This window comes from Rhodococcus sp. YH3-3 (genome assembly GCF_001653035.1).
Taxonomy (GTDB): Bacteria; Actinomycetota; Actinomycetes; order Mycobacteriales; family Mycobacteriaceae; genus Rhodococcus_F; species Rhodococcus_F qingshengii.
Map to the genome: position 1 here is coordinate 834786 of NZ_BCWH01000002.1, position 392954 is coordinate 1227739.

The following is a 392954-nucleotide window of genomic DNA, read 5'->3' on the forward strand; positions in this document are numbered from 1 at the left end:
ATCCCATCGCGCCGCAGTCGGACCTGGGTTTCGCCGAAAACTTCTTGAACATGTGCTTCGGTGCTGTTCCGGAGCCGGCGATCGTGAAGGCCTTCGAGGTCTCGCTGATCCTGTACGCGGAGCACTCCTTCAATGCCTCGACGTTCGCCGCTCGTGTTGTGACGTCCACACTTTCGGACATCTACAGCGCAGTGACCGCTGCTATCGGCACGCTCAAGGGCCCGTTGCACGGCGGTGCAAACGAAGCTGTCATGCACGACATGCTCGAGATCGACGACCCCGACCGCGCCGAAGCCTGGATGTCGGAGAAGTTGGCTGCCAAGGAGAAGGTCATGGGCTTCGGGCACCGCGTCTACAAGAACGGTGATTCGCGTGTTCCGACCATGAAGCAGGCCCTCCTCGACGTCGCGGCAGCGACCGACGGCGAGAAGTGGGTGCAGATGTACGAGATCCTCGAGAAGACCATGGTCAGTGCCACCGGAATCAAGCCGAATCTCGATTTCCCCACGGGCCCTGCATATTTCCTCATGGGCTTCGACGTCGAGATGTTCACGCCGATCTTCGTGATGAGCCGCATCACCGGATGGACGGCGCACATCATCGAGCAAGGGCAGTCGAATGCACTGATCCGGCCGCTGAGCCAGTATTCGGGCGTGCCACAGCGCACAGTCGTGGCATGACACTTTTTGCTGTCGTGGCATGACGCCCCTTTGATACTGCGTCGGCGAGGTTCGGTTCTGGCATCACCGTCTCCTGGCCTCGTCGACGCTTCTCCGTTCGCACTATCTGCAACTTTGCATCGAGAATTCGCAAAGATATTCAAGTGCAATGTGTTTCGACTTTTCTCTACCGGAAATAACGTGAGTGTCATGACTGAAACGCACGAAGAAATCTTGATCATCCGTCGTGGCGAGACCCTCGACGTCGTGTTCAACCGGCCGGAAAAGCGCAACGCATTGACCCCGCAGATGTACGACGCCATTGCCGGAGCCTGCCGGCGCGCCGACTCCGACCGCGAGATTCGGTTACTCACTCTCCGAGGTGCTGGGGGAGAGGCGTTCTCGGCGGGTTCCGACATACGCCATTTTCAGACCTTCTCGAGTTTTCACGACGGGCTCGACTACGAAAGCCGGTTCGTCGGCGTGCTGACCGAACTCGAGAGAGTGCGGGTTCCCACGCTGGCGGTCATCGACGGTGTGTGCGCGGGAGCCGGGCTGTTGTTAGCGGCAGCGTGCGATGTGCGGATCGCGACGCACGGGTCCCGCTTCTGCCTCCCGATCGCGCGCACGCTCGGAAACTCGTTGTCGGTCCATTCCGTGGCGTTGCTGGCGGACAGGATCGGCAGTTCGCGTCTGATGTCGTTGGTGGCTCGGGCGGGGGTCATGTCGAGCGACGAGGCTCTGCGGAACGGCTTCCTCAGCGACTGTGCAACAGAGACCGAGTTCGCGAGCCTGACTGCCCAGGTATCTCGCGATCTACTTGCCGCCGCCCCGATGACCGTCTGGACTATTCGGGAGTCCCTGCGACGCATCAGAACCCGAGTGATTGCCGACAACGATGATCTGATGAGCATGATCTACAGCAGTGACGACTTCAAAGCCGGCGTCGACGGTTTCCTTCGCGGGGAACGACCGCTCTGGGCCGGCGTGTAGTGCGTCAGTAGAAGCAACGCTTGCGTTGGAGCGCGCTCTAACCCCTAGCGTTGCCGACCATGACAACAAAGACCTGGATCATCACCGGAGTTTCTCAGGGTTTCGGCCGTGAACTCGCACTGTCTGCACTTCGATCGGGGGACGCGGTAGTCGCTGCAGTTCGTCGTCCCGAGTCCGTTGCAGATATTGCGTCGGCGAATCCGGATCAGTTCTCGGCGGTGACGTTCGACGTCAGAGACACCGCAGCGGCTCCGGGCGTCGTCGAATATGCGCTCGAGCGTTTCGGTCGCATCGACGTGCTGGTCAACAATGCCGGTCGTGGGATGGTCGGCGCGGCGGAGATGGTGGACGATTCGACCTTGCGGGATCTCATGGAACTGCACCTGATCGGACCCGCCGCGATGGTGCGCGCCGTCCTCCCGTCGATGCGAGTGCAGGGCAGCGGGACGATCGTGCAGATGAGCAGTCAAGGCGGCCGTATGTCGTTTCCCGGTGTCGGGGCGTACTCGGCGTCGAAGTTCGCTCTCGAGGGTTGGTCGGAGGCTCTCGCCGGTGAGGTCGCGCAGTTCGGCGTTCGGGTGATGATCGTCGAGCCCAGCCGATTCCGTACGGCATTCAACACGCCTGGCGTTCTGAGCTTCGCCGAATCATCATCGGACTACCGTGATTTGCTGGATCCCGTTCTGCGGGACATGGCGGCCGTAGACGGTGTTCAGGAGGGTGATCCGGAGAAGGCAGCAGAGATCATCACCTCGCTTGTGCACAGCGAGAAAGTGCCACTTCGTCTGCCACTCGGAAAGGAAGCCGTGGAGCGTGTCTCCGCGTCGTATCGGAAGAATCTCGCCGAGGTATGCGTCTGGGCCGACCTGGCTCGCAGTGCCGACTTCGCGGATGCTGCCGGACCCGTCCGTCCGTTCTAGGCTGAGAAACATGGCTACCGAAGACTTGATGCGTAAGGCACTCGAGGCACTTGGGGAAGTGGACGGGCCCATGTCGATCGAGGTGATTCACCGACTCGTCGATGCAGGAGACGTTCAGGAGCCGATGTCGATCGCCGAAGTCGCGGACCTGCTGGATGCCTCGGCACATACGCTGCGCTACTACGAGAAGATCGGTCTGGTCGAGGTCGATCGTGACTCGAGCGGACATCGTGTGTACGGTCCGGAATCTGTTCGCAGGCTGGTGTTTCTGACCCGCATGCGCATCTCGGGTATGGCGATTCGCGACCTGCAGCACTACGTCGAACTGGTCGACGCCGGTGAAGGGACAGTTCCGGAGAGGCTCGACATGCTGCTCGAACACCGGGACACCGTTCGTCGGCAGATCAAGGAGCTCACGTTGTCTTTGGCTGCGACGGAGTACAAGATTGCGACGTACGGCGGGCGGACCGGAGAGCAGGAGTGATCCGTTCAGTGGATGTGAGTGGCTGTTTTCGTGACTCGCCCTCTTCTGATTCCGATCGAGACGAACGCGCCAATCAGGGAGACGATGGCGCCCACCCACATCGTCGTCTGCAGCCCATACATGAATGCAGTCTCTGTCGCTGATCGCAGTGTGAGGGAAAGAGCCGGGTCAATTTCTGTCACGACTGGTGTGGTGCCCTGGGCGACGGCGCGAACCGCATCTTCCGAGACTCGATCGACTATGAAGTCGGGAATGACGTTGCCCAGTAGTGTTTCGTGGAACTTTGCTGCGGATGCCGCCGCCATCACGGCTCCGAGCACTGAAGTTCCGAGGATACCGCCAACTTGAAGTGAGGTCTGATGGACGCCCGCGGCAGGTCCGGCGTCTGCGACGTTCGCATTCCCTAGGATCGCTTGGACTGACGCAGTCATCACAAACCCGATTCCCAGGCCCAGTACCACAAACGGAATGGCCAGAGAAAGGTAGCTTCCGTGTGGTTCGATGGTGGTGAACAGTAGGAATCCCACTGCGCTGAGCAACATTCCCATAAACAAGGGCGGACGTGCGCCGTACCGTTTGATGATCCAACCGCAACTGCTCGAAGCGATTACATTCGCGATACTCATCGGGAGGATGTGGAGTCCAGCGGCCATGGGGGAGTCACCGTTGATCTGTTGCAAGAACAAGAGAATGAAGAACAGTGAGCCGACAAGCGCAAAGAAGGAGATGATTGTCAGGATGACTCCGAGTGTGATTGACCGGTCAGCGAATAGCCGAAGCGGCACCAAAGGATCCGATGCGCGTCGCTCCGCTTCTACGAAGGCCAAACCAGTGACGGTTCCACCGACCAGCCACCCGATGACATGCCAATCAGTCCAACCACTTTCGGGGGCTTTTATAAGTCCATAGGTTATGGCGAGGAGTGAACTCGTCAGCAAGATCGAACCCGGGACGTCGAACTTTACAGTCCGTACGACCCGGCCCTTGGGGAGCAGAAACAATCCTGTAGCGAGGGAAATCGCCGCAACGGGGACGTTGATCAAGAAGGCCCATCGCCAGCTGGTGTGCTCGATCAGCAATCCGCCGATCAGGGGGCCGGCGGCGGATGAAGCGCCGATCAGCGATGCGAAGACCGCAAGCGCCTTCGGAAGTGCTGCCTCGGAGAAGAGGGACCGAAGCAATGCCAGAGCGTTGGTGACTATCAGTGCGCCGAAAATTCCCTGGCCGAGTCTCGAGAAGATCACCATTTCTACACTGTGCGCCAAGGCAATTCCCGCTGATGCCAGCCCGAAACCGACGATCCCTGAAAGGAACACAGATCGTCGTCCGAAGCGATCGCCCAACCTTCCCGCGAGAACGAGCGTTGCCGCCATCGCGAGCAGATAAATGTTGGTAATCCATTGCAAACCAGAGAGCCTCGCGCCTAGATCGACGACAAGAACCGGATTGGCCACTGCCGTTATCGTGCCGTCGAGCGAAACGATGAGAACGCCGAGTGCGATCGCGGTCATGGCGACCCAGGGATTGGAGTCTCGGGGTGGATCGGTGGCTGGGAGTGCGTGGATTTCAGTACTGCCAGTAGATGTCACTGAGGTCTGCTACTTTCTGATCGATCGGAGTTCTTCAGAGGTTGATCATGTGGCCGGCGAGGCCGTGGATCGCTTCCTGCAGTGCCTCACTGAGTGTGGGGTGGGTGTGGACGTTGCGTGCCAACTCGTTGACCGTGAGGTCCCACTTCTGGGCCAAGGTCAGCTCGGGCAGCAGTTCCGAAACGTCCGGTCCGATGAGGTGCCCGCCGAGCAGTTCGCCGTACTTCTTGTCGGCGATCAGCTTGACGAAACCGGTCGGGTCACCGAGACCGTGTGCCTTGCCGTTGGCAGCGAACGGGAAGTTCGCGACCTTGACGTCGTAGCCCTCGGCCTTGGCCTGCTCCTCGGTCAAACCGAACGAGGCGACCTGCGGCTGGCAGAACGTCGCACGCGGCATCATCCGGTAGTCACCGAGTGTCTGCGTCTCCGCGCCGCCGATGGTCTCGGCAGCGACGACAGCCTGAGCTTCTGCGACGTGCGCGAGCTGCAGTTTGGCGGTGACGTCACCGATGGCGAAGATGTGCGGGACGTTGGTGCGCATGTAGTCGTCGATCGCGATGGCGCCGCGATCGGTCAACGCGACCCCGGTGTTCTCGAGACCGAAGCCCTCCACGCGCGGTGCGAAGCCGACGGACTGCAGAACCTTGTCGACGACCACGGTCTCGATCTCGCCGGACTTGTTGTCCTTGATCGAGACGGTGACCTTGCTGCCGTCGTCGCTGATGGACTGCACAGCGGCACCGGTCTTGATGGTGACGCCGAGCTTCTTGTACTGCTTGGCGATTTCCTTCGAGACGTCGGCGTCCTCGTTGGGCAGTGCCCGATCGAGGAACTCGACGATCGTGACGTCGACGCCGTAGTTCTGGAGGACGTAACCGAACTCCATGCCGATCGCGCCGGCACCGACGATGAGGATCGAACCCGGAAGGTCACGGGTGAGGATCTGCTCTTCGTAGGTCACGACGTTCTCGCTCAGCGAGGTGCCGGGCAGCAGCTTGGTGTACGAACCGGTCGCGATGATGGCGTTGTCGAACGTGATCGTCTCGGTGCCACCCTTGCTCAGCTCCACGCTGATGGTGTTGGCGTCGACGAACGTGCCCTTGCCGTCGTACTCCGGGATCTTGTTCTTCTTCATCAAGAAGTGAATGCCCTTGACTCGCCCGTCCGCGACCTTGCGGCTGCGATCGAAAGCGGAGCCGAAATCGAAGGACACGTCTCCGGACATGCCGAACGTCTTCGCTTCTTTCGTGAAGATGTGCGCGAGTTCGGCGTTACGGAGAAGCGCCTTGGACGGAATGCAGCCGACATTCAGGCATACACCGCCCCAGTACTTCTGCTCGATGATGGCGGTGCTCAGGCCCAGTTGTGCCGCGCGGATAGCAGCGACGTACCCACCGGGGCCGGCTCCGAGGACAACGACGTCATAGTGTGAGGTCACGATAATTCTCAGGTAGTCGATTCAGATCAGGTCAGTGCTTCCACAGACTGGGGCTTTCGGCCGTGCGGCATGAGGAGAGTCGCGGCGAGTCCGACTATCGCCAGACCTGCTGCAACGAAATAGACTGTTGTGTAGCCAATTCCAGCGTAAATAGGCGTTCCGTCGGCAACCGTTGCAATGTTCAGGGCGAGGATGGCAAAACCAATCTGTACAGCAACAGCACTGCCGACGGATCCCACCACATTGACCGTCGAGGCTGTGACGGCCTGCAGTCGAACCGGCGCGGCGGCGATCACCAGGTTGGGTATTGCCGCACTGATCAGACCGGCCCCGAATGCATATACCAAGTATCCCAACAGTATCGGCCAGAATTCCTTGTGGGAGAGGGCGAGTGATGCGGAGCCGATCGCCATCAAAGCGAAGCCGATCCAGTTCGGCAGGCGTGCGCCCCGACGTTCTGCGATTATGCCGACAAGCAACCCCATTGCGACGGTGGCCACGCCGGCCGGTGTGGTCAACCGCGCCATGTAGCTTGCGCTTTCCCCCAACCCGTAGGTAACGCCGAGGGCGATGGGTGTCTGAACGATGAAGGACAACAAGACGAATTGGAGAACGATGACGGCCTGGCCGGTAAATTGCGCGACCAGTGTCGTCACGACAGCGCGACCACGCAGCACCGCAATGTCGATCAGTGGGTTCTCGATTCGCTTTTCGTATCGAGCCCATCCGATGAAAATTGCCACCGCGGCGATGGCGCAGAGAAGTGTCTTCCACGACGTCCAGCCCCACGTTCCGCCTTCGCCGATGCAGTACAGGAGGAGTGCGATCGAGAGCCCGAGCATGATCCCACCAACCCAGTCGATGGACGTTTTCACTCGGATCGGGGACTCGGGAACAACGAGCATGACCAAGGCACCCAAGAGCACAGGGAAGAGCGCCAATGCGAAGAACACTCCGCGGAAGCCGAAATTATCGATCAAAACTCCGGCAATGACAGGACCGGTGATCGTGGTGACACCAATTCCAGCGGTTGTCATGCTGACCGCCATCGCCAGCATGCGCTTCGGGAAGATGTCGCGCATCAGCGAGTAGGTTATCGGCACGATTGCAAGACCGAGTCCTTCAACGGTACGACCGACTAGTACTACGGAAAAGGTCGGCGCGATTGCGACGATCAGCGAGCCTGTTGCCATGCAGGCGGTTGCGATCAGAAGCCATTTCTTCTTGCCGTCTCGATCTGCGAGCTTGCCGATCAACGGTGCGCTGATAGCGCCGGAGAGTGTGAACAGTGTTGACACCCAAGCGATGTTCGAGGTCTCGAATGAACCGGCCATGCTGGGGAGTGCACGCGTCACCAGATTGAACGCGTATGCGACTTCTTCGGACAGAAGGCAGAGGATCAGGAGGATTCCGACCCAGCCGGCGGTTGATCGATTTCCCACGCCTTCTATCGCGAGAGTGGGGTTTTCGGAGGAAGACTCCGATGGAGTCGAGGAAGGATTATCCGTGGATGGAGCGGTCATCGTGGCTCCTGCATCTTTCTGACGGGAAGACGGGGCAGTGAGCGGGACAGTCGGCGCGGCGAGTGTGCAGACCCACTGAAGCATTTTGTGATGTGAGGCACAGTAAAATGGATCGATTGATTCTGTCAAGTGATCCACTAAATTTTTCCCGAGAAAATTGCAAAAGCGCGCACGGAGACGGCGCGTTCTGTGGGTGGTGGATCCGCAACCCTACCTGGGAAGATCCATCCACAAAGCTAGGTCCGGGTTGGATCCATGAGTGACTCGAGTCCGCCTGCGACAAAATCCGCCAGTGTGTCGAATCGACCGTTGGATAGCGCGCGAGATCCCTCGATGCTTGCGTCCGACCATCGTGCCGCCATCACGATCAGCGTGTTCACGGTGAGTGACCAGTTCAGTTCGATCGCGGTGTCGTCGGCTGAGGGGTAGGCGCGTTCGAGTAGTTTGCGCAGCAACTCTGCTGTGTCGTCCTTGACGGGGAAGAGTCGAGGATCGTTGGCGAGGCTGAGTTGGCCACAAATAGTCAGCCATCGAACACCTTTGTCAGGTTCCTGATCGAGGAACTGGCGATACGGCAGTGCCAGGAGATCGACGATCTGCCTCGCTGTCGGAACGGTGTCGGAATCGACCATGTTCTTGGCCAGGCGATGAATGTGCGCGAGCACTTCGGCGCCGGAGTCGAGGAGGACGGCGTCGAGGATCGCGTCCTTGGATCCGAAATGATAGTGCGCGGACGCTGCTCCCAATCCGGCTTCGGCATTGATCGCTCGAATCGAGACGGCCTCGACTCCCTCTGCTGCGAACAGCTTTGCCGCTGAGTCGATCAGAGCACGGCGAGTTGCTGCGCCGTCGCGTGGACTGGATCGTGGCATTTCCGCAACCTTTCGGTTTGTTGACCCCATCATATCGCGATGTCGCGGCCTGATTTCCGGCCTGCTGACCCGGTGATGTCTGAGTAGATCTCAGTCGATTTAGAGAATGCACTTGATTGAATCACTTGATCCACATATGGTGATGTGACAGCAGCCACACGAATGGCAATCGATGCCGGGTTGTCAAAGGCGCGAACCTCGTACTTGCATGTCGGACTGTCAGAAGGAGATCGGAATGGCCACGCACACAAGCGAACAGCTGACCGAAGTAGTGGAACCGGAGTCACTCGACCCACGGTTGGCGATCGACATTTTCACCGTCATGGCCCGTGCGCGTGCGATCGAGGACGCGGTGCAGATTCACATCCGGGACCACGGATTTGCCGGATTTTGGCATCCGGGCAAAGGGCAGGAAGGTGCTGTCGCTGGAGCGGTGGCAGCCATGCGAGACGACGACTATCTGTTCTATCAGGGAAGAGGAGCCACATGGCCGCTTGCCAAAGGGATGGCGATGGGGCCGATCATCGGTGACCTGCTTGGAAAAGTGACAGGTTCTACCGGCGGAAAAGGCGCCGGGGTTCCTCACTGGGCAGATCCGGCGCTCGGAATCATGGGGGAGGGGGCGACGCTCGGATCGGTGTATCCGGTGGCAGCAGGCGCGGCGTTGTCGGCGCAAATGAGAGGCACCGGGCAAGTTGCGCTGGCTGACTTCGGCGACGGAACGGCGGCACGTGGCACCTTCCATGAAACTCTGCTCGAGGCATCGCGGTGGAAACTACCGCTGGTCTACTTCTGTGAGAACAATGGAATCTCGGTAACCACCTCTTTTGAGTCTGTAAGTCCGACAAGGACTATCGCCGAACGGGCGTCTGCATACGGGATTCCGGGAGTTCGCGTCGACGGTCACGACGCCGTCGCTGTCTACCATGCGACACAGACCGCGATCGATCGAGCGCGCGATGGTCAGGGGCCGTCGTTGATCGAGGCAGTCGTCACCCGGGTCGGCGGACACTGGGAAGGCGACGCGCAGAAGTATCGCCCGGAAGATTTCTTGTCGACGTACCGAGATCCGTTGGACATCATGCGTTCTCGACTCGATGCTTCACTGGCCGACCAGATCGTCGCCGCAGCACGTGCGGAAGTTGCCGAAGCGCTCGCCGAGGCAGAAGCCGCTCCTTTGCCTGACCCCTCCGTTATCATGAAGGACGTTTTTGCATGACTATCACTGACGACACGTCTGTCAACCGCACGGCTCCGGAAACTACGGTGCAAAGCTACGAGGCCGCACAGGGTGCGGCGATTGCCGAAGAGATGCGCCGTGACCCCTCGGTGTTTCTCATGGGGCAGGACATTGCCTCAGGCGGGTTCTTCGGCGGAACCCGAGGCCTGGTAGAGGAATTCGGCCTGGACAGGATCCGAAACACCGGAATCACCGAAGCATTCATGGTGGGTGCAGCTGCCGGTGCCGCCATGACCGGAATGCGTCCGATCGTTCAGTTGGGGTTTGCAGACTTCAGTTTGATCGCCGGGGACGAGATCTTTCAGAAACTGGGTAAGTGGCGCCATATGCACGGTGGTCAATTCGAACTTCCCGCTGTGATCATCATGCCGATCGGGCCGAGCGGTGGTGCAGGACCAGAACATTCGGGTTCGATGGAGATGCTACCGATGCATTTTCCGGGACTCAAAGCAGTTGTCCCGTCCAATCCTGCCAACGCGAAAGCCCTACTCAAGGCCGCAATCCGGGACCCAAATCCTGTTCTGTACTACCCGAGCAAGCAGCTCAACTTCAAACGGGGTGAGGTATTCACCGATCCCGAGTACGTAATGCCCTTGGGTAAAGCATCGATTCCACGGCGCGGCGACACAGTAACCGTCATCAGCTATGGATGTATGGTGCCTCGCTCGCTCGAAGCAGCACTCGTGCTGGCTGCGGAGGGTATCGAACTCGAGGTTGTCGACCTGCAGACGCTGGTTCCGCTGGACCACGACACGATCATCGCGTCGGTGATGCGGACCGGGCGGGCGATGATCGTTCACGAGGCGCCGAGAACCGCTGGTCCTGGCGCCGAGATCGCTGCGCTCATCCAGGAGCGTTGCTTCTACTGGCTCCACGCTCCGATCGCGCGTCTCGGTTCTGTGGATGCGCCTATTCCGGCGAGTCGGTTCCTCGAAGATCATTGCTTCCCAAGTGTTTCCGACATCATCGAGACGGCCCGTCACCTGGTTCGCGACTAATTACTCGACTACGAGGACATTCACCATGCTCACACTATTCGACGTCCACATGCCCCACATGGGGTCGGTGGAATTCGCGTTGCTCACCGAATGGCTGCTCAAGCCTGGGGACAGGGTCGCCGAGGGCGATCCGCTTTGTGAGGTGTCGACCGACAAGGTCGACACCGAAGTCGACTCGCCAACTTCGGGAATCCTCATCAGCTACGTTGCCGCAGTGGATCAGGAGGTTCCTGTCGGTGACGTCATTGCTCGATTTGCCTCACTCGACGCCGACCCGGTAGCCGTCGCGCAAGCCATTGCCGGTGAAGATGCAGTCGGTGAAGATGTCGCGCCGGCGGCGCCGACATCGGGTCCGTTCCCGATTTCGCCGGATCGGGCTCTCGAGAGCGCGGCCCCGACAGTCGCCGCCGAGGGTTCTCGCCCACCCAACGATTCACTGGTGTTGGCTGCGTCGTGGTTCTCTCCGGTCAATCGTCCGCCCGAAGGAAGTCGACGCCTCCGCCTCGATTCGGGCTCGACTGATATGTCGCTGGAGAGCAAGTGCGAATTCATGCCGGGAGCCAGGGATCGAGTACCGGAAGATGCTGACACCGTGGCGATTCCCGCCGGATACGAGGCGGTGACCTACACGGCTATCGAACACACTCGCCTGCGTAGGGCAATCGCCAAGAATCTGACAGAATCGTGGAATACGGCTCCTCAATTGACGGCGCAGGTTGATGTCGATTTCACTGCGGTCTCAGTAGCCCGAGCGAAGATCAACCGTGAGAGATCAGCTCGAGGTGAAGGGAAACTCAGTTTCCTTCCCTTTGTCGGTCACGCACTGTGCCGGGCGCTCGCAGACCACCCGGATGCCAATGCCACGTTCACGGACAAGCACCTCGTGCGATGGAACACTGTCAACCTGGGAATTGCCGTGGACACTCCGGACGGACTGATCGTCCCCGTCATACGTGATGCGCAGAATCTCGAACTGGAGGCACTGTCGGACGCAATAGTCGCGACCAGTAGTGCGATACTCTCGGGTTCCGCGCAGCCGGAGGATCTTTCGGGCGGAACAATTACGATCAGCAACTCGGGAAGTGTCGGCGGCGTGGTCTCGACTCCGATCCTGACTCGTCCGCAAGTTGCCTCGATCGGTCTCCCAGCCATCGTGCGTACCCCCGTCGCGCGAAAGAGCGTCGACGGTGAATCCGAGCTCCTCACCATCAGGCCCATTGCACGACTCGGATTGACCTTCGACCACAGGGCATTCGACGGCGCCGAAGCCTTGCGCACGCTGATGTCCGTACAGAAGTATCTCGAACAATGGCCGACAAAATCGTAGGCACTTCTCGACGTGAGGACATCAGATGAGGGCAGCAGTGCTTCGAGGTGGAGACGTCATACTTGCCGACATTCCGGAGCCGTCACCGGGACCGAATCAGCTTCTGGTGGAGCCGATAGCCACCGGGATCTGCGGCAGTGATCTTTCGGCCTGGCAGCACACCGATGATTTCCTGGCTGCGCATCGTGAGGCGGACGTGCCGGGAGCGCTGTTCGATCCGGCGCACGATGTTGTATTCGGACACGAGTTCACTGCAACGGTGACCGAGTTGGGAACCGGAGTGGTCGACTACGCAGTCGGTGACCGTCTGGTGGTTCTGCCGTGGGTCGTTGACGACGATGGATTGACTCATACAGTCGGATACTGCAATTCGAAGCCGGGAGGGCTGGCTGAAAGGGTTGTTATCCAGGCTGGAGGGCACCTGCACATCCCTCCGGACGTGGATCCGGTTACCGCTGCAGCGACCGAACCTCTCGCTACTGGTGTTAACGCCGTGCTGCGTTCACGAATCGTTGCCGGCGCCGCCGCAGTGGTGACCGGTTGCGGGCCTGTGGGACTCGGCGCAGTCATCGAATTGGCGCAACGTGGCGTTCACCCCATCGTCGTATCCGACCCTTCGGAACTTCGACGAACTGTGGCTTTGGCGTACGGGGCCGATGTGGCAGTCGATCCGAGGCACTCGGATCCACTGAGCACACTTGCAGGAATGATTCCGGCAGATACCGAAGTATTTGTCTTCGAAGCATCCGGAGCGCGGAATCTACTGGGTTCCTTGATGTCTGTCGTTCCACCGTTCACACGCATTGTGATTGTCGGATCGGCAATGGAGCACGAGTCGATTCGACCCGTAATCGGGATTCTCAAGAATGTGAGTTTGGAATTCGTGGGTGGTCCGGGGCGTGGAGAACATACGTACCAAGCGTTTTCCCGAACTTTCGAACATATCGTGGAGCGTCGTTTCGATCCGGGATTGATGGTCACGGGCTTTGCCGGGCTGGATGCGGTGAGTGAGGTGTTCTCTGCGCTGCGCCCGGCCGCGGGTGACGAGATAGAGCACGTGAAGGTTTTGGTTCGGCCCGACCTGCCCGCCGGTGCGGGTGTGGTGCGTTGTGGCGTCGAGTAAACGGACTATGGGATGAGGACGTTGTAATGAATGAGGTTGAATCAATAGCGGAGAGCGAGCAGTTCAACGCCGACTTGGTTCGGTCCAGGTTGGTCGAGATGGGCGAGTTGGGTACGGGCGAGGAACTGACTGTGCGACTATTGGCAGGCGGTCGATCCAACCTGACGTTCGAGTTGGCGAGTAAGTCGAGAAGATGGATTCTGCGTCGTCCGCCGATCGGTCACCGTCTGGAGACTGCTCACGACATGGGTCGGGAAGTGACCGTTCAGCGAGCCCTCGCGGAAAGTGCTGTCCCGGTTCCGCGGATCGTGTTCTCCGAGGAGTTCGACGCGACATCGGGTGGAAGTTTCTACGTCATGGACAAGATCGAAGGTCAGGTGTTGCGAACCGATGACGACTTCGCTTCCGTGGACGAGGGCAATCGCTCCGAGTTGGCGCATCGCTACGTCGATTGCCTGGCTGCACTGCACACGCAAGACTTTCGTAGCCTGGGTTTGTCTGGTTTCGGTAGGCCGGAGGGTTACCTCGAGCGCCAGGTACGGCGATGGAGCAAGCAGTTGGCGTCGTCGAAGTCCCGCGATCTTCCGATGTTGGAAAAACTGGGGGCGCGGGTCGCGTCGTCGATTCCGGGGCAGTCTGCAACCTCGATCGTTCACGGCGACTTTCGATTCGACAACATGATTGTTCGGTTAGGTGCCCCGTCGGACATTGTCGGAGTGCTGGATTGGGAGATGTCAACACTGGGTGATCCGTTGACAGACTTGGGTTTAGTCCATCTGTTCTGGTCGGGATGGGCGGGTATCGATAATCCGATTGCCGGGACGCCCTCTGCGCATGAGGGTTTCCCCTCGTTCGACGACCTTGTCGAAAGATATTCCCAAGGTACCGGGTTCGATACCGATGCGCTGCAGTGGTATTCGAGCTTCGCATTCTACAAGATGGCAGTGATTCTGGAAGGCATCCATCTTCGCTTCGTCAATGGGGAAACAGTCGGCGACGGTTTCGAGGACATCGGCTCGATGGTCGTTCCTTTGGCAGAGCGCGGGCTCTCGGCACTTGCGTAGCCGAAAATTGTTGTGAAACAGTAATTTCTGATCTCGGTCGTACTCGGCCCACGAAGGGTGAAGGTGTGTGACATGGACTTCGAGTTCGACGCGAAGACTATTGATTTGAAGGAACTCGCGTCGGCATTCATGGACGAGTTCGTTTTTCCTGCAGAGCATTTCTTCCACGACAACCCGGAAGCTGGGGATCGGCAGTGGGAGCGTCCGGCGGTGATGGCGGAGCTGAAGGAACACGCGAAGGCGCGGGGGTTGTGGAATTTGTTTCTTCCGCACGATCCGCGTGGTGCGGGACTGTCGAATCTGCAGTACGCACCGTTGGCCGAGGTAACGGGTTGGAGTCCTGAGGTTGCGCCGGAAGCGTTCAACTGCAACCCGCCCGATACCGGGAACATGGAGTTGCTGACGCTGTTCGGGACTGAGGCGCAGAAACATCGGTGGCTCGATCCGTTGTTGAACGGTGACATCAGGTCGGCGTATTGCATGACGGAGCCGGATGTGTCGTCGTCTGATCCCGCGAACTTGACCTGCTCAATCACTGATGAGGGTGATTGTTGGAGGATCAATGGACGTAAGTGGTGGTCGACCGGCGCGATGAGCAGCGATTGTGCGTTGTTGATCGTGATGGGGGTGTCAGATCCTGATGCGGATCCGCGGTCGCGCCACAGTTTGGTTCTGATTCCGCGTGAGACTCCCGGCGTGCGTATTGTCCGGGGGCTGAAGATGTTCGGCTTCACTCACGGTGCCCATGGCGGTCACGCGGAGGTGCATTTCGAGGACGTGCTTGTTCCCAAGGACCACATGCTCGGCGAGCGTGGTCGGGGGCAAGCGTTGGCGCAGGCCAGGCTTGGTCCGGGGCGCATTCATCACTGCATGCGCATGATCGGGATGGCAGAGCGTGCGATCGAGTTGATGTGCCGCCGGGCGAACGAGCGTGAGGCCTTTGGTAGGTCTTTGGCGGATCAGGGGATCATTCAGCATTGGATTGCGCAGTCCCGTGTGAAGATCGATCAGTTGCGGTTGTTCGTTCTGCGGACTGCGTGGTTGATCGACACAGTTGGGGCGCGTGAGGCGCGTACGGAAATTTCGGCTATCAAGGTGGCTGCCCCGGATGCTGTGGGTTGGGTGATCGACAAGGCAATTCAAGTGCACGGCGCCGGCGGAATGACGCAAGACTATCCGCTGGCGATGTTGTGGGCGCAGGCTCGGACCATGCGTTTCATCGACGGCGCTGACGAGGTTCATCGGATGGTCGTCGCGTCACGAGAATTGCGCCTTCATCGATAGCGGTCCGGGTTTCACGAATGACGAATCGATGCCGAATGGGGATAACTGGTGGGAATGCAACTCCCATTCGATATCGGTGAGATTCGACGGCGTCTGATCGACTGTGGCGAGTTGGATCGGTACTCGCGATTCAGTGCTAACAAGGTTTCCAGTTCGCCGCCGGGTCAGGCCTACTCCTTGACCAGCGGTGAAGGAGCATGGATCTTGCGCTGTTCGTCGAGCAGTGATGACAGTCTTGGAACACGAGGAATTCGAGCGGAGGCCACTGCGCTGCACATGCTCGAAAAGAGCAGCATTCCAGTACCTCTCCTTGTCTACCGGGACGAAGTCTCTGGATTGGTCGTCTCTCGACGGGTGCATGGATCATCTCTCCGGACCGACATTCAGTTAGCCGACGTCGAGATCGGCGCGAGAAGCCTGGTAGCGAACTCATTTGCCGACACGCTTGCCGGGATTCATTCGCTCGAAGTCGGCCTCAACGGTGTGAGTGCTCTCCCCGGGATGTGCGGGGAACTGCACAACTACTTGTCCGAGATTGGAATAAGGCTCGCTCGGCACGAATTGAGTGTGAGGCCTGCGTTGAACGCGCTCCTCGATTCCCTCGCGCGATCGGTGCCGGCGCCGCAGAAGCCCTGCTTGCTCCACGGCGAATATCGTCTGGATCGAACGATTTTCGACCTCGCCGACTCCCCACTATTGCGCGCAGTGACAGATTGGCGTCGAGTAGGTTTCGGTGACCCGCTGTTGGACGTTGGTATCGCTTACGTTTTCTGGGCAGGTTTGAGAGGAATTCGCAGCGTTGTATCGGGTTGCCCTTCAGTTCATTTCGGATACCCGGCATTCGAGCAGTTGTTGTCCCGGTATCGAAGGTCAGTTACCTTCGATGTCGATACACGCGTGTTGCCGTGGTTCTACTCGGTGGGGTTTCTCGAGGTTGCTGCACGTGTGCTCGAACTGTGCGATGAGAGACGCGAATGGCTCTCGAGCACAAATAGATTCGGCGATGTGTCGGCCTTGGTGACACCATTGATCACCCGCGCAGTTGCAGCCTTGGAAGGCAGTCACCTTGCCGCATCTTTTGTGCTCACGCGATGACAGAGACCCAACGAATGCTTGGAGGAAAGTCGTGACGCACGACAATCGAACCACCGGGGAGGGGCGCAAGCTGCTCCGTCTCGAGATCCGAAACGCGGAGACGCCCATCGAACGCAAACCCAACTGGATCAAGACCCGAGCAAAGATGGGCCCCGAGTACACGGAGCTCGAGGGCCTGGTCAAGCGTGAAGGTTTGCACACCGTCTGCGAGGAAGCGGGCTGCCCCAACATCTACGAGTGTTGGGAAGACCGCGAAGCCACGTTCCTGATCGGTGGTGAGCAGTGCACACGCCGCTGCGACTTCTGCCAGATCGACACCGGCAAGCCCGAAGCCCTCGACCGCGACGAGCCCCGTCGCGTCGCGGAAAGCGTTCAGGCCATGGGCCTTCGGTACTCCACGATCACCGGCGTCGCCCGCGACGACCTCCCCGACGGCGGCGCCTGGCTCTACGCCGAGACCGTCCGCAAGATCCACGAACTCAACCCGGGCACCGGCGTCGAGAACCTGGTTCCGGACTTCAACGGCAAGCCCGAACTGCTCGACGAGGTCTTCGCCTCACGCCCCGAGGTCCTCGCACACAACCTCGAGACCGTCCCCCGCATCTTCAAGCGGATCCGTCCGGCATTCCGGTACCAGCGCAGCCTCGACGTCATCACCGCAGCACGCGACTACGGACTGGTCACCAAGTCCAACCTGATCCTCGGCATGGGCGAAACCCCTGAAGAGGTCACCGAGGCGATGGCAGATCTCCACGCCGCCGGTTGCGACATCCTCACCATCACCCAGTACCTGCGACCCTCGCCCCGGCACCACCCCGTCGAGCGGTGGGTCAAGCCCGAGGAGTTCGTCGCACACTCGAAGGCTGCAGAAGAGATGGGCTTCGCCGGCGTCATGGCCGGTCCGTTGGTTCGCTCGTCGTACCGCGCCGGCCGCCTGTATGCGCAGGCCATGGCACATCATGGCCGCGAACTTCCCGAGGCGCAGCGTCATCTGACCGAGGGCGGCGACGCTTCCCAGGAAGCCAGCTCACTCATCGCACGCCTCGTCGTCGATATCTAGTGCGCCGACGTCAGTTCGATACAGGAATTGGGCGACTCAGGTACGCGAACGGGCATCGCTCATCCGATCGAGCCCACTTTCCATGGATACTGCCAGTCGCTCGAGTGCGGCAAGGACCTTCCCCCGGTCCCGGCCGAGTTGGGTGAACAATTCACCGTGAGCGGCGAGTTCGCGAGGAAAGACGTCGTCGACGACAGCGTTTCCCTGGACCGTCATCGTGATCAGTGCAGATCGCCTGTCTTCGGGATTGCTTGTGCGGGAGACGAGTCCTCGCTTCTCGAGTCGCGCGAGTGCCTTGCTGACCCCGGCCCGAGACATACCGAGGCGTTCGGCGAGACGAATCGCGGTGACCGGTTCCTCGGCGTATCGCAGTGGCACAAGCAGTTCCACTTCCGACACGGTGAGATCCGCGGTTTGGTATACCGGTTCGACTGCTAGTTCGAGAAGCGCCGTAATCCGTTTGAGTTGCGCGACTACTTCCATGGGCGAGGTGTCGAGGTCGGGATTGTTTTCGGCCCAGAGGTTGCAGGTACGGGAGCGGAGTGTTGGTTCGTTCACGATTCCTCAACTTTGTTAACCGGTAAACAAATTTGCTAGATTGCCAGAATAGCCCACCGTCTCGGGTGGGACGATCTGCGGACTGGGGGAGCACATGAGGTTCGACGTGGTGATTGTCGGTGGCGGTGCGGCGGGGTTGAGTGCCGCGCTTGTTCTGGCTCGGGCTCGGCGGCGAGTGATGATCGTCGATGCAGGTAACCCGCGCAATGGTGTCTCCGAGCACCTGCACGGGTACCTGACGCGGGATGGTGAGAGTCCTACGCAATTACTTGCGGCCGGCCGCAAGGAGGTTCTCGAGTACGGCAGCGAAATGACGACTGGCACCGCAATCCGAATCGAGCGCACGGATGACGGTGGATTTCTTGTGCAAACCGATGCGACCGCGCAGCTGGAGGCACGGACTGTTCTGGTGGCCACGGGGTTACGTGACGAGCTGCCGAACATCGCTGGGCTGCACGATCGGTGGGGAGTCGATGTTCTGCATTGCCCCTATTGTCACGGATACGAGGTTCGAGATTCCCCGATCGGTGTGCTCGGTGGTGACAACAGGCCGTTCACCATTCATCAGGCGTCGTTGGTGCGCCAATGGTCGGAGGATGTCGTCTTCTTTCCCAACCGTATCGAGCTGACCGGAGCCGAACGGGAGCGGCTGACTGCCAGAGGGATTCGCATTGTCGAAGGTGACGTGGCCGGGGTTTCGGTTGGCGATGGTCGATTGGACGGCGTCGAACTGGCCTCCGGTCAGGTGATTCCGCGAAGCGTAGTGTTTGTCGGCCCACAATTTGTTCCGCGAGGCGATCTGTTGACTGACCTGGGGTGTGAAGCCGACGAAAATGGTTGGGTGGTAACTGATCCTGCAGGCAGCACAAGTGTGCCTGGAGCCTGGGCCGCGGGGAATGTGTCGGATTCTCCGGCGCAGTTGATCACCGCCGCCGCTGCCGGATCAAAGGCTGCGATTGCACTGAATCACTATCTGCTCGAGCAGGATATTGTGCGAGCGGTTGCGATCGCAGCCGAACTTCAGCCAAGTGAAACCGGAAGCAACCCTCGCGGGGTCTCTTGAGCGATCTGGTTCAGCGCAGACTCCAACGTCGGAAATTGATACTGGAAGCCGCTGTCCGCGAGCACCCCTGGTGAAACCCAGCGACTCTTCGTTACCAGTTCAGCCTCGGTGCGGATGATTCGTGCGCCGAACTCGATCATCCAGCCCGGCGTCGGAAACCCATATTGTCGGCCAAGTTTCGCTCGTACCATCCGCATCATGTCGGTGTTGGTTACCGGATACGGGGATGCGATATTGACCGGGCCTGAGATCTCCGGATTCTCGTAGACGTGGATGATCGCGCGAATGACGTCGGCGATGTGAATCCAGCTGAACATCTGTCGGCCGTCGCCCATTCGTCCGCCGAAGCCCATTCGGGCGAGGTTGACGAACGGATTGATCGCCCCACCGCCGGCTCCGAGGACGATCGACATCCGAAGTGCCACTTTGCGAACAGGCGTTGGGGCTGAGAACAATTCGTGTTCCCACGCTCGCGCGACCGCTACGGAGAATCCCTTACCCAGCTCTCCGTTCTTCTCGTCCATCGGTCGATCTCGTGCGTCTCGGTAGATCGTGCCGGTACTGGCATTCGCCCAGAGTGAGGGTGGCTGCGGCGTGCGGGTCAGCGCACGACCCAACAGTGCAGTCGTTTCCACTCGGGAGGAGAAGATGTCGTCGGCATTGCGCTTGTTGTAGCGGCAGCTCACGGAGCGGCCGGCGAGGTTGACGAGCAGATCCGTGCCGCTGAGTACATCGGCGACGCCGTGCTCGTCGGACCACGTGGCATCGCTCGTTCCTCCCCGGCCGATCGTCCGAACGTCGACCCCGTTGGATTCGAGCGTTCGAAGGAGGTGTTGGCCTACGTAACCCGACGCACCACAGACAACAACGGTCTTCATGGTTTTGTGTTCCCCTCTGCAGAAACGACTTTTGTCATCAGGGCGGCGACATCGCCGACCAGACCTCGTGCCACTGGCAGCCGGGCGAGGGTGAGCGCTTTCGCGATGATCGGTACCAGGCCGTCGACGAGGGATCGGGTACGAGTTTGCCCCGGAGACGCGTCGGTGACCCAGTGCAGCGTCACGCCCAGATAGCTGAGCCACAAGAGCGTGGGGAGCTGGGTCTCCAATGACGCCGGCGTCTTCTGCTTCGACGCCGCCAGTGCTTCACGCATCAGATCGACGGCCATCGATCTCGCATCGGTCGACTCGGCCGAGAACGGGCTGGACTGTGATGTGGTGGGCAGGGCAACGTGCAGAAACGTGCTGCCGAAGCCGTGATAGGGCCCCATGACATCGAGTCCGGTGTGCAGAACAATCCTGAGATTTTCTGTCAGTGACCCACCTTCGCGAAGGAGTGGAAGCGCCCGCGCGCGGTGATCGCGTTGGATGACGAGATACAGCTCGTGAACCAGTTCGTCTTTACTGGCGAAGTAGTAGTAGGCGTTCCCGAGCGAGACCTCTGCCTCATTTGCGATCTTGCGCATGGTCGTCGCTGCGAAGCCCTCGTCGCGGAAGAGCCGCAATGCTGTTTCCACCAGCTTTTCCCTGGTCTCGATCCCGCGACTACTCATCGACACTCCTTCTTTGAACATGTTCAAGTGCAGCGTACGCCCTGGAGTTGAACACGTTCAAGAGTGGATCTGTTGCGTGAAAGATAATAAGCGCGCATACTAAATGCATGAATGAATGTGCTTTCGGTTCGCCAGGGGGCCGGCGATGAATGCCTGGTTAGGGGTTGTCTCTGCCGAACATGTGCGTCGCGCAGTGGATCTCGGTATCGCACAGATCGGGCACGGAAAGAGAGCTGGTTTGGTACGGATGAAAGCAGGTGACGTGCTTGTCCATTATTCGCCGGTCGAGTCCATGGGCGACCGAGATCCGTTGCGCGAGTTCACAGCTCTCGGTGTGATCGAAGAGGGTGAGATCTGGCAGGCGGACGAGGGGTGTTTCAAGCCGTTTCGGCGGCGAGTTCGGTACGAACAGTTCAACCCCGTTCCTCTCGACGCAGTCCGGAGTCGATTGGCGCTGACCTCGGCACCGAATTGGGGGTATCAACTCCGGCGTGGCTTGATTCCGTTGGATGACAACGACGTCGAGGTTCTGCGTTCGACGACGAGCTGACACACTGGCGCTGTGGCGAAGAAACTGGAAACCGACTTCGAGGACGCGGACGAGAGTCCCGGTCTGATGTTGTGGCGTGTCACCAATGCTTGGCAAGCCTCGATTCGCGCGGCGCTGCGACCTTTCGACCTGACCCACGTGCAGTTCGTTCTGCTCGCAGCACTGACCTGGCTGGATGCAGAGACGCCGATAACTCAACGCGGTCTTGCCGAGTACGCGCGCACCGACGCGATGATGACGTCACAGGTGATTCGGACCCTCGAATCCAAGGGGTTTGTCGAACGACGTCCACATCCGACCGATGCTCGTGCTCGCTCGCTTGCCGTCACGCCGGTGGGTGCGGCCTTGGCCGGCAGGGCGAACCGCGCGGTGGAATCTTCGGACCGGGAATTCTTCGCCGCTCTGGGGGATCGTCAGGCGGCCTTCGTCGCGATGCTCGGCGCGCTTGATCGACGGTAACAACCCTCAGTTTCGAGGAGGTTGCTCTGTAGTTCTCTGCAGCAGTGCGTATTTGGCTTCCAGTCCGTCCAGTAGGGATTCCAGCGCGAGTTCGAAACTGGCACCGTCGATTTCCGCAGCACGCTCACGCAACAGATGTGCTCGCGTGAGGTGCGGGTAACGCTCGGCGTAGATCGCAGGATCGTCCACGAATCCGCCGGAGAACGTCGCCGTCGCAGCACCCATGACCACGTACTTGACGGAAGCGCCGATCAGTGTTGCCGTGCGCTGTGGCCATCCGGCGCGCACCAGTCCGCCATGGATGGCGTTCGCGCGATCGAGGGCGATGGGCCTGACGCTCGGACCGTAGGCCAAGTAGGGAACGATATTGGGATGCTTGCCCAGGGCGGCGTGGTAGGACCGCGCCCACGTGCGTAGCGCGCCGCGCCAATCGTCGGAGTCGAAGCCGCTCACGTCGACGGACTCCATGATGACGTTCGCGACGTCGTCGAGTAACTCGTCCTTGTTGGCGTAATGGCTGTACAGCGACGGTGCCTGTACGCCGAGAACAGTGGCGAGTTTGCGCATCGAGAAGTCGGTCAAACCGTGCTCGTCCACCAGTTTCAGGGCGGTGTCCCTGATGATCGGCTTACTCAGTAGTGGAACCCGCGGTCGCGCCATCGCCCAGAACCCTTTCGTCTGAAAGTACTGGACAACCTTACACTGTGAGTTTATTATCCAATTAACCTAACAGTGTTCGGGAACGTGGAGGATCAGATGACACGGGTGTTCGAGAACAAGTCCGATCTCCTGGGGGCGGTCGGTGAAACGCTGGGCTCGAGCGAGTGGGTCGAGGTCACCCGCGAGATGGTCCATCAATTTGCCGACGCGACCGGTGACCATCAGTGGATTCACGTCGACGACGAAAGGGCAAAGCGTGAATCACCTTTCGGTGGTCCGATTGCCCACGGGTATCTGACTCTCTCGCTCCTGCCGCTTCTGTCGAAGTCCGTGTATCGCATCGACGGCGCGAAAATGGTCGTCAACTACGGGTCCGACAAGGTTCGATTCCCGAGTCCGGTGCCAGTCGGGGCCAAGGTTCGAAATACCGCAGTGCTCTCCGCGATCGAAGAGTTGCCGAACGGCTCGCTGCAGAGTCAGATCACCAACACCGTCGAGATCGAAGGCGTGGGCAAACCTGCCGTCGTTGCGCAGACCGTCGCGCGAATCTTGTTCTGAAATCCTGCAAGAAGAAAGCAGACTCCACATGAATCTCGAACTGACCACTGAGGAAGTTGCGTTCCGCGAGGAGATGCGAAAGTTCTTCACCACCGAATTCTCGCCCGAACTTCGAGCACGTGCAGCCGGATTCGGAAAGCTGACTCGTGAGGACATCGTTGCGGGTCAACAGATTCTGAACGCACACGGGTTGGCGGTTCCACACTGGCCGGTCGAATGGGGTGGCAAGGACTGGACTCCGGTTCAGCGCCACATCTATTCCGAGGAAATGCAGTTGGCGTCGGTACCCAACCCGTTGCCGTTCAACGTGAGCATGGTTGGGCCCGTTATCGCTGCCTTCGGTTCGCAGGAGCAGAAGGAGAAATTTCTCCCCGCTACGGCCAACGCCGATATCTGGTGGTGCCAGGGTTTTTCGGAACCAGAAGCCGGTTCGGATCTCGCTTCACTCAAGACGGCCGCTGTCCGTGACGGCGCGGATTACATCGTCAACGGTCAGAAGACGTGGACTACTCTCGCTCAGCACGCCGAGTGGATCTTCTGTCTGGTTCGCACAGATGCCAGTGCTCAGAAGCGGCAGGCCGGAATTTCGTTCTTGCTCATCGATCTGGCAACTCCCGGCATCACGGTTCGCCCCATCAAACTGATCGACGGCAGCGTCGAGGTCAACGAGGTGTTCTTCGACAACGTCCGCGTCCCTGCGGAGAATCTTGTCGGCGAAGAGAACAAAGGCTGGGACTACGCCAAGTTCCTGCTCGGCAACGAACGCACGGGCGTCACGCGGGTCGGGTTCTCCAAAACTCTTGTCGCCACGGCAAAAGAGAAGGCGCGGGAAGTTCGCGTTGGAACCGGCACACTCCTCGAGGATCCGTTGTTCGCGGCTCGGTTGGCTGAGTTGGAAAACGAACTGCTTGCACTGGATCTGACTCAACTGCGAGTTGTGGCGAGTTCGGCAGACGGAAAGCCGAATCCGGCATCGTCGCTGCTCAAGCTCCGTGGCTCCGAATTGCAGCAGGCGGCAACGGAATTGCTGATGGATGTTGCGGGTCCGGACTCGTTGCCGGTGAACACGGCCGAGAGCGACTCGCCGGAGTGGGCGCAGCAGGCGGCGCCGCGCTACCTGAACTACCGGAAGGTTTCCATCTACAGCGGATCAAGTGAGGTGCAGCGCTCCATCATTGCCTCCTCGATCCTCGGATTGTGAGCATCTGACATGAATTTCGAACTCGACGACGAGCAGACGATGCTTCGCGACACGACGCGTGAATTGCTCAACCGCAGCTACGACGCGGAGAAGCGCAACGCCACCTCGGCTACTGACGAGGGATGGAATGCCGCGGTGTGGAAGCAGTTCGCGGAGCTCGGGCTGCTCGGCCTGCCGTTCGCGGAGGCTGACGGCGGAATGGGCGCTGGACCGGTCGAGACCATGGTCGTGATGACCGAACTGGGCCGTGCGCTTGCACCCGAGCCGTACTTGGGTGGTGTTCTGATCCCCGGCGGTTTGATCGCGGCTGTTGGTTCGGCAGATCAGCGGGCGCGGCTCCTGCCGGCGCTCAGCGACGGGACCACTCTGTCGGCCTTCGCGCATACGGAACCCGGCACGCGCTGGCCGGTCGCCACCGTCACGACCACGGCGTCGCAGTCGGGATCGGGATCGGGGTGGACTATCACCGGCGTCAAGAACCCGGTCCTGCAGGGCGACAGCGCGCACGTCGTGATCGTCAGCGCCGCACTTCCAGACGGGGGCACCGGGCTCTTTCTGGTAGATGCGGAAAGCGCGGGTGTCTCATGGAGCAAATACGCAACTCACGACGGCCGTCGCGGTGCGCAGTTCACGTTCACCGATGCCGCGGCCGAACAGCTTGGTGAGGGCGGCGATGTCACGGAGGCGATCGTCGAAGCAGAGGTTCGGGCGCAGGCAGCTCTGTGCGCCGAGGCGATCGGGATCATGACCGAAGCTCTGCGACTGACGACGGAATACCTGAAGCAGCGCAAGCAGTTCGGTGTTCCGCTCGCGAAGTTCCAGACGCTGACTCATCGTGCGGCCGACATGTACGTGGCGCTCGAACTGGCGAGCAGCATGAGTCTGTACGCCACCATGGCCATCGCCGACGGAGTGATCGATCCGACCATCGCGTCGCGAGCGAAGCTGTCTGTCGGTCGCGCCGCGCATCAGATCGGTCAGGAAGCAATTCAGATGCACGGTGGTATCGGAATGACAGCCGAGTATCCGGTCGGGCACTACGTCTCGCGGCTGGTGGCCATCGAACACACTTTGGGCGCATCTGACGATCACCTCAGGGTGCTGGCCGCCGGCGTCTCGAACTATTCGATGGTGAACGTCACCGAGTAGATCGGTGGTGAAGATAACGGGAGGTCACGCGCAGGTCGCGTGGCCTCCCTTGTCTGTGCGGGGGGCGACCCGCGGTATTCGAGGTCAAGTAAAATTCCTGTGATCAGTCCGAGAAGAGAAAGGGATCGAAGTGACCGCGCATACCGAGCAGCTCGAGTTCCAAGCAGAAACACGTCAGCTGCTGGATCTGATGGTTCATTCAATCTATACGAACAAGGACAGCTTCCTTCGTGAGTTGATCTCCAACGCTTCGGACGCGCTGGACAAGCTCCGCCTCGAGTCTTACCAGGACAAAGACCTCAACGTCGACGTCTCCGATCTGCATATCGAGATCGACATCGACAAGGCAGCACGCACCCTGACCATCCGCGACAACGGCATCGGCATGTCGCGTGACGAGGTCGTCGACCTGATCGGCACGCTCGCCAAGTCCGGCACCGCCGAGGTACGTCGTAAGCTCAAGGAAGCCAAGGATGCAGCGGCATCCGAAGAACTGATCGGTCAGTTCGGCATCGGCTTCTACTCCACGTTCATGGTCGCGGACAAGGTCACGCTGCTGACCCGCCGCGCCGGTGAAGATCACGCGACGCGCTGGGAATCGACCGGCGAAGGCACGTACACGCTCGAGCATGTGAACGAGGCACCGCAGGGTAGCTCCGTGACCCTGCACCTGATGCCCGAGGATTCCGAGAACGGCCTGCACGACTACACGTCGGAATGGAAGATCAAGGAACTGGTCAAGAAGTACTCCGACTTCATCGCGTGGCCGATCCGCATGGATGTCGCTCGTACGTCGACGCCGGCCGAGGGCGAGGAGCCCGAGGTCACCATCGAGACCGAGACGATCAACTCGATGAAGGCGCTGTGGACTCGCGCCAAGGACGAGGTGTCCGAGGACGAGTACAAGGAGTTCTACAAGCACGTCAGCCACGCCTGGGACGAGCCTCTCGAGGTCATCCCGATGAAGGCCGAAGGTACTTTCGAATACCAAGCGCTGCTGTTCATTCCGTCGACGGCGCCGTTCGATCTGTTCATGCGTGAGCGCAAGGCCGGGATCCACCTCTATGTCAAGCGCGTCTTCATCATGGACGACTGCGAAGAGTTGGTGCCCGATTACCTGCGCTTCGTCAAGGGTGTCGTCGACGCACAAGACCTCTCGCTCAATGTCTCTCGTGAAATTCTGCAGCAGGACCGGCAGATCGCTGCCATCCGTCGTCGTCTGACCAAGAAGGTCCTCTCGACCATCAAGGACATGAAGGCGAACGAGCCCGAGAAGTACTCGACCTTCTGGACCGAGTTCGGACGCGCGCTCAAGGAAGGCCTGATGGCCGATGCCGACAACCGCAAGACGCTGCTCGACATCTCGTCCTTCGCCTCGACCAACAGCGAAGAGGGCGTGACCACTCTCGCCGAGTACGTGGAGCGCATGAAGGACGGTCAGGAACAGATCTACTTCATGACCGGCGAATCTCGTCACCTCATCGAAAGCTCGCCGCACATGGAGGCTTTCAAGGCCAAGGGCCTCGAGGTTCTGGTACTTACCGATCCCGTGGACGAGATGTGGGTCGACGCAGTCTCGGACTTCGACGGCAAGACCTTCCAGTCGATCGCCAAGGGCGAGGTCGACCTCGACACCGAGGACGAGAAGAAGGCGGCCGAAGCCGAGCGCGAAGAGAAGGAAAAGGAATTCGGCGCGCTGCTGACGTGGCTGACCGAAACCCTGTCCGACGACATCAAGGAAACGCGTCTCTCGACGCGCCTGACCACGTCGGCTGCCTGCATCGTCGGCGACGCGTTCAGCATGTCTCCGACGCTCGAGAAGATGTACAAGGCTTCGGGTCAGCCTGTTCCACACAGCAAGCGCATTCTCGAGCTCAACCCGGAGCATCCGCTTGTCTCGGGTCTGCGGGAGGCGCAGGCCGCCAATGACAATGCAGAGAACCTGACGGAGACGGCTCAGTTGCTCTACGGCATGGCGTTGCTTGCCGAGGGCGGCGAGCTGAGCGATCCGGCGCACTTCACGCGCCTGCTGGCCGATCGTTTGGCCCGCACAGTCTGATCTCGTCTAGCTCGCTCGAACTCCCGGCACTCACCTTCATCGGTGGGTGCCGGGAGTTTTTTCTTGATCGTTTTCTAATGAGGACCGTTTCTGTCCGCAATAACTTCTAACGTAGTTCTCACAGGGCACGAACCCACGAGCGAAGGAAAACATCATGAACGCACCGATCACCACCGTCACCGGCGAGCGCGCGGATCTCCTCCAGAGCCTGCGTCGGCATCGTGAATTCCTTCTCTTCACCGTCAAGGACCTCACCGACGAGCAGGCCGCTTCGAGGCCGACCGTGAGTGAACTGTGCCTCGGCGGATTGATCAAGCATGTGGGTCAGGCGGAAAAGGGATGGGTCGACTTCATTCTGGAAGGGCCGGCCGGACTTGGTGGGGACTTCGACCCGACCCAGTGGTCGGAAGAGATGCAACAGGAACGGGCGAACGAATTCGCGATGGTCGAGGATGAAACCTTGGCAGGCATCGTTTCCGAGTACGAGGGGATCGCGGCCAGGACCGACGAGTTGGTGGCCTCGCTGGACAGCCTCGACATCTCGCATCCACTGCCGTCGGCGCCGTGGTTCGAAGCGGGAGCTCGCTGGTCAGCGCGGCGCGCATTGCTGCACATCATCGCCGAGACGGCCCAGCATGCGGGCCACGCGGACATGCTTCGCGAAGCCATCGACGGTTCCAAGACGATGGGTTGATGGATGGATTGATCCACCGGGATGTTTACACATCACACAAATATGTAACACTAGTGTCTATGAGCACCGAAAAGTCTGCCTTGCAACCGCCGATGCAGTGGGACGCCTGGGGCGATCCGGCCAAGAAGCGTGAACTGTCGGACGCAGTCACATCATTGTTGACCGGATTTCTCGGTGTCTCCGCACCGACTCGATCGCGTCTCGCCATCGAAGACGTCCAGGTGGCTCCGTCCGCTATGGCCCAGTCGCATGTCGAAGCGCTGTCCGGGCTGGTCGGGGCCGAGTACGTCAGTACCAAGGATTCCGATCGAATCCTTCGGGCCGGTGGCAAGAGCACCCCGGATCTGCTTCGCCGTCGTAGCGTCGAGCCGCAGGACGCACCGGACGCAGTCGTCACCCCAGGGACAGACGCAGAGGTCGAGCAGGTTCTCCGATACTGCTCTGCCAACCGGATCGCAGTGGTCCCATTCGGCGGCGGCACCAGCGTCGTCGGCGGGCTCGATCCCATTCGTGACGGGTTCGACGCAGTTCTATCTCTCGATCTGCGCAGGTTCGATCAGCTTGTCGGGTTGGACGAGGAATCGGGCATTGCGACGTTCGGCGGCGGAACTACCGGCCCACGGGCCGAGGAGCTTCTGCGTGAGCACGGTTTCTCGGTCGGGCACTTCCCGCAGAGCTTCCTGTTCGCCACTCTGGGCGGGTTTGCCGCCACCCGGTCTTCGGGGCAGGCGTCGGCTGGATACGGGCGCTTCGAGGACATGGTTCAGGGCCTCACCGTTGTCACCCCGAGTGGAGTGATCGAGACCGGGCGTGCGCCGGCATCCGCTGCAGGCCCCGATCTGGGTGAGCTTTTTGTCGGCTCCGAGGGCACCTTCGGCGTCATCACGCACGTGCGTGTGCGGGTTCACCGTCTGCCCGAGACCACCGTGCGCGAAGGGTGGAGCTTCCCCGACTTCGCCACCGGCGCAGCCGCATTGCGTGAGCTGGTCCAGGAAGGATCGGCTCCGACAGTATTGCGGTTGTCCGACGAGGCCGAGAGTGGCGTGAATCTGGCGACCACCGACAAGATCGGCGAGAACGCCTTCACCGGTGGTTGCCTCGGCATCACTACCTACGAGGGCACCGCTTCGCACACCGCTGAACGGATGGCGGAGGCCCGCGCAATTCTCACCGCTCACGGCGGCACGTCGCTCGGTGAGGAGCCCGGAAACAGCTGGGAACACGGGCGATTCGATGCGCCGTATCTGCGTGACGCTCTGCTCGACGTCGGCGCACTGTGCGAAACCCTCGAGACGGCAACCACCTGGGGTAACCTCGCGAACCTGCGCTCCTCGGTCACCGAGGCGCTGACCAAGGCTCTCGTCGAGCAGGGGACTCAGCCGCTCGTGATGTGCCACATTTCGCACACCTACAAGACCGGTGCTTCGCTGTACTTCACCGTGGTCAGCGCGCAGACCGAGGATCCGATCGCTCAGTGGCACAAGGCGAAAACTGCCGCTGGCGATGCGATCATCGCAGCCGGTGGCACGATCACCCATCACCACGCTGTGGGCGCCGATCACCGCCCATGGATGAAGGACGAGATCGGTGAATTGGGCGCGAACATCCTTCGCGCAGTGAAGAATGCAGTGGACCCTGCCGGCATCCTCAATCCTGGAAAGCTGATTCCGTGACCGAAACCCGCAGTCAGATCGAGAAGGTTACCGTCCTGATCAATCCGATGGCGGGACATGGTCACGCGCCTGCGGCAGGACGCAAAGGTGTTGCGCGACTGCGCGCTCGGGGAGTTGCCGTCACCGAGATCATCGGAACCGACGCCGACGACGCCAAGAAATTGGCCCGTCGTGCGATCGAGGAGGGTACCGACGCGCTGGTGGTGGTCGGCGGTGACGGTGCCATCAGCATCGGATTGCAGGCTGCCGCGTTGACCGATACTCCTATCGGGCTCATCCCGGCGGGCACCGGCAACGATCACGCCCGTGAGTTCGGTATTCCCACAGGCGATCCCGAGGCAGCAGCCGATGTCATCGCAGACGGTGTCGTGCAGCAGTCAGATCTGGCGAAGATCACGCTGGCCGACGGTTCCGTCGTCTGGTCGGGAACCATCATCGCCAGCGGCTTCGACTCGCTGGTCAGTGAGCGGGCCAATCGGATGTCGTGGCCCAAGGGGCCGATGCGCTACAACCTGGCGATGCTCGCCGAGTTGGCGAAGATGAAGCCGCTGCCGTACCGGATCGAACTCGACGACGAGGTCATCACGGTGGACGCGACGCTGGTCGCTGTTGGCAACGGGCGCTCGTACGGTGGCGGCATGCTCATCACGCCAGGAGCGTCGAAGTCGGACGGGTTGCTGGATCTGACCGTCGTCGGGCACGGTTCGAGGTTGCGTCTGGTGCGCCTGTTTCCGCGGGTGTACAAGGGAACTCACGTCTCGCTCGACGCCGTGCAAACGTACCGATCCAAGAAGGTCCGGCTGGTCTCCGAAGGCATCATCGCTTACGCGGACGGTGATCGGGTGGGACCGTTGCCCATCACGATCGAGGCAGTTCCCACGGCGCTCAACATCTTGACGCACACTCGGATCTGAGTCGGTTCTGCCGGGCACTAGGTAGCGGTGGTGTCAGACTTCTCGGATGAACGAATCGACGAAGTCGGCGCACCGCCGCACTGCGTGGACGTCGGAGAAATGGCAGCTAGCCACCGACATCCCGTTGACCGCTGCGGCCTGCCTTTTCTTGGTGGCGTACGCGTACCAAGTGCTGGCGCAACCGACGGGCCTTCCACATCGTCTGACCGAATGGACGATGTGGGCTGCGTGGGTCGTTTTTGCCGTCGACTACGCAGTTCGCCTGTGGTTGGCACCTGCCCGCGGTCGCTGGTTCGTCAGGCATCTCTTGGACTTGGCGATGGTGGTGTTGCCCATGCTGCGTCCGCTGCGCCTACTTCGGTTGGTCACACTGCTTGCGATAGTTCACCGCTCGAGCGGGCAAAGCTTGCGTGGACGGGTGGTTATTTACGCCACTGGTGCCACGGCCTTGCTGATCGGTGTCGCGGCGCTGGCCATGCTCGATGCCGAGCGTCACGCGCAGGGCGCTGCCATCACGTCGTACGGAACGGCATTGTGGTGGGCGATGGAGACGGTCACGACCGTCGGTTACGGAGACATGGCGCCCGTTACCACGACCGGGCGCATGATCGCCGGAGCATTGATGATCGGCGGAATTGCGTTGCTGGGCATCGTGACTGCCACACTCGCTTCCTGGTTGGTCGAGCGCGTGGCGGAACAGGACGAGGCATCCCAGGCCGCGACGCGTAAGCAGGTGGCGGACCTGTCCGAGGAAGTCCGAGCCTTGGCCACCCGCACGCACCGAGTCGATCTCGCGTCCGTCGATACCGATTCGCTGCGTCGCGAACTGGCGTCGAGGGGAGTCGTGGCGCAGCATGCACCTTCGGACAATTGACCCGCAGTACAGCAAACAATAGAACGATGGTCTGATAATCTTGCGTGATGGTGGCGACCCACGGATTTCAGCGCGCGCGCAGGCCTGAGCAGATCGAAGCGCGTCGGTGCGCGATTCTCGATGCGGCCCGCGCGATGCTCGGGTCCAGGCCCGTCGCCGACATCAGCCTGCGTGAGCTCAGTGAGAGCGTCGGACTGGCGAAGTCGAACGTGCTTCGCTACTTCGACAGTCGCGAAGCCATCTTTCTCGAAGTGCTCGACGAGAACTGGGTTGCGTGGTTGGACGGGTTGTCCGAGTCGTTGACCCCGACCGGTGACGACTCGCCGTTCGCCACTGAAATCCATGTGGCATCGACGGTTGCGGAATCGCTTGTCGCACAGCGTTTACTGTGTGAGTTGATGAGCGTAATGGCAGGTGTCCTCGAAAGAAACATCTCCGTCGACTTCGCCCGTGACTTCAAGAAGCGGGCAACGGTCAACTCGGGAAGGTTTGCGTCGCTGATTCATTCGCAATTGCCTCACCTCTCGGAGGGCGACGCGGCTCAATTCGCCAAGGTAACCCTGGTGATTGTTGCAGGCTTGTGGCCGACTGCCGAGCCTGCCGAATCCATGGTCGTCGTACTGAACGAGATGCAGGCGCCCCCTGCTGCCGACATGTTCGCAACCGGCCTACGTGAAGGTCTGATCAATCAGCTCGTCGGGCTGTCGGCGCGAGCGGCAACCCGAACGAGCTGAGCCCGTTCAGGCGCTGTGCAGCGTCAGGACGGTGATCTCGCTCGGTGCGAACACGCGGAATGGTGGACCCCAGAACCCGGTTCCGCGGCTTGTGTACAACTGCGTGCGGTCGCCGTGACGAGTGAGCCCGTGCACCGAAGGTTGATCGAGTTTGACCAGAAAGTTGAAGGGCCAGATCTGTCCGCCGTGGGTATGACCGGCGAGCTGCAGATCCACTCCCGCGGAAGCGGACTGAGTTACCTGCTTCGGTTGATGGGCGAGCATCAGGATCGGCAAATCGGGGTCGGTGCCGGCAAGGGCCATATCGAAGTTCGCGCCGTGACCGTCGAGCTTCGATCCCAGAGCGGTGGCGTCGTCGACTCCGGCGATGACCAGGTTGTCGCCGCCCTTGGTGACGACGAGGTGCCGGTTGTGCAGGGCATCCCAGCCGATCGAGGTCATGTAGTCGAGCCACTCCTGAGCCTCGTGGAAGTACTCGTGATTCCCGGTGACGTAGACACGGGCGAGTCTGGCTTCCACCGACGCGAGTGGGGTGGCTTGGCCGAGGCGCTGCTCCACTGTTCCGTCGGCAATGTCACCGACGTGGGCCACGATGTCGGCGTCGAGTTCGTTGACTGCCGCGATCACGCGCTCGGACCACTTCTCGCGATTGATCGGCCCGAAGTGAGTGTCGGTGATCGCGACTACCCGAAGTTTGTCCATCCCCGCACCAAGGCGGGGGATGGTGACGTCGACCTGCTTGATCCGTGGCAGTCTCATGGCTTCCCGGTAGCCCCAGATCAGCAGAACGGCCGAGATGATCAGTGCGGCAACGGCGACAATTCTCGATCGAAGCGGGTCATCCACGCCGCCGACGAGCAGTCCGAGCCTCAGAACTTCGCCGAGCAGGGTCCACACGAACACGACCCAGATGATTCCGAGGAGGGCGTCGCCGATCAGGCGAACTGGATCGCGGTCGGTGTGTCCGTGGCTGAGCACCAAACTGGCAGGCAGGGCGATCAAGAGGGTGGCAAACAGAACGGTGCCGAAAACTGCCACCGCCGTCGGCCAGTCCGGCCGGATGAACAAGCTCCACCACGGGTACACGAACAACAGGGCCAAGATCGACGCGACAATCGCGGATATGGCAACGATCCGCAACGGTCTGCGGCGCGGAACTCGAGCGACGTCGGTCGCCTGGGGTGTAGTCACCCCGTCCAGAGTAAAGGTCCACTGGTCTATTAACAAGGGGACGGTGGTCCGCTATCGGGATGTCGGTGTTCTCGGATAGGTTTCCGAACGTTGAAACTCGGCCAGTGATCAGGTGGGTGGCGCATGGAGAAGTACGACGTCAAGAAGGCATACAAGGATCTCTACTCGCCTGGGCGCCGCGATTTTGCCCTCGTGACCGTTCCCCGCTTCGGCTACTTCGCCGTCGACGGTCACGGTGATCCCAACACTGCCACCGAGTACTCCGAGGCGCTCGAAGCGCTGTATTCGGTGTCCTACGCGACCAAATTCGCGAGCAAGAAGGAACTGGATCGCGACTTCGTCGTGGGCCCGCTGGAAGGGTTGTGGCGGGCAGATGACCCCGAGGTGTTCGTGACGCGGGACAAGTCGTCGTGGGATTGGACGATGATGATCTCGCAACCGGAGTGGATCACGGAGACGGAACTGTCTGCGTCGATTGACGCAGTCCGGGCCAAGGCAGTGCGGGCCAAGAAGGAGATTGCCGCTCTCGACAAGGTCAGGTTTCTCGAGTTGGAGGAAGGTCTGTCCGTCCAGATTCTTCACGTCGGCTCGTACGACGACGAAGCTCCCACCCTGGACCGGCTGCACAACACGTTCATCCCGTCGAACGGCCTGAGCTTCAACGGCGATCATCACGAGATCTACCTCAGCGACGCTCGCCGGACGCCGCCCGAGAAACTGAAGACGGTTCTGCGTCAGCCTGTTTCGAGGTAGTGATTACGGCTCGAGGCCGCGCAGCTTCTCGAGGTCGCGTCGCTCGCGTTTGGTCGGTCTGCCGGCGCCACGATCACGTCGCGGAATGGACGCGATCAGTTCGGGCGGTGGTGGGGGCGGCGAATTGTCCTGCAGGCAATCGGCGGCCAGCACGGCGCTGACTCGCTTCGTGATCGGCTTGACCACGACGACGATGCGCTCGATGCCGGATACACGCACCCGCACCTCGTCGCCGGCTTTCACCTGCTGAGCTGCCTTTGCCGACGTTCCGTTGACCCGAACGTGTCCCGATCGGCAGGCGGTCGCCGCCTGCGAGCGTGTCTTGAACAGCCGAACCGCCCACGTCCAGCTGTCCACACGAACACTGATCGCGTCGGAAGGGAGATGAGCTGGCACGCACTCCAGCCTACCGACGAGTGCTCACAGACCCTGCGCGCGGATGCCCGAGTAGGCGCGCGGCGCGTACCGCAGTTGTAGCGGCAGCAGATGCCAGAATCGATCTGTCAATGTCAGGAAGCGGGCGAACCAGAAGTACATTCGTTCGTCGCGCGGCGTCCATTCCCATCCGAGAGTTTCGCGCGCCTTCTCCGGCATCAGTGCCTTGCCGATCCAGTTCGCCACGGCCATCGTGGGGCGTGAGGTCAGACGCCACAGCCACGTCGGAACCTTCGGAGCCGGTGCGATGTCGTGCTCGGCGATGCGCGTCGACCATTTTGTGGTGTGGGTGTTGATCAGGTGGTTGTCGAGCATGTCTTCCCAGTACGTGCGGAAGCTGGCGTAGTCGTCGAAAGCCGGTCGGTCGGTGAGTCCGTAACAGCGCCACCAGGTTACGGCCTCACGGACAAGCTGGTCCTTCTGCTCCGCCGTGAACTTCTTGTACGCGAATCGCTCGTTGAAATCGAGTATCACCTCGAAGAACGTGACGTGTGTCCACCAGAAAGTGTCAGGAGCGAGGGCGTGGTAACGCCCGCCGGTTTCGTCGATTCCTTTGAGATCGGTGTGGAAGTTGCGAACGAGCGTGCCTGTGCCCTCTTCGGTCCGGTCGTACACGACGCCGTAGATGGGCGGCAGTGAGCGGAACAGGCGGTCGAGCGGGTTGTCGAAAAAATTCGAATGATCCTGCAGCGCTCCACTTACCGCGGGATGCATGTTCTGCAGCGTGCCTGCGCGTCCGAGATACAGCAGACCGCGAACGTCGCCGAAGTGTGTCCACGTCAGGGAACCGGGGCCGATCGGATCGGCTCGTAGTTCCCGGGGCTCTGGTCGCGCCTGGGGCTTAGGTCGACGAGTATCGGTGTCCGGATCGCTGCTCATCTGGTTGACCCTCCGCCTGCGCTCATGTGACAACGGTTGTTGTCAAATGATGACTTTTGCTGCGCCGCGCGAATTTGTCAATGGATTCGGCTAGATCTGCCCGAAAACAACTCCGGCCCCTCACCTGCAACAGGTGAGGGGCCGGAAGAGTGAAGCGGTCGGACTCAGGCGTATTCGTAGAAGCCGCGACCGGTCTTCTTGCCGAGGCGACCGGCGTCGACCATGCGGCGAAGCAGCGCCGGCGGAGCGTAGTGCGGTTCTGCGAATTCCGCGTACAGCGACTCCGCTGCTGCGAGAGCGATGTCGAGACCGACGGTGTCGAGCAGCGTCAGCGGGCCCATCGGGTAGCCGCAGCCGCCCTTCATGGCCTCGTCGATGTCTTCTGCTGTGGCGTAGCCGGATTCGAGCATCCGGACAGCCTGGCACAGGTACGGGATGAGCAGAGCGTTGACGATGAAGCCCGAACGGTCGCCCGCGCGAACCGTCTTCTTGCGCAAGGTGTTCTTGGCGTAGTCGGTGACGGCGAGAACGGTCTCTTCGGACGTCGTCAGGCTGACCACGATCTCCACGAGCGGCATGACCGGCACGGGGTTGAAGAAGTGAACGCCGACAACCTGGCCGGGGCGCGAGGTGGCCTTGGCGATCTTGATGACGGGGATCGACGACGTGTTGGTCGCCAGAATGCCTGCAGGCTTGACGATCTTGTCGAGCTTGCCGAAGATCTCGTACTTGAGAGCTTCGATCTCGGGAGCAGCTTCGATCACCAGATCGCGATCGGCGAACTCTTCCATGTCCAAGGTGACGCGGACGCGTGCGATCGCGGCGTCGGCTTCTTCCTGGGTGATCTTGCCCTTGGCGACGCCGCGGTTGATCGACTTGGCGATCCGTTCGCGGGCAGCGGCGGCAAATTCTTCTTTGGTTTCGAGCACCAATACCGAGCTACCGGCTTTTGCACATACCTCGGCGATGCCGGCACCCATGGTGCCGCCGCCGATTACGCCTACAAGTTCCACGATTCTCCTCAAAAATTAGGGGCAAGCCCCTGTGCGCCGTTCCGGTAGTCAGAACTACCAGAAAGGCGCACAGGGGCGCGAAGTGCCTTACTTCAACAGCGCACGCGACATCACGACGCGCTGAATCTGGTTGGTGCCTTCGTAGATCTGCGTGATCTTGGCGTCGCGCATCATGCGCTCGACCGGGAAGTCGGTGGTGTAGCCGGCGCCACCGAACAGCTGCACGGCGTCGGTGGTGACCTCCATGGCAACGTCCGAAGCGAAGCACTTCGCCGCAGCGGAGATGAAGCCGAGGTTCTTCTCGCCACGCTCGGCGCGTGCTGCGGAGGTGTAAACCATCAGACGTGCGGCTTCGACCTTCATCGCCATGTCCGCGAGCATGAACTGAACAGCCTGGAAGTCGCTGATGGACTTGCCGAACTGCTTGCGATCCTTGGTGTACGCCAGCGCCGCGTCGAGTGCGCCCTGGGCCAGGCCGACAGCCTGAGCACCGATGGTGGGACGCGTGTGGTCGAGGGTCTCGAGTGCCGTCTTGAAGCCGGTGCCCGGTTCGCCGATGATGCGGTCGCCGGGGATGCGGCAGTTCTCGAAGTACAGCTCAGCGGTGGGGGAGCCCTTGATGCCGAGCTTCTTTTCCTTCGGTCCGACGACAAAGCCCTCGTCGTCCTTGTGGACCATGAAAGAGGAGATGCCGTTTGCGCCCTTGTCGGGATCGGTGACAGCCATGACGGTGTACCAGGTGGACTTGCCGCCGTTGGTGATCCAGCACTTGGAGCCGTTGAGGATCCAGTCGTCGCCGTCAGCCTTTGCGCGGGTACGCATCGAAGCGGCGTCGGATCCGGCTTCACGCTCGGACAGTGCGTACGACGCCATTCCGCCGTTCACGAGGTCCGGGAGCACCTTGGACTTGAGCTCTTCGGAACCCTTGAGGATCAGGCCCATGGTGCCGAGCTTGTTCACAGCGGGGATCAGCGAGGAGGATCCACAGACGCGGGCGACTTCCTCGATGACGATGCAGGTGGCGACGGAATCGGCGCCCTGGCCGTCGTAAGCCTCGGGAACGTGGATGGCGTTGAAGCCGGACGCGTTGAGAGCGGTGAGCGCTTCCTCGGGGAAACGTGCGTTCTCGTCGACGTCCTTGGCGTACGGCGCGATTTCCTTCTCGGAGAGTCCGCGGATAGCAGCCCGCAGTTCGTCGTGCTCTTCGTTCAGTGCGAAGAGATTGAAATCCGGGTTTCCTGCCATGGGAACGCTCCTTGGTGAAGGTGGCTTGAAGGCGGTCGGTGCGGCTCCGGCGTTACCAGCGAGATTCGCGGACAGACCGGTGCCCATGACCCCAGTCAAACACGGCACTGAGTGCCAGGTCAAGGGATGGGTGTGTGAAGTTTCGGTGCACGAGCAGTGTCAGCCGAGTTGTTCGTGGATTTTTCTGCTGATCTCATCAGCGGACGTGCCCGGGGCAAAGGCTACTACCAGCACGGACTTCGATTCTGGCGTGCTGGTCTTGGACCCGGGTGCCACGCCGTACGTCCGCCGAACGTCGAGCAATGCCTGACTTAGTGCATCAGCTGTGGCGTCCTCGTCGCCTTTGATCATGCTTCGCAAGAGGTAGTTGTGGCACGCGGTGACAGCTGCGGCAAAACCGACAACCTCGAGGACAGGTTCGCGGGGCACAGCGCTGCGCAGGTAGTCGACGAAGAGGCGCTCGTAGCGGAATCCGGTGACGAGTTCGCGGTCGCGAAGAGCCGGAACATGCTGTACGACGCGGTATCGCCGCATCGACAGGTCTCGGTTCCTGCGGAAGAAATCGAACACCAGTCCCGCGGCCTCGCACACGGACGCCCAGGGGTCGGCGGAATCGGACGCGAGGAACTCTGCGACGTGTTCGAGGAGGGACTCGTGATCGGCGAAGATCACGTCTTCCTTGGAGCGGAACTGCCGGAAGAACGTCCGACGCGACACACCGGCGGCAGCGGCGATCTGCTCGACGGTGGTGGCTTCGTACCCGTTCTCCGAGAACAACCGGATCGCTTGAGACGCGACGTGTACCCGAAACTGTGCGGGGTCAGTTCCGGGTACATCGGAGCGCTCGGTCATGGATGCAAGTATCCAGGTTTCGTCGGCGTCAGTTGTCGGCGCGTAGCTGGAACTTGAGAACTTTGCCGGTGGGGGTGCGAGGAAGGTCGAGCGGGAAGACGATGTCGCGGGGAACCTTGTACCCGGCCAGCAAAGTGCGGGTGTGCTCGACGATGTCTTCGGCGGATGCCTGTAATCCCTTGCCCAGCACCACGAATGCCTTCGGGCGCTCGCCCCACTTCTCGTCCGGAACGCCGACGACTGCCACGTCGATCACCGCGGGGTGACTCATGATCGCCTGCTCGACCTCGACGGTGGAGATGTTCTCGCCGCCTGAGATGATGATGTCCTTCGCGCGGTCCTTGAGCTGGATGTATCCGTCGGGATGCATGACGCCGAGGTCGCCGGAATGGAACCAACCACCGGCAAATGCTTCGGCTGTCGCGGCCTCGTCGCGGTAGTACCCGAGCATCACGTTGTTGCCGCGGAGCACGATCTCACCCATGGTCTGGCCGTCGGCGGGGACGTCGTTCATCTCGGCATCGACAACGCGAGCATTTTCGGCCTGCACCATGCCGACTCCCTGACGAGAGAGAAGTGCGGCGCGCTCGGACTGCGGCTTGTCGTCCCAGGCTTCCTGGTATTCGCAGATCGTGTAGGGGCCGTATACCTCGGTGAGGCCGTAGACGTGAACGACGGTGACACCGATGTCTTCGAGTTTTCCGATGATCGTCGGTGACGGGGGAGCGCCGGCGGTGGTGATGCGCAAGGCGTCGACCTTGTGGGCCTGGTCTGCGTCGGCGATGGTGGAGCAGACGGTAGGAGCGCCGCACAGATGTGTCACGCCCAGATTGTCGATGGCGTCCCAGATCGCATCGGCGCGGACCGCGCGCAGGCAGATGTGTGTGCCCGCGGCCTGAGTGACGGCCCACGGCGTGCACCACCCGTTGCAGTGGAACATCGGCAGTGTCCACAGATACTTCGTCGCTCCGTCGAAGCCGTTGTGGAATGTCTCGCCGAGCGAGTTCAGGTACGCCCCGCGGTGGGAGTACATGACGCCCTTGGGTTTTCCGGTGGTACCCGAGGTGTAGTTGATGGCGATGCACTGCTGCTCGTCGTCGACGCCCCAGTGCAGTGGCTGATCGGAGAGAGCTTCGCCTTCGGCAATCAGATCGGCGTACTGCCCGGTGACGATTCCGGTGGGAACGTCCGGATAGGGGACGGTGGAGTCCGGGATCTCGACGATCTCACGCAGGCTCCCCACGTTTGCCTTGGACGAGGTGACCGAACCGACGAATTCGGAGTCCACGAACAGGATCGTGGTTCCCGAGTGATCGAGAATGTATTCGAGTTCGGGACCGGCGAGGCGTGAGTTCAGGGCGATCAGGACCCCGCCGGCGAGGGGGACGGCAAAATGCGCGAACAGCATCTCGGGTACGTTCGGCGCCAGGTATGCAACGCGGTCACCGGGCTGAATGCGTTCACGCAGGACGCGGGCCAGAGCCGCGACCTCGTCACCGAACTCTCGGTACGAGTAGGTCCGGTCGCCGTGAACGACGGCGGTGCGCTCGGGGAACACCGCGGCGCTGCGCTCGAGAAAGCGCAGCGGACTGAGCGGGGTGTTGTTGGCTGCGACAGCTGTCGGGACAGACACGGTTCCTCCGAAGGCGACGTGGCACGGTTGGTGTCACGATAAGTGTGATCGGCACTACAAATGGCCTGGATGCACGCTATTGCCCAGCCAAAGGTGCCGCTACCCTCTGAATTGGGTACGTGGAGGTGAGAGTGAGCAGGGTACTGAGACCGAGCGACGACGACGCGTTGCGCGCCGAACTGCGTCGGCTGCACCCCAAAACCGAGTTGCCGGTTCTGTTCGGCGGCTGCGTCAGCGACCGGTCGCTGACCATCACCGGTCACGTCGGCACGCGCAGCAACATCCTGCGAAACCTGCGGATCGACGCCGAATGCGGACTCGGCGGTCGGGCGATCGCAGAACAACGACCGGGCGCGGTCCAGGACTACGCGAACTCGTCGCACATCACTCACGACTACGACTACGAAGTGGGCACCGAAGCGATCGAATCCTTGATGGCAGTCCCGATCGTCGTTCGCGGGGTTACTCGCGGAGCGATCTACGGAGGACTGCGTGCCAACCTGCCGATCGGCGACGTGATCGCAGAGACGATGATGCGATCGTCGTACGCGTTGGCCCGAGAATTCGAGATTCGCGACGAAGTGGATCGTCGGGTGGCGATGCTCGATACCGCTGCGGTGGAACATGGTTCGAACCGCGATGCCCAGATATCCGAAGGGTTGACCGAGAGCGTCCTGGCGCTCGGCGAGATCGCGGCGAACCTCGAGGACATGGCTCTCAGCGCGCAGGTCCTCGCGGTCGAGGCAAAGTTGCGGTCGTTGGCGTCGCCGAAACCTTCCGCGAACACTCCAGTCGCGAACACCGTTGTCCTGTCGCCACGCGAGCGGGAGGTGATGGGGTACGTCGCTCTCGGACTGCGCAATGCCGAGATCGCCGAGAGGTTGTCCCTGAGCGTCGAAACGATCAAGACGTACATGAGGAATCTGATGGGAAAACTCGACGTCCGCAGTCGTCACGAAGCGGTCGTGGAAGCGCGGCGGCAAGGTTTGATTCTGTGAGGGCTTGATTCTCTGATCGGTCCCGCCAAGCGGAATTTCGGAACTGCGTCGCCACTCCGGTTGATATGACGGACCTCACTATCGGCAGAGTTCGACACGAGTGATGAGGGCATCGATGCAGGATTTGTTCGACAACAACGACATGACCGGCCTGGCCGAAGCGATCAAGAGCGGCGACGTCTCCGCCAAGGAAGTCCTCGAGTTCAGTCTGGACAGGCTCGACGAGCGCAACCCGGCAGTCAACGCGGTGATCAGTGAGCGCCGAGAGGAAGCGCGCAACGAGGTATCAGGCGGCCTGCCGGATGGTCCACTGCAGGGCGTCCCGTTCGTGATCAAAGACCTCGGCATGGACGTCGCAGGATTGCCGAGCACCAATGGATCTCGATTGTTCGCCGACGCTGTGGCAGAAAAAGATTCGACGCTCGTCGAGCGCTACCGCCAGGCTGGTCTGGTTGTCATCGGCAAGACGAACACCCCGGAGTTCGGCAAGAACGCGAGTACCGAACCTGCGCTGTTCGGACCCACCCGTAACCCTTACGCCCTTGATCGTTCGCCCGGCGGATCTTCGGGTGGCACGGCTGTAGCTGTTGCCGTCGGGATCGTGCCAGGCGGGCATGCCAGCGACGGTGGTGGATCGATCCGTATTCCCGCATCGGCCTGCGGCCTGGTAGGCCTCAAGCCGAGCCGAGGACGTACTCCGACGGCACCGGCGCGCACGCTCTTCTCGTCGCCGATGAGTGTTCATCACGCGCTCACCCGAAGTGTCCGCGACACTGCGCTGCTTCTCGATCTGTCCGCCGGGCCGACAGTGGGCGATCCTTACGTGATCCTGGCGCCGAAGCGGCCGTACATCGAGGAAGTGGGTGCCGATCCCGGACGGTTGCGGATCGGTCTGAGTAACGCTCTTCCTGACGGCACACCGGTGGACCCGGAGTGCTCGGCCGTCGCGACCGGTGTTGCCGGCCTGCTCGAAGAACTCGGTCACGATGTCACCGAGAGTGCCCCGAACTTTCCGCTCGATGCGCTCACTGCCGGGCTGTCGGTGTTGATGGGCATTCCGATGACGATCGAGGTCGACGAACGACTCGACGCCCTGAACCGCGCGATCCGCGACGACGACCTCGAGCCGATGGCGCGGATGATCTACGACCGCGCGAAGTCCGAAAGTGCGACGAACGTCGTCAAGGCGCTGCAGGAACTCGAGCGGGCCGCCCAGGTGATCGGTGCGTTCTTTGTCGATCACGACCTGTTGCTGACTCCGACGATGGCTCGGCCGGCAGCTCCGCTCGGTCTGCTCGATACGGCGAATCCTATGTCGATCTGGGAGCATTCGGCCGGGTACAGCGGCTTGACCAGTCCGTTCAACAGTTCAGGTCAGCCGGCGATTTCCTTGCCGATGGGTCATGACTCGGCCGGCGTTCCGATCGGCGTGCAGTTGGTCGGCGCGTTCGGCCGTGAAGATCTGCTGATTCAGGTTGCGTCGCAGCTCGAAACAGCCCGTCCGTGGTCCATTGCGCCGGTGTGGCCGCCGGTCCCGGCGTAGCGCGCGGTCGTCCGAGCCGGGGAGGACGTCAGGCGATGATGCGAATCGGCCACTGGCCGTTCACATCTGCCACGTCCCTCCCTTGGCTGAGAAGGTACTCGGCGAAATCGCGTTGCCGCTCTGCGTGCCAATCGGCTTGATCGACCATGAGATCGAGCCCCAGGATGTCGGGGAACCGCACGGCCAACTCGCGGGCCAACGCTGCCGCAGCTTTGGCATCGGCCTCGGCTTCGTGCGCCGACTCCAATGAAATTCCGTAGTGCTCGCACACGGCCGCAAGCGTTCGCTTGCCCTTGCGGAACGTATCCATCGCCCGATCGATCACGTACGGATCGATCACCAACCCCGGAACGAATGCAGGCTTGCCGATGCGCAGACCCTCGGCATGCATGACCGTCAGATCATAGGAGGCATTGAACGCCACGACGGCGTGATCGCGCGCCCAGGAATTGTGCAGAGCCTCGCGAATCTCTTCGTAGCCCTCGGAATAATCCTGGCCGTGTTGCGCCGCGAACTCGGTGCTGATGCCGTGAACAGCCGAGGCGCCGGCGGGGATGTCGACGCCGGGATCGAGTAGCCACGTGCGTGTTTCGACACTCGAACCGTCGATCACCGCGACGCAGGCACTGACGATACGAGCGGTCGACGGATCCCGCCCCGTGGTCTCGAGGTCGAACGCGCAGATCGGGCGATCGGACCAGCTACTCATCGGGGGCCTTTCGGTGCAGAACGTCATGTCCGAATCACTATGCACCTCCCTACCGACACAAACGACGAACAGCCACCTCCGGGGTGACGGTGGAGGTGGCTGCTGCGTGACTGTGTGACGGACCTACAGAATCTCGGTTCCGACCGTGAAGCGATCCATGACGTCTTCGCGCGGAGTCACACCGAAGCCCGGTCCCTGCGGCACGGCGATGTGGCCGTCCTCGATGACAAAAGGTTCGGTGATGTCTTCCTTGTAGAAGCGATCGGACGCCGAGATGTCGCCGGGCAGCGTGAATCCGTCCAGCGCCGCGAGGGCTGCGTTGGCGGCGCGGCCGATTCCGGTCTCGAGCATTCCGCCGCACCACACCGCAATACCGTGTGCCGAGGCGAGATCGTGGATGCGCTTGGCTTCCAGATATCCACCGACACGGCTCGGCTTGATGTTGATGACCGAAGCGGCGCCCAGCGTGATGGCATCCGCCGCATCCTTGGCCGACTCGACCGACTCGTCGAGGCAGATCGGAGTCGAAAGGGACTGGGCAAGTTTGGCGTGCTGCACCAAATCGTCCTCGGCCAGCGGCTGTTCGATGAGGAGCAGTGCGAATTCGTCCAGGCGGCGCAGCAACTGCGCGTCGACGAGGGTGTACGCGGCGTTCGCGTCGACCTGCAGAGGAACGTCGTAGCCGAACTCCTTGCGCACCGCAGCGACGGGAGCGATGTCCCAGCCCGGCTTGATCTTCAGTTTGATTCGCACGTAACCCTGCGACAGATAATTACCGACGGTTTCGAGTAGCTGCGGAATGCTGTCCTGGATGCCGACGGACACTCCCGAGGGCACCCGAGTGCGAGTGGCACCGAGGTACCGAGCGAAAGACTGTCCACGAGCCCGCAATTCAGCATCGAGGATTGCCATTTCGATAGCCGACTTCGACATCTGGTGACCCACGACGTGGTGAAGTACGCTGCCGACCGTCTCGGCCGAGAGCGGCTGATCCGACTGCGACTTACGCAGCGTCGGAACAAGATACTCGCGAAGCATCGCCCGCGCACCAGCGGTGTATTCGGAGTTGTAGTACGGATCGCTGAGCGAGCCGCACTCACCCCAGCCGACGGTCTCCACCGGACCGTTGGGGCCGTCGGTGGTGCCGCTCACTTTCAGGACGAGGGTGTTGCGCTCGAGCTGGGTGCTGAATGACGTGGTGAAGGGGGAGACGAGAGGGATGCGCAGTTCGCGCAATTCGACGGACTCAATGTGCATGGACTTGCTCTTCTCCGGTTGTCTCGCAGATTTTCGTGAACATGTAATAGCCGCTGGGGTCGAAGCCGGTCGATTGCCATTCCTTCGAGGCGATCAGTGGTTCGAGGTACTCGCGAAGCGCGTGTCGCCAGGCAAAGGCAGAGGCGCGGTCGACTGTTCTCAGATGCTCGATGTCTCTGGGTATTCCGACTGCGATATCGACGCAGTCGGGTGGGATCGGGAGCATTCGAGGCGTACCGTCTTCGGTGGGTTGAAGCACTTTGAATGTATCATTCACGGCTACAGTAGAACTCGGAGATCCATCGACGTCGAGGTCCCAACTGACTAGCATACGATCGCTGGCGTCGCCTGCGTTGATTCCGTCTGCCATCGACCCGTAGAAATCCGGGTTGTATTCGGCCGGTTCGGCTCCGAGACGCTGAATGTTGAAATAGGCATTTCGTGCGACCAGTGGATCGAAGGTCCACCGGATCGTCCTGACGCCGCGCTCGATGCACCAGTCTCGCTGATGATGCTTGAGGGCGCGGCCGATTCCCTTGCCTGCGTGTCCCGGTAGTACTCCGGCGATGTGTGAGTGCAGAACCTCGCCGAGAGGCTCGACGAAGAATCCGACGCAACCACCGATCATTTCGCCTTCGGAAAAGGCTCCCACCACGTAGTGACCACCGTGGTGAAGCGCAACCAACATCGCCGTGCCGAAATGAGCCGGTCCGGGACTGGTAGCCCAGATCTCGTCGAAAACGGCGGATAGATCGGCTATTTCGCGGGTATCGACCAGTTCTCGAAACTCAACCGCTTTGCTTTTCGACACGAGGGCCCCCTTCAGACGTGATCGAACGAATAAGGCCCGCAACCAACGCCGTCCTCGGAGCGATTGCGGACACGAGCGCATGCTCGGTCTCGGCGTGTGCACCGCCGCCGACGCCACCGAGGCCGTCGAGGGTGGGGATACCGATACCGGCAGTGAAGTTTCCGTCCGAGGCTCCGCCTACGGCGAGGCCGACGAGCGGAGTCAGATCATGCTCGAGCGCAACGCGTTCCGCCAACGCCAGCAACGGTGCGGACATCGTCGCTTCGAGAGGGGGACGGTTGACGCCACCCGAGACCGTGACTACGGCTGCGGGGTGGATTGCCTGCAGGGCTCGGATATTCGCATCGACGCGCTCCTGCTCGGCAGCGCTGGTCGCGCGCACGTCCACGTCGACGAAGGCTTCTGCCGGAACGGTGTTGGTTGTGGTTCCGGCTGAAATGACAGTCGGGGTGACGGTGGTTGCCTGCGCCGGCGAGGACAAGTCGTTGATCGCGATCACGAGACGAGCCAGTTCTACTGCAGCGTTGATGCCTTTTTCCGGCTCCAGCCCGGCGTGGGCGGCGCGACCGGCAACATGGATCCGATACAGCGACACTCCCTTGCGGACAGTCTTCAGTTCGCCACCGTCACCGCCGGCCTCGAGAACCAGTACCGCGCCTGCCGCAAGTTCCTCGATGAGGGACCGCGACGTGGGTGAACCGATTTCTTCGTCACCGGTCACGAGGAGTGTGATTCCGTCGAGTGCATCGTCGCCGTGCAGCTCCCGGACGATAGCGAGGGCGTGGATTGCCTGAACGACACCAAGTTTCATGTCGAGTCCGCCCGGACCTCGGAGCGCTCCGTCGGTGACGGCTGCGGGCAGGCGTGTCAGGGTGCCGATCGGCCACACGGTGTCATGATGACCGAGCAGCATCAGCCGCGTCGGTGAGCTGCCGAAACGGGTCACCAGATGGGTACGGCCTTCCGTCACTATCGACTCCGGTGTCACGCTGAGTCGTTCATGGACAAGGTCTGACGTCCACTTCGCGCTGCGGGCAACAGCTTCGAGATCGTGTGACGGCGACTCGACTTCGATGAGTGCGATGGCGTCCTCGAGGATCTGAGGAAGTTGGCGCTCGGCCAGATCGCGGAGAATGGTCATCGGTTGTTCACTCGCGGATACGCGCGGCTTCCGACGTGTAGCAATTGTGTACTCCCGTTGTCGGAGAAAGTGATCCGGATCCAACCTGCTGATTGAGGGAGTCGGGTCCCGAACACTCCAGGGTGAACTTCGATCAGGCTGAGAGAGACGGACTCTGCGCTTTCGGCGGTGACCGAAGGGTCGATGTGATCGGTGCGGCGGGCGGTCAGGGAACCGCCGGTCCTTTCCAAGACGAAATCGGCTGCGGCATCGCGGTACAGGCCGCACAGCGCATCGAGTTCTTCAGGTGAGGACGTGACGCGGGTGTGGGGGTCACCAGGCGAGAATGCCGGTGTCACACTGACGCCGCCTATGGAACCGATTACTTCAGCCAGAAGATCGCCGGAGAGAGCGTCCATTGCTCCACCGTTGGCCATCAGGACCACGGCTAGACCGCACGACGGCACCACTCGCAAGAACGACTGCTGGCCGAGAGTTCCGCCATTGTGGCCATGAGCCAGTACCCCGCCCCAATTATGCAGCAGCCACGTGGTTCCCATGATGTCCGCTGACGACACGTCACCGATCTGGCGGCGCTCCTCGAGCATCGCCAGATGGGTGGACCGCTGAAGCAGAATCGGATCCTCGCGCATCGAATCCTGCGCGAACAGAAGAAGGTCCTCGGCGGTGCTGTTGATGAGACCGGCGGGGCCCATCGAGCGAGGGATGAGGAATTGTGGTGTCTGCTCGAGGTCGTCGGCAGCGCCGACGTGCCCGACTGCAGCGCGGTGCAGTGCCGTCTCCTCAGGCAGGGTCGTGGTTTTGGTCAGGCCGAGCGGTTCGATGATCCGCTCGCGCAGAACCGCGTCCCAACTCTTACCTCGGAGAACCTCGATGATTCGTCCGGCGATCACGAAGCCGGTGTTGCAGTACGACCAATCGGTGCCGGGGGCGAAGAGCTGCACCGTTGATTTCAGTGATGCGACGTATCGCTCGACGCAGTCGTCGCCGCGCCCGCCGTCGATGAAAACGTCACCGTCGATGCCACTGGTGTGAGTCAACAGGTGGCGAGTCGTGACCGTTTCGGTGGCTACCGCGTCGGCAACTGCGAAGTCCGGCAGGATGTTCCGGACAGGTGAGTCGAGATCCAGCAATCCTTCTTCGACGAGCTGCATGATCAGGGTGGCCGTCCAGACCTTGCTGATCGAACCCATCTGGAACAGCGTGTCGGGCGTAGCCGCGACGCCGGTGCGGGTACTGACGACACCAGACGTGACCACGGTGCGGGAGAATCCGCTGCGGGTTGTGGTCAGAATTCCCAGTGAGGCGCCGGGCACCCCGTACTTCGCACTCAGGGTGTCGAGTCGGTACTGCCAGTAGTCGGGATCGACCGTGGTCAGTGCGGGCTTGGGGGAGAGGTGCCGTTCGATCCAGTCGACGAGACGAGTGCTGTACTCCAGTCGGTGGGACGGCCGACCCGTCAACACGAAGGCATGTGACGCGTCCGGGAAAACCACCAACTCGGTCGGGGTGCCGGCCAAACGCAGTCCACCGAACCACTGTTCGGCCTGGTTGACCGGGCAACGGACGTCGCTGCCGCCGTGAAGGATCAGCGTCGGTGTCGTCACCTGGGAGACTCGCCCCAGCGGCGAAAGTTCCTGTACCCGAGATGACTGCGGGTCGAATTCGACCGTCTGCAGCAAGATGCCCTCGTCTGAGGGGCCGGCCGTGTTCGCGATGTCGCAAACGAGACCACCGGCGACTGCGACGGCAAACCGATCGGTGACGGACGTCAGGGCGCACGTCATGAATCCGCCGTAGCTGTAGCCCGTGAGCACCAGTTGCTCCGGATCGGCCATCCCCTCGGTGACAAGGGTTTCGACCGGTTCGAGCAGGTCGGCACGATCCGCCTCACCCCAGCCGTCCCGCACACCGTCGAAGAAGTCGTTTCCGTAGCCGTCACTTCCGCGCGGATTGATCATCAAGACCGTGAATCCCAGCGCGACCAGTTCCGCGTGGTATGCGTGCATCACGGTGGGCGTTCCGGTCCAGGCATTGTGTGGTCCGCCGTGGACGTCCAGAACCAGCGGGCCGGCGCCCGTGACGTTCGGGTCGCGCAGGATCCAACCCTGAACACGGGTGCCGTCGCTGATGTCGAACCAACGCTCGGAGGCGACTGGAAACGCGACGGAAGTTGTCAGTTCCGTGTTCAATTCGGTGACGGTTTCGACTGCACGAGTCTCGAGGTCGATGACGGCGACCTCGCCGAAGGATGTCGCCGTTGCCAGCGCGACGACGGCTCGCCCGGACGTCAGGGCAAGGCCTGAGACCACTGTCTGCTCGCCGGTGAGAAGTGGTGAGACGGAGCCTGATCCGAAATCGACCTTGTGCAGTTCGGTGGAGCCGTGGTTGCGGATGCAGAAGACGATGTCGCCGTCGGCGGTGAAACTCGGTGCGCCACCGGGATAACCGGTCCCGCCCGGCATGACGTTTCGGTCGAGTCCGGACGTCAGGCTGCGGTCTTCCACTCGCTGGTCGCGGTGCAGGACAAGAAGTTCGTTGTTGTGAATGATCGGTGTGTGCCAACCGACGGCTACGACCGCGTCGCCGGCAGGTGTCCATGCAAGTGGTCCTGCGAGGCCGCGTGCGTGCCCCAACATCCGCGGAGCGGAGGCGAGATCAGTCAGCGATACGGTCCAGGCGGAACTCGCCCGCGTCAGATCGGCGTCGCCGTCCATCGCCGCGGTGAAAGCCAGTTCGGTGCCGTCGGGACTGTACGCGGGATGCGAAGCGTCCCAATCGCCGTCCGTCAGCTGCCGTAGTGAGCCGGCGGCCAGATCGAACTCGAACAAGTGCGCCCGAACGCTGCCCCGGACACCGGATCCGTCGACCTTGTAGTTGAGGCGCTTCGCCACCAAGAGGCATGACGATCCGGCGGCAGTGCGGTCGACGGGGGCGCTGAAGGCGATCCGAGCGCCGTCGGGAGAGAACACCGGTGCCCCCGCGCCGAGCGGGAGCTGCGCCGTGGTGGTCAGCTGTGTTGCCGGGCCCCCGGTGGCGTCGACCTTCCACAGTTGTGGTGTGCCCGAGGAATCCGGCCGAACGAAGACCAACAGCGTCGAAACGGGATGCCAAGCCGGCGAGGTGTCGGCAGGTCCCGCGGTGAGCTGTAGTTGCGGGGAAGCCAACCAGATCGAGTGCTCGTTGGTATCCGCAGCCGGATTCGCTTCGGTACGTACGTATGCAATGCGTCCCGACGCCGATACGGCGATGCTGGTCGGTGTAACCACGGACGCGTAATCCTGGATTCTCGCCGAACGACGTTCTTCGGCACGGGCTACGGCAGCGGGGGAGTCGAGAGTGGTCGGCGTTGTCATTGGAACATCGGCTCCCCGAATGTCGGGATCGCGGACAACAGCTTTGCCGTGTACGGCTCCTTCGGCGAATCGATCACGTCGAGAACCGGCCCGTGCTCGACGATCTCGCCGCCGAGCATGACTGCGACGTGGTCACAGACGTAGCGGATCACCGCCAGGTTGTGACTGACGAACAGAACCGTCAGACCCAGCTGCTTCTGCAGATCCACCAACAGATTCAGAACCGCGCCCTGCACGGACACGTCCAGAGCGGAGGTGATTTCGTCGGCAAGCAGAACTGCCGGTGCGGCTGCCAAAGCCCGCGCGAGGGCAACGCGTTGGCGCTGACCACCCGACAACGACGATGGGTATTCGTGCGCCTTCTCCACCGGCAGTTGGACGGTGGTGAGGAGTCGAGCGACCTCGGCGGCGCGGTCGCCGCGGCTGCGCCGAGCTTTGTCACGACGCTCGGTGGACCGCAGCGCCTCGGCGAGTGACTGGCCGATGGTCATTCGCGGGTCGAGGCACGAGTACGGATCTTGGAAGACCATCTGGATCCGGTGGCGCAGACGAGCCGTCGCGCCGCGGGCGTGAGCGACGTCCACACCGTCGAGAAGGATCTGGCCGGAACTGGGCTCGGCCAGGCCGACAGTTGCTCGCGCCAGTGTCGACTTTCCGGAACCCGATTCACCGACGAGACCGACCACCGATCCGGAGGGGATGTCGAGATTGATGTTCTTGACGGCGTGAAATTTTTTCGAACCGCTACCGAGGTGGACGTTGACGTCACGGAATTCGAGTCTGCTCATCGGATCTCCTCTGCAACAGCCAACAGTTCTTCCAACTCGATGTCGGCGGTGCTCTCCTCGGCGTCGAGGCTCTCCACCTGCCAGGCTTCGTCGACGGTGGCAAGCGGCTTGTCGCGATCGGTGCTCATGGTGGGGACCGCGGCGATCAGCGCGCGGGTGTACGGATGCTTTGCACGGCCGGCAATCAGATCGTCGACTGCGATGTCTTCGACGATTTCGCCGGCAAACATGACGAGGACACGGGTGCACATGCCGGTGATGACGGCCATGTCGTGCGAGATGAGAAGGATTGCGGCGCCGGTTTCTTCGCGAACCTCGTGGAGCAGCCCGAGGACCTCACGCTGAACGGTCACGTCGAGCGCAGTGGTGGGTTCGTCCGCGATGATCAGAGCGGGCTTACCCATCAGACCCATGGCGATCATCGCGCGCTGACGCATACCGCCGGAGAACTCGTGGGGGTACTGCTTCGCACGCCTGGGCGCGTCGGGGATCTTGACGGCGTTCAGTCGCTCGACTGCCGCCTTCTTCGCGTCGGCCTTGCTCATACCTTCGTGGAGCCAACCGATCTCGGCGACCTGATATCCGACCTTGAGAGACGGATTCATGGACGACATCGGATCCTGGAACACCATCGCCATACGTGTGCCGAGTTGGCGGGCAACCTTGCGCGAAGCCGCGTCGTCCGGCCGCTTGCCGTCCTTCATCAGCACGGTGCCGTCGAACTCGATGAGCCCGGCGTCGACCACGGTGGGGTGGTCGGTCAGCTGCGCGATTGCCATGCAACTCAGTGACTTTCCGGATCCGGATTCACCGACGATGCCCACGGTTTCGCCGCGGTGAACTGTAAAACTGATGTTGTCGACGGGGCGACGCCAGTCGTCACCCGCGGGGACTGCGACGGACATGTTGCGGACGGTCAGTACCGCGTCTTCGTCGGTGGGCGCCGAATCGGCCTGGGCAGTTTTCCGGTTGATCGGCTTCCACTTCGGCAGGCGACTGCTGATCGGGCTGCGAACTCCCGCGCCGCGAGCAATGGCCTCGCCGAGCAGCGTGAAGGTCAAGCCGGCGAGCACGACGGCGATGCCGGGGGCGAGTGCGGTGGCCGGGTTGACGAAGATCTTCGACAGACCTTCGTTGAGCATCCGGCCCCAGTCGAATGCAGGCGGCTGAATGCCCAAGCCGAGGAACGAGAGTCCGGCGAAGACCACGAGGCCGCTGCCGACAGCGATGCTGGCATTGACGATGAGTGGTTCACGGATATTGGGGAGAATGTGGCGGAACAGCAGCCCCGGCTTGGTAACCCCGAGGATGCGTGCTGCGTCGATGAAGTCGCGTCCGTTGACCGACGAAGCCAGTGCGTACGTCAACCTCGCGAACGGCGAGGCCAGGGCGAGACCGATGGCGATCACCGCGCTGCCAGCACCCTGTCCGAGAACGACCAACAGGAAGATCGCGAGGAGCAGTCCGGGGAATGCGATGGCGAAGTTGAGGAATGCCACGACCATTCGTCCGACCCAGCGGGGAGCGAGCGTCGGGAGCGTACCGAGTATCAGGCCAATTGTGACACCGAGTGCGACGGCTCCGAGAGCCATGAGCACCGACAGTCTCGCGGCGGTCATCGTGCGGGCGAAGACGTCACGCCCGCCGGCGTCGGTGCCGAAGATGTGCTCGGAACTCGGTCCCTGAGACAGTGCCTTCGGGTTGGCCGCGACAGCGGCGTCACCCCAGATCATCGGTCCGAAGATGACGAGGGCGATCAGAGCGGTCAGGAAGGTGAGGGCCAGGATTCCCAATGGGGTGCGGAACGTTCCGACGATCCAGTGTCGTCGCGGGGGCGTCTTGGGGGCCGCAGTGGGGGCCGTAGGTGAGGTGCTCAACTCAGTTCTCCCGAATTGTGGATCGTGGGTCGATGAGAGCGAGCACCACGTCGACGATGAAATTGATGAGAAGGACGATGGCGCCGTAGATCACGACCAGTGTCTGGGCGAGCGGGTAGTCCTTCTCGGTGATGGACTTGACCAGCGCCATGCCCATGCCGGGCCAGGCGAAGATGCTCTCGATGAGCACGGTGCCGGCAATCAGACCACCCAGGAGGAGTCCGGCGAGCGTCAGCGTCGACGTCATGAGGTTGGGCATTGCATGACGGAAGTAGATTCGTGCCACGGGCATTCGCTTGGCGCGCGCCGTACGGATGTAGTCCATGTCCAACACGCCGAGCGCCTCTGCACGGACGATGCGCGACATCGAGGCGATGGCACCGATCGACATGGCCGCGACCGGGAGGATGTAGCTTTCCGGTCCACCTCGGCCGGCGACGGGCAGAACAGGGAACGTGACGGCAAAGAGGTAGACCAGCGCCGTACCGAACATGAACTCGGGGATCACGGCGATGGTGCCCGACGTTGCGGTGTAACCGATCTCGACTCCGCGTCGTCGACCGTTGCGGGTCAGTGCAGCGAAGATGAGGCCGATCGGAATGCCCACTAGCAGCACCGTGACGACTGTGAGTACAGCCAGTTCGAGTGTTGCCGGTAGGCGGGACGCGATCACCTCGAAGACCGGAGTCCTCAAGGTGATCGAGTCACCGGGATTCCCGCTCAGCAACCCGCCGACGAATCGGAAGTACTGCTGCCACAAGGGAAGGTCGTAACCGAGCTGAGACCTCGTTGTCTCGACCAGTTCGACCGGTGCGTTCATTCCCAGTGCCAACCGAACCGGGTCTCCCGGAATCAGTTGGAGCATCAGGAACGCCGCAGTCACCAGCGCCCAGAGTGAAATCACGAAGGTGCCGAAACGACGCAGAAGATATGTGGGCCAGCTGTCGGACTCGAGCCACTTTGCTCGAGCCTGAGGCGCCGCTTCTGGTTTCGCGGCTTCAATAGTTTGACTCATGGGCTGTCTTTCCGGAGGGCGGGATGCTGGGGCGGGAAGATATTTCAGAGTGGGCGGACGGCCTACTGGTAGAGACGCAGCGCAGAACCGTTGAGCGACTTGCCGAATGAGAGTCCGGCCTTGTTGAAGTACACGTTCATGACGGAGTCTGCGAAGGGCACGGCCGCGATCGTCTTGGTGAGCTCCGACTCGGCGTCGGCCCAGGCGTCACAAGCGTCGCTACCGGTCAGACCGGAAGCCTTGGTGGCTGCTGCTTCGTAGGCGGGGTTGCTGACCGATCCGAAGTTCTTGCCTGCTGCGGGAACCGGCCCGGCAAAGTACGCAGTGAAGGTGCTGGGCAGCGAGGAGTTGACCTGGACCCAGGCGATGTCCCAGGCAGAGTTGTCCTTGCCGCTCAGAATGACGTCGATGATCTTGTTCGAGTCGCCCCCGGTCACCTCGACGTTTGCGCCGAGTTCGGACCACGCCGACTGAGCAAGTTCGGCCGCCGCGTTGCGCGGATCGTCGGTGCCGTCGTACACGAGACGGAGATTGAGCGGCTTGCCATCCTTGCTTCGCTTGCCGTCAGCGCCGGCGGTCCAACCAGCGCCGTCCAGTGTTGCCTTGGCGGCAGTGAGGTCGAAGTCCGGAATGTTGCCTGCGACAGAGTCGTAAACGCAGGCGCGCGGTTCGACGGCGACGAGGCTGGTTGCCCGGACCCCGTGTCCGGCGGTGATGACCTGAGTGAGGTCGTCGAGATCGACCGCTTGGATCAGGGCCTTGCGCACTGCGGGATCGCTGGTGGGATTACTCGCGATCTGGTTGAAGTACATCTGGCCTGCCGGCAGTGGCCGACCGACGGAGTCCAGATTGGCTGCCGCGACGCGGTCCTTGTCCGGACCGGCGATCGGAGCTGCGTTGAGTTCACCCGAGAGCAGCTGATTTGCGGCGGTGCTCACGTTCGGCGACATGGCGGCGACGACCGTCTTGGGGACGCCCGGGGTGTCGGAGGTCGTGCCGTCGGGGCCCCAGTTGTAGCCCTCGCGACGCTGGAACGTGTAGTGGTCGTTGGCGGCAACTTCGGTGACTTCGAACATGCCGGTGCCGAGCGACTTCTTGTTCGACGCTGTCGGATCTTTCAATCCGGCCTCGCACAGGATCGGCAGGCGACCGACGTTGAGAAGAAGGAACGGGCTCGGCGCCGGAGTGGTCACCGTGACAGTGCGCGTTGCAGGATCGGCAGTCGCAGTGGCGCCGGTCGGCACGGAGGACCCGCGCAACTGTGAACCGTTGTCCGGGTTGGCCACGAAGTTGATGTTGTCCGCGACGGTCTGCGGTGTCAGCGTCGATCCGTCGGTACAGGTCACCCCGTCACGGATGGTGAAGGACGCCGAGGTCGGGGTCTCCTCCCACTTCTCCGCCAACCACGGTCCGACTTCACTGGTATCGGGATCCTGGTAGATCAGGTAGTCGTACGCCAAACGCGACAACTCGGCGGTCGCCGAGGCGGCCGACATGATCGGGTTGAGAGCACCCGGATCGGCCTGCAGGGCGAAACGGAAGGTCCCGTCGGTGGCCGGTTCACCGCCACTGGCGCCCGAGGACGTGCCTCCCGAGCCACAAGCAGACAACACAAGCGTGAGCCCTGCGGCTGCCGCAAGTGTTGGATAGAAGCGGTGTTTCATGGTGCCTCCGTGATGGAGCAGGGGCCCGAGCGAAAAACGTGAGGGCGCGGTTGAGTGTTGACTGCTAAATCTTGGCGCATGACGTGACGCGCATCTCTGTCGATCCTCACGAAAATCGGGTCGATTTTCGTCCGCTCCCACGAAAACCGTCAGGATCAGTGAATACCTGTCCGTATACCGACAGCGACCGGCGAAACACGACGATTTCCCCGGTCGCTACCGGCGGTCTACTGGTACAGGCGCAGGGCCGAACCGATGAAATTGCGGCCGAATGCAAGACCCGCATTGTTGAAGTAGAGAGTCGTGATCTTGTCGGCAAAAGGTACCGCCGAGTTTGCTTTGATGATCTCGGACTCAGCGTCTGCCCAAGCGGCACAAGCGTCCTCGCCCGTCAGCCCGGAAGCCTTGGTGACGGCTGCGTCGTAGGCCGGGTTGGAGATCGACGCAAAGTTCATTCCCGCAGCGGGCACCGGACCGGAGAGGAAGGGGACCAGCATGCTGGGCAGCGCGACGTTGATCGGCTCCCACGCGACATCCCACGCCGTGTTGTCCTTGCCGCTGAGTGCGACATCGAGAATCTTGTTCGAGTCTCCACTGGTGAGTTCAACGGTGGCGCCCAGGTCGTTCCACGCGTTGACTGCGACGTCGGCGGCAGCATCGGTCGCGTCGCCGAACGTCTCGTAGACCATCCGAATTCGGAGCGGTGTGCCGTCCTTGCTGCGTTTACCGTCCGCGCCGACCTTCCAGCCCGCAGACTCGAGAGTTGCTGCGGCCGCACTGGTATCGAAGTCCGGTAGGTTTCCGGCGACAGAGTCGTAGATGCAGGCCCGCGGTTCGATGGACACCATCGTGGTCGATCGGGTTCCGCGGCCGGCGGTGAAGATCTCGGCGAGGTCGTCGAGATTGAGAGCCTGGACCAGCGCCTTGCGTACGGCAGGATCGCTCGTCGGATTGCCGGGACTGTGGTTGAAGAACATCTCGCCCGCTGGAGCAGGCTGCTTGACGGTATCCAAGTTCGCGGCGTTCATGCGGTCCTGATCGGGGCCGGAGACGGCAGCGGCATTCAGATCACCGGACAACACCTGGTTGGCCGCTGTGCTGTTGTTCGTGATGATGGATGCGACGACATTCTTGGGTACACCGGCAGTGTCGGAGGTAGTGCCGTCCGGTCCCCAGTTGTATCCGTCGCGCCGAACGTAGGAGTAATGATCGTTGGCGACTGCCTCGGTCATCTGGAACATGCCCGACCCGAAGGTCGTCTTGTTTGCCGCCGTCGGATCCTTCAACCCGGCCTCGCACATGATCGGTATTCGCGCCAGGTTGAGAAGCAGGAACGGAGAGGGTTCCGGAGTTGTGACCGTTACGGTCCGGGTCGCCGGGTCGGCGGTGGCAGTTGCAGTTGCCGGTGCGTACACCCCGCGGAGAGCGGATTTGTTTGCTGCGTTGGTGATGAAATTGACGTTGTCGGCGACGGTCTGGGCAGTCAGAGCGGATCCGTCGTTACAGGTGACGCCGTCGCGAATGGTGAAGGACGCGGAAGTGGTTGTCTCTTCCCATTTCTCGGCGAGCCACGGCTTGGTTACGCCGGTATCGGGATCCGGATGGAGCAGATAGTCGTAGCTCAGACGCGCCAGTTGGTGCGCCGGCGAAGCGGCGGTCATCAGCGGATTCAGAGCGCCGGGGTCGGCCACGAGAGCCAATTTGAAGGTGCCGTCCGTGACGGGTTCACCCCCACCCGAACCCGATGAGCCACCCGTTGAGCACGCGGTCAGGGCAAGAACGGTGCCAGTTGCCGCAGCCAGTAGTGCGTAGGACCGTTGTTTCATGGTGCCTCCGGAAGGTGTGGTCCCGCCCGAGTGACGCGAGGTCTGTCGGGTCAGGAGCAAAAGACGATTGCTTGAATCTTCACCCAACAAAAGAACGAGAACATCGTCCGGATTTACGAATGTTTCGTGAGACTTGGTAGATCGCTACAACATTGTCGGATGGAAGAGACGAAGCTGGAGCATCAGGCTGAATCGAGTTTCCGGATCATCGAGATCGATGCCGGCAATCCCGGCAAGCTTCTTGAGGCGGTACCGGAACGTGTTGACGTGGATGTGAACCAAGGACGCAGCAGCCGGAATGTCGCCGAACGTGTCGAGCCAGGCACGGAGAGTGTCGACAAGGTTGATGTCGTGACTGCGGTCGTACTCACGCAGTACCGCGAGCGGACCCGATGCGGTCTCGTTCTCGTCCGCCAGGGCGTCGGAGAGGCGCAGAAGTAGGGAATTGATCTGCACGTCGTCGGCGCGCGCGACGGTCCGGCCCGAAGAATTCCACGTCGACCTCAGAACGCGAAGTGCTCGGTCGGCTTCGTCGCGTGACTTCTCCAGCGTCATCACGTCGGCCACTGTCGCACCGATTCCGATGACCACCGACTTTTCCGAACGGGAACGGTCTGCAAACTCCGACGCGATCCGACGCACGTAGTCGTCGTCGGTCTGATGCCGGGTGTGTGGGATGACGGCGTAGACGGTGCCGCCGATCGCTGCCGCCACCGACAACGGAAATACTTGGTCGAGATAGGTATTGAGTGTCAGGGCCAGTTGATCGACATCGGCTTCGGCCTCCAACGATGCACCGGCGCCGCTACGGAAGCCGGCCGCAAGTACGTTTGCCTTCGAGCGGCCGTAGCCCAGTCGCTCGGCCGCTTCCTTGGCCGAAGTGCCGCCACTCAGTAACGTGATCACCTCGCCCAACCTCAGCCGTCGTGCCGAATCCGCGGCCAGCTTGGCGCGAAGTAAACTCATCGCGGCCACGCCCGCCGCCTCGACGAGCGTTTTGACCTGCAATTCGTTCGGCTCCTCGTCCAAGATCACCCAGATCGAACCGAGGATCTGCGATGCCGCATGTATTCGCATGCCGACGCGGGGCCTGATGCCCGGCCCGATACCCGGTAGAAATACCGGCAGGGTAGAGCCGTAGATCTTGTTGAAATACCCCATTGACCTGAGCTGATCGGAATAGTGCTGCGGCACTTGATGTCCGAGGACACTCTGCTTACGTGCTTCGTCGCCGAAGGCTTGATCCGCCGAGAACGCGAGGATCCGGCTCGACTGATTCTCGATGGTGACCGGGCCGTTCAATACCTGAGCGATCGAGTTGGCAAGATCGAACAGGTCGGCGTCGGCGGCCGACGTGCGGTCCCCGTTGTTGCCGGATTCGAGGATCTCGTTGATCAACGACGCGCTTTGCAGCCAGCTTGCATCCTTGACCATTCCGAGGAGTGCGACGTCGGTGTCGGCCACCGCCTTCTCGACGAGGCCGTCGAAGTCCAGGGGCTCTTTGACGATCAGCGCTACCGCACCTGCCGAGCCGTATTCTCTTACCGCCGTTGCGATATCGGCCGAACCTGCGAGACCTGCGCCGAGTACGACGGCGCCCGCACTGTCCTGGGTAGCTTCGGACCCTTCGTGCAGGGTCACGCGGCTGACAGTGCGGGCGCCGTCGACGGTGTCGCCACCGCTGAGGAACGTCATTCCCAGTCTGTCGACGATGTCGACGATCGATACTCCCGTAGGTGTGGTCACCACCACACCTTAGGGGGAGCGGGGTCGATCAGTTGTCTGGTTGCCCTGCTCAGTTGCTGGGCTGCTCCGCCACGGCCTTCTCGACGAACCGGCGGGTCTGATCGAACGCCGCGGGCACCTGGACGGAATCGGTCATGTCACTGATCTCGGACCACCGTTCGGCGACGACCTCGGGGGAGAGTGCGCCTTCGGGGATGTAGACGCCCTGCGACTCCTCCATGCGAGCGATCGCGAAGACGCCGGCGCCGGCGCTGAGGATGGTCTTCGTCGGTGCGTCATCGGAGACCATGAACAGTGCGCCGGGTGAAATCGATTCGGGTGCAAGCAGAGCGAGAGTCTTCTCGTCGAGGAGGTCTTCGGTCATGCGGGTCGCGGCGGTCGGGGCCAGCGAGTTGACGCGGATGCCCTTGCGTTCGCCCTCGATGGCGAGAACGTTCATCAGGCCGACGACGCCGGACTTCGCGGCGCCGTAGTTCGCCTGGCCGAAGTTGCCGTAAATTCCCGATGCCGACGTAGTCATGAGGATGCGTCCGTAGTTCTGTTCGACCATGTGCGGCCAGACTGCCTTGGAACAGATGACGGAACCCATCAGATGCACGTCGATGACTTTGCGGAAGTCGTCGAGCTCGGCCTTGATGAACGACTTGTCGCGCAGGATTCCGGCGTTGTTGATCAGGATGTCCACGCGGCCCCACTTGTCCACGGCCGTCGCGACCATGGCGGCAACGGCGTCGACGTCGGTGATGTCGCAGTGGTCCGCGATGGCCTCGCCGCCCAGCTCGACGATTTCCGCCACTACTTTGGCGGCTGCGGTATCAGCGCCGCCACTGCCGTTGACCGAGCCACCCATGTCGTTGACGACGACGCGTGCGCCGCGTGCGGCGAGGGCCAATGCGTGTGAACGGCCGAGTCCGCCGCCTGCGCCCGTGATGATCGCTACCTTGCCGGAAAAATCCAACGACATTGGAAAACCTCTCTGATCTGGGATACTACTCAGTATTACTATGCGATGGCGTGGAAACAGTCAAGGGCCGGCAGGCAGTGTGAATGGGAGTGGAAGTCGAATGAGTAGTGATCTTCCGGACGTGCGATCCGCGATCATCACCAGCGCCGCCGACGCCTTTGCCGAAGACGGTTACGCAGCCACGACTGTAGATTTACTGGCCGATCGAATCGGCGCCACCAAAGGTCTTGTCTACTACCACTTTCGTTCCAAGTTCGACATCTACCTGGCAATCTACGAGCGCGGGATGAGCCTGCTCCGCGCTGAGGTCGAGTCTCGGATGGGCGGGGCAGAAAGCGGCCTCGCGCGTCTCGAAGCGATGTCGCACGCCCACCTGGTCAATCTCATGACGCATCTCGGGTACCACCACACGATCCACCAAGGTGTCCGGGGCCAGATGAACTCCGCGCTCAAGCCGAGGCAACAGCAAGTCCTCGTGGAGCTGAATTCGCTGCGACTCGACTACGAGAATCTGTTCGTCGACGTGATGACGGAAGGCGTCGCGGATGGTTCCATTCGCGTGGGCTCACCACGGATGGCGGCAAAAGTACTCCTCAGCAGTCTCAACGGCATCGACCTCTGGTACCGAAGACGTGAAGGGCAGACGTTGGCGGAGACGGAGTCGTTGGCGGACCAGATCGTCGAACTGTTGATCGGCGGATTGCGCGCTGCGAACTGACTGAAAGCTGCATTCGTCGAGCGGGTTTCCTCCGACCGGTTCGTGCTGTCCTGCGGCTTGTCGTTCGGTTTGTCGTGCTCTGACAGTCGGGGTAGCATGTTGGCGTCGTGCGCGGACTTGCGTAGGAATTCAGGGAAGAGGAGGTGTGGCTGTAATGCGTGGCCAACCTCCGAGTACCAACTGAAGCTGTAGCCGCCCGGGTTGATCCGGTATTTTGCTGCAGCTTCATCGTGTGTTCATCGGCTTCGGCTTTGCTGTGAAGCAAGCGTCGTCGTTCACTCTTCCCTCGAAAGCTGTTCAGCATGCGCGAATTTCGTCGTTCACGTTCGGTACTGCCACGTCGTTCCGCGGGGCTCGGTGACTCACATCCCGGACACTCGCGTGCCGCACGCACCGTCGTCAAGGCTGCCCCGCCCGAGGCGGTGGCGCCCGTCGAATCGACCGTCGTCAACAGCGGCGTGTACCGCGACGGCGAGCGGATAGCGTCACCGTCCACGCTGGCGGAAGCACTGTCATGCCTTCCGGATTCGCAGTCGATGGCGTGGATCGGCATGTACCGGCCCGACGACGCCCAGTTGTATGCCGCTGCACAACATTTCGACCTCCACGAACTGGCGGTCGAGGATGCGATCGTCGCGCACCAGCGCCCCAAGCTCGAGCGCTACGGCAAGACACTGTTCGTGGTGCTGCGTGCTGCGCGGTACCGCGACGAGACCGAGCGGGTCGAATTCGGCGAGTTGCACATCTTCTGTGGTCCGAACTTCATTCTGACCGTCCGTCACAGTGAATCGCCGGATCTGTCGGCGGTGCGGACTCGCATGGAGAACGATCCTGACCTGTTGCGGTTGGGTACCGAGGCCGTTCTCTATGCCATTCTCGACGCAGTCGTCGACGGGTACGCCCCGGTGGTGGCCGGACTGCAGAACGACATCGACGAGATCGAAACCGAAGTATTCAGTGGCGATCCCGGAGTTTCGCGTCGCATCTACGAACTGACCCGTGAGGTGATCGAATTCCAGCGGGCGACGCGTCCGCTGCTGGGAATGCTGCGTGGGTTGTCGGCAGGGTTCGACAAGTACCACACGGACGAGGAACTCCAGCGTTACCTCCGCGACGTCACCGACCATGCGACGACTGTGGTGGAGCGGGCCGACGGCTTTCGTCAGTTGCTCGGAAACATCCTCACGGTGAACGCAACTCTGGTGTCGCAGAACCAGAACGAGGAGATGCGCAATCTGACGCAGGCAAGCTACGCGCAGAACGAGGAGATCAAGAAGGTCTCGGCGTGGGCGGCAATTCTCTTCGCGCCGACGCTCATCGGAACCGTGTACGGGATGAACTTCGACGACATGCCGGAACTGCACTGGCACTTGGGCTATCCGTTTGCGCTCTCGATGATGTTCCTGACCTGTGGAAGTCTCTACACGATCTTCAAGCGTCGGGGCTGGCTGTAGAAAGCGCCGGCTGTAGAAAGCGCTGTGCGCCTTGCCAACCGAGATCGGTTGGCAAGGCGCACAGGTGTTTTTCGGGAGGGCGCTCGAATCAGAGCGTTGCGACGCAGACCGTGAACTTACGTTCCGGGTGCTCGAATCCCGAGTCTGCCCCCGAACCGCATTCGTCGATCGACGTGGAGTTCTGCAGGATTTCGACGACCTCGACTACATTGGTGCCGCTGGTATCCGAGCATTCGATGCGGGCGGGCTCATCCATTCCGCTGCCGAGGTCCATGCATCCGCCGACTACCCAGTCGACGTCGAGACAGACAGCGCCCTGCTCGTCACCCGCGAGGGTCTCGTAGTAGTACGAGTCGACATCGGAGGCACACAGATCAGAGGTGGGAACCTTGGCGACCACCTTGTAGTTGGAATCCTTGCTACCGCAGTCCGCGTTGTCGATTTCCGCGGCCGTCGTGGTGCCGCCGAGTTTGACGCAATCACCGATCGACACGTCGATGTCGACGTCGCCGCCATCGTCCGAACCCTCCTGGCCGGTGATCTTCGAGGTGGTCGGGGCTGCGGAGGTAGTGGTCGAATCGGCAACCGAGGAAGATGATTCCGCAATGGCTTTCGGCTCGATGTCGGAACCGCAACCGACGGTGAAGGCGGCGATTGCAGAAGTTGCGATCACCGCAGTGCAAAGTCGCCGGACGATTCCGGACATAAGGACCCCTTTGTTGATTCTTGGATAGTTCTGTTGGTTCGTGGATTGTTCGGGACCTATTCCAATACATCGGTAGTCGAATTGCCAACCGGACTGTCAGTATGGGTAGGTGGAGCTACCCCTGATGCCGCCGCTCGCCCCGATGCTCGCGAAGGCTGCGGCCACTGTGCCGCCTCAGCCCGAGTCCGGTGACCCGACGTGGTCGTACGAGCCGAAATGGGACGGATTTCGAGCAATCATCTTTCGTGACGGTGACGAAGTGGTGCTCGGATCGCGAGGAGGAAAGGACCTGGCGCGGTACTTTCCCGAAGCGGTGGAAGCCGTCAAGTCTGAATTGCCCGAAAAATGTGTGGTGGACGGAGAACTGGTGGTTCCCCGTGAGATCGACGGTGTGACGCGCCTGAGTTGGGAAGCGCTCTCCGAGCGGATTCACCCCGCCGCGAGCCGCGTCGCATTGTTGTCGGAACAGACGCCCGCGCAATTTGTCGGGTTCGATTTACTGGCGCTCGGCGATCGCGACGTCTCGATCGAGGACTTCGGGGTTCGACGTGCGTTGCTCCTCGATTGCGTCGGTGGCGGGCCGAGTTGCCACGTCACGGCAGCGACGGCCGACAGCGCCGAAGCAATGGCCTGGTTCGAAACCTTCGAAGGCGCGGGTCTCGACGGGGTTGTCGCCAAGAAGCTGGCGGGACCGTACCTGCCGAACAAGCGCGAGATGATCAAGGTGAAACACGCCAGGACCGCGGATGTCGTACTGCTGGGCTACCGTCCCCACAAGAGTCAGCCAGGTATCGGGTCGATGCTTCTTGGTCTGTACGACGGTTCCGAATTGAAGATGGTCGGTGGCGCTTCTGCTTTCACCGCGGCGCGGCGGATCGAGTTGTTGGCCGAACTCGAACCTTTGCGCCTCGGGGACGACGTTGTAGCCGAGGGAGAGGCCAGCCGGTGGAGATCGGCCGCAGACCGCTCCTGGATTCCGCTTCGTCCTGAGAGGGTGCTCGAAGTGGCGTACGACCAGATGGAAGGGGAACGCTTTCGGCACGCTGCACGATTCCTGCGCTGGCGTCCGGACAGGGTGCCCGACGAATGCACATTCGATCAGTTGGAGGTTCCGGTGCGATACGACTTCGCGGATGTTCTTGCAGGCGGTAAGTGATGGCGAGCCCGGCAGAGGAACTGGACGTCGACGGGATCGCGGTCCGATTGTCGAGCCCGGACAAGATCTACTATCCGCAGTTGGGTGAGGACGGCGGAACCAAACGGCATCTTGTCGAGTACTACCGAACGGTGGCGCTGCAGGGTGCAGCGTTGCGGGCGCTCCAAGATCGGCCCACGCATCTTCAGCGATTCCCCGACGGCATCGAGGGCGAAGAGGTTTACCAGAAGCGGCTGCCGGCAAAACGGCCCGAGCACGTCGAATCCTGCGAGGTCACGTTCCCGTCGGGTCGCAAGGCCGACGTCCTTCGAGTGCGAAGTGCTGCGAACATCGTGTGGGCCGCCAATCTCGGGACTGTCACGTTTCATCCCTGGGCCGTGCGGTGCCCGGACACCGACCACCCGGACGAACTGCGCATCGATCTCGATCCGCAACCGGGGACCGGGTTCGACGAGGCCGTTGCCATCGCGGACGAGGTCCTTCGCCCTCTGCTCGCCGAGTTGGGATTGGAAGGATTTCCCAAGACGTCCGGTGGCCGAGGCCTTCACGTCTACATCCCGCTCGAGGCGCGCTGGGATTTCGTCGAGGTCCGTCACGCGGGTATCGCCCTTGCTCGTGAAGTCGAGCGTCGTAGTGCCGATCGCGCCACAACCGCGTGGTGGAAGGAAGAGCGGGGTGAACGGATCTTCATCGACTTCAATCAGAATGCCCGTGACCGGACGATCGCGGCGGCGTATTCCGCTCGTAAGACGCCGATCGCAACTGTGTCGACGCCGGTGACCTGGGACGAACTGCGCGACGTGCATCCAGACGACTGCACCATCGCCACGGTTCCCGGCTTGCTCGCCGATCGTGGTGATCCGATGGAAGCCATGCACGACAAGGCCTTTGCCCTCGATGTTCTGTTGGAGATGTGGGAGAAGGATCTGGCGGCAGGACTGGGCGATCTGCCGTACCCGCCGAACTATCCCAAAATGCCCGGTGAACCCAAACGTGTTCAACCGAGCAAGGACCGCGATCGGAAGAACAAAGACGGGTAGCGTCAGAGGCGGACATATCGGGTAATTCGATCAGACGTCGAATGTACGGTCACGTCGAATGCACTGTGGGGGTTGGATATGGATCGCCGGAAAATGCGAGCAGCAAGCTTAGCGGCGGGCGGCGTGATTCTTGCCGCCTTCGGATTGTCACTCGGTAGCGGAACAGCGTCTGCCGCGACGTTGGATTGTTCGGCGCGCGGGCAAGATCAGACGATCGTCGACGGGTCATCCGCATGCCGAGCGGTGGCAGATCCCTCCAGTTACGCGATTTCACACGTCGAGGGCGACGGCGTCGGCGTCGCGGATTCTCGAGACGGCGGCAGGTCGGCAGGCCTCGGCCTCTTCGGCGGCGTTGCTGCGGCGGAGTCGCGCGGTGGGTTACTTGCCGCCGTCGCGTACGGCCCGGGTTCGCTCGCACTCGGTCGCACCGACTCCTCACCATTTGCCGTCGTGCTCAGTGGGCCTGGTGGCAGAGCGGCGGTGGGTGACGCGGACGTCGGGGCGATCTGCTCAGGTGGTCCCACCCTTGTTTTCAATATCGCCACAGGTCAGGGATGTTTCAGCGATGGCACTTCGACGTGGGTCACCCCGTGAGGGCACCCCGGCCCTGAGCCTCTTGCGTGACAGTGGTCACAATGGTGTCAAGCTCCTGCCACCGATCGGGTGACCGGGCAACTTGATCAGCGGGGATCGGAGGACGCGATGACTCCCAGTGCACGACGGGGTTCACTCGCCCGGGTGGAGGTGCCTTCGCGCACCGAGCTGTACGTGGACCGGCGATTCCTTCCCTTGGCCGACCGCTTCTTCGCGATGTATCGCCAACCGCAACAAGGCGGCGGCGCGCTGGTCGTGTACCTGGGCGGCGAGAAAGTTCTCGACATCTGGGCCGGCAATGCCGATCGTGATCGGCGCTGGGACCACGACACGGTGTCGCTGTCGTTCTCGACCGGCAAAGGCGTCGCCAGCACCGTCGTTCACCGACTCGCCGAACGTGGGTTGATCGACTACGACGCCCCGGTTGCTCGGTACTGGCCTGAATTCGCGGCGGCCGGCAAGGACAAGATCACCGTCCGCGAACTGATGTCACATCGCGCGGGCCTTCACCGAGTTCGCGGCTTGATGCCGCATCCTCTCGACCTGATGGACTACGACGCGGTCGTTGCCGCCCTGGCTGCCGAGAAACCGGATCCGCGTCGGCTTCGAGGCCCCGGCTATCACGCTGTGACCTACGGCTGGTTGGTAGCCGAACTTGTGGCCAGGGTGTCCGGTCAGCCGTTCATCGACGTCGTACAAGCGGAGATAGCGAAGCCCCTCGGAGTCGACGAATTCTGGTACCGCGTACCCGAAACCGAGCGTCCACGGATCGCGAAGCTGTTCCCACATATCAACCCTGCCGGCTTGAACTGGGCCTTCGCGTCGACCGTGCTCTCACACGTCGGTCCGACTCGCGGACTCGCGGAGGCCGCGATGCCGGACGGTTTCGACGTCATGGTGCGCAACCCGGCTGTCCACGACGCCGTCATGCCGGGCTGGAACGGAGTGTTCAGCGCGCGTGCTCTCGCGAAGATGTACGGCGCCATCGCGAACGGCGGCGTGATCGACGGGAAGCGGTTCCTGAAGGAATCGACCATCGACCAGATGTCGACCATCCAGACTCGCGATCGGGATTACGTGCTGGCGGTGCGGCCCAACTGGACTCTCGGTTACCACCCGCCGATCATTGCCGCGCGGCGGCAGCCGCGGAATGCGATAGGCCACTACGGAGTCGGCGGTTCAGGCGCGTATGCGGACCTGTCCAGCGGACTCTCGCTCGGTTTCACCACCAACAGGTTGGGTAGTGCTGTGACAGCTCTCGGTGATCTTCGCCTTGCGAGGCTCGGCGCCGAGGCGCAGGAGTTGGTTCGTCGAATCTGACACGAAGGGAATGCCATGAGCAGCAACGTGTACCGGGTGACCGAGATCGTCGGCTCGTCCACCGAGAGCAGTGACGCGGCAATTCGCACCGCCATCGCCCGGGCGAACGAGACGGTGCGCAACCTCGAATGGTTCGAGGTGGTGGAAACTCGCGGTCACATCGAGAACGGCGCCGTGGCGCATTTCCAGGTCACGTTGAAGGTCGGCTTCCGGCTCGACGGCGACGAATCTTGAGTCGTCGTTCATGAGTGTTGATCTCAGGGCGGCCGTCGGGTTCATGGCGGGACATGCCAGGACTCTCGATCGGCATCGGCTGAATTTGATTCTCGGACAGGGTGACCGGGCCGCGGTTTGTGCGGCCGTGGACGGTTATCGCAACCCGGACGGTGGGTACGGCTGGGGACTCGAACCGGATCTTCGCTCGGCAACCAGCCAACCTGGCGGAGCGCTGCATGCCTTCGAAGCCTTTGCCGACATCGGAACGCCGACGCCCAGAGCGGTCGAACTGTGCGACTGGTTGCAGACCAATTCGCTGGCAGACGGCGGTTTGCCGTTCGCCTTCCCGATCGCCGACCCGGCCGGTTGTGCGCCCTTCTGGGTGGATGCGGATCCGTTGGCGCCGTCGTTGCAGATCACCAGCATCGTGTGTGCTGCAGCGGCTCGCGTTGCCGAATTCGACGAGGCCGTCGCCGAACATCCGTGGTTCGCCTCTGCCGTTCGATATTGCCTCGACGCGATCGACGGGGCGGATTCTCTCCATGCCCTCGAGCTGGCCTTTGCCTTGCAGTTTCTCGACGCGGTTCACCGGAACAGTCCCGAAGCGTCGTCGTTGGTGAGCACTCTTGGTTCGCGTATCCCGGCTGACGGCTTGGTTCACGTGGACGGGGGAGCCGAGGGCGAATTCATGCGGCCCCTCGATTTCTCACCGCTTCCCGGCGGCCCGACCCGCGCGTTGTTCGACGCATCAGTGATCGAGTCCGAACTGTCTGCGCTCGCTGCGCGACAACATGGCGACGGCGGTTGGGCGGTGGATTTCGACAGCTATTCACCCGCCGCGGCGTTGGAATGGCGAGGTCACGCCACCGTGCAGGCGGTGTGGCTGCTGAAGCGCAATGGGGTGATCTGAAAACGATTCTCGCGCCAAATTGGAACACGTTATAGTCTGGGAACCAGTTCGAGCTTCGTGTTTCAGGGATAGGGGAATGTCATGGCGTATGTGATCACGCAGCCGTGCTGCAACGACGCCTCGTGTGTTGACGTGTGTCCGGTCAATTGCATTCACCCGACACCGGACGAAGCCCCGTTCGCGACCACCGAAATGCTCTACATCGATCCCGACACCTGCATCGATTGTGGTGCGTGTGTGGACGAATGCCCGGTCGAGGCGATCTTCCCGGACAACGAACTCGACGAGGACGACGCGCCGTACCTGCAGATGAACGCGTCGTACTTCGAGAAGCATCCGATGGGCCCGGATTGGCCCGAGCCGATCACGATGGCCAAGATCGATCCCGAACTGGGAACGCTGAAAGTAGCGATCGTCGGCTCCGGCCCGGCCGCCTGCTACGCGGCGATGGAACTGACCGGCAAGCCTCGCGTCGAGGTCGACATGTTCGATCGACTTCCCACTCCCTACGGTTTGGTGCGCGCCGGCGTGGCGCCAGACCATCCCGGAACCAAGGGGGTCACCGATCAGTTCCGCGCCGTCGTCGCGAAGAAGACTGTGCGCTGCCACTTCAACGTCGAGGTGGGCACCCACATCTCGCATTCGGAACTCTTGGACCATCACCACGCAGTGATCTACGCGGTGGGTGCTGCCGGGGATCGCAAGCTCGAGATCCCGGGCGAGGATCTGCCGGGAAGTCACGCCGCCACCGAGTTCGTCGCCTGGTACAACGGCCACCCGGGATATGCCGATCGGACTTTCGATCTGTCTGGCGAGCGAGCGGTGATCGTCGGAAACGGCAACGTCGCACTCGACGTCGCACGCATCCTGGTGACCGACCCTGACCAGCTTGCGAAGACGGACCTCGCCGAGCACGCATTGGAAGCGCTGCGGAACAGCAAGATTCGTGAGGTGGTCATTCTCGGGCGTCGTGGGCCGGCGCAGGCCGCGTACACCAATCCCGAACTGTTGGCGCTCGGACAGATGGCGAACGTGGACGTAGTCGTCGACCCGATCGAAGCCGAACTCGACGAGGCCAGTCAGGCGTTCGTGGACAGCGATGCCGCCGAGCCGTCCGTCCTGCTCAAGGTCAAGCAGGCGCAGGAATTTGCTTCGCGTACCGCAGATCCTTCTCGCAAGCGGATCGTTCTCCGGTTCCTCACCTCTCCCGTCGAGGTCCTCGGCGACGGTGCAGTCTCACAGGTGCGGATCGTGAAAAACGAATTGGTGGCAACGCCGACCGGTCAGCTCTCCGCCCGGCCTACCGAAACCGAGGAGACGATCGACACTTCACTGGTGCTTCGGTCGGTCGGATACCGCGGCACACCGATGGCCGACTTGCCCTTCGACGACGCTCGCGGCGTGATCCCCAACGAGAACGGCAGAGTAATCGACACCGAGACCGGCACGCCGATCCCGGGTGTCTACGTCGCGGGTTGGATCAAGCGCGGACCGACTGGCGTGATCGGCACCAACAAGTACTGCTCCGCCGAGACCGTGTCGATGATCTTCGACGACTTCGCTGGTGGGCGCCTCGCCACCCCGACCGAGGATGCCGACAAGTTGCAGGTTTTGTTGGCAGACCGGTCGCCGGATCAGGTGGACTATCAAGGTTGGCAGCGGATCGACAAGGCAGAACGCGCATCCGGTGCCGCAACCGGACGGCCGCGAACCAAACTCATCTCCATCGAATCCATGTTGGCGGCTGCCCGGAGCGAGGGATAGCAACGTTTGGGCGAACATCCGAATTGCTCGATTGCCGCTTTTGTGTGTTAATGACTATGGAAATGTGCGGTTTGCTCTCTTCGGCGTGCTCGGGTGTGTAGGTGTGCTCCGAGCGGGTGCGTCCGAATGGTGCATCGGCATCGGTACCAGGCGGGTATCGATGCCGGCCGCGCACGATCCACGTGAGTACGTGGTCAGTCGAGCGAAGGTAGTGACATGGGCAGCAAACAGGGTCGTCGGACGTCACGGGTTGCCGTGGCAATCGTCGGAGCAGTGGCCGCCGGCCTGGCTCTGGCCGGACCCTCCGCGGCTGTTCCTCTCTTCCCCGGTGGACCCGACATTCCGTTGCCCGTCATTCCCGGCGTTCCGTACCTCGATCCGGCGATTCCGGTTCCGGGCATCCCGGGTACACCGATTCAGGCTCCCATCGGCGTCCCCAACTTCTCCGCGCCGTCGCTCAATCCGTCCGCGGGCGAGACCGTCGGTATCGCGCAACCGATCATCATTCGATTCAACGAGGCCGTCGGCGACCGTGCTACGGCCGAACGCGCGATTCGCGTGACCACCGATCCGCCGGTCGAGGGCAGCTTCTACTGGATCAACGACAGCCAGGTCCGTTGGAAGCCGACACAGTTCTGGCCGGCGAACATCTCCGTGACCGTCGACGCCGGTGATTCGCACTCCACGTTCAACATCGGTGACGCACTCGTCACCGTCGCGGACGACAACACCAAGCAGGTCACCGTCACCCGCAACGGTGAGGTCGTGCGCACCATGCCGACGTCGTTCGGCAAGCCGGGTCACGAAACACCGAACGGCACGTACATCGTCGGTGAGCAGTTGCGCGACATGTACATGGATTCGTCCACGTACGGCGTCCCGATCGATTCTCCCGAGGGTTACCGCACCTACGTCGAGTACGCGACACGAATTTCCTACAGTGGCATCTTCGTCCATGCCGCTCCGTGGTCGGTTGCGCAACAAGGTTTCACCAACGTCAGCCACGGCTGCCTAAATGTCAGCACCGAGGACGCCAAGTGGTTCTTCGAGAACGCAGGCAAGGGTGACCCGGTGATCGTGCAGAACACCGCAGGTGGAGTCCTCAGCGGCGCCGACGGATTGGGCGACTGGAACCGCTAGACATCGACGAGGAAGGCCCTGCGCGAGAAGTATTCGCGCAGGGCCTTTTTCGTGTCGCGTTCAGCTCGAGTGTCTTGTACGTTCACCATTCATTCGTTGCGGGCGGTCAGACTGCCTCAGTGAGATCGAGTCCGGAAAGAACGCTGCCCACATCAGGCAAGCCAGGTCTGTGGGGCAGACCATGGCGTGATTACGCGCTGTTCGCGCTCTTGGTAGGTCCCAATCTCGCGTTGCTGATCTTGTTCACCTATCGCCCGCTGGTGGACAACATCCGACTTTCGTTCTTCGACTGGAACATTGCGGACCCGAAGGCGACGTTCATCGGGCTGAGCAATTACCGCGAGTGGTTCGGACGAAGCGACACCTGGCAGATCGTCACCAACACAGTGGTATTCACATTGGTCACAGTGGTGGGTTCGATGGTCATCGGTTTGGCGTTGGCCATGCTGCTCGATCGCAAGCTCGTCGGGCGAAACCTGGTCCGGTCGGCCATCTTCGCTCCGTTCGTCATCTCCGGTGCAGCGATCGGTGTCGCGTTTCAGTTCGTCTTCGACCCCAACTTCGGCCTGATCCAGGATCTCCTGCACCGTGTCGGACTCCAATCGCCCGACTTCTATCAGGATCCCCACTGGGCGCTGTTCATGGTGACGGTGACATACATGTGGAAGAACCTCGGGTACACGTTTGTCATCTATCTCGCTGCACTGCAAGGAGTTCGGCAAGAGCTGAACGAAGCTGCCGAAATCGACGGCGCCAAGCCGTGGACCAAGTTCCGCCGGGTGCTCCTACCTCAGTTGCGCCCGACGACGTTCTTCCTCTCCATCACCGTCATGCTCAACTCGCTCCAGGTCTTCGACATCATCAACGTCATGACCCGAGGTGGTCCGCTGGGGACAGGGACGACAACGATGGTCTACCAGGTGTACAACGAGACGTTCCGAAACTTCCGGGCGGGCTACGGTGCGACGGTTGCCACCATCATGTTCCTGATCCTGCTGATCATCACCGTCTACCAGGTTCGTGCCATGGATCGGGGAGAAGAGAAATGACAGCGGTAGAGGAAAAGAAAAGCGCTGCTACGACTTCCGTCGTTCGGCCCGGCCCGGACCGCAAGAACGTGGACCGGCGTGAGGTCGGTGTGAAGATCCTCGGCTATGCGGCAATGGTGATCGCGTTGGTCATCATCGTCCTGCCGCTCTACTGGATCGTGATGACCTCGTTCAAGGAGCGCCCGGAGATCTACACGCAGCCGGCAACGTGGTGGCCGTCGTCGCTGCATCCCGAAAACTATTCGGAAGCAACCACATCGGTCCCGTTCTGGATGTTCTTGCGGAACTCGATAGTGATCACGACGATTCTGTCGGCGGCGAAGTTCGTTCTGGGGACTCTCAGCGCCTATGGGTTGGTGTTCCTGCGCTTCCCGGGGAAGAACTTCGTCTTTCTCGGAATCATCGCCGCATTGATGGTTCCTAACCAGATCACCGTGATCTCGAATTACGCGCTCGTGGCAGAGTGGGGCTGGCGTAACACGTTCCAGGGCATCATAGTTCCGCTCGCGGGTGTAGCCTTCGGTACGTTCCTCATGCGCAACCACTTCCTCTCGATCCCTTCGGAGATCGTCGAGGCGGCGCGGATGGACGGAGCCGGCCACTGGCGGTTGCTCTGGCGCGTGGTGCTCCCCGTTTCCGGACCCACGATGGTGGCGTTCGGCATCATCACGGTGGTCAACGAATGGAACGAGTACCTGTGGCCGTTCCTCATGTCCGACGATTCCTCGGTAGCGCCGCTGCCGATCGGATTGACCCAACTGCAGAACAACGACGGACTTACCAACTGGGGTCCGGTCATGGCAGGAACGGTGCTGACGATGCTACCGATCCTGGTGATTTTCCTTCTGCTGCAACGACACATGATCAAGGGCCTCACCTCCGGTGCGGTCAAGGGCTGACAGCTTTCCCGTCACATTTCTTTCTCGAGGAGCAGTAATGGCAAACATGAACAGGCGCGGATTCTTGAGCCTCGGCGGTGCAATCGCCGCCGGTGCCGCACTGACCGCGTGCGCGGGATCCGGCGGGTCGAGCGCTGATGCTGCGGGAACATCCGGTGCGTCGGGTGATTCCAACACCATCACCTTCTGGTCGAACCACCCGGGTAAGTCCACCGACGTGGAGAAGGAACTGATCAACCGCTTCCAGACCAAGTACCCGGACCTGAAGGTCAACTTGGTGGACGGCGGCAAGAACTACGAAGAGGTGGCACAGAAGTTCAACGCTGCCCTCTCCGGTGGAGATGTGCCCGATGTGGTTGTGCTGTCCGATGTCTGGTGGTTCAACTATGCACTGGCCGGGGCAATCGAGCCGCTTGACGGACTCTTCTCCGAGGTGGGGGTCGACTCGGCCGACTACGTCGATTCACTGCTCGCCGACTACCTGTTCCAGGGCAAGCACTATGCGCTTCCCTACGCGCGGTCGACGCCGTTGTTCTACTACAACAAGGCGGTCTGGTCGCAGGCAGGTCTTCCCGACCGTGGGCCGGCGACATGGCAGGAGTTCGACGAGTGGGGACCCGAGCTGCAGAAGGTCGTGGGCAACGGCAAGTTGGCACACGGGTGGGGCAACGCGAAGGATTACCTCGGCTGGACCTACGAAGGCCCAATCTGGACGTTCGGCGGCTCGTACTCCGACCAGTGGAATCTGCAGCTCGACAACGAGAAGACCATTGCCGCAGGGCAGTTCCTCTCCAGCATGATTCACGACAAGAAGTACGCCGCGGTCTCCACTGACATCGCGAACGAATTCGGTACCGGCATTCTGGCGTCGACCATCGCGTCGACGGGCGATCTGTCCGGCATCAAGAAGACTGCCAACTTCGACTTCGGCACCGCTTTCCTCCCGGCAGTGGACGGAACTCCCGGTTGCCCCACCGGCGGTGCCGGGCTTGCCATCCCGTCCAAGATCTCCGATCAGCGTAAGAAGAACGCGCTCAAGTTCATCGACTTCATCACCAATGGTGAGAACACGGCGTACTTCTCGCAGAACGTCGGCTACATGCCGGTCCGCAAGTCGGCAACCTCGGAGCCGAGCATGAAGGCGTTCCTCGACGCGAACCCCAACTCCCGTACCGCTGTGGATCAGCTCTCGCGTACGCGCTCGCAGGACTACGCACGCGTGTTCGTCCCGGGTGGGGATCAGATCATCGGCACCGGACTCGAGCAGATCGCTCTCCAGAAGGCCGACGTCGCATCGACATTCGCCGGCGTTGCCACGCAGTTGCAGCAGATCATCGACCGGCAGATCACCCCCAAGCTGCCGAAGTAGTAGGAGAGAACACTCATGGCCAACGTGCAATTCGCGGGAGTCACGCACCGCTACGAAGGAACCGATCGACCGGCAGTCGACCGTCTCGACCTCGACATCGCCGACGGTGAGTTCCTGGTACTCGTAGGACCTTCCGGTTGCGGTAAGTCCACCAGCCTGCGAATGCTCGCCGGTCTCGAGTCCGCGTCGGACGGTCGGATCGAGATCGGCGGCACGGACGTCACGCACCTCGCTCCGCGAGCACGTGACGTCGCCATGGTGTTTCAGAGTTACGCGCTGTACCCGAACATGACCGTCGAGCAGAACATGGGCTTCGCGCTCCAGAATGCCGGAGTGGGAAAGACGGAGCGCCGGGAGCGGGTACTCGAGGCCGCGCGGATGCTCGAACTCGAACCCTTGCTCGGACGGAAACCGGCAAAGCTGTCGGGCGGGCAACGTCAGCGAGTTGCCATGGGTAGAGCCATCGTTCGCCATCCCAAGGTGTTCTGCATGGACGAACCACTCAGTAATCTGGACGCCAAACTGCGCGTCAGCACACGGTCGCAGATCGCCGCCCTACAGCGTCGACTCGGCACCACGACGGTCTACGTCACCCACGATCAGGTCGAGGCGATGACGATGGGGGACCGAGTGGCGGTGATGCTGGACGGTCGCTTGCAGCAGGTGGCGAAGCCGCGCGAACTCTACGACAACCCCGTCAACACCTTTGTGGCCGCCTTCATCGGATCGCCCGGCATGAACCTGATCGAAGCGCCGGTCGAGGGAACCGTCGCAGTGCTCGGTGATCTGCGGATTCCGCTGCCCACCGGGGCGTCCGAGCGGGAGCGGGTCGTCGTGGGAGTGCGCCCGGAATCGTGGGATCTGGTGGGAGCGTGGCGAAAGGGCTCGCTGGCCGTGGATGCCGATCTGCTCGAAGAGTTGGGAGCCGAATCGTTCGTCTATGCAAAGGGTGCCCCGGATTCGCAGTGGCAGAGCCGATCCGGTCGAATCGTCATTCGCGTCGACCGGAAGATGTCGGTGGCACCGGGGGAGTCGCTTCATCTGCTGCCCAAGGCCGGCGAGGTGTACTTCTTTTCCGCGGAGACCGGAGTACGTCTGTAGCGATACTGTGTGCGGCATGACCGTCGCACGTTCGCTGTTGCTGTTCGTACTCGCCGCGCTGCTCGAAATCGGGGGCGCGTGGTTGGTGTGGCAGGGAATTCGCGAGCACAAGGGATGGATCTGGGTGGGGCTCGGCGTCATCTCGCTCGGCCTCTACGGTCTGGTCGCCACCATGCAACCCGATGCGAACTTCGGGCGCATCCTCGCCGCGTACGGCGGGATCTTCGTCGCAGGTTCACTGCTGTGGGCGGTGGTGATGGACGGATTCCGCCCGGATCGTTTCGACATCGCCGGTGCGCTGATCTGTCTGGTCGGCGTCGGGGTGATCATGTACGCCCGGTAGGCCTTCGGCCCCGTGCGCGCTCAGGGAGTCCAGGGGGTCCCTAAGCGCGCACAGGGGCTTGCCCCTGCTACCAGATCTTCACACGCTTCTCCGGCTCCAAATACAGTGCGTCACCGGGCTTGACGTCGAACTCCTCGTGGAACGTGTCGAGGTTGCGGACGACGCCGTTGCACCGGAACTCCGGCGGCGAGTGCGGGTCGACGGCCAGACGGCGAAGCGCTTCGGCCTCACGGGCCTTCGTGCGCCATACCTGCGCCCACCCGAAGAACACGCGCTGCAAGCCGGTGAGTCCGTCGATGACCGGAGGTTCGGTACCTTCGGTCGCGATCTTGTACGCCGCGATCGCGATCGACAGCCCGCCGAGGTCGCCGATGTTCTCGCCGATCGTGAACTCGCCGTTGACGTGGTGGCCCGGCAGTTCCTTGGGCTCGAACTCGTTGTACTGCTCGATGAGAGCCTTTGTGCGCTTGCCGAATTCGCTGCGGTCCTCGTCGGTCCACCAGTCGACCATGTTGCCGTCGCCGTCGTACTTGGCGCCCTGATCGTCGAATCCGTGACCGATCTCGTGGCCGATGACGGCGCCGATGCCGCCGTAGTTGGCAGCGTCGTCGGCTGCCGCGTCGAAGAACGGCGGCTGGAGAATGGCTGCGGGGAAGACGATTTCGTTCATGCCCGGGTTGTAGTAGGCGTTGACGGTCTGCGGTGTCATGAACCACTCGTCACGGTCGACGGGGCCGCCCAGCTTGGCCAGGTCACGGTCGTACTCGGCGGCGTATCCGCGACGGTAGTTGCCCACCAGGTCGGTTGCCGAGATCTCGAGTCCGGCGTAGTCGCGCCACTTGTCGGGGTAACCGATCTTCGGGGTGAACTTCTCGAGCTTGGCCAATGCAGCCTCACGAGTCTGCGGGCTCATCCACTCGAGGTCGGAGATGTTGCGGCGGTACGCCTCCTGCAGGTTTGCGACCAGTTCCAGCATGCGGGTCTTCGCCTCTGCGGGGAAGTGTCGATCGACGTAGAGCTTGCCGACGGCCTCGCCGAGCAGATCCTGGACCAGGCTTACCCCGCGCTTCCAGCGCTCACGGTTCTCTTCGGTCCCGGACAGTGTGGTGCCGTAGAAAGCGAAAGTCTCGTCGACCAGGGCCGAATGCAGGTAAGGGGAGCGGGCATGAAGCACCTTCCACGCCGCCCATGCCTTCCAGTCGTCCAGTGACTCCGACGCCCAGAGTGCGGTGAAGGTGTGCAGGAATTCGGGCTGGCGGACCACGATCTCGGCGAACTTCTCCGAATCGGCGCCGAGACCGGACAGCCATGCCGCCCAGTCCAAACCGGGGTTCTGCTCGGTCAGTTCCTCGAAGCCCACCAGGTTGTAACTCAAATCTGCGTCACGACGCTTGACGACGTCCCAATGCCCGGCCGCGATCTTCTTCTCGAGCTCGAACACACGCTGGGCGTCGTAGCCGACGCCGGCGAGGGTGAACATCTTGTCGATGTGCGCGACGTACTTCTCGCGGATCTCCGCGTAGTTGTCCTCGCGGTAGTACGACTCGTCGGGGAGGCTGATTCCCGACTGGCTGAAGTGGATCAGGTACCGCTCGGAGTTCTTGGCATCGGTGTCGACGTAATGCGAGATGGCACCGCCGACGCCGACGCGCTGGTGGCGTCCGATCACGGTGGCCAGCGACGACCGGTCCGGCGCATCGGCGACGGCGTCGAGCTCGTCGTCGATGGGGCCGAGGCCTGCGGCCTCCACGGCGTCGGCGTCCATGAAACTCGAGTACAGGTCGCCGATGCGCTGTGCATCGGTACCGGCGGCCGAGTTGGACTCCGCGGCTTCGGTGATGATGGTCTGTACGTCTTCTTCGGCCTTGTCGTAGAGCGTCCGGAAGGCCCCGTCGACTGCGCGGTCTGCCGGAATCTCGTGTTCGGCGAGCCATTTTCCGTTGACGTGGACGAACAGATCGTCCTGCGCCCGTGTGTCGCCGTCGAGGTGGGTGAGGTCGATGCCTGAGCGATGAGCCGTGGTCATTTCTCCATCCTTACACGATCATGACGAACTGCTCGGTGTGTGCGCGATCGCTCCACGCCGAGTTCATCTCTTGTGCTGGGCAACGTCGGTATGGCATGGCACGATCGAATACGTGACCAGCAGACCTGCCGCAGATCCGCACCTGCAGGACCTCGCGCGACTACGACGTGTGCGAGACCGTATCGACCGGGAGTACGCGCGGCCTCTGGACGTGGAGGCGCTCGCGCGGGGAGTGAACATGTCTGCGGGGCATCTCAGTCGCCAATTCCGTCAGGCATACGGAGAACCGCCGTACGCCTACCTGATGACCAGGCGAATCGAGCGAGCGATGGCGTTACTGCGGCGCGGAGACCTCAGTGTCACGGACGTCTGCTTCGAGGTCGGTTGCAGCTCTCTCGGCACTTTCAGCAGCAAGTTCACCGAATTGGTGGGGGTTCCGCCCAGTGTCTATCGGCGCGAGGCCGAGCAGTCGACGGCAGGAATGCCGTCCTGCGTGTCCAAACAAGTCACCAGACCGATCAGGAATCGAGAAGCGCAGACCGCGCAGCCGCAATTAACGTGATCGCCATGGACATCACCATTCACTCGAGTTTCCTTCCGCAGGACGACCCTGAAGCCGCCCTGAACTTCTATCGCGACACGCTCGGCTTCGAGGTTCGCAACGACGTCGGCTACGACGGGATGCGTTGGATCACGGTGGGGCCGCCCGGCCAGCCCGGCACCTCCATCGTGCTGCATCCGCCGGCCGTCGATCCCGGAATCACCGACGAGGAGCGCCGCACCATCATCGAGATGATGGCCAAGGGCACCTACGGCGGACTTCTCCTGGCCACCAAAGATCTGGACGACACGTTCGAGCGGCTTCAGGCCGGCGACATCGACGTCGTCCAGGAACCGACCGAGCAGCCGTACGGCGTTCGCGATTGCGCCGTCCGGGACCCAGCGGGAAACCTGATCCGTATTCAAGAACTGCGCTGAGCCCGTCAACTGCGCTGAGACCGTCGGCGATCGACTGACAGATGGAGACACGATGACTGCCTTGCACACCGCAGACAGCCACGATTTGATCCGCGTGCAAGGCGCGCGGGTGAACAACCTCGAAGACATCAGTGTCGAGATCCCGAAGCGGAGGCTGACGGTATTCACCGGCGTCTCCGGTTCGGGGAAGAGTTCGCTGGTGTTCAGTACGATCGCCGCGGAATCGCAGCGGATGATCAACGAGACCTACAGCGCTTTCGTTCAAGGATTCATGCCGACGCTCGCGCGGCCGGACGTCGATGTTCTCGACGGCCTGACCACCGCGATCATCGTCGATCAGCAGCGGATGGGAGTCGACCCGCGCTCGACCGTCGGAACCGCCACCGACGCCAACGCGATGCTCCGCATCCTGTTCAGCCGTCTCGGAAAGCCTCACATCGGTTCGCCTCAGGCGTTTTCGTTCAACGTGGCCTCGATCTCCGGAGCAGGCGCGGTCACGATGGAACGCGGCGGACGTCAGACGAAAGAGCGTCGCAGCTTCAAGATCACCGGCGGCATGTGTCCGCGGTGTGAGGGACGAGGGGCGGTCAACGATTTCGATCTGACCGCGTTGTACGACGACACCAAGTCGCTCAACGAGAGTGCGATCACGGTCCCCGGCTACAGCATGGAGGGTTGGTACGGCCGGATCTACCGCGGCTGCGGTTTCTTCGATCCCGACAAGCCGATCAAGAAGTACACCAAGAAGGAACTGAACGATCTGCTCTACAAAGAGCCGACCAAGATCAAGGTCGAAGGCATCAACCTGACGTACACGGGTCTGATTCCGCAGATTCAGAAGTCGTTCCTGGCCAAGGACGTCGACGCGATGCAGCCCCACATCCGGGCGTTCGTCGAGCGGGCGATCACGTTCACCACCTGCCCCGAATGCGACGGGACGCGACTGAGCGAGGGGGCGCGGTCGTCGAAGATCAAGGGCGTCAACATCGCCGACGCCTGCTCGATGCAGATCAGCGATCTCGCGGAATGGGTCAGCGGACTGAAGGAGCCTTCGGTCGCGCCGTTGCTCACGACGCTCGGTGAAACGCTCGACTCGTTCGTGGAGATCGGACTCGGCTACCTCAGTCTCGATCGGCCGTCGGGAACCCTCTCCGGCGGTGAAGCTCAGCGCACCAAGATGATTCGTCACCTGGGTTCCTCGCTCACCGACATCACGTATGTTTTCGACGAGCCCACCACCGGCCTGCATCCGCACGACATCGCGAGGATGAACGACCTACTGCTGCGCCTGCGGGACAAGGGCAACACCGTGCTCGTGGTCGAGCACAAGCCGGAGACGATCGTGATCGCCGACCACATCGTCGACCTCGGTCCGGGTGCGGGTAGCGCCGGCGGAAACGTCTGCTTCGAGGGCACCGTCGACGGTTTGCGTGCCAGCGACACCGTAACCGGCCGTCACTTCGACGACCGGGCCGCAATCAAAGAGACCGTGCGGGAGTCCACCGGAGCAATCGAGATTCGTGGAGCGAACTCACACAACCTGCAGGACGTCGACGTCGACGTACCGCTCGGCGTCCTGGTCGTGGTCACCGGTGTCGCCGGGTCGGGCAAGAGTTCGCTGATCCACGGCTCGCTCGCGAAACGCGAAGACGTGGTGTCGGTCGATCAGAGCGCGATCCGCGGCTCGCGTCGGAGCAACCCGGCGACGTACACGGGGCTGCTCGACCCGATTCGCAAGGCATTCGCCAAGGCCAACGGCGTGAAGCCGGCGCTCTTCAGTGCCAACTCCGAGGGCGCCTGCCCGACGTGCAACGGCAACGGCGTCATCTACAGCGACCTGGCGATGATGGCCGGCGTTGCCACTCTCTGCGAGGAGTGCGAGGGCAAGCGCTTCCAAGCCGAGGTACTCGAATACAAATTCGGTGGCAAGGACATCAACGAGGTTCTCACGATGTCGGTGGCCGAGGCCGAGGAGTTCTTCGGCGACGGTGAGGCCAAGACCCTCGCTGCGCACAAGATCCTCGTCCGACTGGTCGACGTGGGGCTCGGATACCTCACGATCGGCCAGCCGTTGACGACGCTGTCGGGCGGTGAGCGTCAGCGCATCAAGCTGGCAACCCACCTGGGTGAGAAGGGCGGCGTGTACGTCCTCGACGAGCCGACCACCGGACTGCACCTGGCCGACGTCGAGCAGTTGCTCGGCCTGCTCGATCGACTGGTCGATTCCGGCAAGTCAGTCATCGTGATCGAGCACCACCAAGCGGTGATGGCACACGCAGACTGGATCATCGACCTCGGCCCTGGTGCGGGTCACGACGGCGGTCGGATCGTCTTCGAGGGCACTCCCGAGGAGCTCGTCGCCGACGGCTCCACCCTCACCGGAAAGCACCTCGCGGCATACGTCGGCAGCTGACCGGGCTCCTACCTCAGGCGTCGATACCCAGGTTGATGACGGCGAGGTAGGACCCGTCCGACTGCTTTTCGACGGTCATGAGGCCGGTGTCGTCGTAGATGCCGTCACTGGCGTTGTTCGTGTTGTTCTCACGACCGGTGTGCTCGCTGTACGGGGACTGCGAGTACACCTCGTCGAGAAGGGTCTCGTCGAAGAAGGTCTGCGTCGTGAGGACCGTCTTCTTGTCGATGTGAACCTTGACGTGGATGTGGGTGGTGCGGCCCATGTACCAGCCGGGAAAGATCGTGGTGAACTGCGCGATGCCGTTTGCATCGGTGGTCTGGGCGCCGCGCAGGTAGGTGCCGTCGTCGGTGGTGGTGGCTTCGGTGTCGCCGACGCTGTACGAACCGTCGGAGGTCTCACCGGACCCTCCCATGCCGCCGCCCATTCCGCCGGGGGCGCCTGACGGTGGTTCGCCCATTCCGCCTCCGGGTGCACCTGACGGAGGTTCACCCATCCCGCCGGCCGGGGGAGTTCCGCCACCGCCGCCGCCGTTGGCGCTCAGCGAACCGGATTCGAAGCCGGAGTACACGCCGCCGGCGTCGCAGTGCCAGATCTCGACGACGGCGTTACTGACCGCGCCGATGCTGCCGTCGACGTTGCACTGGCTGTTGTCCTGCACGCGCATCGCAACCTGCAGCGTGGTGCCCGGACGGTCCTCGCGGATGTCGCCGCGAATGGAGTCGACGTCGAACCAGTAGGGACCCTGCGTCTCTTCCTTGCTCATGACACACTGCGGTGCTTTGGCCAGAAGTGCGGTGACAGCGTCGCCGGACGTGGCCGCGGCGGAAGTGCCGGAAGTGGTTGTCGTCGACGCAGCCGCAGCCGAAGTCGTCGTGGCGGTGCCACTGTTGCCGGAGCACGCTGCGATGAGCCCGCCGAGACTGATGGTTCCGCCGAGGGCGAGAGCCCGCCGACGGCTCACGCGCAGCCTGCTCGCTTCGATGTCTTTGTTCACGCCGCTGTACCTCCATTGTGTGGGCTGTTGTCTCAATGGTGGACGGGCGACCTGGTGCGGAACTGGTTATCCGCTGTGAACTTGCTGGGAGAGCATCTGAATGCTCGAAGTGGCCCGCACATAGACCTGTCCGCCGGCGTCGACGATGCGAGTTTCGATCAGCGCGAGCCTGCGCCCGGCACGAATCACGGAGGCCTCGGCGCGCAAGACCGGCCCGCCGATGTCGGGTGAGCGCAGGAAGTCGATCTTGTGGTCGAGGACGCGATAGTCCTGGTCGACGCGGGTCAGGGTCTGGGCAGACAGGCCAGTGATGGCGTCGACTGCCGAGATGAGGACACCGCCCTGAACGGCGCCCAACGGGTTGGCCATCCAGGCCACGGGTGCGAACTCACCGACGACGGAACCCGGGGTCACGTCGACGACAGCAAGATCGAGGAGACCGGCGAGTGGACCGCGTTCGAGTTTGCCGTCGCGGATTCCTTCGACGACGTCGGACCCGGACAACCCGCTCAGGTTGCTTGTCTTCTCCGGCGTCGGGACGGGCAGCGGCTCGCCCTCCACGTAGTCGTCGATTCCCACGACGGGGGGACGCGAGACCACCATGGCGCGACCGGCCATCACTGCCAGAAGGGTGCCGTTCTCGTCGCGAAGTTGCCCGGATGCGAGTCCGACGCCGTCGTCGAGATGCACGAGTGTTCCGGTGGCACCGACGTCCGCGATGTCGGGGATGTCGGCGCCCGCACTGACCGTGACCTGCGCGAGCACGGACTGATGGCCCGAGGTCAGTCCCGAGTACACCGCGCCACCCATGGCACCGTCGATCATGACTCCGATGGAACCGAGCACGGTCTTGCCACGGTGATCGTGGAATCGCTCGCCGACGGCCTGCGCGAAGGCCAGGTCCCCGGGCTCGACCGAAACGGCGCGCACACCCATCAATGTGTTGAGTGGGTCAAGCTTCTTGACGGGCGCGGCGGAGTTGTCGATGCTCATCTGTCGAGTATCTCCAGCGCGCCGAGTCCTGCCGAGACCGGGTCTCAACCACCGATACGTGAATGCATCTCCCAGACGAGGACTTCGGCCCCGGCGTCGGAGGTCAGCTGCTGGCCACCCGAATCGCTCAACCGGACAGCATCGCCTTCGTACAGTGTGCCGACGCCCTCCATCTCGGCAGTGCCCTGCGCGACGAAGACGTGCAGGAACCGTGCGCCCGGAAGATTCACGGAGGTGCCCGGCAGAATGCGTGCGACATGCATGGCGGCGTTCTTGTTGTTGATGCGAATCGCCGAATGATCCTTGTAGCGCTCCATCCCGGAGGCAACCGGGATCAGACCGCCGCGCAGCAGTTCGTCGTCGATCTCGAGCTGTTCGTAACCGGGGGTCAGTCCACCTTCGTCCGGTACCACCCACATCTGGATGAAATGCACGGGGTCGGAATGCTGTTCGCCGCCGATACGCCACGAATCGTTCTTCTCACTGTGCATGATTCCGGTACCGGCGCTCATGCGCTGGGCGAGTCCCGGATAGATGACGCCGGTGTGGCCGATGGAATCCTGGTGCACGAGCGAACCGCGAAGCACCCAGGTCACGATTTCCATGTCCTTGTGCGGATGGGTGTCGAAACCGGTTCCCGCCAGTACGGTGTCGTCGTTGTTGACGAGCAGCAATCCGTGATGCGTGTTGTCCGGATCGTAGTGCTGTCCGAACGAGAACGAATGTTTCGAATCCAGCCAGGAGACGCGGGATTTCAAGCGATCGCCGGAGCGGTGCACATCGATGTGCGGTGTCGTCCGTGGGGCCTGTGCTCGACCAGATGCCATGGCTCCTCCTTCTGTACCACCGGGATCCACCACAATCGGGATCCGCCACTACCGGCATCCACCCTACGACGAACCTGCTGTGTAGTCCGAACATTGGGCGTACTCGGTGGTGTCGTCAGTTCGTCGACGCGTGCATCTCCCACACGAGTATCTCCGCATCGCCGATTCCCTCGACTCGTTGACCGCCAGTATCCTTGAGTCGCAACGAATCTCCCGGACCGAGCAATCCGACTCCCTCGACGTCGACAGTGCCACCGGCGATGAAGCCGTGCACGTACGGCGCATCCGGGAGAGATACCGACCCACCGGTCTCGAGGCGAGCAACATGCAGTGCCGCATGTTTGTTGTGCAAGCTGATCGCGCTGTGGTCGCGATGCGCGGGCATCCCCGACGCCAGGGTGATCAGGCCACCGCCGTCGAGTTCGGAGTTGATGTCGAGTTCCTGATAGCTCGGAGTCACTCCGGATTCGTCCGGGGGTATCCACATCTGGACGAGGTGAACGGGCTCGGTGACACGCGAGCCGTCGGCCCGGAAGCGATCGTTGCGCTCGGAGTGCAGGATTCCGGTACCGGCGCTCATTCTCTGCGCGAGTCCGCGATGGATGACCCCGGAGTGCCCAGCGGAATCCTGGTGAACCAGAGATCCGCTGAGCACCCACGTCACGATCTCGGTGTCGCGGTGCTGATGAGTGTCGAAACCGTAGTCGGCTTCGATGATGTCGTCGTTGTTCACCAACAGAAGTCCGTGCGCGTACGCGGCGTGATCGAAGTTTCCGGCGAAGGGGAAACTGTGACGCGCCGTGAGCCAGCCGTAGTTGAGATGCGCACGTTCGTCAGCTCGCTGGACGACTACCGACGACATGTCAGCTCAGCGTCTCGTGTGCCGCCGGGATGGATCCCAGGCGTCCGGCCTGGAAGTCCTCGAAGGCCTGCATGACCTCGGACTTGGTGTTCATGACGAACGGCCCGGCCATCGCGATGGGCTCACGAATCGGTTTGCCGCCGAGGATGAATACCTCGAGAGATTCGGTCCGTGAATCCTGGCGATCGGAAGCGGCGACGGTGATGGAGTCACCGCGTCCGAAGACAGCTGTCTGTCCGACACGAATGGGCCGACGCTCGGCCCCGACCGTGCCTTCGCCGGCGAGCACGTAGACGATCGCGTTGAACTCGGGGTTCCACGGAAGCGTCAGGCTCGCACCCGGGGCCACAGTCGTGTGGGAGAGCGCGATCGGTGTGTACGTCGAACCAGGTCCGGCGTGGCCGGCGATGTCTCCGGCGATGACGCGTACCAAGGCTCCGCCGTCCGGCGAGGAAAGCAGGGCCACCTTGTTACCGGTGATGTCCTGGTACCGCGGAGATGCCATCTTGTTGTCGCGAGGCAGGTTGACCCACAGTTGGACGCCGTGGAAAAGGCCGCCGCTGAGGACGAGGTGCTCCGGCGGAGTTTCGATGTGGAGGATGCCGCCACCCGCGGTCATCCACTGGGTGTCGCCGCCGCCGATAATGCCACCGCCACCGTTGGAGTCCTGGTGCTCCATGATGCCGTCGATCATGTAGGTCACGGTTTCGAAGCCGCGGTGCGGGTGCCACGGTGTGCCCTTGGGTTCTCCGGGTGCGTAGTTGACCTCGCCCATCTGGTCCATGTGGATGAAGGGATCGAGGGCGGAGAGGTCGATGCCGGCGAAGGCGCGGTGAACGGGAAAGCCTTCACCTTCGTATCCGACCGGTGCGGTGGTGATGCTCTTGACGGGGCGGTCGACTGCTGACTCTGCCGGCTCGTCGAGACGGGGCAGGGCCAAGATGTTCTCGACTGTCACAGCAGGCATGTCGTACTCCTTGTATCCGTGAAGCTGATGTCAGGTAGTTGATTGTTCAACTATCTCATTCGGAGTCAACAAAGTCGAGCCCCGGGTATTCCCGGGGCTCGACTGGTGTTCGGATCAGCGCAACATGCTGCCGAGGGCTTTTGCCGCTGCCATGACCTCGGCGCCCAGCGCTGCTTGGTCCTCGGAGTCGAAGACGGAAATTCCGAGGCTGGAGATGGCGTCGCGGCGTCGGCCGGGGATCACCGCTGAGATTCCCAGGACGGACGGGATGACCTCGCCGACGGTCACTGCGTAGCCGCGTGCGCGTGCCGCCGTCACTTCCTCTCGTTCCCCGCTCGTCGGCGGGAGTGAGGCAAGGATGGAAAGCCCGGCGGAGCCGCGGTCGATCGGATCGACCTGCCCTGGATGAAACGCGACGTGAACCTTGGCGCTGCGCGGTTCGACCACCATCAGCGCGCGCACTTCGGTATCACTCTCGCGGACCACCAGGTGCGCTGTCGCCTCGGTGGCCTCGGCAAGTTCTTGAAGTATCGGGCGAGCGAGAGTGCGCAAATCCTGTTCCACCGGTTCGGCGAGGGTGACCAGGCCGGCGCCGAGAGTGACGCGCTTGAAGGAGTCCTTGCGGCACAGGTGATGAGCCTCGAGCGTGCGGATCAACCGATGTGCGACAGTCCGGTGGACTCCCACTCCGTCGGCAATGTCCGTGACTGACAAACCGTGCGGATAGGACGTCAGGAGTTCCAAGATCTCGAGTCCGTGGTGCAGCGTTTTCGACATGCTCGAGTCCACTTGAACTGCGCTTTTGCGCGGTCGGTGTTCCTCGCTCAGCTCTGACATCAAATCCCCTTCTTGACGTTTGTGAGGTATGCCACCTACGCTTTGAACATATCGCACAGTGTGTGCGATTATCGCACACTTTACGGAGCTGCACAACCTTCGGGTGGATGCAGCACAGCGTGTTCGGAGAGAACCTTCATGAGCAACTACAGCGTCGTGGCAACGGAGGATGTTGCCGCAATCCACCAGCTGTACGGCCACCAGAGTCATTGCATAGACTCTGGGCGCCAGCAGGATTGGGCGCAGACATTCACCGATGGCGGTGAGTTTCATTCCCCCAGTTATCCGGAACCCGTGGTCGGTTTCGACGACCTTGCGGCTTTTGCTGCTCGCTTCTTCGCTGCGGCGGAAGCCGCCGACGAAGTGCATCGCCACGTTCTGACCAACCTCGTCGTCGAGGCGGTGGACGAGAGTGCTCTCACAGTGCACGGGTACCTGCAGATCGTTGCCACCGCTCGCGGCGGAGACTCGCGACTGGTGCGGATGACAACTGTCACAGATCACGTGGTTCGGGTCGGTGAGGAGTGGAAGATCGCCCGCCGCACCGTTTCTCGCGACGACGCGCCCCGAGCGTCCGAAAAAGCTTGAAGTACCGAAATGATTCTTGCACAACAATATTCAGTAGGAGAAGTACATCATGACCGAAAGCTCTGACCAGACGAACCCGGGCCGTACCGTTGTGACGCAGATGTCGGCGGTGTACCCGGAGTTGGCAGGCAAGGTCGCAGTGGTGACCGGCGCGGCTCAGGGTATGGGTGCGACGTTCGCCGAAGGACTGGCAACGCGCGGCGTACATGTCGTCGGCGCCGACATCAACGAAGAGCAGATGCTCGCCACGGCCGCACGAATCAACACGGACCTCGAATCGAATGCACTGGCGGACAACCCGGGTCGCGTCGTCGGAGCTCGGGTCGACGTCACCAAGCCCGACGAGCATGAATTGCTTGCGCAGTTGGCGTTGAAGGAGTTCGGCCGGGTTGATTTCTGGATCAACAATGCGGGTATCTTCCCGTTTGCGCTGGCCGAGGAGATCACCCCGGAGCAGATCGGCGCAACGCTGAGTGTCAATGTCGAGGGAGTGCTCTACGGTGCTCAGGCGGCGGCACGTCACCTCGGTCCCGGCGGCGCCATCGTCAACATGTCTTCGGTGTCTGCGCTGCGTGTGCGGAAGGGGAGAGGCGCATACTGCACGTCGAAAGCTGCCGTTGCGCACCTCACGGAGTCTCTCGCAGTGGAGTTCGGCGACAAGGGTATTCGGGTCAACTCCATTGCACCCGGCTACATCGACACGGCGATGACGAAGTGGGTCCAGGAAGATCCGATCGCGCTCGCGAACGCACTCGACGCGGTACCACTGCATCGTCTGGGCTCGCCCGAAGAGGTCTTCGGCCCGCTGCTGTTCCTGCTCTCGGACAGCGCGCGTTACGTCACCGGGCACAGCATTGCGGTGGACGGTGGTTCGCGGCATGTCTGAGTCCACGACATATCCCGGCGTCGTTCTCGTTACCGGCGGTGCTGCCGGGATGGGGGCGCATCACGCGCGCACTCTCGCCGCGCGCGGTTCGCATGTCTGCATTGCCGATATTTCGGATTCATCCGGCGTGGTCGACGACATCGTCGCCGCAGGCGGATCGGCATCCGCTCATATTCTCGACGTCACCGATGCCGAGGCCTGGGACCGGGTTGTCGACGAAATTCGCACCACCCGTGGGGAACTCGGCGGACTGGTCAACAATGCCGGTATCTCGCGTCGGCTCGAATTCATGGACACCCCGAACGACATCTGGGAGCTGACCATGAAGATCAACCTCTTCGGCCCGTTCTACGGTATGAAGGCGGTGGCGCCGCTGATGCGCGAGAGTGGTGGCGGATCGATCGTCAACATCTCGTCCATCGCCGGTCAGATCGGATACTTCTCTCCGGCTTACTCGTCGAGCAAGTGGGGTCTGACCGGTCTGTCGAAGTCGGCCGCAGGCAACTTCGCGCAGTGGGGGATTCGCGTCAACTCGGTGCACCCGGGACTGGTCGGTACGGCGCTGCTCGGCGGCGCGAACGACTTCGTCGCCGCGTCACTGAAGTCGGTTCCCTTCGGACGCATGGGAACTCTCGACGAGATCACCGAAGCAGTGCTGTTCCTGCTCTCGAACAGTTCCACCTACACCACCGGTACGGAACTCACTGTCGACGGCGGGTTGGTGTCGAACGGTCTTTACCACCGCATCATCGCGGAGACTGGAGAACTTTCATGACCGAACACTGGGACGTCGTTGTCATCGGTGGCGGCGGAGCAGGTCTCGCCGCTGCGGTGTCGGCAGCTGAAGAAGGCGCATCCGTTCTGCTGTTCGAATCCGAAACCGAACTCGGTGGATCCACCGCGCTGTCGGCCGGTATCTTCACGGCCGCCGGAACGAGCGTGCAGGCCGGCCTCGGAGTCGACGACTCGGCAGAGAAGTTCTTCCAGCACTACATGGACCTCAACCAGTGGATGCTCTCACCCGGATTGATTCGTGCATTCTGCGAAAACGCCGGTCCGACACTGGAATGGCTCATCGGACTCGGCGTCGAGATTCCCGCGGCGATCTCAGGTAACGCTCACCAGCCGGGACTCGCCCAAGCCGGCGTCGAGGACGTCTGGCGCGGCCACGTGCCCAAGGATCAGGGATACGGACTGATTCAGGTGCTGGACAAGGCTCGTCGTAAGCACGGGATCGAGGTCATCTTCGGAACACGGGTGCAGAAGCTGATCGAGGAAGACGGTCGGGTTGTCGGCGTTGTCGCCGACGACATCGAGGTGCCTGCGGGCGCCGTCGTTGTTGCCTCCGGTGGATTCGCGCAAGATCCGGGTTTGGTGGAACGCCACTTCCCGGACGCGAACAAGGCCGGAGAGGCCTTGTTCGTCGTCGCAGCCGAGGGGAGCCGCGGAGACCATCTTCGTTTTGCCGAAGACCTCGGTGCTTCCCTGGCGGGCGACGGCTGGGGTCTGATGCTGCCCACCGTCTACTTCCAGCGATTCCACCACTGGCAGGCCGGCTTTCCGCCGAAGTCGCGGATCTACGTCAACCAGGACGGCCGTCGTTTCATGGACGAGGACAGCTCGTACGCGGTCTCGACCGGCATCATCGACCATCAGGGTGGATACGGTTGGATGATCTTCGACGAGAACGCTCGCGTGAATCTGGCTCCAGGATATGCGGATTGGAATCCCGAACGCATCGAGGAAGAAGTTGCCGCCGGTGGCACGATTCGTGCGGACACGATCGAAGACCTCGCAGTGGCTACGGGTGTTCCGGTTGCGACGTTGGCGCAAACCCTGCGTCGATGGAACGACCAACTGCCCAGCGGTCACGACGACGACTTCCTCCGCCATCGCACGTTGCGGAACAAGGGTGCCGTCGGCAATCCGGATCCTATTGCGACAGCTCCGTTCTATGCCGCGAAAATCCTTCCGGCAGAGCTCGTCTGTACGCATGCGGGAATGGAGATCAACACCGATGCGGCCGTGCTCGGCAGCACCGGAGTACCTATCGAGGGTCTGTACGCCGCAGGTGAGGCCGGCGCCGGAATCCTCGGACTGAGATACGTGGGCGGCGGCAATGCGGTTGCCAACGCTTTGACCATGGGCCGCGTAGCGGGACGTAATGCGGCGAATTACACCAGGACCAGCGCTGAGAGCGCACCGGTCCATTCCATCGCGCACTCCTGACGTCCGACGTCTGCGCGGCACCGAATCCAGTCAGTATCCAATCCAGGCAGGGAACAACATGTCAGAGAATGAGACCATGGCGAGAGCCGAATCCACCGAGGGCAGCAGCGTGGCAACCGAACGACAGTCGACGACGAAGGTAATTCGCGCGGCCATCGTCGGTACCGTCGTCGAGTACTACGACTTCGGTATCTACGGATACATGGCCACGACGATCGCCGCGCTGTTCTTCGTTTCCCATGACCCGAACGCAGCACTGCTCGGTACCTTTGCAGCATTCGCCGTGGCCTTCTTCCTACGCGTGCCCGGCGGCATCTTCTTCGGCCACATCGGCGACAAGTACGGCCGCAAGAACGCGCTGTCCTGGACCATCCTCCTGATGGTTCTCGCGACAGCCGGAATGGGCCTGCTGCCGACTTACGCCACGTTGGGTGTGTGGGCGACGTCCATCCTGGTTCTGGCTCGTTGCCTGCAGGGCTTCGCGGCCGGCGGTGAACTCGGCGGCGCCAACGCGTTCGTCTCCGAGTCCGCTCCCAAACGGTGGCGTGCGACGCAGACCTCGATGGTCAATACCGGCACCTACCTGGGTTCGCTGGCAGCTTCGCTCATGGCCCTCGGCCTGACGTCGGTGTTCTCGCAAGAGCAGATCCTCGAATGGGCTTGGCGTATCCCGTTCCTGCTCAGCCTGCTGATCGGTGGCATCGGTATCTGGATCCGCAGCCAGATGGAAGACACTCCTCAGTTCGAAGAACTGCAGGACAAGGGTGAGACCAAGAAGCTTCCCATCCGTGAGTTGCTCAGCACCTCCGGTGGCAGCGTCGTCAAGATCATCCTGCTGGGCGCACTCATCACCGGCGGTTACTACATCGCCTCGGTGTATGCCGCGACGTACCTGCAGACCACCGGCGGTCATTCGTCGCGCGTTGCTTTCCTTTCCACCTCTCTTGCACTGGTTCTCGGCGTCATCACGTTGCCGATCTCGGGATACATGGCAGACAAGTACGGGCGTCGGCCGGTGCTGTTCGCCGGTAGTGCCGCCGCAGTGGTTCTCGGAATCCCGATGTTCATGATGATGGCCGGTTCTGGCATCTGGCAGGCGGTTGTCGGTCAGTCAGTGCTCTTCATCTGCGTTTCCGTTGTCAACGGTGCTTCGTACGTGACCTATGTCGAAATGCTGAAAGCATCTGTGCGGTACAGCGGTCTGGCATTGGGTAACAACGTCACCAACATGTTCCTCGGTGGCACCGCGCCTTTCATCGCCACCTATCTCATCAGCTTGACCGGTAACTCTCTCGCTCCGGCTGGATACTTCGTCTTCTGTGCGGTGATCACCCTCGTCACGGTCTTCTTCATCAAGGAGACCAAGGGTGTTGAACTGCAGGTTGATTGATCATCGGGTAGAACAGGAGCCTGACCGTGTCCCTCGCTGACAAGCAAGAAATCACCGAAGTTCTGTATCGCTACGCTCGGGCCGTCGATCGGAAGGATTTCGACAGCGTGGCCCTCTGCTACTTCGACGACGCGATAGACAACCATGGTGGTTACATCGGAACCGTCGACGGGCTGATCGAAGACATGAAGCTCAGACACAAGACGATCGACTCGTCGATTCACTGCATTTCCAACATACTGATCGACGTCAACGGCGATGTCGCTCATTGCGAGTCGTACTGTTTGTGCTTTCTGCGGCAAGAGCGTTCCGGTACGGATACGGTGCAGACGCTTGCGACGATCAAATGCCGTTACGTCGACAGGTTCGAAAGGCGCCACGGTGAATGGCGAATCGCCGATCGGATTGTCGTGTTCGACGAATCCCGTGAAGACGTGATCGAGAACATCCTGTCCACGGACTGGGTGACGCAACGTCGATCCTTCGACGATCCGGTGTACACCAGGACGCCTTGACCAGTAGTGCAGACGAAGGCCTTCACACACATCGTGTGTGAAGGCCTTTCGCCTGTTCACTTCTCGTGTCAGCCCACTGCGCCTGGTGCGGCGACCTCGGTCAAACGGCCGTCCGAGAGCCTGAGCCAGCGTTCGACCTTGACCTCGGCCAGGAATCTCTCGTCGTGGCTGACCACCACGAACGCCCCCTGATATGCATTCAGGGCACTTTCGAGTTGAGCAACGCTCACCAAGTCGAGGTTGTTGGTCGGCTCGTCGAGAAGAAGCAGCTGCGGGGCCGGATCGGCGAAGAGAACGCACGCCAATGTAGCCCGCAGTCGTTCACCGCCCGAGAGTGCAGCGACGGGAAGATGAGCACCCGCACCCCGAAAGAGGAAGCGCGCCAGGATGTTCATGCGTTCCGGTGCCGGTAGGCCTGGAGCAGACAAGGCAAAGTTCTCTGCGACGGTGTGTGCGGGGTCGAGTAGGTCGAGCCTCTGCGACAGGTATGCCACTCGACCGTCGGCTCGCGTGATCTCACCGGAAGTCGGCGCCACATCCCCGTTGACGATGCGTAGCAACGTCGACTTTCCGACGCCGTTCGGCCCGGTCAACGCGATACGCTCCGGTCCTCGAATGGCCAGGTCGATTCCGGAGTCGGCGAAGATCGCATGATCGCCGAACGCGAATTGCATTCGCTCACCGAGGAACACCGTCCGGCCGGCGGGTACATGTGTGCCAGGCAATTCGAGTGAAATCGTCTGGTCGTCTCGAAGAGCGCGGCCCGCTTTGTCGAGTCGGTCCTTCGCCGCGTCGACCCGGGCGAGGTGTGTCTCGTTGGCCTTGCCTGCCGACTCCTGAGCATTGCGCTTCATGGTCCCCGCAAAGATCTTGGGCAAGCCCGCGTTCCCGAGATTGCGGGCAGCGTTACTTGCGCGTCGCGAAGCACGTTCTCGGGCCTGCTGCAGTTCGCGCTTCTCGCGCTTGACCTCTTGCTCGGCGTTGCGGATGTTCTTCTCCGCCACTTCGCGAGCCGAGCGTGCCGCGGCTTCGTAGTCGGTGAAATTGCCACCGTAGAAGCTGATCTCGCCGCTGTGAAGTTCGGCGATGCGGTCCATGCGGTCGAGTAGTCCTCGATCGTGACTGACCACCAACAGACAACCACTCCAGTCGTCGAGAACGTCGTAAAGCCTGCGGCGCGCGTCCAGGTCGAGGTTGTTGGTGGGTTCGTCGAGGAGAAGGACATCGGGGCGTCGCAGGAGTTGCGCCGCCAGTCCGAGCGAGACGACCTGCCCGCCGCTCAGAGTGTCGAGGCGACGATCGAACGTCATGTCGGCCAAACCGAGTCGACCGAGTTGGGCTCGCGTTCGTTCCTCGATATCCCAGTCGGACCCGATTGTCGTGAAGTGTTCTTCTCGTGTGTCCCCGGATTCGACTGCGTCCAACGCAGCGAGCGTCGGGGCGATGCCCAAGACCTCGGCAATGGTCAGATCGCCCGTCAGTGGCAGGTCCTGCGGAAGGTATCCGAGAACGCCGTCGACGGACACACTGCCGGCGCGCGGCCGCAACTGGCCGGCGATCAATCTGAGCAGAGTGCTTTTCCCGACGCCGTTCTGGGCCACCAGCCCGGTTCGGCCGCCGGGCACGGTGAATGACAATTCGTCGAAGACCGGAGTGTCGTCCGGCCAGGCAAAAGACAGATTCGAGCAAACGATGTAGGTATCGGACATGAATAGACCTCAGGTGTTGTGCGGGCGCGGCAACGCTGCTCCGCGAAGAGTCGGGTAAGTGAACGACAACATGGCCACGACGGCAGCGCTCCGAGGCGTCTGCCGGTGGCCGTCATGCCCGGTTTTATCCGGAGATGTCGAGTTCACCAACCATGTCTGATCCTTTTTGGTCTGTGTTGTTTCATCCGACGATAACAGGAGCCGGTATCTACATACGAGCAATACCGGCGCAGAGAAGTTCGACCAGTCGTCGATACACCCGATCCGGGTCGGTGCCGGCCGGTTGTCCCTCTACCGATTCGAGGATGCAGAAGCCGTGCAGCGCACTGCGAAGAGACCACGCCGCCTGCTCCGAATCATCCGGGCTCAGACCGTATCCCGCGATCACCTTGTTGATGACGTCGACCACCTCGCCGACGGCGGAGACCAGATCGGGATGCGGAGCAGTGGGGTAGCGGTCGGTGATGGCGTAGAGCCCGGGGTGTACTCGGACGAACGCACGCCATGCGTCCGCGAGCGCCATGACGGCGTCGTCGCGCGAGAGACCGACCGCGGCGGCACGCAGTTGTTCGGCGAGAAGGCTGCGTGCGAGGAGGCTGAGTTGATGGTGGACGTCGTCGACCCCGTCGACGTGTTTGTACAGCGCTGACTGCCGGACGTCGAGGGTCTCGGCGAGTTGACTCAGTACCAGAGCGTCGGCGCCTTTGCTGTCGACCAGATCGGCTGCGGCAGCGATCACGCGTTCACGGGTAACCGGAGTTCTCATGCACGCATCTTCCCTGTATGACAGGCTTCACGTCGGTGATACATTATCACCATGAGTGATGAAGTATCGCCACGCGAGCTGTCCGGCGATCAACTACGCCGTCGTGACCTGCGCGTAGTCGTCACCGGTGCATGCATCCTCGGGTTGACCTCGGTGCTCTACGAACTCTCAGGAGTGTCTCCGTCGACGGGTGCATTCTTTCGGTGTCTCTATGCGCTCATCCCTCTCGGCATGCTCGTGCTCGTTCAGCGTCGTCGGTCACCCCGGCCTTCGGTCTCGGCGCCCTGGATCGTGAAGTCTCTACTTGCCGGCGCGTTCCTCGGAATCGATCTGGTGCTCTGGCACGAGTCGATTCATTCGATCGGGGCAGGTCTTTCGACTGTGATCCTGAATTTGCAGGTGCTGTTCGTCGCAATCCTCGGCTACGTTGTCCTGCGCCAACGGATCGGCCGGGAACTGGTCGCCAGCCTTCCGTTGCTCTTTGTCGGAGTTGCTCTGGTAGCCGGGACGAGCACAACGCTCACCGGGTCGAATCCTGCTGTCGGAGTGTCGTTTGCCGTGATCGCCGCAGGCGCGTACGCGGTCTACATCTTCCTCATGGGTCTGGCTACTCGGGCGGCGGGCAGAACGGCGTTGCCGATGTTCGTCTCGACGGGAGCCACTGCCCTCACGGCAGGTGCATACGGCCTCGTGAGTGGAACTTTGGATCTGACCCCTTCGCTCGTAGCTCAAGGCTGGCTTGTGCTGCTCGCGTTGGTATCTCAGGTGATCGGGTGGCTGCTGGTAGCCAGCGCCAGTCAGCGTCTGCCTGCAAGTGCAGTCGCCGCCAGCCTCGTGTTGCAATCGGCGTCAGCACTGTTGTTCGGCGCAGTGCTGCTTGCACAGACCCCAACTCTCGTCCAACTTGCGGGTGCCGGAATGATTTTGGCCGGAGTGGTTGTGGCGACGCGGATACCCGCGAAGAAATCCTCGACGACTGTTGTCGGAAAACGAATGGAGACAAGCGTATGACCACGGCGGCTGACCACATCTACATCAACGGCGACATCAGGGCCATGGACGGTGCGGTCGGCGATAACGCCACCGCTGTGGCAGTCAAGGACGGCAGATTTGTCGCCCTCGGAACTGACGCCGAGATCTCGGCGCTGACCGATTCCGAAACCTCCGTTGTCGATCTCGCCGGAGCGGTGGTTGTGCCGGGGTTCATCGAGACGCACCTTCATCCGATGATGTGGGGTTTGATGCTCAGTGGGGTCGACGCAACGACGAATACGTGCCCGACCATCGAGAAGTTGATCACGGCGTTGGCCGCGCGGGCCGCGATCACACCACTTGGCGAGCCCATCGAAGCGTGGGGCTTCGACGACAGCCTCGTGGCGGAAGATCGAGGCCTGACCGCGGTTGATCTGGACAAGGCTTCCACCGATCATCCGATTCTGGTGCGGCACTTGTCTGCTCACGGAATCTATGTCAACTCGGTCGCACTGGAGAAGGCCGGGATCGATGCCACCACGGTCGATCCGGAGGGTGGTGTCATCGTTCGAGACAGCGACGGTGTACCCACCGGTGAACTGTGCGAGGTTCCGGCAATGTCTCTGGTGCACGGACTTGTTCCGGATATGAACCCGGATGCGTCCAAGATCGCGATGCTGCGGGCGCAGGAAGTCATGGCGTCGGTGGGTGTGACGAGTTTCCACGACATGTACGTCACGGCCGAGATGTACGAGGCGTACCGGCAACTCGACGCCGATGGTGACTTGAGGCTGCGTGCGCGCCTCTATCTCGGCCACGGGGTTCACGATCAGTTGGGTGAACTCGCCGATCCGACCGAGCGAGTTCGTGTGGGCGGCGTCAAACTCATTTCGGACGGGTCGATTCAGTTGCACACCGCTGCGCTGACCGCGCCGTACCACGATCTGGGCGGATGCCACTGCGGCGGAATGGCAATCCCGGCAGGTGCGCTCGGGGCACTCGTCGAGGAACATCACGCTGTCGGCCGACACGTTGCGATTCATACCAACGGTGATCAGGCCATCGATTTTGCATTGGACGCAATTGCAGCGGCACGGACGGCGCACCCGGACATCGAAGTTTCGCATCGACTCGAGCACGTTCAGACGTTGCGGGAAGATCAGATCGCGCGGATGGTCGAACTCGGGGTGGTGGCGTCGATCTTCGTGAACCACGTCTACTACTGGGGTGACCGGCACCGCGATCGTTTTCTCGGACCGGGTCGCGGCGAGCGGATCAGCCCCGTGGCGTCGGTCGTGGCGGCGGGGCTTGCCTACGCGCTGCATTGCGACTGCCCTGTCACTCCAGTGAACCCGCTCTTCACGATGAACACCGCCGTACATCGTGTGACGCGAGAAGGTCACGTTCTGGGTGCGGAGCAACGGGTTTCCGCGTCCGAGGCGCTGGCCGGCTACACAAGCGCAGCCGCTCGTCTCACCGGTGAGTCATCGGACAAAGGTCGGATAGCGGTGGGACTTTTGGCGGATTTTGTTGTGCTCGACGGAGATCCGCTGCGCAGCGATTCGACAGACTTGAATGAACTGTCGGTCCTGCGCACGGTTGTCGGAGGTGAGACCGTCTTCGGGGCGTAGATGCTCGTCGTTTTACCTTGGGATTGGGTGCCGGTAGTCAACTCCTTACCGGCTTCGCAACTGTAGATGCACGTGGGCCGGGGAGCGAATTTGCTTCCTGGCCCACAGCTTTGGATGCAGCACGGGCAGTCGCGATTCGATGGTCGGACAAAGTTATTGGTGGAGTGCTGGTTTCGGAGCGCGCGAGAGTTTGTCCTGGCCGGACGATCCGGCGGGGCGCAGCGATCGATGGCGCCCGTGTCCGTGGCGCTAGTGGACGAAATGCGGGGGTCTCGAAACGGCTCGATCTTTCTGTTTGCTCGAGGGTCGCTGTTCTCGGCGAGTTCGTTCGTGGATTCCCGGACATACCAAGAGCATCTAGAACTTGTTCTTGTTTGGATAGGAACGAATCGCCCGTTCGATCGCAGAACGCTTTTTGGTAAATAGTTGCGATGCGCAGCTAACTATTTCTAACGGTACTGGTCAGGGTGCAGAATTAGCCCTTGAGGGATGTTGAAATTCCTTCTGAACGTTTGACCAGTAAAACCGCCACAAAAGCTGATACGTGTGATAAAAATTGATCCGAAGCGGAGCGGTTGCTATGTATGAGCGAGGGCATGCACAGCGTCACGGTTCGGCTCGCAAGCTTTCTGCAACATGTTTGGCACCGATGGCGGATGTACCTCGTTCCGCCATCTCTTCACCCAATGCCCGGCAACGGGACAGACGAAATGAGTCTTCACATGCCTCGATTTTTCCCGGTCGGGGACGGACGAGAATCCCGTCTCCCCCGGCGCGCCACTGCTGTGTTGGCGGCTCTGCCGGCTGCACTGCTCCTCGCGACCTCGGGTGCGCTGCTTGCACCTGGTAGCGCCGCGGCCGCCCCGGGCGACGACATCACTGACCAGTGCCTGGAGATGTCCCAGAACGGTGGACCCTGGGTGAAGCCGGCGGCCTTCGATCCCAGTGGAACCGACTACATCCCGATCCCCGGTGACGAGGGCACGCAGTTGGCCTTCAACGTTCGTAATGTCTGCGACCTTCCTGCCACGCTCACTCTTTTCAGTGAGAGCTGGTCCGTCTCGGGCGGCGGCACTGCGACAGTGCGGGGCAAGCTCGACGGCCAGGTCGGCCAGCAGTTCGTGATCGGGCCGAATGCGAATTCGTCGACGCGGATCGAGCTGGTGAAAACGCCTCTCGCACAGAACGCCAACGTGATGGCTGGTTTCATGATTGGCATCCCTGCCGGCGAAGTTTTGCAGGGATACGAGATCAACCCCGGCTGGGGTCTCGTCCTGGTGGAGGGCGAGCCCGTCGTTGTTGCTCCCAGTGCGCCGACCGGTTTGACTCTGGGTTCGGCCGAAGTAGAGGCGGGCACACCCGTCAAGGTCTCCGGCAAGGCAGAGCCGAACAGTACCGTCACCGTGACCGGAGGCGGCGCCACCTGCACCGCCACCGCGGATACGAGTGGGAACTTCAGCTGCAACCTGACGATCACCACGCCCGGCAGTCATCCGATCACCGCCACGGCGACAAATGCGGGTGGGACCAGCCCCGCCTCCACGGCGGTCACGGTCAAGGTCACGGCGAAAACCACCGATCCAGGTGGCAGCAGCAGCGGTTCGCTCGGAAGTAGCACCGGTTCGCTCGGAAGTCTCGACCTGTTCGGCAGCCTCGGCGGATAACCACTCCGGCCCAACCGGCCACTTAGACCTCGCGATGCACGGGGCGATCTCGACCATCTCCGCGCATCGCCAACCTTCTCGGTCACCGAATTCAATTCGGCGGCTTCATTTCCCATGCCCCTTCCTGGGGCTGTTTCACCGGAGTGCACATCCGCACGGCCCGGGCTCAACCAAGCGCGTCGGATGTCCCGCCGCGAACTGCACAGGAGGAATACCAGATGAACAAGACCACAAAGGGTGCGATCGCCGCAGGTGCGGCTGCTGTTCTGCTCGCAGGTGGTGCCGGAACCATGGCTGCGTGGAACGCGTCGACCGGCGCTGGCGGAAGCCAGACCGTCAATGCCGGCTCGATGACGATCAGCGAAGCGGCCGGCTCCGGCGTATGGAAGCTCGGCGCGAACACGTTCAACCCGGCCAGCGACAAAATTGTCCCCGGTGACGTACTCACCTACACCGCCACGTACAACTACACCCTCGTCGGCACAAACCTGAAGGCGACGCTGACACCTACCGTCGGCGGAATCTCCGGGGCTCTCGCGAGCAAGCTGGAGGTCGCGACTGCCGGTGGTCAGAACGCGAGCGTCTCCGCGGGCACTGGCACGCGCGATATCACCACGACGATCACGTTCAAGCCGGACACCACCAACACGGACGGCGCTGGCCAGGCAGCCACGCTGTCGGGAGCCTCGGTCACCCTCGAGCAGACGCTCACCCCGTAGTTAATCCGTAACCAGAAGAAGGTCACGTGAAGACCCAATACAAATGGGCGATCGCAGCGTCGTCGGTTCTGCTCATCGGGTTCGTCTCGGTGCAGCAGACCGGCGCGCTGTGGCGCGATACCGCAGAATCGACCGGCGGCACTATCCAGGCAGGCATGCTCGATATCTCTGCCGGCGGAGAAGGGGTCAAGCAGTTCAACCTCGATGGGTTCAAGTTGGACAACAAGGGCCCGGGCGACAGCATTCAGATGCCACTGCCGGTGATCAACTCCGGCAACGTGCAGATGAACTACGTGCTTTCCGATGTTGTACTCAACGGCGCGACCCCACCGCCGCTGAGCCTGCGCGTGGCCAAGGTAGCCAACGAGGCGGCCTGCACCGCCACTGGCGACGTGGGCACTGAGCTCTACAACGGTGCCATGGACGGCGCGGCCTTTTCCGAACAGCTGGTTCCGGCCGGGCAGATGCAGGTGTTGTGCCTGCGGGCCACGCTGGGCCAGGGCGCGGCAGCGAGCCAGCAGTCCAACGCGACGTTCACTTTCGACGCAAGCTCAGTGAGCCAGTCATGACCGTCACCGCGAGAAGCCGGCGTGCAGGCGAACGTGCCGAGTATCGACCCCGGCACAGCGCACACGTGGAAACATCTGAGCGGCAACATGATCCCGAACAAGGCGGAGACGACAAGACCACCCTATGGTGGTGGACTCGCACCATCGTCTCGTGGGTACTGCTGCTGCTGATGGTCGGCATTCTCGCGGTGATGGTCGTTATCCCTCGACTCACCGGCTCCACCGCGTACACGGTTCTCACCGGTTCGATGGAACCGACCATGCCCCCTGGCACGCTCATCGTGGTCAAGCCGACCCCCAACGAGGATCTGACCACCGGGGACGTGATCACGTTCCAGCCCGTCTCCGGCGATCCAGCGGTGGTCACCCACCGCATCGAAGGCATCTATTACACGGGGGAAGGGGAGCGTCGCATCCACACTCGCGGCGACAACAACCCCGTCGCCGACTCGTGGTCGCTGGTGCCCGAGCAGATCCGTGGTCGGGTCATCTACTCGGTGCCGTATCTGGGCCGGGTGAACTCGGTGATCAACGGGCAATCGCGTTCGATTCTCACCACAGGCGTAGCTGCGGGCCTGGCTGTATATGCCGTGTGGATGGTCGTCAGTGGCATCCGCGACAAGCGGGGCAAGGCCGGTGACGACGAAAGTGGCACAGACCCGACTCTTTCCGGCCCTGAACTCGGCGCGCCGGTATTGCCCGCCGATCCATCGGCACCAACCTCCGAATCGAAATAGGACAGCAGAATGTCTACAGAACAGAAATCGGGCGGCGACGCGCGTCTCGGGGCGCGGATGCGAAGCCGTCTGGGCGAGACCGGTTGGATACGGACCCGGGCCGTGCTCTCACTGGGCATGGTCCTGGGCCTCGGAGCGGTCGGCACGATGGCGGCGTGGTCCGACAGCGCTACTGCGACCACCGGCATGTTCAGCACTTCGTCGGTCCAGCTGAAAGTCGACAACCAGCGGCCCGCACACCAATTCACCGAACTCAAGCGCAACAGCATGCTGCCAGGCCAGAGTGAGGCTGGGGCATTGACGGTTCAGAACACCGGAACTGCCAACTTCCAGTGGGCGGTATCGGCAACGGCCACGGGTTCGTCCGCGCTGATCGGGAAGCTCAAGGTTTCCCTACATCAGACCGGCGCCAACGACGGCAGTACCTGTTCAGGACCGATCATCGGGACGCAGCAAGCGTTCTCCGGGAACCCGACACTCGTCTCTGGCCGATCACTCGCTGCCGGTGTTTCGGAGCAGGTGTGCATCAAGGTGACCGTCGATTCGACCGCGGGTCAGACGGAGCAGTTCAAGATCGCCGATCTGGGCTTCAACTTCACCGCAACGGGGCAGTGATCATCGCGATGGACAGCACCGATGAGGAGGTGAGCGTGGGACGCAGTCGTGGCAAGGAAATTGCCTTGAATGTGGCTGCGGTCGCCGGGCTCATCTGCATAATCGCCACTCTCGCGTCCCTGATATTCGGGATCAAACCACTGGTGTTTCGCTCGGGTTCGATGGAACCTGCAATTTCCACCGGTGCGCTGGCGCTGGCGAAGACCGTGCCTGCAACTGAATTGGCTGTCGGCGACGTGATCAGCGTCGACAACGACCAAGGCGTGCGCATCACCCACCGCGTGGTCGAACTCGAATCGGCAGGAGCGGACACCGTGCTCGCCACGCTCAAGGGCGATGCCAACAATGTGGCTGATCGACTGCCCTACACCATCACCGAGGCCGACCGAGTGTTCATCAGCGTCGGCGGGCTCGGCTATGTCGTTGCTTGGCTTTCCAGCCCGCTCGCAACCTTCCTTGGCGGCGGATTGGTAGGCGCGGTGCTGGTCATCGCATTTGGACGAACTAAAGACCGGCGTCTGGAGAATGCCCGCGCCGCCACTACAAATGACGCCCGCGTCGATGCTGACGAAACCTGCGGGGAGCTTCAGGAGGCTCATAATGATTGAAATGCGACGGGCTAGCACCCGCATGAAGTCGCTGCGGTCGTTGATCGCTGTCGGCGGCGCTGCTGCAATGGCTTTCGGTCTGGCTCAGGCCACTGGGACGTTGGCAAATCCAACTGACGTGGTCAATTCGACTGGCGCACAGGTGGCGACGGGCAACTTCTATCCGACGCCGTTGACCTCGACTGTGAACTGCTCGACGTCGGGAGGAGCAGACCTATTGGGACGTAGAGCAAACCTGAGCTGGCCCGCGGTTCCAGGTGTCACGGGGTACAAGGTGGTTTTCGTGAGGAAATCCGATCCGAGCTACATCGTTCGAACGGATAATCTGTCGGCGAGCCAAACGTCCATCAGTGGAATTACCCATGGCAGTCGCAATGTGATGTGGGCGCGGGTGTACACCGTGAACGGGCCGGCAATCTCATCTGGTTTCATGTCGTCTGTCGAGATAACCCATAAGGACCTCGTAAGTAACAGGACCGAATGCGAGGGTAATCGTGGTCCGCAATTGGCTAACCAGGCCTGGGAAAATACCAACACCTGGAATCCGGCGACACCGGCACCCAACGGGGCGAACCCTCTGAGCAGGATGCAGGCCGAAGCGATGGTGCCGAACGAGCCTGATGCGTTGGAGACGACCACCACCCAAGCTCCGTCCACGAGCGAGACCGCCAATCCGACAACGTCTACCGAGCCGACCAGCACCACCGAGGCCACGACCACGACGGCACCGAGCACGACAACTCCGGCACCGACCACCCCGGAAACCACGTCGCCGGAGACCACTCCCTCGGCTGATCCGAAGCCGGTTCTGACGGACACAGTCGAGAGTGGCGGCCTCACCGGCGGCTGGACTGCGGGTGGTAACAGGGTTGCAGTGGTCGACGCCGACGGCAACGAACTCGCAAGTGGCCGTGTGGAATCGGGTTCCACTCTGCATTGGTACAACGGCCAGTTGTGGATTGTCGGGGCAACCGAGGTCTACCGCATCATGGAGTCACCGCAGGACGGCACATGGAAGTTCTACAAGGACAGCGGGCAGAACATGCCTGACTTCGGGTAGCGGCCAATCACTCGACGTCTGGACTGTGCCCCCGAGTTTCCGGACCCGGGGGCACAGTCGTAGCTGCGCATGTTCCGACGGTGTCGGGCAATCAGGTAACCGGCTGGTCGCCCGCTGGAGAGGTTTCGGCCGCCCGTGAACTGGATAACCAACTGCAGACGGCAACGACGTGTAGAGATGCCTGAAGCGTTCGCAGTGGATTGGCACTTATTCGGGGCTCGAGTTATCTTACTGCAAAGTAAGTGTTTGGTGTCGGCGTCGATTGGGGCTATGCCGACCTGAGTACAGGGATCGATATGCGGATGAACCTGGGGGCAGGTGTTCGGCGACGTCGTTGGGCGCGCGACGTATTGGCAGCCGCGACGGCATGTGCGCTGGCGATGTCCGCGTTGCTCTCGGTACAGATTTCAGCGTCGGCGTCCGAGCTGGACGAGTACGTGAATTTGCCTTTGGTGAATCGGAATGCCGAACACGGTCCGGGCGGTGTCCATCCCGCGTTGCCGACTGATCTCGGCACCTTGCAAGCCCTTGTGGAAGAAGCCCGCGCCAGTGGTCGCAGTCCGGAATCCCATGCGGCCTTGCTGTTTCAGTATCGATTGGTCGCTGCCACGGAAGCCGCCGGAATCGATCTGTCATCGTGGAATCCGCGCGCCGGAGTGTCGGCCAATCGCACGAACCTGGTGAAGTCGTACCGCTTCTACGAGGATCTGCAACTCGGTCACCCGGAATTGCAGTGGGCGGGCATGGGCGGACAGGTTGGTGCGGACTTCGGCGGAGGACTGATCGACTTCGAACTGATGGCGGACATGTACTCGTTTCCGAATCTGCAAAATGTTTCCAATTCGATAGTTTCTCAGGTCACGGATCAGGTTGGCGTGCAAGCGCTGAACCAATTGCCGGCAGGGCTGCGCGCACTCGCCGCGGTGGGCAGGAACGTCACAGCGGACGACTTGGATTATGTGCTGGGGATGATCCTGGTGATGCAGAAGAACATCTTCTCGGATCTGATGCCGATGCATCAGGCATACGTGGATGAAGGACTTCCCGCGCTGGAGGAAATGCAGAGTGCCGGATTGTTCGGTCAGGATGTCATGGACGCCTGGCGTGATGTAGCCTCTGGCGATTCGAATCGGATTGCACGTGGGAACGTAGCACTGCTCCAACGTGAGCAAGGGATGATCATCCGCGACCAGTGGGATACCGTGCGCGCCTACAAAGGTGATGTGGGAGAGGCGATCACTTACGCATCGACTGTCGCCGGTTCACCTTCGGTCGCCGGCGTCGTACCGCCTCGCTCGTTTCGGTCTCTCGAGTTCGCGACCACACTGGCGGACGGACGCACCGCGACAGTGACACTGCCCCTACCGGATTGGAACTGGTCGGTGTACGAGGACCGGTGGGACTACATCACCTCGCAGCTCTTGCCGAAGTACCGAGCGATGGTCGAAGAAGATTGGCCACGGCTCGTAGCCACATTGAGTGTTCCCTACGAAATTCAATTGGAGAGTCACCGCCCGATGGTGACCCTCCCACAAACGCTCGAATCGGCCCTCTCCAGTTTGAAAGTGACGGTTCAGTGATGTCGGGTGCCAGATTTCGAAGGTTTGCCCCGCTGGTAGCGCTGACCGTTGCGCTGGTTCTGCCTGCGACTGCTGGGGCCGAGGCCCCAGACAGTGGTGTTCCAGACGACGCGCAAGCTCCGGTATCCCAGGAGTTTCGGACCGATACTCCAACTCTGGGAGAGATTTTCAACGGGTTCACGGTCGGTGCGCTCAGGTCGGGGGAGTTCGCATCGGAAGAGGAGATCTTCACTGCGCTCACCGCCGATGATCCGTTTTACGACGAGCCGGTGTTGACCGGCGTCGAGCGTCCCGGTGACCTCCTGAAGTCGAAGAAGGTGGATGTACTGTTCACGGGATACAAACCGGGACAGCTCGACGCCTACAAGATCATGTACGTCACAACTGGAATCGACGGTTCGACGCCGGTGGTGAGCACCGGGATCATGATGATCCCGATCGACGGAACACCGGCATCGGAGAAGAAAGTCATCAGCTACCAGGAGGCCAACGACAGCGTCGGCGGCTACTGTCATCCGAGTTCGCACTGGACGGGCGGTGATCCGCTGGACGGCGCCTCCTGGTCGGCCTTGGGTCCGCTGGCGCTGATGTTCGGAAAAGGTTATGCCGTAGTAATTTCCGACGTCGGGAACAACGGAGACCGTGATCCTCACGGCGTCTTCGCGGGCAAGTTCGCGGGGCACGCGCAGTTGGATGCTGTGCGCGCAGCATTTCAGCTGCAGGATTCCGAGCTGAATCCGGATGCGGAGATTGCGTTGTTCGGAATCGCTGGTGGTGGAGTTGGTTCGGCATTCGCCGCAGAATCTGCGCAGTCCTACGCGCCGGAACTCGATATCGTCTCGACAGTCCTCGAGGGCATGGTGATCAAGCCCCGAACATTCATGGAGACAACAGATTCCTCGGTCGGCGCAGGCTTCGGATTTGCGACGCTCCTTGGCCTCGAACCCTGGTACCCCGAGATGAAGTTGAACGACAAGCTCAATCCCGTGGGCCGAGCGATTGCCGACGTGTACCGGGATGAGTGCCAGATGCCGGCGTACTTCACGCTTCCGTTCGTACCGCTGGCGAGCCTTTTCGAGCCGGGGATCGATCCGATCACAGAACCCAGTTTCCAGCGCGCGTACGACGACAACGTACTGGGCCACGGTGCTCCGGCGTCGAAGGTATTGATAACGTCGTGCGCAAAGGACGACTCCCCGATGTCACTTGTACCGGCAGCTGATGCGCGAGAACTGGCGGACACGTACAGGAGTGGAGGGACCGACGTGAGCTACCAGCCCACCGACTGCAGTATGGACCGCGCATTCACGGATCCATACGGTTGGGGAACTGATCTGTTCGGAATGCAGGCGATCGACTGGATAGCGCACAACTTCGACAACTGAGCGAGTCACCCGGCCAGCAGTTTGTTGATCGGTGCAAGATCGAAATAGTCACGCCATGCAACAATTTTCGAGTCCACGATCTCGAAGATCCCCATAACCGGCAGGACTACGTGTTTGTCGCCGAGGTCGAATCGGTCGGTCCGTTCGTTGAGTACAGTCGCACCGTTGGCGTACTGGTGATGAATCGTGAATTCGATCCCACCGAAGGCCGAAATGAAGCCTTCCAGGAAATTCAGGATCTCGGTGCGTCCGACGATCGGGGCCATCGGAATATTATGGTAGACAGCATCTTCACTGAAGTACGACGCGATTGTCTCGGCGCTACCCATCTTCCACTCGGCGCAGAAAGCAGTGACCAGTTCTTCGGGACTCATGGTGTGACCTCTCGGTGTGGTGAGACGTTCAGGTGCACACGCTGATGGCGGCGTACGAACATGCTGGGGACCCAACGGGGTGGGGATTCGGAATCGATTGTGAAGTGCGCACTGTTTTCGAGAAGGACTGCGATCGCGATCTTTGCTTCCAGACGAGCCAGCGCGGCCCCGACACAGAAATGTGCTCCTTTGCCGAAGGCGAAATGTGCTCGGGGATTGACTCTGTCGAGGTTCATCACCTGTGGTTCGACGAACGACTCGGGGTCGCGGTTCGCCGAACCCCACAGCAGTATGAGATGACTGCCGGCGGGCAGTGTCATGCCACCGAGTGTCGTGTCCGCGTTGACATGTCGGTGATGTCCGCGAAAGGGTGACTCGAGCCTGAGCGTTTCTTCCAGGAACGCGCCCACGAGTAGAGGGTCCTCGCGCAGCTGCGTCTGAATCTCAGGGCGCTCGGCGAGCAACCGTGCAGAGTTGGCGATCAGTCCGGCGGTCGATTCGCCACCCGCACCGACGAGTTGCACCAACATCAGCACGGCCACGTCTTCGCTGAGTTCGCCTGCGTCACAGCAACGGACGAGGTCTCCGAGTAGATCATCCACCGGGTGAGCCCGTGCCTCACGAAACTTGCTGTAGAGGTACCCGGTGAGTTCGGCCGCCGAGGTGACGACGCCTGTCAACCGTTCTGCGGTCACGATGCCGCTGAGAAGTTCGGTGCTGTCGTACGACCACGCCAGCAATTGGGGGACGTCGTGTGCCGGCAGGCCGATCAGCGTGGCAACCATCTGCAGCGGCAGCGTGTCCGCTACCGACGTGACCCATTCGATCCGTCGACCGTCGAAGCCGTTGTCCCACAACTGCTGCGTGTACTCGGTCATCACCGGCTCGAGTGCTCGTATACGTTTGGCGACCAGTGTCGGCAAGACAAGTTTGCGCTGGTGCTGATGGTCGGGCTCGTCGGCAGTCGCGAGAACGTGAACAGCTTGGCCGCCGCCGTTCATGTCGAAGGTCACGGCCGAACCGTCCGGTGTACGAACCAGCACGCCGGTGAGGTTGTTGGAGAAGTCGTCGGTACGGGAAACGGCTTCGGTGACCAATTCCCACGTGGACACCAGATAGAAGTCGGTATCAGGAATGCGGTACACGGGGTGCCGGCGCCGGAGTACGTCGTATAGCGGGTACGGGTCGTCGATGTTCGACGGCAGGAAAGGGTTGATGTCGAGCGTCGATAGTGTCACGAAGGGAAGATTTCACGGCCGTCGAGGAGAAGTCAACAGGTGGAAAATGCCTCTGAACTGGCATTTTGAGAAAATCTCACGCACTTCAACCCCCTCGTACTTCTCCCAGTTCAGAGGCTCGCGGCCTTCCGTAGCCTTGAGATTTCTGATTGAATCTGTCTCAGAGTGAGACGAGGTGACGGAGAGTGACCGGTGCAAACGAGCGCCGCGCCGCCGACTGGTTGGCCGGCGGTAACCGCCGTGAACTCGCAACCGAGCGCATCTTCGCGGCTGCGGCAGAGCTGATTCGAGAACAGGGATTCGATCGGTTCAACGCCGACGACGTCGCTGCCCGCGCAGGCTGTTCGAGGGCAACGCTCTACCGCTACGTAGGTGGCAAGTCCGCGATCCGCGAGGGGTTGTTGTCACGAGGCGCGGCATCCGTGGCGAGCAAGGTCGCGACTGCCGTCGAATCACTGCACGGCGACGAGCGCATCGTGGAGTCGATCCTCGTCGCCGTCGACGCGATCAGATCCGACGCTGCCATGAGCCACGGCCTTGCGGCAGCGCGGGCCAACGGAATCGACGAGTATCTCGTGTCCTCGCCGTTGCTCCCGCGTACTGCACTGGAACTTGCAGGATTGGATCCTGAAGGTCAAGAGTCGCAGTGGGTGGTTCGGATCGTGTTGATGCTGTTGGCGTGGCCTCTTGCAGACAGGGCCGCCGAACGAGGGATGGTCGAGTCGTTCATCTACTCCTGAGCGGGATTCCGTGTTCGTGAACGGTGCATCGGATCGTCGCTGCTGTAGACGGTTCGGTTCATTGCTTCATTCCTCGGCTCGGTACTCTGAGCTTGTCCGCTGCCGCGAAGGAGAGAGTCACGATGGTCGTACGCAGGCCCCGCGACCGTAAGCAGCAGATTCTTGCGGCTGCAGGTGAGCTTTTCCGTGAGCACGGTTATCACAACGTGTCTGTCGCTCAGGTGGCTGCTGCAGTTGGAATCACGGCACCTGCGCTCTATCGGCACTTCAAGAACAAGCCGGATCTCCTCTACGCCGCGGTCAACGCAGGCATCGAATCGCTCTACGATCGGGTCGCAGGTGCCGAGGATCTGAAAACACTGATCACCGAACTTGCGGCATCGGTGTCCAAACGTCGGGGTCTGTCGCTCCTGTGGCAGCGAGAGGCACGCTATCTGCCTGACGAGCAACGAGAGGAAATGCGTTCGACCCTCAAGAGTGCAGCTTCGCGCGATGCAGTGCTGATCCGAATTGAGCGTCCCGACCTCGACGAGGAAGACAGCTATCTGCTCGCCTGGGCTGTCATCGCAGTCTTCAACAGTGTGTCTTCGCATCGAGTGTCCTTGCCGAGGCGTCAGATGGAACTGCTGCTTGTCGAGTTGGCAGACCGCGCTGCATACGCGGAACTGGGTCGCTCAGAAGTGAAAGTCGTGGCGGCAACGGGTCACCTGCCCGTTGTGATACCCAGACGTGAACTCTTGTTGACCGAAGCAATTCGGCTGTTCGACGAGCGTGGATATCAAGCAGTCAATACCGAGGACATCGGTGAGGCTGCAGGAACGACAGGCCCGAATGTGTACAACCACTTCGATGCCAAGATCGACCTGCTGATCTCCGCGGTCTCGAGGGGCGGCGAGCGTCGCCGGCTCGGCGTTGCACAGGCTCTCGGCGCCGCAACCGGCCCGGAGGACGCGCTGTCCGGATTGCTTGCCGCACATATCGATTTCGCGATCAACGAGCGTCATTTGATCGGGTTGTTGATCAGCGAACTCGACCAATTACCGGACAAGTTCCGCCGCACGTGTGAACAGAATCAACGTGAGTACGTCGCGCTATGGGTCAAGATGCTCGAAGAAGTCCGTCCGGGCCTCGAGTCCGCCACCGCCAGGATCACCGTCAATGCCACTTTGACAGTTGTGGAGAACGCCGTCCGAATCGGCCGGCTTCGCCGTCGCGACGACCTGTCGGACAGACTCTTCGAGATCGGCTGCGCCCTGCTGCTGGGCGCATGAAAAATTCGGGTAAGCGCCACGGGCGGCGGATCGACTCACGAAACTGATCGGAGACGTCATGCGTTTCGATGCAACAGAACTGACGAGCGAGGAGCTTGCTCTTCAGGCTGAAGTGCGGGAGTACCTCGACAAGCGACTCACCCCCGGTACCTACTCGCTCGGACTCGGGATGGCCGGGGCGGTGGATCCGGTGTTCTCGCGAGATCTGGGTCGACGTGGGTGGCTCGGCATGTCGCTGCCGAAGGAATACGGCGGGGGCGGACGGTCAGCAGTGGATCGATTGGTCGTCGTCGAAGAACTTCTCGCGCGGGGAGCGCCGGTCGGCTATCACTGGATCGGAGACAGACAATCGGGTCCGAGCATCGCCGCCAACGGCACGGAAGAACAGAAGCGGTCCTTCCTTCCCGGTATCGCGAGCGGTGAGTTCTCGTTCTCGATCGGGATGAGTGAGCCCGACTCGGGTTCGGACCTGGCATCGGTGCGCACTCGCGCCGAACGTGTCGATGGTGGCTGGAAAGTCAACGGCACCAAGATCTGGACCACCGGCGCCTTCCACGCCACACACATACTCGCCCTGCTTCGAACCTCGGCAGACAAGCACAACGGACTCACTCAGCTGATCGTCGATCGCGACAGCGAGGGCCTGACCGTCTCACCCATTCCGTTCATCGACGGTAGTGAGGACTTCTGCGAGGTGTCGTTCCAGGATGTTTTCGTGCCGGATTCGCGTCGCCTCGGAGACGTCGGAGCGGGCTGGGGACAAAACACCGGTGAACTCGCACTCGAGCGAGGTGGCGTCGACCGTTGGATGTCGCTGATGCCGGTCCTCGAGAACTTCGCGGCCAACCAAGCAGCGCAAGGCGGTCCAGCTGCCCTCGCCGATCTGGGCTCGATTACCGCACGCTGCTGGGCTTTTCGCGGGATGTCGCTGTCCATCGCACGGATGGTCGACGCCGGTCGCTCGCCGGTCACGGAGGCCGCGCTGATCAAGGAGATGGCAACACGCTTCGAACAGGACTGTGTTGCGACCGTCGCGCGGCACCTCGGCCGGGCTCCGGACCTTGCATCCGACGATCCGTACGAGTCGCTGCTCGCCCGGGCCGTGCTGGTGGCGCCGTCGTGGTCGATTCGCGGCGGTACCAACGAAATTCTCCGCACCGTGATCATGAAAGGGTTGGACCGATGAATTCGGGGTCACAGATCAACGCGTATACATTCGACGCCGACCTCGAATCGATGGTCGAGCAATTTTTCGCCGAGAAGTCCGGCACCGAGGTGGTAGCGCAGGCGGAGATCGGCGGTCTGCCCGCCGGATTATGGAGCGCGGCAGTCGAACTAGGGTTACCTCTGGTCGGTCTTCCCGAATCGGTTGGTGGTTCCGGTGGCTCGCTCCTCGACGCCGTGACTGTCCAGCGCGCGGCGGCGAGGCACGCTGCGCCGCTGCCGCTCGCCGAGACGTACCTCGCGGGCAGGCTGGCAACAGCGGGCGGGTTACCCGTGCCCTCCGGAATCGCAACGGTCGCCCCGGGTTCGCCGCGCGACGATGTGCGCCGGACCGACGACGGTTTCCTGTCGGGAACCTTTCACGACGTGCCGTGGGGTAGTGCCGCATCAGTGCTGGCAGCAGTTCTCGGTGATCGCGTCGTACTCCTTGACATCTCCGACGCCGAGATCGGTGGCGGGACGGATCTTGCGGGGCAACCGCGTGAGAGCCTGACGTTCTCCGAAGCGCGGACCATTGACGGCGACAACCCGGTCGATGCCCGGATTCTCAGCAAGCTCGGCGCGTTCTTGCGCTCGGTGCAGATGTCGGGAGCGATGGAGTCGGCGTCGACGTTGACCCGGCGCTATGTGTCCGACCGGGTGCAATTCGGTAGGCCCGTCGCGCAGTTTCAAGCAGTCCAGCAGCATATCGTGACGCTTGCTCAGATGGCTTCGATGTCCACGCTGGCCGTCGATCGCACTGCACATGCACTCATCAGAGGCGACGCCGACTTCGAAGTGAGCGCAACCAAATTGGTGGTTTCGCAGAATGCGCTCGTGAGCGTCCGCGCCGCCCACCAGGCACACGGTGCAATCGGCATGACCCGCGAATACCGATTGCAACAACTGACGCGTCGACTGCACGCCTGGCGATCGGAGTTCGGCGACGAAGTCGCGAGTGCGACGCAACTAGGAGAGGCCGTAGCGGCGTCGCCGTCACTGCACCGCTTGATCACCGACCCAGAACCGACATTGAAGCTGTAATCCTGACCGTCGTAAAGGATTACGTTGCGTTGCAACGAAGATCGCGCTTCAGCACCTTGCCTGCTGCCGACAGCGGCAATGCATCGACGAATTGGAAGGTGCGCGGAGATTTGTATCCGGCTATCAGCGTTTTCACGTGAGCGCGCAGTTCGTCGGCGTCGGCGTCGAAACCATGCCGAAGGACGACCACGGCATGGACACGCTCGCCCCACTGGGCATCGGGCAGACCGATCACGGAACAGGCCGCGACGGATTCGTGTTGTGCCAGAGCGTTTTCGACCTCGGTGGAGTAGACGTTCTCGCCACCGGTGACGATCATGTCCTTGATGCGATCGACGATGAACAGGTAACCGCGGGCGTCGAGGTATCCGGCGTCGCCGGTATGCATCCACCCGCTGCGGAGCACTTCTGCGGTCTCCTTCGGTTTGTTCCAGTATCCGAGCATGACGTGGCTGCCGAACGTGACGATTTCGCCCACCTTGCCGGGTGGGAGTTCCGAGCCGGCCGGGTCGACGATTTTCACCTCGCAATGAGGGAGCGCGCGACCAGCGCTGCGGAGGAGATCACCACCTTCGAGGTGATCGGCTGGACTCAGCATGCTGATGTGCGCGGTTTCAGTCATCCCGTAGCCCTGAGCGAAGGAACTGTTGGGGAACATTTGCATGACCTGCGCGAGAAGCGTCGGAGATATGGGCGATGCGCCGTATCTCAGGATCCTGACGCTGGACAGATCGTAGGTGGTTGCGTCTTCGCCCGTTTCGTTTTTGTGGGCGACCAACATCTGGAGCATTGTCGGCACCAGACCCACGGTTGTCGGGCGATAGCGGTCCACGGCCTCGAGGAACGTCCGTGGGCTGAAGTTCGGTACGAAGACCTGGGTTCCATCCATCAGCGACTGAGCCAACCATCCGACGATCCCGGCAATGTGAAACAGAGGGTTCACCGCGAGGTTCGTTCCGTTGCTGATTGCCACGCCGCCTGCCGCGAGAGTGCCCAGCGCCGAGGTCATCAGCGCTTGATGGCTGATCATCACGCCCTTCGGCACTCCGGTGGTCCCGCCGGTGTAGAGGAGTAGTGCAAGCGTGTCGCCGCCGACGCGCAGATCGTCGACCGGAATCGCCTCCGCGATCACCTGTTCGTAGTCGAGCATTCCGTCCGGAACTCGGTCGTTGCCGCAGTAGACGACAGTGGTCAGGCCTGGACACGCCTCGCGAAGGGTAGATCCGACGGAAGCAAAATTCTCGTCCACGAGTAATACCGTCGACCCTGAATCTTCCAGGGCGTATGTGATTTCCGCCGTGCTCCAGCGAGAATTGACCGGACTGGCCACTGCTCCGAACCACCAGCAGGCCAGGAGCGCCTCGTGGTAGTAGTCGGAGTTCGATGCCAAGATCGCGACTCTGTCACCGGTGCGCAGGCCTAACGTCTGCAGCCCGCCCGCGAGCCTCTTGATCCGGTCGACCGATTCGCGAGACGTGCGCACTCGGCCATCGGAGATCGTCATCACCGCTTCGGGCGACGCTCGTAGGGATCGGTGAACGAATTGAGTCAGCTGCATGCGATTCCTCCTGCGAGTGTGCGGCGAGTGCTCTGACTCGGATCAGTTCCGGCACTGATGCTATTGGCCTGACAATTGCCCTCACCCACCGCCTGAAATCATGCCCCACTCCGGTGCAATCTAGACGATTGTCCAGTTAACTCTGACGATTCCATCCTGCCGTGGGGTGATTTCTGCGAGAGTGTCGAACATGCGAGCAATCCTGGTAGCCGGTATGAGTGCGTTCGTGGCGGTCGTCTCGGCGCCCTCTGCCGGCGCCGAAACGACTACGAACCAAGTGCGCTCGTTTTCCGAGACCACGTCAGTCGGGGTCCACAATTCCTACGAGAAGGCGACGTTTCCGTACTTCGCCGACGCTTTGGATTCCGGGGCGTCGTTGCTCGAGCTGGACCTGTGGACCAACGGGGGCGGTCCGGACTGGCGTGTGTCGCACATGAATCCGGTGGTGAGCGACAGCAACTGCGTCGGCGCTCAGGACGCATCCGGGTTGCGAAGCGGTCTACGAGATCAGGGATTCCGTGGATGCCTGGCAGATATGCGGGCGTGGCACGAGGCCAATCCCGAGCATCCGCCGGTGATGATCAAGTTGGAAATCAAGGACGGGTTCACTGCCGGGTACGGACGTGGGCCCGCGGATCTCGACGCCCTGATTCTCGGGACACTCGGAGACGCGGTTTTCACGCCGGCCGATTTGATGGGGGAGTCCTACTCCACCCCGGATGCCGCCGTCACCGAGCGTGGATGGCCGAGCACCTCCGAAATGACCGGGAAATTTCTGTTCGAGCTGATACCGGGAACGATCGAGGAGGGAAACCCTCTCGATACGGAGTGGACGGACCGGCAGTATGCGACGCACCTGCGAGATCTGTCCTCCGCCGGGCTCGTCGAACTCGGCGCCGCCTTTCCCGCTGTTCACCGTGCATCACCGGGAGACCCACGTCTCGACCGCTATACCGACCCGGGGATCCGTCCGTGGTTCGTGATTTTCGACGGTGACGCTCTCGACTACACCGCCGGAGTCGTGGATCCGAGTTGGTACCACGATCGCGGCTACCTGCTCGTCATGACCGACGCGCACAAGGTCGCTCCGCAGATCGACGGAACCCATGCCACCGAAACCGAGGCGAGCGAGCGTCTCGACCTGTTGGCCGGGCAGCACGCAAGTTACATCACCGCGGACTGGTCGAGGTTGCCGAACGTACTGTCCACCGTGGTGCCGCGTCGGTGATTTTCGAAAGGCCGGATCGTGAAGAGCGAGATCTGACGGGCGGCAATTCTCAGGAACAGGGTGCAGGATGGGTTCATGCGCACTGTCACGTGGAATCCCGAAGTCTACGGCCGCTATTCGGGTGAGCGGTCACGCCCGTTCGTGGACCTGGTGTCACGGGTGGCCACCGAAGACCCGACGCGGGTAGCCGACCTCGGCTGCGGATCAGGCACCCTGACCGCGATGCTCGGGGAAAGATGGCCGGACGCCTCGGTATCCGGATTCGACTCGTCTCCCGAAATGGTCGCGCAGGCCCCTACAGACCTACCGGGAAACGTCACCGTCGAGTTGGGGGACATCATGTCCTTCGACGCCACCGGTTACGACGTGGTCGTCAGTAACGCTGCATTGCAGTGGGTTCCGAGCCATCGCGAGCTGATCGACCAGTGGGCGGACACCCTGGAATCCGGATCGTGGCTGGCGTGGCAGGTGCCGGGTAACTTCGATGCTCCGTCCCATGCGCTCATGCGAGATCTCGCGGAATCAGCGGAATGGAGTGAGCGACTGGGTGGCGTCCTACGCGGCCCGGAAGGCGTCGACAGTCCAGTTCAGTACGCGCAGCGTCTCCAAGAACACGGATTCGACGTCGACGCCTGGGAGACGACGTACGTACACGTGCTGGCAGGTGCCGACCCGGTGCTCGGATGGGTACGGGGGACGGGGTTACGACCCGTGCTCGACGTTCTCGGCGAAGCTGACGCTCCGGAGTTCGAGCGTCAGTATTCCGATCTGCTGAGGGAGGCCTACCCCGCAACAGCCGCCGGAACGCTCTTTCCGTTCCGGCGGGTGTTCTGCGTCGGACGCAAACGGTAACTACTCGGCTGGGTTGCGGTCAGCCGATCACTGCGCCGTGACAAAGCCTTCCGAGACCAGCCAGTCGCGGGCCACGTCCGCCGGCTCCTTGCCGTCGACGTCGACCTGCCGGTTGAGCTCGGTCATCACCTCGTTGGTCAGTCGCTCCGAGATCGGTGCCATGACTTCTGCTACCTGCGGATGTGCTTCCGCGAAGTCCTTTTTCATCACCAGTGCCGGATTGTATTTCGGGAAGAACTGGAGATCGTCGTCGAGCAGAACGAGATCAAGTGCGATGATGCGACCGTCGGTGGTGAACACCTCGCCGAACTTGCACTGATCGCCATCGGCTGTCGCCTGGTAGATGATGCCGGTCTGCAGGATCTGGCGTTGGGCACGAGAGGCGTCGAAACCGTATTTCGCTGCCAGGCCGGGATATCCGTCCTGGCGGACGTTGAACTCGGTCTCGACGCACGTCACCGCAGCTCCGGGATCGGATTCGACCAACTTCGCGTAGTCGGAAACGGTCTTGACACCGGTCTTCTCAGCGGTCTCCTTGCTCATCGCCAATGCATACGTATTGTTCATCGGCGCCGGATCGGTCCACACCATGTCGTTCGCAGCAAGGTCAGCATCGCGGACGGCCTCGAACTGCGCCTGCGAATCGGGAAGCGGTGTCTCGTTGCCGAGGTAGTTGATCCAGCCGGTTCCGGTGTATTCGTACGCAAGATCGATCTGGCCGTTCAACTGTGCGTCACGGGTGCTGTTCGAGCCCTGGATGTTCGTGAGATCTCGAACATCCGCGCCCGCAGCGGCCATCGCGAATTCGATGACGTACCCGAGCACGATCTGCTCGGTGAAGTCCTTGGAGCCGACGGTCATCTTCACACCCTCGAGCTCCGGAACCGGCTCGATGCTGCCGGGGCCGACGGCCAGGGGCAGTGCGCCACCGGACTCGAGACCACACGAAGCGACAAGTGTGAGGCCGATCGTGGCAACCGCGAGTTTCCAGCCCCACGTTCTGGTGATCGAAGTCTTGGTCATCGCAATCCCTTGGGCCCGAGATAAGTTTCGGCGAGCGCGCCGAGCCAGTCGATCAGCAAGGCCAGCGACACCGCCAGTACGGCACCGACAACGAGGGTGACGTTGTCGCGGAGCTTGTATCCGGTGTCGATCAGAATGCCGAGTCCGCCGGCACTGACCAGGAAGCACAGCGTCGCGGTACCGACGGCCAGAACGAGCGAAGTACGCAGTCCTGCAAGGATGTACGGGACGGCCATCGGGAACTCGAGTTGACGTAGGACCGTGAGCGAAGACATTCCCTGCCCGCGCCCCGCATCGATCAAGGTCTTGTCCACTTGCTGGTAGCCGAGGATGGTGTTGCGCAGCACCGGAAGCAACGAATAGAACGCAATGGGAAACACGCCGATCCAGAAGCCGGTCGTTCTTGTCGCGAGATAGAACAGCACGAGCAGGCCGATGGCAGGCGCTGCGGCTCCGATGTTGGCTATTCCCACGAAGAACGGTGCCAGGCGGGTGAATTTCGGCCTGGTCAGCAGGGTTCCGAGTGGAACCGCGATGGCGACGACGATGATGACCACGGCGGCGGTGATCAGTACGTGCTGCCAGGTCAGAGTGACGATGTTGTCGAGGTTGATGCTCGCCTTCTGCGTCGCGTTGAGATCTCGGCTGAATGCCCAGATCAACACGCCCGCAACCAGGATCAGGACGATGACCGGCTGCACATACAGTCGCATCCGTTCCGCACGGCGCGTGGCGGCGTTCTCGGCCGCACCCAGATCGGGGGCGTCCGGTTCCATCTCAGGCGCGGAGACGCGCTCCTCTGTCGTGGCAGTCATGTTCAACCCTCGACGTTCTCGGTGTCTGGCTCTTCGTCGTGGTCGTGCGCATGCTCCTCGCGCATTTCGGAGAGATGGCTGACCAGTGTGTCGATGGTGATGAGACCGACGTACTCGCCACGCCGTCCGGTGACCACGGTGGACGCATTGCTCTCTGCGAGAAGAGCTTCCAACGCATCCTGCAGGGTGGACTGGATGGACACGGCTTCGCCGATCTCGTTACCGACACCTCGAAGAGTCGACGCATGGGCGAGGTGGCCGGGCGAGACCCAGCGAAGCGGCCGTCCGCGCTGATCGAGAATCAGGGCCCACTTCCACTTACGCGCTGCGAGTGCGGTTCTCAAATCATCGACCGAATCGGTTTCGCGGGCGGTGAGGCACTGCTTGAGTTTGATCTGGCGCACGCGTGTCAGGGTCAGCTGCTTGAGCGAGGCGTCCGCCCCGACAAATCCGGCGACCATGTCGTTTGCGGGATTGGCGAGAATCGCTTCCGGAGTGTCGTACTGCATGATGCTGGATTGATTGCCCAGCACGGCAATACGGTCACCGAGTTTGACTGCCTCGTTGAAATCGTGCGTGACGAAGACGATGGTCTTACCCAACTCCGACTGCAGACGCATCAGTTCGTCCTGGAGCAGGCCGCGGGTGATCGGATCGACGGCACCGAAAGGTTCGTCCATCAACAGCACCGGAGGATCGGCAGCCAGCGCCCGCGCCACGCCCACACGCTGTTGCTGCCCACCGGACAATTGGCGAGGGTAGCGGTCGCGATAGGTATCGGGATCGAGGCCTACGAGGTCGAGCATCTCGTCGGTGCGCGCTGCGATACGTTTCTTGTCCCAACCGATCAGACCCGGGACAGTCGCGACGTTCTTCGCAATCGTGAAGTGCGGGAACAAGCCTGCCTGCTGGATCGAGTACCCGATGCCACGGCGGAGCTTGTCCGGGTCGATCGACAGCGCGTCCTTGCCGTCGATGGTGATCTTGCCGGAGGTAGGTTCGATCAGGCGGTTGATCATGCGCATCGTCGTCGTCTTGCCGCAACCCGAAGGTCCGACGAAGACCACGATTTCACCGGCCGGAACAGTCAGCGAAACATTGTCCACCGCTGCAGCTTTCTGGCCCGGGTACCGCTTGGTGACGGACTCCAGGACGATCTCGACCCCGGATACCTTCTGATCTGTGGATACGTCAGACGGAATGGTTTCAGTCATTGCAGCCCCTTCGAAGTAGTGAGACGACCGATGACGACGTAGATTCCGTCGAGAATCAGAGCGAGAATGACGATCAGTACGGTGCCGACCAGCGCTTGCGGAACAGCATTCGGGCTACCGACACGCGAGAGTCCGGAGAAGATCAGGTTTCCCAGACCAGGACCTTTGGCGTACGCCGCGATGGCGAGGATGCCCATGAGCATCTGTGTACTGACCCGCATGCCGGTGAGGATCGACGGCCACGCGATCGGTAGCTCGATTCGACTCAGTACGTGCATGCGATTCATTCCGACACCGCGGGCTGCGTCCGTGATCGCCGGGTTGACTGCATCCAGACCGATGATCGTGTTCCGAATGATCGGGAGCAGGGCATACAAGATCAACGCGGTGATCGTGGGAGCGACGCCGAGACCGAGAATCGGAATGAGCAGTCCGAGGAGGGCGAATGAAGGAACCGTCAGGATCGTGCTGGCCAACGCCGTAGCGATGGAGGATCCCGCCGGGCTCCGGTAGACGAGAATGCCGATGATCACGGCGGCGATCGTCGCGATGATCACGGACTGGATAACTGCTGAAACATGAAGGTACGAGTCGGTCAACAACTGTTGTCGTCGTGCAACGACAAAATCCCATAGCGCGCCCATATTTCCGAACCCACTTTCTTCGGACTTCTGCTCGCTCGAACGTCTTCCCTCGACACCGACCGGCGCACAAGGGCTTTCCCCACAGCCTCCGTAGGCCGAGGGGTTTCCCTCGACTGTCGTCCAAAAACTGAGATACTGCAACTAATTCCGATTGCAGCGTGTCGGATGTTGTTCTGGACGTGAGATTTTGCGAGACGCGGGTATGTACCCACTGCGAGCAGAGTTGAAACGCGCTGGAGATGGCAAAGCGGGAGAGTTCCGCAGAACTCTCCCGCATTGCTTGATTTGTCCGAATTGGCCTCAGGCCCAGCTGAGCACATCCTCATCGGAGAGGCGCGGCAGACGATCGAACCAGGGGTTCTCACCGGGATGGCCGATGTTCACCACGAGGATCGTCTTGAAACGTCCGTCTGCGAAGAATTCGCCGTCGATGCCGTCGGCGTCGAACCCGGCCATCGGGCCGGCGACCAGACCCTGTGCGCGAATCGCGAGGATCACATAGCCGGCCTGAAGTGCGGCATTGAACCGACTCGTCGAACTGGCGGCAGCCTCGTCGGATTCGAAGTAGTCCTTCATCTCCGGGCGAATGGGGAACAGGTTGGGGATGTGCTTGTAGAACTCGGTGTCCACCGCCAGAACGGCAACTGCAGGAGCGGCCTCGGTCTTGGCTTTGTTGCCGTCTGCCATGTGCTCGACGAGGCGTGCTTTGCCTTCCTCGGTACGGACGAACAGCACACGTAGCGGATTGGTGTTGGCCGCGGTCGGTGCCCACTTCGCGAGCTCCCAGATCGCAGTCAGTTCGTCGTCGGTCACAGGTTCGTTCGAGAAGGAGTTGGCGGTGCGAGCCGCAGTGAAGAGGAGTTCGCGGCCGGCTTCGTCGAGTTGCTGGGCGGTGAATGGCGTGGCTGCGTCGAGAGACATCGGGGGTTTCCGTTCCGTGGTAGCTCGACCGAGCATCACCCGGTAAAGCTAGTTGCTAGTAAAAAAATAGTGCCTACGGATACGTTAGCACTGTGGCTAGGATGGTGGGGTGGCAAGCAAGAGCGAAGCGGGACACGAGCCCCGCGCATGTGACGGGGCTCTGGCCCGCGCGTTCGGCTTCCTGGGCAAACGGTGGAACGGCGTCATTCTCGGCACGCTGCTGAACGGGCCGGCGGGATTCTCCGAACTCAAGCGCGCGGTGGGCGGGATCAGTGATTCGGTGCTCTCGGAACGCCTGACGGAGTTGGCAGGGGCAGGCCTGGTGACGAGGAGCGTCGATGCAGGTCCGCCCATCGCCGTGGAGTACGAACTCACAGCGTCGGGGCAGGCGCTGCTCCCCGCTCTCAGTGAACTGACAACGTGGGCCGCCGAAAATCTGCCACCCGAGAGTTGCTCGAACTGAGCGCTCGCTAGGACGCCGGCGCCGCGACCGCGTGGGTCGCGCTTCTGTGGGACGAAATCTCGTAGGAAGCGACGAAACATCTACGCAACGTAGATGCAACGTAACCAAAACTAGTGTTCTGGATCACACAGTGTTCGTGTGGTCGAGAGGCCTTTGGTCACGAATCTGTGGGCAGAACGGGTCCTGGTTCGCTACCGGTGGTGGATGAGGACAAGGTTCCGCGGGTTGAGCACACAGCTCGCGGAACCGCCCCACCACACGCCCCGACGAGGGCACCGGCCGACAGGAGTTCAGGTGTCCGTAGTTGCGGAAGTCCCGGCGATCGATTTCGCGGAGACCGAATTCGATTGGGCGCAGCGATCGACGCTGATTCGTGAAGTCGACCCACTCGTTCCGGGGCCACCATCCTTGGCGATGTGTCTGAGCGAACCGACCCGCGGACTGGTCGACATCGCTTCACTGCTTCTCGCGGCTCCGTGGTTGCTTCGATCGCCGCGTGGGGACGGGCATCCGGTCCTCGTTCTCCCCGGATTGCTGACTTCGGACGTTTCGACTCTCGCCTTGAGGACATACCTCAGCTTTCTCGGATACCGGGTTCACGGTTGGAATCTGGGTCTGAACACCGGTCCGACGGCGACGGTGGTCGACGGACTGCCTGCCGCATTGGCCGAGGTAGCAGATCGATACGAGCAGAAGGTGTCGGTAATTGGCTGGAGTCTGGGCGGTATCTACGCTCGAAAGCTGGCGAGGGACCTGCCGGATTCGGTGCGTCAGGTAGTGACACTGGGAAGTCCTTTCGGTCTCACCAGTCTGGAGCAGACGAGAGTCGGATCTCTCTACGCTCGTTTGTCCGGCAATCACGCGATACTGCCTCCGGTCGACGGCATCGAATCCGAACAGGGATCGCCTATTTCCGTTCCCGCCACGTCGGTCTACTCCAGGCACGACGGTATCGTTCCATGGCAAGCGTGCTGTGAAACCTCGGCAGGCCTGTCGGAAAGCATTGCGGTGCAAGGCAGTCACATGGGGTTGACCCACAACCCGTCGGCGTTGTGGACCGTTGCCGATCGTCTGGCGCAGGACGTCGACAACTGGCAACCTTTTGCGGCTCCGAAACGGCTTCGACGCATGTTTCCCTGCTGAGGTGCGAGGCTGAGGTCCGAGGCCGGGGTGTGGGGGAGAACCCTGAGTCTGACGCGGGGACGGACTCGTACCTGAGGACACACCGCGTCGGAAAAGATGGGTCCATGGCCTGATGCGCACAGGTGGATCGGCAGCGGATAGTGGAGGTCGACGCGGATGAACCGCGAGTTCCGTTGAAAGGAAACAACACATGACCTCCCCGATGAATACCCGCAAGCTCACCCGCGCCCGCTCGGGAGCAATGTTCGGTGGGGTGTGCGCCGGAATCGCTCGGTACTTCGGTTGGAAGTCGTCGACAGTCCGCTTGCTGTTCGTACTCTCGTGCCTGCTGCCCGGCCCGCAGTTTCTGATCTACATCGTGATGTGGATTTTCATTCCTCGTGAGCAGATCTGACCGAACCGCTCAACGGCGGCGGTCTTTCAGGCATTGCTTGGCCTCGTGCAATTCCTCCGAACTCAGTGGAGGAAGGGGCAGTGCGTCACGGTGCAAGCCCTCCGTGCGTAGGCCGTCGAGCATTACCGAGAGGTATCGACGCCACACGGTCGGGTTGACGGGCTGAGCAAATTCGGTGACTGCGCCCACCATGAAGATGAGGCCGAACAGGTCCGTCGGTACGGCGTCGGTGCGCAGCATCCCGGCCTCCTGGGCCCGGTAGAAGATCCTCTCGACCGACGGTTCGATGATGGATCGTTGGCATGCGACTTGCTCGCATCCCTCGTCGGTTCCGTTCAGGACGTCTTTGAGTCCGCGGTTGACCGACATACGGCTGCAGGCGAATTCGGCAAAGGTGACAAGTCCGTCCCACGGATCCGGATTGGCAAGTGACGCGTCCGCGGCCGCTGCCATGTCGGCGAAGTTCTGCTGGAAGACTCCGTCGATCAATTCTTCTTTGCTGGCGAACCGCCGATAGACCGTTCCGACGCCGACCCCCGCGCGCCGGGCGACGTCGTCGAGTGTGACGTCGATCCCTTCTTCGGCGAACAATTCACGTGCGGCGTCGATGATCAACTGCCGATTACGTGCAGCATCGGCGCGAAGGGGGCGCTCCATTGCGGTACTCATGTCCCCACTCTACCCGCCAAGTGGAGACAGCCTCTCCGTTTTCGTGTAGCGTTTTTGCTAACCGGAGAAGCCATCTCCGCATAGGTTGGGCGAGGGACTATGTCAGACATTGCTGAACGGACTGAATTCGAGCAGTCCTCAGCGCCTTCAGGGGACAACCACGCAAAGCGGTGGCTGGTTCTCGCGGTTCTGGGAATTGCGCAGCTGATGGTGGTCTTGGATGCCACCATCGTCAACATCGCGCTGCCTGCTGCGCAGCGCTCACTGGAGTTCGGTGATTCGGACCGCCAGTGGATCATCACGGCATACGCATTGGCGTTCGGCAGTTTGCTGCTACTCGGCGGTCGATTGAGCGACTTGTTCGGGCGCAGGCGAACTTTCATCGTCGGCCTGATCGGCTTCGCAGTCGCTTCCGCCATCGGTGGCGCAGCCGTCAACTTCGAAATGCTTGTTGCCGCTCGTGCCGGCCAAGGCGTATTCGGTGCGCTCCTTGCCCCGGCAGCCCTGTCGCTGCTGTCCGTGACATTCACGGATCCAGGTGAGCGTGCCAAGGCGTTCGGTATCTTCGGTGCCGTTGCCGGCGGTGGTGGCGCCATCGGACTGCTGCTCGGCGGCGCACTCACCGAGTGGGTCGACTGGCGCTGGTGCCTCTTCGTAAATCTCTTCTTCGCGGCGATCGCCCTGGTCGGAGCAGTCCTGTTGCTCGCGCCGCACACCAGTGACTCGCGACCCAAACTCGACATCCCCGGAACGATCCTGGTGTCGATCAGCTTGTTCAGCATCGTCTTCGGATTCTCGAAGGCCGAGTCGGACGGGTGGAGTGCAACTCCCACTATCTCGTGGCTCGTTGCCGGCGTCGTGTTCATGGCGGCGTTCATCTACTGGCAGACCAAGTCCGAGCACCCACTTCTTCCGCTGCGGGTGGTCCTCGACCGAATCCGGGCGGGCTCGTACCTGGCGATCTTCCTTTCCGGCGCAGGCATGTTCGCAGTCTTCCTGTTCCTGACGTACTACATGCAGCTGATCCTCGGGTACAGCCCGATCATGACCGGCCTCGCATTCATGCCGATGGTGTTCGGAATCGTGACAGCGGCAACGCTTTCGACAGCGGTTTTGCTGCCGCGCGTCGGTCCGCGAGTGCTGATCGTGAGCGGAATGGTCATCGCGGCGATCGGAATGACGCTGCTGGCCCAGATTTCCGTGGACAGCACCTATGCAGTCCACATTCTGCCGGGGCTCGTCGTCACCGGACTCGGCATGGGCAGCATTTTCGCCCCGTCGATGCAGGGAGCAACTTCAGGCGTGCATCACGAAGATGCCGGCGTCGCATCTGCCACGGTCAACACGATGCAGCAGGTGGGCGGCTCGATCGGAACTGCACTGCTCAGCACGATTGCCGCCTCGGCTTCCACCAACTACCTGGTGGGCCGCGAGATGAATCCGCTGACTCAGGCGCAGGCCGCCGTCGAGAGTTACACCACGACGTTCTATTGGGCCGCAGGCATATTCGCGGTCGGTGCGGTCTTGACCGGACTGGTTCTTCGGAGTGGACTGCTTCCGGATTCGCCGGAAGGTGAACCGGTAATCGCCCACTGACAGCAAATTTCGGGGTCGACGCCGCAATGGCGTCGACCCCGAAATCGACTCAGCAGTTCTTCCCGGGCGTTGCCTGAAACCGATGAAGGACGTGATCGAGTTGCTCGGAGGACAGCGCCGGCACGGGCAGTTCCCGATGGTCGGTGCGCGACGCGCAGAGTCCGTCGATCATGAACCCGAGTGCGCGGCGGTAAGCCTGAGGGGCCTCGTCGCCACCGAACTTCTGGGCCATCTTGACGACCTGCATGAGAAGCGGAATGTCGTTGACTTCGAAGTCGCTGCGCAGGGTGCCCTGTTCCTTGGCTCGATTGACAAGTACCGCAGTGTGTCGAGCGATCCCGGCGCGCGCGCGAGCGAAGGTGTCGGACGTGAAGCGTCCGTCCATCAGGAGATCGCCGAATCCGCGGTTGTCTGCCATGCGCAGAGAGATCACGTCGAGAAAGTAGACAAGACCTTCCCAGGCGTCGGGCATCTCTCGGGCGGTGGCGGCGATCGTTTCGATCTCGGAACACCGCGTGTCGAACAGTGCCTGGATCAGTTCGTCCTTGCTGGCGAACCGGCGATAGACGGTGCCGACGCCGACGCCGGCGTGCTTCGCGACGTCCGCCAGCGTGGCGTCGAGTCCTTGGGCAGCGAACACCTCGCGAGCGGAGTTGAGGATGCGCTCGAGGTTGGCCTTGGCGTCGGACCGAAGGCGCGGCTGTGAGCAGTCGGCCGAGGTCCCCGCATGAGAAGCGTCGGGGTGTGTTGTCGGCATCCTCACAGTCTACGGCACTAAGCGGAATGATCGATTCCGTTAGTGCTATATTACTAAGCGGAACGTGTGGTTCCGATTGTCCGTATGAGAGAAGCCGATATGAGCACGTCTGACATCTGGGTCGGGAGCAATCCGATCTCGATGGTGGGTACGCGGAGTGCAGGTTTCGCGGCAACGAGGCTTCGCGCCCTTGCCGGCGACGGCGCCTTTGCTCAGCTCGTTCGTTTTGCCCTCGTCGGCGGAGCCAGCAACATCTTGTACTTTGCCGCTTTTCTGGCGCTGCGCGGTGACGGAGCGCTGGTCGCCAACGCAGTTGGTGCGGTCTTGAGCACCATTCTGGCCAATGAGCTGCATCGCCGGCTCACCTTCCACGCCGCGGATCGCGTCAACTGGTTCACCGCGCAGTGGGAAGGCGGTGGACTCGCACTGGTCGGGTTGATCGCCAGTTCTGCCGCCATCAGTGCGCTCGGCTTCCTTCTCCCAGGCGCCGACGGGCTTCTTCAAGCCGGGCTTGTGATCGCCGTGAGCGGAATTGTCGGTGGCCTGCGATTCGTCGCCCTTCGCGGTTGGGTGTTCTGAGCGGTTCTCGAATTCGGATCGGACTCGGCTCGTAGGGAACACTGAGACCCATGAGCCTTTCGATAGCCGACTCCGGCATCCGTCTGGCTGTGCTCTGCATCGTCATGGCACTTGTCGCCACGCTCGTCTACCGATTCACCTATCTCGGTAGCGTTCGGGTGGTCCCCGGTGCCCTCGCTCGTGGCGCTCTTCAGCTGGCTGCGATTTCGTTGATCCTTGCCGCCGCCTTGGCCCACATCTGGTCGGCGCTCCTCGTGCTCGCCGGCATGTTCGTTGCGGCGTCTTTCACCGCGGCACGACGCTCGAACGCGGGGACGTCCGGAGTTTGGCTGACCATCGCGTTGGCGTCGGGAATCGGTGTGGTTCTGCCACTGATGCTGCTGTCCGGAGTGGTTCCGCTGCAAGGCGTCGCTCTGGTGCCGATCGGCGGCATTGTTCTGGGTGGCGCGATGACTGCAACATCGATGGCAGCCAAACGCGGACTCGACGCCGTCGACGACCGGTACGGGGAAGTGGAAGCAGCACTGAGCCTTGGATTTTCCCAACGCGATGCGCGGTGGGAGGTAGCCCGCACCGCTGCCTCCGATGCTCTGCTGCCTGGAGTCGACCAGACACGCACCGTCGGCCTCGTGACATTGCCCGGAGCCTTTGTCGGTGTGTTGCTCGCGACGGGATCGGCCGTTCAGGCCGGTGCTGTGCAAATTCTTGTATTGGCAGGGTTGTTGTTGGCACAAACCTGCTCGGTGGCCGTGGCGTTGGAACTCGTCGCCCGCGGTTTCGTCTTTCGAGGTCAAGCTGTCAGGCCTGCGCGAGTTCGTTGATCTTGTCGCTGCGAAGGACGCGGCCGGGAAGATCGGGGGTGTTTGCCGCGAGGGTGATCATTGCCCTGCCGATGTTTTCACTGGTGGTCACGCTGCTGGGCCACACCCTGCGTAAGAGTGGGTGGAGAGGCACGGAGATTTGATACGACCGTGTCGATTCGTGAATCGTCCATGTATTCGACCAGCACTCGGTTGCCGACCATCACAACGGAACGGACTGGAGATCATCCGGCCGGAATGGCCAACTGAACGCTTGACCTGCAATTATGAGTCCATTTTGATCCGACTCGCGACTAAAGTCCCTACAAACCGGCTGGACGGTTGGCTGAAAATAGTTTTATGGACGAAGGAGTTGATGAAATACACGTTCTCGGATCGGAGTCCGCCGGTCGAATGGTAGAGGCGTCGGCGATCATCGTTCTCGGTGCGCTCTGTGCAGTAGTCGCAGGTTCGGGTGTGTTCTTTGTCGTCGGATCGATTGGTGGCTTCGCCCGATTGCTCTACCTGGTTGTTCGTGGTCCGCTCAACTCTTGCTCGGTACCGGTGTCGAATGTCGAGCTGGCGCCTTCGAGAACGTCATGTGGTCGTTGATGCTCCCGAACGTCGAGTGAAGACGATCAAGGATGTAGTTCTGACGCATGTTCCACGGTGACTTCGATCCCTGCTTCGGGAACTGTTCCACAGCGCGCATGACGTACCCCGACGCCAGGTCCAGGATCGGCCGCTGGTCCATCTCTTCGCTCGCGTGCGGCACGCACTTCGAATAGCCGCGCTTGTCCATCTCCGTCAGCAGTCGGCAGACGTACATCGACGTGAGATCTGCTCGCAGAGTCCACGAGGCGTTGGTGTAGCCGACGCACATCGCGAAGTTCGGTACGTCGCTGATCATCATGCCCTTGTAGACGTAACGATCACCGAGGGTGACGGGTTCGCCGTCCACTTCGATCGACATCCCGCCGCACGCTTCCATCTTCAATCCTGTTGCAGTGACGATGATGTCAGCTTCGAGTTCGCGACCTGACGCGAGACGAATTCCAGTCTCGGTGAAAGTGTCGATGCGATCGGTCTCGATCGAGGCCTTGCCGGATCGGAGGGCTTTGAACAAATCGCCGTCCGGTACGACGCACAAGCGTTGATCCCAGGGATCGTAGGTGGGTGTGAAGTGAGGATCGAGTGGGATCTCTTCCGGGAGTTGGCGACTGATCGCGAGGTTCAGCAACCGCTTTGCACGCGCTGGACTGCGCCGGCACAGTTGATAGAAACTCAGGTTCACTACGATGCTCTTCCATCGAGCGATGCTGTGCGCGAGTTGATTCGGCAATACTGCGCGGATGGTGTCCGATACCTTGTCGCTGGACGGCAGAGCCAGAATGTATGTCGGTGATCGCTGGAGCATGGTGACATGGCTCGCGTCGCGCGACATCGTGGGGACCAAAGTGACTGCGGTGGCGCCGCTTCCGATCACAACGATCTTCTTGTCGGAGTAATCGAGATCCTCGGGCCAGAACTGCGGGTGCACTACGTCGCCGCTGAATGATTCACGTCCAGGGAAGTCGGGGGTGTATCCGCCTTCGTAGCTGTAGTAACCACTGCACAGATAGAGGAAGTTGCAGGTCAGGGTTTCATCTTCGTCACCGGTCGTGACAGTGACCGTCCACGTCGAGTCCGCTGACGACCATGATGCGGCCGTCACCTTCCGGTTGTACCGAATCTTCTTGTCGATCCCGTTCTCTCGCGCGGTGTCGCGCACGTACCGGAGGATCGAATCACCGTCGGCGATTGCTTTGGCATCTGTCCACGGCCGAAACGGGTAGCCGAGCGTGAACATGTCGGAATCCGACCGGATGCCAGGGTATTTGAAGAGGTCCCAGGTTCCGCCACTGTTCGCACGGGCCTCGAGGATTGCGTACGACTTGCCGGGAAGCTCGGTCTGGAGTCGATACGCAGCACCGATGCCGGACAAGCCGGCGCCGACGATCAGGACATCGAGGTGTTCGGTGCTCATCAGTTCGGACTCCGTATCGATCGTGTGGGGCCACCGGGCAGACTAAGTGTTCGATCTCCACACTACTGAACGATGCTCAGTAAGGCGAGGATGACCATGTGATCGTCGGCGGTCGGATAGCCGCACACAGTGGTTTACCTGCGGCGTCGGTGAGGCCGAGGTCTCCGTGGAGCATGCCGGAAGCGTCGGCCTCCTCGGCGATGTGCTCGGGGATCGCGTCGAGCATCAGCTTTGCGCGCCGAAACATCTCGAACGTCTGGTCATCGGATACCGTCACCCAGGACAGGTAGATGAAGCGTCCGCGAGGTGGACCCTGGATGTATGGACCGAGTAAGTCCCAGGCACCGGACTTTCGCTCCAGACTCGCTGTCAGTTCCCATCGCACTGTCTCGGTATCTCCCGGTACGAGGTCGAGGATTTCGTGTGGCTTGCCTCGGCGCTGAACGCCGACGTGGATGTTGCTGCGCTCTTCGAAGGTTGCGGTTTCGGAACACTCACGTCCGGGCAGGCTGTGACCGGTGATGATGATCTGCATATCGACATCATGCTCTGCATAGGTCGGGAGGGGTTGGCGTGGTGAGTCGTTCGGGTAGAACCTTTGTTGCGGCCGTGGTGGCGAGCATTCTGTTGTCGGGTCTCGGGTGGGGGTCAGGTGTTGCAGTGGCGACGGCGGACGAACCGGAAGTCGCGGGCGCGCTGGAGTCCTATGGCGAACTCTCGGCCGCAGTGTTTCCGGTCGGCGCCGGTGAGACGCAGCGGGTCGTCTATCGAACTCTGCGTACCGCTGACAGATGGGGAGAGTCGTCAGGGTCCGTGTTTCTGCCGGAAGGCGCCCCACCGGCGGGCGGTTGGCCCGTCATCTCCTATGCCCACGGAACTTTGGGCAGTGCGGATCAGTGTGCACCCTCGTCGACCGGATTCGGTCCGGGCGAGATCGAACCGATCGAACGCTGGTTGGAGCAGGGGTACGCGGTGGTCGCTACCGACTACTCGGGAGTTGGTACCGACGGGGTGCTGGCCTATCTCGACGGACATGCCGCCGGGGCGAATGCCGTCGACATCGTGCGGGCCGCGCACGAGTTGTACGGCAATGTGCTGAGTCCGCGGTGGATGGTCGCGGGTTTGTCCGAAGGTGGTCATGCGGCGTACTTCGCGGGACACGATGCCACCACTCGTGCACCGGAATTGGATTTCCGTGGCTCGGTTGTCGTCGCAGGCCCCACACACATGGAAGGGCTGTTTCCGTTGGGCGGCCCGCTGTTTCCCGACATCGGTATCACCGGGCTGGTGGGATATGCGCTGTACGTCCTGGCCGGGATCGACGATCAACGACCCGAAGAGAACATTCGCGAGGTTCTCTCGCCGCAGGGGATCGAGTGGATGGAAAAGGCTCGGACACTGTGCGCCGGAGATCTCGGCCGACACATTCGAGCCGAACGAATCCAGTTGAGCTCGTTGTTTTCTCGGTCGGTATGGACGCCGCGCATGTACGACCTGTTCCGCGAGATGATGCAGGTGCCGGTCGACGGCTACGACCGTCCACTGCGCGTGGTGCAGAGCGTGTCGGACACAACGGTTCCTGTCGCCCTTACCTGGGCGCAACTGGTCGACATGCGTTCGCGGGGAACGCAGTTCGAGTATCAAGAACTCGCCGGAATCAGCCACGGTCAAACGACGGTCGCTTCGATGGACCAGACCATGGAGTTCGTCGATCGATTGATGAGGTGATGTCCTGGTGGTGTGGTTGTCCAGGGTGGCTGTTCAGCGCATACGCCGCGGACCGTAATCGTGGCCACCGTTGGCGAACCACACGATTGCCGCAATCGCGTACAGGATGCAGACCAGGAGTAGTAGGCCGCCTGCGATCCACAGCGAGATCTGACCGAGCCGTTTCACTCGATCGGACGCATACCGCGACCCGGCCATATCGCCGTCAGCCCACAGCGGATACACGTTGAAGGCGTGCGTGAAAGCGGAGAAGGAAAGCGGCCAGAAGAACAGCAGCGAGACCACTGCCCAGCCCGCATTGACGGGTGGTCGAATCGGGTGCTGAGGAACGGATTGCTGGACAGTGGGTTGATCCGGGGTGGTCATGGGGGGGCTCCTGACATGAGGTGGCCCTTTCGACGCTACTGCGATGGAGCTGAAGAATCACTGAGTGTGCGCGATCAGCCGTAATGCCAGTCGCGATCCATCCGTCGGAAGTACGGAAAGAGTGTGGCCTCCTCGAAATCGAGGTGCGACTGCATATGATCCGCCAATTCGGAGATTGCGGCGTGTGCCCGATTGACCGTGGAGGATTCGGTGCTCAGCGCGAGCGACGCACGCTTGGCTTCCGACACGATCTCCCCGACAAGCTTGTGTTCTGCCTGCAGTCGTTCGACCGCAGGGGCCAACTCGGGAAAGTTCCTGGTCATTACCGGGAACATTCGTTGATCTTCGATGGTGTGGTGCAGAGTCAGCGTGTTGCAGTAGAAGTCGCAGTTGACCCGTAGTTGCCAGACGAAATCCGCGATCGTCAGATTGTCGATCATCTCGGGTATCCGAGTCAGATCGGCGGTTTCGTCCGAAAACAGTTGCAGGGCATTCTCGAGTACCTCGATATCGGCTCGCAGAGGTTCGTGAACCTGACGTAGCTGTTCGATCATCCTCAGACCGGCAACTGTTGCCGTGTTGTGCGAATGAGGGGTGTTCACGTCAGCGCAACTCGATCCCGCTCCGCGAGCATCCTCGCTACCGGCAGGACGTCCTTTGCTGCCATCTCGATACGCTCGAATACCTCGGGGTTGAGGATAGTCGTTCCGTCGAAATCACCTGAGCTGAGATAGATCCCGACCGGAGCGGTCAGCGCTTGGAAGAAAGCGAACAGTGGACGCAGGGCATGGTCCAACACGAGAGCGTGGCGGTCGCTGCCACCTGTCGCAGCAAGAATCACCGGAGTGTTGGCAAGCGCGTACTGGTCCACGAGATCGAAGAAATGCTTGAACATTCCCGTGTACGAGCCTCGGAACACCGGTGACGCCGCGATGACGATATCGGCGGACTCGACTGCTGCCAGCGCTTCGGCGGTCACTGAGTCGACGTGATCGCGATCCAGAGCAGATGCAAGACCTGGAATCAGATCCACGATTTCGAAAACTCGTGTGTCGATCTGCTCGAAGTCTCCCAAGGTTTCGACGATCAGGTCGACGAGGGCGCGAGTCTTGGAGGGTTTTTGAAGGTTGCCGACAACGGCAACAATTTTGAGCGGTGTGCTCATCGAAACTCCTATTTTTGGGACGACTTCAGTGATTCGATTTCCTTACGCACAACGGGGGCTACTTCGGTGCCGAGGATCTCGATCGCACGCAGCATGTCCTTCTGTGGCACGTTGCCGAACCCCATCTGGATCATGATGCGGTCATGATGGAACAGTTCGTACTGCGCCATCGTCTTGTCGATGATTTCCTGCGGGCCGCCGAGGAAGAACGCACCCGCGGTGGTTGCCTGCGCTTCATATGCCCTGCGCGGCATGGGAACTCCGTTTCCGCGCTGATGATGATTCTGCATCCACCCGGCCTGGAAGTACGGGTACGACGTGTCGAGTGCTGTTTGCTTCGAGGTATCGACAAATCCTGGCGAAGCAATCGAGACAGCCAGTTTCTTCGGATCGTGTCCGAACTCCGCTGCAGCCCTGCGGTATAGATCGACGAACGGTTCGAACTGTTGGTAACTTCCACCGATGATGGCCAGTGAGAGGGGCAGGCCCAGTTTCGCGGCACGGACGACAGAGGCCGGAGTACCTCCGACTGCGATCCACACCGGAATCTGACGGTCCGGGCGGGGCGTCACGTCACCGTCGATCAGTGGTGGGCGAAGTTGTCCTTCCCAGTTGATCGGGTTCTCGTCGCGCAGTTTCAGTAGTAGATCAAGCTTTTCGGCGAAGAGTTCGTTGTACTGGGACAAGTCGTACCCGAAGAGCGGAAATGACTCCGTGTACGAACCTCGGCCGGCAATGATCTCGGCACGGCCTTCGGAAAGCAGGTCGACTGTCGCGAACTGTTGGAACACACGGACGGGATCGTCGGAACTGAGTACAGTTACGGCGCTGGACAGCTTGATGTTGTCGGTAGCCTGAGCCATTGCCGCGAGCACAACTGCCGGGGCTGAGACTGCGAAGTCGGTGCGATGGTGCTCGCCGACGCCGAAGACATCGAGTCCAACCTGATCGGCAACGGTTGCCTGCTCCACCAAATGGCGAAGGTGGACACCGGGATTCATCATCGCGCCGGTAGTGGGATCTGGGGTGAGTTCACCGAAATGGTAGACGCCCAATTCGAAAGCCATGTTGTTTCTCGCTATCTGTTCGTGGGGGTGATGGAAAGCTGTCCTACGTGCGCATCGCATGCGCCGCCTTGATTGGTGTGATGTGTGGCAAGTCGGGAGGAGAAGCGTTCGAGTACCGGAAGCTCCTCGGTTTCAATGAGATCGGAGAAATATTCGGCGATCCCTCGCGTGTGTATGGCGGACGCTTTTCGAAGCGTCTTCTTGCCTGCAGGCGTCATCGATACCGTCACGACGCGTCGATCGTTGTCCGGTCTAACGCGCTCCACTAATCCGGCCTCGACCAATCGATCGACGACGCGCGTCACGCCACTGGTGGTGACCAGGACCAGTTCGGCCAGATCGCCCATTCGGATCGTGTTTCCCGGAGCTTGGTGCAGTCGGAGCAGAACGTCGTACTGGCCAAGGGTGAGTCCGGTGGTGGTTCGAAGGTCCGCCTCCATCTTGCCGAGGATGACGCTGTGGGAGACGACGAGGTCGCGCCACACACGACCACGTACGTGTTCATCAGTTGTCATCGGTGACGCCCTCCATTTATTTGCGACCGCAAGTATTGCTTACTCAAATAATACGCGTGCGACCGTCGAACTATTCCCTGCTCTTATTTGCGCTGGTAGTGAGGTATTGACTCGAACGCATGTTCGAGTATGATTTGGGGAGGGGATCGGGGGATTCAATGAGTGTCTTGTTGTCGGATGTGGTGTCTGGTTCTGCGGTGGGGTTACGCGGACGTCTGTGGCAGTTGTCTGCTGCTGAGTTGCGCGCTGCTGCTGTCGAGGCGAGTGCGGAGATTCTGCGCCTCGAAGCTGTGCGTGTGGCTGTGGTGGACGAGTTGTCGTTGCGCCCGGATGATCAGGTGACTGCCAGCCGCGGTGTGGGGTCCTGGTTGGCGGCTAACACGATGCTGCAGGTTCGGGACGGGAAGAAGATCGCCGCGTTGGGTGCGGCGTTGCGGCCGTTTCCGGCGGTGGCTGCTCGGTTCGATGGCGGGGATTGCTCGTTCGATCATGCCGTGTTGATCGTGGCGTTCTGTGAGTCACCACCGAAGGGCATGCCGGAGGAAGCGCTCCCTCGCTGTATCGATTTGTTGTTGGCTGCCGCGTCCGGAGTGGAAGCGACAACCACGAAAGTGCGGAACGTGATCGCGACGTTAGAGCGCATTTTCGAATCGGATGAGATTCCGCCCGCCGAGGATGTGGATCGGAATGAGTTGCGGATCGCGTCGACGTTGAACGGTCGAGTGGTGGTGCGCGGGGATTTCGACGCCCTCACCGGAGAAATGCTGCTGTCGGCCCTGTCGAATTTGACGATGCCCACCCCGGCACCGGATGGAACCCCGGATTCTCGGTCGGCAGCGAAGCGGACCGCGGACGGGTTCACCGAACTGATCCGCCGCTATCTCGACTGCGCCAAGACCGGAACCGACGGCGGTCAGCGGCCGCACGTGAACGTGCACATCAACGCCCGCGATCTGGCGGAGCATCGGGACTGCGCCGCCACACCAACTGATGGTGGTGGAGTGGCTGTGTCTGATCTTGATGTCGGGCACATGCCGTGGCTGGGGCCGCTCTCGGTCTCGCAGACCAGACTCCTTGGGTGCGATTGTTTCCTGTCCACGGTGCTGCTCGATGATCACGGCGCGCCCTTGGATGCGCAACCAGGAAAGAGGCTGGTCACCGCCGAACAACGGACTGCGTTGATTGCCCGCGACAGAGGCTGCGCGTTCCCGGGCTGCATATGGGTGCCCGCCTGGACCGATGCGCACCATATCCGGCACTGGGCGAACGGCGGGCCGACGGTGATGAACAACCTGGTCCTGCTGTGCCGTTCACATCACCGACTGATGCACCGGAAATCAGGGTTCGTCGGCAAATGGGAAATCCGAATCGGCGCCGACAACAAACCCTGTTTCATCCCGCCGCCCTCGATCGACCCCGGACAGCAACCCAGGCCGGCGAACACCACCTTCAAAACCTGAGAGGTCAAACCTCTTTGGCGACAACAGAACACGGACCGAGCACCGCATCGAAGGGATCCTCCGATGCGGTGCCAACCGGCCGTGGAGGAGTCGAATCAGTGCTTCGAGCGCTTGTGGCGGTACATCTCCGCATCGGCCGTATCCCAAGTCTCGGAAAGGCTTTGGGTCATGGAAAAGTCGGCTCGACCGATCGAACAACAGACGTCGGCATTCCGGAACGCCTTCTCCAAACACTCGAGCAGGTAGTCGACGGCGCGCGGCTGTGTATCGGGCAGAGCGATTCCGAACTCGTCTCCGCCCAACCGTGAAACCACCGCACCAGGGTGCGCGCACGCTGCCAAGATCTTGCCGGCCCTTTGAACGTATTCGTCGCCCGCGGCGTGGCCGAGTTCGTCGTTGATGGTCTTCATGCCGTCCAGATCGACGATGATGATAGCTCCCGGATCGGCGAATTGGCGGTACCGAGTTTGCTCGGCCTCGAGGATGCGATTCCACCCGCGCCGATTGAGAAGACCTGTCAACGGGTCGGTCTCGGCATCGAGTTGCGCAGTTTCGGCCAGTCGGACTGACTGCGCGCGCTGATAGTCGACATCGAGAATGGTTCCGAGAAGTCGGCACAGGAGATTGAGGAGGGCCAGGTTGTCCTCGAGTGCGGAGTCGCCCGCACTCGGGTCGGCGCCACACAGAGTGCCGAAGAGACTGCCGTCGTTGTGGAGGATTGGGATGCTGAGGTATGCGCCAATGCCTTCCCACCTGCCATCACGGGACAGTGCGCGCACGAGCGCGCGATTCGATGAGACTGGCGGCGCATTTCCGAGTACCACCCCGCTGCACATGGTGTTTGGCCAAGCCCGGGTCTCGCCGACTTCGATGTGAAGTGGGTTGGGTGAGACGGTGAGAAAGATTTGATTGGACCCGTCGAACCGCGTGATCGACCACAGTGCCAGCGGAAGATATTCGTCGAGGTAGGACACGACCGAGCGACTTGCGTCGTCGAAATTCGTCAGAGGTGGCAAGAGTGGCAACATCGGGATGGTGCGCGTCTGGCCGTGCGGCATTTTGACCTCCTGATCGACCCTAGGATTCTGTCGATGTTCAGGCTCTTGGTCCCGCGTGCGACATATCTTCCACGAACAGTCTGCCTCGAGAATCCTCGCGATTGCTGAAAGTGTGCTGTGATTCTTCCGACCGCGGGGCCGTTGATTCTTTGGTGGCCAGCTAATCTTCCGGTATGGAGCTGGCGCGTGGAGCGAACACAGTCGTTGAGGGAACTTCGCTGAAGGTGGCGGTGAACGGTAGCGCCCCGGGCACGGTAGACCTGATGGTGTTCCAGCTCGACGAACGGAACAAAGTACGGGACGACGCAGATTTTGTCTTCTTCAATCAGCCGGTCTCACCCGAAGGCGCGGTGCGCTTGGAGTCCGGCGGCGTCATCGAAATCGACATTGCGAGGTTGCCCGCTGACATCCATCAGCTGAGTGTTGCCGTGGCACTTGATGCGGCGGCAAACGGAACCCTGTCTGCTGTCGGGGGCCTTGGTGTCGTGGTGGAGCAGGTTGGTTCCACCGCCATCGTGGCTCAGGCTTTGGGGTTGACGAGTGAGAGGGCAGCGGTTCTCGTCGAGATCTATCGCCGCGGCGCGGGCTGGAAGCTGCGAAACGTGTCAGCTGGCTGGGACAGCGGATTGGCGGACCTGGTAACAGCATTCGGAGTGTCGGTCGACGAGGAACCGCCGGCTCGACCCGCCGGCTCTGCTGAAACGACAGACGGCATTCGGACCGTGCCCGACGAAGCCAAACTCTCCATGGTGAAGCGGGAGAAGCTGGACCTCCGAAAGCGCGAAGTGGCCAAGGTCCTGCTGACGAAGGGTGGCAACGGAATTCGGGCACGGGTGGTCCTGGTGATCGACAAAACCGGAAGTATGGCCAAGCAGTACCGCACCAGAGTGGTGCATCGTGTTGTCGAACGCATGATTCCCGTTGCGATCCAACTCGATGACGACGGCAAGCTGGAGCCGTACTTGTATGCAGTCAGCTTCGTCAAACTCCCCGAGATCTCTGTCCATGACGCGGAAGAGTGGTCGGATACCTACCTGCACTTGCGCGGCTCGCACGGCGGATTCAACTACGACAAGATCGGCGCCGCAAATCGTGAAGTGCCGATCATGACTGAGATTCTTTCCGGCCTGACACGTGGTTCGGCGCCGACGCTCGTCCTGTTCTTCACCGACGGTGGCTTCAGCGAGCGCAAGGAAATCACGAAATTGATGCGCGAAGCGTCTGGGCTCCCGGCCTTTTGGCAGTTCGTCGGAATCGGCAAGGCCAACTACGGAGTGCTGGAGAAGCTCGACGACCTCGACGGCAGGGTGGTCGACAATGCCGGATTCTTCGCGCTGGACGACATCGACACCGTCGACGACGCCCAGTTGTACACCCGTTTGCTGAGTGAATTCCCGGATTGGCACAAGGCAGCTGTAGCCGCGGGCATCACAACGCCGTGATTTAGCTGGTCGAAACCAACTGCAGTGCATTCTCTTTCAAGAATTCGTCGATGTGCGCCCAGGTGGAGTCTCTCGCGGTGGGGCCGGCAACGAGCCCGAGGTGACTTCCCGGCGCCTTCTCGAACCGGACCGACGGCGCTCCGGTGAGGACCGACGTGATCGCTTCCACCGAAGCGATGGGTGCAATCACGTCAGTGGTGCCGCCGACCGCGAGAACGGGAACGCTCAGAGCTGACAGTTTGATCTCGCGTCCGGCAAGCGTGACGGCGTCGTTGTAGAGATTGTTGCCGAGCATGAGTTGTTCGCAGATCTGCTGAAAAGCCTTGCCAGGGTATCCAGGCATGGCTGCCATGAACTTGTCTATCGATTCCATGCGAGCCAGTGTCTCGGTGTTGTGGAGGTTGCGCATGATGAACCATGGCTTGAGAACTTCGCGCTGCAACGCCGTCACCTTGTAACTCGCCTGAACGAGTGGAGCAGGTAGTCCGCCGACAAGATTGGTCGCGGACGTGAGTGGGGTGTCGCCCGTGTATTTGCCGATCAGCCTCAAGGGGCTGATAGCGGGAATCTTCGTGTAATCGATTGGCGTTCCGATTGCCGTGATCGATGCGATCGGCAGGTCGGAGTGAGCGGAGCCCGTGAGCAGAGACATGGTCCCGCCGAGGCTCCACCCGATCAGCGAAACCGGTGCGCCGTCATGTAGGTCCGAGATCGTACGGATCGCTTCCGGGATGATGTCGTCGACCCAGGCCTCGAAACCCATCCCGCGGTCGGAGTACCGCATGGTCCCGTAGTCGAGGAGGTAGGGCGTGTTCGCCCCATCCAGTAGGTGCGCGGCGAGGCTTTGGCCCGCACGAAGGTCGTAACAGTCGGCTGAAACCGCGAGGGGCGGTACGAGGAGAACCGGATTACCTCTTGGCCTCCACAATGCGCCGAAGCGATACAGATCGCGGTGTGGACCTTCGCTGATCAGTACGGACGGGGTGCGTTCGGTCTTCTCGACACCGTCGCCGAACGAGAGTCCCCATGCATTGCGTGCTGCGGTGTCCAGCGTCGGACGCCACGTCGCGATCAAACCACTGATATCGAGCACTGGTTCCCCTCGGAGTCGAATCGGCGGACGGCCGAGTCAGCCGCGCTCGGTGTATGTTACCTGCCTTCACATACATCGATCTCGGGGGTGTAAAAACCCAGCTCGGCAACGGAGCCACCGTGCCGAGCTGGGCTGATCGGGGTGATATGGCAGTGATCGGGTGGGGACGATCAGGCGGGGACGATCAAGCCGGTCGAGGCTGTGGCCGTCGCGTATCGCTGTGCAACGTCTTCCCAGTTGATGACGTTCCAGTAGGCCTTCACGTAGTCGGCCTTGACGTTCTTGTACTGCAGGTAGAAAGCGTGCTCCCACATGTCGAGCATGAGCAACGGAACGATACCGATGCTGATGTTGCCTTGCTGGTCGGTGAGCTGCTCGATGACCAGGCGCTGCCCGACCGTGTCGTAGGCCAGTACCGCCCAGCCGGACCCCTGCAAAGTGGTTGCTACAGCGGAGAAGTGGTTGACGAATGCGTCGAAGGTGCCGAAGTGCTCGTCGATTGCGGCTGCCAACTCGCCCTCTGGCCGCTCACCGCCGTTGGGGGAGAGGTTCTTCCAGAAGATGGAGTGATTGGTGTGGCCGCCGAGGTGGAAGGCGAGGTTCTTGCTGAGCAGCGGCGCCTTCGCGGTGATCGTGCCGTCTTCGCGCGCAGCAGCCAACTGCTCGATTGCGCTGTTGGCGCCCGCCACGTACGTGGCGTGGTGCTTGCTGTGGTGCAGTTCCATGATCTCGCCGGAGATGTGCGGTTCGAGAGCGGCGTAGTCGTAATCCAGTTCGGGGAGAACGTATTCAGTCATGTGACATGCCTTCCTTTGAGGAAATGTTGTGAGTCGAGAGATTTCGATAGGTTCGATTGTGATAGACGAGCGGCGCTGACATGTGCTGCGGATCGATGACGTCGACGACGCGTGCAGTGACGATCACTGCGGCGCCACATGTAGTGGCATTCAAGGGAACCGCACGCAGGGCGTGGCCTGTCCCATGTAGGAACGGTTCACCCGTCGAGAGAAACGACCAGGGCATATCGTCTCCGAAGCGCACAGCGCCGCGGGTTGCGAACGTGGAAGCCAGTCGTTCGTTCGCCGAATTTGCCAGGTGAACAACAAAACTGCGGGCGGAAGCGATGACGCTCGCAGAGCCTCGCAACGACTGCAGTGAAAACGCCAGAACTGCAGGATCGGCGCTGATCGAGATCACCGACGATGACGTGATGCCGGCCGGGCCGTCATCGCCCGTTGCGGTGATGATCGAGACGCCGGCGGGATGGTTCCGGAACGCCTCGACGAAGGAGTTTCGGATGGACGGCTCCGCATCAACAGAGTCATCCGAAACAGATTGGGTGCCAACCAGTTTTGTGGTCACTCCTCGCCCCTCTTCTGTCTCGGGTTTTGCTGCCGTTGCACTGTCTTGTGCAATACCGACGTTAAAACCTCGAGTGCAGTTGAGGTCAAGATGCTGTGGCGGACCTCACCGTCCGAGCTTGGCTGCCAGACGTTCCATGTATCCGACAACCTCGTCGGGGCTCTTGTCCGGAGTGCCGAACATTGCTTCGGTGACACCGATGTCTGCCCAGTGGGCGAGCTTCTCCGAATCGGGTTTGCCTGCCAGGACGGTTATTTCAGGCTCGCCGACTCTACCTGCTTCGGCCCAGATCTTTCGGAGCAGTTCCACGTTTCCGTCGATCTCCTGCTCGATGGGTGTGGTGATCCACCCGTCGGCAGACTTTGCGATCCACTTGAAAGTCTTCTCGTTGCCGCCGCCGCCCAAGAGGATGGGAGGACGGGGCTTCTGAACTGGTTTGGGCCACGCCCAGCTGGGTCCGTACTTCACGAATTGGCCGTCGTACGACGCTTCTTCCTTCGACCACAGTTCGCCCATGGCTTCGAGATACTCGCGGAGTGCGGTCCGGCGTTTGTTGGGCGGTACGCCGTGGTCGGCGAGTTCCTCTGCATTCCAGCCGAATCCGACGCCGAAGACCACGCGTCCGCCGGAAAGATGGTCCAGCGATGCGATGGTTTTCGCGAGAGTGATCGGATCGTGTTCGAGGGGGAGGGCCACGGAGGTGCCCAATCGGATGGTGTTCGTGACCGACGCGGCGGTGCCGAGGGCAACCCAGGGGTCGAGTGTGCGCATGTAACGGTCGTCGGGCAATTCGGCCGACTGGGTTCCGGGGTGATCGGAATCCCTCGAGACGGGGATGTGAGTGTGCTCCGGAACGTAAAAGGCGTCGAATCCATTCGCCTCCGCAGCCTTTGCTGCATCGGCAGGGCGGATGCCGCGATCACTGGTGAACAGGCTGAGTCCGTAGCGCACTGGTTCTCCTTCGATGGTCCGTCGAAAAACTGTAACCTGTTGCATCTTCGTTCGGATAGGTTTCCAGCCCAGTAAATCGATTGCCGACGTGACCGGGGACGTGGTGAACTCGGGCGGACTTTGTTGTGGGTCGAGAAGTGGATGCAGTAGAGGTGGATGCAGTAGTGATGGATGCAGCGGAGATGAATCGGTTGTCGTGGAATGCGGCGACCGTCGCTCACAACAGTCACAAAGGAGACCAGGCACAGTTCTTTCGCAACGGCGGGTCGACCTTGTATCCGGAAGAACTGGCGCTGCTCGGCGAGATCGACGGCTCCTCGATTCTTCATCTGCAGTGCAATTCCGGTCAGGATTCGTTGAGTTTGGCCGCTCTCGGTGCCGCGGTGACCGGCGTCGACATCGCGGATTCCGCGATCGACTTCGCCCGAACCTTGTCCGCGGAATCCGATATTGCCGCCGATTTCGAGCGTGCCGATGTATCTGCGTGGCTCCGCGCTGCTGCCGCTGGCCAGAGAAAGTTCGACCGAAGTCTTTTCTTCGTACGGAACGGTGATCTGGTTACCCGATCTCGACGAGTGGGCCGAGGGGATTGCCGGTGTTCTGGCGCCGAACGGTCGATTCGTTCTGGTGGAGTTTCATCCGTTTGCCATGTGTTTCGACGAGAAGTGGTCGCTGACATACCCGTACGGAGGCGGGACTCCCGTGACCGAACCCCGTGGCGTGGGCGACTACGTGGCAGATTCGGCCGATCTCATCTTGCCAGGCGCTGAGGGAAACGGAGTCGAGAACTTCGAAAATCCTTTCCCCTCATGTGAATTCAACTGGTCCATTTCCGAGGTGCTAGGAGCTTTGCGGCGCGCCGGATTGACGCTCGAGTCCTTCGACGAGTACCCGTACGCCAACGGTTGGCAAGGATTCGAGGAGATGGCTGAACTCGGCGGCAAGCGTTGGGGAGTCCCGGCCGGACGACCCGAGATCCCGCTCATGTATTCGCTGTCGGTTCGCTTGGCCGATTGACGCCTATTTCCCCCGCATTTGCGGGTAATTGCAGACACAGGTAGTAATAACCCCCATGCCCTCGACGCCACTGACACGACGCATCGCCGTCGACCTGTGCCGTCTTGGTGCCAACTGCTGTTGCTGTTGATTCCTTCCGACTCTCCTGAGTGAGAATGGCGCCGCTCTGTGCGCCTTCGCCCCTGCATATGCGCCCGTTGCTGCATGTGTGCCGGAATTTTCCGTACGTCGAGGAAGAACAGCGATGTCGACTCCTGTCGAAGCAATAGAACCAACATCAGTCACGGAACCGAACCGTGAGCCGCGTCGGCCGTGGACTTCGAGTGCGACCACTGTCGGACTGCCGGTGCTTTCCGTGATCGCATTCTTGGCCCTGTGGCAGGTCGCTGCCGCGAGCGGCACCTGGAGTGAGACCTTCGTGCCGTTCCCGAGCACGGTCTGGCATGCCTTCGTCAACACGATGACCACGCACGACGGAGTGCGCGGCTACCAGGGCTACCTGCTCTGGGAGCACCTCTACATGACGCTGCGACGGGTGCTGGTCGGTGTGATCATCGGCGTCGGATTGGGCGTGATCCTCGGTTTGGCCATGGGATCGGTGACATGGCTGCGGAGCCTGCTCGAACCGTGGTTGACGTTCCTGCGCGCACTGCCGCCCCTGGCGTATTTCTTCCTGCTGGTGATCTGGCTGGGAATCGACGAGGCGCCGAAGATTACATTGCTGGCGCTCGCTGCTCTTCCGCCGGCAGCGGTGGCCACCACAGCTGCTGTGGTCGCGGCGCCGGTCGGACTGGTCGAAGCGGCCAGGGCCCTGGGAGCCTCACGGGCGCAAGTGATCCGGGACGTCGTCATCCCGTCGGCCTTACCGGAAACTTTCACGGGCATTCGGCTGTCTGTGGGTATGGCGTACTCGTCGGTGGTCGCGGCCGAACTGTTCAACGGCATCCCCGGAATCGGCGGAATGGTCAAGGATGCAAGCAATTACAACAACACACCGGTCGTGCTGGTGGGGATCTTTGCCATCGGATTCTCCGGCCTGATCATCGACGGACTGCTGCGGGCTGCAGAGCGCCGCGCCGTTCCCTGGAGGGGAAAAGTATGACCGCCAATCAGAAACACGCCAGCAGCAATCTGAAGCGCAGCAGTAATTCGACGCGCAATGAAGGAAGGGCTTCCCGGACGGCGTTCACGGTGCTGATCGGCGTCCTTGCCCTTGTTCTCGGTGCGTGCTCGGTGGATCATTCGGGCCAGGATTCGTCCAAGGAAACAATCCGTATCGCTTACCAGTCGTTCCCGAGCGGCGACTTGATAGTCAAGAACAATCGCTGGCTCGAAGACGCACTGCCCGAGTACAACGTGAAGTGGACGAAGTTCGATTCGGGAGCCGACATCAACACCGCCTTCATCGCCGGTGAAATCGATTTCGGCGCAATCGGTTCGAGTCCGGTTGCTCGTGGACTCTCGGCACCGCTGAACATTCCGTATCAGGTCGCGTTTGTTCTGGACGTGGCCGGCGACAACGAAGCCCTGGTGGCGCGCAACGCAACCGGAATCAAGACCGTCGCAGATCTGCGCGGCAAGAAAGTGGCCACGGCATTCGCCTCGACCGCGCACTACAGTCTGCTGGCAGCGCTGAACCAGGCCGGACTCAGTGCCGACGACGTCCAATTGGTGGATCTCCAGCCGCAAGCATCCCTCGCAGCCTGGCAGCGCGGTGACATCGATGCCGTCTACACCTGGCTGCCCACGCTCGACGAACTCCGTAAGGACGGAACACAGTTGATCGCCAGCCGTGAGCTCGCGACAGCAGGAAAGCCGACACTCGATCTTGGTGTGGTGTCGACTGCGTTTGCCAAGGATCACCCCGAGATCGTCGACACCTGGCGCCAGGTTCAGGCCCGCGCGCTCACGACGATCGCCACTGATCCGAACGCGGCAGCGGAAGCTGTTGCCGCACAATTAGGCGCCTCGAAGGAAGACGCGGCAGCGCAGTTGAAACAGGGTGTGTTCCTCACTCCGGAGCAGATCTCCTCGCCGGAATGGTTGGGCACCGAGGGCGCTCCCGGGAATCTGGCAGTGAACCTGCAGAGTGCAGCGCAATTCCTGGCCGAGCAGAAGCAGATCGACAGTGTGCCTGACCTGACGGTCTTTCAGAGTGCTCTCTATGTGAAGGGGCTTCCCGATGTCCTTGACCAGTAGCGTGACCGCGCAGCAGGCCTCGGGTGGATTCGCCCCCGACCGCCCGGGCGCGATCCGAATCGACACCGTCTCGCACAGGTACGGCCACGGTCGAGAGTCCGTCACGGCACTCGGGCCCGTATCGATCGACGTCACACCTGGTGAGTTTCTGGTTCTCGTCGGAGCGTCGGGTTGCGGCAAGAGCACATTGCTGCGGCTGATCGCGGGTTTCGAAAGTCCTTCCAGTGGAACGGTTCAGGTCTCCGGATCCGACCCGATTCCCGGGTCGAGTGCGGGAGTGGTGTTTCAGCAGCCACGGCTCTTTCCGTGGAAATCGGTGGGCGGCAACATCGATCTGGCACTCAAATACGCCGGCGTTGCGAAGAGCGAACGCGGGCAAAGGCGTGACGAGCTTCTCGACCGCGTCGGTCTGGTCGGCACTGCGGACCGGCGTATCTGGGAAATCTCCGGCGGGCAGCAGCAGCGGGTGGCAATTGCTCGTGCCTTGGCGGCCGAAACGTCGTTGCTCCTGTTGGACGAACCCTTTGCCGCGCTGGACGCCCTCACTCGCGAGCGTCTGCAGGAGGACCTGCGCAGTGTCAGTGCCGAATCGGGGCGAACAAGTGTCTTCGTCACTCACAGTGCCGACGAGGCGGCCTTTCTCGGCTCCCGCGTCGTAGTTCTGACAAGCCGACCGGGCAAGGTCGCGCTCGACCTGAAAATCGATCTGCCACGAACCGGCGTCGATCCCGACGATCTCCGAGGCTCACCCGAATACGCGGCATTCCGAGCCGAAGTCGGCCATGCGGTCAAGGTTGCAGCTGCAGCGTAGGTACCCTGCGCGTCGACTACCAGGTGGCCGCGTCGATAATAGGAAGGAGAACGTGCAGGACACGACGAACAAGGAGTGGTCATGGCAACTGAGGTGGAGTCCGGTGACCTCGTGCAGGCAGCCGGCCATGCGGGTCCGTGGACGGTGGTCGAAGTTCGCCAGGGGATGGCGCTGCTCGAACACAGTGACGGGCACAGGTTGTCGCGTCGAACGACGACGTTGACCGTCGTCCGCAAGGGCTCGGGCAAGAAGGCAACGGCCGTCGAAGACGGGAACGACGAAAACGGATCGCCAACTCTGTTCGACTGAAACCGCAGCTCGACTGAAACCGCAGCTCGACTGATCTTCCGTCAGTTCGAGACGGCGTCAGCTGGAGAAAATGTCGTCTACGCGTTTGTCGAAGTATTCGGCGATTCGGAACGCCAGTGACAGACGCGGGTCGAAGTGTCCCTTCTCGATCGAGATGACGGTCTGGCGTGCGATGCCGAGCGCGTCGGCGCACGCTTGCTGTGACAATCCGGCTGCCGTACGAAGTTCTTGAAGGTTGTTGCGCATCAGATCTCGTCAGATCTCGATTGTGGGGTGCGGTCCCTCGACACTGCCCAGTACCGGATTCCGAAGTCGGCCAGCCCGAGGGCTGTAAACATTACGAGCGGCAGTTCGGGAGCGCCGAAGACATTGTGCGCGATCAGCGCGATCCCCATGGCAGTGATCAAGTCGGTGAACGCGCCGAAGCCGGCCTTGCGACTCCATTCTGTTTCGACGGTGTCCTCGGGGTAGGCGGGGGCCTTGTCGTTCTCCGATGGAAAAAGGGCCCACGCCGACCCGATACAAGCCGGTGCCATGACGATTGCGAAGACGATGAAGGCCAACGTCTTCCGATCATCGGCGGTCGATGCTGCAAAAAAGCTGAAGGCTAGCGTTGCTGCGACGCCGATACCGATGATCAGGCTCCACCGTGCCGTGGTGCTCATGAAGCCTCCCAGGTGTAAGAGTTCTTTGACATGCCTGAGCGTAGGTCTACGTGCGCTGGATGTCAAAGAACTCTTACATCGCGCTGAGGGTCAAGCGACCCCGAAAGGCGCTGCGTATGAAAACTTCCCCGTCTGATCGGGGCGGTGCGTGGTGAGGGTCCTGATCTGAAAGTGCTCGCCCCACTCGGCTTCCGGAGAATCGATCCCGGCGTCCGTGCTGGTGACGAACCCGAACTGCGGGTAGTACTCGGTGCTGCCCAGGAGGGCGAGCAGTGGCACGTCCAGAGCGTCGGACGCACCGATCACCGCGTGCATCAGCGCCGAACCGACGCCGCTGCGTTGGTTGTCCGGTGTGACTGCCAACGGGCCGAGGCCAACCGCCTCAACGGGACCGACCCATCCGCGTGTTCCGATCACGAAACCAACGATCTCATCACCGGCGACGGCGACAAGGGACAACTTCGGTAAGTAGTCGTTCGAGGCGAAGAGTTGACGTGTCAGTTCGATCTCGTAGGGAGACTCGCCGGGCGGCGCTTGGTCGGCAAACGCCGCCCCGAGCAGTGAATAGATTGCGTCACGGTCGGAAGAAGTTTCGCGGCGGATGTACATGGCCACGAAACTACCCGCTTCATCTCCGATCGTGCTCCTCGTTTTCGGCCTGACGTGCCACTCGCTTTTCGTAAGCCGCACGCCCGTTCGGATCTACCGATGTCAGCGCGCGGCGATCGTCGATCACCCGGCGTCCGATGTTGATCATCCATTCGGGTACTACAGCGTCGATGAGGTCCCAGCCCGCAAGGTAACGCGGAACAGTAGTTTCGGCTCGCCGGTGCGCGACCGTGTCGACGACAGCTTCGGCCACGACCTCGGGTTCAACCGTCGGCATGCCCTTTCCGAGTGGCACACCGGAGGAGAGCCCGGTGCGCACCGCGCTGGGCAGGATGGCGCTGACGCTGACGCCGGAATCTGCGAATTCGACACGAGCAGAGGCGGAAAGGCCCACCGCACCGAACTTGCTTGCGTTGTACACGGCCATTCCTGGCACCGGTAGCTTGCCTGCCATGGATGCGATGTTGACGACGTGGCCGCGTCGCCGATCCACCATGCCGGGCAGCACGGTGCGCATCCCGTGAATCGGGCCCCAGACATTGACGTCGAGGGTTACTCGACTGGTGGCGTCGGACTCGTCGAGGAAGCTGCCGAGCGGCATCACGCCCGCATTGTTGACCAGAATGTCGATGTGACCGAATTCGCCGATCACTGTGGAGACGAACACATCCCAGGATTCGCGTGAGGTGACGTCCAGAGCGTACCCGCGGGCCCGTGCGCCGATGGATGCGGCGGTGTCGACGGCCGTCTCCTCGTCGAGGTCGCCGACGCAGACGAGTGCGCCGCGAGCTGCGAACAACTCCGCTGTGGCCCGGCCGATTCCGCGGCCACCTCCGGAGATGACGACGACTGCTCCGTCGAGATCGATCGGCGGGGAGGGGGTGCCGAAAAGGCTCATGTGGTGTACTCCGGTTCGGGGGTGGTGGTGGGCTCAGCGGGGGTGTCGTCTGACGCAGGGTTGTCGGACAGCGTGTGGTTGTAGGCGTATGGATCGAAGGCCCGTAGCCGTCGACGCATGGCTCCTGACGACCACGGCCAGTTGAAGCTGTTGCGGCCGTTGACGTCGAAGAAATAGCTTTCGCAACCACCGGCGTTGTAGACCGTGGTACCCAATGCCTCCTGAACTTGAGAGTTGAAGGCTGCCTCTACTTCCGGGCGCACGTCGATGGTTTTCCAGCCGTGCCGACGAGCGTGGCCGATCGCCTGTGCCACATAGTTCAGTTGGGCTTCCAGAATCATGAAGGCCGACGTGTGTCCGGTGCCGAGGCTCGGGCCCAGCAGAATGAACGCGTTGGGGAATCCGCTGACGGCGGAACCGAAGTACGCCCGCGGGCTTCCCTGCCAATGATCGTCGAGTGATCGACCTTCTCCGTCGAATACCTTTGATGCAATGGGCATGTCGAGGATGTGGAAGCCCGTTCCGAAGATGATCGCGTCCACTTCCGATTCCACTCCGTCGGCTCCGATCACGGTGTTGCCGTGGATCTCTTCGACTGCGTTGGCATGGACGGTCACGTTGGGTCTGCCGAGGGCCGGGTAGTACGAGTTCGACATGAGTAGTCGCTTGCAACCGAGGGTGTAGTCGGGAGTCAGCGCCTTGCGTAGCTTCGGATCGCGCACCTGCAAGCGCAATTGGGCCGACCCGAGTTTCTGCACGATACGCAGGATCCACGGATTGCGGAACCCCAATCCAAGCGCTTCCATGATTCCGTATTCGATGCTGCGTAGAGCCTTGTGCGCTCCCGGTACGAATCGCATGACGGACCTTTCGATCCGCGGTACGTAGTGATCGGGTTTGGGAAGGACCCATTGAGCGGTGCGTTGGTAAAGGTGAAGGGCGGACACGTCGGAGACGATGCGCGGCACGAATTGGACTGCGGAAGCGCCGGTACCTACGACGGCGACGCGCTTTCCGGTCAAGTCGTAGTCGTGATTCCACTGCGAGGAATGAAACACCTCGCCCTCGAACGTTTCCAGCCCGGGGATCGCCGGCGTCAAGGGTTCGTTCCACGGGCCGGCGGCGGCTATCACGAAACGAGCAGTGAGTTCACCGCTGGAAGTTGTGATCTTCCAGAGTGATTGCGATGCGTCCCACTGCGCGGAGAGCATTTCGACCCCGAAGCGAACGTGCTTGTCGACCCCGTGGCGGACGGCCGTGTCCTCGATGTACTCGCGGATCTCCGGCTGCTCCGCGAACAGTCGGGTCCAATCCGGATTGGCGGCAAAGGAATACGAGTACAGGCCGGACGGAACGTCGCAGGCACAACCGGGATAGGTGTTGGCGCGCCAGGTGCCGCCGAGGGAGTCCGCTTTCTCGAGCAGGACAAAATTGTCGATCCCGAGGCGCTGCAGGTGAATTGCTGCACCGATCCCGGAGATCCCGCCACCGATGATCACGACCTCGAAGTGGTCAGTTCTGTTGTTCACTGAGTCTGCGCTTTCACTGGTGGGACGGGGTGGAGTGGAACGGGCGCGCATCGAGTTCGCGTTTCACGCTCGCACGTGTTGTACGTAGGGATGATTCGAAGGTGGCGAGCCGCCGTCGGCCGTCCATGAAGTTGGCGCCCATGACGGCGAGATCGTCGTCGGTGGCGTCTATGCGCAAGACCCTGGTTCCCGCAGCGCGCACCAGTTCGATTTCCCGGTCGAGGCCCTTGGACATGGAGTTCCGCAGGGCGCCGCGTTCGATACGGGCGGCGCCGCGCGCCGGCTTCAGTGTTCGAGATGCCATGGGCGCCAGTACAACCAGCTCGTCGAGTTCGAGGGGGAGCAGGAGGTCTACCGATGCCGTGGACGCCGCGCCGCCGTCGATGTACCTGACGCCGTCGATGGTGACAGGTGGGAACCAGCCGGGAATCGCCCAAGACGCTCGAAGCGCTTCACCGACTGTCGCTTTCGGAGCCCCCTGTGCCCCGAACGCGACCCGTCGCCCGGTTCTGTAGTCCATGGATACCATGTACGCGCACGGATGTGGGAGCCACGAATCGCCAGGGGCAAGAGATTCGGCGAGCGTGGTGAGCCAGGACGGGTCGCCGCCACCACGCGGTGCGATACCGCTCATCCGGCTCAGAACGGGAAGATCTCGACGCGTCACCAGTCGTGGATTGCCGATCCCTAAACTCGGAAGTGGCGGGATTCTTCCGGGCGCCGATGCTGTGTGGGCGAGGAGTTCGGGACGTGCGGCGGGCTCTCCGAGTTGCATGGCTACCAACTCGTCGACGCCGACTCCGCTGCCGAGCATTGTCACGAACTCGGCTCCGGCGGACGTGCCGATGATGGCGGTGGCTTCGCGGGGATCCCAGTCGAGGGCGTCCCGAACCGAGGCGAGGGCAGCAACGGTCCAGGCGAACCCGAGGGTGCCGCCGCATCCGATTGCCAATCCCCGTCTAGGCGCGCTGTGTCGTCCGGACCCGGGCGCGGTGGTGCCGGTCACTTCTGAAGTCATATTTCGGAGACTATCAGTATCTGAATAACGTGGGTACCCCAAATTTGGGTTTCGGGAGTGCGCCTGCGGTGCGCTTCCGGTATTCGGCTACCGTTGGAATCTCGATACTCAGAACCGCGAGGAGGTTCCGATGGCGCGATTGACCAGGCAGGAAGCGCAGGCGATGACCCGCGAGACCTTGTTGGCGACGGCCGTCGAACATTTCCTCGATCGCGGGTACGCCGCCGCGTCGCTCGATCAGATCGCTGAGGATGCCGGTTATTCCAAAGGTGCGGTGTACTCGAACTTCAAGAACAAGGACGAGTTGTGCGCCGAGGTGCTCGGCCGAATCAGGTTGACCAAGGTCGGCGAGATCACCTCACAGCTCGGAGCCAATTCGACGCTCGACGACGCGGTGGCCGAGTTCGCGCGATGGGCCGAGCGAACCATCGGGGACAAGAGATGGACGTTGCTCGAAGTCGAGTTCTCGGTGCGATCGCGGCACAGCGAAGAGATCCGCGAAAAGATCGCGACGGGTGCCGATCAGGTGCGCGGATTGATTGCCGGAGTGGTGCAACATCTTGCCGAGTCCAACGGCGTGACGCCGGCACTGGACCCGAACGCCGCGGCACTGCGCATACTCAGCGTCGGAATCGGTTTGGGGCTACAGCGTGCGATCAGCCCTGAGCTGCCGGTTGATCCGCTGGTGGATACGTTGCGGGAGATTTTGCTGGGTGGGTGAGTAGAACGCGGAGCATTCCGCCGATCTCGGCGACGGCGGTGCGCGAACCCACGCTCGGTCCCAGAACGTTGACGAAGCCGTGGATGAACCCGCGATAGCGTCGATCGGTCACGTGAACACCGTTGTCGCGCAATCGAGCTGCGTAGGCTTCGCCTTCGTCCCGGAGTGGATCGAATCCCGCCGTGATCACGATGGCCGGCGGCAGTCCGGCCGCGTCGGGGGCGCGTAGCGGCGACACCATCGGATCGAGTCGATCGGCATTGCTGCCGAGGAAGCTGGACTCGTAGAAGTTCATGTTGGCCTCGGTCAGGAAGAAACCTTCACCGAACGTCGTTCGCGAGGGGGCCTTCTCGTGAAAGTCGGTCGCGGGGTAGATCAACAGCTGCGCCGCCGGTGGGGTCTTGCCGTCGTCGCGGGCACGCAGCGCGACCGTTGCGGAAAGATGCCCGCCCGCGCTGTCGCCCCCGACAGCGATGCGCGTCGGGTCTGCGCAGAACTCGTCGGCGCGGTCGACGATATCGAGGTATGCGGCGTAGGCATCGTGTACCGGTGTGGGGAAAGCGAATTCGGGTGAGAGCCGGTAGTCGACCGAGATGACCCGTGCGCCGGAGGTTTCGGCCAACAGGCGGCACGGGGCATCGTGGGATTCGATGCTGCCCTGTACCCACCCGCCGCCGTGGAAGTAGACGAGCAGAGCGCCGGTGTCGGCTGTCGGGACGTAGAGCCGGGCGCGAAGCGGGCCGTCGGCACCCGAAACGGAGATCTCCTCGGTGTGGACGGGCGTGGGCCTGCCGCCCATCATGATCGCGGTTCGGGTGAGATTGGCGCGAGCAGCGGCGAGCGACTGGGGATCGGTTGAATGCGAGGGGAGTGGCCGCGTCTTCGCGAGCGTGAGCAGAAGGTGTGCGTCGGCGTCGAGCGTGTTGCCCTCGATGACGACGGGTGGTCCGGTGATTCGACGTTTCACCGCGCTGGGCAGTGCGAATGCGGCTGCCACCAAGGATGCTTCGGCGCGATCTCGAATGCTGCGGCTGCTGGCCTGCTTCACGGATTCCGACACGTGGCGCAGACTACCAAGCATGACTACTGCGGCACTGTCGATCACGCAGATCGAGAACACACATCTGGTTCGGTGCGGTCACGCCAATTGGGTCCTGGTCGAAGAGGGGTCCGATCTGACCTTGATCGACGGCGGATATCCGGCCAACGGCACCGACGTCGAACGCTCGATCGAACAGATCGGTCACCAGCTCGGGGATGTTCGGGCAATTCTCGTCACTCACGCGCACATCGATCACATCGGTGGGATCGCGGACATCGTGACTCGGCTCGAGGTTCCGGTCCTGATGGATCCGTTGGAAGTGCCGCATGCGAAGAGGGAGTATCTGCAACAGTTGTCGCCGGCCGGAGTTCCGTTGCTGTTGTGGCGGCGAGGTGCTCCGAAATGGCTTCGCGACGTGATCGGAGTCGGCGCGTTGAAAGGTGCGGAACTGCCTCGGGCACAGTCCTTTGCGTCCGGTGGTGCGCTGGACGTTCCCGGTCGGATCGTGCCGATTCCCACTCATGGGCATACCGACGGCCACAGCGCTTACCTTGTTCCCGACGCAGGAGTGATCGCGTCGGGTGACGCTCTGGTGACCGGACACGCGACGTCGAGCGTCGCCGGACCACAGTTTCTGGTGTGCCCCTTCAATCATGACCGTGAAGCGACCGACCAGGCGTTGGACAATATCGCCGCTGTACCTGCCGGCGTGCTGTTTCCCGGACACGGTCCGGTTTACGAGGGCAGCATGACTGCCGCGGTCGAACAGGCCCGAGCGGGTCGGACAAGGATGCGTCCATGACTACTGTCGAAACGGTCGACGAAGGTGCGGTGCACGGTTTCCTTCATCGACCTGCTTCTGTGTCCTTCGCGTCGCCCGTCGCCACGCTTGCACTGACTCACGGCGCAGGAAGTAACTGCGACACCGTGCTGTTGCGTGCTGTTGCCGACGGCTTTGCTGCTGCAGGAGTGCAAGTTCTGCGCTTCGATCTCGCGTTTCGGGTGCGTCGAGCTTCGGGGCCTCCGCATCCGTCGCGTGCTGCAGAGGATCGCGCGGGCATTGCCGAGGTGATTGCTGCTCTTCGCAAGGACTACTCGGTGCCCGGACCCGTTCTGCTCGGCGGACATTCGTACGGCGGTCGGCAGGCGTCGATGCTTGCGGCGGAGAACCCGGGACTTGTCGACGGCCTGGTCCTTCTCTCCTATCCACTGCATCCACCGAAGAAGCCCGAGAAGCTCAGAACCGAACACCTGCCCGACCTGAACACACCGACCGTTGTCGTCCACGGTTCGAAGGACGAGTTCGCGACAACGGAGGAGATGCGGGCAGCACTCGCCTTGATTCCCGCCGCGGCGCGTCTGGTGGAGTTCGAAGGAGCTCGACACGACTTGTCCGTGGTGAAATTTCCGGTGGTGGAGGAGACAGTCGCGGCCGCATCGGCGGTGTTTGCGTTCTGAACGCCCAGCGGGCGGTTGCTCGTGTCGGTGGTTCCTGGTGAGATCGAACCATGAGTGCCCAGCCGTATCAGCCCAGTGCCCTGTCCGACGTCACGGTGAGCGTCGACGGTGACGACACAGTCGTCAGCTTTCCTCGGGTTCTGCCGTATTCCGTCGAGAAGGTGTGGGAGGCGATCACCGACCCGGAGATGTTGGCGCAATGGACGCCGTACACCGCCGATCGGAATCTGAGCCGTACCGGTGATGCGGTGATCACCATGCTCACCGAGGACGGCGTCCCCGAAATGTCGCTGCCGGTCACCGTTCACGTCGTGGAGACCACTCGGCGGCTCGAACACGAGTGGGGCCCGGACGAATTGGTGTGGGACCTGACCCCGATCGAAGGCGGTACCCGCGTCGTGCTGACGCAGAGGTCGCGCGCCGAGGGGATGGCGTCGGCGCTCGCTGCGGGGTGGCATCTGTGCTTCGACGTACTCGATGCCCTTCTGGCAGGCGAGCCCTTCGGGCCGATCGTGGGTGAACGGGCGCGCGAGTACGGCTGGGACGCACTCAACTCCGGTTACGCGCGACAGTTGGGCATCGACGAATCTCAGGTCTGGTAGCTGCTCAGAGTTTGCGACTGGCAGGCTTTCTGGTGGAGGCTCGCGCGATCAGTTCGACGGGAAGCTTCACGGATTCGACGTTCTTGCCGGAGATCAGTGCGAGTAGGTGCTCGAGCCCGGTCGCGCCGATCTTTCGAGCGGGGGACCTGACCGTCGTCAGGGGCACCGGGAGTTGGGAGACAACCGGAATGTCGTTGTAGCCGACCAACGCAAGATCGTCGGGAATGCTCAACCCGAGATCACGGGCCACACCGAGTACGCCGATCGCGATGGTGTCGCTCACCGTGAAAACGGCGTCAGGGCGCGTGTTCCCGCTGAGCAGTGTCGCCGCCGCATCGACACCCCCTTGAACTTCGAACTCGGACGCCACTATTCGGTTCGGCGGCAGTTCCAGACCGGCTTCGGTCAGGGCATCGCGGAAACCCGCGACGCGTTCCCGCGACGTGCTGGCGTGATCCGGCCCCGCGATCACTCCGAGATCGCGATAGCCGCAGTCCAGTAGATGCTTCCCCGCGAGGTAGCCGCCGAGGCGGTCGTCGCCGCTGACAAAGGGAAGGCTTCGGTTGACGGATGACGTCGCCGAGTCGATGTGCCGGTTCAGCAGCAGGATCGGCAGTGAGCGCAGGGGGAGCGAGTCGACGAAATCGGTACCCGGCAGGTGGATGCTGCTCAGCATGAGACCGTCGACCTGTCGGCTCACCAGGAACTCGACCGCTTTGCGTTGCGCTTCCAGATCGTCGGGCGGGCTGGAGAGCAAGACGGAGTACCCGGCTGCGGTGGCGGCTTCCTCGATGCCTTGGAACATGGTGGCCACTACAACGTCTGTCAATCTCGGCATCACGACGCCGATGGTGGTGGTCTTGCGGGTACGAAGGCTGGCCGCCCACAGGTTCGGTTGGTAACCGAGTTCCTCGGCAACCTGACGAACTCGGAGTGCGGAGTCGGACCAACCGTCGGCGGGCTCGGGCTGACGGAGGACCCGCGACGCCGTCGAGATGTGGACCCCGGCCTGGTCGGCGATTTCGCGCAGCGTCGGCGGACGGCCGTTGCTGCGGTTCGACGGATCGGGCGTCATCTGCGTCGTGGCTCCTGGTGTGCGTCGGTTCTGAGTTGGTTCGGTGTCGGTCGGCAGTTCGGGGATTGACGGGTGCGCAACCGGGCTCTACTCTAGGCGATGCAAACGATTGCGCAATCGTTCTCGCAAAGGATTGCGCCCGAGAACACTGGAGGCCCCGTGACCACGCCGCAGTCCCTGTCCGAGCTTTTTGCCATCGACACCCTGCTGGACGCCGAGGAGATCGCGATCCGCGACACGGTCCGCAAGATGGTCGACGATCGCATTCGCCCGCACGTAGGTGAATGGTTCGAAGCGGCAGCACTGCCGGCTCGTGAGCTGGCCAAGGAACTGGGCGCGCTCGGCGTACTGGGCATGCACCTCGAGGGCTACGGCTGTGCCGGGATGAGCGCCACGGCGTACGGGTTGGCCTGCCAGGAACTCGAAGCTGTCGATTCGGGCATTCGCAGCCTCGTCTCGGTCCAGGGCTCGCTCGCCATGTTCGCGATCCACCACAACGGAAGTGAAGAGCAGAAGGAAGAATGGCTCCCGCGAATGGCGGCGGGTGAAGCCATCGGCTGCTTCGGTCTCACGGAACCCGATTTCGGATCCAACCCCGGCGGTATGCGAACCAACGCCAAGCGCGACGGCGACGACTGGATCCTCAACGGCACCAAGATGTGGATCACCAACGGCTCCATCGCGGACGTCGCCGTGGTCTGGGCTCGAACCGACGACGGCGTGCGCGGATTTGTCGTTCCCACCGACACTCCGGGATTCTCCGCCCCCGAGATCAAGAACAAGATGTCGCTCCGGGCGTCGGTCACCTCGGAACTGGTGCTCGAGGACGTGCGTCTGCCTGCCTCGGCGATGCTGCCCAAGGCTCGCGGACTGTCCGGCCCGCTCGGCTGCCTCAACGAGGCACGCTTCGGCATCATCTTCGGGGCAATGGGTGCAGCACGTGACTGCCTCGAGACTGCGATCTCATATGCACGTGATCGCAAGGTCTTCGACAAGTCGCTCGCCGCGTATCAGATCACCCAGGCCAAGATCGCCGACATGGCAGTCGAATTGGGCAAGGGGCAGTTGCTCGCCATCCACCTCGGGCGCCTCAAGGACGCCGGGACGGTTCGCCCCGAGCAGGTCAGCACCGGCAAGCTCAACAATGTCCGCGAGGCCATCAAGATCGCCCGTGAATGCCGAACCATTCTGGGCGCCAACGGCATCACGCTCGAGTACCCCGTGATCCGGCACGCCAACAACCTCGAATCCGTTCTCACCTACGAGGGCACGTCCGAGGTTCACCAGCTCGTGATCGGCCGCGCTCTCACCGGTGAAGAAGCTTTCCGGTGACGGCAGACGCTGTCGGAGCGCTCGACGGGTTGGTGATCGCTGATTTCGGCCGCGTCCTCGCCGGTCCGTACGCCACGATGATTCTCGCCGACCTGGGTGCCGAGGTCGTCAAGATCGAGCGGCCGGGTGTCGGGGACGACACTCGCAGCTGGGGCCCACCGTGGGTGGGGGACGAGTCGAGCTACTTTCTGTCGGTGAACCGCAACAAGAAGTCGGTCACTCTGGACCTGCGCGAGCGCGAGGATCTGGAGTGTGCACGCGAGCTGGTTCGCAATGCGGACGTCGTGGTGCAGAACTTCCTGCCGGGAACGATGGACCGTCTGGGGCTGGGCTACGACGCTGTCCGAGAAATGAATCCGCGTGCGGTCTACTGCTCGATCAGCGGCTTCGGTGGCAACAACTCTCTGCCGGGATACGACCTGTTGATTCAGGCGGTCGGCGGATTGATGAGTATCACCGGACCCGATCCCAAGACTCCCACCAAGGTCGGTGTCGCGGTGGTCGACGTCATCACCGGCCTGCATGCCAGCGTGGGAATCCTTGCAGCGCTGCGCCATCGCGATCGCACAGGCGAAGGGCAGCACGTCGAGGTCAATCTGTTGTCCTCGTTGCTGTCCGCACTGGCCAACCAGTCGTCCGGCTACGTGGCCGCGGGCGTGGTGCCGCAGGCAATGGGCAACCGGCATCCGAGCATCGCACCATACGAGGTATTCGACACCGCGGACCGTCCGCTGGTCCTCGCGGTCGGCAATGATCGGCAATTCAGTTCGTTGACAGAGGTTCTCGGAGTTTCCGAACTTGCCGCTGATGCGCGTTTCGCGTCCAACAGCGACAGGGTTGCGCATCGAGAAGAACTGTTCGACGCCGTCACTGCTGCATTGGCCAAGGGCTCTGCGGACTCGTGGTTCGAGGCACTGACCGAGCGAGGTGTTCCGTGTGGGCCTCTCAACGACATCGCCGACGCGATAGCGCTGGCGGAACGGCTGAATCTCGATCCGGTGGTGTCCATCGACGACCCGCGTCGCGATGCACCGACTCGGCAGGTAGCCAATCCGATTCGGATGAGCGGCACGCCGGCAACCTATCGGTCGGCCCCGCCGCGGTTGGGGGAGGACAGCGTTCCCACTCCGTCCGGAGTCAGTTGACCCAAGCGAATCGGCCACCGGAATACCGGTGGCCGATCTGCGTGTGTGGCCGACTCAGCTGACCTTCAAGACCAGCTTTCCGGTGTTCGCTCCGGCGAAGAGAAGATTGAGGCTGTCGCCGAACGCGTCGATACCGCCGTCGACGACGTGCTCGCGAGCAGTCAATTCGCCACTCTTGATCCACTTTCCGATCTGCTCTTGTGCTTCTGCGTAGCGATCGAGGTAGTCGAAGACCACGAAGCCGGCCATCGTGGCGCGGTTGACGAGAAGTGACAGGTAGTGAGCAGGGCCTGGCTGAGGTTCGGTGGCGTTGTAGCCCGCGATGGCGCCGCAGATGACCACCCGAGCGCCGAGGCGCAGACGGGAGAGAGCGGCGTCGAGAATTTCTCCGCCGACGTTGTCGAAGTACACGTCGATTCCGTCGGGAGCGTTGGACTTGAGCGCCTTGTATACGGATTCGTTCTTGTAGTCGATGGCGACATCGAAGCCGAGGTCCTCGGTGAGCCACGCGCACTTCTCCGGACCGCCGGCGATGCCGATGACCTTGCATCCGTGAAGCTTTGCGATCTGGCCGACCAGACTGCCGACCGCACCCGCGGCACCCGACACGACGACGGTGTCACCGTCTTTCAGCTTTCCGACGTCGAGCAATCCGAAATACGCAGTGACGCCGGGGAATCCGAGAGCGCCGAGCCAGGTCGGTAGGGGAGCGATCGATTCGTCGACCCGAGTGACGTCTGTACCGTCGGAAACGCCGTACTCGGAAGCGCCGAAGGATCCGGCCACGATGTCCCCGACCTGGTAATCGGGGTGCTGTGATTCGGTGATGCGTCCGACGCCGTGGGCGCGCATGACGGAACCGAGCTTGACCGGCGGAACGTACGACTTGACGTCGTTGAGCCAACCGCGCATCGCGGGGTCGAGGGAGAGGTATTCGACCTTGACGACAAACTCGCCCGGTCCGGCGGACGGGATCTCGGCATCGACGTATTCCCAGGTGGAAGCGTCGGGAAGTCCTTTCGGGCGGGCGGCGAGGCGTACTTGGCGGTTGGTCATCTCTCCCCTTCGGCGAAACGAATTGAACTTGAGGCCGGATTCAATATAGGTGATGGATCACGAACTGGGAAGAGTTGGATGAACCGATTGACGACTATGTATGTTCGATCGATGAGCAATGTGGTCGAAGACGCGCCTGGTTGGTTCACTCGGGCGTTGGCGGCGCCGGTCGAGACGGGGTCGGTGGAGGTCGAGGGTGCCTCGGTGCACTTTCGGGCTTGGGGGCCGGCGGGGCCGGGAATCGTGCTGATTCACGGCGGCGCCGCCCACAGTCGCTGGTGGGATCACATTGCGCCGCAGTTCGCCGAGGGGCGCCGCGTCGTCGCTCTCGACTTGACGGGCCACGGCGACAGTGACACTCGCGACGCCTACGCGATGTCCCAGTGGGCTCGCGAGGTGCTGGCGGCGGCCGAGGCCGGGGGAATCGACGGCAAGCCGATTCTGGTGGGGCACAGTATGGGTGGGATTGTTTCTTTCGTGGCCTCGCATCTGCATGGCGAACTGTTGGACGGGGTTGTCATCATCGATTCTCCGCTCAAGGCGCGTACGCCCGAAGAGGAGGCGGCTCGACGCCAGAATGCGTTCGGCCCCAAGAAGGTTTATCCCACCAGGGAAGACGCGATGGGCCGTTTCCGCTTCGTTCCGCCGCAGGATTCGGGTCTGCCTGCGGTGCGTGACCATGTGGCGGCCACGTCGATGGAGGAAGTCGAGGGCGGTTGGTCGTGGAAGTTCGATCCGAATTTCTTTCTCCGAGTAGGCGCCGAAGATGTCCTCGACAGCGAACCACGTTGCCGCGTAGCCTATTTCCGAGCCGAGAACGGCATCGTGTCCGATCGACTCATGGAGCACATGCGCGGATTGTTCGGAACGGAGGCCATCGTGGCGGAGATTCCCGAAGCCGGACATCACGTCATGATCGATCAGCCGTTGCAACTCGTGACCGGGGTGCGAACTGTGTTGAGTGCGTGGTCCGTCGCAAGTCAAGTGCCGGTAGATCAAGCGGCAGGAAACGTCGAGGGAAGGGTAGAAGCATGAGCACGGAATTGACGCTCGAACCGAAAGTCGAAGCTGCACTGAAGTTGTGGCACACCATGATCGAAACCGGCGATCTGTCGGCGCTACCGACGATCGTCGCGCCCGACGCGCAGTTCCGATCGCCCACGGGATTCAAGCCGTACCAGTCCGCGGATGCCGTTGTGCTCATTCTCAATACGGTGATCCAGGTGTTCGAGAACTTCGAGTACCACCGTCAGTTCGCCGGAGCCAACGGTCGACAGGTCGTGCTCGAATTCAGTGCGAACATCGGCGACAAGAGTCTCAAGGGAATCGACATGGTCGAATTCGACGAGGACGGCAAGATCGTCGATTTCGAGGTCATGGTGCGTCCGGCCAGCGGGCTCGCGGCTTTGGCTGCCGAAATGGGTAAGAGGCTCGGGCAGACGCTACCGACCTACAAAGCCTGAACTGAGTCCGGCCAAGGCTCAGTTCGTACTGAATCCGCCGTTGGAGTGAAGGAGTTGTCCCGTAATCCAGCCTCCGGCGTCGGACATCAGAAACCGGACGAGGTTTGCAGTGTCGCCGGGAGTACCCAGCCGGCCGGCAGGAGTCTGGAGGGTTGTGGCCTGTCTGATCTCGGGTGTCATCCATCCTGTGTCGATAGGTCCTGGGTTGACGACGTTGGCTCGTATGCCGCGTGATCCAAGTTCGACTGCGGCGGCGATGACGATGCGGTCGAGAGCGCCCTTGCTGGCCCCGTACGGAAGATTGTGGGCCGCATGGTCGCTGGTGAGTGCGATGATCCGCCCGGCCACCTGACTGACGTCGCGCTGTTCCGGAAGCCGTTCAGCGAACGCTTTGATCAGCAGCCAGGAGGCGCGAGCGTTGACGGCGAAATGTCGTTCCCAGCTCTCGACTGTGGTATCGAGGATCGAGCTGTCGACGCTTTCGCAATGTGAGAGCACCAGCCCACGGAGGTCGTTCCGCGCTGCGGCAGCGTCAACGAGATGATCGGCCACGTCGGGCGAGGCCAGATCTCCAGGAACGAGGTCGACACGGCTTCCGAGTGCGCGACACTTCTCGGCAATGTCTTGCGGATCGTGCGCTCCGCGCCCGAACCCGACGCGTTCGTCGTAAGGCTCCCAGTAGCCGATAGCCAGATCCCAACCATCCTCGGCAAGGCCCAATGCGAGGCTCGCTCCGATCGACTTGCTCCGACCGACACCGGTGATCAATACGGTCCCGCGCTTGTCAGACACTGCTCGCCTCCCGAGATGTCCTGCAATTCAAATGGGGTGAGGTCACTTCAGATGGAAGCATCACTGTAGCGGGCGAGCTGTCGCCTGTATCGAGCGAGCTGTCGCCGTGCCTCGACCTGACCAGTGTCTTGACACGGCGCTGGTCACAGCGTTTGACTGAGATGCAAGCTCGAGTTGATTCGCCGGACTGTGTCCCGGGAGGTTGACCTATGCGCGGCAATGGAATTGCAGGCAAGGCTTTCTCAAACGAGGGCTGTAGACGTGGACAAGAATCTCACCGAGCAAGGTCTCATCGCGGGACCGTCTCGGTTCTGGCTTTGGTTGGGGTGTGCGTACTTTCGTTTGCCACCACTCAGATGGCCGGCGCGCAACCCGTTGCAGACACAGTCGATACCGGGTTCGTGATCCCTTTTGCCGGGGCACCGGTCTACGAGAGCGTCGCGCCCACGCAGATGACTACTCCGGATCAACTCAACCAGCCACTCGGTCAGCAGACTGCGGAAGAGATTGCCGCGCAGATCGGACTCGAACCAGCCGACGCTTTGACCGAGGAGCAGTATCGCGATCTCATCTCCGGCGGAGGGGTCGGCGGAAATCGCGAGGACGCCGCGGTGATCGACGAATGCGCTCGGATTCTCACCAATACGAACGGGCGGCCCCTCTATTCCGGCACGACGCCGTCGGTTCTGGCCAGTTACGGGTTGTACGTGAATCCAGACGGATTGCTGGAGAGTCCGGCCAACGCGGATGCGCCGACGCGACAGGTGAATACGCTGATCGCCCCTGGCGGTTTCGTGGGCACCTGGTTGCGCAACAACGGTGCGACGCACACTCTGATTGCGCTCTATCAGTCGGCATACACGGTGCAGGCAGTCTACGGATTTGCAGCGCAACAGATTTCGGGAGCAGCGCAGCTGGTGACCAACACCAAAGGCAATGTGAGTTCGGAAGTCGGCATGTCGATGGCGCCGCCGCTCTGGATAGTGAACTTCGCACTGCTCTACATCTTGAAGCCGTCACTGGCGGCGGCCATGCCTGCGAACTGGGCTCCCATTCCGCCGGCCGTTGCCGACGCCGTGAAAGCGAGTCCCACCGGTCAAGTCGCTTTCAGTGACTACGCGTCCTATTTCGAGTGATCGGTCTGCCGGACAGCGCTGACGAACTTCTCGATCAACGTGTGGTCCTTGACGCCGCGGGAGGATTCGACGCCGCTGGAGACGTCGACGCCCCAGGCGCCGGTGGCATCGAGTGCGTCGCGAACGTTGTCCGGGGACAGTCCGCCCGCCAGGATCCACTGGCCTTGCGGGCGCGATTGCTGTTGGGCCCAGTTCCACGGCACCCCTGATCCGGCGTCTGCGCCGTCGATCAGGAGTTCGTCCTCGCCGAGGTCGAGATTGTAACCGTCGCGGACGTTGCTGGAGACGACCGCGCGGATGACGGTGAGGCCGGCATCGTGCAGCCGCTGCACTTGCTCGGCGTCGACAAGATCGTGAACCTGTACGGTGCGAAGCCCGGTGATCTTCGCGATCTCGAGGATCTGTCCGATCGGGTTGCCGAGAAAGACTCCGATTGCACGGATGTGATCGGGAACTCGCGCGAGCAGAGCGACTGCGAGTGTGGGGTCGACTTTGCGGACGCTCTCGGCGAAGACGAAACCGATGGCGTCGACGCCCAGGCCCACCGTGAGGTCGACCGTGTCAACGTCGCGTAGGCCACAGACCTTGATGAATGTCACCTGATACAGAGTACTAGCGTCGTCGTCTAGCCTCGTGCGTGCGACATTTCTACGCGCGAGAGGCTTGACGTGGACTGGCTCTACCGAATCAGTTTGATCTCGGGACCGCTGCCGGTGATCCTGACTGTCCTTGGGGTCCTGGGTGGCGTGTGGCTGCTCGGTTCGAACGTGCGCTGGTACTACCGCAGAGCGGTGCCGATCGCGGGGCTGATTGCGCTGGTGATCATGATCGCCGTGTGGATCACCGTCGAAAAGGTGATCGTGCCGTTCCCCGATCCCATCGAGATGTCGATCTACGTGTGGATCGGAATCGGTATCTACGCGTTGCTACTTCTCGGGCCGCGAATCAAGGCGGGCGGAACCGTCGCGAAAGCGCTCCTGTCCGTGATCGCGACGGTTCTGGTCGTCATCACTGCCGCGACGCAGATCAATCTGGTTTTCGCCGCGTATCCGACTGTGGGAATTGCGTTCGGACACGACGATTTCGACCGCATCTCACTCAGTGAAGTTCCCGGTCCGACCGATCCTGTTGTCACCGGCGATCCCACCGACACTGTGTGGAAAGCGCCGGAGGGCATGCCGATTCGCGGACGGGTCACGACTTTGCCTGTCCCCGGGACGATTTCAGGATTCTCCGCGCGCGACGCGCAGGTATATCTGCCGCCGTCGTACTTCACCAATCCGCGTCCGCTTCTTCCCGTGCTCGTGCTCATGGCAGGTCAGCCTGGCAAGCCCGAGGACTGGCTCCAGGGCGGAAAGCTGACCGCGACAATGGATGCCTTTGCACGAGATCACGAGGGGTTGGCTCCAGTCGTCGTGATAGCCGATGGAACAGGGTCGCAGATGGCCAATCCGCTGTGCACCGACTCGTCACAGGGCAAGGTCGGCACGTATCTGGCAAAGGACTTGCCCGCTGCGGTGGCGAATGCGTTCCAGATCGACACGAATCCGCGAGCGTGGGCAATCGGCGGGCTCTCCTACGGTGGCACCTGCTCACTGCAGATGGCGACCAATTACCCCGAGGTGTACCCGACATTCCTCGATCTGTCCGGTCAGTTGGAGCCTTCGCTCGGTGACCGACAGCGAACCGTCGACGAGATATTCGGCGGCGACGAAGCGGCGTTCGTGAAGGTGAATCCGATGGACCTGCTGGCGACTCGGAAGTTCCCGAACTCGGGCGGAGTGTTCGTCGTCGGAACAGATGACAATGAGTTCAAGCCCGGTCAGCAAAAGGTGTACGAAGCGGCCAAAGCGGCCGGAATGGACGCCAGGTATCTCGAGCTTCCCGGTGGTCACAGCTTTTCGGTGTGGTCGGCCGGCGTCGAGCAGGAGCTGACGTGGATCTCGCAGCGAATGGGACTGATCAGCTGAATCCTGTTCCGGTTTTGGAACGTGTTCTATATTCGGTGTGTGGCTGTCGTTCGGCAGTCTCTCGATCGTTCACCGACTGGAGTTCAGGCACATGTACGAGTGGTCCGACACCGACCTGATGTTCCGCGACGCCTTGCGGGGCTTTATCGACAAAGAGGTGCGACCTCACGTCGACGAGCTCGAAAGCGGTGCGCTGCCGCCGTTCGACATCATTCGCAAGCTGTACTCGACCTTTGGTCTGGCCGACATGGCACGCGAGGGCCTCGAGAAGTCGCTGGCACGCGAGCGCGGCGATGCGCCCTCCGGTGACGGTGAGAAGTCGAGCGCCTTCAGCGGCGCCGGCAGCATGGGCGTCGTGCTCAACAGCGAATTGGCCGGAGTCAGCCTCGGCCTGGTCGCATCGTTGGGTGTCAGCCTCGGATTGGCCGCCGGAACTATCCGCAGCCGCGGCACACTCGCGCAGAAGGAACGCTGGCTCCCCGGCCTGGTGACATTCGAGACCGTCGGCGCCTGGGCGATCACCGAACCGGACTCCGGCTCGGATGCCTTCGGCGGCATGAAGTCCTACGTACGCCGCGACGGCGACGACTACATTCTCAACGGCAACAAGACCTTCATCACCAACGGTCCGTACGCCGACGTGATGATCGTGTACGCAAAGCTCGACGAGGGCGATGCGTCGGTTGATCGTCGCGATCGCAAGGTGCTCGCCTTCATCCTCGACAAGGGCATGGAGGGTCTCACCCAGAGCCCGCCGTTCAAGAAGATGGGCATGAACTCCTCACCCACAGGTGAGCTGTTCTTCGACAACGTCCGCATCACCAAGGACCGTCTGCTCGGCGAGACCGAGGACAGCGGAAAGTCGGACGGCAAATCCAGCGCCAAGGAGAGCTTCGCCGCCGAACGCATCGGCATCGCGTCGCTCTCACTGGGCATCATCAACGAATGCCACCGTCTGAGCATCGAATACGCGAAGTCCCGCAAACTGTGGGGACGTGAGATCGGGCAGTTCCAGCTCATCCAGCTCAAGCTCGCCGAGATGGAGGTCGCTCGAATCAACGTGCAGAACATGGTCTTCAATGCGATCGAGCGCACCGCAGCCGGAGACAAAGTGAGCCTGGCGGAGGCGTCGGCGATGAAGCTGTACTCCTCGCGCGCAGCGACCGAGGTCGCGATGGAAGCCGTGCAGCTGTTCGGTGGAAACGGCTACATAGCCGAGTACCGAGTCGAGCAGTTGGCGCGTGATGCCAAGTCGCTCATGATCTATGCGGGCAGCAACGAAATTCAGGTCACCCATATCGCCAAGGGCCTCCTGGGCTGACACCGGTACGTTTTCGCTTGTCGGTCGATCGCAGCAGGAACCAGATAGTCTTGCTGCGGTCGGCGACACCGCGCCGACGGATCGGAGTAAGCAGTGAACGCGCCGGATCCCACAAATGTTCATCCGATGGCCGGGCAACCGCGAGTGGTGTTGCTGAGGCCGTTGATCGACAACCCGTTGATCGAGGTAGGGGAGTACACCTACTACGATGATCCGGAGTTCGCCGAAGAGTTCGAGACTCGAAACGTGTTGCATCACTACGGTCCCGACAAACTGGTGATCGGAAAGTTCTGCGCCCTGGCCACCGGTGTCACCTTCATCATGAACGGCGCGAACCATCGTATGAACGGTGTCTCCACCTACCCGTTTCCGATCATGGGCGGTGATTGGGCCAGGCACATGGATTTGGTGCAGGATCTGCCGTCACGCGGTGACACCGTCGTCGGGAACGACGTGTGGTTCGGCGGGAACGTGACAGTCATGCCCGGTGTCCGGATCGGTCACGGGTCGATCGTGTCCACTGGCGCCGTCGTAACGCGCGACGTCCCGGACTACGCAATTGTCGGCGGCAACCCGGCAACGGAGATCAAGCGCCGCTTCAGTGCCGAAGACATCGAGAAGTTGGTGCGAATTGCGTGGTGGGACTGGCCGATCGAGAAGATCACCCGCCACGTCCGGGTGATCTCGGACGGGAGTGTCGCGGAACTCGAAGCGGTCGAGTGATCTCCGCGCCCGCTAGTTCGTTCGTGTGAGCGAGTAGTTCCGGACATAAAGCAGGGCGGCCGCGAGAAGGCCGACGGCAAGACCTGTTGCGGTGAAGGTGATCAGGTTCGGCTCGAGGTCGAAGTGGATGATGGTCGATTCGGGGTAGGGCTTCTGCGGGTCACGAGGTTCGGGAAGGACCACCGAATAGAAGGTGGGCGGCCAGATTTTTCCGACAACGGCGACCGCAAGTCCGTAGGCCGCTCCGAAGATCGAAAGTGCAAGCGGAAGAACAAATCTTCGCCCACCCGCGTCGCGGGACAGGTGCCATCCCGTCGCGTTCAGTATCGCCGACACGGCAATGGCGACAGCCGTTCCGACAATCAGGAACCACGCAGTTGCGGGGAACCAATGAGGGGCGTCGACGTAGCTGTAGCCTTCGACAACCCACATGTATCCGGTCTTGCCGTCCTCCGCCGGCGGCGGTGGCGGAGGTTGGATGCCGATATGTTCTGTTCGCATAGATGGCGTGGCGAATCGCCAGGCGAGCACTCCGAGGTAGCTCAACAGCAAGCCGGTCGCGATGAAAACTGCGAAGAGTGGTTCTGCAACACGGTCGCGCAGCGTTGTGAGTCGCACTCGACGATCGTCTCATCTCAGCCCGAGATCGAGAGTCTTTGTCGGTGGCTTCCATTAGCGTGTGCGCATGACTCTCACACTCGGCATGATCACCTTCGACAGTCTCGATCCCGGTCCGCTCGCAACGTGGTGGGCGGCGCAGTTGGGCGGAAACATCGTCGAGGAGAACGACGGTTGGTTCTACATCGTCGCGGTCCCTGACAGCGCCACCAACTTCGCATTCCAGAAGGTCCCGGACCCCACCGCCGGCAAGAATCGCATCCATCTCGATTTGGGGAGTCCGGATCTCGACGCCGAGGTGGCGCGGCTCGTCGAGGCCGGAGCAACCGAGCACCACCGCGAGAACATGGACGGTTTCCGCTGGGTGACGCTCCTCGATCCTGATGGGAATCAGTTCTGCGTATCCGGTCCTCACGCCTGAGCTAACCGATTCTGTGCTCACCTGATTCGTGGCCACTGATATCCCGGACACCTGTTCGGGCATGATGAGAGGCATGACTTCTCAGACTTCTCGGGCGGCTCGGGCCGGGGCGGCTTCTCTGACCGGGGCCGACGCAGACGGCTTGTGCAGCTTCGTCGATTCGTCACCGTCGCCGTTCCATGTGTGCGCGACGGTGGCGACCGAGCTGACGGCCGGCGGGTTCGTCGAAGTCCACGAAACGCAGTCGTGGCCAGCCGAGCCCGGACGGTACTTCCTCGTGCGAGGCGGTTCGCTGATCGCCTGGAGCACCGAGGGCGTGGGAAACGCCACTCCGTTCCGGATTGTCGGAGGTCATACCGACAGCCCCAACCTGCGGGTCAAACAGCATCCCGACCTCACTTCGGCCGGGTGGCAGATGGTGGGCCTCGAACCGTATGGCGGTGCGTGGCTGAACTCCTGGCTCGACCGCGATCTCGGTATCTCCGGACGATTGAGTGTCCGGGTGGGAAACACTGTGGAGCAGAAGCTGGTTCGCATCGACGACCCGATTCTTCGTGTTCCGCAGCTGGCTATCCACCTGTCCGAAGATCGCAAGGGTGTGACGCTGGATCCGCAGAGGCACGTCAACGGAATCTGGGGCGTGGGTTCGAAGCCCAAGTCTTTCATCGGCTTTGTCGCCGAGCGTGCGGGTGTAGCCGCGTCGTCGGTTCTCGGCTGGGAATTGATGACACACGACCTTGCGCCCAGCGCAGTCGTGGGGGTGGACAAGGAATTGGTCAGCGCCCCCAGGCTCGACAATCAGGGCACGTGTTATGCAGGGACACAAGCACTTCTGGCCGCAGTCGAGTCGCCCGGTCAGCAGGTCCCAGTGCTTGCACTCTTCGATCATGAAGAGGTCGGCAGCATGTCCGATCGCGGAGCTTTCTCGGACCTGCTGAACACCGTGCTCGAGCGGATCGTGTTGGGACGCGGTGGTGGCCGCGAAGAATTCCTGCAGGCGATGGCCGGCTCGGTATGCGCGTCGGGCGACATGGCACACGCGACGCACCCCAATTACCCGGACCGCCACGAGCCCGCTCATCGGATCGAGATCAACGGTGGGCCGGTACTCAAGGTGAACCAGAACCTGCGCTACGCCACCGATGCGGCCGGTGCCGGCGAATTCGCGCTCGCGTGCGATCAGGCGGGAGTGCCGATGCAGCGCTACGTCCACCGCGCCGATTTGCCGTGCGGCTCCACCATCGGACCGATCACGGCATCACGCACCGGACTGTCCACCGTCGACGTCGGCGCGCCTCAGCTCGCGATGCACTCTGCCCGCGAGCTGATGGGCGCGGCAGATGTCCGCATGTATGCCGACGCGCTCGGTGCCTTCCTCACGCCGCGTAGTTAGAGGGCGCGTAGTCAAAGTGCAGGGAGCCCAGTGGGCGTAGAGGGCGCAGTCGGTAGATCCTCGAAGAAGTCGGCGCTCGGAGTGAAGAACATCGAGCCCGTCACGGCCGTCGAGAAATCGAGCAGACGGTCGTAATTGCCGCGAGGGTTGCCGAGAAACATGTTCTCGAGCATCCGTTCGGTAATCGCCGGCGTGCGGCAGTAGCCGATGAAAAAGGTGCCGATCTCGTCGTCGCCGAGGCGCCCGTACGGCATGTTGGCACGCAGGATCTCGAGAGCCTTGCCGTTCTCGTCCTTGATTGCGTTGAGGGCTACGTGCGAGTTGGCCGGCTTCACTTCGGACGTCATCTCGATGTCCTCGAGCTTGCTGCGTCCGATCACACGTTCCTGCTCGTCGACGGTGATTGCTTCCCAGTCCCGCATCTTGTGGACGTAGCGCTGGATATGGACGTAGCTCCCTCCGGTGAACGCAGGATCTTCGTCTCCGACAGTCACGGCGGCGACGGCGTCGCGGCCCACCGGATTTTCGGTGCCGTCGACGAAGCCGATGAGGTCTCGGTTCTCGAAGTACTGGAAGCCGTGAACCTCGTCGACCACCGTGGCTGCGCCGTGCAGTCGCTTCGTGATCTGCCGAGCCACCTCGAAACACGCATCCATGCTCATCGCGCGGATGTGGAAGAGCAGATCGCCGGGAGTCGACGGCGCCCAGTGAACGTCGCCCTGCAAAGCGGTGAACGGGTGCAGTAGCGCGGGGCGCGGACCGGCGAACAGTCGATCCCAAACCGACGAACCGATGCTTGTCACCACATCCAAACCTGATCCGGGGACGCGCAGCCCCACGGCGCGCTGTAGGCCGGCGACGTCGGCGAGTAGTTCTCGTGTGGTGTTCTCGCCACCCGGATTCACGGTCGCGACCAGGAAAATCGCAGCCGGAGTGAGGGGAGTGGTCACCGACTGGGACTGTGCTGTGAGGTCGGACTGACGAACATCCTGGGGCATGCGAGACCTTTCGAGGGAGAGAGTGGACCGGCCCTGACTTTAGGAAAACCGACCGGATCACCCAACCGGGGCGGGTGTGACCGGCGATACTTCGCAGGCCCGGAGGTGTTGCGGGTGCTGCCGTCTGCGGAAGTCGTCGGCCCACACCGATAGACTGTCCCCCGGCACGTTCTTTCGTTGGGCACATTCGTGGTGTCCCGCTCCGCGCCGGCTTGCCTCTTGACTCCCGTAGGGAAGGGACCACTCTCCAGTGTCTGCTCACCAGGTCGATACCGTCACGCACGCATCGGCTGATCCCGATGCCGCTCAGCCGTTCAAGGAGCTCGGTCTCAAGGACGACGAATACGCACGCATCAAGGAGATCCTGGGCCGCCGTCCCACGGACGCCGAACTGGCGATGTACTCGGTGATGTGGAGCGAGCACTGCTCGTACAAGTCCTCCAAGGTCCACCTCGGATACTTCGGCAAGACCACCACCGACGAGATGCGCGCCAACATGCTGGCCGGTATCGGTGAGAACGCCGGCGTCGTCGACATCGGTGACGGCTGGGCAGTCACGTTCAAGGTCGAGAGCCACAACCACCCGTCGTACGTCGAGCCTTACCAGGGTGCGGCGACCGGTGTCGGCGGCATCGTCCGCGACATCATGGCCATGGGTGCTCGTCCGATCGCCGTCATGGATCAGCTTCGGTTCGGTGCTGCTGACGCCCCCGATACCCGTCGCGTCGTCGACGGTGTCGTGCGCGGTGTCGGTGGATACGGAAACTCCCTCGGCCTGCCGAACATCGGCGGCGAGACGGTCTTCGACGAGTCCTATGCAGGTAACCCGCTGGTCAACGCCCTCGCTGCCGGCGTCATGCGCGTCGAGGATCTGCATCTGGCCTTCGCTTCGGGCGCGGGCAACAAGATCATCCTGTTCGGCGCACGCACCGGTCTCGACGGAATCGGCGGCGTCTCGGTCCTCGCGTCGGCGACGTTCGACGACGAGGGTGGAGACACCGGCGGACGTAAGAAGCTGCCCGCGGTTCAGGTCGGCGACCCGTTCACCGAGAAGGTGCTCATCGAGTGCTGTCTCGACCTTTACAAGGCCGGCCTCGTCGTCGGCATCCAGGACCTCGGCGGCGCCGGGCTGTCCTGCGCCACCTCCGAGCTGGCCGCGGCCGGCGACGGCGGCATGCACATCAACCTCGAGAAGGTTCCGATGCGCGCCACCGGCATGACCCCGGCCGAGGTGCTCTCGAGCGAATCGCAGGAGCGCATGTGCGCCGTGGTCACGCCCGAGAACGTCGATGCGTTCATGGAGGTCTGCAAGAAGTGGGACGTCCTGGCCACCGACATCGGCGAGGTCACCGACGGTGAGCACCTCACCATCTCCTGGCACGGCGAGACCGTCGTCGACGTTCCCCCGCGCACCGTCGCGCACGAGGGCCCGGTTTACCACCGCCCCGTCGAGCGTCCCGCAACGCAGGATGCCTTGATCGCGAATACGACTGCCGGACTGAAGCGTCCCGAAACCGACGCCGAGCTCGAAGCGACCCTGCTGAAGATGATCGCCTCGCCTGCCCTGTGCAGCCGCAAGTGGATCACCGAGCAGTACGACCGCTACGTCCGCGGAAACACCGTCCTGGCCGAGAACGCCGACGGCGGTGTCATCCGCATCGACGAGAAGACCGGACGCGGAATCGCACTGTCCACCGACGCTTCGGGCCGCTACACCGCGCTCGACCCGTACACCGGTGCGCAGCTCGCGTTGGCCGAGGCTTTCCGCAACGTGGCAGTCACGGGCGCAACGCCCAAGGCCGTCTCCAACTGCCTGAACTTCGGTTCTCCCGAGGACCCGGGTGTCATGTGGCAGTTCCAGCAGGCCGTTCGCGGCCTTGCCGACGGCTGCGCCACCCTCGGCATCCCCGTCACCGGCGGCAACGTCAGCTTCTACAACCAGACCGGATCCACGGCAATCCTGCCGACGCCGGTGGTTGCCGTCCTCGGTGTGATCGACGACGTTCACCGCCGCATCCCGACGGGCCTCGGACTCGAGCCCGGCGAGACGCTGATCCTGCTCGGCGAGACCCACGACGAGTTCGACGGTTCCATCTGGTCGCAGGTCGAGCACGGTCACCTCGGTGGCGTGCCGCCGAAGGTCGACCTCGCCCGTGAGCAACTGCTCGCCGACATTCTGCTCGCCTCTTCGCGTGACGGTCTCGTCACCGCAGCCCACGACCTCTCCGAGGGTGGACTGGCCCAGGCTGTCGTCGAAGCCGCGCTGGCCGGCGAAACCGGTTGCCGCATCCTGATTCCCGAGGGCGCAGATCCGTTCGTGACCTTGTTCTCGGAATCGTCGGGACGTGTCCTCGTTGCAGTTCCGCGTACCGAGGAGACTCGCTTCACCGGTATGTGCACCGCCCGCGGCTTGCCGTGGACGCGTATCGGGGTCGTCGACGAGGGCAGCGACTCCGTCGAGGTCCAGGGACACTTCTCCGTCACGATGGCCAAGCTCCGTGAGGCCTTCGAGGGAACGCTGCCCGCACTGTTCGGGTGATAGATGGTCGATTCCGGAGAACTGACTTCTTCTGACAGCCAGCCGCAGGAACACCACCTGCGGCTGGCTGTTCCCGCACCCCTCGAGAAGCTCGACAACCGCTTCACCGAGTGGGCGTGGGGGCTCCTCAAACTCGACTTCACCGGCATCGCGTTTGCCGCGTTCTTCTTCTGCTGGTCGTTGACCCCTTCGCTGTTGCCGCGCGATTGGCTTTTCCAAGGTCTGATCGGCGGAATCAACTCGGCCATCGGCTACGGCGTCGGTACTGCGATCGGTTGGGCTGTCGAGCGATACCTGCTAAGCGGGCGACGGTGGTGGCCACTGCCCGAGCCGGTGCCTTCCGCGATCAAGGTCTTCGTTCCGGTCGCGTCCATCGTCGCGGCGATCATCATGCTGGTCTACGCGGCCGGGTGGCAACGTGAAATCGCGGCACTGACCGATGCCGAAGGCACGACCACTTCCGGCTACATCCGAACCCTCGGACTGAGCCTGCTCGTCGGTGGCCTGCTCATCTCGATCTGGCGGGTCCTCCACGATCTGGTGAAACTGATTGCCCGACAGCTGATGCGGCGGTTCCACTGGTCACGGTCGGTGGCCAATGGCGTCGGTGTCCTGGTTGTCACCGTCCTGTTCTTCATGCTGGTCGACGGCGTCCTGGTCCGCGGAATCTATGCAGCGACCAACTCGATCTTCAGTCTGCAGAACTCGACCACTCGCGACGGCGTCGTCGAACCGCAGGATCCGATGAAATCGGGTAGCCCCGAATCAGCCGCTCCCTGGGACACATTGGGGTTCGAGGGACGAAACTTCGTCTCGCGCGGACTCGACGCGCAGGAACTCGAAGCGGCAACCGGTAAGCCTGCGATGGATCCGATTCGCGTATATGCCGGACTTGAAAGCGCCGAAGATCCCGAAGAGCGTATGGATCTGGTCATCAAGGAGCTGGAGAGGACCGGCGCATTCCAGCGCAAGGTTCTCGTGGTCATTCCGACGACGGGTACGGGGTGGGTCAATCCCACTGCGGCGCAGGCAATCGAACTTGTGCACGACGGCGACACTGCTCTTGTCGCCAGCCAGTACTCGTACCTGCCGAGTTGGATCTCATTCCTCGCCGACCAGGAGAAGGCGCAAGCTGCCGGACGCCTGTTGATCGAGCGGGTACACGAAAGATGGCTCCAGGAACCGGAAGCCACCAGGCCGAAGTTCATGGTCTACGGCGAGAGCCTCGGCGTCATGGCCGGCGCCGGAGCCTTCGACACACTGCAAGCGGCGCGCGATACCGCCGACGGAATTCTGTGGGTTGGCCCACCGAACGCGACGCAGTTGTGGCGTTCGATCGAGAAGAGGCGCGATCCCGGCACTCCCGAAGTAGCTCCCGTCTACGCGGACGGCTTGGCCGGCGTGCGGTTCGCGGATCGCTCCGAAGACATTCCGACCGACGGGATGACGTGGCCGCAGCCGCGGGTTCTGTTTGTCCAGCACCCTTCCGATCCAGTGGTGTGGTGGTCACCCGACCTCATGTTCAATCGGCCCGAGTGGCTCAAGGAAGTGCCCGGTTTCGACCGCTCGCCGTCGATGAAATGGTTCCCGGTCGTGACGTTCTGGCAGGTGTCTGCAGACCTCGGTAACGCTGCGGGAGTTCCCGACGGTCACGGTCACAATTACGGAACCTCCGTTCTGGACGCCTGGATCAGCGTCGCCCAGCCCGAGGGGTGGACGGCCGCAGAAACCGAGCGAGTGCGGTCGGCATTGGTTGTCGCCGTGAAATCAGAGGGCCCCGAGAAGTGAGGGGAGTCGCCTCGATCGCGCTCTGCGCTACCGCGATCACCTGGAGCAACGTCGTGCTTCCGGCATTCGGTCTTTCGCCCCGAGCCCGCGCCGTGGTCAACACCGCGGCCGGTCTGTCGGCCATCGGAGTCCTACTCGCACGTGGTTACACCCGCGAGGAACTCGGCTTGGCGCACACCGGCATTCGTGGTGGCGCCCGGTTCGGCGGAGCCGCGGCCGGCGCAGTGCTTACGGGTTACAGCGTCGCTTTAGCCGTTCCCTCGTTGCGCGCGACTCTCGCTGCCGACGAGCGAGCAGACGGCCGCGAAGACTTCCTCGAATGGATCATCCTGCACATCCCGTTCGGCACAGTGCTCTCCGAGGAGCTGTTGTTCCGCAGCGCGATGTCCGCGGTCTGGAACCGTGAACGTCGCCCCCGCCCGCGGCGCCGGCGACAACGTTCCCGCAGCAGTGGCATTCACCGGTGCTTCGGCATTGCTGTTCGAGTGGCTGCACCGCCGGGGCGGCAGCGTGCTTGCTCCCGCCCTGCTGCACCTGGCCACGAATGCCGGTGGCGCACTTGCCGTTCGTATCGCTACTCGCAGACAGGGAGTGAACTGATGCCGCCCCGCCGCGCCGTCGACCCCGCCGAATTTCGTGCCGCCGTCCTGGCCGTCGGCCCGTGGCTTCGAGATCCGGAACTGCCGAAGCCTTCGCGCAGTGAACTCGGTGCGGCAGTGAAGATGAGTGCGCGCACTCTCGAACAGATCGCCCCCGGATCGAGCGTCGAGGTGCGGGTCCCACCGTTTGTTGCGGTGCAATGCATCGAAGGTCCGCGTCACACGCGCGGAACCCCGCCCAACGTCGTCGAGACGGACGCTCGGACGTGGTTGCAGATGGTCACCGGATTGCTCGAGTTCTCCGAGGCCTCAGGTGACGGACGAGTCGACGCCTCAGGTAGCCGCGCTCCCGAAATTGCGCACTGGCTCCCACTGCTGCGGTTGACCTAGCAACAGAGGGGTTGGCGTAGTGACAGAGTGGTTGACGCAGTAACAGAGAGAGACCATCCGGTTCGCTTCGGCGTGATCTGAGAGCCAAGGCAGCCCTCAGGGGAAGTGAGTCCCAAAATGGCCGTAGACTGTGGATGCCCCCCAACCCCTGCCCACAAAGGGAGCGCCCGGTGACTCGTGCCGATCTGTCGGTCAACAGTCCAAATCTCCTCGCTTCGAACCCGTCCGACGAGGACGAGAACGAGCCCCGCGAAGAATGCGGTGTATTCGGCGTCTGGGCGCCGGGAGAGGATGTGGCGAAGCTCACTTATTACGGCCTGTACGCACTTCAGCACCGTGGTCAAGAAGCTGCCGGCATTGCGGTAGCCGACGGCTCCCAGGTGCTGGTGTTCAAGGATCTCGGCCTGGTCAGCCAGGTATTCGACGAGCAGACCCTCGCAGCGATGCCAGGTCACGTCGCCGTCGGACATTGCCGTTACTCCACCACCGGTTCCACGACGTGGGAGAACGCGCAGCCCATCTTCCGTACCACCACTGCCGGAACCGGCATCGCGCTCGGCCACAACGGCAACCTGGTCAACACCGCTGAACTCGCGAGCCGCACCCGTGCAGCCGGCCTGGTCAACGACAAGCGCCCCAACGCAGCGACTTCCGACTCCGACCTCATCGGTGGTCTCCTGGCACACGCTGCCGGCGACAGCACCATCGAACAGGCCGCAATGGAATTGCTTCCCACGTTGGAGGGCGCGTTCTGCCTCACCTTCATGGACGAGCACACGCTGTACGCAGCGCGGGATCCGCACGGCATCCGCCCGCTCTGCCTCGGTCGACTCGACCGCGGTTGGGTAGTCGCCAGCGAGACCGCAGCCCTCGACATCGTCGGTGCGTCGTTCGTTCGCGACATCGAACCCGGTGAGCTACTCGCGATCGACGCCGACGGCGTCCGCTCCTCGCGTTTCGCGAACCCGACTCCCAAGGGTTGTGTCTTCGAGTACGTCTACCTCGCGCGTCCCGACAGCGTCATCGGTGGCCGTTCGGTCCACTCGACCCGCGTCGAGATCGGCCGTCTGCTCGCCAGCGAGCATCCCGCCGAAGGTGACTTGGTCATCCCCGTTCCCGAGTCCGGCACCCCCGCAGCAGTCGGATACGCACAGGGCTCAGGCATCCCTTACGGCCAGGGTTTGATGAAGAACGCCTATGTCGGCCGCACCTTCATCCAGCCGTCGCAGACGATCCGTCAGCTCGGTATCAGGCTCAAGCTCAACCCGCTCAAGGAAGTCATCCGCGGCAAGCGCCTTGTGGTGGTGGACGATTCGATCGTCCGCGGTAACACTCAGCGTGCGCTCATCCGGATGCTCCGCGAAGCCGGCGCCCTTGAAATTCACGTCCGTATCGCCTCGCCGCCGGTCAAGTGGCCCTGCTTCTACGGCATCGACTTCGCCTCACCGGCCGAATTGATTGCCAACGGCGCGGGCGGACGGGATGCGACGTTCGAGGAGATGCTCGACGGTGTGCGTCGTTCCATCGGAGCGGACACCCTCGGATACATCTCCACCGAGGGCATGATCGCCGCCACCGAGCAGCCGGCCAGCCGTCTGTGCGCCGCGTGCTTCGACGGGACCTACCCGATCGCGCTTCCCAAGGAAACGTCGATCGGCAAGAACGTCCTCGAGGGGATGCTCGAGAGCACCGCAGGTTCGACGGCCACTCGCGACAACGACAATGCGAGCGCGCTCAGCCGCCCCTGAACATCAGAATCGTTGAAATTCGACAGCCGAGAATCTGCCGTCCACAGCATGTGGGCGGCAGATTTTCTGTTCACGACTTTCTGTTCCACGACACGGCATACGTCGTGAGCATCTGGCATAGTGCCCTCCGTGGCGCAACTGAGAATGGATGGGCACCGGGTACTGGTCGCAGACCTGGTGGGGGACACCATCAAAGCGATCAACGGCTCGATGGTGGCGTACGAGGGTGCGATCACCTTCAAGAACGCCGGAATGGGCGGTGGTGGCGGGCTGCGTGCCGCGCTGAAACAGAAGGCGGCAGGTGAATCACTGTCCCTGATGGAAGTCAGTGGTCAAGGCACCGTCTACTTCGCGGTCGACGCCCAGGACATCACGATTATCGAGCTCAACAACGACGCTTTGCACGTCGAAGCCTCGCAATTGCTCGCATTGGTCGGCCAACTGCGAACCGACGTGAAATTTGCCGGTCTCCGCGGCGCAGGTTCCGGACAGGGCTTGTTCACGACGGTCGTCAGCGGCACCGGTCTGGTGGCGGTGCTGTCGAAGGGCGGACCGATCATCGCGCTCGAAGTCAGCCCGCAGTATCCGCTGGTTGCCGATCCCGACGCATTCGTCGCTCACCGTGGCCAGCTGAACCAGAGCTTCGTCACCGACGTCACCTGGCGCTCCGCGATCGGCGGTGGCAGCGGTGAAGCGTTCTCGCTGCGATTCGACGGATCCGGAGTCGTCTACATCCAGCCCGAGGAGCGCTGAACCATGCCGTTGGAATTGGTGAACAGCAAGGTCGTCAAGTCGACCCTCGCGCCGGGCCAGAACGTGCTCGCCCGCACCGGGTCGATGCTCTACTACACCGGTGACGTCCGCTTCATCCCGCACAGCATGGGCGGTGGGCCCGGCGCCATGCCGAACATGGGCGGGATCGCCGGGATGGCCGGCCGCATGATGTCCGGCGAACACGCACGCATGATGGCGGCCGAGGGAAACGGTGAGGTCTTCTACGGGCACGCCGGCTTGTACGTCGAGGTCATCCACCTCGACGGGTCGTCAATGCTCACCGTCGAAGCCGACCGACTCCTCGCACACGACGGCTACCTCCAGAGTTCGATAGTCGCTCTCACGTCGCAGGGCGGTGTGCGCGGAGCAGTACGCGGCGCCATGACCGGTCAAGGGCTGTTCACGACGCAGTTGCACGGACAGGGAAGCGTCGCGGTCCTCTCGCACGGGGGCGCGATTCCGTTGCAGGTCGGTCCGAACAATCCTCAGGTCGTCGTCGACCCGCAGGCATACGTGTGCCACATCGGTCAGATCAACGTCGACATCTCCGCGAACGTCGGCTGGCGCGAGGCCGTCGGCAAGGGCTCGGGGGAGTCCATCCAGCTGAAGATGACCGGCGCCGGCACCGTTTGGGTCCAGGCGTCCGAGCAGAAGTTCTGAGAGGGCACAGAGCATGGGTATCGAAATTCACAATCCGGCAACTCTGCCCGCCAACGACAACGTCCCGGGCAACGACTACGCCTTCTGCGTCGAGATGGCCGGACAACCGTGGTTCACGTCCAAGGGTGCGATGATCGCGTACTACGGAAACATCAACTTCGAGCCGCTCGGGCGCACGAGCATGACGGCGATCGTCGCGGCCAGGTTTTCTTCACCGCTCTACGCGGACGACTGGGTGCTCGCTCAGGGACAGGGCAAGTTGATCCTCGGGGACCGCGGATTCAACATCAATTCCTACGACCTCGACGACGGCAACCTCACGATTCGCGCGGCCAATCTCCTCGCCTTCGAGACCAGCCTGGACCTCAAACAGTCCATCGTCCCAGGCTTTTTGACGCTACTGGGGACAGGCAAGTTCCTGGCGTCGTCCAATGGCCCGGTCATGTTCGCGGAGCCGCCGCTCCGCATCGACCCGCAGGCGTTGGTGGGTTGGGCCGACTGCCCGTCGCCGTCCCACCACTTCGATGCCGACTGGATGCAGAGCTTCCTGGGCGCGGTTCGCGGAAGCATGTTCGGCGCGAACACCGGCGAAGAACGCCAGTTCGATTTCACCGGAGCCGGGACGGTACTGATCCAGTCGAGCGAGAAGGTCGTCCACGACGGACACCTCCTCAAACACATCGAATCCGAGACGGTCGCACTCGGGCAGAACAGTCTGCGCGCACTGCACGCCTCGATCGGTGCGCGGCTGCAGAACTGACGTCTCGGGGTACGCGAGGTCTCACCGAGGGGGCCGGTCCGGTAGCGTATGGGCGTAATCGTCGGTATTTGTGTGCGCGCTCTGGGTCTCGAGTCGAACGATCCATCTCGCGTCACGAGGATTGCAAACACTTCACATTGCAAGACCACTTACCTGTGCACGAGCAATACGTGCTCGCGAGAAATACAAGGCTGGAGTAGTAACCCGATGACCGAGGACAGTCACCGCACCGCAGGCGCCTCCTACGCGGCAGCAGGAGTCGATATCGCCGCAGGCGACCGGGCGGTGGAACTCTTCGCCCCTCTGGCCAAGAAGGCCAGCCGCCCCGAGGTCATGGGTGGCCTCGGTGGTTTCGCCGGCTTGTTCTCCCTCAAGGGTGACTACAAGGAGCCGTTGCTCGCCGCATCGACCGACGGCGTCGGAACCAAGCTCGCTGTCGCGCAGGCGATGGACAAGCACGACACGGTCGGACTCGACCTCGTCGCCATGGTTGTCGACGACCTCGTCGTCTGTGGCGCCGAGCCGCTGTTCCTCCAGGACTACATCGCCGTCGGCCGGGTCATCCCCGAGCGCGTCGCGGAATTGGTCAGCGGCATCGCCGAGGGCTGCATCCAGGCCGGTTGCGCTCTCCTCGGTGGCGAGACCGCCGAGCACCCCGGCATCATGGCTGACGGTGACTACGACCTCTCCGCCACCGGCGTCGGTGTCGTGGAGGCCGAGAAGCTGCTCGGACCGGATCGCGTTCGCCCCGGCGACGTCGTCATCGCGATGGGTTCTTCGGGACTGCACTCCAACGGTTACTCACTGGCCCGCAAGGTCCTGCTCGAGATCGACCGCATGAACCTGAGCGCACACGTCGACGAGTTCGGCCGCACGCTCGGTGAGGAACTGCTCGAGCCCACCAAGATCTACGCCAAGGACTGCCTGGCACTCGCTGCCGAGACCGACGTGCGCACGTTCTGCCACGTCACCGGTGGCGGCCTCGCCAACAACCTCGCGCGCGTCATGCCCAAGGGCTTGGTCGCCGAACTCGATCGCGGAACCTGGAGCCCCGCTCCGGTCTTCGCCATGATCGCGCAGCGCGGACGCGTCGAGCGCGCCGAGATGGAGCAGACGTTCAACATGGGCGTCGGCATGGTCGCCGTCGTCGCACCCGAGGACGTCGACCGTGCACTTGCCGTCCTCACCGCACGCCACATCGACTGCTGGACGCTCGGTAGCGTCAAGAAGGCGTCGGACGCCGCTGCAGAGCGTGCGTTCCTGGCCGGAGACCACCCGCGCTTCTAGACCGCAACGCCAGCTGCCCCATCGGAGAGATCCGGTGGGGCAGTTTTGTGTGTCCGTACAAGTAGGCGCGAGGCGGAAAATCGAACGCAAAAATGAGGAAGAGCGATCAGCTCTTCCTCATTTCACGGTCTGCGCGGTGGCAGTGCGCGGTCAACGCCGCCAGTCGTCGTAGTCGTCCTCTCGCGCATGCCCTTCCCTATCGGAAGTCTGGTCCGATCGGACACTGCTCCGATGCGAGTTGGTCGATCCACCTGCGAGCTCTCTTTGCAGGCTGTCGAAATCCGTGGTCGGTACGCTGTATTTCAATTCGCGTGCAACCTTGGTCTGCTTTGCCTTAGCCCGGCCGCGGCCCATGGCTGACCCCCTCGCGCTTTCGCGGGGCGGCCTGGGGAATTTGGCGGCCCCGTTTGAGTGTGTAAGTTTCCTGACACACACTCTAGCGTGGAAAAGTCGCTTCCGCTTCCACGAAGGCCTCACCGCCGTGTCTGATTGCTCTCACTATGGCCGCGAGCTGCCAGGATGCTGAAAGAACTCGTCAGAACTTTGTGAGAACTGCTCAGAAGTTTCCGGGAATTGCGCGAATCGTCCCCACTCGGGCGTCGCCGCCGAAGACCGGAGCGGATGCGAGAGCCGCCAACTCCTCGGTCCACTCGGTGTTCATCCGCTTGAGCAGAGCTGCCGCCAAGGGCAGGAGCGCCCGCTCGTGACCGTCGTCGATCTTGAGGGCGAAAGCGGAACCGTCGGGAAGCGCTCCGGCGTAGATGCCGTCGTATCCGGTCTTGGAGAACAGACCCGGCACGGCGGACATCAGGCGCTGATCGTTGCGGCCGGTGCCCGAGACGAGGAAGGGGTTCTCGCGGACCGCGTCGGCCACAGCTCGTTCGGGTGAGTCGGGCTCAGCCGAGGGCAGGCGTCCGAATGCCCGAGCCAGGTTCGTGAGCGAGAGCGGCACGATCGGGAGACCACAACCGTCGATGCCGAGTTCCTGCTCTTCCTCGCCGCTGAGATCGAAGATCGTCTCCTGGATCGCGAGTTGGAGGGGATGAGTCGGCTCCATGTACGTCTCGAGCGGCCAGTCGTTCACGACGCACGTGGCGAGCATCGCGGAGTGCTTGCCCGAGCAGGTCATGTAGATCGGGCTGGGAAGCTCGCCCGCTGCGATCAGTTCGGCTCGGGCCAGTTCGTTGCCCGGCAGATCGGAGGGGCACTGCAACTGGTCGACACCGAGTTGGTAGCGAGCGAGAAGCGCTGCGACCAGTTCGATGTGATCGGCCTCGCCCGCATGTGAGGACGACGCGACGGCCAGCTCTTCCGGACTGGTGGGTGCAAAGCCGTTTCGAAGCGCAGCGACGGCTTGCAGCGGCTTGTTCGCCGAGCGCGGGTAAATGGGTGTGTGAATTTCCCCGAGTCCGACAACGACCTCGCCGTCGGCGCCGAGAATGACGGCCGATCCGCGATGCACGCATTCGCGGAATCCGGAGCGGACCACTTCCACCAATTCGATACTCACGAGTGCACCTGCGCTTCTGCTTGTTCGATGAACCTCTGGACGCGCGCGGTGACGTTCGGTGCAAGGTCGGTGTGTTCTGCGAGCAGCCGTCGAAGCCGCTCAGGGTCCGTTCCGGCGAAGACCTCTCGAACAGTCACTCCGTGATCCGGTACGTGGACTCGGGTGACCGAATCGCCCGCGGCGATCGTGCCGGTCCGGTTGACGCGAAGGTAGGCGCCGACGTCGGTCCGCTCGGTGAATCTTTTGACCCAGCCCTTTTCCGCGGCCCAGATGCCGAAGGTGCCGCACGGGACGCGGGGAGCAGTCACCTCGAGTTCGAGAACGTCCGACGCCTCGGCTCCGGTGATGTGCCAACGCTCGCCGATCACGGCGTCCGTGACGAGCATCCCGCTGATGTGAAGATTCTCGCCGAACCATCCGGGGCCGAGAGGTCGGCCCAATTCGTCCGACCAGCGCTGCGCTTCGTCGCGCTGATACGCGTAGACAGCTTGGAAGGCGCCGCCGTGGAACTCGGTGTCGCAGACGTAGTCGCCACCCAGACCGAGTCGGCCGACCGCGACGCGGCCGTCGACGGGACGCTTGTCGATCGCGGTACGGGGGACTCGCCTGACGCCACTGTCACGTTCGGTGTGGACGACGCAGACCGCGTCGACCATGCCCGTCACTTTCCGCGCAATCGGTTGACAGCCTCACGTCCGGCCTGGGGTGCGTCGTCCGCCACGATCGAATCCGGATCGATGGACGCAGCGCTGGGGCCGGCCATCAGTTCGGTGTCGACCGGGATGTTGCGCTTGATCAGAGCGAGTGCGATGGGGCCGAGCTCGTGATGATTGACGACGGTCCCGACGCGTCCGACGGCCCGTCCGCCCGCCGTGATCGGGTCACCCGGTTCCGGGACGGCTTCGGCGCTGCCGTCGAGGTGCAACATGACGAGATGGCGCGGGGGCTTGCCGAGATTGTGAACTCGGGCGACGGTTTCCTGACCGCGGTAGCACCCCTTGTCGAGGTGGACGGCGCCGTGCTCGGCCGGCCCACCGATCCAGTGGACCTCGTGCGGGATGGTCCGTTCGTCGGTGTCCAGTCCGAGGCGAGGCCTCGTCGCTTCGACGCGCAGTGCCTCGAAGGCCCAACTGCCGGCGGGCTTGGCGCCGGCATCGGTCAGCCTGGTCCACCACGCTGCCAGTTGCTCACGTGGGACGAGAAGATCGAAAGAGTTCTCGGTAGGCCACGGCATGCGGCGGACAAATCCGCCGTCGGCCAAGGCGTGAGCGTCGTAGGCCTCGGTGGGTGTCTGAACCTCGAGTGCGGCGAGGACAGTTGACGCTTCGGGTCCGATCAGGCTCAGGACCGCGAGTTCGTTGCCGTCTCGAGGTTCGGCCTTGGACCAGAACACCATCTTCTTCAAGAAGGAGAGAAGGTCGGGTCCGCGGTTCGCCTCGGTGTCGATCCAGGTGACACCTGCCAGGTCCGTCTGCACGAAGTGGTGCTCGACGCGTCCGTTGACGTCCAGGCTCAAGTTCTCGGCACTCTTGCCGTCGGGGAGCGCGGCGATGTGCTGGCTCGAAATCGTGTGCAGCCACGTGAGGCGTTCGTCGCCGGGAATGGCGATCACGAATCTGTGACTGCGGTCGACCACCACTGCTGCGCGCTGCGCGGTTCGCTGTTCGCCGAGAGGATCGCCGTAGTGCCACGCGACACCGATGTCGGCCGAACCGTCCGGTGCGGTGACCGCGCCGGGGGAAGTCAGAAGTGGGCTGTTGGGCACAAGAGCGTTGTCGACCACGAGACCAGTCTAGGAGTGTGGGCGGGATCGCGGTTACAGGGCGGCCCCGGCGGCTTGGCGGATCGTTAGGGTTGATGGCATGCCTGATCGCGTATTGGTGACTCTCGACCATGAGGTGCTCGATGCTGACGCACCGTTTCTGCACGCCGACGACCTGGCGGTGGTGCGCGGCGACGGAGTCTTCGAGACGCTGTTGGTACGCGACGGCCGCGCCCGGGTGGTCGAGGGACACCTGAGTCGACTGGTTCTGAGCGCGCGGGCACTCGGTCTGCCCGCTCCCGTTCTCGATGATTGGCGTCTGGCGATCGAGATGGCTGCCGAGGAGTGGGGGACCGAGAAGGAAGGCGCTCTTCGTCTTGTTCTGACCCGCGGCCGTGAGAGCGGTGACAAGCCGACAGCCTTCGTGATGGTCGGTCCGGTGGCCGATCGGGTCAGACAGGTCCGCGAATCGGGGTTGTCGGTGATGACTCTCGAGCGAGGTTTCTCTGTCGATCTCTCTGCCCGGGCACCCTGGCAGCTACTGGGCGCGAAGACGTTGTCGTACGCAACCAACATGGCAGCGCTTCGATATGCGGCGAATTTGGGTGCTGACGATGTGATCTTCGTCAGTTCCGAGGGCAATGTGTTGGAGGGGCCACGCTCGACGGTGGTGATCGTTCGGGACAGGACTTTGATCACACCGCCTCCCGCACAGGGCATTTTGATGGGCACTACGCAGCGCGCCCTGTTCGACGTTGCCGGCAGTGCTCGCTTCGATTGCCGATACGAAACCCTCCGACCTGCGGATTTGATTGCGGCCGACGGAGTGTGGATGGTTTCGAGCGTCACGCTGGCCGCACGCGTCCATACACTCGACGGGCTCACATTGCCAGAGCCGAAGGTCTCCGGGGAATTCGCGGAATTGGTTGAACGTGCAATTGATTCGGATTCAGCAGGGCGATAGGCGAATAGGAATCGCGACAGGTCTCTACTACATTTGGTAGTAGCAAAGTCCTGCGGTCCAAACCGGACAGCAGTACCGTGTCCGCAGGGGCCGAGCGACTGCCCGCGTCTCGAACCCCGAAGCCTGTCCCAGGGCCCTACTCTCGGAGTAGCCAATGGATACTTTGGACGTCTCCAGGTGGCAGTTCGGTATCACTACCGTCTACCACTTCATCCTTGTTCCGCTGACCATCGGACTTGCGCCGATGATCGCGATCATGCAGACGATGTGGGTGGTCACCAAAAAGGACCACTGGTATCGGCTCACCAAGTTCTTCGGCAAGCTTTTCCTCATCAACTTCGCACTCGGTGTAGCCACCGGCATCGTGCAGGAGTTCCAGTTCGGCATGAACTGGAGCGAGTACTCGCGATTCGTCGGTGACGTCTTCGGAGCTCCGCTCGCATTGGAAGGCCTCGTCGCCTTCTTCATGGAGTCCGTCTTCATCGGACTCTGGATCTTCGGTTGGGGCAGGCTGCCCAAACTTGTACACCTGGCGTGCATTTGGCTCGTGGCGATCGGCGTCAACGCGTCGGCATTCTTCATCATCGCGGCCAACTCGTTCATGCAGCATCCGGTCGGTGCGACGTACAACCCTGAAACGGGTCGTGCCGAGCTCACCAGTATCTGGGAGCTGCTGACCAACAACACCGCTCTCGCTGCCTTCCCGCACGCGGTTGCCGGCGCCTTCCTGACGGCGGCGACGTTTGTTGCCGGCATCAGTGGTTGGTGGATGGTGCGGAACATGCGCCGCGCCAAGCAGGCTGAGGCCGCCGAAGCCGAACGCCTCGAGTCCGACGCGCGCACGATGTACCGTCCGGCAACACGATTCGCGTTGCTCGTCATGATCGTGGCCGGAATCGGCATCATCTATACCGGTGACGTCCAAGGCAAGCTCATGTTCCAGCAGCAGCCCATGAAGATGGCGTCGGCGGAATCGCTGTGCGACACCGAGATGGATCCGGACTTCTCGATCCTCACTATCGGCACTCACAACAACTGTGACAGCGTGACGCACGTTCTGAAGGTGCCGTTCGTTCTTCCATGGTTGGCCGAGGGCAAGTTCACCGGCGTCGAACTGCAAGGCGTGAACCAACTGCAGGAGCAGGCGGAGCAGGACTTCGGACCGGGTAACTACCGACCGAATCTCTTTGTCACGTACTGGTCTTTCCGCGCCATGATCGGCCTCGCCGCCGGTTCGGCAGCACTGGCTCTCGCGGGACTGTGGGTCACTCGTAAGGGGCGGGTCCCGGACCAGAAGTGGTTCGGAATACTCAGCCTGGTCGCGATCCCCACTCCGTTCATGGCGAACAGCGCCGGTTGGATCTTCACCGAGATGGGCCGTCAGCCCTGGGTGGTGCATCCCAACCCGACCGGCGTCGACATGATCAGACTTACTGTCGACCAAGGTGTTTCGGACCACGCGTCGGCTACCGTCTGGGCTTCGCTGATCACCTTCACCCTGCTGTACGGAGCGCTGGGAGTCGTCTGGTTCAAGCTGATCGTGCGGTACGCGAAGGAAGGCCCGTTGGAGCACGACATGCATCCGCCGGGCGATACAGATCATGACGAGCCGGAAGATCCGGACAAGCCCAAACAACTGTCGTTCGCGTACTAGGAGGCGATCATGGGACTTCAAGAAGTATGGTTCGTGCTCGTCGCAGTACTGTTCATCGGTTACTTCGTCCTCGAAGGGTTCGACTTCGGTGTCGGAATGCTCATGCCGATCGTCGGCAGAGGCAGTGACCTCCCGGCCGATACGCGTCGACGGGTAGCGCTCAACACGATCGGCCCGGTGTGGGACGGCAACGAAGTGTGGCTGATCACCGCCGGTGGCGCGATGTTCGCGGCATTCCCGGAGTGGTACGCGACGTTGTTCTCCGGGTTCTATCTACCGCTGCTGATCATCCTGGTGGCCTTGATCGTTCGTATCTGTGCCATCGAATGGCGAAGCAAGATCGACGACGACAAATGGCGTCAGCGTTGCGACTGGGGCATCATCTTCGGCTCCTGGGTCCCGGCAGTTCTCTGGGGCGTGGCTTTCGCGAACATCGTTCGGGGCGTGGCGATCAACGCCGACAAGCAGGTCGAGTCGGGATTCTTCGATCTGCTCAATCCGTACGCGCTGCTCGGCGGTCTGACCACCGCGCTGGTGTTCGCTCTCCACGGTGCAGTGTTCCTGGCACTCAAGAGTGCCGACGAGGTTCGTGAAGATGCCGTGAAAATTGCTGCACGACTGGCAATTCCAGCTATTCCTGTTGCCGGCGGATTCGTTCTGTGGACGCAACTCGCCTACGGCAAGGGATGGACGTGGATTCTGGTAGCTGCCGCTGCTGCGGCACTGATCGGCGTCGTCTTCCTGACGCGGGCCGAGCGCGAAGGCTGGGCCTTCGTTCTCACCTGTGTGGCCGTCATCGCCACCGTCGTGCTGCTGTTCGCCTCGCTGTTCCCGAACGTCATGCCGTCGACGCTGGATCCGGCGTACAGCCTGACCATCGAGAACGCGTCGTCGAGTCCGTACACGCTCAAGGTGATGACGTGGGCCGCGGCATTCATGACGCCGGTGGTGATCATCTACCAGGGTTGGACGTACTGGGTGTTCCGACAGCGCATCTCCTCCAAGCAGATTCCGGCGTCGATCGGTCTGCGATTCAAGGAGAAGACGTGGTAGTCACCAACCTTGAATCACGACACATTCGAATCACGAAAGAACTGACGGTCGAATTCACGTGACTATCGAAGTAGGCGACGCTCCCACCACTCGGGAGCGTCGCCGGGGGCCGATCGACCCGCGGCTGTGGCGACATTCCGCTTCTGCGCGCGGCTATCTGATCCTGACTGTTGCTCTGTCGATGGTGAACGTCGTGATGGTCATCGTCGCGGCGCTCATGATCGGCCGGGTGCTGGCCGGAGTGATCACCACTCGAACTGTGGATGTTTCCTCGTGGACAACCGAATTGGTTGTTCTCGCCGCAGCTGTGGCGGTCCGAGTTCTGGGGACCTGGCTGCAGACCAGGTATGCGCACCGGGCGTCGACTCGCGTCGTTGCCGAGATCAAGAACGGCGTGCTGACGTCGGCGACGGCGATGAGTCCTCGCGATCTGGATCCGCGGCGTGACGAGATCGCGACCGTGGTCACCCGAGGTGTCGACGGCCTTGGTCCGTACCTGACGGGATACCTTCCGGCCCTGGTCTTGTCGGTGACGCTGACACCCATCACCCTGATAGTCATTGCGGTGCAGGACATGACGTCTGCGGTCATCATCTTCGTGACGCTGCCGCTGATCCCCATCTTCATGATTCTGATCGGCTTGCTGACAAAGGGTAAGTCGGAGAAGACGCTGGCAGCGATGACCACGTTGTCTTCGCAACTGCTCGATCTTCTTGCCGGTTTGCCGACGCTGCGGGCGCTCGGTCGTCAGCAAGGTCCTGCCGAGCGCGTCCGTGAACTCGGTGACGCTCATCGGCGAACGACGATGTCAGCTCTCCGCGTCGCGTTCCTGTCCTCGATGGTGCTGGAACTGCTCGCAACGCTCTGCGTCGCGTTGGTGGCCGTGAGTATCGGCTTGCGACTGGTGTACGGCGACATGTCACTCGAGCCGGGGATAGTCGCGTTGATCCTCGCCCCCGAGGTGTACCTGCCACTTCGGATGGTGGGAACCCAGTTCCACGCCGCCGATGACGGAATGGCGGCAGCCGACAAGGCATTCGAGGTTATCGAGGCGGATTCTGCCGCGCCGGAGGGTGGTAGCACGACGGTGGTCGCTCGAGGCGCCGACATCGTCTTCGACGGACTCGGTGTGGCCTCTCGTGGGGGAGTCGCACCGTCTCGACTTTCCGCCATGGCATCGCCAGGGGCGATCACCGTGCTCACCGGTCCCAACGGCTGCGGCAAGTCGACGGCAGTGCACGCGCTGCTCGGGTTGATCGAACCGAGCAGTGGGCGTGTGACGGTCGCCGGCGTCGATGTCCGAGACCTGGACGAGCACGCGTGGTGGAGTCAGTTGGCCTGGCTTCCCCAGCATCCGGTCCTCCTACCCGGCACCGTTCGTGAAAATCTCGATCTCACCGGGGTCGTCGATGCGCAAGCACTGACCCACGCCGCTGCTGCGACGGGATTCGACGCGGTACTGGCCGAGCTGCCTGCGGGCGTCGAGACCGTGATCGGCGTCGGCGGTACAGGTCTGTCTTTGGGGCAGCGGCAACGGCTGGCACTGACACGCGTGCTTGCCTCGGACCGCGCAGTTCTTGTCCTGGACGAACCCACCGCTCACCTCGACTCGGATTCGGAAGGGACAGTGTTGGCTTCTCTGAGAGCACGGGCGGAGCGCGGCGACACCGTGGTCGTGATCGGCCACCGTCCGAGTGTGCTCGCCGCGGCTGACCGGATTGTCGAGGTACACGCTCATGAGAAGTGATACTCACGATCCGCTCCTGCGTGCTCTGCGGCTACTGGAACTTCGGCCACGACGCGTTCTGACGGCGGTCGCGGCGGGCGTCGCAACACTCGGCAGCGCCCTCGCCTTGGCCGCGCTGTCTGCGTGGTTGATCACGCGGGCCTGGGAGATGCCTCCCGTTCTCGACCTCAGTGTTGCGGTGGTTGCCGTACGCGCATTGGGGATCTCGCGTGGTGTCTTCCGCTATCTCGAACGATTGACGACGCACGACGTCGCGTTGCGCGGAACCACCGCGGCGCGATCGAGGATCTACCAGCAGTTGGCCGCAGGAGATCCCGCGGCAGCAGCCGGACTACGACGCGGTGACCTGCTCTCACGTACGGGCGCCGACGTGGATGCACTGGGCGACGTCGTCGTCAAAGCACTGATCCCGATTGCGGTCTCGATTGTCCTCGCGTTTGCTGCGGTGGGAATCCTGTTGTTCATCTCGGTTCCGGCCGCGCTCATTCTGGCCGTTGCGCTGGCGGTGTCCGGGATCGCGGCACCCTGGCTGTCGGCTCGTGCTGCTCGACTAGCCGAGGCCGACAGTTCTGCTGCCGCAGCGCGATTCAGTGAGTCCGCGGTGACCGCCCTCGACCATTCCGCCGAGCTCCGGGTATCGGGTCGCTTGGATCAGGCGGTGAGCGAGGCGGTCTCTGCCGAGAACGATGTGGTCGACGCAACCGATCGCGCGGCGGTCCCGAGTGCCTTTGCCGCCGCTACCACGCCCCTGGCAATCGGAGTGAGCGTCCTCGGTGCCCTGCTGATCGGAATTACGCTGTACGGAACCACCGAGATGTCACCGATGTCCATGGGAATCCTTGTACTGCTTCCGCTGTCGGCTTTCGAGGGAACCGCGATACTGCCCAGCGCGGCGGTGGCATTGACCAAGGCGCGGCTGGCGTCGGCACGCATCATGGCGGTACTCGATCGAGCCGACGCCGAACACGTTGAAGGAAATCGTGCGTGGCCGGAGGACGGGGTCCTGAGTGTGCACGCGTTGCGGGCGGGTTGGCCCGGGGGAAAGGTGACCGAACCGCTGTCGGTGGATCTTCCTCGCGGTGCTCGTGTTGCCGTCGTCGGCGAGAGTGGATCGGGAAAGACCACTGCGCTGATGACGATGGCGGGACTGCTGCCGCCCGTCGCGGGAACAGTTCGTGTTGACTCGGTGGACGTTTCGGATATCGATCCGGCCGAGCTGCGTCGGCACGTGGGGTACTTCGCCGAGGACGCACACCTCTTCGAGACGTCGGTACTCGAGAACCTGCGCGTCGCACGCGGTGACCTCACCGCCGAGGACGCGGAGAAAGCACTTGCCGCAGTTGGTCTCGGCGACTGGCTGTCGGAACTGCCGGACGGGCTCGACACCTACCTGGTCGGCGGCATGCGAGCGGTTTCGGGCGGTGAGCGTCGTCGGTTGCTGTTGGCGCGCGCGATCGTCTCGCCCGCGGAGGTACTGCTGCTCGACGAGCCGACCGAGCACATGGACGCGGAGGCGGGCGATCAGTTGCTCCGCGAGTTGCTCAGTCGCGACGCAACGCTGGTCGATTCTTCGCGAACCGTTGTTGTCGTCACCCACCAACTTCCGGACGGCACACCAGCTGACCAGGTGATATGCGTCGGAAAAGTTTCTGTGGAAAATACGTTGCCGTCATCGTGAAGTGGGCGTACTTTCTCCTGTACACAAGGAAGGAGGTGGTCTGAAATTGAAGTACAGACGGACGCGTGAGGTGGCTGCCAGCTAGCCGCAATCGCTGATGGAATTCACTTACCGCGTGAGCGGCCGGCGAATCCCAGGCAGCCACCCGACCCCCGAGCCCCCGATCAGTCCGACCGGGATCCGCGCGAAAGCGTGGGTGTGGCTCGGGGGTCGCTTCGTGCCGTGCGCCTTTATCAACCCCCGGCGGTTAATAAAGGCGCACAGCGTGGACAAGGATTAGGCCCCCACCATCCACCGCGCTCGAGGATGGCTCTGACCTCGGCTGCAGTTCGGCACGAGGCCCCCTCCACCTCCTCCCAACCGAAGACCAGTGTGGCGTTGCCTGACAGTTCGGATGCGTTTCCTCGCCGACGATCACGCAGTGCAGTCGCTCGAGAAGAGTGGAAGGCAAATCCGTCGAGTCGAACGATCAGTGCGACACCGCAATTGCGGTAGTCGACGTCCTCGTAGAGAGTTCTCCCATCGACGAGGACCGGCGATTGCCGTCGTGCTTCCGGCAAACCGTGTGCTCGCTCGACCTCGATTGCGTAGCGATGCTCGAGTACCGACTGGACACCGCGATCCAACAGGTCCAATGTCGAGGACAGCGCTTTGACATATCGCCTCGGCCGTCGGCATTCCATTCGGGTGCGCAATTCCATCCGTGACACTTTGCACGCCGTGGCCGAGCGAACCAGAGAACGAGCGGCGTCGCGAGCCGACGGCTCTGCAACCGCCAGGTCAATTGCGGTGTCGGCCAGCGAAGTACGAACAGGCTGAGTGGCAACGCCGATGTGGGCCTGAGCGCGTGAACGATGAACGATCACTCCGGGATGGGCAGTGGACCACCCCAACGGAACGGGGCGCGCCGGGGAGCGTTCGGGTCTGACCGTCGGACTCTGACAGCGGGAGGATCTGCCGTATCGGACCGTGATGTGGATCGGCAGTTCGGACTCGATGTGCGTGAGTCCCCACTCTTCAGCTGCCGTCCGGTGACTCAGGTAGGTCTCTCCGCCGCCGAACAGAAGGGCGGCCTCGAGAATCATTGCTCGGTTGAGCGGGCCGTTGGTGCTGGATTGAACGCCGTGGAGGACGGTTGTCCATTGACCCGATTCGACCAGATGTTGGATGCGCCGCGGTGAATAGCCGAAAGGGCGTAGTTGTTTGTTGGTCGCGAGTCCGTGCTGGAAGTCGAAGAGTCTTCGGAGATCAGGATCGATGTAGTCGCAGCTCATGCGAATACCGTGAGATCGCGGACCGACAAGAATCGGTCGAAGATGCCGCTCCGAAGCCCGCCTGTGGGATTTGTCGGTGCCTGTGGATAAATCTGCTGTGCGCCTTTATTAACCGCCGGGGGATAATAAAGGCGCACAGCAGAGCTAGCCGATGTAGCGCGTCAGGCGGGCCGAGAGACGCGGTTCCAGGCCACCGTCAGACATGATCCGCTCTTCGACGTACGCGAGGTCGCCGCCTTCGACGATGCCGTACAGACGCTTCGCGCCGCCGTACAGTGCACCGGACTGGCTGCGGATCACCACGTCGGTGGCAAGTTCCCACGATGCCTGGGTGAGTGCGCGCCCGTAGTACATTTCGACGACACCGGAGCTGTGGCTGAGCAGGAGTTCGACCACTTCCTGGTTGACGCTGCCCGGGATGCCGTCGCCGCCCATGCGCCAGTAACCGCTCTCGCGCAGATCGGGGCTCACGTACTTGCCCTCGGCGTCGAGGCGCCAGGACCGGGACTCCCAATTGAGGTACGGGCCGCCGTCGTGCGAGATGACGATCTGCTGACCGAAGGCGTAGTCGCCGTTCTCGTCGTGTCCTTCACCTTCGCCGCGCCAGACACCGACGAGGGGGAGAAGCGCGAGGAGTTCGGGATTGATGTCCGGGCCGAGGCGCAGGTTTGCGGTGTCCTCCGGCAACGGAAGGTCCGGCAGGGTCGGAATGTTGAGCGACGCCGTCGACTTGGAGCGCTCGACGGCGATGGCGACAGCTTCGTCCCCGCTGCCGCGCCTTACGGCACCTGCAGCGGCGGAATCGTCAGCGGTCGCGTCGGACCCTGAATCCGGAGCCTGACTCACGACTCGTCGGTGACCAAGCGGTACACGACGTACACGGAGAACCAAGCGATCATGACGGATGCGAGTGCGAGGAGTACCTCGAAGAAAATGACCACGGGTACATCTTAGACCGCGGCGACCGACCGGAAAAATCGGGAGCCGGAATGCAGAAGGCCCCGCACCGGAGGGGTGCGGGGCCGCCTGACAAAGCAGGAATTACTTGCTGACGGTCACGTCCACGTTGTGCACGCCCGAGCCCTCGGGAGCGACGGTGGAGGTGCCGTTGCCCGAGCTGGACAGTGCACGCACGGTCCACTCGCCCGGAGCGGCGAAGAAGCGGAAATCGCCGGTTCCCGATGCCACGACCTCGGCCGTGAACTCTCCGGAGCCGTCGAGCAGACGCACGAATGCGCCGCCGATGGGCTGGCCGTCAGCTGCGAGAACGCGGCCGGTGATGACCGTTTCCTTCTCGACGTCGACGCCGGCAGGCAGGGTCTGGCCCTGGGTAGGTGCTCCACACATGATCAGGCTCCCAATTCGATCGGTGCGCCGACGAGTGAGCCGTATTCGACCCAGCTGCCGTCGTAGTTCTTGACGTTGTTCTTGCCGAGGATCTCCTGCAGGACGAACCAGGTGTGGCTCGAACGCTCGCCGATGCGGCAGTAGGCGATCGTTTCCTTGGTGTCGTCGAAGCCCTTTTCCGCGTACAGCTTGGCGAGGTCGTCGTCCGACTTGAAGGTGCCGTCCTCGTTGGCGGTGGTGCTCCACGGGATGTTGATGGCTCCGGGGACGTGGCCACGCTGCTGCGCCTGCTCCTGCGGAAGGTGGGCGGGAGCGAGGATCTTGCCCGAGAACTCGTCAGGGCTACGAACGTCGACGAGGTTCTTGCTGCCGATGGCGTCGATGACCTCGTCGCGGAAAGCGCGGATCGAGAAGTCGGGGGTCTCGGCCTTGTACTGCGTGGCTTCGCGGTTGACTGCGTCCTTGGAGAGCGGGCGTCCGTCGAGTTCCCACTTCTTGCGGCCGCCGTCGATCAGCTTGATGTCCTGGTGGCCGTACAGCTTGAAGTACCAGTAAGCGTAAGCGGCGAACCAGTTGTTGTTGCCACCGTAGAGAACGACGGTGTCGTCGTTCGCAATGCCTTTGGCGGAGAGCAGATCCGAGAACTGCTCCTGGTTCAGGAAGTCGCGTCGGACGCCGTCCTGGAGGTCCTTGCGCCAGTCGAGCTTGACTGCACCCTCGATGTGGCCGCCGTCGTATGCGCTGGTGTCCTCGTCCACCTCGACAAAAACGGTCTTGGGGGTGTTGAGGTTCTGCTCAGCCCAGTCAGCGGAGACTAGGACGTCGGAGCGAGCCATGGTGTTCCTTTCGATATGGTCTTGCATCGGTCGTTATCTAGCAGGGGTTCAGCAGGGTTGTGGGGCAAGCGTTTTCACGCGGTGGTAGCGCGGCCGGTATTTCGCAGCCTTGCGACGAGTGGATAGATCTGGCAGCCGAGGCAGATACCGAACGCGGCGTTGAGCAGGGCCGCGAACAAGGCGAAGCCGGCGGCAACGGTGCCGACGATCGTCGACCCGGCCAGGAAACCGACCGTGCCTGCCAATGCGAAGACGAAGCCGACGAACTGCGCGAAGCGCAGCGGTGCCACGGGTTCGCGTTCGCTGACCGGCGAGAGTCGCGGGGCGACGAGCTTGCCGAAGATCTGGCCGTACGGGCTGCGCTTGGGGCCGAGTACCGCTCCGACCGCGAAGACTATGGCCTGCAGTGCGAGAACGACGGTGGCGGCGGGCAGTGAGAAGGTCGAGAGGATGAGCGTGAGTACGAGAACGCCGGTGGTGACCCACGCGGCGAATCGAGGTCCGCGGACGTCGACCTGCTCGAGCTGGGGTGTGGTTGTGGACATCGGGAGTGCTCCTGCGCTGGATTGCATGATGCTGTGCCTGGACCGAGAAAACGGGACGTCAAAGTCCCACTCGGTGGATTGATCACGTGAGCGAAAGCTCGAAGGTCAGAGAGATCTGACGGATGTGGTGATCAGCAACAGGTACAGCAACAGCCCCCGAGGCGGCACAGGTCTACTGCGCGGCGTCGGGTGAGCATCAGCTCGTGGCGGGTTTGCACGTCGGCGAGTTTACCCCGAATTCTCGGATTTTGGCTCGTGGGGTCCGGATAGTGGTACGAGTGCAGCTTTCAGATCCGCTGCGGATGGCACTCCGGACACCCGGAACTGTTCCTCCAGGCCACCGTCGAGGATGAAGGTGGTGGGCAGCGAGAGGACACTCATCTCGCGTGCCAGAGCCGGTTCCTTGTCGATGTCGAGCTCGATCTCCACCGGCGGACGGGGAGCGTCGGCCATCGAGATCACGACCTGACCGACGACACGGCGTACTGCCGCGCACGGTCCGCACCAGTCGGCAGAGAAATGCAGTACGACGGGTCCGCCGTTCGGCGAAGAGACTCCAGCGGCGCGGAGCAGTTCGAGGCGACTGTCCGCCGCGCCGGTCGCGGCCGGCGTGGTGACTCGGACCTTTCCGTTGCGCGACTTGAGAAAGAGCCCGACCGCGACGACGGCGACCAGCGCGACCAGCAGAATTGTGATCCCGGTCATCGGTTCTGCAGCTCTGCGAGATCGATCGTCGTGTTTTCGGCGCTGCCTTCGATCACGATTCTTCCGCCTTCCGCGTAGACCAGGCTCGGCTGAATTCCGTAGGGGAGTGCCTGCGGATCGATCGTGTAGCTGAACAGTCCGAGGACGACGGGTTCGAGTGCTGCGGGGATCGAGAAATCGGCTTTGCCCTCCGGACCGAAGTACAGATTGCTGGCGACGATCTTGACCTGCCCACCTTCCAGAACCAGGTTGGCCTGCACACTCACTGCAGTCTCGACCGGGCCGACGGCAACCGTTCCCGTCAGCACGACGGCGCCCGCGGTGCTCGCTCCGGTTCCGCCGCTGCCCCCGGTGCCATCCGACTTGTTGGCCGGCGGCGAAGATACCTGCAGGTCAGGGATATTGAGCAGCTTTCCGAGGTCGGTGGCGTTGATTCCCATCCGGCCGTCGAGTTTGTCGACGGGGAGTTGGGTGACATTGCCGTTCACGATGTCGGAGAAGGGAACGGTGACCCCGCGCAGATCGGCCTCGACGGTCACTTCGCCCACCACGTCGCTCTGGACGCCGGTAGCTCTGACGTAGACGTCCTTGTATTTCCCGCCGAGTGCCTGGGTGAGGAAGGGGAACCCGTTGAAGGTGACCTCCGGATCGGACTCGAGTGATGCGCCGGTTCGGAGCTCGCGGGAAACCCGGTACTCGGCGTACGCGGCCGCGCCGAAATCGGCCACCAGTCCGAGGCCGAGGAGAAAGACGATGCCGATGATCAGTTTGCGCACCGCACCATTGTGACGGACTCCGGTCGGGGTTCGATGCGACGGCCCCGGTACCAGGCACGCTAATGTAGGGACCGACCAAAAGCGTCGAACTACTCGAGCGTTGCCCTCACGGGTTGCGCGGGCTACTAGATAGGAGGCCGTGTGGAACTGCTCCTCCTCACCTCCGACCCCAACCCGGAAGCTGTACTACCGGCGTTGGCGTTGCTGGCGCACTCGGTTCGGCCTGCCCCCACAGAGGTTTCCTCGCTACTCGAGGCAAGTTCCGCGGACGTGGCATTGGTGGATGCGCGCACCGATCTGGCTGCCGCACGCGGGTTGTGTCGATTGCTCGGAAGCACAGGATCCGCAGTACCTGTGGTCGCCGTCCTCACCGAAGGCGGACTCGTTGCCGTCAACGCCGACTGGGGGTTGGACGACATCCTGCTTCCCGGTACCGGTCCGGCTGAGGTGGACGCCCGATTGCGGTTGTTGGTCGCCCGCAGCGGCGGTGTGGCCAGTCCGGAAGCGTCGGGAAAGATCACGCTGGGCGAACTGGTTATCGACGAGGGGACGTACACGGCACGACTGCGTGGACGGCCCCTTGATTTGACTTACAAGGAATTCGAGCTGCTCAAGTACCTCGCGCAGCACGCCGGACGGGTATTCACCCGGGCGCAGCTGCTGCAGGAAGTGTGGGGCTACGACTTCTTCGGCGGCACCAGGACGGTCGACGTCCACGTGCGTCGTCTGCGGGCGAAACTCGGCACCGAATACGAGTCCTTGATCGGTACAGTCCGAAATGTCGGATATAAGGCAGTGCGTCCGACCAGGGCCAAGGGTGGCGCCGCTGCTCCCGTTCAGTTCGAGGACGACGAGGACGTCGACTACGACGCGGCCGACGGATCGGTGGTCTGACGTGGGTTGGACAGATTCACTGCCGGCTGGATTCGCCGAGCAGGTTTCCGCGCTTCTCGATCGCGCAACCGAGTTCGACGGCAAGGCGCCCGTGTCGGAACAGGGGCGCCATGCCGTTGCCGGGCGCGGTGCCGCGCGACACTTCCTCGAACTCGACGGCGATGCAATCGTCGGTTATGCGCAGCTGCAAGCGGGTTCGGACGAGCATCCCGACATGGCCGAGTTGGTGGTCGACCCGCCGGCGCGGCGTCGCGGCATCGGAACCAGGCTTGCTGCAGCGGTATTCGACGAGGGCCGGCCGGGCACGCGTGTCTGGGCGCATGGAAACGTCGACGCCGCAGTCGAATTCGCCAAGACCCTCGATCTGGTCAGCGTTCGTGAACTCCTGCAGCTGCGTCGACCACTCGATGCTCCGCAGCTTCCGGAAATCGTTGTGCCCGAAGGTGTGACGATTCGGACGTATCGTGGACCCGAAGACGATTCCGAGATCCTTCGCGTCAACAATGCGGCCTTCTCCTGGCATCCCGAGCAGGGTGGCTGGACCCAGGCGGAGATCGACGAGAGAACGGCCGAAGGTTGGTTCGACCCTGCTGGTCTGTTCATGGCGTTCGCGGACACCGATCCCGATACTCTTCTCGGCTTTCACTGGACCAAGGTGCACGCACCCGAAGGTGACGATCCGGAGCTGGGGGAGGTGTACGTCGTGGGGATCGATCCCGCGGCGCAGGGACGCGGCCTCGGCCGAGTGCTGACTCTCGCTGGCATGCATTACCTGCGTGATCGCGGCCTCGGAACCGTCCTTCTGTACGTCGAAGGCGACAACACGGCCGCCCTCCACACGTACGAACGACTCGGCTTCGATCGCTTCCACGTGGACATGGCTTACGCCCGCGCGCTCTGACGTCACAGTCGGACACGCAGAAATGTCCAGTCTGTTCATTCTCCGTTAACCATGTGTGGTCCAGCCGGACACCGCGCCCGCCTACTTTTCTCTGTGGGCAGCGCCGTGTTGCCTGATGCAGATTTCAATCATTCTGCGTCTCATGTCGCCGCCCGATCGTGGGCGTGGCGGTAGCGATTTCCGGAGGATCTTGGTGAATCTCAAGCGCAGTGGTGCCCTGCTCGGTGTAGTGGCCGTGGGCGCCATGACCTTGGCCGCATGTGGCAGCGACAACAACTCGTCGTCGACGGGTGTGGACGCGTCCGCATCGAACGCAACGTGCGAAGGCAAGAGCAACCTCTCTGCCGCTGGTTCCTCGGCACAGAAGAACGCCATGGACCAGTTCGTCGCCACTTACATCTCCGTGTGCCAGGAAAAGGGCAAGACGGTCAACGTCGCGTACAACCCCAGCGGTTCGGGCGACGGTCGTACACAGTTCATCGCCGGCCAGATCGACTTCGCCGGCTCCGACTCGGCCATCAAGGACGAGCAGGCAGACAAGGCCAAGGAGCGTTGCGTCGGCGGCGAAGCCTGGAACCTTCCCCTCGTCTTCGGCCCGATCGCAGTTGCATACAACCTCGACGGCGTCGACAAGCTCGTTCTCAACGCAGAGGTTCTCGCGAAGATCTTCAACGGCGGCATCACCAAGTGGAACGATCCGGCAATCGCCGCGCTCAACTCCGGTGCATCGCTTCCCGACGAGAAGATCACCACCGTGATCCGCTCCGATTCCTCGGGTACCACTGACAACTTCCAGAAGTACCTCGACGCGGCATCGAACGGTGCTTGGACGTCGGGCGCAGGGTCCGACTTCACCGGTGGCGTCGGTGAGGGCGCCAAGGGTTCGGCGGGCGTTGCACAGGCAGTTGCCACGGCACCGGGTTCGATCACCTACGTCGAGAAGTCGTTCGCCGATCAGAACAAGCTCTCGGTTGCCGAAATCAACACCGGCTCCGAGGCAGTCGCACTGACCAACGACACGGCCGCGAAGTCGATCGCAGGCGCGAAGTTCAAGTCCGACGCAACCGGCGACCTGACGCTCGACCTCGCGTCGATCTTCAAGACCAACGAAGCCGGCGCCTACCCGCTGGTTCTCGCCACGTACTCGATCGTCTGCTCCAAGGGCTACGACGCGGACACCTCCGCAGCAGTGAAGTCGTTCCTGACGAGCGCGGCCAACGAGGGTCAGGCCAACCTGGCCGAGCAGGGTTACGTCCCGCTGCCGTCCAACGTCCAGGATCGCCTCAACGCGTCCATCACGGCAATCAGCTGACCTAGAGACTCGTGCGGACAAGCTCATGGATCTACATTCAGACGTGAAGGAAGTGAGCGCGCATGAGTGACGCGCCCATCACCTCGACATCTCGTTCTCCCGGCCCCGCAACCAGCGGGGCCGGGGTGGGCGGTCCGAACGGCACCACGGAGGACACGATTACTTCCACCAAGGCTCCAGAAACCGAGCATCCTCCGAAGGGTGACGGTCCGGGTAGCGGCAACAGCAAGACGGTGACCCGTCCGGGTGACCGCATCTTCAGCTCGCTCGCATCCGGTTCGGCAATCTTCATCACGGCTGTCATCGCGGCGATCGGCGCGTTCCTGATCTGGCGTGCTGTTCCTGCTTTGAGCCGGAACCAGGTCAACTTCCTGACCAGCCGTGAATGGGTCACGCAGAACATCAACGCGATGGCGTTCGGTGTCCTCGACCTTTTCCAGGTCACGGTGTTGGTCTCGCTGTTCGCACTGGTGCTCGCGATGCCGATCGCACTGGGCATCGCGATCTTCCTGACTTCGTACTCACCCAAGTGGCTCACGCGGCCACTGTCGTACACGATCGACCTTCTGGCAGCTGTGCCGTCCATCGTCTACGGCCTGTGGGGACTTCTCGTCTTCGCTCCGGCGATCACCCCGGTCGCGGTGTGGCTCAACGACACTCTCGGCTGGTTCCCGCTCTTCGCCGACGGCAGCGGATCGATCACCGGTGGCGGCACCATCTTCACCGCAGGCATCGTCCTCGCCGTGATGATCCTTCCGGTCATCACCGCAGTGACCCGCGAGGTGTTCATCCAGACCCCGCGATCACAGATCGAAGCCGCACTCGCCCTCGGCGCCACGCGCTGGGAAGTTGTGCGCACCACGGTCATCCCGTTCGGTAAGTCCGGCTACATCAGCGGCTCGATGCTCGGTCTCGGACGCGCACTCGGTGAGACGATGGCGCTCTACCTGATCCTGCGTACCACCTCTCAGGCCTTCGGCTGGTCGCTGTTCGACGGCGGCTCGACCATCGCCTCCAAGATCGCCCTCGGCTACGCGGAGTTCAACAACGACATCCAGGCAGGCGCGTACATCGCGGCCGGACTGGTGCTGTTCGTACTGACCTTCGTCGTCAACGCGGCTGCCCGCGCAGTGATCGCCGGAAAGAAGGACTGACCCATGACCTCCACTCTGGACCGGCCGGTCAAGGCCCCCACTTTCCAAGGCGTCGGCGCTCGTCGTCGTGCCAAGGACGTCATCGCGACCATCCTGGTGAGCCTGGCAGTCGTCATCGCGCTCATCCCGTTGGTCTGGGTGCTCTTCACGGTCATCGCCAAGGGCCTGCCCGCTCTGACGTCGCCTACCTGGTTCACCAACTCGCTGAGCGGATTGACGGCGTCGGCCGACGGCGGCGGTATCTATCACGCATTGATCGGTACCCTGCTGCAAGGCATCGTGTGCGCGGTCTTCTCCATCCCGCTCGGTATCTTCGTCGCGATCTACCTGGTGGAGTACGCCGACCGGAAGTCGAAGCTGGGCAAGCTGACCACGTTCATGGTCGACATCCTCAGCGGTGTTCCGTCGATCGTGGCCGCGCTGTTCATCTACGCCCTGTGGATCGCGACCTTCGGCTTCCCCAAGTCCGCGTTTGCGGTGTCACTGGCTCTGGTCCTTCTGATGGTCCCGGTCGTCATCCGCTCCACCGAGGAAATGCTGCGCATCGTCCCGATGGATCTGCGAGAGGCGTCGTACGCGCTCGGTGTGCCGAAGTGGAAGACCATCTCGAAAATCGTTCTGCCGACGGCACTTCCCGGCATCATCACCGGCGTCATGCTGGCCCTGGCACGCGTGCTCGGTGAGACCGCACCGCTGCTGATCCTCGTCGGCTACGCACCGTTCATCAACTTCGACCTGTTCAACGGCGAAATGGGCACACTGCCTTCCGTCATGGTCGCCGAGATGAACAACCCCACCGACGCCGGCACCAACCGCATCTGGGGCGCAGCACTGACCCTGATCCTGCTGATCGCGATCCTCAACATCGTCGCGAAGCTGATCGGTCACTTCTCACAGGTCAGAAGTAAGTGATGCGGCCTCGGAACATGTTCGTACTCAACAGCGTCAACAACTCAGTAGGGAGCCGGTAATGGCCAAGCGTCTGGATCTCAAGGACGTCAACATCTACTACGGCAAGTTCCACGCCGTCGCCGATGTGGGCCTGTCCGTCCCGCCCCGGAGCGTCACCGCCTTCATCGGCCCGTCCGGTTGCGGCAAGTCCACCGTTCTCCGTTCACTCAACCGCATGCACGAAGTGATTCCCGGTGCGCGCGTCGAGGGTTCGGTGCTGCTCGACGGCGAGGACATCTACGGCTCGAACGTCGATCCGGTCGGTGTTCGCAAGACCATCGGCATGGTGTTCCAGCGACCCAACCCCTTCCCGACCATGTCCATCAAGGACAACGTCGTCGCGGGCTTGAAGTTGCAGGGCGAGCGCAGCAAGAAGAAGCTCGACGAGGTGGCCGAGCGTTCGCTGCGCGGTGCCAACCTGTGGAACGAGGTCAAGGATCGCCTCGACAAGCCCGGTGGCGGCCTCTCAGGCGGTCAGCAGCAGCGTCTGTGCATCGCGCGTGCCATCGCGGTCTCGCCCGACGTCCTGCTCATGGACGAGCCGTGCTCCGCGCTCGACCCGATCTCGACTCTCGCGATCGAAGACCTGATCACCGAGCTGAAGAAGGACTTCACGATCGTCATCGTCACGCACAACATGCAGCAGGCTGCGCGTGTGAGTGACCAGACGGCATTCTTCAACCTCGAGGCAACCGGCAAGCCCGGTCAGCTCGTCGAGATCGACGACACCGAGAAGATCTTCTCGAACCCGACGCAGAAGGCCACCGAGGACTACATCTCCGGCCGCTTCGGATAGGTCCCGGGATCAACCCTGCACGATCATGTTTCACCCCCGTTTCCAACAGGAGACGGGGGTGAAACTTTTTGGTTGTGGTGATAGTTCCCACTCCGGTGCGCAGAGCTGAGCGTCGTTGGGCGCCCGAATAATTCGATGAGCAGCGCAAGTGCGCCGAGTGGGCGCTGAAGTAGCCGACGACGTGAATCTCGTGGATACTGACGACGCTTCGGACAATGCTAATCTCGGCCCGACAGCACGCTGTCGATCGATGTCGTTTCACAACCGGAAGGGCTTGTCAGTGCACCTCACCCCTTCAGATACCGAAAAGCTGCTCCTGAGCGTCGCGGGCATGGTCGCCCGTGACCGCCGCGAGCGCGGGGTACTGCTGAACTACCCCGAAGCGATGGCACTGATCTCGTGCTGGATTCTCGAGCGCGCGCGTGACGGAATGACGGTTGCGGAACTGATGAACGCCGGTCGGCAAGTGCTCACCCGCGACGACGTGATGGAAGGGGTACCCGAGATGATTGCAAACGTCCAGGTGGAGGCCACTTTCCCGGACGGTCGCAAACTGGTCACCGTGACGGAGCCCATTCGATGATTCCCGGCGAGGTACGTGTGTCCACCGAACCGCTCGAGTTCGGCACGGACGCGGAGAAGATCACGATGGTCGTCGTCAACGATGGCGATCGCCCCATTCAGATCGGTTCACATCTCCACCTTCCCGCGGCCAACCCGGCGTTGACCTTCGATCGCGAAGCGGCAGACGGCTTCCGGCTCGACATCCCCTCGGGAACGTCGGTTCGGTTCGAACCCGGGGTCAGCAGAACGGTGACACTGATCGCGCTCGGCGGACTCAAAAGGGTTCCGGGCCTGCAGATCGTGCCGGACGAAGACCTACCGACACATGCGCGCGAGCCCAAGACCGTCATGCCGTTCGGCACGCCCGGCGTCGAGGTCGAAGAACCTTTGCGAGCGTCCTCGGTGAACGTGCGTGTGAGTGATGTTCCAGTCGAGGCGGATTCACCGGACGACGCCGCGACGACAGTTGAGAGGACAGCCGAATGAGCAGGATCGATCGACGCGGCTACGCCTCCCTGTACGGCCCGACCGCAGGCGACCAGATCCGTTTGGCCGACACAGATCTGTGGATCGAGATCGAGCACGACTACACCGCGACCGGCGACGAGATGGTCTTCGGCGGCGGTAAGAGCATCCGCGAGTCGATGGGCCAGGGCCTGACCACTCGCGACCAGGGCGCTCTCGACGTCGTCATCACCAACACGGTGATTCTCGATCACTGGGGAATCGTCCGGGCAGACGTCGGAATTCGCGACGGACGCATCGTTGCGATCGGCAAGTCCGGTAACTCCGACATCATGGATGGCGTGCACCCCAAGTTGCTCATCGGGCCGAGCACCGACGTGATCGCCGGCGAAGGGAAGATCCTCACCGCGGGTGCGATCGACACTCACGTGCACTTCCTCAGTGAAATCGAGATGATGGAGGCGCTCGCGACCGGTACGACGACGGTGGCGGGCGGCGGAACGGGTCCCACCGAGGGAAGCAAGGCAACCACCGTCACGCCCGGCGCCTGGTCGTTGACGATGATGCACCGCGCCCTCGACCACATCCCGCTCAACGTTCTTCTTCTCGGCAAGGGCAGCACCGTCAGCCATGAGGCCATGCGTCAGGAAGCTCTCGCGGGCGCAGGCGGATTCAAGGTTCACGAGGACTGGGGTTCCACTCCGGCCGCGATCGACGCAGCTCTGCGAGCAGCCGACGAGTTCGGCCTCCAGGTAGCGCTGCACGCGGACAGTCTCAACGAAACCGGTTACGTACAGCACACTTTGGATGCGATCGCCGGACGTGGGATCCACGTGTTCCATGCGGAAGGCGCCGGCGGCGGGCACGCACCGGACATCATCGTGACGGCAGGTGAGCCGAACGTTCTTCCGGCATCGACCAATCCGACGTTGCCGCATACCGTCAACACGGTTGCCGAGCACCTCGACATGCTCATCGTGTGTCATGCGCTCAATCCCCGGGTTCCGGAGGATCTTGCCTTTGCCGAGTCCCGGATCCGGCCGACAACGATTGCAGCAGAAGACTTTCTGCACGACATCGGAGCCATCTCGATCACCTCGTCCGACGCCCAGGCGATGGGCCGTATCGGTGAGGTGACCCTGCGGACATGGCAGGTGGCTCACGTCATGAAGGCACAGTACGGCAAGCTGGGCACCAGCATGCCGGCCGACAACGAGCGTGCGCGGCGTTACGTCGCCAAGTACACGATCTGCCCCGCGGTGGCGCACGGTATCGATCACGAGATCGGCTCGGTCGAGGCCGGGAAGATGGCGGACCTGGTGCTGTGGGATCCCGCGTTCTTCGGAGTCCGTCCTTCTGCCGTGATCAAGGGCGGGGCGATAGTTGCTGCGCCGCTTGGTGATCCGAATGCTGCTATCCCGACCCCGCAGCCGGTGTTCGTTCGCCCGGCCATCGCGGCGACTCCGGGATCGGCCCCGCACCTGTCCACGACGTTCGTCTCTCCGATGGCCATCGAGGACGGTCTGGCCGACCGTCTCGGTCTCACGCGCACCCTTACCGGTGTTCGTCCGACGAGGCACCTCACCAAGGCGGATATGCCGAACAACACGGCGCTGCCGTCCATCGACGTCGATCCGGAGACGTTTGCCATCAAGGTCAACGGCGACCTGATCGCGCCCAACCCCGTTGACGTGGTGCCGATGGCTCAGCGCTACATGCTGTTCTGAAACCATGTCGATCGAGACGGCGTCTGCCGAGATAGCATCGATGCTCTTGGCAGACGGGCGTCTGCCTACCGGCGGTCACGCGTACTCGTCGGGGTTGGAACCGGCACTGGCGGGCGGACTCCTGCAGAGTCAGGTCCCTGACTTCATTCGCGGTCGACTCGAAACAGTCGGACTTGTCGAGGCCGCTGCAACGGTGGTCACGCGCCGCTGGGCCGTAAGTGAGGGTAGTGCAGGCGAACTCGAGGACATCTCGAGGGAACTGCTCGCTCGGACTCCCAGTGCACCGCTGCGTGAGGCGTCGATTCAGCTCGGCCGTGGGCTGGCGAGACTGGCGTCGCGATTGTGGCCGCAGCACCCCGCGGTGCAGATGCTCATGGCGCTGCCTGGGCATCCGATGCGTCCGCTCGCGTTGGGCGTCTTCACGGCGGTCTCCGGGATGGACGACCTGCAGGCAGCCAGATCTTGTTTGTACGACGACGCCCAAACGGTGGCGTCGGCGGCATTGAAGCTACTGCCGGTGGATCCGGCAGAACCGGTCGAATGGTTGCTCCGAGCAGCCCCGACCATCGAAACCGTCGCCGCGGCTGCCGTAGCCGTCGAGGGCGTCGCAGATATACCCGCAACAACAGGGCCGTTGGTCGAACAATGGTCACTCGAACACCACGCTCGATCCAGGAGGATTTTCCGTGCTTGACAACCTGAACAACACCACCACTGCTGCAAGAGGTTTGAGGCTCGGCGTTGCCGGCCCCGTCGGCACCGGCAAAAGCACCCTCATCGCCACCATCTGCCGCGAACTCGCGTCGGAGTACGAGATCGCGGTGGTCACCAACGACATCTACACCGACGAGGACGCGCGACTGTTGCGCGCGGCCAACGTTCTGCCGATCGAGCGCATCGTCGCAGTCGAGACCGGTGCGTGCCCGCACACGGCTATTCGTGACGACGTGACGCCGAATCTCATTGCGGTCGAAGACCTCGAGCGTCAGTTCCATCCCCTCGACATGGTGATCGTGGAAAGCGGCGGTGACAATCTGACCGCCACGTTCAGCCCGGCACTGGTCGACGCCCAGATCTTCTGCATCGACGTCGCGGGCGGCGGAGACGTCGCACGTAAGGGTGGTCCCGGCATCGAGCGGGCAGATCTGTTGGTGGTCAACAAGATCGACCTGGCCCCGTACGTCGACGTCGACGCGGTCCAGATGGTGGCCGATGCCACGGCCGCGCGTGACGGACTTCCCGTTCTCGCGCTCAGCCAGAAGGATCACGCGACGATCGACCAACTCAGTGCGTGGCTTCGCCAGGTCATCGCAGCTCACCGTGCGGGTAGTCACACCCCGCAGGATCCGGGGCCGATGGCGCCGCACTTCCATGCCGATGAAGAAGACCACGGTCACGGTCACGGGCACAGCCACTCTCACGCTCACTGATGCGCACTGGAGCTACGCGGGTCGTCGTCGAGAGAGTGGGTGACACCGCTGTTGCGCGAGAGCTGATCTCGGGCGACTTCCTGGCCCCGCGGTTCGTCGACGCTCGCGGGCTCACCGTGCGAATTGCCTTGGTAGGGCACAGTGCAACGCTGTTGGCCGGCGACGACCTGCGTATCGAATTCGTAGTCGCTCCGGGTACGTGTCTCGAGGTGATCGAGCCGTCGGGGACCGTCGCGTACAACGCGCGTGGCGGCCGGGCGTCGTGGTCGGCTTCGGCGAGCGTCGGTGCCGGTGCGGCGCTGATCTGGCGTGCGGCACCGTTTGTCGTCGCGGGCGGCGCGGATGTGACCAGGCGCGTGGATATTTCACTGGAATCCGATGCGGTTGCGCTGCTCGACGAGATGATCGTGTTCGGCCGGACCGGCGAAACCGGCGGTGCGCTTCGCTCGGATCAGCGCATTACCGTCGGCGGGGAAGCGCTGCTCGTGGAAACTCTCGACCTGCGTAGCGTGCCGGGCCGTTCGCTGCCGGGAATTCTCGGTGGTCATCGTGTGCTCGGTACGACCATGCTGTTGGGGATGAAGACTTCCGACGACGTCGAGGGGCACGTGACGCCGCTGGCGGGAGCAGGGATGCTGGCACGGGCCGTTGCCGATCACGCACACGAGGCGAGCGCAGCGTTGGATCCGATCTGGTCGCGGTGGCGTGGGCGGGTTTCGCAGAAGTACAGCGACTGATTCGCCCTACCGTCACACTTCGGGAGGCTGCGTCGTCCAGTATGTGACCAGGCCGAAGAGAGCCGGGCGTACAGGTTTGACGGAGGCATCATGCGAATTGTTGTTCTGGGCGGAACCGGCCAGATGGGAAAGCTGGTCGTCGAGCAGGCGAAAATCGGGGGCCATGACGTCGTCGCCGCCGCTCGATCGACGGGAGTAGACATCTCCACGGGTGCGGGGTTGGACGAAGCATTTGTCGGTGCCGACGTGGTCGTCGACGTGAGTGATCACGTCACCAACAGTGCCAGGAAGGCAATCGAGTTCTTCGAGACGGCAGCGAAGAACATCGCCGCGGCCGAAGCCAGGGCCGGCGTGAAGCATCACGTGCTGCTCTCGATCGTGAACTGCGACGATCCGCGATTGAAGTCCTTCGGTTACTACCAGGGGAAGGCTGCGCAGGAACGCGCGGTGGAAGCGTCGAGTATTCCTTTCACGATCCTGCGATCCACTCAGTGGTTCGAGTTCGGCGAGAAGACGATCGCGCTGTTCGGACTGGGGCCGATCGCTATGGTTCCTCGGATGCGGTCACAACCGGTGGCAGCGAAGACCGTCGCCGAGGCGCTCGTGACCTGCGCTCAGAACGGTCCGACCGGGAGGGCTCCGGACCTGGCCGGGCCCGAGGTCCTCGAGATCCCGGCCATGACGCGCGAGATCTTGAAATACCGTTCCCGACGTAAGTGGCTGATCCCGATCTCGATGCCGGGAGCGGGTAAGGCGATGAAGGGTGGGGCGCTGCTGCCCGCGCCGGGATCCACAACTGCAGGACCCACGTTGGAAACCTGGTTGCACGAGAACTGAATAGGAAAGGCGGCCGCGCAAGTGCGCGGCCGCCTTTTACTCACGTGGACGGTTGGGTTCAGAGATCCGGGTACGAGGTGAGGTTGTCGACCTTCTCGGTGGTTTCGGGCTCTTCGGGCAGCTTGCCGGTCACCAGGAAGATGACACGTCGGCCGACCTCGACGGCGTGGTCGGCGAATCGCTCGTAGAAGCGGCCGAGCAGCGTGACGTCGACTGCGGCGGCAACGCCGTGCTTCCACTCACGGTCCATGAGGACGGTGAAGAGGTGCCGGTGGAGGTCGTCCATCGCTTCGTCTTCTTCGCGCAGGCGGGCAGCGCGCTCGGGGTCGCGGGTCTCGAGGACGACCTTGGCGGCCGCACCGATGGAGACAGCGATGCGTCCCATCTCGGCGAAGTAGCCGTTGACCTCTTCAGGAAGCACGTGGTTGGGATGTCGGCGGCGCGCGATCTTGGCGACGTGCAGGGCGAGTGCGCCCATGCGGTCGATGTCGGCGACGATCTGGATTCCGCTGACCACCGAGCGCAGATCTCCGGCAACGGGAGCCTGCAAGGCGAGCAACGCAAACGCGCGCTCCTCGCAGATGGTGCTGAGTTCGGTGATCTTGTCGTGTTCGCCGATTACTTGTTCTGCCAGGGTCAGGTCTGCCTGGAGCAGGGACTGGGTGGCGCGCTCCATAGCGGCACCTGCCAGTCCTGCCATCTCGCCGAGCGTGTCTGCAAGCTCGGTCATCTGTTCGTTGTAAGCCACGCGCATGAGGTCAGAGCCTACGTGCCGTGAAAGACCAAGTCACAAGCACCAGGTGAACGCAAGGTGAATGAACGCGTGTCAGTCGCAGGTGGTGTCGCCGGCGTTGACGCTGGCGATGTCGGCGGGCAGAGCCGTCGAGGTGCTGGTGTCGACCGACGTCGGATTTGCCGCCAGGATGGTTCCCGGGTCCGCGGGGGCGACGACGGTGCCGGCGAAATTGCTTCCGACGACGACCTCGATCATGTCTCCCATGCTCGGAGCGAGAACCAGAACCGCGCCGGGAATCGACGACGCGACAGTCACCGCTTCAGCCTCGTAACCTGCGGCGTAGCGCACGACGGTGGTCGACGCTTGAGCATTCGCCAGGCCGGTGGCTGCGCTGAAGTTACCGACTGTGGAGATCTGGAAACCGTAAGCCGCGAGGCTGTCGGCGATCGTCGCGGCCTGCCCGGCGATTCCCGACGCGTTGGAGACGTCGACCGAGATGTTGTAGGCGCTCATTGCCTCGACGGAAGTGGCGGCCGGCGGCGTGCTGGACGTAGGAGCGGTTGTCGTGGAACTGGTCGACGACGGTGTGGTGTCCTCGCGCTCTTCACCCGGAAGCGGATCGTCGTCGATGATCGCCTGGAAGAGGGACTTGATCTCGTCCGTGCGAGGAATCTCGTTGCCCCAGTCGTTGGTGCCGTCCGTGGGGACCGTCAAGAACGTGACCGCGCCTGCGTCGACGTTCTGGAGCGAGCGACCGAGGGTGACCAGTGACTTGGTGTCGATGTTTTCGACGAACGTGTCGCTGGTGAAGGCGTTGATGAATCCGTTGAGCTTGCTCGGATTCAGGAGGACCTGGTTGGACAGGGCCGAGCGGAGCAGCGCCGACAGGAACTTCTGCTGGCGGGTGATGCGCCCGTAGTCGCCGTTGCCCTCGGCTTCGACGTGGCGAGCACGCACGTAGTTGAGGGCGGTACGGCCGTCGAGCATCTGCGTGCCGCCGGAGGCGAGGACGGTTCCGAGGATGCCGTCTTCGATCGGTCCGGGGGAGCAGACGTTCACACCGCCGACGGTGTCGACCATGCGCTCGAAACCGGCGAAGTCCATTCCGACGAAGTGCCCGATTTTCAGGCCGGACATCTTCTGGATGACCTTGACCAGGCATTTGGGGCCACCGAGTGCGTACGTCGCATTGAGTTTGTCCCCGCTCGCTGCCGGGAAGGTTTCGCTGGTGTACTTGCCGGCGTCGTTGTCCCATCCCTGACAGATCGGACGTTCGACGTCGAGGTCACGCGGGAAGGAGACGGCGACGACGCGGCTTCGGTCGGCGGGAATGTTCACCAGCATGACCGTGTCGGCTCGGGCGCCTTCGGCGTCTTCGACGGTTCCGGCGCCGATCTCACCGCTCGCACCGGCGCGGGTATCGGTGCCGATGATCAGGTACGTCTCGTCGCCGAGTTGACCACCGGCGTCGATGATGTCGTCGGACTCGGTGTCGAGTGCCGCAATCTGATCGAAACCGCCTTCGACCGAGCGCAGATAACCCCACACGACGCCGGTCAATGCGAGAGACATGACGGCCAGGAACGCTACTGCCGATCGGCCGATCACTTTTGCGCGATGGCGGCGGCGAATCTTGCTTTGCGCCAGACGAGTGGCGCCGGTGTCACCGACTACCCGCGGCACTGCGGAGGTGACGGGATGTTCTTCGGTGATCCAGTCCGCAGCGGCGGGCGGAACGGTCGGACGGGCGGGAATCGGCCGGGCGGGGGGCGGCGACGACGCTGCTGAAGATTGAGTCTTGGGTGGTACGGATTTGTTCGGCGCCGGCTTGGGCGGCGTAGCCGGGGCTGGTGGCGGCTTCTTGTCGCCTACCCGACGGACCAACTCGGCGACCGAAACTGAGTCGTCGGTCGGAGGCGAGTCCCGTCGCCCGGTACGTCCACTGCTGCGACGCTCCGGGGGACTGGGTGGTTGCGGTGTTGGTCGCTGGGGTGTGGCAGGGCGCTGGGGCGTTGCCGGTTGGTCTGGGCGGGCGTTGCGGAAGCGCTTGTCTGCGAGCGGACGTTCCCAGGGGGCGCGGCTCTCGGGCGGAGGTGGGCCCGAATCGTGATCATCACCCACCGATGCAACCTGTCCCGTCGTCGACTGTCAGTAACTCGTCATTCAGATGCCGGCGTCAACCGGTTGTCGACGAAGCTGGAGCCATATTACTGGTGAATCCTGAGTGCTTCACTCAGAAAGTGATGTGAGTAATCCGACGGCGTGTTTTCGCTAGCCACCAGAGTGCATCATGTCAGCTCCCACCGGCACAAGGTCGTCTTCGGGATCGTCGAGCCAACCTTCCGGGAGTGCTACCTGACCGGGTGAGCCTTGGCGTCCGCGCGGGCCTTCGGCGTCCTTGGGGAACGGGACGTCGTGGTCGAGCTGTCCGAGCAGATCGTCCAGTTCGGACAACGTGCTGACCAGAGCCATCGAGACCCGCAGATCCGATCCGACCGGGAACCCACGCATGTACCAGGAGACGTGCTTGCGAAGTTCGCGCAGACCCTTCATTTCACCGTGATGTGCGGCGAGCAGTTGGGCGTGACGGGCGATGATCTTGGTGACTTCGCCGAGCGTCGGCGGCGTGGCGATCTGTTGTCCGTTGAGAGCTGCGCTGAGTTCCGCGAACAGCCATGGCCGTCCGAGGCAGCCGCGTCCGACGACGACGCCGTCGCAGCCGGTCTCGTTCATCATGCGGGCAGCATCCGAGGCGTCGAAGATGTCGCCGTTGCCGAGGATCGGCACGTCGGTGACGTGTTCCTTGAGGCGCGTGATCTCGTTCCAGTCAGCAGTGCCGGAGTAGCGCTGCGACGCGGTACGTGCGTGAAGTGCGACGGCAGCGGCGCCTTCAGCTGCCGCGATCCGGCCGGCGTCGAGGTGCGTGTGATGTTCGGGGTCGATGCCGACGCGCATCTTGACGGTGACCGGAATGTCGGTGCCTTCGGTGGCGCGCACGGCTGCCGCGACGATCTGACCGAACAGTCGACGCTTGTACGGTAGCGCCGATCCGCCGCCCTTGCGGGTCACCTTGGGTACCGGGCAGCCGAAGTTCATGTCGATGTGATCGGCCATGTTCTCGTCGACGATCATCTTGGCCGCGGCGTAAGTCGTATCCGGGTCGACGGTGTACAGCTGCAGCGACCTGGGCGTTTCGGTCGGACCGAACGTGGTCATGTGCATCGTGGCGGGTTGGCGTTCGACGAGCGCGCGGGCGGTGACCATCTCGCAGACGTAGAGCCCGGACGTGCTGCCTGCACGTTCGAGTTCGAGTTCACGGCACAGCGTGCGGAAGGCGACGTTGGTGACGCCCGCCATGGGTGCGAGGACCACGGGGCTGTGCAGCTCGAGTGAACCGATACGAAGGGATGACATGTCTACCTCTGAACAAATACTTGTGACAATTGGAAGTGCCCGGTACCGAATCCGGTACCGGGCACAGAATAGCTGGTGAAACTAAGAAGCCTGCTGTTCGCGCTTGGCGGCTTCGCGTGCGAGCATGCGATCGCGCTGTTCCTCGAACTTCGTCGCGTTGGCGGCGAGTGTCTCGAGGAAGGCCGCCAACTCTTCGCGCGTGTTCTCGCCTTCGGCGCTGAAATCGTTGCGCTCGAAGATGTTCCACTTGCGCAGGACTGGCCAGACGACCTCGTCGAGGTGTTGGCGAAGGTCGTAGATGCCGTGCTTGGCCATGAGGGCGCCGTTGCGGCGGAAGTTCGGCATGCCGGCACCGGGCATCTGGAAGTTCTGGACGATGTTCGCCACGGCCTTGAGCGCCTGATCGGGAGCAAGATCGAGCGCGGCGGCGCAGATGTTGCGGTAGAAGATCATGTGCAGGTTCTCGTCGGCGGCGATGCGCTGAAGCATCTTGTCGGCAATCGGCTCGTCGCAGGCCTTGCCGGTGTTGCGGTGGCTGACGCGCGTCGCGAGTTCCTGGAAGGTCACGTAGGCGACCGAGTGCAGCAGGCCGGCGTCGCCCTCGTCGATGGGTGCGCTGTAACCGTTTGTCATGTGTTCCATGCGGAAGCGCTCGAGCTCGACGGGGTCGACTGCGCGCGTGACGACGAGGTAGTCACGCATCACGATGCCGTGGCGGTTCTCCTCGGCGGTCCACCGGCCGACCCACGTTCCCCAGGCACCGTCCTGCGAAAAGTTCTCGGCGATCTCACGGTGGTACGACGGCAGGTTGTCCTCGGTGAGCAGGTTGGTGATCATCGCGGCGCGAGCTACCTCGCCGAGTTGTGACTGTTCGAGACTCCAGTCTTCGCCGCCCATGGCTGCGAAGTTACGGCCCTCGTCCCACGGAACGTAGTCGTGTGGATGCCATTCCTTGGCCATGGAGATGTGGCGGTTGACGTTCTCCTCGGCAACCGGCTGCAGCTCTTGTAGCAGCTCCAGCTGCGTCAGAATCCTCGTCATTTCTTGCCTCCATGTTGAGTGAATGCGCGACTTCGCCCCAGCCTACGGCACCGTAGGTTTGAAAAGAATGGCATGAAAATTGCTCCCCTCGAGGGATGTTACCGATCCGTAGTTATCCGGGGGCACTTTCACTACCAAGTCGTTCTTTCGACGTAGTCGCGGAAAGTCCGGGCGGGATCGGACAGCTCGCGGCTCTTCGACCAGATCAGCCCTATTTTTCGCTGTGCTCCTTCGATCGGTACGTAGACGACTCCTTCGGCCCAGATCGGTGGATCCTGAACCGGCATGACCGAGACGCCGAAGGACGCGGAGACCAGTCCGCCGACCGTTGCCAGCTCGCTGCTCTCGAAGACGAAATTCGGAGTGAATCCTGCGGCCGCGCACAGTTCATCGAGAATTCTTCGCATCCCGAAGTTCGGATGCATACCGATGAACGGTTCGTCGGCCGCGTCCGCAAGCTCGACCGAATGCAACTTCGCAAAGCGATGATCAGCCGGAACAGCCAATGCCAGTGACTGCTGGGCGATCTGCATCCACGCCACCTGCGGATCGCGCGGCTGAGGCGAGACGACGGCCAGGTCGGACGTGCCGGCGGCGATTCTGTCGACCAGGAACTGCGCGCTGTCCTGATGCAGTTCGAATCGCACTCCGGGATGCTCGACGCGGTATCCGCGCAGCATGTGCGGCACCAACCAGGTTCCGAACGAGTGGAGGAAGTCGAGCCGGACCGTGCCGCTCTCTGGGCTCGCCAGCGACTGGATTTCGGTCTGCGCGGCGTCGAGGGCACGCAGTGCGATGCGAGCATGTCGATAGAGGATCTCGCCGTACCGGTTCAGTTCGAGTCGGCGTCCCTGACGGTCGAAGAGTGTCACGCCGATCTGTCGTTCGAGGCGTGCGAGTTTGCGCGAAAGGGTCGGTTGCGACAGGTGAGTCAGATCCGCGGTAGCGGTCACCTGTTGGGTTTCGGCGAGCACGACAAACCATTCGAGGTCTTCGGTCAGCATCACGAACCCAATCTATATACCTCCAGAGCATATAGAACACCAAGTTTATGCATTTTCTTTTGCCGAGTCTGGGCGGGAGGATTCTTGCCGGAGGTAAGTGATGCCTGGAGGTACGTGGTGACTGTCGAGAATGTGATCGAATCCGAAGTGATGCCGCTTCGCCGCGGAACATCGGGATATCGAACCGTGACCGTTGCGTTGTTCGCGGCCGGGCTGTCGACGTTCATCTCGATGTACGCGGCACAGGCGTTGCTGCCTGCGTTCGCCGAAGACTTCCACGTCTCGCCTGCGGTGTCTGCGCTGTCCGTCTCGGCGACGACGGGCATGTTGGCGTTGGCAATCATTCCGGCCAGTGCGCTCTCCGAGCGCTTCGGTCGCACGCGGGTGATGATCGCGTCGGCGTCGGCGTCCTGTGTGATCGGTTTACTTCTGCCGCTGAGTCCGACGATCGAGGTTCTGCTGGTCGGACGCGCAGCACAAGGATTGGCTCTGGCCGGTGTCCCGGCGGTGGCGATGGCCTATCTGGCCGAGGAGGTCGATCGGAAGGACCTCGGTGCAGCGATGGGAAGGTACGTCGCCGGCACGACGATCGGTGGGCTGATCGGACGGCTCGTGCCGTCGGCCGTCGTCGATTTCAGTACGTGGCGTTGGGCGCTGTTGACTGCGTCCGCGCTGTCGGCATTGTTCGCGCTCAACATGATCCGGCGGCTTCCCGCGTCGAAGTTCTTTCGCCCGCAACCGATATCGGCGCGCACGATCGCGTCGAATCTACGACGCCACCTTGCGAACCCGTCGCTGCGAACACTCTTCGCTTTGGGATTCATCCTGATGGGCGGCTTCGTGTCGATTTACAACTTCCTCGGGTTTCGGCTCACGGCAGCACCTTTCGGCCTTCCTGAAGCGCTTGTGGGCCTGGTGTTCCTTTTCTACCTTGCCGGAACTTTCACCTCGGCGGTAGCCGGCGGGGCCTCTGACCGACTGGGTAGGCGCAGCGTGCTGCTCGGGTCGGTTGTCGTCATCGGTATCGGCCTGGCACTGACCGTTCCGGACAATCTGGCGTTGACGCTCGTGGGGATGCTGCTCTTCACCGGAGGATTCTTCGCCGCACATTCGGTGGCCAGCGGTTGGGTGGGGCTGATCGCTACCGATCACCGGGCCGAGGCGTCGGCGTTGTATCTGTTTGCCTACTACGCGGGTTCGTCCGTGGCGGGCGCCCTCGCGGGTCTTGCATACGCGGGTGGCGGTTGGGTCGGGGTCAGTACTTTTGTGGGCGCGCTGCTGTTGGTTGCGTTTGCCTTGTCACTGAGGATGTTTCGATCTTCGACGATTGACTGAACAGAGCACTGCGGCGACCCCGAACGGGATCGCCGCAGTGCGTTCTGTCGAGCGTCTTACTTCTTGCCGCCGCCGAGGAGGCCGCCGAGCAGGTCTCCGAGGCCGCCGCCACCGGATCCACCCAGGATGCCGCCGAGTGCGCCGCCGATGCCGCCGCCGGAATTGCCGCCGCCGCCGAGAATTCCGCCGAGGAGATCCCCGAGCCCGCCGCCACCGGAGGCCTGAGTCTGCGCGCCGGCACCGCCACCGGTGAACTGCTTGGCGAGGTAGGCCAGGACGATGGGAGCGAGGATCGGCAGCAACTGCTTCACCAGATCGTTTCCACCGCCGCCACCGACACCGCCCAGTGCGCTGGCGACCTGATCGGTGTTGCCGCCGAAGATGTTCGAGACGATCTTCTGACCGTCAGCGGTGTCGACTTTGCTGATGTCGACGCCGTCGTCGAGAAGGCTGGTGTCGGCGTGAGACTGCAACGCGCTTTCCAGCGAGGCTGCACCGGCGGGATCCTGCGCGTTGGCGCCGAGGCCACCGACGAGGGTCGGAAGTGCAGTCTTGACCGCCGATTCGGCAGTTGCCTGGTCGACGCCGAGTTGCTGCGCGATCTGGTCGATGGGGATCTGGGATAGAAGGTCGTCAAGCGATGCCATTGATGCCCTACCTCTTCTGGGGTACTACTCGTCAGTACCCGGCTGTTGCAGACACTAGTGAATGTCGGCGTCGACGGTAACCCTCCGGTTGCCGAGCGGTCAGGCTCGGGTCTTCTCGCGGGGGACCAGACACGCTAGGAGAGCGAGAATCAGTCCGCCGGCCGTCAAGATGAATCCTGTCTGATTTGTCAGGATCGTGGAGTAGTTTTCCCTGATGACATTGTCGAACTGATCGTTCACGCGGTAGTAGAACGTGCCAAGAGTCCCCAATCCCACGATAATTCCGATCCACGCTGCGATACGAGAACCGAACAAAGCGGCGATCAGAATCAATACGGCGGCGGCGAGCAGAAGTATCGCCATCGACCGGTAGAAGGTCACGGACTGATCGCCGAGTTGCTCGATTGCCCACCCGGCCGGAAAGCCGTCCCGCAGGTCCTCGAGGCGAACGTTGTCGGGTTTGACCCCGGCCAGTACGTACATGAACGAGCCGACGGCAACGGCGATTCCACAAATGAGCAGAACGAGATGAACTAACGTGCGCATGCCAGTCTCCCTGTGTTCGGAGTTCGGTGACGCGGTCGTCGCCGAGCCTAGCTGTGTCGCGGGTGTCAAGCTCGGTATCGAGCGTGCAGAATCGTCTCCATGCCCGACAACATGCGTCGACTCGAAGAGATCTCGCTGTCGCTGCCGGAAGCAGAGCGCGTCGACATCGAAGCGTGGGACGGCCACCCGACGTTCCGGGTCCGCGGCAAGAACTTCGTGTTCTGCAACCTCGAAGCCACCTCCTTGACCGTCAAGCTGAGCAAGGAGGAAGCCGAAGCGGTGGTGGCCACCGAACCAGGCGCAAGTGCTGCGGGCTATGGACTCGGTCGACACGGGTGGGTTGCACTCGACATCGGCACCGACGTTTCCGAGGAGAAATGGTCGCAACTGGAGGAGTGGATCTACACCTCGTTCACCCTCGTTGCGCCGAAGCGGCTTGCCCGGATCGTTCTCGATGCGGATGAGGAACGCCCGTAACGGATAGATTCGTCAGTACAGACGCCGACTAGACGAGGAATTGTCATGACGACACCGGAAACTTCACCGGCCACCGCAAAACCGGGCATGCCGCCGTGGGCGAAGAAGGCCATCGGGATCGCAGTGATGGCGGTGGTCCTGGTCATCGCTTACTTCATCCTTGCCGCCTTCCTTCCGCGTTGGTGGGCGCAGCGCATTGCGTCGTTGGCGAACGGCAGTTTCAGCGCCGGAATCGCGTGGGGGCTGCTGTTCGGTCTCGTGTGCACCCTGGTCCCGCTCATCTTCTTCCGGGCGGTCTGGCAGGTGCGCAAGCGCAAGCATGCTCGAATCATGCAGATCACGGCTCTCGCGTTGGGTGTGATCTTCGCGCTGCCGAATCTGCTCTCTCTGACAGTTGTTCTCGGCAACAACAACGCTGCGCATGCGGGCGAGCGGATCCTCGACGTCGACGGCCCCGGATTCCGCGGAGCATCCGTTGTCGGTGCCGTCCTGGGCGTTGCGTTGTTCCTTGGACTTGTCGCGCTCGGCTACATGTACAAAAAGCGTGGCAAGGATCTCGACAAGATGCGCGGTGAGCTCAAGCAGCACGAGCCGCAGAGCAAGGGCGAGGCTCCGGCTCCGGAAATCTGAGTCAGCTCTTCGACCGAGTACTCAGGCCGACACCGACTCCGACGGTTCCCGCCGCCACCAGTCCGGCGAGCGGGACAGCCCAGTGTCCGGCAAATGTGCAGGCGAGAACCAGGATTGCGCTCACTGGTAGAACAGCCTGCTCGATCCTGTCGCGCTTGAAATGTCGTGAGTGCATGAGCCACACGAAGATCAGGAACATCGCGGCGGGGATCGTGACCGCGGCAGATGCTGCGAACGTCGAAATGTGCGCCTCGCCAACTGCTTCCTCGACGGCTACTTCGATGCCGGCGCCGATGGCCGCAGCGGATCCGAATACGAAGTAGTGCCCGTATCCCCACAACAGGACGGCGCGATTGCCCTGGTCTGCGAGGTACTCGTGGATCGGGACGGCGAAGTAGATCCACAACGCGGAGAACACGATCAGAACTCCGCCGACAGCAATCGGAATCAGTAGGTCGGCGGCGTCGAAATCCCGGATGCCGGATTGGACCGCGATGGTGGCGGCAGCAATGGTTTCGCCGAGCATGATGATGGTGAAGAGGCCGTAGCGTTCGGCGATGTGATGCGGGTGCCACGGCGTCTGGTGGTTGCGTTCGGCGATCGCCGGCACCGCGAGTTCGGCGATCATGAGAACGAAGAAGCCGGGTATCCACGCCGACGCCGGCATCAGGAGCAGCACGATCCAGCCGGCCTGGACGATCACGAGCCCGGCGGCATATTGCAGAGCAGTCGTTCGCGCTGCACCGGATTCACCGCTGGCGGCTCGAAGCCATTGGCAGGTGAGCGCAATTCGCATGATGAGGTAGCCGACGATGGCCGTCGTACGGTCGGTTCCGTCGAATGCGTCGGGGATTCCGGCGGCGAAGACGAGCACGCCACAAATCTGTACGAAGGTCGCGACCCGGTAGGGGGACGTCGTCCGTGTCGTAGGCAGACGCGAACCAGGTGAAGTTCACCCACGCCCACCACAGCGCGAAGAAGACGAACATATAGCCGGCGATGCCGTCGGCGTAGTGGCCCTCGGCGACAGCATGCACCAGTTGAACTCCGGCCTGTGCGGCTGCAACCACGAAACACAGGTCGAAGAACAGTTCGAGTGGCGTCGATGCTCGATGGTCCTCGTCGCGGCTGCGTGCGCGCATCCGGATGATCGGCATTACGGCCCGGCCGTGGCCCGCGCCTGTACTGGTGTGTTCTGTCATCGTCCCCACCTTGCTCCGACGTCTAGTGCAGGAGCGCAGTCTAGGGCGAATTCCGTCGGGTCGACGAATGAGACATTTCGCCCCTCACCACACGAGAACGGGTTTGATGACGCGCCCCGACGCTTGATCTTCGACGGCTTTGTTGATGTCGGCGAATGCGTAGCGCGTCACCAAGCGGTCGATCGGAAACCGGCCACCAGTGAAGAGTTCGACGAGTTCGGGGATGAACGTCGAGACTTCCGACTCTCCTTCGATGCATCCTCGAATTGTCTTTCCGCTCAGCATGATGTCGGCCATGTTCACCTCGACCGTGGATGCTCCGAGTCCGACTACCGCCAGTGTTCCCCGTGCTCGAAGTGATGTGACGGCTTGATTGATCACGGAGCCGATTCCGGTGGTGTCGAGGGAATGCGTCGAACCTCCGTCGGTGGCGGCGTGGACCGCGTCGATCACATCTTCATTCGAGGGATCGACAGTGACGGCGCCGAATTCCTCGGCGAGTGCGCGCCGCTGCGCAACGGGGTCCACGGCGACCAGGGTGGAAACGCCGGCAGCCCTCGCCGCCAGCAGCGCTGCGAGTCCGACGCTGCCTGCCCCGAAAACGACAAACGTCGAGTCGGGCTCGGGGCGAAGCAGATTCAGTACCGCGCCGGCGCCGGTTTGAAACCCGCAGCCGAGCGGAGCTGCGACGGTCAGGTCCACCGCAGGATCGACGACGACGGTGTTGTCGGCAGAGGCGATGACGTATTCCGCGAAGCTGGACTGGCCGAAGAAGGCGGACCGTAGCGGGGTTCCGTCTCGCCGGATCGGCGTCGAGCCGTCGGTGCGTGCGCCAGAGCTGTTGAGCCCGTGTGAGCTTTCGCAGTACGCCCGATGGCCGCTGAGACACTGCCTGCACACACCGCAACTGCGGTAGCTCAGCAACACGTGATCACCGGGCGCAATGCTGTCGATCGACGAGCCGACGGCCTCGACCACCCCCGCCCCTTCGTGCCCGAACACGCAGGGGCCGAGTCTTTCCGGTAGCGCCGACTTCGTGAACAGATCTGTGTGGCACAGGCCGGTCGCGACGATGCGAACCAGGATCTCGTCTGCGCGGGGGTCGTCGATCTCGACGGTGTCGAGCGTGAAGGGGGAGTGCGGGCCGTGTGAGAGCGCCGCTGTCATCTGCATGGAGGATCTCGAATTCTGTTCGGCGCGAATCACGCTCGCTCGAGCAGGAAGTAGTAGTGCTGCCCGCCGTCGAGGACCAACGCCGACTTTCCGTTCATGATGCCCATGAGCGTCGAATCGTCGACTTTCTTGAAGTGGTCGAAAATCGGCGCGCCGTCGTAGACCATGGTCGCGGTCACTTCACCACGAAACTCGATGTTCCACAGACTTGCCTCGCCATTGCCGCTCTTGACGTCGGAATAGAGATTTCCGTCTTCGTCTCGGCAGATCAACGGCTTGGCATCCTCGACGGAATTGAAAGTCTTGCCGTACCAGCGGCTCGCGGACAGCTTTTCGTGCAGACGATGACCGGTGGCGAAGTCGTCACCTTTCCACTCACCGAGGATTTCTTCAGCGGCGACGGTTTCCAGCGCGGCCCACACTTCGTCGAGTTCTGCTGGTGATAAACCATTTTCCGCTGCACGGAGCCGGGCGAAAGCAGTTCGGGCTTCGTTGAGATTCATGTCTCTCCTCGAGTTGACGGTAAGTGGCACGACTTGTTCGCGAACCAAATTGTTCGTCAACTCTGCACGCTACGCCGAACCGGATGGTTCGGCAACGGTCGATTCGTTCTAGGCTGTGAACATGCGCTCAGCAGGGGAAGCTACGAGGGACCGCATTCTGGCGGCCGCAAAGGACGAATTTGCCACGTACGGGCTGGCCGGCGCGCGGATCAATCGGATCGCCGCGCAAGCGCGTGCCAGCAAAGACCGTCTCTATGCGTACTTCGCAAGCAAGGAAGAGTTGTTCGCTGCCGTGACCGAACAGTGGACGTCCGAAACAACAGCGGAGACAGCACTTCGAGGTGACGACTTGCCGGGCTATGCAGGTCGCCTCTTCGACAACTACGTTGCCCATCCCGAGAACGCCCGATTGCAGCAATGGGCGGATCTCGAAGCGCCGGACGTCATGAGCGAGGACGACATACGAAGCAAGACCTTCCGGCCTAAAGTTGCGGAAATCCGCAAGGGGCAGCTCGAGGGACACATCGACCCCGCGTGGAATCCCACGGAGTTGATCCTGCTGATCACGGATATCGCCCGGATGCTCGCGCTCAAGTCGACTCGTTCCATCCCTCGACGTCGGGAGGCGGCAGTCGAGGCGGTTCGGCGTTTGATTGTGGCGTAGCGAGTCCAAACGCGAACGTCCACGCCCGTCGCTGTGTGGTTGCCCGGATTTACGGATTTCTCAGTAACGGTGCGTACGTTGGGCGTCGGCTCGTTGACGCCCTCGGGATGTTGACGTGCCGCCAAAACTTTTGTCGTCGACTGTTCAGATGCTGGTGAGCAAAAGGATCGCGGCCGGCCACCCTGACTGAATATCGTCGACGCCGAGCGTGTTCCTTCGGTGCGCGCACCTGTTCAGCATCTGGAGTGGACCCGTGTCGAAGTGGCCGTGCATATGAAGATCTCGAAGAAGGTAGCGCTGGTCGTTGTGGCTGCTTGCGCCCTGACGTTGGGATCGGCGCAAGTCGGAACCGCCCGCGCGGATGCGCCGGTCAAGGTCAGCGTGGCCGGTCATGTGGTGAGCGCCGGGCACTTCGAGCAGGTGCGGCGCCCCAACCGGTGTGTGAAGGCCGGGACGGGGAAGTCGAAACCGAGCGAGCAGAAGTCCACGAATCGCAGTGGGCGTCGAGGCAGCGGGGGATGCTTCTGACAGTGATTGCGAAGTTCCGCAATCAGCCGTCGCAAATCTGTAACACGTTCTAATCTTGCAGTATGGACGTGACTTACGAAGGGACCAAACGCGAAGTCGCTACCGACAGGGGGACTTTGCGCTATCACGAGGCGGGCGATGGTCCGCCGTTGATCCTGTTGCACGGCTCCGGGATCGGCGTGAGTGGATGGCGGAATTACCGGGGGAACCTCGAGGTGTTCGCAAAGCACTTCCACTGCTACCTCCTCGAGTTCCCGGGGTTCGGCGTGAGCGATCCCGTCGACGGTCATCCAGTTCTCACGGCAACCTCGGCGGTGGTTCGATTCATGGATGCGCTGGGAATCGAATCCGCTGCGATGATCGGCAATTCGATGGGCGGAGTTGTCGGGGTCAACGTCGCGATGAGGTTCCCTGACCGCGTCCGCAGATTGGTCACCATCGGAGGCGTGGGCCCGAACATCTTCAGTCAGAACCCGAGCGAAGGTACGCGTCTCCTCCAGGAATTCGCCGACGCTCCCAGCCGTGAGAAGTTGGTTCGCTGGCTCGAGTGCATGGTTTACGACAGATCCGTGATCACCGAGGAGCGGATCGAGGAACGATGGCAAACGGCCAACGATCCGGCCTCGCACCAGGCATTGACCGCGATGTACGGATCCAAAGCCTTTGCCGCTCAGCAGCAGATGATGTCCAACTCGGATGTGCCGCCGTACTGGTCGATGATGCACAAGGTGCAATGCCCGACCTTGCTGACATGGGGGCTCGATGATCGGCAGTGTCCACCGGACATGCCGATGATTCCGATGCGACTGATTCCGAACGCCGAACTGCACGTATTCCCGAACTGCGGGCACTGGGTGATGATCGAAGCCAAGGAGGCATTCGAGCGCGTGACCCTCGAGTTCCTGCTTCGATGACCTGCTGATGCATTGATGTGGCACGAATTGATGTGGCATGAACGCACAAGACCCGGCGCCTCTGAATGAGGCGCCGGGTCTGTGTTTGTGCCCCCAGTAGGACTCGAACCTACGACCTGCGGATTAAAAGTCAGAACCCGGACGTGACACCTGGTGGTACCCAATGACGAACGGACCTCGTTTCGGCAGGTGAACGCCGATCCGAGGTCCGCCTCGTGATGCCTGGTTACGTGGTCACACGCGTCGTCTGTGACCACTCTGAAGCCACGTCTGCAATCGTGACCTGATTGGGGTTAGAACCCGATCAGCTTCGTCATTGACTGGCGGCGACGGATAGCAAGCGGCTAACAGCTGCTTGGCATGCGCTAGGAATGCTTGCGCAAATGCAAGTAATCGTCAGTCGCAGGTTGCACCTTCCCGGATGATGGTTGCCGCCTGAAACTTGCTCTTCAGCCCTGTTTGCGCCAACCCGAGATTGTCGAGCGCAAACGATGACGTACCGAGTGTTGCGCCGCTCGCGTCTTCCGCAGACGTTCCACAAACGATGTCGACATGCCAGCCGCCTTCCTTGCCGGAATGCATGTCCACCACGTCTTGCATGACGCGGGTCATCTGCGCGGCTGGATACCGTGTTGGGACAACTACCGTGATGTAGCGGGGTCCGTTGACGCGCATCCAATATTCGGGAACTACGTACGGTGTTGTGGTTGGTGCGCTGGGCGTCGTGGTGGTAGAGGTGATCGTCGATTGCGCAACGGTTTGCGTTGTCGATGCAATCTCGGATTGCGGTTCGCCTGAGCATCCCGCCAAGATTGCGATCGAGAGGCCGGCAACCAGCAGGGCTGCGGATGTCCGTTTCATGGCCAATAGATACCAGACCAGGCAGACTGCAAACGAAAGAACGCCCCAACCGGGCAGGCTGGGGCGTTTGCGCAAGTTTCCGAATTAATGATGCTCTATTTATCGCCTCTTGCTATTGATGGTGCTCATCGGCCTTTGAGTCCTTCTCGGATGGATTCGGCGATGGTTTCGGCTACGACGTCTTTGCGGTCGATGCACGCGTTTTCGAGGTATTTCGCTTCACCGTCTTGGTGGTGGTAGCCAACCTCTTCATGTTGACGCACTGCGTACGGTGTATCGAATGCGACGATGGCCTCGTTGCCTTCTGCCTGCGTGTACGAGGAGTTGCGGAGTACGCCGGTTTCTTTCGGTGCGCGGAGTACGGCCTCTTGGTGGATGATGTCAGCGGCTTGCTGTAGGCCTCGTGTGGCTGCGTGTTCGACTGCGGCGATGATGGTGTTGAAGTCGTTGCTCATGGTTGGTCCTTCCGTGCGGCCCAGCCGGTGAAGGCTGGGCCGCCAGGAGTGTCAGGCTGCGTCGCCGGAGGTGTTGAAAAGCGTGAAGGTGCGGTCCTTCGAAAGTGCCCGCTCGACGGCCTTCTCGGGGGTCATCTCCTCGTCGTAGGCGGGCGCTTCTCGGTCGGTGATTGATCCCGGCGCGATAGCGTCAGCCTGTCCGAAGATGCGGGCCTGCTTCGGCTTGCCGGAGTGCCCACTGCTGGTACCGGGCACGTCAACGAATGTGTCTTCGGGGTCGGCGTGGGTGTGGATTTCGATGTTCTTACTCATGGTGTTGTCTCCTGGGGTGTCACTCGTCGAAGTAGTCGAGTTCGTAGATGTAGTGCTTGATGGGTCGTGCGGGGTTGTCTGTCTTCTCCCCTTCTACGAGTTGCCGTTCGCGCTTGCCTGCCTCCCACTCCGCGAAGTTGCCTACGGGCGAGGGCTGGGTATCGGCAGGATCGGGGTCTGGGATTGCTCGGAAGAACCTGTTGGGCATCGTTTCTCCTAGTCGCGGTGCAGGCAGTGTCGGCCTGACTTGTCGGTGACGAACCCGATCTCGCGCCGGATGCCGGTTCGGCCCTCATTGCACGCGTAGTCGATGTAGTCCTTGCTGGGATCCCGCAGTTTCGGCTTGGGCAGTCCGAGCCGCTTCGCTTCAGCTTCGAACCTACGGACTGCAGAGTGTCGAGTCTCAATGAGATTCTGGAGATTCCTGATAGACGAAACGATCGCTGCGTACTCGTCCTGCATTTCGGCAAGTCCGGGCTCGTTCCACTCGGCAACCGCCTTGTTGTGTGCCTCGATGGCGTTGCGGCGCTCGGCTTCTGCGGCGTCGGCTTCGGCTTTCTCTGCTGCTTTGCGTCGGAGTCCGAGAAAGTTCAGCTTTTCGCGGGCTTTGCTGATCGCGGTCGAGGTGACGGCCGTGTCGCCGTTGATGACCTTCGTTTCGAGATCCTCGACAGCAGCAGTGGCGTCGACGATTTCGGCGTCGATGTCAGCGACGGTGGGAATGATGGTTTCAGCCATGATGCTTGTTCTCCTAGGTTGAGTGTTGTTGCTGCTGTTGTGGTTTCGACCTGCGGACTGAATGTCCGATGGTGCGTGTATTGATGCAGGTCAGAGGCTGTGTGGTCACGCAGTGGTCACAGCGAAATCAGAGCCTGCCCTTCATGATTGCGATGTCCGCCATGCCGGTTCCGTTGTCTACGTTGACGCTTGCGCGGATCGGCTCACGGTTCTTGATCGCCAACAGAATTGCTTCGAGGATTGGCGCGAGTTCGTCGGTGACTTGCCCGAACCCCTTCTCCAACTGAGCGGAACTGTTGGCGCCTGTGTCGAATTGACCGGTGAAGTTGCCATCTGCGTCGAAGCCACTGGCGAGTGCGAACGCACTGCCGACGCCGAATGCGAGAGCGTTGTATGCGGCTGCTCTGCGCCCGTTGGCGGTGGTGGGCACCTTCAGCCCGGGGGCTTCTCCGACGTAGCCACCGAAGCCGCCTAGGCCGTGGATCCCGCCGTCCTCGAAGGGGACGAGATCGAATCCGAAGCCGTTGACGATCTTCTTCGTCACGGCAAGGGACTGCCGACGCTTGGCAGGATGCAGTGGGATGTAGCCCTCCCCACCTGTGCCTGGCTCGGCGAACCGAACGAGGTCAGCGCCATCCGGGTAGATGCCAGCCTGTTCAGGTAGGCCGCGAATGCCTCCGTTCTCGAAGACGCGGACAGCTCCCTTCCAGATCACGTTGTCATCCGGTGCTGGCTCGGCCGGTGCGCTGGTCGAGGTGGTGTCAGTCGGTGTGTACGACGACGAGCCGGAGGTAGGCCAGTTGGTGACGAAGACTCGTTGTCCGTCTGTGGCGAGTGCAGCGCCGGCATCGGTGGTAGCGACTGTCATGGCGTTGCCGTTGCCGCGGGCATTCGACGCCGCGATGATCTCGTCCGCCTCAGCAGCCTTCACCGCATAGTTCGAACCATCCGCGGTGCCTGACTGCTGCACCTTCTGCGCCGCCTGCGCTTCCGTCATGCTGTTGTAGTCGAAGTCGTCGAGCTTGTCGTAAAACATGCCCGCAGCCCTGGTCGGATCCTTCCGGTCCTCCAACGTTCCCCAACCACCGTTGTCGCGTTGCTGCATGATGCCGGCGTTATCGCCATCCATGCCGTGATCGAGGTTCTGCAAATCGGTTTCAGCGAGGGCGGTCATGACCGCGGCCTTGATGCCCTTATCGCTGATGCCGCGGCGCTTACCTTCCGCGATCACCTGATCGGCGATCTTCTCCCGCTCGGTACGCGAGTCCGGAGCAGCAGGACCCGCGGCTTGAGCGCTACCGGCAGGTTCACCCAACGGCTCCTTAGCCGCGACGTGCACATGGTTGGTGTGATCACCCGCACCCGCATAGAACGAGTCCGGAACGAACTCACCATCCTTGATGCACCGCCCGAACCTCGGATCGATGTAGATCAGCTCAGCCAACTGCTTCTGATAGTTGTCGGCCATGTAATTCGCCATCGCCAACTGCTCATCCGTGTTCCCTGACCCGTTGGAGAAGTCCGCTGCCTGACCACTGTTGTGGTACGACGTGGACCCATCCGAACGGTACGAGGAGAACGCGTGCCCGTTCTGCAACAGATCCGGGAACTTGCGTGCAGCAATACCTTCGAGGCTTTCAACCACACCACCGTCAGCCATCGGCTTCACATCACTGAATCGGACAACGCCCATACCGAACCGGCGAGCAGTCTCAGCGAGGATCTGTTCAGCCCGAGGACGCTTAGAGGGAGCGCCGGGAATGAAAGCCTCCCAACCTGTTTCAGCCTCCGCCCACTGGTAGATGCCGCGCCCGTAGCCGTTCCGTATCTTCGCCTGTCCAGGCTCGTCTATGCCGCCGTTCGCCCGCGGTCGTACACCAGAAGGTAGTTGCGCCACGCCATTGGAGTTACCGCTAGATGGCTGCCCGAAGTTCGAGCTCAGTCCAGCACCTGAGAACTGTTGGCTGACGACTGGGTTCACGGTGACCGTCATCGAACGTGGTTGTGACATCCATGCCTGAAGGTTGCGTTGCGCCTCCTCTGTTTCAGCGGAGACGATCACCGTGCCGTCCTTCAGCACCTCTACCTTCACGCCTTCGAGCGCTCGAAGGGAGTCAATTGAGTCTTTCGTCAGTGCCTGCGTATGGATGGTCTTCGCGTCCGGGACATCGAGAACCTTCCCTCTCAAAACATCGAAGTCGGACTTCGCTTCCGGCATGCCCTCGGTGCGGACCTCAGTGGATACGAACTCGGGGGTGAGCCCGAGAGTGTTCAGGTACTTGACTGCGGCCTCGTTGCTGCCGAGTGTGGCCGTGAGCTGCTGGATCAGTGCGTCGCGGTTGCCGGCGTACTGTCTCGTCAGGTTCTCGACAGTGTTGCCAGCTTCGAGCCCGGTCTTGATCTGGTCTCGGAACTGGCCGGACAGTCCGCGCAGCCGGTTTTCCATCTCCGCCTGTAGCGGGTTGGCCCTATCGATTGCGCCGTTCCAGTTCTCGATCTTGATGACCGAGCCGTCGACGGCTACACCTATTTCGCCAATGGACTTGGTGACCTTCGCTGTCTGGTCGTTGAACGCTGCCGAGAGCTTGAGTTCGTCGATGAACCCGTTCGTCCGATCCTGGGCTGCACCGAGCGCGGGAATGTAGTCCTCTCGGATTGTGTCTGCTGTGCCGGACAGGAAGCCTTTGATTCCGCCTTCACCGTTTTCTCCGACACCTGCCTCACGGGTGGTCCGGGCAAGCTCCCTCAACTTGTCGGCCGCGCCGCCTGTAGCAATGCCGAGGATCTGCCCGAACCCAGGGATGGACTCACCAACCGAGAGGATGTTCGCACCCATCTCAAGAAAGCTCGCGCCGGTCTCGGATGCTGCGCCTGCGAATTCAGCGAGCCCATCGAGCCCCGATGCTACGAACCCGAGTACTGACTTGCCGAGTTCGAATGCCGCGTTGCCCGCGGTTTGGAAGAAATCGATCACCCCCACTCGGTTGTTCGAGATGTTGTCAGCCCACTCCGCAATCTGCGGGCCGAACGCTGCCGCAAGGGCGGCCTTGAATCCGTCTGCCACCGTTGAGATGGAGTTCATCGCACCCTTGACCGATGTTGCCGTGTTACCGCCGATTTGATTTGCCAGCTTCCCGGCGGCACCTTCGAACTCGCCGAAGTCAGCAAGAGCCTTCGACGGATCCCACTGAGACAGAGCGCCAATGAAGTCACCGGACGTGTCACCAAGCAACGCCATCGCCGCAGCGTTTCGCTTCACCGGATCCTCGATTGCGCTGATCTTGTCGAAGGCCTGGTCGAAAGCGGCGTCCGCTTCAGGTCCACCCTTCTTGAACACCTCGTACATTTCGGCGCCGTTCAGGCCGATGTCGTTGAGAGCCGTGACGATCGTGTCGCCCTCTTCAGTGATGCGACGGCCAAACTCACGTAGCGAGTCACCGGCCCGGTCCGAGTTGTCCGCGCCGTTGTCCGTCGATTGCTCGATCAGTGCGAGGGCCATCTCGGCTGAAATGCCGGCGTTCTTCCAACCAGCCGAGTACTCACTGATCGTTTCGAGAAGATCGCCCTGCTTGTTGGCGCTGCCGCCGACAGCATTGGCGATCATGTCGGACGCTTCTTGCGCGCTCGCCGCAAGACCTGTGGACATCAGCGACGAGACAGCCAGGACTGATTGCGAGACCTCCCCGTCGAGAGCGGTGGAGATGGTGTCCAAGCTGGCAATGACTTTCTCGGCGTCCTGCTGTGTGGCACCGGGATCGATGACATTCGACTGCAACGCCAGGGTGAGTGTCGAGAGGTTGGCCTCGACTGACTCACCGAATGCGTCCGAATATGCTTCCCCTGCTGCGAGACCGAACTTCCGGGCCTGCGCCTCAGTGGTCTTCGTACGGGCTTGGAATAGGTCGAGGTTGGCTTCTTGCTCCATGCCGTCACTGATGGCGGCGGCGAGAGCAGCACCGACACTAAGACCGATCACACCGACACCAAGCAGGGCGCCAGCGATAGGGCCAGTCGAGGAAGACAGCTTCCCGATCTTGTCGGTGAACCCGGACAGGAAGTTCCCGCCCATGTCGCGGCCGGCGCCACCAGCACCTGATGCAGCGCCGCCGAGGTCATCGCCCAACTGACCGACCTGGCGGCTGGCCTGCGATGCAGACGTACTGATGCGGTCCACATCGGTGGCAGCACCGCGGGCAGCGCTCCCGAGTCGGTTCACATCCTGCGAACTCTGACCAACTCGGGAAGCGTCTCGGGCGGCGTCGCCGGCAGCGGTGCCGAGCCTGCCCATGTCCTGCTGGGCACCCGACGTGGAGGTACTGAGCCGATCAACACCCTGCGCGCTCTGCCTGAAACTCTGGTCAACCCTGCGCGCTGCCTGCTGCACCGTCGATTCGAACCTGTCCGTCTGCTGCCCAGCGGTGCGCATGTCCCGAATGAATTGGTCCATATCCACAGTCAGGTGGGCGACGAGATCTGCGACATTGAGAGGCATTAGCGACCACCTCGCTTACCGGACTTCACCTTGGGCTTCGGCTTCTTCTCAGGCTTCGGAGCGAGGAACTTCTCTGCGATCCACTCCAGATCCACCAGCTTCCCGAGCTGCCCCAAGCTCCAGTGAGCTTCGGCCATATCGGGGGAGAAACCGAAGTGAAGCTGTGCGGTGCGGCCGGCGTGCAAGATCATCGGCCACGTGATGTTGTCAGCGACCATCTCAGCGACAACACCGGAAAGTTCGAGTTCGCCGGTTTCCTCATCGCGCTCAGCGCCGAGAACTACCAAAGCGTCTTCGACCTGCTCGTTTGGCGGGATGCCCTCCAGGGTGAGGCGGCCCCTCAGGGTCAGGCATTCTTCGGCGCCGGGGGCGGGAACGGTGTAGCGCTTTCCTCGGATCGGGAGGTGAAGGTCGGGATCGAAGAATTCGGCAAGATCTTTGTAAGCCATGTCAGGACTCCTGTCCGTTGGCGCGGATGCCTCGAACGCAACCGATCAATGTCATGACCGTTTGGTAGTTGGACAAGTGCTGTGCGAATGCGAGAGCGTGCTCGCTGTGATCGGCCTGCGCGGCGACGGTCAGTCGAGTGATTTCGTCGTCGGTCATGGCGTCGAGGACCGATCGAACGGCGCCGTTGTTGTAGTCCTCGATGCCGTTGACGATGGCGGCGAGGTCGGCGCGGCCTTGTTGGTCGCTGTTGCGGTCTGTCATGTGTTCTCCGAGGGTTCGGACCTGCGGATTGAGAATCCGATCAGGTGTGTGTTTGTGCAGTTCAGGCCACCTGTGGTCACAAGGTGGTCACGCGCTGCTGTTGCGGTGAGCATCGCGATTTCCTTCCGTTCGAGCGAATGATTATGCGGATTTGTGCATATTCATTCGTTTGTGTTCATCATGCGAGAGGGGTCCGACACGCTCGACTGGTTTGGCGGGGTCCGCTGTCCCGGCGTCTTTTGCTTTTCGCCTTGGAGGCTGATGGCGCGAGACGAGGCGGCCGTTCCACATCCCGGATGCCTCGTGGTCTTTCGCCGCGAGTTCGCATGCGGAGCGCACTGGGCATGTCAGGCAGATCTTTCGCGCCTGGTGATGCCGTTCGGCGCGTTCCTTCTCGGGTTCGGCGTCGTGGTCTTCCCGGTCGAGGCGGTCGTCGAACAGTGGCGCTTTCCCTTTGCAGGCTGCGCCGTGGAGTCGGGGGTCGACGAGGATGCTCATTGCTGGTGATGCCAGCGCCCGTAGAAGCTTGTCGACCGCAACCTTGTCTAGATCACCTCGGGCGTTCACCTCGTTGCTCCTATCGCGTGCGCGCATGCGGGCGCGGATCGATCACTTCTCGCAGATGCACGCGCCTGCGCGGACCTGTCAGCGGGCGCCGTAGTCGTGGACCTTGGTGGGGTTGGCGAGGTTTGGCCGGCAACGCAGACATGGGCGCGGGTGGCCTTGTTCGTCCTCTCCGAGCCAGCCGTTATCGCAGACGTGGGGGAGAGGCGCGGCGGTCGTGGTGTCGGAGCGTTCTTCGCCGTAGCGGTCAGGCATTGCGGGGTTCCTCTCTCCCGTGCGCGGTAGCCGTGCCGAACGTTCGTTTCTCCCGTGCGCGGGGAGCCCGGTAAACGTGTACTTCTCGCGCACGCGGTGACCGTGCCAGACGTCTGGTTTGAAACGAGATGGGGGCGGAGCCCTCCCGCGCACGCACGCAGGAGGGCTGCCAAAGGTTTGGTTGGGCTGGTCATGCGATGAGGCCTTGACCGTTGTTTGCCCAGCTAGTGGGGCGTTCTGTGTCGCTTTGGGGGTGTCCGAAGCATGGGTAGGCGCGGTCGGTGAGTACGAGTCCGGCTTGTGCGGGTGTTCGGCACTGTTCGGCTCGTCGGTGGAGGTCGAATGCTGAGGGGCTGGTGAAGGTGTGGTGGCAGCCGTCGCAGTGGCAGGTGGACATGCCACCCCAGGTTGCTCCGCACTTGATGCAAGTAGTCATGCTGTGCTCTTCTCTGCTGTTGCCGTAGGAATTTCAGCGCCGTTTAGGGGTGCACTGGTGTCCTTGGGTGGGTGAAGGGTTTTTCGTCGCCCTAGACGTTGCTTGTCGCGGTACTTCACGAGTTCGGCGCGAATCGCATACCAGCTGTGACCCCACTCGATCATGTCCACGGCGTAGGTGCTCTCGTCTTCGGACAGCGCGCCCAAGGTTCTCCGTAGATGGTCCATCGGTGTTTGCTCGGGTTCCGGTTGCTGCTCGTTGCCGTAACGATCGAGCGAATTCGCATGGGAAGGGGGTTCTTTGGTTTGCGCCGCTTTTTCGGTCTCGCGCTCATGCGCGCTCGCGCCCGTGTTACTTACGCAAGAGAGCGGATGCCCTTCCCTGTTGTTAGTCCCTGATGGTTCTTTCTGATTGGGGGGCAGTGAGTACCCCCCACTTTCGGCGTCGATTACCCCCCTAGGCGGAACTGAATGCCCCCCTAGAGCGGCGCCGATTACCTCCCTAGAAGCTGATTCAGGGGGGTAGTCAGTACCCTTCAAAGAGCCCGACTCAGGGGGGCACTCAGTACCCTCCAAGAGCTTTGGGACTGCGAGGGTGAAAACATTCGTTCGTCCGGTGCCTCGACCCCCCTCATGAGTGCGCACAATCCACCCCTTCTCGATAAGTGTTCGGATCGATTTCTTGGCGGTCTTGTCCGTCACACGAGCTGCCGCACAGAGGGTTTTCAGGCTCGGCCGAGCGTTGGTCAGATCGCCACGTGCGAACGTGCTCAGGTTCAACAGGACGCGGTACTCGGCGTGCGTCAGGTCTGCACCCCGAATCGCCTCCATCCACGCGAACTTGTTCATCGGCCGATCAGACATGGCTCAGCGCTCCTCCATCTGTTCGTGACGATCGAGGATGTCCGCGCTGCTGTGGAGATGAGGCTCGAAGTGCTTGTAGTCGTGGGCCATCCACGCCACGCTCTGAATGACCAGCAAGGCGGCGAGGATGAGTTCAGTGGTGCTCACATGTCCTCCCGGTGCCGTGCGGCCTCGGTGATCTGCTCGCAATCGCGCTTCAAGATGCGTTCTGCATCGTTAATGAGGGCGAACGCCGCTGTTGCCAGATCAGCCGAGAGTTGGAGCGCTGCAACGGGAGACATCTGGAAGGTGCCGCCAGTCGAGTTCCATTTGCTGTCAACGCCTTCGAGCCCGACAACAAACTCAACTGAATCCGAATCTGTCCACCTGTGAACAGTCGCTCGGATGCCCGTCGACTGCGCGGGCTGCTCGAAATCGCCCTGCGCCAGTGCGACCGGCTTGCACTGATCCTCGTAGATATCGCCGTCCGGCTGCTGAGCTGCCGGCAACTGTCGAATGCGAGCGAAGCCGGCAGGGTCCGAGTGGAAGCCATCAATGTCTGAGTAGGTAGGAGACATCACGCCACCTGCTCAGACTGGAACTTCGCCATCGCACGGGCGGCGTCCTGCAAAACATCCATCAGGCCGTAGACCTCGTCGATATCAGCGATGTGCAGGCGAATGTCATTGCCGATCTGAATGTCGACGGTGTTGCGCTCCGAGTCGTATGCGGCCTCGATCTGCATGCAGCGCATCGTGAGCTTTCCGAAGTAAGGCATGTCAGGCCGCCAATCCGCGGTCACGCGCTTCACCGAGAGCGATGATCAGATCGTCAACGGCGTCGCAGCGGATGGCGTAGTCGTTGATCAGGACGAGGCGATCGAAGGTGCCGTCACCGTTGTTGTGGAACTGCGCGGCGATCGTCAAAGTTTCGCCGTCATTCGTGATGAAATCGGCCTCTGTCCTGAGGAAACTTGGTGCGTCCACGGAGGTGAGGTGAACTTGTCGGGGGTTCCGGGTAGTCTTCATTTTGTTCGCCCAATCTGTTGCGGGTTCGGGTGATGGCCTCGGCTAAAAGGTGTTCGAGCACCTGCCGGGGCCTTCTTCATTGAGTCGAGCTGATCGTCGGATTCGAGTCCGAGCGCTTTAAGCAGTCCTTCGACGGGCACCTTGTACTTGCGTCCGAGTCGAAGGACTGGAAACGGCAGTTCGCCGCGTTTGGCTGCCAGGTAGCCGGCCGTTTGGCCGAAGCCGACAATCTCAAGTGCTGTCGGCAGGTCAGTGATCACCCCAAGGGCTCTGACTGCCTCGGGCGTCCACTTCACCGCCGATGTCACGCCGCACCGCCAACCTCTTGTGCGGCGAGCCATGCGTCAACATCGCTCCACCTGTAGCGAATACTCCCGTTCTCAAACTTGATGAACTTCGGTCCTACGCCGTTCATACGCCACACAGCGAGGCCCTGGACCGTCTTGCTGAGGTATTCCGCCAGCTCCGGCGGTTTGGCCAACGAAGCGCGGTCGTCGGGGGATTTCACCATCACATCCCCGGCCGCCCTGTGCTCTGATGCAGAGTTCGCGGTCACGATTCCTCCGTTCATATTTTTACTCATAAAGCGCGATTTCGTTCACATGTTGTGACATGCACCAGCGTGGCACAGATGTAATTTCGGCGCAAGTAGATTCATGGACATTCAGTCTGATATCGTCAGATTTCATGACATCGAGTACGGGGAACTGGCCAGAGGAACTGACCAAGGCAGTCGTTGAACAGATCCGCCGCTACCGCCAAAAGCGGGGGCTCAGCTATCAGCAGCTCGCTGATCGTTGTACCGAACTCGGCTACCCCACGGGTCGGACAACACTCGCGAATCTTGAAGCGCACAAACGAAAGTCGCTCACACTGCATGAGTTGATTGTTCTCGCGGCCGCACTGGAGGTGCCTCCGGTGGAGCTCATATTCCCGGGCATACCGGACGGTGAATTTCAGATCCTGCCGAACAAGTCGCAGAACGCTTGGGACGCACTCAAATGGTTCACTGGCGAAACGAAGGTGCCCCGTGAGGCAGCTCAGCCCGACGAACCTGAGTATCACCTGACGCTGATGCGCGAATTGGACTCGATTCCCGGTCAGATCTCACAGTGGGAATCAGATGTTCGTGACACGAAGATCCAGTATGAGACTGCAATGGCGGCCGCCGAGGAGGAAGGCTCTTCGGTTGAGGAGTACAAGACAGCCTCGACACTGAGGCACTGGATTCGGCGTGCGAATGCGGCAATCGCCGATACCCGAAAGGCCGAAATCCTGATCAAACAGAAGCTGAAAGACGCTGGCTTCGATGTTTCTGAGATTGAGGAGGAGTCATGAGGGGGAGTGTTTCGAAGCGGTGCAAATGCCCTGTCGAGCGTGATGCAAAGGGCCGGCGCAAAGCCTGCCGCAAAGCACACGGTTCGTGGGTGTTCATTGCGGACATGGGAAATGACCCGGCAACGGGGAAGCGTCGACAGGTTCGTAAGTCCGGATTCAAGTCGAGCGATGACGCCGAAGCAGCACTGTCTGCGTTCCTTCACGCGGCCGGTACCGGGCAACTCGCACACGACGACAAGCTGACTGTCGCTGACTACTTGCGCGGTTGGATCGAAGCGAAACGTGATTCGGGGATTCGACCGACGACGATCCGGTCGTACGAGCAGCACGTGAACTCGTACCTGATCCCGCATCTCGGGCGGCTCCGTCTCGGTGAGCTGCGCGCCACCCATGTCGAGAAGTTCCTACGGGACATCGCGAAGCCTAAGGTCAAGCCTGAGGCAGACGCACAGATAGCAAAGGGTGCGCGCCGCAATCCGAAGACACTGAGTCCGGCAACAATCCGGCGCGTCCACGCAACGCTGCGTACCGCGCTCACTTCAGCGAAGCGCAAGCACCTCGTGGCATTCAATGCTGCCGAGAACCTTGAACTGCCTCGCGCCAACCGTCCCAAGGTGAAGCCGTGGGAAGCCGAGGAGCTGGGCAAGTTCCTCGACCACGCCACGACCGACCGACTCGGCACGCTCTACGAGACGATGGCGATGACGGGACTGCGCCGCGGTGAGACCTGCGGGCTGCGCTGGGATGACGTGGACCTCGACAAGAACACCGTCATCGTTCGTCAGCAACTCGTGGAGATCGACGGAACCGGCATTAAGTGCGAGTTCTGTGGGGACGAGCACCGACAGTTCCAGTTCGGAAAGCCGAAGACAGCCAGCGGTGAAGATCGTGTGGTCGGTATCGACGCGCACACCGCGGGCGTTCTGCTGGCTCACCGCTTCGCTCAGGACATGGAACGAGCCGAGTGGGGTGAGGCGTACGTCGAACATGGTCTGGTCTTCGCTCGGGAGAACGGACAGCCGTACCCGCCGCAGTACGTCACCGATCAGTTCAACAAGCTGACCAAGGCCGCGGGTGTGCGCTCGATCCGTCTGCACGACCTGCGCCATGGTCAGGCGTCACTGTTGCTTGCGGCCGGCGTCGATCTGACCATCGTGTCGAAGCGGCTCGGGCACTCGTCGATCGCCATCACAGCGGACACGTACAGCCACCTTTTGGCTGGTGTGGACTCCAAGGCTGCCGAGGCTGCGGCCGGTCTCGTACCGCGCTCGAACAGGGAACAAAAAGGCGGGCGTGACCACTTGGTGACCACTCCCGCCGATCCGAACGTGTCTGTCCCACAATCTGAACAGGAAGATCCTGGTCAGGATGGTGCCCCCAGTAGGACTCGAACCTACGACCTGCGGATTAAAAGTCCGTAGCTCTACCAACTGAGCTATAGGGGCGCGGCGCAGAGTCTAACGGGACCGCAGAGTCCGTGAAAACACCACCCCCACCAGAAGGGCGATTCCGATGACGGCGATGGTCCCGCCCGTGCGATGCAGACCCGCGTCGTCGATGGTTCCGCGCATGGTCAACTCGATGACGACGGCAGCAAGGTTGGCGCCGATGTACTGGATTGTTCGGTACAGACCGATCGCAGTTCCGACGTCGGCGGAGGTGGTCACCGAGTTGATCAGGTTCTGGTTTCCCATGTTGTTGAAGCCGTTGGGAATGCCCAGGATCGCCGCAATCAGCAGGAGTGCCACAAGGGGAGTCGAACTCGATTCGACAAAGGCGATCAGAATCCCGCCGACAGCCAACGCGGCGGTGCCGATCAGGAGGGTGATCCGTGCGCCGAATTTCCCGTACACCCTGGACGCGGACATGGTCGCGAAGATCCCGACCGCAGCGACGGGCAGCATGAAGAGCCCGGCGCTGATCGGTGACATTCCGCGGGCTACCTGTAGCCACTGGGGGAGTCCGAAGAAGATGCAGTAGAACGCTGTGTAAGTCAGCAGGGTCCGGCCGAGAGTCATGCTCAGTGCGCGGTTTCGGACGACGGCGCGGACGTCGATGAACGCCGAGGCCGTTCGACGTTCCCACCAGACGAACAGGAACGCGAAGAGGGCCGTCGACGGGACGAGGTACCACTTCGCGTGCTCGGCGAGAGAGAGGAGAAAGAGCATCGTCGATGTCGTCAGAGCCAGAAACAGGGTGATACCGAGTGGGTCGAGAGACTTGAACAACGCAGCGGCGCCGGCCCGGTCGGGCAGGGCGGAGTCGCTCGGGGCGGCGAAGAAGACCCATACGGCAGTGACGACGACAAGTGGGAGGTTCACCCACATGATCGATTGCCAACCGAGTGTGCCGACCAACAACCCGCCGAGAGTGGGCCCCAGCGCGACGACCGATTGAGCGCAAATGGTGAGTGTTGCTATAGCTGAACGGGTTTGAGTCCGGTGGCGGTCAGCGTATTCGCGGATGACGGTCATCGCGTTCGGATACTGTGTCGCCGTGCCGATTCCGAGCAGGATTCGTGCGGCGATCAGCCAGCCCAGCGACGGGGCGAGCGAGCCGAGGATCGATCCGGCAGCGATCAGGCCCAATCCGGCGAGGTAGACGCGTTTGGCGCCGAGGATCGATCCGAGTCGACCAGCCGCCGGTGCCGTGACCGCAGTCGCGATGTAGAGGGCCGAGATGACCCACGCTGTGCCTGAACTGGAACCGAAGTATGTGGCGATCGGGACGATTGCCACCGCAATCATCGACGAGTTCAGCGCTTGAAGAACGGTTCCGGAGCCGAGAGCAAGACTCAGTTTCAGTGGAACGGGAGTTTGGGGGGTCGGCGTTTCGATGACGGTGGTCACGAGTTCATCAGTGACTCCTCTGATATCGATGTCGATGCTGGGGACTCGCCCTGGCCGAGTCTTCGCAGGATTCGGCCGGCGATCAGAAGCAAGTCACGCTCGGCTTCGGTGCACTCGGCGTCGATGACCTCGGCCAGCCACTCTGTTCGTTTCGTTCGGTCTTCGTGAAGGGTCGATGTGCCGAGTTCGGTCATCGTGACCAAGACCGCGCGGCCGTCCGATGGATCCGCCCTTCGCGTCACCATGCCCTGCTCTTCGAGCGCGGCCACGGTCTTTGCGATTGATTGCGGCGTGACGCGCTCGAATTTTGCCAATTCTTTGGCGGTCGACGGACCTTGTCGGTCGAGGTGGCCGAGGGCCTGGATCTGGCTCGGCGTGAGCTTGTGGTCGTTGCGTTTGGTGCGTAGACGTCGGACGAAGGCACCCAGATCGTCCCAAAGTACGTCGATCTCGTCTCGAGCCTTGCTGCGACCCTCTCCATCGTTCATTTAGACAGTCTAACTGTGTTGTTTCGATGCTGCCAGTACGGTTTCGACGGAAAAGGGGGAATAAACAATTGCACTAGTTGTTTAAAACCTTGGAACTGCTGTCCATCGGTCGGCGAAGCAGTTCCGTCTGCGAGGTCGAATTATCAGAATCTCGGGCACGAAAAAGCTCGGATGCGCACCCCCTGCGGCGCACCCGAGCGGCCAAAACCATACCACTTGGTGTCTTTTGGGCATAAAGTCGGTTCTTGTCCCCTGAACAGCCGATTGCGTCTAGTACTTTTGGCGGGTATGGCTCTAGTCCTTACGTAGGGTGTGTTGGAGGGGATATTGTGAAGTTTCGGGGGATGACAGGCGCCGATCACGGCGGCTCTGCGTACCAACTCTGCGAGAGGCACAACACCGTAAATGGCACGTCAACAAGAGCGTGCGCGGCGTACCCGCGCCGCCCTGGTCGAAGCGGCTGCAGTCGAATTCGCCAAGCGCGGCTATGCAGCTGCGTCGGTGAACACGATCCTCGAGGGCTCCCGCGCCACCAAAGGCGCCATGTATTTCCATTTCCAGTCCAAGGAAGAGTTGGCGCGAGCGGTTCTGACCTCGGCTATCGAAACCTTCACTGGAATTACTGATCGTTGGGCCAAGAGAACAGACCTCGATCCATTCGTCGCTTTGCACGGTCTCGTGCTCGACATTGCCGAGGTCTTCCGTGCCGAGGTGATCGTGCAGGCGGAATTCCGGCTGATCATCGAGCCCGAGTTCTACAAGGATGTGCAGTCCGGTGGTGGGCAGGTCTGGGGAAAGACCGCCTATGAGTTGGCATTGCGTGCCAAGGACGACGGTTTGCTCCGAGAAGACGCCGACCCGGACAAATTCACGCGTGTACTGGCAGCGAGCCTTGCCGGCCAGCGGTACATGGCAGACCTGATTGCCTCCAGTGGAGATCTGGGCGAGTGGTTCGAGGAGTCTCTCGAAGTAGTCCTCGAAGCCATGGCTACGCCGCAGTGGTTGGAGACGTTCCATCGTGACGGGTGGCCCCAAGTCGAGTTCCCTGACACTGAATAGTGCACTTTTCTGCCCGTGAACAGGCGATTTGTGATTTCCGAATGCCGTGCCATAAGCTATCCAAGCTCCCAACGGAACGCCGTTGGGGTACTAGTTCGGAGAGATCCGGCGGGCCCCCTTCGTCTAGCGGCCTAGGACGCCGCCCTTTCAAGGCGGTAGCGCGGGTTCGAATCCCGTAGGGGGTACGTTTTGCGAAAGCGAAACGATGCAGTATGGTTTGACCCGCACGACACGCTTTGAGATGCACAAATGCCAGGCCAGGACAGTGGTTTGGGAGCGGCTCGAAGATGTAGTACGGTTTCACAGCAAGGAAAAAGCAAGGCCCTGTGGCGCAGTTGGTTAGCGCGCCGCCCTGTCACGGCGGAGGTCGCGGGTTCGAGTCCCGTCAGGGTCGCAAAGCTTTGTTCTCAATCAATCGGTTGAGAACAAAGCAATGCGATAGGCATTCGGTTCGGGTGCCGTCCGGCCAGGTAGCTCAGTTGGTACGAGCGTCCGCCTGAAAAGCGGAAGGTCGCCGGTTCGATCCCGGCCCTGGCCACCATAATTCTTATCGAAAAGCTCCAATCTCATGTTCTTCGAACATAAGGTTGGAGCTTTTTCGTGTTCGGATGTCAGTCGCCGTCAACCACTCGGCCCGATCATCTCAGTTATGCGCATCCTTTGTCTCCGTGAATGTTTCCGGTCACCGGGAACGTGCTGGGCGTCACTCCACAGAGGACATCACTATTAGCCGATTGCGGCCGATCCGTGGCTGCGTCTACTGAAAGTGAGGTGGAATCTCCGTGTCGCACTCGAGATCTTGGCGCATCGGGAAAGTCAGCCGGGTCGCCGTCGCATTGTTCGGCACCGGGGTTCTGTTGGTGGGCTGCGCGAGCAACGGTGACGACAGCGGGACCGATACGACGACCGCGTCGGCGGACGTCGTGACCGGCATGGTCAACGAGCAGCCCGATCCGGGAACTGCGGTGGCCGGCGGGACCATGACGTACGGCGTACAGGTGCTCGTTCCCTCACTCGACCCGACGAAGACGGCCGCGCGCGGCGGTTCCGGCGGTGAGGCCTTCGCTGCTGTGTACGACGTCCTGATGAGTTACAACACTGCGAGCGGCGAGTTCGAGCCCAAGTTGGCTCAATCGCTCGAGACAGCTGACGACGGAGCCACCTGGACGCTGAAACTTCGCGACGGTGTGAAGTTCAGTGACGGCACCACCCTCGACGCCAACGCCGTGATCGCGAGCATCGATCGGTACAACGCGGGCAAGGGCAATGGCGCCGAACTGTGGCTGGCTTCGGTGGAATCGGCGCAGGCAAGCGGTCCGACGACAGTGGAATTCAAGCTGAAGACGCCGTGGATGCGTTTTCCGTCGATGCTCGCTCTCGGGCACGGGATGATCGTCGCCCCGAGTTCGCAGCAGGGCGACAAGTTCACCGCCGTCGGAGCCGGACCCTTCACCGAAGATGTCTTCACACCGAGCGTCGAGCGAATCTTCAAGGCCAACCCGTCCTACTACGGCGGCGCCCCCAAGCTGGACAAGTTGCGGATGGTTGCGCTCAACGGTCCGCAGGCCAATCTCGAATCATTGAACAGCGGTCAGCTCGATGTCGCCTACATTCGCGGCCTCACGTCGGCGATCAATTCCGCCAAGTCCGCTGGCTACCCCGGCTACATCGACGTGCTCAATGCCGGTAGTGCCGAGATTATCAACAACCGTGAGGGCCGACCGGGCTCGGATGTTCGCGTCCGTCAGGCTATCGGCTACGCGCTCGACACCACGTTGATCGATCAGCGAGTGGAAAACGGTGAGGGACTGCCGGGCTCGGAGTTGTTCGGTCCGACGTCTCAATGGCATGTAGACACACCGGGTATTGCCTACGACCCCGAAAAGTCGAAGGAACTTCTGAATCAGGCGAAGGCAGACGGGTACGACGGCAGCCTCGACTACGTCGTTCTCAGTGAGCCGAAGGACCACGCGATCGGCCTCGCCGTGCAGTCACTGTTGCAGGCCGTCGGGTTCGAGGTGAACTTGATCTTGGCCAACAACGCCGGCGACATCGTGCAGAACGTCTACGTCAAGCACGATTTCGACCTCGCGCACGCGGGCATCGGAATGTACGAGTCGATTCTCGATCTCGGATTGTTCTCCACGACCAACAGCACCTCGATGGCGAATACTGCTGGATATGCGAACCCGGCGATGGATCAGCTGATCGCAGATCTACAACAGGCCAAGGACAATTCGTCGACTCTTGCGATCATCGGCAAAATTCAGACGCTGTGGAACGAGACGGTTCCGTCGGCGCCGATCGGCGGGCTCACGTCGTTCTGGGCTTGGCAGAAGAACGTGCACGGTGTGGTTCCGACTGCAACCGGCATCATGCTGTTCGATCAGGCATGGATGGGCGCGAAGTAGCGTTCCAGCGCACACCGAGAGCTCCGTCCGACGCGAGTCGGGCGGGGCTCTTTCGTGTCTACGTCGGCTAGCGTTGCGCAACCCTTTCGATCAGGATGATTGTATTGAAATATGTTGTAGGTCAATATGATTCGACAAGCGCGATTTGACTTGCCCAGCGTGGCCCGCATAGATTGCATCCACCATCCAGAGTGGCTGAGAGACCTGGCTCGATGATGCCGCAGCAACCCGCTACCTAACCGCAGTGTGGGTGCTACCGCCAGGACCGATGGAGGACACATGACTGTATTTGCCGTGGGTATCGAACTGGACGGCGAGGGCACTCACCCCGCTGCCTGGCGCCGAAGCTCACACCGCCCGGACCAGCTGCTCACGGGCAAAGCCGTGCGCGATCGCGTCGCGGCTGCCGAGAATGCCGGCTTCACGTTCGCGACGTTCGACGATTCCATCCTCCCCCCGAGTGGTGACGTCGTCGGCCGCATCGATGCCGTCTCGAGGGCGTCGTACGTGGCGGCGACAACCAGCACGATCGGGCTGGTCCCCGTCGTCGGGACCACGTACGCCGAACCGTTTCATACGTCCTCGCAATTGGCGACGTTGGACTACTCCTCGCGTGGGCGTGGCGGCTGGCTTGCTGTTCCGGTCGAAGACGATGCCGCGGCGAGGGCGTGGGGGAGGGCTCCGGTAACAACGGAGTCGGCGCGTCAGCAAGAGCAGCGGGATTCGGTCACCGTTGTGACCGATCTCTGGGACTCGTGGGAGGACGACGCCGTCGTTCGTGACTATCTCAGTGGGCGTTTCCTCGAGCGTGATCGTCTGCATTACGTCAATTTCGAGGGCGACACGTTCTCGGTGAAGGGGCCCGCAATCGTTCCGCGGCCGCCTCAAGGCCAGTTGGTGGTGTTCGGCCGCTACGGCGAAATCGATCCACGCCAGCCGGATGTTGTTCTCGTTTCCGGTGATTCGGTGGAGACCATTGCACAGTCGGCTGCCAAGGCGCGCGATGAGGGCGCGTCATTGGTGGTCGCCGAGCTCGATGTGGCATTCGATACGCCGAATCTGTCTGCGGCGCAGCGGAGGACCGAGCTGAACTCGTACGGGAATGCCGTCGTCACCGGCCGACTGCTCCTGGCTGCAGATCCGGGGGAAGCGGCCGTGGTTCTGAAGGAATTGGCCGGACACCTCGACGGTGTTCATTTCCATGCTCTCGTGATCGACGAGGACCTTCCGGTGCTGGCCAAATTCGTGCTTCCGACGCTGTCCAAGGCCGGGTTGACGCGACGCCCGGTTCCGGGATCGACCCTGAGGGGCAACCTCGGTCTGCAGCGGCCCTCAAATCGATTCGCCCACTCCTCCTGACTTGACTTCGCGCTAAGGATATTTCGGCCATGACTGCATCACGCTCCGCCGTACCTCGACCCGACGCTCACGTTCACTTCGGTGTCTTCTTCCAGGGGGTCAACCACACCACCATCTGGTCCGATTCCGCGAGCGGATCCCAGATCGACTTCGAGACGTTTAGGCGGTTGGTACTCACCGCCGAGCGAGGTCTGTTCGACGCCTTCTTCCTCGGTGAAGGCCTGCGGCTTCGCGAGCAGAACGGCAAGATTCTCGATCTGGATATCGCCGGCCGCCCCGACGCCATTGCGCAGTTGGCCGCCCTCGCCGGTATCACCGACAAGATCGGGTTGGTCGCGACACAGAACACCACGTACAACGAACCGGCCGACCTTGCGCGTCGACTCTCCGGCCTCGACCTACTTTCCGACGGACGGGCCGGCTGGAATGCGGTGACCACCGACAACGCGTGGACGGGAGAGAACTTCCGTCGCGGTGGTTTCCTCGACCACTCCCTGCGCTACGAGCGTGCCGGGCAGTTCATCGAAACCGCGCGGGCACTGTGGGATTCGTGGGCCGACGACGCGATCTCGGATTCTCGCACGTCCGAGAACTGGTCTACTCCGGGTGCCGTCGGCGACGTGCGCAGGCAGACTTCACAGTTCGACATCTCCGTGACGCCGACGCTTCCCCGAAGCCGCCAGGGGCATCCGGTCATCTTCCAAGCGGGTGATTCCCCGAGTGGACGCGATTTCGCGGCGACGCACGCCGACGTCATCTTCTCGCGACACGGGACGCATTTCGACGGCGCACTCGACTTCGCCGACGACATTCGGGCTCGGTTGCGTAGCGTCGGGCGACCGGAGGACGACGTCAAGATCCTGCCCAGCACGCAGATCGTGTTGGCGGAGAACGAGTCCGAGGTCGAAGAGAAGGCGCGGTGGGTCCTCGAAGGTCAGTTCACCGGCCAAACCGCACTGTCCCTCGTCGGATTGGTGTGGGGGAAGGACCTTTCCGACCGAGACCCGGACGGTCCATTACCGGAGGAAGATCCGGTTGCCCGCCCGGTGTCCGAGACGCGCGGTTCCGCACGAGACGGCAACGACCCCATTGCGATCGCACGTGAATGGCGGGCTCTCGCCGAGGCAAAGAATCTGTCCCTACGTCAGGTCGCCATCGAGACCTCGCAGCGTTCGGGTTTTGCGGGCACTCCGGGGCAGGTCGCAGATCAGTTGGTCCATTGGGTGCGCAACGGAGCTTCGGACGGCTTCAACATCTCGCCGTACCTGGTGCCGACCGGCCTCGACGAGATCGTGGACTGGTTGATCCCGGAACTGCAGGAGCGTGGGGCGTACCGCACCGAGTACTCCACGTCGACGCTGCGAGAGCACTTGGGGTTGCGACCGCCGCTCACGCGTCGGGCCGCGTCTGAAGCTGCGGGGTAACGGGTCCTGTCCCACACGGTCACAGCGGCGGCCGAATCCACCAAGCTCGATTCGGCCGTCCGCTGGGAGATCATCGTCTGCGTAGCCGCGGGCTTCACCACTCTTCTCGATTCGGCGGTGCTCGGAATCGGGGTTCCGTCGATCCGGGCGTCGCTGGGCGCGTCGACCTCCGAGGTGCAGTGGATCCTTGCGAGCTATTCGCTGACTTTCGGCTTGGCCCTTGTGCCGGCGGGCCGACTCGGTGACGTCGTCGGGCGTCGACGCTTGTTCTTGGCGGGGCTGAGCATTTTCGCTGTGATGGGAATCCTCGGGGCATGTGCGTCGGATCCGTCGATGATCGTGTTGGCTCGTCTTGGGCAAGGGATCGGCGCAGGCACCATCAGTTCGCAGGTGCTCGGCATCATCACCGACCGGGTGTCCGGAAAGGCTCGGGCGAAGGCGTTAGGCGCGTACAGCACCGCGGGTGGTCTGGCCGGCGTTTCCGGACCGATCCTCGGTGGCGTTCTGCTGAAGTATTCCGACGCCGACTTCGGATGGCGGTTGCTTCTCGTTCTCAACGTGCCGTTTGCTCTGATCACACTGATTCTGGCGTTTCGCTTTCTGCGCCGTGATCGAACTACCCGATCGGGCGCATCGATCGATCCGGTTGGGCTGTGTCTGCTGGCGACTACGACCGGGCTCCTGTTGTGGCCCATCGTGACCCGAACCAGTGTCACTGTGGCTGCGGCTTTCCTGATCGGTGCGTTCGGCGCTGCCGTTGCCTTCTGGTTCTGGGAACGTCGGTACGCCGAGCGCGGCGGGACGCCGGTACTGCTTCCGTCGTTGATCGCCTCGAGGGGCTTCCGGTTGGGTACGACGGTTGCACTCTTCTGGTTCGGATCCATCCTCGCCGTCAACGCGGTGCTCAGCCTCTATCTGATCGAGGGTTTGGGCTTCGCCCCGCTGAGTGCGGCGTTGATCATGACCGGTAGCTCACTCGCGATGGCATTGACGTCGGCTTTCGGATGGCGGCTGGTTGCCAGGTTCGGCCGAAGTGCAGTGGTTTTTGCCATAGTCGGCGAGATCCTTGTCATCCTCGGGTACATCGCAGCGGTCAATCTGATTCCGCGGGAACATCTGATCCCGGTGCTGGTGGTCCTGGCGGTGTTGTCGGGAGTTGCCAGCGGTTTGGTCGACGCGCCCAATCGGGTGCTGACTCTCGAATATGCACCGCCGGGCGCGAACGGTGTTGCGGCGGGTTTCCTTCAACTGTCTCAGCGCCTGTCAGCGACCATCTCGCTGGCCGCGGTATCGGGGTTGTATCTCGGTGTACTCGGATGCTCGCCCGACGGATATGGACGTGCGTTCGGGATCGCGCTTGCCGTCTGCGTGGTCATGTTGACGCTCTCGTTGGCGGGGGCGGTGGCAGACCGACGCCGGCGAAGGACGTGACCTGGTATTTCGTGGGTCTACATGGACCTCGGGAGGCCGAGCCCGTGTGACTCATGGGACTTGTGTTACCCATGGGTTAGGAGTCGTGGGACGATACTTGTGTGGTGACCGGTCGCAGTGAAGACAAGCCCAACGGTCGCGGGAGTGGAGAGCCAGTTAACTCACCCCGTGGAGCGTCGGACAAACGTGACCGCACATCGACACCCTTCCGCGCTCGAACGGCGATGTGGACGAATCGGCCACTGTTCGATTTCCATATGATCGTCGGTCTGGTCGTGCTGATCGTCGCGTTCGGACTGCTGATGGTGCTGTCGTCTTCGGGCGTCGAATCCTATGTTCTGTCCGGGACGTCCTACGCCCGCTTCTGGCCGCAGTGCATGTTCGCAGCGATCGGTTTGGTGATGTTCGTGGCGGTCGTGCGGTTGCCGACCGAAACGATGCGTAGAGCGTCCCCGTGGCTGCTGATCCTGTGTCTTGTTCTGCTTGTCCTGGTGCTGATTCCAGGTATCGGCTCGGAACAAATGGGTGCTCGCAGCTGGTTTGTGATCGCGGGCATTTCCTTCCAGCCGTCGGAGCTGGCCAAACTTGCTCTGGCGATCTGGTCCGCAGCGACGGTTGCGTCGTTCATGAAGGCGCGGATGGACGTCAACCGCGCGCTGCCGGTGATCGGCGGTACGACGCTGCTGGTTCTGGTTCTGGTGGTGTTGGAGAAGGACCTCGGAACCACCATCACCATCGGCATCATCTTCATGTCGGTGCTGTGGTTCGGGCTGTTCCGGATGAAGACGTTCATCAGCCTCACGCTCGGTTCCGCAGTCGCATTTCTCGTGCTCGGGCTTACTGCTGGTTACCGCTCGGATCGCATCAAGGCTTTCCTCAATCCTGATCTCGACCCGCAGGGTTTGAACTTCCAGAGCACTCAGGCCAAGTACGCACTGGCGAACGGAGGCATCTTCGGGCGCGGTCTAGGACAGTCCGACGCCAAATGGAGCTATCTCCCGCAGGCGCACAACGACTTCATTTTTGCCGTGATCGGTGAAGAGTTGGGTCTGGTCGGCGCGCTGATCGTCGTCGCTCTCTTTGCCGCGGTTCTGATCGTCGGGCTGCGGATCGCGAAACGGTCCACTGATCCGTTCCTCAAAGTCATGACAGCGACGGCAACGACGTTGATCGTCGTGCAGGCGTTCATCAACATCGCCTACGTCGTCGGCCTGATTCCGGTGACCGGTCTGCAACTACCGCTCATCTCGGCGGGCGGAACGTCGATGATCACCACCCTGCTGATGTTCGGGCTCATCGCGCACGCAGCCTTCCGTGAGCCCGAGGCTGTCGCCTCGGCCGAGAGCAGCGGTCGCGGCTGGATTCCTCTGGTCTTCGGCAAGCCTCGGTTCGGCATTGCCAAGAAGCCACAGACCGATCGACGGAGGCCGCCAGCTCGCCGCGCCCAGCCTGCTCCAACTGGGCAACGCCGACCGGAACGACGGGCACCACAACCCGACAGACGCCGGGCTCCAGCTCCGGGCCGACGCGCACCCTCTCGCGACTGGTCGGAAGATCCACGTAGACGCGGCCGATCCGATCGGCCGCGGCGCGCTTCCTGATCTGGGCCAGTTCCACTGGCGGGCAGTTCGGAAGCGGGCAGTCATGCACCCGACAATTGCGTTGGGCGGCTACATTGGGAGTCGGCAAAACGACGTCTAAAAAGGGTTGTGGACATGGCAGGTGGCGACAAGGCAGACCAGTCGGTGGTCGAACGTAGCTCGGTGACCGGACGTCGTACGACGCCGTCGCAGCGAGCGCGTTTTCGCCGGATTGTCGACGCCGCAATGGAATCCGCCTCCGAAGGCGGCTACGACGCGGTGCAGATGCGATCGGTGGCCGATCGCGCCGGCGTCGCGATCGGCACTGTTTACCGGTATTTCCCGTCCAAGAACCACATGCTTGTCGTCGCATTGTTGTGGATGTTCGAGGGTTTGCGTGACAGATTCCAAGACTTTGTAATCCCGGGCGAGACTCCGTCGGACCGGATTCTGTTTGTGCTGCGCAAGAATACGGAGGTCCTCGAGACCGATCACCTCCGTTACGAAGCGTTGGTTCGGGCGTACATGTTCGCGGACGCGTCGGCGACTCCGGAACTCAACGCGCTCGGTGGGGTCGTGACCGAGATGTTCGCGAAGGCGATCGGTGTCGAGGAAGTCTCGCAGCAGCAGTTGGACGCGGTGAAGGTGATCGACGACGTCTGGATGTCGAGTCTCGTCTCGTGGGTTGCGGGCCGGATGACGACGGACGAGGTGATGGCGCACCTGGAACTTGCCGTGCGACTGGTCTTTCGCAAGTTGGGCGGATAGCGCTCAGACGGTGTAGCCACCGTCGACGTTGAGCTTCTGACCGCTGATGAATCCGGCCGCGTCGCTTGCGAGGAAACATACTGCTTCGGCGATGTCGGCAGCTGATCCGAAGCGCTTCAACGGGATTCGGCTCATCGTCACGTCGAGCGCGCCTTGGTCGAGTTCGGCGGAGCTGATCAGGCGCTCCGCCATTCCGTCCGTCAACATGCCTGGTCCGACAGCGTTGAACCGGACGCCGTAGCGTCCTTCCTCTGCGGCGAATCCGCGAACAAGTTGTTCGACAGCCCCTTTGGTGCCTGCGGAGAGTCCGTCGCGCACGGGAAAACGATCCGTTGCCGCGGTTGTCACCGCCACCACCGAACCCGAGGATGCACGCAGCGCAGGCAGGGCGGTGTGGACGAGGGTGAAGAACGCCGCGGCCTCCTGGTTGAGTTGTTCGGTGAAGAACGCCGGCGTCACACGTGAGAGGTGCGTCATCGGGACGTGCGGTCCCGCAGCGTGGACGAGGGTCGTCAATGCGCCCAGATCACTGACCGCATCGTTGACGGCGGCGCTGATCGACAACTCGTCGGTCAAGTCGAGCGAGTACGAGTGGGCGCGCACACCATGCGCTCGAATCTGCTCGCTCAGTTGCTCGGCAGCGCCCTTGTTGTTTCGGTAGGTGAAGGCGACGTCGTGTCCGCGTTCGGCGAGGGTCAGGGCGATCGCCGACCCGATTCCACCGGTTCCGCCGCTGACAAAAGCGGTGCGTACTGCGCTCACAATGCCTCCAGGTGTCTGCCGATTCCAAACCTAACAAATGCTTGGTTGGGGTGCCAATCGGAATATATCAGTGCGCGAAGGACAGGCTCAGATTGCTATCGCAACCGGACTGATCGTCCTAATCTGTTGCCATGTCCGGAGACAGTGTGCAGTTGACCGACGGGGTGCCCGGTGGGGAATCGGAACCTCACGCACCGAGTTTGAACAATCGCCTGAACTGGCTGCGTGCAGGTGTTCTGGGTGCAAACGACGGAATCGTCTCGACCGCAGGCCTCGTGGTCGGTGTTGCTGCAGCCACAACCGAGCGCTCAGCAATCTTCACAGCGGGTTTTGCTGGTCTGGTTGCCGGCGCTGTGTCCATGGCGCTGGGTGAGTACGTCTCGGTCAGCGCTCAGCGAGACACCGAACGCGCACTCCTGCAGAAGGAGAAGAAGGAACTCCTCGAGACCCCGGAGGCTGAACTTCAGGAACTGACCGAGATCTACGAGAACAAGGGATTGAGTCCGGAGACGGCCCGCCGCGTCGCCGAAGAATTGACCGAGCACGATGCTTTCGCGGCACACGTCGAAGTCGAATTGGGTATCGACCCGGATGATCTCACCAATCCATGGCATGCGGCGATTTCGTCGGCAATCTCGTTCACGATCGGCGCGGCGATCCCGTTGGTCGCAATCCTGTTGCCGCCGACGGGTATCCGCGTCCCCATCGCCTTCTTCGCAGTGCTGATCGCACTTGCACTGACCGGGACGATCAGCGCGACGCTCGGCGGAGCCCGCAAGACCAGAGCGGTGCTACGCGTGGTGATCGGCGGCGCGCTGGCCATGGCCGTGACGTACGGAGTAGGTCAGCTGGTGGGCACGGGTCTCGCCTGACCCCTGCTGTGCGCCTTTATTAACCGCGGGGGGTTAATAAAGGCGCACAGCAATTCAGGCGCGACAGATCATGACCGGCCCTGGCGCATGGTGCAGCAGATTCTGGCTGGTGGAGCCCATCACGGCGCCCGCCATCGCACTGCGGCCGTGACTTCCGACAACTATCAACTGTGCGTCGTCGGCGTATTTGAGCATGACGGGAGCAGCGGCACCGGGTTCACTGATGCGGGTGACCGGCACGTCCGGGTACTGGTCGGCCATACCGGCTAGATTTTCCGCCAGTAGCGCCGATTCCTCCTGCTCGACAGCCTCCCAGTCGATCAGGATTCCCGCTCCGCCTTCGCGGAAGGTGGACGAGCCCTGCCAGGTGTGGACCGCGATGAGCGGCGCGTCGAACTGATCGGCATAACGAAACGCGTACTCGACGGCCTTCTTGCTCAACGCGCTTCCGTCCACTCCGACGATGACGGGACGCTGATCCGGACCGGGATTCTCCGCCGAACCACGCCACACGGTGACCGGACAGGTTGCATGATTGGCCACCTTCAGTGCGGTCGATCCGAGCAGCCGTGAGCGCAGTGCGCCCGATCCGGTCGACCCCATCACGATCAGGCGTGCGGTACCCGAGGATTCGAGGATATGCGTCGACGCCGGCCCTGGCGCGATCTCGGATTCGATGGTCAGTTCGGGGAATTCGGCCGAAATCACCGTGGCGGCGGCATCGACGATCGCTTCGCCGTCTTCGCGGATCTGACTGAGGAACTGTGACTGCAACATCACTGCAGCGGGACTGTAGATCGGGCCCTCTTGCGGCAGGGCGTGCGCCAGAATCAGTCGTGAGTTCACCGCGTTCGCGACGGAGGCCGCCCACCGGGCCGCCGCCGTCGAGGCCTCGGATCCGTCGATACCGGCGACGACATCCTGGTGTCCTGCAAGTGTGTTCATGTCTACTCCCTCTGAAATGATCGAGATCGGTCGACTGGTTACAGCGACGTCACCAGAGTGACGATGCTGACTTCACGGCTTCCTTCCACGTCTTGCGTAGCAGGGTCGATTGCCCGTCGGCTATTTCCAGTTCTCGTCGGTAGGCCATGCCCAATCCGAAACTGGTGAGCGAGGTATGCTCCTGCTCGGCTGCCATTGCAAGTAGATGATGTTGGGCGACAACGGAATCCTGGTGCTCGCCGAGAACATCCTGGAAGTGGCTGAAATGCTTCAGTGCACGCTTCGCTCGGCTCTTCGACACGGGTTCCATGACCTCGATCGCGTACTTCATCCGCTTGGCTCCCTTGCGGGCGCGGTGCATTCGCTCGTCACGCTCGGTGCGGCTATCGGCATCGAAGACGTGATCGACCCGCTTACCGACCTTGTGTGCCAGGTGCCGCAGGGTATGGGCCAACTCTCGTGCCGATGCCTTCTTTCCGACGCGGTGGGTGGCGGTGTCGAATTCGAGGTCGCCGACGTACTCGTCGAGGCGATCGAGCAGCGTGGTGTATCGCTCGGAATCGAGCGCCTCGAGGGCTGTTTCCTGGGCGGTTTCACCACGTGCAGAGAAGAACTCGTCGATTCGAGCTCGCACAGCTTCTCGCTCGGGCATCTCGTCGATTTCGCCGAGGCGTTCCACAAGACGCTCCCACTGGACCTCGACGTCGCGGGCGTCACCGAACTTTCCACCGATCCACCGCAGATCCGTGATGAGATCGTCGGTCTTGGGGGAGTGGCCGGCGTACGACTGCAGAGCGCTGCGGATGCGACGTGCCGCAACCCGGAAGTCGTGAACGGCTTCGTCGTCGGCCCGACGCGTGCCGAGATCCGCGGCGACCAGTGCGCGCAATTGTTCGATGAGGTAATTACGCAACAAGATCCGCGGATTCGACGCCTTGCCCGAGGTGACCTCGTGACCGGCGTACGGTGTGACCGACGTGCCCAGTGCTCGTTTGAGTTTGGACGGACTCGCAGAGCGCTCCAGCCCGGCGTCCAGTAGAACCGACTCGATTGCATCGGCCAGCTCTTGCCCGCCTGCGCCTTGTTCGACCTCGACTTCCTGCCACGTCGACTCTCCGGAACCGTCTGCCTTGCAGGCGATGACGGTGTCGGAGACCACTTCGGCAAGCAGCACACCGTTTTCGCCGTTGAGCCTGGTGCGCTCCCGATCGGTGATGATCAGGGCGACCGGCACCAGATCGTGACCGCGAATGATCGCCCGGATCAGACTCGACAGCGGCGAGGGCACATCGGTGCTCTCGTCCGGGGGAAGTTGGATTTCGGTTCGAGTGTCCTGGCCTGCGGGAAGTTTCATGTGCCACCCCGCGTCGTCGCCACCCTCACGCTTGCGCAGCGTGATCTTCTCGGCCAGCAACCGGTAGTCCGCGGTGTCGAAGTAGGTGGCAGAGAGCTGTATCGAGTCGTGGACCGGTTCGCCGACAACACCGGGAAGTCCGCCCAAGGCGGGAACTTCCTGCTCGGCCGGCGCCTCGTACTTGCGCTCGATCTCCCGTACGGCTTCGGGTACGACGGCGGTCTTGCTCATCTGGTCTCCTCTTGCGGTGCGGTCTGCGCTTCCATCCTCCCGGTATCGGAGGCGCAGTGGAAGGGTCCGGGGTCCCTACGGCGAGTCGCCACGGCCTGATTCGTCCGGCCAGGACAGGGTCCGCCGACTTTCGAACCGTTGCAGCCGGCCGGTCTTCGGATCCTCGAACTCGAGAACCTTCGACAGCAGGCGCAGCGGGTTCGAATAATCTTCTGCGGCAACGTCGTAGAAGTCGGGATAGAAGTTGTCGCCGTGGATCGGGAGCCCGAGCGAGTTCATGTGCAGCCGAAGTTGATGGGTCTTGCCGGTATGGGGAGTCAACCGGTACCGCGCGAAGCCGTCTCGCGTTTCGATCAGTTCGATCCGCGACTCGCTGTTGGGTTCGCCCTCGATCTCCGCGGCCTTGAGCACGCCGCGTTCTTTCACGATGCGACTACGCACGACCACGGGGGTGCTCACCTGAGCGTCGTGACGCGCGATGGCCTCGTACTCCTTGGCGACGCGGCGCTCGGCGAACATGGTCTGGTAGTCGCGCCGGGCCGCCTGATGCACGGTGAACAGCAGCAGTCCCGCCGTGACGCGGTCGAGGCGATGAGCTGGACTCAGCTCCGGTAGTTCGAGGTCCCGACGCAAGCGGACCAACGCCGATTCGGCGATGTATCGCCCGCGCGGGGTGCTCGCCAGGAAATGCGGTTTGTCCACGACCAAGATGTTCTCGTCCCGGTAGAGGATGTCGATCTCGAACGGCACCCGCGTTTCGACGGGAGGGTCGCGGTACAGGTAGACGAACCGCCGGGGAGCAAAAGCGCTCGTCTCGGTGATTCCGACACCCTTCTCGTCGACGACCTCCCCGGCTGCGACCTTCTCCCGCAATCGGACGGCGTCCTGGGGGAACCGTTCGAGCAGGTAGTCAAGCGTCGTCGTCCACATGCCGTCGTCGGGCTGACGGATGCGACTCGGGTTCAGGCCGTCGCGGACGGGAAGCGGTGATCGTGACACATCTTCAAAGCTAGCCGTCCGGTCGGCATTCAGACCTATTGACGACATATGGGACGGAAGTTACTATCCGGTAAGTTCGTGACACCGGTCACTGTCGTGGGGGCAGGGCTGGGTCATCACAACAGAAAATTGGAGTTTTCGTGAGGACACGACTTCTACGTCGAAGGTCGACAACGATTGCGGTGGGGCTGTGCGTCGTGGGATTGGCGGTGCCGAGCGCCGTCGCTTCTGCGGATCCGACGGGAGGGTCGGACGGGCAGGCCTGGCTCGCGGCAACGGAGGCGACGCCGCAGTATCCGGGGGTCTCGATCGAGTGGGACGTGCCCATCACGATGAGTGACGGCACAGTTCTGCAAGCGAATGTGTACCGACCGGCGGATGCATCCGGGCGGGCCGTGGAATCGAAGACGCCATCGGTCCTCAACATCACGCCGTACACGAAACTGCTGGACACACTGGTGGATTCAGCTCTGTCGATCCCGCAGGTCGGTGAGACGCTGATGGACGTTGCGAACTCGCTCGACCTCGCGGCGCCGTTCGACGGAGTGTCGGAGTTGACGGGCGTCATCGCCGGCGGAGGCGCCAGGGTTCTCGGCGTCAACCGTGATCTGGTCCAGAACGGATACACGCAGGTAGTGGTCGACGCACGTGGAACCGGCTTCTCCCAAGGTAATTGGGACGTGCTCGGTAAGCGCGAGCAACAGGATTCGGTCGAGGTCATCGACTGGATGAGCAAGCAGGGGTGGTCCGACGGGAAAGTAGGGATGGCGGGCATCTCGTACTCCGCGATCAACTCGGTGCAGGCGGCGAGCAACAATCCACCTGCACTGAAGGCGATCTTCCCGGTCGAACCTGGCAACGATCTGCTGCGCGACATCGTCGGAACCGGTGGCGGCCTCGGAGTCGGGTTCATGCCGTTGTGGTTGACCGCGGTCAACGGGCTCAAACTCATCCCGAACGTTCAGGACATCCTGCAAGGAAACTTCGATCCCCTGTGGTTGGCGAGCCGCCTCGAGGATCCGGGAACGCTGATTCCCGAACTGGTGCAAGCGATGACGGCTCAGAGAATCGAGGACGTGTCACCGTCGACTCTGCAAGTCGCGCAAGACGGGCAGTTCTATCAGGACCGAGCCGCTGACGTCGGCAACATCGCCGTTCCGACGATGGTTTACGGCGGTTGGCACGACATCTTCGCCAACAGTGAGCCGCGGATCTACAACGGAATCGATCTGCCGCCCGGGCAGAAGCAGTTGATCATGGGGAACGGCTATCACGTCACTCCCGGTGGAGGATTCGGCAAGGACGGTGCGCCGCCGCGCCTCGACGTGCTCGAACGTGCGTGGTTCGACAAGTGGCTCAAGGGCATCGACAACGGAATCGATCGTTACGGTCCGGTGACGATGTTCCAGCAAGGCGGCGGATGGATCACGGACGATCAGTTCCCGCGAGCCGGTGCGAGCTACGAACGTATGTATCTGAACTCTGCGCCCAGCGGTACTGCCGCCCACGCATCGTATGACGGTTCGCTGACGAATGACCCGCCCAGTGCCGCAGCGCGATTGACAGTCGCACCAGGACTGCGAGGCTTCTGCTCCGGTGACGGAACTCAGGGAACTGCCGGGATCTCCGTGGTGCTCGGTGCGACGTGTTCCAAGGATTCCCGATTCCAGGAAGCGGAGGGCCTGACGTTCACCGATGAGGCAGTGACGGAGCCGACCTCACTCTCGGGCCCGATCAACGTCCACCTCGAGACCGTCCTGGACGCGACGGACGGATTCTGGGCAGCGACGGTCAACGACGTAGCACCGGACGGAACATCGACACCGATCACGAACGGCGCTCTGACTGCGTCGCTGCGGGCAGTCGACGATTCGAAGAGCACTCGCTCGGCCAACGGTGACTACAGTGAACCGCACCACTATCTGACGATCGACACGCGTCAGCCGGTGGTTCCCGGTGAGGTCACCACCGTCGACATCAACATGCTCCCGACGGACGCAGTGCTGCAACCGGGGCACCGGCTCCGCGTCGACGTCTACGCTGCCAGCGTGCCGCGATACCTGGCGCTCGGCCCGATGCTCGCCGACAGCCAACTCAAACCGCAGCACATCGAGTTGGCTGCAGACCGGCCGAGCTTCGTCAACGTTCCGTTCGTCGGGGGCCGCTGACTCGGATTGGATCGGCGGCGTGAGAACCTGCGGGCTCGCGGACGTTCTGAGAAGATCGTCCGATGACAGAATCCCGACTCTCCGCCGCCGTCCACGATCGTCTGGACGGACTTCTGGATCCGGTGGACGAGCGGCTCGCGGCGCAGTACCCGGGAAACCGTGACGAGATCCAACCCGTGCACACGATTTACGTCAGTGCCGCGGATGCAACCGTCGACACCCCTCGACTCTGGGGTGAGCAGGCGATCGCGCTTCTCGATTCCCATGCTCATGTGTTCGCCGATCTCGACACGGAGAATGCGCTCGCTGATGTGCGAGTTCAACTCGGCCGCAAGCCGGTCCAAGACTTTCGGATCGATTTCGAGGACGGGTACGGACGCCGCAGCGACGAAGAAGAAGACGATGCAGCGACGTCGGCCGGACAAACGCTTGCCGCGCTCAGCGCTGATCCTGCCGGGCCGAACTGGAGTGGCATCAGGTTCAAGGGGTTGCCGGCCGGTGAGCGTCGGCGCTCGATCAGGACGCTCGAGCTTGTGCTCGACGCGGCCGGCGGAGTGCCGGACGGATTTGTCTTCACCGTTCCCAAACTGCGCGCGGTGGAGCAGGTCACGGCGACGGTGTTGCTCTGCGAAGAGCTGGAGAAGGCGCACGGACTCAAGCTCGGTTCGCTTCGGTTCGAGTTGCAGATCGAGAGCCCGCAGGCGGTCATCGCGGCCGACGGAACGGTGGCAGTTGCTCAGGCCATCCATCGTGGTGCCGGTCGTCTGACCGGTTTGCATTACGGCACTTACGATTACAGTGCAGCTTGCGGAATTGCATCGCGTCATCAGTCGCTCGAACATCCGGTGGCAGACCACGCAAAGGCTGTCATGTTGGCTGCTGCCGCGCAGACCGGCGTCTGGGTGTGCGACGGGTCGACTCAGGTCGCGCCTATCGGGAGCGCCACGGCGATCCGCGACGCGATCACTCGGCACCATCGCCTCGTCACGCGGTCCCTGGAACGCGGTTACTACCAGGGGTGGGACATGCACCCTGGGCATCTGGTCACCCGCTGGCTCGCCACGTTCGGCTTCTATCGCAACGCGCTCGGCGCCGCTGCCCCGCGCATCCAGTCGTACTTGGGGCGCCAAGGTGGCGACGTGATGGACGAACCTGCAACCGCCCAGGCGCTCGCAGCGGTGGTACTGCGCGGGCTCGACGCGGGGGCTTATCCGGAATCCGAAGTTCTCCGACTCGCCCCGAGCGCCGACACCAACGCACTCCGTCACCTCGTAGGACGCACCACACCGATCACAGGAGAACACTGACCGATGAGCACCACCGAATTCACCTTGCTGCCCGATCTCGCACTGCGCACCCTCGGCGGAGCCGTCATCTGGGCGAACGACGAGGCGTTTGCCGAGCGTGAGGCCCTGATCCGCCCAGGCAAGGCCGGGTACCAGCCGGCGACGTTCGGTCACAAGGGGCAGGTGTACGACGGTTGGGAGACGCGTCGCCGCCGGGTGGCAGGCCATGACGAGGCGATCGTCCGACTCGGTGTTCCCGGAGTGGTGCGAGGCGTCGTGGTCGACACCGCGTGGTTCAAGGGCAATTACCCGCCCGAGATCTCGGTGGAAGCAATCTCGGTCGACGGGTATCCGGATCCCGCCGACCTGGCCGGATCCGGCGAGTGGACAACCATCGTCGAGCGCTCGACCGTGCGCGGTGACTCGGAGAACCCGTTCTCGGTGGCGTCGGAGCAGCGGTGGACGCACGTCAAGCTGACCATTTACCCGGACGGCGGCGTGGCAAGATTCCGTGTTCACGGCGAAGCGCGGCCGGACCCGCGTTTCCTCGATGCCGGGCCGTTGGACCTCGCAGCACTCGAAAACGGTGGCCGCGTGACCGATTGCTCCAACATGTTCTACAGCTCACCGCAGAACATCCTGTTTCCCGGACGTGCTGCTTCGATGGGTGACGGGTGGGAGACCGCCAGGCGCCGCGACAACGGAAACGACTGGGTGCAAGTACAACTCGCGGGTGAAGGCGTGCTGAGTTTCGTCGAGATCGACACCTCGTACTTCCTCGGAAACAGTCCAGGTGAGGGTGCTCTGACCGGGCGGACGTCGGAGGGGGAGTGGATCGAACTGTTGCCGCGCACGACGCTGCGTCCGGATACGCGCCATCGCTTTCCGATCGATTCCGAAGTCCAGGTCACCGATGTTCGTCTGGACATCTTCCCGGACGGTGGCCTGGCGCGGCTGAGAGTCTTCGGCGTACTCACCGACGCTGCTCGCGCTGTGATCTCCGGGCGCTGACGGTAAAGTTGTTGGCATGAGCGACTATCCGCGCGACGACTATCCCCGGGACATGGTGGGGTACGGCCCTCATCCGCCGCATCCGCACTGGCCCGGCGACGCGCGGATAGCGGTTCAGTTCGTGCTCAACTACGAAGAGGGAGCCGAGAACAACGTCCTGGACGGGGACGCGGCTTCGGAAACATTTCTGTCGGAAATGACTCCGGCAGAGGCATTTCCGAATCGACACATGAGCATGGAATCGCTGTACGAGTACGGCTCACGGGCCGGGTTGTGGCGTGTACTGCGAACCTTCGAGCGGCGAAACCTGCCTCTCACGGTCTTTGCGGTGGCGCGGGCGATGCAGCGTAACCCCGAAGCAGTCAGTGCTTTTCAGGAGTTGGGCCACGAGATCGCGTGCCACGGATTACGTTGGAAGTCTTACCAATCCGTGGACATCGAGCGCGAACGCGCTGACATGGCCGAGGCAGTGCAGATTCTGCGAGATCTGACGGGTTCGGCGCCTCTCGGTTGGTACACCGGACGCGATTCACCGAACACCCGCGAATTGGTCGTCGAGCACGGCGGCTTCGTCTACGACTCCGATTCGTACGCCGACGATCTGCCGTACTGGGTCGACGTTCCGCGTGGCGCAGAATCGGTGAAGCACCTGGTCGTCCCGTACACCCTTGACACCAACGACATGCGTTTCGCCTCTCCCGCAGGATTTCCCAGCGGTGATCAGTTCTTTGCGCACCTACGCGATGCCTTCGACGTGCTGTATGCGGAGGGGACGGCCGGATCGCCCAAGATGCTCTCGATCGGGTTGCACTGCCGCATAGTCGGCCGCCCTGCCCGTGCGGCCGCTCTCGAGCGATTTCTGGACCACGTGCAGTCACACGAGAAGGTCTGGATCGCGCGGCGCATCGACATCGCCGAGCACTGGAAGACCGCGCACCCCGTTTAGATCACGGTCGGTCGACAAAAGACTTCATTCGAGCAGTCCGGGTACTGGTTCGACTGCCGCGTATTCCGCCATCGAATTCTAGGCCATTGACAACTGGCACGGTTGTGGATGACTCTTTGGAGATGGAGAAACACACAGCAGTCGAAGCGTCTTCAAGGTGAGCCGACCGGTGCCGACCAAGAAACCGACCAAGAACCGCGGATCGAAGGTGTCCCACAATGCCCGCGCAGTGGTGACCGGCGCCGGCAGCGGAATCGGCCGTGCCTTTTCATTGGAGTTGGCGCGCAGAGGCGGTGAGGTGATCTGCGCGGATATCTCGCTGGAACGGGCCAAGGAAACAGTGGCACTCATCGATGAGATCGGTGGTACCGCGCACGCCGTCAAATGCGATGTGTCAATTCGTGAGCAGGTTCAGGACCTGGCGTTGTTCGCGGAACTCGAACTTGCGGGTCCGCTTTCGTTGGTGATCAACAATGCCGGGGTGGGTATCGGTGGAAAACCGGTGGGCGAGATCGGTTTCGACGATTGGGAGTGGGCACTCGGGATCAATCTGTGGGGTGTCGTGCACGGCTGTGAGATATTTGCTCCACAACTGCGTGCGAGCGGCGCCGGGGGATTCATCAACGTGGCCTCGGCTGCTGGGTTTGCGGCTGCGCCGCTGATGGCGCCCTACAACGTCGGTAAAGCCGCCGTGATGTCGCTCTCGGAGACCTTGTCCGCTGAACTTGCCGGTACGGGAGTGCGGGTGACGGTGCTGTGTCCGACCTTCGTCAAGACAAATGTTGCTCTCGACGGCCGAATCACCGCGGAAGCAACACAATTGGCGCAAGCGTTGATGCGGCGAACCGGCTTTTCGCCGGAGCGCATCGCCGTCACCACTCTCGACGCCTACGACAAGGGTCGACTCTACGTGGTGCCGCAGTTCGATGCGAAGGTGATCTGGCGACTCAAACGGTATCTACCCGTTGCATACACGTGGGGCTGTGGAGTTCTCAATCGCTTTGCACCGAAACAGAAGTCGGGATCATCTGGAACTTCGGCGGCGCCGGAGACGAACTCGCCGAGCACGAAAGGAGCGTGACATGTCCTTCGATTTCGACGGCATGCTGCACAAGATCAAGGACCGCCAATGGGCTCTGGTGGACATCGACTGGGATGCTCCGGGCGCCGAGACGATCAGTCCAGAGCTTCATGCGAAGCTGAAACCGTTCATGTCGGACCTGATGTGGATCGAGAACGTCGGTGCCCGTGGCTTCGCTGCGATGGCTCTCAAGGCGCCGACTGAAACTCTCCGAGACATCTATCGGCATTTCCACGCCGAGGAACAGAAGCACGCCAACGCCGAACTCGCGCTGATGCGTCGGTGGGGAATGCTGGACGGCGACGAGATGCCCGAGCCCAACATCAACGTCAAGCTCGTCATCGACTGGCTGGACAAGCATTCCGACGGTTTGTCGCTCTCGATTCTCGGGACCGTCATACCGATGCTCGAGGTGGCGCTCGACGGAGCCCTGGTCAAGTTCATCATGGACGAGATCGAGGATCCGGTCTGTCAGGCTGTGTTCAAGAAGATCAATGCAGACGAGTCCAGGCATCTGGCGGTCGATTTTGCGGTGATCGAGATGCTCGGGCACTCGACGACGCGCAAGCTCGTTGTCGAAACCGTCGGCGCCTGGTTGAATCCGGCGTTGATCATCGGGACACTTCGCTACATCCCGCTGCTGAACAAGATGCGCGACAACATCGTCGACATGGGAGTGAACGAGGAACGGCTCTACACCGCGATGAAGCGATTCAGGAACGTAGGCGAACGGAGTCCGGCCGCGCTCCGCGTCCCGATGTATCGGGTGGTGAAGTGGCACGGCAACATGGTCATCAATCGCAACCATCCCTACCATCTGCTTGCCGATCGGATGGTCAAGGTCACTGGCCGACTTTCCGGCAGCAGGCTCAATTCCGAGCCGACCTGGGCCAAGGAACTTACGTACGAGCCACTCGCATGAGTACTGCCGAGCCACTGTCAGTGGCGATCATCGGTGGAGGTTTCGCAGGAATCGGAGCGGCGATTCGGTTGAAGCAGAACGGTATCGAGGACTTCGTCGTTCTCGAACGCGGCACGGAGGTCGGCGGGACGTGGCGCGACAACACGTATCCGGGAGCTGCGTGCGACATTCCGTCCCGTCTGTACTCGTACAGTTTCGCCCCGAACCCGGACTGGTCGCACACCTACTCGGCCAGCGCGGAGATCCTCGGCTACATCCGAACGATGGTGAAAGAGTTCGGCCTCGAGCCGAAGATTCGGTTTCGGTGCAACGTCACGGGCGTCGAGTGGGACGAGCAGACAGGTGTCTGGGCGATCGCGCTCGAGGGCCGTGAAGCGGTCATTGCCCGGACCGTCGTCATGGCGTCCGGTCCGCTGGCGAACGTCAGCTTTCCTGCTGTTCCGGGTTTGGAGAGCTACGAAGGACACAAGATTCACAGTGCTCGCTGGGACCATGACTACGACTTCACCGACAAGCGGGTCGCAGTGATCGGAACCGGGGCCAGTGGCGTCCAGATCGTCCCTGAACTCGTGAAAACTGCACGATCAGTGAAGGTTTTCCAACGAACACCGGGATGGGCATTGCCGCGAGCAAACCTACGCACCCGATCTCGCACGAAGGATCTGTACCGTCGTCATCCGGTCGTCCAGACTCTGGCGCGTCGGGCTTGGTACTGGGGACACGAATCGGTAGCTCTCGGGGTGGTGTGGGAATCCCCGTTGACGAGGGTGGTGGAAACAGTCGGGCGTCTTCATCTGCGCATGCAGGTGAAGGACCCGTGGTTGCGGCGACAACTCACTCCCGACTTTCGGGCAGGGTGCAAGCGGTTGCTGATGACCAGCGAGTATTACCCGGCTCTCCAGCAAGACAATTGCACACTCGTGACCTGGCCGATCGCGAGATTGGCGCCACATGGCATTCGCACGGTCGAAGGGATCGAGCATCAATTCGACTGCATCGTCTTCGCCACCGGCTTCGACGTTTGCAAGACCGGAACACCGGTCCCGATCATCGGCCGGGACGGACGTGTGCTCGCTCAGGAGTGGAAATCCGGGGCGCGTGCGTACAAGAGCATTGCGGTATCCGGTTATCCCAACCTGTATTTCACCTTCGGACCCAACTCGGGTCCGGGGCACAGCTCCGCCCTTGTGTACATGGAAGCGCAACTCGACTATCTCGCCCAAGCGATCAAGATCGTTCTCGAGCGCGACCTCAAGGCACTCGATGTTCGTCAAGATGTCGAAGATGCGTACAACGTCGAGTTGCAGCGTCGGCTGTCGAAGACCACGTGGAACTCGGGATGTTCGAGTTGGTATCTCACCGACGAAGGATTCAATGCCACTATGTTTCCCGGTTTCGCGACCCAGTACGTGAACCAATTGAAATCGGTGGATCTTCGGGACTACACGAGCACGGTGCGCGAGAAAGACACCGCGCAGACCTGATCCCGGGTTCTGATCGGCCTGGTGTTGCCACTAAGTTGGAATCGTGACGACCGACGCGGCAGAGGAGACGAGGCGGTGACCGAGTACCGCATCGACGATCTAGCGCGCGCTGCGGGCACCACCTCGCGGAATGTACGGGCATATCAGGAACGTGGATTGCTTCCTCCGCCGGAGAAGCGTGGGCGGGTAGGCATCTACGGCGACGCGCACCTCGAACGCCTCAAGCTGATCGACACGCTTCTTCAACGAGGTTTCACCACTGCGCATATCGACGACTTCATCACCGGGTGGGAAAGCGGGAAAGACCTGACAGAGGTGCTGGGTCTGCAGCACGCGGTCACCGAACCATGGTCCCGCAGCGACACCGTGAGTATCGAGATGGCCGTCGTACGCGAGTTTCTCGGGGGAGATGCAGATGGTCAACTGCATCGTCTCGTAGATCTCGGACTGGTACAGATCGAAGGAGAGAACTGCGTTTTCACCGATCCTGCTTTGCTCAGCGGATTTTCGAGTCTCCTCGACTACGGTTTCACTCTCGATCAACTGGTCGATGTGCACGAAAAGCTTCACAACGCTGTGGACGGGATCGCCAAAGACCTGATTCAGGCGGCAAAGGATCGCATCGTCGATCAGCACGGGGTCGGTTGGCTCCCGGAGGGCGACGAGGTTGCCGGAACAGCCGAGATGCTCCAGACGATGCGTGAACTCGGTGTGGCGTCGGTACATTCGGCACTGGCCCGGGCACTCGACGCGAACCTTCAGCGTGAACTCGGCGACTATCTTGCCGCTGCGATCGGCTCGCGGAGCGACGCCGACGAGTCCGACTAGCAGCATCGATCACGTTCGGGATGTGCGGCCCGTCGCGGTGCGCTCAGCTCTTGCGTGCCTCGATCAGGAATCGACTCGAGTGCGCGACAAAAGATCCGTCGCGACGGATCTGCTGATCGAGTTCGCGGAGCCGGTCCCGATACTGCGCGACGGTGAATCCCGGAACCATCCAGATCACCTTGCGTAAGAAGTAGACAACGGCGCCGATGTCGAAGAATTCCATGCGCAGACGCTCGAAACGAAGGTCGACGACGGTGAGCCCGGCCGCAATCGCGTCGGCAGTTTCGTCCTCGTGGTGCCGTCCGCGACGAGCCTGCGGCTGAGGACCGAGAAAGTACTCGACCAGTTCGAACACGCTGGCGTGACCCACATGTTGAGCGAAGTACGTTCCTCCCGGTTCGAGTACCCGCGCGATTTCGGTCCACCACACCGTCGCTGGGTGTCGGCTGGTCACCAGGTCGAAAGCCGAATCGGCGAACGGTAGCGGCGGCTCGTCCTGATCCGCGACCACCACCACACCTCGGGGACGCAGAAGGGCGGTGGCCTTGGCGATGTTCGGTGGCCAGGATTCGGTTGCTGCCATCACCGGCGGGAGTGACGGTGCAGCGGCGAGGACTTCGCCGCCGCCGGTCTGGATGTCCAATGCGGCGCCGGCGCGGCCGAGACGTTCACCCATCAGCCTCTGGTACCCCCACGACGGACGCTGCTCCGTGGCGCGTCCGTCGAGCCACGAGAAATCCCACCCGTCGACGGAGGCGGATTCCGCTTCGGCGACAAGTTCGTCGAAACCTCGTGACATGCTCTGTGACTCGCCTTCAGGCGTTCCTTCCGACATCACATCATCATCGTCGCGGAGGGTCGATGGTGCCAGTTGTTTACGGCTACTTCGGGGTGGCGCCGAGCATCGGTGCGAGTTGAGTGGCAATCGGGTTCAGGTTGAGCTTGTCCGGGTCCACCTTGGGCTTGCCGTCCCACGGTTGCGAGGTGTTCGGGTCGGCGAACGCGATGCGGTTGGCGCTACGAACTCCCGTTTCGCTGCCCTGAGGTGCCTGGCAGTTGGCGGCAGTGTTCAACGGGAAGTTCTGCGTCGTGTCGTCGAAGTTCGGGTCCTTGCGCTTCATCTCGTCGAGGATTGCCATGGTCCCTTCGTAACCGACGGTGCACGAGAGCGGGTTGTTGGTCTCGAGTACCAAGCCCAGATGTACTGTGCCGTCTCCCGGTGCAACGGTGGGCGCCGCCCCGGCGAGCGCAGGCAGGAAGAGCAGGAATGGCTGCAGCGAGGGCAGTGTCGGTGCGGCTGCCGCTGCAACGGCGGAGAGGTTGGAGAGGTTGGTCGTGAGCGCGGGGCCGGCTTCGGTGACGAGAGAGCCGACTTGTTCGCTGGCCGGTATGCCGTTGTCGATCACGCGTCGGATGTCGGGGTCGCTGGTGCGCAATTGCGCCGTCAGTGCGTCGAGGTCGGTGCTGAACTGCTTGATCGCCGACGATTGATCGGACTGGGTCGTGAGCACCGTCTGGCTGTCGCGGATCAGTCCGAGGGTCTGGGGAAGGGTGTCGAGGCCCGACTGGGAGATCCCCGACAGCGAGTCGGCAAGTACCTGCAGATCTTCGCCCTTGCCGTTGAATGCCGCGCCGAGTTCTTTCGCGACGGTGTGGAGTGCGTCGACCGGAACGGAGTGCACCAGACCGTTGGCGCTGGTCAAGACATTCGCGATCGGGATCGGCGTGGTTGTGTCGCCCACGGCGATCACCGAGCCGTCTTCGAGGAACGGGCCCTGGTCGGTATCGGGCTGAAGGTCGACGTACTGCTCGCCGATGGCTGAGCGATTGGCCACCACGGCCCGCGCGGATGCGGGAATCTGCGGAGCACTGCTGTCGATCAACAGGTCGACTTCGATTCCGTCGGACGTGAGCGACATGTCACCGACGCGTCCGACGGGTACACCGCGATAGGTCACTTCGGCGTTGGTGAAGATGCCACCGGACGTCGCCAGTTCGGTTTTGACCGTGTATTGGCCGAATCCCAGAAGATTGTCCAGCCGTACGTATTTCGCTCCGACATAGATCAAGCCCAGGAGTGCAACCACGACGAGGGCGACCAGCTGCCATTTGGCGAGCTTCGACATCACCATGAGGTGAGGACCCTGAACTGATGCGGTGTGTTCATGGTTCGACTCCCGAATGACAAGCCGGGTACGGCTGGTGTTGAGCGAATTGTGTTCACCCACGGACGTTCTGAGGTGAACCGGAAACTTCCGGCAATTCGTTGTTGGCGATAACTATAAACAAGTCGTCACAGATAGAAAGTCGGCGCTGAGATTTCCGCAGGTCGTCGAAACGTAAGTGTCGCAGCTCACTTCGAATGCTTCGATGTGATGCAGACGGCTTTCGGTCCGAATCGGGCTTGACTTCGCCAAACATATCCACAAAAGTAGATGCGTTCCGGTTGTCGTGCAGAGGGGTGTGGTCCATGGATGCTTTGGCGATCTTCAAGGCGCTGTCCAACCCGACTCGCCTGCAGATCATGGAGTGGCTCGCGCATCCGGCGAAGTATTTCGACGAGGACTCGTATACGCAGCAGGATCTCGGGTTTCACATCGGAGTCTGTGTCGGTGACATCCAGGGGCGATCGGGACTTGCCCAGTCGGTGATCTCGGGGTACCTGCAGGGCATGAAAGACGTGGGTCTGCTCGAGTCCGAGCGCATCGGGAAGTGGACGTATTACCGACGAAACGAATCCGTGATCGGCGAGTTCAGGGAATTCGTTCGCGAAAAGCTGTAGCGGCCGAATTGCCCTCGTCGGCCTGTTTGTTCAACCAAATATATCTACATATCTAGATATGTAACTGTCTTGTGTGACGTAGTAGTGAGGAGTGTGTCGTGAAGTCGAAATTGTTGATACCGGTTCTGGCGTTGGGTGTATTCGGAATCATCACTACGGAGATGGGCATTATCGGGGTTCTGCCTCAGATCAGCGAAAAGTTCGGTATCACCGCGTCGACTGCCGGATGGTTGGTCGGTGTGTTTGCACTCGTCGTGGCGGTGACCGGTCCGTTCACAACGCTGATCACCTCGGGAATCAACAGGAGAACCGTTCTGTTGGTAGCGATTGCAGTCTTTGCGGTCTCCAATGTGGTGTATGCGACCACATCGAGTTTCGAGGTGATGTTTGCATTTCGGATCATCCCCGCCGTGGTTCATCCGGTCTTCTTCGCTGTCGCGCTTGCAAGTGCGGTTCGTCTGGTATCGCCGGAACAGGCGACCGCCGCGGTGACCAAGGTATTTGCAGGCGTCACAGTCGGATTCGCGTTCGGCGTGCCCTTGACGTCCTATTTGGCCGAGAACTTTTCGGTGTCGACAGCATTCGTGTTCGGCGCCGTGGTCAACATTCTCGCGTTTCTCGGGATTGTCGTACTTCTGCCCTCGGCTCCTGTGACACAACGCCTGTCGTACGGTGCACAGGTCGGGATACTTCGCCGGCCGCGCGTGTGGTTGACCATTCTTTCCGTCACCTTCGTCTTCGCAGCCATGTTCTCGGTGTACGGATACTTTGCCGAATACCTCGGCGAGGTGACCGGCATGAGCGGATCGTGGATCAGCGCGATGCTATTGGCTTTCGGTGTCGTGATGATCTTCGGCAACTTCGTCTTCGGGGCTCTGCTCGCCAAGGGGGTGGTGTGCACGGTTGTGGCTTTTCCCTTGCTGTATATCGTCGTCTACGTGATGCTCTATCTGGCGGGCCCGTACTTCGGCGCGATGGTTGTAGCCGTGTTGGTTTGGGGTGTAGTGCATTCCGGTGGACTGGTGGTTTCGCAGAGCTGGATGGGGCGAGACGCAGTCGACGCGCCTGAATTCGGCAACAGCCTTTTCATCTCGTTCTCCAACCTGGGGATCACGCTCGGCACTGCGGTCGGTGGACTGTTTCTCGCGCATTTCGAAACCCGCCAATTAGTCTGGGCTGGAGTATTGTTCGCGATCCTGGCGCTGCTGGTGACAGGTGTTCGACTCTCGCTCAGGCACGCTCACAGCGAGAACGGTGTCAGTGTACCGGTGTAGTTCTTGGGAAGTGGGCGTGCGAACTCGCCGCGCGAACTGGTCGACAGCCCGAGGGTGACCAACGACTGAACCATCGTGACCCCAGCGGCAACGCCGTCGACTACCGGGACACCCAGTTCGTCGGACAAGTCCTGGCACAGGTCCGCCATGCCGGCGCAACCCAGCACGAGGACGTCCGAGTCGTCTTGCTCCAATGCGTCGAAACAGGCTTCCAAGATCACCTTTCGCGCGTCGGGATCACGATCGAGTTCCAGAACCGGAATCTCGCAGGAGTGGATACCCCGGCACCGAGCCTGCATGCCGTACCGGTCCACCAGATCGGCTGCGCGGCCGCGGGTTCGACCGAGAGTGGTCACGATGCTGAATCCGCGACCCAGGAAACTTGCGTAGTTCATGGCCGCTTCGGCAACAGCTACGACGGGGCCCTTGGCCAACTCTCGGGCTGCATCAAGACCTGGGTCACCGAAGCAAGCGATGACGTAGCCGTCGACTTCGTTCTTTTCTCCGGCGGCGATCTCGGTCAGGATTCCGGGGACGCTGAGAGCTTCGTCGTAGTGGCTTTCGATCGACGCGGGACCCATGGCAGGGCTGACAGCCTCGACGAATGTGCCCGAGCCTGCGACGGTCCGGGCACATTCCTCGATCTTGGCGGTCATCGCCCACGTGGTGTTGGGGTTGATCACCTTGATTCTCATGACGATCAGTCGACCGTCACAGTGTCGGGAGAGGAAGCATTCCGGACAGCTGAGGAAGAGCGCGCGGCGAGTAGGTAATAGACGGTGAATCCGAGCCCACAACCGATGAACCAGCTGTACTGCGCTGCGGTGTACATCCCGGTGAGGTCCTTGCCCAGGACCGGGACCATCGCGACGACGGCTCCCACCACGGTGGCGATCACTGCAGCAGGGTTGTATCCCTTGCTGTACCAGTAGGTTCCGGTCGGCGACATGCTGAACAGTTCGTCGACGATGACCTTCTGCTTGCGCACGAGGTAGTAGTCGGCAATCAGAATTCCGAACAGCGGACCGATGAAGGCTCCGAGGGTTTCGAGTGTGTAGTGAATGACGTCCGGATTGTTGTACAAGTTCCACGGCGTGATGAGGATCGAGCCGATCGCTGCGATCATTCCGCCGGCGCGCCAGCTGATCTTCTGCGGACTCACGTTGGAGAAGTCGAAGGCCGGGGAAATGAAGTTGGCCACGATGTTGATGCCGATCGTGGCGATGGTGAAGGTGAGTGCGCCGAGAACGATGGCGAAGGTGCTGTCGATTCGTGCAACGGTCGCAACGGGATCGGTGATCAGTTCGCCGTACACCGGCAGCGTCAACGATGCAGTGACGACGACCAACACCGAGAATACGAGGAAGTTCAACGGCAAACCGAGGAAGTTGCCCTTCTTGACGGCAGCGAACGACTTTCCGTAGCGGGAGAAGTCGCCGAAGTTGAGCATCGGTCCGGAGAAGTACGAGACAACCAGAGCGATCGCACCGAGCATGACCGGCACGGCGTCGAAACCCGAGTACTTGACGTCGCCGAGCGTGAGATCGATGGCGCTCCAGCCTGCCTTGTAGATCAGGTAGCCGCACAGCATGAACATCACGACATACACAGCCGGCCCGCAGAAGTCGATGAAGCGGCGGATCGATTCCATGCCTCGCCAGAAGACACAGGCCTGAAGTACCCACAGGAGCATGAAACTTCCCCAGCCCAGTGCGGAGAGTCCGGCGAATCCGTAGTCTTCGACGACGGCATAGGGCGCGAGTGACGGAAAGAGTTTGATCAGTACGACATCGAGGGCTGCTGAAGCGAGGAAGGTTTGAATTCCATACCAAGCCACGGCAATCAGGCCACGAATGATTGCCGGGATGTTCGCGCCGAGGACGCCGAACACGCTGCGGCAGATCACCGGATACGGCACGCCGGTAACTTGGCTGGGCTTGGCGACGAGATTGCAGAAGAAGTAGACGATCGTGATACCGACCAGCAGGGCGACGAGTACTTGCCAGCTGGCCAATCCCAGTGCGAAAAGACTACCGGCAGTGACATATCCGCCGACGCTGTGTACGTCGGACATCCAGAAGGCGAAGATGTTGTACGACGACCAGGTCTGCTTGCGAAGCGGCGCCAAGTCCTCGTTGGTCAAACGAGGGTCGTAGCCCGGCTTGATCAGGCCGCTTCCGACAGGGTGACCCGCGGCTTCGACAAGGTCACCCGATCCGGTTTCCTTTGGGGGAGTGGGGGTAGTGGTCGTTCGGGACGGAAGAATGTCGGTCATGACAGCTCCTGTGCATCAGTGCAGGAAATCAGCGGACGGTGCCACGAGCTCTCAGCGTCAGTGATGAAAACTGTGTTGAGAGAAAGGTATCGATGCTGTGTTGCACGACTATTGCGTGATCGGTATATCTTTTTCGGCCAATAGACCGGTGTCTGTCGGTAGAGTCGCGATCACGGTATCGAGTCGGCGATGATGGATTTCGGAAGCGCTCAGAAGTGCGGATGCGTCCCGACGCAGGAATGCGTCCAGCATCGCGGTGTGATCGGAGTGCAGAACCCGGCGATCGACGCCGGCAACATGGACCATCGGCTGTACTGGTTCGGTGATATTCCAGGCAGCTTCGAACATGTGCAGAAGTCGAAGCATCTGAGACGGTCGGGTCAGTGCGAGATGAAAGTTTCGGCTCTCACAGTGATAGGACTGAGAGTCGTCGTAGCGCAATGCGATCTCCAAACGGGAGTTCACCTCGACGGCGTGTTCGTGATCCTCTTCGGTTGCCTGCTCGACGGCGACGGCCAATGCAGCTGATTCGAGAGTTTCGCGGACGATGTACATCTCTCGCAGTTCTGCCGGCGTCAGCTGAGCAACGGTGTAGCCGAATTGATGTCGATGGTCGACCAAGGACTCTCCGACCAGTGTTTTCAGTGATTCCCGCACGGGTATTCGACTGACACCGAACACATCAGCCACGTCGCCGAGAGGAATCGGGGTACCCGGAGGCGCCGAACCCGACAGAATCACTCGCCGCAGTTCGTCGAGGATCGTTTGTTGTGGACTTCCGGGAGCATCGATTACCAGTTGCGTCAGCAGTACCGATCTACGGCGCGGCGGCATGTCGGTCTCCCTTCGTCTGTCTGCCAGAGTAGGAATACGTTGTTTCGTCTGCGTGACACCGGTGTGGCCGTCGTGCATCTCGCACTCGGGGGAGAACAAGTGGGCTCCGATCACATGCTCGCGTGAGTGCTGCTCGGGAGGCCGATCGTGGGGGTAGCGTTGTTGTGTAGTGGTATGGCAGAAAGCGAGTCGGTCGATGGCATCCGCTGTGCGCTCAGAAGCCGACCAGCGAGTTGTCGGCAACCTGCCCTTGGAGCTGACGAGTTTCGTCGGTCGTCGGCGTGAGTTGGCCGACGCCAGGAGATTGTTCGAGACGTCCCGTTTGTTGACACTCACCGGGATCGGTGGCGTGGGCAAGACACGGCTCGCGATCCGACTTGCGGGCGCGTTGCAACGGGTGTTTCGAGACGGTGCCTGGTTGGTGGAACTGGGGGAGCAGACAGATTCGGATCTCCTCGAAGATCATGTCGCCGTGACCCTTGGTGTCCGGTCGGTCTCGTCGGCGGACCCGCTGCAGGCATTGATCGACTACTGCGCCGATCGGAGTCTGCTGTTGGTGCTCGACAACTGTGAACATCTGGTCGATGCCGTCGCTGTGTTCGTAGGCGCGATCCTACGGCGATGTGCCGGCGTCAAGATCCTGGCGACGAGCCGCGAATCGCTGGGCCTGGGCGGTGAGGTGACGATGCGCGTTCCCTCACTCACCACACCGCAGCAACAGCCGCCCGAATTCGAGGGAATTGCCCAGTACGAATCGGTGTCGTTGTTCACCGAGCGTGCGGCTTCCGTCGTACCTGGTTTCACCCTCACCGAGGAGAACAAGCGCGCCGTTGCGCATATCTGTCATGACTTGGATGGACTCCCACTTCCGATCGAACTGGCGGCAGCTCGCCTGCGTGGTATGTCTGCTGAGCAGATCATGAACAGGCTCTCGGATCGATACCGACTTCTTACAACGGGTGGACGCGACGTTCCGAGTCGTCAACAGACGCTGCGATTGTCGATCGATTGGAGTTACGACCTCTGCTCGCCAACCGAACAGCAGTTGTGGGGGAGGTTGTCGGTGTTCTCGGGTGGGTTCGACCTCGACGCCGCTGAGGGCGTGTGTGGGCAGGACATGAATTCGACCGAAGTGCTCGATCTCGTCACCGCGTTGGTCGAGAAGTCCATCCTGATTCGTGAGGAAACCGACGGGGATGTTCGGTACCACCTCCTCGACCTACTCCGGGAGTACGGACATGAAAAGTTGGAGTCCGCCGGTGAGTATTCCGCTCTGCGTCGAAGCCATCGTGATTGGTTCGAGGCACTGGTCGTTCATGCGGAAGCCGAGTGGATCAGTGGCCGGCAAGCTGCCTGGATCGCAAGGCTCGGTCGTGAACAGCGCAACGTCAACGATGCGTTGGAGTACTCGATTTCCACTGCCGGAGAGGCGCGATCTGCAACGCGAATGGTCGGTGCGTTGTACAGATTCTGGCTTGCAGGTGGATTACTTGTGCAGGCGCGTTATTGGACGGATCGAGCCTTGAATGCAGAGGATCGAGAACTGGATCCGTTCCGAGTGGATGTCTTGGCCATCGACGCCGTGAATCACGCGATGCAGGGGGAACTCGAACGGGCAGAAGAGTTGGTCGACGAGAGTTGGCGCCTGGCAAACGACTTGGCGGATGTGCGCTCGCGCGGCTTGGCGACGTGGGGAGACGGATACGTCGATACCTTCAGAGGTAACTTCGATACCGCTACGGCCAAGCTGGAATCCGCGTTGACGCTGTTTCGACTCGACAAGAATCTGCTGCATGTGGTGATCGGCCTGGACACCTTGGGAGTCGCGTACTTCCTGTCCGGCGCTCTTGATCGCTCTGTGGAGTGCAACGAAGAGATTCTCGCGATCACCGTGCCCGCCGACGAGATGATGTTCCAGGCATTTGCGCTGGGAACTCTCGGGCTCGTGAGCTGGCTCCGAGGTGAATTGGATGCCGCAAGTGACTATTTGACTCGAAGTCTGAGAATTCTCGATGCCCCGATGAACTCGGCGTGGTGTATCGAGCCGTTGGCGTGGATTGCTGCAGCGCAACGTGATTGGAAGCATGCAGCGGTTCTGCTCGGCGCGGCAGCCATGTATTGGCAGAAGGTCGGGGGACGGCTGGCGGGCCTGCCGGGTTTGTCAGCTCATCACGACACTGCTGCAGAGACTGCTCGCAAAGCCATGGGTGACGATGCTTTCGACAAGTCGTTTCGCAGCGGGTTTGCGATGTCCGAAGGTGAAGCTGTCGCATATGCGCTCGACAAGCGCTCCAGTGTCACGACTGCGTCGTCGGCTGAAGGGCCTCACCTCACTCCGCGTGAGCAACAAGTTGCGGAACTGGTTGCCCAAGGGTTGACCAATCGCGCGATTGCGGAGCACTTGGTAATCTCGCTGCGCACCGCTCAGGGACACGTGGAACACGTACTGACAAAACTGGGATTCAGTTCCAGAGCGCAGATCGCAGCGTGGTACGTCTCGACCGCGCAGGAGCGTGACTCGCGTGAGGTCAATGGTTCAGCAGGCCGGAGTTGACGTCCGATAGCAGTTCACCACGGTCGTCGCCGCACAAGCAGAACACCGGGTAGCGCTTACCTTCTTCACGCCCCTGAAACGACACTCGTAGCGGTCCAGGCGCATCCGCGCGAGGGGATTCGGTGAGGAAAGTGTACAGCCACGGCCCCTCGTCCAATTCCACGATGGCGAGAACGGTCGAGGGGTCGCCGTGAACCGTTCGCCAGGACACGACAGTGCCGTCTCCGCAACACCGCGTCACGTCCAACCGCGCCCCACGACACCTGGCGCAGACCGCGCTCGCGGGTGAGAGGATGACATCACATTCCGCGCAATGGGGGAGTGTCAATCGTTCGGCTCGCGACGAGCGATTCGAATATCGCCGCGATACACGCTGTTTCATCGAGCTTGCGGGATTCATGTCAGTAACGTCGGGCGAGGTAGTACGGCATCGAGTCCACGGGTGCGCGTTCGACCGACTCCCCGGACGTCGGGGCGTGAACGATCTCACCGCCTCCGGCGTAGATCCCCACATGCTCCCCGCCGTAGTACAGGACCACGTCACCCGGCTGTAGATCGTCCCGGGAAACTGGAGTGCCGCCAACCGCCTGGTCGTAGCTGGTTCGCGGAATCGAAACGCCCGCTTGTGCATAGGCCCATTGAACGAGACCGGAGCAGTCGAACGAGTCCGGCCCGGTCGCGCCCCAGACGTACGGAGCGCCGATCTTGGACTCTGCGGCTGCCAATACGCGGCCTGTATCCGAGGAAGCGAAAGCTGACACCTTCGCCGGATTCGTGTCGACGGAAACTGCGGCGATGTTCCAGTCCCGAAGCACGGGGGCCTGAGCGTTCGCGGTGTCGATACTCACGGCAAGGGTTGTCAGGGAAAGAACGCCGACGACAAGCGCCCTTCCGAGTGCATGCTTCTTCGTGCGGGGGTCGGTGAATCGGTGGTGCGACATTTCGCGTGTTGCCTTTGCGTCGATGCGTCCCGAAGCAGGTGTCCAGATGGGTGTGATCGGGCTTCGGCTTGCGACACTCAGCCTGGTTGCGCCTCGACGTGTTCGCACCGGTCAGTTGGACGGGGTGCATACCTGTTTCGAGCGGCATTGTGGGTGCAAGGCCTGTTGATCGATCGCGAGAACTTCGACGGACTTTCGTGATCCGAATCAAGGAGGGCACGGCGGCCGGCGTCCCCCGGCTCCGGTCAGGCGATTCGCAGCGGGAGCGCCGAACGCTCAACAGTGGCACGGTCGGATGGACCACGATCCTGCGCACAAATGGCTGCGCGAAAAAGTACGTGAGGCAAGCGTCTGGCTGGATTCGGCAGACGTTCTGTACTCTCGCAGTCATGCAACAGCGGAGTACAGGAACGGTGACACGGTCACTGTTGCTGCTTCTGCTGCCGTTCATCGCTCTTCTCGCAGTGCCTCCGCTTGGTTCCTCGGGTAGCGCCGCGGTGCTGGGAACTGCGATTGCCGTCTTCGTGGTCGCTGCGCTCGCAACTTCCTCGAAGTACGAACTTCTGCAACTATGCGCGGTTTCGGCCACTGGCCCGTCTGATGACGAACGCTGCCTGCGTGGTGCTTTCCGCAGGCAGAGCAGCCCGGACGCGCCCGGTCGTCCGCAACCTCGAGCTCCGGGAATCGGTCTGTAGATCGGCAGTCGACGGGTGTGAACTCGTCGTAGGTCGGTCAGACGTCTTGCGTCCACAACCATTCCCGCGCTCTCATCTCTCTGAGCGTGCCTCTCGGTGAGGTTCATTCGTCATGCTCGATTTTGTCTACTACCCCGTGTCCGGAATCCTCTGGTTCTGGCACAAGGTCTTCTCACTGGTCTCCGGATCACCCGACAACGGCGTCGTGTGGGCGTTGTCGGTCGTATTTCTCGTCTTCACGCTCAAAGCCCTGCTGTTCAAACCCTTCGTCAAGCAGGTCCGCACTCAACTGGTGATGCAGAAGCTGCAACCTCAGATCAAGGCGTTGCAGAAGAAGTATTCGGGTGACCGGCAGAAACTCACTGTAGAGATGGCCAAGCTGCAGAAAGAACATAATTACAGTCCGTTGCTCGGCTGTCTGCCGATGCTGGTTCAGGCACCGGTGTTCATTGGTCTCTATCACGTCCTGCGATCGTTCAATCGGACCGGAGCGGCATCGCACGTCCCGTTTCTGAGCCCGACCGAACCGATGTCGGTGGCGGACAACGCGAACACGGCCAACTACTTCTTCAGTGCCTCGGATGTGCAGTCTTTTCTCGACGCCAAACTGTTCGGCGCACCGTTGTCCGCCATGATTTCGAGCCCGGCAGCACAACTGGAAGCATTCGGCGACGTCAGCCGTATCTCCATCATTCTGGTAGCTGTACCGCTGATGATATTTGCCGCCGTCGCTACACATTTCACATCGCGGGCATCCATCGCGCGCCAAGTGGACACCGGAACCGTCAACCCTCAAACAGCGATCATGAACAAGCTCGCATTATGGGTGTTTCCGGTGGGGGTGATCGCTTTCGGTGCGTTCGCGCCCGTGGCGATCCTGCTGTATTTCGTGAGTAACAACTGCTGGACGCTGGGACAACAGCATTTTGTGTACGGACGCATCGCTGCGGAGCAGAAGGAAGCCGAATCGTCGCCGACTCCCGGAATGACCGCGCCCCCGTCGCCCAGAGTGGCTGCACCGCCGCTGCCGGGCGCCAAGCCCATCCGCGCCAAGCGCAGGCGATGACGGAAAGCGACCCCTCCCTACCAGCGAGTAAGGCACGTACGCTGGAAAGCATGACCAAATGGACCGCAGAAGACGTAGTCGATCAGACCGGCCGCACATTTGTCGTCACGGGGGCGAACAGCGGACTGGGTGAGGTAGTCGCACGAGCGCTGGGCAAAGCCGGGGCCGACGTCGTCCTCGCCTGTCGTGACACCACGAAGGCCGACGCCGTAGCCGCCGAGATCGGGCCCAACGCGGTTGTCCGCAAATTGGACCTCTCGGATCTGTCGTCGGTACGAGCCTTCGCCGACGCAACGGAGAAGGTCGACGTCCTGGTGAACAACGCCGGCGTGATGGCGGTTCCGTTCCGCCGGACGGTCGACGGATTCGAAATGCAGATCGGCACAAACCATCTCGGACACTTCGCATTGACCGGATTGCTGAAGGACAAGCTCACCGATCGTGTCGTGACGATGTCCAGTGCCCTGCATCAGCTCGGAACTGTCGATCTGGACGATCTCAATTTCGAGCGTCGGAAGTACAACCGATGGTTGGCCTACGGGCAGTCCAAGCTTGCCAATCTGTTGTTCACGTACGAACTTCAACGCAGGTTCGCGGCGTCGGGATCTTCGCTCAAAGCGCTCGCTTCGCATCCGGGATACGCGTCGACGAACCTGCAGGGGCACACCGAGTCGATCCAGGACAAGCTGATGGGAATCGGCAATTCGATCTTCGCGCAGTCCGCGGAGATGGGCGCCCTTCCCGAACTGTGGGCGGCAACCGCGCCGGATGCCTTCGGCGGCAGTTACATCGGACCGGACGGTCCGTTCGAGCAGCGAGGGTATCCGAAGGTCGTGGGGTCGAACAAGAAGTCACACGATACGAAGACAGCCTCGGGTTTGTGGACACTGTCGGAGAAGTTGACCGGAGTCTCGTTCGGGATTTGATTCAGATATGAAGGTGGCCGCGAACTTCGAGAAGTTCGCGGCCACTTTCATATCCGTTCGAGCTAGATGTTGTTCGGGTTACAGCGTGACAACCATCTTGCCGGTGTTCGCGCCGCGCATCAGGTCGATGAACGCTTGCGGTGCATTCTCCAGGCCTTCGACGATGGTCTCGTCCCACTGAATCTTGTTGTCGGCGAGCCACCCTGCCATGTGGGTGCGGAATTCGCCACCGAGGTGACGGTAGCCGCCCACGAGGAATCCGCGCAGTGTGAGCTGCTTGCCGATCACCAGTGCCAGGTTGTGGGGAGCGGTGGGCTTCTCGGTGGTGTTGTACTGAGCGATGGCTCCGCACAGGGCAATCCGGCCACCCTGGTTCATGGCATCGATTGCGGCTTCGAGATGCTCGCCACCGACGTTGTCGAAGTACACGTCGATGCCGTCAGGGGCGGCAGCGGCGAGTAGTTCGGTGATCGGGCCGTCGTGGTAGTCGAATGCCGCATCGAATCCGAGTTCGAGAAGTCGGGCAACCTTCGCCGGTGAACCGGCGCTACCGATTACTCGCTTCGCTCCGAGCAACTTGGCGATCTGACCGACGAGCGATCCGACGGCACCTGCTGCGCCGGAGACGAATACGGTATCGCCTTCCTTGAACTCCGCAACCGCGGTGAGGCCGGCATACGCGGTGAGGCCAGTCATGCCGAGGGCACCCAGGTAGGCCGTCGCCGGCGCGATGGACGTGTCGGCCGGAGTCACTGCGGATCCGTCGAGGATGGCGTATTCACGCCATCCGAGGCCGTGGACGACGACGTCGCCCACGGCGCGATCAGCCGACTTGGATTCGACGACCTCGCCGACGGCACCACCGTCGAGCGGCGCACCGACCTGGAACGGCGGAAGGTAGGACTTCACGTCGTTCATTCGGCCGCGCATGTACGGGTCGACGGAGATGGCGATGTTGCGGACCAGGATCTGGCCGTCTTCGAGTTCGGGGAGTTCTACTTCGGCGGTGGCGAAGTTCTCCGACGTGGGCCAACCGTTCGGGCGTGAAGCGAGACGGATTTCCCGGCTGACAGTGGTAGTGCTCATTCGTCGTCCTTACTTACTTCGAGGGTGACCTCGATGTTGCCGCGAGTTGCATTGGAGTACGGGCACACCTGGTGTGCCTTCTCCGTCAGCTCGACGGCCTGATCATGGGGTAGATGGGGGAGTGAAACCTCCAGCGTCACAGCGAGTCCGAAGCCTCCTGCACCGTTGGGGCCGATGCCGACCCGCGCGCCGACTGCGGAATCAGCCACGTTGGCCTTCTCGGCACGGGCGACCATCTGCAGAGCGGAGTGGAAGCATGCTGCGTATCCGGCGGCAAAGAGCTGCTCGGGGTTGGTGCCTTCGCCGCTGCCACCCATTTCCTTGGGAATGGCGAGGCCGAGATCGAGGCGTCCGTCCGAGGTGCGAGCGTGACCGTTGCGGCCTTCGCCGGTGGCAAGTGCTTCTGCGGTGTAGACGATGTTCATGACTTCTTCTTTCCGTCGGAGTGGGCGTTGGATGCTTGAAGTGACTCACCGAGACGAGTGAGAACGTCTCGGAGTTCGGTGAGTTCGTCGTTACTCAGACCAGTGGCGCCTGCGAGCTTGGCCGGGATGTCCTCGGCCTTGCTACGCAAGGTGGAACCCGCCTCGGTCAGGTGAATCTCGACGCGACGCTCGTCGGTGGTGAGGCGTCGGCGCTCGATGAATCCCAGACCCTCGAGCCTCTTGAGCAGCGGCGACAGAGTTCCGGTATCGAGATCGAGTGCCTCACAGATCTCACGCACCCCGCGGCCGTCTCGTTCCCAGAGTGTCAACAGGACGAGGTACTGGGGATACGTGATTCCCAGGTCGTCGAGCATCGCCCGGTACGCGGCCGTCGTGGCCCGCGACGCCGAATAGAGGGCGAAGCAGACCTGGCGTTCGAGGGCGAGTGGGTTGGTCACGAGAACAACTGTAGCGCACAGTTAAGTTGTGCACAACAAAGAAGTGTCAAATAGATCTACGGATAGGCGGCCGTTCGTCTACGGCGTCGACAGGATCTCGGAGACATGCGAGAGGAAGGTGTGCACTGTCCGGGTAGCGGGCGCAGGAAACCTGGTCCGCACTGCCAATCCGTCGTGAGTTCGTGAGAACCAGAACTGAACGTCGTCGGCGTTCGAGACGCGACTGAGTTGCTGCGGATTGATCGGCGCAGGCTGTGATTCGCTGGACTTTGATTTACGGGGGCGAGATCCACCGGGCATGGTTCGGTAGTCGGCGTAGGACACCGAGAAGATGTCTCTGCGAGTGGGCGAAACCTCGGGCCCCAAGCTCCGCAAAACCTGCCTCGACGACACGGACGACAGTGAAAGTGACTCGTGGAAAGCGAGATTGACTGCCCGGGCAGTGCTGTGAAGATTGTCCATGCTCGTCACGGTGATGGGCGCATTGGCTACCAGCCATCCGAAGGTGTGGTTGTGTCGCGGTTCCCGACGCGTGTGAACAGGGAACAGTAGGTGCGTGTCCCTCTTGCCGGTCAATTGTGTTGTGGCCAAACCGATCGACGCAAGAATTGCACCGAACGAGGAGTGTCGATGATCGGCGCAGTTCTGGTCGAACAGCTCTGCTTCGTCGGCGTCGAGGAGCATTCGGGTGTCTGTGCCCTGGGGCGACATCGCCCCGGCGGGCAGTCCCAGATCTACGGGAAAATGGGGAGTGTCACCCCCGCATGCTCGGAGGAAGGACCGCCAACCCGCAATCCGGTGGTCGCCGGGCTCTGGATCCGCGGTTGCCGATTCCCGGAAGCAGTAGTTGAGGAAACTCCCGGGCTCCGGAAGGAGATCAGACGCGATCGGATCACGGTCCGCCCGCGTGTATTCGCGATACAGAGTGCTGATCTCGGTAATTGCGATGCTCATGGACCAGCCGTCGCAGATGGCATGGTCGAACCCGCAGACCACTGTCGACTGGTCCTCGCGGGTGATGGCACCGAGAAAGTACGCGGGAAACGCGAAAGGATTGCACCATCGATCCAAGCGCTCGCCCAAGAGTTCTCGCACCTGCTCCGGTGTTCTCGCGTCAGCCACTGTTTCCTCACGCAGGCGCAGATCGCCGACGTCGGCGACGTCGACGAACAGTGCCGAGGATTCACCCGATTCTTCGGCCTGGGAGAACGAGCACGACAGGGCGTCGTGACGGGACGTCCATTCCTCGAAGCTGGCCTTGAGTGCGTCCGTGTCGATGGGGCCGGGAACGTCGAAAGTAGCAGCGAGCCAAGTCGTATCGCCGCGGCTGCCGGCAAGATGCAGCTGCTGATTGGAGGTCGGGGGAACCGGATACGTCGTTCCGGTGGAGATTTCACTCGGCGTCCACTGCAGAATGCGGCCCGGCCGTGCCTCGAACCTGTCGAGAAACGTGATGTGCATCAGGCGGTCTCCACTTCCTGACGTGCATCCGCCTGACGCACGACACGGTAGTCGCCGGTATCAGCGACCGTTCTCAGGACGTTGCGAAGGTGTCGTAGGTACCGATTCACCGATGTGTGCGCCTGCTCGGTGTCCGGAAAACTGACCATCACGTACGTACGGTCTTCCTTCCGGTTGATCCACATCGACAGATCACCCGTCGTTCCTGGCCCACCCAGTGCCCGCGCTTCGAGTTCGTCATGGTGCTCGGCACCTGGAATCAGGCGCATGTCGATGTACGACACCATCGGCGGGACCGAGGTTCCACCGATGTCGGATCCGGTCAACTTCGACACCTGGGCGATCACCGAGTGAATGGACACGTCCGCGAGTCCCTTCACCGCAGCGCGAGCAGCGTGGGCAAGGGGGAGTGCATCGGTAAAGTTCGTGACACCGCTCAGCGTGAACGAGACCGGGACGAGATTGATGAACCAGCCTTGGGAATAGAGGTATCTCGGATCGGAGCGAGTGCCGACTGCGTTGAGCGCGAAGTAGTTCGCTCGATCCGCAACTTCGATCTCGGTGAGGGCGAGGGCTGCGAAGATCCCCGTGGAGAAGCCGACGCCATTGGACTTGCACAGCGCTGCGAACGCGGCTGACTCGTCGCTGTCGAGAACGTCGATATGTGTGCGGGTCGACCGGGTCTGTTCGCCCCGCGCGACACCGAGGTCGAGGGGGAACGTCGGGAGTTGGCCGGCGTTGGCGGCGAGAATCGAAATCCACTGCTGCACAGGCGCTGCGGCCAGGTCGAGGTTCCCCGCGGATGTCCGTTCCTCGCCGCTGTACTCGACGTAGCTGCCGGGAGAGGGAAGTTGAGCGTCGATGCCGGCGCTTTCGGCGATGTACAGCGCACGAAGTTCTTCGACGCCCAGCATCAACGACAGGCCGTCGGTGTGCGAGTGATCGACGCCGTAGTAGACGGTGAAGCCGGCGCCGTGCTCGACGACGCCACTGATGAACGAGGGCCATTGCAATGGGCTGGTATCGCCGGCGAAACTTCGGCTCACATGCTCGCGAACCGCATCTGTCGTGTTCAGAGAACCGATGCTGTGCGGCGTGAGTTCGATCGTCGACGCATCCACCACGTGACGGTCGATGACCCCGCTACCGTCGGGATCTTCGGATGATCTCACCTCGAACCAACTGTGCAGTGTGTTGTGCCGCAGGACAAACGCCTGGACCGCCCGACGCAGTGCCTCCCGATCGAGATCACCGGGCAGAGTGAACGTGAATCCGATCCACGGTGACCAGTCGACGCCTTGTGCGCGCTTGTGATCGGCGGTACGAATGTGTCCTTCCTGTAGGAACGAGAGCGGTTGGTCGCTCCGCGGTGCCCCGGATGCCGCCGCCAGGGATTGTTCAGTAGGCCTGAACTCGGTGAGCGTCCCGGCTTTCGGTGCCCAGAGATCGATGGGTGTCATTTCCATGAGAGTTCTCCTCGATCGGTGCAGCGGTTTTGGTCGGAGGTGCGAAAGTGTCGGTCGAGAAGGCAAAGTCCTCCATTTCGCGGCGTAGGAGTCCCGCGAACTGATGGATGTGGCGGCTCGTGCGCGCGTTGCCCGGGTGGCGTATGGCCAGATTGAGCCCTTCGGGAGTCCGCGTGAGCCAGATGTAGACGTCGGTTCCCGAATGATCTCGACTACGAAGGCCCCTGGTCTGCCAGCTCGTCCATTGCTCGGCACCAGGAACGTGACGAACGTCCATGTACGAGAGCACGAACGGCAGGTGCTGCGGGGAGTCGATCAGCTCGCACACTTTCGAATACGGCAGTGCCGCGGCGGGGCGGACGCGCCGTATCTCCGTGCCGGCAACCTTGGCCAGATCGCTCAGGGTTGCGGCGGGGGCAATCGGAATCCTCACCGGCACAACACCGATGAACCATCCCAGCGACGCGGCCCATCGAAGCTCCGAACGGGTGTGTTGCGGCACGACGACGCGGAATTCGTCTGCACCGGTGAGATCGCCGGTCACCTTGGCCGCGCACGCGAGTATCGCGGCCAGGAATCCTTGGTTGCTGCGCTTGCTCGCTTCTGCCAGGCGTTCGGCTCCCCGGGCGCTCAGAAGCCAGGCGGACAGGCTCTGCTGAGGGACTCGGCGTCCGGTGACCGGTTCGGGTAGCGCTGGAAAGTACGGAGCCTCGCCCTGCGCGTAGAACTCGCGCCACGTCTGCACTGCCGGGTGAGAGCGGTCCGCGTGTCCCACGAGATCTCGTTCCTTGGTGCCGAAGTCGATGTAGCTTCCGGTCTCCGGCGGCGAGGGAGGGCTTCCCTCGCTCAACGATCGGTAGATCGTCTGCAGTTCGTGCGCGGTCAACGCCACCGAATATCCGTCCAGCAGAGCATGATCAGCGGCAAAAACCACGGTGAAGTGGTTGGGGCCTTCGATCGTCGCGAACTGATACGCAGGCCAGACAAGTGGATCGGTCGATCGGTCGAGCAGTTGCTGCAGATGCGTGAAGACAGACATCGAGGACGCAAGGTGTCCGACCTCGGTGCCCAGAATCCGGACGTCTCCAGACGCCGCGGTGCGTCGGACTATCGTTTCGCCCTCCACGGCGACGTGTGTTCGGAGCACTTCGTGGCGATCGATCCAGTGATCGAGAGCGGCCGCCCAGATCCTTCGGTCGAGTCGGTCGTGGATGCGAAACGAGGTACCCAGCCACGACGGAGTGCACACGTCGGTCTGATGGTGCACCTGCCGTTTCGCCTGCTGGGCATGTTTCAAGTGTGCCTCGTGTATGTAGCTGGCGGGACGCTGGTCGACAGGCCACAGTTCGGGCGGATTCACCGCGGCGGGAGTCCACTCGGTGACGGTCCCTGGAGGTAGGGGATAGTCGGCAAGTTCCGTGAATTCCATTGGGAAACCTGATCTCTCGAGATGGCGAAAGGTGGGGATCGTGAACGGGGCGGATGTTTGTAACCGAGAGTGACAGATGATTAGTCAAGGCAAGTAGAACGCGGCCCGAGGCTCCGCGCAACTGCTTCGGTGCGGGATGTGACGAGGAACATTCCGCTCGTTATTTCGGACAATTCGAATACTGGACATCCGGTTTACGGCTCTGGTCACCTGTCAGTTGATCGATCAATCACTCTGTGGTGAAACAAATTTCAACAGACCGTTGTGAATTCCGTCGGCGACGAAGCATGTGCGCATGCGAACGTCGGAATATGTTTATGTGTAGCAAGTTTCGTATGGATTCGGCTGTATCTCTTTTAATTGCAACAGGGTTCGTGTACTGCCGTCGTGTCGTTTCGGCGCGCGGATTGTTCACCGAGTATTGACATGCTCGGCATCTGCCGGTCGTATGCAGACGGTATTTCTAAGCGATGACTGATCCGATGGAATACGACCTGGTTGTGATCGGCTCCGGCCCGGGTGGGCAGAAGGCTGCCATCGCGGCGGCCAAGCTGGGTAAACGGGTAGCGATGGTCGAGAAAGGCAACATGCTCGGGGGAGTGTGCGTCAACACCGGCACCATTCCGTCGAAGACGTTGCGTGAGGCGGTTCTCTACCTCACCGGGATGAACCAACGCGAACTGTACGGCGCGAGTTACCGCGTCAAGGAGAACATCACTCCGGCCGACCTGCTGGCGCGAACCCAGCATGTCATCACCAAAGAAATCGAAGTCGTTCGATCTCAGCTCCTGCGCAACCGCGTCGAATTGTTGATAGGGGTCGGCTCGTTCGTCGACGAGCACACCATCCTCGTCGAGGACGCCTCGCGCGGAGACAAGATGACGATCACGGCGAAGTTCGTCGTGATCGCGACCGGAACGTTGCCTGCTCGCCCGGCGGGGGTGTCCTTCGACAGTCACCGGGTGCTCGACTCCGACGGGATCCTCGATCTGACCTCCATCCCGACCACCATGGTCGTCGTGGGCGCGGGAGTGATCGGTATCGAGTACGCATCGATGTTCGCGGCACTCGGCACCAAGGTCACCGTCGTCGAGAAGAGGACGTCGATGCTGGACTTCTGCGACCCCGAGGTCATCGAATCGCTTCGATTCCATCTACGCGATCTGGCGGTCACTTTCCGATTCGGTGAAGAAGTGACGGCCGTCGACGTCGGAGCGAACGGAACGCTTACGACGCTGCGCAGCGGCAAGCAGATTCCCGCCGAGACCGTGATGTACTCGGCTGGACGGCAAGGCCTCACGGCGCCACTCGCGCTGGAGAACGCCGGGCTCGAAGCCGACGAACGTGGCCGTATCTACGTCGACGACAATTTCCGCACCAAGGTCGAACACATCTACGCCGTCGGTGACGTCATCGGATTCCCGGCGTTGGCGGCGACGTCGATGGATCAAGGTCGACTCGCGGCCTATCATGCCTTCGACGAACCAGGCGCGAAGCTGATGGATCTGCAGCCGATCGGCATCTACTCGATTCCCGAGGTGTCGTACGTGGGCGCCACCGAGGTCGATTTGACCAAGGAATCGGTGCCGTACGAGGTTGGCGTTTCCCGATACCGCGAACTCGCGCGCGGGCAGATCGCAGGCGACACCTACGGGATGCTCAAGATCTTGGTGTCGACGGATGACCTGAAACTGCTCGGTGTTCATATCTTCGGCTCGGGTGCAACGGATCTCGTGCATATCGGCCAAGCGGTGATGGGGTGCGGCGGGACCGTCGAATACCTTGTCGACGCCGTCTTCAACTATCCGACACTGTCCGAGGCGTACAAGGTGGCGGCGCTCGACGTCATGAACAAGATCAGGGCTCTCAAGCAATTCCACTAGGGGTCGGGGTGTCCCCAGGTACCGGTCAGGGGCGGTCGGTGTACTTCTCGGGTAGCACTTGTTCGAATACCTGAGGGTGATGTCAGGCCTGGGGAAATAGGGCAGGGTCTATCTCCATGACCATTGCCCGGGAACTTCGTGTGGAATTTCGATGCTGATCGGACTGATTGCCGCGATCGTGGCATGCGTCGGGTACGGCGTTGCATCCGTGCTGCAAGCCTACGGCGCGCGCAAGTCGGCAGCTGCCGCCGAGCAGCGTGGCGAGGCCGGACACGTGACGGCGTCGGGTGGCCCGACCTTGCGTTCGACGTTCGCGGCCGCGCTGACGGCGTCGTTCATCCTGGGCACCGTGCTCGATGCGGTCGGATTCGCCGGTAGTGCCGTCTCCGCGCGGCTCATTCCACTGTTCTTGTCGCAGACAGTGGTCAGTGCCAATCTCGTCATCACGGCAGTGCTGGGGACCGTGGTCCTCGGCATCCAGTTGCATCGTCGCGACTGGTTCGCGATCGCTGCGGTGATCGGATCGCTCCTGCTGCTCGGATTGTCGTCAGGTCACGCGGGCGGGGGGAGTTCCAACGACGTCGTCCACTGGGGTGTCCTCGTGGGCTCGGCGTTGATCTTGCTGATCGGCATCGGTTTGATCCGATGGTTGGGCTCACGCGCAGCAGTTGTCGCCGGGTTGATCTCGGGTGTGCTGTTCGGCTGTCTGGCCATTGCCGTACGCGTGGTCTTCGGAATCGATCCGTTCGAAATCGGTACGATGCTCCGCGATCCGGCCGGCTGGGCGATCCTCGTTTCGGGCCTGGGCGGTTTCTATCTGCACACGGTGGCGCTGCAACTGGGATCCGTCAACGGAGCGACAGCGGCTCTGGTTGTCGGCGAGACGGTGGTTCCGGGAATCGTTGGCGTCGTGGTGCTCGGCGACGCGTCGAGACCGGGCCTGGAATGGCTTGCCGTCGTCGGCTTCGTCGGGGCAATCGCGGGTGCCGTCGCCGTGGCCGTCTTCGGCGCGGCGAGCCACGAGGAGAAACCGGTCGAAGAAGTGACCGTCTGATCCGGTAGACGAAAGTGTCCTCGAAGACACGACGGCGAACACGACTACAGACGTGTTAGAAAGGCAGTTCAGGCCGATCTCGGAGGGGTAGTCATGCAAGGGGCAGCAGCGAAGCACGAGGCCGAAGCCATCGCCGGAAACAAGGCAAATTGGGACGATCGCGCCGATGTGCATGTGCGCTCCGAAATGTATGACGTCGGCGGGTTTCTCGCCAACAGAGCGACCATTTCCACAGTTGTGCAGAACGACTTGTCGATTCTGGCCCCGCATCTGCCACAGTCAGGAGTGCAAGGTCACTCGCTCCTGCATTTGCAGTGCCACATCGGGATCGACACGATCTCCTGGGCGCGTCTTGGTGCGATCGACGTGCACGGGCTTGATCTGTCACCCAACTCTCTGCACCACGCTGCTCGTATCGCAAAGGCAGACAACCGCGAGATCACCTGGGTGGAAGGTGATGCGCGATTCGCCTCGACGCTGATCGACCGACGTTTCGACGCGATCGTCACCAGTGCCGGAACAATCGTCTGGTTGCCGGAACTCACCGCTTGGGCTCAGTCGATCCACGACCTCCTCGAGCCTGGTGGGGTGTTTCAGATCCGGGACGATCATCCGATCCTCGGCGCAATGGCGTTCGAGCCGTGGATGATCACCGACGACTACCTCTCCGGAGGCGGCATGCGATCGTACGAAGACTCGGCGACTTACACCGGGACCTCCGATGGGCAGATAGCGCACACTGCCAACCACGAATGGCGCCACGACCTAGGCGAGGTCATTGGTTCATTGCTGGATGCGGGTCTTCATATCGAATCAGTTTCGGAACTTCCCTATATGGACTGGCCGGCCTTTCCCGAACTCGTTCCATGCGCCAACGGATGGACTCTGCCGAGCCACTCTCCGCGGATACCGTTGAACTTCGCCATCGTCGCCAGGCGAAATCAGCGAAGTGAGTGAGCAGAGCCGATCCCTTGGAAGACTTCGAATTATTCCTCGAGCGGCGTGGCCGTATTTCGTGCATGATCGTCGGATGGCTTTGTCCCGGTTGTTGCCTGTCAGCTCGCCCTTATCGCAAGTCGGCGCGTCTGGTGTGGTGCGTCCAGGAATCGAGTTAATCGTAGTTCTTTCGAGCTAATACTTCTGGTGGATAGTGCTTTTCGCTCGAACTCTGCTCGGCGTTGTTGCAACCGTTCGGCGAAGTTGCAGTATCAGGTTCGAATGAACCTGCGTCGCTGTTCGATCGGTCAATTGGTAACGGAAACCGCGTTCTCGCAGATAGTTCCAGTGCGCCCCAATGTCCCGCTTACGTTGTGCGTCACGGGCAGCGGGACGAAGAACGGAGGAAAGTGATGAGCAGCTTGGATATTCAACGCTGGTCGAACGACTTCACCGCGCTGACCAAGGTCATATCGGAAGGCATCGAGCAGTTTGTTCTCCGGTTCATTTCCAGCTGAAGTGATCTGAGCTCGTTGCCGGGTGCGGATAGTTCAGTCGTCGCTTCCGCGGTTCGAGTGATGAATTGCGATGAAATAGAGGTTCTTACGGCGTTCGGGAGGCCTGGGCGGGGGCGAGCAGGTAGGAGAACACGTACGTAACTGCGGCGATGACCGCCAGTACGATCAAGGACATCGGGAACCCTGCGGCATCTCGCACCGGGTCACCAGTAGCGACGACAGCCGACATGAACACTCCGATTACCAGCAATGTCACCGCCAAGGCAGAGCACGCAGCGAACCGATGCTTCCAGCAGCAGACTGTGCGCGCCGGCCATGTGTGGCTTGTTCTCAGGGCGCAGCGCCCACCTGCAACAGCGCTCGAGCCGACAATCAGCCCTGCCAGCGCTCCGATGAAGGCGGGTATGAACAGTCCTACCCAGGACCAGGCTCCATCGCCGACTATCGGGATCATCACGGCGACACCTGTGACCGCACCTGTGAGCGCAGCCAGACTCAGTTCCTTGTCGACCCAGCTCATGGATCAACTAGAACACAGGCACGCTCGCGAGGCTGTGGAGTATCTCGGATTCAGGGGCTGAAGAACTCGAGTCGGCGGCGCAGGCGTGCGATCGACGGGTCCCCGATCGTGCGTCTGCCGTCGGTTCGGGCTTGGCTCGGGGTCATCCCGTAGAAGTCCTTGAACGCTCGCGCCAACTGGGATTTCGAGGTGAAGCCGCATCGCAGGGCCAACGCTTCGATCGTTTCGTTCGGCATCTCGGTTCTGGTCAATTCGCGGTAGACGAGTTCGAGACGCTTCCGCCGAATGACAAGAGCTATTCCGCCGTCGGATGCGAATGCGCGATAGAGCTGTGCCCGGGAGACGGACAATGCTGCGCACATGCTCGTCGGGCCGAGCCAGGTCTCCGAGAGATGCTCGGCGATGTAGGCGTACGCACGATCGCGGAGAGAGTGATCGGGCCGCGGCGACAGATCAGGTTCGGCGATACCCAAACTGACACGAAGGAGGGAAGCGACGACGTCCTCGTAGCCGGCCGCAGCATCGGGATCGAGATGCGGTAGCGCGAGTACGACCGATTGCATGCACTGAGCGAGCACGACGGCAGGAACTCCGCGCAGTACCGTCCCGTGTAGAGAACGACCCTTCGACTCGGCCTCGACGAGGGAACGCGGTGCGAGGAGCGTGATGGTGCGCCCTGTCGATTCCGCCTCCGCGTCGGCGGTCCAGGTACGCCCGAGGTCGAAGAATGTGACATCGCCTGGACGTGCGACGAAATCGACTCCGTCGGCGTTGCCGCTCAACTGCCCGTCGAGGACGACCTGGACCATGTATTCATCGTCGAGTCCGCTCTCGGCGATCAGCCGATTGTTTCGGGTGTACTTCTGTGCATTGAAGGTAGTTTGACCGATCAACGAGGTTCCGATGGAAAGCGCTGTGATCGAGCCTTCGAGAGATGTGTCAGGGTCAATTCGGTCGGTGACGAAGAACGGACGTGTGGCACTGCGCCAGAAGTCGTCGGCGTCCGCAGGATCGACCGATCGGGTCGACACGCGGATGCGGGCGGAATTCATCGACACGCGGGCATGATATGTCAGATCCCGCAGGTCGCAGTCACTCTCCCGCAAATAGACGTCAATAGTGACCGAGCCCACATAATGAGACAAATCGGGCGTATTTGTGAGACGGCCAGTGCTCGCGTGTCGCGGCGAAGCTGTCTATGTTGTTCGTTATGGGTGGACAGGTTGGGAGTTCGATGCTCGAACGAAATCTCGAGTTCGGCGGGGATCGACTGCTCGTTTGTCGGCCATCATGACGTCCACTTCGAATCGATCGCAGCTATCTCGAGCAAAGCGAAATCCTCGAGGAAGGGGCACGCTGCAAAGGCGGCTTGCCGGGCGTGGAGCCACGGCGATTCGTCCCCGCCTCCTCGGATTGATGGAACGCTCGGCGGGATTGACTGTTATCGATTCGCCGCTTGGGTTCGGCAAGACGGAACTCGCCGCGTTGTGGCTCACGACTCTCGGGCAGGTGCCGAGCAGACCGGTAGTCTGGGTGCCGGCGCCATCGCATCGGATGACCCCCCTCGAGTACTGGAACACCGCGCTCGCAGTAATTCAGGATTCCCTGGAATCACTCGAGGCCCCGCCACGAATGCGCGAGGATCCAGTGGGCGCGATCGAATCACTCCTCGACTCGTCGCCCGCACCATTCGTGTTGGTGTTCAACCGCATCGACCTGGTTGAGGGTGACGAGGTGGGACGCCGAATCGTGGATCTGATCGTGCGGCTTCCCGGATTGAAAGTAATCGTCACGCTGCAGGATCGGTCTGCGACGGACTTGCTCGAAGACGTCCGCGTGGACGAGTACCTGTGCGCGAACGACCTCAGATACACGCTCGACGAGTCCACCGTTCTGTTCGCGGAGGCAGGGATTCACCTTCCCTCGGGCATCGTCCATTCGATCTGTGAACGCGTCGCCGGCGTTCCCGTGCTGATGAAGGTTGCTCTGAGTGCGGTTGCGGGGCTGAGTGAACCGAGCCGTGGACGCGAACGCGTTCAGCAGCGAGTGGACCAGGCGATCCACGCGTACGTCAGTCGGACCGCTCCTCGGTCGGGCAAGTCGCTCGAGTTGTTCGACTTCGCGACTACGATCGCCGCTGCCCGCACGGTGACACCAGAGATCGCTCGTGTCTTGTCCGACGATCTTGACGTGGAGGGCAAACTGGACTTGCTCGAGTCTTTCGGTCTGATCTTCCGGAATGGTTTCGAGGGAGAACCGTCCTGGTACTTCGCGCCGTCAGTTCGACTGGCATTCATACAGATACGGGCCGAACAAGGGGATGGATTCGAAGATCCCTTCCAGGTACTCGTCGATCACGCTCTCGGGACTTCGGATATAGCCGGTGCCGTTCACTACGCCTTGGACGGACGCAAGTGGACCAGGGTGCTCGACATACTCGAGCGCCACTGGGCTGATCTTCTGGTCGATCACACCGGATTGGTCCGGACTGCGTTGCAATCCATACCCGGTGACGTACTCAGTTCGAACCCTTCGATTCTGGTGGGTCGTGACCTGCTCGAATCACGTCTGCGGCCGCAGTTGATCAACGGCGATTCATTACCGACGGAACCGGCGGAATTGCGTGCGATAGGTGGTAGTCCGCATGCGCACAGCTTGTTGAACGTCGGAACTGTCCAATCGGTGGTGCTGAGAACATCCGGTAAGTACCAACGCTCTACCGAGATCACGCGCAAATTGGCGCACGTCGTGTACGGACTCGGCGACGAGTCGTTGGGCGCGTTGGGGTCTCAACTGCCCGCCCTGCGGCTGATCTGGGGGGTCTCGCATCAATTGACCGGTGACCTCGGTGATGCCGCGGTGGAATTGCGACTCGCCTATCAAGGTGCGGTGCAACATGGTCCGGAGTTCGTCCTGCGTCACGCCGCAGGCAATGCCGCGCTCAACTCCGCGCTGATCGGGGACGTCGCGCACGCGACGGACTGGCTGCACCTGGAAAGCACACACCCGGACGTTTCGGGATGGTTGGGACCGCCCTCGCACATGGGGGGAGCGATCGCGCGGGCACTGGTGGCGTGCGACAGCGTGGACCTGCACGCCGGAGCTGCCGCGATGGACGCACTCGCCGAGGTCACACCGCCGGGCGACCTGTGGGCGTTCGCGGCCTACACTTACACCAGATTTGCACTGCTGCAATCGGACCCGTTCTCGGGGCTGATTTCCCTCCAGCGCGCAGTGGCAACGCACGGGCACGTGAATCCGTGTGAACGATCGCTCGGTGACGCGCTTCTCACCGCGGCACGTATCGATCTTCTGTTGGCGTCCGGGGAGGGTACCAAGGCGCTGGAAGAATCAGTCGCTGCGCCACATACGTTTGCAGTTGTCACGGTCTCCGTGGCGCGGGCGCATCTCCTGACCGGGTCGCCGTCCCAGGCATTGGAATTGTGCCGCGAAATCGACTGGAGCGGGCAGTATCTCACGAGGTTTCGGCTCGAATCCCTGCTGATCGAATGCGCTGCTCTGTGTGAACTGGGCAGGATCCCCGCTGCCGCGAGTACATGGGAGGAAGCTCGCGGACTGCTCGAAACCTCCGGTGTCCTGTCGGCCCTGGCGACGATACCGCGTGATCTGATCAGGCAACTCGAAGATCGGGCCGAGGGCTCGAGCAGTGCCGTCGCGACCTTTCTCGAATCCGAAGCGGCGCAGATGTATCCGGCGACCATCGTTCGGGTCCAATTGACGAAACGGGAGATGGACGTTCTCGTGGAACTGGGTCTCGGCATTCCGATCGGTGAGATCGCGCGGCGGTTGTTCGTATCCAACAACACTCTGAAGAGTCACCTCCGAGCCTTGTATCGCAAACTCGGTGCGCATTCCCGGGAAGAGGCTGTCGCCTCAGCGCACCGACACAACCTCCTCGGCAGTGGGCAGGACTGATCGGCGTCAGTGCAGATTGCGCTCGGCGTAGACCTTCATCGCGTCACGGACCAGCGAAGCGGTGCCTTCTCCGTACTTGTCGTAGTTTGCAGTGAAGCGGGGATCGTCGACGTACATCTGGCCGAGCCCGGTGAAGGCGTCGGCGCTGGGAGTCCTTCCCTGCCAACCGATCTTTATCCACTCGAACTGTCTTCGGGTAATCGTCTGGACGTCGTCACTTTCCGCGGACAGCCCCGCTGTCAGTGCTTTTCCGAATGCCGCTGCGATGTCGGCTTGAGCTTGCAGATGAGCTTTACGGTCCTGCTCCGACATCGACCGCCACCAGTTGTCGCCGCTGGTGTAGGCGTCCTTGCCCCAACGCTCGATGACCTCGTCCTTGTATCGGGTGTGGTCGAACCCGTCGAAAACATCTTCCGGCATGAGTGATTCACCATTCTTCGTCTTGTTCAAGGTCCTGTTGACCGATTCGATCTGTCTCGAGATCCGCGTGCGCTCTTGCTCGAGGAGTTCGAGGTGCGTACGCAGTGCGGCGGCCGTATCGCGTTCGCCGGTGAGGACTTCGGCGATGGCCGGCAATCCGAGTCCGAGTTCCCGAAGTAGAAGGATGCGTTGCAGTCGCACCAGGGCGTCTTCGTCGTAGAAGCGGTAGCCGTTGGCGCCGATGCGACTCGGTTCCAGGAGTCCCAAATCGCCGTAGTGACGCAGCGTTCTGCTGGTGGTACCTGCGGATTTGGCGAGTTCTTGGATGGACCATTCGCTCACGTGGAGTTCCTACTCTCGGATCGGTTGTGCTCATTCAGCATGCAAGTTGACGTTGCGTCAATGTCAAGAAAGTTCTCGGTGTGCATTGTCGGGAACGTTTTATGTCCGTTTCGCCGTATCGCCACGAACGGGTCTCCAACTGATTGATTCGATGACCTAGGTCACGTGATTTGGCTCACAAATTGTCAATTTGAATAGTTGAACAAGCCTCTGTTGACGCTTTCACATACCTCGACCACGATCATCTGAACAGATCGAGTTACGCGGTTGTTGAAAATGCACGGTAGTTGAAATGCACTGCAGACGGAACGGTGGTCCACGATGACTGAACTGGTGTCGGGCGTAGCCCAGGCCAAGCCCTATGACCTCGATGATCGGTACCGGTCGGGATCGGGACCGGTGTTGCTGACCGGTGTTCAGGCAATTGCACGCGGCTTCGTCGAGCAGCACGTTCGCGACATTCGGGCAGGTAAGCGTATTGCCACCTTCGTCTCCGGTTACCAGGGCAGCCCCCTCGGTGGCGTCGACAAGATGCTTCACGGCATGCCCAAGGTTCTCGCCGAGCACGACATCACCTTCATCCCTGGCTTCAACGAGGAGCTCGCCGCCACGGCGGTATGGGGAAGCCAGACGGATCTCCCTGCCGGAACCGCGACCCACGACGGCGTGACCGGCGTCTGGTACGGCAAGGGCCCCGGCGTCGACCGCGCTACCGACACCATTCGCCACGCCAACATGTACGGCGTGAACCCCAAGGGCGGCGTCGTCCTCCTGGTGGGCGACGACCCCGCGTCGAAGTCCTCCACGGTTCCGGCCGTCAGCGAGCGCTCGCTTGCCGCGATGGGCGTGCCGGTTCTCTTCCCACGCAATGCCGAAGAGATCATCACGATGGGTATGCACGCCGTTGCACTCTCGCGTGTATCCGGTTGCGTCGTAGCGCTGAAGATCGTCGCCGACGTCGCAGACGGTGCCTGGACGATCGACGGCAGCATCGCGGACTTCGACATCGTGGTTCCGGAAGTGCAGTTCGAGGGCAAGCCCTTCGTCTACAAGCAGCGTCAGATGGCCGCGCCGCCGGACAGTGTCATCGCCGAGGCCGATCTGTACGGCCCGCGATGGGATCTTGTGCACGCATACGGAACTGCCAACAACCTCGATGTGATCGAGGTCAACCCCTCCGGTGCGAAGATCGGTATCGCCGCCACCGGTACAACTTTCGACTCCGTCCGACAAGCTCTGGCAGACCTCGGCGTCGATGATGCCGCGCTGCACCGCGCCGGGATCCGTCTCCTTCGCATCGGAATGTGCTACCCCGTCGTGGGCGAGAAGATAAAGGAGTTCGCCGAAGGCCTCGAGCAGATCGTCGTGGTCGAGGACAAGACCGCGTTCATCGAAGCTCAGATCCGGGAAGTCCTGTACGGCACCGACGATGCCCCTCGCATCATCGGCAAGCGTGACGGCCAGGGCCGTCTGCTCATGCCTGCCAGTGGTGAACTGACCGCAGGCCGGCTGCTCGCCCCGTTGCGCCGCGTACTGAAGCCGCACGTCGAACTCAAGCGCACCCTCCCGGCCCCGCTGTCGCTCAACGTGCTCTCCGCCAAGCGAACCGCGTACTTCTGCAGCGGGTGCCCCCACAACCGTTCCACCGCTATCCCCGAGGGTTCCATCGGCGGCGGCGGAATCGGTTGCCACACACTCGTCACCATGTCCGGCCGTGAGGACAGCGCTGTCACCGGCCTGACGCAAATGGGCGGCGAGGGCAGCCAGTGGATCGGGCAGGCACCGTTCACCGACGTGCCTCACCTGTTCCAGAACATCGGCGACGGCACCTTCTTCCACTCCGGTCAGTTGGCTGTCCAGGCATGCATCGCCGCAGGCGTGAACATCACCTACAAGTTGCTCTACAACGAAGTAGTGGCGATGACCGGTGCACAGGACGCGGAAGGTGCCCTCTCCGTTGCTCAACTCAGCCACAAGCTGACCACCGAGGGCGTCAAGCAGATCATCATCTGCGCCGACGAGCCTTCGCGTCACAACAAGCGCGCTCTGGCCAAGGGCACCAAGCTCTGGCACCGCGATCGCCTCGACGAGGCCCAGAAGGAGCTTCGCGAGATCAAGGGCGTCACAGTGTTGATCTACGACCAGCACTGTGCGGCCGACGCTCGTCGCCAGCGCAAGCGTGGCACGCTGCCCACTCGCAACACTCGCGTCGTCATCAACGAGGCAGTGTGCGAAGGCTGCGGTGACTGCGGTGTGAAGTCGAACTGCCTCTCGGTCCAGCCCGTGGACACTGAGTACGGCCGCAAGACGAAGATCGACCAGACGTCCTGCAACACGGACTACACCTGCATGGACGGCGATTGCCCGTCGTTCGTGACCGTCGAATTGGTACCGGGCAAGAAGGCTCCGAAGGCCGCACGTCCCGTCCCGCCCGTCGTCGCAGACCCCGATTTCGGACCGCTCACCAGCACGCAGAACGTGTTCCTCGCGGGCATCGGCGGCACCGGCATCGTGACCGTCAACCAGGTGCTCGCAACGGCTGCACTGCGCGCCGGCCTCGAGGTGGAGAGCCTTGACCAGATCGGACTGAGCCAGAAGGCCGGACCGGTTGTCTCGCACCTGCGTTTCAGCTCCAGCGCGCTCGAGCCGTCCAACCGCCTCACTCCGGGCAGCGCGGATTGCATCGTCGCCTTCGACCTGCTGACCGCGACGGACAACAAGAACCTCGACTACGGCAACGCCGAGAAGACGGTCTCCATCGCCTCGACGTCGCAGACGCCGACCGGAGACATGGTCTACGACAAGGCTGTTCGCTACCCCGAGGAGACGTCACTCCTCGCCCGTCTCGACAAGGTGTCGCGCACCCTGCGTTCGTTCGACGCACTCGCCGCTGCGCAGGAGTTGTTCGGTAACACCGCAGCGGCCAACTTCCTGCTGATCGGTGCTGCCTACCAGAGCGGTGGACTTCGTCTGCCGGCCGAGGCCATCGAAGAAGCGATCGGCATCAACGGCGTTGCCGTGGACGCGAACATCGCGGCATTCCGTTGGGGTCGTGCAGCAATTGCCGACACCGCAGCGTTCTCGGCCGTCACCACGCCGGCCAAGTCCGTCCGCGAACCCGTTGTCGCACCGGCTCACATGTTCGCCGGAACCACCTTCACCGGTGAAACCCTGCGACTGGTGGAACTGCGTGCAGCGCAGCTCATCGAGTTCCAGTCCGTCAAGATCGCCCAGCGTTACATCGATCAGGTTCAGGCAGTCTGGACCGCCGAACGTGCCGCAACCGAGCGGACCGATTTCAGCGAGGCTGTTGCCCGCGGCCTGTTCAAGTTCACCGCGTACAAGGACGAGTACGAAGTTGCTCGTATGCTGGTCGACCCCGCATTCATCGAGGACGTCAAGTCTCAGGTGCCGGCCGGGGAGAACCTGACCTACAAGCTCCACCCGCCGATCCTCCGAGTGATGGGCCGCAAGAAGAAGATCGGTCTCGGACCCAAGTCGCATGTTGCACTGAAGGTTCTGGCCAAGGGTAAGAAGCTTCGCGGTACCAAGCTCGACCCCTTCGGCTACATGCACGTCCGCAAGGTCGAGCGTGAACTGCTCGCCGAGTACGAGGCCATGATCGCTGACCTCTCTCGTACGCTCGCAACCGACGGATACGATCGCGCCGTCGAGATCGCGGCACTGCCGGACGTGGTTCGCGGTTACGAAGACATCAAGCTCGGCAACATCGAGCTGTACAAGACTCGCCTGCGCGAACTCGGTGTCGGTGAGTAGGAGCGCTGGCGAGTAGATCGAACAAGACTGTGCCCCAGCGACCGTCGTCGCTGGGGCACAGTTGCATTCAGGGCCTTCTCGGACCCAGGCAGGTTCAGGAGGGCGGGAACTGGCCGTCGGCAACCACGGCGCTGCCGTTCCACGTGAAGTTCACTATGTTCGGTCCGCCTTGGGGACAGCAGAATGCATCGTCGTCCAGCAGCCAACGGTATTGGACGGATACCGAATCCTTGTTGCTGTCGATGACGTGTGTGTACGAGTACGGCTCACTGGTAGCCGTGCCCAGGTATGTTCCGTCGTGGAAGAACAGGACGTGTGACTGGTAAGTCGCATCGCCGACGCCGTCGCCGTCCACCGAAACCCAGAGCAGGTCAGGACAATTCCCGATCTGTTCTTCGCTCGCGGATCTCGGTATCCAATTGCCCCCGTTGATGTCGGTGCCCAGCGTGCCGATGGCGTCGGTGACGAGCGAGGAGCCGACGTCGAGACAGGGGCCCGAAGCGGGGATTGCTGTCGTAGTCGCCGTCGTGGATACATTTGTGCGGGTGTTCGATTGTGGCGGGGGAGAGCTCGCTACCGTCGTCTCGGTTTCGTTTGCCGTCGATGTCGCCGACGCCGTTGAACTGGCTGCCGTGGAACTCGCCGCCGCTTCAGGTGTTCCTTCGGTCGACCCACAACCGGCGACCGTCAGGGCAGTGGCCGTCACCAGTGCAGCGGCTGCGACGGCGGCCGAAATCGGAGCTTTCCTGCGCATGCGTCCTCCAGAGTGTATGGGTTCACGTGTTCAAGTCCCTCCTTCGTTCTGTCGCCCGGCCGCATGCGTGCGTTATCGAACAACCGGTAACGATCAGCTATCGGACTCGGTGTTCCGTGCTTCGGTGCTCTTGGCCCCGGCCGCGTCGTATCGCACGGATCCAGCAACGACGGTCATCGCAATCTCTGTGGTCAGGAGAGAATCGACCCCTTCGGTGAACGGATCTTGTTTCAGTACGACAAAATCGGCTGCTTTACCCCGAACCAGCTGGCCGGTCACATCTTCCCACCGGCACGAGTAGGCAGCGTCGCGAGTTGCGTGAGCCAGCGCGTCCGCGAGGGGGAGTGCGTACTTCGGCAGGTTGGGTGCCAGTGACGGATCGATTGCGGATCGACGGGTGGTGGCGATGAACATGTTCGGCAGCGGCGGGTGGGGAGCGGTCGGAGCGTCCGAACCCAACGCCAGAACCGCTCCGGCCTCGGTGAATTCGGGCCAGGGGTACGCGCGATTGACCCGGTAGTCGCCGAGCATCGCCTGCCAGTTCTCCTGGATTGCAGGGTCAGCGTGAACCGGTTGCATCGAGGCGATGATTCCCAGGCGGGCAAGCCTTTCGACGTTGTCCCGGGTGATGGACTCCAAGTGTTCCATTCGGTGCCTGCGGGGAATGTCTCCGTTGGCGGCGATCGCGTACTCGAGTGCCGTCAATCCGATCTCCGACGCCTCGTCGCCGATCGCGTGCATCGCGATCTGCAGGCCTGCGGCGTCAGCGGCTGTCACGACGGGGATCAAGGACTCGAGATCCCAGATGGGCTCGGCGTTGGTGCCGTCCGAGTACGGCTCTTTCATTGCGGCAGTGCAGCTGTCGATCACACCGTCGATGATGATCTTGATTCCGGCGATACGGAGCCACGGACCTTGGACGCGCTCGTGGAGTTCGATCACGTCGTGAACTTGTCCGACGTTGTCGGCCTCGTTGTCCTCGCGGGTCATCAGCCAGTGAGCCGCGACACGCAGCGGCAGTGTTCCGTCTCCTGCGTCCAATGCTCTTTCCAGCGAGGCTAATTCGTCCGCGCCGAGTGCCATGTCGACCGCACCGGTCACGCCGTCCTCGAGATAGTGGCGGAAGGCGAGAGCGAGGGCGGCGTCCCGGTCTTCGTCGGATGCGAGCTCCGCCAGTTTCGGCCAGACGTAGAGCATCATGGCGGTCTCGTACAGCATTCCGGTGGCTTCTCCGGTGTCCGGATCCCGGCCGATACGACCGCCGATCGGATCGGGAGTGTCCGCGTCGATGCCGAGTTCTCGCAGTGCTGCAGTGTTCACCCAGACCGAATGTACGTCGTTGGCGTCGAGGTACACCGGGCGATCGGGTACGACGGCGTCGATCATCTCTCGCGTCGGGTGCCCTCCATCCAGCGCGGAGAACAACCAACTGCGACCCAGCAGTCGTGGTGCGTCCGGGTTCGATTCCGCGAATTGCTTGATGCTGGACTGAATGTCGGCGAGATCGGCGGCATCACGCAGATCCAACTTCTGCAGCGCGAATCCCATCATCACCAAATGCGTATGGGCGTCGACGAAACCGGGTAGCACGACGGCACCTTCGAGATCGATCACCTCGGCGTCTGGAGCCAGGATATCGGCATAGACGGTTTCGCCCACGAATCTGAGCTTGTGGCCTTCGACGACTATCGACTCGGCCCATCCGTCGTCGGCAGCCGTGAAGATCTTTCCGTTGCGGTAGTGAGTGATGCTGTCATTCATGACTTCTACGTGATCCTTACGCGATGACGGTAGTAGTGATGGCGGCGCTGTGGTGACGATACGCACCTTCGGTACGTGCGGAGAGTCGGGAAACCAAGGCGAACGGGACCAGTAGAACGAAGCTGATCCCCGAGATGATGACTCCGAAGGTCGGATACCCGAGGCCGGCCGTCACCGAAGTTCCGAACAGCGGCGCGAACGCGGAGCCGATGAGGTAGGTGCCCAGTAGTGGCGCCGACCATCGGCCGGCCGCGTCGAGCGCGGCCGAGATGGCAACCAGGACGATGAACGTGGCCGCGTAGATCGTGTTCCAAGCGATGACCACTACCAGGTAGATCGTGGGATCGGTGGTGAGGCCGGCAGACAGCTTCAGAATTGCCCCGAGTATCAGTAGCACGGAGATCGATACTGTCCGACTGACCCGAGAACCCAACGCGGTCAAGGTAACAGCCGCGAGCACACCACCCGCCGTTGATGCGCTCAGTGCGAGACTCATTTGTTGATCCGAGAGCCCGGCGTGCTCGGAACCCATGATGCCGAGTACTGCCCACAACGAGTCCTCGCTGATCGCCCAGATTGCAAGCATCGCGAGAAATGCGGTTCCGGCAAAAGTGAGTCGTTTCGCGCTGACCCCGGCGGGGAGAGCTGTGGTCGTATTGGCGGACTTCGCCGTCTCCGGCGACTCTTTCACCGGGGACGACGGCAACCAGGTGACCGTTGCTGCGGTAGCCAGTGCCAGGACTGCGACGATGCCGAATGCGTTGGTCATGTGTGTGCCGAGGATGGGTATGAGAGCGAGGACGGCTGTGACGACGACACGGTTCACGAGGCCGCTGATGCTTGATGCCCGGTCCGGGTTCGTGAGCGCGGCCAGTGCCGCTCCGCCAACGGATGCGGATCCACCAGCGCCGATACCGCCGACGATGATCGCGGCGCATGCGATCGTCGTGGACGGTGCGATGGCCGCAACGCCGAATGCGGCTGCCATCGCGATCAGGCTGACGCGGCCGAGGAGATGGCGATGCCGGCCCGAGGCGATTCGGGTGGTGGCGAGGCAGGTGACGGCGCAGACCAGCAGCGATGCGGTCAGAACGGCACCGGCAGCGGATTCGGTGACACCGAGGTCCTCGACCATTGCCACGATCATCAGGGGGATGAGGTTCGCGGTGATGAACCCCATGACGCCGATACTGAAGACGGCAATACCGCGGTTGGCGGTGAGTGGAACCCGGTCGGACTGCGTATTCGTCGAAGCGTTGATCGGCACTAGGGCAACCCCATGTCCTGAAGGGGGTGGCTGAACCGACCCCTGGTGGCGTGATGCGAGTCACTTAATGAATGTGATTCGTTAAGTATGGGGATGGGCTCCGCCACGGTCAAGAGATCTAACGAATTTGATTCGTTAATTGTATGTTTCCGGATACGTGCTTCCGTAAAGTGGCGTCGCCGGTCTGTTTCCTGTTGTGAGGCTTATGCTTCCGCAATGGCTGAGATTGCGGAACGCACCCGCTACTTCGAGCGCTACGTCACTTTCATCGACGCGATTGTCGCCATTGCGATCACGCTGCTCGTACTGCCGCTGGTCGAACTCACCAGTGACCACCACGGCACCACGTCGGAACTGCTGCGCGATCACGCTGCGCAGTTCTACTCGTTCGCCCTGAGCTTTCTGGTGATCTTCCGGCTCTGGTGGTCGCAGCATCGGCTGCTTCGTTTTGTGGTCGACGCGGACAAGGTGGTCGTTCGCGGACTGGGGTTGTGGGTGATGACCATCGTGTTCCTGCCCTTCCCGACAGCGCTCGTTGCAGCGCCGTCGCAGGATCTCGGGACCAGGGCTCTCTACATCGGGACAATGGCAGCCAGTGCTGCGTGCCTGGCGGTGGTCGCGTGGGGTCTGGTCCGCAACCCGTCGTTGAGCGAAGAGAATGCGAAGCCGCATTTCACCGCTGAAATCGTCACTTTCCTGATCATGGTGGTGGCGCTGCTCGTCAGTGTGCTCGTTCCGGTGACGTCGTACTTCCCGCTGTTTCTTCTCCTGCTGTCGACGCCGATCGAGAAGCTGTGGAACCGAGTGGCGGCGAAATGGAGTCGCGGTGAAGGTGAGATGAGCTAGTCGGCGCGAGCGGTCATCGCGGATTTCTTGGCTTTGTTTCCGCAGATGTTCATCGAGCACCAGCGTCGGTTGTTGCCGCGACTGGTGTCGACGTAGAGGCCGGTGCACCCGTCGCCCTGGCAGGCTTTGACGCGGTCCCGGTCGGCTCCACCGAGCACCGCGATCGCGTCGGCAGCCACTATCGACAAAGCGTCACGGATCGGATTGTCTCCGGCTGATTTCCAGAGGGCCCGGCCACTCTCGAGGACGAGGTGGGCATCACCGAGCTCGGATGCGGTGTTGACGATCCCGACATCGGTGCGTGAGGCACGGCGGTTCTCGCATACGGCGGTTCCGATGCGATGAATGGCCTCACGTAAATCCTGCGCGCCGCGGAGGTCGTCTTCTGTCGCGGTTGCGGGGGCGCCCATCAGATCGTTGGCGCGTAACCATAATTCGAGTCGCTGCGGGCTCGTGAGTCGTTCGAACCTCGAGCCGTTCCGATTGGTGAGGGTGGCGGTGAAGCGGAAGGCGAGCGTGTCGTTGTCGAGTCGAAACACGTCCCGAGCGGATTGATCGGCTCCTGCTTCGTTCACTTTCGTCCTCCTTCGTGGCGAACCATCTCAACCGGTTCGACAGCAACTGTACCCGTGTGAGAGTCTTGAACCGTCTTAGATGGTTCAGCACTTTCGAGAGGGAAATCCATGACTTCTGTTTCCGTGGTCGGCTTGGGCGCGATGGGCCGTCCCATCGCTCGAAATCTACTGGGCGCAGGCTTCGACGTGACGGTGTGGAATCGCAGCCCTGAAGCGGTAGCCGAACTGGTCGAGGAAGGGGCGATCGGCGCGAAAACCGTTGCCGAGGCATTCCAGTCCGGTGTTGTGCTGTCGATGTTGGCAGATGATTCGGCCGTGTCTTCGGCCATTCTGGATCCCGCCGTCCTCGCATCCGTTCCGAGTGGAACCGTGCACGTCAACATGGCCACCGTCAGCGTCGACCTTGCCAAGCGCGCCGCCGCACTGCACGCCGAGTACGGCATCGGGTACATCGCGGCGCCGGTGTTCGGACGCGTTTCTGTTGCTCAGGCTGGCCAGTTGAACATCATCGCCGCCGGCGACAGTTCCCTCCTCGAGCGAGTGCAACCCTTCCTCGACGTCATCGGTGCTCGCACGTGGCCACAAGGTGAGCGTCCGGAGCAGGCCAACATCGTCAAGATCATCGGCAATTACCTCATCCTCGCCGCGATTCAATCCTTGGGCGAGGCAATCACATTGGGGGAGAGGTCAGGTGTGGACGGAAGCCAACTCGTAGAACTGCTGACCTCGACGATCTTCCCGGGGCCGGTCTACTCCAGCTACGGAAACCTCGTCGCGACGCGTCAGTACGAGCCTGCAGGATTCACCACAGCTCTGGGCCTCAAGGATTTGAGGCTTGCGCTCGACGCCGCCGACAGCGTCGATCTGGATTTGCCGTTCGGTGGCGTACTTCGAGGCGTGCTCGCTCAGGCTCTGGCGAACGGTCAGGGCGAGATGGACTGGGCGTCTATTGCAGAACTGGTCCGTTCCGGCCAGTCGGGTGAAGGCAGTCCCGAAACACCGACGAGGTGAGCTCGAACTCGGACGGGACGGCGACTTCGGCACTGGCGGAGACCGATTCCGTCCGGACACTACCGCTGGCCGGGTTGTCGGCACTCGCAATGGCAGGCTTCATAGCGATCACAACCGAAACCATGCCGGCCGGACTACTGGTGCAGATCGGGTCAGGGTTGTCCGTATCAGTCTCCGGCGCAGGGCAATTGGTCACCGCATACGCATTGGGTTCCGTCGTCGGGGCGGTACCACTGATCGCATTGACCCGAGGATTGCGACGGCGTGCTGTCCCGGTGTCGGCGATTCTGGGGTTCGGTGTCTTCAATCTGGTGACAGCGCTTTCGTCGAATCCGGTTCTCACCTTGGGTGTTCGGTTTCTGGCCGGTATGGCGGCAAGTGTGGTGTGGGGGTTGCTTGCCGGGTACGCACGCAGGATGTCGCCCCCTCACCTGCAGGGGCGGGCCGTTGCGGTTGCCTCCGTCGGACAGCCGATCGCGTTGGCAATCGGCGTTCCGATGGGGGCGTGGCTCGGGACCCTGGCCGATTGGCGCGTCGTCTTCGCCGTGATGTCGGTTGCTGCGCTACTTCTGGTCGCGTGGATACTCACGGTGATGCCGGACTTTCCCGGGCAACAAGCGGATCGGCAGCTGCCGGTGCGGAAAGTCCTGGTCCTGCCTGGCGTACGACCTATTCTGTTTGTCGCGTTCTTGTGGATCCTCGCGCACAACATCGTGTACACGTATCTGGCGGCGTTTCTGGATCGCATCGGTTTCGGCGATCGGTTGGGAATCGTCTTGTTCGTGTTCGGACTTTTCGCCTTCGTGGGCATCGGTGTGGTCGGGGTGTTCGTCGATCGGGCCCTTCGAAGTCTCACCGTGCTGAGCTTGGTGGTCTTTGCCGCAGCTTTGACGGCGTTGGGCGGCGGCGGTGACAGCTTCGCTGTGATCGCACTCAGCGTTGCGGCGTGGGGTGCGGCATTCGGAGGCGCTCCCACTCTCCTTCAGACGGCGCTCGCGGATACGACGGGCGACGCTGTGGACACTGCGCAATCGGTTTTCGTGACGATCTTCAATTCGGCGATCGCAGCGGGCGGCGTCGTAGGCGGGCTGATCTTGGCGGACAGGGGTGCGGGAGCATTGCCGTTGGTTTCGCTGGTGCTGATCGTCGTCGGTGTTCTTGTGGCCAGTATCCGACAATTCGGACATAGCTTGTGATTCACTTCACGCATGCGAAAGTCATTGCTGGTGGTTGCGCTCGTTGCTACGTGGTTTGTCGCCGGAGCGATGCCCGCGGGGGCTGCGGATGCGAATTGGTCCGGTGATTACTCGCTCAAGCGTTTCGCCGCGACCAAGACGGGCACAAGTCTGGCCGCCAGCCAGTGGGAGCCGGATTTCTCCGATACCTACACGTTCGAGACGGATTGCTCGAGCGGAGTCTGTATCGCCACAGTGGTCGGCGGTCCGGCTCCCGCCAATCCGACGTTGCCGCAGCCTGCTCGATACACCTGGGACGGAACCAGTTGGGTGCACCCCTATGACTGGGAGTGGGATTGCTACCAGGGGGAGGGCGTGCCCAAGGTGTGGGCAGCGGCGCACTCCGAGGCGTATTACACGCCTCAGCCCGATGGCAGTCTGCAAGGTTCGTGGCGTACCGACATCAAGAGTGGTCCCTGCGCGGGATCGGTGATCATGCGCGTCGAGGCGTACCCGGTCGGTCGGTCTACCGGATCTTTCGGTAGTTGAGAACGATCGGCGACTGGATGGTGTTGAAACAAATCTGAGGCGGCGGGAATTGATCGAGCCCCATGCACGTTAATTGAGTCAGTAACGCTCAACTTTCTGCAAGGAGGCTTCGGAATGCCAGCATTCTTCGGGCCCGAGGGTCCCGGTCGCATCGATATTTCCCGGCTCATGAGCAGGGCCACCCAGCAACTCATGGCTGACGCTGCACGTGTAGCGGCTGCTCGCGGTGATTCGGATCTCGATGCACTGCACGTTCTCCGCGTCATGGCGGAGCAGGATCCGGTCCGCACGCTCATGCAGCGCGCCGGAGCCGACCCGAAATCCGTGGTCGACGCCGTCGACCTGCGGCTGCCACAGGGCCGTGAGCAGGGGGCCTACTCTGCTCCTGCGCTCAGCAGCGCCGTCAAAACTGCACTACTCGAGGCTCATCAACTGGCCCGAGCCCTGGGATCGACGTACATCGATCCCGAACATCTCTTCATCGCACTGGCCGGTGACCCCGATCATGTCCCGGGTCGTCTGCTCGCTTCGGCCGGCATCACGCCGGAGAAGCTGCAGGCAGCGGTTCAGAATCCCGCAGCCGGTCCAGTCGAAGACGAGTCCACCACACCGACGCTCGACAAGTACGGCGTCGATCTCACAGATCGCGCCCGCAACGGCGGCGTCGATCCGGTGATCGGCCGCGCCGACGAGATCGAACAGACCATCGAGATCCTCTCCCGCCGCACCAAGAACAACCCGGTCCTGGTGGGTGAGGCCGGCGTCGGCAAGACTGCCATCGTCGAAGGACTGGCCCAGCGCATCGTCGACGGGGATGTCCCGGAATCGTTGGTGGGCAAGAAGATCGTCCAGCTCGAACTCTCGAGCATGGTCTCGGGTACCCGTTACCGCGGTGACTTCGAGGAACGGCTGACCAAGGTGATCGACGAGATCACCGCACACAAGGACGAGCTGATCGTCTTCATCGACGAGATGCACACCATCGCCGGTGCCGGAGGCGGCGCAGACGGTGCGATGGACGCCGGAAACATCCTCAAGCCCAAGCTCGCTCGCGGTGAACTGCACATCGTCGGCGCCACCACGCTCGACGAATACCGTAAGAACATCGAGAAGGATCCCGCGCTCGAGCGGCGCTTCCAGCCCGTACAGGTCGGGGAGCCGTCGATCGAGGACGCGATCGCCATCTTGAGCGGCCTGCGCAGTCGGTACGAGGATCACCACAAGGTCCATTACACCGACGAGGCGATCACCGCTGCGGTAGAGCTGTCGGCACGTTACATCGGCGACAGGTTCTTGCCGGACAAGGCAATCGACCTGATCGACCAGGCCGGCGCCAGGCTTCGCTTGAAGACGGCCACGGTAGACACCGCTGCGCTGCAGCAGCGTCTCGAGCAGCTCGAGAGCGACAAGGAAAAAGCCGTCGCCGACGAGTTGTACGAGAAGGCGTCGACCCTGCGTGACGAGATCAACGGCGTCGCAAAGCGTCTCGAGAAGGCAGGATCCTCGGTTCCTTCCGAGGAAACGCCGGACGTGACCGCTGAACAAATCGCCGAAGTTGTCGCTCGCGCAACGGGTATTCCGGCAAGCCAGATGACTCAGGCAGAGAAAGATCGCCTGCGCCGTCTGGAAGAGGAACTGCACGGTCGTGTCATCGGGCAAGATGACGCCGTTCGCGCCATCGCGCGTGCCGTGCGTCGTAGCCGGACCGGTATGAGCGATCCGGATCGTCCCGTCGGTAGCTTCCTGTTCCTCGGACCCACTGGCGTCGGCAAGACGGAGCTCGCAAAAGCTCTGGCTGCCACACTCTTCGGAGACGAGAACAAGATGCTGCGCTTCGACATGAGTGAGTTCGGTGAGAGGCACACGGTCAGCCGATTGGTCGGTGCTCCTCCCGGATACGTCGGCTACGGCGAGGCCGGACAGCTCACGGAACAGGTGCGTCGTAACCCGTACTCGGTGATCCTGCTCGACGAGATCGAGAAGGCACACCCGGACGTGTTCAACACCTTGCTCCAGGTGCTCGACGACGGCCGTCTGACCGACGGTCAGGGTCGGACGGTGGACTTCAAGAACACCGTCGTGATCATGACCAGCAACCTCGGCTCGGACATCATCTCGAGCAAGTCCGGTGGACTCGGCTTCACCACGGGTGACGCAGAGTCGGCGGAGAAGCCACTGCGCGACCGCGTGATGGCCAGGTTGCGCGAATCGATGCGGCCGGAGTTCCTCAACCGTATCGACGAGATCGTGATCTTCCGCAAGCTCGACACCGAGCAACTGCACCGGATTACTGATCTGCTGCTCGACGACAGCCGGAAGCGGCTGCAGTCCAAGGGCATCGAGATCGAGTTCACTGCCGACGCGGTGGACTGGATCGCCGAGCACGGGCATCAACCCGAGTTCGGGGCTCGCCCGTTGCGTCGTTCGATTCAGCGTGTGGTCGACGACAAGATCGCCGACATGCTGCTCGACGATCTCCTCGAAGAGGGCGGCAGTATCACCGTCGCGGTTGACGAGGGTGAGTTGGTGTTCAGCTAGGGGCACAGCCCCCTGTGAGCGGTTAGGGAGTCCCAGGACTCCCTAACCGCTCACAGGCGCGTAGCACCCAAAATCTCCGCCGCCAGGGCATCGTTATGCCGGAAGAACCCTGCATTGGTACGGGGACGAGGGAAAGCCGCCGACCAGTTATGGCCTGCAACCCACGGCCCTGCGGCGAAGCGGCGGGGATGAGCAGTGTTGTTCTGGTCGAGAATTCGTGAAGTACCGTCGACGGCGAGCTTCGCCGAACTGTCCACGGTCGCACGAAGTTCGACTGCCTCGCCCCGACGGTGAAGCGTCCGCAGGAGCAAGTCACCGCTCGCGCTGATGGAAGCAACCGGCAAGCGTGCTTCGACGAGGGTGTTCGCGGCCACGATGTCGGTGTGCGACGCACTGCGCGCGACAAAGATCCCAGACCCCGTTGCCGGGTCGATCTCGGTGGAGAACACCGAATCCGGCCCGAGGAACTGGACGATGCCCGCCTCGTTGAGGGCGACCAACTGTTCCAAACGCTCGGGCGGCGGACCACTGGCGATGAAGCTGAAGAACGAATGAAGCCAACCCTCGACGTCCTTGGCGACGGATTCGGCCGGGATTCTGCCGCGCCGCAACAATTCTCCGACGGTCATGTACGTCGACAGCAGCGCTGAGAAGACAGCCGCGTCGGCGCTGAAATACGGGTCCGACCTCCGCGCGACATCCGCCGAGATGTATTCGGTGATCCGGGACTGGACCTCGGCAAGCCCGTCGTAGCGCTCACCGCCGAGTGGGCGGTTCAGCCGCTCGAGATCGATACGGTCTTCCGGCTTCGGGACTGCGTTCTCGACCAGTTCCTGCAATCGAGGCGATCCCCAAGCCAGCGAGGCGAATTCGGCGTCGAACTCCTCCCAGGTGCCCACTGTCCGATCCGGGTGAGATGCAAACAGCTCGTAATAGTGGGCGCCTGCCAGTTCTTTCGACGCCAAGGGCCAGATGTCGTTTCGGAAATCCAACGGTCCGTCGCCGGGAACGAGATCAGCGGTGAAGAACCGCGGTAGCGGTGGCCGCGCGTCAGCGATCGAGTACGAAATCTTGGAATGATACGGCACTCCGCGACGAGATCCGGCATACAACAGGGGTTCCCGACCCGAGGGAGCGTAAGTGAGGACGCCGTCTTCACCGCGTTCGAAGATGCCGCCACGGCTCTCGGCGAGGAGAACCATCCAGTCGATGAAAGCCAGCCCGAGTCCGGCGATCAGAACCGGTTCGCCTTCGGGAATGACATCGGCGTCGAGATCGGCAGTGTAGCCCGGACCCACATACGTCAACCCGTGATCGGACGCGAAGCTGGTCAGCGCGGTTTCACGTGGGGCAGGCAACGCATCGGGGTGCCCTTGTGCGAGAAGGACGGTCGTCGCGTCGATGACAGCTCCGTCGTCCAGATGAACTGTCTGTGTCTCGCCGACGTTCACGATGTCGACCACGGATCGTCGATGAACTCGAACGTCGACGTGCGCTGGCGCGGAGTCGACTGCAGTCTCGAACACCCAGTTCAGGTATCGGCTCTGCAGTGACCTCGATGCAAACGACGACGGGGTGATCGTCGGAACTTCTGCTGCGATTTCTGGGAATTCGGCAAGCTCAGCCGAGCGCTCGGCGACCCATTCCGCGAGGGTCGGACCCGGCAGCACCGGGCCGATCACGGCGGTGGTCTCGTCGGTGAACATCGTGACGTCCGCTGTTGTCGAATTCATCCACAGAAGCGGCGCCTGGCTGCCTCGCCAAATACGGCCGGCACCTGCCGGATACGGGTCGACAACGTGAATGTCGATCGGTGTGGGATCGGCGTTCACCGATTCGTGAGCGAGGATCCGCTCGAGTACGCCGGTCCCGCGGGGTCCACCGCCCACGATCACGATGACAGCTGCTGTCCCCACTGAGGTACGGGGTCGATCGCCTGGCACGAGTCCTCCATCGGACCTGGCAGAAAGCACCCGCACCTCAGCAGAGGGGGTTGCTGCGACGTCACGGAGCCAGGACTCTCGATCGCTCTGGATGGTTAATCCAGCTTATCTTCGGAGAATCGTGAGGCAAGGAATTCCGGACATCAGATCAGCGTGAATCAAACAGTTGTCAATCACTATCTTTCGGTTTGCGTTGCAGGCAGGATCCGAGCGTGAACATCCCCGAAGCCGATTCGTGATCCGCCGACGCCGGGAGCGGTGGCTGAGATGGCGATGGTGTCGCCGTCTTCGAGAAAGGTACGGGTCTCGGAGCCCACAGCTACGGGTTCCTTGCCGCCCCACGTCAGCTCGATGAAGGCGCCGCGCTGATCTTTGTCCGGTCCGGAAATGGTTCCGGACGCGAAGAGATCGCCGGTGCTCGCTGCTGCGCCGTTGATGGTGGTGTGCGCGAGCATCTGCGCAGGCGACCAGTACATCTGGGCGTAGGGCGGCCGGGAGACGACGTGACCGTTCCATTCGACGGCCAGGTCGATGTCCAGCCCCCACTTCTCTTCACCACGCAGATAGGAAAGCGGTTCGGGATCCTGCACCGGAGTGTCGATTCGGGCTGCTTCGAGAGCGAGCAAGGGTACGACCCACGGTGAGATGGAGGTCGCGAAACTCTTCCCCAGGTTCGGACCGAGGGGCACGTATTCCCACGCCTGGATGTCTCGGGCAGACCAGTCGTTCACGACGACGGCGCCGAAGACGTGCTCGGCAAATTCGTCCGGGGTGATGGAATCGCCCATCTTCGAGGGAGTTCCGACGATGAATCCCATCTCGGCTTCGATGTCGAGGCGCCGGGACGGTCCGAAGTCCGGGCTTTCCTGATCGGGTGCCTTCCGCTGTCCGCAGGGACGAACGATGTCGGTGCCGGAGACGACGACGGTGCTCGAGCGCCCGTGGTATCCGACGGGAAGATGCTTCCAGTTCGGCATCAAGGGGGCTGCGTCCGGGCGGAACAACCGCCCGAGGTTGGTTGCGTGATTCTCCGAGGCGTAGAAGTCGACGTAATCGGCCACTGCGATCGGCAAATGCATTGTCACCGAATCAACGGAAAACACTGCATTCGAGTCTATTTCGCTAGTCACGAGCTCCGTGATCCGGTTTCGCACCGATACCCACTGATCTCGTCCCTGAGCCATGAACGCGTTCAAAGTCGGTTCGGAGAAGACGGAATCACCCAGTGTCGCTGCGAGATCGACCACCGATTCGGCGACGCGCACACCGACACGCGGTAACCCTCCCGCGGGGGAGAAGACCCCGTACGGCAGATTGTCGAGACCGAACAGTGAGTCGGCGGGAATGTCGATGGTCGTGACAGTCATATGAGAGTTCCTTCGGTTTTGTCGGAGCGGACGATCAACCCGAGGCCTTCCAGCTCGGTCAGAGGGTCCGAGATGCTGCAGGTACCGAACGAGAGGAATCGGCGACGCACCTCGCCGGCCTCGTCCTCGGTGAGGTCGGCCAGGGCTTGCGCGATCGATTTTCCATCGCGCTGAGACAGTGCAGCAACAATTTCCGAACGATCGGCGCCCCGCCTCGCCGCGTCGACGGCCACCATGATGTTGAGGAAGCCGTGTTGCTCGAAGCCTGTTTCCGGATCGGTGTTGCGCACACCGTGGTGCAGTCCCGCAGTCGCCTTGAACGGGATATTCGCTCGGACAACGGATATCACCGCATCGGCGAGCTCTTCCTCGTTCGGGTACGCCTCGGCGACAATCCCGCCGGTGCGAAACTTTGCGGAATGCCCGGCAGTTTCGAGAGCTGCCAGATAGCCCGCGCGCCGATCACCTCGAGGCACCTCGACAAAAATGTCGACGTCGGGATGAGCGGCATGGACACGAGAGAGTTCCTCGAAGGCCGCATCGGCGTCCAACCCGTCAGGAATTCCCACCTCGACGGCGGCGACGTGAACACCAGGGATGGCGAGCGCGTTCGAGAGTGCGGCCGCCGTATCGGATGGGCCGGCCGGCACGGTCAGACTCAGCGTCACCGGGCTGTCCGCTGAAACGTACGCAGCCAGTTCGCTCAGTCGCGGCGCGGGAAAAACGAAAGGCCCGACCAGTGCGTCGTAATCCGCCTGCAGGTAGGCGGCGTGGGCCGGAATTGCCTCGGCGAGAGGAGCATTGCCGGGTGGGAAGAGTGCTGCGTCGTCGCACAGGCCACGCAGGAGTGGGGAGATGATCGTCATTGCCGAGGCCCCCGCCCTGCCCAACTCCAGGCGTACGCTGCGTCCTCGCAGGCCAGGGCTCCCTCACCCAATTCGAGGGGCCGGAACGTATCGACCATCACGGCGAGCTCGTCGAAGAACTCGGCGCCGATGCTCCGCTCGTAGGCGCCGGGTTGTGGTCCGTGGGCGTGGCCGCCGGGATGAATCGATATCGAACCCAGTCCGATGCCGGAACCCTTGCGCGCCTCGTAGTCACCGCCGCAGTAGAACATGATCTCGTCCGAGTCGACGTTCGAGTGGTAGTACGGCACCGGGATCGACAGGGGGTGGTAGTCGACCTTGCGCGGAACGAAGTTGCAGATCACGAAGTTGTTCCCCTCGAACGCCTGGTGCGCCGGCGGCGGTTGGTGAACACGGCCCGTGATCGGCTCGTAGTCGGAGATGTTGAAGGTGTACGGGTACAGGCAGCCGTCCCAGCCGACGACATCGAAAGGGTGCGTGGGATAAACCATTCGGGTGCCGACGATGCCCGCCGACGTTCGGTGCTTGACCAGTACCTCGACGTCGGTTCCTTCGGCGATCATGGGCGCGATCGGTCCGTGCAGGTCTCGTTCACAGAACGGTGCGTTCTCGAGCAGCTGGCCGAAGCGGGAAAGATAGCGCTTGGGCGGGACGATGTGACTGTTCGCCTCGATGGCGTAGGCACGAAGTGGCTTGTCACCCTTGGGGATCCATCGATGCGTTGTGGACATCGGGATCAGGACGTAGTCACCTTCACTGGCCTCGAGTGCACCGAAGACGGTCTCGACGGTCGCCTCGCCAGATTCGATGTAGACCATCTCGTCGCCGATTGCGTTGCGATACAGGGGAGATGGCGCTGCCGCAACGACGTAGGATAATCGCACGTCGGCATTTCCGAGGATGAGACGACGGCCGGTTACCACGTCGGTCTCGTTCCAGGTGCTTTCGGGAAACAGCGTGTGGAGTTTCAGATGGCGCGGTTTGAGGGGATGGTTGGGGGTTGTGCTCTGATCGCGCAGTTCCCAGACCGTTGCGTCGACGATGGCCGACGGGATCTCGCGGTGGTACAGCAACGAAGAATCCGAGGAGAAACCTTCCTCTCCCATCAGTTCTTCGTAGTAGAGGTTGCCGGACTCGTCACGGTGTTGGGTGTGACGCTTCGGTGGGATGTTGCCGAGTTGTCGATAGAACGCCATGACGGGGCTCCTTCTGTGCTGTTCTGCCTGGCTCACCTCCACCAGATAGTAAACACATTAACTAAAATGATGTGATGAGCGCAACCCTCCAAGGGGGTTGGGGTCTATGTCAGTTACGTCCGCGTACGTCGAACTGGCTGCGGTTGGTGATCAGTTTGTCCAGGAGCATGACAAGAATTCGCTGTTCGGCCTCGCTCAGGACGCTGACCCAGGCGTGTTCGCGTTCGTTCTGCTCGCGAAAGGCTTCGACCATGGCTTCTCGGCCCTTGTCGGTCAGGTACAGCTGGACGGAACGGCCGTCGTTCTCGGTGGGCCGACGATCGATCAATCCGTCTGCCAGCAGCGACTTGGACAGATTGGAGACCGCTGCCCTACTCATGCCGGTGAGCTCGGCGGCAGCCTTCGGCTCGATCGGACCGGCCAGCCAGGTGACGAACAACAGCCTGAAGGAGGACCATGACCAGCCGCGAGGGCGGTGGATCGACGACTCGAGATCGTAGGTGACCACGTTGGAAGCCCGATTGAGTGTCAGTAGTACCTCGGTGGCCAGCTGGTCGCGAAAGCCGTGTTCGGTGGCCAGTCGCTTGTTGGCCAGTTCGATGAACGACCAGAAGTTCAGCACGCCGACGGTTGGCTGGTCATCGGTTGTCCGGTCAGTCATGGACTAACCCTAGCGCGATCTGCAGTTGATTAATCCGTGTATTAGATCTCGGGGTTACGATGAAACTTCGCAACCCGGCACTGCGGTCAGGAATCTGAACTATCGTGACGCGCGTGACTGCGCGCAGCGACGAGTTTCCCTTGGACGTCGACCTCATGTCGGTGGGGCAACTCGAGCGGAGAGGACGACTGACCACGGCGGTGGTCGAGATGCTGGCCGAGATGCCGTCGGATCGAATCCAGATGAAAGACGTCTCGGAGCGTTCAGGCGTCGCACTCGGAACGCTGTATCGCTACTTTCCGACCAAACAGCAACTTCTGGCTGCGGCGATGACGGCGTGGAGCGGTCTCGAATCGGTCCGTCGTCCTGAGAAGTTGCGGGCAGACGGTGGTGAGAACAACGCGTACGAGCGGGTTCTGGCACTTCATCGCCGCGAGATGAAGGCATTCGAGCGTAGGCCCTACTTCGCTCGGTTGGAGATCGAACTCCATTCGTCCTCGGATCAGTTCGTGATCGAGTCGTTGGATCTGCGCGCAGTGGCACATCGGAGAATGCTGTTCGAGTTGATGGACGGCGTCCCGGCCGAGACGGCGAGGGTTGCGGCCGTGGCAATAGGCGGCACGATGTTGACGGCCCTTGCGCTGTGGACCAGTGGCCGGATCGGATTCGCAGAGGCCCAGCGGAACGTCGAAGACGTCATCGGACTGGTAATTCGCTGAACGGTTGCAACCTAGAATTCAGTTCTTGTTTCTGCTGTCATGAACGCGAATTATCGCTTCGGCTTTGTGAAAACGAAGACGCAGGACGAGACCTTACCTAGAATTCACTTACAAATATGTCGGGGTGTCCGATCCAGGGATCGACGTATCCGTGAACTGTGAAAGTGAGTCGCAATGAAGCGCTCGTACCGAGTCCGCGCTCGAATCTGGATGGTTGTCCTGGCGTCGGCGACGCTGGTGGTGACGGGGTGCGCCGGTAGCAGCCAAGGTACGACCACGGATGCATCGGACGTGACGGTCGGAGTTGTCGGTGACCAGAACAACGGGGGAGAGCCGCGATCGGGTGGCACCGTGTCGTTTGCCACCTACAACGGGATCAGCAGTCTCGATCCGGCTGACCGTCAGGACGGCGGCGCTACCGGTGGTAGCGAAATGGCAGCCATCTACGACCTTCTCATGCGCTTCGATACGTCGGCGGGCGAGTATGTTCCCCACTTGGCTCAGTCGTTGTCGGCCAACGGCGACAACACGGTGTGGACACTGAAATTGCGCGACGGCGTCACCTTCAGCGACGGCACTCCGATGGACAGTGCGGCAGTCCTGTGGAGCATCGATCACTATCTGCAGAAGAAGGGAACTCACGCGCTGGTGTGGAAGACCGCTGTGCGCGAGACGAATTCACCGGATCCGAGTACGGTCGTCTTTACATTGGCGCAGCCGTGGGACGAGTTCCCGATCATGTTCACCACCGGTCCCGGCATGATCGTCGCGCCCTCGTCGATGGCTACCGGCACGTTCACCCCGATCGGGGCAGGCCCGTTCACCGTCGAGAAGTTCGCCTCCCAGGACGAATTGGTGCTCGCTGCCCGTCCGACGTACTGGGACGGGGCGCCGTACCTCGAGAAGTTGCGCTTTCCGGCAATCGTCAACGAGAAGAGCAAACTGGAAGGATTGCACACCGACGGAATCCAGGTTGCCTATCTGAAGTCTCCCGACTTCATTCACGAGGCTTTCGAAGCCGGTGATCCCGGATTTGTGTACTCGGCCAGCATGGCCGGAGTTCTGGCAATCAATCAGCGCGACGATCGGGCAGCGAAGGACGAGCGCGTGCGTAAGGCGATTGTCGCTGCGGTGGACCCGAATACGTTCAACGAGCGAGTTCAGGGCGGCTTCGGCGAACCCGGCACCGACATGTTCGCGTCGTGGTCGCAGTGGCACGGATCGGTGGCCGGGAACGGCTTCGACCCCGAGGCGGCCAAGAAGTATCTCGCCGAGGCGAAGGCGGACGGTTACGACGGAAAACTGACGTACGTCGGGATGAACGATCCGGCGACGCAGCGCAGCGCACTGACGTTTCAGTCGCTCTTGCAGGCAGTGGGTTTCACGGTCGACATCACCTACGCAACCAGCATCAACGATCTGATTTCCATGCTGTACGCAAAGCATGACTACGACGTGTCCTACTTCGCGTTTAACGTGCTGGAAGAGTCACCGTTCGTGCGTATGTACGGCAACCTGTTCAGCGAATCGCCGTCGAACATCCTCGGTTACAAGAACGCTCGGATGGACGAGTTGCTCGGCAAGCTGCAAACAGCGTCGGGCGAGGATGAGCGGCGAGCCGTCATCGACGATATTCAGACCGTGGTCAACGAGACGGCGCCGATGGCCGTGGTCAACTCCGGCAAGGTCTTCATCCCGTGGCGCGAGAACGTCCACGGAGTGACCCCGAGTGCGGACGGGATTCTGCTCTTCGGCAACACGTGGTTGAGCTGACCCCCGTGCGCCTTTTTGGTAGTGCCCACTACCAAAAAGCCGCACAGGGGCTTTGCCCCTATAGCTCCGCTCGTACCAACTTCGCGGCTTCGACGAGGTTACGCAGTGACGCCTCGACCTCGACGGAACCGCGGGTCTTCAAACCGCAGTCCGGGTTGACCCACAACCGCTCGACAGGAACAGCTTTGAGTGCCTCACGCAGGGATTCGGCAATCTCGTCGACGCTCGGCACCCGCGGCGAGTGGATGTCGTAGACACCCGGCCCGACGCCGAGGTCGAACCCGACCGAACTGAGATCGTCGAGGACCTCCATGTGTGAGCGCGCCGCCTCGATGGACGTGACGTCCGCGTCGAGGCCGGCGATGGCGCCGATCACCGCTCCGAACTCGGAGTAGCACAGGTGCGTGTGGATCGCGGTGGAATCCGCGACGCCCGAGGTAGCCAACCGGAAGGCGCCGACCGACCAGTCCAGGTAGGCGCGCTGATCCTCGGCACGCAGTGGGAGTAGTTCTCGTAGAGCCGGTTCGTCAACCTGGATGATTCCGATTCCGGCGGCCTGCAGGTCGACGGTCTCGTCTCGAATGGCCAGTGCGACTTGATTTGCCGAGTCGGCGAGGGGTTGGTCGTCGCGGACGAACGACCAGGCCAGAATGGTGACGGGTCCGGTGAGCATGCCCTTGACCGGCTTGTCGGTCAGGGACTGCGCGTACGTGATCCAGTCGACGGTCATCTGTTTCGGGCGGGAGACGTCGCCGTACAGAATCGGCGGACGCACGCAGCGGGTGCCGTACGACTGGACCCAACCGTTGGCGGTGGCGAAGAATCCGTCCAACTGCTCCGCGAAGTACTGGACCATGTCGTTGCGTTCCGGCTCACCGTGAACAAGAACGTCCAGGTCCAGCTTTTCCTGGAGCGCAACAACTTCGGCAATTTCGGCGCGCATACGGTTGACGTACTCGGCTTCGTCGATCTCGCCCTTGCGCAGTGCTGCGCGAGCGATGCGGATCTTCGAGGTTTGCGGGTACGAACCGATGGTCGTCGTGGGCAGCGGCGGCAGAGAAAGCAGTTCGTCCTGGGCAGCGCGACGTTCGGCGGCGGGCGCGCGACCGGTCGCCGAGTTCAGCACCGCGTCCAGACGGCCTCGAACACTCGCATCATTGAGTCTGCGATCGTCCTTGCGGGTCGACGCGGCCGCTCGTGCCAGAGCGAACTCGTCCTCCACCGACTCTCGGCCCTGTGTGAGAGCGGTTGCGAGAGTTACTACTTCCTTGACCTTCTCGGTGCCGAACGCGAGCCACGAGCGCAGGGCCTTGTCGACATCGGCCTCTGCGTCGAGAGTGTACGGAACATGCAGCAGGGAGCACGATGTGGAGACGGCAAGAGTATCCACGCTGCCCAACAGAGCACCCAACGTGCTCAGTGCCGAATCCAGATCCGACCGCCAGATGTTTCGTCCGTCGACCACACCGGCGACGACCAGTTTGCGGGCGAGTTCGGGGACGGAGCCGATCGAATCCTGACCGGCCACCAGGTCGACGGCAAATCCTTCGACGCCGGTGGACGCAAGCGCGGGCAGCGCCTCACGCAGCGAACCGAAGTACGACGCCAACAGGATCGACGGCCGCTCGGACAGCGCTGAAAGCTGTTCGTACGCAGCGCGTGCCGCTTCGATTTCCTCGTCGGTGCGATCGCCCACGAGGGCTGGTTCGTCGAGCTGAACCCAGCTCGCACCGGCCTTCGCGAGCCGACCGAGTAGATCCGCGTAGAGGGGGAGTAGTTCTTCGAGTCGCGAGAGCAGCGGCTCGTCGGTGCCGACAGCCTTCGAGAGCAGCAGGAAGGTGACCGGTCCGATGACGACCGGGCGGGCTGCAATGCCGTCGGAAAGTGCTTCTGCCAGTTCGGACAAGACCTTGGACGGGTCGAGTGCGAACGTGGTGGACGGCGAGATCTCCGGCACCAGGTAGTGGTAGTTGGTGTCGAACCACTTCGTCATTTCGAGCGGCGCGATGGTGTCCGTCCCACGGGCAGCGGCAAAGTAGCGGTCCAACGGATCGGCGACCGACGCGACGCGGTCGGGCAGCGCGCCGAGAAGAACTGCGGTGTCGAGCATCTGGTCGTAGAAGGAGAAGGTATTGACCGGGACTGAGTCGAGGCCCAGGTCACGGAGGTCGGCCAAGCCCTGCCGACGGAGGTCACGGGCGACAGCCTGCAGGGCGTCGGCGTCGATGCGCCCTGCCCAGTAGCTTTCGGTTGCCCGCTTGAGTTCTCGATGAGGACCGATGCGCGGTGAGCCCAGCACGGTCGAAGTGAATGTTGTTGTCACGGAGTTTCTCCAGATTGCCAATGCATTGATGGCCACTGCCGGCAGACGGGTATACCTCACGAGACCCCGAGTTTCAGCGGGCAGCACTGCCCGCACCGCACACGAGGTCCGATGGAGATCTACACGCCCATTCCACGAGGCGGTGGACCGTCGGGCACGGCGTGCCCGACACAGTCGGCAGGTCTTCGGACTCGCGGGCACTCGATCGAGTTGGATCGAACCTACTGGCCGTCGCTTCCCAGGCGGATGCCCAGTGCACATGAACGGCGGTCGTTCCTGCTTACCGCTGCGGGACAGTCCCGGATTTTCACCGGGTTCCCTCTCACCCCGACAGCTTGCGCTGACGGAGCTTCGACGCCGGGACCGGTCTTCGGGGCTCCTCATGACCGTGCCGGGCGAACCAGCTGCATCGACCAGCATAAGGCCAACCCTCCCTGAGCAGTCAAGGAGAGTCGGCGAAGGGCGCTATGCGCGTGACATGTAGGAATTCGAGTCCGGTGGTACGCGCGGAAGATTTTCGGAGGAACGTAGATTCTCCGCCATTTCGACAAGCAGATCCTGTGAAGACGGTGAGAGGTCGACGACACGGGAGGTGAGGTTCCGCAGGCGCACGTTGTGCAGCTGTTCGAGGAGGGAGAGGTCTGCCTCGCCACCTGAGATCGCGGGCGGAGTGTGATCGGACGGGGCGTAGAAGTAGTCCGGATGGACCTTGAAGAAGTGGGCGAGGGCGGCAACCACTTCGGGTGACGGATTGGTTCGGACGCCGGTGCGCAGTTGCGACAGGTACGGCGTCGAGATACGGCAGCCGAACTCGGTCATGCCGCGAACGACCATCGCGTTGGTGACGTGAAAGTCGGCAGTCTCGAACAGCGAGTTCAAGCGATCGTTGAACTGGTTCGACATGAGACGTCCCTTCCCCCGCTACGCACAGGCTCCGTCGGTTCAATTAACTGCATCATAGCCAGTTATCGAACGATTAGCTGTTTCAGATTCTCGCGAAGCGGTCGTTTGCAGGGAAAATCCCTAGGGTAGAAGGTCCCTACTTTGAGTGATCTGGACAAATCGCCATCACGAATCGAACGGCGAACTATTTGCCGGGGAAGGCTATTCCAGACGCGCGGATCAGAGCCAGCCGTTCGACTCGGCGATTCTGACGGCTTCCGCGCGCGTCGACGCACCCGTCTTACCCATCGCGGATGACAGATGATTTCGAACTGTCCCTGCGGACAGGAAGAGCGCCCCTGCGATGGCTGCCACGGGTGCGCCGTCGTGAGCGGCGCGCAGTACTTGGGTCTCACGCTCCGTCAGGGGCGACTCGCCGCTGACGAGGCTGTCGGCCGCAAGGGTGGGATCGACGACGCGCAGTCCGGCGTGGACACGCCTGACCGCGTCGGCAAGCTGCCTGGCGGGGGTGTCCTTGACGACGAACCCGCCGGCCCCGGCGTGCAGGGCTTTACGAAGAAATCCGGGACGGCCGAACGTGGTGACGATCAGAACCCGGGTGTCGGGTGCTGCCTCGCGAAGGGCCGCCGTCGCGGCGATTCCGTCCATGCCGGGCATCTCGACGTCCAGAAGCGCGACGTCCGGGCGGTGTTCGAGAACGGCGGACACCACCTCGTCGCCGCGACCGACCTCGGCCACCACGGACAGGTCGGATTCCAGATCGAGCAGCGCGGCCAAAGCTCCTCGCACGAGCGCCTGATCGTCCGCCAAGAGCAGCCGTATGGTTGCTCGATCGCCCTGGCTGTTCACTCTGTCTCCTGTTCGACTACCTGAAGTGCAAACCCCTGCGGCTGGGGATGAGTGATGATCACTCGTGCGCCCGACGCTCCGGCGCGCTCGCGCAATCCGATCAGACCGTTTCCGGAAGACGTCGACTCGGCCCCTCGTCCGTCGTCGACGACCGACGCACTATTCTCGTCGACCGTGATCCGGCAGTGGGTCGCACCGCTGTGTCGAACGACGTTGGTGACGCCCTCACGGATCGTCCATGCAAAGAGTTCCCGAAGACGCGTGGGAACCATGTCGGTGCTGCTCGGCACGTCGTCTTCGATACCTGCCGCACGCAAAGCCTCTCGCGCTCGGGCTATCTCGACGGGTAGCGAAATCCCACGAAATCCTTCGACGGCCGAGCGCACGTCTGCCAACGCGTCACGAGAAAGTCTTTCGAGGTCGTCGAGTTCGTTGCGCGCACGTTCGATATCGACATCGAGTAGGCGATTGGCCAGTTCGGCTTTGATCGTGATGACGGTCAGCGAGTGCCCGAGGATGTCGTGCAGATCGCGCGCCATCCTCGTTCGCTCCTCCATGATTGCCCGCTGCTCCTGCTCTTCGCGTTCATGGAGTATGGCGAAGTTGCGGCTGATCAGGGACATGATTCCCCAGGTCGCGAACGCGGCCGCGCAGACTCCGAGTGAGAGTCCGGAGTAGTTCCCCCATCCGGACGAGAGGCTGACTATCTCCACGGAGGCCGCGAACACCAAGGCGAGAATGCCGCCGGCGACGGTCGGCAACAGTGTCACCGCTGTCACCGCGAGGTACGGTGCTGCTGCCAAACCTGTCGGCCCGACGCTCACGATCATCACGGCGGCCAACGCGGTCAAGGCGGCCAAAGTCAGTGCAGCTTCGCGAATCGTCGGCCGAGTCATCGTCATTCGACGCCGCTGCTGCGTTGTGGCGAAGGTGTAGAGGTAGAGGGCACTGAAGGCGATCGTCGCGAGAATCCCTGTCCAGCCGCGCAGTTCGTCGCGTAGATTCCATCCCTCGATCAGCGGCCCGCCGAGAAATACCATCCAGACCGCCGCGAAGAGAACGCCGAAACGATTCCGCCGCGGGAGCGCGACGGAATCTTCTCGGTCAGTCGTTTGCGACAACTACACACGCTCCGTATCTCGTTGGAACCGCCAGATCGCTCCGCCGGCGAAGATGGCGAACCACACCAGGATATTGACGATCCAGGTCCAGTGAATGCTATTGCCCGTCAACGGTGCGTGGGCGAGGGCGTTGATGCCGAACATCGGGGTGAACTGTGCGATGGTCGCCCATACGGAACCGTCGGTGAGTGGTACGAAGAGTCCGCCGCCGAATGCGAGCAGAGCCAGTCCCGGTCCGAGCAACTGCATGACGTTCTCACTGGGGAGTAGGTACCCCATGAACAGGCCGAAGGCCGCGAAGATCGACGATCCCAGCCAGGCGATCAATGCCGTTGTGAACCAGAGTGATCCGTCCATCTGCGCCGAGGTGAACGCGCCGACGACGTAGACCACGAGAATCGAGACGAGACCGAGCAGCATCGCCATGATCAGTTTGACGGCGATGTAGGCGACCGGGGTCAGGGGAGTCAGCCGAAGTTGTCGGCTCCACCCGGACGCTCGTTCGATCGAGACCATCGCGCCGCCGCTGGTGGTGGCCAGCATCGCGCCGTACAGGGCCATGCTGATCATGATGTACGCGGCGACATTGCCGTGCCCGATCCCGTGGTCGTCGTCGCCTTGACCGAGACCGAAGACGAGGAAGAAGACAACCGGCATGACGAGCGTGAAGATCATCGTGCGCCGGTTGCGAGTCAGGCGACGAAATTCCAGTCGCAGTAGCGTCTTGTTGAATCCGCCGAGAGGTACGACGGTTCGCTCGGCTCCGTAAGTGTTCGCATCGGTTGCAGTGGTCATCACTTCTGTCCTTCGGAGTTGTTCGACGTGAGTGCGATGAATGCGTCTTCGAGGCCACGCGAGACGATTTCGAGATCGCGAGCCTGCGTATTGGTCAACAGGAACCGTGCAACGGCATCGGTGTCGCCCGAGTGCACGAGCAGCGACTCACCGCGCACCTCGACGGCGTCGGAGTTCGGTATGGCTCGCAGGAGTTCGTCGGTGATGCCTGGAACAGTCGCGCGCAGGGTGCGCCCGGACGCCATCGCCTTGACCTCGGCGGTGGTCCCGTCTGCGACCACGGTGCCTTGCCTGACCAGGATGATGCGGTCGGCGTAGACATCGGCCTCTTCGAGGTAGTGCGTCGCAAAAAGCACAGTGCGACCGTGATCTGCGTCGGCGCGGATGGCGGACCAAAAGTCCCGACGCCCTTCGACGTCCATGCCGGTGGTGGGCTCGTCGAGAATGAGCAATTGCGGGTTCGACAGCAACGCCATCGCAAATCGCAACCGCTGTTGTTGTCCGCCTGAGCATTTGCTGACCAGGCGATCGGAGATGTCGAGGATTCCGGCTCTCCCCAGCACTTCGTCGACCGGACGGGATTGGGAGTACAGGCTGGCGGTCAGCTGCACAGTCTCGGCAACCGTCAGCTCTTTCAGTAGTCCGCCGGTCTGCATGACTGCCGAGACGAGTCCGCGGGCAATCGCCGATCGAGGTGACATTCCGAAGACGCTCACCTCGCCTGACGTCGGCCGGGACAGGCCGAGGATCATGTCGATGGTTGTCGTCTTGCCTGCGCCGTTCGGGCCGAGGAACGCGACGATCTCGCCGGGGCGGATGCTCAGGTCGATACCTTTGACGGCGTCGACGGTTCCGAAACTCTTGCGAAGCCCGGTCAACCGGACGGCGTCGTGTGCCGATCCTTCAGTGAGTGTATGCAGTGCCTGTGGTGAATGCCGTGCCTGTGTTGAGGTCATACATAGAATCTGCTCGCTTCGAGGTCGTGATCCCTCGTCCGTCCGTCATTCTTCTGCCATGACATTTGTCATCGGGTCGGCCGGTATCTGTTTCGGTGCAACCTGACCGAGGCGCGCGAGGACCAACCCCGCGATGATTGCTGCGCCACCTACAGCTTGGAGTGCGGTGACGGATTCCCCGACCAGGATCCACGCGGCGACGACCGCGCACAGCACTTCGGTCAGCGCTACCAGAGACCCGATTGTCGGCCCCAGCAGCGTGATCGCGGCGATACCGGTGAGATAGGCAATGACAGTGCTGACCAGGACCAGGACCACCACCGGCAGCCACACGTTCACCGAATGGTCTGCCACGACTGCGTTCGAGGCCGAGAACTGGAGGGGGAGGACGCCTACGAGTCCGAGCGCGCCGATGACCACTGCACTGACCGTGAGCCCCGATGCCGCGAGCACAACTGGATGGAGATCACCGTCCGCACGTTCGGAAATGACGAAATAGACTGCAAGGCATGCCGCGGCGGCCAGTCCCCAGGCGACTCCGACGGCACTGATCTCTGCCGATCCGAAGACGTCGATCACCACGGCGGCGCCGATCAAGGCCACCGCCGCACCGAGAAGCGTCTGCACGCTCGGACGTGCGCCCTTGGTTATCCACACCCACCCGATGACGATGATCGGTGCAAGGTACTCGAGAAGCAATGCGACGCCGACCGAAAGATGTTGCACGGCATTGAAGAAGCACAGTTGAACGCCCGAGATCGCGAACACCCCGTACAGCAGTACCGTTCGCGTGTGGGTGCTCACCTGTCGTAGGCGAGGCCATTGGGTGGCTACGGCGATCACCATCATCACCAGTGCGCCGCCTGCAACGCGCGCGAACACTGCGCCGCCGGGGGACCACCCTGATTCGATGAGAGATTTCGCGAACGGGCCCGATACGCCGAATGTTGCCGCGGACAGCAGAGCGAAGATCAAGCCGTTGCGAGAGTTCACGTCGTCACCCGTCAGGAGTAAAAGCGATTACGATGCTGACATTAGGTTGATACGGCTCAGGAGTCAAAGTGCATTTTGCTGGTGACACGGAATCGGCGCTCGTCTTCGCCGCGTCGTTGGTCAACACGGCCCGCGGCGGGGCCGAACTGCTTCCGGATCAAGAGGAGCTGACACGGTTTCTCGACGCGGATCGCTGGACCGGCAGGCGGGACGGCACACCGGAGGAATTGACGGCGGTTCGTGCGCTGCGTCCACGACTGCGAAAGTTCTGGGAAGCCGCGGGAGTGGACGACGCCGTCGAGGTGGTGAACACACTGCTACTCGAATCGGGCGCGAGGCCGCGGCTCACCAGGCACGATGATCTCGGCTGGCACCTGCACGTCACCGCTGACGATTCGCCACTGGTGGACCGGATGGCCGCAGAAGCGGCGATGGGTGTGCTCGATCTGATCCGAACCGACGAATTCTCGAGGTTGCGATGGTGCGAGGCCCCGGACTGCGAAGCGGTCTTCGTGGATTTGTCGCGCAATCGTTCGAAGCGATACTGCGACACCGGAAACTGTGGGAACAGGGCGCACGTCGCCGCCTATCGTGCCCGTAAATCCGGGGCGTGACCAAGCGGCGTTCGGAGGGATAGAACCAGGCTGAGTGAATACCTTGTCGGGAGCCAGGATCGGTCTAGCGTTGTGAATTCGGAACAGATTTCGCGAAGCCAGGAGGATGGTCGGTGGCCGATCGTAGGCGTCCACTCAAGACGGTGACCGGTGTCAGCGGGGCGGTGAGTATCTACGACGCCGCGATCGATCCGACGACTTCGACGGTCGCGTCCGCGATCGACGTCGCAAAGACGGCCGAGGCGAACAAGATCGACGGACTGTTTGCCGCCGACCTGCTGAGTTTCGGTGCGCAGGGCGCGATCGGTGCGCAGGAGCCGTTGATCTTCCTTGCCGCGCTGAGTGCGGTCACCACCCATGTGGGGCTCATCGCCACCGTCACGACGACGTTTCATCACCCATTCAACCTGGCACGGTTGTTCGGCACCCTGGACCACGTCAGCAATGGTCGAGCCGCATGGAATGCCGTCACTTCCTCACTCGGAGAAGAGAACTACAGCGACCTGGACCTGCCGAGTCCGGAGGAGCGGTACGCCCGAGCGGCCGAATCGCTCGAGGTGGTCAACGCGCTCTTCGACAGCTGGAAGCCCGGCGCCTTGATCCGGGGAGAGGGCTCTGCGGTGCTAGATCCGTCGAGGGTGGTCCCCATCGAGCACCGAGGCAAGTACTTCACCGTGCAGGGGCCGTTGAACATTCCATCCCTGCCGCAGCGTCGTCCGGTCCAATTCCAGGCAGGCCAATCTGCCGGAGGTATCGAACTGGGTGCTCGCTTCGCCGAGGTCGTATTCACTTCTCTCGCAACCTTCGAGGACGCGGTCACCTACACGAAGACCATCCGCGCCAGGGCGGCAGAGTTGGGGCGTGGGGACGAACTGCCACTGATTTTCAGCTCGTTCCACGCAACGTACGGCGCTACCGAAGCCGAAGTCGAACGATTGGTCAGAGAAGCCGAGGAATCGACGGACTTCGACGCCGGACGCACCAGGCTTGCCGACATGTTCGGCGGTGACGTGGATTTCTCGGAATTGCCGCTGGATCGGCCGATCCCGGAGTCGTTGTTGCCGGACCCGTCGTCGGTGAATCGACGACGGGGCCGGGTCGAGATCTTCGGCAAGCTCGCATCACAAGGAAAGACTCTGCGTGAGTTGATCATCGCGTCCAAGGACACCGGCCACTGGGCAGCGGCGGGCACCCCGGAACAGCTCGCGGACGCGATCGAGGAACGATACGACGCGGGCGTACTCGACGTCATCACGCTCGGCGACCTTGCCGATCCGCGTACACGCGATTTCGTCACGAACGGGCTGCTGCCGGAGCTGCGCAAGCGCGGAATCGTGGGATCCGACTACGTCGGCGGTACCTTTCGCGAAAACCTCGAGTTGCCACCGCTGCCACCGGTTTCCGGTGTCTAGTTGTTGGAAGCGAGTGAGCGCATGAAGAACATGAGGTTGGCCGGTCTTTCCGCGAGGCGACGCATGAAGTAGCCGTACCACTGGCTGCCGTAGGGAACGTAGACCCGCAGGTGATTGCCTTCGGCTACCAATCTGCGTTGTTCGCCGTCGCGGATGCCGAAGAGCATCTGGAACTCGAAATCCGCGGCTGTCCGCTCGGTCAGTGTGGCGAGTCCGAGGGCGGCGTCGATCATGGTGGGATCGTGGGAGGCCACCATCGGGTATCCGTCACCTTCCATCAAGACCTTCAGGCAACGCACGTACGACGCGTCGACTTCGGCGGCCTTTTGGAACGCGACGCCGGCCGGTTCCTTGTATGCACCCTTGCACAGCCGAATTCGTGAACCTGATCCGGAGAAGTGCCGGCAGTCGGCCTCGGTGCGGTGTAGGTACGCCTGCAGGACCGTGCCGAGCGTCGGGAAGTCGCGGCGCAACTCTTCGACGATGGACAGTGTCGAGTCGGTGGTGGTGTGATCCTCCGCATCGACGGTGACCCACGCGCCCACTTCGTCTGCCGCTGTGACGATTCGGTGAGCGTTCGCCAGGGCGATCTTCTCGCCGTCACCGGGAAGTGACTGCCCCAACGCGGAGAGCTTGAGCGAAACCTCCAGGGAGTGTTGCGTCCCGGCAATCTCGGAAAGCGTTGCGTACGAGCGGAGAAGGGAGAGATAGGCATCGACGGTAGCTGTTGCCTGAGCCGGATCGGTGGTGTCCTCGCCGAGGTAGTCGACCGTCACGAACCGGCCACTGGTGAGGATGTCGCGCACCGCTGACATCGCTGCGGGTTCCGCGTCCCCGGCGACGAACCTGTCTACAAGCTTGCGGGTCAAGGTCATCCCGGAGACTGTCTTCTCCAGTCGCGACGAGCGTGCCGCCGCGAGGAGCACCGGGCGCAGTGGGTTGCTCAGCGAGACGGCACTCATCAACGGTTCTCGGTCTCGGCTGGATCGACGTCTTGGTGGGGGTAACGATGATCGGTGGGAGGAACGAAGGTTTCCTTGACGGTGCGTGTCGACGCCCAACGGAGCAGATTCTGCGGCGAACCGGCCTTGTCGTTGGTACCCGAAGCCCGCGCACCTCCGAAGGGTTGTTGTCCGACAACCGCTCCCGTCGGCTTGTCGTTGACGTAGAAGTTTCCGGCGGCGAACCGCAGACCATGATGAGCTTCATCGACGGCCGCACGGTCGGTGGCGATCACGGCGCCGGTCAGGGCGTAAGCGGATCCGCTGTCGACGCGCGCGAGGATGTCGGCGTAGGCATTCGGTGCGGAGTCGTCGTAGACGTGAAGCGAAAGGATGGGACCGAAGTACTCGGTGCTGAAGGCTTCGTCGCTCGGGTCGTCACCGAGTAGGACCGTCGGTGAGATGAAGAATCCTTCACGGTCGTCGTAGTCGCCGCCTGCTGCGATGGTGAGGCTGCTGGTCGACTTGGCGCGGACGATCGCGGCGGCGTTTCGGTCGAACGAACGTTGGTCGATGACGGCGCCGCCGAAGTTCGTCAGGTCGGTGACGTCTCCGTACTTCAGCGTCGACACAGTGTCGATGAACGTGTCGCCCATCTTGGCCCACACCGACTTCGGGATGAACGCCCGTGATGCGGCCGAACATTTCTGGCCCTGGTAGTCGAAGGCCCCGCGAATCAATGCCGTCGTGAGTACGTCCGGGTCAGCGGAACTGTGTGCGAGTACAAAATCTTTGCCGCCGGTTTCGCCGACGAGACGCGGATACGTCCGGTAGTTCGAGATGTTGGCTCCGACCTCACGCCACAAACGCTGGAACGTTGCGGTGGATCCGGTGAAGTGGATACCCGCCAGTCGGGGGTCGGCAAGCGCGACCTCGGACACCAAGGGGCCTTCGCCGAGAACAAGATTGATCACCCCGGGCGGGAGGCCGGCGGCTTCGAGTAGTTGCATCGTCAGGTACGCCGCGACGGCCTGCGTCGGTGACGGCTTCCAGATCACGGTGTTGCCCATCAGGGCCGGTGCTGTGGGGAGATTTCCGGCGATGGCGGTGAAATTGAAGGGAGTGATCGCGTAGACGAAACCTTCGAGTGGACGATATTCGACGCGATTCCACACTCCCGGAGCAGAAACGGGTTGGTCGGCGAGTATCTGACGTGCGAACGCGACGTTGAAACGCCAGAAGTCGATCAGTTCGCAGGGCGCGTCGATCTCGGCCTGGTATGCGGTCTTCGACTGGCCGAGCATTGTTGCGGCGGCGATGGTTTCGCGCCACGGGCCGGAAAGTAGATCGGCGGCGCGGAGGAAGACCGCAGCGCGGTCGTCGAACGAGAGGTCGCGCCAGGCCGGGGCGGCGAGTGCGGCGGCGTCGATGGCATCACGAACGTCCGAGTGGGTTGCGCCCGCATACGATCCGAGCACCGAACTGTGACGGTGTGGTTGAACAACGCTCTCTCGCTTACCTTCCGCAGTTCGGTGGATGCCGCCGATGACCTGCCTGATGTCGGTCGGCGATTCGGCCAGTTCGGTCAGTTTCGTACGGAGGCGCGATCGTTCCGGGCTTCCCGGCGCGTAATTGTTCACCGGTTCGTTGGCTGGGTGGGGGACATTGGTAACGGCGTCCATGACGATCCTTCGGCAGACTCAGGAGTGGGCAGTTGTCGTGTCGTGAACCAGTCAAGTCGAAAGACGTCGGCGAGTAATCCGCTGAGCGGCCAAACATCGGTGTCCGTGTTTGTCCGATCGGCTGAACCGTTTTCGCAGGAAAATGCACTATTCTCGAAGTTGAGGCGTTGCGACGGTCCGGGGAGTGGGTGGTACGTGTCTATCCGTGGGGTCAGGCTCGACGCGGTCCTTCGGGCGCTGGGCGGAGCTTTTGTCGAGCTCGTCCTCGCGCCGTCGGGTGATGACGTCTTCGTCGACTCCGTGGTGTTCGCAGAGGTCGGGGACCTCACGCGCCCCAGAACCGCGGCCGTCGAATCCTCTGAGCTCTGGCTCGCTGTCGGTATCGGCGCAGCCGAATTGGCGGCCTGGCTGAACCGCCTCGATCAGAAGGGATCAGCGCCTCGGGCCGTCATGTCGAAGGAGGCCTCGGACACGTCGGTGCGTGCGGCGGCACAGCGCGCCGGGATCGCCTTGATAGCGGTCCATCCGGATGCTCGTTGGGATCGATTGTTCACGACCATCCGGGGCGTGCTCGATCATTCGGTGTCCCGACAGGATTCGGACGACATCGTATTCGGTAGTGACACAGACTTGTTCGAGCTGGCGCAGAACGTCGCCGCAATCACGCGGGGGATGGTCAGCATCGAGGACGAGCATTCCCACGTCTTGGCCTATTCGGCATCGGGAGATGCTGCGGACGAGCTACGTCGGCAATCAATCCTCGGCCGCGAAGGACCTCGCGAATACCTCAGAAAGCTACAGGAGTGGGGCGTCTTCGAGAGCCTGCGGCGAAGCGACGACGTAGTGGAGGTGCCCGCTCACGACGACCTTGCGATCAGGCGACGGTTGGTGGTTCCGATTCGGAGAATATCCGACAATGTCAAGGGGGAGAGCGGTTTCAGCTCTGATCTTCTCGGCACGATCTGGGTGCAGGAAGGCCCGGTTCCCATTGCCGGCGATGCCGACAGCGTGCTCCGCGGTGCCGCGGCCGTTGCTGCTCGGCTGATTTCGCGCATCCGAGACGCGCCGAGTAACGAGGCGATACAGATTCAGCGGTTGCTCGGGGTTCGCGGCGGCGGTGTCGACGTTCCTTCGCTCGCCGCCTCGTTGACCATCCCGATGTCCGGACCGGCGATGGTGGTCGGAGTGGCGAGTATCGGAAACGGTGGGCTGCCGTCTTCGGGCGAACTCGTGTCGTCTTTGCGACTGCACGCCAGCGCCTTTCAGCGTGAATCGCTGGTGAGTGCCGTCGGCACCCGGATCTATGTGCTGTTTCCGCGAACCCAATCCGTGAAATCCACAGTCTCGTGGACCCGCGAAGTTGTCGCGCGTTTGGACAAGGTGTCGCCTTCGGGGCTACGGGCCGCGGTCTCGTCGCCGGTTTCGACGCTTGCGGAGGTGGCCCAGGCTCGGGCCGAAGTGGATCGGGTCTTGGACGGAACGTCGGGGGATGTTCGTGTGACCACCCTCGCGGACTCGCGCACACCGGTGCTGCTGGGCGAAATCATGGACACCATTGCGGCCGACGAGCAACTGCACGATCCGAGAGTCGACGCCCTGGACGTCTACGACAGACGCAACGGGTCGAACATGCGCGAAAGCCTCTCCGTTTACCTCGCACATTCGGGCGATGTCCGACGTGCATCCGAGCAGCTTCGGATTCACCCGAACACCCTCAGGTATCGGATCAAGAGGGTCGAGGAGATCACGGATACCGACCTCTCCGAGCCGTCGGCCAGGCTGTTGATGGAGATTCAGTTGGCGGCATCTGCTCGGGCAGTGAGTTCGCCGAACCTGTCGGACCCCAGCAGTACTCTTCGCGAATGATCGACTCAGCGAAGGTGCCAGGCGCAGCGCGCGCGTATTTCGACGGTGGCGACGTCCGCGGCGTTTTCACCGAAGACGCAGTGGTTCGTGACGACGGCCGTACGTATGTCGGGATCGAAGAAATCGTGGCGTGGAAGTCCGCCGTGTCGACGGCGTTCACCTTCACCCAGAAGATCGAGTCGGTCAACACCCCAGGCTCGGCCGTTGTCGTGTCGGTGAAGGTCGAGGGTGATTTTCCCGGAAGCCCCGTCCAGTTACATCACCATTTCACTCTCGACGGTGATCGGATTTCCGCTCTCACGGTGTGCCCCTGATGCCCACCGCTGACGAACTGCTCGGGAAATCCGTCGTCGCCGACCTGGCAGGCTGTCTAGAGCGAGCCTCCGGTCACACACGCCTCGCCCTCGTTCGGGGTAGTACATCCGAATTCGACGGTATGAGTCTCGGCGAACGTACGCGCGTTGTGCGGGACGCGATAACTGCCAAACTGCCTCAGGATCTTCCGGCCTTCGCCGAGATCATCCGCCGTGCGCTTTCAGAAGAGACCTTCACCGGTTGGATGATCTGGCCGGTGACCGAAGCCGTCGCCGTCACGGCGACACGAAGTGGCTCCGAGTCGGATTTCGACGAGGGAATGGCTCTGCTTGCCGAGTTGACGTCGCGTCTGACGGCCGAATTCGCAATTCGCACATTTCTCGAAACGAACCTTGACCGTTCGCTGGCGATCGCACTCACCTGGACCGGCCATGAAGACGAACACGTCCGGCGCTTGGCGACCGAAGGCACTCGCACTCGTTTGCCCTGGGGAAGACGAGTGAAAGAATTGACGGCGCGTCCCGAGTCGACAATCGTCATTCTCGACGAGCTGTATCGGGATGATTCGGAATATGTACGACGTTCGGTCGCAAACCATCTCAACGATCTCAGTCGTGCTGACGCTGCGCTCGCAGTATCGACTGCGAAGCGTTGGCTGCAGACACCGGATGCCAACACACTGAAAATCGTCAAACATGCATTGCGGACGTTGATCAAGGCCGGCGATCCAGATGCTCTGTCCCTCTTGGGGTTCTCGCCGCCCACCGACGTCGTGGTCGAGGGGTTCGTCATCGACCGCGAAACAGTTGATGCGGGTGGAGAACTCACCTTCGACTTCGCCGTCACGAACAATGGCAGCGAGTCCGTCACCGTCGTGATCGATTACATCGTCCACCACGTAAAGGCCAACGGGCAGACGACGCCCAAGGTCTTCAAACTGACAACACGAACGCTGGAACCCGGGGTGCCGGCCCGTATCGCGAAGAGGCATTCCTTCAAACCGATCAGCACCCGGAAGTACTACGCCGGCGAACATGCCGTCGAGGTGCAGATCAACGGCGTACGCCAGGTGCGAGGTGTATTCCGTTTGGACGCGTGAGGAGATCCGGCCTAGACGCGGAGACCGGCAAATATCGGGATCGGGGCGATGCGGACCGTCGTCCAGATCAACACGAGTGTCAAGATCACAGCCGGTGACCAGCGCAACTGATGCCAGAGCACGACGGGTCTTCCACGGGTGCGGGCGGTCGTCCACGAGACGTACGTGAACGCCAGTGCAAGCAGCATCACGAGGCCAAAGGCATTGAAACGCATCGCTGCACCGAAATCGCCGTGGATGAGGCTGTACGCCATCCGAGTGCTACCGCAACCGGGACAATTGACGTTGAACAGCGCTTTGGTCGGACAAACGGGAATGACCCCACCAGGTGTGGTGGGGTCACTCCAGGAGATGAAGCCGCACAGCGCAATTGCCGTGAACGCAACTGCCGCTGGCGCCTTCAGTGCGGCGAGTCGTGATATGTCATCGTTCTCGGTGTCACCACAATTCGGTGTCATTGCAGTTCGGTGTTTGGCCGTCGATCAGTGTCGCCGGTCGGCGTCGGCGGTCACAGGGAACTCGATCCGGCAAGGACGACGACAAAAAGGAAGTACAGAACAGCGACGGCAACACCTGCGCCGACTGACCACAAGGCGAACTTCTTGGCATCGTCAGCTGATTTTCGCGCAGCGTCGAACTGACCTTGCGCCCACAAAGTGTTGACCTGGCTTGATTTGACGATCGAGACGATGCCGAGCGGGAGGCAGCAGAACACTGTCACGAGAATCGCCCAGACCAGATTGTTGTCCGGCGGAGGGCCGACCGGTTGTTGCTGGCCGTAGTACGGGTTCTGCGTCATTGGTCACCTAGCGTTCGGAGAAACAGGGCGTTCGGAGAAACACCCTCTGACGTGCGAAGAGCACGGGCAGGTGACAACATAATCCGTTTCCGAGTGAGTCAGTATCGACTGTTCGTATGACAGAGAATCCGGTTGATTTCTGATTCGGAAGGCGATACCGAAGACGTCAGCGCATGACCTGTACCTGCTCGGCGATATCAGCGGCCAGGGCCATCGCAGTCAGAGCGAGGCCGTTGTTGAGGTCGTATCGCAGATGCCCGACATGGCCGTCCTGGACAGCGCGGACTCGTTTCCACGTGGGCGACTCGGCTTCCACAGCGTCGGGGTTCTGTAGCAAGACGAAGTCGGCCTGGTCGAAGATCGCAAGCTCCTCGAGGCTGTAGAAAGTCGAATCCTTCCGATCAGGTGCGGCATGGGCAGCGTCGGTCAAGACGTTCAAGCCGAGGTCCTGCGCAACCGAGACGGCGAACGTGTTGTTCTGCAGCCAGATCTGACCGCTGTCTGCGCCGGCGATCGCAATCGACTTGCCTTCGAGGAGACCACCGATCTTGGCCCGCGCTTGTGCAAGTTCGGCGTTGTATCGGGCGATGACGCGTTCGGCGACTTCGCGGCGATCGAGAGCCGTGAGCTGCGCGGTCATGGCCTGCTTCCACGACGAGCCCGTCGTGCCCTCGTCGACGACGAGCACCGGTGCGATGTCAGTGCCGAGCAGGCCCTTGTCCTGGTAGTAATTCCACCAGCCTTTCCCGACGACCAAAAGATCGGGGTCGTGGCTCAGTATCGATTCGGCATTCGGTTCGTTGTTCGTCCCACCGAGGCGAGCCGCGCCGGCGGGTACCTGGCGCATGAGTTGAGACTTCGGATCCCAATTGGTCGCGACGATCGGGTACTCGGCAAGTAGTGCAAAATCGAGGGCGCCTCGAGCTTCGAGCACCACGACGCGCTTGGGGTCCCGCGGGAGGCGGTAGGCCTGGTCCGCGACGACGATGTCGACCCACTCGTCGGAGGCTTCGGTGCCGCTGGATTCGCCCGAACATGCAGAGAGTGCGCCTAGAGCACCGAGCGCCGCCGCACCGGCCAGGAATCCGCGTCGTGTCAAGGAATCGATCAGACGGGTGAACTCGCCGTCCACATCTCTTGTCGACGGCAAGGGGGTATCGGTCGCAAAAGGGGACATCGTCGGGTGGAAGGTTTCGGTCGATTCGATCACAGGCATGAGAAGGCGTAGCTCCATCTGATGTTCCGGGCATTGGCAGGTGCCTGACCAACGTATTCGAATTCCGTAGCCGCAGCCTTGCTCGAAAGCGCCAATCGCTCAGCGGATTTGGCCATTCGTCACGGGCTCGTGCCACGGGACTCTCCCCTCGGATTCGGCTCGTTGTGGAGGGGCGCGCCCATCTGATCCGAACTCGAGGTATCGTGGCCGACATGCAGCGCGTCTATTTCTGGTTTAGCAGGCCGGCCCCGGGTGGGCCTGCCGGCGTAACCACGCGCTGACAACCTCCACCCAAGAGCCGGACTACAGACCGGCTCGCTGGAGTTTCTCTTCATCTCTGGGGTCGGCCTGAGAACAGGAAACCGAAAACCCCATGACTGTCACCATCGACACTACCGCAGCTTCGGACAGCCTCGACGATCAGCGCACTGTGAGTATCAGTCCGCTCGTGTCACCGGCGACTGTTCGTGCTCAGCACGCTCCGGACGAGGTCGCGGCCGCCACTGTGCGCACCGGTCGGGCCGACACCATCAACATCCTCAACGGTGACGACGATCGTTTGATCGTCGTAGTCGGTCCGTGCTCTGTGCACGATCCGGAAGCGGCGATGGACTACGCCCGCCGGTTGGCCGCCAAGGCCGAAGAACTGCGGGACGATCTGCACATCGTCATGCGCGTCTACTTCGAAAAGCCGCGCACCACACTCGGGTGGAAGGGCCTGCTCAACGACCCCCACCTCGACGGCACGTTCGACATCAACACCGGGCTCGGTATCGGCCGCAAGTTGCTTCTCGACGTGTCGAGCCTGGGCCTGCCAGTCGGCTGCGAGTTCCTTGATCCGATCATGCCTCAGTACATTGCCGACCTGGTCAGCTACGGTGCGATCGGCGCCCGGACCGCCGCCAGTCAGGTTCACCGTCAGCTGTGCAGCGCGCTGTCCATGCCCGTCGGTATCAAGAACTCCACCGAAGGTGACGTGCAGGTAGCCGTCGACGGCACCCGCGCCGCGGCAGCGAGCCACGTGTTCCCCGGAACGGACCTCGACGGCCAGGCTGCCTTGATCCGTACCGCGGGCAACCCCGACTGCCATGTCATTCTTCGTGGCGGTAGCGACGGACCGAACTACGATGCCGAGACCGTCGCGGACACCCTTGCCCGCCTGCGTAAGTCGAACCTGCCCGAGCGCGTGGTCATCGACGCGAGCCACGGTAACAGCAGCAAGGACCATGAGCGTCAGGTCATCGTGCTCGACGACATTGCCCGACGTCTGACCGAGGGCGAGCAGGGAATCGCCGGCGTCATGTTGGAGAGTTTCATCGAGGCCGGCCGTCAGGACCTGACCTTGGGCAAGGCGGACGAGCTCACCTACGGCCAGTCGATCACCGACGCGTGCATCGACTGGTCCACCACCGCAGCGCAGTTGGACCGTCTGGCGCAGGCCGTTGCGGCTCGGAGGGGCTGACGCCCCCGTGCGCCTTTTTGGTAGCGCCAACTACCAAAAAGGCGCACAGGGCCGCTAGGTGTATGAGGCACGGACGTTAGTTACGCGGTGCCGGCGGTAAGCGGCAGGCGGTCGTCCTCCGCGTGTTGAATGCGGTCGGTGATAATTATAGTGAACATTCCAGATTTCGACGGCGGTGCGACGCTGGGCTTCGCTGGTGTACTCGCGGGAGTACAGCAGTTCTTCGGCGAGGATGCGGTTGTAGCGCTCGACCTTCCCGTTGTGTTTCGGGGTGTACGGCTTGATCCGGTAGTGCCGTGCCTCTCGCAGTGAAGATGTGAAATCTGCTGCGCGATAGCATGATCCGTTGTCGGTGATCACGCGCTCGATGCGAGCGATTCCGTGTGCGGCGAAGAAGACGCGGGCGTTGTTCATGAAATCGATGGCTGTTGCAGCGGTTTCGTTGTCGCGGGCTTCGGTGTACGCCAGGCGGGTGTTGCCGTCGATCGCGGAATGCAGATAGGTGTAGCCGAGGCGGGCCTGTTTGTTCTTCTTTTTCCGGCGCTCGGATCGTTTGGCCTGCTCGGAGCCGCGGCCGTGGGCACGCCAGCCGCCGCCGTCGGGGATCTTCCCGACTTTCTTCACATCGACGTGGACCATCTGACCAGGTCGTTTCGCAATGATGACCTGGGGTTTTCGGTTGGTTTCGCCGTTCGGGTCGATGAACCGGCGACGGTGCAATCCTAGGTTCCGCAGAATTTTCGTGACTGTTCGACGAGCAATGACGATGCCGTCGGTTCCCAGTTCGAAGGTGATGCGTGAGGCCGACCATTTTCGGGTTCGTCGCATGGATTCGATCTCGGTCACGATCCCTGCCGCGGTGGCGGCCGGTTGGTGTATTGGTGTGCTGGATCGGTCCTGCAGTCCCAGGTCACCGTACTTGCGGTGCCGGTTGACCCACTTGGATGCGCATTGGCGTGAGATACCCATTTCTGCGGCGACGTGGGCGATCGGACGGCTCTGGCACCGCTCGACGAGTCGTCGTCTTCCTTCGACAGTGAGTGGGGCATTACGGTGTGTCACAGGGCTGGTCCTTTTTGGTCGAGAACGGTTGTGTCGCAACTCCCATTCTTACGCCGAGGACCAGCCCGTCTACTTCAGTCCCGCGTCAACAACGTCCATACCCACAACAGCTAGGCCAACACTTCTCGCGTGGCCTCGACCAGGCGCTCCAGCCAGGCGTCGGTGCCGACGGCCTGACGCAGTGGCTCGTTGGGCAGTTCGATGCTGACCGGCAGTCCGGCAGGCAAAGTCGACCAGATGTCGGCCAGGGCTATGCCGCCGGTGCCGGGCACCAGACGCTCCTCGCGGGCCTGACGGATCAGCTCTGCGTCCCCAGTGGGAGCGGGGGTCGAACCGTCGCACATCTGGGCGTAGTGCAACCACTCGCGCGGGATGGACGCAAGATCCTCGAGCGTTGTCGCCGAGCGGTCGGTGTGCAATGCGTCGACGAGGACACTGCGAGCCGGACCGTCTGCCGCCGAGACGATCTCGATGGCCGCACGTGCATCGGGCACCGCAGTCCACGGCATGAACTCGAGGGAAGCGACGATGCCGTAGTTCGCGCACAGTTCAGCGAGGCGGGCATAGGAGTCCGTGAGCCGAGCGCGGTCGCGGTCGTCGCCGCCCACCAGAACGGCTTTGGCTCCGAGCTGTGCTCCGGCTTCGAGCAGCGGAGCGTAGTCGGTGGGGTCGAAGTCGGCTGCAAGACGGATGATTTCGAGGTCGAATACCTCGACCGGTGAATCGCCCAGTCGACGCACCAGTTCGTCCAACGACTGCTTGTCCTCGTGCAGAGGGTAGGCCGTCGTACCTGGTGCCGCGGGCATCAGACGGATACCGATGGTGTCGAAGCCGTGCTTTTCAGCCAAGGCGACGTGCTGCATCGGTGCGGTGTCGAGCACTGTGAGGGCTGCCAGTCCGAGTGAGAGTGTCATGCGTGCGCTCCAACTGTCTTGGCTCCGGCCAGTTCCCGGCCGGCCAGGTAACCGAATGTCATGGCCGGTCCGAGGTTGATGCCCCCGGACGGGTAGTGCCCGCCCATCACGCTCGCCTGATCGACGCCGACGGCGAGCAACCCCTCGATGGGGCGGTCGTTGTCATCGAGAACCTGCGACGACGAGTCCGTGACCAGTCCGGCGAAGGTGCCGAAACTCCCTGGCACGACTTTCACCGCGTAGTACGGACCCTTCTGCAAGGGCGCGAGCGACGGGTTCGGCCACGGATTGGAAGCATCTCCGGAACCTCGGTTGAACGGTGTTGTACCGCGACCGAACTCGGGGTCTTCACCGGCCACGGCCCCGATATTGAAAGCTGCGACGGTTTTCTCCAACTGCACGGGGTCGACGCCGATCTTCTCGGCCAAGTCCCGAAGAGTGCGCCCACGCGTGAGGTACCCCGAGCGCAGGTACGGCTGGATCGGGATCGGCAAGGGCTTCGCCATGCCCAGCGGGAGGTATCGCACATACTGTTGATCGGCAATCAACCACGAGCACACCTCTTCGCCCTCGGGAACCTGCTCGACCATCGCGAGTGTGTAGTCGTGATAGCCGAGTGCTTCGTTGACAAACCGCTTGCCGTTCGCGAGAACTCCGATGACACCGGGCTTTCCGCGATCGAGGATGTGCGGGAACACACCTTCCTTGCCGTTGCGGTAGCGAACGATGGAGACGGGGCAGTACGCGACGGGGGAGGCGAGGGTGCGGTCGAGTCGGCCGCCCACGGATTCGCCGAGGGTGATGCCGTCGCCGGTGGTTGTCTTCGGAGTGAGTGACCAGTGCTCGTTTCCGGTGGGGGTACGGGGGAACAGTTCACGTCGGCGGTCGATGTCCTGGGCGAAGCCGCCGGTGGCTAGTACGACGCCGCGCGTGGCAGTTACCGAGTACGCGCCATCCGGACCTTCGAGGCGGACGCCGACAACGCGGCCGTCGTCATCGGTCTGCAACGCGGTCGCGGACGTCTTCACCCGAAACTCGACGCCCAGATCGAGTGCCGAGCGCAGCATCATGCCGACAAGCGCGGTGCCGTTGACGAGTTGCTGGCCACGACGCTTGGTGGCGAGATCGAACATGTGCTTAGTCACCCGAACACCACAGTGCACAAAGGCTTTTGGTGAGCGGGTCGAGTGCAGGAAAGCCTGCAGGTCGGGCCCGGCCATGATGCCCATACCGAGGAACGACGTTTCGTACAGCTGCCGACGCAGTAGCGCCGCGACATCTGGTCCGAGCTTTCGCAGACTCACCGGTTTCGGTCCGACGGAACGGTGACCCGTGCCGGCGCCCGGTGTGTCACCGTGAATATCGGCGATCTTGGCTCCGGGCACGAACTTCAGAGCAGTCGTGCGTTCGAAGAACTCGACCATCTCCGGGGCGCCGTCGAGGAGTGCATCGACCTTGGCGGCGTCGAAGTTGTCGCCGAGTCGGTTTTCCAGATACGTCCGCGGCGCCGAACGATCCTCGACAACCCCGTCGGCGATGGCAAACATGTTGCGTGGGGTCCACATCCACCCGCCCGACCAGGCCGTTGCGCCGCCGCAGGTGTCGGCCTTCTCGACAACGAGAACCGACGCGCCGCCATGTGCTGCGGCAATTGCTGTGGAAAGCCCGCCTGCGCCGGAGCCCACGACAACCACGTCGTAGGTGAGGGGGGTACTGCTACTCATTTCTGCTCCTTGGCAGTTGTTGCGAGGGTCGGTGTCGATGTCAGCTCGACAACCTTGCCCGTTCGTGACGATTCGTAGATTGCGGCGATGATGGCAAGTGACGCGCGCGCGTCTCGACCGGTGACGGCGGGTTCGCGCCCGGTCAGGACCGCGTCGGCGAAGTCCTGAACCTGCAGGGTGTGGAAGTCGGTCAGTGCCGCATTGACCGCTCCCACATCGAGATTGGCGTCGATGTCGGCGGAGTACGGCGACCGGAACTCGACTTCGCCCGGCACGGTCCAGATTTCGTTGACACCCTCGTGCCCTTCAGGAAATTCGAGGACGCTGGCAATGGCGCCGGTGCGCCCGATCACCGTCACGCGGTTACCCAGATTGTGATTGGCACCGGTAGTCGCGGTGACGGTGGCGGTGCCGCCCGAGGCAAAGGAGATCACAGCTGACGCGCTGTCTTCGGTCTCGATGTGCTCACCGTGGGTGTGGGTGCGGATGAAGCCGCTGACCGAGACGGCCTCGCCCATGAACCAGGCCAGCATGTCGATCTGGTGCACGGCCTGTGTCATGAGCACGCCACCGCCGTCGGTGTCCCAGCGTCCGCGCCACGCATCGGCCGAGTAGTAACTAGACGGGCGGTGCAGGATCACCGACGCCTCACCGAGCATGGGTAGTCCGATCCGCCCGTCGTCGATGGCGTCGCGGATCCGACGTGCTGCCGGCCAGAATCGGCGTTGGAAGAGCACCCCGAACGTGATACCGGCGCGGTCGGCGGCCTCGATCATGCGGTCGGCGGCAGCAACATCGACTGCGATGGGCTTCTCGCACAAAACATGTACACCCGCTTCGGCAGCGGCCACGACTACCTCTTCATGTACCGGGTGCGGCGTGCAAACGGTGCAGGCGTCGAGTCCGAGGGCGAGAAGTTGCTCCACTGAACTCACGGCTGCGGGAATGCCGTGCGCTGCCGCGAACTCCTGGGCGCGTCCGAGATCGGGATCGCAGCAGCCGATCACCTCGACACCGGGGACTTGTTGCAGCGCGCGGGCATGGTTGCCGGCGATCTTGCCGCAGCCGACGATTCCGACTTTCAACGTCATCAGAAATGTTCCTCTGCTTCGACGTCCCGCGCTGCAGACTCGCCGCGGTCGAGACTGTTCAGTGCTTCGATGTCCTCGCCGGATAGGGTGACGTCGAGTGCTGCCAGGTTCTCGGCCTGACGCGTCGGGTTCGCTGATCGCGCGACCGGAACCACACCCTGCGCGACGTGCCAAGCGAGGACCACTTGAGCTGGTGTGCAACCGATTCGACCGGCGATCTCGCTCACAACGGCGTTGTCGAGCACGTCACCCCGGCCGAGCGGACTCCACGACTGCGTGAAGATGCCAAGTTCGTCGTTGGCGCGGCGAACCGGGATCCGAGCGAGCGACGGGTCCATCTGAATCTGGTTGACTGCCGGTGCCTCGCCGGTTTCGGCGACGACGCGGCGCAGGTGGAGCTCCAGGAAGTTCGACACACCCACGTACCGAACCAGTCCGGCGTCGCGGCAGGCCAGCATCGACTCGAACGACGCGACATAGCGATCGATTCGCGGGAGTGGCCAGTGGATCAGGAACAGATCCAGCTGGTCGAGTCCCAGTAGTTCCAGACTCTGCTCGAGGGCGCCCCGAATGTCGCCGGAAACCTGGTCGTTGCCACGAAGTTTGGTGGTGACGAACAGTTCTTCTCGCGGCACACCTGATTCCGCCAGCGCCACACCGACGGCGCCCTCGTTGCCGTAGATCGCGGCGGTGTCGACGAGCCGGTATCCGGCCTCGATGCCGGAGAGAACCGAGTTCGTGGCGTCGGCACCGACCAGGGGCCAGGTTCCGAGTCCAATGGGTGGCAATGCAGTTGCCACGGGTGTGGCTGCCTGTGTGGTCATGCGTGAACCTCCTGACGTGCCGCAGCGGCGGCGGTGATCGCGACGGCAACGTCGGCTGCGGTCACGAGTGCGGCATGGATGGACCCGCCGTCACCGCTCGCGTCGCCGACGGTATGTACTCCGAGTCGTGGTGCCAGTGAACGGAGTTCGGCAAGAAGTTCCGAACGCGGCTCGACGCCTTGCGAGATCAGCAGTTCGCCGGGAGCATCGACCTCGCTCAGCACACCGGCCGTCGAAATCGTGACGCGGTCAGCGGCGACTGTGGTGACGATCGAGCTGAGGTAGGTCGTGAGGTTCTCACTTGCGGCCAGGCGCGGCAGCAGCACGATCTTTCCGCGGCGTCCGACGTCGTGCGCGATGGTTTCCTGCGGGCCGATCATCACGACCTGGGTGCCCTTCTGAAGGAGATCGTCGGCGACGGCCGCAGCTTCACGGTCGGCGCCGAAGATGGTGACAGCGGCAGGAGTCGGATCGCTGGAGACGAGGAATTCGCGGACGTCGCGAACGGTACGGGTAGCTGCTCCGGGGAGATCGACCACGGGGCCGACGCCGCCGGCGGCAAGAACTATGGCGTCGAAATCGACACCGGAGAGCAAAGCAGCATCTACCCGGGTCGAGGTGTGGCAGTGGACCCCGAGTTCAGCCAGTTCCGCGGCGTACCAGTCCACGATCCGTCCATATTCGGGATACTCGTGAAGCTTCGATGCCAGAGCGAAGTCGCCACCGAGGCTGGGTCGCTCGTCGTACAGGTCGACGCGGTGACCGGCAAGTGCGAGGTCGCGGGCAGCGGCCATTCCTGACGGCCCGGCACCGATGACGGCGACCCGCACGGTGGCATCAGCCGGCTTTGTAGGCTGATCCAATTCGCGGCCGACCCACGGGTTGACGGAGCAGGGAATGGGGCCGGCGGCCAGGCTGTCGATGCAGTAGTTGCAGGCAATGCAAGGGCGGTACCGGCCACCGTCGATGGCACGATTCGGGAAGTCCGGATCTGCGTGCAGCGTACGAGCCATGCTGACGAAGTTCGCCTGCCCGGATTCGATGATCCGCGCAGCGATCTCCGGCGACGTGATGCGTCCGGCCACTCCCACCGGGATGTCGAAGTCGCGCTGGTACTGCTCGGAGTACGGCGCGAGGAGACCGCGCGACCATTCACCGGGCTGGATGATCCACTGTCCCGCTTCGTAGTTGCCGGCCGAGACGTCGAGGAAATCGAGTCGGTCGGTGTCGATGGCGCCGATGCGAGCGCGAGTCATCTCGGCGTCGAGTCCGCCGTCGATGCCTTCGAAGGCTGAGAATCGGAGTCCCAGAGTGATTCCCGGTGCGTGCTCGTGGACGGAGGCGATGACCTTGTTGACGAACAAGGTGGGGTCGGCCCACTCGTCGTCGCGGTGATTGTAAGCAGGGGAGAGGAACTGGTGGATCAGATACCCGTGGCCACCGTGCAGGGAGATGACGTCGACGCCGGCCTGCTGGCAGCGTGCCGCGGCTTCACCGAAACATTCGATGATGTGCTCGATGTCGTCGCCGTCGAGTTGTTCTGGCATCTCGCCGCCGACAACCAAACACGGAATCGGTGTCGGGGCAACGGGAACAAACCCGCTGACAGAACCTTGCGCCGTACGTCCACCGTGGTTGAGTTCGACTCCGACGAGGGCGCCGTGAGCGTGGATCGCGTCGGCCATCTTCTTGATGCCGGGAATCCGTTCGTCGACGTCGACGCCCATCTGCCGGATGCGTCCCTTGCCGTCGGCACGCACGTAGCTCGCTTCGGTGAAGATCAGTGCAGCACCACCTTCGGCGCGGCGGGCGAGGTACGCGATGTACTCGTCCGTCATGGTGCCGTCGACTTCGCAGTAGTTGCGTTCCATCGGGGCCGACACGAACCGGTTCCGGAGGCGGACGCTGCCCATGTCGAGAGGTTCGGCGAACGGCGCAGTCACGTTCATCAGTGCTCCTGGTACTTCGCGAGAAAGTAGGTGTTCGGTTGTGCTCATGCGCGTGCCGTCTCGGAGAGCAGCTCGCTCAGATGGCTGCGCATGCGATCCGTATCGGCTTCGACACCCGTCAGGAGTGTGAAGGTGTCAGAGGCTTGAGCCACCAGCATCTGGCCGCCGTCGAGGACTCGACATCCGAGAGTAATTGCAGCGTCGAGCAATTCGGTGCGCATCGGCCGATAGACGATGTCCGCAACCCACAAGCCCGCGTGGAGCGCCGCGGGGTCGAACGGAGTTCCGGGATGGCCGACCATCCCGATCGGAGATGCGTTGACGACGCCGTCGCACGTAGTCAGGTTGACGGCGATCTCATCGATCGCCAAAGCCGTTGTGCGCGTGCCAGGGAAGGCCGAGGCGACGCGAGAACACACATCGGCAGCGCGAGCGGGATCAATATCTGCGATGCGAAGATCCGTGGTGCCGGCGGCGGCGAGTGCGTATGCCACAGCGGAACCCGCCCCTCCTGCCCCGGCAAGCACCACTCGGTCCAAGGCGGCGTCGGGCAAACCGCGCTGCAGTGCTGTGAGGAATCCGCTGTGGTCGGTGTTGTGGCCGATCAAACGGCCGTTGTCGACCACAACCGTGTTGACGGCACCGAGCAACCGCGCGTTGTCGGACAGCTCGTCGAGCGCGTCCACGACAACCTGCTTGCACGGGTGGGTGATGTTCAGTCCGGTGAAATCGCCCGCGACGGCGCCACGCACCACCTCACCGGTTTTCTCGACCGAGATGTTCAGGTTCTCGAGATCTACCAGTTCGTAGCTGTAATCGTCGAGTCCCAGTGCTGCTGCTTCGTGTGCGTGCAACGCGGGCGAGAGTGAGGTGGCGATACCCGACCCGACAAGGCCGATACGGTGACGTGTGTATTCGGTGGTCATGACATTCTCCTGCATAAGTGGGGACGGCCCCTCGCGGCAATTCAGCGCGAGGGGCCGGTCCGGTCAAGCGTTGTTGCTGGTGAGCTCTGAGTCCTGCTTGATCGGCAGGCTCGGCTTCGGTTGGCCCAGTTCTGCTGTGGGCGTGCGGTACGTTTCCGGTCCGGTCATTGCCGCGATGGCGGAGACGACGGCGAAGCCCGGGCACATCCAGGCAACCGGTGTCCAGTTGCTCTTGTCTCCGGCTGAAATCGCCTGAGCGATAGCCGGTGTGAAGCCGGCAACAAGGAGTCCGAGCATGAGGCTGACGGCCATTCCGGTGTATCGGACCTTCGCGGGGAACTGCTCCGGGAAGTACGCCGGGTACGTGCCGTTGGGCATGGCGTAGAAGATGCCGATCATGACGATTCCCGAAGCGAAGACCATGGGGACGCTTTGGGTTCCGATCGAATGGAAGAAGACGAAGATCATCAGGCCGGCTCCGATCGCGCCGACGACGAAGATGGGCTTGCGTCCGTAGCGATCCGAGAGGATGCCGAACAGCGGCTGAGTCAGTACGGCAACAAAATTGGCGGTCGCGATTGCCCACAGCATCGTGGAGCGCTCGAAGCCGGATTCGACGGCGTACGCCAGGGCGAAGACGTTGACGATGGTGTTGATCATCGCGAAGGTCGAGCTCATGCTGATACGGATCACGGTGCGCCAGTGCGAGCGGAACATCTCGACGACGGGAATTCCGGCCGTCTCGTCCTGTTCCTTGAGTTCCTCGAATACCTCCGGCTCATCCAGGGCGCGACGTAGCCACAGCGCGACGACGGTCACGATGATGCTGAGCCAGAAGGGAACTCGCCAACCCCACGAGTAGAGGTCTTCGTCGGGCAGGCTCGCCACTGGGATGAATACCAGGCTGGAGACGACGATGCCGAACATGATCCCGCTCATGGTGAACGAGGTGAAGAACGAACGACGGTGATCAGGTGCGTGTTCGAGCGTCAGTGCCGAAGAGCCGGGTGATTCACCGCCCGCAGAGAGCCCTTGAAGAAGGCGAAGCAAGACGAGAATGATCGGCGCGGCGATGCCGATCTGGTCGTAGGTCGGCAGGCAACCGACGATGACCGTCGCAACACCCATGAGGAGCAGGCAGGCGAGAAGCGCGTTCTTGCGTCCGTACCGATCGCCGAGGTGTCCCCAAAGCACCGCGCCGAGCGGGCGGGCGACGTAGGCGACACCTAAGGTGCTGATCGAGAGCAGGGTTGCCGTTGATCCGCCGCCGGGGAAGAAGATCTTGGGGAACACCAGCGCGGCCGCGGAGCCGTAGATGAAGAAGTCGTAGTACTCGAGGGTGCTGCCGAGGAAGCCCGAAACGGCGGCGCGGCGCGCATTCGAATTCGGGTGCTCCGCAGTGGAGTGCGTGGAACCGGTGGAGGTGATCGGTGGTGCCATGTGAAGTCCTTTCGTCCCGATGGGCCGGCCGTGGCGGCACGTTTGGTGATGCACCACGCATCGGTGACGTCCCTCACCTTTCGGCGGCTGAGACGACAGTGCCACGAAGGACTATGGCGCGTCCAACACTAAATGAGTCTCAGATAATGACGTTTTTGGTCTCAATCTCCGGCGTCGGCAGAATTTCCTCGGATGTCTCCAATGCGACGGCGAGCGCATCGGTCATGTGCCGCGGTGACCAGGCAATTCCGTGATTCATGAACGTCGGCTCGCCGGTGAGTGGGACGAACACACTGCCAGGTGGGGTGATAGCAGCCATACCGGACGTCATCAGCGCTACACCGACGCCGGCGGCAACGAGCATCAGGATCATGTACGGATCGGTGATCTCCTGAACCACGCGAGGCCTGAAGTCTGCGTTGATGCAGGCGCGCATCGCGGTTTCCTGGAGGGCCGAGCCGGCCGAGAGCGGGGTGGTCACGAATCCGTCGTCGGCCAATTCGCGGAGGTCGATCGCGTCCCTCTCTGCGAGGGGATGGTCGATCGGAAGCACAGCGCCGAATGCCTCCCGTCGGATCAGCCGGGTAGACAGTGATGCGGATTCCACGGGTAGTCCGACGAAGGCGAGATCGAGGGCGCCGCTCTCGAGTTGGATGACCGCGTCGCGCGTCATGATCCGGCCGAGGAGTGTCAGTTCGACTTCCGGATAACGCTGACGCAACGCGCGTGTCAGTGGCGGAAGTGCTTGATAGTTGAGCACTCCGGTGAACCCGATTGTGACTCGTCCGTAGACGCCTCCCGACGACGCGCGCGTAGCGTGTCGTGCCGTCTCCATGTTCTCGATGACGCGATAGGCGTGGGGGAGAAAGGCATGTCCGCCGGATGTGAGTGCGACGCTGCGAGTGCTTCGTTCGAACAACTTGACGCCGATGTCCTTTTCGAGCTTTCGGATCATCTGGCTGAGCGGCGACTGGGCCATCTGGAGCCGTGATGCGGCCCGCCCGAAGTGAAGTTCTTCCGCAACCGCGACAAACGCGTGCAACCAGCGGGTTTCCATCGGCAAGGCCTCCAGGTATTTGACGTTGACAACAAACGCCATATATTCAGAATTTCTACACAGTGTGACGGCAATTATGCCTGTTTGCAACATAAATTGAGTGCGTAGCGCACAGAAACTCAGGAGTGAATGCGATGCAGGGTTACCCAGAGGGTGTCACAGCGCTCGTTACCGGCGGTGCGAGCGGAATCGGCGCCGCCAGTGCAAAGCTGTTGACGGAGAGGGGAGTTCGGGTGGTAACGGCAGATCTTGCCGAAGGCGCGGACGAACAACTCGACGTGAGTGATCCGACAGCAGTCGATGCGCTTCGAACCAGGCTCCGCAGAGTCGACATCTTGATCAACAGTGCGGGAATCGTAGGACCATCAGCGCCACTCGTCGACGTCGACCTCGCGGCTTGGCAGCGTACGTTCCGCATCAACGTCGAAGGGACATTCCTGATGTGCCGGGCGTTCGTGCCGGGGATGGTTGCGTCGGGGTGGGGGAGGGTCGTCAACCTCGCAAGTATTGCGGCCAAGGACGGAAACCCGAATCAGAGTGCATATTCCGCGTCCAAAGCGGCCGTCGTCGCGCTGACGAAATCACTCGGCAAAGAGGTCGCCACCACCGGTGTGCTGGTCAACGCGATAGCTCCGGCGGCCGTGGAAAGTCCTATGAATGCCGGCACCGATCCGGCCATCCTCGCCCGTTCGCAGTCTTTGACGCCGATGGCGCGAATGGGGAGGGCCGACGAGATTGCCGAACTGATCTCCTGGCTGTCGTCGTCGGCGGTAAGTTACTCGACCGGCGCCGTGTACGACGCCAGCGGCGGCCGTGCAACATACTGAATTACCTTCTGGGAGAAATCGATCAGAACCGGAGCAGTGACTGCCACAGTTCGCGAGATGCGTCCTGGTACTCGAGCATGTGCGAGATCAGTTCGCGCAGTGGCTGTGTCGGTTCGAGTTCTTCCGGAAGGAGCGGATTGCGCACGATGACCGCGATCACCGCGCTGCCCAGAGCAAGTGATTCGCGGGCCGCCTCCTCGCGACTGATTGTCGCCAGGCGTGTTTGCGCCTGTGTGAGTGCTTCACGGGCCTCGGCGATGTCGGCCAACAGTGCTTCCGAGTTCCAGAGTGTGCGGATTGTCGAATCATCCTCGGGGGCAAGGTGAGCGATTTCCATGACGGCCGATTCGGGGGCGGCGCCGAGTCGGCGGAGAGTGCGGCGGGCGCTGTCCGTGCCGCCGAGGAGATTGTTCGGACGGACTGCGAGTGTGGGCTTCCACTCCTCGTAACCCGCCAGTCGCAGCGCTTGATCGTGCCGGCGGGCGGCAGTGCGGTCGCTTCGTTTGAGCCCCGAGTGCTCGACGGCGATCCAGGTACCGTCCCAGGGGCGTATGCGATCGGTACGAGTTCGCCACCCCTCGACCTCGCTGTAGGTGGGGATGCCGTCCGGGTTGAGGACGTACGTTCCACGAGCGGTACGACGCAGTTTGTTCTCGCGGCACAGTCGGCCCGCTGCCACGCGAATGCTTGATGCGCTGACGCCGACGATCTCGCCGGCCCGGGTCAGCACAGCGGTGCTGAACTCGGTGTCCGGGCTCGCTGTTGCGAGGTCCAGCACAACTCGGGTTGCGGACATTCCTCGATCAGTTTGTAACAACTTTTGAACAACTCCTGACAAATTCTGTTACAAGTGGCATGGTGGGTACCGGGAAACCTTATCCGCGAGCAGTGAGGAAATATCGTGACCGACTCCGATCGACCAGGTGGCGATGTCTATGTGGAGCGTGACGGTGGCGTCACTGTCATCGTGATGAATCGCCCTGATCGCAAGAATGCGGTGGACGGGCCGATGGCGGCGCAGTTGCGTGATGCCTTCCTGGAATTCGAGTCGGACGAGAGTCAGAAGGTGGCAATTCTGTGGGGTGCGGGCGGCACATTTTGTGCCGGTGCGGATTTGACCGCAGTCGCCGACCCCGCGCGCGTGCACGAGTTGCATCCGGAAGGCGGCGGCACCGGCCCGATGGGGCCGAGTCGGTTGGTGTTGTCCAAACCATTGATCGCCGCCGTCAGTGGATACGCAGTGGCCGGAGGGCTCGAGCTTTCATTGCTCGCGGACCTGAGGATCTGCGAGGAGGATTCCGTGTTCGGAGTCTTCTGCCGGCGCTGGGGAGTTCCTCTCATCGACGGCGGGACCGTGCGACTGCCGCGAATCGTCGGGCAGGGGCGAGCGCTCGACATGATCTTGACCGGTCGCCCGGTCGACGCTTCGGAGGCGTTGGCCTTCGGACTGGCCAATCGTGTTGTTCCAGTGGGGCAGTCACTCCAGGTAGCCAAGGAGCTTGCGCACCAGTTGTCCGCTTTCCCACAACTCTGCATGCTCGCGGATCGCGCATCGGCCTACCGATCTTTTGATCTACCACTTGCCGAAGCACTGCGCGCCGAGGGTGTCGCAGGAAATCCCATTGTCATCGCCGAAGGTGTGCGCGGCGCTGCTGCGTTCGCCGCGGGCGCCGGCCGGCACGGCCGATTCGAGAACAACCCGAATTCGAACGAGGAAACTGAACCATGATGCCCGTAACCCGAGATCTGATCGCCCGTGGTGCGCGACAGCACGGACCGCGAACAGCCGTCGTCTTCGGCGATCGATCGATGACGTTCACGGAAGTGGACGAACTCAGCAGCCGATTGGCGCATACATTCATCGCGCTCGGTATCGGGCGTGGCGCACGGGTTGCGTTGCTGGTCAACAACTCTCTTGCCAGCGTGCCTGTCGATTTTGCGTGTGTCAAAGCCGGCATCAACAGGGTTCCGCTCAACTCGCGACTCTCGCTCGACGAGCACGCACGAATGCTCGAGGACACCGACACCTCGCACGTCGTTTTCGGTACTGACCTTGCCGGCCGAGCTGCTGAACTGTCCGCCAGGTTCCCGGATCGGACGTTCGTCGGGCTGGAAACAGGTGCGGAGGGGCAGCTTTCGCTGTTGGATCGAGCACAGGGCATGTCTTCGGCCACTCCGGACGTCGAGGTAGATCCCGACGACGTGATCCTGACGCTGTTCACTTCCGGGACCACGGGAACGCTGAAGGCCGCGCAGCACACTCAGCGCAGCTACGCCGGAATCTGCCGCAATGTTCTGCTCAATCTGCTTCCGGCGACTCAGGACGACACGATGTTGCACGCAGCATCACTGATTCACGCCAGCGGTGTCTTCGTGCTTCCATTCTGGCTCCGTGGCGGTAAGACCGTCATCCTCCCCGGTTTCGACCCGTCGACCTTCTTGGACTCGATAACCGAGCATCGGGCTACAGCAATCAATCTGGTGCCGACGATGATTCAGATGCTCCTCGAACGCCCTGATTTTGCGAGCGCAGACATCTCGAGTCTGAAATCCGTGATCTACGGTGCGTCGCCGATGCCGCTGGCCACCATCGAACGTGCAATGCAGGCGTGGGGGCAACACCGTTTTCTCCAGTACTACGGGCAGACCGAGGCACCGCTGTGTATTGCAGTCTTACGGCCCGAAGATCACACGGAAGATCGCCTGCTGTCCTGTGGTCAGCCGGCCATCGACGTCGAGATCAGGCTGCTCGACGGCGAGGGAAACGAAGTGCCCCAGGGAGAACCGGGTGAAATCGTGATCCGCTCGCCATCGGCGATCGCCGGATACTTCAATGCACCGGAACTGAATGCGGACACCTTCACCGAAGACGACTGGGTTCACACCCGTGACATCGGTCAGTTCGACGCCGAAGGATTCTTGTTCTTGAAGGACCGAGCTTCGGACATGATCATCAGCGGCGGATACAACGTCTACCCCCGTGAAGTCGAGGATGCACTCCTGACGCATCCGTCTGTCCGTGAGGTCGCCGTGGTGGGTACCGCCGACGCCAAGTGGGTGGAGGCGGTCACGGCTGTGGTGGTGCTCGAGGACGGGACCGTCGAAAACGACGTACTGCAAGCATCATTGGTCGCGCACGTCGGCGAGCGACTGGCGTCGTACAAGAAGCCGCGTCGGGTTGTTTTCGCAGAATCCATACCGAAGACGGCCGTCGGCAAGCTCAATCGGAAGGCGCTGCGAGACGAACTCCGCGACGCTATCTAACTCCGCGAGTGCGGAATTGAACGCTGATTCTCGGCCCGAGGGCCCGCGCACTCTTCGGGACACAGTGCTCCCACGTGCGTTGGCAGGATCCGCCCATGACGAGTAGATCTCCGTGTCCGAGATTGAAGCGGATGGATTCGCCGCCCCCACGAGGGCGCAATAGGAGCGGGCGAGCCGCACCGAGAGACAGGATGGCCACCATCGTGTCCTCGGTGCGACTTCGTCCCGTATCGTCCCCGTGCCAGGCAACGCTGTCGGAACCGTCGCGATAGAAACAGAGACCCGACGTGGCGAATGGTTCGCCGAGTTCGTCGAAGTAGTGACTGCTCAGCGCGTCTTTGGCTTCGGTGAGAAGTGCGTCCGGCAGTGGTTGATTCTCTGCGTAGAAACACACCAGACGAGGGACGTCGACAACGCGGTCGTACATCTGACGCCGTTCGGAACGCCACGGCACCGTAGCTTCCAGATTGTCGAACACGGCCTCCGATCCGGTCAGCCAGGCCGGGCGATGGTCGACCCATGCGCCGGCGGTGAGGATACGTCTCTGCACCGTGCCCTCGAGATCGCCCAAAGAGACGCCCAGGTCACCGTTGTCGAACAGAGACGGTTGCATCGTGGCGGTCATAGACTCCACCGTACACCGAAATCGAACATATGTTCCCATGAAATTTGATTGCAGTGCTGGACGGCTGTTCATCCTTGCTGGGTGATGTCCGGCGGCGTGAACCTTTGAATACTGTTCTCACGCTATTTCGCCGAAGAAGGGGATGTCATGACTGCTCCGCACCAATCTCATGCGAACCATCCTGTCCGACAAGGCTTTGCCATCGGGACCACGGTGGCGGCAGCATGCCTGCTCTTCGTCGCGGGAATCGTCGCGTTGCTGCAGGGCATCGCGGCTCTCGCGGACAACGATCTGCTGATCGTCGGAGTCAATTACACCTTCGAATTCGATGTCACGACATGGGGTTGGATCCACATCGTGCTCGGAATCATCGGCATCGCGGTGTCGCTGGGATTGTTCGTCGGCATGGCGTGGGCCCGCGGGATGGCATTCGTCATCGCGGCACTTTCGATCGTGGCGAATTTCCTGTGGATGCCGTACTACCCGCTGTGGTCGATCGTGATCATCGCCCTCGACGTCGCTGTGATCTGGGCCGTCGCGACCTGGCGACCTGACGAGGTGTGATCCTCTGACCGAAGTGAGTGGTTCACCTGCGGTAGGTGAACCACTCACTTCGCTGTGTCCGGGCCTCCACGGTTGGCCTCATCCCTACGCGGCGTCAGCGCCGTTTCGGTGACTCGCGATCCTGGTTCTCGCGCGGACGCATGTCCTTCGTCGATCGGTGTGGGAAGCCATGGATCATCGAGCAAGAGATCCAGCAGATCACTACCGTTGCGATTCCGAGTCCGATCGACGCGAATGGTTCCTGCGTAGCCAGCCAGACGCTCAGTCCGATTGCCGTCCCGACGATCAGAATCAGGATGGTGTCGAGTCGTGTCGTTTGCATCGAAATCATCGCCTGGCACAGATAGTTTCTGGCGGCCCGCTGGTTTTGGCGGCCCGCCGCCCGGCGAGTGACAGCCGGGGGCAGACCTTGCGCGGCTGACCCCTCGCTCTGGAAATCGCCGCCGCAAGTGATCAATACCCGCGAAATTCGTCTGCGAAACTCTTGGCAGGCAGAACAGGACCTTTGGCCGGTCAGATCGATTCCGCGCGGTTGGCCGCCTCGATGAATCGGGACCAGAACGGTACGCGGACGCTAATGGGAGAGAGTGTCTTTCGGCCCTGTCCGAGGGGGAACTCATTGGCGAGATATTCGAGGAGGTTTGCCCCGTAGTAGACGATGTCGGTCTGCCACACGGAGATCACCGGCGATCCCGAGGGGGAGGGTGCGGCGGGCGTGAAGCGGTGAGCGAAGATCGGGACAAGGCGCGGCCACGCTCCGATCTGTTGACGCACGATTGTGGTGACGTCCTCGGGTGAGGTGGGCATTCTGCCCCACGATGCCGGCCAGAACGGTGGTTGTTGATGCAGTGCATCCCAAATGAAACCTTCGGTGACTTTATCTAGCCACGTACCCAACTCGAGGTCGTCGGCGCTACGCCAGTTCGGCCAACGGTCGCCAAGTGGTAACGCAGTGGCAAGAAGGCTGCGGTGGTCTGGGTTGAAGTGAAATCCAAAGCGTTCGTGGACGGAATCGAACTCTGCGTCGGTCAGACCCTCGCTGAGTTCGATCCCGGCCCCGTTGAGCAGTGCCGCTGCCTCGCGCCCGACGTGCTTCATTTCAGGAGTCTTGCAGATGCCACGTCCAGAACGGCAACGATGCTCTGGTCGATCACCGCACAATCGCCCGGCCGGCCTGTTGGTCGAACCTACGTTGAGGTTGTACATACTAGTTGTTACAGTCGATTGGTGAACTCAAAGGACCAGCTGACGGGTGCGATGGCAGAGCTGTTGTGGGAGCGCGGCTATGCAGCGACGAGCCCACGCGACGTGATGACACGTGCCGGGGTTGGCCAGGGCAGCATGTATCACCATTTCAGTGGAAAGCACGAACTCGCGGTAGAGGCGCTGTCTGCAGTTACCCGAGAAATGACGGGCGAGTCATCTCCGTTGGGTGGAGAAGGCTCGCCCCTCGAACAGATGAAGCGCTACCTCTCATTGCCGCGGCCGGGTACTCGGGGGTGCCGGGTGGGTCGGATGACCCAGGACCCGGAAGTGGTCACGGATGCAGAACTGATCGCAGTTGTTGCGAATGCCTTCGACACCATGCTGAACCATTGGGAGCGGGCGATCACTGCCGCGATTGCTGCAGGAGAACTTCCGACGAGCATCGTCCCGGCGGATCTCGCGCGAACGCTGGCAGCCGTCCTGCAGGGCGGCTATGTACTTGCCCGCGCGCAGGGTGAACAGGGCCCGATGGACGCGGCGGTTCGTGGAGCCATTTCCCTGCTCGACGCCGCCCAGTCCGCTCTCTGCACCGATCACTGACCAACTCGAGAAAGAGAAATCAATGTCCGTTCGTATCGGAATCAACGGCTTCGGCCGTATCGGTCGCAGCTACCTGCGGGCTGCGCTAAGCAGCGATGCAGATGTCGAGATCGTCGCGATCAACGACATCGCCGACGCCGCAACCCTCGCTTCGCTCCTGGAGTGGGACTCGGTGTCCGGTCATCTGGACGGCGTCGAGGTCGACGGGGACGCGATTCTCTTTGCAGGAAAGCGCATTCGCGTCACCTCTGAGCGCGAGCCGTCCCTCATCCCCTGGAGAGCCGAACGCGTCGATGTCGTCATAGAGTCGACCGGCAGATTCACGGACTCGGTCAACGCTCGCCAACACCTGACAGCGGGAGCGCGAAAGGTGATCATTTCGGCTCCCGCCGACAGTGATGTCCCTGCAGTTGTACTCGGAGTAAACGACGACGTCCTCGACATGTCGGAGGACGTATTCTCGAACGGATCCTGCACGACCAACTGCCTCGCACCGATGGTTAAGGTGCTGCACGAGGCGTTCGGCATCGAGTCCGGACTGATGACGACGATCCACGCCTACACCAGCGACCAGCGCCTCCACGATGCTCCTCACAGCGATCTCCGGCGCGCTCGTGCCGCGGCATTGTCTACGATCCCGACTTCCTCCGGCGCCGCCGCCACCATCGGGCGGATCATCCCAGAGCTGGACGGAAAATTGACCGGACTCTCGCTGCGCGTCCCCGTGCCAGTCGGTTCTATCACCGACCTCACTGCCCATCTCTCACGACCGGCGACTGTCGTGGAGATCAACGAAGCGTTTCGCGTCGCATCGCAGACTCCCGAACTCTCGTCTTACCTTGCCTATTCGGAGGCGCCACTTGTCTCTGCCGACATAGTCGGCAATCCCCACTCGGCAATCTTCGATGCGCCCCTCACACAGGTCGTCGGCGAACAAGTGAAGGTTTTCGCCTGGTACGACAACGAGTGGGGATTCTCGAACCGGCTCGTCGAGCTTTCGCAGCGGGTTGGCCCATAGCGACCAGACGCAGGGGCGGAAGGCTTCGGTCGTGGAGGCTGTGCGACGGAAACTCATTTCCCATGGGGGACCCTCGTATGGACCGCACTGGTGCGTGGTGCCCGCAATGATTGGCCGCGATGTGCCCTCACCTGTGGCAGAGGGCGCTGGGTTGTCGAGCGAGTCCGCCATCGTTGCCGTAGATCGGTTGCCGGTGATCTCACCGTACTAGTCGGAAGGTGGTCTGGGCTCGAGGAAATCGGGAGGTGCGGCTGCCGCCGACCCGCATCAGATCGGGACGCAGTCGATGTACTGTGAGCCATGCCGACCCCGCTTCGACGTGCATTCAAGATCGGCGCGGTAGCGCTGGCAACGATTGTGGTGGCGGCCTACCTGTATCTGGCCTTCACTTATCGCAGCGCTGATGTCTTTGCGCCGCCAGGGCGCATCGAGTCTCTCGGCCGGACCTACCTGATCAGCAATTTCCCGCCGCGCACTCGTGAAGATCTCGAACAGCGATTCGCGCAGGGCCATCGTGAGCAGTACACCTTGGAACAAGTGAGTTCCGTATTTCCGTGGCGCGCTGTCTACCAGTGGCAGAATGACCAGATCCGCGGCCAGGCGACGTCGAGCGCGTACCTGAAATGGGGCGAGACGTACATCAGCTATTCGCTTTCGGGTGGCCCATGATTCTGCGTAGACCGAGTCGAACTCACATCGCTTCGTCTGCTGTCGCTCGTCGTGCTACTGCTGCACCGGACTGAGCCTGCCACCGTTCTTCGATGCGGCCGTACCGCCACACGAGTAGAGCAATCAGCCAGGTGGCGACAAAGAGTCCGACGATGATGAAGCCCATCGCGCCGAGATCCAAGTTCCCGATGGCGCCGAGAATCCCGTCGTGGATGTCGAGTTTGTCGGTGAAAATCGAGATGATTTCCTGGGTCCCGATCAGCAGGGCGACTGCCACCGAGAGTCCGGTGATCACCATGTTGTAGTAGATCTTTCGGACCGGCTGAGCAAATGCCCAACCGTAGGCGAAGTTCATGAACGATCCGTCGATCGAGTCGAAAAGCGACATCCCGGCGCAGAAGAGGATCGGCAGAACGAGGATCGAATACCACGGGAGCCCTGTCGCCGCCGCGCCGCCGGCGATCACCAACAGCCCGACTTCGGTGACGGTGTCGAATCCCAATCCGAACAGTAGGCCGACCGGGTACATGTGCCAGGGCTTGCGAACCATCTTCATCACCGGGCCCAGAATCTTGTTCAAGGCGCCGCGGCTGTCGAGTTCCTTCTCGAGTTGTTCCTCGTCGAAGGTTCCGGCCTTGTACTTCGTGTACACCCGATGAATCCCGATGAGAGAGACAAGGTTCAAGATTCCGATCAAAATCAGGAACGTGCCGGAAATGGTGGTGCCGAACAAGCCGGTCCACTTCTCCAGATCGGAGTTGTCGTCGGAAAGGCTGGTGGCCAGTTGCCGCACACCCAAAGCCAAGAGGGCGACGAGTACGAAGACGATGGTCGAGTGTCCGAGCGAAAACCAGAACCCGACGGACATCGGTTTCTTGCCGTCCGCTACCAACTTCCGAGTGGTGTTGTCGATAGCGGCGATGTGATCGGCGTCGAAAGCATGGCGCATGCCGAGCGTGTACGCCGTTACGCCGAGTCCGACGCCGAAGACACTGCCTTCGATCGTGTAGTGGCCGGGGACAACCAGGCCGAGAAGAACTGCCCACCCGACGACGTTGAGCGCTACGACGGTGACGGTCATCCCGATGATGCTTCGACGCTGGCCTCGATCCAGACTGTGCCAAGCACCGGCGATTCGAGTGCCTGTCGTGGTCATTGTCGTGGACATCGAACCTCACCGATCCTTCAGTCGCGGCCGGCGGCCACGCTACTGAAATCGTATAAGTGTTCAACTGTTCAGATAAGCGCCTGGAGGTTACAAATTGCCCATTCGGGAGTAAAGATATTTTGCTCGTCGATGGGAAATGCTCAGGCGAACACGGTATTGACCAGCGCGACGTAGATCGTCGTTCCGACGACGATGCTCAGGACGGCATTCTTTCGCCAGAGGTGCGCGGCGATCGTGGCGCACACTGCAATCAGTTCGGGTAGGCCATGAGAAGGGGCGGTGATCGACACCCCTTTGAGTGAATACATGACGAGAATCAACATGACGCCTGCCGGCATGTAGATGCCGAGGTAGCCGACCAGGGCGGAGGAGCGCAGCGGCATGAGCGCGGCGAAGGGGATTGCGCGCAGCGCGAAGGTGACCACGGCCATGACTGCGACCGCCGCAAAGATGTACGAGGTGTCAGGCATCGATCTTCGCCTTTCGTGAGTCGTAGACAAAGCGCCCGATCAGGAAGAGCACGAAGGCGCCCATCGCAATTGGCAGCATGTGGTCCGGCGCTGCGAGCCGGGCGACCAGAGCGCAGGTGACCGCGGCGACCGGCACCGCGAATCCGTTTTGTGCGCGAATCGCTTCGATCGAGAGGACGACGAACAACGCCGTCAGGGCGAAGTCGAGGCCGACGATCGAGTCCGGAATCCACTGTCCTGCTGTCGCGCCCAGAATCGCGCCACCGATCCAGTAGCCGTGCAGGTACAGCTGGGAGTAGACGATGACGCGTCCGGTGAGTGCCTTGGGATCGGCAGTTACCGACATCGCATAGGCCTCGTCGGTCAGCGCGAACATGCTGTAGAAGCGGGCGAAGGGGTTGCGAATCTTTTCCAGCGGAAAACTCAAGGCGTAGAACACATGTCGAAAGTTGACCAGCAGTGCGGTCAGAGCGACGTACGGCAGCGGTGTCATGGCCGCGACCATTCCGACCGCGAGAAACTCCAGCGATCCTGCGTAGATCAGCGAGGTGAAAGCGACTGCCCACCAAGGGCTGAGCCCTTGTTGGACCACAAGAACGCCAAGTGCGATCCCGAGTGGGAGCAGGCCGAATCCAACCGGTAGCGACAGCTGGAAGGCGTGCCGCCACGCCGGGGTTCGCGGTGGGAGTTCGACGGCCGGTGCGGCCGTCGACGATGCTGGTTCGATCACGACGCAAATCTATAACAAAGATCGAGGTGATCGATTGCTCAGAATGCCCACATATTGAACGGTGCGCAATAATAGTGCGATGGATGCCATGGATGACGCAATTTTGTTTCACCTACGCCAGGACTCGAGTTTGACCAATACCGAGTTGGCGGATCTGGTGGGTCTGACACCGTCCCCTTGCCTGCGCCGCGTGAAAAAGCTCGAAGCCGACGGAATCATCACCGGGTACCGCGCGATCGTCAGTCAGGAAGCGCTTGGCCGAGGATTTCAAGTGATCGTCACCGCCGAGATCGGAGTCAACGACCAGGCCACCATCGAGGACTTCGAATCCCAGGTCGCCGCCTTCGACGAAGTGATCGAATGTCGGAGATTGTTCGGAATTCCCGACTACTTCATTCGCGTCGCGGTGAAAGATCTCGCGACGTACGAGAACTTCATGGTCACCAAGCTCAGCGGGCTTCCGGCTGTCTCGCGGGTGACATCGTTGATCACCATGAAGACCATCAAGAGTGTCGACTGATGCCCGGGCTCGGCTGAACCTTCACTAGGTGTCGGTGGTCGGCGTTAACGTCGGAACATGGGATACGAATTTCAAGTCACAGTAGATTCGGCACATCCGCACGAACAGGCGAAGTGGTGGGCCGCAGCACTCGGGTGGGCAGCGGAGCCCAGCGACGAAGACTTCATCAGGGGCCTCGTCGCCGCTGGTCACGCCAAGGAATCCGACACCACGACATTCGAGGGAGTCCTCGTCTGGCGCGAAGGTGCGGCCATCAGCGATCCGGAGCATCCCGAACGTCCCCGCGTTCTGTTCCAACTGGTTCCGGAATCGAAGACGGTGAAGAACCGGCTCCATTTCGACATACGAGTGGGCGACAAGCGCGAGGATGTCGCAGCGCACCTCGAGACGGTGGGGGCGACGATCCTGCACCGAGGAGCGCAGGGGCCGAGCGTGTGGATCACGATGACCGATCCCGAAGGAAACGAGTTCTGCGTCAGCTAGCGGTACGAACTCGGAGTGTCGCCGGTCCATCGTTTGAAGGCCCGACGGAAGGCGCTGGGCTCGGAGAACCCCAATCGCGCCGAGAGTACTTCGACGGATTCTCCGCGCCGCAAACCAGCGATGGCTACGTCGCGGAGCACTTCCTCGCGTAGTTGATTGAGTGATGTTCCGTCACGCCGCAGCAGTCGACGCAGATGGGGAACGCTGATCGAGAGCATCTCCGCGATCTCCTCGGCCGTGGAGGTTCGCCCCTTCACCCCGAGTTCCAGGACCCGTCGTACCTGCGCCGACGCAGTGCTGTCGTAATCACGTTCGGACATGAGCTGAATCGGAGATTCTCGGAGGTACTCCTCCAACGTCTCCTCGGTTTGGATGATCGGTGCACGCATGGCCGAGTTGTCGAACTCCAGTGCCGCGCGCTTCGCGCCGAAGGTGACCGGCGCTCCGAAGATGTAGTCGTAGTCCTGCGCCAACCGTGCATCCGGTGCCGAGTACGGAAACTCGACCGCCCGAAGTCGGACGCGCTTTCCGATCAACCATGCGGAAAATCGGTGCAGCAAGATCAGGACGAAATCGGTTGTGACACGTTCTGCGACATCAGGTTCGGCGACGCCTTCGCGAGCTCGGACAGCGAAACTCACCCGAGTGCTTTCCTCGCCCTTCTCGATCGACAGTGGGGCCAGAGCCGGTAGCGCACGGATCACGTCGGACATTCGAGCGAAGGCCGATCCGAGATCAGGGCAATGGATCAACGTCAGGCAGATCAATCGGAAAGTGCCACGGGGGACCGGGGCGGATCCGAGGCCGAACAATTCGTCGTCGGTGATCTGCCAGGTGGATTGGATGAACGTGGTGACCTGAGTCGGGGTCAGCCGGGCGCGCGGGTCGGACAGTGTCTCGAGGTCGATCCCGGCAGCGCGCAGTGCACCCGACAAATCGACGTCGTTGTCCGGCGAGAACGCGAGATAGCGGTGGACGAATGCGGTCGGGATGGTCCGCGCTGTCATGGGTGCGCTGCTCCTTGGAGCAGGTGGAGACGGCGTGCAGCTTCGGACAGAATGTGGTCCTGCTTGCAGAAGGCGAAGCGCACCAGGTGCTTCCAATCGTCGCGGTTGTCCGCGAACACGTCGACCGGAACGGCCGCGACGCCGATCCGCTCGGGCAGTGCGCGGCAGAAATCTCCCGCATCGGTTTCGCCCAACGGTCTGATGTCGGCAAGGAGGAAGTACGTGCCGCCACCGGAATGCACCGTGAAACCGGCCTCGGTCAGAGCTTTACCGAGCACGTCGCGTTTGCCTTGCAAGCTCTGTCGAAGTTCGACGACCCACGGCTGTTCGTTGGTGAGCGCGTAGGCAACGGCCGGTTGGAACGGTGCACCGGCAACAAATGACATGAACTGCTTGGCGGCACGGACTCCGTCGATGAGTTCGCGCGGGCCGATCGCCCAGCCGGTTTTCCAGCCGGTGACATTGAAAGTCTTTGCGGCACTGGACACCGTGACGGTGCGCTCACGCATGCCCGGGAGCGACGCCATCGGTGTGTGGGTGAGGCCGTCGAAGACCAAGTGCTCGTAGACCTCGTCGCTCAACACGATCAGGTCGCGTTCGCACGCGAGTTCGGCGATCGCTCGAAGTTCGTGATCGGTGAATACGGTGCCGGTGGGGTTGTGAGGACTGTTGACGATCAGCATCTTCGTCTTGGCGGTGATCGCGCCGCGCAATGCATCGAGATCGACCGCAAATCCGTCTCCCGCGGTTACCAACGGAACTGTGCGACGTACAGCGCCTGCCAACGCGACGGATGCAGCGTAGGAGTCGTAGTACGGCTCGATCAGCACTACTTCTTCGCCGGGTTCGACCAGTCCGAGAATCGCAGCACTGATCGCCTCGGTGGCGCCGACGGTGACCAGAACTTCGGAGTCGGGATCACTGTCGAGTCCGTAGCGGATGCGCCGATCCTCCGCGATGGCCTGACGCAAGACGGGCATGCCCGGACCGGGCGGGTATTGATTGACGCCCTCGGCGATGGCTCGGCGCGCTACCTCGAGCATGGCCGCAGGACCGTCGGTATCCGGAAAGCCCTGACCGAGGTTGACCGCGTCGTGAAGTGTGGCCAACGCTGTCATCTCGGCGAAGATCGTGGATGCGAACGGCTGCAGACGCGAGACGGTGCGGTTGCGGGGCGTCGAAGGCATCTTTGCAGCTTAGTCGGCTGACACCGCATCCTCACATCCGCTCGGACGCGGTGCTTGTCACGTTTGAATCGCCGCCATCGTCCAACTCTGTAGAGAGCATCGAATCCGGTGCCCCAGAACATACGGAGGCTTGCCATGACTCGCATTCCCGCAGTGACACCGTCAGAAGCCAGTCCGTTGATCAAAGTGGCATACAAATTCGCCGCCAGGCAGTACGACGAAGTCCCCGAGCCCTTTGCCGTCCTGGCCAACCATCGGAAATTGTTCGTAGCGGCTGCCCGCCACGAAATGGCTGTGCAGAAGGCGTCGAAGGTGCTGCCGTCGAACATTCGTGAACTGGCCGTCTATCGCGTCGCCTGGACTGTCGGCTGCTCGTGGTGTGTCGACTTCGGGACGATGCTCTCGCGCTTGGACGGTTTGGACATCGACAAGTTGAAAGAGATCGCGAACTACCGGGATTCATCGAAGTACAGCGAAGACGAGCGGGCCGCGATCGCCTACGCCGACGCCATGACCGGTGACCCCCATGGGGAGAACGGGGTGACGGACGAACAGGTCGCGGATCTCGAGCGCAGGTTCGGGCGAGCGGGCGTCGTGGAACTGACCTATCAGATCGGGCTCGAAAACATGCGCGCCCGGATGTATTCGGCGTTGGGGATTACCGAGCAGGGGTTCAGCACCGACTCCTGCCGTGTGCCCTGGGCAGAAGAATGATGCGCTGATTCGTCTACGGCAACTATCGACAATGCTCCGCAGATACGTGATCATGATTGACTAGTTCACGCATCTGCGGAGCATTTCGGCTTGTTAGGTCCGCACTTGCGACCTACGATCACCTGGTGCCCAACATTCGAATCCGCGAAGCTGCCGGCCTGCTCGGTGTCAGTGACGACACCGTCCGGCGGTGGGTCGACGGTGGGCTTCTCACCGCGACGACGGACGACTCCGGCCGCAAGGTCATCGACGGTGCCGAGTTGGCGGGCTTCGCCCGGTCCAACGCCGGACCCGCACCGGCCGATCCGCTCACGGGTGCGAGTTCGGCCCGCAACCGGTTCGCCGGCCTCGTCACCAAGGTCGTCACCGACAAGGTGATGGCTCAGGTCGAAATGCAGTGTGGGCCCTTCACTGTCGTCTCGTTGATGAGTACCGACGCGGTTCGGGAGCTCGGACTCGAGGTCGGGAGTATCGGAGTCGCAATCGTGAAGGCCACCACGGTCATCGTGGAAACGCCGTAGTTTTTGAACATACTGGAGGAAATTCGTGAAGCGTGTAGTCGGACTTGTTGCAGCAGGTGCCTTTTCGCTTGCCCTGGTGACCGGTTGTAGTTCCTCCGACAATTCTTCGTCGGAGACGTCGTCGGCCGCTCCGACCACAACCACTTCCAGTGATAGTGCCACGGGAAGCATCACCGTCTTCGCAGCGGCGTCACTCAAGAACAGCTTCACCGAACTCGGCAAGGAATTCGAGTCCGAGAACCCCGGTTCATCGGTCACATTCAGCTTTGCCGGGTCCTCGGACCTCGTCGCTCAGATCACCCAGGGCGCACCGGCTGACGTGTTCGCCTCGGCTGACGCCGCCAACATGACCAAGGCCACCGACGCCGGCGTCGTCGCGGGGTCGCCCTCGGACTTCGCGAGCAACACCTTGACGATTGTTGTGCCGCCGGGCAATCCGAAGGGCATCGCGTCGTTCGCCGATCTGGCAAAGGAGGGGACGCAACTGGTGATCTGCGCTCCGCAGGTCCCTTGTGGCGCGGCTACGAAGAAGGTCGAGACGGCCACAGGCGAGACCCTCTCGCCCGTCAGCGAAGAATCGTCGGTGACCGACGTTCTCAACAAGGTGACGTCCGGGCAGGCCGATGCCGGCATCGTTTACGTCACCGACGCGAAGTCCGCTGGTGACAAGGTTCAGACCGTCGCGTTCCCGGAAGCCACCACGGTGGTCAACCTGTACCAGATTGCGGTGCTGAAGGATTCGAAGAATTCGGAAACGGCAACGAAGTTCGTCGATCTCGTGAAGGGCCCCAAGGGCTTGGAAGTTCTGGGTGACGCGGGATTCGCTGCTCCGTGACACGCCTACGACCGTCAGCCCGAGCCCCGCTCGGGTTGCCGGTATGGATTTACCTTCCCGCGCTGATCGGCGGGGCGTTTGTCATCGCGCCCTTGGCGGCGATGCTGGCCACCGTGCAGTGGTCGCAGTTCTGGGAACTCGTGACTTCCGAATCGTCGGTTGCCGCGTTGAAACTGAGTTTGAAGACAGCGGCAATGAGCACGCTGCTGTGCATCCTGTTCGGGGTACCGATGGCCGCGGTGTTGGCGCGCAGTCATTTTCGGGGACTGTCCGTTCTTCGATCCTTGATTCTGCTCCCGCTGGTTCTGCCGCCAGTGGTGGGCGGTATCGCGTTGCTGTACACGTTCGGGCGCAAAGGGTTGATCGGTGAGCAGTTGGAAGTGCTCGGCATCCAGATAGCATTCTCGACAACCGCGGTGGTCCTGGCGCAGACGTTTGTCGCGCTACCGTTCCTCGTCGTCAGCCTCGAAGGTGCGCTACGCACTGCGGGCACACGATACGAGGCTGTAGCCTCGACGCTCGGAGCCCGCCCGACCACCGTGCTTCGCCGGGTGACTTTGCCGCTGGTGCTTCCCGGTCTGGTGTCAGGGGCAGTGCTGGCTTTCGCTCGCGCACTGGGGGAGTTCGGTGCAACGCTGACGTTCGCGGGAAGTCTGCAAGGGGTCACGCGTACCCTGCCGTTGGAAATCTATCTCCAGCGTGAGACCGATCCGGATGCAGCGGTGGCGCTTTCGCTGGTGTTGGTCGTAGTCGCGGTGGTCATCGTGGTTGCGGTGCGTGGACGCGGATCGGCGGGTTCGTTGTGAGTGGCCTCCACGTCGACATCGAGATTCCGGAGCGCGATGTCGTTGCGACGTTCGACGTCGCGGCCGGTGAGGTGACCGCTGTCCTCGGACCGAACGGCGCAGGCAAGTCGACGGTACTGGCGGCGGTTGCCGGACTACATCACCCGCGGCGTGGGTTGATCGAACTGAATTCTCGCGTTCTCACCGATACCGGTAGGGGAGTCGCGTTGGCGCCGCATCGGCGCGGCACTGCTCTACTCGCGCAAGAGGCACTTCTCTTTCCCCACCTCAGTGCGGCCGCGAACGTGGCGTTCGCGCCGCGCAGTGCAGGGCGGTCGCGTCGCGATTCCGCCGATTCCGCGCGCCACTGGCTCGACGCAGTCGACGCCGCCGAATTGGCTGACCGCAAGCCGTCACAGCTCTCCGGCGGTCAAGCGCAACGAGTCGCAGTGGCGAGGGCATTGGCTGCTGAACCCGAACTACTCCTGCTCGACGAACCGATGTCTGCGCTCGACGTCGCCTCCGCCCCGGCATTGCGGTCGTTGCTGCGTAGAGTGCTCCGAACAGGAGATCGCACGGCCGTGCTCGTCACGCACGACGCTCTGGATGCGCTGGCCCTTGCCGACACCGTTGTCGTGCTGGACGGCGGCCGGGTCGTCGAACGTGGTGACGTACGAACAGTTCTGACTCGCCCGCGTAGTGCATTTGCAGCACGCATCGCAGGGATCAACTTGCGCAGCGGCACGATGGCCGGAGACGGAATGCTCAGAAGTCCGGTCGGGGTGGATATCGCGGGCCAGACGGAGACCGACCTACCGGCCGGCAGTGCCGCCGTGGCAGTCTTCGAGCCGCGAGCAGTGTCGGTCTACCTGGATCCGCCTCACGGGAGCCCACGAAACGCGTTTGCGGTCACGATCGCGGAGATCGAAAATCGAGGCGATGTCGTCCGAGTCCGAGCCGAGGACGAAGCCGGCCAGCCGGGCTTGTCTGCCGACATCACGGCGAGCGCAGCGGCCGAGCTCGATCTGGTTCCGGGATCGGCCGCTACGTTTGTGGTCAAGGCCACCGAGACGCTGATCTATGCGCAGGGCGCAGGCTCGTAGACGTCCTCTACGACCGAATCCGCATAGAGGGCTGCAATTTCGGACGCGTACTTCTCGGCTATCGGCTTGCGCCTGAGCTTCATCGTCGGTGTCAGCTCGTCGCCGCCTGGCTCCCAGAACGTGGTGAGTACGTGAAACCGCTTGATCTGCTCGGCCCTCGACAGACGCGAGTTTCCCTCGGCGACAGCAGTTGCAACGATGTCGACGATCCGAGCGTCCTTGGCGAGTACCGCGGCCTCGGCCGCAAGTCCCAGTGAGCGTGCCGCTCCGACCGCGGCGTCGGCGCTGAGAGTGATCAACGCTGTGTTGAACTTTCGGCCGTCTCCGATTGCCACGACCTCACCGATCAACGACGACGACGTCTTCACTGCGGTCTCGATGGCAGCGGGGGACATGTTCTTTCCTGACGCATTGATGATCAGCTCCTTCTTGCGATCGATCACCGTGAGGTATCCGTCTGCGTCGGCCGTGACGATGTCTCCGGTCGAAAGCCAACCGTCTGCACTGATCGCTTCGGCCGTTTTTGCCGGTTCGCCGCGGTACCCCTTCATGACCAACGGTCCTCGAACCAGTAGCTCACCGTCGGCCTCGATGCGCATTTCCATGCCTGGAAGCAACTTTCCGACCGATCCCAGCTTGGTCGGCTCGGCCGGTGCGGTGCTCGCAATGCATGTCAGCTCGGACATTCCCCAGATCTCCGAGATCGGAACTCCCAGGGCTGCAAAGAATGCCAAGGTGTCCGGCGGAATCGGTGCAGCGCCAGAGATGGCCCACTTCAGTTCGGCAAAACCGAGTTTCGCACGCAGAGCGGAGAGGACCATTGCATCGGCTCGGGCGTAGTCCGCTTCCAGTTCGGCGGGGACTGTTTCACCGGCTCGCAAGTGTGCGAGCCGAGTGCGACCGACGTCGAGTGCCCACTGCAATGCCGCTCGCCGCGCGTCGTCCGGTTCGTTGGCGACGGCCGATTCGACTGCAACCTTCAGCTTTTCCCACACACGGGGGACACTGCCCCAGATCGTGGGGCGACAGTCCGGAAGCGCAGCCGCTACCTGGCTCGGATCCGGCACGACAGTGATCTGGGTGCCGAACACCATTTGCATGTACAGGCAGGTGAGCCGATCGGCTATGTGCGCCGACGGCATGTACGAGGTGATGCGGTCACCGAACTCGACGGGGAGTACAGCACTGACGGCGGTGGTTTCGAACAACAGACAGGCATGAGTCGTCTCGACGCCCTTGGGGTTGCCGGTCGTGCCGGAGGTGTAGATCAACGTGGCGACGTCGTTCGGTTTCACCGCACGCCAGGTGCTCTCGAAATCGAAATCGGCGGCAGCAGAGGACTTCATCTGCTCCAGCGTCAGGGTGCCGGACTGCTGGGCAGACGGTTGCGCGTCGACGACCACGATCGTGTCGAGTGTGGCACCGGATCGGCGAACGGTATCCACGTACTGGGCCTCGCAGACGAGCACTCGCGCACCGGAATTGGCGAGGATGTACTGGATGGCTTCGGGTGCCGACGTGTTGTAGATGGAGAAGGATGTCGCGCCGAGGTGTTGGGCGCCGACGTCGATCGGGTAGAACTCGATGCGGTTACTCATCATCAATGCAACCGTATCGCCATGTCCCACGCCGATTCCGGCCAATCCCGCGGCAACATCGCGAACCTGTTCGCCGTACGCGCGCCACGTCAGTGTTCGCGCATCGCCGATGTCTCGCAGGGCCACCGCGTCGGGCGCTACCGCCGACACTCGCTGGAAGGCTGCACACAACGTAGTCATGATGTTCTCCTGGATGCCTTTGTCAGGGCTGACGCATTCGTCGGGGCCGCAGCGGTGGTTCTGTCTTCGAGTTCGCGGATCAGGTCGTGTGCCTGTTTGTCTTTTGCCAGGTAACCGTCGGCAAGGACATTGATGAATCCGCGTCCCCACGCCCAGGGTTCCCAGGCAGCGGGGGCAAGGGTCCGGGCGGCGCGGCGCGCGATCGCGGCGGCGATCACGGTGGCGGCACGGTCCGGGGAGATTCGATGACGGAGGGGACCGGGTAGTCGAGCGTCGAGTTTGCGCCCGATCTCGTCGTCGTCGAGTGTGGCGCGTGCAAGTTGTGTATCCACCATCCCGAAGTACGCGATGCCGGCAGTAGCGCCGTAGCCGGCAACCTCGAGACGCAGCGCCCGGCCGAGCGCTTCGACCCCAGCCTTGCTGATCATGTACGAAGCGCCGCCCAAACCGGGGGCGAACGACGCCGCCGATGACACGACGACGATGTGCCCACTGTTGCGGATCACCTCGTCGATGGTCGGATGCACGGTGTTGAAGACGCCGGTGAGATTGACGTCGAGCACACGATCGAAGGCGTCGGGATCGATCTGGCGCAATGTTGCCGGGGGAGGGGTGATTCCGGCGTTGGCCACTACGACGTCGATTCTGCCCAGCTGCTCGATGATCGTTTGCACGGCTGCGGTCATGCCGTCCCGATCTCGGACATCGGCCGTCACCGTCACGACTCGCTGTGACTCGAATGAGCGCTCGGCCGTTGCCAATGAACTCTCGTTGACGTCGACCAGTGCCACGGTGGCCCCACGCCGGTGGAGAGTGCGCGCCAGCGCTGCACCGATACCGTCGCCTCCACCGGTGATCAGTACGACCTTCCCTGCGACGTCGTAGTCGAGTCGGCGTCCGGGCAGTGGAATGCCCAGATCGCGGACTGTTCCCGCAATTGCGGACAAGCGTCCCGTCATTGCTTCAGTGCCTTCCGTGTAGTGCGCGGATGAGAACCTTGACCAGCCAGTCGATTCGGGCGGTCCTTCGAAACGTCGTCAGTGGTAGGGGCGAACGGAATCGTTGCCGAGTCGTCGAACGAGCGTAGGTGAACTCCTTCAGACCATCTGGGCCGTGAACGCGTCCGAAACCAGATGCTCCGACCCCACCCAGTGGCAGGTTGGGAACCGCGGCATACATCACGTAAGAGTTCACCGACGCTCCTCCGGATCGGAGCCGATCGGCAACAGCCGCTCCGTCCTTGCCGAACACGCTTGCTCCCAATGCGTATGGCGACGCATTGACCAACTCCACCGCCTCGTCCATCGAGGCGACCTTGGTGATCGTCATCGTCGGGCCGAAAGTTTCCTCCGTGACGGCGAGGCTGTCTTCGGGGACGTCGACCATGATGGTCGGTTGCACGTACTGGCCGGAGATCGAGCCGAGCCCTCCGAGAACGACACGTCCACCCCGCGACATCGCGTCGTCGATGTGGCGCCGGATGACGGAGACTTGCGAGGGCATGGTGATCGGACCGATCTTGTCTTCGGCACCCGGACCCGCATGAACTCGGGCAGCCAAAGTGATTGTCTTGTCGATAAACTCGCCGTAGACATGTTCGTGCACGTATACACGCTCGACGCCCAGACAGGTTTGACCGGAGTTGGACAATGCTCCCCACACCGCAGCATCCGCGGCGGCACCGACATTTCCGTCGGCATCAAGGATGAGCGCGTCCTTACCACCACATTCCATCAACACCGGTGTGAGGGTCTCGGCGCACGCTGCCATGACTTTCTTGCCCGTCGCGGTCGATCCGGTGAACCCGATCTTGTCGACACCGGCCAGGCACAGTGCCGCGCCGACCGAACCATCGCCCGTGACGACCTGCAGCACAGGATGTTCAGGGACGACCTCGGCGAAGGCGCGGCCCAACCATTGCCCGACTGCCGGTGCGAACTCACTCGGCTTGTAGACCACGGCGTTGCCTGCAGCCAGCGAGAACGAGAGCGAACCGAGTGGGGTGAAGACCGGATAGTTCCACGGACCGATCACACCGATCACCCCGAGAGGTCGATACTCCACCGAGGCGGCCTGATTGACCGTCAACAAACTGGAGCGGACGCTGCGCCTGCCCAATACCTTTCGGGCATTCTTCGACGCCCACGCGAGATGTTCTAGTGCCATGGCGATTTCGAGCATCGCGTCAGGGTGCGGCTTGCCCATGTCCCGGTGCACGACGTCGGCGAGTTCGGATGCGCGACGAGCGATGATTCCTCGCCACCGATCCAGTCGACGAGCGCGTTGCTCGAATGTCAGTTCTGCCCACCATTCGGAAGCAGTACGGGCGTCGCGCACTGCCTGTGTCACTGTGTCGTCGGACGCCTGTGTGGTCGTGTCGATCTCGGTCGCCGTCATCGTGGAGTTCCTTGAAGTGTGTGGTGGACGGCGCCGTCGGCCCAGCCGCGGGTGACGCGTTGGAGGATCGGTCGGGACAGAGTCAGAATGGGGGCGAACCACGGCTGCGCTTGCACAGCGAACGTCCAGGTGAGGCGGCTGCCAGTCGAAGTCGGTTCCAACACCAGATCTTCAGCGAAGCGTTTGAACCCCGGAAGTGACGCCGACTCCACGTAGAACGACATCCGGCGCCCCTCGTCCCAGCGGAAGAATCGCTCGTTCAGTGCAGCAAAAGCGCCGGCTCGCACGGTTCGCGTAGTCCCGACGCCGAATGGTCTGTCCGAGGTCCAGTCGGCTCCGGTGATCCCGTGCGCCCACGACGTGAGCGCTCCGTCCGAGGTCAACGTCTGCCACAAGCTTTCACATGTCGCTTCGGATTCGATCCGGTGAGTGATCACCAGCGGAGCGGAGCGGATGAAGGCTGCGTCGGCCGCAGAAAGAGAGAATTTTCCCTTCACAGGTCCACCACCAAAGACCCACCGGTGGAACGTGATCGACAGGTCAACATCGAACCAGTACGTTCGGATTCGGTGAGGAGGGTGTCTCGATGCTCGACGGTCCCGGAGAGCACCCGGACCTTGCATGTACCGCAGAAGCCCTGTTGGCATGAATACGCTACTCCGGGAAGTACGCGTCGTATTGCAGCCAATGCACTTTCGGACTCGCCCACATCGACGGTGAGACCGGTGCGCGCCAGATGCACCGTGAACTCCTTGCCGTCGACTACCGGGAGTGGGGAGAACCTCTCGCTGTGCACCGATCCGGTCGGGTTGGCGGCGAAAGTTGCCGCACGCACCGTGTTCATCAGCGGAACCGGTCCGCACGTGTACACCGCGGCACCTGGATCCGCAGCAGCGACGAGTGTTCCGATATCCGTCGGACCCAGCTCGTCGTCGGGTCGGATGGTTACCCGGCCGCTGGAATACTCCTCGATCTCGTTCAGGAATGGCATAGCGGCCCGAGTTCGTCCGAGATAGTCCAATCGCCACGGGACTCCGCGGCGGTGACAGCGTTGCACCATGGGAAGTATCGGAGTGATCCCGATTCCGCCCGCAACAAAGAGGTACGACGGAGCAGTGACAAAAGGAAATGCATTCCGCGGCCCTCGTACGTCGACAACCATTCCGGGTTTCAGCGACTCGTGTATCTCGCGGGAGCCACCCCCGCCCTCGTCGATCCGCCGGACGGCGATCCGATACGAGGTCAAGTCGTCGGGGTCTCCGCACAACGAATACTGTCGTTGCCTTCCCGAGGGGAGAATGACGTCTAGGTGAGCGCCGGGAATCCACGACGGCAGGGTGATTCCTTCCCTCGGGGTCAAGGTGACACTCAGGACGTCTGCGCACTCGAACCGGACGGACTTCACGTCCAGCGTCATGTCGAATCCGCTGTAGCGGACCGGGTTGGGACGCGAAAGTATCTGCGCTGCAGGACTTGACGCAAAGATTCGACGGTATGCGCTCGTCGCCTGTGCGGCAATCCTCAACGACCGGGTCGGTGTGAAGTCTTGTGCGTCGTGAGGACGGTCGGCAGTCGTCTTGTTCATCCTTCACTCTTTTCGGAAGAACGATTGGCGGCAGGTGAGCGAGCGAGGTAGCGCATGGCTACGTCCATGTCCCCGATCTGGGACGGATGGAAGCTCGGCCGCAGATACGGAGGAATCTCGGTGATCAGGAATTTCATGTTCGGGACCAGGCCGCGGCGAGTGGCGCTGATCAGTTGCAGAGGCCACAGGCGGCCCTTCGCCTTCGACGGGTCCTGCCGGAAGAGGTAGTTCATCGAGGCGATGAACAACACGAACAACGTGAAGCTGGCGAGCAGCGCCGTGCGAACGCGGCGGGCGTAGCTACCGTCCACGTACATGTAGGCGTCGAAGGCCACGTTGCGGTGCTCGACTTCCTCGGCGCCGTGCCACTTGACCATGTCGAGCATCGTCGGGTGCATGCCGGCATCTTCGAGGGCGGGATCGGTGAGCAGCCATTCCCCGACCACCGCCGTGTAGTGCTCCATCGCGGCAAACAAGCCGAGACGTTCACAGAGCCAGGCGTGCTTGGCTTTTCCGGTCAATCCTTTGTCGCCCAATATCTTGTCCACGAGCCAGTCCATCCGGCGTGACATCGGTTTCATGTCCATGCCGAGGTCCGCAAGATGCTCGCGTGCACCTTTGTGCGACGACGCGTGTGTTGCTTCCTGGCCGACGAATCCCACCACCTCTTCGTGCAGGCGGGGGTCCTCGATGAGCGGGAGCGCTTCGGCGAGCGTTGCGGACATGGCCCGCTCTCCCTCGGGCAACACGAGATGCATGAAGTTGATGACGTGGGTGACCATCGGTTCGTTCGGCACGTAATGCAGTGGTACGCCGTCCCAGTCGAATTCGACGTCACGGGCGGCGATCGCATGTGCTTCGTCGGTGTAGCGGCGCGCGCCGGACGGTGCGACGACGGGTGTGCCTCGGAAGGCGTTGATGCCGAGCATTATCGGCTCCTCACGGTTTCTCGGGCAGTGGTGAGTGATTCGGACGAGACGGGTTGTACTTGCGCGTAGTGAGCGAGGTCGGCTCGTTTGGTCCTGGTGCGGAAGGATCGGTTGAATCCGGGATAGAAGGTGTAATTGCGGCCGCCGTCGACGAGGTAGTAACTACTGCACCCGCCGGCGTTCCATACGCTGGTGGCGAGTCGGCGGTCGGTCGCGCGCACGAACTCTCTCTGCACGTCTGCCCGGACGTCGATACTGCCGATGCCGCGCTCGTCCATTTGAAGAATGCAGCTCACGATGTACTCGACCTGCGCTTCGATCGTGACGACCTGCGAGGTGTAGACCACGGAATTGGGGCCGAGGATCATGAAGAAGTTCGGAAACCCGCTGATGGTGGTGCCGAGGAAGGCCTCGGCACTGCCGTTCCACGTCTGCGCGAGGCTGCGGCCGTCCTTGCCCCGGATGATGTCGAACGACGGGTTGTCTCCCATACGAAAGCCGGTTCCCATGACTATGGTGTCGACTTCCCGGAAGGCGCCGTCCGCGGTGAGGACTCCGCGCTCCTGCACCTCGACGATTCCGTCCGTCACCACCTCCACATTGGGTGACGCCAGCGCGGGATAGTAGGTGTTCGAGAACGTCGGACGCTTGCATCCGAATGCGTAGTGGGGGAGCAGCTTTGCGCGAAGCTCCGGGTCCCGCACCTGCCGGCGAAGGTGTGCTCGGCCGAGTGCGGCCAGCCCTTTGAGCAGTGACGGCTTGTACACGAATCCGGGTACCAGGGCTTCTTGGAGCAGGTCGAGTCCCTTGCGTGCCAGTCGTTGGGTGAGCGGCACCCGCTCGAAGAGAGCGCTCGGCCAGCCGGTCATCGGCTGATCCGGGTGCGGCAGGATCCACGTCGGTGTCCGCTGGAACACGGTCAACGTGTCTGCGAGCGGTTGCAGTCTGGGGATGATCTGCACCGCAGAGGCACCGGTGCCGACCACGGCTATCCGCTCACCGCGAAGGTCGTGGTCGTGGTTCCAGTCCGCGGTGTGGAACATCTGACCACGAAACGATTCGAGCCCGGGAAGGTCGGGTGTGGCGGGGGCACTGAACGGGCCGGTGGCCGCGACCAGGAACTGTGTCTCCCACACGGTTTCCGCAGTGTGTACCCGCCAGATCTGGGCTTGCTCGTCCCACGAAGCTTCTGTCACGTCCTGGTTGCAGTGGAAATGACCGGCCAGTCCGAAGCGATGGACGCAATCCCGGAGATAGTCGTAGATCTCGGGCTGTAGCGGATACAGCCGCGTCCAGTTCGGATTGGGCGCAAACGAGAACGAGTACAGAATCGACGGGATGTCGCACTGTGCACCGGGGTAGGTATTGACCTGCCAGGTCCCCCCGGGCTCCGCGGCACGTTCCAGAACGACGAAGTCGTCGATCCCGGACTGCTTCAAGCGGACAGCCGTTCCGATGCCGCCGAAACCGGCTCCGATGACGACGACTCGTGTTCGGCGAGTTCGAGTTTCCTCGTCACCGGCCGATGGCCCCGAGGTTGGGTCGATGTCGACCATGTGTGACGCCTCCTGATTGGTGCGTGAACAACTGAACGAAGAGTAAGTCTGACATCAAGTGATGTCAACAGCGGTTGATGTCAGAATTCAACTGATTGACATCGGGCGATGTCAGTTCGCTTGCGGAGGTCGCCGCGATAACCTGAGGTCGAGAGCGCTGCCGGTCAGTGAGAACATGGGGACATGACGGATACCGAGGCTCGGCGCACCGGCCCGCGCAGGTGGCGTGGGCAGGAACCGGAAGATCGCCGCGCCGCGCGCCGGACACAGCTGATCGAAGCCGGGTTGCAGATCATGGGCACCGAGGGAGCGGCCGCCGCGACCATGCGTGCGACCTGCCGCGAGGCCGCGCTGACCGAACGGTACTTCTACGAGAGCTTCGCCAACCGTGACGAACTGCTGGTCGCCGTGCTCGACGAGGTCGTTCTCGGTGCGCGTGACACTATTCTGGACGCTCTCGAGGCGGCGCCTTCCGAACCGTCGGCCCTGATCCGCCACGTGGTGAAGGCCTTCACCAACTACGTATTCAAAGATCCTCGACGTGGACGCATCATGTTCGTCGAATCCCAGGCGGAACCTGCGCTGTGGGATCGAGGGCGAGAATTGATGGCGGAGTTCACGAATCCGATTTCCGCGTCGCTCGAGCTGATGTACGGCGGCGAGGCAACCGACTCCGCGAACTCCGAACTCAATTCGGTGGGGCTGTTCGGTGCCCTCGCGTTCATCTATCAGGCGCACACCCCGTCCTCCAAGATCTCTCGAAAGCGTTTGGTGGAGCACATTTCGCTCATGGTCGAGGCGCAGGCGACGGTCAACAGCACGCCCGCGAGAAAAGAATGACGTCCGCGTCGGCCACAGGCGGAAGGCGTCTCGGTCCCGAAGACCGGCGTGAGCAGATCATTGTCAGCGCGGCAAAGGTTTTCGAGGAGAAGTCTTTTGCCGACGTCTCGATGACCGAGTTGGCCAAGGCGGCTGGGGTCGGACGTCCGCTGCTCAATCATTACTTCGGCTCCAAGCGGGAGTTGTATCTCGACGTCGTGCGGCGGTTCGTCTTCATTCCCGAAGTGGCGGTGGACCGCATTCCGCGATCGGCGAGCCAGGAGAAGCGGATCGGCGCCGTGATCGATCGGTGGCTCGACGTCGCCTGGCGTCATCGCGACATGTGGATCTCGACAATCATGTCCGACGACCTCCGCCGTGATCCCGAGATGGATCGGATCCTGCAGGATGCTGACGACGTTGCTGCGCGACGCATGATGGATGCGCTCGAGATTCGACCGAGTGAAGGCAGCGCGGCTGCTGTTCATTCGATGATCGTGGCGTACGGAGGCTTGGCGAAGGCCGCCAGTAAGCAGTGGTTGGTGACGGGAGCGCTCGACCGCGAACAGGTGCACCTTCTGCTGGTACGCAGTTTGCTCGCCATCGTGCGTGACGTTCTGCCGGCGTGCGAGGCGGATTCCTGATTGCTCAGAGTGATCTCGCCACGAGGTCCTTCATGACTTCGTTCGATCCGGCGTAGATTCGCTGAATACGAGCGTCGGCGTACATCTGAGCGATGGGATATTCGAGTATGTAGCCGTACCCGCCGTGTAGTTGCACGCAGCGGTCGATCACGGCGCACTGCTGGTCGGTGAGCCAGTACTTGGCCATCGCGGCGGTAGTCGCATCGAGCTGCCCGGCAACGTATTTGACGATGCAGTCGTCGATGAACGTTCGTGAGATACGAGCGATGGACGCGCACTCGGCAAGTTCGAAGCGGGTGTTCTGCAGATCGAAGAGCGTTTGCCCGAACATGTTTCGGGATTTGGTGTACTCGACGGTGAGGGCGACTGCACGCTCCATTGCCGCAGTGGCTGCAACTCCGCAGATCAATCGTTCAGGCAGTAGCTGCTGCATCAGCTGGGCAAACCCTGTGCCTTCGCGGTCCCCGAGCAGGTTTGTTGCAGGCACCCGCAAGCGGTCGAAGAACAGCTCGGTGGTGTCCTGGCCCTTCTGTCCGACCTTCTCGAGTATTCGCCCGCGCTCGAAACCCGGTGTGTTGTCATCGACCTCGGCCACGATGAGCGACACTCCACGCGCTCCGAGGCTGGGATCGGTCTTGGCGGCAATAATCACCAGATCACAATTGCGACCGTTGGAGATGAAGGTCTTTGCGCCGCTGATCAGATAGTCGTCACCGTCGCGGACGGCTCGGGTGGTGATGTTCTGCAAGTCGGATCCGGTGCCGGGCTCGGTCATGGCGATTGCGCCCACCCACTCGCCACTCACCAGCTTCGGTAGCCAGCGCTGTTTGTGCTCGTGATCGGCGTAGGCATTGAGGTAGTGCGGCACGATTCCCGAGTGCACGCCGAGTTGGAGTGAATGATCACCCGCCATGACCTGCTCGTGGAACAGCACGGCGTCGTGCGCGAAAGTTCCTCCTCCGCCGCCGTACTCGGTGGGGATCGACATGCCGGCGAGCCCGAGCGCCCCGAGTTCCCGATATGCGGATTTGTCGGGAAAACCTTGGGACGCGAAGCGTTTCTGATGCGGTGTGACGTGTTTGGCGAAGAAGTTCCTTGCCAGGTCGGCCACGGCCTCCAATTCGTCGTCCATCCACGGGGACCGTCGTTCTGCGGTCCGGGTTGCGGTAGATCCTTGCGTCATCGTGATTCTCCCGATCGATGAAGTGCGACCCGCGAGCGGATCCGACTCCACCTATCATCCACACTGTTGACATAGTGTCAATAAAGGGGTGGTTGAATCGACCTCCGGACCCGCCTCGAATTCCACGTCGGCCGCCCGCAAGAATGGGACGACACAGACACGAACAGGCCGGCGCGAAGGATGGGCAGTGGACCCCGAAGAAACATCAGCGGGTCATGAGTCCGACCTCCCGGCTCCGCGGCCGGCGCGCAGCGTCCTGTTCGGATTGCCGCCGGTGGGAAACCGGTACCCCGGAGCGGTTCGCGTCGCCCTCGCCCTGGCGATTCCGGCGGCCATCGCCACACTGCTCGGATTCGGGTCTGCTTCGCTCCTGGTCGGCCTCGGTGCATTTGCATCGATCTACGGTGAGGGTCGTCCGTACCGGAGCAGGTGGAAGGCAGTCGGTATCGCTGCGACGGCGCTGACGATCCTGTCCTTCGTCGGGGCATCGGTGGGTGAGCCCGTCCACCGAGCCATCGCCGAGGGAGCGCCGACGGTGCTGCTCGTCTTTGTCGTGCTGATCATGGCCGTCGTGGTGTCGACCTGCGCCTTCACCGTCGACGCGCTTCGATTGGGTCCACCGGGCGCGTTCTTTCTGTTGCTCACCACCGAGATCAGTTCCGTGATCGCCACTCCCGGTCAGCCGCCGGTCGAGGTCGCGATGTGGACGGCAATCGGTGGGATCAGCGCGGTGGTCGTCTCGATGACGGGAATCCTGTGGGCACCGAGAGCTGTCGAACGCAGCGCTGTACAGGCAGCCGTCTCGGCCGTTGCGGAGTACACGGACGCTCAGGCGAGGTACGCCCCACCCGAACTCACGCGAGACAAACGCCACGCTGCAGCACTTCGGCTGCACGACGCGTGGCAGTGCCTCTACCGCGGCGCAATCGTCGGGAAAGACCACCCGTTGACCCGTGAACTCGAACGAGCGCAGATCTCGATGGCCAGGGCGATCTCCGACGACCACGATCCGGAACTCATGGCCGACCCCGCGTTCGACGTCGACGACGTCGGTGCTCACCCGCCTCTGCCCGACCCGACGATCCGATATCGGTTCCTCCGCGCCTGCAATCGGTCCAGCCGAGCGTCGGTGACGGCACTTCGGCTGTCCATTGCCTGTATGGCGGCGGGAACCCTCACCGTCCTGCTCGGCATCGATCGCCCGGACTGGGCGGTGATCGCCGCGGCGATGGTCCTTCATCAAGGACCGGATCGAATACTGGGCACCTATCGCGGAATCCACCGCATCGGTGGGACCGTCCTCGGGTTGATTCTGTTGGGTGCCATCTACTCCTGGAGTCCGACCGGTCTGTGGTTGGTGGCGGTACTTGCAGTCCTGATGGCGGGGGTCGAGCTGTTCCTGGTGCGGAATTACGGGATAGCCGTCATCTTCATCACCGCCCTCGCGATTCTCCTCGGCGCGGCCGGTGGTGCGCACGGGACCGTCCGACATCTGATCCTCAGCCGCATGCTCGAGACGGCAATCGGCGTCGTCGTGGCGTTGGTGGTCCTGTGGACGGTGGGGCGCGGTGCGCATCGACGCACTCTGATCTGGGTCGACGAACGGGCCAGTAGCGTCCTGTTCAAGCTGCTGACCGAAATTCGCGCGAGGCACTATGCACCACAGGCGAATTGGTCGGAGCTTTCGGAGCTTCGACGGGACCTGGACTTCGAACTGCGAGGTAGCGCGATGGCCGGGATCGACGCCGCCCACAACGAACCCGAGTGGGCGTCGCAGCAGTGGAGGACGCACACCGAATTGCACCATCTGGGATCGGATGTACTGCACCGACTGTGGTTCGGCACGCAGGTGTCCAGATCACACCTCGAGGAATGGGAGTCTCGCTACTTGCGTTCGGGTTCGGTGTGATCGAGCATCGGCACAGCGCTGAACTTGGCTGGATTCGCAATGTCGTAGGCCGCGCACACGACTCCGTCGCGGACAGTGAAGCCGGCAACGCGAGCGGCGAACTGCGGGTACTGGTCGTCCCCCGGTGAGCCGGCGAATACACCGCCGAGCTGTCCGTTGACGAGAACCGGTGACATCGAGAACACCGCTGCCGGTCCGTACTTGCGGGCCAATCCCAGATAGAACCGCGCGACACGATCGCTGCCGCGCACAATGTTGACAGCCGTGCGGGTAGTTCCGCCTGCGTCACCGATCAGGACGGCATCGGGATCGAGTGCACCTATCACGGCGTTCAGATCTCCACTCGCGATAGCCGTCACCAATCGCTCGACGGCAGCAGCATGCTCCTCGCTACTGACCGGGACCGGCGCCGACGCTGCGGCTTTACGGGCCCGCGAGGCCAACTGACGGGCAGTGGCTACTTCGATTTCGAGGATGCGCGCAACCTCGGCGAAGGGCACGTCGAAGCCGTCATGCAGGACGAAGGCAACGCGTTGAGCGGGAGTAAGGGTGTCCAGGACGACGAGGGCAGCAAAACGATTCTGTTCCTGCGTCACGACGTACTCCAGCGGATCGGGTGTCGCTGAGGGTGTGCCCGAGGTGGCGTCGACGGGCGTGACGATCGGCTCCGGAAGCCACTGTCCGACATAGCTTTCTCTTCTGACCGCGGCCGATTTGAGATGATCGAGGCAGATTCGGCCGACAACTGTGGTGAGCCATCCGCGCAGTTCGCGGATCTGCAATTCGTCGCCTCGCGTGTTTTCGGCAACTTGAAGCCGTATCCACGCTTCCTGCACCGCATCCTGAGCGTCGCTGAAACTTCCGGTGAGACGGTAGGCCACCGACGTCAGGTGGCCACGGTGTTGCTCGAAGTCCTGCGCAGTCGTCGGCGAAAGCATGCCCTCATGATACGGACCTCACACATTAAATCCGGCATGAATGTAACCGTTGACCCAGGTAGTGGGTGCCGACGTATGGTTTCGGCACTGCTCACGGCTCGATCCTGTCTGCACATTCATTGGAGTCTCACGTGTTTCGGTCTTTCCCGCTCATGTCGCTCAACTGTTGTCGTTGAACTGACATTCCCCACACCTGCCTGTGCCGAGCGCCGCACACGGCGCTCCGGACAGGTGTAGCCGAGAACTGAACCAATCATCTTCTACAGGAAGCAACTTCATGATTCGCCCTCGTTTCGCGCGCTCGGTAGCCGCGGTCGTCGCTCTTGTCACTCTGTCCAGTTTTGCCGTTGCCTGCTCGGGCTCCTCCGACGAAGTGGTCAAGACCGCCGACGGCAAGACCGTCCTGCGGTACGAGGGCAGCACCGGACAGGTCATCTACCCCGAACTGGCCGCTGACCTCGGCTACTTCAACGACGTGGAGCTCAACTGGATCGGCGATACGACCAGCGGCCCTCAGAGCATTCAGAACGCAGCGACCGGTCAAACCGAGTTCGGCGGAGCGTTCAACGGGGCGGTGGTGAAGTTGGCTTCCGCGGGTTCACCGATCACCTCGGTCATCGGGTACTACGGCTCCGACAAGGAGAGCTTCAACGGGTACTACGTTCTCGACGACAGTCCGATCAAATCGGCGAAGGACCTGATCGGCAAGAAGGTCGGGATGAACACCCTCGGTGCGCACCACGAGTTCGTCGTGCGTGAATGGCTTGCGCGGGAGGGGCTTACACCGGACGAGATCAAGCAGGTGGAACTGATCGTGGTTCCGCCGGTCAACACGGAACAAGCGTTGCGGCAGGGACAGATCGACGTCGCCACCCTCGGCTCGGTCTTCCGTGACTCCGCGCTCGAACGTGGTGGCCTTCGCGAGCTGTTCACGGACGAATCGTTGTTCGGCTCGTTCACCTACGGCACGTTGGTGTTCCGTGACGACTACATCGCGCAGAACAAGGAGGCGGTCGCCGATTTCGTGCAGGGAACAGCGAGGGCCATCCGCTGGACGCAGACACACCCACGAGAAGAAGTGGTCGCGAAGCTGACGTCGATCATCAACAGCCGCGGACGCAACGAGGACACCAAGCTCATCAGCTACTGGAAGAGCCCAGGAGTCGCCGGCCCCGGCGGAACGATCACCGATACCGAGATCAGCACGTGGATCGACTGGCTCACCCGTAACGGCGAACTCGAAGAAGGAAAGTTGAAGCCGTCGGACATCTACACCAACGAATTCAACCCGTACGCCAACGGAACGTATTCACCCGACAGCGGCGCTGACGGACAGGCACTGGAGGCAGCAAAATGAGCACAGAACCGAAACTACGGCTCGAGCACGTCACCAAACAGTTCGACATTCGTGGGACCGACGAAGTTTTCACCGCGGTCGAGGACATCAACATCGACGTGGCGCCGGGGGAGTTCCTGGTCCTCGTCGGGCCGAGTGGTTGCGGCAAGTCGACTCTGCTGGACCTCCTCGGAGGACTCAGTTCGCCCACTTCCGGTCGAATCCTTCTGGACGGCAAGCAGATCACGGGCCCAGGCTTGGATCGGGGAATCGTCTTCCAGCAATACGCGCTACTTCCATGGCGAACTGCACGTCACAACATCGAGTTCGGACTCGAAGCGAAGGGCGTGAAGAAGAGCGAGCGACGCGAGCTCGCCGAGCATTACCTCGAACTGGTCGGTCTGCAAGGTTTCGCGGATCGCTATCCGCACGAGTTGTCCGGTGGAATGAAGCAGCGAGTCGCGATCGCCCGCAGCCTGGCATTCGACCCCGAAGTGTTGCTGATGGACGAACCATTTGCTGCGCTGGACGCACAGACGCGAGAGTCGCTGCAGGACGAGCTTCTGCGCATCTGGAAGGCCACCGGCAAGACCATCTTGTTCATCACCCACGGAATCGACGAGGCCATCTACCTCGGGCAACGTGTTGCAGTACTGACTTCGCGGCCGGGGCGCGTCAAGACGATCGTCGACATCGACATCGACCGGTCCGGCGACGACGTGCGATCAGGTGAGGAGTTCCGAGTGTTCCGGCACCGGATCTGGACGCTGCTGCACGGTGAAGTCGAGCGCGCTCGGGCCGGCGAACTCGATCCTGCCAAGGAGGTTGCACATGTCTAGCGCATTGGCGACGCCGGAGGTGGTCGCCACCCCGAAACCGTTGGCCGACAAAACACCTGACATTGCACAGCGGAGCCAGGCCGGCGGCAAGGCGGCGCGCTACATTCGTTCCACCGCCTGGCGGATTGCCAAGCCGTCGATTGCGATCGCGATCTTCCTCGGGATCTGGGAAGCGGCACCTCGGCTCGGGCTGGTGGACAAGGTCTTCCTCCCGCCCTTCACCGAAGTTGTGTCCGCATTCTTCACTCTCGCCGAGAACGGACAATTGCAAGAGCATGTTTCGGCCAGTCTGACGCGTGCGCTGACCGGATTCTTCGTGGCCATCGCGATCGCGATTCCGTTGGGAATCGCGATCGCCTGGTACCGCCCGGTCTCCGACTTCCTCAACCCGATTCTCGAATTGTTCCGCAACACAGCAGCCTTGGCTCTGCTTCCCGTCTTCGTGCTGATTCTCGGAATCGGTGAGGAATCGAAGATCGCCCTGGTGATCTACGCCTGCACCTTCCCGATTCTGCTCAACACGATCTCCGGTGTGCGAACAGTGGACCCCCTGCTGATCAAGTCCGCTGCCTCGCTGGGGTTCTCCTCGATTCGGCTGTTCCAGAAGGTGGTTCTGCCCGCCGCTGTTCCCACGATCTTCACGGGTATCCGCATGGCAGCCGCGTCGTCGATTCTCGTGCTGATCGCCGCCGAAATGGTCGGGGCCAAAGCCGGTCTCGGGTATCTGATCACCGCTTCACAACTCAACTTCCAGATCCCGAACATGTACGCGGGCATCGTCGCGATCTCGTTGTTGGGTCTGACAATCAACGCGATTCTGGTCCTGATCGAACGTCGGCTCTCGCGCTGGCGCGTCACCACCTGACCACACATTCACGGAAAGATTCTGCGAACTCATGTCCGAACGACAATTTCATCTGAACGCCTTCCTGATGGGCGTCGGCCATCATGAGGCGGCGTGGCGCCACCCACGCACAAACGCGGCCAACCTCCTGGACGTCAAGCACTTCCAGGAATTGGGGAGAATCGCCGAGCGTGGAAAGCTGGACTCGGTGTTCTTCGCCGACGGTCTAGCAGTCGGCCCGCGGGTCAAGTACAACACCCAGGCGATCTTCGAACCCGTCACCTTGCTGTCGGCGATCGCTGCGGCCACCGACAAGGTGGGACTGATTGCAACCGCGTCGACCAGTTACAGCGATCCGTACACTCTCGCAAGGAAGTTCGCTTCCCTCGATCACATCAGTGGTGGACGAGGCGGGTGGAACATCGTGACGTCGGCCGGCGCCGACGAGGCCGCGAACTTCGGCCTCGATGCGGTACCGACGCACAGCGGTCGTTACGAGCGCGCCGAGGAGTTTCTCGACGTGACGCTCGGACTCTGGGACAGCTGGGAAGAGGGGGCAGTTGTCCTGGACGAAGAGACCGGAATCTTCGCCGATCCTGATCGTGTCCATCGCATCGACCATGACGGTCAACGATTCACGGTGGCTGGCCCGCTCAATTCGCCGAGGTCTCCACAGGGACGTCCGTTGCTCGTGCAAGCCGGTTCCTCCGAGAGCGGTAAGGACTTCGCGGCGAAGTATGCCGAGGCCGTGTTCACCGCTCAACGAACACTCGAGCAGGGGCAGGATTTCTACACCGACCTCAAAGCGCGGCTGATCAAGTACGGGCGTAGTCCCGACGAGATCAAGGTGCTGCCAGGCATCGTTCCCTTCATCGCGGATACGGAAGAAGAAGCCAAGGCACTGGAGCAGTCGTTCACGGATCTCATCTCACCTGAGTACTCGCTGCGCCAACTCTCGAACATGGTGGGCGTCGACCTCACCGAGCATTCGCTGGATGCCCCGTTGCCCCCGTTGCCGGACATCGATCGCATCCAAGGAAACAAGAGTCGATACCAGCTCGTCAAAGACCTTGCGGAGAGCGAAAACCTCACCGTCCGTGAACTGATCGGCAAACTCGGCGGTGGCCGTGGGCATCGGACATTTGCCGGGACACCCGAGCAGGTCGCGGACGAGTTGACCGAATGGTTCGACAAGGGCGCCGCGGACGGCTTCAACATCATGCCGCCCTATCTGCCCGGAGGGCTCGAGGTGTTCGTCGACCGGGTCGTGCCGATTCTGCAGGCGCGTGGGCTCTTCCGGACCGAATACACGGAATCCACCCTGCGGGGTCACTACGGCCTCGATCGTCCGGCGAATCGGTTCTCGCGGGCCGCTGACGCGGCAGAAGTGAGCGCGTGACGGAAACACTGCCCAAGGAACAGCCGGCGATTGCCGGTCTCAAGCCACTGGTCACAACGGTTTTCGTACCGGCGGCCATCTTCGGGATCGGTCAGGGTGCGGCTGCCCCCATCATTGCCGTCACCGCGCGCGACCTGGGTGCCTCGGTTGCCGTCGCCGGCCTGATCGTTGCACTCGGTGGTTTGGGCGCCGTACTCGGTGACCTCCCCGCCGGCAGGATCGTGTCGCGTTTCGGTGAGCGCAGGTCGATCATCGGCGGAAGTTCCTTGGGTGCAACAGGAGTGGTGATCTGTCTCCTTGCACAGACTCCGTGGATGCTCGGTATCGGCGCACTGTTGACCGGATTGGCGAATGCGGTGTGGGGCCTTGCGCGGCAGAGCTACCTCGCCGAGACCGTGCCACTCGGTCTACGGGCCCGAGCAATGTCGTCGTTCGCTGCGATGTGGCGGTTGGGTTTCTTCCTGGGACCGCTTATCGGGGCCGGCGTGATTCTCCTGGTGGGAGCGCGCGGAGGATTCCTTGTCCAGTTGGTGGGCGTCGTGCTCGCCGGGGCGCTGATGGCCCGCGTTCCCGACCCGCCACGAAAGGTGCAGGCAGGCAACAGCGATCACGGACACGTCACGCTCCCGGAGATCCTTCGCCGTCATCGTGCCGCTCTGTCGACGCTCGGGACAGGCTCCCTTCTGATGGGCGCCGCCCGCGCTTCGCGTGAGGCCGTTCTTCCATTGTGGGCATTGCACCTCGGATTGGATGCAGCCCAGGTGAGTGTGATCTTCGGTATCGGTGCGGCCGTGGACCTGCTGTGCTCGTACCCGGCCGGACACATCATGGACCGATACGGCCGCAGGCTGGTCGCGGTGCCTTCGCTGACGGTGATCGGTGTGTCGTACCTACTGTTGCCGTTCTCGACGGGTGCAGTGGGATTGACCGTGGTCGCTGTCGTGATGGGGATCGGCAACGGACTGGGCAACGGCGTGATCATGACCCTCGGTGCCGATATCGCCCCGCCCGAAGAACGCGCCGAGTTCCTCGCTGCATGGCGATTGACTCACGACACCGGCATGTTCGGTGGGCCGCTCGCGATCGGTCTACTCGCCGCGGTGCTCCCACTCGGGTGGGCATTCGCCGCCCTGGGCGCGACGTCGTTCGCCGGCGCGGCGATGATGTTCCGCTTCATTCCGGTCTACTCTCCGCGGGTGTCACCCCGGTCGCGCGTCGGGAAACTGTAGGTAGGCTCGCTACATGCGATTCGGACTGTTCGTACCTCAAGGCTGGCGTCTGGACCTGGTCGGCATCGACCCCGCGAAGCAGTGGGAGGTGATGCGAGACTTCACGCTGCGCGCGGAGGCAGGGCCGTGGGAGTCGGTGTGGGTCTACGACCACTTCCACACCGTTCCCCAGCCGACGGAAGAAGCGACTCACGAGGCGTGGACGTTGATGGCCGCACTCGGTGCATCGACGTCGCGTATCCGACTCGGCCAGATGTGTACCGCCATGAGCTACCGAAACCCGGCGTACCTCGCCAAGGTCGCCGCGACCACCGATCTCATCACGGGTGGACGCGTCGAGATGGGCATCGGCGGCGGTTGGTACGAGCAGGAGTGGCGTGCGTACGGCTACGGTTTCCCCTCTGCCGGTGAGCGTCTGGGCCGCCTCGACGAAGGAATCCAGATCATGCAGCAGGCGTGGTCGACCGGCAGCTCGACGCTCGACGGCAAGTACTACCAGGTCGACGGAGCGCTGTGCCGTCCACTTCCGTTGCAAGAGGGCGGAATTCCCATCTGGGTTGCCGGTGGCGGCGAGAAGGTCACACTCAAGATCGCGGCCAAGTACGCGCAGTACACGAACTTCGACGGCACCCCGGCCGGCTTCGCGCACAAGTCCGAAATCCTGAAGAAGCACTGCGACACCGTCGGTAGCGATTTCGACGCCATCGTCCGTTCGGCCAACTACAACGTGGCCATCGGCGCGACGGAATCCGAGGTGGCTCAGCGGTTGGAGACACTGAAGGCCCGACTGACGCCGTTGGTCGGCGAAGCTGCCGCCGATGCGTCGCTCGATGCGTTCCGCGGAATGCCTGCCGTGGGTACGCCCGAGCAGATCATCGAGAACCTGTCGGCGCTCGCGGCGCAGGGACTCGAGTACGGAATCTTCTACTTCCCCGAGGCCGCGTACGACACGTCGGGAATCGAGATGTTCGAGAAGGAAGTGCTGCCCGCGCTCGCGTAACCGTTGGGGCTAGCGCAGCGAGTCAGGAAGATCGGCCGGGTTGATCAGAACCCGGCGATCGGGGTGGGTGCGAACTTCTTCGGAATCGGGAATCCGGCTCTGCAGGAAGTTCCACTCGCTCGCACTGACAGCAGCGATCGCGCGTGCCAGCACTGCCGAGTCCTTGGTCCCCCACTCGATCGGCATGGGACTGACCATCTGCCACGTGTCAGCCTTGCTGCGGGTGGAACGATCCGAACGCAGTGCGACCGACGGAATGCGGTCGCCGACTCGCCACTTCGGATTGAGTCGAACGTTGCGGCTGACGAGCGCGTACTGCGGTGCTCCGGCCGCCGGCTTCGCGATGTCGATCAATGCCGTCAAGGTCGCCGCTCGAGGATGAACCTCGGTGACGATCGCGGGAACCAGTGGGTTGTCCGCATACAGAGATTCGACGCTTCCCACCTTGCGAGGTGCCCACACGGCGACCCACAGGGAACTGGCCGCACCGATGGCGAGGACTGCGCCGATGATGATGGACCACACCTCGCCCATGCTGATCAACCAGGCCCCGACCGCGGCGAGGACGATCGCGAAGATCACCGCAGAAATCTGCAGGCGGCGTACATCGGCCAGTGTGTCGTTGACCGACTTGGCGTGAGCCTTGTCGACGGTGAACTGGAAGTCAGCCACGAAAAATTCCTTCGGGTGGTGCCGGACGATCTAGGACCGGCCCCCGATCGCCCGGGGACCGTCCACCAGCGTAGCTAGTTTCGCGCGCGCTCCCACATCTGCAGGTAAGCCTCGGCGCCGCGGCTCATGTCCTCGATGATGGTGTCGCCGTCGGCTCCCGCGGCGATGCGCATGTCCGCGATCCAGTCGGGAATCATCCCGTACTGCGCCACGCCGTCGGTGTTCACGTCGAAAACCCGGGTGCCGGCGCGCTGCTGGTCCATGACCGTGCCGTCGAAGGCGGTGTACGGATATTGCAGCGGATTTTCTGCGGCGTCGCCGCGCGGTGCGGCCTGCGGCCCGAAGCCGTTGGTGTCGGCGCCGTAGCCGAAACCGAAGTAGTAGTTCTCGCTTCGCATCGCCCGTGCGTCCCGCCACTGGTCGATGAACCCACGCTCTTCGGGCTTTTCGTCCGATGCGTCGAGTTGTCCGGCGTACAGGGCGACAAATCCGCCGAGTGCGTAGATCCGCTTGTACAGGCTCGGGTCGCTCCAGCTGTGACTGGAAACGACGCCGGAGTAGTTCGCAGCTTCGAGAATATCGAGAGCCGCTTCGGCGGTCTTGACGCTCATGTGATCGATGTCCACGATCATCCCTCGGTCCATCAAACCTCGGATCGTGTACGCGCCGAGGTCGGTCAGGCCGTGCGAATTGCATTGCGGACCAGAGGGGTACACCGGAAGCGTCACTCCGGGTGGGAGTACCGCGAGAAGATTCTGTGCGCCGTCGACCTTGGTGGGCAGCACATTGTCCTCGGCAACGCCGGTGCATGGTTCCGACTGCCAGAACTCCCCGGCGCCCAGGTAGTTGCCGATATTGACGGCCACTCCGGTGACGCCGCCGTCGAAACGGGCACCGCCGAGGGCGTTGTCGAACTTGTGCGTGACGATCATCTGCCGGACACCGAGGTCGTACAACTCGTCCAGGCCGCGGTCGATGTCGTCCTCGGTGCACTGCGGAATACCGTTGCGCACAGAGCAACCGAAGGGTTCGGACACCTCCACCCCGAGGGTGACGGCCAGCTTTCCGTCGGCGGCCACCTGCCTGGCCTGTTCCGGCGAGCTCACGATGCGGAACCAACCCCGGCCGGGACCGCCGTACTGGGCGTCGATGTAGTCCTGGAGTTCGCGTGTCTGCTGCGCCTGGATCCGGACGGTCTCCATCTCGTCACAGGGATTTCGCTTGCTCGGATACAGCTCGCACAGGACACGATTGGCGACAAAGAGATTGGTGAAGATTCGCAGCCCGCCACGCCAGGCCCGCTCGACCCACTTGTAGTACGTCTGCTCGTGCGTCAGTGAATCGTGCGCCGGCCAGTCGGCGAAACTCGGCCAGCCGGTGGTGTCGTGAGTTTCGAAGGGATTGCCGTACGACAGAACGTTTTCGAGGAGCGCCGGTATCCCGTCAGGTTGATGGTCCGGGCAGTCGACGAGCGCTGCGGTGACGCCCTGAGGATCGAAAGGTCGGCCGCAGTGCAGGTTTCCGCCCATGAACTCGGAAGCATTCATGTGCACGTGTGTGTCGATGAATCCGGTGACTTCACCGTTCGGTCCGATTTCTCCCGGAACGCCGTTTGCGCCCACCTCCGCTTCGGGGAAATCGGCGCAGCCATCGCGCGGGATCAGCGTGAACGCAGATTCGGGAACGTCACCGGGATCGGACATCGTGAGCATCAAATCTCGCGAGATCAGTTGACGGCCGTTCGAGGTCGCGGTCAGAACGAACGATTCACCGGTGGACATCACGGTCCAGTCGGTGGAGGGAGTTGCTTCGGAAGTGGCGAGTACCGAGTCCGCGCCGTCGTGCGAGAGCATCGACCCGTCCGGGCCGTACAGCATGAAACGACCCAACTGGGCCGCATGTAGCCGGAACGGTTCGGCGTCTGCGGCTTTCGTTACGTCGGTGAGGTACGCCGACCCGTCACGACGGACGAAATCACCAGACTCGGTGCGCAGCGCGAAGCAACCGTTCGCAAGTGCGTACACCGAGTTCTGCGCAGTAGGAGCAGGACTCGGTGCCGCGGCGCTGACGCCGGTCGCGGCGACGACGACGGCGGCAGTCAGCAGCGAGATGGTTCCGGCGAGCCGACCCCGTAGACGTGGAACTGAGCGCATGGTGCTGGTGACCCCCGGCCGATGGACACGACTGTGACAGGGGACACTCTACAGATAACTGGACGTATGTCCATTTGATTCTGCAACGTGTTGCAGAAATGCTCAGCCGATGGCAGGTCCGAGCAGGTCATCGGCGTCGGTGATCCGATAGGCGTAGCCCTGTTCGGCGAGGAATCGCTGACGATGTGCCGCGTACTCCGCATCGAGAGTGTCGCGGGAAACCACCGAATAGAAGTGAGCCTGACCGCCGTCGTGCTTGGGTCGCAGTAGGCGTCCGAGTCGCTGCGCTTCTTCCTGTCTCGACCCGAAGGTTCCCGAAACCTGCACGGCGACAGATGCCTCCGGAAGGTCGATCGAGAAGTTCGCGACCTTGCTCACCACCAGCGTCTGGATCTCACCGTTACGGAACTGATCGAACAGGATCTCGCGTTCCTTGTTCTTGGTGGATCCCTTGATCACCGGGGCGTTCAGGGCTTCGCCGAGTTCGTCGAGCTGATCGAGATACGCACCGATCACCAAAGTCGGAGAATCGGGGTGCTTGGCCAGGATCGACTTCACGACCGCAATTTTCGTGTGAGCCGTCGAGCACAGTTTGTAGCGCTCCTCCGGTTCGGCGACGGCATAGGACATGCGCTCGGCGTCCGTCATCGTCACTCGCACCTCGACGCAGTCGGCCGGCGCGATCCAGCCCTGCGCTTCGATGTCCTTCCACGGAGCGTCGTAGCGCTTGGGGCCGATGAGCGAGAAGACGTCGCCTTCGCGGCCGTCCTCGCGAACCAGCGTTGCGGTCAGGCCGAGACGGCGGCGCGACTGCAGATCTGCCGTCATCCGGAAGACGGGCGCGGGCAACAGGTGGACCTCGTCGTAGATCACCAGTCCCCAGTCGCGGGAGTCGAAAAGTTCGAGGTGCTTGTACTCGCCCTTCGTGCGACGTGTGATCACCTGGTAGGTCGCGATCGTGACCGGCCGAATCTCCTTGCGCTCGCCGGAGTATTCGCCGATTTCTTCCTCGGTCAACGATGTACGCGCGATCAACTCACGCTTCCACTGACGACCGGCAACGGTATTGGTGACGAGGATGAGGGTGGTGGCCTTGGCCTTTGCCATCGCCGCGGCGCCCACCATCGTCTTGCCGGCGCCACACGGCAGCACGACGACGCCCGAGCCGCCGGCCCAGAACGAATCCGCTGCCATCTGCTGGTAGTCGCGCAGTTCCCAGTGGCCCTCTTCGAAAGCGAGATCGATCGGGTGCGCTTCGCCGTCCACATAGCCGGCGAGGTCCTCGGCCGGCCAGCCCACCTTGAGCAGCATCTGCTTGAGGCGGCCGCGTTCGCTCGGGTGGACGATCACGGTGTCGTCGTCGACCTTCTCACCGAGCATCGGCGAGATCTTCTTGTGTCGCATCACCTCGGTGAGGACTGCGCGGTCGAGGCTGACCAGGATGAGGCCGTGCACCGGGCTCTTGACCAGCTGTAAGCGTCCGTACCTGGCCATCGTGTCGACGATGTCGACCAGCAGCGGTTGTGGAACCGCGAATCGTGAGTACGACACGAGCGCGTCGACAACCTGCTCGGCGTCGTGTCCGGCGGCGCGGGCATTCCACAAGGCCAGGGGAGTGATGCGATACGTGTGGACGTGTTCGGGGGCCCGTTCGAGTTCCGCGAAGGGGGCGATTGCCTGCCTGGCATCGCCGGCGCGCTCGTGGTCGACCTCCAACAGCAGCGTCTTGTCGGATTGGACGATCAACGGTCCGTCGGTCACGGAATCCTCCTAGTGAAGCAAACGCGGCAGCCACAGAGCGTTGCGCCGCGTTGTCGGCTGACGCCAACCCTGCCATTGTCCTGGTATCGGGGCGCAGACGCCAACAGGCGACGCTCGCACAGCCCGAAGTAGAGGTGCCCGAGTGCGAGCACCCCTACGTCAACAGGGCAGGATCGACCGCTATTCCGGGAGGCCCGCGGGTAGTACGAGGATCTTCACGTGTTCGTCGGGTGCGCGCAGAGCTGCGAAAGCGTCCGAGACTCCATCCAGACCGACCCTGCCGGTGATGATCGCTTCGGCGTCGATCTCGCCGTCGGCGAGCCTCTGCAGGGTGATGTCGTAGGCATTCTCGTAAGGACCGTGACCGAAGTTGATCGAGATCCTCCGGAACTGCCCGACGACGGGAATGATCGTCTCGTCGCCGAACGGCGCAGCCAGAACCTGAATCCGCGAGTTGAACGGCAGAGTGTGCATCAGTTCTCCGATGACTCCCGCCCGACCGCTGCATTCGTAGGCGATCAGAACTCCGTTCGCGGCCTGGCCGACAAGCTGGTTGCCTTCGGCGATCATTCGATTCCACAGTTCGATCGGATCCTGCTCGGCCGGATCGACAACGATGTCCGCGCCCATCTTCGCGGCGAGCTCGCGTCGTTTGGGGGAGGGCTCCGACGCGATGACGATCTGCGCTCCGCGCGCTTTCGCGGCGACGATGGCGCCCAGTCCGATCGTTCCGCAACCGATGACGAGCGCCGAATCGGCCGAGGTGAGGCCGGACTGTTGGAGATGCATCTCGCCGACGTGGAGAGGTTCGGCAAGTGTGGCGTGCTCGAGTGACAGGTGGTCGGGAACTTTGCGGACCCAGAACGCGTCGACGACTATGTGATCGCCGAACGCGCCGTGGTACTCGTTCGAGTAGCCGATGATCGTCGGGATCCCGGTAGCGGTGTCGGTGGCCAAGCCGATGCCGGCCACCCGATCGCCGATCGCGAAATCGTCTACTGCAGAACCGGTCTCGGAGACAATACCCGCGTATTCGTGCCCCAGCACCACTGGCGCGTCCGGATCGAAGGTGGCGAGCGGGTAGCCCCCGTCGTGCGCGACCTCGACGAATCGGCACGGGTCCTTCGACATGCTCAGGTCGCTGCCGCAGATCCCGCAGGCGACGACGTCGATGCGGATCTGATGGGGTGCCAACGGCGGCGGGTCGGCGATCTCGGTGACCGCGAATTCTCCCTGCTGGAAACGGACGGCCCTCATGCGCGCACGGCTCCCGTCTCGGCCGGCTGGCCGTAGTAGTCGGTATGGGCTTTGGTGATCGCTCCGACCAGCCCGCCGATCAGGTATTCGCGATTGTCCTCGGCGAACTGCATGCTCGCCTGACGCCCGACATTTCGCTTCCGGAAGTGCGGGACCACCTCGGAGGCGAACAATTCGTAGCTGCGTTTGGTGTCCTCCCAGCTCGCCATGTCGACGTGAAGGATCAAGAACGTGCCGAACCCTCCCGTCTTCTCGATCAGACGCTCGATCTGTGCGATCGCATCTTCGGGGGTACCGATGATCGCCTGACCGAACTCGCCGAGCGTGTCGTTGCGCCACTGATCGATGATTCCGGCAGGTGTATCTGCCCAGGCCGGGCTCTGGCCGGTCTGTCGATTCACGTAAGAAGCCATCGATCCGATCCGTCGGCTCACGGCGCGCTCGGCCTCGGCTCGGGTCTCGGCGAGGAACATCGGATTGACCACACGCCACGTCGCTCGGTCGGCGCGGTGGCCGTGTTCGGCCGAGACCTTCTCGTACACATCCCAGTTGCGATCCAGTGCGTCGAAGCCGCTGGGTGAACTCGCCGCCAATGAGAGCAGGGAGAGGCCGTTCTTGCCTGCGAGCACCGAACCGTTGGGAGAAATCGTGGACGCTGTCACTGTCTCGATGCCGTCCGCGCGATAGGTGGGCAGCTGTGCGCGTGCGTCACGCAACGTGAACCAGTCGGTTTCCATGTTGACGACCTCGCCGCGAAGCAACGCGAGAATGGCCTCGAGCGCTTCGCCCTGGCGACGACGCTGGTCCGACGGGTTGATGCCCATCATGTGTGCATCGAGGGGGATCTTGCCCGGGCCGGTGCCGAAGATGAGCCGTCCGCGGGTCTGCAGATCGAGCTGAGTGATGCGGTCGGCCGTGATCAACGGGTGGTGATAGGGCAGAGACGTCACGCCTGTGCCGAACTGGATGCGCTCGGTTCGCTCTGCGGCGGCCGCGATGAACATGTCCGGGGCAGGCACGATCTCGGCGCCGGTCGAATGATGCTCACCCATCCACGCTTCTTCGAATCCGAGGTGGTCCAGGTGTGTCATGAGGTCGATATCGCGTCTGAGTTGCAGGGCGGGATCGGCGTCGAGCGGGTGGTACGGGGCGAGGAAGGCTCCGAAGCGGATGGACGATGCGGACCACACGATGACAACTCCTGTCGACAGGGGAGTGATTTGGATCACTCGCTCTGATCGAGATGTCTAACATGGATCAACTGATCCAATAAGTTGAGCCTCCCGCACAGTGGGAGATTTGTAATCACCTGTAGTTCAACGTTATCTGGTGCAATGACGTCGGATATCGTTGTTGCAAGTCGATCGACTGAACCAAGTACTTTCCGAAGGAGTATTGAAGAGGTATGCAACTGGACGTCACAATCACCCCCGACTCCTCGACCGTCGAACTGAACAGTGTCGACGACTTCACCAGTCTCTCGGTCGTCGTTGGCGGCGACGATCGATCCGAGACTCTGAGTCGGGTACTGGAACCGTGGGGGGAACTCGAGGGGGATCACGTCTGGCTCGACATCGGCCACTTGGAGCAAGCCGTCGCTGCCCGGATCGGAAACACCGAGTGGAGACAGAAGTTCTCCGCGATGGTGGACTACGCACGCGCCCACGGCTGGGTGGATCGCGACAACAGGGTGCGAGCACACCGTGAATCACTCTGACTCCGCGTTCGCCACGGTTGAGACGTTTGTCGAGCCCGTGCGAAGCTCGTTCGTATGACCGACTCCCGGCAGAACCGTCAAGGCGACGCGACGCGTCTGCGTTTGCTCAAAACTGCTGAAAGGCTTTTCGCGACAGAGGGATTGGATGCAGTTTCGCTGCGCTCGGTCAACGCCGCGGCCGGTCTCGGGCCGTCATCGGTCCACTACCATTTCGGAACCAAGGACGATCTGGTCGCAGCGGTGCTGTTGGACATGGGAACGTCGGTGCGAGATCAGATCAGCGCGAACGTCGACGCCCTCTCCGCCGACAAGACGCCGCCGACGGTCGAGGCGCTGGTACGGGCCGTCACTGCGCCCTACAAGGCATTGCTCCTTCGCCATCGCACGCGGGGAATGCGATGGATCAGAATCGTCACGCAGATCTCGCAGCCGCAGATGTCACGACCGGGCCATCCAGCCCTCGAGGCGACCGAGCTGCACCTGCGTGAACATCTTCTCGACCAGGTCCGTCGTACTTTTCCTGCTACCGATCCCGAACGGCTCGAGACTCGCTGGGCGATTGCCTTGATGGGCTTCCTCCAGGCGTTGAGCCGGGCGGACGATTGGAGCGGAAGTGGCAAGCCGCTCGCGCCGGAGCGGCTTGCCGACTTCTACGAGGACCAGGTCGTCTTTCTGGTGGGTGGTGTGCGGCAGTTATTGGGGTGAGCGCCTAATCGATGCGTCTCCTATTTCTGCGCGACCACTGACTTCCGCATTTCCATTACATGAGTAATAGCTTCGGAAATTCCGGACCGGTAACCGATATTCTTTTCGGAATCACCCGGAGTGGAATCAAGCTCCGATTCGAGTCTCGTTTGAATGCGGTCCAGGGTATGGATTGTTCTTTTCACGATGGTTGATTCTCTTTCTGCGGTAAATCCGATAGAAGTATTCCGGATTGCCGAGCGTGTTCGTCGAGGACGCAGAGTGAAGCGAGGGTCATGCCCGCTGCGTACCCGCGCGAGCGTGCGTCAGTTCCTCGATTACGTGACTTGAACAGGTTGAACGTTTCGTGCAGGTGCACGAGGGTGTCGGTGGAGGCAGGCATTGGTCAGCTTCGCAATCAGCTCGTCTTCTCTGGACTTTGCTGTCAGCTCCGCTTCCGCTTACGGATGAACTCGGAAGACTCCGCAGTTTTCGCCCGCTTCTCCGCGCGGCGTTCCTTGATCGACTGGGCGGGTTTCTTCATGTTCTTACCCGGCGCCTTGTCAGCCATTGTCGCTCCTCATTTTTCGAAGTGGCAATCACAAACTGACCTCGACCATACTTCATTTACAGAAAAAAGCCAGTTGCTTCTTTTTTGCTACTTTTTTCCGGAGTCGACGGGGCTGACGGAAGTAATTCGGTGCAACGTGAAACGGCGAACCGCGCCGCTCGCGGGGTCGAAGGCGTCCAGCTGTCCGCCGCCCACGCTGACGGGGTCGACGATGCGATGCGTCGCGACCCCCTGGGCGTCGACGTAGCCGATGTTGACGCTCGAATTGTCTCGGGCCGCCGTGGCCAGCAAGGCGATGGTGGCGGCGTTGTTCTCCCGTGAACCGTCCGTTCGCACTCCGCCGCGGCCCGGGG

At 62.0% G+C, this 392954-nt stretch carries 382 protein-coding genes, 4 tRNA genes, 5 pseudogenes and 2 riboswitches (1 of these 393 only partly in view); of the genes and pseudogenes, 200 read left to right on the forward strand and 191 right to left on the reverse strand.

The annotated features are described in order from the left end of the window. The 4 genes from YH3_RS16670 to YH3_RS16685 all read left to right on the forward strand — a co-directional run. Positions 1-680, forward strand: the 3' portion of a protein-coding gene (locus tag YH3_RS16670; RefSeq protein WP_020909098.1) for a bifunctional 2-methylcitrate synthase/citrate synthase. Its footprint begins 442 nt before the window's first position; 680 of the gene's 1122 nt are visible here — the last part of the coding sequence; its start codon lies off the left edge, out of view; the stop codon is at positions 678-680. 189 nt (positions 681-869) lie between these two features. After that, the gene (locus YH3_RS16675) at positions 870-1652 is read left to right on the forward strand and encodes an enoyl-CoA hydratase (protein WP_030538049.1); all 783 of its coding nucleotides are present in this window, start codon (positions 870-872) and stop codon (positions 1650-1652) included. 59 nt (positions 1653-1711) lie between these two features. Beyond that, the gene (locus tag YH3_RS16680) at positions 1712-2572 is read left to right on the forward strand and encodes an SDR family NAD(P)-dependent oxidoreductase (RefSeq protein ID WP_064443741.1); all 861 of its coding nucleotides are present in this window, start codon (positions 1712-1714) and stop codon (positions 2570-2572) included. A 10-nt stretch (positions 2573-2582) separates the two neighbouring features. Continuing rightward, positions 2583-3056 carry a MerR family transcriptional regulator gene (locus tag YH3_RS16685; protein WP_007732581.1) on the forward strand — a complete coding sequence of 158 codons (474 nt, stop codon included), beginning with the start codon at positions 2583-2585 and terminating at the stop codon, positions 3054-3056. A 5-nt stretch (positions 3057-3061) separates the two neighbouring features. Here the strand turns inward: YH3_RS16685 and YH3_RS16690 are convergent, their stop codons facing one another. The 4 genes from YH3_RS16690 to YH3_RS16705 all read right to left on the reverse strand — a co-directional run bounded on the left by YH3_RS16690 (position 3062) and on the right by YH3_RS16705 (position 8478). Continuing rightward, positions 3062-4567 carry an MFS transporter gene (locus YH3_RS16690; protein ID WP_064443742.1) on the reverse strand — a complete coding sequence of 502 codons (1506 nt, stop codon included), beginning with the start codon at positions 4565-4567 and terminating at the stop codon, positions 3062-3064. A 112-nt stretch (positions 4568-4679) separates the two neighbouring features. Continuing rightward, on the reverse strand, positions 4680-6083 hold the full coding sequence (lpdA, locus tag YH3_RS16695; RefSeq protein ID WP_064443743.1) for a dihydrolipoyl dehydrogenase: 1404 nt from the start codon (positions 6081-6083) through the stop codon (positions 4680-4682). Positions 6084-6109: 26 nt separating this feature from the next. Further along, entirely contained in the window at positions 6110-7606 is a 1497-nt protein-coding gene (locus YH3_RS16700; protein ID WP_238592630.1) for an MFS transporter, read from the reverse strand. A gap of 236 nt (positions 7607-7842) precedes the next feature. Continuing rightward, entirely contained in the window at positions 7843-8478 is a 636-nt protein-coding gene (locus YH3_RS16705; RefSeq protein WP_037127430.1) for a TetR/AcrR family transcriptional regulator, read from the reverse strand. A gap of 235 nt (positions 8479-8713) precedes the next feature. Between YH3_RS16705 and YH3_RS16710 the strand changes: the two genes are divergently transcribed. From YH3_RS16710 to lipA, 8 genes are all read left to right on the forward strand, one after another. Beyond that, entirely contained in the window at positions 8714-9697 is a 984-nt protein-coding gene (locus YH3_RS16710) for a thiamine pyrophosphate-dependent dehydrogenase E1 component subunit alpha (protein ID WP_064444214.1), read from the forward strand. Next, the gene (locus YH3_RS16715; RefSeq protein WP_007735418.1) at positions 9694-10716 is read left to right on the forward strand and encodes an alpha-ketoacid dehydrogenase subunit beta; all 1023 of its coding nucleotides are present in this window, start codon (positions 9694-9696) and stop codon (positions 10714-10716) included. Before YH3_RS16710 ends, YH3_RS16715 begins: the two co-directional genes overlap by 4 nt. A 25-nt stretch (positions 10717-10741) precedes the next feature. After that, complete coding sequence (locus YH3_RS16720) at positions 10742-12043, forward strand: dihydrolipoamide acetyltransferase family protein (RefSeq protein ID WP_007735419.1); 1302 nt, start codon at positions 10742-10744, stop codon at positions 12041-12043. 25 nt (positions 12044-12068) lie between these two features. Continuing rightward, positions 12069-13166, forward strand: a complete 1098-nt coding sequence (locus YH3_RS16725; RefSeq protein ID WP_007735420.1) for an alcohol dehydrogenase catalytic domain-containing protein — start codon at positions 12069-12071, stop codon at positions 13164-13166. Between the two features lie 26 nt (positions 13167-13192). Continuing rightward, positions 13193-14230, forward strand: coding sequence for a phosphotransferase family protein (locus YH3_RS16730; protein ID WP_007735421.1), 1038 nt, complete (start codon positions 13193-13195; stop codon positions 14228-14230). Between the two features lie 72 nt (positions 14231-14302). After that, positions 14303-15514 (forward strand): acyl-CoA dehydrogenase family protein, encoded by a 1212-nt coding sequence (locus tag YH3_RS16735; protein WP_030538056.1) that lies wholly within the window; start codon positions 14303-14305, stop codon positions 15512-15514. 54 nt (positions 15515-15568) lie between these two features. Then, positions 15569-16609 (forward strand): phosphotransferase family protein, encoded by a 1041-nt coding sequence (locus YH3_RS16740; protein WP_030538057.1) that lies wholly within the window; start codon positions 15569-15571, stop codon positions 16607-16609. 31 nt (positions 16610-16640) lie between these two features. After that, positions 16641-17669 carry a lipoyl synthase gene (lipA, locus tag YH3_RS16745; RefSeq protein WP_064443745.1) on the forward strand — a complete coding sequence of 343 codons (1029 nt, stop codon included), beginning with the start codon at positions 16641-16643 and terminating at the stop codon, positions 17667-17669. A gap of 36 nt (positions 17670-17705) precedes the next feature. Here lipA and YH3_RS16750 read toward each other — a convergent pair whose 3' ends face one another. After that, positions 17706-18227 carry a MarR family winged helix-turn-helix transcriptional regulator gene (locus YH3_RS16750; RefSeq protein ID WP_007731333.1) on the reverse strand — a complete coding sequence of 174 codons (522 nt, stop codon included), beginning with the start codon at positions 18225-18227 and terminating at the stop codon, positions 17706-17708. A 94-nt stretch (positions 18228-18321) separates the two neighbouring features. On the opposite strand from YH3_RS16750, the gene YH3_RS16755 reads away from it, so the two are divergent. Next, positions 18322-19290, forward strand: a complete 969-nt coding sequence (locus tag YH3_RS16755) for an NAD(P)/FAD-dependent oxidoreductase (protein WP_007731334.1) — start codon at positions 18322-18324, stop codon at positions 19288-19290. Here YH3_RS16755 and YH3_RS16760 read toward each other — a convergent pair. Next, positions 19248-20168, reverse strand: coding sequence for a TIGR01777 family oxidoreductase (locus tag YH3_RS16760; RefSeq protein ID WP_007731335.1), 921 nt, complete (start codon positions 20166-20168; stop codon positions 19248-19250). The genes YH3_RS16755 and YH3_RS16760 overlap by 43 nt on opposite strands. Further along, on the reverse strand, positions 20165-20842 hold the full coding sequence (locus tag YH3_RS16765) for a TetR family transcriptional regulator (RefSeq protein ID WP_007731336.1): 678 nt from the start codon (positions 20840-20842) through the stop codon (positions 20165-20167). The genes YH3_RS16760 and YH3_RS16765 overlap by 4 nt, the downstream gene beginning before the upstream one ends. A 145-nt stretch (positions 20843-20987) precedes the next feature. Between YH3_RS16765 and YH3_RS16770 the strand changes: the two genes are divergently transcribed. After that, the gene (locus tag YH3_RS16770; RefSeq protein WP_039973225.1) at positions 20988-21392 is read left to right on the forward strand and encodes an EVE domain-containing protein; all 405 of its coding nucleotides are present in this window, start codon (positions 20988-20990) and stop codon (positions 21390-21392) included. A 12-nt stretch (positions 21393-21404) separates the two neighbouring features. Then, complete coding sequence (locus tag YH3_RS16775; protein ID WP_003940281.1) at positions 21405-21851, forward strand: MarR family winged helix-turn-helix transcriptional regulator; 447 nt, start codon at positions 21405-21407, stop codon at positions 21849-21851. Between the two features lie 6 nt (positions 21852-21857). Here YH3_RS16775 and YH3_RS16780 read toward each other — a convergent pair whose 3' ends face one another. Further along, positions 21858-22511, reverse strand: a complete 654-nt coding sequence (locus tag YH3_RS16780; protein WP_007731342.1) for a TetR/AcrR family transcriptional regulator — start codon at positions 22509-22511, stop codon at positions 21858-21860. A gap of 96 nt (positions 22512-22607) precedes the next feature. Here YH3_RS16780 and YH3_RS16785 point away from each other — a divergent pair, with 96 nt between their 5' ends. The 9 genes from YH3_RS16785 (at position 22608) to YH3_RS16825 (ending at position 32367) form a co-directional block, all read left to right on the forward strand. Further along, the gene (locus tag YH3_RS16785) at positions 22608-23069 is read left to right on the forward strand and encodes a MaoC family dehydratase (protein ID WP_007731344.1); all 462 of its coding nucleotides are present in this window, start codon (positions 22608-22610) and stop codon (positions 23067-23069) included. 28 nt (positions 23070-23097) lie between these two features. After that, positions 23098-24270: an acyl-CoA dehydrogenase family protein gene (locus YH3_RS16790; RefSeq protein WP_007731346.1), complete on the forward strand. Its 1173-nt coding sequence runs from the start codon at positions 23098-23100 to the stop codon at positions 24268-24270. Between the two features lie 9 nt (positions 24271-24279). After that, positions 24280-25419, forward strand: coding sequence for an acyl-CoA dehydrogenase family protein (locus YH3_RS16795; protein WP_007731347.1), 1140 nt, complete (start codon positions 24280-24282; stop codon positions 25417-25419). A gap of 130 nt (positions 25420-25549) precedes the next feature. Next, a complete protein-coding gene (gene htpG, locus YH3_RS16800) occupies positions 25550-27478 on the forward strand; it encodes a molecular chaperone HtpG (RefSeq protein ID WP_003940518.1) in 1929 nt (642 codons plus the stop codon). A 154-nt stretch (positions 27479-27632) separates the two neighbouring features. Continuing rightward, the gene (locus YH3_RS16805; protein ID WP_003940638.1) at positions 27633-28172 is read left to right on the forward strand and encodes a DinB family protein; all 540 of its coding nucleotides are present in this window, start codon (positions 27633-27635) and stop codon (positions 28170-28172) included. 92 nt (positions 28173-28264) lie between these two features. Continuing rightward, on the forward strand, positions 28265-29845 hold the full coding sequence (locus YH3_RS16810; protein ID WP_042452763.1) for an FAD-binding oxidoreductase: 1581 nt from the start codon (positions 28265-28267) through the stop codon (positions 29843-29845). Continuing rightward, complete coding sequence (locus YH3_RS16815; RefSeq protein ID WP_007731349.1) at positions 29842-30759, forward strand: diacylglycerol kinase; 918 nt, start codon at positions 29842-29844, stop codon at positions 30757-30759. The genes YH3_RS16810 and YH3_RS16815 overlap by 4 nt, the downstream gene beginning before the upstream one ends. 46 nt (positions 30760-30805) lie before the next feature. Continuing rightward, positions 30806-31633, forward strand: a complete 828-nt coding sequence (locus YH3_RS16820) for a potassium channel family protein (protein ID WP_007731350.1) — start codon at positions 30806-30808, stop codon at positions 31631-31633. A 47-nt stretch (positions 31634-31680) separates the two neighbouring features. Beyond that, a complete protein-coding gene (locus YH3_RS16825) occupies positions 31681-32367 on the forward strand; it encodes a TetR/AcrR family transcriptional regulator (RefSeq protein ID WP_007731351.1) in 687 nt (228 codons plus the stop codon). Positions 32368-32373: 6 nt separating this feature from the next. On the opposite strand, the gene YH3_RS16830 is transcribed toward YH3_RS16825, so the two are convergent. Further along, the gene (locus YH3_RS16830; protein WP_007731352.1) at positions 32374-33558 is read right to left on the reverse strand and encodes a metallophosphoesterase; all 1185 of its coding nucleotides are present in this window, start codon (positions 33556-33558) and stop codon (positions 32374-32376) included. A gap of 123 nt (positions 33559-33681) precedes the next feature. Here YH3_RS16830 and YH3_RS16835 point away from each other — a divergent pair, with 123 nt between their 5' ends. Beyond that, positions 33682-34311: a GyrI-like domain-containing protein gene (locus YH3_RS16835; protein WP_007731353.1), complete on the forward strand. Its 630-nt coding sequence runs from the start codon at positions 33682-33684 to the stop codon at positions 34309-34311. A gap of 3 nt (positions 34312-34314) precedes the next feature. On the opposite strand, the gene YH3_RS16840 is transcribed toward YH3_RS16835, so the two are convergent. The 6 genes from YH3_RS16840 to YH3_RS16865 all read right to left on the reverse strand — a co-directional run bounded on the left by YH3_RS16840 (position 34315) and on the right by YH3_RS16865 (position 40368). Beyond that, positions 34315-34707: an RNA-binding S4 domain-containing protein gene (locus YH3_RS16840; RefSeq protein ID WP_003940158.1), complete on the reverse strand. Its 393-nt coding sequence runs from the start codon at positions 34705-34707 to the stop codon at positions 34315-34317. A gap of 24 nt (positions 34708-34731) precedes the next feature. Continuing rightward, on the reverse strand, positions 34732-35625 hold the full coding sequence (locus YH3_RS16845; protein WP_007731355.1) for an oxygenase MpaB family protein: 894 nt from the start codon (positions 35623-35625) through the stop codon (positions 34732-34734). 164 nt (positions 35626-35789) lie between these two features. Further along, the gene (locus YH3_RS16850; RefSeq protein ID WP_003940434.1) at positions 35790-36638 is read right to left on the reverse strand and encodes a 3-hydroxybutyryl-CoA dehydrogenase; all 849 of its coding nucleotides are present in this window, start codon (positions 36636-36638) and stop codon (positions 35790-35792) included. Positions 36639-36725: 87 nt separating this feature from the next. Next, entirely contained in the window at positions 36726-37883 is a 1158-nt protein-coding gene (locus YH3_RS16855) for an acyl-CoA dehydrogenase (protein ID WP_003939784.1), read from the reverse strand. Between the two features lie 159 nt (positions 37884-38042). Further along, positions 38043-38735, reverse strand: coding sequence for a TetR family transcriptional regulator (locus YH3_RS16860; RefSeq protein ID WP_030535165.1), 693 nt, complete (start codon positions 38733-38735; stop codon positions 38043-38045). Positions 38736-38763: 28 nt separating this feature from the next. Then, positions 38764-40368, reverse strand: coding sequence for an acyl--CoA ligase family protein (locus YH3_RS16865; protein ID WP_030535166.1), 1605 nt, complete (start codon positions 40366-40368; stop codon positions 38764-38766). Positions 40369-40499: 131 nt separating this feature from the next. Between YH3_RS16865 and YH3_RS16870 the strand changes: the two genes are divergently transcribed. Beyond that, positions 40500-41366 (forward strand): response regulator transcription factor, encoded by an 867-nt coding sequence (locus YH3_RS16870; protein WP_042452756.1) that lies wholly within the window; start codon positions 40500-40502, stop codon positions 41364-41366. Positions 41367-41481: 115 nt separating this feature from the next. Then, positions 41482-42909: an amidase gene (locus YH3_RS16875; protein WP_003940167.1), complete on the forward strand. Its 1428-nt coding sequence runs from the start codon at positions 41482-41484 to the stop codon at positions 42907-42909. Positions 42910-42937: 28 nt separating this feature from the next. Here YH3_RS16875 and YH3_RS16880 read toward each other — a convergent pair whose 3' ends face one another. From YH3_RS16880 to YH3_RS16935, 12 genes are all read right to left on the reverse strand, one after another. After that, positions 42938-43618 carry a 3'-5' exonuclease gene (locus tag YH3_RS16880; RefSeq protein WP_003940028.1) on the reverse strand — a complete coding sequence of 227 codons (681 nt, stop codon included), beginning with the start codon at positions 43616-43618 and terminating at the stop codon, positions 42938-42940. A gap of 123 nt (positions 43619-43741) precedes the next feature. Beyond that, positions 43742-44875: an o-succinylbenzoate synthase gene (gene menC, locus YH3_RS16885; RefSeq protein ID WP_030535169.1), complete on the reverse strand. Its 1134-nt coding sequence runs from the start codon at positions 44873-44875 to the stop codon at positions 43742-43744. Next, positions 44865-45686 carry a GNAT family N-acetyltransferase gene (locus YH3_RS16890; RefSeq protein ID WP_007731362.1) on the reverse strand — a complete coding sequence of 274 codons (822 nt, stop codon included), beginning with the start codon at positions 45684-45686 and terminating at the stop codon, positions 44865-44867. The genes menC and YH3_RS16890 overlap by 11 nt, the downstream gene beginning before the upstream one ends. Further along, the gene (locus tag YH3_RS16895) at positions 45664-46827 is read right to left on the reverse strand and encodes a M20/M25/M40 family metallo-hydrolase (RefSeq protein ID WP_064443746.1); all 1164 of its coding nucleotides are present in this window, start codon (positions 46825-46827) and stop codon (positions 45664-45666) included. Before YH3_RS16895 ends, YH3_RS16890 begins: the two co-directional genes overlap by 23 nt. Next, positions 46824-50183 carry a serine hydrolase gene (locus YH3_RS16900; RefSeq protein WP_064443747.1) on the reverse strand — a complete coding sequence of 1120 codons (3360 nt, stop codon included), beginning with the start codon at positions 50181-50183 and terminating at the stop codon, positions 46824-46826. The genes YH3_RS16895 and YH3_RS16900 overlap by 4 nt, the downstream gene beginning before the upstream one ends. Continuing rightward, positions 50180-50971, reverse strand: a complete 792-nt coding sequence (locus YH3_RS16905; protein WP_003940215.1) for an ABC transporter ATP-binding protein — start codon at positions 50969-50971, stop codon at positions 50180-50182. Before YH3_RS16905 ends, YH3_RS16900 begins: the two co-directional genes overlap by 4 nt. Beyond that, positions 50968-52848 (reverse strand): dipeptide/oligopeptide/nickel ABC transporter permease/ATP-binding protein, encoded by a 1881-nt coding sequence (locus YH3_RS16910; protein WP_225320135.1) that lies wholly within the window; start codon positions 52846-52848, stop codon positions 50968-50970. The genes YH3_RS16905 and YH3_RS16910 overlap by 4 nt, the downstream gene beginning before the upstream one ends. Position 52849: 1 nt before the next feature. Then, a complete protein-coding gene (locus YH3_RS16915) occupies positions 52850-53863 on the reverse strand; it encodes an ABC transporter permease (RefSeq protein ID WP_064443748.1) in 1014 nt (337 codons plus the stop codon). Between the two features lie 62 nt (positions 53864-53925). Then, positions 53926-55527 carry an ABC transporter substrate-binding protein gene (locus tag YH3_RS16920; protein WP_030535172.1) on the reverse strand — a complete coding sequence of 534 codons (1602 nt, stop codon included), beginning with the start codon at positions 55525-55527 and terminating at the stop codon, positions 53926-53928. Between the two features lie 227 nt (positions 55528-55754). Continuing rightward, positions 55755-57353 carry an ABC transporter substrate-binding protein gene (locus tag YH3_RS16925; protein WP_007731371.1) on the reverse strand — a complete coding sequence of 533 codons (1599 nt, stop codon included), beginning with the start codon at positions 57351-57353 and terminating at the stop codon, positions 55755-55757. Positions 57354-57497: 144 nt separating this feature from the next. Then, positions 57498-59099, reverse strand: a complete 1602-nt coding sequence (locus tag YH3_RS16930) for a CdaR family transcriptional regulator (RefSeq protein WP_064444215.1) — start codon at positions 59097-59099, stop codon at positions 57498-57500. Positions 59100-59148: 49 nt separating this feature from the next. Further along, the gene (locus tag YH3_RS16935) at positions 59149-60063 is read right to left on the reverse strand and encodes an SDR family NAD(P)-dependent oxidoreductase (protein ID WP_007731375.1); all 915 of its coding nucleotides are present in this window, start codon (positions 60061-60063) and stop codon (positions 59149-59151) included. Between the two features lie 100 nt (positions 60064-60163). On the opposite strand from YH3_RS16935, the gene YH3_RS16940 reads away from it, so the two are divergent. Next, positions 60164-60781 (forward strand): TetR/AcrR family transcriptional regulator, encoded by a 618-nt coding sequence (locus tag YH3_RS16940; RefSeq protein WP_003940047.1) that lies wholly within the window; start codon positions 60164-60166, stop codon positions 60779-60781. 302 nt (positions 60782-61083) lie between these two features. After that, positions 61084-62235 carry a magnesium and cobalt transport protein CorA gene (locus YH3_RS16945; RefSeq protein WP_007731382.1) on the forward strand — a complete coding sequence of 384 codons (1152 nt, stop codon included), beginning with the start codon at positions 61084-61086 and terminating at the stop codon, positions 62233-62235. An 88-nt stretch (positions 62236-62323) separates the two neighbouring features. On the opposite strand, the gene YH3_RS16950 is transcribed toward YH3_RS16945, so the two are convergent. Continuing rightward, positions 62324-62941: a hypothetical protein gene (locus tag YH3_RS16950; RefSeq protein ID WP_007731384.1), complete on the reverse strand. Its 618-nt coding sequence runs from the start codon at positions 62939-62941 to the stop codon at positions 62324-62326. Positions 62942-63050: 109 nt separating this feature from the next. Between YH3_RS16950 and YH3_RS16955 the strand changes: the two genes are divergently transcribed. The 13 genes from YH3_RS16955 to YH3_RS17015 all read left to right on the forward strand — a co-directional run bounded on the left by YH3_RS16955 (position 63051) and on the right by YH3_RS17015 (position 75842). Further along, positions 63051-64097, forward strand: a complete 1047-nt coding sequence (locus YH3_RS16955; protein ID WP_039973226.1) for an ATP-dependent DNA ligase — start codon at positions 63051-63053, stop codon at positions 64095-64097. Next, a complete protein-coding gene (ligD, locus tag YH3_RS16960) occupies positions 64097-65137 on the forward strand; it encodes a non-homologous end-joining DNA ligase (RefSeq protein ID WP_003940248.1) in 1041 nt (346 codons plus the stop codon). Before YH3_RS16955 ends, ligD begins: the two co-directional genes overlap by 1 nt. A gap of 78 nt (positions 65138-65215) precedes the next feature. Beyond that, positions 65216-65731 (forward strand): DUF6764 family protein, encoded by a 516-nt coding sequence (locus tag YH3_RS16965; protein WP_039973227.1) that lies wholly within the window; start codon positions 65216-65218, stop codon positions 65729-65731. A gap of 108 nt (positions 65732-65839) precedes the next feature. Continuing rightward, positions 65840-67051, forward strand: a complete 1212-nt coding sequence (locus tag YH3_RS16970) for a serine hydrolase domain-containing protein (protein ID WP_003940004.1) — start codon at positions 65840-65842, stop codon at positions 67049-67051. Positions 67052-67066: 15 nt separating this feature from the next. Beyond that, positions 67067-67285, forward strand: coding sequence for a dodecin (locus tag YH3_RS16975; RefSeq protein WP_003939815.1), 219 nt, complete (start codon positions 67067-67069; stop codon positions 67283-67285). Between the two features lie 10 nt (positions 67286-67295). Further along, positions 67296-68177 carry a hypothetical protein gene (locus YH3_RS16980; protein ID WP_042924996.1) on the forward strand — a complete coding sequence of 294 codons (882 nt, stop codon included), beginning with the start codon at positions 67296-67298 and terminating at the stop codon, positions 68175-68177. A gap of 81 nt (positions 68178-68258) precedes the next feature. After that, positions 68259-69941 carry an FAD-dependent oxidoreductase gene (locus YH3_RS16985; RefSeq protein ID WP_007731395.1) on the forward strand — a complete coding sequence of 561 codons (1683 nt, stop codon included), beginning with the start codon at positions 68259-68261 and terminating at the stop codon, positions 69939-69941. Positions 69942-70157: 216 nt separating this feature from the next. Further along, a complete protein-coding gene (locus YH3_RS16990; RefSeq protein WP_007731397.1) occupies positions 70158-71081 on the forward strand; it encodes an Ig-like domain-containing protein in 924 nt (307 codons plus the stop codon). A gap of 74 nt (positions 71082-71155) precedes the next feature. After that, positions 71156-72130, forward strand: coding sequence for a carbohydrate ABC transporter permease (locus YH3_RS16995; RefSeq protein WP_003940557.1), 975 nt, complete (start codon positions 71156-71158; stop codon positions 72128-72130). Further along, positions 72127-73029 (forward strand): carbohydrate ABC transporter permease, encoded by a 903-nt coding sequence (locus YH3_RS17000; RefSeq protein WP_042452747.1) that lies wholly within the window; start codon positions 72127-72129, stop codon positions 73027-73029. The genes YH3_RS16995 and YH3_RS17000 overlap by 4 nt, the downstream gene beginning before the upstream one ends. A 37-nt stretch (positions 73030-73066) precedes the next feature. After that, positions 73067-74398: an ABC transporter substrate-binding protein gene (locus YH3_RS17005; protein WP_003940485.1), complete on the forward strand. Its 1332-nt coding sequence runs from the start codon at positions 73067-73069 to the stop codon at positions 74396-74398. Between the two features lie 15 nt (positions 74399-74413). After that, a complete protein-coding gene (locus YH3_RS17010) occupies positions 74414-75499 on the forward strand; it encodes an ABC transporter ATP-binding protein (RefSeq protein ID WP_007731405.1) in 1086 nt (361 codons plus the stop codon). 16 nt (positions 75500-75515) lie between these two features. Next, positions 75516-75842 (forward strand): YnfA family protein, encoded by a 327-nt coding sequence (locus YH3_RS17015; protein ID WP_003940244.1) that lies wholly within the window; start codon positions 75516-75518, stop codon positions 75840-75842. A gap of 67 nt (positions 75843-75909) precedes the next feature. On the opposite strand, the gene YH3_RS17020 is transcribed toward YH3_RS17015, so the two are convergent. After that, positions 75910-77868 carry a M13 family metallopeptidase gene (locus tag YH3_RS17020; RefSeq protein ID WP_064443749.1) on the reverse strand — a complete coding sequence of 653 codons (1959 nt, stop codon included), beginning with the start codon at positions 77866-77868 and terminating at the stop codon, positions 75910-75912. Positions 77869-77980: 112 nt separating this feature from the next. On the opposite strand from YH3_RS17020, the gene YH3_RS17025 reads away from it, so the two are divergent. The 3 genes from YH3_RS17025 to YH3_RS17035 are packed head-to-tail and all read left to right on the forward strand — an operon-like array spanning position 77981 to position 81259. Next, positions 77981-78430, forward strand: coding sequence for a helix-turn-helix transcriptional regulator (locus YH3_RS17025; protein ID WP_030535180.1), 450 nt, complete (start codon positions 77981-77983; stop codon positions 78428-78430). A 5-nt stretch (positions 78431-78435) separates the two neighbouring features. Beyond that, positions 78436-78846 carry a VOC family protein gene (locus YH3_RS17030; RefSeq protein WP_003940539.1) on the forward strand — a complete coding sequence of 137 codons (411 nt, stop codon included), beginning with the start codon at positions 78436-78438 and terminating at the stop codon, positions 78844-78846. A 52-nt stretch (positions 78847-78898) separates the two neighbouring features. After that, complete coding sequence (locus YH3_RS17035) at positions 78899-81259, forward strand: excinuclease ABC subunit UvrA (protein ID WP_007731409.1); 2361 nt, start codon at positions 78899-78901, stop codon at positions 81257-81259. Between the two features lie 13 nt (positions 81260-81272). Here the strand turns inward: YH3_RS17035 and YH3_RS17040 are convergent, their stop codons facing one another. From YH3_RS17040 to YH3_RS17065, 6 genes are all read right to left on the reverse strand, one after another. Beyond that, a complete protein-coding gene (locus YH3_RS17040; RefSeq protein ID WP_064443750.1) occupies positions 81273-82256 on the reverse strand; it encodes a hypothetical protein in 984 nt (327 codons plus the stop codon). A gap of 66 nt (positions 82257-82322) precedes the next feature. Next, complete coding sequence (locus YH3_RS17045; RefSeq protein ID WP_064443751.1) at positions 82323-83249, reverse strand: PaaI family thioesterase; 927 nt, start codon at positions 83247-83249, stop codon at positions 82323-82325. Between the two features lie 44 nt (positions 83250-83293). Continuing rightward, the gene (locus YH3_RS17050) at positions 83294-84076 is read right to left on the reverse strand and encodes a pirin-like bicupin family protein (protein WP_003940511.1); all 783 of its coding nucleotides are present in this window, start codon (positions 84074-84076) and stop codon (positions 83294-83296) included. A 115-nt stretch (positions 84077-84191) separates the two neighbouring features. Beyond that, a complete protein-coding gene (locus tag YH3_RS17055; RefSeq protein ID WP_003939960.1) occupies positions 84192-84938 on the reverse strand; it encodes a pirin family protein in 747 nt (248 codons plus the stop codon). A gap of 1 nt (position 84939) precedes the next feature. After that, a complete protein-coding gene (locus YH3_RS17060; protein ID WP_007731415.1) occupies positions 84940-85905 on the reverse strand; it encodes a pirin family protein in 966 nt (321 codons plus the stop codon). Positions 85906-86019: 114 nt separating this feature from the next. After that, on the reverse strand, positions 86020-86742 hold the full coding sequence (locus YH3_RS17065) for an IclR family transcriptional regulator (RefSeq protein ID WP_064443752.1): 723 nt from the start codon (positions 86740-86742) through the stop codon (positions 86020-86022). A 138-nt stretch (positions 86743-86880) separates the two neighbouring features. Here YH3_RS17065 and YH3_RS17070 point away from each other — a divergent pair, with 138 nt between their 5' ends. The 6 genes from YH3_RS17070 to YH3_RS17095 all read left to right on the forward strand — a co-directional run bounded on the left by YH3_RS17070 (position 86881) and on the right by YH3_RS17095 (position 92350). Further along, positions 86881-87330: a nuclear transport factor 2 family protein gene (locus YH3_RS17070; protein ID WP_064443753.1), complete on the forward strand. Its 450-nt coding sequence runs from the start codon at positions 86881-86883 to the stop codon at positions 87328-87330. Between the two features lie 49 nt (positions 87331-87379). Beyond that, positions 87380-88216 (forward strand): SDR family NAD(P)-dependent oxidoreductase, encoded by an 837-nt coding sequence (locus YH3_RS17075; protein ID WP_064113425.1) that lies wholly within the window; start codon positions 87380-87382, stop codon positions 88214-88216. Then, complete coding sequence (locus tag YH3_RS17080) at positions 88209-88991, forward strand: SDR family NAD(P)-dependent oxidoreductase (protein WP_064443754.1); 783 nt, start codon at positions 88209-88211, stop codon at positions 88989-88991. Before YH3_RS17075 ends, YH3_RS17080 begins: the two co-directional genes overlap by 8 nt. Then, positions 88988-90445: an FAD-dependent oxidoreductase gene (locus YH3_RS17085; RefSeq protein ID WP_003940616.1), complete on the forward strand. Its 1458-nt coding sequence runs from the start codon at positions 88988-88990 to the stop codon at positions 90443-90445. The genes YH3_RS17080 and YH3_RS17085 overlap by 4 nt, the downstream gene beginning before the upstream one ends. A 76-nt stretch (positions 90446-90521) precedes the next feature. Further along, positions 90522-91835, forward strand: coding sequence for an MFS transporter (locus tag YH3_RS17090; RefSeq protein ID WP_007731424.1), 1314 nt, complete (start codon positions 90522-90524; stop codon positions 91833-91835). 26 nt (positions 91836-91861) lie between these two features. Next, positions 91862-92350, forward strand: a complete 489-nt coding sequence (locus YH3_RS17095) for a nuclear transport factor 2 family protein (RefSeq protein ID WP_007731425.1) — start codon at positions 91862-91864, stop codon at positions 92348-92350. 68 nt (positions 92351-92418) lie between these two features. Here the strand turns inward: YH3_RS17095 and YH3_RS17100 are convergent, their stop codons facing one another. Beyond that, positions 92419-94059: an ABC-F family ATP-binding cassette domain-containing protein gene (locus tag YH3_RS17100; RefSeq protein ID WP_064113426.1), complete on the reverse strand. Its 1641-nt coding sequence runs from the start codon at positions 94057-94059 to the stop codon at positions 92419-92421. Positions 94060-94267: 208 nt separating this feature from the next. Beyond that, entirely contained in the window at positions 94268-94825 is a 558-nt protein-coding gene (locus YH3_RS17105) for a TetR/AcrR family transcriptional regulator (protein WP_021332048.1), read from the reverse strand. A 51-nt stretch (positions 94826-94876) separates the two neighbouring features. On the opposite strand from YH3_RS17105, the gene YH3_RS17110 reads away from it, so the two are divergent. The 11 genes from YH3_RS17110 (at position 94877) to YH3_RS17160 (ending at position 106365) form a co-directional block, all read left to right on the forward strand. After that, positions 94877-95836: a DMT family transporter gene (locus tag YH3_RS17110; RefSeq protein WP_064113427.1), complete on the forward strand. Its 960-nt coding sequence runs from the start codon at positions 94877-94879 to the stop codon at positions 95834-95836. Beyond that, positions 95833-97428 carry an amidohydrolase gene (locus YH3_RS17115; RefSeq protein WP_064443755.1) on the forward strand — a complete coding sequence of 532 codons (1596 nt, stop codon included), beginning with the start codon at positions 95833-95835 and terminating at the stop codon, positions 97426-97428. Before YH3_RS17110 ends, YH3_RS17115 begins: the two co-directional genes overlap by 4 nt. Positions 97429-98150: 722 nt before the next feature. Beyond that, positions 98151-99092 carry an Ig-like domain-containing protein gene (locus tag YH3_RS17120; protein WP_082893093.1) on the forward strand — a complete coding sequence of 314 codons (942 nt, stop codon included), beginning with the start codon at positions 98151-98153 and terminating at the stop codon, positions 99090-99092. Positions 99093-99310: 218 nt separating this feature from the next. Continuing rightward, positions 99311-99811: an alternate-type signal peptide domain-containing protein gene (locus YH3_RS17125; RefSeq protein WP_003939763.1), complete on the forward strand. Its 501-nt coding sequence runs from the start codon at positions 99311-99313 to the stop codon at positions 99809-99811. A gap of 26 nt (positions 99812-99837) precedes the next feature. Further along, positions 99838-100380, forward strand: coding sequence for a hypothetical protein (locus YH3_RS17130; protein WP_019745195.1), 543 nt, complete (start codon positions 99838-99840; stop codon positions 100378-100380). After that, a complete protein-coding gene (locus YH3_RS17135) occupies positions 100377-101117 on the forward strand; it encodes a signal peptidase I (protein ID WP_021332052.1) in 741 nt (246 codons plus the stop codon). Before YH3_RS17130 ends, YH3_RS17135 begins: the two co-directional genes overlap by 4 nt. A gap of 9 nt (positions 101118-101126) precedes the next feature. Beyond that, the gene (locus tag YH3_RS17140; protein WP_021332053.1) at positions 101127-101732 is read left to right on the forward strand and encodes a SipW-dependent-type signal peptide-containing protein; all 606 of its coding nucleotides are present in this window, start codon (positions 101127-101129) and stop codon (positions 101730-101732) included. Beyond that, the gene (locus YH3_RS17145) at positions 101729-102340 is read left to right on the forward strand and encodes a signal peptidase I (RefSeq protein ID WP_080726729.1); all 612 of its coding nucleotides are present in this window, start codon (positions 101729-101731) and stop codon (positions 102338-102340) included. Before YH3_RS17140 ends, YH3_RS17145 begins: the two co-directional genes overlap by 4 nt. A 1-nt stretch (position 102341) precedes the next feature. Beyond that, a complete protein-coding gene (locus YH3_RS17150) occupies positions 102342-103400 on the forward strand; it encodes a hypothetical protein (protein WP_228401300.1) in 1059 nt (352 codons plus the stop codon). Positions 103401-103696: 296 nt separating this feature from the next. Continuing rightward, positions 103697-104980, forward strand: coding sequence for a hypothetical protein (locus tag YH3_RS17155; protein ID WP_082920598.1), 1284 nt, complete (start codon positions 103697-103699; stop codon positions 104978-104980). Beyond that, positions 104980-106365, forward strand: a complete 1386-nt coding sequence (locus YH3_RS17160) for a lipase family protein (protein WP_371595045.1) — start codon at positions 104980-104982, stop codon at positions 106363-106365. Before YH3_RS17155 ends, YH3_RS17160 begins: the two co-directional genes overlap by 1 nt. Positions 106366-106370: 5 nt before the next feature. On the opposite strand, the gene YH3_RS17165 is transcribed toward YH3_RS17160, so the two are convergent. Both YH3_RS17165 and YH3_RS17170 read right to left on the reverse strand, forming a co-directional pair. Beyond that, on the reverse strand, positions 106371-106739 hold the full coding sequence (locus YH3_RS17165; protein ID WP_064443757.1) for a limonene-1,2-epoxide hydrolase family protein: 369 nt from the start codon (positions 106737-106739) through the stop codon (positions 106371-106373). Further along, positions 106736-107977: a cytochrome P450 gene (locus YH3_RS17170; protein ID WP_064443758.1), complete on the reverse strand. Its 1242-nt coding sequence runs from the start codon at positions 107975-107977 to the stop codon at positions 106736-106738. Before YH3_RS17170 ends, YH3_RS17165 begins: the two co-directional genes overlap by 4 nt. 185 nt (positions 107978-108162) lie before the next feature. On the opposite strand from YH3_RS17170, the gene YH3_RS17175 reads away from it, so the two are divergent. The 4 genes from YH3_RS17175 to YH3_RS17190 all read left to right on the forward strand — a co-directional run bounded on the left by YH3_RS17175 (position 108163) and on the right by YH3_RS17190 (position 112235). Continuing rightward, entirely contained in the window at positions 108163-108717 is a 555-nt protein-coding gene (locus tag YH3_RS17175; RefSeq protein ID WP_021332060.1) for a TetR/AcrR family transcriptional regulator, read from the forward strand. A gap of 122 nt (positions 108718-108839) precedes the next feature. Continuing rightward, entirely contained in the window at positions 108840-109988 is a 1149-nt protein-coding gene (locus tag YH3_RS17180) for a TetR/AcrR family transcriptional regulator (protein ID WP_031330833.1), read from the forward strand. A gap of 58 nt (positions 109989-110046) precedes the next feature. Further along, entirely contained in the window at positions 110047-111174 is a 1128-nt protein-coding gene (locus tag YH3_RS17185) for an acyl-CoA dehydrogenase family protein (protein WP_064443759.1), read from the forward strand. Further along, entirely contained in the window at positions 111171-112235 is a 1065-nt protein-coding gene (locus YH3_RS17190; protein WP_064443760.1) for an acyl-CoA dehydrogenase family protein, read from the forward strand. Before YH3_RS17185 ends, YH3_RS17190 begins: the two co-directional genes overlap by 4 nt. A 19-nt stretch (positions 112236-112254) precedes the next feature. On the opposite strand, the gene YH3_RS17195 is transcribed toward YH3_RS17190, so the two are convergent. After that, positions 112255-113793, reverse strand: a complete 1539-nt coding sequence (locus tag YH3_RS17195) for a long-chain fatty acid--CoA ligase (RefSeq protein WP_064443761.1) — start codon at positions 113791-113793, stop codon at positions 112255-112257. A 190-nt stretch (positions 113794-113983) separates the two neighbouring features. Here YH3_RS17195 and YH3_RS17200 point away from each other — a divergent pair, with 190 nt between their 5' ends. Together YH3_RS17200 and YH3_RS17205 are read left to right on the forward strand one after the other, a co-directional pair. Then, positions 113984-115021, forward strand: coding sequence for a phosphatidylinositol-specific phospholipase C domain-containing protein (locus YH3_RS17200; protein WP_063315822.1), 1038 nt, complete (start codon positions 113984-113986; stop codon positions 115019-115021). Positions 115022-115096: 75 nt separating this feature from the next. Then, positions 115097-115873, forward strand: a complete 777-nt coding sequence (locus YH3_RS17205) for a trans-aconitate 2-methyltransferase (RefSeq protein ID WP_030535206.1) — start codon at positions 115097-115099, stop codon at positions 115871-115873. Positions 115874-115900: 27 nt separating this feature from the next. Here the strand turns inward: YH3_RS17205 and YH3_RS17210 are convergent, their stop codons facing one another. From YH3_RS17210 to YH3_RS17230, 5 genes are all read right to left on the reverse strand, one after another. Beyond that, a complete protein-coding gene (locus YH3_RS17210; RefSeq protein ID WP_003939988.1) occupies positions 115901-116896 on the reverse strand; it encodes a glycine betaine ABC transporter substrate-binding protein in 996 nt (331 codons plus the stop codon). Further along, positions 116893-117711 carry an ABC transporter permease gene (locus tag YH3_RS17215; protein ID WP_003939758.1) on the reverse strand — a complete coding sequence of 273 codons (819 nt, stop codon included), beginning with the start codon at positions 117709-117711 and terminating at the stop codon, positions 116893-116895. Before YH3_RS17215 ends, YH3_RS17210 begins: the two co-directional genes overlap by 4 nt. Before the next feature lie 2 nt (positions 117712-117713). Further along, positions 117714-118925, reverse strand: coding sequence for an ATP-binding cassette domain-containing protein (locus YH3_RS17220; RefSeq protein WP_007731456.1), 1212 nt, complete (start codon positions 118923-118925; stop codon positions 117714-117716). Then, the gene (locus YH3_RS17225; RefSeq protein WP_054187726.1) at positions 118922-119569 is read right to left on the reverse strand and encodes an ABC transporter permease; all 648 of its coding nucleotides are present in this window, start codon (positions 119567-119569) and stop codon (positions 118922-118924) included. The genes YH3_RS17220 and YH3_RS17225 overlap by 4 nt, the downstream gene beginning before the upstream one ends. A 300-nt stretch (positions 119570-119869) precedes the next feature. Beyond that, positions 119870-120490, reverse strand: a complete 621-nt coding sequence (locus YH3_RS17230; protein WP_063315823.1) for a malonic semialdehyde reductase — start codon at positions 120488-120490, stop codon at positions 119870-119872. A 109-nt stretch (positions 120491-120599) separates the two neighbouring features. Here YH3_RS17230 and YH3_RS17235 point away from each other — a divergent pair, with 109 nt between their 5' ends. From YH3_RS17235 to YH3_RS17245, 3 genes are all read left to right on the forward strand, one after another. Beyond that, entirely contained in the window at positions 120600-120953 is a 354-nt protein-coding gene (locus YH3_RS17235) for a helix-turn-helix domain-containing protein (RefSeq protein ID WP_007731459.1), read from the forward strand. A gap of 294 nt (positions 120954-121247) precedes the next feature. Next, positions 121248-122096: an alpha/beta fold hydrolase gene (locus tag YH3_RS17240; protein WP_063315824.1), complete on the forward strand. Its 849-nt coding sequence runs from the start codon at positions 121248-121250 to the stop codon at positions 122094-122096. 190 nt (positions 122097-122286) lie between these two features. Next, entirely contained in the window at positions 122287-122490 is a 204-nt protein-coding gene (locus tag YH3_RS17245; RefSeq protein ID WP_003939828.1) for a PspC domain-containing protein, read from the forward strand. Between the two features lie 9 nt (positions 122491-122499). Here YH3_RS17245 and YH3_RS17250 read toward each other — a convergent pair whose 3' ends face one another. Further along, positions 122500-123159, reverse strand: a complete 660-nt coding sequence (locus YH3_RS17250; RefSeq protein WP_080712681.1) for a TetR/AcrR family transcriptional regulator — start codon at positions 123157-123159, stop codon at positions 122500-122502. A gap of 99 nt (positions 123160-123258) precedes the next feature. Between YH3_RS17250 and YH3_RS17255 the strand changes: the two genes are divergently transcribed. Beyond that, complete coding sequence (locus YH3_RS17255; RefSeq protein WP_003940566.1) at positions 123259-124755, forward strand: MFS transporter; 1497 nt, start codon at positions 123259-123261, stop codon at positions 124753-124755. A 49-nt stretch (positions 124756-124804) separates the two neighbouring features. Here YH3_RS17255 and YH3_RS17260 read toward each other — a convergent pair whose 3' ends face one another. After that, entirely contained in the window at positions 124805-125512 is a 708-nt protein-coding gene (locus YH3_RS17260) for a TetR/AcrR family transcriptional regulator (RefSeq protein ID WP_007731468.1), read from the reverse strand. Positions 125513-125653: 141 nt separating this feature from the next. On the opposite strand from YH3_RS17260, the gene YH3_RS17265 reads away from it, so the two are divergent. Continuing rightward, on the forward strand, positions 125654-126091 hold the full coding sequence (locus tag YH3_RS17265) for a GtrA family protein (protein ID WP_020908979.1): 438 nt from the start codon (positions 125654-125656) through the stop codon (positions 126089-126091). A gap of 50 nt (positions 126092-126141) precedes the next feature. Further along, positions 126142-126912, forward strand: a complete 771-nt coding sequence (locus YH3_RS17270; RefSeq protein WP_007731470.1) for an ABC transporter permease — start codon at positions 126142-126144, stop codon at positions 126910-126912. A 523-nt stretch (positions 126913-127435) separates the two neighbouring features. On the opposite strand, the gene YH3_RS17275 is transcribed toward YH3_RS17270, so the two are convergent. Beyond that, entirely contained in the window at positions 127436-128917 is a 1482-nt protein-coding gene (locus tag YH3_RS17275) for an NAD(P)/FAD-dependent oxidoreductase (RefSeq protein WP_047271111.1), read from the reverse strand. A 76-nt stretch (positions 128918-128993) separates the two neighbouring features. Then, positions 128994-129452, reverse strand: a complete 459-nt coding sequence (locus tag YH3_RS17280; protein WP_042452701.1) for a DUF5990 family protein — start codon at positions 129450-129452, stop codon at positions 128994-128996. A gap of 38 nt (positions 129453-129490) precedes the next feature. Between YH3_RS17280 and YH3_RS17285 the strand changes: the two genes are divergently transcribed. Next, entirely contained in the window at positions 129491-130645 is a 1155-nt protein-coding gene (locus YH3_RS17285) for a lipase family protein (protein WP_042452699.1), read from the forward strand. A 33-nt stretch (positions 130646-130678) separates the two neighbouring features. Here YH3_RS17285 and YH3_RS17290 read toward each other — a convergent pair whose 3' ends face one another. From YH3_RS17290 to YH3_RS17310, 5 genes are all read right to left on the reverse strand, one after another. After that, complete coding sequence (locus YH3_RS17290) at positions 130679-131011, reverse strand: CD225/dispanin family protein (protein ID WP_047271108.1); 333 nt, start codon at positions 131009-131011, stop codon at positions 130679-130681. Between the two features lie 74 nt (positions 131012-131085). Continuing rightward, positions 131086-131613 (reverse strand): hemerythrin domain-containing protein, encoded by a 528-nt coding sequence (locus tag YH3_RS17295; RefSeq protein ID WP_030535215.1) that lies wholly within the window; start codon positions 131611-131613, stop codon positions 131086-131088. After that, the gene (msuE, locus tag YH3_RS17300) at positions 131610-132176 is read right to left on the reverse strand and encodes an FMN reductase (protein ID WP_019745144.1); all 567 of its coding nucleotides are present in this window, start codon (positions 132174-132176) and stop codon (positions 131610-131612) included. Before msuE ends, YH3_RS17295 begins: the two co-directional genes overlap by 4 nt. A gap of 8 nt (positions 132177-132184) precedes the next feature. Then, positions 132185-133243: an LLM class flavin-dependent oxidoreductase gene (locus tag YH3_RS17305; protein WP_054781093.1), complete on the reverse strand. Its 1059-nt coding sequence runs from the start codon at positions 133241-133243 to the stop codon at positions 132185-132187. 11 nt (positions 133244-133254) lie between these two features. Beyond that, positions 133255-133758, reverse strand: coding sequence for a MarR family winged helix-turn-helix transcriptional regulator (locus YH3_RS17310; protein WP_064443762.1), 504 nt, complete (start codon positions 133756-133758; stop codon positions 133255-133257). Between the two features lie 158 nt (positions 133759-133916). On the opposite strand from YH3_RS17310, the gene YH3_RS17315 reads away from it, so the two are divergent. Further along, the gene (locus YH3_RS17315; protein ID WP_064443763.1) at positions 133917-135218 is read left to right on the forward strand and encodes an HNH endonuclease signature motif containing protein; all 1302 of its coding nucleotides are present in this window, start codon (positions 133917-133919) and stop codon (positions 135216-135218) included. Positions 135219-135313: 95 nt separating this feature from the next. Here YH3_RS17315 and YH3_RS17320 read toward each other — a convergent pair whose 3' ends face one another. Beyond that, positions 135314-136276 (reverse strand): sensor domain-containing diguanylate cyclase, encoded by a 963-nt coding sequence (locus YH3_RS17320; protein ID WP_064443764.1) that lies wholly within the window; start codon positions 136274-136276, stop codon positions 135314-135316. A 173-nt stretch (positions 136277-136449) separates the two neighbouring features. On the opposite strand from YH3_RS17320, the gene YH3_RS17325 reads away from it, so the two are divergent. After that, positions 136450-137718 (forward strand): VWA domain-containing protein, encoded by a 1269-nt coding sequence (locus YH3_RS17325; RefSeq protein WP_050654800.1) that lies wholly within the window; start codon positions 136450-136452, stop codon positions 137716-137718. Position 137719: 1 nt separating this feature from the next. Here YH3_RS17325 and YH3_RS17330 read toward each other — a convergent pair whose 3' ends face one another. From YH3_RS17330 to YH3_RS17345, 4 genes are all read right to left on the reverse strand, one after another. Continuing rightward, complete coding sequence (locus YH3_RS17330; protein WP_064443765.1) at positions 137720-138811, reverse strand: alpha/beta fold hydrolase; 1092 nt, start codon at positions 138809-138811, stop codon at positions 137720-137722. A 170-nt stretch (positions 138812-138981) separates the two neighbouring features. Next, positions 138982-139608, reverse strand: a complete 627-nt coding sequence (locus YH3_RS17335) for a superoxide dismutase (protein WP_003940303.1) — start codon at positions 139606-139608, stop codon at positions 138982-138984. Next, positions 139601-140173, reverse strand: coding sequence for a flavin reductase family protein (locus YH3_RS17340; RefSeq protein ID WP_042451450.1), 573 nt, complete (start codon positions 140171-140173; stop codon positions 139601-139603). Before YH3_RS17340 ends, YH3_RS17335 begins: the two co-directional genes overlap by 8 nt. Before the next feature lie 105 nt (positions 140174-140278). Next, positions 140279-141124: an LLM class F420-dependent oxidoreductase gene (locus YH3_RS17345; RefSeq protein ID WP_064443766.1), complete on the reverse strand. Its 846-nt coding sequence runs from the start codon at positions 141122-141124 to the stop codon at positions 140279-140281. Positions 141125-141306: 182 nt separating this feature from the next. Here YH3_RS17345 and YH3_RS36710 point away from each other — a divergent pair. The 6 genes and pseudogenes from YH3_RS36710 to YH3_RS17370 all read left to right on the forward strand — a co-directional run. Then, positions 141307-141555, forward strand: a pseudogene (locus YH3_RS36710) (class I SAM-dependent methyltransferase); the annotation flags it as partial. Between the two features lie 37 nt (positions 141556-141592). Further along, on the forward strand, positions 141593-142141 hold the full coding sequence (locus tag YH3_RS36715) for a hypothetical protein (protein WP_238592701.1): 549 nt from the start codon (positions 141593-141595) through the stop codon (positions 142139-142141). Between the two features lie 244 nt (positions 142142-142385). Further along, positions 142386-143243, forward strand: a complete 858-nt coding sequence (locus YH3_RS17355) for an ABC transporter permease (protein WP_054827123.1) — start codon at positions 142386-142388, stop codon at positions 143241-143243. After that, positions 143240-144340: an aliphatic sulfonate ABC transporter substrate-binding protein gene (locus tag YH3_RS17360; protein ID WP_054827122.1), complete on the forward strand. Its 1101-nt coding sequence runs from the start codon at positions 143240-143242 to the stop codon at positions 144338-144340. The genes YH3_RS17355 and YH3_RS17360 overlap by 4 nt, the downstream gene beginning before the upstream one ends. Next, complete coding sequence (locus tag YH3_RS17365) at positions 144324-145151, forward strand: ABC transporter ATP-binding protein (RefSeq protein ID WP_007733784.1); 828 nt, start codon at positions 144324-144326, stop codon at positions 145149-145151. Before YH3_RS17360 ends, YH3_RS17365 begins: the two co-directional genes overlap by 17 nt. An 81-nt stretch (positions 145152-145232) precedes the next feature. After that, the gene (locus tag YH3_RS17370) at positions 145233-145460 is read left to right on the forward strand and encodes a hypothetical protein (protein ID WP_007733785.1); all 228 of its coding nucleotides are present in this window, start codon (positions 145233-145235) and stop codon (positions 145458-145460) included. Between the two features lie 57 nt (positions 145461-145517). Here the strand turns inward: YH3_RS17370 and YH3_RS17375 are convergent, their stop codons facing one another. The 6 genes from YH3_RS17375 to YH3_RS17400 all read right to left on the reverse strand — a co-directional run bounded on the left by YH3_RS17375 (position 145518) and on the right by YH3_RS17400 (position 150179). After that, positions 145518-145706 (reverse strand): helix-turn-helix transcriptional regulator, encoded by a 189-nt coding sequence (locus YH3_RS17375; protein WP_064443767.1) that lies wholly within the window; start codon positions 145704-145706, stop codon positions 145518-145520. Beyond that, positions 145706-146125: a hypothetical protein gene (locus YH3_RS17380; RefSeq protein WP_054187716.1), complete on the reverse strand. Its 420-nt coding sequence runs from the start codon at positions 146123-146125 to the stop codon at positions 145706-145708. The genes YH3_RS17375 and YH3_RS17380 overlap by 1 nt, the downstream gene beginning before the upstream one ends. A 90-nt stretch (positions 146126-146215) precedes the next feature. Further along, on the reverse strand, positions 146216-146734 hold the full coding sequence (locus YH3_RS17385; protein WP_050654796.1) for a GNAT family N-acetyltransferase: 519 nt from the start codon (positions 146732-146734) through the stop codon (positions 146216-146218). A gap of 19 nt (positions 146735-146753) precedes the next feature. Then, complete coding sequence (locus tag YH3_RS17390; protein WP_064443768.1) at positions 146754-147632, reverse strand: SDR family oxidoreductase; 879 nt, start codon at positions 147630-147632, stop codon at positions 146754-146756. After that, positions 147629-149161 carry an NAD(P)/FAD-dependent oxidoreductase gene (locus YH3_RS17395; RefSeq protein ID WP_064443769.1) on the reverse strand — a complete coding sequence of 511 codons (1533 nt, stop codon included), beginning with the start codon at positions 149159-149161 and terminating at the stop codon, positions 147629-147631. The genes YH3_RS17390 and YH3_RS17395 overlap by 4 nt, the downstream gene beginning before the upstream one ends. A 13-nt stretch (positions 149162-149174) precedes the next feature. Beyond that, complete coding sequence (locus tag YH3_RS17400) at positions 149175-150179, reverse strand: patatin-like phospholipase family protein (protein WP_042451435.1); 1005 nt, start codon at positions 150177-150179, stop codon at positions 149175-149177. A gap of 130 nt (positions 150180-150309) precedes the next feature. Between YH3_RS17400 and YH3_RS17405 the strand changes: the two genes are divergently transcribed. Then, entirely contained in the window at positions 150310-150900 is a 591-nt protein-coding gene (locus YH3_RS17405; RefSeq protein WP_030535226.1) for a TetR/AcrR family transcriptional regulator, read from the forward strand. Here the strand turns inward: YH3_RS17405 and YH3_RS17410 are convergent. Beyond that, positions 150836-151960 (reverse strand): alpha/beta hydrolase, encoded by a 1125-nt coding sequence (locus YH3_RS17410; protein ID WP_238592633.1) that lies wholly within the window; start codon positions 151958-151960, stop codon positions 150836-150838. The genes YH3_RS17405 and YH3_RS17410 overlap by 65 nt on opposite strands. A gap of 19 nt (positions 151961-151979) precedes the next feature. Between YH3_RS17410 and YH3_RS17415 the strand changes: the two genes are divergently transcribed. The 3 genes from YH3_RS17415 to YH3_RS17425 are packed head-to-tail and all read left to right on the forward strand — an operon-like array spanning position 151980 to position 154002. Further along, positions 151980-152744: an MBL fold metallo-hydrolase gene (locus YH3_RS17415; RefSeq protein WP_064443771.1), complete on the forward strand. Its 765-nt coding sequence runs from the start codon at positions 151980-151982 to the stop codon at positions 152742-152744. Beyond that, a complete protein-coding gene (locus tag YH3_RS17420) occupies positions 152741-153400 on the forward strand; it encodes an alpha/beta fold hydrolase (protein WP_050654791.1) in 660 nt (219 codons plus the stop codon). The genes YH3_RS17415 and YH3_RS17420 overlap by 4 nt, the downstream gene beginning before the upstream one ends. Before the next feature lie 50 nt (positions 153401-153450). Beyond that, positions 153451-154002 carry an SRPBCC family protein gene (locus tag YH3_RS17425; protein WP_064443772.1) on the forward strand — a complete coding sequence of 184 codons (552 nt, stop codon included), beginning with the start codon at positions 153451-153453 and terminating at the stop codon, positions 154000-154002. A 4-nt stretch (positions 154003-154006) separates the two neighbouring features. Here the strand turns inward: YH3_RS17425 and YH3_RS17430 are convergent, their stop codons facing one another. Further along, positions 154007-155077, reverse strand: coding sequence for a LacI family DNA-binding transcriptional regulator (locus tag YH3_RS17430; protein WP_042922299.1), 1071 nt, complete (start codon positions 155075-155077; stop codon positions 154007-154009). A gap of 159 nt (positions 155078-155236) precedes the next feature. Here YH3_RS17430 and YH3_RS17435 point away from each other — a divergent pair, with 159 nt between their 5' ends. Both YH3_RS17435 and YH3_RS17440 read left to right on the forward strand, forming a co-directional pair. Next, complete coding sequence (locus tag YH3_RS17435; RefSeq protein WP_003939770.1) at positions 155237-156409, forward strand: acyl-CoA dehydrogenase family protein; 1173 nt, start codon at positions 155237-155239, stop codon at positions 156407-156409. Next, positions 156406-157554, forward strand: coding sequence for a CaiB/BaiF CoA-transferase family protein (locus tag YH3_RS17440; protein ID WP_064443773.1), 1149 nt, complete (start codon positions 156406-156408; stop codon positions 157552-157554). Before YH3_RS17435 ends, YH3_RS17440 begins: the two co-directional genes overlap by 4 nt. Positions 157555-157608: 54 nt before the next feature. Here the strand turns inward: YH3_RS17440 and YH3_RS17445 are convergent, their stop codons facing one another. Beyond that, positions 157609-158610, reverse strand: a complete 1002-nt coding sequence (locus YH3_RS17445) for an NADP-dependent oxidoreductase (RefSeq protein ID WP_064443774.1) — start codon at positions 158608-158610, stop codon at positions 157609-157611. 111 nt (positions 158611-158721) lie between these two features. Here YH3_RS17445 and YH3_RS17450 point away from each other — a divergent pair, with 111 nt between their 5' ends. Together YH3_RS17450 and YH3_RS17455 are read left to right on the forward strand one after the other, a co-directional pair. Further along, on the forward strand, positions 158722-159645 hold the full coding sequence (locus YH3_RS17450) for an alpha/beta fold hydrolase (protein ID WP_058037741.1): 924 nt from the start codon (positions 158722-158724) through the stop codon (positions 159643-159645). After that, entirely contained in the window at positions 159642-160073 is a 432-nt protein-coding gene (locus YH3_RS17455) for a nuclear transport factor 2 family protein (RefSeq protein WP_003940510.1), read from the forward strand. The genes YH3_RS17450 and YH3_RS17455 overlap by 4 nt, the downstream gene beginning before the upstream one ends. Positions 160074-160091: 18 nt before the next feature. Here YH3_RS17455 and YH3_RS17460 read toward each other — a convergent pair whose 3' ends face one another. Beyond that, complete coding sequence (locus tag YH3_RS17460) at positions 160092-160865, reverse strand: SDR family oxidoreductase (protein WP_064443775.1); 774 nt, start codon at positions 160863-160865, stop codon at positions 160092-160094. 209 nt (positions 160866-161074) lie between these two features. Between YH3_RS17460 and YH3_RS17465 the strand changes: the two genes are divergently transcribed. Beyond that, on the forward strand, positions 161075-162001 hold the full coding sequence (locus YH3_RS17465) for a hypothetical protein (RefSeq protein ID WP_064443776.1): 927 nt from the start codon (positions 161075-161077) through the stop codon (positions 161999-162001). Here YH3_RS17465 and YH3_RS17470 read toward each other — a convergent pair. Continuing rightward, on the reverse strand, positions 161989-162600 hold the full coding sequence (locus tag YH3_RS17470) for a phosphoribosylanthranilate isomerase (RefSeq protein ID WP_042451422.1): 612 nt from the start codon (positions 162598-162600) through the stop codon (positions 161989-161991). The genes YH3_RS17465 and YH3_RS17470 overlap by 13 nt on opposite strands. 69 nt (positions 162601-162669) lie before the next feature. Between YH3_RS17470 and YH3_RS17475 the strand changes: the two genes are divergently transcribed. The 3 genes from YH3_RS17475 to YH3_RS17485 all read left to right on the forward strand — a co-directional run bounded on the left by YH3_RS17475 (position 162670) and on the right by YH3_RS17485 (position 166015). Next, positions 162670-163971: an esterase family protein gene (locus YH3_RS17475; RefSeq protein ID WP_047271090.1), complete on the forward strand. Its 1302-nt coding sequence runs from the start codon at positions 162670-162672 to the stop codon at positions 163969-163971. Positions 163972-164062: 91 nt separating this feature from the next. Beyond that, on the forward strand, positions 164063-165292 hold the full coding sequence (locus tag YH3_RS17480) for an acyl-CoA dehydrogenase family protein (protein WP_064444217.1): 1230 nt from the start codon (positions 164063-164065) through the stop codon (positions 165290-165292). Positions 165293-165418: 126 nt separating this feature from the next. Beyond that, positions 165419-166015 carry a CatB-related O-acetyltransferase gene (locus tag YH3_RS17485; protein ID WP_037125853.1) on the forward strand — a complete coding sequence of 199 codons (597 nt, stop codon included), beginning with the start codon at positions 165419-165421 and terminating at the stop codon, positions 166013-166015. A 12-nt stretch (positions 166016-166027) separates the two neighbouring features. On the opposite strand, the gene YH3_RS17490 is transcribed toward YH3_RS17485, so the two are convergent. Further along, on the reverse strand, positions 166028-166633 hold the full coding sequence (locus YH3_RS17490) for a hypothetical protein (RefSeq protein WP_064443777.1): 606 nt from the start codon (positions 166631-166633) through the stop codon (positions 166028-166030). A gap of 67 nt (positions 166634-166700) precedes the next feature. Here YH3_RS17490 and YH3_RS17495 point away from each other — a divergent pair, with 67 nt between their 5' ends. Next, positions 166701-167054 (forward strand): VOC family protein, encoded by a 354-nt coding sequence (locus YH3_RS17495; protein WP_020970627.1) that lies wholly within the window; start codon positions 166701-166703, stop codon positions 167052-167054. 73 nt (positions 167055-167127) lie between these two features. Then, entirely contained in the window at positions 167128-168447 is a 1320-nt protein-coding gene (locus YH3_RS17500) for a M18 family aminopeptidase (protein WP_064443778.1), read from the forward strand. An 11-nt stretch (positions 168448-168458) separates the two neighbouring features. Here YH3_RS17500 and YH3_RS17505 read toward each other — a convergent pair whose 3' ends face one another. Then, entirely contained in the window at positions 168459-169445 is a 987-nt protein-coding gene (locus YH3_RS17505) for a Dyp-type peroxidase (protein WP_054781588.1), read from the reverse strand. 250 nt (positions 169446-169695) lie between these two features. On the opposite strand from YH3_RS17505, the gene purL reads away from it, so the two are divergent. The 9 genes and pseudogenes from purL (at position 169696) to purM (ending at position 179990) form a co-directional block, all read left to right on the forward strand. Next, positions 169696-171984, forward strand: coding sequence for a phosphoribosylformylglycinamidine synthase subunit PurL (purL, locus tag YH3_RS17510; protein WP_007733819.1), 2289 nt, complete (start codon positions 169696-169698; stop codon positions 171982-171984). 3 nt (positions 171985-171987) lie between these two features. Further along, positions 171988-173772, forward strand: a complete 1785-nt coding sequence (locus tag YH3_RS17515) for an alpha/beta-hydrolase family protein (RefSeq protein ID WP_042922291.1) — start codon at positions 171988-171990, stop codon at positions 173770-173772. Then, positions 173769-174372 (forward strand): annotated as a pseudogene (locus YH3_RS37320) (CPBP family intramembrane glutamate endopeptidase). Before YH3_RS17515 ends, YH3_RS37320 begins: the two are co-directional and overlap by 4 nt. After that, positions 174372-174761: a sterol carrier family protein gene (locus YH3_RS17525; protein ID WP_007733822.1), complete on the forward strand. Its 390-nt coding sequence runs from the start codon at positions 174372-174374 to the stop codon at positions 174759-174761. Before YH3_RS37320 ends, YH3_RS17525 begins: the two are co-directional and overlap by 1 nt. A 170-nt stretch (positions 174762-174931) precedes the next feature. Beyond that, complete coding sequence (gene purF, locus YH3_RS17530) at positions 174932-176509, forward strand: amidophosphoribosyltransferase (protein ID WP_064443779.1); 1578 nt, start codon at positions 174932-174934, stop codon at positions 176507-176509. A 144-nt stretch (positions 176510-176653) separates the two neighbouring features. Continuing rightward, positions 176654-177262: an AIM24 family protein gene (locus tag YH3_RS17535; protein ID WP_003940441.1), complete on the forward strand. Its 609-nt coding sequence runs from the start codon at positions 176654-176656 to the stop codon at positions 177260-177262. Positions 177263-177265: 3 nt separating this feature from the next. After that, positions 177266-177943: an AIM24 family protein gene (locus YH3_RS17540; RefSeq protein ID WP_003939918.1), complete on the forward strand. Its 678-nt coding sequence runs from the start codon at positions 177266-177268 to the stop codon at positions 177941-177943. Between the two features lie 13 nt (positions 177944-177956). After that, positions 177957-178703: an AIM24 family protein gene (locus YH3_RS17545; RefSeq protein WP_003939813.1), complete on the forward strand. Its 747-nt coding sequence runs from the start codon at positions 177957-177959 to the stop codon at positions 178701-178703. Between the two features lie 207 nt (positions 178704-178910). Then, positions 178911-179990 (forward strand): phosphoribosylformylglycinamidine cyclo-ligase, encoded by a 1080-nt coding sequence (gene purM / locus YH3_RS17550; RefSeq protein ID WP_003940225.1) that lies wholly within the window; start codon positions 178911-178913, stop codon positions 179988-179990. A gap of 150 nt (positions 179991-180140) precedes the next feature. Here the strand turns inward: purM and YH3_RS34975 are convergent, their stop codons facing one another. The 4 genes from YH3_RS34975 to YH3_RS17565 all read right to left on the reverse strand — a co-directional run bounded on the left by YH3_RS34975 (position 180141) and on the right by YH3_RS17565 (position 183283). Continuing rightward, positions 180141-180344 (reverse strand): DUF3073 domain-containing protein, encoded by a 204-nt coding sequence (locus YH3_RS34975; RefSeq protein ID WP_003940337.1) that lies wholly within the window; start codon positions 180342-180344, stop codon positions 180141-180143. A gap of 202 nt (positions 180345-180546) precedes the next feature. Beyond that, positions 180547-181500, reverse strand: coding sequence for an asparaginase (locus YH3_RS17555; RefSeq protein WP_003940365.1), 954 nt, complete (start codon positions 181498-181500; stop codon positions 180547-180549). Next, positions 181497-182165: an MOSC domain-containing protein gene (locus YH3_RS17560; protein WP_042451408.1), complete on the reverse strand. Its 669-nt coding sequence runs from the start codon at positions 182163-182165 to the stop codon at positions 181497-181499. The genes YH3_RS17555 and YH3_RS17560 overlap by 4 nt, the downstream gene beginning before the upstream one ends. Then, positions 182162-183283: a folate-binding protein YgfZ gene (locus YH3_RS17565; protein WP_007733828.1), complete on the reverse strand. Its 1122-nt coding sequence runs from the start codon at positions 183281-183283 to the stop codon at positions 182162-182164. Before YH3_RS17565 ends, YH3_RS17560 begins: the two co-directional genes overlap by 4 nt. Positions 183284-183362: 79 nt before the next feature. On the opposite strand from YH3_RS17565, the gene YH3_RS17570 reads away from it, so the two are divergent. From YH3_RS17570 to cydC, 5 genes are all read left to right on the forward strand, one after another. Continuing rightward, positions 183363-184226 (forward strand): aminodeoxychorismate lyase, encoded by an 864-nt coding sequence (locus YH3_RS17570; RefSeq protein WP_007733829.1) that lies wholly within the window; start codon positions 183363-183365, stop codon positions 184224-184226. Positions 184227-184380: 154 nt separating this feature from the next. Beyond that, complete coding sequence (locus YH3_RS17575) at positions 184381-185880, forward strand: cytochrome ubiquinol oxidase subunit I (RefSeq protein ID WP_042451401.1); 1500 nt, start codon at positions 184381-184383, stop codon at positions 185878-185880. Between the two features lie 9 nt (positions 185881-185889). After that, complete coding sequence (cydB, locus tag YH3_RS17580; protein WP_003939727.1) at positions 185890-186933, forward strand: cytochrome d ubiquinol oxidase subunit II; 1044 nt, start codon at positions 185890-185892, stop codon at positions 186931-186933. Positions 186934-186991: 58 nt separating this feature from the next. Beyond that, complete coding sequence (gene cydD / locus YH3_RS17585; RefSeq protein WP_064443780.1) at positions 186992-188680, forward strand: thiol reductant ABC exporter subunit CydD; 1689 nt, start codon at positions 186992-186994, stop codon at positions 188678-188680. Further along, the gene (cydC, locus tag YH3_RS17590) at positions 188670-190358 is read left to right on the forward strand and encodes a thiol reductant ABC exporter subunit CydC (RefSeq protein WP_064443781.1); all 1689 of its coding nucleotides are present in this window, start codon (positions 188670-188672) and stop codon (positions 190356-190358) included. Before cydD ends, cydC begins: the two co-directional genes overlap by 11 nt. A gap of 233 nt (positions 190359-190591) precedes the next feature. On the opposite strand, the gene YH3_RS17595 is transcribed toward cydC, so the two are convergent. The 8 genes from YH3_RS17595 to YH3_RS17625 form a co-directional block, all read right to left on the reverse strand. Next, positions 190592-191632: a type IV toxin-antitoxin system AbiEi family antitoxin domain-containing protein gene (locus tag YH3_RS17595; protein WP_064443782.1), complete on the reverse strand. Its 1041-nt coding sequence runs from the start codon at positions 191630-191632 to the stop codon at positions 190592-190594. 144 nt (positions 191633-191776) lie between these two features. Further along, positions 191777-192382: an FABP family protein gene (locus YH3_RS17600; RefSeq protein WP_172827035.1), complete on the reverse strand. Its 606-nt coding sequence runs from the start codon at positions 192380-192382 to the stop codon at positions 191777-191779. 291 nt (positions 192383-192673) lie between these two features. Continuing rightward, positions 192674-192979 (reverse strand): DUF1416 domain-containing protein, encoded by a 306-nt coding sequence (locus tag YH3_RS17605; RefSeq protein ID WP_003939797.1) that lies wholly within the window; start codon positions 192977-192979, stop codon positions 192674-192676. A 2-nt stretch (positions 192980-192981) separates the two neighbouring features. Beyond that, positions 192982-193815 carry a sulfurtransferase gene (locus YH3_RS17610; protein WP_003939859.1) on the reverse strand — a complete coding sequence of 278 codons (834 nt, stop codon included), beginning with the start codon at positions 193813-193815 and terminating at the stop codon, positions 192982-192984. A gap of 74 nt (positions 193816-193889) precedes the next feature. Next, on the reverse strand, positions 193890-194360 hold the full coding sequence (locus tag YH3_RS17615; protein ID WP_064444218.1) for a DUF4395 domain-containing protein: 471 nt from the start codon (positions 194358-194360) through the stop codon (positions 193890-193892). 131 nt (positions 194361-194491) lie between these two features. After that, complete coding sequence (locus YH3_RS37325) at positions 194492-194578, reverse strand: putative leader peptide (protein WP_350318872.1); 87 nt, start codon at positions 194576-194578, stop codon at positions 194492-194494. Positions 194579-194588: 10 nt separating this feature from the next. Continuing rightward, on the reverse strand, positions 194589-195065 hold the full coding sequence (locus YH3_RS17620; protein WP_003939684.1) for a co-chaperone YbbN: 477 nt from the start codon (positions 195063-195065) through the stop codon (positions 194589-194591). Beyond that, the gene (locus YH3_RS17625) at positions 195062-195841 is read right to left on the reverse strand and encodes an LmeA family phospholipid-binding protein (protein WP_003939847.1); all 780 of its coding nucleotides are present in this window, start codon (positions 195839-195841) and stop codon (positions 195062-195064) included. Before YH3_RS17625 ends, YH3_RS17620 begins: the two co-directional genes overlap by 4 nt. Positions 195842-195982: 141 nt before the next feature. Here YH3_RS17625 and YH3_RS17630 point away from each other — a divergent pair, with 141 nt between their 5' ends. The 13 genes from YH3_RS17630 (at position 195983) to YH3_RS17690 (ending at position 207609) form a co-directional block, all read left to right on the forward strand. Then, entirely contained in the window at positions 195983-196735 is a 753-nt protein-coding gene (locus YH3_RS17630) for a response regulator transcription factor (protein WP_003939728.1), read from the forward strand. 1 nt (position 196736) lies between these two features. Next, positions 196737-197636, forward strand: a complete 900-nt coding sequence (gene mshD, locus YH3_RS17635; protein ID WP_064443783.1) for a mycothiol synthase — start codon at positions 196737-196739, stop codon at positions 197634-197636. 193 nt (positions 197637-197829) lie between these two features. Continuing rightward, positions 197830-198948 carry a phosphate ABC transporter substrate-binding protein PstS gene (pstS, locus tag YH3_RS17640; RefSeq protein WP_003940482.1) on the forward strand — a complete coding sequence of 373 codons (1119 nt, stop codon included), beginning with the start codon at positions 197830-197832 and terminating at the stop codon, positions 198946-198948. Between the two features lie 62 nt (positions 198949-199010). After that, entirely contained in the window at positions 199011-200102 is a 1092-nt protein-coding gene (pstC, locus tag YH3_RS17645) for a phosphate ABC transporter permease subunit PstC (RefSeq protein ID WP_064443784.1), read from the forward strand. Between the two features lie 3 nt (positions 200103-200105). Further along, complete coding sequence (gene pstA, locus YH3_RS17650) at positions 200106-201014, forward strand: phosphate ABC transporter permease PstA (protein ID WP_003940100.1); 909 nt, start codon at positions 200106-200108, stop codon at positions 201012-201014. A 58-nt stretch (positions 201015-201072) separates the two neighbouring features. Next, positions 201073-201849, forward strand: a complete 777-nt coding sequence (pstB, locus tag YH3_RS17655) for a phosphate ABC transporter ATP-binding protein PstB (protein WP_003939968.1) — start codon at positions 201073-201075, stop codon at positions 201847-201849. A 280-nt stretch (positions 201850-202129) separates the two neighbouring features. Further along, on the forward strand, positions 202130-202432 hold the full coding sequence (gene ureA / locus YH3_RS17660) for an urease subunit gamma (RefSeq protein WP_003939800.1): 303 nt from the start codon (positions 202130-202132) through the stop codon (positions 202430-202432). Further along, positions 202429-202899 (forward strand): urease subunit beta, encoded by a 471-nt coding sequence (gene ureB / locus YH3_RS37330; RefSeq protein ID WP_007733849.1) that lies wholly within the window; start codon positions 202429-202431, stop codon positions 202897-202899. The genes ureA and ureB overlap by 4 nt, the downstream gene beginning before the upstream one ends. Further along, positions 202896-204605, forward strand: a complete 1710-nt coding sequence (locus tag YH3_RS17670) for an urease subunit alpha (protein ID WP_064443785.1) — start codon at positions 202896-202898, stop codon at positions 204603-204605. Before ureB ends, YH3_RS17670 begins: the two co-directional genes overlap by 4 nt. A gap of 4 nt (positions 204606-204609) precedes the next feature. Then, positions 204610-205299, forward strand: a complete 690-nt coding sequence (locus tag YH3_RS17675; protein WP_064443786.1) for an urease accessory protein UreF — start codon at positions 204610-204612, stop codon at positions 205297-205299. Next, a complete protein-coding gene (ureG, locus tag YH3_RS17680; RefSeq protein WP_020908922.1) occupies positions 205292-206035 on the forward strand; it encodes an urease accessory protein UreG in 744 nt (247 codons plus the stop codon). The genes YH3_RS17675 and ureG overlap by 8 nt, the downstream gene beginning before the upstream one ends. Beyond that, a complete protein-coding gene (locus tag YH3_RS17685) occupies positions 206035-206772 on the forward strand; it encodes an urease accessory protein UreD (RefSeq protein WP_064443787.1) in 738 nt (245 codons plus the stop codon). Before ureG ends, YH3_RS17685 begins: the two co-directional genes overlap by 1 nt. Positions 206773-206862: 90 nt before the next feature. Next, positions 206863-207609, forward strand: a complete 747-nt coding sequence (locus YH3_RS17690; protein ID WP_064443788.1) for an SDR family oxidoreductase — start codon at positions 206863-206865, stop codon at positions 207607-207609. Positions 207610-207667: 58 nt separating this feature from the next. Here the strand turns inward: YH3_RS17690 and phoU are convergent, their stop codons facing one another. The 5 genes from phoU to YH3_RS17715 form a co-directional block, all read right to left on the reverse strand. Then, positions 207668-208363 carry a phosphate signaling complex protein PhoU gene (gene phoU, locus YH3_RS17695; protein ID WP_064443789.1) on the reverse strand — a complete coding sequence of 232 codons (696 nt, stop codon included), beginning with the start codon at positions 208361-208363 and terminating at the stop codon, positions 207668-207670. Between the two features lie 72 nt (positions 208364-208435). After that, positions 208436-210466, reverse strand: coding sequence for an LCP family protein (locus tag YH3_RS17700; protein ID WP_042451384.1), 2031 nt, complete (start codon positions 210464-210466; stop codon positions 208436-208438). Positions 210467-210616: 150 nt separating this feature from the next. Further along, positions 210617-211759: a tRNA dihydrouridine synthase DusB gene (gene dusB, locus YH3_RS17705; protein ID WP_003939756.1), complete on the reverse strand. Its 1143-nt coding sequence runs from the start codon at positions 211757-211759 to the stop codon at positions 210617-210619. Positions 211760-211840: 81 nt separating this feature from the next. Next, a complete protein-coding gene (locus YH3_RS17710; RefSeq protein WP_003940492.1) occupies positions 211841-212800 on the reverse strand; it encodes an acyl-ACP desaturase in 960 nt (319 codons plus the stop codon). A gap of 131 nt (positions 212801-212931) precedes the next feature. Then, positions 212932-213807: a LysR family transcriptional regulator gene (locus tag YH3_RS17715; RefSeq protein WP_081377546.1), complete on the reverse strand. Its 876-nt coding sequence runs from the start codon at positions 213805-213807 to the stop codon at positions 212932-212934. 147 nt (positions 213808-213954) lie between these two features. Here YH3_RS17715 and YH3_RS17720 point away from each other — a divergent pair, with 147 nt between their 5' ends. Continuing rightward, positions 213955-215139, forward strand: coding sequence for an MFS transporter (locus YH3_RS17720; protein WP_167349871.1), 1185 nt, complete (start codon positions 213955-213957; stop codon positions 215137-215139). A gap of 56 nt (positions 215140-215195) precedes the next feature. Here YH3_RS17720 and YH3_RS17725 read toward each other — a convergent pair whose 3' ends face one another. Continuing rightward, positions 215196-215786, reverse strand: coding sequence for a DUF937 domain-containing protein (locus YH3_RS17725; RefSeq protein WP_003940105.1), 591 nt, complete (start codon positions 215784-215786; stop codon positions 215196-215198). Positions 215787-215885: 99 nt separating this feature from the next. Next, positions 215886-216332, reverse strand: coding sequence for a hypothetical protein (locus YH3_RS17730; protein ID WP_003939955.1), 447 nt, complete (start codon positions 216330-216332; stop codon positions 215886-215888). 99 nt (positions 216333-216431) lie between these two features. Here YH3_RS17730 and YH3_RS17735 point away from each other — a divergent pair, with 99 nt between their 5' ends. After that, positions 216432-216809: an MmcQ/YjbR family DNA-binding protein gene (locus tag YH3_RS17735; RefSeq protein WP_020908916.1), complete on the forward strand. Its 378-nt coding sequence runs from the start codon at positions 216432-216434 to the stop codon at positions 216807-216809. A 45-nt stretch (positions 216810-216854) separates the two neighbouring features. Beyond that, a complete protein-coding gene (locus tag YH3_RS17740; protein ID WP_003940111.1) occupies positions 216855-217439 on the forward strand; it encodes a hypothetical protein in 585 nt (194 codons plus the stop codon). A 1-nt stretch (position 217440) separates the two neighbouring features. On the opposite strand, the gene YH3_RS17745 is transcribed toward YH3_RS17740, so the two are convergent. From YH3_RS17745 to YH3_RS17755, 4 genes are all read right to left on the reverse strand, one after another. Next, positions 217441-218292, reverse strand: coding sequence for a low temperature requirement protein A (locus tag YH3_RS17745; protein WP_371595370.1), 852 nt, complete (start codon positions 218290-218292; stop codon positions 217441-217443). Further along, entirely contained in the window at positions 218189-218641 is a 453-nt protein-coding gene (locus tag YH3_RS37335) for a low temperature requirement protein A (protein WP_371595075.1), read from the reverse strand. Before YH3_RS37335 ends, YH3_RS17745 begins: the two co-directional genes overlap by 104 nt. Positions 218642-218725: 84 nt before the next feature. Further along, the gene (locus tag YH3_RS17750; RefSeq protein ID WP_003940364.1) at positions 218726-219814 is read right to left on the reverse strand and encodes an NAD(P)-dependent alcohol dehydrogenase; all 1089 of its coding nucleotides are present in this window, start codon (positions 219812-219814) and stop codon (positions 218726-218728) included. Positions 219815-219843: 29 nt separating this feature from the next. Further along, positions 219844-220317 carry a DUF4334 domain-containing protein gene (locus YH3_RS17755; RefSeq protein ID WP_042451379.1) on the reverse strand — a complete coding sequence of 158 codons (474 nt, stop codon included), beginning with the start codon at positions 220315-220317 and terminating at the stop codon, positions 219844-219846. A gap of 121 nt (positions 220318-220438) precedes the next feature. Here YH3_RS17755 and YH3_RS17760 point away from each other — a divergent pair, with 121 nt between their 5' ends. The 3 genes from YH3_RS17760 (at position 220439) to YH3_RS17770 (ending at position 222423) form a co-directional block, all read left to right on the forward strand. Beyond that, a complete protein-coding gene (locus tag YH3_RS17760) occupies positions 220439-220981 on the forward strand; it encodes a TetR/AcrR family transcriptional regulator (RefSeq protein ID WP_042451377.1) in 543 nt (180 codons plus the stop codon). A gap of 219 nt (positions 220982-221200) precedes the next feature. Continuing rightward, positions 221201-221509 (forward strand): hypothetical protein, encoded by a 309-nt coding sequence (locus tag YH3_RS17765; RefSeq protein ID WP_136470805.1) that lies wholly within the window; start codon positions 221201-221203, stop codon positions 221507-221509. A gap of 62 nt (positions 221510-221571) precedes the next feature. Then, positions 221572-222423 (forward strand): alpha/beta fold hydrolase, encoded by an 852-nt coding sequence (locus YH3_RS17770; RefSeq protein ID WP_042451375.1) that lies wholly within the window; start codon positions 221572-221574, stop codon positions 222421-222423. Positions 222424-222819: 396 nt separating this feature from the next. On the opposite strand, the gene YH3_RS17775 is transcribed toward YH3_RS17770, so the two are convergent. From YH3_RS17775 to YH3_RS36085, 18 genes and pseudogenes are all read right to left on the reverse strand, one after another. Further along, the gene (locus YH3_RS17775; protein ID WP_064443790.1) at positions 222820-223284 is read right to left on the reverse strand and encodes a hypothetical protein; all 465 of its coding nucleotides are present in this window, start codon (positions 223282-223284) and stop codon (positions 222820-222822) included. 125 nt (positions 223285-223409) lie between these two features. After that, positions 223410-223739, reverse strand: coding sequence for a hypothetical protein (locus YH3_RS17780; protein WP_064443791.1), 330 nt, complete (start codon positions 223737-223739; stop codon positions 223410-223412). A 51-nt stretch (positions 223740-223790) separates the two neighbouring features. Beyond that, positions 223791-224051 carry a hypothetical protein gene (locus tag YH3_RS17785; protein ID WP_064443792.1) on the reverse strand — a complete coding sequence of 87 codons (261 nt, stop codon included), beginning with the start codon at positions 224049-224051 and terminating at the stop codon, positions 223791-223793. Positions 224052-224070: 19 nt separating this feature from the next. Next, complete coding sequence (locus YH3_RS17790; RefSeq protein WP_064443793.1) at positions 224071-224259, reverse strand: hypothetical protein; 189 nt, start codon at positions 224257-224259, stop codon at positions 224071-224073. Positions 224260-224267: 8 nt separating this feature from the next. Beyond that, complete coding sequence (locus tag YH3_RS17795; RefSeq protein ID WP_064443794.1) at positions 224268-224789, reverse strand: hypothetical protein; 522 nt, start codon at positions 224787-224789, stop codon at positions 224268-224270. A 127-nt stretch (positions 224790-224916) separates the two neighbouring features. Continuing rightward, positions 224917-229281 (reverse strand): phage tail tape measure protein, encoded by a 4365-nt coding sequence (locus tag YH3_RS17800; RefSeq protein ID WP_064443795.1) that lies wholly within the window; start codon positions 229279-229281, stop codon positions 224917-224919. Next, a complete protein-coding gene (locus YH3_RS17805) occupies positions 229281-229730 on the reverse strand; it encodes a hypothetical protein (RefSeq protein WP_064443796.1) in 450 nt (149 codons plus the stop codon). The genes YH3_RS17800 and YH3_RS17805 overlap by 1 nt, the downstream gene beginning before the upstream one ends. Position 229731: 1 nt before the next feature. Then, positions 229732-229992: a hypothetical protein gene (locus YH3_RS17810; RefSeq protein ID WP_064443797.1), complete on the reverse strand. Its 261-nt coding sequence runs from the start codon at positions 229990-229992 to the stop codon at positions 229732-229734. Positions 229993-230133: 141 nt separating this feature from the next. Then, entirely contained in the window at positions 230134-230586 is a 453-nt protein-coding gene (locus YH3_RS34980) for a WhiB family transcriptional regulator (protein WP_082920600.1), read from the reverse strand. Between the two features lie 51 nt (positions 230587-230637). Continuing rightward, a complete protein-coding gene (locus YH3_RS36070) occupies positions 230638-230811 on the reverse strand; it encodes a hypothetical protein (protein ID WP_193777167.1) in 174 nt (57 codons plus the stop codon). Positions 230812-231243: 432 nt separating this feature from the next. Beyond that, positions 231244-231474 (reverse strand): hypothetical protein, encoded by a 231-nt coding sequence (locus YH3_RS36730; protein WP_238592638.1) that lies wholly within the window; start codon positions 231472-231474, stop codon positions 231244-231246. Positions 231475-231903: 429 nt separating this feature from the next. After that, positions 231904-232110: pseudogene (locus tag YH3_RS37340) on the reverse strand (hypothetical protein); the annotation flags it as partial. Positions 232111-232113: 3 nt separating this feature from the next. Further along, a complete protein-coding gene (locus tag YH3_RS36075; protein ID WP_193777168.1) occupies positions 232114-232257 on the reverse strand; it encodes a hypothetical protein in 144 nt (47 codons plus the stop codon). After that, on the reverse strand, positions 232254-232667 hold the full coding sequence (locus tag YH3_RS17825) for a hypothetical protein (protein WP_064443800.1): 414 nt from the start codon (positions 232665-232667) through the stop codon (positions 232254-232256). The genes YH3_RS36075 and YH3_RS17825 overlap by 4 nt, the downstream gene beginning before the upstream one ends. Further along, entirely contained in the window at positions 232667-232834 is a 168-nt protein-coding gene (locus YH3_RS36080) for a hypothetical protein (protein WP_193777169.1), read from the reverse strand. The genes YH3_RS17825 and YH3_RS36080 overlap by 1 nt, the downstream gene beginning before the upstream one ends. Positions 232835-232868: 34 nt before the next feature. Then, on the reverse strand, positions 232869-233075 hold the full coding sequence (locus YH3_RS17835; RefSeq protein ID WP_154100304.1) for a hypothetical protein: 207 nt from the start codon (positions 233073-233075) through the stop codon (positions 232869-232871). A 38-nt stretch (positions 233076-233113) separates the two neighbouring features. Beyond that, positions 233114-233425 carry a hypothetical protein gene (locus tag YH3_RS17840; RefSeq protein ID WP_064443803.1) on the reverse strand — a complete coding sequence of 104 codons (312 nt, stop codon included), beginning with the start codon at positions 233423-233425 and terminating at the stop codon, positions 233114-233116. After that, positions 233422-233673, reverse strand: coding sequence for an AlpA family transcriptional regulator (locus YH3_RS36085; RefSeq protein WP_193777170.1), 252 nt, complete (start codon positions 233671-233673; stop codon positions 233422-233424). Before YH3_RS36085 ends, YH3_RS17840 begins: the two co-directional genes overlap by 4 nt. Positions 233674-233729: 56 nt before the next feature. Between YH3_RS36085 and YH3_RS17850 the strand changes: the two genes are divergently transcribed. Both YH3_RS17850 and YH3_RS34990 read left to right on the forward strand, forming a co-directional pair. Continuing rightward, positions 233730-234455, forward strand: a complete 726-nt coding sequence (locus tag YH3_RS17850) for a helix-turn-helix domain-containing protein (protein ID WP_082920603.1) — start codon at positions 233730-233732, stop codon at positions 234453-234455. Then, positions 234452-235609 (forward strand): annotated as a pseudogene (locus YH3_RS34990) (tyrosine-type recombinase/integrase); the annotation flags it as partial. The gene YH3_RS17850 and the pseudogene YH3_RS34990, both read left to right, overlap by 4 nt. Before the next feature lie 215 nt (positions 235610-235824). Here YH3_RS34990 and YH3_RS17865 read toward each other — a convergent pair. The 3 genes from YH3_RS17865 to YH3_RS17875 form a co-directional block, all read right to left on the reverse strand. Beyond that, positions 235825-235900: transfer RNA gene (locus YH3_RS17865), tRNA-Lys, on the reverse strand. A 12-nt stretch (positions 235901-235912) separates the two neighbouring features. Continuing rightward, entirely contained in the window at positions 235913-237304 is a 1392-nt protein-coding gene (locus tag YH3_RS17870; RefSeq protein WP_042451373.1) for an MFS transporter, read from the reverse strand. Beyond that, positions 237301-237792 (reverse strand): MarR family winged helix-turn-helix transcriptional regulator, encoded by a 492-nt coding sequence (locus YH3_RS17875; protein WP_042451369.1) that lies wholly within the window; start codon positions 237790-237792, stop codon positions 237301-237303. The genes YH3_RS17870 and YH3_RS17875 overlap by 4 nt, the downstream gene beginning before the upstream one ends. 405 nt (positions 237793-238197) lie before the next feature. Between YH3_RS17875 and YH3_RS17880 the strand changes: the two genes are divergently transcribed. The 10 genes from YH3_RS17880 to YH3_RS17925 all read left to right on the forward strand — a co-directional run bounded on the left by YH3_RS17880 (position 238198) and on the right by YH3_RS17925 (position 247824). Continuing rightward, positions 238198-238851: a TetR/AcrR family transcriptional regulator gene (locus YH3_RS17880; protein WP_003940323.1), complete on the forward strand. Its 654-nt coding sequence runs from the start codon at positions 238198-238200 to the stop codon at positions 238849-238851. Between the two features lie 112 nt (positions 238852-238963). Continuing rightward, positions 238964-239036, forward strand: a tRNA-Glu gene (locus tag YH3_RS17885). A 135-nt stretch (positions 239037-239171) separates the two neighbouring features. Further along, positions 239172-239245, forward strand: a tRNA-Asp gene (locus tag YH3_RS17890). Between the two features lie 70 nt (positions 239246-239315). Further along, positions 239316-239392, forward strand: a tRNA-Phe gene (locus tag YH3_RS17895). Positions 239393-239633: 241 nt separating this feature from the next. After that, positions 239634-241262, forward strand: a complete 1629-nt coding sequence (locus YH3_RS17900; protein WP_050654777.1) for an ABC transporter substrate-binding protein — start codon at positions 239634-239636, stop codon at positions 241260-241262. A gap of 179 nt (positions 241263-241441) precedes the next feature. Further along, positions 241442-241537: riboswitch (SAM riboswitch) on the forward strand. A gap of 4 nt (positions 241538-241541) precedes the next feature. Further along, positions 241542-242621: an LLM class flavin-dependent oxidoreductase gene (locus YH3_RS17905; protein WP_050654776.1), complete on the forward strand. Its 1080-nt coding sequence runs from the start codon at positions 241542-241544 to the stop codon at positions 242619-242621. 29 nt (positions 242622-242650) lie between these two features. Next, complete coding sequence (locus YH3_RS17910; protein WP_064443807.1) at positions 242651-244045, forward strand: NtaA/DmoA family FMN-dependent monooxygenase; 1395 nt, start codon at positions 242651-242653, stop codon at positions 244043-244045. A gap of 69 nt (positions 244046-244114) precedes the next feature. Further along, entirely contained in the window at positions 244115-245476 is a 1362-nt protein-coding gene (locus tag YH3_RS17915; RefSeq protein WP_192712357.1) for an MFS transporter, read from the forward strand. A 257-nt stretch (positions 245477-245733) separates the two neighbouring features. After that, entirely contained in the window at positions 245734-247077 is a 1344-nt protein-coding gene (gene ftsW, locus YH3_RS17920; protein WP_223304427.1) for a putative lipid II flippase FtsW, read from the forward strand. 114 nt (positions 247078-247191) lie between these two features. Continuing rightward, a complete protein-coding gene (locus YH3_RS17925; protein ID WP_007733896.1) occupies positions 247192-247824 on the forward strand; it encodes a TetR family transcriptional regulator in 633 nt (210 codons plus the stop codon). A gap of 3 nt (positions 247825-247827) precedes the next feature. Here the strand turns inward: YH3_RS17925 and YH3_RS17930 are convergent, their stop codons facing one another. Next, positions 247828-248586 carry an SDR family NAD(P)-dependent oxidoreductase gene (locus YH3_RS17930; protein WP_042451355.1) on the reverse strand — a complete coding sequence of 253 codons (759 nt, stop codon included), beginning with the start codon at positions 248584-248586 and terminating at the stop codon, positions 247828-247830. Between the two features lie 131 nt (positions 248587-248717). On the opposite strand from YH3_RS17930, the gene YH3_RS17935 reads away from it, so the two are divergent. Beyond that, a complete protein-coding gene (locus YH3_RS17935) occupies positions 248718-249458 on the forward strand; it encodes a VIT family protein (RefSeq protein WP_064443809.1) in 741 nt (246 codons plus the stop codon). A 54-nt stretch (positions 249459-249512) separates the two neighbouring features. Here the strand turns inward: YH3_RS17935 and YH3_RS17940 are convergent, their stop codons facing one another. The 3 genes from YH3_RS17940 to YH3_RS17950 all read right to left on the reverse strand — a co-directional run bounded on the left by YH3_RS17940 (position 249513) and on the right by YH3_RS17950 (position 252987). Further along, positions 249513-250403: a universal stress protein gene (locus YH3_RS17940; protein ID WP_047271050.1), complete on the reverse strand. Its 891-nt coding sequence runs from the start codon at positions 250401-250403 to the stop codon at positions 249513-249515. Positions 250404-250452: 49 nt separating this feature from the next. Then, positions 250453-251988, reverse strand: coding sequence for a CYTH and CHAD domain-containing protein (locus tag YH3_RS17945; RefSeq protein ID WP_007733905.1), 1536 nt, complete (start codon positions 251986-251988; stop codon positions 250453-250455). Positions 251989-252063: 75 nt separating this feature from the next. Continuing rightward, a complete protein-coding gene (locus tag YH3_RS17950) occupies positions 252064-252987 on the reverse strand; it encodes a pseudouridine synthase (protein WP_082920604.1) in 924 nt (307 codons plus the stop codon). 140 nt (positions 252988-253127) lie between these two features. On the opposite strand from YH3_RS17950, the gene YH3_RS17955 reads away from it, so the two are divergent. The 8 genes from YH3_RS17955 (at position 253128) to YH3_RS17990 (ending at position 262713) form a co-directional block, all read left to right on the forward strand. Beyond that, the gene (locus tag YH3_RS17955; RefSeq protein WP_064443811.1) at positions 253128-255155 is read left to right on the forward strand and encodes a CocE/NonD family hydrolase; all 2028 of its coding nucleotides are present in this window, start codon (positions 253128-253130) and stop codon (positions 255153-255155) included. A 62-nt stretch (positions 255156-255217) separates the two neighbouring features. Beyond that, positions 255218-256462 carry an aldolase/citrate lyase family protein gene (locus tag YH3_RS17960; RefSeq protein WP_064443812.1) on the forward strand — a complete coding sequence of 415 codons (1245 nt, stop codon included), beginning with the start codon at positions 255218-255220 and terminating at the stop codon, positions 256460-256462. Positions 256463-256465: 3 nt separating this feature from the next. Next, a complete protein-coding gene (gene alc / locus YH3_RS17965) occupies positions 256466-257452 on the forward strand; it encodes an allantoicase (protein ID WP_064443813.1) in 987 nt (328 codons plus the stop codon). Positions 257453-257468: 16 nt separating this feature from the next. Beyond that, the gene (puuE, locus tag YH3_RS17970) at positions 257469-258398 is read left to right on the forward strand and encodes an allantoinase PuuE (protein ID WP_003940421.1); all 930 of its coding nucleotides are present in this window, start codon (positions 257469-257471) and stop codon (positions 258396-258398) included. 169 nt (positions 258399-258567) lie between these two features. Continuing rightward, positions 258568-259479, forward strand: coding sequence for an SDR family NAD(P)-dependent oxidoreductase (locus YH3_RS17975; protein ID WP_030535273.1), 912 nt, complete (start codon positions 258568-258570; stop codon positions 259477-259479). A 1-nt stretch (position 259480) separates the two neighbouring features. Beyond that, positions 259481-260401 carry a hypothetical protein gene (locus YH3_RS17980; RefSeq protein WP_030535274.1) on the forward strand — a complete coding sequence of 307 codons (921 nt, stop codon included), beginning with the start codon at positions 259481-259483 and terminating at the stop codon, positions 260399-260401. Further along, the gene (locus YH3_RS17985; protein ID WP_007733920.1) at positions 260398-261885 is read left to right on the forward strand and encodes an NAD(P)/FAD-dependent oxidoreductase; all 1488 of its coding nucleotides are present in this window, start codon (positions 260398-260400) and stop codon (positions 261883-261885) included. Before YH3_RS17980 ends, YH3_RS17985 begins: the two co-directional genes overlap by 4 nt. Before the next feature lie 75 nt (positions 261886-261960). Further along, on the forward strand, positions 261961-262713 hold the full coding sequence (locus YH3_RS17990; protein WP_007733922.1) for a MerR family transcriptional regulator: 753 nt from the start codon (positions 261961-261963) through the stop codon (positions 262711-262713). Positions 262714-262756: 43 nt separating this feature from the next. Here YH3_RS17990 and YH3_RS17995 read toward each other — a convergent pair whose 3' ends face one another. Together YH3_RS17995 and YH3_RS18000 are read right to left on the reverse strand one after the other, a co-directional pair. Continuing rightward, positions 262757-263512 (reverse strand): class I SAM-dependent methyltransferase, encoded by a 756-nt coding sequence (locus YH3_RS17995; RefSeq protein WP_007733927.1) that lies wholly within the window; start codon positions 263510-263512, stop codon positions 262757-262759. 82 nt (positions 263513-263594) lie between these two features. Next, on the reverse strand, positions 263595-264845 hold the full coding sequence (locus tag YH3_RS18000) for an MCE family protein (RefSeq protein WP_371595084.1): 1251 nt from the start codon (positions 264843-264845) through the stop codon (positions 263595-263597). A gap of 338 nt (positions 264846-265183) precedes the next feature. On the opposite strand from YH3_RS18000, the gene YH3_RS18005 reads away from it, so the two are divergent. Together YH3_RS18005 and YH3_RS18010 are read left to right on the forward strand one after the other, a co-directional pair. Continuing rightward, a complete protein-coding gene (locus YH3_RS18005) occupies positions 265184-265495 on the forward strand; it encodes a helix-turn-helix transcriptional regulator (protein ID WP_007733929.1) in 312 nt (103 codons plus the stop codon). Between the two features lie 98 nt (positions 265496-265593). Then, entirely contained in the window at positions 265594-266769 is a 1176-nt protein-coding gene (locus YH3_RS18010) for an MFS transporter (RefSeq protein ID WP_064443814.1), read from the forward strand. On the opposite strand, the gene YH3_RS18015 is transcribed toward YH3_RS18010, so the two are convergent. The 3 genes from YH3_RS18015 to YH3_RS18025 form a co-directional block, all read right to left on the reverse strand. Beyond that, positions 266736-267464: an aspartate/glutamate racemase family protein gene (locus tag YH3_RS18015; protein ID WP_007733934.1), complete on the reverse strand. Its 729-nt coding sequence runs from the start codon at positions 267462-267464 to the stop codon at positions 266736-266738. The genes YH3_RS18010 and YH3_RS18015 overlap by 34 nt on opposite strands. A gap of 5 nt (positions 267465-267469) precedes the next feature. Continuing rightward, positions 267470-269044: an NCS1 family nucleobase:cation symporter-1 gene (locus tag YH3_RS18020; RefSeq protein ID WP_058226165.1), complete on the reverse strand. Its 1575-nt coding sequence runs from the start codon at positions 269042-269044 to the stop codon at positions 267470-267472. A 108-nt stretch (positions 269045-269152) separates the two neighbouring features. Continuing rightward, positions 269153-269878 (reverse strand): GntR family transcriptional regulator, encoded by a 726-nt coding sequence (locus YH3_RS18025; protein WP_042451513.1) that lies wholly within the window; start codon positions 269876-269878, stop codon positions 269153-269155. A gap of 196 nt (positions 269879-270074) precedes the next feature. On the opposite strand from YH3_RS18025, the gene YH3_RS18030 reads away from it, so the two are divergent. Continuing rightward, positions 270075-272432, forward strand: a complete 2358-nt coding sequence (locus YH3_RS18030; RefSeq protein WP_058226164.1) for a LuxR C-terminal-related transcriptional regulator — start codon at positions 270075-270077, stop codon at positions 272430-272432. Here YH3_RS18030 and YH3_RS18035 read toward each other — a convergent pair. Both YH3_RS18035 and YH3_RS18040 read right to left on the reverse strand, forming a co-directional pair. Then, positions 272407-272643: a hypothetical protein gene (locus YH3_RS18035; RefSeq protein WP_058226163.1), complete on the reverse strand. Its 237-nt coding sequence runs from the start codon at positions 272641-272643 to the stop codon at positions 272407-272409. The genes YH3_RS18030 and YH3_RS18035 overlap by 26 nt on opposite strands. 190 nt (positions 272644-272833) lie before the next feature. Beyond that, a complete protein-coding gene (locus YH3_RS18040; RefSeq protein WP_039973374.1) occupies positions 272834-273373 on the reverse strand; it encodes a C40 family peptidase in 540 nt (179 codons plus the stop codon). 413 nt (positions 273374-273786) lie between these two features. On the opposite strand from YH3_RS18040, the gene YH3_RS18045 reads away from it, so the two are divergent. The 3 genes from YH3_RS18045 to YH3_RS18055 all read left to right on the forward strand — a co-directional run bounded on the left by YH3_RS18045 (position 273787) and on the right by YH3_RS18055 (position 276060). Continuing rightward, positions 273787-274068, forward strand: coding sequence for a DUF6412 domain-containing protein (locus YH3_RS18045; RefSeq protein ID WP_003939922.1), 282 nt, complete (start codon positions 273787-273789; stop codon positions 274066-274068). 112 nt (positions 274069-274180) lie between these two features. Further along, positions 274181-275134 carry a membrane protein insertase YidC gene (yidC, locus tag YH3_RS18050; RefSeq protein WP_003939695.1) on the forward strand — a complete coding sequence of 318 codons (954 nt, stop codon included), beginning with the start codon at positions 274181-274183 and terminating at the stop codon, positions 275132-275134. 50 nt (positions 275135-275184) lie between these two features. Next, positions 275185-276060, forward strand: coding sequence for an oxidoreductase (locus YH3_RS18055; protein ID WP_030535283.1), 876 nt, complete (start codon positions 275185-275187; stop codon positions 276058-276060). Between the two features lie 78 nt (positions 276061-276138). Here the strand turns inward: YH3_RS18055 and YH3_RS18060 are convergent, their stop codons facing one another. The 6 genes from YH3_RS18060 to YH3_RS18085 all read right to left on the reverse strand — a co-directional run bounded on the left by YH3_RS18060 (position 276139) and on the right by YH3_RS18085 (position 282385). Beyond that, the gene (locus YH3_RS18060) at positions 276139-277146 is read right to left on the reverse strand and encodes an NADP-dependent oxidoreductase (RefSeq protein WP_019745038.1); all 1008 of its coding nucleotides are present in this window, start codon (positions 277144-277146) and stop codon (positions 276139-276141) included. Then, positions 277143-277571 (reverse strand): organic hydroperoxide resistance protein, encoded by a 429-nt coding sequence (locus YH3_RS18065; RefSeq protein WP_003939720.1) that lies wholly within the window; start codon positions 277569-277571, stop codon positions 277143-277145. The genes YH3_RS18060 and YH3_RS18065 overlap by 4 nt, the downstream gene beginning before the upstream one ends. Continuing rightward, positions 277568-278029, reverse strand: a complete 462-nt coding sequence (locus YH3_RS18070) for a MarR family winged helix-turn-helix transcriptional regulator (protein WP_003940568.1) — start codon at positions 278027-278029, stop codon at positions 277568-277570. The genes YH3_RS18065 and YH3_RS18070 overlap by 4 nt, the downstream gene beginning before the upstream one ends. 78 nt (positions 278030-278107) lie before the next feature. Beyond that, positions 278108-279490, reverse strand: coding sequence for a condensation domain-containing protein (locus YH3_RS18075; RefSeq protein WP_050654765.1), 1383 nt, complete (start codon positions 279488-279490; stop codon positions 278108-278110). Then, a complete protein-coding gene (locus YH3_RS18080; RefSeq protein ID WP_050654764.1) occupies positions 279490-280956 on the reverse strand; it encodes a condensation domain-containing protein in 1467 nt (488 codons plus the stop codon). Before YH3_RS18080 ends, YH3_RS18075 begins: the two co-directional genes overlap by 1 nt. Further along, entirely contained in the window at positions 280889-282385 is a 1497-nt protein-coding gene (locus tag YH3_RS18085; protein WP_050654763.1) for a condensation domain-containing protein, read from the reverse strand. Before YH3_RS18085 ends, YH3_RS18080 begins: the two co-directional genes overlap by 68 nt. Positions 282386-282855: 470 nt before the next feature. On the opposite strand from YH3_RS18085, the gene sthA reads away from it, so the two are divergent. From sthA to YH3_RS18100, 3 genes are all read left to right on the forward strand, one after another. Continuing rightward, on the forward strand, positions 282856-284268 hold the full coding sequence (gene sthA / locus YH3_RS18090) for a Si-specific NAD(P)(+) transhydrogenase (protein ID WP_050654762.1): 1413 nt from the start codon (positions 282856-282858) through the stop codon (positions 284266-284268). Between the two features lie 151 nt (positions 284269-284419). Continuing rightward, the gene (locus YH3_RS18095; RefSeq protein WP_064443815.1) at positions 284420-285322 is read left to right on the forward strand and encodes a hypothetical protein; all 903 of its coding nucleotides are present in this window, start codon (positions 284420-284422) and stop codon (positions 285320-285322) included. A 93-nt stretch (positions 285323-285415) separates the two neighbouring features. Continuing rightward, positions 285416-286279: a bifunctional 2-polyprenyl-6-hydroxyphenol methylase/3-demethylubiquinol 3-O-methyltransferase UbiG gene (locus YH3_RS18100; RefSeq protein WP_007733954.1), complete on the forward strand. Its 864-nt coding sequence runs from the start codon at positions 285416-285418 to the stop codon at positions 286277-286279. Positions 286280-286861: 582 nt separating this feature from the next. On the opposite strand, the gene YH3_RS18105 is transcribed toward YH3_RS18100, so the two are convergent. Both YH3_RS18105 and YH3_RS18110 read right to left on the reverse strand, forming a co-directional pair. After that, the gene (locus YH3_RS18105; protein WP_064443816.1) at positions 286862-287296 is read right to left on the reverse strand and encodes a hypothetical protein; all 435 of its coding nucleotides are present in this window, start codon (positions 287294-287296) and stop codon (positions 286862-286864) included. A 50-nt stretch (positions 287297-287346) separates the two neighbouring features. Then, entirely contained in the window at positions 287347-288348 is a 1002-nt protein-coding gene (locus YH3_RS18110; RefSeq protein WP_218960020.1) for a helix-turn-helix domain-containing protein, read from the reverse strand. Between the two features lie 364 nt (positions 288349-288712). Here YH3_RS18110 and YH3_RS18115 point away from each other — a divergent pair, with 364 nt between their 5' ends. After that, positions 288713-291232: a LuxR C-terminal-related transcriptional regulator gene (locus tag YH3_RS18115; RefSeq protein ID WP_064443817.1), complete on the forward strand. Its 2520-nt coding sequence runs from the start codon at positions 288713-288715 to the stop codon at positions 291230-291232. Between the two features lie 6 nt (positions 291233-291238). Here YH3_RS18115 and YH3_RS18120 read toward each other — a convergent pair whose 3' ends face one another. After that, the gene (locus tag YH3_RS18120) at positions 291239-291994 is read right to left on the reverse strand and encodes a MerR family transcriptional regulator (protein ID WP_030535291.1); all 756 of its coding nucleotides are present in this window, start codon (positions 291992-291994) and stop codon (positions 291239-291241) included. Positions 291995-292315: 321 nt separating this feature from the next. On the opposite strand from YH3_RS18120, the gene YH3_RS18125 reads away from it, so the two are divergent. Then, entirely contained in the window at positions 292316-295771 is a 3456-nt protein-coding gene (locus YH3_RS18125) for an indolepyruvate ferredoxin oxidoreductase family protein (RefSeq protein WP_042921773.1), read from the forward strand. A 94-nt stretch (positions 295772-295865) separates the two neighbouring features. On the opposite strand, the gene YH3_RS18130 is transcribed toward YH3_RS18125, so the two are convergent. The 3 genes from YH3_RS18130 to YH3_RS18140 form a co-directional block, all read right to left on the reverse strand. Next, positions 295866-296525 carry an LppP/LprE family lipoprotein gene (locus YH3_RS18130; RefSeq protein ID WP_064443818.1) on the reverse strand — a complete coding sequence of 220 codons (660 nt, stop codon included), beginning with the start codon at positions 296523-296525 and terminating at the stop codon, positions 295866-295868. A 93-nt stretch (positions 296526-296618) separates the two neighbouring features. Then, a complete protein-coding gene (locus YH3_RS18135; protein ID WP_064443819.1) occupies positions 296619-298286 on the reverse strand; it encodes an amidohydrolase in 1668 nt (555 codons plus the stop codon). Between the two features lie 16 nt (positions 298287-298302). Further along, positions 298303-299553: an MFS transporter gene (locus YH3_RS18140; protein WP_064443820.1), complete on the reverse strand. Its 1251-nt coding sequence runs from the start codon at positions 299551-299553 to the stop codon at positions 298303-298305. A 216-nt stretch (positions 299554-299769) separates the two neighbouring features. Here YH3_RS18140 and YH3_RS18145 point away from each other — a divergent pair, with 216 nt between their 5' ends. Further along, complete coding sequence (locus YH3_RS18145; protein ID WP_030535295.1) at positions 299770-300399, forward strand: TMEM175 family protein; 630 nt, start codon at positions 299770-299772, stop codon at positions 300397-300399. Here the strand turns inward: YH3_RS18145 and YH3_RS18150 are convergent. Next, complete coding sequence (locus YH3_RS18150) at positions 300396-300974, reverse strand: CGNR zinc finger domain-containing protein (RefSeq protein ID WP_054827153.1); 579 nt, start codon at positions 300972-300974, stop codon at positions 300396-300398. The two genes, YH3_RS18145 and YH3_RS18150, sit on opposite strands and share 4 nt — an antisense overlap. 108 nt (positions 300975-301082) lie before the next feature. On the opposite strand from YH3_RS18150, the gene YH3_RS18155 reads away from it, so the two are divergent. From YH3_RS18155 to YH3_RS18170, 4 genes are all read left to right on the forward strand, one after another. After that, the gene (locus YH3_RS18155) at positions 301083-301985 is read left to right on the forward strand and encodes an NAD(P)-dependent oxidoreductase (RefSeq protein WP_003939725.1); all 903 of its coding nucleotides are present in this window, start codon (positions 301083-301085) and stop codon (positions 301983-301985) included. After that, a complete protein-coding gene (locus YH3_RS18160; RefSeq protein ID WP_064443821.1) occupies positions 301982-303181 on the forward strand; it encodes an MFS transporter in 1200 nt (399 codons plus the stop codon). Before YH3_RS18155 ends, YH3_RS18160 begins: the two co-directional genes overlap by 4 nt. 12 nt (positions 303182-303193) lie before the next feature. Beyond that, positions 303194-303709: a hypothetical protein gene (locus tag YH3_RS18165; RefSeq protein WP_064443822.1), complete on the forward strand. Its 516-nt coding sequence runs from the start codon at positions 303194-303196 to the stop codon at positions 303707-303709. 114 nt (positions 303710-303823) lie between these two features. Then, a complete protein-coding gene (locus YH3_RS18170; RefSeq protein WP_054831246.1) occupies positions 303824-306247 on the forward strand; it encodes an ATP-dependent Clp protease ATP-binding subunit in 2424 nt (807 codons plus the stop codon). A 50-nt stretch (positions 306248-306297) separates the two neighbouring features. Here the strand turns inward: YH3_RS18170 and YH3_RS18175 are convergent, their stop codons facing one another. From YH3_RS18175 to YH3_RS18195, 5 genes are all read right to left on the reverse strand, one after another. Further along, positions 306298-308190, reverse strand: a complete 1893-nt coding sequence (locus YH3_RS18175) for an FAD/NAD(P)-binding domain-containing protein (RefSeq protein ID WP_238592641.1) — start codon at positions 308188-308190, stop codon at positions 306298-306300. 176 nt (positions 308191-308366) lie between these two features. Then, a complete protein-coding gene (gene fahA, locus YH3_RS18180) occupies positions 308367-309557 on the reverse strand; it encodes a fumarylacetoacetase (protein WP_054188907.1) in 1191 nt (396 codons plus the stop codon). Beyond that, positions 309554-310423 (reverse strand): hypothetical protein, encoded by an 870-nt coding sequence (locus YH3_RS18185; RefSeq protein ID WP_064443824.1) that lies wholly within the window; start codon positions 310421-310423, stop codon positions 309554-309556. The genes fahA and YH3_RS18185 overlap by 4 nt, the downstream gene beginning before the upstream one ends. Next, positions 310420-311619 carry a homogentisate 1,2-dioxygenase gene (locus tag YH3_RS18190; protein WP_064443825.1) on the reverse strand — a complete coding sequence of 400 codons (1200 nt, stop codon included), beginning with the start codon at positions 311617-311619 and terminating at the stop codon, positions 310420-310422. The genes YH3_RS18185 and YH3_RS18190 overlap by 4 nt, the downstream gene beginning before the upstream one ends. A 109-nt stretch (positions 311620-311728) precedes the next feature. Further along, positions 311729-312280, reverse strand: coding sequence for a MarR family winged helix-turn-helix transcriptional regulator (locus tag YH3_RS18195; RefSeq protein ID WP_003939926.1), 552 nt, complete (start codon positions 312278-312280; stop codon positions 311729-311731). Between the two features lie 104 nt (positions 312281-312384). On the opposite strand from YH3_RS18195, the gene YH3_RS18200 reads away from it, so the two are divergent. Together YH3_RS18200 and YH3_RS18205 are read left to right on the forward strand one after the other, a co-directional pair. Continuing rightward, positions 312385-312999, forward strand: coding sequence for a TetR/AcrR family transcriptional regulator (locus tag YH3_RS18200; protein WP_064443826.1), 615 nt, complete (start codon positions 312385-312387; stop codon positions 312997-312999). Positions 313000-313173: 174 nt separating this feature from the next. Next, the gene (locus YH3_RS18205; protein ID WP_063315878.1) at positions 313174-314772 is read left to right on the forward strand and encodes an ABC transporter substrate-binding protein; all 1599 of its coding nucleotides are present in this window, start codon (positions 313174-313176) and stop codon (positions 314770-314772) included. A gap of 58 nt (positions 314773-314830) precedes the next feature. On the opposite strand, the gene metE is transcribed toward YH3_RS18205, so the two are convergent. The 7 genes from metE to YH3_RS18240 all read right to left on the reverse strand — a co-directional run bounded on the left by metE (position 314831) and on the right by YH3_RS18240 (position 322712). Next, complete coding sequence (metE, locus tag YH3_RS18210) at positions 314831-317095, reverse strand: 5-methyltetrahydropteroyltriglutamate--homocysteine S-methyltransferase (RefSeq protein ID WP_064444221.1); 2265 nt, start codon at positions 317093-317095, stop codon at positions 314831-314833. 158 nt (positions 317096-317253) lie between these two features. Continuing rightward, positions 317254-317455, reverse strand: a riboswitch (cobalamin riboswitch). 105 nt (positions 317456-317560) lie between these two features. After that, positions 317561-317998 (reverse strand): helix-turn-helix domain-containing protein, encoded by a 438-nt coding sequence (locus YH3_RS18215; protein WP_003940179.1) that lies wholly within the window; start codon positions 317996-317998, stop codon positions 317561-317563. Between the two features lie 219 nt (positions 317999-318217). Then, a complete protein-coding gene (locus YH3_RS18220; RefSeq protein ID WP_003940330.1) occupies positions 318218-318847 on the reverse strand; it encodes a response regulator transcription factor in 630 nt (209 codons plus the stop codon). Then, positions 318844-319968, reverse strand: a complete 1125-nt coding sequence (locus tag YH3_RS18225; RefSeq protein ID WP_042921762.1) for a sensor histidine kinase — start codon at positions 319966-319968, stop codon at positions 318844-318846. Before YH3_RS18225 ends, YH3_RS18220 begins: the two co-directional genes overlap by 4 nt. Further along, positions 319969-320763 (reverse strand): ABC transporter permease, encoded by a 795-nt coding sequence (locus YH3_RS18230; RefSeq protein ID WP_064443827.1) that lies wholly within the window; start codon positions 320761-320763, stop codon positions 319969-319971. Beyond that, positions 320763-321719 carry an ABC transporter ATP-binding protein gene (locus tag YH3_RS18235; protein ID WP_003940598.1) on the reverse strand — a complete coding sequence of 319 codons (957 nt, stop codon included), beginning with the start codon at positions 321717-321719 and terminating at the stop codon, positions 320763-320765. The genes YH3_RS18230 and YH3_RS18235 overlap by 1 nt, the downstream gene beginning before the upstream one ends. A gap of 45 nt (positions 321720-321764) precedes the next feature. After that, positions 321765-322712, reverse strand: a complete 948-nt coding sequence (locus YH3_RS18240) for a DMT family transporter (RefSeq protein ID WP_003940332.1) — start codon at positions 322710-322712, stop codon at positions 321765-321767. A gap of 68 nt (positions 322713-322780) precedes the next feature. Between YH3_RS18240 and YH3_RS18245 the strand changes: the two genes are divergently transcribed. Both YH3_RS18245 and YH3_RS18250 read left to right on the forward strand, forming a co-directional pair. Continuing rightward, the gene (locus tag YH3_RS18245; RefSeq protein ID WP_003939872.1) at positions 322781-323326 is read left to right on the forward strand and encodes a CGNR zinc finger domain-containing protein; all 546 of its coding nucleotides are present in this window, start codon (positions 322781-322783) and stop codon (positions 323324-323326) included. Between the two features lie 113 nt (positions 323327-323439). After that, on the forward strand, positions 323440-324738 hold the full coding sequence (locus YH3_RS18250) for an NtaA/DmoA family FMN-dependent monooxygenase (RefSeq protein WP_058226146.1): 1299 nt from the start codon (positions 323440-323442) through the stop codon (positions 324736-324738). On the opposite strand, the gene YH3_RS18255 is transcribed toward YH3_RS18250, so the two are convergent. After that, positions 324735-325700, reverse strand: coding sequence for a proline dehydrogenase family protein (locus YH3_RS18255; protein ID WP_003940479.1), 966 nt, complete (start codon positions 325698-325700; stop codon positions 324735-324737). The genes YH3_RS18250 and YH3_RS18255 overlap by 4 nt on opposite strands. After that, the gene (gene pruA / locus YH3_RS18260) at positions 325700-327361 is read right to left on the reverse strand and encodes an L-glutamate gamma-semialdehyde dehydrogenase (RefSeq protein WP_064443828.1); all 1662 of its coding nucleotides are present in this window, start codon (positions 327359-327361) and stop codon (positions 325700-325702) included. The genes YH3_RS18255 and pruA overlap by 1 nt, the downstream gene beginning before the upstream one ends. 195 nt (positions 327362-327556) lie before the next feature. Between pruA and YH3_RS18265 the strand changes: the two genes are divergently transcribed. Genes YH3_RS18265 through YH3_RS18275 form a run of 3 tightly spaced genes read left to right on the forward strand, consistent with a single transcriptional unit; the run spans position 327557 to position 330641 of the window. Beyond that, the gene (locus YH3_RS18265) at positions 327557-329227 is read left to right on the forward strand and encodes a CdaR family transcriptional regulator (protein WP_064443829.1); all 1671 of its coding nucleotides are present in this window, start codon (positions 327557-327559) and stop codon (positions 329225-329227) included. Then, the gene (locus YH3_RS18270; RefSeq protein ID WP_007733586.1) at positions 329224-329541 is read left to right on the forward strand and encodes a nuclear transport factor 2 family protein; all 318 of its coding nucleotides are present in this window, start codon (positions 329224-329226) and stop codon (positions 329539-329541) included. The genes YH3_RS18265 and YH3_RS18270 overlap by 4 nt, the downstream gene beginning before the upstream one ends. Next, on the forward strand, positions 329541-330641 hold the full coding sequence (locus YH3_RS18275) for a hypothetical protein (RefSeq protein WP_064443830.1): 1101 nt from the start codon (positions 329541-329543) through the stop codon (positions 330639-330641). The genes YH3_RS18270 and YH3_RS18275 overlap by 1 nt, the downstream gene beginning before the upstream one ends. An 11-nt stretch (positions 330642-330652) precedes the next feature. Here the strand turns inward: YH3_RS18275 and YH3_RS18280 are convergent, their stop codons facing one another. From YH3_RS18280 to YH3_RS18290, 3 genes are all read right to left on the reverse strand, one after another. Next, positions 330653-331099 carry a DUF2752 domain-containing protein gene (locus YH3_RS18280; protein ID WP_064443831.1) on the reverse strand — a complete coding sequence of 149 codons (447 nt, stop codon included), beginning with the start codon at positions 331097-331099 and terminating at the stop codon, positions 330653-330655. 50 nt (positions 331100-331149) lie between these two features. Further along, positions 331150-331440, reverse strand: coding sequence for a CD225/dispanin family protein (locus YH3_RS18285; protein WP_003940575.1), 291 nt, complete (start codon positions 331438-331440; stop codon positions 331150-331152). 166 nt (positions 331441-331606) lie between these two features. Beyond that, positions 331607-332656 (reverse strand): ABC transporter substrate-binding protein, encoded by a 1050-nt coding sequence (locus tag YH3_RS18290; RefSeq protein WP_064444222.1) that lies wholly within the window; start codon positions 332654-332656, stop codon positions 331607-331609. Positions 332657-333029: 373 nt separating this feature from the next. Here YH3_RS18290 and YH3_RS18295 point away from each other — a divergent pair, with 373 nt between their 5' ends. Then, positions 333030-334118, forward strand: coding sequence for a 3-deoxy-7-phosphoheptulonate synthase (locus YH3_RS18295; RefSeq protein ID WP_003940571.1), 1089 nt, complete (start codon positions 333030-333032; stop codon positions 334116-334118). A 54-nt stretch (positions 334119-334172) separates the two neighbouring features. Here YH3_RS18295 and YH3_RS18300 read toward each other — a convergent pair whose 3' ends face one another. From YH3_RS18300 to YH3_RS18340, 9 genes are all read right to left on the reverse strand, one after another. Beyond that, positions 334173-335180 carry an IS481 family transposase gene (locus tag YH3_RS18300; RefSeq protein WP_154100305.1) on the reverse strand — a complete coding sequence of 336 codons (1008 nt, stop codon included), beginning with the start codon at positions 335178-335180 and terminating at the stop codon, positions 334173-334175. 110 nt (positions 335181-335290) lie between these two features. Beyond that, the gene (locus YH3_RS18305; protein WP_064443833.1) at positions 335291-336094 is read right to left on the reverse strand and encodes a sugar phosphate isomerase/epimerase; all 804 of its coding nucleotides are present in this window, start codon (positions 336092-336094) and stop codon (positions 335291-335293) included. Further along, positions 336091-337818: an FAD-dependent oxidoreductase gene (locus tag YH3_RS18310; RefSeq protein ID WP_064443834.1), complete on the reverse strand. Its 1728-nt coding sequence runs from the start codon at positions 337816-337818 to the stop codon at positions 336091-336093. The genes YH3_RS18305 and YH3_RS18310 overlap by 4 nt, the downstream gene beginning before the upstream one ends. Further along, positions 337815-338909 carry a Gfo/Idh/MocA family protein gene (locus YH3_RS18315; RefSeq protein ID WP_007733574.1) on the reverse strand — a complete coding sequence of 365 codons (1095 nt, stop codon included), beginning with the start codon at positions 338907-338909 and terminating at the stop codon, positions 337815-337817. Before YH3_RS18315 ends, YH3_RS18310 begins: the two co-directional genes overlap by 4 nt. Beyond that, entirely contained in the window at positions 338909-339733 is an 825-nt protein-coding gene (locus YH3_RS18320) for an aldo/keto reductase (protein ID WP_064443835.1), read from the reverse strand. The genes YH3_RS18315 and YH3_RS18320 overlap by 1 nt, the downstream gene beginning before the upstream one ends. Then, complete coding sequence (locus tag YH3_RS18325) at positions 339730-341682, reverse strand: FAD-dependent oxidoreductase (protein ID WP_007733572.1); 1953 nt, start codon at positions 341680-341682, stop codon at positions 339730-339732. The genes YH3_RS18320 and YH3_RS18325 overlap by 4 nt, the downstream gene beginning before the upstream one ends. A 44-nt stretch (positions 341683-341726) precedes the next feature. Continuing rightward, positions 341727-342608: a shikimate dehydrogenase gene (locus YH3_RS18330; RefSeq protein ID WP_007733571.1), complete on the reverse strand. Its 882-nt coding sequence runs from the start codon at positions 342606-342608 to the stop codon at positions 341727-341729. 63 nt (positions 342609-342671) lie between these two features. Further along, the gene (locus YH3_RS18335; RefSeq protein WP_064443836.1) at positions 342672-344048 is read right to left on the reverse strand and encodes an MFS transporter; all 1377 of its coding nucleotides are present in this window, start codon (positions 344046-344048) and stop codon (positions 342672-342674) included. Between the two features lie 139 nt (positions 344049-344187). Then, positions 344188-345105 carry a LysR family transcriptional regulator gene (locus YH3_RS18340; RefSeq protein ID WP_039973351.1) on the reverse strand — a complete coding sequence of 306 codons (918 nt, stop codon included), beginning with the start codon at positions 345103-345105 and terminating at the stop codon, positions 344188-344190. A gap of 134 nt (positions 345106-345239) precedes the next feature. On the opposite strand from YH3_RS18340, the gene YH3_RS18345 reads away from it, so the two are divergent. Further along, on the forward strand, positions 345240-345932 hold the full coding sequence (locus YH3_RS18345; protein ID WP_064444223.1) for an SDR family NAD(P)-dependent oxidoreductase: 693 nt from the start codon (positions 345240-345242) through the stop codon (positions 345930-345932). 22 nt (positions 345933-345954) lie between these two features. On the opposite strand, the gene YH3_RS18350 is transcribed toward YH3_RS18345, so the two are convergent. Continuing rightward, the gene (locus YH3_RS18350) at positions 345955-346728 is read right to left on the reverse strand and encodes a hypothetical protein (RefSeq protein WP_064443837.1); all 774 of its coding nucleotides are present in this window, start codon (positions 346726-346728) and stop codon (positions 345955-345957) included. 105 nt (positions 346729-346833) lie between these two features. On the opposite strand from YH3_RS18350, the gene YH3_RS18355 reads away from it, so the two are divergent. Next, positions 346834-347661 carry a crotonase/enoyl-CoA hydratase family protein gene (locus YH3_RS18355; RefSeq protein ID WP_064443838.1) on the forward strand — a complete coding sequence of 276 codons (828 nt, stop codon included), beginning with the start codon at positions 346834-346836 and terminating at the stop codon, positions 347659-347661. Next, positions 347658-349196, forward strand: coding sequence for an AMP-binding protein (locus tag YH3_RS18360; protein ID WP_064443839.1), 1539 nt, complete (start codon positions 347658-347660; stop codon positions 349194-349196). Before YH3_RS18355 ends, YH3_RS18360 begins: the two co-directional genes overlap by 4 nt. Here YH3_RS18360 and YH3_RS18365 read toward each other — a convergent pair. Next, the gene (locus YH3_RS18365) at positions 349189-349821 is read right to left on the reverse strand and encodes an alpha-ketoglutarate-dependent dioxygenase AlkB (RefSeq protein WP_007733562.1); all 633 of its coding nucleotides are present in this window, start codon (positions 349819-349821) and stop codon (positions 349189-349191) included. The two genes, YH3_RS18360 and YH3_RS18365, sit on opposite strands and share 8 nt — an antisense overlap. Before the next feature lie 147 nt (positions 349822-349968). On the opposite strand from YH3_RS18365, the gene YH3_RS18370 reads away from it, so the two are divergent. Continuing rightward, complete coding sequence (locus tag YH3_RS18370) at positions 349969-350385, forward strand: hypothetical protein (protein WP_007733561.1); 417 nt, start codon at positions 349969-349971, stop codon at positions 350383-350385. A 94-nt stretch (positions 350386-350479) separates the two neighbouring features. Here YH3_RS18370 and YH3_RS18375 read toward each other — a convergent pair whose 3' ends face one another. Together YH3_RS18375 and YH3_RS18380 are read right to left on the reverse strand one after the other, a co-directional pair. Further along, on the reverse strand, positions 350480-350707 hold the full coding sequence (locus YH3_RS18375; protein WP_020970523.1) for a hypothetical protein: 228 nt from the start codon (positions 350705-350707) through the stop codon (positions 350480-350482). Between the two features lie 191 nt (positions 350708-350898). After that, positions 350899-351483, reverse strand: coding sequence for a hypothetical protein (locus tag YH3_RS18380; RefSeq protein ID WP_058226137.1), 585 nt, complete (start codon positions 351481-351483; stop codon positions 350899-350901). Between the two features lie 129 nt (positions 351484-351612). Here YH3_RS18380 and YH3_RS18385 point away from each other — a divergent pair, with 129 nt between their 5' ends. The 3 genes from YH3_RS18385 (at position 351613) to YH3_RS18395 (ending at position 353878) form a co-directional block, all read left to right on the forward strand. Next, the gene (locus YH3_RS18385) at positions 351613-352191 is read left to right on the forward strand and encodes a TetR/AcrR family transcriptional regulator (protein ID WP_054188886.1); all 579 of its coding nucleotides are present in this window, start codon (positions 351613-351615) and stop codon (positions 352189-352191) included. A 22-nt stretch (positions 352192-352213) separates the two neighbouring features. Continuing rightward, complete coding sequence (gap, locus tag YH3_RS18390) at positions 352214-353209, forward strand: type I glyceraldehyde-3-phosphate dehydrogenase (protein WP_064443840.1); 996 nt, start codon at positions 352214-352216, stop codon at positions 353207-353209. A 300-nt stretch (positions 353210-353509) separates the two neighbouring features. Continuing rightward, a complete protein-coding gene (locus YH3_RS18395) occupies positions 353510-353878 on the forward strand; it encodes a hypothetical protein (RefSeq protein ID WP_058226135.1) in 369 nt (122 codons plus the stop codon). A 22-nt stretch (positions 353879-353900) separates the two neighbouring features. Here YH3_RS18395 and YH3_RS18400 read toward each other — a convergent pair whose 3' ends face one another. The 3 genes from YH3_RS18400 to YH3_RS18410 form a co-directional block, all read right to left on the reverse strand. Further along, positions 353901-355046 (reverse strand): HoxN/HupN/NixA family nickel/cobalt transporter, encoded by a 1146-nt coding sequence (locus YH3_RS18400; RefSeq protein ID WP_082920607.1) that lies wholly within the window; start codon positions 355044-355046, stop codon positions 353901-353903. Positions 355047-355186: 140 nt separating this feature from the next. Beyond that, complete coding sequence (locus tag YH3_RS18405) at positions 355187-355516, reverse strand: branched-chain amino acid transporter permease (protein ID WP_003940007.1); 330 nt, start codon at positions 355514-355516, stop codon at positions 355187-355189. Next, entirely contained in the window at positions 355509-356246 is a 738-nt protein-coding gene (locus tag YH3_RS18410) for an AzlC family ABC transporter permease (protein ID WP_003940360.1), read from the reverse strand. Before YH3_RS18410 ends, YH3_RS18405 begins: the two co-directional genes overlap by 8 nt. 79 nt (positions 356247-356325) lie before the next feature. Between YH3_RS18410 and YH3_RS18415 the strand changes: the two genes are divergently transcribed. Beyond that, the gene (locus YH3_RS18415) at positions 356326-356766 is read left to right on the forward strand and encodes an Lrp/AsnC family transcriptional regulator (RefSeq protein WP_020970517.1); all 441 of its coding nucleotides are present in this window, start codon (positions 356326-356328) and stop codon (positions 356764-356766) included. A gap of 57 nt (positions 356767-356823) precedes the next feature. Further along, the gene (locus YH3_RS18420; RefSeq protein WP_003940409.1) at positions 356824-357249 is read left to right on the forward strand and encodes a VOC family protein; all 426 of its coding nucleotides are present in this window, start codon (positions 356824-356826) and stop codon (positions 357247-357249) included. On the opposite strand, the gene YH3_RS18425 is transcribed toward YH3_RS18420, so the two are convergent. Both YH3_RS18425 and YH3_RS18430 read right to left on the reverse strand, forming a co-directional pair. Beyond that, positions 357246-358256: an AraC family transcriptional regulator gene (locus tag YH3_RS18425; RefSeq protein ID WP_003940556.1), complete on the reverse strand. Its 1011-nt coding sequence runs from the start codon at positions 358254-358256 to the stop codon at positions 357246-357248. The two genes, YH3_RS18420 and YH3_RS18425, sit on opposite strands and share 4 nt — an antisense overlap. After that, complete coding sequence (locus YH3_RS18430; protein WP_003939670.1) at positions 358253-359443, reverse strand: pyridoxal phosphate-dependent aminotransferase; 1191 nt, start codon at positions 359441-359443, stop codon at positions 358253-358255. The genes YH3_RS18425 and YH3_RS18430 overlap by 4 nt, the downstream gene beginning before the upstream one ends. Before the next feature lie 135 nt (positions 359444-359578). Between YH3_RS18430 and YH3_RS18435 the strand changes: the two genes are divergently transcribed. The 5 genes from YH3_RS18435 (at position 359579) to YH3_RS18455 (ending at position 363401) form a co-directional block, all read left to right on the forward strand. Beyond that, positions 359579-360157 carry a carboxymuconolactone decarboxylase family protein gene (locus YH3_RS18435; protein ID WP_007733549.1) on the forward strand — a complete coding sequence of 193 codons (579 nt, stop codon included), beginning with the start codon at positions 359579-359581 and terminating at the stop codon, positions 360155-360157. 125 nt (positions 360158-360282) lie between these two features. Continuing rightward, a complete protein-coding gene (locus tag YH3_RS18440) occupies positions 360283-360678 on the forward strand; it encodes a molybdopterin-binding protein (protein ID WP_003940157.1) in 396 nt (131 codons plus the stop codon). Positions 360679-360703: 25 nt separating this feature from the next. Continuing rightward, positions 360704-361513, forward strand: coding sequence for a molybdate ABC transporter substrate-binding protein (modA, locus tag YH3_RS18445; RefSeq protein ID WP_007733548.1), 810 nt, complete (start codon positions 360704-360706; stop codon positions 361511-361513). Beyond that, positions 361510-362319 (forward strand): ABC transporter permease, encoded by an 810-nt coding sequence (locus tag YH3_RS18450; RefSeq protein ID WP_007733547.1) that lies wholly within the window; start codon positions 361510-361512, stop codon positions 362317-362319. The genes modA and YH3_RS18450 overlap by 4 nt, the downstream gene beginning before the upstream one ends. Further along, positions 362316-363401 carry a sulfate/molybdate ABC transporter ATP-binding protein gene (locus YH3_RS18455; RefSeq protein WP_007733546.1) on the forward strand — a complete coding sequence of 362 codons (1086 nt, stop codon included), beginning with the start codon at positions 362316-362318 and terminating at the stop codon, positions 363399-363401. Before YH3_RS18450 ends, YH3_RS18455 begins: the two co-directional genes overlap by 4 nt. On the opposite strand, the gene fadD11 is transcribed toward YH3_RS18455, so the two are convergent. The 7 genes from fadD11 to YH3_RS18490 are packed head-to-tail and all read right to left on the reverse strand — an operon-like array spanning position 363377 to position 371646. Next, entirely contained in the window at positions 363377-365179 is a 1803-nt protein-coding gene (gene fadD11, locus YH3_RS18460) for a fatty acid--CoA ligase FadD11 (protein ID WP_064443841.1), read from the reverse strand. The two genes, YH3_RS18455 and fadD11, sit on opposite strands and share 25 nt — an antisense overlap. Then, positions 365176-366138, reverse strand: a complete 963-nt coding sequence (locus YH3_RS18465; protein ID WP_007733543.1) for an SDR family oxidoreductase — start codon at positions 366136-366138, stop codon at positions 365176-365178. Before YH3_RS18465 ends, fadD11 begins: the two co-directional genes overlap by 4 nt. Positions 366139-366142: 4 nt before the next feature. Continuing rightward, the gene (locus YH3_RS18470) at positions 366143-367576 is read right to left on the reverse strand and encodes an aldehyde dehydrogenase family protein (RefSeq protein WP_007733541.1); all 1434 of its coding nucleotides are present in this window, start codon (positions 367574-367576) and stop codon (positions 366143-366145) included. Beyond that, positions 367573-368073, reverse strand: a complete 501-nt coding sequence (locus YH3_RS18475; protein WP_007733538.1) for an SRPBCC family protein — start codon at positions 368071-368073, stop codon at positions 367573-367575. The genes YH3_RS18470 and YH3_RS18475 overlap by 4 nt, the downstream gene beginning before the upstream one ends. Then, a complete protein-coding gene (locus tag YH3_RS18480; protein WP_007733536.1) occupies positions 368070-369161 on the reverse strand; it encodes a PDR/VanB family oxidoreductase in 1092 nt (363 codons plus the stop codon). The genes YH3_RS18475 and YH3_RS18480 overlap by 4 nt, the downstream gene beginning before the upstream one ends. Then, positions 369158-370090, reverse strand: coding sequence for a metal-dependent hydrolase (locus YH3_RS18485; RefSeq protein ID WP_003940129.1), 933 nt, complete (start codon positions 370088-370090; stop codon positions 369158-369160). Before YH3_RS18485 ends, YH3_RS18480 begins: the two co-directional genes overlap by 4 nt. Next, the gene (locus YH3_RS18490; protein ID WP_042921712.1) at positions 370090-371646 is read right to left on the reverse strand and encodes an NAD(P)/FAD-dependent oxidoreductase; all 1557 of its coding nucleotides are present in this window, start codon (positions 371644-371646) and stop codon (positions 370090-370092) included. The genes YH3_RS18485 and YH3_RS18490 overlap by 1 nt, the downstream gene beginning before the upstream one ends. A 183-nt stretch (positions 371647-371829) precedes the next feature. Here YH3_RS18490 and YH3_RS18495 point away from each other — a divergent pair, with 183 nt between their 5' ends. Next, positions 371830-372486, forward strand: coding sequence for a TetR/AcrR family transcriptional regulator (locus tag YH3_RS18495; protein ID WP_007733534.1), 657 nt, complete (start codon positions 371830-371832; stop codon positions 372484-372486). Then, entirely contained in the window at positions 372483-373109 is a 627-nt protein-coding gene (locus YH3_RS18500) for a TetR/AcrR family transcriptional regulator (RefSeq protein WP_007733533.1), read from the forward strand. The genes YH3_RS18495 and YH3_RS18500 overlap by 4 nt, the downstream gene beginning before the upstream one ends. 4 nt (positions 373110-373113) lie before the next feature. On the opposite strand, the gene YH3_RS18505 is transcribed toward YH3_RS18500, so the two are convergent. Next, complete coding sequence (locus YH3_RS18505) at positions 373114-374292, reverse strand: acyl-CoA dehydrogenase family protein (RefSeq protein ID WP_039973350.1); 1179 nt, start codon at positions 374290-374292, stop codon at positions 373114-373116. Between the two features lie 187 nt (positions 374293-374479). Between YH3_RS18505 and YH3_RS18510 the strand changes: the two genes are divergently transcribed. Next, the gene (locus YH3_RS18510) at positions 374480-376201 is read left to right on the forward strand and encodes an FUSC family protein (RefSeq protein ID WP_007733531.1); all 1722 of its coding nucleotides are present in this window, start codon (positions 374480-374482) and stop codon (positions 376199-376201) included. Here the strand turns inward: YH3_RS18510 and YH3_RS18515 are convergent. Then, complete coding sequence (locus YH3_RS18515) at positions 376177-377139, reverse strand: sigma-70 family RNA polymerase sigma factor (protein ID WP_007733529.1); 963 nt, start codon at positions 377137-377139, stop codon at positions 376177-376179. The genes YH3_RS18510 and YH3_RS18515 overlap by 25 nt on opposite strands. 277 nt (positions 377140-377416) lie before the next feature. Here YH3_RS18515 and YH3_RS18520 point away from each other — a divergent pair, with 277 nt between their 5' ends. The 6 genes from YH3_RS18520 to YH3_RS18545 are packed head-to-tail and all read left to right on the forward strand — an operon-like array spanning position 377417 to position 383786. Beyond that, positions 377417-378496 carry an ABC transporter substrate-binding protein gene (locus YH3_RS18520; RefSeq protein WP_007733528.1) on the forward strand — a complete coding sequence of 360 codons (1080 nt, stop codon included), beginning with the start codon at positions 377417-377419 and terminating at the stop codon, positions 378494-378496. Continuing rightward, on the forward strand, positions 378493-379314 hold the full coding sequence (locus tag YH3_RS18525; RefSeq protein WP_003940477.1) for an ABC transporter ATP-binding protein: 822 nt from the start codon (positions 378493-378495) through the stop codon (positions 379312-379314). The genes YH3_RS18520 and YH3_RS18525 overlap by 4 nt, the downstream gene beginning before the upstream one ends. Beyond that, positions 379307-380179 (forward strand): ABC transporter permease, encoded by an 873-nt coding sequence (locus tag YH3_RS18530; RefSeq protein ID WP_007733521.1) that lies wholly within the window; start codon positions 379307-379309, stop codon positions 380177-380179. The genes YH3_RS18525 and YH3_RS18530 overlap by 8 nt, the downstream gene beginning before the upstream one ends. A gap of 31 nt (positions 380180-380210) precedes the next feature. Next, on the forward strand, positions 380211-381557 hold the full coding sequence (locus YH3_RS18535) for an LLM class flavin-dependent oxidoreductase (RefSeq protein ID WP_007733520.1): 1347 nt from the start codon (positions 380211-380213) through the stop codon (positions 381555-381557). Next, positions 381554-382786: an MFS transporter gene (locus YH3_RS18540; protein WP_007733518.1), complete on the forward strand. Its 1233-nt coding sequence runs from the start codon at positions 381554-381556 to the stop codon at positions 382784-382786. The genes YH3_RS18535 and YH3_RS18540 overlap by 4 nt, the downstream gene beginning before the upstream one ends. A gap of 13 nt (positions 382787-382799) precedes the next feature. Continuing rightward, on the forward strand, positions 382800-383786 hold the full coding sequence (locus tag YH3_RS18545; RefSeq protein WP_063315901.1) for an LLM class F420-dependent oxidoreductase: 987 nt from the start codon (positions 382800-382802) through the stop codon (positions 383784-383786). A 9-nt stretch (positions 383787-383795) separates the two neighbouring features. Here the strand turns inward: YH3_RS18545 and YH3_RS18550 are convergent, their stop codons facing one another. From YH3_RS18550 to YH3_RS18570, 5 genes are all read right to left on the reverse strand, one after another. Further along, positions 383796-384458, reverse strand: coding sequence for a DUF3239 domain-containing protein (locus YH3_RS18550; RefSeq protein WP_007733514.1), 663 nt, complete (start codon positions 384456-384458; stop codon positions 383796-383798). A gap of 74 nt (positions 384459-384532) precedes the next feature. After that, positions 384533-386611, reverse strand: a complete 2079-nt coding sequence (locus YH3_RS18555; protein ID WP_064443842.1) for a hypothetical protein — start codon at positions 386609-386611, stop codon at positions 384533-384535. Between the two features lie 102 nt (positions 386612-386713). Further along, positions 386714-388372, reverse strand: a complete 1659-nt coding sequence (locus YH3_RS18560) for a DNA repair helicase XPB (protein WP_003940219.1) — start codon at positions 388370-388372, stop codon at positions 386714-386716. Between the two features lie 180 nt (positions 388373-388552). Beyond that, complete coding sequence (locus YH3_RS18565; RefSeq protein ID WP_030535354.1) at positions 388553-389629, reverse strand: alcohol dehydrogenase catalytic domain-containing protein; 1077 nt, start codon at positions 389627-389629, stop codon at positions 388553-388555. Next, positions 389626-390819 carry an LLM class flavin-dependent oxidoreductase gene (locus YH3_RS18570; protein ID WP_064444225.1) on the reverse strand — a complete coding sequence of 398 codons (1194 nt, stop codon included), beginning with the start codon at positions 390817-390819 and terminating at the stop codon, positions 389626-389628. The genes YH3_RS18565 and YH3_RS18570 overlap by 4 nt, the downstream gene beginning before the upstream one ends. 215 nt (positions 390820-391034) lie before the next feature. On the opposite strand from YH3_RS18570, the gene YH3_RS18575 reads away from it, so the two are divergent. Then, positions 391035-391346: a hypothetical protein gene (locus YH3_RS18575; protein WP_003939736.1), complete on the forward strand. Its 312-nt coding sequence runs from the start codon at positions 391035-391037 to the stop codon at positions 391344-391346. A gap of 54 nt (positions 391347-391400) precedes the next feature. Then, complete coding sequence (locus YH3_RS18580; protein WP_003940633.1) at positions 391401-392051, forward strand: TetR/AcrR family transcriptional regulator; 651 nt, start codon at positions 391401-391403, stop codon at positions 392049-392051. A gap of 424 nt (positions 392052-392475) precedes the next feature. Here YH3_RS18580 and YH3_RS37160 read toward each other — a convergent pair whose 3' ends face one another. Both YH3_RS37160 and YH3_RS36735 read right to left on the reverse strand, forming a co-directional pair. Further along, positions 392476-392601, reverse strand: coding sequence for a hypothetical protein (locus tag YH3_RS37160; protein ID WP_007733507.1), 126 nt, complete (start codon positions 392599-392601; stop codon positions 392476-392478). Positions 392602-392688: 87 nt separating this feature from the next. Next, positions 392689-392954, reverse strand: a pseudogene (locus YH3_RS36735) (WYL domain-containing protein); the annotation flags it as partial.

Bases quoted from the DNA above. Each gene is read 5' to 3' on its own strand.
- YH3_RS16675 (WP_030538049.1), top strand. From the start codon at position 870: ATGACTGAAACGCACGAAGAAATCTTGATCATCCGTCGTGGCGAGACC.
- YH3_RS16680 (WP_064443741.1), top strand. From the start codon at position 1,712: ATGACAACAAAGACCTGGATCATCACCGGAGTTTCTCAGGGTTTCGGC.
- YH3_RS16685 (WP_007732581.1), top strand. From the start codon at position 2,583: ATGGCTACCGAAGACTTGATGCGTAAGGCACTCGAGGCACTTGGGGAA.
- YH3_RS16690 (WP_064443742.1), bottom strand. From the start codon at position 4,567: ATGACCGCGATCGCACTCGGCGTTCTCATCGTTTCGCTCGACGGCACG.
- YH3_RS16700 (WP_238592630.1), bottom strand. From the start codon at position 7,606: ATGACCGCTCCATCCACGGATAATCCTTCCTCGACTCCATCGGAGTCT.
- YH3_RS16705 (WP_037127430.1), bottom strand. From the start codon at position 8,478: ATGCCACGATCCAGTCCACGCGACGGCGCAGCAACTCGCCGTGCTCTG.
- YH3_RS16710 (WP_064444214.1), top strand. From the start codon at position 8,714: ATGGCCACGCACACAAGCGAACAGCTGACCGAAGTAGTGGAACCGGAG.
- YH3_RS16715 (WP_007735418.1), top strand. From the start codon at position 9,694: ATGACTATCACTGACGACACGTCTGTCAACCGCACGGCTCCGGAAACT.
- YH3_RS16720 (WP_007735419.1), top strand. From the start codon at position 10,742: ATGCTCACACTATTCGACGTCCACATGCCCCACATGGGGTCGGTGGAA.
- YH3_RS16725 (WP_007735420.1), top strand. From the start codon at position 12,069: ATGAGGGCAGCAGTGCTTCGAGGTGGAGACGTCATACTTGCCGACATT.
- YH3_RS16730 (WP_007735421.1), top strand. From the start codon at position 13,193: ATGAATGAGGTTGAATCAATAGCGGAGAGCGAGCAGTTCAACGCCGAC.
- YH3_RS16735 (WP_030538056.1), top strand. From the start codon at position 14,303: ATGGACTTCGAGTTCGACGCGAAGACTATTGATTTGAAGGAACTCGCG.
- YH3_RS16740 (WP_030538057.1), top strand. From the start codon at position 15,569: ATGCAACTCCCATTCGATATCGGTGAGATTCGACGGCGTCTGATCGAC.
- YH3_RS16755 (WP_007731334.1), top strand. From the start codon at position 18,322: ATGAGGTTCGACGTGGTGATTGTCGGTGGCGGTGCGGCGGGGTTGAGT.
- YH3_RS16760 (WP_007731335.1), bottom strand. From the start codon at position 20,168: ATGAAGACCGTTGTTGTCTGTGGTGCGTCGGGTTACGTAGGCCAACAC.
- YH3_RS16765 (WP_007731336.1), bottom strand. From the start codon at position 20,842: ATGAGTAGTCGCGGGATCGAGACCAGGGAAAAGCTGGTGGAAACAGCA.
- YH3_RS16770 (WP_039973225.1), top strand. From the start codon at position 20,988: ATGAATGCCTGGTTAGGGGTTGTCTCTGCCGAACATGTGCGTCGCGCA.
- YH3_RS16780 (WP_007731342.1), bottom strand. From the start codon at position 22,511: ATGGCGCGACCGCGGGTTCCACTACTGAGTAAGCCGATCATCAGGGAC.
- YH3_RS16785 (WP_007731344.1), top strand. From the start codon at position 22,608: ATGACACGGGTGTTCGAGAACAAGTCCGATCTCCTGGGGGCGGTCGGT.
- YH3_RS16790 (WP_007731346.1), top strand. From the start codon at position 23,098: ATGAATCTCGAACTGACCACTGAGGAAGTTGCGTTCCGCGAGGAGATG.
- YH3_RS16795 (WP_007731347.1), top strand. From the start codon at position 24,280: ATGAATTTCGAACTCGACGACGAGCAGACGATGCTTCGCGACACGACG.
- YH3_RS16805 (WP_003940638.1), top strand. From the start codon at position 27,633: ATGAACGCACCGATCACCACCGTCACCGGCGAGCGCGCGGATCTCCTC.
- YH3_RS16810 (WP_042452763.1), top strand. From the start codon at position 28,265: ATGCAGTGGGACGCCTGGGGCGATCCGGCCAAGAAGCGTGAACTGTCG.
- YH3_RS16820 (WP_007731350.1), top strand. From the start codon at position 30,806: ATGAACGAATCGACGAAGTCGGCGCACCGCCGCACTGCGTGGACGTCG.
- YH3_RS16825 (WP_007731351.1), top strand. From the start codon at position 31,681: ATGGTGGCGACCCACGGATTTCAGCGCGCGCGCAGGCCTGAGCAGATC.
- YH3_RS16835 (WP_007731353.1), top strand. From the start codon at position 33,682: ATGGAGAAGTACGACGTCAAGAAGGCATACAAGGATCTCTACTCGCCT.
- YH3_RS16845 (WP_007731355.1), bottom strand. From the start codon at position 35,625: ATGAGCAGCGATCCGGACACCGATACTCGTCGACCTAAGCCCCAGGCG.
- YH3_RS16855 (WP_003939784.1), bottom strand. From the start codon at position 37,883: ATGGCAGGAAACCCGGATTTCAATCTCTTCGCACTGAACGAAGAGCAC.
- YH3_RS16860 (WP_030535165.1), bottom strand. From the start codon at position 38,735: ATGACCGAGCGCTCCGATGTACCCGGAACTGACCCCGCACAGTTTCGG.
- YH3_RS16875 (WP_003940167.1), top strand. From the start codon at position 41,482: ATGCAGGATTTGTTCGACAACAACGACATGACCGGCCTGGCCGAAGCG.
- YH3_RS16880 (WP_003940028.1), bottom strand. From the start codon at position 43,618: ATGAGTAGCTGGTCCGATCGCCCGATCTGCGCGTTCGACCTCGAGACC.
- menC (WP_030535169.1), bottom strand. From the start codon at position 44,875: ATGCACATTGAGTCCGTCGAATTGCGCGAACTGCGCATCCCTCTCGTC.
- YH3_RS16895 (WP_064443746.1), bottom strand. From the start codon at position 46,827: ATGACCATTCTCCGCGATCTGGCCGAGCGCCAACTTCCTCAGATCCTC.
- YH3_RS16900 (WP_064443747.1), bottom strand. From the start codon at position 50,183: ATGACAACGCCGACCACTCTCGACTCCCCCGCTGCCGTAGCCCGTGCC.
- YH3_RS16905 (WP_003940215.1), bottom strand. From the start codon at position 50,971: ATGAGCAGACTCGAATTCCGTGACGTCAACGTCCACCTCGGTAGCGGT.
- YH3_RS16915 (WP_064443748.1), bottom strand. From the start codon at position 53,863: ATGAGTCAAACTATTGAAGCCGCGAAACCAGAAGCGGCGCCTCAGGCT.
- YH3_RS16920 (WP_030535172.1), bottom strand. From the start codon at position 55,527: ATGAAACACCGCTTCTATCCAACACTTGCGGCAGCCGCAGGGCTCACG.
- YH3_RS16925 (WP_007731371.1), bottom strand. From the start codon at position 57,353: ATGAAACAACGGTCCTACGCACTACTGGCTGCGGCAACTGGCACCGTT.
- YH3_RS16935 (WP_007731375.1), bottom strand. From the start codon at position 60,063: ATGTCGTTGGATTTTTCCGGCAAGGTAGCGATCATCACGGGCGCAGGC.
- YH3_RS16940 (WP_003940047.1), top strand. From the start codon at position 60,164: ATGAGTAGTGATCTTCCGGACGTGCGATCCGCGATCATCACCAGCGCC.
- YH3_RS16945 (WP_007731382.1), top strand. From the start codon at position 61,084: ATGCGCGAATTTCGTCGTTCACGTTCGGTACTGCCACGTCGTTCCGCG.
- YH3_RS16950 (WP_007731384.1), bottom strand. From the start codon at position 62,941: ATGTCCGGAATCGTCCGGCGACTTTGCACTGCGGTGATCGCAACTTCT.
- ligD (WP_003940248.1), top strand. From the start codon at position 64,097: ATGGCGAGCCCGGCAGAGGAACTGGACGTCGACGGGATCGCGGTCCGA.
- YH3_RS16965 (WP_039973227.1), top strand. From the start codon at position 65,216: ATGGATCGCCGGAAAATGCGAGCAGCAAGCTTAGCGGCGGGCGGCGTG.
- YH3_RS16970 (WP_003940004.1), top strand. From the start codon at position 65,840: ATGACTCCCAGTGCACGACGGGGTTCACTCGCCCGGGTGGAGGTGCCT.
- YH3_RS16975 (WP_003939815.1), top strand. From the start codon at position 67,067: ATGAGCAGCAACGTGTACCGGGTGACCGAGATCGTCGGCTCGTCCACC.
- YH3_RS16980 (WP_042924996.1), top strand. From the start codon at position 67,296: ATGAGTGTTGATCTCAGGGCGGCCGTCGGGTTCATGGCGGGACATGCC.
- YH3_RS16985 (WP_007731395.1), top strand. From the start codon at position 68,259: ATGGCGTATGTGATCACGCAGCCGTGCTGCAACGACGCCTCGTGTGTT.
- YH3_RS16990 (WP_007731397.1), top strand. From the start codon at position 70,158: ATGGGCAGCAAACAGGGTCGTCGGACGTCACGGGTTGCCGTGGCAATC.
- YH3_RS17000 (WP_042452747.1), top strand. From the start codon at position 72,127: ATGACAGCGGTAGAGGAAAAGAAAAGCGCTGCTACGACTTCCGTCGTT.
- YH3_RS17005 (WP_003940485.1), top strand. From the start codon at position 73,067: ATGGCAAACATGAACAGGCGCGGATTCTTGAGCCTCGGCGGTGCAATC.
- YH3_RS17010 (WP_007731405.1), top strand. From the start codon at position 74,414: ATGGCCAACGTGCAATTCGCGGGAGTCACGCACCGCTACGAAGGAACC.
- YH3_RS17015 (WP_003940244.1), top strand. From the start codon at position 75,516: ATGACCGTCGCACGTTCGCTGTTGCTGTTCGTACTCGCCGCGCTGCTC.
- YH3_RS17020 (WP_064443749.1), bottom strand. From the start codon at position 77,868: ATGACCACGGCTCATCGCTCAGGCATCGACCTCACCCACCTCGACGGC.
- YH3_RS17030 (WP_003940539.1), top strand. From the start codon at position 78,436: ATGGACATCACCATTCACTCGAGTTTCCTTCCGCAGGACGACCCTGAA.
- YH3_RS17035 (WP_007731409.1), top strand. From the start codon at position 78,899: ATGACTGCCTTGCACACCGCAGACAGCCACGATTTGATCCGCGTGCAA.
- YH3_RS17045 (WP_064443751.1), bottom strand. From the start codon at position 83,249: ATGAGCATCGACAACTCCGCCGCGCCCGTCAAGAAGCTTGACCCACTC.
- YH3_RS17050 (WP_003940511.1), bottom strand. From the start codon at position 84,076: ATGGCATCTGGTCGAGCACAGGCCCCACGGACGACACCGCACATCGAT.
- YH3_RS17055 (WP_003939960.1), bottom strand. From the start codon at position 84,938: ATGTCGTCGGTAGTCGTCCAGCGAGCTGACGAACGTGCGCATCTCAAC.
- YH3_RS17060 (WP_007731415.1), bottom strand. From the start codon at position 85,905: ATGCCTGCTGTGACAGTCGAGAACATCTTGGCCCTGCCCCGTCTCGAC.
- YH3_RS17065 (WP_064443752.1), bottom strand. From the start codon at position 86,742: ATGTCAGAGCTGAGCGAGGAACACCGACCGCGCAAAAGCGCAGTTCAA.
- YH3_RS17070 (WP_064443753.1), top strand. From the start codon at position 86,881: ATGAGCAACTACAGCGTCGTGGCAACGGAGGATGTTGCCGCAATCCAC.
- YH3_RS17075 (WP_064113425.1), top strand. From the start codon at position 87,380: ATGACCGAAAGCTCTGACCAGACGAACCCGGGCCGTACCGTTGTGACG.
- YH3_RS17080 (WP_064443754.1), top strand. From the start codon at position 88,209: ATGTCTGAGTCCACGACATATCCCGGCGTCGTTCTCGTTACCGGCGGT.
- YH3_RS17085 (WP_003940616.1), top strand. From the start codon at position 88,988: ATGACCGAACACTGGGACGTCGTTGTCATCGGTGGCGGCGGAGCAGGT.
- YH3_RS17090 (WP_007731424.1), top strand. From the start codon at position 90,522: ATGGCGAGAGCCGAATCCACCGAGGGCAGCAGCGTGGCAACCGAACGA.
- YH3_RS17100 (WP_064113426.1), bottom strand. From the start codon at position 94,059: ATGTCCGATACCTACATCGTTTGCTCGAATCTGTCTTTTGCCTGGCCG.
- YH3_RS17105 (WP_021332048.1), bottom strand. From the start codon at position 94,825: ATGAGAACTCCGGTTACCCGTGAACGCGTGATCGCTGCCGCAGCCGAT.
- YH3_RS17110 (WP_064113427.1), top strand. From the start codon at position 94,877: ATGAGTGATGAAGTATCGCCACGCGAGCTGTCCGGCGATCAACTACGC.
- YH3_RS17115 (WP_064443755.1), top strand. From the start codon at position 95,833: ATGACCACGGCGGCTGACCACATCTACATCAACGGCGACATCAGGGCC.
- YH3_RS17120 (WP_082893093.1), top strand. From the start codon at position 98,151: ATGCCTCGATTTTTCCCGGTCGGGGACGGACGAGAATCCCGTCTCCCC.
- YH3_RS17125 (WP_003939763.1), top strand. From the start codon at position 99,311: ATGAACAAGACCACAAAGGGTGCGATCGCCGCAGGTGCGGCTGCTGTT.
- YH3_RS17135 (WP_021332052.1), top strand. From the start codon at position 100,377: ATGACCGTCACCGCGAGAAGCCGGCGTGCAGGCGAACGTGCCGAGTAT.
- YH3_RS17140 (WP_021332053.1), top strand. From the start codon at position 101,127: ATGTCTACAGAACAGAAATCGGGCGGCGACGCGCGTCTCGGGGCGCGG.
- YH3_RS17150 (WP_228401300.1), top strand. From the start codon at position 102,342: ATGCGACGGGCTAGCACCCGCATGAAGTCGCTGCGGTCGTTGATCGCT.
- YH3_RS17155 (WP_082920598.1), top strand. From the start codon at position 103,697: ATGCGGATGAACCTGGGGGCAGGTGTTCGGCGACGTCGTTGGGCGCGC.
- YH3_RS17160 (WP_371595045.1), top strand. From the start codon at position 104,980: ATGTCGGGTGCCAGATTTCGAAGGTTTGCCCCGCTGGTAGCGCTGACC.
- YH3_RS17165 (WP_064443757.1), bottom strand. From the start codon at position 106,739: ATGAGTCCCGAAGAACTGGTCACTGCTTTCTGCGCCGAGTGGAAGATG.
- YH3_RS17180 (WP_031330833.1), top strand. From the start codon at position 108,840: ATGGTCGTACGCAGGCCCCGCGACCGTAAGCAGCAGATTCTTGCGGCT.
- YH3_RS17185 (WP_064443759.1), top strand. From the start codon at position 110,047: ATGCGTTTCGATGCAACAGAACTGACGAGCGAGGAGCTTGCTCTTCAG.
- YH3_RS17190 (WP_064443760.1), top strand. From the start codon at position 111,171: ATGAATTCGGGGTCACAGATCAACGCGTATACATTCGACGCCGACCTC.
- YH3_RS17195 (WP_064443761.1), bottom strand. From the start codon at position 113,793: ATGCAGCTGACTCAATTCGTTCACCGATCCCTACGAGCGTCGCCCGAA.
- YH3_RS17200 (WP_063315822.1), top strand. From the start codon at position 113,984: ATGCGAGCAATCCTGGTAGCCGGTATGAGTGCGTTCGTGGCGGTCGTC.
- YH3_RS17205 (WP_030535206.1), top strand. From the start codon at position 115,097: ATGCGCACTGTCACGTGGAATCCCGAAGTCTACGGCCGCTATTCGGGT.
- YH3_RS17210 (WP_003939988.1), bottom strand. From the start codon at position 116,896: ATGACCAAGACTTCGATCACCAGAACGTGGGGCTGGAAACTCGCGGTT.
- YH3_RS17215 (WP_003939758.1), bottom strand. From the start codon at position 117,711: ATGACTGCCACGACAGAGGAGCGCGTCTCCGCGCCTGAGATGGAACCG.
- YH3_RS17220 (WP_007731456.1), bottom strand. From the start codon at position 118,925: ATGACTGAAACCATTCCGTCTGACGTATCCACAGATCAGAAGGTATCC.
- YH3_RS17225 (WP_054187726.1), bottom strand. From the start codon at position 119,569: ATGGGCGCGCTATGGGATTTTGTCGTTGCACGACGACAACAGTTGTTG.
- YH3_RS17230 (WP_063315823.1), bottom strand. From the start codon at position 120,490: ATGTCTCTCGACGCAGCCACGCCATTCACCGCCCAGCAACTCGACGAA.
- YH3_RS17245 (WP_003939828.1), top strand. From the start codon at position 122,287: ATGACCTCCCCGATGAATACCCGCAAGCTCACCCGCGCCCGCTCGGGA.
- YH3_RS17250 (WP_080712681.1), bottom strand. From the start codon at position 123,159: ATGAGTACCGCAATGGAGCGCCCCCTTCGCGCCGATGCTGCACGTAAT.
- YH3_RS17255 (WP_003940566.1), top strand. From the start codon at position 123,259: ATGTCAGACATTGCTGAACGGACTGAATTCGAGCAGTCCTCAGCGCCT.
- YH3_RS17260 (WP_007731468.1), bottom strand. From the start codon at position 125,512: ATGCCGACAACACACCCCGACGCTTCTCATGCGGGGACCTCGGCCGAC.
- YH3_RS17265 (WP_020908979.1), top strand. From the start codon at position 125,654: ATGGTGGGTACGCGGAGTGCAGGTTTCGCGGCAACGAGGCTTCGCGCC.
- YH3_RS17270 (WP_007731470.1), top strand. From the start codon at position 126,142: ATGAGCCTTTCGATAGCCGACTCCGGCATCCGTCTGGCTGTGCTCTGC.
- YH3_RS17275 (WP_047271111.1), bottom strand. From the start codon at position 128,917: ATGAGCACCGAACACCTCGATGTCCTGATCGTCGGCGCCGGCTTGTCC.
- YH3_RS17280 (WP_042452701.1), bottom strand. From the start codon at position 129,452: ATGCAGATCATCATCACCGGTCACAGCCTGCCCGGACGTGAGTGTTCC.
- YH3_RS17290 (WP_047271108.1), bottom strand. From the start codon at position 131,011: ATGACCACCCCGGATCAACCCACTGTCCAGCAATCCGTTCCTCAGCAC.
- msuE (WP_019745144.1), bottom strand. From the start codon at position 132,176: ATGAGCACACCGCTCAAAATTGTTGCCGTTGTCGGCAACCTTCAAAAA.
- YH3_RS17305 (WP_054781093.1), bottom strand. From the start codon at position 133,243: ATGGCTTTCGAATTGGGCGTCTACCATTTCGGTGAACTCACCCCAGAT.
- YH3_RS17310 (WP_064443762.1), bottom strand. From the start codon at position 133,758: ATGACAACTGATGAACACGTACGTGGTCGTGTGTGGCGCGACCTCGTC.
- YH3_RS17315 (WP_064443763.1), top strand. From the start codon at position 133,917: ATGAGTGTCTTGTTGTCGGATGTGGTGTCTGGTTCTGCGGTGGGGTTA.
- YH3_RS17320 (WP_064443764.1), bottom strand. From the start codon at position 136,276: ATGCCGCACGGCCAGACGCGCACCATCCCGATGTTGCCACTCTTGCCA.
- YH3_RS17325 (WP_050654800.1), top strand. From the start codon at position 136,450: ATGGAGCTGGCGCGTGGAGCGAACACAGTCGTTGAGGGAACTTCGCTG.
- YH3_RS17335 (WP_003940303.1), bottom strand. From the start codon at position 139,608: ATGACTGAATACGTTCTCCCCGAACTGGATTACGACTACGCCGCTCTC.
- YH3_RS17355 (WP_054827123.1), top strand. From the start codon at position 142,386: ATGTCGACTCCTGTCGAAGCAATAGAACCAACATCAGTCACGGAACCG.
- YH3_RS17360 (WP_054827122.1), top strand. From the start codon at position 143,240: ATGACCGCCAATCAGAAACACGCCAGCAGCAATCTGAAGCGCAGCAGT.
- YH3_RS17365 (WP_007733784.1), top strand. From the start codon at position 144,324: ATGTCCTTGACCAGTAGCGTGACCGCGCAGCAGGCCTCGGGTGGATTC.
- YH3_RS17370 (WP_007733785.1), top strand. From the start codon at position 145,233: ATGGCAACTGAGGTGGAGTCCGGTGACCTCGTGCAGGCAGCCGGCCAT.
- YH3_RS17375 (WP_064443767.1), bottom strand. From the start codon at position 145,706: ATGCGCAACAACCTTCAAGAACTTCGTACGGCAGCCGGATTGTCACAG.
- YH3_RS17380 (WP_054187716.1), bottom strand. From the start codon at position 146,125: ATGAGCACCACGGCACGGTGGAGCCTGATCATCGGTATCGGCGTCGCA.
- YH3_RS17385 (WP_050654796.1), bottom strand. From the start codon at position 146,734: ATGTACATCCGCCGCGAAACTTCTTCCGACCGTGACGCAATCTATTCA.
- YH3_RS17390 (WP_064443768.1), bottom strand. From the start codon at position 147,632: ATGAGCCTTTTCGGCACCCCCTCCCCGCCGATCGATCTCGACGGAGCA.
- YH3_RS17400 (WP_042451435.1), bottom strand. From the start codon at position 150,179: ATGACTTCAGAAGTGACCGGCACCACCGCGCCCGGGTCCGGACGACAC.
- YH3_RS17405 (WP_030535226.1), top strand. From the start codon at position 150,310: ATGGCGCGATTGACCAGGCAGGAAGCGCAGGCGATGACCCGCGAGACC.
- YH3_RS17415 (WP_064443771.1), top strand. From the start codon at position 151,980: ATGACTACTGCGGCACTGTCGATCACGCAGATCGAGAACACACATCTG.
- YH3_RS17420 (WP_050654791.1), top strand. From the start codon at position 152,741: ATGACTACTGTCGAAACGGTCGACGAAGGTGCGGTGCACGGTTTCCTT.
- YH3_RS17425 (WP_064443772.1), top strand. From the start codon at position 153,451: ATGAGTGCCCAGCCGTATCAGCCCAGTGCCCTGTCCGACGTCACGGTG.
- YH3_RS17430 (WP_042922299.1), bottom strand. From the start codon at position 155,077: ATGACGCCCGATCCGTCGAACCGCAGCAACGGCCGTCCGCCGACGCTG.
- YH3_RS17445 (WP_064443774.1), bottom strand. From the start codon at position 158,610: ATGACCAACCGCCAAGTACGCCTCGCCGCCCGCCCGAAAGGACTTCCC.
- YH3_RS17450 (WP_058037741.1), top strand. From the start codon at position 158,722: ATGAGCAATGTGGTCGAAGACGCGCCTGGTTGGTTCACTCGGGCGTTG.
- YH3_RS17455 (WP_003940510.1), top strand. From the start codon at position 159,642: ATGAGCACGGAATTGACGCTCGAACCGAAAGTCGAAGCTGCACTGAAG.
- YH3_RS17465 (WP_064443776.1), top strand. From the start codon at position 161,075: ATGCGCGGCAATGGAATTGCAGGCAAGGCTTTCTCAAACGAGGGCTGT.
- YH3_RS17480 (WP_064444217.1), top strand. From the start codon at position 164,063: ATGTACGAGTGGTCCGACACCGACCTGATGTTCCGCGACGCCTTGCGG.
- YH3_RS17485 (WP_037125853.1), top strand. From the start codon at position 165,419: ATGGCCGGGCAACCGCGAGTGGTGTTGCTGAGGCCGTTGATCGACAAC.
- YH3_RS17495 (WP_020970627.1), top strand. From the start codon at position 166,701: ATGACTCTCACACTCGGCATGATCACCTTCGACAGTCTCGATCCCGGT.
- YH3_RS17500 (WP_064443778.1), top strand. From the start codon at position 167,128: ATGACTTCTCAGACTTCTCGGGCGGCTCGGGCCGGGGCGGCTTCTCTG.
- YH3_RS17505 (WP_054781588.1), bottom strand. From the start codon at position 169,445: ATGCCCCAGGATGTTCGTCAGTCCGACCTCACAGCACAGTCCCAGTCG.
- YH3_RS17515 (WP_042922291.1), top strand. From the start codon at position 171,988: ATGGTCGATTCCGGAGAACTGACTTCTTCTGACAGCCAGCCGCAGGAA.
- YH3_RS17525 (WP_007733822.1), top strand. From the start codon at position 174,372: ATGCCGCCCCGCCGCGCCGTCGACCCCGCCGAATTTCGTGCCGCCGTC.
- YH3_RS17535 (WP_003940441.1), top strand. From the start codon at position 176,654: ATGGATGGGCACCGGGTACTGGTCGCAGACCTGGTGGGGGACACCATC.
- YH3_RS17540 (WP_003939918.1), top strand. From the start codon at position 177,266: ATGCCGTTGGAATTGGTGAACAGCAAGGTCGTCAAGTCGACCCTCGCG.
- YH3_RS17545 (WP_003939813.1), top strand. From the start codon at position 177,957: ATGGGTATCGAAATTCACAATCCGGCAACTCTGCCCGCCAACGACAAC.
- purM (WP_003940225.1), top strand. From the start codon at position 178,911: ATGACCGAGGACAGTCACCGCACCGCAGGCGCCTCCTACGCGGCAGCA.
- YH3_RS34975 (WP_003940337.1), bottom strand. From the start codon at position 180,344: ATGGGCCGCGGCCGGGCTAAGGCAAAGCAGACCAAGGTTGCACGCGAA.
- YH3_RS17570 (WP_007733829.1), top strand. From the start codon at position 183,363: ATGCCTGATCGCGTATTGGTGACTCTCGACCATGAGGTGCTCGATGCT.
- YH3_RS17575 (WP_042451401.1), top strand. From the start codon at position 184,381: ATGGATACTTTGGACGTCTCCAGGTGGCAGTTCGGTATCACTACCGTC.
- cydB (WP_003939727.1), top strand. From the start codon at position 185,890: ATGGGACTTCAAGAAGTATGGTTCGTGCTCGTCGCAGTACTGTTCATC.
- cydC (WP_064443781.1), top strand. From the start codon at position 188,670: ATGAGAAGTGATACTCACGATCCGCTCCTGCGTGCTCTGCGGCTACTG.
- YH3_RS17595 (WP_064443782.1), bottom strand. From the start codon at position 191,632: ATGAGCTGCGACTACATCGATCCTGATCTCCGAAGACTCTTCGACTTC.
- YH3_RS17605 (WP_003939797.1), bottom strand. From the start codon at position 192,979: ATGTGTGGAGCACCTACCCAGGGCCAGACCCTGCCTGCCGGCGTCGAC.
- YH3_RS17610 (WP_003939859.1), bottom strand. From the start codon at position 193,815: ATGGCTCGCTCCGACGTCCTAGTCTCCGCTGACTGGGCTGAGCAGAAC.
- YH3_RS17615 (WP_064444218.1), bottom strand. From the start codon at position 194,360: ATGTCCACAACCACACCCCAGCTCGAGCAGGTCGACGTCCGCGGACCT.
- YH3_RS17620 (WP_003939684.1), bottom strand. From the start codon at position 195,065: ATGACCGGGATCACAATTCTGCTGGTCGCGCTGGTCGCCGTCGTCGCG.
- pstC (WP_064443784.1), top strand. From the start codon at position 199,011: ATGAGTGACGCGCCCATCACCTCGACATCTCGTTCTCCCGGCCCCGCA.
- pstA (WP_003940100.1), top strand. From the start codon at position 200,106: ATGACCTCCACTCTGGACCGGCCGGTCAAGGCCCCCACTTTCCAAGGC.
- pstB (WP_003939968.1), top strand. From the start codon at position 201,073: ATGGCCAAGCGTCTGGATCTCAAGGACGTCAACATCTACTACGGCAAG.
- ureB (WP_007733849.1), top strand. From the start codon at position 202,429: ATGATTCCCGGCGAGGTACGTGTGTCCACCGAACCGCTCGAGTTCGGC.
- YH3_RS17670 (WP_064443785.1), top strand. From the start codon at position 202,896: ATGAGCAGGATCGATCGACGCGGCTACGCCTCCCTGTACGGCCCGACC.
- YH3_RS17675 (WP_064443786.1), top strand. From the start codon at position 204,610: ATGTCGATCGAGACGGCGTCTGCCGAGATAGCATCGATGCTCTTGGCA.
- YH3_RS17685 (WP_064443787.1), top strand. From the start codon at position 206,035: ATGCGCACTGGAGCTACGCGGGTCGTCGTCGAGAGAGTGGGTGACACC.
- YH3_RS17690 (WP_064443788.1), top strand. From the start codon at position 206,863: ATGCGAATTGTTGTTCTGGGCGGAACCGGCCAGATGGGAAAGCTGGTC.
- phoU (WP_064443789.1), bottom strand. From the start codon at position 208,363: ATGCGCGTGGCTTACAACGAACAGATGACCGAGCTTGCAGACACGCTC.
- dusB (WP_003939756.1), bottom strand. From the start codon at position 211,759: ATGTCATCCCTTCGTATCGGTTCACTCGAGCTGCACAGCCCCGTGGTC.
- YH3_RS17710 (WP_003940492.1), bottom strand. From the start codon at position 212,800: ATGACGAGGATTCTGACGCAGCTGGAGCTGCTACAAGAGCTGCAGCCG.
- YH3_RS17720 (WP_167349871.1), top strand. From the start codon at position 213,955: ATGCCGCTTCGCCGCGGAACATCGGGATATCGAACCGTGACCGTTGCG.
- YH3_RS17725 (WP_003940105.1), bottom strand. From the start codon at position 215,786: ATGGCATCGCTTGACGACCTTCTATCCCAGATCCCCATCGACCAGATC.
- YH3_RS17730 (WP_003939955.1), bottom strand. From the start codon at position 216,332: ATGCGCACGTTAGTTCATCTCGTTCTGCTCATTTGTGGAATCGCCGTT.
- YH3_RS17735 (WP_020908916.1), top strand. From the start codon at position 216,432: ATGCCCGACAACATGCGTCGACTCGAAGAGATCTCGCTGTCGCTGCCG.
- YH3_RS17740 (WP_003940111.1), top strand. From the start codon at position 216,855: ATGACGACACCGGAAACTTCACCGGCCACCGCAAAACCGGGCATGCCG.
- YH3_RS37335 (WP_371595075.1), bottom strand. From the start codon at position 218,641: ATGACAGAACACACCAGTACAGGCGCGGGCCACGGCCGGGCCGTAATG.
- YH3_RS17750 (WP_003940364.1), bottom strand. From the start codon at position 219,814: ATGCAGATGACAGCGGCGCTCTCACACGGCCCGCACTCCCCCTTCACG.
- YH3_RS17755 (WP_042451379.1), bottom strand. From the start codon at position 220,317: ATGAATCTCAACGAAGCCCGAACTGCTTTCGCCCGGCTCCGTGCAGCG.
- YH3_RS17760 (WP_042451377.1), top strand. From the start codon at position 220,439: ATGCGCTCAGCAGGGGAAGCTACGAGGGACCGCATTCTGGCGGCCGCA.
- YH3_RS17770 (WP_042451375.1), top strand. From the start codon at position 221,572: ATGGACGTGACTTACGAAGGGACCAAACGCGAAGTCGCTACCGACAGG.
- YH3_RS17775 (WP_064443790.1), bottom strand. From the start codon at position 223,284: ATGAAACGGACATCCGCAGCCCTGCTGGTTGCCGGCCTCTCGATCGCA.
- YH3_RS17780 (WP_064443791.1), bottom strand. From the start codon at position 223,739: ATGAGCAACGACTTCAACACCATCATCGCCGCAGTCGAACACGCAGCC.
- YH3_RS17785 (WP_064443792.1), bottom strand. From the start codon at position 224,051: ATGAGTAAGAACATCGAAATCCACACCCACGCCGACCCCGAAGACACA.
- YH3_RS17790 (WP_064443793.1), bottom strand. From the start codon at position 224,259: ATGCCCAACAGGTTCTTCCGAGCAATCCCAGACCCCGATCCTGCCGAT.
- YH3_RS17795 (WP_064443794.1), bottom strand. From the start codon at position 224,789: ATGGCTGAAACCATCATTCCCACCGTCGCTGACATCGACGCCGAAATC.
- YH3_RS17800 (WP_064443795.1), bottom strand. From the start codon at position 229,281: ATGCCTCTCAATGTCGCAGATCTCGTCGCCCACCTGACTGTGGATATG.
- YH3_RS17805 (WP_064443796.1), bottom strand. From the start codon at position 229,730: ATGGCTTACAAAGATCTTGCCGAATTCTTCGATCCCGACCTTCACCTC.
- YH3_RS17810 (WP_064443797.1), bottom strand. From the start codon at position 229,992: ATGACAGACCGCAACAGCGACCAACAAGGCCGCGCCGACCTCGCCGCC.
- YH3_RS34980 (WP_082920600.1), bottom strand. From the start codon at position 230,586: ATGCGCGCACGCGATAGGAGCAACGAGGTGAACGCCCGAGGTGATCTA.
- YH3_RS36070 (WP_193777167.1), bottom strand. From the start codon at position 230,811: ATGCCTGACCGCTACGGCGAAGAACGCTCCGACACCACGACCGCCGCG.
- YH3_RS36730 (WP_238592638.1), bottom strand. From the start codon at position 231,474: ATGGACCATCTACGGAGAACCTTGGGCGCGCTGTCCGAAGACGAGAGC.
- YH3_RS17825 (WP_064443800.1), bottom strand. From the start codon at position 232,667: ATGTCTCCTACCTACTCAGACATTGATGGCTTCCACTCGGACCCTGCC.
- YH3_RS36080 (WP_193777169.1), bottom strand. From the start codon at position 232,834: ATGCAGATCGAGGCCGCATACGACTCGGAGCGCAACACCGTCGACATT.
- YH3_RS17850 (WP_082920603.1), top strand. From the start codon at position 233,730: ATGCACCAGCGTGGCACAGATGTAATTTCGGCGCAAGTAGATTCATGG.
- YH3_RS17875 (WP_042451369.1), bottom strand. From the start codon at position 237,792: ATGAACGATGGAGAGGGTCGCAGCAAGGCTCGAGACGAGATCGACGTA.
- YH3_RS17880 (WP_003940323.1), top strand. From the start codon at position 238,198: ATGGCACGTCAACAAGAGCGTGCGCGGCGTACCCGCGCCGCCCTGGTC.
- YH3_RS17905 (WP_050654776.1), top strand. From the start codon at position 241,542: ATGACTGTATTTGCCGTGGGTATCGAACTGGACGGCGAGGGCACTCAC.
- YH3_RS17910 (WP_064443807.1), top strand. From the start codon at position 242,651: ATGACTGCATCACGCTCCGCCGTACCTCGACCCGACGCTCACGTTCAC.
- ftsW (WP_223304427.1), top strand. From the start codon at position 245,734: ATGATCGTCGGTCTGGTCGTGCTGATCGTCGCGTTCGGACTGCTGATG.
- YH3_RS17925 (WP_007733896.1), top strand. From the start codon at position 247,192: ATGGCAGGTGGCGACAAGGCAGACCAGTCGGTGGTCGAACGTAGCTCG.
- YH3_RS17935 (WP_064443809.1), top strand. From the start codon at position 248,718: ATGTCCGGAGACAGTGTGCAGTTGACCGACGGGGTGCCCGGTGGGGAA.
- YH3_RS17940 (WP_047271050.1), bottom strand. From the start codon at position 250,403: ATGAACACACTTGCAGGACACCAGGATGTCGTCGCCGGTATCGACGGA.
- YH3_RS17945 (WP_007733905.1), bottom strand. From the start codon at position 251,988: ATGAGCAAGACCGCCGTCGTACCCGAAGCCGTACGGGAGATCGAGCGC.
- YH3_RS17960 (WP_064443812.1), top strand. From the start codon at position 255,218: ATGACAGAATCCCGACTCTCCGCCGCCGTCCACGATCGTCTGGACGGA.
- alc (WP_064443813.1), top strand. From the start codon at position 256,466: ATGAGCACCACCGAATTCACCTTGCTGCCCGATCTCGCACTGCGCACC.
- puuE (WP_003940421.1), top strand. From the start codon at position 257,469: ATGAGCGACTATCCGCGCGACGACTATCCCCGGGACATGGTGGGGTAC.
- YH3_RS17980 (WP_030535274.1), top strand. From the start codon at position 259,481: ATGTCCTTCGATTTCGACGGCATGCTGCACAAGATCAAGGACCGCCAA.
- YH3_RS17985 (WP_007733920.1), top strand. From the start codon at position 260,398: ATGAGTACTGCCGAGCCACTGTCAGTGGCGATCATCGGTGGAGGTTTC.
- YH3_RS17995 (WP_007733927.1), bottom strand. From the start codon at position 263,512: ATGTCACGAGGTTTCGACGAACTTGTCGCCGAAGCGGAATCCGCCTCC.
- YH3_RS18000 (WP_371595084.1), bottom strand. From the start codon at position 264,845: ATGGTGATGTCGAAGCTCGCCAAATGGCAGCTGGTCGCCCTCGTCGTG.
- YH3_RS18005 (WP_007733929.1), top strand. From the start codon at position 265,184: ATGGATGCTTTGGCGATCTTCAAGGCGCTGTCCAACCCGACTCGCCTG.
- YH3_RS18015 (WP_007733934.1), bottom strand. From the start codon at position 267,464: ATGAGAATCAAGGTGATCAACCCCAACACCACGTGGGCGATGACCGCC.
- YH3_RS18020 (WP_058226165.1), bottom strand. From the start codon at position 269,044: ATGACCGACATTCTTCCGTCCCGAACGACCACTACCCCCACTCCCCCA.
- YH3_RS18025 (WP_042451513.1), bottom strand. From the start codon at position 269,878: ATGCCGCCGCGCCGTAGATCGGTACTGCTGACGCAACTGGTAATCGAT.
- YH3_RS18030 (WP_058226164.1), top strand. From the start codon at position 270,075: ATGGCATCCGCTGTGCGCTCAGAAGCCGACCAGCGAGTTGTCGGCAAC.
- YH3_RS18040 (WP_039973374.1), bottom strand. From the start codon at position 273,373: ATGTCGCACCACCGATTCACCGACCCCCGCACGAAGAAGCATGCACTC.
- yidC (WP_003939695.1), top strand. From the start codon at position 274,181: ATGCTCGATTTTGTCTACTACCCCGTGTCCGGAATCCTCTGGTTCTGG.
- YH3_RS18055 (WP_030535283.1), top strand. From the start codon at position 275,185: ATGACCAAATGGACCGCAGAAGACGTAGTCGATCAGACCGGCCGCACA.
- YH3_RS18060 (WP_019745038.1), bottom strand. From the start codon at position 277,146: ATGAGCACTACCACTGTCAGCCGGGAAATCCGTCTCGCTTCACGCCCG.
- YH3_RS18065 (WP_003939720.1), bottom strand. From the start codon at position 277,571: ATGAACATCGTCTACACCGCAGAAGCACTTGCCACCGGCGAAGGCCGC.
- YH3_RS18075 (WP_050654765.1), bottom strand. From the start codon at position 279,490: ATGCACATCACGTTTCTCGACAGGTTCGAGGCACGGCCGGGCCGCATT.
- YH3_RS18080 (WP_050654764.1), bottom strand. From the start codon at position 280,956: ATGGAAATGACACCCATCGATCTCTGGGCACCGAAAGCCGGGACGCTC.
- YH3_RS18085 (WP_050654763.1), bottom strand. From the start codon at position 282,385: ATGGAATTCACGGAACTTGCCGACTATCCCCTACCTCCAGGGACCGTC.
- sthA (WP_050654762.1), top strand. From the start codon at position 282,856: ATGACTGATCCGATGGAATACGACCTGGTTGTGATCGGCTCCGGCCCG.
- YH3_RS18095 (WP_064443815.1), top strand. From the start codon at position 284,420: ATGCTGATCGGACTGATTGCCGCGATCGTGGCATGCGTCGGGTACGGC.
- YH3_RS18100 (WP_007733954.1), top strand. From the start codon at position 285,416: ATGCAAGGGGCAGCAGCGAAGCACGAGGCCGAAGCCATCGCCGGAAAC.
- YH3_RS18105 (WP_064443816.1), bottom strand. From the start codon at position 287,296: ATGAGCTGGGTCGACAAGGAACTGAGTCTGGCTGCGCTCACAGGTGCG.
- YH3_RS18110 (WP_218960020.1), bottom strand. From the start codon at position 288,348: ATGAATTCCGCCCGCATCCGCGTGTCGACCCGATCGGTCGATCCTGCG.
- YH3_RS18115 (WP_064443817.1), top strand. From the start codon at position 288,713: ATGGAACGCTCGGCGGGATTGACTGTTATCGATTCGCCGCTTGGGTTC.
- YH3_RS18125 (WP_042921773.1), top strand. From the start codon at position 292,316: ATGACTGAACTGGTGTCGGGCGTAGCCCAGGCCAAGCCCTATGACCTC.
- YH3_RS18130 (WP_064443818.1), bottom strand. From the start codon at position 296,525: ATGCGCAGGAAAGCTCCGATTTCGGCCGCCGTCGCAGCCGCTGCACTG.
- YH3_RS18135 (WP_064443819.1), bottom strand. From the start codon at position 298,286: ATGAATGACAGCATCACTCACTACCGCAACGGAAAGATCTTCACGGCT.
- YH3_RS18145 (WP_030535295.1), top strand. From the start codon at position 299,770: ATGGCTGAGATTGCGGAACGCACCCGCTACTTCGAGCGCTACGTCACT.
- YH3_RS18155 (WP_003939725.1), top strand. From the start codon at position 301,083: ATGACTTCTGTTTCCGTGGTCGGCTTGGGCGCGATGGGCCGTCCCATC.
- YH3_RS18165 (WP_064443822.1), top strand. From the start codon at position 303,194: ATGCGAAAGTCATTGCTGGTGGTTGCGCTCGTTGCTACGTGGTTTGTC.
- YH3_RS18170 (WP_054831246.1), top strand. From the start codon at position 303,824: ATGCCAGCATTCTTCGGGCCCGAGGGTCCCGGTCGCATCGATATTTCC.
- fahA (WP_054188907.1), bottom strand. From the start codon at position 309,557: ATGACTGTCACGACCATCGACATTCCCGCCGACTCACTGTTCGGTCTC.
- YH3_RS18185 (WP_064443824.1), bottom strand. From the start codon at position 310,423: ATGACGATCATCTCCCCACTCCTGCGTGGCCTGTGCGACGACGCAGCA.
- YH3_RS18190 (WP_064443825.1), bottom strand. From the start codon at position 311,619: ATGGCGTTCTATCGACAACTCGGCAACATCCCACCGAAGCGTCACACC.
- YH3_RS18195 (WP_003939926.1), bottom strand. From the start codon at position 312,280: ATGACTGACCGGACAACCGATGACCAGCCAACCGTCGGCGTGCTGAAC.
- YH3_RS18205 (WP_063315878.1), top strand. From the start codon at position 313,174: ATGAAGCGCTCGTACCGAGTCCGCGCTCGAATCTGGATGGTTGTCCTG.
- YH3_RS18215 (WP_003940179.1), bottom strand. From the start codon at position 317,998: ATGTCGAACCAGTTCAACGATCGCTTGAACTCGCTGTTCGAGACTGCC.
- YH3_RS18230 (WP_064443827.1), bottom strand. From the start codon at position 320,763: ATGACCACTGCAACCGATGCGAACACTTACGGAGCCGAGCGAACCGTC.
- YH3_RS18235 (WP_003940598.1), bottom strand. From the start codon at position 321,719: ATGACCTCAACACAGGCACGGCATTCACCACAGGCACTGCATACACTC.
- YH3_RS18255 (WP_003940479.1), bottom strand. From the start codon at position 325,700: ATGAGTGCCGTCTCGCTGAGCAACCCACTGCGCCCGGTGCTCCTCGCG.
- pruA (WP_064443828.1), bottom strand. From the start codon at position 327,361: ATGGACGCCGTTACCAATGTCCCCCACCCAGCCAACGAACCGGTGAAC.
- YH3_RS18270 (WP_007733586.1), top strand. From the start codon at position 329,224: ATGATCGACTCAGCGAAGGTGCCAGGCGCAGCGCGCGCGTATTTCGAC.
- YH3_RS18275 (WP_064443830.1), top strand. From the start codon at position 329,541: ATGCCCACCGCTGACGAACTGCTCGGGAAATCCGTCGTCGCCGACCTG.
- YH3_RS18280 (WP_064443831.1), bottom strand. From the start codon at position 331,099: ATGACACCGAATTGTGGTGACACCGAGAACGATGACATATCACGACTC.
- YH3_RS18285 (WP_003940575.1), bottom strand. From the start codon at position 331,440: ATGACGCAGAACCCGTACTACGGCCAGCAACAACCGGTCGGCCCTCCG.
- YH3_RS18290 (WP_064444222.1), bottom strand. From the start codon at position 332,656: ATGCCTGTGATCGAATCGACCGAAACCTTCCACCCGACGATGTCCCCT.
- YH3_RS18295 (WP_003940571.1), top strand. From the start codon at position 333,030: ATGACTGTCACCATCGACACTACCGCAGCTTCGGACAGCCTCGACGAT.
- YH3_RS18305 (WP_064443833.1), bottom strand. From the start codon at position 336,094: ATGACACTCTCACTCGGACTGGCAGCCCTCACAGTGCTCGACACCGCA.
- YH3_RS18310 (WP_064443834.1), bottom strand. From the start codon at position 337,818: ATGAGTAGCAGTACCCCCCTCACCTACGACGTGGTTGTCGTGGGCTCC.
- YH3_RS18315 (WP_007733574.1), bottom strand. From the start codon at position 338,909: ATGACGTTGAAAGTCGGAATCGTCGGCTGCGGCAAGATCGCCGGCAAC.
- YH3_RS18320 (WP_064443835.1), bottom strand. From the start codon at position 339,733: ATGACCACACAGGCAGCCACACCCGTGGCAACTGCATTGCCACCCATT.
- YH3_RS18325 (WP_007733572.1), bottom strand. From the start codon at position 341,682: ATGAACGTGACTGCGCCGTTCGCCGAACCTCTCGACATGGGCAGCGTC.
- YH3_RS18330 (WP_007733571.1), bottom strand. From the start codon at position 342,608: ATGACCACCGAATACACACGTCACCGTATCGGCCTTGTCGGGTCGGGT.
- YH3_RS18335 (WP_064443836.1), bottom strand. From the start codon at position 344,048: ATGGCACCACCGATCACCTCCACCGGTTCCACGCACTCCACTGCGGAG.
- YH3_RS18340 (WP_039973351.1), bottom strand. From the start codon at position 345,105: ATGGAAACCCGCTGGTTGCACGCGTTTGTCGCGGTTGCGGAAGAACTT.
- YH3_RS18345 (WP_064444223.1), top strand. From the start codon at position 345,240: ATGCAGGGTTACCCAGAGGGTGTCACAGCGCTCGTTACCGGCGGTGCG.
- YH3_RS18350 (WP_064443837.1), bottom strand. From the start codon at position 346,728: ATGTCCGCAACCCGAGTTGTGCTGGACCTCGCAACAGCGAGCCCGGAC.
- YH3_RS18360 (WP_064443839.1), top strand. From the start codon at position 347,658: ATGATGCCCGTAACCCGAGATCTGATCGCCCGTGGTGCGCGACAGCAC.
- YH3_RS18365 (WP_007733562.1), bottom strand. From the start codon at position 349,821: ATGACCGCCACGATGCAACCGTCTCTGTTCGACAACGGTGACCTGGGC.
- YH3_RS18370 (WP_007733561.1), top strand. From the start codon at position 349,969: ATGACTGCTCCGCACCAATCTCATGCGAACCATCCTGTCCGACAAGGC.
- YH3_RS18375 (WP_020970523.1), bottom strand. From the start codon at position 350,707: ATGCAAACGACACGACTCGACACCATCCTGATTCTGATCGTCGGGACG.
- YH3_RS18380 (WP_058226137.1), bottom strand. From the start codon at position 351,483: ATGAAGCACGTCGGGCGCGAGGCAGCGGCACTGCTCAACGGGGCCGGG.
- gap (WP_064443840.1), top strand. From the start codon at position 352,214: ATGTCCGTTCGTATCGGAATCAACGGCTTCGGCCGTATCGGTCGCAGC.
- YH3_RS18395 (WP_058226135.1), top strand. From the start codon at position 353,510: ATGCCGACCCCGCTTCGACGTGCATTCAAGATCGGCGCGGTAGCGCTG.
- YH3_RS18400 (WP_082920607.1), bottom strand. From the start codon at position 355,046: ATGTCCACGACAATGACCACGACAGGCACTCGAATCGCCGGTGCTTGG.
- YH3_RS18405 (WP_003940007.1), bottom strand. From the start codon at position 355,516: ATGCCTGACACCTCGTACATCTTTGCGGCGGTCGCAGTCATGGCCGTG.
- YH3_RS18415 (WP_020970517.1), top strand. From the start codon at position 356,326: ATGGATGCCATGGATGACGCAATTTTGTTTCACCTACGCCAGGACTCG.
- YH3_RS18420 (WP_003940409.1), top strand. From the start codon at position 356,824: ATGGGATACGAATTTCAAGTCACAGTAGATTCGGCACATCCGCACGAA.
- YH3_RS18425 (WP_003940556.1), bottom strand. From the start codon at position 358,256: ATGACAGCGCGGACCATCCCGACCGCATTCGTCCACCGCTATCTCGCG.
- YH3_RS18430 (WP_003939670.1), bottom strand. From the start codon at position 359,443: ATGCCTTCGACGCCCCGCAACCGCACCGTCTCGCGTCTGCAGCCGTTC.
- YH3_RS18435 (WP_007733549.1), top strand. From the start codon at position 359,579: ATGACTCGCATTCCCGCAGTGACACCGTCAGAAGCCAGTCCGTTGATC.
- fadD11 (WP_064443841.1), bottom strand. From the start codon at position 365,179: ATGACTACGTTGTGTGCAGCCTTCCAGCGAGTGTCGGCGGTAGCGCCC.
- YH3_RS18465 (WP_007733543.1), bottom strand. From the start codon at position 366,138: ATGACGGGACGCTTGTCCGCAATTGCGGGAACAGTCCGCGATCTGGGC.
- YH3_RS18470 (WP_007733541.1), bottom strand. From the start codon at position 367,576: ATGACGGCGACCGAGATCGACACGACCACACAGGCGTCCGACGACACA.
- YH3_RS18480 (WP_007733536.1), bottom strand. From the start codon at position 369,161: ATGAACAAGACGACTGCCGACCGTCCTCACGACGCACAAGACTTCACA.
- YH3_RS18485 (WP_003940129.1), bottom strand. From the start codon at position 370,090: ATGCTCGGCATCAACGCCTTCCGAGGCACACCCGTCGTCGCACCGTCC.
- YH3_RS18490 (WP_042921712.1), bottom strand. From the start codon at position 371,646: ATGGTCGACATCGACCCAACCTCGGGGCCATCGGCCGGTGACGAGGAA.
- YH3_RS18495 (WP_007733534.1), top strand. From the start codon at position 371,830: ATGACGGATACCGAGGCTCGGCGCACCGGCCCGCGCAGGTGGCGTGGG.
- YH3_RS18500 (WP_007733533.1), top strand. From the start codon at position 372,483: ATGACGTCCGCGTCGGCCACAGGCGGAAGGCGTCTCGGTCCCGAAGAC.
- YH3_RS18505 (WP_039973350.1), bottom strand. From the start codon at position 374,292: ATGACGCAAGGATCTACCGCAACCCGGACCGCAGAACGACGGTCCCCG.
- YH3_RS18515 (WP_007733529.1), bottom strand. From the start codon at position 377,139: ATGCTTTCGCCGACGACTGCGCAGGACTTCGAGCAACACCGTGGCCAC.
- YH3_RS18520 (WP_007733528.1), top strand. From the start codon at position 377,417: ATGATTCGCCCTCGTTTCGCGCGCTCGGTAGCCGCGGTCGTCGCTCTT.
- YH3_RS18525 (WP_003940477.1), top strand. From the start codon at position 378,493: ATGAGCACAGAACCGAAACTACGGCTCGAGCACGTCACCAAACAGTTC.
- YH3_RS18530 (WP_007733521.1), top strand. From the start codon at position 379,307: ATGTCTAGCGCATTGGCGACGCCGGAGGTGGTCGCCACCCCGAAACCG.
- YH3_RS18535 (WP_007733520.1), top strand. From the start codon at position 380,211: ATGTCCGAACGACAATTTCATCTGAACGCCTTCCTGATGGGCGTCGGC.
- YH3_RS18545 (WP_063315901.1), top strand. From the start codon at position 382,800: ATGCGATTCGGACTGTTCGTACCTCAAGGCTGGCGTCTGGACCTGGTC.
- YH3_RS18555 (WP_064443842.1), bottom strand. From the start codon at position 386,611: ATGCGCTCAGTTCCACGTCTACGGGGTCGGCTCGCCGGAACCATCTCG.
- YH3_RS18565 (WP_030535354.1), bottom strand. From the start codon at position 389,629: ATGAGGGCCGTCCGTTTCCAGCAGGGAGAATTCGCGGTCACCGAGATC.
- YH3_RS18575 (WP_003939736.1), top strand. From the start codon at position 391,035: ATGCAACTGGACGTCACAATCACCCCCGACTCCTCGACCGTCGAACTG.
- YH3_RS18580 (WP_003940633.1), top strand. From the start codon at position 391,401: ATGACCGACTCCCGGCAGAACCGTCAAGGCGACGCGACGCGTCTGCGT.
- YH3_RS37160 (WP_007733507.1), bottom strand. From the start codon at position 392,601: ATGGCTGACAAGGCGCCGGGTAAGAACATGAAGAAACCCGCCCAGTCG.